Source organism: Nonomuraea sp. NPDC050478 (assembly GCF_044458265.1).
Classification (GTDB): Bacteria; Actinomycetota; Actinomycetes; order Streptosporangiales; family Streptosporangiaceae; genus Nonomuraea; species Nonomuraea ferruginea.
On sequence record NZ_JBITHT010000006.1, the window covers coordinates 94,556 to 544,249 of the forward strand.

Genomic DNA, 449,694 nt, shown 5'->3' on the forward strand with positions numbered 1-449,694 from the left:
CGTTCCGGCACGGGCCCTCCTGGCGGGACGCCGGAGGCAGCGCGCCACTTCCAGCGCCAGACCACCCGACCGGACACCAGGATCGGCGCGCCACCACCAACACCGGACCACCTGACCGGGCACCAGGATCGACGCGCCGTTCCGGCACGGGCCCTCCTGGCGGGACGCCGGAGGCAGCGCGCCACTTCCAGCGCCAGACCACCCGACCGGACACCAGGATCGGCGCGCCACCGCCGGCACCGGACCACCTGGCCGGACGCCGGGGTCGGCGCCCCGCCATGGACGGGGCATCAGGCCGCGGCTCGCTCCTCCTGTGGCCACTCGGCGTCTTCGGACTCCTTCTCGTTGTCGTCGGCGCCGATGATGCGCACCGCGGCCTCGTCCGCCGGGATCTCCCTGACCACCATGCCCGGCCCCTTGCGGGCGGCGCCCATCGCCCAGTCCTGGGTCTCCTCGTCGAGGCGGTCGCGCATCTCCCTGCTCACCGGGCCGCCGCCCGCCCGCTCGGGCTTGACGAAGGTGCCGGTGCCCCAGCGCAGGTCGTGGCCCACGGCCGAGGCCTCGACCTCGGGCATGAAACGCCGGTCACCCTCCGGGCCGAACTCGCGGATGCGGAGCTTGCCCGACACCACCACCGGCTGCCCGACCCGTACGGACTGGGCGACGTTGTCGCCCAGCGCGCGCCAGCAGCGCACCGCGAAGCAGACCTTCTCGCCGTCGGCCCACTGGCCCGACTTCCTGTCGAAGTAGCGATGGGCGGTGAGCACCCGGAGCGAGGTGACCTTGGACCCGTCGTCGAAGGTGTATTGACGCGGCTCCGCCGCGACGTTGCCGGTGAGCGTGACGTAGATGTCGTTCATCCGTTGCCTCCCCTGTGGCGGGCCGGACGCCCGCGACCTGGGACCACGGTGCCGACCACGGCCCGCCCGCGAAGCCGCCGAGCGGTGTTCTGGGGATGACCGCCCGGCGGGCGCGGAGGCTGTGGAAGGTCAGCTCGACAGGCCGCGCATCGCGGTGTAGAAGGCGTGGTGGCGGGCGAGTTCGCGCTCCACCGGCTCCACCACCATCTTCTCCGCGATCGCCGCCACCCGCCGCCGCATCTCCCGCTCCAGCCGCTCCCGCTCGCGCGAGGCGCCCAGCTCGACGAAGTTGCGTGAGGCGATGCCCGACAGGGCGCCCAGCCCGAGCACCGACACCGTCATCAGCGCCGCCCACGGCAGCGCCGCGGTGTCGCCCATCAGCTCCAGCGCCGGCGGCAGCGCGCCCGGTATGAGCAGCCCCAGCAGGAGCCAGAGCACGCCGCACCCGAACGCCGCCACCAGGGCGTACTGCCACGCCTTGAGCAGCCGCCACCAGGCGGGCACCCGGTCGAGCTGGGGCGCGACCTCGGTGAGGTCCTCGGTGAGCGCCGACGGCACCTTGCCCAGCCGGGAGCGGGCCGCGTGGTGGAGCGACGACCGCCACACCGGGTGCATGGTGCCCGACAGCCCTTCGGCCAGCGCCTGGACGGCGTTGGTGACCTCGGCCGCCTGCGCGGTCACGGTGCCGGCCGCGATGCCCTTGATCTCGTCGCTGACGTCCTCCAGGCGGAGGCTCTTGATCGGGTCGGGGCGGAACCGGTCGGCCCAGCGCGGGAACGGCCAGCCCACCCACTGGTTGGAGCGCTCGACGTAGATGTTCTCCATGGCCTCGCCCACGGCCGGCACGCCGACGGCGTCGCAGAGCGCGTCCACCAGGCCCATCTTGCGGGCCTCGTCCACCGCGGCGGGGATGGCCAGCGCCTCCCCGACCGGCATGGCGGCCGTCATCCGCTGCTCCAGCTTGCGGAGGTCGGCCTCCAGCCTCTGGATCGCGGCCCGGCGGCGGAAGACGGCCGCCGCGACGACGCTCTTGAGGCTCTCGACGCCGCGGCCGGTGACGGCCGAGGTCGGCACGACCGTCGGGTGCTCGACGCCTTCGCGGCGGAGCAGGTCGTTGAGGTCGATGACCAGCTCGGCCAGTTCCTCGGTGGAGAGCCGGTCGGCCTGGTTGAGCGCGAACACGGTCACCGCCTCGTGGCCCGCCAGCTCGGTGACGTAGCGGCGGTGGGTGGAGGCGTCGGCGTACTTCTGCGGGTCGAGCACCCACACCACCAGGTCGGCCAGCCCGATGAGCCGGTCGGCCTCGTTGTCGTTGAGCGCCCTGATCGAGTCGTGGTCGGGCAGGTCGAGCAGGATGAGCCCGTGCAGCTGGCTCTCGCCCTTGTCCAGCGCGCTGGCCCGGGCGAACCGGTGGCGCCACTGGATCTGCAGCCAGTCGAGCAGCGGCGCCGCGCCTTCGAGCCCCCACACGCAGGCGTGGGTGCGGGCGGTGGTGGGCCGCCGCACGCCGGTCGGCGACAGCTCCAGCCCCGAGACGGCGTTGAACAGCGACGACTTGCCGCTGCCCGTGCCGCCCGCGAGGGCGACCACGGTGTGCTCCGACGACAGCTTGAGCCGGTCACCGGCGCGCAGCAGCAGCGACTCGGCCTCCGACATCAGCTTGGGGTCGAGCCGTCCGGGGCCGAGCTCCACGACCTTGGACAGCGCGGACAGCCGGGACGAGAGCCCCGGCCTGGGCGTGGTGACGGTGGTCATCGTGCGACCTCAAGGTTGTACGTGGCCTGGTAGAGCCGCGTCGCGGCGGACTCGTCGGGGATGCCGGCCGAGTCGAGCGCTTGCACGTATCGCATGGACTCCTCGTCGAACAGCATGCTGATCCTGGCCCGCAGGTCGCTCAGCGCCTTGGCGCCGATGCCGCGCAGCGACTCGGCGCCCAGCAGCGCCTTGACCAGCCGGTGCGGCACCCCCTCGACATGGCCGCCGCTGAACATGGCGACCATGAAGATCAGCGACAGCGAGTCGGCGTCGAACGACACCAGCTTCGACACCGTCCGCTTGGCCACGCCCTCGGTGCGGACCAGCTCGGTGACGTGTTCCTGCCAGGCCGCGACAGCCCGGCCGGCGTGCCGTACGAGGTCGTCGGAAGGTCGCTCCAGGCCGTCGGCGAGCGCCGCCCCGACCTCGGCGCGGTGCCGCCAGCGAGCGGTCACCTCCTCAGCCGCGCGGGTGGCGGCGGCCACGATCACGGACTCCAGGCCGGCCCGCAGCGCCGCCCTGAACGCGATGATCCGCTCGGGCGTCTGCCTGCCGCTCCTGGCGCGCTTGCGCAGCTGGAGCGAGCGCATCAGGTCGCCGGAGCCGGCGAAGTCCTGCCAGCGGGCGAGCACCTCGCCGTGGATCAGCGCACCGCTCCTGAACGCCTTGTCGAGGTCCGTGAGGGCGCCGAGGTAGGCGGCCTCCACGTCGCCGCGCAGCTCACCGCGGAAGGCGACCTGCGCCTCCAGGTGCTTGGCCAGCGCCGGCACGCGGGTGCGGAAGCTGTCGAGCACGCCGTTGAGCGTCTCCTTGACCGCCTGGGCGCGGCGGGCCCCGTCGACGGACAGCTCGGCGAGCCACAGCCGCACCTCGGTCACCTCGCTGTCGGGCAGCCGACCGTCGGCGACCTTCGACTCGCTGATGACGAACCGGTCGATCTCGCCCAGGCCGTACTCGGTGAGCATCCGGACGAAGTGCTTGAGCACCACCTCGCGGGCCCTGTCCTGGACGCGGGAGAGCACGATGGCCAGCCTGGCGCCGCGCTCCTTGGCCAGGCGGAGCAGGTTCCAGGCGGGGGCGTCGGCGTAGCGGGCGGCGGTGGTGACGAAGATCCACAGGTCGGCGGCGTCGAGCATGCGGTGGGCGATCTCGTGGTGCTCCTCGACGACCGAGTCGATGTCGGGGGTGTCGAGCAGCGCCACGCCCTGGGGCAGCTTCTCCGTGGCGCTGATCACGATGCCGCGCTGGCCCGCCTCGGGCCTGGCCTGGTCGAACCGTCGCAGGCCGCCCAGCAGCTCGCCCTCGGCGAACCACTGGCGGTCGTCGGGATGGCAGACCAGGACGGGCACGCCGGTGGTCGGCCGCCGCACGCCGGTGCGCGACACGTTCTTCTCGGCGAGGGAGTTGACCAGCGTGGACTTGCCCGCGCCGGTCGAGCCCGCGACCACGATCAGGGCGGGCGCGGTGTTCATCCGCACCCTCGGCAGCACGTAGTCCTCAAGCTGGGCGAGCAGCTCGCCGCTCGCCTTGCGCGCCTCGCCGGCGCCCGGCAGGTCGAGCCCGAACCGCAGCGACGCCACGCTCTCGCGCAGCGCCCCGAGCGCCGCCGCCATCGCCTTCACGGTCTCAGGCGGCAACTCCTCCTCACGTACGCCCTCCGCCTCGGGCCCCACAGGTACGGAGTCCGCCTCGGCCCCGGGCTTGTCATCGGGCCCCTCAGATACGGAGTCCGCCTCGTCCTCAGCCTCCTCCGCTACGGATTCCGCCCCGGCCCCGGGCTCCTCCGGCACGGATTCCGCCCCGGCCCCGGGCTCCTCCGGCACGGATTCCGCCCCGGCCCCGGGCTCCTCCGGCACGGATTCCGCCTCGGTCTCGGGACTCTCCCGTACGGAGTCCGGCTCGTCGCCGAAGTCCTCCGGTACGGACTTCGCCTCGGGCTCCTCCGGTACGGAGTCCGCCTCGTCTTCGTCGGCGACGGCCTTCTCGTCAGCGCCGTCCCCGGGTGCTTCGGCCGGAAGGCCGGGCTCGGCGGCCTCGGACTCGGCGGGTGCCTCCGGCTCGGAGTCCTCGACGGCGACCGGTTCGCGCTTGGCCGCAGGAGTTTCCTCCGGAGCCTGGTCCGTCTCCTCCCCGGTCGCGGGCTCCGGCTCGGCAGCCGCGGCCCCTGATCCCCTGACGACCGGGCCGAAGGCGTCGAACTGCGGCTCAGCGGGCGCCTCGGGACCCGGCTTCGAGTCCCCGGAGACGAACGGCGCGAAGGCATCGAACTCGGGCTCGGAGCGCTCGCCGGCCCGCCTCCCGGCGGGAGACTCCCTCTCGGGTCGGGCGGCGGAGCCCTCCGGAGGGCGCGAGGCCTCGCGTTCCGGCTTCACGCCTGACGGGCGGTGGCCATCCGGCTGTCCCGCAGCCGTCCCCGAGGCCTCGCGTTCCGGCTTCGCGCCTGGCGGGCGGCCCGCAGCCCGCTTTTGCTCGGCGGGTAGGTCCGCCGGGGGGCCCGGGGGCGCGTCGGTAATGGCGGGGAGGCTCAGGGTCTGCTCCCCTGGCCGCTCTCCGCGCCCGTCATCCATGGCGGTGTTCAAGGCAGGCGCTCCGCTCGAACCATCTCGACCTCCTGGCCGACCTCGACGACATCGCCGACGACGATGATCGCCGGTGGCCGTATCCCAGCCGCGGACACGCGTTCGGCCACGGTGGAAAGCGAAGCGGTGACCGCCCGCTGGGTCGGAAGGGTACCGTCCTGCACCACCATTACGGGAGTCTCCGGTGGACGTCCGTCTCGGATGAGGGCCTCGGCGACCGCGGGCAGCCGCTCGACGGCCATCATGAGCACCAGGGTGCCACGGGAACGCGCCAGGCCGGGCCAGTCGACGGTGGACCGGGGGTCGTCCGGCGCGACATGCACCGAAATGACGTGGAACTCCTGGCTCACCCCGCGGTGCGTGACGGGGACACCGGCCGCGGCGGGCACCGCGACGGCGCTGCTGATGCCGGGCACGACCAGCACGGGGATGCCGGCCCGGGCGCAGGCGATCATCTCCTCGCCGCCGCGCCCGAACACGAACGGGTCGCCGCCCTTGAGCCGGACCACGAACTTGCCCTCTCTGGCGCGCTCCACCAGCAGCTCGTTGATCTTCTCCTGGGAGAGGGACCGGCCGTAGGGCACCTTGGCGGCGTCGACCAGCTCGACATCGGGGGCCAGCTCGTCGAGCAGGGCGCGGGGCGCCAGCCGGTCGGCGACGACCACGTCGGCCTGCGCGAGGAGCTGGCGCCCGCGTACGGTGATCAGCCCGGGGTCGCCGGGCCCGCCGCCGACGAGCGCCACGCCCACCGGCTTGGTGCGGTTGCGCCGGGCGTCGACGGTGCCGTCGCGCAGCGCGCCCACCACGGCGTCACGGATGCCGGCCGCCCTGCGCGGGTCGCCGCCCGCGGTGACGGCCACGCTGATCTCGTCGACCCGGCCGGAGGCCGGGGTCCAGGCGGCGGAGGCGTCCTTGTCGTCGGCGCGCACGCACCAGATGCGCTTGGCCTCGGCCTCGGCGGCCACCGCGGTGTTGACCGGCCGGTCGTCGGTGCACGCCTGGACGAGCCAGGCGCCGTCGCAGTCGCCCACCTGGTAGGGCCGGGCGTGCCAGGTGACCCGGCCCGCGGCGATGAGGTCGTCCAGAGCGGGGGTGACGGACGGCGAGACCACGGTCACTTCCGCGCCGGCGTCGAGCAGCGCGGGCACCCGCCGCTGGGCGACTCTCCCGCCACCCACGACGAGGACCCGGCGACCGGAAAGCCGCAGGCCGAGGAGGTAGGGGCCCATGGTGGGTGAATCTCCCGTTCGCGAACGTTGTGTGCTAGGTGGATAAACCTACCGGCTCTCAACGCGTCATTTGTTGCGCAGGGGTCAACGGCCGTCAAGCAGAGGCCGGCGGGGGTCCCAGCGCTCTCCGCCCGCTTCGTCGGCGCGCCGTCTGGCCATCGCCGAGAGCGCCTCCAGGACGACCCTGTTGCCGAGGAGCGCCGTGATGTCGGCGTGGTCGTACGGGGGCGCGACCTCGACGATCTCCATGCCCGCGACGGGCAGCTCGTAGCAGATGCGCCGCACCGCGTCGAGCAGTTGCCGGGCCGTGAGCCCGCCCGGCTCGGGGGTGCCGGTGCCGGGCGCGTGGCCGGGGTCGCACACGTCGATGTCGATGGACAGGAAGATCTGGTCGCACTCGTCCAGGGCGATGCGGAACGCCTCCGTGAGGCACTCCTCCAGGCCGCGGGCGACGATCTCGGTCATCTCGTAGGAGCGCATGTCCTGCCGGGCCATCCACTCCAGCGTCTCCGGCTCCGGCCAGTAGCCGCGCAGCCCGATCTGCAGGAACCGGTCACCGCGGATCGCGCCGGACTCGATCAGCCGGCGCATCGGCTGACCGTGCCCGTACAGGTGGCCGAAGGAGATGTTCCCGGTGTCGGCGTGCGCGTCGAAGTGGATCATCGAGGTGCGGCCGGGGGCGTGCGCGCGGGCGGTGCCGCGGGCGTCCGGCAGCGCCACCGTGTGGTCGCCGCCGAGCACCACCGGGACGGCGCCGGAGGCGGCGATCCGGTGCACCGCCGACTCGATGGCCTCCAGTGAGCCCTCCACGTCGCCCGAGTAGCACTCGACGTCGCCGGCGTCGAGCACCCGCAGGTCGCGCAGGGCGTCCACGCGCAGCGCGAGGCTGGGCCTGGAGCCGTCCTGCGGCAGGTAGCAGGCCTGGCGCAGGGCCATCGGGCCGAATCTGGCGCCGGGGCGGTGGGAGGTCCCGCCGTCGAAGGGGGCGCCGAGGATGACGACGTCCGCGTCCGCGTAGCTCGCGGGGTCGTCGACGTCGCAGCGTTCGACGCCGAGGAAGGTGAGGTCCGGGCCGTACATCGGTCCGTATCTGGGCACTGGTCACCTCATCGGGTGGTTCCTGTCCCTTTCATCATCACATGTGCTTCTCGGTGACTCCGGCCGAGTCGAACGTGGCGACCTCGTGCATGACGCGGACGGCGGCGCAGACGAGCGGGTGGGCCAGCAGCCCGCCGGTGCCCTCGCCGAGCCGCAGCTCCAGGTCCACCAGAGGGCGCAGGCCGAGGTGCTCCAGCGCGGCGGAATGACCGGGCTCGGCGGAGCGGTGGCCCGCGACGCAGTGGTCGACGGCGGCGGGTGAGAGCGCGGCGGCGGCCAGCGCGGCGGCCCCGGCGATCACGCCGTCGAGGATCACCGGCACCCGCGCCGCCGCCCCGCCCAGGATGAAGCCGGCGATGGCGGCGTGCTCGAACCCGCCGACGGCGGCCAGCACCCGCGACGCCTCCTGCAGCTTGAGCCCGTGCGGATCCGGCCGGCCCTCCATGAGGATGCCGTTGACCTGGAGCGCCTCGCGGACGACGGCGATCTTGCGGGCGTGGGTCTCCTCCGTGACGCCGGTGCCGAGGCCGGTCACCGCGGCGGGGTCGCGGCCGGTGAAGGCCGCGATCAGCGCCGCCGAGGCCGTCGTGTTGGCGATGCCCATGTCTCCCGTGATCAGGCACCGGGCGCCGGACGCCACCAGGTCGCGGGCCACGCCGATGCCCGCCTCCAGCGCGCGTACGGCCTCCTCGCCGGTCATCGCGGGGCCCCGCGACAGATCGGCGGTGCCGTACGCGATCTTCCGCTTGACCAGGCGGGCGTCGTCGGGCAGGTCGGCGGCGACGCCGACGTCCACCACGGTGACCGACGCCCCGATCTGGGCGGCGAAGGCGTTGGCCACCGCCCCTTCCGCCAGGAAGTTGTGCACCATCTGCACCGTGACCTCCTGCGGCCACGGGGTGACGCCGCGGGCGTGCACGCCGTGGTCGGCGGCGAAGATGGCCAGCGCGGCCGGCTCCGGCATGGGCGGCGGGCTGACCCCGGCCGCCCCGGCGAGCCGCACGGCGACCTCCTCCAGCGCGCCGAGGGACCCGCGCGGCTTGGTGAGCCGGTCCTGGTGGGCACGCGCGTCGGCGATCGCGCGGGGGTCGGCGGGGCGGAGCGCGGCGAGTGTCTCGGCGAGCACGGAACCTCCGGGGGTTCAGGGGACCAGCTGCTGGAGGGCTTCCTCGTAGCGGTCGATGACCACGTCGGCCAGCGTCTCACAGTCGCCGATCACCTCGGCGCAGCGGATGTCGAGCTCGGGGTGGCCGGCGCCGTACGCGAGCGCCTGCGCCCACACGCGCTCCAGCGTGCCGCCCGCGAACAGCAGGTAGGGCACGACGATGACGCGCTTGGCGCCGAGGCGGCGGCAGCGCTCCAGCCCGCCGGGCACACCGGGCGGGGTGAGGGAGACGAACGCGGTCTCCACGGTCATGAAGTCGTACGCGTGAGTCTCCCAGAACAGCCGGGACACGCGGTGCACGTCGGCGTTGGCGGCCGGGTCGGTGGAGCCGTCACCGACCAGCACGACGGCGGTCTCACCCGGCTCGACGTGCGGCGGGACGCCGTCGGACGCGACGCCGTCGACGGCGCGCAGCCGAGGGCGGGCGCCGACCAGCTCCAGCGGGCGCGGCCTGGGCATCTCGGTGGCGGCGTCGTTGAGCCGCTCGGCGAGCAGCGCGAGCACGCGCGGGTCGGGGCCGACCGGCCGGCCGTGGTCGTACACGAGGGTGGGGTGCCGCTGCTGCTCCAGGGCCAGGGCGGCGGGGAGTTCGCCGTTGGTCCGGCTCAGGGTCAGCGGCAGCGCCACCAGGCGGTGGTGACCGCGGGCGACCAGAGAGGCGACGGACTCGCTCAGCAGGGGCGTGGCCCGCTCGAGGTAGCCGCCCGACACGTCGGCGGCGGTCTGGTCGAGCCGGCAGCGGAGCCGGTGCACGAACCTGCCGAACTCGGCGGAATCGGCGTCGTCGTTGGAGCCCTGCCCGACAAGCAGGAGCGGCGGCTTCATGGGGAAGGTTCTCCGGTGCGTAGAAGAGGACACGCGAGGATAACCGATGTGCGGCGCTGAGCGACAGGTCAGGAAGTGCCCGCGGGTGTCGCGTGCACGACGAAGACCGGGTCGGCGGAGCTCAGGCTGTGCGCGCCGTCGGGGCCGATGACGAGCCCGGAGGCCAGGATCTGGGTGCCTTCGGCGCGGTAGCCGTGCTCGCGCAGCAGGTCGAGCACGGCGGACACGCGTTCGACGGTCTTCAGCGCGCACACCAGCGAGCGGGGCCGGCGGGCGGCGCAGGCGACGATCACGTCGGGGCCGCCGCCGCCGACGAAGACGGCGTCGGGGTCGGGCAGCGGTTCGAGCGCGGGCGGCGCCTGCCCCCGGGTGAGCGCCACCTTGACGCCGTGGCTCAGGACGTTCTCGCGCAGCCGGGCGCAGGCGTCGGCGTCGCGCTCGACGGCCATCACCGCGGCGCCGAACCTGGCGCACTCCACCGCGATCTCGCCGTTGCCCGCGCCCACGTCCCAGACCAGGTCGCCGAGCCGGGGCCCGAGCTTGGCGAGCACGTACGCGCGCACCTCGGCGGGCAGCCTGGACTCCAGCGGCAGCGCCCATCCGGCCGGTCCCGGCTGGGCGCCCGCCACCCAGCCGGGCTCCTTCCGGCGGTGCAGCGGGTCGATCACGAGCACCACGTCCGGGTCCTTCCACGGCCGGGTGGTGGCCTCGCCCATGCGGCTGTGGGTGACGCGCTCGTCGGGCCCGCCGAGGTCCTCGCAGACGACGAGCGCGCGCGGGGTGGTGGGGGCGAGCTCCCTGGCGATCTCGCCGGGGCCGACGCCGGGGGTGACGAGCAGCGCGACCTTGGGGTGCGCCCGGCAGGCGTTGACCACGCGGGCGAGCTGGTGGGGGCCGGCCGGGGCGACCACGAGGGCGTCGTCCCAGTCGAGCCCGGCGCAGGCGAAGGCACGGGTGACGATCGAGGTGGCGGGCAGCACGTCGGGCTCCAGCCCGTGGCCGCGCAGCGTGCGCACCACGCCGAAGAAGCCGGGGTCGCCCTCGGCGATCACGACGGCCGGGCCCTCGCCCCGCTCCATGTGGGCGTCGAGGGCGTCGAGCAGGCCGCCGGGATGGGCCGTGGCGGCGGACGGGGCCAGCCGCCGGGTCAGGTGGTCGGGGCCGATGACCAGCCTGGCGGCCTTCAGCCGGTCGGCCGCCTTGGCCGACAGCCCGGAACCGTCCCACCCGACAACCGTGATCATGGGCCTCACCGTCCTCACCCACCAGATTGACGGTTGCACCACCGTTTCACCAAGAGGTCCCGCTCAGGAAAGGTCGGACGGGATCAGGCTGAAGACGACGAGGTCCTCGCCGCGCAGCGCGTTGCGTTCGACGCCCTCGCGGACGAAGCCCGCCTTCTCCGCGACCCGCTGGGAGGCGGGGTTGGACACCGCGGCCCGCAGCTTGAGCCGCTGGAAGCGCTGCTCGCGCAGCAGCCAGCGGGCGATGGCGGCGACGGCCTCGGTGGTGTAGCCCCGGCCGCGCGCCCACGGCGCGGCCATGTAGCCGATCTCGCACGACCGGTTGGCCCAGTCCACGTCCCTGAGGTCGACGTTGGCCGCGAACCGGCCGCCGGCCAGCTCTTCCACGGCCCAGGCGATGCCGTCGCCGCGCAGCCGCATCCGCTCGGAGGTCGCGACGAAGGCGCGGGCGTGGGCCTGTCCGTAGCGGCGCGGCACGCCGGTCATGGCCTGGGTGAGCGGGTCGGCGCCGGTGGCGGCCAGGTCCGGCACGTCCTTCTCGGCGGGCGGGCGGATGAGCAGCCGTTCGGTGCGCAGCTCGGCCCTGGGCAGGGTCTCGCCAGGGGTCCGGCCGTCGTCGCGGAGCATCCCGAAGATCACCAGATCGTGCGGCCCGTCGTCTTCGAGCACCGCGGCGCGCAGCACGCCTTCCCAGGTGAAGCCAGCTTTCCTGGCCACATGCAGGGACGGCAGGTTGTCCAGGTTGGCCGTCAGGTCGACGCGGCGCAGCGTGGTCTCGGCGAAGACGTACGCGACCAGCCCGCGCAGCGCCTCGGTGGCGAACCCGCGTCCCCGGTGGAGCGGGTGCACACCGTAGCCGACCTCGGTGGTGCCGGCGCCCCACGCGGTCTTGAACAGGCTGATGGCGCCGACGATGAGCCCGTTCCCGTCCGTCATCGCCAGGTGGATGCCCTGGCCTGAGCGCTGGAGCTCGTGCACGCCGTTGGCGAGCCACTGGGAGACGGACGCCAGGTGACCCGGGGCGCCGGGAGGCAGGAACCGGACGCCCGACTCGACGACGGATCTGATCCGCTCCACGTCCGAGAGGCCGAACGGGCGCAGAACGAGCCGCTCGGTGGTGATGGTCAGCCGGGGATCGAACACGTCGGCAGCGTACACAATCAGCCATGTTTGCCCACGAAAGCGGGGGTAGGGGGGCGCAACGGGAGGAGCGATGATGAAAGAGCACAGCCCTCGCATGGACGAGCAGCGAAGGCACGAGCCGGACGGGTTCGACGGTCCCGACGGCAACCCACGCGGCGTCGGGACGGTGCCCGCCGAGGAGTGGCGGGAGCCCGAGCCGGGCCAGCTGGAGCGCGTGCACCGCTACACGCCCGGGCAGGGAGGCCCCGCAGGCGTCCGCGGCGACCTGGCCGCGTGGCTGAGCGACGCCGACTTCCCCGCCACCCCTTACGACCTGATGCGGCACGCCGAGCGGATGGGCGCCCCCGACGAGGTGGTCACGTTGCTGCGCGCGCTGCCGGCCCGCCGCTACATGACCGTGCCCGAGGTGTGCCGGGCCGTGGGACCCGGCGCGGCAAGGCGGAGGTGATGACACGTGCGACTCGACTTCATCCGGCCGCTCTACGAGCGCCCGGGGCCGTACGCGTCGGTGTACGTGGGCGGGCTCACCGCGCGGGACCGGTCCGCCCTGTGGACGAGCCTGTGTGACGAGCTGGAGCGGGCCGGCGGCACCGAGTCCGAGGCGCTGCGTGAGGAGGTGCTGAGCCCGGGACCGGGACGGGCGGTGTTCGCCGTGCACGGCGACGTGGTGCTGTCGGAGCCGCTGCCGGAGGCGCCCCGCCCGCTGGCGGCGTTCTCGCCGCTGCCGCTCGTCACCCCGATGCTGATGCAGCGGGGCGAGCGCGTGCCGCACCTGCGGGTGATCATCGACCACGCCGGCGCGGACGTCTCGGTGCACGGGAACGGCTCGCCGCGCAAGACGACCGTCGAGGCCGAGGAGTGGCCGCTGCAGAAGACCGCGCAGGGCGGCTTCTCCCAGCGGCACTACGAGAAGGCGGTGGAGGAGACCTGGGAGAAGAACGCCGTGGCCGTCGCCCAGGAGGTCGACGAGCAGGTGCGGCGCACCGACGCCCAGCTCGTGCTGGTGGCGGGCGAGCCGCATTCGCGCTCGCTGCTCTGCGACCATCTCGGCCCCCGGTCCACCGGCCGCATCCAGATGCTGGAGCGCGGCCACCGCAACGCGACCGGCGGGTTCGAGCAGGACGTGGAGACCGCGCTCGGCGGCTGGCTGGACGACCGCAGGGCCGAGCTGCTGAACCGCCACGGCGAGCAGGACGGCCCGACCGGGGTGGCCCGGGTGGCGCAGGCGCTGCGCGAGGGCCGGGTGCACGCGCTGCTGATGCCCGGCGAGCTGCCGCGCACCGTCTGGATCGGCGAGGGGGCGACGCAGGTGTCGCGCGACGCCGGGGAGCTCCGCACGTGGGGGGTGGAGCACCCGGTGCAGGAGCGCGCCGACTCGGCCCTCGTCAGGGCGGCGGCGATGACCGACGCCGAGATCTGGTTCACCGACCAGGTGGAGGACGTCGCGGCGGTGCTCAGGTACTGACGATCACTTCCAGGGTCCTGGGGCCGTGCACGCCTTCGACCCGGTTCAGCTCGATGTCGCTGGTGGCGGACGGGCCGCTGATCCAGGTGAGCGGGCGTGACGGGTCGAGACGGGCCACCGCCTCGGGGACGCCCGCCACGATCTGGCCGGCCAGCACCACGCACAGGTGGTAGTCGGGCACCAGCGTCTGCGCGCGGGTGCCCTGGCCGGGGCCGGTGTCGAGGACGATGGTGCCGGTCTCGGCGATGGCGACCGCGCAGCCGGTCACCACGCCGTCGGCGGCGTCCAGTTCGGCCAGCGACCCGCCGGCGGGCTCGGCGCCTTCCGACCACTCGGGCGGGAGTCCGTCGGGGATCACCATGCGGCGCCCCCGTACCAGCTCGGTGATCGCGGCGGGCACCTCGGCGGCGGGCAGCACGTGCACGATGGCGCGGTAGTCGCGCACCCGCTCGGCGAACAGGCCGGCCAGGTCGTCCACCGGCGGCGCGGTGCGGTAGCCGCGCGGGATCTCCACCTCGGGCGCGCCGCGCACGGCCTGCCGGATCCGGCCGAGTATCTCCTCACGGGCGCCCATGCCGCTCCTCTCTTTCCCACCAGTCCCTGAACGGTTCTTCCGGGATGTCCGGCAGGTCGCGGGTGTCGGTCCAGGCCGACAGCGGGCCGGGCAGCCTCTTCGGCACCAGCTTGCGCAGCCGCGAGGCCAGGCGCTGGACCCCGGCCAGGCGGGCCCGGTCGCCGAACACCCAGCCGGCCAGCCGCATGCCCGCGCGCTCCGCGGCCCCGTGCGGGGCCTCGGCACGCAGGTGGACGAGCACCTCGGGGATGTCGATCGCCACCGGGCAGGCCTCGAAGCAGGCGCCGCACAGGCTGGACGCGTACGGGAGCGAGGCGTCCAGGTCGGAGCCCATGCCGCGCAGCTGCGGGGTGAGGATGGCGCCGATCGGGCCCGGGTAGACCGAGCCGTAGGCGTGGCCGCCCGCCCGCTCGTACACGGGACACACGTTCAGGCAGGCCGAGCAGCGGATGCAGCGCAGCGCCTGGCGGCCCACCTCGTCGGCGAGCACGCCGGTGCGGCCGTTGTCGAGCAGCACCAGGTGGAACTCCTGGCCCTCGGCCGAGCCCGTCCAGGTGCTGGTGTAGGGGTTCATCCGCTCGCCGGTGGAGCTGCGCGGCAGCAGTTGCAGGAACACCTCGAGGTCGCGCCAGGACGGCACCAGCTTCTCGATGCCGACCACACTGATGAGCGTCTCGGGCAGGCTCAGGCACATGCGGCCGTTGCCCTCGGACTCCAGCACCACGAGCGTGCCGGTCTCGGCGACCATGAAGTTGGCGCCGGAGACGGCGACCTTGCTCCTGAGGAACCGTTCGCGCAGGTGGAGGCGGGCGGCCTCGGTCAGCGCGGCGGGCTCGTCGGTGAGCCCTTCGGGGGCGTCGCCCATCCGGTCCAGGAAGATCTCGCGGATCTCGGCCCGGTTGCGGTGGATCGCCGGCACCAGGATGTGGCTGGGGAAGTCGTCGCCGAGCTGGACGATCAGCTCGGCCAGGTCGGTCTCGTAGGCGGCGATGCCGTGCTCGGCCAGCGCCTCGTTCAGGCCGATCTCCTGGGTGGCCATCGACTTGACCTTGACGACCTCGGTCTCGCCGGTGGCCTTGACCAGATCGGTGACGATGCGGTTGGCCTCGGCGGCGTCGCGCGCCCAGTGCACGTGGCCGCCCGCCTCCGTGACGGCCTCCTCCAGCTGGAGGAGGTAGCGGTCGAGGTGGCGCAGCGTCTCGTCCTTGATGGCCTTGCCTGCCGCGCGCAGCTCCTGCCAGTCGGGCAGCTCGCCGACGACGCTCGCGCGCCTGCCTCGGATCGTGTGGGTGGCTTTGCGCAGGTTGTAGCGAAGCTGCGAGTTCTGTACGGCCTTTTCGGCGTTTTTCGGGAAACTCCCGGGCATGCCGAGGAACGTGGCGCTCATCCGCCCGCCTCCGTGGCGGCCAGGATCTCCGCGATGTGCATCACCCGTACCCCCGTCTTCTGGCGGGCCAGCGTGCCGCCGATGTGCATCAGGCAGGAGTTGTCGGCCGCGCACAGCACCTCGGCGCCGGTGCCCAGCACGTTGCGCGCCTTGTCGGCGCCCATGGCTGCGGAGACGGCCGCGTTCTTCATCGCGAACGTGCCGCCGAAGCCGCAGCACTCCTCGGCGCCCGGAAGCTGGACCAGCTCCAGCCCGCGCACCCGGCCCAGCAGCCGCACGGGGCGGTCGCCGAGGTGGAGCCCGCGCAGCGAGTGGCAGGTCGGGTGGTAGGTCACCCGGTGCGGGAAGTAGGCCCCCACGTCCTCGACCTTCAGCACGTCCAGCAGGAACTCGGTCAGCTCGTGCACCCGCGGCACCACCCGCCCGACGGCCGCTGCTCCCTTGCTGCCGGGCTTGACCAGCTTGGGGTACTGCTCCCGGATCATCGCGGCGCAGGACCCGGAGGGGACGACCACCGCCTCGTAGCCGGCGAAGACCTCGGTGAAGTGGCGCGCCAGCCGCACGCCCTCCTGCGGATAGCCGGTGTTGAGGTGCATCTGCCCGCAGCAGGTCTGCGCGGCCGGGAAGTCGACCTCGCAGCCCAGCCGGCGCAGCAGCGACACGACGGCCTTGCCGGTGCCGGGGAAGAGCGTGTCGTTCACGCACGTGAGAAACAGGGCGACTCGCACGCTTCTCCTTCCGGGTATGGTCTGACCACAGTATGGTCGGACCATAGAGGAACGCAATCCTCGAAGGAGGTCCCGTTGCCTGATACCCGCCCGAAACGGACCCGCACGTTCGAGGACGTGCTCGCCCAGCTGGAGCGCCGGATCGCGGACGACGGGCTGACCGCGGGCGACCGGCTGCCCGCGGAGCGGCAGCTCGCCGAGGAGCTCGGCGTGAGCCGCTCGTCGGTGCGCGAGGCGATGCGCGTGCTGGAGACGCTCGGCGTGGTGACGTCCCAGGTCGGGCGGGGGCCGGACGCGGGCGCGGTGCTGATCTCCCGGCCCGACCACACGCTGACCGACCTGCTGAGGCTGCACCTCGGGCTGGCCAGCCTGGAGCCGCGCGAGGTGATCGACACCCGGCTGATGATCGAGCGCTGGGCGGCCGCCCGCGCCGCCTCGGCCGCCGCGGACACCTCCGCGCTCGCCGTCGCGCTGGCGGGGATGGACGCGGCGCGGTCGGCGGAGGAGTTCGTCGAGCACGACACCGCCTTCCACTGCGCGATCGCGGACGCGTCCGGCAACCGGCTGATCGCCGCGTTCATGCGCTCGCTGCGCGACTCCATGCGGCGGCACGCGGTGGAAGCCGTCGAACAGCTGGGCGACACGACGGTGCTGCGCGCCGGGCACGTGCGCATCCTCGCCGCGATCCGCGCGGCCGACCCGGAGGAAGCGGCCCGCGCGGTCGCCGACCACCTGGCGGACGCCTACCCGTCGCTGTTCTGACAGTCAGCCGGGGGTCAGGGTGTCGGCGACCCGGCAGGCCGCGCCCGAGCAGGAACGCATCGCGTCCAGCCGGGCCCGCAGGTCCTTCAGCAGCCCGGGGTTCGCGCAGGCGGCGAGGTTGTGCAGCTGGTAGGGGTCCTTGCGCAGGTCGTAGAGCTGTTCCTCCCCCGTCTCGTACGCGACGTAGAGGTGGCGGCGGGTCCGCACGGCACGGTAGCCGGGCACCGGCGTCTGCGCGGCCGACCGGCGGTTGGCCGGTCTGGCGAACTCGACGAGCACGTTCTCCCGCCACCCGGCCGGCCGCCCGCCGCGCAGCAGCGGCGTCATCGACCGGCCTTCGGCGAACGACGGCACCCGCGCCCCGCCCAGCTCCGCGATGGTGGGGGCCAGGTCGACGGTGGCGCTGAGCTCCCCGGCCGACGCCCCGGCCGGCACGCCGGGCCCGCGCACCACCAGCGGCACCCGGATCGCCTCCTCGAACGGCGTGGTCTTGCCCTGGGCCAACCGGTGCGTGCCCAGGTGGAACCCGTTGTCGGAGGTGAAGAACACGTACGTGTCACGCAGCCGGCCCGTCTTCGCCAGCGCGTCCATCACCGAGCCCACGAGGTCGTCCACCCCCAGCATGGCCCGCAGCCTGGTGCGGTACAGCTGGTCGGCCCTGTCCATCTCGCTCTGGCTCAGCGGGGGCCGGTCGCGCAGCCAGGCGGGCTCCTTGCTCACGTCCTCCTGGTTGAACGACGGCGGCCTGGGCGCCGTGGCCTCGGTGAACGCCTCCGCGTGCCGTACCGGAGGGTTGGCCGGCAGGTGGGGCGCGACCGGCGCCAGGAAGAGGAAGAACGGCCGCCCGTCCGCGGCGATGAAGTCGCTCGCCTTGCCGGCCAGCACGTCGGCGAGGTGGTCATGCTCGCCCCAGCCGTACTCGACCGGCCGGCCGTCGCTGTTGAGCCGGTAGCCGTACTCGTTGTAGAGGCCGCGCACGGGCACGTGCCAGGTGTCCCAGCCGGGCGGCACGTACGTCTCGGGCATCGGGCCTGGGTAGTGGTTGAGGTACTTGCCCATATACGCGGTGCGATACCCGGCATCCTGCATCCAAGTCCCGATAGTGGAACGTTCCAGACCCAAGCCGTTGAAGCGCTCAAATCCCCCTTCCGGGGCGGTGTTCGTCCATACGCCATGACTGTGGACGTACTGGGAGCGCAGGATGGACGAGCGCGACGGGCAGCACCAGGAGTCGGCCGTGAAGAACCGGTCGAACGACATGCCCTGCCGCACCAGATGGCGGGTGATCTGGGGAAAGTGCGCGAGGGTCCCGGCCTCCAGGTCGTCGGCCATGATGACCACGATGTTCGGCGACCTCCGGGAGGCGCCCGTGGGCTCGGCCGTGAGCGACAGCAGGAGCAGGACGCAGGCCAGACAGCGCAGGAGCACAGGGTCAGGCTTCCCCTGCCGACGACGCATTGACACCCCCGCCGCGGCCGGGGGTAATAGAACTAGATTCCGGAGGTGTCGATGAAGCTCGGCCTGAACGTCGGTTACTGGCAGCGCCACGCCGACGACGCGACCGAGTCGGTGCTGGCCGCCGAACGGCTCGGCTACGACTCGGTGTGGACCGCGGAGGCGTACGGCACCGACGTGTTCACGCCGCTGGCCTGGTACGGGGCGCGCACGTCGCGGATCAAGCTGGGCACCTCCGTCGCCCAGCTCTCCGCCCGCCCGCCGGTCACCACGGCCATGACCGCCATGACCCTCGACCACCTGACGGGCGGCCGGCTGCTGCTCGGCGTGGGCGCGTCCGGGCCGCAGGTGGTCGAGGGCTGGTACGGCCAGCCGTTCGCCAAACCGCTGGCCCGTACGCGCGAGTACGTCGAGATCATGCGGAAGGTGTGGCGCCGCGAGGAGCCCGTGACCAGCGACGGCCCGCACTACCCGCTCCCCCTGCCCGGCGGCCTGGGCAAGCCGCTCAAGCTCATCACCCACCCGCTGCGCGAGGACATCCCCGTCTACCTGGGCGCCGAGGGCCCGAAGAACGTCGCACTCGCCGCCGAGGTCGCCCAGGGCTGGCTGCCGCTGTTCGCGTTCCCTTCCAAGATCGAGGAGATGTACGGCGACGCGCTCGCCTCGCGCGACCCCGACTTCGACATCGCGGCCATGGTCATGGTGATCATCTCCGACGACGTGCGGGCGGCGCTCGACGGGGTCAAGATGATGCTGACCCTGTACATCGGCGGCATGGGGGCCAGGCACCGCAACTTCCACGCCGACATCATCGGCCGGATGGGCTACGCCGAGGCCGCCGAGCACATCCAGGCCCTCTACCTGGCGGGCCGCAAGGACGAGGCGTTCCGCGCCATCCCGGACGAGCTGGCCGACGGCATCTCCCTGGTCGGCCCGCCGGGGCGGATCAAGGAACGCCTGGAGCCGTGGCACAAGTCGCCGGTCACGTCGCTGCTCGTCATGGGCCCGCGCGACGAGCCGTCCCTACGGACCATCCGCGACCTGGTGCTCGGCTGAGCGGAGGACCCCACCGCAGCGGGCTGAATCGTCATCGCTCAACATAGGAGTGATGACAGTATGTGATTATGCGCGCACCCCGAGCGAAATCTTTCAATACCGCGGGCCCGTGTGACCCCCGGCTCCACTACATGATCCCGCCCACGCCCCGGCTTCCCGAGGCTCGGACGCTGATCGACATGGATCGCTACTTCGTGGTCCACGCGCCCCGGCAGACCGGCAAGACGACGGGTCTGCGCACCCTGGCGTCGGAGTTGACGGCCGAAGGCGACATCGCGGCCCTGGCGTTCTCCTGCGAGCGCGCCAAGGTGGCCGGTGACGACGTCGGCTGGGGAGAGTCGATCCTGCTGAAATCCATCCGCGAGGCCGCCGAGCGATCGGGCTGGCCGAAGAAACTGCTCCCGCCGGACCCCTGGCCGGAGGCCACGCCGGGCACCCTATTCGGTACGGGCCTGAGCGAGTGGTGCCGCCGCAGTCCGCGCCGGGTGGTGCTGTTCTTCGACGAGATCGACGCCCTGCAGGGCAACAGCCTGGTCAGCTTCCTCTGCCAGCTCAGGGACGGTCACAACGCCCGCCCGGACGGGCACCCGTTCCCCGCGTCCGTGATCCTGTGCGGGCTGCGCGACGTCCGCGACTACAAGACCGCCGTGGGCGCAGACCCGGGCCGGTGCAACCCCACCAGCCCGTTCAACATCGTCACCAAGTCGCTGCGCCTGGGCGACTTCACCGCCGGCCAGATCGGCGAGCTGTACGGCCAGCACACCGAGGCGACCGGACAGGAGTTCACCAAGGACGCGGTGGAGCGGGTGTTCGAGCTGACGCAGGGTCAGCCGTGGCTGGTGAATGCCGTGGCCCACGAGATCATCTTCGAGATGGGGGTGACCGGCGCCGTCACCGCCGGGCAGGTGGACGAGGCCAAGGAGCGGTTGATCAGGGCGCGCGCCGTCCACCTGGACTCCCTGGCCGCGCGGTTGCACGAGCCCCGGGTCAAGCGGGTGATGGAACCGATCGTGGCCGGCGACCTCTACACCGACTCCGCCCTGTCCGACGATCTGTCCTACGTCCGTGACCTGGGGCTGATCAAGCAGAAACCCCCGCTGGAGGTGGCCAACCCAATCTACCGGGAGGTCATCCTGCGCGTGCTGGGCGATTCATCGCAACAGAACGTGCGCGCGGACCCGCGGAGTTTCGTGCTGCCGGACGGCCGGTTCGACCTGCCCCGGCTGCTGGAGGAGTTCGTGGTCTTCTGGCGCGAGCACGGGGAGGTGCTCATCCGTCAGGAGAACTACCACGAGGCCGCCTGCCAGATCATCCTCATGGCCTTCCTGCACCGCCTGGTCAACGGCGGCGGCTATCTCGATCGCGAGTACGCCGCCGGCACCAAACGCCTCGACGTGCTCGTCCGCTGGCCCTACACCGGCCCCGGCGGCGAGCGGCTGATGCAGCGCGAGGCGATGGAGCTCAAGGTCTGGCGAGCAGGCAAGGACGACCCGCTGACCGAAGGGCTGGCCCAGCTCGACGGCTACCTGGACCGCCTCAGCCTCACCACCGGCGTCCTGGTGATCTTCGACCGGCGCCCCGAGGCCCCGCCGTGGAACCAACGAGGCGCCTTCGAGGAGGCGACCACCCCGTCCGGCCGCCAGGTCACCGTGCTGCGGGCCTAGCGACGTGCTCCGCGATCACATCGCCGAGCCGGAGCGGCGCGTCGCCCGCGCACAGGCGGCCGAGGACCTGATCGAGCAGGCGCTCGACTGCCCGCTCCCGATCGACGAGTGCCCGCGAGCGCATCGAGGCCTGGGTCCCTCCTGCCCGGTCAGTCGGGGCGAGGTGACGGGTCGGTGGTGACCGCCACCAGCAGTGGCCTGCTCAGCGCCCCGGCCCCGAGCACGCCCGCGAAGCCCAGCGCCACGCAGATCCCCAGCATGACCGCCCCGCTCAGGTTCGGGGCGCCCAGCATGAACGGCGTCGCGCAGAACACCCCGGCCGCGATCGTGCCGCCGCCCATCACGGTGAGCGGGATCAGCGTCTCGGCCCGCCGTGCCCGGTCCAGCACGGTCAGCGGGGTGCCGGCCAGCCGCAGCAGTCCGTACGTCTGACGCCGGTCGAGGACCGACGAGGCCGCGGTGATCCCCGCGCTGGCGATGGCCACCAGGAACGACACCGACAGCACCACCACCGTGCCCACCCGGACGTCGTCCAGCAGCTGAAAGCCGAACCGCTGGTCGTCGGCCTCACTGGTCGGCGTCCGCCCGGGAACGAGCCCCGCCAGAGCGGTCCGCGCCCGATCGACGGCCACCACCCCGACACCGCCCCCGTCACCGGCGACCGCGTCGCCCTTGCCCGCGTCACCGGCAGCCCCGTCACCTGCGGCCGGGGCGGCGTCGCCGGTCACCGTCACCGTGACGAGCTTCTCCGAGTGCTCGACCCGGGCGGCGAGCCCGGCGTCCCGCATCCGCTCGCGCGCCTGCTCGGCGACCACCGCCGGCCGCCCCTCCACCACGGCGAGCCGGAACTCCGCGTGGGACGCCCCGCTGGAGAACGCCCCCGGGCTGAGCATCCCGAGGAACCCGGCGACGAACCCGGTGAGCGCGACCCCGCTGACCGTCCGCCAGGCCGAGCGCGGATCGTCCACGAGCCTGCGCCCCGCCAGCAGCAGAGCGGGCGTCCGGGCGAAGGCGGCGGCGACGCGGCCGATGAGGCCGACCACCCACGGCCCGGCCAGGTTGAGCGAGAGCAGGGCCAGCGCGATCGCGACCGCGATGACCGTCACACTGGCCTCCAGGCCCAGCAGGGGGAAGGCGGCCAGCACCACCAGCAGCGCGAGCACCCGCAGCGCCCGCATGCCGGGCGGCGTCTGGCGCCTGGCCACGCCCAGCGGGCTGACCACCACCCGCCGCAGCCCGGCCACCGCCGACAGCCCGACCAGCAGCGGCACCGCGACGAGCGCGCCGGCCAGCACCAGCGGGTGCGGCCACAGGTCGGCGGCGAACCACGGCCCGCCGCCGATCTCGATCCGCGTCAGCAGCGGCACGGCCGCCGCGTACGCCGCGGTCCCGGCGACCGCGCCGGCGAACGCCACGATGACCGCCTCGGCCACCGTCATCCCGACGACCTGCCCGGGCGTCGCGCCGACCAGCCGCAGCGCGGCCAGCCGCTGGTCGCGCCTGGCGACCGTGAGCCGGGCCGCGGCCCCGCCGAACACCAGCAGCGGCACCACCATGAGCACGCTCGCGATCAGCGCCAGCACCTGGTACGCCTCCGCGTCCTCCGACACCCTGCCGGTGAAGTCCGCGACGGGGGTGGGCGGCCGGCCGGCGATCCAGTCGTCGCTGCGCTCGGCGGTCATGACGGGCGCGTCCGGCCGGTGCCCGACGACGGCCACCAGCTCACCGGGGTAGGCCAGCGCCTCCTCGCCGAGCACGCCGGTCACGGCGGGAAAACGGGCCGCCAACTGGTCTGCGGGCAGCTCCTCCGCCAGCTCGGCCAGCGCGGGCGACAGCCACGCCTCGCCCGGCGCGGGGAAGCGGTCCAGCCCCGGCGGCGGCGCGGGGGCCTTCCCGGGCAGCGCCGCCACGTCCACGACCGTCATCCGCTCGTCCCGTACGTAGTCGAACCGGGCGGCCTCCACGGCCGTCGCGCCGCTCCCCGCCGCCACCGGGTTGCGCCACGCGTCCCGGTCGCCCCTGGCCTGGAAGGCGAAGTTGGCCGTCACCGCGAACAGCAGCAGCGCCGTGGCCACCGCGACCGCCCCCAGCGTCAGCCAGGTGCCGAGCAGGCCGCGGCGGCCGCCGCCCTTGAGCAGCCGCCACGTCAGATCGAGGTTCACGCCGGCACCCCGCCCGCCAGCAGCCTGCCGTCGCGGACCTCGACCGTGCGGTCGCACCAGCCCGCCACGTTCGGGTCGTGGGTGACCACGATCAGGGAGGCGTCGTTGTGCTTGGTGGCCTCCACCAGCAGCCGCATCGTCTCGTGGCCCGTGGCCTGGTCGAGCGCCCCGGTGGGCTCGTCCGCGAACACCACGGCCGGCCTGGTCACCAGCGCCCTGGCGATGGCCACCCGCTGCGCCTGACCGCCGGACAGCTCGCCCGGCCGCCTGCCCTCCATGCCGCCCAGCCCGAGCGGGCCGAACCACTGCCGCGCGGTCCGCACCGCGTCCTGGCGGGCGACGCCGCCGAGCATGAGCGGGAGCGCCACGTTCTCTTCGGCGGGCAGCTCGGGCAGGAGCTGGCCGAACTGGAACACGAACCCGAACCGGGTGCGGCGCAGCGCGCTGCGCTTCCGTTCGCCCAGGTCGTCGATGCGCTGACCGAGCAGGTGGACCTCGCCCGCGTCCGGTTTCATGATCCCGGCCAGGCAGTGCAGCAGCGTCGACTTGCCGGAGCCGCTCGGCCCCATGATCGCCACCGCCTCCGCGGCGCGCACCGCGATGTCCACCCCGCCCAGCGCCACCGTCTGCCCGAACCGTTTGGCGAGAGCCCGCCCCACAAGCACGTCGTTCATGGCTCCGAGCCTGCCGGGACGGACGGGGGCGGCGGATCGGCCATGCGTACGGTCCGCATCGGCCGTTCGGTTGACTCTAGAGTTTGGGCGTGACTATTCGGGTTCTCATCGCCGATGATCAGGAATTGGTACGCACCGGATTTCAGATGATTCTGGATGCGCAACCGGACATGGAGGTGGTGGCGGCCGTCGCCGACGGCGCCGACGCGGTTTCCGAGGCCAGGCGGCTGCGCCCGGACGTGTGCCTGCTCGACATCCGGATGCCCAGGCTCGACGGCCTGGAGGCGACCCGGGCGCTGGCCGGGCCCGGCGTCGAGAACCCGATGCGGGTGGTCATCGTCACCACCTTCGACCTGGACGAGTACGTGTACGGGGCGCTGCGGGCGGGCGCCACCGGGTTCCTGCTCAAGGACAGCGGGCCGACGCTGCTGGTGGAGGCGGTCAAGGCGGCGGCCGGCGGCGAGTCGCTGGTGTCGCCGTCGGTGACGGTGCGGCTGCTGCGGCACCTGTCCGGGCCCCGCCGCTCCCCCGCGCCCCTGCCGGAACCCCTGACGGACCGCGAGCTGGACGTGGTGCGGCTGGTCGCCAGGGGACGCACCAACCAGGAGGTGGCGGCCGAGCTGTTCGTGTCGCTGTCGACGGTGAAGACGCACCTCGGGAGCATCTTCACCAAGCTGGGCACCAGGAACCGGGTGGAGATCGCCGCGTGGGCCTGGGAATCGGGTGTCGTGAGCTGATTAGCGGGTCAGCCTCCGGGATACAAGTGAATCAGAACCCACCGTATGGCCCGGGGGAGAACATCGTGCGCTTTGCCCAGGCACCGCCCACCAAAGCCGCTACCACGTCCGCGAGCAAGGTCGTCAGCAAGGCCGCCACCACCGTCTACGTGACACTCGCCGCGCAGGTACTCTCCCTGGGCGCTCTGGTGGTCTTCGAGCAGGTGCGCGGCAGACAGCTGGCCGCCGAGCTGGCCGAGTTCGGCGGGCGGCCGTCGGGCCCCGACGCCGACGCGCTGGCCGGCGCGGCGACGGTGTTCGCGGTGCTGCTGCTGATCGCCCTGGCCACCACGATCGCCGCCGCGGCCGCCCACACCACGTGGCTGGTGCGCGTCCGCCAGGCCGGCGCCCTGCCCGCGGCCCGGAGCACGGTGGCCGCCGCCTGGCTCATCCCTGGCGTCAACCTGGTGGCGCCGGCGGTGCTGGTGTACGAGACGTGGCGGGCGACCGGCCCGGCGGAGGAGAGCCGGCGCGGCCGGGTGGCCCTGGTGACGGGCTGGTGGCTGAGCTGGCTGGCGACGCTGGCGGTGTTCACCATCGTCCTCCCGCTCGACGCGCTCGACAGCCTCACCGGGCTGGGCTTCCTGGAGCTGGCGTGCCTGGCCCTGTCGGCCGCCCTCTGCGCCGCCACGGTCCGCCGCGTCACCCCGCAGCGCTCCCCCGCCGTCCGCCCCAGCGCCGGGTCCTCCGGCCGACCGGCCCCCGTCACCGCGATCACCCGCCTGGGCCGGGCCTCCTGACGAGGATCAGGCCGCGGTGGGGCCGGAGCTGCCCGGGCTGGCGTGCCAGAGGCGGCGGGGCGGGTCGGTGACGGCCGGGCCCAGGTCGGCGTAGGGCGACAGGCGGAAGCCGTTGCCGTACTCGATGGCGCGGCCACCCACCGGGCCCTGGTCGGCCGGGGGCCGGGCGAGCTCGGCGCGGACGGCGTCGAGGCCGCGGGCCCGCCACAGCGCGTCCAGGTCGGCCAGGTTCCAGCAGTCGAGGGCCCGGATCGAGACCGCGCGGGCGCCGGTGCGGCGGACCGCGCCGCGCACCAGCAGCAGCCACGACCCGAACACGGTGGCCGCGCACCGCCCCTGCACCGACTCGAAGAAAGTCAGGTCGACCGGCCCCGTCGAGTCGTCCAGGGTGGCGAAGATGATGCGCTGGCCGGAGCGGATCGCGGGCGTCTGGGTGGCCACCTTGACGCCGGCCACCAGCACCTCGGCCCCGTTGCGCGGCCCGAGCAGGTCCTTGGCGCGGGTCACGCCGAGCGCGTCCAGCAGCTCGTCGTGGAAGCTGACGACGTGCCGGCTGATGTCCATGCCGAGGATCTCCAGCTCGGCCTCGACCATCTCCGCGTCGGTCATCTCCGGCAGCTCGCCGGGGGTGACGTGCTCGGTGAAGCCGAGGGGCAACTGCACGGCCGCCAGGTGGCGGCTCTCGGCGGGCGGCGCGGGCGCGTACCGCCTGCCGCGGCGCGGCCCGGCTCGCACGCCGATCGACGAGGCCCGCTCCAGCGCGCCGACCTGGGCGATCAGGTCGCGCCTGGTCAGCTCGCCGGGCCGCCACCGCTCGCCGTCGCCGGGCCGCAGCCCGTGCACCGCGTCCAGCCCGCCGACCTGCACGATCCGCTCCATCGTCGGCCGGGACGGGCGGGCCCGGTCCCAGAAGTCGGCGAGCGAGGTGTACGGCCGGCCCGCCACCATGCGCTCCACCTCGGCCTCGCTGACCCCCTTGACGGCCGAGAACGGCACCCGCAGCGCGTACCCCTCGCCGATCTCCCCCGCCTCGAACGCGCGCCGGGGCCGGCCGGAGCCCTCCAGCCGGGCCGGGTCGACGCGGACCCGCACCCGCGGCCCGAGCCGTTCCACCCGCCAGTCCTTGGCCGACTTGTTGATGTCGAGCGGCAGGATCCGCACCCCGCACTGCCGCGCCTCGTCGATGATCACCCGTGCCGGGTACATGCCGGGGTCGTGGGTGAGCACCCCGGCGAAGAACGCGGCCGCGTGGTGCCGCTTGAGCCACGCCGACTGGTAGGTGGGCAGCGCGAACGCCGCCGCGTGCGCCTTGCAGAACCCGAACCCGCCGAACGCGTCCAGCACCTTCCAGGCCCGCTCCACCTCCTCGTCGCCGAACCCGTTGGCCCTGGCCAGCGGCACGAAGTGGTTGCGCACCCGGTCACGGCCCTCGGGCGTGCCGAGGGTGCGGCGGAGCATCTCGGCGAACGACAGGTCGCGGCCGGTCATCACCTGGATGATCTTCAGCACCTGCTCGTGGAAGACGACCACGCCGTGCGTCTCCTTCAGCGCCTCGCGCAGCCGCTCGTGCGGGTAGTACGGCTGCCGCCAGCCGTGCCTGGCCTCCAGGTACGGGGTCACCATGTCGGAGTTGACCGGCCCCGGCCTGAACAGGGAGATGTCGACGATCAGGTCGTGCATGGTGCGCGGCTCCAGCTTGGAGACCAGCTCGCGCTGGCCGGGCGACTCGATCTGGAAGCAGCCGAGTGTCCGGCCGGCCCGGATCATGTCGTACGTCTCCTGGTCGTCGTGCGGGACGTACCGTACGTCCGGATCGTCGCCGCTCTGGGCGTCGAGCTCGACCGTGACGCCGTCGACCCGCTTGATCTCGCCGAGCGCGTACGCGAGCGCGGACTGCATCCGCACCCCGAGCACGTCCAGCTTGAGCAGCCCGGCCTCCTCCACGTCGTCCTTGTCGAACTGCGACATGGGGAACTCCAGCAGGCTGCGCTCGACCGGGGTGAGGTCGCGCATCCCGGAGTTGCCGACCAGCACCCCGCACGGGTGCAGCGCGATGTGCCTGGGCAGCCCGTCGAGCTTCTCCGCCAGCCGGAACACCCGCTCCAGACCGGCGTCGCCGAGCCGGCTCTCGCGCAGCTCGGGCAGGTCGCGCAGGGACGCGGTGATCTGCATGGCCCGGATGTGCGGGAACGCCTTGGCGATGGCGTCGATCTCGTGCGGCGGCAGCCCCATCGCGCCCGCCACGTCGCGGATGGCGCTGCGCGCCCGATAGGTCTCCATCATGGACACGCACGCCACCCGCGACTCCCCGTACCGGTCGAAGATCGCCCTGTAGCAGTCGAGGCGGCGCGCGGACTCCACGTCCACGTCGATGTCGGGCAGCCCGATCCGGCCCTCCGACAGGAACCGCTCCATGAGCAGGCCGTGGTCGATCGGGTTCACCTCGCCGATGCCGATGAGGTAGTTGACCAGGCTGCCCGCGCCGGACCCGCGGATGGCGCAGCGCACCCCCATCCCGCGGATCATGTCGGTGATGCCGGACACCGCGACGAAGTAGCCCGACAGCCGCTTGCGCTCGATGACGTCGAGCTCGGCGGCCGCCCGTTCCCTGGCCTCGCGGGAACGGCGCAGGCCGCGCTCCGCCAGGCCGTCGGCGACGCGGTGGCGCAGCAGCGGCACCGGGTCGCCGCCGATCTCCGGCAGGTGGAGGCGGGGCGGGCTCTGGCGGAGCGCGAGCAGCTCCACCGGGTCGGCGGCGCACGCCTCGGCGATCTGCCGGGTGGTGCGCAGCAGCCTGCCGATCCGGTCCCCGTCGTGGCCGCAGATCTTGGCGGCGACCTGGGCCATCTCCTTGCCGCTCTTGAGGTAGGCGTGGGAAGTGGTGCGTTCCAGGTGGCGCGGGTGCAGCGGGACGAGCTGGCGGGCCGCGTCGAGCACGTCGCCGACCTGGTGGTCGGCCGGGTCGAGGTAGCGGACGGCGTTGGTGAGCACGGCGGGCACGTCCATGGACTCGGCCAGGGCGAGCATCCGCAGCGCCGTGGCGGCGTCGTGGAACGCGTACTGGTCGACCAGCTCGATCACCACGCCCGGCAGCGCCTCGCGCCACCGGCCGAGCAGTGTCCGGGCGTGGTCGTCGCGCCGCTCGGCCACCGCGCGGCCGACGTCGGAACGCGGGCCGAGCAGCACCGCCAGCCCGCCGTCGCCGGCGGCGTCCCACTCGGCCGCCAGCCCGCGGGTGATGCGGGGGTCTCCGCGCTCGCCCGCGTAGTGCGCGGCCGTGACCAGCCGCGCCAGCCGCGACCAGCCGCGCGAGCGCGCCAGCACGGTCACCCGGTCCTGCGCCCCCGGCCCGGTCCGCGGCCGGGCGTCACGCCCGCTCGTCCGGCTCGGCGGGGCGATCGGCCACATGTCCGGTTCCGGATCGCCGAGGGCCAGGTTGACGCCGAACACCGGCGCGATCCCGGCGGCCGCGCACGCCTGCGCGTGCTTGACCGCGCCGTACAGCCCGTCGCGGTCGGTCAGCGCCAGGATGTCCATCCCGTGTTCGAAGGCCCGCTCCGCCAGCGCCTTCGGGAACGCGGTGCCGTAGCGCATCGAGTAGGCGGAGCTCACGTTGAGGTGCGGGAACGGCCCCGCCGCCCGGCCGCCCATCAGTCCCACGCCCGCAGGAGCAGCCAGCCGCCGCTGGCGGTGTCGAACCTCAGCTCGTACGTGCCGGCCTCGCGCCCGGGGCTGGCCTCGACCCGCCAGAACCGGCGCTCACCGGGGTCGCTCTCGCTGATCTTCCACCATTCGCGGGCCACCACCCAGTGATCGAGCACCTGGCGGACGAGATAGAGCCGGTCACGCCAGACGAACTGGGTCGGCTCCCCGTCTCTGGTCCACACCTCTATCGGATCGCCATAGAGTCTGCTCAAGTCGCTTCTCCCCGCGGCTCTGGTGCCTATGCTGAGCCACCCGGGGGAAGGCGGGCGCTATGACTCGAACATATGTTCTTACGCGCCGAAACGCAAGTCGCCCGCGTGCCGCACGAGCGGGTTCGCCCCGATCGAGTTGCGGATGCTGAAGGCCACGCTCCCCGCCCGGTAGCGGTCGTCCGAGCACTCCACCGCCCTGCCCTCGTGCGTGGTCGTCACCCGGCGCTGGCGCAGCAGCGGGCTGCCCCGTCTGACCCCGAGCAGGCGCGCGTCCCGCGTGCTCGCGGGCACCGCGTCGATGAGGTGCTCGCCGTAGGCGAACACCAGCCCCGCCGACTCGTACAGCGCCTCGGTCACGGACCCGCAGCCGGGCGGCAGCCTCTCGACGGCGCCGGCGATCCACTCCGCGTACGCGGTCCGCTCCAGCAGCACCGGCTCGTCCTCCAGGGTGCGCAGCCGCAGCACGTCGAGCACCTCGCCGGAGCCGAGCCTGGCCGCCTCGGCCGGGGTGGGCGGGCGGCGGCGCTGGGCGATCACCTGGCCGCCGTACCGGTAGCCGTTGGCCCGCGCCCACTCGGCGAAGCTGTGCAGCTCGGCGAAGCTCTGGCTGCGCGCGGTGCCGAGCACGATGCGCCTGGCCCCCTGCCGCGACCCGACCAGGCCCTCGGCGGCCAGCACGGCGACCGCCTGCCGGACCGTCCCCCTGGCGGCGCCGTGGCGGGCGGCCAGCTCCGACTCGGACGGGAGCTGCGAGCCCACCGGGTGCACGCCCGAGAGGATCTCGCCCCGCAGCTCATCGGCGATCAGTTCATAGCGCGCAACCATTACCGACCACCCCAGTTCACGAAAGAGCAACGTATATGCGACTTACTGGTGCTCGCTTGTTTGTACAAGTTCCCCTACATTCCTCCCACACCCCCGGAGTGGAGGCCACGTGTTCACACCTCGCGCTCGTGCGGCAGGCGTCATCGCCGCCCTTACGGTAGTCACCGCGGCGTGCGGCGCCGCGCCAGGAACCCAGACGTCGACGGCCGCCGAAGGCGGGGTGGACGCGCGCACCGCAACCTCGGCGGCCGACTTCGGCGGCTTCGACAAGCTCGTCGAGGCCGCCAAGAAGGAAGGCGACCTGCACGTCATCGCCCTGCCGCCGGACTGGGCCAACTACGGCGAGATCATCAAGACCTTCGAGGCCAAGTACGGCATCAAGATCGAGAGCGAGGACCCGGACGCCGCCAGCGCGGACGAGATCAACGCGGTCAAGACCCGCAAGGGCCAGGACCGCGCCCCCGACGTGCTCGACCTGGGCCAGTCCTTCGCGATCAGCGGCGCCGCCGAGGGACTGTTCGCCCCGTACAAGGTGCAGACCTTCGACAAGATCCCCGAGGGCCAGAAGGAGCCCACCGGCCTCTGGGTGAACGACTACGGCGGCTACATCTCCATCGGCTGCGACGCCAAGAAGATCACCACCTGCCCGAAGAGCTTCGCCGACCTGCTCAAGCCCGAGTACAAGGGCAAGGTGGCGCTCAACGGCAACCCCACCAAGTCCGGCTCGGCCTTCGCCGGCGTGTACGCCGCCTCGATCGCCAACGGCGGCTCGTTCGACGACATCCAGCCCGGCATCGACTTCTTCAAGAAGCTGAAGGACGCGGGCAACTTCAACCCGGTCGAGACCACCCCCGCCACGATCGAGAAGGGCGAGACCCAGATCAGCATCGACTGGGACTACAACAACGCCGCCTACGCCCCGCAGATGGCGGCCAAGGGCCTCGACTGGCAGGTCAACGTGCCCTCCGACGGCCAGTACTTCCAGATGTACGCCCAGGCGATCAACAAGGACGCCCCGCACCCGGCGGCGGCCCGCCTGTGGCAGGAGTTCCTCTACAGCCCCGAGGGCCAGAACCTCTACCTGAAGGGCTTCGCCCGCCCGGTCCTCATGCCCGCCATGCAGGCCGACGGCAGCATCGACAAGGCGGCGGCCGAGGCGCTGCCGGCCGTCGAGGGCGAGCCGGCGTTCCCGACCACGGAGCAGGTCGACGCGGCCAAGAACAAGCTGGCGAGCGGCTGGGACGCCGCGATCTCCGGATGAGACGGTCCCCGGGGTGGCTCGGCACGCTGCCCCTGCTCGCCTTCTACGCGTTCGTGTTCGGCATCCCGCTGGCCGCGTTGCTGGCGGGGGCCTTCACCTCGCGCGGCGAACCGACGCTGGCCAACGTGCGGCAGAGCCTGGAAGGCGGCAACCTGACCGCCATGGCCGGGAGCGTGCAGGTCTCGGCCGTGGTGGCGCTGTCGGGGGCCGTGCTCGGCACGTTCCTCGCCTACGCGGTGGTCACCTCCCGGTCCACCGCGCTGCGCAACGCGGTGCTGACCGCCTCCGGCGTGCTGGCCAACTTCGGCGGCGTCCCGCTGGCCTTCTTCTGGGTGGCCACGCTGGGCAACTCCGGCGTGGTGAGCGGGCTGCTGGGGCTGCCGTCGGGGTCGCTGTACTCGTTCTGGGGCCTGGTGATCGTCTACCTGTACTTCAGCGTGCCGCTGATGGTGCTGGTGATGGCGCCGGCCCTGGACGGGCTGCGGCCGCAGTGGCGGGAGGCGGCGGCCAACAACGGCGCCACCGCCTGGCACTACTGGCGCTACGTCGGCCTGCCCGTGCTGACGCCCGCCCTGCTCGGCGGGGTGGTGCTGCTGTTCGGCTCGGCCTTCGCCGCCTACGCCACGGCGGCGGCCATGGGCGCGGGCACGGTCGTGCCGCTGGTCACCCTCAAGATCGCCAACGCGCTCACCAGCGACGTGCTGATCGGCCAGGAGAACGTGGCGCTCGCCCTGAGCCTGGACATGATCGTGATCGCGGGCCTGGTCATGCTGATCTACCTGCCGCTGCAGAGGAGGACCACCCGATGGCTGCAGTGACGGGCCTGGAGCAGCCCCTCGTCACCGCCCCCGCCCGGCCGGCCCGCCCGCGCGCCTGGCGGGCCGCCGTGTTCGTGATCGCCGGGCTGTACTTCCTGGTGCCGCTCGGGGCGTCGCTCTGGTACACGATCTACACGCCCACCACCGGACTGTCCTTCGAGCCCTACGCCGAGTTGCTGACGGCGGAGGGCTTCGCGTCCAGCCTGTCGCTGTCGCTGGCGCTCGCCCTGGCCACGATCGCGCTGGTGCTGCTGCTGACGCTGCCCGCGATGCTGGCCGTCCGGCTGTTCGCGCCGGGGCTGCGGCCCCTGATGGAGGTGCTCTGCACGCTCCCGCTCGTGGTGCCGCCGATCACGTACGTGGCCGGGCTGAGCACCTCGCTGCGGGTCGGCGCCGACGTGCTCGCGCCCACCCCGTTCTGGGCCACGCTCATCGCCGTCCAGGACCCGGGCTTCCCCGTCGTGCTCGTGCTCGCGTACGTGGTCCTCGTCCTGCCGTTCGTCTACCGCTCGCTGGACGCGGGGCTGCGCACCATGGACGTGCGGACGCTGGTGGAGGCCGCGCGCAGCCTCGGCGCGTCGTGGCCGCACGTGATGTTCCGCGTGATCATCCCCAACCTGCGCTCGGCCCTGGCCAGCGCCTCGTTCCTCACGCTCGCCCTGGTGTTCGGCGAGTTCACCGTGTCCAGGCTGCTCGGCTACCAGCCGTTCGCGGTGTGGATCGTGACGATCTCCGGCTCGCGCGGTCAGGTGTCGGTCGCGGTCTCGATCCTCAGCCTGCTGCTCATCTGGCTGCTGCTGCTGGCGGTCTCCACCGCTTTCGGGAGGGAGAAGAAGTGACGTCCAAGGTGGAGTTCCGCGGCCTGCGCCGGGTCTTCGGCAAGACGGTGGCGCTGGACGGCCTCGACCTGACCATCGAGCCCGGCCAGTTCGTCGCCCTGCTCGGCCCGTCGGGCTGCGGCAAGACGACGGCGCTGCGCTGCGTGGCCGGGTTCGAGCGTCCCGACTCCGGTGCCGTGCTGGTCGACGGCAAGGACATCACCGACGTGCCCGCCAACAAGCGCGACGCCGGCATGGTGTTCCAGTCGTACTCGCTGTTCCCCAACCTGAACGCGCGCGACAACGTCGCCTTCGGCCTGCGCGTGCGCGGGGTGCCGACCGCGACCCGGCGGGCCAAGGCGGACGAGTTGCTGGAGCTGGTCGGCCTGCCCGGGCACGCCGACCGCTACCCGCACCAGCTTTCCGGCGGCCAGCAGCAGCGCGTCGCGCTGGCCCGCGCGCTCGCCCTGGAGCCGCGCGTGCTGCTGCTCGACGAGCCGCTGTCCGCGCTCGACGCCAAGGTACGGGTCGCGCTGCGCGAGGAGATCCGCCGGCTCCAGCTCGGCCTGGGCATCACCACGATCTTCGTCACGCACGACCAGGAGGAGGCGCTGTCGATCGCGGACCGGGTCGCGGTGCTCCGCGACGGCCGCCTGGAGCAGGCCGGCCCGCCCGCCGAGGTCTACGACCGGCCCGCCACCCCGTTCGTCGCCGAGTTCGTCGGCACCATGAACCACCTGCCCGGCCGGCTCGCCGGCGACGGCAAGGTGACGGTCCTCGGCCAGACGCTGCCCGTCGACGGCACCGCCCCCGCCGGCCCCGACGTCACCGTCCTCATCCGCCCGGAAGCCATCCAGGTGACCCTCGCCGCCCCCGACCCCGACCCGGACTCCGCCCGCAGCCCCGGCCCCGGCCCCGGCCCCGGCTCCGGCTCCGGTGCCGGGTCCGGGTCCGGGTCCGGGTCCGGGTCCGGTGCCGGGTCCGGTCTGGGCGAGGTGGTGACGGCGTCGTTCCGCGGCGCGTCCGTCCGTCTCCGCCTGTTGCTGGACGGTCACGAGGTGCTCGCCGACGTGCCCGGCCACGAGGCGGCGCGGCTCGCCCCCGGCACCCGCGTCGCGATCCGCCTCGTGGAGCGTCCCGTCCTGGTGGCCGCGCGCGCCGCCCCCGTGCCCGATGCCGTCTGAGGTGCCCGCGGCCGTCCTGTTCGACCTGGACGGCACCCTCGTGGACACCGAGCCCCACTGGTGGCGGGCCACCGCGACGGTGGCCCGCGGCCTGGGCGTCGACCTGGGCCCGGACGACGAGCCGGACGTGCTCGGCCGCACGGTCGAGCACACGGCCGCCCACCTGCTCTCCCGCGCCCCCCGCTACCACGACGCCGGGGACGCCGGGGACACCGGCGACGCCCTCACCCGCGCGTTCGCCGGCGAGCTGGCCCACAGCTTCGACGTCATGCCCGGCGCCACTCCCCTGCTGCGGGAGCTGACCGCCGCCCGCATCCCCACCGCCCTGGTGACCGCCTCGCCCCGCAGCATCGCCGCCCTGGTGCTCCCCCGCCTCGGTCACCGCTTCGACGAGGTGGTGGCCGCGGAGGACACCCGCCGCGGCAAGCCCCACCCGGACCCGTACCTCGAAGCCGCCCGCCGCCTCGGCGCCCATCCCTCCCGCTGCGTCGCCCTGGAAGACAGCCCGGCCGGCGTCACGGCCGCCAGCACCGCCGGCTGCCACGTCATGGTCGTCACCCGTACAGGTCTCCCGACGCTCCGCGAGATCCGGTCGATCGCGTGAAGATCAGTCGACCGCCAGCCGTACCCCGAAGCCGACGATCACCACGCCCGTGACCCGGTCGAGCAGGCGGCGCACGGACGGCGAGCGCAGCACGCCGCTCATCACCCCGGCGAAGACGATCAGGCCCGCGCTCCACACCAGCCCCTCGGCCACGTGTACGCCCGCCAGCAGCAGCCCCACCGCCGCGTGCGGCGCGTCCGGCGGGATGAACTGCGGCAGCATCGCCACGTAGAAGGCGCCGACCTTCGGGTTGAGCAGGTTCGTCACCAGCCCGCGCCGGAAGCCGGTGCGGAAGCGGACCTCTCGCGCGTCCGGCTCGTCCACGTGCGCGTCCTTCTTGACCAGCAGCATGCGCAGCCCCAGCCACACCAGGTAGGCGGCCCCGGCGTAGCGGAGGACGTCGTAGGCGAGCTGCGAGGCGGCCAGCAGCGTGGCCAGGCCGGCCGCCGTCAGCAGGCCCCAGACGAGCGTGCCGAGCTGGATGCCCAGCGTCACCCCCCACGCGGGGCGCTTCCCGGACAACAGGGACGTACGGAGGATGAGCGCGGTGTCCAGTCCCGGCGTGATCGTCAATAACGCGACGACGGCGGCGAACGAGACGACCGAAGTGGTCAGGTCCATGCCGTCGAGCGTAGCCGTCACGGGATCAGCAGCAGCTTGCCCGTCGTCCGCCGCGAGGCCAGGTCCTCCTGCGCCTTGGCCACGTCAGCCAGCGGGTAGCGGTGCGACACGTTGACGCGCACCCGGCCCGAGCCGATCCACTCGAACAGGTCGGCCGCCCGCCACAGCAGCTCGTCACGCTCGGCCGTGTAGTCGGCCAGCGTCGGCCTGGTGAGGAAGAGCGACCCGGCCCGGTTGAGCCGCTGCGGGTCCACCGGCGGCACCGGACCGCTCGCGGCCCCGTACAGGACCATGAGCCCGCGCCGGCGCAGCGCCTCCAGCCCGCCGTCGAACGTGGTCGCGCCCACGCCGTCGTAGACCACGTCCACCTTGCCGCGCAGCCTCTCGGCGAAGTCCTGGTAGGTCAGCACGTCGTCGGCGCCCGCCTCCCTGGCCAGCTTCTCCTTCGCCGGGGTGGAGGCGGTCCCGTAGACGGTCGCCCCGAGCATCTTGCACACCTGGACGAGCAGTTGCCCCATGCCGCCCGCGGCGGCGTGCACGAGCACCGTGTCGCCTTCCTGCACCCGGTAGGTGGAGTGGGTGAGGTAGTGGGCGGTCATGCCCTGCAGCATCACGGCGGCGGCCACGTCCGGCGCGACGCTCTCGGGCACCGGCACCACCAGGCGGGCGGGCACCACGGCCTTCTCGGCGTAGCTGCCGAGCGCCATCGCCCACGCGACCGTCTCGCCGACGACCACGCCCTCGACGCCTGGCCCGACCGCGGACACCACGCCCGCGCCCTCGGACCCGATCGTGCAGGGCAGTTGCAGCGGGTAGGCGCCGGAACGATGGTAGATGTCGATGAAGTTGACGCCGCTCGCGGCGACGTCGACCACCACCTCGCCGTCACCCGGCTCCGGGTCGGGCCGCTCGACGTACTCCAGGACTTCGGGGCCGCCCTGGGCGGCCAGCACGATTGCACGCATGCCCCTAGTCAACTACGAACCGTCCGGCGAGCCGGTCCGGCATGACCCTGGCGAGTCCGCCGGACTCCATCGCCACCCAGATCGCGCCGTCGGGTCCGGTGGCCAGGCCGTGCGGCTCCGACCCGGGCAGCTCGAACTCACTGATCGCGCCGTCGACCGTGATGCGGCCGAGCCGGTTCGCCGCCCACTCGGTGAACCAGAGCGCGCCGTCCGGCCCGGTGACGATCGCGTGCGGCCGGCAGGCGCGGTCGGGCAGCGGGTGCTCGGTGACCTTCCCGGCCGGATCGACGCGGCCGACCTGGCCCGCGCCGATCTCCGCGAACCAGAGCGCGCCGTCGGGCCCCGCCGTGATGTGCACCGGCGCCGCGCCCTCGGTGGGCAGCGGGTGGACGGTCACCTCACCGCCCGGCGTGATCCGGCCGACGGCCCCGGCCTGGTTGAGCGTGAACCAGAGCGCCCCGTCGGCCCCGGCCGCGATGCCTGACGGCATCCCGCCCTCGACCGGCACCGCGAACTCGTCCCGCTCCCCGCCGGCGCCGATGCGGCCGATCTTGTCGGAGCGCATGCACGTGTACCACATCGCGCCGTCGGGACCGGCCGCCATTCCGTACGGAGCCTCGGCCTCGTACGAGGTCACCTCGAACTCCGGGGTGATGCGGCCGACCCGGTCGCCCTGGTACTCGGTGAACCACATCGCCCCGTCGGCCCCCGGCGCGATCACCGTCGGCCCGCCGTCGGCCGGGTCGAGCCGGTGGAAGCTCGGCTCCTCGCCGGGGACCAGCCGCCCGACCATCCCCTGGTGCACCAGCGTGAACCAGACCGCCCCGTCGGCGCCGGTCGCGACCCCGTACGGGGCTCCTTCGGAAATTTTGATCAACATGAGGGTCCCCCGTGAGTTCCGAGCCGCGACGCTCCAATCGCAACCTGTGTTGCTTTAGTGTGGCATGGGTTCTAAAGTAAACGCAACGCCAGTTGCCTTAGGAGTGGCCGTGGAGCCCAGTAAGCGACCCGGCGGGCGCAGCGCCCGCGTCCGCGACGCCGTACGGCAGGCGACCCTCGCCGAGCTGGCCGGGAAGGGGTTCCGGGGGCTCACCGTGGACAACGTCGCCGAACGGTCGGGCGTCCACAAGACCACCGTCTACCGGCGGTGGGGCAGCGTCGAAGGGCTGATCTCCGACGCGCTGGAGCTGGCCCGCGACGAGCCCTGGCCCGTCCCCGACACCGGCGCCGTCGAGAGCGACCTGCGCGGGGTGGCCAGGCTCGTGCAGAGCGGGTTCGCCGATCCGGAGCTGGGTCCGGTGTCGTCGGCGTTCGTGGCGGCGGCCATGCAGAGCCCCGAGGCGGCCCTGGCGCTGCACGACTTCTTCCAGGCCCGCCACGAGCAGTCGGCCCAGGTGGTGCGCCGCGCCGTCGACCGCGGCGAGCTGCCCGCAGCGGTCGACGCCCACGAGGTGATCAGGGCCGCGGTGGCCCCGATCTACTACCGTCTCTTCGTCACCCACGAGCCGGCCACGGCGGCGGACGCGGACCGGGCGGCCGACGCCGCCCTGGCCGCCGCCCGGGCCGGCATCCTCTGACCCGTCGCCCGCTACCGGAAGGCGGCGGCGTTGCGCCGGGCCCACTCGGCGAACGTGCGCGGCGTCCGGCCGAGGAGCCGCTCGACGTCGGGGCTGACGCGCCGCTCGGCCGGGGTGGGCTCGCCGATGATGGACAGGGTGGTCTCGACCACGGGCTCGGGCATGAACCGCAGCATCTGCGCGCGAGCCTCCTCGCGGGTCTGCTCGGTGAACCGGATCGGCTCGCCGAGCGCCTCCCCGATCGCCTCGGCCCGTTGCCGCGGCGTGGTGAGGGCGGGTCCGGTCAGCTCGTAGACCTGGCCCGCGTGACCGTCCTCGCGCAGGGCCACGGCCGCGACCTCGGCGATGTCGTCCGGGTCGATGAACGGCAGGCCGACGTCCCCGAACGGCGCGGCGACGGCGCGCCGGGCGCGGACCGACTCGGCCCAGGCGTAGGCGTTGGAGTCGAAGCCGCCGGGCCGCAGGATCGTCCAGTCCATGCCCGACCGCCGGACGGCGTCCTCGATGGACCGCGCCGTGCTCCCGAGGGAGGACGAGCCGGGGCGGGTGGCGACTCCCTGGGAGGACAGCAGCACGACCCGCCCGGCTCCAGCGGATCTGGCGTCGTCGAGGACGCGGCCGATGACGCCGCCCGGGCTGTCGGCGGCCGCCACGAAGTCGCCGGAGATCAGCAGGAACAACGCGCCGGCGCCGACCACCTCGCCCGGCTCACCGGTGAGCTCGACCGGCCGCCCGACCCCCTCGAACGTCTCAAGGCCATGGTCGCCGGGTGGATCAGCCAGCGCGGTATCGCGGCCCGGTACGGCTGCCCCACCCGGACGACCTCGCGCTCACGTTCGTCGGCGCCTACCAGGGCATGTCCCTGCTGGCCAACGCCCTGCGCGACCCGGAGATCATGACCAGGGAGGGAAACCGCCTCATCCGCTGGCTCGATGCCCTGCCCGAGCGCGGACAGCGTGGCGGCTCGGACCCATGTTGCAGATGAGTATCTGTTCTCTTCCTTCCGGGCCGATTCCTGATCCGGTTGCCGAAAATGACGGCAAAGGTCATGGGGAGGGGCGGTGGCGGACCGCGAGGATGCTCGACGCTCGACAGCCACGAGACTGGCGGTGTGGGCACGGCGACACCTGACGATCTGGATCACCGTCGCGACCACCACCCAGGCCGCGCTTCTCGCCATCACCACCATGCTGATGCAGCTGCCCGGTCAGTCCGACTCGGTGATCACCGCTTGCATCGGGATCGTGCTCCTCCTCGCCGCCCTTTCCGTCGTTCTCCCCCTGATCGGGGCGCGCGCCGAGCGGAAGGCCCGGACGGCGGAGGAACTCGACGACAAGCGGCGGTACGTCACCACCCGGGTCCTGCGAGGAAGCGCCGGCGAGCTTCCCCGGCTCGGTCAGCTCTCGGCCACCGATTTCGGAGTCACTCCCACCCAGTACACCACCAGCGGGCGCGACCCCTATGTCCCCCGCGAGCCTGACGACACGCAGATCCGTGACGCCCTCAGCGCGCCCGGCCCGCCCTATCCGTTCGTGCTGGTGTGGGGGAACACCAAGGCGGGCAAGTCCCGTATAACCACCGAAGCCATCCGGGCGGTGTTCCCCGAAGACACCGTCGTCTTGCTGCCTGCCAGCGGAGCCGCTCTCGCGGAACTCGCTCTCTCCGATAACGCTCTCCCCTCCGGCGAGGGACCGGCCGTGGTCCACCTCGACGACATCACCGTCGCCGACCTCGAAGTCCTGACGCCTGCCGTGCTGGACGCGGTCGCCCGCCAGGCCGTACTGGTCGCGACCATGACCGCCGGAAGGCGCGGTCAGATCCTCAAGTCCGGTACCGACAGCACGCGCGTCGCCCGAACGGCGTTGAGCCGCGCGCACCGCGACGGCCAAGGCCACGAACTGGTCTTCCGCCCGCCCACCGACGCCGAGCGTGAGCAAGCCGAAGCCCTCTACCCTGGGGAGACCTTCCGAGGCAGCATCGCCGAGACCCTCGTCGGCGCGATCGAGCTCTTCGCCAAGTACAAGGCCGGGCCCGATGACGATCCGGCCGGCTGCGCCATCGTCCAAGCAGCGGTCGACTGCCGCCGTGCGGGACTCACCCGTTCTGTCACCGACGCTGAGCTCTCGCGGCTGTTCGCTCTCTATCTACCAGCGATACGGGCAGGCGTGCCCGCCACTCCGGACACCTTCCAGCAGGGCCTCCGCACCTGGGCGGCCGTCCCCGTCTCCTCCCAGGTCGCTCTGCTCACCGCGGACACCGGCGACGGTGAGGCAGGGTGGAAGGCTCTTGACCACATCGTGTCCGCCGACGAAGGAGCCCGGCCCATCCACCCGGGCCTCTGGCCCGAGCTCATCTCGATCGTCAACCCGTCCGATGCGCGCGCGATCATGTACGGAGCCGAGAACCGCGGGGAGCGAGAGCACGCCATCGCGGCAGGGCGCAAGGCGGCTACCTCACCTCACCGTGAAGAGGCGGCCGTCTCCGCGGGCTATCTGGGCATTCTGCTCGCTGAGCAGGGAGAGGTGGAAGCCTCCGCGGACGCCTTCCGGCAAGCGGCCCGCTCGCAGAACGCCGATCGTTCGTCCATGGCCACCCTTCAGCTGGAATAGCGCTTTCCAAGCAGGGGAAGATCGAAGCCGCCACAGACGCCTTCCGCCAAGTGATCCGTTCGCGTAATCCCCACACCGCACCGCTCGCCGCACTCGTCTGCGGGAAAATGCTCGAAGAGCATGGAGATCTGGACGCCGCGCAAGACGCCTACTGGCAGGCGATCCGCTCCTACCACCCCGACCATGCGCCCAGGGCCGAACTGAACCTGGGGGCCCTGCTCGCCCATGCGGGGGAGCTGAGCGCCGCCGGCGAAGCCTTCCGGCGGGTGATCGCTTCGAACCATCCAGAAAGCGCGCCTCATGCCGCCCTGAATCTGGGGATAGTGCTCGCCAGCCGAGGGGAGCTGGAAGCGGCCGAGCAAGCCTTCCGGCAGGCCATCGCCTCCGGCCACCCGCGGCACGCGCCGCCCGCGGCGCTCGGTCTGGACCAGGTTCTCGCCTTGCGGAGGGGAGAAGCCCCCTTCGAGGCCACCCCTGATGGAGGTTCAGAGGGCGACGAGGTTCCCCCGCCAGAGGGCGGGGTCCCCTCGACTTCAGGGTGAGGGATCAGGACCGGGAAACCGCGTCGGCCGTCCGGCGGGGGACTCTGCCCGCCGCCACCACACCGACCACGGCGATCGCCGCGGCGACGAAGAGCGCGGAACGCAGCCCGTCCACTGTGGCGGCACGCAGCGCCTCGCCGGTCAGGCCGGTGGTGTCACGCCAGGCCACGGCCACCAGCACGGCCAGGCCCGTGCTGCCGCCCGTCTGAAGGAAGGTGGAGGACAGCCCCGAGACCGCTCCCTGGTCATGCGGGGCCACGCCGGTCGTGGCGAGGATGAACATGGTGGTGAACGACAGCCCCGAGCCCAGCCCGAAGACGACGAGCCCGGCCAGCAGGCCGAGATAGGAGCCGTCGGCGGACAGGCTCCAGGCCAGCAGCGCCGTGCCGGCGGCGCCCACGAGCAGGCTGAGGGTCAGCGTGCCGCGCAGCCCGAGCCGGGGGATCAGGCGCTCGCCGATGATGTTGCCCGCCGTGATGCTCAGCGTCGGCCCGAGGAACGCCAGGCCCGACCGCATCGCGTCGTACCCGAGCACGTCCTGGAAGTGCAGGGTGAGGAAGTACGGGACGCACTGCAGGGCCATGCCGTAGACCAGGATGACCCCGGTGGCGGTGCGCGTGTGCGGGTTCGCCAGCAGGCGCGGCGGCAGCAGCGGGTTACGGCTGCGCGCCTCGATCGCGACGAACCCGGCGAGCAGCACGACGGCGGCGGCCAGGGACGCCATCACGCCGGGCGAGGTCCAGCCCCACTGGGCGCCGTGCGCGATGGCGAACACCAGCCCCGTGACACCGGCGGTGCCGGTGACCGCTCCGGGCAGGTCGAAGCCGCCCGGCCGTCGCGTACCGTCCGGGGTCAGCACGGCGAAGGCGGCCACGATCCCGGCGGCGGCCATCGGCACGTTCACGAAGAAGACCGCCTGCCAGCCGAACGTCGCCGTGAGCACGCCGCCGAGCAGCGCGCCGAGGCTCAGCCCGCTCGCGCCGCACACCGCCCACACCGTCATCGCCCGGTTGCGGGCCGGGCCCTCGTCGAACATGGTGACGACCAGCGAGAGCGTGGCCGGCAGCAGCACCGCCCCGCCCAGCCCCTGGAGCGCACGGGCGGCGATCAGCGGGCCGGGCCCCGTGGCCAGCCCGCCGAGCATGGACGCGACCCCGTACAGGAGCATGCCGAGCACGAACATCCGCCGTCTGCCCAGCAGGTCGGACAGCCGGCCGCCGAGCAACAGGAAGCCGCCGAACGGCACCGCGTACGCGCTCACCACCCATTGCAGTGCGTACGGGGAGAAACCGACATCCCGCGCGATGTGCGGGAGCGCGACGTAGACGACGGTGAAGTCCAGGGCGGTGATCATGCTGCCCAGGCCGAGGAGGACGAGGGGGAACGCGAATCTCATGCCGGTCAGCCTCGCCGCGGCCCCGGACGTCAGCCAGCCCCGTGTTCTGCGTACGCAAACTTTGCTTAGGCTGGCGACCTATGGAGCGTGATGTCGAGCTGAGCGAGTTCCTCAAGTCGCGGCGGGCGCGGCTGCGGCCGGACGAGGCGGGGCTGCCCTTCAAGACCAACGGCACCAGGCGGGTGACGGGGCTGCGCCGCGAGGAGCTGGCCCTGCTCGCCGGGGTGAGCGTCGCCCACTACACCCGGCTGGAGCAGGGCCGCAGCCAGAACGTCTCGGCCGAGGTCCTCGACTCGATCGCCGACGTGCTCCGGCTCAGCGATGACGAGCGGTCCTACCTGCACGCGCTCGCCCACCCGGCGCACCGGTGCCGCGACTTCCCGCAGCACCCGATCAGGCCGGGGCTGCAGCGGCTGCTCGACTCCCTGGTCCTCACCCCGGCCCTCGTCCTCGGCCGGCACGCCGACGTGATCGCCTGGAACACCCTCGCCGCCGCGGTCTTCGCCGACCTCGCCGCGATCCCCGAGGAGCGGCGGACGCTCGGGCACCTGATCTTCCTGGACGACGACGTCAGGCGCATGCACGGCGACGGCTGGCACCGGCTCGCCCGGGAGCATGTGGCCCGGCTCCGCGTCCTGGCCGCCCGCTACCCCGAGAACCCGCGGGTCATGGCGCACGTGGACGCGGTCTGCAAGCGGAGCCCCGAGTTCCGCGCCCTGTGGACCGAGCACCACGTCGCCGCCGCCACCCACCGCGACTACGTCCTCGACCACCCCGTGGTGGGCGAACTCCGCCTGTCGGCCGAGCTGGTGTCCCTGCCGGGCGACCCCGAGCTCCAGGGCCTTGACCTGTTCGCCGCCGAACCCGGCTCCGCGTCGGAAGCCGGACTCCGCCACCTCGCCGCCACCACCACCCGCCTCCCCTCCTCCGGCCGTTGACGGGGTGACGGTCGCCTACGACTGGGCGGGGGTGCCGCGGAGTTCGAAGTCGTCGTAGGCCATCTTCAGCACCGACTTCTCGTCCTTCGGCGTGCGGGCGAACATGCCGACCGAGCCGTTGCCGATGCCGTTCGGGTCGTCGACCGACACGACCTTCTTGCCGTTGACCCACAGGGTGAGCCGCACCGCCTTGCCGGTCTGCTCGCAGGCGGCCTCGATGCGGACCTTGCCCTTCAGCTCGCCGACCTGCGCCGGCTCCGCCATGGTGCCGCCGGAGCCGTTGTAGATGCGGCGGACGCGGGCGTTGCCTGCCGTGTCGAGGCCGAACTCGTAGTAGGTGTCGTCGTCCGCCGCGTGGCAGTAGACGCCGTACTCGCCCGAGCCGGTCACCTGCTTGACCTCGGCGGTCACCGCGACCAGGACGGTCTCGGGGAGCATCGGCGTGGGGGTCGCCGACGGGTCGGGGGTGGCGGTCGGCGTCTTGGTCAGGAACGGGATGGCCGCCTCCGCCCAGCGCTCCTCGTAGTTCGGCTCCACGTCCAGCCCGTACGTGCCGTCGGTGCGGTAGCCGTAGCTGGAGCCCGAGGAGGGGTCGTACCTGCCGTTCCAGCCGCCGGACGTCTGGGTGAAATCCTCCCGGTAGAGCACCGACATCTCGGGCGGCCCGCCCGGCATCAGCGCCCACGCGACGACGCCTGCCGTCACCAGCAGCGCCGCCGCCGCGCTGACGCCCGCGATGAGCTTGGCCCTGCCGGGGCCGCGTGGCGCGTACGAGGTCGCGGCGGTGACCGGCGTGGTCGCCTGCTGCCAGGCCACCTGGACGGTGTGCGCCACCTGTTCCGGCCCGGCGGCCCGGCCCACCAGGTGGTCGAGGAGCTGCTGCGCGGTCGGGCGCATGGCGGGGTTCTTGTGCAGCGCGGCCCGGACCAGCTCGCGCAGGCCCGGCTCGACCTCGTCCAGGCTCGGCTCGGTGTTGAGCACCTGGTAGACGATCGCGGGCAGGGTGTCGCCGGGGAACGGCGACCGCCCGCTCGCGGCGTACGCCACCAGGCAGCCCCACGAGAACACGTCGCAGGCCGGCGAAACCGGCTCGCCGCGCAGCACCTCGGGCGCCATGTATCGGGGCGTGCCGATCAGCTCCCCGGTGCCGGTGACGCCGCCCAGGGTGTCGAGCGCCCGCGCGATGCCGAAGTCGATCACCCGCGGCCCGACGGGCGACAGCAGCACGTTGGACGGTTTCAGGTCGCGGTGCACGACCCCGGCCCCGTGGATGGCGGTCAGCGCGGTCGCCACGCTCACGGCCAGCGCGTCGAGACTGGACCCGCGGAGCGGCCCGGACTGCCGCACCGCCTCCTCCAGGTTCGGCCCCGGAACGTACTCGGTGACCACGTAGAGCTGGTCGCCGTCGAGCGCGGCCTCCAGCACGGCCGCCGTGCAGAACCGCCGCACCCGCCGCGCGGCGTCCGCCTCCCTGCGGAAGCGCATGCGGAACTGCTCATGCTGGCTCAGCTCGGGGTTGATCACCTTGATGGCGACCTGCTGCCCGGAAGGGTCCTCGGCGAGATGGACCGTGCCCATCCCACCCCGGCCCAGCACACGCACCAGCCTGTAGCGCCCGATGTGGGAGGTTTCACCGCTCACGGCGCGTAAGCTTACCGACTTCGGCCCCGCCGTCGAATGTCACTCGCCGCCCGGCTGTTCCCAGGGCCAGTCGAGCAGGCGCGCGCCGAGCACGGCCGTCTCCAGCGTGAACCGCTGGGTGGGATCGTCAGGGGAGAAGCCGGTCAGGCGGTTGACGCGCTGCAGCCGGTACGTGACCGCGCGGGCGCTGACGCCCAGCCGGCGCGCGGCGGCGGTCTGGTTGCCGTGCGCGGCGAAGATCGCCTCCAGCGTCTCCAGCAGCGGCTCGTGCCCGCCGCGCGCATGCAGCAGCGGGCTGAGGACGCTCGTCACCAGGTCCTCCATCGCGCTCCTGTCACGCAGCAGTACGGGGAAGACGAGCAGGTCGGCGGCCTTGACCACGTCGTGCTTCAGGCCGAGCCGGTCGGCCAGGTCGAGGGCGCCGGCCGCCTCCCGGTAGGAGGCGACGATGCCGCCGGGCCCGCGCTGCGGCCTGCCGACGCCGACCCGCCAGCCGGCGGGGAAGCGGGAGCGTACATGGTGGGTGAACTCGCCGACCGCCGCCGGGAGCGTGGCCGGGACCACGCACACCAGCAGCCCGTCCCGTACCGCGACCAGGATGTTGTGCGAGCCGAACCGTTCGGTCAGGTCGCGTTCGATGCCGTCGGCGCCGGTGCCGGCCAGCCCGCGGGCGACGGTCACCACGTACGACTCGGCCAGGCGCAGCCCGAAGTGCTCGGCCCGTTCCGCCAGCCGCTCGGCCCTGCCGTGGAGCAGGTCGTCGACGAACGCGCGGCGTTCCCGTTCGGCTTCGCGCAGCGCGGCGAGCTGTGCCTTCTCGTACCCCTCCATGAGGGCGGCGACGGCCTTGCGCAGCGCGGGCAGCACCGACGGCGCGGCCAGCCCGTCGGCGGCGGCCAGCGCGGCGTCGACCAGGTGCCGTAACGGCACGCCCAGCTCGGCGGCGCGGCGGCCGCCGGCGCGGTAGGCGTCCAGTTCGTCCCTGCCGGGCAGCCGGCCGGTGCCGGCGGCCTCCCGCAGCGTGCGGAGGTGCCCGCCGAGCAGCTCGGCGGGCACCCGCGGCGACATCACACCCCCACGTCGCGCCGGTCGAAGGCCAGCACCGCGGTGAGCGCCAGCACCGCGGCGGCCCCGGTCAGCACCAGGTACTCCCCCACCGGCAGCCCTTGCTGCAGCGGCTGGCCGGAGGCGTAGTAGTGGAACGGCGACAGCCACTTCAGCCAGGCGATGGCGTCCACGCTCCGCCCGACGGTGACGACGACGTAACCGAGCACCGCCCACACCCCGGTGACCGCCATGGCGGGGCCCTTGCGGCCGGTGGCGGCGCCCACGGCCAGGGTGACGGCCCCGAAGAACAGCCCGACCAGCAGGACCCCGGTGTGCGCGGCGAGTATCCGGTCGAACGGCACCCCCATCTCCATCGTCTCCGCCATCACCCAGGTGACCAGCAGCGTCATGGCCGCCACCGCCCCCAGCCCGATCACCAGGGCCGCGAACCGCTCCAGGACGAGCCGCTTGCGGTCGATCGGCAGCGTGACGACGAGCTCCAGCGTGCCGTCCTCCTCGGGCTGGGCGAGCGCCCGGTTGGCGATGAGCATGGCGCAGGCCAGGAAGAGGAACGGCACGAAGAGCTGGTAGACGACCGACTGCAGGTAGCCGGCGCCGCTGGTGAAGTCCTCCATGCCGCCCATGAGGTCCTTCAGCGCGCCGGGGAACTTCGCCATCGCCTGCGGGCCGTACACCTCGGGATTTTCCTTCACGCTTCCGTACACGGCCAGGTAGAGGCCCATGAAGGCGCTGATCCCGATCGTCCAGCCGATGAGGGCCCGCCGGTAGTCACGCAACGTCTTGGCGATCATCGTGTCTCCCCTCGTCGCTGTAGTAGGTGAGGAAGATCTCCTCCAGGTCCGGCTCCTCGCTGACCAGGTGCACCACGGTGAACCTGGCCGCGGTCTTGATCAGCGCGTCCGGCCGGCCGTCGATCGTGCAGCGCACGCTCGCGCCCGCCACCCGCAGGTCCCGCACCCCCGGCAGCCCGTCGAACGCCTCCGCCGGCACGGGCGCGTCGAAGTGCAGCTCCACCCGCCGCACCGCCTTCTCCCGCAGCGCGGACACGTTCTCCACCGCGACCAGGCGCCCGGCCCGTACGATGCCGACCCGGTCGGAGACGTGCTCCACCTCGGCCAGCACGTGCGAGGACATGAGCACGGTCCGCCCGGAGGCGCGCACCTCCCGCAGCATGGTGAGGAACTCCTGCTGCACCAGCGGGTCGAGGCCGCTGGTCGGCTCGTCGAGGATGAGGAACTCGGGCTCGTGCATGAACGCCTGGATGAGCCCGACCTTCTGCTTGTTGCCCTTGGAGAGCTTCCCCATGGGCACGCCCAGGTCGGCGTCGAGCCGCTCGGCCAGCGCGCCGATCCGGCCGGCGGGCACCCCGCCGCGCACCTTCCCGAGGAAGTCCAGGTAGTCGCGGGCCTTCTCCCTGCCCTCCAGGGCGAGCTCGCCCGGCAGGTAGCCGATCCTGGCCCGTACGGCGGCCTCCCGCGAGCCGGTGCCGAGGACGCTCACCGTGCCGCGGGTGGGCCGGATGACGTCGAGCATGAGCCGGATCGTGGTGGTCTTGCCGGAACCGTTCGGCCCGAGGTAGCCGAAGATCTCGCCCGGCTGGATCTCCAGGTCGAGGTCCTCCAGCCCCCGGCGCTTACCGTAGTACTTGGTCAGCCCTTCGGCCCGCACCACTGCTGTCATGCCCGCCATGGTGCCTGTCAGGGGCCGCCGCCGTCACCGGCGGGCTCCGGAAGGTTCGGCGCCGGTTCGCTTCCGGCACCCGGCAACCGCTGACTCCGGAATTCCGGTTTTCCGGGGTATCTTTCGCTTGTGACGACGATCGAGGAGCGCGTGGCCGCGCTGGAGGCCCGGGTCGCCGCCCTGGAGGGCCGGGCGCCCGAGCCCGGCGGCGAGGTCGAGGAGTCCGGCAAGCTGGTGTACGGCGGGCATGCCAGGTTCGGCGGCTACCGGTGGAGCTGGGAGATGGCCCGGCCGCCAGGCTGGCTGGTCGAGCAGCCGGCCGGTCCGATGGCGGCCGTGCTGGCCGCGGCGGGCCACCCCGCCCGGCTGCGCATCCTGCAACTGCTCGTGCGGGGCCCGCGGCCCGCGGCCGAGCTGCAGACCGAGCTGTCACCGGCCTCGCAAGGCCAGCTCTACCACCATCTCAAGACGCTCAGCTCGGCCGGGCTGGTCGAGCAGCCGGAGCGCGGCGTCTACCGGGTGCCGCCCTCGGCGATCTTCCCGGTGCTTGCCATGATCGCCGCGGCGACGGACGTGGTCCACCCCCGCTGACGGTCACCGGGCCCCGGGCGGCAGGCCGGGCACCTGCGGCGGGCCGTTCCCGATCAGGTCGAGCAGCGCCCCGGTGTCCAGGTTCCGCTCCACCAGGTCCCCGAGCGCGTCCAGGCGCCGCTCGCGCAACCGGCCGAAGTCGGTGGCCGGGTCGGGCTCGAACGCGCGCCCCGCCCTCCCGGCCACGTCCGCAAGGAAGGCCCGACGGAACGCGTCGTTCTCCAGCGCGCCGTGCCAGGTCGTGCCCCACACGTTCGCGGCCCGGCAGCCGTCCAGGAACGGCTCGCCGCCCTCCACCGTGACCCGTCCGTGGTGGATCTCGTACGCGTCCACCGGATGCCCGTACGCCTGACCGGACGGCCTGCCGAGCACCTTGTCCGGCCCGAACGTCACCCGCGCGGGCAGCAGCCCGAGCCCGTCCACCCGGCCGGCGCCCGACTCGACCTCGTCCACGATCTCCCTGGCCAGCATCTGGAAACCGCCGCAGATGCCGAGCACCGGCCCGGCGCGGGCGGCGAGCGCGTCGGCCAGCCCGCGCTCACGCAGCCAGGCCAGGTCGGCGACGGTGGCGCGGGAGCCGGGCAGCACCACCAGGTCGGCGTCGTCCAGCTCGGCCGGGCCGGTCACGAACCGCACCACCACGCCCGGCTCGGCGGCCAGCGCGTCCACGTCGGTGAAGTTGGAGACGCGCGGCAGCCGCACCACCGCCACCCGCAGCGTCTGCCTGCCGTGCGGCTTCCCGGTCACCACCCGGCGGCCGTCGAGGGCGAGCGAGTCCTCGACGTCCATCCAGAGCCCGTCCAGCCAGGGCAGCACCCCGTACACGCGCCGCCCGGTCAGCTCCTCGATCATGTCCAGGCCCGGCCTGAGCAGCTCCCGCGCGCCCCTGAACTTGTTGACCACGAACCCGGAGACCAGCGCCTGGTCCGCGGCGTCCAGCAGCGCGACCGTGCCGTAGAAGGCGGCGAACACTCCGCCCCTGTCGATGTCGCCGACCACGATCACCGGCAGGTTCGCGGCCCTGGCCAGGCCCATGTTGGCGAGGTCGCCGGCCCGCAGGTTGATCTCGGCGGGGCTGCCCGCGCCCTCGCACACCACCACGTCGTAGGCGTTCCTGAGCCGGTCCAGCGACTCCAGCGCCGCCGTCCGCAGGCGGTCCTTGAGCGCGCCGTACTCCGTCGCGTCCACGTCGGTCAGCGGGCGGCCCATGAGCACGACCTGGCTGCGGCGGTCGCTGCCCGGTTTGAGCAGGATCGGGTTCATGTCGGCCACCGGCTCCAGCCCGGCGGCCCGCGCCTGGACCTCCTGGGCCCGGCCGATCTCGGCGCCGTCCGCGGTCACGTACGAGTTGAGCGACATGTTCTGGGCCTTGAACGGGGCGACGCGCACGCCCCGCCGGGCCAGCCAGCGGCAGATCCCGGCGGTGACGACGCTTTTGCCGGCGTCTGATGTGGTGCCCGCGACGAGCAGCGCCCCTCTCACGCGCACCACCGTAACGGTGACTCGCCTGAAATCGCCCATTTACGAATCCTGTGACTTCTGCCACTCTAACTAGAACGCGATTCTAGAGTTATCTACTGGAAGGTGGGGCATGGTCGGAACGCTGGGCTCGCCTCGTACCGGCAGGATCGACGCCACGTCACAGGCACCGTTCGGCTGGACGCCGCTCGTCGTGCTCTTCATCGTCGGCCTGGTCGACCGCATCGAGGCCAACCTCCTGTCAGGGGTCCTCCCGCACATCATCAAGGAGTGGGGAATCAGCGACGTCGCGGCGGGCGCGATCCCGACCGCCGCCGCGATCGCCGGGGCCATCGTCGCCATCCCCGCCGGATACCTGGCCGACCGCCGCAGCCGCACCCGCATCATCGCCATCGTCGTCTTCATCTGGGCGATCGCCACGGCGGGCTCCGGCCTGGCGACCGGCTTCGCGATGTTCTTCGGCATGCGGGTGCTGCTCGCCGCCGCCGAGAACATCGACAACCCGGCCTCGGGCAGCCTGCTCGCCGACTGGTACCCGCCCTCCAGCCGGGCCAAGGCGTACGGGCTGGTCCGCGTCACCACCTACCTGGGCGGCGTCGGCACCCTGATCGGCGGCGTGCTCGCGGCGCAGCTGGGCTGGCGGCAGGCGTTCCTCATCATGGTCATCCCCGGCGTGCTCACCGCCCTGCTGGTGTGGTTCCTGCGCGAGCCGCGCCGGGGCGAGCTGGACCGGCTCGTCGCCACCGGCTCCGCCCCCGAGGCCCGGGCCACCGTGCACGCCGAGCCCGTGCCCGAGCCGACGCCCGACAAGGTGCCCGTGCACGACCAGGTGCCGTTCGGCACCCAGCTCCGCCAGGTGATCCGCATCCCCACGCTGATCTTCGTGTGCGTCGGGCTCGGCCTGCTCACCCTGGGCCTGGCCGGCGTCTTCTACTGGATGACCACGCTCATGGTGCGCTCGTTCGGTGTGGACACCGCCGTCGCCGGATCGCTGAGCGGCCTCATCACGGTGGCCGGCACGCTGAGCGGCACCCTCATCGGCTCCTGGCTGGGCCGCAGGTGGCACGGCACCCGCAAGGGCGGCCGCCTGCTCGCGGGCGGCGGCGGCATCACGATCGGCGCGCTCATCCTGGCGCTCGCCCTGTCGATGGACTCGCTGGCCTGGCTGACCGTGCTGACCGTGCTCGCCAGCACCTCGATGTCGATCGCCATCCCCAACATGACCGCCTGCCTGGCGGACGTGGTGCCGGCGAGCGCCCGGGGGCTCGGCTTCGCCGTGCTGCAACTGCTGATGGCCGGCTTCGGCGCGTTCGGCTCGCTGATCGTCGGCATCGTCTCCGAGCGGACCGGCTCGCTGCTGACCGGCATGTACGCGCTGGTCCCCGTGATGGTGATCGGCGGCCTGCTCACGCTCGGCGCCCGCGCCTCCTTCGAGCGGGACGCGCGGAAGGTGCTGGACGCGGCCCGCGCCTCCTGACCGGTCAAGGGCGGGAGGGGTCCCCACCCTCCCGCCCTGTTCTTCCCCTAGATAGGAAAGAAAAGTTGCGCAATTAATCCTTCCCATTTAGGCTGACGCCATGGAGAGCAGGCGCATCACCGACCTGGACACGCTGAAGGCCATGGCCCACCCCCTGCGCCTCAAGCTCTACCGGGCCCTCTTCCAGGCCCGCGTCGCCACCGCGTCCCAGCTCGCCGACCAGGTCGACGAGGCGGTCTCCCTGGTCAGCTACCACCTGCGCAAGCTCGCCGCCCACGGCGTGATCGAGGAGGCCGAGCCGCAGAGCAGCGACGGCCGCGAGCGCTGGTGGCAGCTCGTCATGCGCCACTACAGCGTCCAGGACAAGGACTTCCGCGACGCCCCCGAGCGGGCCGCCGCCTACACCGCGTTCACCCGCACCGCCTTCCACGACCACGTCGAGCTGTACGAGCGCTACCTCGACGAGCAGTCGGCCTGGTCCCCCGAGTGGCGCGCGGCCGCCTTCAGCTCGCAGTCGCTGCCCCGCCTGACCGCCGCCGAGCTGAACGGGCTCAACCAGGAGCTCCTGGAAGTGGTCAGGAGGTGGCAGCGCCACAGCGAGGCCGCCATCGAGGCCGGCGACACCGAAGGCCGCGAGAACGTCAACCTCCACCTGTACGGATTCCCCGCCCGCCGCCCCTGACCGAGGAGGTCACGGCCATGCACCCCGACATCCACCTGCGGCTCATGGAGATCCGCGACGCCGAGTTACGGGAGCGCGCCGACCACTGGCGCGCCACCCGCGACAGCCGCCCCACGATGAGCTGGCGCGTCGGCTGGACCCTCGTCGAGCTGGGCCTGCGTCTCGTCCACCGCGCCCCCGCGAACATCCAGCGGATCTGATCGCCTCGCGGGTGTATCAAGCTGCGGAGCCCTCACTCCATGTGGATGTCGAAGGAGGCTCTCGTGGAAGCCGCAGACGGCCGCGTCATCTTGTTCCTCGTCATCGCGATCGCGCTGTTCATCGCCGGGCGCCGCTACCAGACGCTGGTCGCCACCCGCCAGGCGTGGCGTGACGCGATGAGACTGGTCATCGCACGCAGACAGGTGGCCGCCAACGCCACCAGGTCCATGCTGTGGATGGCCGTCGTCACCGGGTTCGTCCTCTGGCTGGTGGCCAACCTCAACCGGCTGATGTGACCCGCCGCCGCGCCATCCCCCACGCGGCGAGCACCGCCGCGCCGGCCGCCACCAGGCTCACCGCCCGGGTCAGCCGCACCGCCCGCCGGATGTCGCCCACGCCCGGCGGCGGCCCGTCACCCATGGCCGGCCGGTGCTCCACCCTGCCGCCGTACACGTTGGCGCCGCCGAGCGTGACGCCGAGCGCGCCCGCGAAGGCGGCCTCGCACCGCCCGGCGTTCGGGCTCGGATGACGGTGCCCGTCGCGCGCCAGCACGGCCAGCGCCCGCCGCCGGTCCGGCGCGGCCAGCACGGTGATCAGCCCCGTGAGCCGGGCCGGCACGTAGTTGGCCACGTCGTCCAGCCGCGCCGCCGCCCACCCGAACCGCTCGTACCGCGGCGACCGGTGACCCACCATGGCGTCCAGCGTGTTGATCACCCGGTAGGCCAGCAGCCCCGGCACCCCCGCCACCACCCCCCAGAACAGCGGCGCCACCACCGCGTCGGAGGTGTTCTCGGCCAGCGACTCGACCGTCGCCCTCGCCAGCTCCGGCGCCTTCAGCCCCGACGGGTCGCGCCCGCACAGATGCGGCAGCCGCTCCCTCGCCGCCCCCAGATCACCGGCCTCCAGAGCGGACGCCATGCAGGCCCCCTCCCGCGCCAGCGTCGTCGCGCCCAGCACCGCCCAGGTGGCCGCCGCGGTCGACACCGTGCGCGCCAGCGGACTCCGGGCCCGCTCCGCCAGCAACCCGGCCCCGGCCGCCACCCCCACGCAGACCGCCACGTACCCCACGCCGTTCACCCGCGCGTCCCCGTACACCCTGCCCTCGAACCAGGACGCGGCCCGCCCGAACAACGCGACCGGATGCCCCCTCCTGGGATCGGCGAATACGGCGTCGAGCATCACCCCTAGCGCCAGCCCGGCGGCACGACCAGATCTCATGGAGGACATCCTGGCGGACAGCCTTGGCGGAGGGTTCCGGGGGGTTCTGGCGGAGCTTCCTTGGCGGGGTCAGACCAGGTGCGCCCGCAGCCTGTCCTCGTGCGCGTCCAGCCAGGCCGACGCCCGCCGGATCCGCTCACCCGCGCCACCGTCCCACAGCGTCGCCCAGCTCCCGCCGCCCGCCGCCCGCGCCTTCATCACCTCGTACGAGCGATGGAACCGCAACCGCGCCACCTCCAGCAGCCGCCGCCGCTCCCTCGGCCGCAACCCGTACGCGTCACAGAACAGCCGCAGCCGCTCCCCCACGTCCACCCCGCGCAGCAACGGATGCCGATCGACCGGATCCGCGATCGGCGCCCAGTGACGCAACGTCGTCACCACGTCGAACACCCGCGTCGTCGGCCGCGCCTGATCAAAATCGATCATGGCGTACGGAGCCCCGTCCGCGAACACCACGTTGGCCGGCGTCAGATCGCAGTGACCGATCACCTCCGGCGGCGCGTCGTCGTTCGACCCGCCGTCCCACCCGCCAGGCGCGAGCGGAAACCCCTCGGCCGCGTCGTGGAACCCGCGTAACAACCGCGCCAGATCAGCCAGCGCGCCGTCGGAGACCGACACCGGACTCACCCCCGTCGCACCCGGCAGGTAGGTGAGCACCTCGCGTCCCAGCGCGTCGAACCCGAGTACGCGCGGCGCTCCCCGGAAACCTGCGGCTTCCAGATGGCGGAGCAGGGCATGCACGGCAGGCGTCGACGACCTCGCCGGCCTGCGCACCGTGTCACCGACGCGCACCACGCCATCGGTCACATCCCCGCCCTGCAAGGGGATCTCATGCAGGAGCGTCGCGAACATGCCACGACAGCTTAGACCCTCTCCCACCCCCTCGCGTGGGGTTTTTCATGCAGTTCAGGGTGATGGGAGAGGGGATCTGGGGATGAGGAGGTGACGGACAGGAGCGCACGAGGGCGGTGAGGGCGGGCTGACACGGTGGAAAACGTGTGCATGACACGTCGCCGGATCATGCACAATAAGGCGAGAGCGCCCTTAGCTCAGCTGGACAGAGCATCGGACTTCTAATCCGACGGTCGCAGGTTCGAATCCTGCAGGGCGCGCTTATCGCGAGGCTATGACCTGCGAGTATTCGGCGCCTCTGGATCTGGCAGTCCAGCGGAGCCGCTCGGGGGGACCGAAGGGGGACCGCCAGTTTCGGACGCCTCCCCCACGCGAACGCTCCGGGGGGACCAGAGCCGCGCTCGCCTCCGCCGCCGCCCGAGCCATCTCCGGCAACACACTGGTGTAGGTATCCGACGTGATCGCTTGACTGGGGTGCCGCGTCATCGCGCTCGTGGTCTTCATGTCATTGCCCGCCGCCAGAGCCCAGCGTTGCCGTGCCATGCCGAAGATCATGCCGAATCGGAGGCAGTCCGGCGGCGGAGGTCAGCCGCTCGAAATGCTCCGACACCCAGTCCGGCTCCAGCTCGCTGCCGTCCTCCCGGGTGAAGATCCGTCCCGACTCACGCCATGCTCCCGCCGACGCCGGCCGTTCTTCATGCCAGCGCCGGTGGTGCGCCCGCAGGACGGCCAGGGTCCCCGGGTCGAGAGCCACCGGCGCGTGACTGCCCTCGGTTTGGCCCGCCCTTCCTGTCCACGCACGTACGCATTCGCGGCGCGACGGGCCGTTTGCATGCGACCTCGACGCCTCAAGATCGCCAAGTGTCAGCTGGAGTACTCGGCGGGGAAGGTGACGCCGAGGTGCATGGATCGCATCCATTCTTCATCGACAGAAGCTTCCACCAATGCTTCAGCCGTGACGAGTACGGCGCGGCCCCAGCGGTCGTCCCATGATTCCTTGCCGCCAGGTGTGGTGGCGATCCACCGTTCGACACTGGCGAGATCGGGGTTCGGGTACCAGTCGCGACTTGCCGCGTCGAACTCGATCATGCGGCCGTCTTGATGGTGATAGGACACGATCGCCGGGACTTCGTCGCACCACGCAGCCCTCAGGCAAGGCCCTTGCCGCGCCAGGGCGGGAAGAGCACCGGGCGTAGGGCAATCGACGCTGTAGTCCAGGATGACAGTCCCTGTGCCGAGACGCCCGATGAGCATGTCGACATCGCCACCCAGGAATTTCATCGGCTCCGTGATCTCGGGCGGGATATGGCAGGCCGCCAGGACGTCATCGGTCGTCGCGGCGGAGCACCATGTGAGCGCGAGGACGTTATTGGTGTACCCATTGAACCAGCGATAGTAGCTCTTATCGATCAAGGGGTTCCTTTTGGACTATTGGCGGACCGCCCGCCGCCGAGATGATGAAGCCGGCGGCGAAACCTGTGGATCTGACGGGAAGGGGTGTACCTTCCCGAATCATCTGATCAGAGTTTCGGGATAAGGCCGACGCGCCAACGTCGGTCGGGAAGCGCACCCGTGCCGCTTACCGTAGTGCCCGAGTTGCCCGCTGACCACCACGGCGGCTCGGCCGCTCCTGCCTCGCCCTCGTTGATCGAGCAGATCGTTCGTGAGGGCGCCCGCAAGATGCTCGCCGGCGCATTGCAGGCCGAGGTCGATGGCTACATCGCCGCCTTCGCCGGCGAGCGTGACGAGAAGGGCCTCCGGCTGGTCGTGCGCAACGGCCACCAACCGCAAAAGATTCTCACCACGGCCGGCGCGATCGAGGTCATGGCCCTACGCCTCAACGACAAGCGCATCGACAAGGCCAGCGGCGGCGGTTCTTCTCGGCGATTCTGCCCGCTTGGATCCGCAAGTCCTCCCCCATCGGCGAAGTGCTGCCGCTGCTGTACCGGCACGGCCTGTTGCGGCTCACTACTATTCCGCCATGCTTTTCGATCTTGCAGGGTACGCCTTCCTGACCGCGTTCTTCGTCCTGTTCGCGGGCCTTCCCGCAGCCGGGGCCATCCCTGCCGCGATGCTCACCGCCCCGCCTGACCGCCACAAGGTCATGCGCTTGCGCTTCGTCGTCGTGGGACTGTTGGTGTCGATCGCCGGCGTCTTGTTGATGGGGCTCGGCGCCTGGCTGGGGAGGGAGGATTCGCGCTACGGCGCCATCGAATTCCTCGGGATGCTGCTGATCTCCCTCATAGGCGCGGGTCTGCTCGTCGCCGGTCTCGGCCCGCTGCCTTCGTGGCTGCTGCAGCTCTCAGGCCCGTACATGGAACGGCTGCCGCTGCCCCTCCGCCTGGCGGCCCGCGACCTGGCCCACCGTCGTGGCCGCGCGGTGCTCGCTATCACGCTGACGATGATGGCGACGGCCTTCGGCATCGCGCTGACGGTCATCGCGGTCGGCGTAACAACGCAGAGCAGGGCCGAATACTCTCCCCAGGCCCGGCCGGGCACCTTGTTGATCCGGTCAACCGCCTTGTACGAGCAGCAACCTTTCTCGGCGGCCGATGCGAACACCGTACGAGCGGCGATCGAGCAGGAATTACCCGGGGTGCCGATCGCCCAGAGCGAGCGCCCCTCGGGCGAATCCTGGTACTTCGACGCGAGGGCGGAAAACGTCGAAATACCAGAGGAGGCCGTCTACTGGGACTATGCCATCGGCAACGAGAAGCTGCTGCGGTACCTCACGGGCGATCAGTCGACACCGTACGACGAGAGCATGGCCGTGGTGATCACGTCAGCCGAGGTGAAAGTCGACTCGGTCGAACTCTTCTACGAGATCAACGAGAACGATGAGACAGCGACGACCAGGACCGTCCCGGCGGTCATCACCAGGACCGCCGGGACGCACATGGAGACGATCTTCATCCCCTCGAAGATCGTCCAGGATCTCGGCTACCAGCTCCAACCAAACGAACTGATCGTCGACCCCACCCTCCGCCGGGTCACCGTGCAGGAGCAGGAGCGCCTCGACGACCGACTGGACGACGCGGTCGCGGAAACTTACGTCGAGCGGGGCTTCGAAGCTTCGACCTGGTGGATGCCCGTCGTCGCGGTGGCGCTCCTCATCGCCCTCGCGTGCACGCTGGCCACCGGATTCGGAAAGGCCGCCAACGCGCGCCAGGCCCGGGTCCTGAGGCGGGCCGGCAACGGATCAGCCACGGCCTTCCGGTGGTTCTGCGCTTTCCGCGCGGGTCTGAGCACCCTGTACGGCACGGTGCTTGGCGCGGTCGCCGGATGTCCCGCCGGGATGTTGCTGCTGTGGCCCCTGACGGTGCGTATCACGTGGGAAGAACCGGTACGGGTGCCGTTCGAGACTCCCTGGCCGGCGATCGTGGCCGTCGTCGTCGGCCTTCCTCTACTCGCCGCCACCCTCGGTGCGATTCTCGCCCGCGAGCAGTCGTCGCGCTAGCGCCCTTCCCGCTCAATATGGTGGCCGCGCTTGCCCTACTGGCCGGCTGTCGGTCTGGTGGCGCCCTTCGCCATGCTGGCAGTCTTCTTCGTCCAGCCGACGTATGGCTCTTGGGTGTCCCGGCCGCAGGTTCGAGTCCTGCAGGGCGCGCCGTCCAGACCAGTTCAAACACCGTCTGAGCTGGTCTTTTGTCCTGGTACGACTCGCGGTCCGCAGGATGGGCCCGGCGGCGAACGGGGACCCTGGGCAGATTGCGATCGAGGGCGTTGACGCGCATAGGTGGAAATGCCGCAGTTCCTCGCGCTCTCCCGGCCGACCCCCCTCCGACATCAGCAAGGCGTTCAGCGGCCTGGTCGCGTCAATCCGAGCCGAGCGACGGCGGGAAGCGCAGCACCCAGCGGCGCTGCCAAGGGGTCTCGATGGCCCGACGGTGGTGGTGCTCGCGTGTCCAGGCGACGGCGTCGGCCGGGGCGAGGCCGGCCAGGATGGCCAGGCAGGCGACGACCGTGCCGGTGCGGCCGATGCCGCCTCCGCAGGCGACCTCCACCGCGGCGCCCGTCCGCGCTCGCTCGTACAGGGCACGGATCTGCTGGACGGCCACGTCGCGGTCGCGGGGCAGCAGGAAGTCGGGCCACTGGATCCACGCGCGCGGCCACGGCAGCTCGCTCTCGTGGTGGCGGCGGAGCTTGTCGGAGCCCAGGTAGAGGCCGAAGTCGGGTCTGGGTCCCGACGGCAGCGGATGGCGGAGGCCGCGGCCGCGGATCCAGGTGCCGTCGGGGAGCTGGAAGGCGCCTGCGAGGGGCGGTCCGCCCACCGCAGGGGTGTCCATGGGGTCGCTCATGGGGTTCTCCTTGTGTTCTTCAGTGGGCGGCGCTGTCGGAGCGCCGCCGTTCGCGGTGTTTCGCGACATTGATCCGGTTACCGCACACGTCGGGCCTGCAGTAGATGCGACGCCCTCCGCGGCTGATGTCGACGAACACCCCGCGGCAGCCGGGGGCGGCGCAGGCGCGGAACCGGTCGTGCCCGAGCGCCCGGACCGCGCCGAGCAGCCCGATGCCGATGAGCGCGGCCAGTTCCTCGGCCAGCGGCGCGCCCGGCCTGGTGGGGACGTACCACTGCCACCGCCCGCCGGGATCGCGCTCCAGCACCGGCCGGAGTCCTGCCCGCCCGGCCAGCACGGCGCCGCCCGCGACGGCCTGGTCCTCCGTCTCGGTCTCCACGACGCCGCGGGCCTCCCGGCGCAGCAGGTGGACCTCGCGGAGGTCGTCGTCGGTCGGCGGCCGGCCGCCCGCCACGGCGTCGAGCCGCAGCCCGTGCCCCGCGAGCAGTTCCATCAACGCGCCGGGGGTGGGCAGGGCGTCGCCCGCCGGGGCCTGCACGGTGGGCGAGGTGTTGGCCAGATCGCCGGCGAGAGTCGCCCCGACCGCGTAGTCGGTGATGGAGATCCGCATGTCGCACCTCGTTTCAGTAACCGAATAAACGGAACTATACCCCTTACATCGATCACGCGGGGTGCGGAAAACCGCAGGTTCAGACGGGCGGGTGCCTCATTCCGCCAGGTGAGCGGCTCGGCCTACCGTTCTTGGCCATGATCGGAAAGTTGTTCGACGTGCCACGCCGGCTGCTGGCCGGGCTGGCGGCCCTGCTCACCCTGGCCGCGGTGGTCACGTTCACGGCCATGGCGGACAGCACCATGCAGCCGCTGCCGGCCACCGCCCCTGGCGACCAGTTCAGCGCCGGACGCGCACTGGTTCACCTGAAGAAGTTCGCCGCCGGACCACGGCCCGTCGGCAGCCCGGCCGGCGACCGGGCCCGGGACTACCTGGCCGGTCAGCTGCGCGCGGCAGGGCTCGAGGTGGAGATCCAACGCTCGGTGGGTGCCCGTTCGGCGGCGGGGCTGGCGACGTTCGGCCAGGTCGACAACATCGTGGGCCGGCTGCGCGGAACGGACTCGACCGGCACCGTGCTCATCGCCGCGCACTACGACTCCGCGGCCATGGGACCGGGCGCCTCCGACGACGGCGCCGCGGTGGCCGCGATGCTGGAGACCGTCCGGGCGCTGCGCGGCGGCCCCGGCCCGCGCAACGACATCGTGCTGCTCATGTCGGACGGTGAGGAGGACGGCGTGCTCGGCGCCGAGGCCTTCGTCCGCGAGCACCCCCTGGGCAAGGCCGGCGGCGTGCTGCTGAACTGGGAGGCTCGCGGGGTCAGCGGCCCCTCGCTGATGTTCGAGACCTCCGCGGGCAACGCCCGCCTGGTCGAGACCTTCGCGGGAGCCGTCCCCGCGCCGCGCGGCCACTCCGCCATGGTGGAGGTGTATCGGCTGCTGCCCAACAACACGGACTTCACCCCGCTGACCAAGGCGGGCTTCACCGGCATGAACTTCGCCTACATCCAGCGTTCCTCGCTGTATCACACGGCGGGCGACACCATCGCCAACCTCAACCCGGGCAGCCTGCAACACCACGGCAGCAACATGCTGGCGCTGGCGCGCGCCCTCGGCGGCGCGGACCTGCGGACGCTGGACTCCGATCACGACGCCACCTACTTCCGCGCGCTCGGCACCATGATCACGTATCCCGGTCAGTTCGTCTGGCCGCTGGCGGTGCTGGCCGTCGTCGCGGTGGCGGGCCTGGCGCTGCTGGCCCGCGTCAGGCGGCTGCTGAGCCTGCCACGGCTGATCATGGCGACGGCCTCGGCCGTGGTGCCGTTGGCGGCGTCGGCCGTCTTGGCGCAAGGGCTGTGGGAACTGCTGGTGTCCTGGCGGCCGGCCTACGACCTGATGGGCGGGCTGCTGCACCGCCCGCAGCCGTACCGGGCGGCGATCGCGGTCCTGTGCGCGCTGACGGTCCTCGGCTGGTACCTGGTGCTGCGCCGCAGGCTCGGCCCGGCGGCGCTGGCGGTCGGGGCGCTGACCTGGTTCGCCGGGCTGGGCGTGCTGTGCGCCCAGGTCGCTCCCGGGGCGTCTTTCCTGTTCGCCCTGCCGGCGCTGACGGGCGCGCTCGGCTGGCTGGCCGCGGTCCTGCTCCGCACGCCTGCCTGGGCGCGGACGGTCGTGGCGATGCTGGGCCCGGTCACGGCCGCCATGCTGCTGCCGTCCCTGGCCGGGAACGTCTTCGACGGGATGGGGCTGGCGCTCGGCGGGGCGAGCGCGCTGGTGCTGGCCCTGTCCGGGCTGATCGTCGTGCCGATCGCGGAGCTGTTCCTGCCCGATCCCGCCATCCGGCCGAAGCGGGCCGCCGTCCTCGCGGCGCCCCTGACGGCTCTTCTCCTCGCGGCGGGGCTGGTCGTGGCCGGGTTCGTGGTGGACGACTTCGACGCCGACCGGCCGCGGCGCACGCATCTGGCGTACGTCATGGACGCCGAAACTCGTCGTGCCCACTGGGTCAGCGCCGACGTGGACCCGGCGCCGTGGACCAAGCGGTACGTGTCCGGCCATGACGCCTCCGCGCTGCCCCCGGGGTACGCACGCGGCACGCTGCGGACCGGACCGGCACCGGCGATCGCCGCCGAGGGCCCGCGAGCCGACGTCCTGGCGCACAGCGGGGACACGCTGAAACTGCGGGTGACCGCCGGGGAGGGCACGCGCTCGGTGATGCTACGGCTCGACCAGCCGATCAGCCACGCCACCGCGTCGGCCGGCCGGTTCGGGTCGGTGAGCGTGCCCGTCACCGGCACCCGAATCGGCACCTGGCCCTCGGAGATCCGCTTCCGCGGCCTCCCCGCCCGGGGAGTCCAGATCACCCTGCGCGTACCGGAGAAGGACCGGATCCGCCTCACGGTGATCGCCGAGACCGACGGGCTGACCGCGGTGCCGGGCTTCGTCCCCCGGCCTCCTGACCTGGTCGCCGCCACCAGGGAGGACGGTGACCTCACCGCGGTCACGCGTGGTTACACCCTGACCAGGGGCTCCTAGGTCCCACACCGCGGAGGCGGGGCGCCTGAGGCTGGTCTTGATGTCGACCAGCCTCGAACCCGTACAGGGCGGGCAGCGGAGCGTCCGGGACCGCGCGGCCGATAGCGGGACGTCAGCAGTTCTCGGCCGACGGTGCGCAGAATCGGACCTCGGGGTAGCGCGGGGAGGGCTTGTCCAGCAAGGGCTGCGCCTTGCCGCGCAGGTGCAGGTCGAAGAAGGCGGCGACATACTTGCGGGTGATGTCCATCGAGCGGGTTTCCTTCAGGCCGCCGCCGAGGTCCACGCCGAGCTGCTGGAGCAGCATGTCGTAGTCGGTGAAGGACGGATGCAGCGCGCCTTTCACCACCAGCCAGCGTTTCCATCCGGTCAGGTGCTCCCAGTCACGCTTCCAGGTGCTGTCGTCCGAGGGGGCACCCATCAACATGAACGGTCGCGCCAGTCCACTCTCGGGGATCGGGAGAAACATGCTGCCGTCCATGTTGATCCCGGCGCGCACCCGGGAGTCCTTCAGCATCGTCTCCGGGGCGGCGGCCCCGCCGATCGACTGGCCCGCCATCGCGATCCGGGCCGGATTGATCAGGGCGCTGCCTTTCCACGTGGGCCGCGGACCGGTCAACTGGTCGAGCACGAAGGGGATGTCGATCGCCCGGCTCCGGATCACCTTCTCGCCGAAGTCGTCGTCGTTGACGTTCTCGCAGGCGGCGCAGGTGGCGACCCTCCCGTCGGGGAAGGTGGTGGCGAAGTTCTCGTAGGTGTGGTCAATACTGGCCACCACGTACCCTCTGCTCGCCAGGTCCTCGGCCAGACCCGTGAGCGAGCTGCGAGGCCAGGTGAAGCCGGGCGACAGCACCACGAGCGGCAGACTGCGCCGGCGCCCCGACGGCTCGGCGCCGGCGAGGGCGTTCGTCCGCGTCCGGCTCAGCGCTTCTGGCGGTACGTTATCCAGTTCCTTGATCCCCGAGCCCTTCAGGAGCAGCTCCGACTCCTTGGGCGTGACGTACGGTGCGCGCCGCCCGGCACGCGCCACCGTCGGATACCAGAGGGAGACCATGAGCTCCCTCGCCTTGGCCGCGGGGACCCACGGGTCAGGGCGGGTGGTGTCGGTCAGGTGCAGGGAGGTCGTGCCGACGCCGTGAGGGCCGGTCGGCTTCGGGAGATACGGCGTGCCGGGCGCCGCAGCGGCGGGGGCCGGCGCCGAGACGATGGAGGCCGTGAGAGCGAGTAGTCCGGCGACCGCGGCCACGAGTGCGGGCCTTCTTCGCGCTTGATGGGTACTGTCGTGTGCCATGGAGTCGATCTTGCGGTTCCGGATCGGCGCCGGCATCGGCCGCGAGTCCATCGTCCTCGGCCGAAAGGTCGATCTCCCGAGCTCATCGCCCCCGGGTGAAGGCGAGCGGCACTCCATGGGCGTCGTCAGCGGTGACGTAGAAGCCGCCGGGGGTGGTGTGGGTGGTGATCAGGTTGCCTTCGATGAGCGTTCGGGCGGCGGTCAGGTCGCGGACCGCGACGGTATGGGCGGCCAGCAGAGGCAGGGCGGGCACGGTGTGTCCGGGAAGGAAGTCGTCGAGCGAGGACTGCGGGATGATCTCCACTCGTCCGTGCCGCATGGGGAGCACCCGCTTGGGGCCGTCGATCCACACGTCGGCGTCCAGCATGCGGGCGTAGCGCTCTTCGTGGCCGTCCATCTCGTCGTCGGGCACGACGAGCAGCACGCTGTGCAGTCCGATCGCGCCGTTGGGGTGATCGAGGTAGCGCGGCTGGTGGACGTACTGCGGGGTGAGATGCTGGGTAGCCTGAAGCGCCCCCTCGGGGGTGTGGGCGGCATCGATGCGGACGCTGTCGGCGCGGACGGTCCGCGGGCCGTCGGGGGTGGAGACCTCTCGTTCCAGCGCGCGGATTCCGGTGGAGGCCAGGCCCGCGGCGCGCAGCCGTTCTTCGGTGGCGGCCACGTCCCGCGAGCCGAGGGTCATCAGCAGACCGCGGTACGTCCGGCGTAGCTGATGGACGCCCCAGGGGTCGGGAGCGGCGGGATCGACGATGCCGAGCAGTTCGATGAACGACTGCCCGAAGTAGGCGCACCGGTTGGCTGTACAGGTGGGCAGGAGCGGACCCCCGGGCCGTTCGGCGAGTCGGTGGGGCGAGACGGGGCTGAGGGTGAAGCCGAGGGCTTCGTACCGGGCGCAGGTCGCGGCGAGGTCGGTGGTGATGAGCACCGTGTGGTCGATGTAGTCGATGTCGGCGGTGTGTTCGGTCGTCATGCGTTGTCCTTGCTCGGTTCCTGATGATGTCGCGAGAGGTGTCACGCGGCCGCTGCGACGGCGGCGGCGATGAAGAGCACTTGAAGGGCTGTGCGGGCCGGCAGCGGGGTCACGGGTTTCCCGGCCAGGGTGAGGCCGCGGCGGGCCGCCGAGACGTTGGCGGGAAACATGGCGATCATCAGCAGCGCCAGCCCGATCGCCGCGTACGGCGCGACCGGCGCGAACAGCAACCCCACGGCGCCGGCCAGCTCCAGCACGCCGGTGAGAGTGACCAGCAGGGCCGGGCGCGGGAACGACGGCGGGATCATCGCGACGAAGCCGCCGGTGAGGGCGATGAACGGAACCATCCCGTCCTCCAATCTTGTCACCGGATAGATTGGAGGAGGTTCGCCATCTTGTCAATGTCAAGCTAGGGTGTGGTCGTCACGTCGATCACCGGAACGCGGAGGTGGGGAACATCAGCCAGCCGTCCTACCACCACGGCAACCTGCGGCGCGTCATCATCGACGCCGCGCTTCAGGCCATCGGCGAATCCGGCCCGGCCGGATGGAGTCTGCGCGAGCTGGCCCGCCGCGCCGGCGTCTCTCACGCCGCTCCCGCCTACCACTTCGGTGACAAGCAAGGCCTGCTGACGGCCGTGGCCGCCGAGGGCTTCGCCATGTTCGCCGACGCTCTCGAGAGCGCGGCCGCCGACGTGTGGGAGGTCGGCGTCGCCTACCTCCGCTTCGCCCTCGACCACCGGCCCTACTTCGAGGTGATGTTCCGGCCCGAGCTCTACCGCGTCGACGATCCCAGCGTCCAGTCCGCGCACCAGCGCGCCGCGGACGTGCTCATCACCAGCGCCCACTCACTGTCGCCGGGCCCGGAACACGACCGGACCACCACAGTCGCCGCCTGGTCGCTGGCCCACGGCTTCACCACCCTGTGGCTGAGCGGCGCCTTGCCGGAAAGCACGGACGGAGACCCGGAAGCCCTGGCCCGCTCGATGATCCGCCTCGTCTTCGGCGCCCTGGCGGGAGGATCGGCGCCCGGAGAGGACCGGACCGGATCGCGGCGCTAGGACCTGTGCCCGGCGGGCCGTCCGGATCGGCGTGAAGCCGGGGCAGGTTCGAATCCCGCAGCGCGCGGGTGTGGGGCCCCAGTACATCGGAACCCCTGAACCCGCGGGTTCGGGGGTTCCGTCTTGGTGGGGTCCTCTTCAGCAGGACGACCTACGGTGATCACTCCCCGTGCTCGGCGTCGAACGCCTCGCGGGCGCGCTCGACCTCCGGCATGGTGACCGTCGCCCAGCCCAGCAGCGCGTCGACGAGGTCCTGGAGGGTCTTTCCCAACGCGGAGATGCGATATTCGACGGCGACCGGGCGGGTGGCGATCACCACGCGGTCCACCATGCCGTTGCGCTCCAGCCTGCGCAGCGCGGCTGTCAGGGACTTCTGCGAGACCGTGGGGATCACCCGCCGCAGCTCGTTGAAGCGCCGGGGACTTTCACAGAGCCTGTCGAGCACCAGCAGCGACCATTTGTCGAGCACCTGATCCAGCAGCTCCCGATGTTCGCGGGCGATCGGTGGGTGTCCGGCCTGGGCCGCGGTGGTTTCGTTCATGACACCTGGTCTCGTTGAGGTGGCCTTTCTGTACTAGGTATACATGAGATACCTGATTTCGCACAGAGAAGGACATCTCATGACCGTTGAGCTTTTCACCCCAGAAGGCATGTTCCAGCCGGTTCCCTACCACCATGTCTCCGTCTCCACAGGCACGCGACACGTCCACGTCGCCGGCCAGGTCGCGCGAGACGAGCAGGGGAACAAGGTCGCCACGGGCGACTTGGCGGGGCAGATCGCTCACGCTCTGCGCAGCACGGCCCGTGGCCTGGCGGGCGCGGGAGCGAGCTTCTCCGACGTCGTACGCCTCCGGTTCTTCGTCACCGGCTGGCAGCCGGAGAAGTACACCGAGTTCATGGCGGGCATCGAGAGCGTGGTGGACGAACTGGGGATCCCCCAGCCGTTGCCGCCGCTCTCGGCGATCGGCGTGGACTACCTCTTCGAGCCCGACGTGCTGGTGGAGGTGGAGGCGGAAGCAGTCCTCGACTGAAGGGGCCCCTGAGGAAGCCGCGGGGGCGGAGTCTTCGGTCCGCGCAGGGCGATGTAGACGAACAGCGCGCCCATGACGGCGACGCCCGCCCACATGGCCTGCTGCCAGCCGTCGACGAAGGACTGCCGGGCGGCGTGGACCAGGTCCTGCGCGTGCGGGCCCGCGCTGCCGGCCGCCTCGACGGCGTTGGCGACACCTGCGCGCGCGGTGTCCGCGAGACCCTGGGGAATGCCCCGCAGGCGGTCGTCCACGGCGCCGCGGTAGCCGGCGGACAGCAGCGCTCCCAGCAGGGCGACGCCGAGGGCGGTGCCGAACTCGCGGGTGACGTCGTTGAGCGCGGACGCGACACCCTGCTTCTCGCGCGGCAGGGAACTGGTGATGGCCTGGGTGGAGGGGGCCATCGACAGGCCCATGCCGATGCCCATGGCGAACATGCCGGGCAGGATGGTCAGGTAACCGCCGTCGGCGGAGACGAACAGGGCCATGAGGGCCAGGCCGACGGCGGCCGGCGCGATGCCCGCAGCCATGGTCGAGCGGGGGCCGATGCGCGCGGCCAGCTTGGGGGCGAGGCCGGAGGTCGTCATCATCATGACGGCCATGGGCATCAGGGCCAGCGTGGACAGCAGCCCCGACCAGCCGAGCACGGCCTGGAAGAACGGGAAGAGCACCACGGCGATGCCCGCCTGGACGCCGAAGACCACCAGCAGCGTGATCGAGCCGCCGGCCAGTCCACGTTCCCGGAACAGGCGCACGTCCAGCAGCGCGGCGTCCCGGCGGTGCGACTCCCAGGCCACGAAGCCGATCGCGGCGACGAGACCGGCAGCGAGACTGATCAGGGTCGCGGGCGCGGTCCAGCCGCGCTCGGGGCCCTCCTGCAGGACGAATATGAGGCCGGCCACCGCGACCGCGGACACCAGCGCGCCGACGGTGTCGAAACGGTGGGCGGACCTCTCGCGGGAGTCGGGGACCGACTTCAGCGTCATGGCCAGGGCCACGACCGTCAGGACCACGGGCAGGACGAACAGCCACCGCCAGTCGGCGACGTCGACGAGGAGGGCGGAGAGGAACATGCCCAGGATGCCGCCGCCTCCGGCGACGCCAGTCCACACACCGATCGCCGTGCCGCGTTCCTCCTCGGGGAAGGTGGAGGTGATGACGGCGAGAGTGATGGGCATGATCATCGCGGCGCCGATACCACCGGCCACGCGCGCGGCCAGCATCACCTCGGCCGTCGGAGCCAGGCCCGCCGCGACACCGGCGACGCCGAAGACGCCCAGCCCGGCGATCAGCATGGGCTTGCGTCCCAAGCGGTCGCCGATCGCGCCGAGCGGCAGCAGCAGCGCCGCCAGGGCCAGGGTGTAGATGTTGATGATCCACAAAATGGTGTTCTGCGAGGCGCCGAACTCGACGGCCATGTGCGTCTGGGCGACGTTCAGCCCGGACACCGACGCGATGACGGCCATCAGCGCGATGGAGACGGCGATCAGAATGCCGCGCAGCTGACGCGCGTCCGGTGCGCCTCCGCCGCTTCTGTCAGCGGCCTGCGGAGGCTGGTTCGTAGTCATGGATTCCTCTCATCTGGGCATGCGATCTTCCGCACACGACGGTAAGCGTGGCTTGCGGTTGAGGCATACGATGTTGCGTATGACGCAAGAAGGTGGAGAGCTGGACGGCCTCGTACGCAAACGCATCCGCGCTCTGCGGGTCGCTCAGGGCTGGTCCCTGGAAGAGCTGGCCACCCGCGCCAACCTCAGCCAGTCGTCACTGAGCCGCATCGAGAACGGTCAGCGCCGCCTCGCCCTGGACCAGCTCGTCACCCTCGCCCGCGCCCTGGACACCACCCTGGACCAGCTCGTCGAGACCGCCACCGACGACGTCGTCATCAGCCCGATGATCGACGACACTCACAGCCTCATGCGCTGGCCCGTGAAGGGCGACCCGGGCGTGAGCGTCGTACGCCAGCGCATGACCGCGCCACCCGACAGCCCCTCCCGCATGCGTGCCCACCCCGGCCGGGAATGGCTGGTCGTCCTCTCCGGCACCGCGATCCTCATGCTGGGTCACCGGCGCTTCCGTCTTGAGACCAACCAGGCCGCCGAGTTCCCCACCATGCTGCCGCACGCCATCGGCGCCGAAGGCGGACCGTGTGAGATTCTGGGCATCTTCGACCGCGACGCCCGCCGCGGACACCAGCGCGACAACGGCGGCGCCTGCGACACGCCCGGCACCCGCGCATGACGTCGACGACATGCCCGCCTCGTACGGCCGGCCGCGCCGGCGCTTCTCATCCGTCGGCGCGGACCTCGGCGATCACGTCCCGCAGCACGTCGTCCAGAGAGTGCGTCGACCGCCATCCCGTCAGGGACCGCAGGCGCCCGGTGTCCGGCACCCGTTGCAGCGGCTCCTCCGAGTGCGGTCCGTACACCTCCTCGTGCGGGACGAAGACGATTTCCGAGTCCGAGCCCGCGAGCTCGATGACGCGTCTGCCGAGATCCAGGATGCTCGTCTCCTCCGACGACCCGAGGTTGAACGTGCCGCCGATCGACCGCTCGTTCTCCAGCAGCAGGAGCATCGCGGTCACCGCGTCGTTGACATGCAGGAAGCACCGGGTCTGGCTGCCGTCGCCGTAGATGGTGACCGGCTCGTTCGCCACCGCCTGGCGGACCAGCCGGGGCACCACCATGCCGTAGGCCGGGCTCTGCCGGGGGCCCACGGTGTTGAAGAAGCGCACGATGATCGTGTCCAGCCCGCGCTCCCGGTGATAGGCGTTGACCAGGCACTCGTCCACGGCCTTCGCCAGGCTGTAGGACCAGCGGGCGATCTCGGGCCGGCCCAGCACGTGGTTCGCGTCCTCCCGCAACGGCATCTCCCGGCTCTGGCCGTAGACCTCGCTCGTGCTGGCCAGCAGGACCTTCTTGCGAAAGGCGTCGGCCGCCTGCATGACCACCTGCGTGCCGCGCACGTTGGTGATCAGCGAACCGAGCGTCCGGCTCACGATCAGCCGGACGCCGACCGCCGCCGCCAGGTGCACGACCACGTCGCAGCCCTCGACCAGCTCCGCCACCAGCCCTTCGTCCAGCACCGAGCCCTTGACGAAGGTGAAGCACCCGCCGGCCGTGTGCGCGGCGAGGTTGTGGCCGGTGGACAGGTCGTCCAGGACGACCACGGAATGGCCTCGCGCGAGGACCGCTTCGCCGAGATGGGATCCGATGAAGCCGGCCCCTCCAGTGATCAGGTATCTCACGGTTGTTCCTGGCAGAAATGGATGGGCAGCCGTGACGCATACGATTCATAGAGCATAATCGAAATGCTCTGCCGTGGCCTGTGCGCGCCGACCGGAAACTCCCCGGACATTCGGCGGATTACTCAGCGGCCGAAAAGCAGGAGGCGGATTGAGGAGACTGCTGGTGGTCGTCGCGCACGGCGATGACGAGACCCTGGGCGCCGGTGCCACACTCGCGCGGCTGAGCGAAGCGGGCGTGCGCATCCGGCTGTGCGTCCTGACCCGCGACGACAGCTCCCGCGACCCCACCGGGGGCGGCGCCACCGACCGCGCCGGGGCGATCGAGAAGGCCGCAGGCATCCTCGGCATCGAGGAGGTCAGCGTCCACGGCTATGGCGACAACCGGCTCGACCAGGTAGGTCAGCTCGAACTCAACCGTACGATCGAGGCGGAGATCCGGCTCTTCGGCCCGGACACCGTGTTCACCACCAGCCTCAGCGATCTCAACCAGGACCACCGCCTGGTGAGCTCCGCGGTGCGGGTGGCGGCCCGTCCGGGGCGCACCGGCGTCACCGAGATCCGGTGCGCCGAGGTGCGGTCGGCGACCGACTGGGGCGAGGCGTCCGGCCTGCGGCCGGCGTTCTCCCCCAACTGCTGGCAGGTCGTCTCCGAGAAGCATCTCGAACGCAAACTGGCGGCGCTGCGCGCGTACGGCGGGGAGGTGGAGGAATGGCCGCTCCCGCGAAGTGAGAATGGCGTGCGGGTATTGGCCGCATATCGCGGCAGTCAGGTGGCCGCCCCCTTGGCCGAGGCCTTCGAGATAGCGCGCGTCATCCACGATTAGCCGGACCTCTTGATCGGTTCCGTCGGCGGGGTAATCTTCTGTCGTGAGCTCCATGCCTTCGGAAGCGATGGCAGCGATTCGTGCTCGACAGCAGGAGCAGTTCCGGCATCTCGCCAAGAGTGGCTGCGAGAAATCCGTCCTGGACGATTTCGAAGCGTTCCTGGCCGCACCGGGGACGCTGTCCCGCCCGTCATTGATCGTGCGCTGCCGGATCAGCGCTGAAGATCTCGATGTGCGTGTGGTCGTGGACAAACCCATATCGCGGCACAGGCTGACGGATTCCCTCCTGCCCGCCCTGCGGCGCCTGCTCCCCCGGATACGTCACCCCGCGGACTTCTTCGTGCTGCTGAGCGACAGCGTGTACGTCTCCCCTGCCGGCCGGGCCGAGTTCGTCGAGTTCCTCATGAGGGCGCCGCTGCTGAGATGCGACCGGCGTGACGGCGACGACATCAGCTCGCACTCCATCCTCATCCCCGACTTCGCCATTCTCGGGCCCCGGTACGCCGGCGAGCTCGCCGCCATCGCGAAGGCGTCCGCGGCGATCCCGTTCGAGCGGCGCCTCGGCCTGATCAAATGGCGGGGCACGCTGTCGGGTCCCGGATACCCGAACTTCGGCAACCGGCGCGACTTCGCCCGCTACGCGCTGCTGATGGCCTCGCGCAAGCACCCCGAGGTGCTGGACGCGCGCCTCGTCACGTACGACAACCTGACCGACAGCGAGTCCGCGCTCGCGCTGCGACGCCACCTGCGGGAGATGTTCGGCGACCCCGCGGAAGAAGTGCCCGCCGAGGGCTTCGTACGCTACAAGTACCTGATCTCGCTGGACGGCGCGGTGGCGGCGTGGAAACGCGTGCCCACGATCCTGGCTTCGAGATCTGTCCTGCTGCTGCAAGCTCAGTGGAGCCAGTTTTTCTACGCGGGGCTGAAACCGTGGGTCCACTACGCACCCGTCCGGCATGACCTGTCGGATCTGCTGAAAGTCCATGAACGGCTGGCCGAGCATCCGGAGGAGGCGGAGGCGATCGCCGACAACGGGCAGCGCTTCGCTGGGGAGATACTGCACCCGGCCGCGCTGGACACCTTCTTCGTCCACGTCGTCAACAGGTGCGGCGAGCTGTGCGGCTGACACGCCTCACACGCGGACGACGGCCGACCCGTTCGCCCTGATCTCGCCGATGCTGCGGCAGCCGGCGATCCGCATCGCGATGCGCAGCTCCTCGACCAGGAGGCCGACCGCGTCGACGACCCCTCGCTCCCCGCCGGCCGCCAGCGCCCACATCACCGGCCTGCCGAGCAGGACGCCGTCGGCTCCCAGGGCGATCGCCTTGAGGACGTCGGTGCCCCGCCGGAATCCGCTGTCGATCAGCAGGCCGGTGCGCTTCCCGACGGCCGCGGCGATCTCGGGAAGCATCCTGATGGTCGACTCCGTCGTGTCCAGTTGCCTGCCCCCGTGGTTGGACAGGATGAGCGCGGCCACCTCCAGGTCCAGGGCCGGCGGGACGTCGAGCGGGTTCATGATGCCCTTGAGCACGACGGGCAGCGCGGTCTGTCCGCGCAACCACTCGACGTCGCTCCACGTCAGCGCGGGATCGAGGTCCGCGCCGACCGAGTGGATGGGGTTGTCGTGCACGACCACGTTCCGCCGCGCGAAATTGGCGGCGACCACGTCCGCCGGGAGGGCGAACCGGTTGCGGACGTTCCTGTAGCGCCTTCCGGTGACCGGACATCCCACGGTCAGGACGATCGCCTTGTATCCCGAGCCTTCGGCCCGCTGAATCAGCTCCTTCGTGAGCGCCCTGTCCTTGAAGATGTACGTCTGGAACCAGAGGTGCTCGTTGCCGGAATCCCTGGCGACGTCCTCCATCGCGACACTGGACATCGAGCTCACGATCATCGGGATGTCCAGGGCCTTCGCGGCTCTCGCGGCCGAGACCTCCCCGCTCTCGTGGACGAGCCGGTGAAAGGCCGTCGGGCTGAACCCGACGGGAAAGCCGAACGAATGCCCCAGCAGGCCGGTCCGCAGGTCGAGGTCGGCGACGTCACGCAGGCACAGGGGCAGCAGCCGGATCCCGTCCAGGTCGCGGCGGTTGGCCCGGCTGGTGATCTCGTCGCAGGCGCCGCCGTCGATGTAGTCGAAGACGCCGGCCGGCAACCGCTCCCTTGCCAAGGTCCGGAAATCGTCGAGGCTGGGCGGTGTCATGGCGGGGGCGGGCCCTCGTCGACGGGGGCCCAGTCGCCGTGCCGGTGCACGATCTTCCACGTGCCGTCCTCACGCCGGTAGACGTGGGTGACCCGGATCGTCATCGGCTCGGCGGGCCGCCCGTCCACGGACGCGGTGAAGCGTTCGCACCCCACGGTGTAGGCGAGGTCGCCGACGATGTCGACGACCTCCACGTCGAAGCTGAGGTCACCGCACCGGGAGAACCTCGACCCCACCCAGTGGTAGACCCGGTTGAGCTCGGCGGATCCCGTGGTGCACGACCCCCAGGCGCCGAAGAGGCTCAGCGGGTCCCGCGTCGACCACATGCTCATGAACGGCGCCTGGTCTCCCGAGAACAGCGCTCTCATCGCCTCGGTCTGGCGGGCGAGGGTGTCCGCGCGAAAGTCGTCGAGCTCACCCATGGGGCCTCCCGAGGCGGGACTTTCCTACAGCCGGGAAGTTATACCGGCGGGTGACCCGTGTAAACGGGTCACCCGCCGGGGAAGTCCCGACGCTTATCATGTCCTCGGTATAACCGAGCTTCCGCAACAGCCTGTCCCTTACTCCGGGCCATTCACACCGGATAATGCTGTAGAGGACGGAATCCCTGACCCGGCCGTCGTCGTAGATCATGTGCTGACGGATCACGCCTTCCTGCACGGCTCCCAGAATCTTCATGGCGGCCCTCGAACTCAGGTTGTACGGGTCGGTGATCAGCTCCACCCGGTTGACCGACAACCTTTCGAAGGCGTACGTCAACGTCAGCAGCCTGACCTCCGAATTGATGAGCGTTCCCCGGGCGCTGCCCGTGTACCACGTCGAGCCGAGGGCGAGGCGGCGGTGCTCGGGAGCCATGTCGTAGTACCGCGTCGATCCGACGATCCTGTCGTCCGCCCGGCGCCGGACCGCGAACGGGTAGAGCTCCCCCTTCGCGTTCCGTTCGACGGAGTAGTCGAACCAGTCGTCGAAGTCGGACCCTCGTACGGTGGTGAAGTACGTCCAGATGCTCTGGTCGTCGCCGGCGGCGGCCCGCAACGGCTCCCGATGCCGCATCGCCAACGGCTCCAGCACGACGCGGGGCCCGGAGAACGTGCCGGGCCGGGCGAATCTCATCCGCCTCCCCTCCCTCGCTGACTGGTCCTGACCTCGACGTAGTGCGGGAACGGACGGACGACGCCCGGGTCGTGGTCCAGCAGCACCACGTCGCCCGACGCGGCCACTTCCCGGAATCCGTGGAACCTGTAGGTCAGGTACATCATGCGATTGCGTTCGTTGGCCACGAAGTCCGCCCGCAGCCGGACGCCCTGGCGCCGGGCCGACCGCACGATGTGGCTCAGCATGATCCCGCCCACTCCGCGGGTGATGACGCGGCAGGACATGACGAGCAACTTCACCAGCCAGGCGTCCGGACCCCGCTCGACCAGCGCCAGGCCGACGGTCCCGCTGGACCCGTACCGATCTTCCAGCTCGGCGACCAGCAGGAGGTGATCGGGCGAGTCCTTGAGATCGTTCAGCTCCTCGTACGCGTAGTGGCGGCCGGTCGTGTTGAGCTGGCTGGTCCTCAGCGTGAGTTCCTCCGCCCGGCGCAGGTCGAGCTCCCCGGCCGGGCGGATCGTCATGCGCATGCCGAGCGTCTCCAGGAACTTCTCGCGGCTGCCCGGGGACTCGTTCTCGGCCCGGTTGCGCTGGATGTCGGCCTGGCACATCTGCCGCCGCCTCCTCGACTCGTCGGTGACGAACCGGGGTCGCATCCGGGGCATGTCCAGCAACCCGCCGAGGTCGGCGGCGTCGATCACGCTCACCTGAGGCAGGGCGTACCGCACCTCGTCCCGTTCGAACGCCTGATCGTCGACGAGGGCGAGGGTGTCCAGGCCGATGCCGAGCTCGCGGGCGATGATCCTGATCGACGCCGACTTGTCGGCCCAGCCGATCTGCGGATGCAGGAAGAACTCGGCGAGACCGAACTCGGTGACCTTCGCCCACGCCAGGTCGTGGTCGTTCTTGCTGGCGACGGACTGCAGGATGCCTCGGTCGTCGAGCTCGCCGACGACGGATCTGACGCCGGGCGCGAGGACCAGGTCGTCGCCTTCGAGCAGGGTGCCCTGCCACAACGTGTCGTCGAGGTCCCAGACGACGCACTTGATGCCCGGCCCCTGCCGCTCAGCCCGCATGCTCACACTCCGTCGCCGTCATCGCAGGTACGGCCGCTGGAAGGCGTAGTCCGCGAGGGTCACCTGGTGGATCTCGTGGGTCCCCTCGACGATCCCCATGACGGTGGCGTCACGCAGATACCGGGCGACCGGGTAGTCCGTGGTGCAGCCGTTCGCCCCGTGGAGGTGGACCGCGTCGTTGGCGACCCGGATCGCCGCCTCGGCCGCGTGGTACTTCGCCAGCGCGGTCTCCATGACGGCGCGCGGGTCGCCCGTCTCCCGCAGGCATGCGCTCCGGTAGCAGACCGCCTGGGCGGCGGTGTGCGCGACCAGCATGTCGGTGAGGTGCCGGCGGACGAGCTGGTGGTCTTTCAGCGTGCGGTCCCCCTGGGTGCGCTGCCCGGTGTACGAGACGCAGGCGTCCAGGCATCCCTGGATGATTCCGGTGCTCCCCCAGGCGACCGAGAACCGCCCGTGGTCGAGCGCCAGGTTGGCGACGAAGCCGAGTCCCGCGCCCGTGGGCCCCACCTGGTGCGATCTCGGGACCCGGACGTCGTCCAGCCGGACCTCGGCCGGCATCGACCCCCGGGTGCCGAAGATGTCCGTGACCGGTGTCACGGTGAGGCCGTCACTGTGCCGGTCCACCACGAGCGCGACCGGCTCGCGTTCGCAGTGCGCGAAGACCAGGAACAGGTCGGCGATCTGCCCGAAAGTGATCCACTTCTTCGTGCCGGTGACCAGGTAGCCGTCGCCCACCTCCACCGCCCGCGTCCCGATCGCCCGGGTCGCGCTGCCGGCGCCGGGCTCGCTCAGCGCGAAGGCGATGATCTTGCGGCCGGTGCAGAGCTCCGGCAGCCATCGCTGCCGCTGATGCCGGTCGCCCAGCGCGGTGAGCGCCTGCGCCGCCATGTTGTGCACCGTCATCAGGCTGCGCACGGACGAGCACGCTTTGCCGATCTCCTCGGTGACCAGGCCGTAGCTGACCGGATCGAGCTCACCGCCGCCCCACCGCGCGGGCAGGGCGGCCCCCAGGTAGCCCTCCTCGCGCATCGCGGCCAGGACGGAAGCGGGAGTGGCCTGCTGCCGGTCGATCTGGTCCGCCAGCGGGGCGATCCGCTCGGCGGCGAACCGCCGCGCCCTGTCGCGCCACCCGGCCTGGACGTCAGTCAGCCGCATGGCCGGGCCCGGGTGGCGGCTGCGTCTTCCTCAGGACGAACGCCGTCAGAGCATCGATCGAGGAGAAGTTGACGATGTCCAGATCTTCCCGCTCCGCCTTGATCGAGAACTCGTTCTCGACGAACTGGACGAGCTGCAGGGCGAACAGGGAGTTGACGAGCCCCAGCTCGAACAGGTCGTCCCCGTCTCCGACCTCCTCCATGATCGCCTGTCTGAGGTAGCTTCTGACCCTGGCTTTCACGTCCATCGGAGCCCCTGCTGTCCGGAGTAGTCGAAGAAGCCCTTGCCTGACTTCCGTCCGCGCAGGCCCGCGTCGACCATCTGCCTCAGCAGCGGGCACGCGCGGAACCTGCCGTCCCCGTAGCTCTCGTTCAGTACGTCGAGCGTACGGAGGACCGTGTCCAGGCCGATCAGGTCGGCGGTCGCCAGCGGTCCCATCTCGTGGGCCAGGCACTTGACGAAGATCTCGTCGACGTCGGCCGGGGTGGCGACCCTGTCGTGCACGACGCTGATCGCTTCGTTGATGGCCAGCATGAGAACGCGGTTGGACACGAAGCCTGGCATGTCGTTGGTGACGACCCCCCGCTTGCCCAGCCCGCCGAGGAAGCCCTGGACCGCCTCCACGGTCGCGTCGCTGGTGTGCCAGCCCTTGACGACCTCCACGACGGGCTTCCGGAAGACGGGGTTCATGAAGTGCACCCCGATGACGCGGTCGGGCCGCCGCGTCGCGCCGGCCAGGCGGGTGATCGAGATCGCGGAGGTGTTGGCCGCCAGGATGCGGTCCGGCGGGCAGATCCGGTCGAGCCGGGTGAAGACCTCCTCCTTGATCGGCCGGCTCTCCGTGCTGTTGTCCACGACGAGGTCGATGTCGGCCAGGAGGCCGTAGTCGGTCGTGCAGTCGATCCGCGACAGGATGCCGGCATGGCTGGCCTCGCGCACCCCGGCATCGAACAGGGACGCGTACCTCAGGTTCTCGCCGATGGCCGACCGCGCCCGGTCCAGGATCCCGGTCTCGACGTCCACCAGGACCACCCGGTGCCCGGCCTGGGCGAGGCACTGCGCGACCTCGGTCCCGATGGTCCCCGCACCGATGACGCCGACGTTCGGAAACTCCATGGCGACTCCCCTGCCTGTACGTCGAGCCCGCTCAGGCGGTCAGCCCGAGGTCCCGGTGGACGATGCGCTCGATGGCGCCGGCGCCGTCGAAGTCCAGCTCCGCACGCCGATCGGGTACGCCACGGCCGATCGAGCCGATGGCCCGGGCGAACATCCCCGGCAGTTCGGAGAGGTCGAGCGACACCTCGAGGTCCACGAACTGCCGCAACCGGGCCGCATGACGGTATTGCTCATCGCGCCGATCCCTCCAGAACGGGAAGCAGAGAATGCGGGCGTTCCCCTGCAGCGCCTCCAGGAGCGAGTTGTAGCCGCCCGAGGAGATCACCAGGTCCGCGCCGGCGTGGAGAAAGGGCATCTCGTGGGTCTCCTTGTGGAGGCGCAGGTTGCCTGTTTCGACGAGGTCGCGGTGCCGCCGCGGCCAGGCGATGTTCGACCGGGGCCCCCGGACGATGTCGAAGGTGACGTCCGGGTACGCGCGGACGAGCTCCAGACAGCTCTCGATCAGCGGCTCGCCGAGCTGGCCGCCGCCGGCCGAGGCGACCACCCAGAGGTCGCCGTCCTTCAGGCCGCGGTCCTCGCGGACTGTCTTGACCGTGTCGTGCGGCACGCCGTCCGCGACATAACCGGTGTGGACCGTCTTCCCGCGGATCGCGGGCCCGAGGTTGTACTGCGCCGCGAAGTCGAAGACCTTGCGATCGGTGGCGACCAGGATCCGGTGATAGTACGCGTCCAGATACCGGCCGGCCTTCCCGCCGAAGACCAGCCGGCGCAGGTTCGCGGTCTCGTTCAGCACGCCTCTCGTCACCAGGTACTTGAGGCATCGCGTGTCCTCGATGACCTCCGCGAGCTCCTCCCCCGCGCCCAGCGGAAGATGGTCGACGAAGATGACGTCGGGCTCGAACGCCTCCACGACCGCCGTCAGGATCGCCTTCCGCAGCCGGACGGCGCCGGCTTCGTCCAGGACGACGAACGGCCGCCGGTCCCAGTAACGCGCCTTGTCCTCCAGGAGGCTGTCCCAGCTCGGCAGGTGGACGTACTCGCACTCCTCCGGCACGAACCAGTGCGCCGCTGACCGGTGACCGGTGACGATGAGGCACGAAAGACGCCCTTGGAGCCTTCTGGCCAGGCAACCGAGTCTTCTCAGATGCCCGATGCCGGTGCCCCTGTCGTAGACGAAGAAGATCGCCCTCTTGCCCGGGCGGTTCGACACGCTAGTTCGTCCTCCTGCGTACGAGTGACCTCCGGACGACGGCGAGGAAGTCGTCCATGTCGGCGAACGTGACGTCCGGGTAGATGTAGAAGAGAGGCTGACCGGCCAGGGCCAGCGCGTCGTCCACGCCGCGCACGCGCACCGGGATGGCGCCGGCTCCCTCCAGGGCGAGGACCGGAAGGGTGCAGAGCTTGACGTCCTTCCTCCTGGTGAGCTTGAACACCGCTGCCCCCGCCCACGCCTGGACCCTGATCCCGGCGGCGATCGGCGTCGACAACGCCAGCTGGCCCGCCTTCGCGTGGATGGTCCAGCGAAGATGGCCTGGCAGACAGGTCAAGATGGGATCTTCCGCGAGCTCCCGGTCGCTCTTGATCTCGGCCATGTAGTCGATCGCACAGCCCCAGGACTCCCTCAGCATCATCTGCCTCAGGCACTCCTTCACCCGATCCGTCGGCGCGAGCCCCGCGCGGGCGTCGATGCGGACGCCGGCGAGTTCGTCGGGCGGGATCGCCACATACGGTTCGAAGATGTGCGCTGTCAGGTCGCGGTAGAGAGCGTGGCGGGCATCGGCCGGCAGGGGGTCGAACATGGTGAGCGAGTCGTATTTGATCGTGTAGATCAGGGATTTCAGCAGGGAGACGAACCGGCCCTCGGCATTGGCGTATTCCGGATCGGGCTCGACCCGGGCGGCCATGGTCATGGCGGACACCATGTCGTTCGGATCGAATACCGACCACAGCACCCGGCCGTACTCCGTGCGCGCTCCGGCGGCGATCGCGCTTTTCCGCCGCCGGTCACCGGCCGGCATCGAGTCCCGGAGCAGCGACCGGTAGTCGAGGATGGTGATGTGCTCGTCGAGCCGTAACCGTTCGACCCAGACGCCCAGACGATTCCAGTAGCGCTCGACGACGCTGTCCGGCTCGTTCACGAGCTTGTTGTAGCGGCTCCCGTCGGAAACGACCGTGAATCGCGCCAGAGGCCCTTGGAGATCAGGTCTCGCCGCCCGATAGATCTGCTCGACCGTCGACACGATCTCGTTGAGACCGAGGAGGAAATTGAGCTCGGCCAGGTCGGGCAGCCGGCCGCGGGTCTTGAGTGGTGAGGAGAATTTGAACGGCAGCGCCGGAATGACCATCTCGATGGGAGAACCGGCCTCGACCCGCTCCGCCACAGTGCCACACAGCAGCTCTCTGGAGCAGCTCCGCAACGGCTCGGCGCGATACTGCCGGTCGAACATGACTTCCGTGATGACCTGAGCTGTTCCGACCTGGCGTGGATCGGCCAGCCCGTAATCCTGGTAATTATCGCGCGCCCTCGACCGTGCGGCGGCGGCCCGATGCCCGGAGAAGACGTCGCAGGCTTCACGCAGGGCGGGAATCAGCCGGTCGTGGACGGCCTCGGCGTCGATATGCAGCGTCTTCGCGACGAACCGGTCCTCGTCGTAGAGTTCGAGCCGCGGATCGCCGGCGAGTTCGTGCATGAAATGCGAACTGATCACGGCCTCTTGGATCTTGTCGAGGCCGACCTGGTAGGACACCTGTTCCGGATAAGGAGCCCGGGGAAACTTCATGGCGCCAGATCGCCGCATATCCGGTCCATGTGCCGACGCCCCCTCAGCTAATACCGGCCACCTCGACGGGGCCTCGGTGCTGAAATGTCTTTCGGGACCATCCGCCGCGGGCGGAACATGGCTGAACCACTACTATCACAGCCCTATCCGGCCAACAAGCAGTCATTTCCGTGGCCGCGCCGCTCCGAGATCATCCGAACGGCCCGGCCATTGACGACGGCCCCGCCAGATCGGTTCATGTCGCTTGACGTGCGCGAAGACGTGTGTCGATACTGCGATATGCGGAGCTTCGACCAGGTGACCGTCTACGAACACAGGGCCTGGAAGGGGTTCCTGCTTCCGGCCGTTCTTCCGGGCGCGCGCCGCATCACCGCCGGCCTCGGAGAGGGATTCCAGGATGTGCTTTCACGAATACCGGCCGGCTGCCGGTTATTCGTGTTCCATATCAACCTGACGCTTTCCGCCCGGGTGCCGTTCGACCGGGAAAAACTCGTCGGAGAACTGCGGGCCCGCGGCGTCACGGTTCGAAACGCCGGGATCACCGACATCTCGAAGCGCGCCGTCCAACGAGCCTGCGCCCGGGCCGGGGTCGCCACGGCCACGGCACCCCGCCAGGGCGATCCCGGCGAACCGCTGCTGGTCAAAACGAACTGCAACTACCACGGCGTTCGAGAATGCGAACTGACGCTTCCGCAGCGGCGAATGCTCGGATACGAGGCACCGCACGACATGCCGTCCTCCAGAGCGGAGGGCGAATATCGGGTGATGAGGCGCGACGAAGTTCCCCCAGCCATCTGGGCCTCGCCGCACTGGGTCGTCGAGCGGTACATCACCAATGCGGCCCATCGTTTCCATCGTGTCTATCTCGCGGGTGAGGCCATGGTCGTGTCGCGGGTGCACGACTCGGCGGTCTTCAAGAAGATGCCGGTGGGCATCACGCGCGAGAGCTACTACCTGAAGACGTCCGACGCCGGCCGCCCGGCGGCGCTCCCGGCGGACGTCGCCGGCGCCGCGGCGATCTCCGCCCGCGTCTCGGACACCGCGCGGGTGGAGTACGGAGCTTTCGACCTGGTCAGCGACGATAACGGCGATCTCTACCTGATCGACGTCAACACGACGCCGTCCTGGGGTGACGGAGGACATCCCGACCTGCTCGCCTATCTCGGGGCGGGTCTCGTACGGAATCCCGATGGAGGATAGGCGGGAGACGGCGCTGATCCGGCTGCCCTGCCTGGAGGAGCGGCTGCGCCTGCCCCACGTCTATGCCAAGTGCGAGATGGGGAACCCGACGGGGACGCACAAGGACAGGATCGCGGGCGGGCTGGTGCTCGCCGCGATCCGCGACGGAGCGGCCGGCGTCACGGCCGGCAGCTGCGGCAACCTCGGGGTGGCCCTGAGCCGGGCGAGCCGCGCGCGCGGACTGCCGTGCACGGTTTTCGTGCCGATCCGGTACCACCACACCCGCTCAGAAGAGATGACCGGCCTCGGAGCCGTGGTGATCGCCCAGGGGGACAACTACGAGGCGGCGGTCAGGGCCAGCCGGAGCTTCGCCAGGAAGCGCCGGCTGTTCGACGCCAACCCCGTCGGCCGTGGGGGGAGGATCGCGATCCTGGCGTACGGGGCGATCGTCGACGAGCTGATGGCGCAGTGCCCGGTGCCGCTGGGGTCGATCTGGCTGCCCGTCGGCAACGGCACGTGCGCGGCCGGGCTGCACGCCCGGCTCCGGCACCACGGCGTCGAGGTGCGCATCGGCGTGGTGGGAAGCGCCGGGAACACCGCCCTGACGGCGAGCCTCGCCAGCGGCCGCCTGGTCGAGCTCGACGCAGCGCGGCTGCTGGAGACGGAGGTGAACGAGCCGCTCGTCAACTGGTCCTCGTTCCACGCCCGCGAGGCGATGGACGCGGTCCTGGGCACGGGGGGCCACTTCTGCGACGCGACGGACGAACAACTGGTCCTGGCCAGTGACGGCATGTTCAGGCACGCCGGTCTCCGCGTGTCCCCGGCGGGCGCGGCCGGTCTGGTGGGCCTGCGGGCCTTCGCCTCACAGCTCGACCGGGCGTCGGCGCACGTGGTGGTTCTCACCGGTTGAGCTCACAGGAACCGCCGGAGCTTGCCGCCCGGCAGGTTGATGGCCGGGACGTTGACGAGCTCGAACCTGGCGCCGGGGAAGCGCCCGCGCAAGACCGCGGCCAGGGCGGTGTCACCGCCGGGCCGGCCCACCCAGGAGATCACGATCCGATGGTCCTCGCCCGGCGCGACCTGGAACTGCTTCACCGGAGGATCGGCCGCCGCGACCGCCGCGCCGATCTCCTCGGCGGTGATCGAGCCGGTGCCGTCCCCGTAGGCGGCCCGCTCGCGTCCGGGCATGGCGACGATGGTCTGGCCGTCGTGGCCGCAGCCGCACTCGCCCGAGGTCACCGTCGCCCTGTCGCCGATGCGGTAGCGGATGAAGGCGTGGCGCCAGTTGAGCGCGTTGGTGATCAGCAACTGCCCCGTCCCCGTCGGGCCGAGGCTTCCGTCGCCCGCCTCCACCTCGACCGTCAGATGATCCGTCACCACGTGCATGCCGGTGCGATGCCGGCACTCGTACGCGATCAGGCCCGCCTCGCTGGCGGCGTACGCGTCGAGCACAGAGCATCCGAGCCCGGCCTCGATGCGCGCGCGGTCGTCGGGGTAGAGGTTCTCGCCGCTGCACACCACGTAGGCCGGGGCGATGCGCCCGCCTCCGTCGTGCGCGCCGTCCAGCTCGATGAGATCCAGCAGCACCGAGGGCTTGGCGTGCAGCAGGGCGATCCGTGCGCGGCGGAGGTGCTCGACGAGCGCGACGTCGGTCATCTCGTCGCGGCCCAGGATCAGCCTCCGCAGGATCGCGCCGTCCAGGGCGGGCATCACGACCGAGGTACGGAGATCGCGCGGTGAGTCGGAGATCACGAAGACCGAGGGTTCGCCCGGGACCAGGGACGAGAAGAAGGCGGGCAGCACCGTCGAGAAGCGCAGGTAGCTCGCGTGGTTGAGATCGAAGAAGCTCGGCAGGTCCCAGGCGACGCGAAGGGTCCGGCCGAAGGTGCCGTTCGTGGAGATCCGGAGGAACTCGCCGCGAGGATCCTCGAAGTCGGTGCTGATGAAGTCGAGGCGCCTGTCGTCGTGGTCGGCCCGATCGATGACCGGGAACCGGTCCAGATCCCGCACCGCGCCCTGGAAGAGGTTCCGATAATGGGGGACCGCGGCCGAGCACTCCGCCAGGAACGCCCGCTTCAGGTCTCGGCAGGTCAGCCGTTCCACCCACAAGGGGTACGCCTCGAGTGCCAGTCCGAGATTGACGCGGGCGTTCTCGCGCGAAGTCTCGTCCGCGGTGAGATCGTCTCGCTGGATCGCCGGCATGTGGCTCAGCACATGAGCAGGATCTGGATCCCCCGTGCGCATGCGAGCCGCTCGTCGGCGATGTCGTCGATGTGCCGGCGCAGTGCGGCGCGGACGTCGTCGACCGTGCCGAGGTGCTCCTCGGCGACCTCGATCACGACCCTCTGCTTCGCGCCCGCTGTCGCGTAACTGTCGTTCATGTCCCCTCCCCCATCATGGAAGTGACGCTGGCCGCGCCCCTCTATGGCTTTCTGTGCGGCGAGCGTAACACGGGGTGACATGGCCGATCCGCCAACCTTTCGTGTGGCGCCACGCGGGGGTGCGGCACGTAGGGTGAGCGCGTGTGGTACTTAGTGATCTTGTCGGCGGTGATCGCCGGCGGTCTCGCCGTCGCCCGGCGCCGGTTGGTGATCGTCCAGGTGACGGGGCCGAGCATGCTCCCGGTGTACCGCTCCGGAGATCGTGTGCTCATCCGCCGCGTGGCCGGTTCGAGACTCAGGCGGGGTCAGGTTGTGGTCTTCGAATCGGCGCTGGAAGGCCGGTGGCGCACCGGCCCGCTGTCCGCCCCGAAGGACTCGAAGTGGCTCATCAAGCGGGTGGCCGCGCTGCCCGGCGATCCGGTGCCGCCGAAGGTCACGCACGCGGTGAACGCCCCCGAGGGAGCGCTGGTCCCCGAGGGGCGGCTGGTCGTCATCGGCGACGGCCTGGCGAGCGCGGACTCGCGGAACTGGGGCTATCTCCCGGCCGACCGGGTGCTGGGCGTGGTCGTGCGCAGGCTCTCCCCCGCTGAGGGGTCCGGCGTGGGCTCGTAGCCGCTGGCCTGCAGGCCGAACAGCCGCGCGTACGTCCCTTCCATCTCCATGAGCTCGCCGTGGGAACCGCGTTCGGCGATCCTCCCGTCGCTCAGCACGACGATGAGGTCCGCGTCCCGCAGGGCTCCCAGCCGGTGTGAGATCAGGACGCTGGTCCGGCCCGCCCGATGCCGGCGCAGTCCCAGGTGGACGGCGTGCTCGGCCTCCGCGTCCAGGCCGGAGCTCGGCTCGTCGAGGATGAGCAGATCCCGCCGGTGGCGCATCAGGGCGCGGGCCAGCGCCAGCCGCTGCCACTGCCCGCCCGACAGGGTCACCCCCGCCTGGCGCTCGTCGTCGCCGAAGAAGATCCGGCTGAGCAGCGTGTCGTAGCCCCTGGGCAGCGTGTCGAGCGTGTCGTGGATCCCGGCGCGCCGGGCGGCGGCCCGGACGGGCTCCGGATCGGCGCCCGCGGCCAGGTCGCCCAGCATGATGTTCTCGCCGGCGGTGAGGTCGTACGCCATGTAGTCCTGGAACACCGCGCCGACCCGGGCGCGCAGGTCGTCCGGGTGCACCTCACGCAGGTCCACGCCGTCCCAGTGGATGGAGCCGCGGACCGGGTCGTACAGCCGGCACAGCAGTTTGACCAGGGTGCTCTTGCCCGCCCCGTTCAGGCCGACGAGGGCGACGGCCTGGCCGTGCGGGATGAAGAGGTCCACGCCGCGCAGCACCCAGGGGTGCTCGTCGTCGTAGCGGAACCACACGTCACGCAGTTCGATGCCCGTTCGCAGCGGGGGCAGCGCGGCGGGCTCCGGGGCCACCGGGAGACCGGGCCCGGCCCGGACGACGCCGATGTAGTGCCCGAACATCAGCAGGGCGTTGTGCGCGCCCGCCCACTGGCTGACGATCGCGGTCAGGGCCGTCTGCACCCCGGCGACGGCGGCGACGAACACCGAGACGTCCCCGACGCTCAGACCTCCCGCGGCGGCGGCGAGCACGGCCCAGATCAGGCCGCCGGCCGCGACGGCGGCGCCCAGCAGGGACAGCAGCCCCTGGCTGTGCAGCGTCCGACGGTCCAGATCCCGCTCGGCCTCGTTGACCGTCCCGAGCTCCGTGAGCATCCGGCCGCGCAGGAAGTCGCCCAGCCCGAACAGCCGCACCTCCTTGGCCGCGTCGGGGCTGGTGAGAAGGGAGCCGTAGAAGAGCTGGCGGCGCGTGTTGGAGCTGATGCCCCACATCATGCGGGCCCTGCGGCGGCTCAGCGCGAGCTGGACCCGGGCCGACGGCAGGGCGGCGGCGATGACGACGACGACCATGACCGGGCTGAGCACGGTCAGCGTGACGACGAACCCGAACAGCGTCAGGATGCCCTGGCAGATCGCCAGGGACGAGCCGACGATCTGCTGCGGAGCGTTCTGGCCGGCCTCATGGGCCAGCCGCAGCTCGTCGTGGAAGGCGGGGTTCTCGAAGCGGCTGAGCCCGGGGTCGGCGTTGACGGCCTGGAACAGCCGGTCGTAGATCAGCGTCTGCAGCCCCCGGTGCAGCTGTCCCTTGAGGTAGTCGGAGACGTGCGGCAGGACGACCAGGGCCAGGCCCGCCACTCCGAGTGCGGCCGCGAGCGGGAGGAGGACGCCCTGGCCCCCGCCGTCCGCCAGCCTGTCGAGAACCAGCTTGGTCAGCCACGCGGTCACCACCGGTGCCGCCCCCATGAGCAGCACCGTCGCCAGCGAGCCCGTCAAGGCGGCCGGCTGCGCCCGCCACGCCAGCTCGACCGCCACCCATCCGCGGCGGAACAGGGAGACCCCGGCGGGACCTTCGGGGTCCCTCACGTGATCACCGCTCGGCCGGCGACTGCGAGGCGGGTGACGACCATCGGCGCCGGCCGGCGCGAAGCCGACCGGCGCACGTACCGCATGACGATCACTCGGCGAGGACCTCGATCAGCGCCAGGGGGTGCAGGCCGTGTAACCAGCGGCGATGCAGCACGTCCTGCGGATGGTGTAGCCGACGAACTTCGTCTCGTCCCAGCAGGTGTCCGCGGCCGCGGAGGTCTTGGGCAGCAGCTTGTCGAGCAGCCGGTCACCCAGCTTGCCCAGGGAACGGATCATGAAATCTCCTGTGTCGAGCCCCGTAAGAGGTCATGCCGGAGCGGTGATCATTACTTGCCGGCGCCTGCAACCTATGCGGACCAAGATCAGAAAATAATGATCAAGATCGTCATATCAGACGATTCCGCTTTGATGACTTTTGCTGTTGACAGATTTTTCCGGGTCCGTCAGCATCGCTGACCTGCTCGATCCGCCGGCTCTGGACGCGGGTGCCCGGCCCGCGACGCATTCCGTGAGCGTACGAGAAGGTTTGTGACAGCATGGGTGGCGCACCTCGATCTTCCCGCCCTCGCCTGCCACATGGCACGGTGCGGACCTCTGAACGGCTGCGGTCAGTCACGAAGCTGGGAGAGCTCGATGGAATTTCGGCTGCTCGGGCCCGTTGAAGTCTGGAACGACAGGCGCCAGGTGTCTCTCGGGGGGACCAAGCCCCGGACGCTGCTCGTGGCGCTCCTCCTCGAACCGGGCAGGGTGGTCACCAGCGAGCGGCTGGTCGAGGCGATCTGGGCGGAGGACCCGCCGGCCACCGCGAAGGGGATCCTGCACACCTATGTGGCCTCGCTGCGCCGGGCGTTCGCGGCCGCGGGGCTGCCGCCCGTCATCATGTCCCACCGCGTCGGCTACCTCGCCCAGATCCCCCCGCGCACTCTGGACAAGGACGTGTTCGAGCAGCATCTCGCCGAGGGGCGCAGCGCCGCGCGTAAGGGCCACCACCGGGAGGCGTCGGCCTCCTTCCGGGCCGCGCTGTCACTCTGGCGCGGGACGGCGCTCGGCGGCATCGGCGACTCCTTCCTCCGCGCCGAGGCGGACCGGCTGGAGGAGCTCAGGCTGGCGGTCATCGAGGAACGGGTCGCCGCCGATCTCGGAGCGGGCCAGGACCAGCAGCTCATCGAGGAGCTGACAGAGCTGGTCGCCCTGTATCCGGGACGCGAGCGCCTGCGCCGCGACCTCATGGTGGCGCTCTATCGCTCGGGCAGGCAGGCCGACGCCCTGGCGATGTACCAGCACGGCAGGCAGGTCCTGATCGAGGAGCTGGGCATCGAGCCGGGACCCGAGTTACGCGAGACCCAGGCGGCCATCCTGCGATCCGACACCACGCTGCTGCACAGGGCGAAGGCCGCCGCCCAGCCCCGCCAGCTGCCCTCGCCCGTGCCCGACTTCACCGGCCGCGCCGAGGAGATGGCCCGGCTGAGCGGATATCTGACCGGCCCGGACGCCGTGCCGCTCTGCGTCATCTCCGGGCAGGGCGGCGTCGGGAAGTCGGCTCTTGCGCTGCAGACGGCGTACGAGGTCGCCCCCCACTATCCCGACGGGCAGCTCTACGTCGAGCTGCGCGGCACGACGGAGGCGCCCGTCACCCCGGAGGAGGCGCTGGGGCGGCTCCTGCGCGAGCTCGATCAGCCCGGCACGCCGATACCCGCCGCTCTGGAGGAGCGCGCCGCCCGCTACCGCACGCTGCTGGCCAGCCGGCAGAAGCTGATCGTGCTGGACGACGCGGTGTCCGAGAGCCAGGTGAGACCGCTCCTGCCGGGCGGCAGGGGATGCGCGGTGATCATCACCTCGCGCAACCGGCTCGCCGGGCTGGCCGGCGCGGCGTTCGTCGATCTGGGCCTGCTGCCGCGGGAGTCCGCGTTCGAACTGCTGTCACGGATCAACGGTCCCGAACGGATCGCCAGCGAGTCGGACGCGGCCTGGCGCCTGGTGAACCAGTGCGGTGGCCTGCCTCTCGCCCTGCGCGTCGCCGGGGCGCGACTCGCGTCGCGCCGCCAGTGGTCGGTGGCCCGGCTGGCCGACCGGCTGGACGACGAGCACCGCAGGCTGGACGAGCTCGCCGTCGGGGACCAGGCGGTACGCGCCAGCATCGGCCTGAGTTACCAGCTGCTGCCGCCGCTGGCCAAGACCGCGCTGCGCCGGCTCGGCCTGCTCGGGATGCCGCACTTCACCGTCTGGGTGGCCGCCTCCGCCATGGAGGCGAGCCTCGACGTCGCCGAACAGGCGCTGGAGCAGCTGGTCGACGCCTCCCTCGTCGACCTCGTGGACGCGGATCCGACGGGCCAGGTCCGCTACCGGCTGCATGACCTCACCCGGCTGTTCGCCAAGGAGCGCGCGGCGGCCGAGGAGACGGAGGAGGCGTGCGCGGCCGTGGTCACCCGGGTGCTGGGCGGGTGGCTGTGGCTGGTCGAGCAGCTGAGCGAGGCCCTGCCCACGGGCATGATCCCGATGCGGGCCACGACCGGGCTGACCCACCCGGTCGACGCCGAGGTGGTGCGCGCGGTGCTCGCCGACCCGCACGCCTGGTTCCGCAGAGAGGAGGAGTCGCTGATCGTCGCCGTCGAGCTCGCGGCGGCGATGGACCTCGACGAGATCGCCGTCGAACTGGCCTCCGCGTTGTCCGCCGTGGCCTTCGAGGGCAGCCAGTATCTCTTCGACAACCCGTTCGCGGCCTGGCACCGGACGCACCAGGCCGCCCTCGCCGTGGCGCGGCGGATGGACAACACGCTCGGCGAGGCGAAGCTGCTCGCCGGGCTCGGCCAGCTCTCCTACGAACGCGACTCCTTCGCCGAGTCGCGCGAGTATCTCAGCCAGGCCCTGCCGTTGTTCCGCGCCGCCAAGGACACCAGGGGCGAGGGCACCACCCTCGCGGCACTCGGCGCCGCCTGCCGCGAGCAGGGATATCTTCCTGAGGCCCTGCACTTCCTCGGCAAGGCGGAGGAGCTGTGGGACGACCTCGCCGACTCGGCGGCCGTCGCGCACATCAAGCGGCTGATGGGCACGGTCCACCTCGAACGGGGAGACTACGCCGCGTCGTGGGCCTGTCTCACCGCCGCGCTAACGCTCTACCAGCAAGGCGAGAACCGCCGCGGTGAGGGGCTGACGCTGCGCAGCATGTCGCTGTACCACCGCGCGCGAGGCGAGCTCGACAGCTCGGAGGCTCTGTGCGAACGGGCGCTGGCGATCTTCGAGGACCTCGGGGACCGTCTCATGGTGGCCTACTGCCATCGTTCCCTGGCCAAGACCCGCGTGCGGCTGGAGAGATACGACGAGGCCCGCGAACCGCTGGAGGAGGCGCTGGTCACCACCCGCACTCTCAGCGACCGCTGGGGCGAGGCCTGCACCCTGCGCACCCTGGGCGAGCTCTATCTGGCCGAAGGGCGGCTCTACCAGGCCAAGAGCCACCTGGAGGAGTCGCTGCGGCTGTGGGAAACGCTGAACATCGCCCTGTTCCGCGCCCGTACCCTGCGTGACCTCGCCCTGGTCCACCAGGCCCTCGGCGACGACGCGACCGCCGAGACCATCCGGTCGGAGGCCGTGGAGGTCTTCCAGCTGTACGGCGCCCGCGAGTACGGCGAATCCCGCTCGCTGTAATGATCTGTAACGCCGCTACAGCGCTTTTGGAGCACCTGGCCGCACCATGGTGACCTGGCGTCTCACGCGGAGCGCCGACGGTCCATCACGAAGGCTTGCATGACTGAGATAGTGCTTCTATCGGACAAGCGAATCGCCGAGACATCGGTGAGGGAGTGCGGAGAACCCCTGCTGGATCTCCGCACCGTGGAGGCGCTCCAGCTTGACCTGAGGCTGGCCGACCCGGCCGGCGCCTTCGCACACGTACGGGTGAGCGTGGCCGACCGGCTGGTCGCGGCGCAGACCCGGCTGCCCCGCGGGCTACGCCTGCTGATCGTCGAGGGCTACCGCCCGCCCGCCCTGCAGAGGCGGTATTTCGCCGACGCCCTCGCCCGCCACCGGGCCGCGCACCCCGAATGGGACGAAGGCCGCGCCCGGATCGAGACCAGCCGGTACGTCGCACCACCCGAAGTGGCCCCGCACACCACGGGCGGCGCCGTCGATTTGACCCTGTGCACCGCCGACGGCGTCGAGCTCCCGATGGGCACATCGGTCAACGCCACTCCGCCGGAGAGCGACGAGGCCTGTTACACCGCCTCGGCGGACATCTCCCCGGAGGCGAGAGAGAACCGCCGGCTCCTGTCCGCGGCCATGACCTCCGCCGGGTTCGTCAACTACCCGACCGAGTGGTGGCACTGGTCCTACGGCGACCGCTACTGGGCCTTCAGCGCCGGGGCACACCACGCCACGTACGCCACGACCGACGCGCTGTGAGTTCGCGGCCTCTCGATCGGCACGGTCGTACCGCCTCACGGTAGGCGCCGTTCCTCGTTCACGGGGCTGTGGCGTCGTCTGGAGGGAAGTTACAGCGGATTTGCAGGGCCCGCCGGGAGTCTGTCGACATCCGATCGATGCTTCCCCGGAGGATCTCGTGTCCCAGTCCGCTGTCTTACGCGTCGCCATCACCGGCACGCTCATCGCCTTAGGCATGGTCACCACGGCGAGCCCCGCCCTGGCGGCCCCCAACCTGCACCTGCCCTTCCCGTGCGGCCAGCAGTGGCGGCTGGACACGTGGGCGCACGCCCCCGCGCTCGACATGGTCAAGGAACCCGACCAGCACGGCACCGACGGCGCCACGTTGGTCGCCCCCGCCGCCGGGACGGTGAACCAGTCCTTCTACCACAGCAACGCCGGCAACGTCATCCAGATCAACCACGGCGGCGGCTACTTCACCACCTACCTCCACCTGGAGTCCCGCGCCGTCTCCGTCGGCGCCAGGGTGAGCATGGGCACGACGATCGGCCGGGTCGGCAAGACCGGCCCCACCTCCAACGGGCATCCGCACCTGCACTTCGAGCTCGGCTACGACGCCGACGGAAGCGGTTCGGCCAGCTGGGGAACCGCGGGCTCCGAACGGGTCAGGCCCACCTTCAACGGTGTGACCTACGGCGGGTCGAACGGCCAGACCTGGCGCAACGTCACCAGCCGCAACTGTTCGTCCCCCGGACTCGACGCTCCGGCGATGATGCGTGACGACGGCGACGGGTCCATGACGATCTACCGGTGGACCTCCAGCGGATCGGCTTTCGGCCGCGCCTCCGACTACACCTCCGGCGGTTGGACGATGTCCAACACCGGGGATCGGGTGGCTTCCGGGGATGTCGACGGTGACGGCAAGGACGACGTGGTCGCCGCGTACCAGAACTCCGACGGGACCTTCAGCTACCACGTGTGGAAGAACGGGGTGTCCTACGCCGGTAAGTGGTACACCTCCGGGCCTTACGCCCTGGGTCCGGTCGGTGGACGCCTGGTCGTCGCCGACTTCAACGGTGACGGCAAGGCAGAACCGGCGATGATGCGCGACGACGGCGACGGATCGATGACGATCTACCGGTGGACCTCCAGCGGATCGGCTTTCGGCCGCGCCTCCGACTACACCTCCGGCGGCTGGACCATGTCCAACGTCGGGGACCGGGTGGCCTCCGGTGACGTGGACGGTGACGGCAAGGACGACATCGTCGCCACGTACCAGAACTCGGACGGGACCTTCAGCTACCACGTCTGGAAGAACGGCGTCTCCTACGCCGGCAAGTGGTACACCTCCGGCCCTTACGCACTCGGCCCTGTCGACGGACGCCTGGTCGTCGCCGATCTCACGGGTGACGGCAAGGCAGAGCCCGCCATGATGCGCGACGACGGCGACGGATCGATGACCATCTACCGGTGGACCTCCAGCGGATCAGCCTTCGGCCGCGCCTCCGACTACACCTCCGGCGGCTGGACCATGTCCAACGTCGGCAACCGCGTCGCCTCCGGCGACGTCGACGGGGACGGCAAGGACGACGTCGTCGCCACGTACCAGAACTCGGACGGCACCTTCAGCTACCACGTCTGGAAGAACGGCGTCTCTTACGCCGGCAAGTGGTACACCTCCGGCCCTTACTCCCTCGGCCCCGTGGACGGACGCCTCGTCCTCGGCAACTGGTAGCCCCAGAACCAACCGCATCTGCACTCATTCCAGGAGGAATCGACAATGCGACGCTTAACCAGACTGGCCGCCATGGCCATGCTCTTACCTTTGGGCATCGTCGGCCCGTTCGCGGCGACGCCGGCATCGGCCGTCTCGCCGGTCCAGCAGGAGCCCCCGCCCGGCGACCCGCCGCTGCCCGAGTACCCGGGTCTGCCGTCGGACGGCGCGATACGGTCGTACGCGGTGTCGACCACCCCGGTCCCCTGCGACAACAACGGCGCCGACAAAGCCCTGACCCGCAACCAGGTGATCACTCGGGCGCGCAGCTGGCTGGCCGTGGGCGGCGTCCCCTACAGCCAGGTGAGGTGCTATCGCAACTCGTACGGCGACTACCGCACCGACTGCTCCGGATTCGTCTCGATGGCGTGGGGGCTCGGCGGCTCCGGGAGCGCCTTCTGGACCGGCAACCTGATGGACCGGGCGTTCCAGATCTCCCGCAGCTCCCTGCAGCCGGGCGACGCGCTCCTGCGGCACACCGGCAACACTTCCGAGAATCATGTGGCGTTGTTCGTCCGATGGGCGGACGGCGCCCACACGCAGCCGGTCGTCATCGAGCAGACCGGCAGCTCGGGCACCATCGAGCGCACCTGGTCCGCCAGCTACGCCGGCCTCTACACGCCCATCCGCTACGACAACATCGGCGGAGGAGGCGGGACCGAGGAACCGGCGATGATGCGCGACGACGGCGACGGGTCCATGACCATCTACCGGTGGACCTCCAGCGGATCAGCCTTCGGCCGCGCCTCCGACTACACCTCCGGCGGCTGGACCATGTCCAATGTCGGCGACCGGGTGGCCTCCGGTGATGTCGACGGGGACGGCAAGGACGATGTCGTCGCCGCGTATCAGAACTCCGACGGGACCTTCAGCTACCACGTGTGGAAGAACGGGGTGTCCTACGCCGGCAAGTGGTACACCTCCGGGCCTTACGCGCTGGGTCCGGTCGATGGACGCCTGGTCGTCGCCGACTTCAACGGTGACGGCAAGGCAGAACCGGCGATGATGCGTGACGACGGCGACGGATCGATGACGATCTACCGGTGGACCTCCAGCGGATCGGCTTTCGGCCGCGCCTCTGACTACACCTCCGGCGGTTGGACGATGTCCAATGTCGGGGACCGGGTAGCCTCCGGTGACGTCGATGGAGATGGCAAGGACGACATCGTCGCCACGTACCAGAACTCCGACGGGACCTTCAGCTACCACGTGTGGAAGAACGGCGTCTCCTACGCCGGTAAGTGGTACACCTCCGGCCCTTACGCCCTCGGCCCCGTCGATGGACGCCTGGTCGTCGCCGATCTCACGGGTGACGGCAGGGCAGAGCCCGCCATGATGCGTGACGACGGCGACGGGTCGATGACCATCTATCGGTGGTCTTCTACGGGATCGGCTTTCGGCCGCGCCTCTGACTACACCTCCGGCGGTTGGACGATGGCCAACGTCGGCAACCGCGTCGCCTCCGGAGACGTGGACGGCGATGGCAAGGACGACATCGTCGCCACCTACCAGAACTCCGACGGCACCTTCAGCTACCACGTCTGGAAGAACGGCGTCTCCTACGCCGGCAAGTGGTACACCTCCGGCCCCTACGCCCTCGGCCCCGTCGACGGACGCCTCGTCCTCGGCAACTGGAACTGACACCACGTCTGGATAGCAGGTCCGGGCCGGAGATGCCCGGACCTGCCCCATGCGGATGACGTCCGCCCCCGGTGCCTCCACCGACGGCACCGGCGGCCTCCCCCCTGCGAAGGACCCCCCATGTTCAGATCTCTCATGTTCCGTGCCGGCATCACGGGCACGGCAGTCATCACCGGTTTAGCCATCTCGACGAATCCCGCTCTGGCCGATCCGACGCCCCCCATCACGGCGGCCGCGTACCAGCTCGCCCCTTGCGACCCCCGCGGCACCACCGCGCGCGACGCCAGCTTGGCCACCCAGCTCAACAGCACCCTCAACGCCAAGATGCGCGGCTACATGTCCGCCTACCGCGTCTCCTGCGCGCGAATGATCATCAAAGCCGTCCGCGACCGCGGGCTCGACCTCCGAGCCGCGGCGATCGCGATGACCACCGTCATCGTCGAGAGCAGCATCCAGAACATCAGCGAGAAGGTCGACCACACCAGCCTGGGACTGTTCCAGCAGCTGGACAGCTGGGGAAGCGCCGAACAGCGTCTCGACCCCACGTGGGCCACCAACGCGTTCCTGAACAAGATGCTCCGGCTCTACCCCAACAACAGCTGGAGAACAGCACCGATCGGCGAAGTGTGCCAAGCCGTCCAGGTGTCGGCATATCCCGAAAGGTATCCGCAGCAGGCCGGCGACGGCCAGATCATCGCCAACACGATCTGGCCCTACGCCGGCGGAGGTGGGACCGAGGGGCCGGCGATGATGCGCGACGACGGTGACGGGTCGATGACCATCTACCGGTGGACCTCCAGCGGATCGGCCTTCGGCCGCGCCTCCGACTACACCTCCGGCGGCTGGACGATGGCCAACACCGGGGATCGGGTGGCCTCCGGGGATGTCGACGGGGACGGCAAGGACGATGTCGTCGCCGCGTACCAGAACTCGGACGGGACCTTCAGCTTCCACGTCTGGAAGAACGGGGTGTCCTACGCCGGCAAGTGGTACACCTCCGGCCCTTACGCCCTGGGTCCGGTCGGTGGACGCCTCGTCGTCGCCGATCTCACGGGTGATGGCAGGGCAGAACCGGCCATGATGCGCGACGACGGCGACGGCTCCATGACCATCTACCGGTGGACCTCCACCGGATCCGCCTTCAGCCGCGCGACCGACTACACCTCCGGCGGCTGGACGATGGCCAATGTCGGCGACCGGGTGGCCTCCGGGGATGTCGACGGGGACGGCAAGGACGATGTCGTCGCCGCGTACCAGAACTCCGATGGCACCTTCAGCTACCACGTCTGGAAGAACGGCCTGTCCTACGCCGGCAAGTGGTACACCTCCGGCCCTTACGCACTCGGCCCTGTCGACGGACGCCTCGTCGTCGCTGACCTCACGGGTGACGGCAAGGCAGAGCCCGCCATGATGCGCGACGACGGCGACGGATCGATGACCATCTACCGGTGGACCTCCAGCGGATCCGCCTTCAGCCGCGCCTCCGACTACACCTCCGGCGGCTGGACCATGTCCAACGTCGGCAACCGCGTCGCCTCCGGCGACGTGGACGGAGACGGCAAGGACGACATCGTCGCCACCTACCAGAACTCCGACGGCACCTTCAGCTACCACGTCTGGAAGAACGGCGTCTCCTACGCCGGCAAGTGGTACACCTCCGGCCCCTACGCCCTCGGCCCCGTCGACGGACGCCTCGTCCTCGGCAACTGGTAGCGGCTTCGCCGAGTCACCGGGCGGCGAAGTTCTGTGTCCAGTAGATCTGCCCCTGCGCGTTCTTGGCCGCACCCACCCCGATGAGGGTGTACGAGCAGTTCATGATGTTCTGCCGGTGGCCCTCGCTGTTCATCCAGCCCCGGACCGCCTCGGCCGCCGACCGTTGTCCCATGGCGATGTTCTCGGCCAAGGCGGAGCCGGTGAAGCCGGTCGCACGGATGCGGTCGGCCATGTCGCGGCCGTCCAGGGAGTCGTGGTCGAAGTAGTCGTTCTCCGCCATGTCGGCCGAGTGCCCGGACGCGGCCTTACGCAGCCGCGCGTCGTGCTTGAGCGGGTCGCAGCCGCCCTTGGCCCGCTCGGCGTTGGTCAGCCGGACGACCTCGTTCTCCAGCACCGTGCCGACGGACTGGACGGCCTCCTTCTTCTCGGGAGCCGGCGTCTCCCTGGTGGAAGTGGGAGTGGGCGTAGGGGTCGGGGTGGGGGTGGGCGTGGGGGTGGGCGTGGGGGTGGCGCAGGTCACCCGGGTGGCCTTGGACTTCGCGGTGCCGCCCCGGTAGTCGGTGGCGACCGTGTAGTACGTGCCCGGCTCGCAGGGCAGCTTCAGGGTGATGCGGCCCTTCCTGGTGGCGCCGCTCTTGATGACCGGATCGTCGCCGGGGACGGCGCGCATGACCCGGACGCGCAGCAGCGCCGGGTGCTCACATCCACGGCGCACGGCCGAGGCCCGGATACCGAGCGCGGAGACGCCCGGCTTGACCACGCTCACGCGGCACTCGTCCGATTCGGGGGCCGGCTCGGGAGTCGCCTCCTCGGTCTTCGCCGGCGCGGCGCCGCCCGCCGGCTCGGCCGCCTCGGGCGCCGCTCCGCTGGTGGACGGGGCGCAGGCGGTGAGGCCGGCGACCACGGCGAGTGCCCCTAGGGTTCGGCGCATGAGGGTTCCTCCAGGGGAGGGGAGACGCTGGTGGTCCCGCATTCTGCCGGTTCCGATACTGACTTGTCACGACAATACGGACATTTCACCCCGTAAGCGGTGTCCACCAAAGGTCGGGCGGTCTGTGTGACCCATGCCATACGCGGTTCCTGTCAGCAATCGGAGTGCCGCACCGCTCAAGTCACCGGAAGCAAGCGCACCGACAGGAGCACCACATGAAGCACCGCATCGTCGTCCTCGGCGCCGGCTATGCCGGGGCCTACGCGGCCGGGATCCTGGCCCGGCGGCTGTCCCCGGCGGACACCGAGATCACCGTGGTCAACGCCGAGCCGCACTTCGTCGAGCGGATGCGGCTGCACCAGCTCGCGGCCGGGCACGAGCTGGAGACCCGGAGACTCGAAGATGTCTTCGCGGGCACGGGGATACGGCTGCGCCTGGCCCGTGTCACCGCCGTCGACCCCGAGCGCCGGGTCGTCACCGTGGCCGACGCCGGCGGCGAGCTCGGCTACGACACGCTGCTCTACGCGCTCGGCAGCCACGTCGCCGGCGGCGTCCCCGGCGTGGCCGAGCACGCCTTCGACGTCACCGGCCGGGCCTCGGCGCTGCGCCTGCGCGAACGCCTGGACGGCCTGGAAAGACGGGGCGAGGGCGGGAACGTGCTGGTCGTCGGCGACGGGCTGACCGGCATCGAGACCGCCACCGAGCTCGCCGAATCCCGGCCCGGCCTGTCGGTCACGCTGGTCGCCCGCGAACAGCTGGGCGCCCGGCTCTCCGACGGAGCCCGCGGCCACCTGCGCCAGGCCTGCGACCGGCTGGGCATCACCGTCCTGGAGCACACCGGCGTCGAAGCCGTCGAAGCGGCGCGGGTGCTGTGCGCCGGCGGCACCGCCCTGACCTCCGACGCGACCGTGTGGACGGCCGGGTTCGCGGTCGGCCCCATCGCCGCCGCCGCCGGGCTGGAGGTCACCGAGGCCGGTCGGATCGTCGTCGACCGCACCATGCGGTCGGTCTCGCACCCCGACGTCTACGCCGCCGGCGACAGCGTCCACGCCGTCGGCGAGAACGGCCTGCCGCTGCCGATGTCGTGCGCCTCGGCCGGTTTCACGGGCATCCAGGCGGTCGAGGCGATCGTCGGGCGGCTGACCGGCCGCGAGGTCCCGTCGACCACGCTGAAGTACTACGGCAACCACATCAGCCTCGGGCGGCGCGACGCGATCTTCCAGCTGGTCGACGGTGACGCCCGGCCCAAGGCCTGGTCCCTGCGGGGCCGCACGGCCGCGCTGCTGAAGAAGGGCATCATCAGGAGCTCCGCCTGGAGCATGAGCCACCCGACCTTCGGCATGCCGGCCAGGAAGCGCCGCCTGGCCGCCCGGCCCGATCGCTCGGCCGAGGCCGCCGTTGCCTAGAGTCGGCCGCGTGGACGCCTTCGCCACCGAGCAGTTCGAGGCCAGCCGGTCCCGGCTGGCCTCGCTCGCGTACCGTCTGCTCGGCTCCGCCGCCGACGCCGAGGACGCCGCGCAGGACGCGTTCCTGCGCTGGCAGGCAGCCGACCGCGACCGGATCGAGGTGCCGGAGGCGTGGCTGACCAAGATCGTCACCAATCTGTGCCTCGACCGGCTCCGCTCCGCGCGGGCCAGGCGCGAGCGCGCGGTCGGCGTGTGGCTGCCCGAACCGCTGCTCAAGGGCGACCCGATGCTCGGCCCGGCCGACACCTACGAACAGCGCGAGTCGGTGTCCCTGGCCGTGCTGACCCTCATGGAGCGCCTGTCCCCCGTCCAGCGGGCCGTCTACGTGCTGCGCGAGGCGTTCTCGTACAGCCATGCCGAGATCGCCGAGATCCTCGACATCACCGAGTCCGCGAGCCAGCAGCACCTCCATCGGGCCCGGCAGCGCATCGCCGCCGCGCGCCGCGGCGGCGGCGAGATCGACCCCGAGTCCGCCCGCGGGATCGTCGAGGAGTTCCTCGCCGCCGCCGCCTCGGGCCGCACCGAGCGGCTGGTCGCGCTGCTCACCGACGACGCGACCGCGGTCTCCGACAGCGCCGGCCTGACCGAGACGCTGCTGCGGGTCGACACTGCGCGGCGCGTCGCCGCCGTCGTACGGGCCGGTCTCAGATCCACTCCCGCGAAACGGCGGCTCGCCGGCGGCACGTCCGCCATCCACTACGCGGTGGTCAACGGCGCCCCCGCGGCCCTCTTCGTGGTCGGCGACCGGGTCGTGGGCACCATGTCGTTCGACATCGCCGACGGCAAGATCGCGACCGTGCGCGGCATCGCCGCCCCCGCCCGCCTCGCCCGCCTCGCCGCGGCCTGGCGGCAGCACGACCGGGACACGCCGCTCGTCACCGAGTGGTGACCCGGCCTGAACTCCCAGGACCCGTAGGGATGATTCCGTACGGGCCCAGGTCCCGAGTCAGGGCTCTCCCTGATGGCAGGCGCCGCGCCGCGTGCCACCATGATCCGGATGCACGCACCACCGTTCCTCTTCTCAGCACTCGTACCAGCGGCCCCGGAAGCGCATGGGAGGGCGCCGGGTGGACTGGATCGCTGAGGGCGTTCAGGCGGTGAGCGATCTCCCCTTCCCTCTGCTCGGGCTGGTGGCCGGAGCCATGGCGTTCGCCGAGTCGGGGCTGGGGGTCGGTTCGGTCCTGCCCGGCGAGACGGGCGTGCTGCTGCTGGGGGTCGCCGCCACCACCCCCGGGCGGTTCGCCGCCCTGCTGCTGATCGTCGCGCTGGGGGTCACGGCCGGCGACCACGTCGGCTACTGGCTCGGACAGCGGTACGCCGGTCGCATGCGGGATACGCGGGCGGTGCGACGGCTCGGGGTGCGGCACTGGGATCGCGCGACCGACGCGCTGCACCGTCACGGCGCGGCGGCGGTGTTCCTCACCCGGCTGGTCCCGGTCGTCCGCACACTCACGCCGGCGGCGGCGGGGGCGGCGCATCTGCCCTACAACCGGTTCCTCCCGGCGTCACTGGCAGGGTCGTTGCTGTGGTCGGCGGTGTACGTCGGCCTGGGCGCGTTCGCCGGGGCGTCGGCCGCTCACCTGGAAGGGCTCCTGGGGCGCTTCTCGTGGCTGCTTCTCGCGGCCGTGGCGCTGGTGGCGGCGGCGGTGGCGGTGCTGCGGCGCCGGGCGGCGACGGATCACGGGGACGACGAGCGCGCGTGAGCCGTCGGTGATACGCGTCGGCCCCGGCCGGGTGGTCCGGCCGGGGCCGACGGCGCGCGGGTCAGTCGGCGCAGATGGCGAAGACGCTGATGCCTACGTCGTTGTAGCCGTCCTGGCGGCCGATGCCGATCCAGCCGCGTCCGTCATCGGTGGGGAACGAGCCGACCAGGATCGCCCTGTTGCCGCGGGCCTCGGCGCCGCCGCCGAGGACCTTCTTGCCGCCGGGGCAGTAGAGCGTGCGGCGCTGGAAGTTGGGGACGTTGGCGTTGGGCAGCGTCACGAGCTGGTAGCCGGAGGGCAGCGCCGCCTGGCGGGCCGCCGCGGCGGGGACGTTCGTCGTGCTGGCCGCGGCGGCGGTGGTCACGCACGCGCCCGCCGCGAGCAGGGCGAGCGGAAGGGTCAGGAGCTTCTTGAACTGCATAACTCTCCTTCTTGCGTGCCCCTGGTGACGCACTCCGGGCAGCACGAAACACGCCGGCGAATGCGGTGCTGGAGAGCGGTGACGGGGGCGAAAGGGCCTGACACGAAGAGTATCCATGCAATTACCCTCCGCGTCCAGAGCCCGATCACGTCAAGAAGTGAACGGGGCGCCCCTCGCGGGAGCGGGCGCGCCTCGCGTCGGCACCCGGGTCAGCGGCCCGGGGAAAGGGCGGACAGCGACATCTCGATGAAGTCCTCGCCGATGTCCACCAGGCTGCGCGGGCCCTGCGGGTCGTACCACCGGTAGGTCCAGTTGAACATGCCCACGATGCCCATCACGGCCACGGTCGGGTCGATGTCGTCGCGGAACTCCCCGGCCTTCGCCCCTTCCGTGATCACCTGGGCGAGCAAGCGGCCCCACCGGTCGGCGTTCTCCTTGATGTCGGTCGCCTCGCCCCCGTTCACCACCTGGTCGAGGTTCTCCCGCATGAAGATGAACAGCTCCGGGCGGCGTGACATGGCCAGCACGTACGCGCGCAGCCCGCTGACCAGCTTCTCCGGCGCGGTCGCCTCCTCGGCGACGATCCGCTCCAGTTCGGCGCGCATCTGCTCGATGGGCTGGTGCAGCAGCGCGACGAGCAGCTCTTCCTTCGTGCCGACGTAGTAGTAGAGAGTCGCCCGGTTGATGCCGACCTCGGCCGCCACGTTCTCCAGGGTGGCCTGGGCGTAGCCCAACTGCTCGAAGACGCGTCCCGCGCCCTCCAGGACCTCCTTCCACCGCGCGTCGGACTTGCGGCCGCTGGCCAGGCGTCGCTCCATCCGGCGGCGGGCGATGTCGCTCGGCGGCGGTGGGCGCCGTTCTCGAGGAGCCATCGGTGTCCCCCTCCCTCAGCTCGACTCGCATAAACAGCAACGTTGATGATAGCGCAGGCGGCGGGGGCCGGCGCCCCCGCCGCGGTGGCCGTCACCGTTCCCGCAGGACTCGCTTCAGCACCTTGCCGCTGGCGTTGCGCGGGAGGTCCGGCTCTATCTGGAAGGTCTCCGGCACCTTGTAGCCGGCGAGCCGGGCGCGGCAGAAGTCCCTGGCCTGGTCCTCTTCGAAGGAGGCTCCGGGGGCGACCACCACGTGCGCCCGGACGATCTCGCCCCAGCGCTCGTCCGGGACGCCGACCACCGAGACCTCCAGCACCGCCGGATGCTCGCTCAGCACCTGCTCGATCTCGACGGGGTAGACGTTCTCCCCGCCGCGGATGATCATATCCTTCTTGCGCCCGGAGAGGTACAGGTATCCCTCCTCGTCCCGCCGGGCCAGGTCGCCGCCCCGGAACCAGCCGTCGACCAGCACCTCGTTCGTCGCCTCCGGCATGTTGAGATAGCCGGCCATCACCGCGTCGGACCTGGTGACGATCTCGCCGACCTCGCCGTCCGGGACGTCGTTCAGCTCCTCGTCGCACAGCCGCAGGTCCACGCCCATGCCGGGCTTGCCGATCGAGCCGAGCAGGTGCTCGTGGCCTTTCAGCGCCCGGTGGTGGTCCTCGGGAGTGAGCACGGTCTGGAGGCCCGCCTCCGTCCCGGCGCCGAACAGGTTCATGAAGTCGCATCGGAAGGTCTTCATGGCCCTGCGGAGCAGGCTCGGCGACATCGGGGCCGCGCCGTAGGCGATCGACAGCAGGTTGTGGTAGCCGCCCTTCTCGACGCCGGGCTCCTGCAGGAGCATCTCGATCATGGTCGGGACCAGGAAGACGCCGTGGAGCACGTCACGGCGCAGCCACTTGAGCACCGTGGCGGGGTCGAATCCGTCCAGGATCAGCGACGGGTTGCCGCGGGCCACGCCCGACAGCACGTAACACATGCCGGCGGCGTGGAACAGCGGTGCCGGGGAGTAGTGGAACGCCTCCGCCGGCAGCCGCCGCTCCAGGATGCACTGGAACGTCATGTGCTTGACCATGCGCTGGTGGTGCATGACGCCCTTGGGCAGCGCGGTGGTGCCGCTGGTGAAGGCGAGGCACATCAGCTCGTCGTCGTTGATCACCGTGTCGATCTCGTGATCCTCGCCGGTGGCGAGCAGTTGTCCGTAGTCGCGGTCGGCGACGGGGGACTTCTCGAAGCAGATCGCGGCGGTCAGCGTCGGCACGTCGACGGACTCCACCATCGAGGCGTACCGCTCGCTGAAGAACAGCACCTTGGCCTCGGCGGTGCGCAGCAAGGTCTGCAGTTCGGGCCGGGCGAGGCGGTAGTTCAGCGGGACGTACACCGCGCCCAGCTTCATGCAGGCGAGCAGCACCTCCATGTAGCTCGTGGAGTCGGTGGCGAACAGCGCCACGCGGTCGCCCTTCACCACGCCCATGCGGCGCAACTCGTGGGCCACCCGGTTGACGCGGCTGTTGACCTCCGCGAAGGAGTACGAATCGGTATCGGTCACAAAGCATGGCTTGTTCGGCGTGTTCCGGGCGTGGATCCGGATCCAGTCACCGGTGCGGCTCGTGCGCTGCATGGACATCGGCACCCCATCTGGAGTCAAAGGTCAGGAGAACTCCGGCAGCACGTGCGTACCGAGAAGCTCGATCGACTTCATGACCTTTTCATGCGGAATGTCATAGGGCTGCACGAGGCAGAGCAGCAGGTCGGTGCCCACCGCCTCGTACCGCTTGGCCATCTCGACGCACTGGTCGGGGTTGCCGACGATCACCGCGTCGTTCTTGAGCAGGTAGTCGAAGTCCAGCGTGTTCAGGTCGACACCGCCGAGGAGCCGCTTGGCGTACTCGTAGCTGCCGAGCTGGGTGCCGTCCTTCCAGTCGCCGAGTTCGGCGATCTTCTTCAACGACTCCTGGACGTACCACCCGAAGCGGGGACCGGCTTCGGCGTAGGCGTCCTCGGTGGTCTCCGCGCAGTGCACCTGGGTGAAGGTGGCGATCTGCTCGTTGACGTACTTGCCGACCGGCTTGGCGCGGCGGATGCCGTCGCGGTACCGGCCGAACCGCTTGACCAGGGTCTCCGGCCCCGACGCGACGGAGAACGACAGCAGGCCGATGCCCTTCTCGCCCATCAGCTCATGGCTGTCGGAGCTGGAGGACGCGCCCCACAGCGGCGGGTGCGGCGCCTGCAGCGGCTTGGGAACCACGCCCCGCGGCGGGATCTTGAAGTACTCCCCCTCCCAGGAGAAGGTCTCCTCGGTCCAGCACCCCATGATCACGTCAAGGGCCTCCTCCCACATCGGGCGGGTGTCGGAGGGGTTGATGCCGAAGCCCTCCAGCTCGATGCGGGTGCCTGACCGGCCGGTGCCGAACTCCAGGCGGCCGTTGGAGATGATGTCGATGGTGGCCGCGGCCTCGGCGGCGCGCACCGGATGGTTGTACGGGAAGGGCAGCAGCCGGACCCCGTGGCCGATGCGGATGTTCCTGGTCCGCGCCGCGATGGCCCCGTACAACGCCTCGGGCGCGGAGGAATGGGAGTAGTCGCCGAGGAAGTGGTGCTCCACCGTCCAGACGCTGTGGAACCCCAGCCGGTCGGCGAGCTCGATCTGGCGCAGCGTGTTCTCGAAGGCGTCGTACGCGCTGCGGTCGTTCCACGGGCGGGGCACGGGGATCTCGTACATCAGGCCGAACTTCATGTGATAACTCCCTCGTGCAGTGGCAGCGCGGTCACCTGCAGGTCGTAGGCGACCAGCTCGCCGGTCATGGAGAAGGTGACATAGAGCTGACCGTCACCGATGCAGCAGTTGGTCGGCTGTGCTCCCGTGGGGACCTCGATGGTCCGCTTGAGAGCGCCTACGGCGTCATAGACGAAGATGACGTGCCCGACGCTGCCGCAGACGTAGAGGTCGCCGTCGGCGTCGAAGCACATGCCGTCGGGCGAGCCGGCCGGAAGCTTGGCGAAGACCCGCGGGTCGCCGAGGCCCGTCCCGGCCGACCAGTCGAAGACCAGGATCTTGCGGGTCATCGACTGGGCCACGTAGAGCCGGCCGTCCGGCCCGAAGGCGATGCCGTTGGGCATCGCCGGGACCTCGGCGACCTGCGTGATCGTACGGTCCGGGGAGATCGCGCAGATCCGGCCGGGCTTCAGGCCGCGCAGGTCCTCCCAATTGTGCGAGTCGGTGACGTAGAGCCGGCCGTCGGGGCCGAAGCACAGGTCGTTGGGACGGTGCGGCGGCGGCCCCGGCAGGCCGGTGGCGACCACCGTGACCTGCCCGTCGAGCACCTTCTGCACACGGCCGTCGACCGGCTCGGGCGCGTGCCAGTAACCGCCGGACCGGGTCGCCGACAGGCCCCCGTTGTCGGCGACGTAGATCGCGCCGTCGGCGCCGAGGGCGCTGCCGTTGGGCCCGCCGCCGAGCCGGGCGAGCACCGTCTTGCCGCCGTCGGCCGCGACCCGGGTGACCACCTGACCCTGCATCTCGACCACGGCCACGGCCCCGTCGCCCAGATGGCTCGGCCCCTCGGGGAAGCCGAGGCCGCCGGTGACGACCCGGAACCCCGGGCTGGTCATGGCCGGACCGGTCCGAGGGCCTTGACCCGCGGCATGACCTCGGCGGCGAACAGGCGCAGGTTCTTCTCGGCGGTCTCCGGGGTCATGCCGGCGAAGTTGAACACGCCGTTGAACCCGTCGTTGCCGACCTTCTCCTGGATGGCGACGATGCGCTCCAGGCACTGGTCGGGGGTGCCCCAGATCTGCAGCTCGATGAAGTTGTCCACGACGCGGTCGGAGCCGTGCTTCTGGATCGAGCGGGCGAGTCGCTGGTAGTACTCGTAGCCGAGCGTGGTGTCGAAGTGCCGCCCGCCCAGCTCGTAGTGGTTCAGGACGTACTCGTAATAGCCGCCGATGTACTCCTGGGCCATGTCCCTGGCCTTGATCGGGTCCTCGTCGCAGCAGACCCAGCCGGTGACCAGCGGGGCCGGCGCGTCGACCCCCTTGATCTCCTTGAAGGTGGCCCGGTAGCCCGCGAGGTCCTCGGCGACCTCCATCCAGTCCTTCTGCGGGTTGATCAGGATGCCCGCGCCGATGTCGGCCATGATCCGCACCGACTCGGGCGACACGGCGGCGGCGTAGAGGCGGTCGTCGAACCTGCGCGCCGGCTTGGGGCGCAGCTCGCGGCGCGGGATCTGGTAGTACTTGCCGTCGTACTCCAGGATGCCGGTGTCCAGGGCCGACATGATGATGTCGGCGGCCTCCACGAAGCGCTCACGGGACTCGCCCATCGGGATGCCGAAGCCCTCGAACTCGATGCGGCCGAGGCCCCGGCCGAGACCGAAGACGAACCGGCCGTTGGACACGATGTCCAGGACGGCGACCTGCTCGGCGACCCGGATCGGGTCGTGCCAGGGCAGGATGACCGCGCCGGAGCCGAGCTGGATGCGCTCGGTGCGTCCTGCCATGTAGGTCAGGAACTGCAGGACGTCCGGGATCATGGTGTACGACGTGAAGTGGTGCTCCACGCCCCACAGGGCGTCGAAGCCCAGCGGTTCCGCGAGGTCGGCCAGGCGGAGCTCCGTCTGGTAGATCTCGTCGTCGGTCGCGTTCTCGTGACCTTCGAAGATGCAGGTCATACCTACACGCATGGGGATTTATCCTCCAAAGGATACGGCGCTGCCGGCCGTGGAGCCCGTGGCCAGTTGCTGATAGCGGCCATGACAGAAGATCAGGGGTCGGCCCTGCGCGCGGACGCCGAGGTCGAGCACGCGGCCCAGGACGAACAGGTGGTCACCGGCCGGGTAGCTGTGCTCGAAGGCGCAGTCGAACCAGGCCAGCGCCCCGGAGATGACGGGCGAGCCGGTGGCCTCGGACAAGGTCCAGTCGACCCCGTCGAACTTGCGGCCACCCGACCGCGCGAAGCCGCGGCACAGGCTCTCGTCGTCCTCGCCGAGGACGTTCACGCAGAAGGTGCCGAGCGGCACGATCAGCGGCCAGGTCGTGGACGTCCGGGCCGGCAGGAAGCCGACCAGCGGCGGGTCCAATGACGCCGAGACGAAGGACCCGACGGTGAGGCCGACCGGGCCCTGTCGCGTCATCGCCGTCACCACGGCCACCCCCGTCGGGACGTGGCCCATCACTTGCCGGAACCGATCGGAGTCGAACATGTCGACCGCTGGCCGACGGGTCGGGGTTCGGACCACCATCTGCCTCGTCTCCCAGGTCGTTGGATCGAGTCTGCTGGTACGCGCCGGGTTTCCGCGTGCACGTCACCATTGATGTTGACGTCACGCTAGCATCGCGCCTAGTTTGCGTCAACGTGGATGCTGACAGAATTCCCCCGACGGGTCCGGCCTTCGGCGTCATGCTCATTCCGAAGGTGTCCTGGCAGACGCTGCGAGACCACTGCCTGCTGGCCGAACGGCTCGGGTTCGACCACGCGTGGGTCGACGACCACCTGACCAGCCCGGCGGATCCCGCGCAGGACTGGCTGGAGGCCTGGAGCACACTGGCGGCCCTCGCGACCGCGACCACGACGATCCGCCTGGGCAGCCTGGTGTCCAGCCCGGTGGTGCGTCATCCGGCGCTGCTGGCCCGCCAGGCCCTGACCGTGGAGCGGATCAGCCAGGGGCGGCTGGAGGTAGGCCTCGGCTCCGGGTACGCCGACTCCGACCACGCGCTGGCCGGTTCGCGACCGTGGCCCGGGCGGGAGCGCGCGGAGCGGTTCCGGGAGGCCGTCGCGCTCGTCGACCGGGTCCTGCGCGGTGAGCCTGTCGAGCCCGGGCGGTACTACCGTTCCCGCATCCCGCCGCTCGGCCCCCGGCCGGTGCGATCCCCGCGTCCGCCGCTCACGGTCGCCGCCCACGGACCGCACGCCATGGCCACCGCCGCGCGGTACGGGGACGCCTGGAGCACCTTCGGCGGCTTCGGCCTGTCCGCGGCCGAGCACCTCGACCGCACCGCCCGCCAGGTGCGCCGGATGGAACGCGCGTGTGAGGAGGCCGGCCGGGACCCGGCCACGCTGGGCCGCACGCTGCTGACCGGCCGCCCGCTGGTCAGCTCGGAGAACATGTGGGCCGGCCCGGACGCTTTCGCGAGCTTCGTCTCCCGCTACCGTGCGGCCGGCATCGACCGGTTCGTCTTCTACTGGCCACCGCAGGACTACTGGCCGCACGGCCAGACCGACGAGGACACCGTCCACCGCATCGTCACGGAAGTCATCCCGGCACTGCGGACCGGCTGAGCGCCGTCAGCTCGCAGCGGCCCGCCGCGAAGGACGTCCGGCGCTGCGGGGCGGCTGAGCGCCGTCACGGAGGTCGTCCGGCGCTGCGGGCGTCAGCCCGTGGCGGCTCGCCGTGTCTCGTGCGCTGCGGCGAGTCGCCGGCGGAAGTCGGGGGCGGCCATCGCCTGCTCCTCCAGGGCCAGCGACAGCGGCAGGACCTGGGCGACCGCCGCGCGTACGGCAGCGTTGATCGTGGCCTTGGTGCCGCGTACGGCCGCGCGGGGCAGCTCGGCCCAGCGTCCGGCCAGCGCCAGGGCGGCGTCCAGGGCGGAACCCTCGGTGACCAGCTCGTGCAGCAGCCCCCAGGCGACGGCCTGGTCGGCGCTGATCATCTCGCCGCCGAGCAGCAGCCGCTTGGCCCGCTGCGGCCCGGCCAGCAGCGGCCACAGCGCGGCGGGGCCGTTGCCGGCGGGCAGCCCCACCTGCACGTGCGCGTCACCGAAGCGGGCCGAAGGCACGGCGAAGGACACGTCGGCGGCGGAGGCCAGCATCGCCCCCAGCCCCGTGGCGTCGCCGTTGACCGCGGCGATCAGCGGCTGGTCCAGCTCCAGGATGCCGTAGACGATCTCGGCGGCCTCCTGGATCGGCGTCAGGCCGCTGAGCGAGGCATAGGGACGGCCGGGGTCGGTGTCCCCGCCGGCGCAGAAGGCCTCCCCCGCGCCGGTGAGCACGTAGACCTCGGCGTCGGTGCTCCGCCGCGCCTCGCGGAACAGCGTCGACAGCTCCGAGTGCATGACGTCGTCGACGGCGTTGCGCCGCTCGGGGCGGTTCAGCGTGAGCACGGTGACGGCCCCACGCCGCTCGATGGCGATCCTGCGATAGTTCTCCTGGCGCAGCACGTACGGCCTCCTCGATCATGTCGGGACGGGTTCCCCGGGCGGTGTGCCGAGCCCGGCCCAGAGCGTGTCCAACTCGGCCCAGAGCGCCTCGGGCAGATCGGTGGTGAACCGCGCGGCGTTGGCGACGACCTCGCCGGCGTCGCGCATGCCGACGACCACCTGGGTCACGGCCGGATGCCGGAGCGGGAACTGGATCGCCGCCTGGGGCAGCTCGGCGCCGTGGCGCCGGCAGCGGTCGGCCATCCGGCCGGCGGCCTCCAGCAGCCACGGCGACGGCGCGCGGTAGAGGTAGGGCAGGCCGGGCCCGGGCCGGGCGACGGCGAGCAGCCCGGAGGCGTACGGTGCGGCGGCCAGCACGGGAACCCCGGCCTCCTGGCAGCGCGCCAGCAGCGTGGCGGCCGAGCGCCGCATGAGGTTCCACTCCCCCGCGATCATCACGGTGTCGACGGCCCCGGCGGCGACCAGCGCCTGGGCGGCCCGCGGCCGGGTCGTGCCCACCCCGATCGCGCCGACGGCGCCCGCCCGGCGCAGCTCGTGCAGGGCGGGAACGGCCTCGTCGAGCGCGGGACCGAGCAGGTCGTCGGGGTCGTGCAGGAAGACCGTGTCGAGCCGGTCGAGTCCGAGCCGCTCCAGCGAGGTCTCCACGGTGCGCCGGACCCCGGCGGCGGTGAAGTCGAAGCGGGGTTCCCGCCGGGCGGCGGCTCCGTCCAGCCGGTACGGGTCGGCGATCGCCATCGTCCGGCGCCCGACCTTGCCGCTGACCGTGAACCGGTCACGCGGCAGGCCGCGCAGCGCGGTGCCGAGCAGGCGTTCGGCGGCGCCGTCCCCGTAGCTGGGAGCGGTGTCGAAACTGCGCAGGCCGCACTCCCAGGCGGCCTCGACGGCCGCGACGGCGATCTCCTCGGCGTGCTCCGGCCCGGTCTCGCCGCTCGCCGCGGCGAGGCCGCCGATCGGGCCGCAGCCGAAGCAGAGCCGGTCCAGCCTGGTGTCCTGCATTCTTGACCGCCTTTCGGGTGCGACCCTAAGCTTCGTCAGCGTCTACGTCAATGCTGACAGAAGGAGTTCGACATGCTCGTCGGACGTGCCGTGCTGGTGACCGGGGCAGGCCGGGGGCTGGGCCGTGCCTACGCCGTGGACGCCGCGCGGCACGGCGCCGCCGTCGTGGTCAACGACGTCGACGCCGGGGCCGCCGGCGAGACCGCCGCCGAGATCGAAAGGGCGGGCGGGCGCGCCGTGGCCGTCCCGAGCGACATAGCCGACCCCGGCCAGGCGGCGGCCCTGGTCGGGGAGTGCGTCGCCGCGTTCGGCCGCCTGGACGGCCTGGTCAACAACGCCGGGCTCTACCACGAGGCGCTGCCGTGGAACGAGGACCCGCGCCGGCTGCGGGAAGCCGTCGACGTGAACGTGCTCGGCACCGCGTACTGCCTCGACGCGGCGGCACGGGCGATGCGGGGCGCGGGCGGCGGGTCCATCGTCAACGCCTCGTCCCTGGCCATGTTCGGCTACCCGAACATGGCGGCCTACGCCATGACCAAGGGCGCCGTCACGGCGCTGACCTGGGCTGCCGCCCTCGACCTCGAAGCCGACGGAATCCGGGTCAACGCCCTGTCGCCCAAGGCCCTGACCCGGATGACCCGTGACGCGATCAGCCGCGCCCCCACACCGGACGGCGCGGGCGCCCCTCTCGACGGCATCGACGAGATGTCGCCCGCCGCCGTGGCGCCCTTGGTGACCTACCTGCTCAGCGACGCATCGGAGGGCGTCACCGGGCAGTTCTTCAGCTTCGACGGCCGGCGTCTCGGCATCGTGCCGCACGTGGAGCTCGCCGGCGCTCCGCACGCCGTACGGGAGCGGTGGAGCGCGGCGGACGTCGCCGCGGCGTTCGACGGCGATCTCGGCGCCGGGCTCCAGCCCTACGGCGGGCAGGGACGGCTCCCGCCGCGGCGGCGCGGCTGACGTGGCGGGCGCCGTCAGCGCAGCGGCATCGGGAAGCCGTCGAGATCCGGGAAGCACTGCCGGATCAGGTCGATCTCGTCCATGGCGCAGGTCGGCACCCGCACCGCCGTCTCCCCGGCCACCACCGAGGGCAGTGCAGCGGCGGCCTCCTCCACCGTCAGGTCCGGGGAGAAGTAGCCGTCTGTCGTCGCGATCAGGATGCGCGCGAGCCGGCCGCCACCGGCGGAGACGACCTCGCCGGTGACCGGGCAGTCGCGGTGCGCCAGGGCGAGCACCACCGCCGCGACGCGCGCCGGGTCCAGCTTGGGATCGAGCTTGCCGTACACGTCGGCGGCCATCCGCGAGCTCGCCACCGGGGCGATCGCGTTGACCCGGATGCCGAGCGGGGCGCCCTCCGCGGCCAGCACCCGGGTCAGGCCGACGACGCCCATCTTCGCCGAGGCGTAGACGGCCGAGCGCTTCTGGCCGAACAGGCCGACCGACGAGGAGGTGTTCACGATCGAGCCGCCGCCCTGGGCGGTCATGTGCCGCCAGGCGGGGACGATCAGGTGGTAGGCGCCGAGCAGGTGCACGGACAGCGACAGGTGCACGTCGTCCATGCCCACGTCGCCGAAGTCCTTGGGCCGTCCGACGCCCGCGTTGTTGATCAGGACGTCCACCCGGCCGAAGGCGTCCACGGCCGCCGCGATGATCGCCTCACCGCCGGCCGGGTCGGCGACGCTGCTCGTCTCGGCGACCGCCACGCCGCCGGCGTCCGCGATGTCCCGCGCGGCCGATCGGGCGGCCTCGGCGTCGAGGTCGTTGACCAGCACCCGCGCGCCGCGCCGGCCCAGCTCGCCCGCGTACGCCCGGCCCAGGCCGTGCCCGCCGCCGGTCACCACCGCCACCGCGCCGTCGAAGTCGAGTTCGGGCATGTGTCACTCCTTCGTCGATGGCCGGGGTGCGCGCCGTCGCGCACCCCGGCCGCCGGTCACTGCAGGTTGAGCTTGGTGAAGTTGCCCGTGCTGCCCTCACGGTTGATCAGCTCGCCGATCGGCTTCCACTCGCCGATCTTGCTGGTGGTGGCTCCCTCGTAGCGGAACATCTGGCCGCCCTCGAACAGGTAGGCGTCCTCCACGCCGTTCATCTTCGAGGTCAGCCCCTCGACCAGCAGCGGGTACGGCTGGCTGATGGTGCGCGCGGCCACGGCGATGTTGGCGCGGTTCAGCCCGCCCTGCATCGCGTCGGCGTTGCGCAGCACCGCCACGAGGTACCAGCCCCAGAACCAGCCGTTGGTGTACTGCGCGACCTCCGGGTCCAGCCCGTCCTTCTTCATCTGCTCGGCGTAGAGCTCGGCGTACTCCGGCGCCTTGTTCGCCGGGTCGCTCGGGTTGTAGTAGTACTGGATGACCATGGTGCCGTCGCCGGTCAGGCCCTCCTTCTGCAGCGGCGCCAGCGACGTCTCGATCTGCGCGCACGAGTTGCCCGTGATCACGTCCGGGTCCCACGAGCTGCGCTCGACGCCGCCGATGGCCTGCACGCAGAACGTGCCGGCGACGGCGAAGATGGCGACCTGGGCCTTGCTGGCCGCCGCCGAGGTCAGCTGGTCGGTCATGTTCGGCGCCGACGGGTCGATCAGCTCCTTGGCGACGATCTTGATGTTGCTGCCTTCGGCGGCGTCGGTGAAGGCGGCCTCGTACGCCTTGCCGAAGTCGTTGTTCATGGCGACCACGGCGACGGTCGCGCCGTCGGGATACTTGTCGGAGATCCAGCGCTTCCAGAGCCCGGCCTCGTTGCCGTAGTTCAGGCCCATGCCCGTGGTCCACGGGTAGTTCTCGACGTCTCCCCAGCGGTCCTCGGAGGAGGCCACCAGCAGGTGCGGCATGCACTCGTCGTTCATGACGTCGCGGATGGCGCCGTTGTTGGACGAGCCGAGGATCGCCACGCTGGCCGCGTACTTGTTCTCCTGGATCGCCTTGTCGACGTTCTTGCGGGTCAGGTCCGGCTGGTAGTGGTCGTCCAGGATGTCGAGCTGGATGGTGCGCCCGCCGACGCCGCCGTTGGCGTTGACGTACGAGAGGTAGTTCTTCAGTCCGTCGCCGATGTAGCCGTACGCGGCGAGCGGGCCGCTGTGCGGCATGCTGGTGAACAGCCGGATCTCCTTGTCGGTGATGCCGGTGTTGATGTCGTAGTCGGTGGGACACTTCGACACGTCCAGCTGGAAGCCGCCGGAGCCGCGGAAGACGCACCCGTCGCCGACCTGGCCGAGCGAGGCGTCGACCTCGGCCTTGGGGATGTGCGGGTTGTCTGCGGCGGCGGTCACGTTCTGCTCGGCCTCGGAGACGCACATCTCCGCGGTGGCCGCCTGCTTGTCATGGGAGCACGCGGTCAGGCTCACCGCGGCCAGGAGGACCACGGCCACAGCCGCGGGTCGTACCGTTGAGAACACGAGCTCAGCCTTTCGTCGGTGCACCGGAGTTCTCCGGTTGCGGGGACGACGCTGTCTGGGATCCCCCTGCGTCCGCAGACGGCGTCGGTTGGGAGGATGCGGAAAGCTGGAACCTGCGCCAGCCCGCGGGGACGGGGTCGGTGAACTGGACGAGCCGCCGGCCGGCCTTCTTCAGGCCGCCGGCCACTCCTGTCGGCATCAGGAAGACGATCGCCAGCAGCAGCAGGCAGGAGATGATGCCGACGATCTGGCCGCCGTCGCTGCCCTGGAACGCCGGCAGCGCGGCGGCCCAGTCGGAGACGAACGTGCGGAGGGTGACGAAGATGATCGCGCCGGGGATCGCGCCCAGCATGGTGCCGCTGCCCCCGGCGACCAGCGCCACCAGGAGGAAGATCGACAGGTCGAGTGTGTAGCGGGTGTCGGACGCCTGTGGCAGCTGGATCGCCAGCAGCGATCCGGCCACTCCTCCGAAGGCCCCGCTGATCGCGAAGGCGAAGATCTTGACCCGGGCGACCTGGACGCCGCTGGCCGCCGCGCTCAGCGGGGCCTCGCGCAGCGCCACCATCGACCGGCCGATCCGGCTGCGCAGGATGCTGCGCGCCACCAGGAAGACCAGCACGGCCACGGCGGCGATGACGTAGAAGCGCACGATCGAGGGGCCGACGCGGGTGTAGGGGTTGACGAAGAACCACTCCGGCGCCTGCATGGCCTCGCGGGCGAATTTGCCGCTGGTGCCGCCGGTGAGCTCCTCGAACCGGATGACCAGCGCCGGGAACAGCGCCGCCACCGCCAGCGTCACCGCGGCCAGGTACAGGCCGCGGATGCGCAGTGCCGGGATGCCGATCAGCGCGCCGACGGCCAGGCAGATCACGATGGAGACCGGGATGGTCGCCAGGTAGGGCCAGTCGTGGTCGGCGACCAGGATCACCGTGGTGTAGCCGCCCAGCCCGATGAACGCGCTGTGCGCCAGCGAGATCTGCCCGCAGTAGCCCATCAGGATGATCAGTCCGAGGATGGCCACCGAGTAGGCGGCTATCTGCGAGAGCGTGTCCACCTGGGACACGGTGCCGAGCAGGTGCGGCAGGCCGAGCAGCAGCACCGCCGCTCCGCCGGCCAGGGCCAGTCGCAGCAGCCGGTGCCGGCGGCTGCCCCGTTCGATCCGCAGCGGCATCACACACGCTCCATCGCTCGGTTGCCGAAGAGTCCGGCCGGCTTGAACTGCAGCACCGCGATGATCATCGCGAAGCCCACCACCAGGCCGAGTTCGCTGCCCACGCCGGGCAGGTATCCGGTCACCAACGAGACGCTCAGACCGGTCAGCAGGCCGCCGGCCAGGGCTCCCCGGATGCTGTCGAGGCCGCCCAGGGTGGCCGCCGCGAAGGCGTACACCAGGATCTTGTTCATGAACCCGGGGTCGACGTACGTCGACGGGGCGATCAGGCAGGCGCCCAGCGTGCCGACGGCGGCGGCCAGCGCCCAGCTGAACTGCACGGTGCGGCCGATGTCGATGCCGAGCAACCGGGAGTTCGCCACGTCGTTGGCCACGCAGCGGAAGGAGAGGCCGAGACGGGTGCGGTTCAGCACCAGTTCCAGCACCACGACCGCGCCCACCACCAGCAGCGCCGTACCGATCGCCTGGTAGGACAGGCGGGCCCCGGCGATCTCGATCGCGTCCGCGGTGCCCTGCGGGAACGGGCTGGGGAAGCTCAGCGGCCGGAAGCCCCAGACCAGCGCGGCCAGCGCGTTGAAGCCGAGGAACAGCGCCAGGGTGACGATGATGATCGCCATGTGGTTGTCCGGGTCGAACGGGCGGATCAGCACGCGTTCGAGCACGGCTCCGCCGAGGCCGGAGACGACCATCGCGATGACGATCGCCGGCAGCACCGGCATCGGCCACATCTCCAGCACGGTCAGCGCCAGATAGCAGCCCAGCATGGCCATCGGCCCCTGGGCGAAGTTGATGATTCCGGTGGCCTTGAAGACGATCACCAGGGACAGCGCGGCCAGGCCGTAGAGCAGTCCGTTGGTGATGCCGTCGAAGAACCGTTGCAGGTACAGCTGCGCGCCGCCGTCGATGACGGCCCAGACGGAGAAGGCGGCGAGCAGCACGATGACGACGAGGACGGCACGCAGCCGCGCCCGCCGGCGGCGGGCGGCGACGACGTCGAGGTCGGCTTGACCGCCGGATACCGCCTGGGACAACACGGTGCCCATGCAAGCTCCTGGTTCAGTTTCCGAGGTAGGCGAGCCGGACGGCGTCGTCCTGCCGCAGTTGGTCAGCGGACGCTGACAGGACGAGGTTCCCGGCCTCCAGTACGTAGCCGCGCTGGGCGATGTCCAGCGCGAGCACGGCGTTCTGCTCGACGAGGACGATCGCCACACCGCGCTCGCGGTTGATGCGGGCGAGCACGTCGAACAGGTCACGCACGATCACCGGGGCCAGGCCCAGCGACGGTTCGTCCATCAGCAGCAGCCGGGGACGGAGCATCAGCGCCCGCGCGATGGCCAGCATCTGCTGCTCGCCGCCGCTGAGGCTGCCCGCGGTCTGATGGCGCCGCTGCGCCAGCCGGGGGAAGGTCTCGTACCAGGACGCGATGTCGTCGGCCACGCCCTTGTCACGCCGGGTTACGGCGCCGGCGAGCAGGTTGTCCTCGACGCTGAGGTCACCCAGCGTGCCGCGGCCCTGCGGCACCATGGCGATGCCCCGGCGGACGATCGAGCTGGTGGAGGCCCCGGAGATGAGGTCGCCGTCGAAGCGGATCTCACCTGTGGTGGTGGTGAGCTGGCAGATCGAGCGCAACGTGGTGGTCTTGCCCGCGCCGTTCGCGCCGAGGATGACGACGACCTCCCCCGTGTCGACGGTGATGTCGATGCCGTGCAGGGCCTCGACGCCGTCGTAATAGGCGCGCACGCCGCTCATGCGGAGCAGGGGTTCGGTCATCGCGGGCTCCCCAGGTACGCCTCGACGAGGCGGGGGTCGTCGCGGATCTCGTCGGGACGTCCCGAGAGCAGGTTGCGCCCGGAGTCCAGGACCACGACGTAGTCGGCGATGTCCATCACGAGCTGCATGTGGTGCTCGACCAGCAGCAGGCTGAGCCCGAGCTCGTCGCGCAGGGCGCGCAGCAACGTGCCGAGGTCTCGCACGTCGCCCTGGGTCAGGCCGGCGGCGGGTTCGTCGAGCATCAGCAGCCGGGGCCGGGTGACCAGCGCGCGGGCCAGCTCCACCCTCCGCAGGGTGCCGAAGGGCAGTCCCTGGCAGGGTTGGAACGCGACATCCTCGATGGCGAGCACGGCCAGCGCGGCGTACGCCCGCTCGGTCAGCTCGCGGTGCTCCGAGCGCACCCCCCAGCCGAAGGGCGCGCCGAGGAATCCGGTCCGCCCGAGGCTGTGCGCGCCCACCATGACGTTCTCGATCACGGTGAGCCCCGGCCACAGGGCGAGGTTCTGGAAGGTACGGGCGATGCCCAGGGCGGCGAGGTCGCCGGCCCGGGCGCGCAGCAGGTCGGCGCCGTCGAACGCGATGGCGCCGGCCACGGGCTGGACGAGGCGGCTGACGCTGTTGAACGCTGTGGTCTTGCCGGCGCCGTTGGGGCCGATCAGCGCGCAGATCTCGCCGCTTCGCACCTGTAGAGAGACGTCCTCCAGAGCGGTGACCCCACCGAACCGCACGGTCAGACCGCGGACGGTCAGCAGCGTCTCGCCCGACGGGCTGCCGGCGGTGCCGGGGGCGGGGTCGGTGTCTGGCGGACGAGTCTTGAGGGTGAAAGAACGTTTGATGCCGCTCATCCCCGTTCCTCCTTGTGATGTTCCAGGGGCGGGATCGCACGCGGGCCGCTAGGACGTGACTGCGTCTACGTCGTCGTTGGTGTTGACGCAGCTTTGCATTCGGGTTCGGGTTAGCACAAGAGGTCACGGCCGTTTATCTGTCGAGCCCGCGAGCAACGTCACCACTGACGTTGACGGAAACCCGGGGGATGGGATTCACTACGTCAACACAGACGCTGACGGCCTGAAGCTGCGCCGCCAGGCTGTCCCTCCTAGATCACCCATTGTGATACACCCGCTGATTCAGCTGGTGGGCGGGGGGCGCCGAGGCACGAACAGCGGAAGGGGACTGTATGAACCTGGAGCGCGATCTCGCGCTGGAGATGTTGCGACGGATGCTGCGTATCCGTCTGTTCGAAGAGGCCACGATCGAGCTCTTCCACGCCGGCGAGCTGCCGGCGATGGTGCACCTGAGCATCGGTCAGGAGGCCGCCATCGCGGGCGCCTGTCTGGCGACGACCGCGGACGACTACATGACCGGCAACCACCGCTCGCACGGCCACCCCATCGCGAAGGGTGCCCGCCTCGACCGGCTCATGGCGGAACTGCTCGGCAAGGCCGGCGGCGTCTGCAAGGGCAAGGGGGGCAGCATGCACCTGGCCGACTTCTCCGTCGGCAGCCTCGGCGAGTCCGGCATCGTCGGGTCCGCCATACCCGTCGCCGTCGGCGCCGGTCTCGCCGCCGACGTGCTGGGCAACGGCCTCGTCGCGCTGTGCTTCTTCGGCGACGGGGCCGCCAACGAGGGCGTCCTGCACGAGTCGATGAACCTCGCGGCCGTGTGGAAGCTGCCGGTCGTCTTCTTCTGCGAGAACAACGGATGGGCCGTCAGCGTGCGCGCCGGGGAGCTCACCTCCGTCGAGGACATCTCGGTGCGCGCCACCGGCTACGGCATGCCCGGCGTCACCGTCGACGGGCAGGACCCGGTCGCGACCTACGAGGCGGTCTCCGCGGCCGTCGCCCGCGCCCGGCGCGGCGAGGGCCCCAGCCTGGTCGAGGCCAAGACCTACCGCTTCCATGAACACGCCTACGGCCTGCGGGTCAAGAACAGCTACCGGGACCAGTCCGAGGTGGACGTGTGGCGGCAGGAGCGCGACCCGATCGACCTGTTCCGCCGGCGTCTCCTCGACGAAGGGCTGGCCGACGAGGCCGCCGTCGAGGCGCTCGACTCCGAGGTGCGGGCCGAGGTCGCCGCGGCCGTCGAGTTCGCGCGTGACAGCCCGTATCCCGAGCCCGAGGAGGCGTACCGGGATCTCTACTACGTCGAAGGGGCGTCCACATGAGCACCGCGCCCGCGGCCGCCAGGCGTGCCGCGCAACTGGGCTTCCTCCAGGCCATCCAGCAGGCGCAGCACGAGGAGATGACCCGCGACGAGCGCGTCATCCTGATGGGGCAGGACCTGCGCGCCAACGTCTTCGGCGCCGCGCAGGGCTTCCTGGAGGACTTCGGCCCCAGCCGCATCCGCGACCTGCCGCTGTCGGAGGCCGCCAGCGTCGGCATGGCCGCCGGCGCCGCCATGGCCGGGCTGCGCCCCATCGTCGACCTGACGGTGGCCAGCTTCATGTTCTGCGCCATGGACCAGTTCGTGAGCCAGGTCGCCAAGAACCGGTACATGTTCGGCGGCCAGGCGAGGATGCCCGTGGTGTTCCGCCAGGCGCTGTACTACCACGGCGGCACCGCCGCGCACCACGCCGACCGCCCGTACCCGATGTTCATGAACGTCCCCGGGCTGAAGATCATGGTGCCGAGCAACGGCCCCGACCTCAAGGGCCTGCTCAAGACGGCGATCCGCGACGACAACCCGGTGCTCTGCTTCGAGGACGCCACCCTGTGGGGCCGCCGCGGCCGTGGCGCGGCACCGGAGGACGACGACCACCTGATCCCGTTCGGCGTGGCGTCGGTGCCGCGCGAAGGCACCGACGTCACCGTCATCGGCATCGGCGGGGGCGTCAGGCACGCCCTGGACGCGGCCGAGGACCTGGCCGGCGAGGGCGTCTCCGTCGAGGTGGTCGATCCGCGCACGCTGGTGCCGATGGACTGGCCCGCCATCCTCGCCTCGGTCGCCAAGACCGGCCGCTGCGTGATCGTCGACCCCGCCAACCGCACCTGCAGCGCCGCCAGCGAGATCGCCGCGCACCTCGTCGAGGAGGGCTTCGGCAGCCTGCGCGCACCCGTGCTGCGGGTCACCAGCGACGACATGCACGTGCCGTTCAGCCCGGTGCTGGAGAAGCAGATCTACCCGTCCAAGGAGAAGGTCGTCGCGGCCGTGCGCCGCGTGCTCGGAGTGGAGAAGTGAGCGTGGAAACCGAGGTACGCCTCCCGCAGTTGAGCATGGGCATGTCCGAAGCGGAGATCCTGGAGTGGTACTTCGAGGACGGCGCGCGGGTCGAAGAGGGCCAGGACCTGGTCGAGATCGAGGCCGAGAAGGCACGCGAGGTCCTGCCCGCCCCGACCGGCGGCACCCTGCGGATCAAGGTCGAGCCGGGGGACGTCGTCGACGTGCGCAGCGTCCTGGCCGTCATCGTCGGCGACGCGCCGTGAGCGCTGTGACGACCGACCCGCGCGGCCCCAGCACGGTACGGCGCGCCAGCGGCATCCGCCGCCGCACCGCCGAGCACATGGTGCGCTCGCTGGCCACCAGCCCGCACGCGGCGATGGCCGTCGAGGTCCGCTTCGACGCGGTGGAGGCCGCGCGGCGGGCGTCGGCGGCCCGGCCCGCCGTGCCCGCCTACACGGCCTGGGCCGTCACCCGCGCCCTGGCCGACTTCCCCCTGGTCAACTCCAGCTGGGAAGACGGCTCGATCCGGGTCTTCGAGCACGTCAACCTCGGCGTCGCCGTCGACATGAGCCACGAGGGCCTGGTCGTGCCGGTGATCCGCGGAGCCCACGAGCTCGACGTCGAGGGGCTGCACGAGCGCATCACCGAAGTCACCGGCAGGGCTCGCTCGCGCGCGCTCGGCGTCGCCGACATGGCGGGCGGCACGTTCACCCTGTCGAGCCTCGGCCGCTCCGGCACGCTGTTCACCATCCCGGTGATCAATCAGCCGCAGGCGGCGATCCTGTCCATGGACACCATCGCGCGACGGCCGGTCGTGGCCGACGGCTCTCGGGTCGAGGCGGGCCTGGTCGCCGTGCTGACGATGTCGTTCGACCACCGGGTCTTCGACGGGGCGTACGCCGCCGCCTTCCTGGCCCGGGTGCGCGAACGCCTGGAGAACGCCGACGGGAAGGTGGCCGGTGGTGGCTGACGAGCGGCGCGGCGGACCGTTGGCAGGGCTGCGGGTCGTCGAGACCGGTTCACTCATCGCCGGTCCCTTCTGCGGGCAGCTGCTCGGCGACTTCGGCGCGGAAGTGATCAAGGTCGAGGATCCGCGCGGCGGCGACCCGATGCGGCAGTGGGGCAGTCATCGGCCGCAGGGGCTCTCCCTGACCTGGCCGATCATCGCCCGCAACAAGAAGTCGATCACCTGCGACCTCCGGCAGGCCGAGGGCCAGGAGCTCCTGCGTCAGTTGCTGGCCGGCGCGGACGTGCTCATCGAGAACTTCCGGCCCGGCACACTCGAACGGTGGGGACTCGGGCCGGCCGCCCTGGCCGAGCTGAGCCCCGGCCTGGTGGTGACGAGGGTGACCGGCTACGGCCAGGACGGCCCCTACGCCGGGCGGGCGGGCTTCGGGTCGATCGGTGAGGCGATGGGCGGCCTCCGGTACCTCACCGGAGAGCCGGACCGGCAGCCGAGCCGCGCCGGCATCTCGATCGGCGACTCGCTGGCCGGCACCTTCGCCGCGCTCGGCACGGTCATGGCGCTGCTGGCCAGGGAGCGCACCGGGCGGGGCCAGGTGGTCGACTCCGCCATCTACGAGGCCGTGCTGGCGCTCATGGAGTCGATCCTGCCCGAATGGGAGCTGGCCGGGGCGCGGCGCGAGCGGACGGGATCGATCCTCCCCGGCGTCGCGCCCAGCAACGTCTACCCCACGCGGGACGGCTCGGCCGTGTTGATCGCCGCCAACCGCGACACGGTCTTCAACCGGCTGGCCGAGGTGATGGGCTGCCCGGAGTGGCAGGGCGACGAACGGTTCGGCACCCACACCGCGCGCGGGAAGAACCAGGCGGAGCTGGACGAACTGGTGTCCGCCTGGACGCGGGAACAGGATCGCGACGCGTTGCTGGAACGCCTCCACGAAGCGGGGGTGCCGGCCGGTCTGATCTACACCGCACCGGACATGCTGGCCGACCCGCACTTCGAGGCCAGGAACGCCGTCGTCCGGCTCATCCACGACCGGCTCGGATCCTTCCCGATGCAGAACGTCGCCCCCCGGCTGTCGGAGACGCCGGGCCGCGTCCACACCCTGGGCCCGGAGCTGGGACAGCACAACGACGAGGTCTACGGCGGGATCCTCGGCCTGGACGCCGGCACGATGACACGGCTGCGCGCGGACCAGGTCATCTGACGAGGACGGCGCGGCGCCTGCCGGGCAGGCGCCGCGCCGTCCGGGCTCACTTGCGGAAGCGGGCCAGGAACTCCTGGATGCCGGGCTGCGTCGCCGAGTAGGCCTGCGCCCACGACTCGAACTCCAGCGTGGCCTCGAATCCCTCCGTCGCCGCGATCCGCACCGCGCTCTTGATGTGCCGCGCCAGCCGTGGATCCATCCGCGCGTACGTACGGCCCAGCGCGGTCGCGGCGGCCACCGGATCGTCCTCCAGGGACAGGGCCAGACCCGCCTCCACCGCCTCGGCGCCCGTGAGCGTGCCGCCGTCGAGGAGGAGCTTCAGCGCGCGCTGCGAGCCGAGCGCCTGGACCAGGAACCAGGTGCAGCCGCCGCCCGGGTGCAGCCCGATCTGGGAGAAGGTCGCGCCGAACTTGGCGCCGGGGCCGGCGATGCGCAGGTCGCAGGCCATGGCGAGATTCAGCCCGGCCCCGATCGCGGGCCCCTGGACGGCGGCGATGGTGGGGATGGACAGCGAGCGGAGGACCAGGAAGCTCTCGTACACCTTCTGCAGGTCCTCGCGCAGGGTGCCGAGGTCGCGGGTGGTGTCGCCGAAGAGTGCGGGCAGGTCGGCGCCGCCGCAGAACGCCGAGCCCGCCCCGGTGACCACCAGAGCGGTGGCGTCCGGGTCGGAGCGGATCGCGGTCACGGCCCGTACCAGCTCGGCACGCATCGTGTCGTCAATGATGTTCCGTTTGTCCGGGTGGTTGAGCGTCAGGACGCGCAGCCCGCCGTCCGGCTCCACGATGACCTTGTCCATCAGGTGCTCCTTACTCGGTGATCCATTGCCACAGCCGGTCCGGTCCGCGTTCGGCGAACGTCCGGCCGAGTCGCCCGGCCCACCAGCGGGCGGTGCCGAACTCGTCGCGCCACGACCAGAGCCGCCGGGTGGCGAGGTGCAGGGGGTGCTCGCGGGTGATGCCCATGGCCGCGTGCAGCTGGTGGGCGATGCGCGCGCCTTCGGTCGCCGCGCGTCCGGTGATGACGCGTGCGGCGGCGACCCTGGTCCAGGCGTCGGGGTGGCCCTCGGCCAGCGCCTGGGTGGCGCGGCGCACGGCGACGCGGGCGGATTCGAGCTCCGAGGCCATGCGAGCGACGAGCTGCGCCACGGCCTGGAACTTGACGAGCGGCCTGCCGAACTGTTCGCGGACCGTCACGTGCGTGACCGTCTGGTCGAGGGCGGCGGCCAGGGCTCCGGTCAGGGCGGCGGCTCTGAGCAGCGCGGCCTCGGCGAGGACGTCCCCCGGCCCGTCGAGCGGGGTGGCCGATGTCCCGTCCAGGCGCAGGGTGTCGCGGGGCTCGCCCGCGAGATTGGCGCCCGGGGTCCAGTGAAGCCCCGCCGCGCCGGTGCGCACCTCGGCGAGCGCCTCCTGGCCGGAGTCGAGGGTGGCGAGCACCACCACGTGTCCGGCGTGCCTGCCCCAGGGCACCTTCGAGACCGTCCCGTGCAACCGGCCGTCGGCGGTGAGCCGGACGTTCTCCCCGCGCTGGGGCACGGCCACGGTGGCGACCTCGCCGGCGACGTCCCGGCCAGCCTCGGCCAGCGCGCGCCGCGCCAGGATGGTCTCGGCGACCGGGACGGACACCTGGTGGCGGCCGAGACCTTCGACGATCGTCACCACGTCGTGCGGGTCGCCGCCCTCGCCGCCGCGCGTCTCCGCGACGCCGACGCCCGTCCAGCCGAGGTCCCGCACCGTGTGCCAGATCTCGGGCAGGTCGTCGCCGGGCTCGCCGCCGTGGCCGGCGAGGACCTGGTCGGCCACCTCGCCGAGCCCGGCGTCGTCCGCGGGCCGGCTCCCCCGGGCGCTGACGGCGCCGCGGGAGATGACCGTACGCAGGACCTCGGTCGTGCCGCCGCGGATGGTGAATCCCGGCGCGGCCAGGATGCCCTGGGCCAGCAGGCCTTCGGCGCCCGGGGCGCCCGGATCCACCGGGGTGTCCAGCAGGGTCCGGGCCAGCTCGTTGACCTCCCGCTCCAGCGTGGTGCCGAGGTCCTTCAGCATGGCCGCCTCGTGGACCGGCGCCCGGCCCGCGTCCATCTCGGCGGCCACGTCGAACGCCATCGCGCGCAGCGTCGCCAGCCTGGCCAGCACCTCGCCGGTCCGTTCCGCCTCGCCGTCGCCGAGCTCGCCGGCGGCCCCGAGCGCCGCGGCCAGCAGCGGATAGGTGCTCAGCACCCGCTCGACGCCGCCGCGTTCCAGCGCGAGCTGCTCGGTGACCTGCGTCCATCCGCCGCCTACCGCGCCGAGCACGTGGTCGTCGGGGACGAGGACGGAGTCGAAGGTGACCTCGTTGAAGTGGTGCTCGCCGGCCAGGTCGTGGATCGGCCGCACGTCGACGCCGGGGGCGGCCATGTCCACGATGAACTCGGTGAGCCCTTCGTGCTTCTTCTCCCCCTTGCCGGTACGGGCGAGCACGTAGGCGTGTGTCGACCGGTGCGCGTGGCTGGTCCAGATCTTCCTGCCGGTGACGAGCCAGCCGCCCTCCGCCCGGGTGGCCGTGGTGCGCACCGAGGCCAGGTCCGAGCCCGAGTCCGGTTCGCTCATGCCGAGACAGAAGGTGACCTCGCCGGAGGCGATCGCGGGCAGGAACTCCGCCTTGGCCGCGTCGCTGCCGTGCCGCACGATGGACGGCCCGATCTGGCGGTCCGCGATCCAGTGGGCGGCGACCGGCGCGCCGGCCCTCAGGAGTTCCTCGGTCACGACGAGCCGGGTGAGCGCCGATCCGCCACCGCCGCCGTACTCGACCGGCCAGGAGATCCCGATCAGGCCGCGTTCGGCCATGGCCTTGGTGAAGTCCAGGTCGTAGCTGCGCAGCCAGGCGTCGCAGACCGGCGAGAACTTGCCGGCCCGGAGCCATTCGCCGACGAGCTCCCTGGTGATGTGCCGTACTTCGTCGAGTTTTGTGGTGTCCATACTGATTCCTCTACGTTTCTGCGAGCGCTCGTCTGGCCACCTGGTAGCCGCGTTCCGCCGCCGCGCGCAGCACCAGCCGCGCGGCGGCGTTCTCGGCCGCCGAGGCTGCCGGCCTGGGCATGACGGGCGCGTCGGTCCGTACGCCCAGCGCCGCGAGATGGCGGACGAAGGCGTCGGCTCCCGGGACCTCGGCCAGTTCCTCCAGGACGGGTGTGTCACCGAGTCGCGCCACGCCCCACCGGGTGTGCAGCCGGACGAGCGCGCCGGGCCCCGGCGCGGCGGTCACGTGCTCCACCTGCCGCTGGACGCGCCGCAGGTCGTCGCCGCCGGACAGCCAGACGAGCTCGCGGGCCCGTGCCGCGATGTCGGGCGCCCCGCCCCCGCCGGGCAGGCGGACCCGCGGGGTGTCACCCGGCCCGATCAGGGAGGAGTTCACCCGGCCGCGCACGTCGACGTTGCCCGCGTCGAGGACGACCCGGTCGAAGCGCCGGGCCATCGCCAGCAGGACGTCGGCCGTGGTGCCGGTGAAGCCGAGCGCGTCCGCGTACGCCGGGTAGTCCGTGGTGCTCGTGGGCACCGACGCGGCGGCGCCGTGCACGCCGGCGCCCGCCTCGAAGACCTGGGTGAACGGTTCACCCTCCAGCTCGTACGCGAGCTGACCGGCGAGCACCGGCCAGTGGAAGCCGGTGAACACCCACCCGCCGCGCCGGAACTCGCGGGCGGCGCGGATCAGGAAACCGATCACGCCGGGGTCGTCAGGCATCGCGTCCTCCTGTCACATGCTCCGCCAACCACGCCGCGAACCCCTCCGGAGTCGAGGTGCCGGCGACGTAGCGCTCGTAGGCGGCGACGTCGCGCTCATAACGGCCGATCGTGCCGTCGGGGGCGACCGCGCCGGGGTGGTGCACGACGGCGGTGGTCAGCACCCCGGGGATGACGATGCCCGCCCGGCGGGCCGCCCCCGTGCCGACGACCTCCTCGGCGACCAGGACGAGGGCGCGGGCCGCCTGCGCGGCGACCAGCGCCTCTCCGAGCGGGCCGCGGATGACGCCGTTGCCGTCGGCGTCGGCCTGGTCGACGTGGACGAACGCGACGTCCGGAGTGATCGCCGCGACGATGTCGGCGGCGCCGAAGGCGGTGTCCACCCGGGACATCCGGCCGTTGGGCCAGTCCTCGTCCGTGTAGCCGGTGCCGGGGAGACCGGGCACCGGCATGAACGGCACGCCCCAGGCGCCCGCCGTCAGCGCCGCGGTCATCAGCCCGAGGCTCAGCTCGTACAGCGTCACCGCCCTGTCGCCGCTCTCGGCGGCGCGCCGGAAGTTCCACGTGGGGCCGGGACCGACAGGACTCCAGCAGTGACCGAAGGTGGCCGAGGCCAGCGCGCCCGCCCCCAGCAACTGGTCCAGCAGGATCCCGCCGGAGCCGATGACCACGTGCAGGCCGGTGCGGCCCTGCCGGATGATCTCGTGGCCGACGGCGAAGAGCTGGGCGCCGAAATTGCCCAGGTACACGGTGCGGCCCGGCTGAACGTGGGCGGTCACGGCCTCGGGCAGCCCGATCAGCTTGTCACCGGTCATGCGTACGCCTCCGGAAGCATGTGCAGCCCTGGGCCGAGGTGCGCGCCGCCGTCGATCTGGATCAGCTGGCCCGTCATCATCGCACCCGCCGGTCCCGCCAGGAAGGCGACGAGCTCCGCCACCTCCTCGGGGGCGGTGGCGCGCCGCATCGGCGTGCCCCTGGCGACCAGGTTGTCGTGCACGTGACGGCCGGCCTCGTCGCTCAGCGCGCTGGTCAGCACGGTGCCGGGACCGACGCAGTTGAGCCGGACGCCGTCCTTGGCCCATTCCAGCGCGAGTGTCCTGGTCAGCCCGAGGATGCCGGAGCGCGCGGCCACGGAGTGCGCCATGCCCATGCCGCCCCGCTCCACGCCGGACAGGGAGATGTTGACGACGCTGCCGCCCGCCTCGGCCAGGAAGGGGTACGCGGCCATGGTCACGGTGAAGGCGGCCGTGAGATTGAGGTCGATCACCGCCCGCCAGCCGCCTGCGGAGATGCCGGTGGCCGGGGCGAAGAACTGGCCGCCGGCGTTGTTCACCAGCAGGCCGAGGCCGTGGCGGGCGCCGGTCCTGCCGACGGCGGCGACCACCGCCTCGGTGTCGCGGACGTCGCACACCTCGTAGTCGTAGCGTTCCCGGTCGGCGGCGAGCGACCCGGTCTCGGCCAGCGTCTCCGCGCGCCGGCCGAGACCCGTGACCCGGGCGCCGAGCTCGACGAGGCGCAGCGTGATCGCCCGCCCGATGCCGCTGCCGGCCCCGGTGACCAGTGCGGACAGGCCGGCGCACGCCGTGTCGGCGAGCACGGAGGTCCGGGCCGTCATGCCCGCCTCGTCTCCGCGCTGACCTGGCGGCGCATGAGCTGGGTGGGCCGGTAACGGGAGTCGCCGATCTCGGCGAGCAGCGAGCGCAGCCTGGACGCCACGGTGACCGGCCCGGCCCGGCGGACGTACGCGAACGGGCCCTCGGGGTGGTTCATCGCCAGGCGCAGCGCGAGATCGACGTCCTCGGGCCGGGCGGTGCCCTCCTCCACGACGGCGTACGCCTCGTTGGCCAGGCAGTCGGCCAGCCTGTCGGCGACCAGGCCGGGCAGCGCGAGCACCCGGACACCGGCCGCTCCCAGCAGGTCCAGCAGCGCGTACGTGTCGTCCGGGACCGCGACGCCGGCCTCCGGGTCCTCCACCACCTCGGCGAAGACCTCCTCCCGCCACGCGTGCAGCCGCACCCAGCCCGTGTCCGCGGGCAGCAGGTCGCGCCAGGCCGCGTCGGAGCCGTCCACCACCACCCGCGCGCGGCGGCCGAGCTCGCGGACCTGTTCCACGTCCTCGGGCGTGGGGGCGCGGTGGCAGCTGAAGACCACGAGCGGGGCGTCGCCTGCGAGATGCCGGGCGACGGCGGGATGCCCGCGCAGCGCGGCGGCGTGCGGGCCGGTCACGTTCAGGCTGACGCCCTCCGGCGCGGGCCCGGCCGCCCTGGTGACCCGGCCGCGCCCGTCGCGTGGCGGCTCCACCGCGTAGTCGTAGAAGCCCCGGCCGGCGGCCCGGCCTGTCATCCCGTTGCGCACCAGCCCGCGGACCAGGGGGATGGGGCGGTATCGGGGGTCGCCGAACTCCCGATGCGCCGTCTCCGATGACGCCAGGTGGGTGTGCAGCCCGGTGAAGTCGAGCAGTTCCAGCGGGCCCATGCGGTGGCCGAGCGCGCCGCGCGCCACGGCGTCGACCACGGCCGGTTCCAGCCCCTGCATGACCAGGAGCTGCGCTTCGTAGTACAGCGGCCGGCATACCCGGTTGACCACGAAGTTCGGCGAGTCCGCGCAGGTGACGGGCGTCTTGCCGAGCTCACGGACGATGCCGAGGGCGTTCTCGTGGACCTCGTCGGCGGTGGCCGCCGCCTTGATCACCTCGACCAGCCGCATCTTCGTCGGCGGGTTGAAGAAGTGCAGCCCGATGACCCTCGACGGGTCGCCGAAGGCCTTGCCCATCTCGCCGACGCTCAGCGAGGAGGTGTTGGAGGCGACGACGAGGTCGTCCCGTCCGTGTGCGCGCACCTCGGCCAGCAGCGCGGCCTTGGCCTCCATGTTCTCGACGACGGCCTCGACGAACAGGGTCGCCTCGCGCAGGGCGGATCGCAGGGTGCCCGCTTCGACGGTGGCCTTCTCGCCGTCGGCCTCGGCCTCCCGCCGGATCAGCGCCAGCCCCGCCTCGGTCGCCTCCGGCGACACGTCGCAGACGACGACCCGGGCTCCGGCCCGGTCGAACACCCGGGCGATGCCGCGCCCCATCGGCCCGAGTCCCGCGACGGCGACGGTCATGCCCGCCACCCGGGTCATGCCGCCACCCGCTCGATGACGGCGGCGATGCCCTGCCCGCCGCCGACGCACAGACTCGCGACGCCGAAGCGGGCGTCGCGCCGCTCCAGCTCGTGCAGGAGGCTGACCACGACGCGCAGGCCGCTCTGGCCCGTCGGGTGTCCCAGCGCGATGCCGCCGCCGTTCACGTTGACCCGGTCCTCGTCGAGGTCCAGGGCGCGCACGTTCTGCACGATCTGCGCGGCGAACGCCTCGTTGATCTCGAACAGGTCGATGTCGCCCACGGACAGGCCGGCCTTCTTCAGGGCCGCGGGGATCGCCGCGGTGGGGCCGATGCCCATCATGGTGGGATCGACGCCGACGGCGGCCACGGACACCAGCCGGGCACGCGGGGTGAGACCTCGCTCGGCGGCGGCCCGGCCACCGGCCAGCACGACCGCGGCGGCGCCGTCGGCCATCTGGCTGGCGTTGCCCGCCGTGACCGTGCCGCCGTCCTCGAAGGCGGGGCGCAGTGTCGAGAGCTTCTCCGCGGTCGATCCCTGGCGGAACGTCTCGTCCCTGGAGAGCGCCCCGTCCTCGTGCGCCACCTCGACGATCTGGCCGTCCAGGATGCCCTCCTCCCAGGCGGCGGCCAGGCGCTGGTGGCTGCGGGCCGACCAGGCGTCCTGGTCGGCCCGGCTGACGCCGTACTCGCGCGCCACCTTCTCGGCCGTCTGTCCCATGTTCATGCCGCAGATCGGGTCGGTGCCGCCGTCCCGCCAGCCGTCCGCCAGCAGGATGTCCCCGCGCCGCATCCCGCCCCAGCGCAGGGTGTACGGAGCGATGTACGGCATGGTCGACATGCTTTCCGCCGCCACGGCCAGGGTGAGCTCGCTCTCCCCCAGGAGGATGGGGTGCGCCGCGAGCTGGAGCGCCTTGAGGCCGGAGGCGCACGCCATGTTGACGGTCTGCGCGGGAACGGGCTCCGGCAGGCCCGCCTTGAAGGCGACCTGGCGTCCCGGGTTGGGGCCGTTGCCGGCCTGCCGGCAGTTGGACAGCACCATCTCGCCGATGTCGGCGGGCGACACCCCGGCGCGGTCGAGCGCCGCCCGCCCGGCCAGTCCGCCGAGCTCGACGAGCCGGACGTCCTTGAGGGATCCCCCGTACCTCCCGTGCGGTGTCCGTACGGCGCTCACGATGTAGACGTCGTCAGCCACGTTCACTCCTCGCTGTTCAGATCTCGCGGACCAGGCGCTTGGCCTTGTGGGTGCTGCGGGCGAGCGAGCCGGACGGGACCGGCTCGACCACCGCGCGGACGGTGAGTTCGGCGCGGATGGCGTGGGCGAGCCGGTCCACGGCGGACTCGGCGGCGCCGTCCTCGGTCTCCAGCCGCACCTTGACGCCGGTCAGGTAGCCGGTGGCCCGGTCGACGACGTCCTCGTCGATCACGATGAGGTACTCGCCGGTGGCGCCCGGGGTGCTGCGCACCAGGCTCTCCACCGAGCTCGGGAAGAAGTTGACGCCCCGTACCACCAGCATGTCGTCGGCGCGGCCCAGCACTCCCCCGCGCAGGCGGCCGTGGGTGCGGCCGCACGCGCACGGGTCCGGGTCGCGCACCACCACGTCGCCCGTCCACCAGCGCACGAACGGAGACGCCTGCTTGTCGAGGTGGGTGAGGACGAGCACGCCCGGGCTGCCGTCCGGGACCGGGGCGCCGGTCCCGGCGTCCACGACCTCGGCGTACACGAAGTCCTCGGCGAAGTGGCCGCCCGCCTGCCGCTCGCACTCCCAGGCGATGGGCTGGAACTCGAGTGAGCCGTAGCCGTCGAACACCTTGGCGTCCCAGCGTTCCTCGATGAGGGCGCGGGTCTCGGGGATGCCGCCGCCCGGCTCGCCGCCGACCTGGATCCGGCGTACCCGGTTGCCCGTCACGGGGCGGCCGAGCCGTTCGGCGGTCTCGGCCAGGTGCAGCATGAACGACGGCGTGCCGCTGACGGCGGTGGTGCCGTATCTGGCCATGACGTCGATCTGGCGCTCGGTGTCGCCCGACCCGCCTGGGATTACCGTACAGCCGATCTTGGTGTAGGCGGCGGTGACGCCGAGCCCGCCGACGAACCAGGCGAAACCGAACAGCGCCTGGTACACGTCGGTGCGGCGCACGCCCTGGCTGTACGCGAACCTGGCGTACAGGTCGGCCCAGCGGTCGAGGTCCTGCCGGGTCCAGCAGACCGGCGCCGGAGAGGAGGTGGTGCCCGAGGAGAAGTGCACCCGGGCCACGTCCTCCGGGTGCACGGCCAGCATCGAGCCCCACGGCCCCCGCTCGGCCAGGTCCGCCACGTAGTCCGCCTTGCGCACGACGGGCAGGGAGCGCAGGTCGTCGAGCGAGCGCAGGTCACCCGGCTCGAAGCCGATCCCGGCCCAGGCCGCCTTGTAGTAGGCGCTGTTCGCCCCGACGTAGGCGAGTTGCCGCCGCAGTGCGGCGAGCTGGAACTCCGCGATGCGGTCCCTGGGCCAGGTCTCCACCTCGCTCCAGTATTCGGCCGAGCTCGGGCTGTCCATCTTCAGCTTCCTTTCAAACCGTTCACGATGAATCGGGCGAAGGTGTCGGCGACTTTCTCCACGTCGAGCGGCGTGCGGTCGGGGGCGTACCAGATGGGGATCCAGTTCAGGGCGCCGAGCGCCGACTTGACGACCAGGCCGCTGTCGGTGGCGGCGAAGTCGCCCAGCCGGACGCCCTCCTCGACCACGTCGATGAAGATCTGCTCGTACCGGCGGCGCAGCGCGAACACGTCGGCGAGCACGTCCTGGTGGATCGCGATCTCGGCGACCGAGCGCATCTCGATCGCCTGTACGGAGACGCGCTGCGCGTGGTTGCGCAGCATCATCATGGACGCGTGCAGGTGCGCCATCTGATACATGCGCTCGCCGGGTCCGGCGTCCTGGCGGGCGCTGATCGGTTCCACCGCGGCGATGAGATCGCGCATCCCGGTGACCACCACGTCGAGGAAGATCTCCGCCTTGCCCCGGTAGTAGTGGTACACGCGGCCCTTGGTGGCGCCGAGCTCGTCGGCGATCGCGTCGATGCTGGTCGCGAAGTAGCCCTTGCGGGCGAAGGCCCGCGCCGCCGCGTCCAGGATCGCCTTGCGGCCGTCCTCGCCGGGGCCCGGCCGGCCCAGTGCGGGCCGGCCGATCTCACTGCTGCTCAACGGGTGTACCGCCCTTACGTCCGAGGTACCAGGGCCAGTGGACGTATCGGTGAGCCGGTGCCGCCGAGGATGGGAAGCGGCGCGGCGATGAAGAAGAACTCCCAGGCCTCGCGCTCGCTGAGAGGTGCGAGGTTCATCGCCTCCATGATCGGCACACCGTGGTCCACCAGCAGATGACAGTGGACCGGCAACGTCGCCGCCGGCATCTTCTCGTAGGCGACGGTGTCGGTTCCGGAGGCGATGATCCCATGGCTGGTCAGCCATTCCGCCCCGGTGAGCGTGACCCCTGGGGCTCCGGTCGACGTGCCGAGGAAGGTGGCGTTGTCGTCCCAGTGCCGGTCCCAGCCCGTCCTGATCAGGACGACCGAGCCGGGCGCCGGCAGCGGGCGGGTCCTGAACCAGGCGTCGAGCAGGTCGGCGTCCACCCCGTCATCGGGGGTGAGGTCCCGCCCCAGCGCGACGGTGGCGTCCACGAGGTGGCCCGGCGCCAGGACCGGGGGCATCTCGTGGACGGAGTGCACGGCGACGCCCTCGGCGTACGACTGGTTCTCGGTCACGTCGAGGCCGCCGTAGATCCTGCCGAACCTGGAGACGTGCGCGAAGCCGTCCATGTGCGTGCCCACGTGACCGCCCGTGGTGATCATCTCGGCGGCGGCGGAGACGCCGTCGGGATACATCACCTCTCCATGCCGCTTGGTGAGGGTGAAGGAGTAGGGCGGATGGTTGGGGTGGTGCGGGATGCCGGTGTGGAGCCGATGGGCCAGGTCGTACACGATCGACGGGCCCGGTTCCGGCCATGGGACGTCGAGCGTCCAGTGGTCGGTGAATGTCACCGGCTCGCCTCCTCGGCCTCGGCCTTGATGAACCGCCCGAGCACGAGCCGCTGGATCTCCGAGGTGCCTTCGTAGATCTCCAGGATGCGCTGGTCCCGGTACAGCCGCTCGGCGGGGCACGGCCTGCAGTAGCCGGCGCCGCCGTAGATCTGCACCGCCAGGTCGACGCTGCGGTGCGCCGCCTCGCTCGCGTAGAGCTTGGCCATCGCGCCGAGCACGCTGACGTTCTCTCCTCTGTCGTACGCGCGCGCGGCCTCGACGGTGATCATGCGTGCCGCGGTGAGCTCGGTGGCGACGTCGGCGAGCGGGAAGGAGATGCCCTGGTTGTCGATGATGGGCTTGCCGAAGGTCTGCCTGCGGCAGGCCTCCCTGCTGCCGGCGTCGTATCCGGCCAGGCCGACGCCGACCGACTGGGCGGCCACGGAGATCCGTCCCGCGTCCAGCGTCCGCATGGCGAGACGCATCCCGCGGTTCGGCTCGCCGAGGACGGCGTCGTCGCCGACGACCGTGTCCAGCTTGAGGTTGCTGGTCAGGGTGCCGCGGATGCCCATCTTGTCCTCGTAGCGGTCGATCACCACGCCGTCGGCGTCCTTGTCGACCAGGAAGGCGGTGATCCCGCGCGTGCCCGCTTCCGGGTCCGTCAGCGCGAACACGATGTAGGACTGGGAGGCCCCGCCGTTCCCGATGAAGATCTTCTCTCCGCGCAGGCGCCAGTGGTCGCCCTCGCGGACCGCGGTCGTCCTGATGCCCGCGGCGTCGCTCCCCGCGCCCTCCTCACTGAGCGCGAAACTGACCGCCTTGCCCGCCGCCAGGCCGCCGAGGTGTTCGGCCTTCTGCCGGTCGGTGCCGGCGAGCAGGAGCGGCGTGCCTCCCAGGGCGTATGCCGCCAGGATCGACCCGGTGGAGGTGCAACCACGCGAGACCGTCTCGATGACGGCACAGGTGGTCTCCAGGTCGGCGCCCTGCCCGCCGTACTCCCGGGGCACGAACAGGCCCGCGAGACCGGACTCGACCAGTCTCTCCACGCTCTCCCACGGATAGCGCTGGTCGCGGTCGAGCTCTTCGGCCAGGGGGGCGAAGTGGTCCTCGGTGAGCCGGGCGGCGAGATCGACCCATCTCCGCCGTTCCCCGTCGAGCTCCGGTTGCCAGATGACCGCCACGGACACTCCTAACATACTACTGAGTAGGTTGGTTCGAGGATAGACCTGTGCCCGCCGGGCGGGAGGTTCCGTCCGGCGGGCAGGGGGGCTAGGCCAGCGCGTCGAGCCCGGCCTGGGCGACCGTCATGTCCTGGCTGTAGTGGCCGCCGCTGACGCCGATGGCGCCGATGACCTGGCCGTCGGCCGTGATCGGGAAGCCGCCGCCGAAGACGACGAGACGGTCGATGCCGGCGGGGGCGCCGATCGCCAGCGGACCGTCGTCCTTGATGAAGTCGTACCAGCCGTCCGTCGGCATCCCGAAGCCCGCGGCCGTGTACGCCTTGTCCTTCGCCACCTGGACGGAGAGCAGGGCGGCGCCGTCCATGCGGGCGAAGGCCTTGAGCACGCCGCTCTCGTCCACCACCGCCACCACCATGGCGAGACCCTGCTCACGGGCCTTCTCCACGGCGGCCGCGACTGCTCGCTGCGCGTCCTCGTAACTGATCGACGGCTTGTTGATGGGCTGCATTGTCGGTCTCCCTTTATCGTTGGTCGTCAGATGACGCCGTCTGCGCGCAGGCCGGCCAGCTCTTCTGGGTCAATTCCGGCGAACCGGGACAGCACCGCCTCATTGTGCTCGCCCATTTCGGGGCCGAGCGAGCGGATCCCGCCGGGGGTGGCGGAAAGCCGGGGGAAGACGTTCTGCATGGGGAACTCGCCGAATTCCGGGTGCGGGAGGCGGACGATGGCCTCGCGCGCGGCGAAGTGCTCGTCGGCGAACATGTCGCGGGCCGTGTAGATGCGGCCCGCCGGCACCCCGTGCTCGTGCAGGTGGTCGAGCAGCGCGTCGGCCGGCATGGTCGAGCACCAGTCCGCGATGATCTCGTCGAGCCGCTCCTGGTTCAGGCCCCGGCCGCCGTGCGTGGCGAAGTCCGGATCGACGGCGAGCTCGGGACGGCCCATGGCCTGGGCGAGCCTGCCGAAGACGGTGTCCTGGTTGGCGGCGATCAGGACCATGTCGTCGTCCTTGGTGCGGTACGCGTTGCTCGGCGCGACGTTGGGCAGGATCGACCCGGTCCGCTCGCGGGTGTAGCCGCCGATCGCGTACTCGGGCACGGTCGACTCCATCAGGGCCAGGACCGCCTCGTAGATGGCGCTGTCGACGATCTGTCCCCGCCCGGTCGTCTCGGCCACGCGCAGCGCTCCCATGCACCCGAGCGCCGCGAAGGTGCCGGCCAGCGCGTCGCCGAGGCTGATCCCGACCCGGCTGGGCAGGGCCTTCGGATCACCGGTGATGTGGCGGATGCCGCCCATGGCCTCACCGATGGAGCCGTATCCGGCCCGGCCGGCATAGGGACCGTCCTGGCCGTACGCCGACACCCTGACGATCACCAGGCGGGGGTTGATCTCCCAGAGCGTCTCAGGGCTGAGCCCCCACTTCTCCAGGGTTCCCGGGCGGAAGTTCTCGATCAGGACGTCCGCGTCGGCGATCAGCTTACGGAAGACCGCCTGGCCCTTCTCCACCCGCAGGTTGCAGGTCACGGACTGCTTGTTCCTGCCCAGGATGGGAAACCAGAGCGACTTGCCGTGCGGACGCTCGCGCCCCCACTGCCGCATCGGGTCGCCTTTGGCGGGGTCCTCCACCTTGATGACCTCCGCTCCGAGATCACCGAGGAGCTGACCGCAGTACGGACCGGCGACCAGGACACCCGTCTCGATGACGCGTACCCCGGTCAACGGCCCCTGCGAGAACGCTTCCATGTGATTCATGCACCTTTCTCCATGCGGTCCGGCCCTCATCCGGTCGCGGGCTGGGCGATCAGCGGCCGTCGCACGCGTCCGCGGACCAGGTCGAGAGAGACCGCTCCGATGAGGGTGAGCCCGAGCAGCACGTCGGTCAGCGGCAGGGGCAGCCCGCGCAGCCGGAAGATGTTCCTGATCAGCTCCAGCGCGAACAGGCACACCAGGCCGGACAGGGCGCTGCCCCGCCCTCCTCCGGCGAGCCGGTAACCCGAAATGAGCAGGGCGCCGTACACGAGCAGCTCGACGCCCTCCCCGAGGTTGACCGCGGACGCGCCGGTCCGCATGACCTGGAGCGAGCCGGCCAGCGCGGCCACCAGGGCGACGACCACGAACAGCCACATCCGCACGCGGTCGGCCGGGATCCCGGCACGCCGGGCCGCGACGTCGTCGCCGCCGACCGCCCGCAGGTGGTTGCCCCAGCGGGTGTACCTGATGATCCAGCCGACGAGCACGGCCAGGACGACCACGCCGACCAGAACGACGGGGACGGGGCCGATGGCGGTCTTCAGCGCCGCGCTCAGCTCCGGCGTGTAGGCGGCCACCGAGCTGCCGCCGCTGATCACGCTGACCAGGCCGCGGGCCGCCACCAGCATGCCGAGGGTCGCGATCAGGGGCCAGATGTGGAACCGCACCGAGAGCACGCTGTTGAAGAGGCCGACGGCGACCCCCGCCGCCGCGGCGGCGGCGACCCCGGCGAGCGGTGACTCCGAGAGCTGGAGCACCGTGGCGTACACGACGCCCCCCAGCCCGAGCACGGACCCGAGACTCAGGTCCGCGACCCCTCCCGTCATGGCCAGGCAGGCCGCGAGAAGGATGATGGCCGGAGCCATGATCCCGCTCGACACGCTGGCCAGGTTGGCGACCGACAGGAAGCTGGGGGCGAACACGATCCCGCACACGATCACGATCGCGAGGAAGGCGAGACTCGTGGCCATGGGGCTCAGCAACGCGGTCGCCGAAGGTTTCGGGCGGCTGGTCAAGGTTCTCACCTCTTCTTCTCGCGCAATGAGTTGACGGCCAGGGCGACGGCCAGGACGAGGCCTTCGATGACGGGCTGCCAGCTCGACGACACGCCCCAGGTGACGATGGCCGTCGGCAGCGTGCTCAGCAGGAGCAGCGACGCGAACACGCCGCTGAACCGCCCGCGCCCGCCGGTCAGGGCCATGCCGCCGAGCAGCAGGATCGAGATGACCCTGAACTCGGTGCCAGCGGTGAGGCTGGACTGCACGATGTCGCCCTGGGAGGCGAGCACCAGCCCGGCGATGCCCGCGCAGAGCCCGCACAGGACGAACGCGACGCCCTGGACGCGCCGCGGGCTGATGCCACGGGCCCGCGCGGCCTGGGCGTTGCCGCCCACCGCGACGAGATGCCGGCCGGGACGCGTGCTCCTGATCACCAGGCCGACGATCGTGAAGACCACCAGCATCACCCAGAAGACCCTGGGGACGCCGAGCCACGCTCCGGCGGCCTGCTGGCGCAGGAAGGAGTCGCGCGGGATGGCGACGAAGTCCACGAAGATCCGGGTGACCCCGCTGACCAGGAACATCATGCCCAGGGTCGCCACGATCGGATGGATGCCCAGCCACAGCACGAGCCAGGCGTTGGCGGCTCCGATCAGCACCCCGAACAGCACCGCGACCAGCATCGCGGGCGGGAACGACCAGCCCTCGACGAGAAGCTGCGCCACGATCAGCGCGGAGGTGACGGCGGTGACCCCGACGGAGAGGTCGAACTCGGCACCGGACATCATGACGATGCCGACGCCGGTCACCATGATCCCGACAAAGGCCATGTTGAACGCCACGGCCACGACCGTCTGGCCGGACAGGAAGCCGGGGGCCCGCAGGCCGGTCGCCACGACGAGCGCCAGCCAGGTGAGCAGCAGCACCAGCGTGGTGGCGCCACGCCCCCGGGGGGCGAGGGCCGAGACCCTCGCCCCCCGGTTCGTCAGTGCGATGCCTGAAGTCGACATTGGTCCGGCTAACCCTTGAGCCCGTACGTCTCCACGCCCTCGGGGCAGTACTTCTCGGCGGCCGAGGCCGAGCCGGCGTCGCCCGCGTACAGCTCCTCGATCCTCTGGTCCAGGCTGGGAATGCTCTTCACCTGGTCGTTGGGGAACTGGCACGCCGGGTTGAAGTGCGCCTTCGGGTCGGTCGGGGAGTCGACGACCGCGGGAGCCTCACCTGCGACGATCTTGTCGAGGAGCTTGAAGATCTCCTTCGCGTATCCCTCGTACCAGAAGGCGGTCGAACCACCCAGGCCGGGAGTGTCCACCCCGAACAGCATGAGGTCGGCGCCCAGCCCGTAGCCGAACACGTTGCCGGCCCGGCCCAGCTGCTCGGCGGCGTTGATGGTGCCGATCACCATGTTGTCGTTGCCGCCCAGGGCGAGGATGTTCTTGGCGTCCGGCTTGGAGACCAGGATGTCGCGGGCGACGCCCTGGGCGCCGTCCGGCGTGGTCGGTGAGTTGCGCCGCTGGATCACGTCGTCGGGAAGGTCGGGGCACGCCTCCTTGAGGCCCTTGAGAATGCCCTCGGTGCGCAGCAGCGCCACGTCACCGGAGGCTTCGTTCTCCAGCAGGGTCACCAGGTCGGGCTTGCAGTCCCAGTTCTCCTTGGCGTGGTTGCCGCCCGCGAGCCCGCTGAGCCGCCCGGCCTCGACGTTGTTGATGCCGAAGAAGTGCGCGCCGGGGTGGGCGATGTCGATCGCGATGACCGGGATGTTCGCGGCGTTGAACGTGTCCATGAGCTGGGGGGCGACCTTGCCGTCACCCTGGAACTCCACCGCGTGCGTCACGCCCTGGGCGACCATCGTCTCCGCGTTGGAGACGGCGGTGGGCCCGTCCCGGTCGTTGTTGAGGACCACCAGGTCCCAGCTCCGCTTCTCGGCTTCCTTGCGCATGCCGGTGTCGAGCGCCTTCAGCACCGGGCTCTCCGGCTCGGCGAAGTTGGCGAAGCCGATGAACACCTTCTTGTCCGCGGCGGACTCCCCCGCGGCCGGCTCGGCGGTGTCCGTGGAGCCGCCACAGGCCGCGACCGCGGCGGTGAGCGACATGATGGCCACGGCCTTCAGCGGCCAGCGTCGTAGTCTGGACGTTGACATTTCGTACTCCGATCTCGCCCACACCAGGTGGGATTCGACGAGGTTTCCCCGATCTCGGTGCCGCTCAGGACACCTCTGATCCCCCGGTGATGAGTCCGACGATGTCGTTGGCCACGACATCGCGGATGTGCCGTTCGCCCACCGTCCGGCCCTGGCGCATCACGGTCACCCGATCCGCCACCTTGAACACGTGCTCCAGATTGTGGGAGATCATGAGCACGGACACGTCCTGTGTCTTCAGGGCCGTGATGATCTCCAGGACACCCTCCGACTCCTGCACCCCCAGGGCCGCGGTGGGCTCGTCGAGCATGACGATGTTCTTGCCCCAGAGCATCGCGCGCGCCACGGCGAGCGCCTGGCGCTGACCTCCCGACATCGCGGACACGGAGTCCGCGAGCGACGGGATCTTCGCGCCGATCCCGGCCAGCGCCTGACCGGCGTCGTCCGCCATGCGGCGGCGGTCCACGAGCTTGAAGAGCCGGCCGAGCGGCCCGGCCTTGACGGGCTCCCGTCCCAGGAAGACGTTCTCGCTGGCCGACATGGAGTCGACGAGGGCGAGATCCTGGTAGACGGTCTCGATGCCGGCCCTCAGCGCGTCGCCGGGGCCGGCGAAGCGCCTGGGCTCGCCGTTGATCAGGATTTCCCCGGAGTCGGGGACGACCACGCCGGCGATGGACTTCACCAGGGTCGACTTGCCGGCCCCGTTGTCGCCCATCAGGGCCATCACCTCACCACGACGCAGGTGCAGGGACGCTCCCGCCAGCGCCGCCACGGCCCCGAAGTTCTTCCTGAGATCCGTCGCGACGAGCACGGACGTGCTGTCGGGCCTGCCGCCGGACCGGGCATCGTCCTGCAGCGTTGCGGGGGATGCTGCTGTGTCGCCGTTCATAGGGCCTGAGTATCGGCCGAATCGTATGCAATCTGTCAAGGGGCAACCGGAACATTACTCCCTGGAGCAAGATGCTGAAAGGTCTAGTCCACGGCTTCGGACGTCAATCTCTGATCATTGATCCGAGACATCATTCCAGGTCACAGGCGTTGGCCGCCCTTGATGACGGCAACAAGAAGGGTTGTCAGAGTCGGACCCGGCTGTCGGGACGTCTTGACGCCTCCGGAGGGTCGAGCCTAGATTGCACACACTTCACGAGGTGGACCGTTACAGGCGCCACACCCGTAGCCAACGCTGGAGGTTCCATGATCGGCGACATGCTCGTCATCGATGCCGTTGTCCACGGATACGACTTCCGGCCGGAGAACCGGAACCCGAACTGCCCGCAGGCTTCGTACGACGGCATGGTCGACTTCCTCTACCGCGTCGGGCACACGTCCGTGGAGTCGGGCAAGCCCGGCTACCTGATGTCCCGGGACGAGTTCACCGCCGGATGGACGGCCGAGGAGCTCGCCGAGATCGTCTTCGTGGAGAGCGACGTGGACGTCCTGTACTACCACGGCGTCGAGATCGACGGATTCTTCTCCGGCGGCGCCTCGCCCTACGAGCTGGGCAAGGCGCTCAAGCGCGCCTACCCCGGCCGGGTCCAGCTCTACGCCCCCGTGGACCCGCTGCGCGGGCCGGCGGAGCTGGAGCTGATGGAGCAGCGCATCCGCGAGGACGACATCGACGGACTGAAGTTCTATCCGACGAACGGCGTCATCGATCCGGAGATCAGCTCCTCGAAGCTCACCCTGCTCAACGACCGCGAGCTGGTGTTCCCGTACCTGGAGAAGGCGCGCGAACTCGGCATGCGGCGCATCGCGATCCACAAGGCCGTGCCGGCCGGGGCGGGTCCGCGGGTGCTCAACCACGTGGACGACGTGACCACGGCGGCCATCGCGTTCCCCGACATGACCTTCGAGGTCGTGCACAGCGGCTGGGCCTTCCTGGAGGACTGCGCCCTGCAACTGCGCTCGCACGGCAACATCTACGCGACCATCGAGTCGGTCTCCAACATGATCGTGCGCAAGCCCCGGAAGTTCGCCGAGATCATCGGCACCCTCATGGCGCACGGCGGAACCGACCGGATCCTGTTCGCCACCGGGGTCCCGTCGGCGCACCCGCAGCCCATCGTCGAGGCGCTGCGCGACTTCACCATGCCGGAGGACCTGGTCGAGGGCTGGGGCTTCCCCGAACTCACCGACGAGATCAAGGCCAAGCTCCTCGGCGGCAACGCCGCCCGCCTGCACGGCCTGGACCCGGCGGAGGTCAAGCGGAGGATCAGCACGGACGGGATCGCCGAGCGGCGCGCCGCCTACCTCGCCGAAGGCGAGCGCCCGTGGAAGCTGCACCGGGAACGGCTGGCCGCCTGACGCCCGGTTCTCTCAAGGAGGTGGAGATGGAAGCCGAACAGCAGGATCTGGTGGCCCGGGTCCTCGACGCGTGCAACGCGGTCCAGGACCCGTGCAGCCTCGGGGTCGGGCAGCCGATGGGGATCGTCGACATGGGCCTGGTCGAGTCCGTGGAGGTGCGGAACGCGGCCGACGGCCGTGCCGTGGGGGTCGCCCTGAAGCTCATCACGACCGCTCCGATGTGCATGTACAGTCCTTATTTCGAACAGAGTGTCCGCCGCGAGCTGGCCAGCGAGCTGCCCCAGCTGGAGGATGTCGCCATCACCTGGGGCGACAGCACGGAGTGGGACGAGAGCCGTATGACACCGGCCGGCAGAGAAAGGCTGGTGGCCAACCGGAAATCCGTCCTGTTGCCGGTCGAAGTCGTACGGACACGGCACGCCGCCGTCCGATGAGCCGTCCGGTCTTGGCCCCCGTGGCGGTCACCTGTCCCCCGCTTCCACTGTCCGAACGTGAAGGTTGAGGTGCCGGCGTGGCCAAGGCTGAACGTACCTACGAACTCATCCGCGATCTCCTGCTGGGCTCCGCCTACAAGCCCGGGGACAAGCTCACGGAGGCGAGCCTCGCCAGAGCGGTGGGGGCGAGCCGGACCCCGGTCCGCGAAGCGCTGCGCCGGCTGCACACCGAGGGCTTCATCGAGTGGGAGCACAACATAGGAGCCCGGATCCCCGAGTGGAGCCCGGAGGATCTGTGGGACCTGTTCACGGTGCGGGCCCAGCTGGAAGGAGCCGTCGCCCAGCGGGCCGCGCACCGCATCACCGCCGAGGAGCTCGAACAGCTCCGGGAGCTCAGCCGGCGCATGGAGGCGATGGCGGAGCAGGCCGAGCCCGGACACCTCGACCAGATCGCCGAGCTGAACGGCCGGTTCCATCAGATCGTCATGAACGCCAGCCGCAACCAGCGGTTGAGCAGCCTGCTCTCGGCCCTGGTGCAGGTCCCCCTCGTCTATCGGACCTTCCGGCAGTACGACAGGGACGCGCTGTCGCGCAGCATGGCCCACCATCGGGAAGTCCTGGTGGCCTTCGCCAACCGCGACGGGGAATGGGCCCAATCCATTATGCAGTCGCATATCTACAGCGCCCGTTCGACATTGACGAACATGGGCCGCGCGAAGAATCCCGACACGGAAAGCGATTGAACTCTTGGGGAATACCCATTCTGTCGACATCGTCGAGGTCGGCCCGAGGGACGGCCTGCAGAACGAGCCGGAATTGCTCGACACGAGCACGAAGGTCGAATACATCGACCGCCTGATCCGCGCCGGCGCGCGCCGGATCGAGGCGGTGAGTTTCGTCCATCCGAAGCGCGTGCCCCAGATGGCCGACGCCGAGGCGGTGATGGCCGCCGTGCCCAGGCCGGCCGGCGTCTCCTACATCGGCCTGGTGCTCAACCGGCGTGGCCTGGACAGGGCCTTCGCCGCCGGGGTCGACGAGGTCAACTACGTCGTCATCGCCACCGAGACGTTCAGCCTGCGCAACCAGGGCATGGGCGTCGAGGCGTCGCTCGACGCCTGGCACGACATCGCCGCGGCCGCCAGGGCCGCCGGGATCCGGGTCAGCCTCACGGTGTCGGCCGCCTTCGGCTGCCCCTTCGAGGGCGAGGTCCCCGCCGACCGGGTCCTGGAGATCGTCCGGTCGGCGCTCGCCACGCCCGCCGACGAGATCGCGGTCGCGGACACGATCGGCGTCGGGGTGCCGCACCAGGTCCGGGACCTGGCGGCCCGGGTCGCGGAGGCCGCTCCCGGCGTGCCGCTGCGCATGCATTTCCACAACACCCGCAACACCGGGTACGCCAACGCCCTGGCGGCGGTGGAGAGCGGGGTGCACACCCTCGACGCGAGTGCGGGCGGGATCGGCGGCTGCCCCTTCGCCCCCGCCGCCACCGGCAACATCGCCACCGAGGACCTGCTGTACACGCTGCACCGCAGCGGCATGCGGACCGGCCTCGACCTCGAAGCGACCGCCGCGACGGGCACCTGGATCTGCGAGCGGCTGGGGAAGACGCAGCCGCCCGCGATGCTGGGGCGAGCCGGCGACTTCCCGGCCGGGGCGCGTTAGCACCGCGCCGGCCCGCTCTCCTCGCGGAGAACGAGCCGGCGCCCCGGATCAGCGTCCCTGGAACTGCGGGGGCCGCTTCTCCAGGAACGCGTCGATGCCCTCCGTCCGGTCGGCCGACGACAGGGCCACCATGAGCTGGGACCGCTCGAGCTCCAGCCCGGCGGAGACGCCGATCTCCTCGGAGGCGCGCAGCGCCGACTTGGCGAGCAGACCGGCCACGGGGCTGTGCCGGGCGGCCTCCTCCGCCATCGCCACACCGGCCTCCACCACGCACTCCGCCGGCACGACCCTGTTGACCAGGCCCATCCGCTTGGCGGTCCACGCGTCGACGGTCTTACCGAGAAGCACGAGCTCGGCGGCCTCGAACCGGCCGGCCACCCGGGCCCACCGCTGCGTCCCCCCGGCGCCCGGGATGAGCCCCAGGCGGATCTCGGGCTGGCCGAACACGGCCGAGTCGGCGGCCACGACGAAGTCGCAGCTCAAGGCCACCTCACAGCCGCCGCCGAGGACGTATCCGGCGACGGCGGCGACCAGCGGCTTCTTGAAGGCGGCGATCCTGGGCCAGGCCTTCTGCCGCTCCGCACGCAGGTAGTCGGCGGGGGTGGTGTCCCGGAGCTCACGCAGGTCCGCCCCGGAGGCGAACAGCTTGGTGCCGCCGGTCAGCACGACGGCGCGGACCGAGGACTCGCCCTCCGCCCAGTCGAGCGCCTCCACCACGCCTTTCAGCATTTCCGAACTCAGCGCGTTGCGTTGCCGTGGGCGGTTCAGCGTGACAATCGCCACGTGTTTCCGCTGTTCGATCAGAATGGGCTCGTCCGCCATGAATTCCTCCAGGGCTAGGCTTTCTGAATAGACATACTACCCAGTAGGTTGCCCATTGTCCGAGCGGCTTCGCGGCATTTCACGCCGATTTCCCGGGAGGCGCGTGCCGTCGCTGCCGGTCGGGTCGTACCGCGCGAGGCGCGCCCCTCCGCCAGGCGGTCACGGGCGCCGCCGGCGCGGCCCGGTTTCGCCGGAGCTCTTGATCACGGGTTCATGATCGCGATACTTTTCCGCCGAACATGACAGATCGTCATCTTCACGTACCGCAGGAAAAGAGACATCGGCTGATGCGCGACCACCCACCTCGATCGGCCTTCGTGACCCGCCGGACCGTGCTGCGCGTGTCCGGCGTGGCAGGATCCACCCTGCTCGTCGGCGCCGCCGCGGCCACCCCCGCCTCGGCCACCGCCGAGGCGTTGTCGCCCGAGCAGCGCACGATGGCGCTGCGGGTGGCCAAGGCCGGAGCGATCTACCCCATCGAGGTCCCCGGCTTCGGCGAAGGGGGCACGGCGAGCAGCCGGGCCACCGCCTCCCGGCTGCGTGCCACCGAAGCCAGGCTGCGGCCGGCTCGGCTGGCGGCGGTCCGTACCGGGGCCGACCTCCTGATCTCCCAAGGCCTGCTGGCCGCGCCACGGCCGGCGCTGCTCGCGGGCATCGGCCGGGCCGCCGCCACCGCGGCGCCCGCCGAGCGGCAGGGCCTGATCGCGCTCGCCGCGCTCGGCGCGGCCACCGTCTCCCGCCACTTCGACCCCGCCTCCGACAGCCTCGCGACCGTGTGGATCGGCGGCCTGGCTCACCTGCACGAGCAGGGCATGCGGCCCGACGCCCTGCGACACCTGGAGACGCGATGAAGCTCAGCCGGGAGACAGAGGACCGGCTGCACCGGGGCAAGCGGAAGATTCTGGACTACTTCGGCGCCGACCCCAACGTCACCGGCGCCGGCATCGGGTTCCGCCGCCGCGGCGGGCAGTGGACCGAGGAGCCCGCCGTCGTCGTCCTGGTCGCCAAGAAGCGCCCCGCGGCGCTCGTGTCCAACCGCCGGCTGCTGCCCGCGACCGTCGAGGTGGACGGGGTCACCTGCGAAGTGGACGTGATCCAGGCCGGACCGTTCACCATGGGCACGGTGACGGTGACGGTGACGGCGACCGCGGCCGCCGGCAAGGTCACCGGGCGCATGCGCCCGCCGCGGCCGGGCTGCAGCATCTCCAACACCATGGACGGCAACACCGCGGGCACGCTCGGGCTGTTCGTGCTGGACAACAAGGACGGCAAGGTGTGCCTGCTCTCCAACAACCACGTGATCGCCCGCATGGGACGGGCCACCCCGGCGGAGGACATCATCCAGCCGGGCGCCCACGACGGCGGCACGCGGCCGGACGACATCATCGCCTACGTGAAACGCTGGGCGCCCATCGACGACGGCACCAGCGTCGACGCCGCCATCGCCGAGCTGACCGACCAGAAGGGCTTCGTCCTGGAGCCCGCGCTCGACCGCATGCCCGGCCCGTCGGCCGATCACCCCGTCGTCGGCATCCACACCGCGGGCGACGGGTACGGCACCAACGCGCTCGTCAGGATGGACAAGGCCCTCGCCGCCCTCGACGTGTCGGTGGCCGTCAGGGACGCGAGCGGCAAGGTGGTGGCCGCCCCCGACGCGGTGGTGGCCCCCGAGCCGTACATGAAGATCGAGAAGGTCGGCAGAACCTCGGGCTACAGCTCCAGCACCATCACCGCCATCGGCGTCGAGTCGTACCTGGACTCGATCCGGTTCACCGATCTCATCCTCACCGAGAGCTTCGGCTCACCCGGGGACTCCGGCTCGGCGGTGTTCGCGGGAGGCGACGGCTCCACGTTCGTCGAGCCCGAGAACCAGCGTCCGTGCCCGCTCCTGTCGACCGTCGGCGACTACTACCGCCTGCCGCTGACCCAGGACAACGACCTCGCCGACGACCTGCGGGACGACTTCCTGGCCCAGAGCCTGGTCGGCAGGCTCCTTACCCGCCTCGCCTACCTCAACCAGCAGGCGGTGGTCGACCGGCTGGCGGGCAAGCAGGCCACCGGGTCGGAGCTCTCCTACGCCTCGCAGTACTACACGAAATATCACGACTTCATGGCCACGGTGCTGGCCGACCCCGGCTCGACCGCCGTCGTCACGGAAGAGCATCTCGAAGACGTCGCCCTGGTCATCTACGGCCTGAACCAGACGGTGCTGACCGCGGAGGAGGGCCGACTCGCCTTCAAGCTCTTCCAGGAGGCGCTGACGCCCACCCTCGGCATGAACCGGCGGCAGGTGCTCGCCTACATGAACCAGCCGGACCTGTACAAACTCGTCTACGACGCCATCGCCGCGGTGCCGACCATCGAGACGAACGGGCCCATGGAAATGCCGCGATGACGACCACCGCACCGCCTGGATCCTTCGTCGCCGGGGTGCACGACCGGCTCTCGCGCCTGGCCGATGACCTGCCGGACCCGGTCCGGGGCCCGGTGCGGACGCTGATCGCCGGGCCGGGCAAGTTCGCCCGGCCGCGGCTGCTGGCCGCCAGCGCGGCTTTCGGCACGCCCGACCCCGGCCGGCTGGTACGCCTCGGCGCCGTCGTGGAGCTGGCCCACCTGGCCTCGCTCCTGCACGACGACGTCATCGACGAGGCCCGGACCCGCCGGGGAGCGCCGGCCGCGCACACGGCGGTCGGCACCGAACAGGCCATGCTCGCCGGGCTGGCCTGCTTCGCGCTGGTGGGCACGGAGGCCGCCGACCTCGGGGAAGGCGTCGCCGGGGCGGTCAGCACGGCCGTCGCCACGCTCGCCTACGGCGAGCTGCTCGACGTCGAGCGCGCCTTCGACACCGCCTTCCCCCTGCCCGCCTACCTGGAGGTCGTGCGGTGCAAGACCGCCGAGCTGTTCCGGCTGTGCTGCCTGCTCGGCGCCGCGGAGGGCCGGTGCGGGCCGGGTGAGACGGACGCGCTGGTACGGTTCGGCGCGGCGCTCGGCGTCACCTTCCAGATCCTCGACGACTGCCTGGACCTGAGCCCGTCCGGCTCGGGCAAGCCGATCGGCACCGACCACGCGCTGGGCCTGTTCGGCGCCCCGACCCTGTACGCGCTACGCCCCGACCGGGGCGGGGAGCTCGCCAGGCTGCTGCTGTCGCCGTCGTTCGGCGTCCGGGACCTGCCCGAGGCGCACGCTCTCATCAAGGACCGCGGCGGGCTGGAGGCCGCGGCCCGGCTGGCCGCCGACTGGCATGGTCAGGCGCTCGACGCCCTGCGCGAGCTGCCCGCGGGCGACCCCCGCGACCGCCTGGCCGCGCTCACCACCTCCCTCCTGGACGTCCCTTCATGACCGTTCATCTCGCGGCCGACGTGCTCGTCGTCGGCGCCGGGCCGGCCGGGGCGATCACCGCCGCCGAGCTGGCCCGGCACGGCCTGCGTGCCGTGCTGGCCGGTCAGGACGACGGGCGGGCGGACCACGACCTCGTGCTGAGCGGGGCGGCCCTGCGCGGCCTGGCGTCGGTCGGCGCGCTGGAGGAGGTCGGCGCCCGCGTCGTCGACGCCGTCGAACTGCGGCTGGGCCCCGGCGACGGCCATGTGCTGCCCGAGGCCGTGAGCGCCATGTGCGGCCGGCGCCGCCTCCTCGACGGGCTGCGCCGGACAGCCGTCACCGCGGGCGCCACCTGGCTCCCCGGTACGGTCTCCGACCCCGTACGGGAGGAAGGCGTCTGGCACGCCTCCACCGGCGGCACCACCGTGTCGGCACGCCATCTCGTGCTCGCGACCGGGGCTCCCCCCACCGGCACGTCGCACGCCACAGGTCTGCTGTGCGCGCGCCCGTACAGCGGAGTGGACCTGACCACGTCGATCGTGCTGGCCCTGCCCGCGCCGCGGACCATCGACCCGGCCGAACGGCCCACCTGCGTGTGGGCGGTGCCGGGCGGGACGGCCGGCACCTGCACGATCGGCGCCTCCAGGCTCGGCCCCGCCGACCCGGACGAACTCCTTCAGACCGCCCTGACCGTCCTGGCCGGCGGGGACCCGCGCTTCGCCGCGGCCGTCCCCACGGGCCCGGCGGTCACCGGGGCGCTCAACAGCGGCTTCTCCCCCGAGCGCAGCGTCCAGGACGGGCGGCTCCTGGTCGGCGACGCGGCCGGGCTGGTCAACCCGTTCACCGGCGAAGGGCTGAGCTACGCCGTGCAGAGCGCCGTTCTGGCGGCCCGTGCCATCACCGGCCATCCCGGCGACCCGGCCGCGGCCGGGCGGGCCTACACGCGGCGGCTGTCGGCGACGTTCGTCGGCTACTTCGAGACGGCGACACACGCCGCCCGGCGTTACCACCTCGCCTGGCGGGTCCTGGTGGCCACGGCCGGCGACGAGCGGCCCGTCTCGGCCAAGGTCCGGCGGGCCGTGCTGACCCCGGAAGGGTTCTCCGGGCTGACGGCCGCCGACCTCATGCCGCTGCCCGCCGCCGACGTGGCGCTTCTCGGGCCGTTCCTGCTCGCCTGCGACGAGGTCGCGGTGCGTGCCGTCCGTGCGGAATGGCCGTTCATCGCCCGCCTGCTGATCGCCGGGGAACAGGCTCCCCACCAGCGTCTGCGCCCCGCCGTGCCGTTCTTCGCCGCGTTGCTGGCCGGCGGGAACCCGCCCGACGCGACGATGGCCACCCTCGCCGCCGCGATCGAGCTCGCGACCCTCGGGGCGCTGGCCTTCCTCGGCCCGATGCCCCCGCGTGCGGCCCCGGGCAGGAGGGTGGACTGGGCCGTCGCCAGCACCGTGCTCGCGGGCGACTTCCTGCTGGCCCAGGCGTCACGGCTGGTGGCGGCCTCGGCGCCGGAGGTGTCGTGGTCGTTCGCGGACTGGCTGGGCGAGCTCGCCGCTCTGCGCGCCGCCAGGATCGACCCGGCGGGCCGGTCGCGGGCGGGAGAGGTGTTCGCCGCGCTGCTGGAGTTCCCCTCCCGCATCGGGGCGCAGCTCGGCGGGGCGTCCCCCGAGACCGTCGGCGCGCTGCGGAGCTTCGGCGGCCACAGCGGGCACGCCTTCCTGCACGCCGAGGAGGTCCTCGCGCTCCGCGGCGAGCGCACCCGGCTCGACGTCACCCTGCCCGCCATGCTCGCGGGACGGCTCTCCGCCATCCCCGACGACCTGCCGGGGATCACCGGCGGCCTGCTCGCGGGCGTCCCTGGCGCCCGGTCCGAGGCCATGGACCTGGCCGCGACCGGCTGCGAGGACGCCCACCGCGCGGCCCTGGCCGCGCTGCGGAACGTCACCCATCCGGTGTCCGCGCGCATCCTGCGGAGCTTCGTCGCGACCTTGTGCGCCCCCTGCGCACCACTATCAGCCGCCGGCCCAGCAGGAACGGCTCCGGCGGACCGGCACGACCCGTCCGCGCCGGTGAGCTGACGGGTCGTGTGGAGCCCGCCGGCCGGCTGCCGGCGGGCTCACCGTCGGTCAGCCGAGCGGGATGACCGGTTCGGTCGAACGGGTGGCGTAGAAGCAGCCCGTGGTGGGCAGGCTGCTCGCCGCCGGCGGCGTGGCGCCGTCGTAGACGGCCAGCAGGAAGTTCTGCGGGCACCGTCTGGTGCTGCCGGTACGGATGCCGAAGTGCAGGTGCGGACCGGTCGAGTTGCCGGTGTTGCCGGTCAGCCCGATCTGCTGCCCGGGGGCGACGGCCGCGCCGTTGGAGACCGACCACGACGAGAAGTGGCAGTACGTGTAGACGGCCCCGTCGGTTCCGGTCAGGTTGATGCCGCGCCCGCACGAGCTGTCGTCGATGACCGTCACCGTGCCGGCGCGCACCGCGTACGCCGGGGTGCCGGTCCAGACCGGGAGGTCGATCGCGGGGTAGTCGTGGTGCGGGTCGTCGTACTCGCCGCGGGGCAGCGCGCTCCGGGGGACGGGCAGCGAGAACGCGACCGCTCCGGTCGAGGAGGTGATCCGGACGGCGTCGGCGACGACGTAGCCGGGCTGGCTGGTCCAGCGGCTGACGCCGACCACGTTGTAGTCGCCGGCGGCCAGGGTGAAGGTGCCGAGGCTGACCCAGCGGCCGCCGTTGGCGCGCTGGTCGACGACCACGCTGCGGGTGCCGCCTGTGGTCGCCACCATGAACGGGGTCGCGCTGTTGTAGCCGGCGTCCGCCGGATACCAGACCTCGACCAGGTGGGCCCCGGCCTCGGCGATCGACGCCTTGAACCAGGCGGCGTCGCTCGTGACGGTGTTCGGTGCCGCGAACCGGTAGTCCGCGCCGTGCCGCTGGGCGGACCATGCCGACGTGCCCCAGTCGGGGCCTGCGGTGAACCGTCCGGCGGTGGCGTTGTCGACCGTGGTGGTCGCGGCCGCCGCGGGGTCCGCCGGGCCGAGCAGGACCAGAGAGGCCGCCACGACGGTGGATAACCAGCGGGTGATGATTCTCATGGGCTGTTCCCTTGGGGGGTAGAGGGAATGACAGGTGAAAGTATTCAACCAACATGGAATCGTCAATGAAAGATATCTCCATCAACCGGTTGCTCAGCCCGAGGTCAGCGGCCTGAGTTACGGGAGGTTCGGGCGCGGCTCACCGTGGCAGAGTCGAGATAGCCACTCGCCCGTCAACCTATGATCTTTTCATGTGATATCCGCCAGATTGTCGGAAAGGCCTTCATGATTCACCCCCTCAGCCGGCGGTCCGCCCTGCTGGGCGCCGCGGCCGTGACCGGTCTCGCCCTCGGGGACAGACCGGCCGAGGCGGTCGGGAGGGCCGCGTTCGACGCCGCGCGTGAGCGCTGGGTGGACCTGCTGGCCGGCGGGACGTACCACGCCGCCCACGCCGACAAGACGCGGGCGGTCGAGGGCTCGGCCCACGCGGTGCTGCGCAAGCTGAGGCCCGACCACGATCGGCCGAGCCTGTGGCCGGACCTGCCGCTGGACGACCCCCGGACGGGCGACTTCAACCGCGCCTACAACCGGATGCGCACCCTGGCGCTGGGCTGGGCCACGCCGGGCACCGCCATGCACCGGGACGAGCAGGTCGCCGAGACGGCGGCCAGGGCGCTGGACTTCCTGTACGAGCACGCCTACCACGAGAAGCTCGACCCGAGGGGCAGCAACTGGTACTGGTGGGAGATCGGCGTGCCCCGCTCGCTGACCGACACCTGCGCGCTGATGTACGACGGCCTGCCCCAGGATCGCCTCAGACGCTGGCTGCGCCCGTTACGCCGCTGGTGCCCCGACCCTGAGCGGCGCGTCAGTCACCCCGGGGTGGTCGAGACCGGCGCCAACCGGGCGAGCAAGGCCATGGCCGTGGCGATGCGGGGACTGCTGACCCACGACGCCCGCCTCGTCAAGCGGGCCAAGGACGCGGTCTCCGACCTGCTGCGGACGACCAGGGGCCCGGGCGACGGCTTCCACCGCGACGGCTCGTTCATCCAGCACGACGTGTACCCCTACACCGGCAGCTACGGCGTCGACTACCTGGAGAGCGTGGCCAAACTGATCGCCATGCTCGCCGGCTCGCCCTGGGCGATCCCCGACAGCGGGAAGGTCCACGACATCGTGGACCGCTCCTTCGTGCCGTTCGTCTTCGACGGGCTGATGATGGACTGCGTACGCGGCCGGGCCATCTCACGCCAGGGCCACCGCGACTACCACGCGGGGCAGAGGACGGTCGAGGCCATCCTCACCCTGCTGGAGGCGGCGCCCGAGCGCCATGCCAGGCGCTGGCGGCCGATGGTGAAGGGCTGGCTCACCCGCAACCAGGCCGTCCCGTACGAGACGCTCGCGCCGCCGGCGAGCATCGCGAAGGCCAGGGCCCTGCTGGAGGACCCGTCCGTGCCGGTCGGACCGCGCACGACGGGCACGTACGTCTTCCCCGACATGGACCGGGTCGTGCACCGCCGCCCCACCTGGGCCTTCGCGATCGCGATGAGCTCGGAGCGGATCGGCGCGGCCGAGGCCATGAACCGGGAGAACCTGCGCGGCTGGTACACCGGCGACGGCATGACGTACCTCTACACCGACGACCTCACCCACTGGAACGACGACCTGTGGCCCACGATCGACCCGTACCGGCTGCCGGGCACCACGGTCGACCGCCGCAGGCGCGCCGACCTCCGGCACGGCGAGCGCCGCCTGCCGCCCACCCCGTGGGCCGGTGGCGTGGCGCTCGACGGCGGGTACGGCGTGGCGGCCATGAGGCTGGTCGCCGGCGGCTCGTCGCTGCGGGCCAAGAAGGCGTGGTTCCTGCTCGACGACGCGGTGATCGCGCTCGGCGCCGGCATCACGGCCTCCGACGGCCGCCGCGTCGAGACCGTGGTGGAGAACCGCAACACCCACGACTGCCACCCCGCGCTGACCCGGGGCGACGACTGGATCCACCTGTCCGGCGTGGGCGGCTACGCGCTGCTCGACCGCACCGCCCCGAAGCTGGTCCGCGAGAAGCGCACCGGCCGCTGGCGCGACATCGACAAGGGCGCCACCACCGGAGGCGACACCACCCGCGTCACCAGGCACTACACGACGATCCTCGTCGACCACGGCATCGACCCGCGCAAGGCGCGCTACGCCTACGCCGTGCTGCCCGGCGCTTCCTTCGCCCGGACCTCGACCTACCGCGAGGAGGTCGAGATCCTCGCCAACAACGGAACGGCGCAGGCGATCTCCCGCGACGGCCTGCTCGCCGCCGTCTTCTGGCGCGCGGGGACCGTGAAGACGCCGGACGGGCCACTCGCCGCCGACGGCCCGTGCGCGCTGCTGGTCCACCGCGACGGCGGGCGGGCCAGGCTCGCGGTCTCCGACCCGTCCAGGACCGCCGGCGAGGTGAGGATCACGCTGCCCTGGGCGGTGAAGTCGCTCGGGGAACACGACCGCGGCGTCCGCAGAGCCAAACGGGCGGTCAAGATCGAGCTGGACGGCACCCGCGGGCGCACCCGCACCGCGGTGCTGCGGGTCTGATCCCTCGCCTGGACTGTTCGACTGATCGACGTCGTCGGATGGCGACGCGTAGTCGATCTTGACCCGGCATCACTTTTCTGGCTTGATCGTTTTCGTTCGCGTCCTTGCCAGGAACGGAGTACCCACGTGCGCTTCTCCCCATCGGAACGGTCAGGCATCGCCCGGACCGTACGTCGGCTGGTCGCTTTCCTGTGTGCCATGACCATGACGACCGGCCTCGTCACCGCCGTGGCACCCGTGGCCTCGGCCGCCGACTCGATGACAGAGCTCGGCTTCATCAACAACCGGCGGGGCAACAGCGACGTGGCCGCTGGAGGAGGCAAGGTCTTCGTTTCCGGAAATGACCGGATCGTGGTCGCGGACACCAGTGGGGAACTGGTCGGCGCGATCACCGATCTGGCAGGGCCGGCAGGACTCGCGGCGGCACCTGACGGCACCCGCGTGTATGCGGCGCTGTATGAGTCGCACGAGGTCATCGAGATCGACACCGCGACCCTCGCAGTCACGCGGCGGATCGACTTCGCGGCGCACCCGTGCCCGGTCAGTCTGTCGCTGTCCGGCGATGTGCTGTGGACCGCGTACGGGTGCGACCGTGGCGTCGGTGGTGTCGCCGGTCTCGATGTGTCGGCCCCGGCGCCGCAACCTGTCGCGGTCGTGACGGGGAGGTACACGCCACCTTTGATCGCCGCCGCGGGGAACACGCTGGTGCTCGGTGACTCCCGCGTCGAACCAGTCGATCTCCAGGTGTACGACGTGAGCGCAGGTTCCGTCGAGTTGCGCGGCGAGATCGACGAGGGCGCCCATGCCATGACCAACCTGAGAGATCTCGCCGTCACACCGGATGGCTCGAAGGCCGTGCTGACCTTCTCGGACCGGTACGAGACCTGGGACACCACGAGTCTGACCAGGGTCCGGGTCTACGGCGAGGACATGTCGGCCCAGGGCTATGCGGCAGCCGTGGCGGTCAGCCCGGATGGCAGTCATATCGTGGGCGGGTGGACCACTCGAGGCGTCGAACTGTACGACGTGGCGACGGGGGCCACGACCTACTCGCAGAAGAGTCCTACCGGGTGGCCCAACCCCGTGATCATCAGCGGAGGGGTGACCGTCGCCGGTGATGACGTCTTCGCCGTGCTGTGGGTCCCCGGCTCCGAAAGGCTCCGCCTGTGGCGGCTGGAAGACGCCACTCTGGTGCAGACGACCATGACCTTGACGGCTCCGGAAGAGGCCACGGCACTGGAGCCGCTCACCCTGACCGGCCGTGTCACCCGGGCTGACGGCGCGGCTCCGGGAAGGCAACGGCTGGAGGTGTCCCACCGGCTGCCCGACGGGACCAGCACGGCCCTCCGCCGTGCACGGACAGCGGCAGACGGTACGTTCACCATCACCGTCACCCCGCCGGTCGCCGGGACGGTCGGCTATGACGTGAACTGGCCCGGTGCCGCCGGCGTCCGAGGGAGCACGGCATCGGTGGCGGTGATGGTGTCCCTGCAGTCGGCGTTCGTGACGTTGACCGGGCCCGTGGACGGAGTCGTCGGAAAGCGGCTCCGCTTCAAAGGCGAGTTGAAGTTCGGCGACCAGGCGCCCACCACACGCCCGTCGTTGACGGTGATGCGTGAAAGCGCCGATGGCGTCGTCGAGGACCTCGGCACGGTGCGGGTCGCCAGGAACGGGTCGTTCCGCTTCGACGACCGACCCGATCAGGAGGGCAGGTACATCTACGGGGTCTGGTGGGATGGTGACGATGCCACCGAACACGCGGGTGCCGCCCGGCACGTCACGGTGAGGCCCGGAAACGGCTGAAGCCGGTCTCGAAGGCGGGTGAGCCGGTCGTCGGCGACGGCGATCGGCTACCGCCCGTGGCCCGCGGCGGTGAGGCCGGCGACCGCCGCGACGACCTCGTCCACCTCCTGTTCGGTGTTGTAGTAGTGCGGCGACAGGCGCAGGCACCAGTCGACGTCCTTGTCGCCGAAGTCGAACTGCGCGAAGTGGCGGAAGCTGAGCGCCGAGTTGATCCGGCGGGCGTCCATGGCCGCCTTGAACGGCTCCGGCTCCCAGCCGTCCACGGCGAAGGTGACCAGGGCGCCCAGGCGCCGGCCGTGGTCGAGGACGCGGATCCCGGGCAGGCCGGCGAGCGCGTCGCGCAGGCGGGCGGCCAGGGCGGGGGTGCGGCGGCCGATGGCGTCCATGCCGACCTCGCGGGCGTAGCGCGCGGCGGCCGCGCAGCCGAGGACGAGGGCGTACGGGAACTCCCAGTCCTCGAACCTGGCCGCCGTCTCGACCGGCTCGTAGCGGCCCGGCTCGACCCAGCGCGCACCGTACATGTCGATGAACAGCGGTTCGTAGCCCGCGCGCAGCACCCGGTCGGACACGTACAGGAAGCCGGAGCCGCGGGGGCCGCGCAGGAACTTGCGGCAGGTGGCGGTGAGCAGGTCGCAGCCGATCTCCTCGACGTCGATCGGGTACTGGCCGACGGACTGGCAGGCGTCGACCAGGTAGAGCAGGTCCAGTTCGCGGCAGAGCCGGCCGATCTCGGCGACCGGCTGGACCAGGCCGGAGTTGGTGGGGATGTGGGTGACGGTAACCAGGCGCGGGCGGTGCAGGCGCATCAGCGCGGCCATCGCCGCCACGTCCACCCCGCCCTCGGGCACGTCGGGCGCGTGCACGATCCGTACGCCGAACCTCTTGCGCAGCGACAGGAAGGCGATCTGGTTGGAGATGAAGTCGTTGCGGGTGGTGAGGATGACGTCGCCGGCCTCGAACGGGATCGCCGACAGGGCGGTGGAGAACGCGTGGGTGGCGCTACCGGCGAAGGCGATGTTCTCGGGAGCGCAGTTGATCAGCGCGGCGGTCTCGGCGTAGAAGCCGCGGACCTGCTCGGCGCGGGCGGCCGCGGCCTCGTACCCGCCGAGGTCGGCCTCCAGCCGCAGGTGGTCGACCATCGCGGCCAGCACGGGCGCGGCCATGAGGCCGCAACCGGCGTTGTTGAAGTGCACGACGCCCGCGGCCCCGGGAGTGTCGGCGCGCAGGGCGGCGACGTCCAGAAGCGGTTCTGGGGAGATGCTGGAAGCGCTATTATCGATCCTCATGTCCGACGGTAGCAGTTCGGTCGAGCTGGCGGCCAGGCTTCGCGCGGAGATCGAGCGGCTGGCGCCGGGTGACCGGCTGCCGAGCAGCCGGGAGCTGATCCGGCGCCACCGGGTGGGCCCGGCCACCGTGTCGCAGGCGATCGCCACGCTGGCCGCCGAGGGCGTGGTGGTCACCCGTCCGGGCAGCGGCACCTACGTCGCCGCCCGCGCCCGGCGGCGCGCCGAGGTGGCCGACACCTCCTGGCAGACCGTCACCCTCGCCGACCGGAGCGTGGACACCCGCCTCCTCACCGACGCCGGCGGCCCGCCGCCCGCGGGGACGATCATGCTGGACGGCGGCTACCTGCATCGGTCGCTCCAGCCCGGCAAGATCCTGACCGCGGCGCTGGCCCGCGCGGCGCGCCGCCCCGACGCCTGGGACCGCGCCCCCGCCGGCGGCCTGGCGGCCCTGCGCAGCGTGTTCGCCACCATGGCCGGCGACGGCGTGCACGCGGACGACATCCTGGTCACCGCCGGCGGGCAGAGCGCCCTGTCCATGGCGTTCCGCGCCATCGCCGGGCCCGGCGACCCCGTCCTGGTGGAGTCGCCCACCTACCCGGGGGCGATCGCGGCGGCCAGAGCGGCCGGCCTGCGCCCGGTCCCGGTGCCCATGGACGCCGACGGCCTGCGGCCCGGCCTCCTGGCCGACGCCTTCGGCATGACCCGCGCCCGCCTGCTCTACTGCCAGCCGACCCATCACAACCCCACCGGCGCCGTGCTGGCGCCGCCACGCCGCAGGGAGATCATCGACGCGGCCAGGGCGGCGGGCGCGTTCGTGATCGAGGACGACTTCGCGCGGCACCTCGGCCACGGCACGCCGGTGCCGCCGCCCCTGCTGGCCGACGACCGCGACGGCACCGTGATCTACCTGACCTCGCTCACCAAGCCGGCGGCGCCGAGCCTGCGCATCGGCGCCCTGGTGGCCCGGGGCCCCGTGATGGCACGCCTGCGCGCCGTCCGGCTGGTCGACGACTTCTTCATCAGCCGCCCGCTCCAGGAGACCGCGCTCGAACTCCTCAGCTCTCCGGCCTGGGAACGGCATGTCCGCGCCCTGGCGGTGGCGCTGCGGGAGCGGTGCGGGACGCTGGCGGCCGCCGTCACGCGCGAGCTCCCCGGCTGGACACTCGACCGCGTCCCCGCGGGCGGGCTCCACCTCTGGGTCCGCCTGCCGCACGGCGCCGACGAGACCGCGGTCGCCGGCACGGCCCGTCAGCACGGCGTCGCCGTCAGCGCCGGCGACCGCTTCTTCGCCACCGAGCTCCCCGCCGCCTACCTGCGCCTCAGTTTCGCCGGCGCCGCCGACCGGGCCGAGCTGATCGAAGCCGTACGCCGGCTCGCGTCCTCCGGTCCCTGACGCGCGATCCCACATCTCAGGGCGCCCCCCGGTCAGAGCACTCCGGGAAGCCCGACCCGTACTGGCAAATCGGGGGCTTTCGACTCAACTGCCTCATGGCTACGATCGGGCATCGGTCGCCGATGTGGCGATCTTCTCCAAGAACGCACCGATCGCCGAGGAGAGTGTCCCGCACGTGGCTGAGTCAGGCAGGACCGGGCGACAACGGACGGGGACGATGGACGACGGGAACGGGTTAGCGGGGCCGTCCGGCGACGGCCCGCGGCGACGGGGCGGTGTCCGGCGGCTGCCGTTGCGCACCGTGCTGCTCATCGTCGTGTTCGTGCCGAGCCTGACCTTCGCCCCGCTGCTCGCTTCGGGCATGAACCAGTTGTTCACGCAGTGGCAGGCGGAGAAGGCCCAGATGGACCTGGCCACCACCACGGTGGGCGTACCCGCGTCCGCCCTGTTCTTCGGCCTCGACCGGGAGCGGCGGCTCACCGCGGAGGTGCTGGCCGGCTCGGCGAGCGCCCGCGCCGAGCTCACCGAGCAGCGCCGGGTGACCGACCAGGCCGTGGCGGCGTTCCGTCCGCTGACCGCCCTGGACGTCCCCGACGCGCAGGAAGGGCTCGCCGACGCCATCGCCAGGACCGATCGCGGTCTCGGCCTCCTCGCCGAGCAGCGCCGGGCGGTGGACGCCGGCCGGTCCGGCGCGCAGCGCGCGTTCGACTACTACAGCGGCGTCCTGGAGTCGGGCCTCGGCGTCCTGACCACGCTCGGCAGGACCGACGAGGGCCAGGTCAACAGGGAGGCGCAGGCGCTGAGCGACCTTTACTGGGTCGTCAACCTGCTCGGCCGCGAAGACGCCGTGCTGGCCCGCGGCTGGGGGACGGGGCGCCTGACGAGGGACGAGTACGTCCTCGTCTCCGACGCCATCGGCGCCAGGAACCACCTCATGCGCTCCCGGGTGATCCCCGCTCTCAAGGGCGACGAGACCCCGTACGCGAAGCTGACGGACGGCAAGGCGTGGGCGACCATGACCGCCATGGAGGAGCGGCTGATCACCAGCGCCCCCGAGGGCGACCAGGTGACGCTCCGCGGCGACAGCGTCGCCTGGCGCTCCTCGGTGGAGGCGGTCACCGGGCAGCTGCGGCAACTGCTCGACCTCCGGTTCGAGAACGTCAGCAAGATCGGTTACGACCACGCCCGCATGGTCTTCACCGTCTTCGTCAGCATCTCCAGCGTCGGCCTGCTCGCCCTGGCTCTGGTGATCTTCACCAGCTGGCGGCTCACCGCCATTCTCCGCCGCCGCATCCTGCACCTGCGCCACGAGGCCCACGAGCTCCAGGAGCGGCTGCCCGACGTGGTCGCCCGGCTCGAACGCGGCGAGGACGTCGACGTGGACGCGGAGGTGCGCACGCTCCAGCCCACGCCCGACGAGCTCGGCGAGCTCGGGCAGGCGCTCAACCTGGCCAGCCGCAGCGCCGTGCTCACCGCCGTGCGGCAGGCCGAGCAGCACCGCGGCTTCCAGCGCATGCTCCAGCGCATCGCCCGCCGCACCCAGATCCTCATCGGCCTGCAGCTGAAGAAGCTGGACGAGCTGGAGCGCAGGCACGAGGACCCCGAGGTGCTGGAGGGCCTGTTCGACCTGGACCACCTCACCGCCCGGCTGCGCCGCTACGAGGAGAACCTGGTGATCCTCGGCGGCGGGCAGCCGCAGCGCCGCTGGCGCAAGCCCGTCCACCTGCTCGACGTCCTGCGCGCCGCGCAGGGCGAGGTCCAGGACTACCGCCGGATCGCGATCGACGTCGAGGGCGAGTCCTGGATCGCGGAGCGCGCGGTCGGACCGCTGGTCCACGTCCTGGCCGAGCTCATGGAGAACGCCACCGCCTTCTCCAGGCCGCTGACCCCCGTGGAGGTGCGCGCCGCGCCGGTCAGCCGGGGCGTCGCCGTGGAGATCGAGGACCGGGGCCTGGGCATGGAGCCCGAGCAGTACGACGCCGCCAACGACCTGCTGCGGTCGCCGCCGCGGCTCGACGTGATGACCCACGCCGACGACGTGCGTCTCGGCCTGTACGTGGTCGCCCGGCTCTCCGCGGGCCTGGGACTCAAGGTGGAGCTGCGGTCGTCGGCCTTCGGCGGCACCCGGGTCATCGTGCTGATCCCCGAGTCGCTGGTGGTGGACCGGCCCCGCGCGGTGCCGGTTCCCGAGGAGGTCTCCAGTCCCCGGGAAGACGCCCGCCCGGCTCACGAGGACGGCGATCTGCCGGCCCGTTCCAGAGGACGCGCGATGGCGCACGTGACCGCCTCGGCGTCACCGGAACGGGACGACGCCCCGGCGTCGTCCGGCCTCCGGCCGCTCCCCCAGCGGGTGCGCCAGGCCAGCCTCGCCGCGGAGCTCAAGGTCCCGGCGGCCAGAGACGAACGGACCGGCCAGGAGTTCGCCGTGCGCGACCAGCCCGGCCGGTCCAGCGCCGCGATCGGCGCCTTCCAGAGGCAGTCCCGCAAGCGCCGGACCGGTGACGACGCCTCCCGGCCCGGGCAGGGCGGATCCGCCGAGTCCAGTTCCCCTACGACGGAAGATCGATGATGACGCAGCGCACCACCGCCACGAACATAGACGTGGACTGGCTCCTGGACGGCCTGGTCGACCGGGTCGCGGGCACCCGGCACGCCATCGTGCTGTCCGACGACGGCCTGGTGATCAGCCGGTCCAGGACCATCGAACGCGCGGACGCCGAACGCCTGGCGGCGATCGCCACCGGCCAGCAGAGCCTGGCCCGCGGCGTGGGGCAGCTGTTCAGCGGCGGCCCGGTCCACCAGGTGATCATCGAGATGGCCGACCTGTGGCTGTTCGTCACGGCCGCGGGCCGGGGGACCCATCTGGCCGTGGTCGCGTCCCAGGAGGTCGACGCCGAGCTGATGAGCGTCGCGATGCACACCCTGATCCAGCAGGTGGGCCAGGCGCTGGGCACCGAGGCGCGCCCCCCGCATGACGGGGGGAGACACGGATGAGGCACTGGACGGAGGGCTTCGAGGACGAAGACGCCGACGAGTCCCTCGTCCGTCCCTACACGATCACCGGCGGACGGACCGCGCCCGAGCGGGACGACCTGGCACTGATCACCCTGGTGACGACGGTCTCCGAGGCCTTTCCGGAAGCCGCGCGCGGCCGGAGAAGGATGCAGCCGGAGCACCGCACCATCTTCACGCTCTGCAAGCGGCCGCTGGCGGTGGCCGAGGTCGCCGCCGCGCTGAACCTGCCGGTGTCGGTGACCAAGATCCTCATCGGCGACCTGATCGAGTCGGGTCAGGTGCTGGCCCGGCCGCCGCTCTCCTTCGCACAGGCAGGCGGTTTCCCCGACATGGCAATCCTTGAGGCGGTGAGGGATGGGCTACGCGAACTCTGACCATGCGGACGCCGCTCCCCTGGCAGTGAAGATCCTGGTCGCCGGCGGTTTCGGCGTCGGGAAGACGACCCTGGTCGGCGCGGTGAGCGAGGTCGCCCCCCTGCGCACGGAGGAGTACCTGACCCACGCCAGTGTCGGCGTCGACGACCTGGAGGGCGTGGGCGGCAAGTCCACCACCACCGTCGCGCTGGACTTCGGCCGCATCACCATCAACAGGCAGCTCGTGCTCTACCTGTTCGGCACGCCCGGCCAGGAGCGCTTCTGGTTCATGTGGAACGACCTCGTCAACGGGGCGATGGGCGCGGTCGTCCTGGTGGACACCCGCCGGCTGGAGGTGAGCTTCGCGTCGATCGACTTCTTCGAGAGCCGCGGCATCCCCTTCGTCGTCGGCGTCAACTGCTTCCACGGTGTCCGTGACCGGACGCGGGAGGAGATCCGCAAGGCGCTCGACCTCGACCCGCAGGTGCCGCTGGTGCTCGGTGACGCCCGCGACCGGGCGGCGGGGCGCGACGTGCTGCTGGCGCTCATCGACCACCTGATGGCCACCCGGTCCCGCACCGCGCCGCATCCCGTGGCCTGACGCGTCCTACCAGGCGGAGCCGTCGTGGCTCCGCCTCGGCGGGCGGTTCAGGCGCGGCCGTTGGCGGCGCACCAGCTCGCCCAGGTGGTGGCGCCCTTGCCGAGCTGCTTGTTGTAGAAGGACGTCCACGAGTTCTCGCTCGGCCCAGGCGCGCCGGGGGCGGCCTTGTACAGCGGATGGCTCTTCTCGACCTCGGCCCGCAGCCACGGCTCGATGTCGGCGTACGAGCTCAGCGACCAACTGCGGGCGTGGTAGGTGAGCTGGCCGCGCACGTCGGTCTCCGCCAGGCACATGAACGGCGCCCACGGGCTGGTCCGCGACCAGCTGATCTTCGTCTTCATCGCGCCGGACGGGACGCCGGGCTTGGTGCGGGCCGCCGCCTCGCGGTCGTCCACGGAGAAGTCGAACATCTCCTGCGCCGCGTACACGCCGCCGACCAGGCCGAACCGCTCGCCGAGGGTGGCGCCGAAGTCCGTCCGCACGGGGATGTCGCTGGTCCACACGGTCTCGTCGTGCAGGCGCTGCAGCGGCGGGCCGACGTAGGAGGAAGTGATCGGGAACGGGCCGAAGTTGACCGTGTCGTTGTTGATGGGGACGACGGGATACGACTTGCCGTCGACCGGGTTCTTCCACGTGCGCACGACGTGCTTCGGGTCGGCCGGGTCGGTGTAGAAGACGATCTCGCGGGAGAGCTGGTAGAGCTGGGTCGTCCCGGGGACCCGGTACAGCCGCCGGATGTTGTAGCCCTCGATGTTGAAGAGCTTCTGGCCGTGGCGCAGCTCCGGGTCCAGGCTGTTGCCCTCGATGTTCGCGTACACCGAGCCGGAGATCCGGAAGACCATGTCCTTCCCGTCCGGGCGTCCGAACGTCTGGAGGGAGAGCTTCGCGCTCTTGTCGGTGACCGTCTTGTAGACGGGCCCGGGGTCTGTGGGGGCGCCGCCGTCCGCCGCCGCGCCCGGCATGCCGGTACCGAGGACCAGGACGACAAGGGCTAAGAGCCCCGTAACGCTTCGTTTTAACACGTGAACGCCTTTCACTTGGAGACGCAAGCGAACAGCGCCATATGTGATCATGCCGAGCGAAGGGTTGTCCAGGCGGCGTCAGCGCCGGGGGTCGATGTGGATCTTCGGGCCGGCGCCTCCGGGACGGCGGCCGGCGAGGACGCCGGCCGTCTCGGCGAGGCCGACCGTGGCCGCGACCAGCGGGCGGGCGTCCACCGAGCCGTCGGCGTAGGCGGCGATCGCGCCGGCCAGACCGGCCGAGCCGCCCAGGATGCCGACGGCGGTGACGTCCTTGAGTACGAGGTCGCGGGTGTCGAGGGTGGACGGGGTCCGGGCCAGGCCGATGTAGACGAGGCGACCGGCGGGTTCGACGAGGTCGAGCGCGAGTGCGGGCAGCCCGGGCGCGTTGGAGGCGTCGATGACGGCGTGCCAGGGCAGCGCGGGCAGCGACTCCCTGGTCCAGGCGCCGGTGAAGCCGAGGTCCGCGGCCAGGCGCAGGCCCCCGTCGTCGCGGCCCATCAGGTGGACCTCGATGCCTTGGGCGCGGGCGAACAGCGCCGCGAGCAGGCCGATCGTGCCAGTCCCCAGGACCAGCAGCCGATCGCCCGGATCCAGGGCGGCGCCGCGGACGGCCCGCAGCGCGTTGCCGCCGGGCTCGACGAGGGCGCCGAGCGCGGGGTCCACGGTGTCCGGCAGCCGGTGCAGGGCGGTGACGGGCACGGCGACTTGTTCGGCCAGCGCGCCGGGGCGGCCCCGGCTGATGCCGATCTCGGCCAGTTCGGCGCACACGTGGTGGCGGCCGGCGCGGCAGCGGGCGCAGTGGCCGCAGCCGAGCATGGTGTCGCCGGTGACGCGGCGGCCGAGCCAGGCGGGGTCCACGCCCCCGCCGGCGGCGGTGACGCGCCCGCACCACTCGTGGCCAGGCCGTAACGGGTAACGGGACCGGCCGGTGCTCAGGTAGCTCATGTGGCCGGTGAACAGCTCGACGTCCGTGCCGCACACGCCGGCCCGTTCGACGTCCACCACCACCTCCCCGGGCGCGGCGACCGGCGGCTCGACCTCCTGGACCTCCGCCTCCCCCGGACCGGTCAGCACCAGCGCCCGCGTCACCGGGGGCCGATCACCTTCTGGCGCTGGCTGCCCAGGCCGTCGATGCCGAGCTCCATCACGTCGCCGGGCCGGAGCCAGACGGGCGGGTTCTGGCCCATGCCGACGCCGGGCGGGGTGCCGGTGTTGATCAGGTCCCCCGGCTCCAGCACCATGAACTGGCTCAGGTGGTGCACGATGACGTACGGGTCGAAGATCATCGTCTTGGTGGTGCCGGTCTGGCGGCGCACGCCGTTGACCGTCAGCCACATGCCGAGGTTCGTGACGTCGGCGATCTCGTCAGGGGTGACGAGCCAGGGACCGGCCGGGTTGAAGGTCTCGGCGGACTTGCCCTTGCTCCACTGGCCGCCGCGCTCCATCTGGAAGGCGCGCTCGCTGACGTCGTTGACCACGCAGTAGCCGGCGATGGCGTCGCGGGCCTCCTCCACCGAGTCGAGGTAGGAGGTGCGCCTGCCGATGACGATGCCGAGCTCGACCTCCCAGTCGGTCTTGGTGGAGCCGCGCGGGATGCGCACGTCGTCGTACGGCCCGACGAGGGTGTTGGGTGACTTGGTGAACAGGATCGGCTCGTCGGGGACGGCCTGGCCGGTCTCGGCGGCGTGGTCGCTGTAGTTGAGGCCGATGCAGAGGATCTGGTGCGGCCTGGCGATCGGGGCGCCGACGCGCTCGCCGGCGAACGCGCGGGGCCGGCCCGCGGCGACCCGGTCGGCGAGCAGGGCGGCGCCGCCCCGGGCGAAGAACCGCTCGTCGAAGTCGGGGGTGACGTCGGAGACGTCGATGTAGTGGGTCTCGTCCACGCGGACGACGGGCTTCTCGGCGCCTGGCGCGCCGATGCGCATGAGCTGCACGTGTCTTCTCCGTTAGCTGGAAGGGGGCCGATCGCCGGAGACGATGGCGAGGATGGCGGGCAGGTCGTCCACGAGCGCCCGCACGGGGGTGCGGTAGGCGAGGCCGCTGATGCTGATCGCGCCGCTGGGCACGGTGGGCGAGGTCAGGTAGGCCGGGACCGCCAGGCAGTTGACGCCCGGCTCGTTCTCCTGGTCGTCGACGGCATAGCCCTGCCTGCGGACCCGTACCAGCTCGGCGTGCAACTCCCCGGCCGTGCCGATGGAGCGGCCGGTGGGCCGCTCCAGCGTCCGGTCGCCCACCCAGGCGCGCACCGCGTCCTCGTCGGGCAGGGCGGCGGCCAGCAGCATCTTGCCCACGCCCGTGCAGTGGGCCGGGTTGCGGCCGCCCACGACGGAGCTCAGCCGCACCGCCCCGGACGGCGGGTCGAGCTTGGAGCGGTAGACGACCCAGGGGCCGTCGAGCACCGCGTAGTGCACCGTCTCGCCGTACCGGTCGCACAGCGCCTCAAGGATCGGGGTCACCCGGACGTGGTCGGGGCGGGCCTCATGGTGGGCGAAGGCCATGCGCAGGAACTCGTCGCCGAGCACGTAGCGGCCGTGTCCGTGCCGGCTGGCGAACCCGGCCCGGCGCAGCGAGGCCAGCGCCCGATGCACCGTCGGCTTCGAGCTGTCCACCGCCCGCGCCATCTCCTCCAGCCCCACCCCGTCGGGGTGACGGGCCAGCTCCGCGAGCACCGCCAGCACGCGATCGGAGCCTACGAGCCGCTGCTCCTCCGTCCATTCGGGCATATTCCGTACGTTAGACCGTCGTTCCAGGAAACGGAAGTTGCTCCCGGCGAAGCCTTCCCCCGGACGGCGGGAGCCGGTTAGCCTCGCAGACAGTTCCACCCATGTGTTATCGATTCCGACTATTGGAAAGAGACATGCGCACCGCTCTCATCACCGGCGGGGTCAGCGGCCTGGGCAGAGCCGCCGCCGTCCGCCTGGAAGCCGACGGCGTCCGGGTCGTCACCCTCGACGTCGCCGACGGCGCGGACCTGGTCGTGGACGTCACCGACGCCGCCGCCGTCCAGGCCGCCGCCGACGAGATCGGCCCGGTCGACATCCTGGTCAACTCCGCCGGGATCGTCGGCCCCAACGCCCCGCTCTGGCAGCTCCCGCTCGACGGCTGGCGGCGCACCTTCGAGGTCAACGTCGACGGCACCTTCCACACCTGCCGCGCCTTCGTGCCCGGCATGCGCGAGCGCGGGTGGGGCCGCGTCGTCAACATCGCCAGCATGGCCGGCAAGGACGGCAACCCCGACATGGCGCCGTACTCCGCCTCGAAGGCCGCCGTCATCGCGCTGACCAAGTCGCTCGGCAAGGAACTCGCCACCAGCGGCGTGCTGGCCAACGTGATCGCCCCGGCCGTCATCGAGACCCCGATGAACGCCGACACCGGCCCGGAGGCGCTGGCGCACATCACCGGGCTCATCCCGATGCGCCGCGTCGGCCGACCCGAGGAGGTCGCCGAACTGATCGCCTGGCTGGCCTCCGACAAGGTCAGCTTCTCCACCGGCGCCGTGTACGACATCAGCGGGGGACGCGCCACGTACTGAGCTTCATAGGCGAACATTTGACCGTTTTGTGCCTTTTTGCTACGTTTGAGGCTTGCAGCAGCGGGGTCCGCCATGCGACCGCTGTGTTCTGCCCGGACCGCGCCTTCGCGCGGCCGCCTAATCCGCCATCCGGCGGAGCCGGGGACCCACTCTCGTTCCGGGGTGAATCGGCGCCCGATCTCGCGCCGTAGGGCACTTCCACGCCCGAACCCGTCAGCTAACCCGGTAGGCGGCATGGAAGCTAGGAGCAATCCCTTCATGCGTCTCACCCATCGGATCAGCAGTGCCCTGCTCGGCCTCGCCGTAGCCACGGGCGCCATGACCACCGCCGCCGGCGCCGCCCAGGCCGCCACTCCGGCCGCGGCCGTCGAGCGGCCCCTCGCCAACGCCCCCTCCGTGGCCGGCAGCGCCGCGTACCTGATGGACGCGAGGAGCGGCGAGGTGCACTTCAGCAAGGAGGCCGACCTGCGCAGGCCGGTCGCCAGCCTCACCAAGGCGATGACCGCCTACACCGTGCTCGAGCAGGCCAAGCCGACGGACAAGGTCACGATCACCGCCGAGGACGTCGAGTACGGCAGCCAGGGCGGCGCTTCGGTGGCCCACCTGCGCGCCGGCGACACCCTCACCGTCGAGAACCTGCTGTACGGGCTGATGCTCCCGTCCGGCGCCGACGCCGCGCACGCGCTCGCCCGCGCCTACGGCCCCGGCGTGCCCGGGTTCGTCGCCGAGATGAACGACACCGCCCGCAAGCTCGGCATGACCGACACCGTGTACGTGAACGCCGACGGCATGCCCTATCAGGGCGGCGGCCACTCCACCGCCCGCGACCAGGCGACGCTCGCCAAGGCGACGCTGGACGACCCGACCCTCAAGAAGATCACCTCGACCCGGTACCACGCCGTGGAGTCGACGTCCGAGCACGGCTCGTACGCGTGGAAGAACACCAACCGCCTCCTCGCCGCGCCGGGCGCCCTCGGCGTGAAGACCGGCTACACCAGGGACGCGGGCTACACGCTCGCCTTCGCCGGCGAGCGCGACGGCAACCGCCTGGTCGGCGTGATCCTCGGCGAGACCGACTCCGGCCGCCGCTTCCAGACCGCGCAGGCTCTGCTGGACTGGGGGCACGCGGGCAACCGATAGGTCCCTTTCCTGCTTGTTGCCTGGGAAGATGTGGCCTGGTGACAGCCGGGGCCGCACGATCGGCTAGCGTCGAAAACGGCGCGTGCGGACGGTTTGTCCGGCACGCGCCCACTCGCCGGTCGCAGGTCCAGGCCCCGGCTTCGAAAGGAAAGAGATGGTGGAGCCGGTGCCGGCTGACCTGAACACGATTGAGCGCCGAGGCGCGATGCCGGGACGGGGGTGCGCGCGATGAGCGTCGCGCTGGGCCTGGTGGCCATCTTCGTCCTCACCCTGGCCACCGGCTACTTCGTCGCCCAGGAGTTCGCCTACGTCACCGCCGACCGGCTCGCGCTGACGCAGCAGGCGGCCGCGGGCGACAAGAAGGCGGCCAAGGCCGTCAAGGTGCTGGAGCGGCTGTCGTTCATGCTGTCCGGCGCGCAGCTCGGCATCACCGTCACCGCGCTCGTGGTCGGCTTCATCGCCCGCCCGGCGCTGGCCGAGCTGATCTCACCCGCGCTGACCGCGCTCGGCATGCCCGCGGGGCTGGTGGACGCGGTGGCGCTGGCGATCGGGTTCGCGCTCGCCACGATCATCCAGATGGTGATCGGCGAGCTCGCCCCGAAGAACCTGGCGCTGGCCAGGCCGGAGCCGCTGGCCCGCGCGCTGGCCTCGTCGACCCTGATCTACCTGGCCGTCGCCGGGCCGATCATCAAGCTGTTCGACGCCACTGCCAACAGGCTGCTGCGCGCGGTCGGGATCGAGCCGGTCGAGGAGCTGCACCACGGCGCCACCCTGGAGGAGCTCGGCCACATCATCGGCGAGTCCGAGGCGCACGGCCACCTGCCCGGCAGCCAGGCCGACGTGCTGGAGCGGGCGCTCGCCTTCTCCGACCACACCGCCGAAGAGGTCATGGTGCCCCGGGCCGACGTGGTGGCCGTCGCCGCGTCGGCGACCGTCGCCGAGCTGGACGAGCTCATCGCCGCCCACGGCCACACGCACTATCCGGTGCTCGGCGCCACGCTGGACGACGTCGCCGGGCTGGTCAGCCTGCGTGACGTCGCCGCCGTGCCGACCGGCGCGGCCGCCACCACCCGGGTCGGCGACCTGGCCCGCGAGGTGCTCGTCGTGCCGTTCTCGCAGCCGCTGCCCGACCTGGCCGGCCAGCTCCACGCGCGCGGCGAGGAGGTCGCCTGCGTGGTCGACGAGCACGGCGGCCTGGCCGGCCTGGTCACCTGGGAGGACGTCGCCGAAGAGCTGGTCGGGGAGATCGCCGACGAGAACGACGCCGACACGCCCGCCGCGGTGCGCCGCGGCGACGGCTGGGAGCTGGACGCGGGCCTGCGGATAGACGAGATCGCCCTGGCCACGGACCTGAGCCTGCCGGACGAGGACGACTACGACACCCTGGCCGGGCTCATCCTGCACCGGCTGGGCCGCTTCGCCGTGCCCGGCGACGTGATCATCGCCGACCTGCCCGCCACCCTCGACCCCGGCGCGCCCACCCACGCCCGCATCGAGGTGCTGACCCTGAACCGCCACGTCCCCGAGCGCGTCCGCCTCACCCCGTACCGGCACGAAGGCGAGCAGCAGCCGTGAACCTGACCCTGGGCCTGGCCCTCACCCTGTTCCTGCTCGTCGGCAACGGCTTCTTCGTCGCCGCCGAGTTCGCCCTGGTCGCCGCCAAGCGCCACCGCCTGGAGAAGGCCGCCGCGCGGGGCAGCCGGGCCGCCGCGGCGGCGCTGGCGGGGATCAAGGAGCTGTCGCTCATGCTGGCCGGCGCCCAGCTCGGCATCACGCTCTGCTCGCTCGGCCTCGGCGTGGTCTCCGAACCGCTCATCGCCGGCACGCTCACCCCGCTGTTCCACGCCGCCGGGCTGCCCGAGGCCGCCGCGCACGCGGTCGCCTTCGTCATCGCGCTGGCCATCGTGACCTTCCTGCACATGGTCCTCGGCGAGATGGCGCCCAAGTCCTGGGCGATCGCCCATCCGGAGCGCTCGGCCACCGTCCTGGCGCTGCCGTTCCGCGGCTTCACGCTGGTCGTCCGTCCCCTGATCAGCGTGCTGAACGCCGTCAGCGACGCCCTGCTCCGCCTGTTCAAGGTCAGGCCCCGGGAGGGCGACGCCAACCCGCGCACCCCCGAGCAGCTCCAGCACCTGGTGGAGGAGTCTCGCAGGCTCGGGCTCATCGAGGCCGACGACCACGCCGTGCTCACCCAGGCCCTGCACGCCCCGAACACCGGCATCGCCGAGCTGATCACCCCGATCGACCGGATCGTCGGCGTGCCCGCCGCCGCCTCGGCCCAGGACGTGGTCGACGCCTGCCTGAACGCCGGGCGCTCACGCCTGATCGTCGGCCCCGCCGCGGCGCCGCTGGGCGTCGTCCACATCCGCGACGCCTACCTGGCGCGCCGCCGCTCCCGCGACGTCACCGCCGAGCAGCTCGCCTACCGCGTCCCGGCCCTGCACGCGGGCGCCTCGGTGTCGGACGCGGTGTCGGCGCTCCGGGCCGGCCACAGCCAGCTCGCGCTCGTCCGCGACGACGACGCCACGATCGGCATCGTCAGCCTCGACGACCTGCTGACCACCCTGCTGGTGCCAGGGAACGGGGAGCCGACGGCGCGCTGACGAGTCACGTGGCGATCCGGCCATTCCGAGGCCATGGCGGGAGGAATGGCGCTCTGGCTCACGGTGATGCGCCCGGGCACCGAGCGCGCCGACGTACGGGCACGTCAGACGGCGTGGCTGCTGACCACGGCGCCCGTCGCGCTCACCCTGACCTGTGCGGGCCTGGCAGTCGGCGGCTCACCGGCCCTGCTCCCGTGGGCGATCATCGCTATGGCGGTCGTGCTCGGCGACGCCGTGGACGTTCCCTGCACGCCTGGGCGCACCCTGGCCGGTGCTCGTCAGCGGCGCGCTGATCGCCCTGGGAACCCTGATCTACCTGCTGATCCTCGTACGTCTGACGGCGAGACTCCGCTCGCCGGGCGTGAGCATCGGCGGCGGCGGGCTCATCGGCCTCCGGGCCGTCCGTCCACGCCGTTCCCGGAATCCCGCAGGTGGGTGGCGAGCTGTTTGCGCACAGGGCCGTAGTGGGCCTCGATCGCAGCCTGGAAGGCGGCCACGTCGCGCCGCCGGGCGGCCGCCACGATCTCCGCGTGCGCGTCGGCCGTCTCCCGTCCGTCGGCGGTGGACGGGGCCAGCAACGGGGCGACCATGCTGTGGACGTCCCAGAACGCCCCGGTGAGCTGCTGGACGAGGTCGATCCTCAGCGGCTCCATGAGCAGCAGGTGGAAGGCGCGGTCCTGCTCGACGAACGTCTCCCCCTTGTCCGCCAGCTCCCGCATCTCGGACACCAGCGCGGTCAGGGCGTCGAAGTGGGGCTCCTCCAGAGCCGCCACGAGGGAGGCCGCCAGGCCCTGTTCGAGCAGCTGACGGACGCCGATCACCTCGCCGAGCACGGTGAAGTCGTCGCGGCTGCTGAGCTGGACGCGGAAGGCGAGGCTCTCCACCAGGGCCACCAGGGACAGGCGGCCGACGTACATGCCGTGGCCGTGCCGCACCTCCACGATGTCGAGGGCGCTCAGCGTCTTGATCGCCTCACGCACGCTGGAGCGGCTCGCCCCCAAGCTCTCGCAGAGCACGGACTCGGTGGGCAGCGGATCGCCGGGCTTCAGATGGTTCCGCAGGATGAACGCCTTGATCTGCTCCGTCACCTCCTGCCGCCGCAACGGATGCCGCCCCGTGGCGGGTCCAGGGAAGTCCAGCGCCATCTTCTGCCTTTCCCGCGATGCCGGTCTCTGGCGTGCACCCTAAGCATAGGACGTCAGACGTCGTACGCCTCCCGGCTTCACCGGGTGCCCGGGGACGATTCTGCCGGAACCATGGCCGTCACGCCCTCGTCATCCTTTCGGCGAACCAGCGGGTGATGGTCGTCGGGTGGGTGATGGCGGTGCCGACGACCACGGCGTACGCGCCCGCCTCGACGGCCGCGGCGGCCTGCTCCGCCGTGTGGACGCGCCCCTCGGCGATCACCGGGACGGGCAGGTCGCGGGCGAGCCCGGCGACCAGTTCGAGGTCAGGGCCGGGTCCGGGGCGGGAGTACGCCGTGTACCCGGACAGGGTCGTCCCGACCACGTCCGCGCCTGCCTCGGCGGCGGCGATCCCTTCCTCGTACGTGGAGACGTCCGCCATCACCAGCCGGCCGGTACGGTCGTGCACGGCCTTGACGGTTTCGGCGAGCGTGCGGCCGTCGGGACGTGGTCTGCGGGTGCCGTCCACGGCCACGATGTCCGCGCCGGTCGCGGCGACAGCGAGGGCGTGGTCGAGGGTCGGCGTGATGAAGACGTCTCCGTCGCCGTCCTTCCACAGGCCGATGAGCGGCAGGTCCAGCGCCGCGCGGATCCGCCGCAGGTCCTCCAGCCCCTGCGCCCGGATCCCCGCCGCCCCGCCGGCGGCCACCGCCCGCGCCACCCGGCACATCGTGTCCGGGTCACGCATCGGCTCGCCGGGGTACGCCTGACACGACACCACCAGACGGCCCCGAATAGCGGCCAGCGCAGGGTGCTCAGCGGCCGACGTCATGATCCTCCTCGATGGTGCTCGCGCGAATCCTCGATGGTGATCGCGCGAAGGGGGCCGATCACTCGCGCGTCCAGTACGGTTCCAACCGCCCAGCGGGCCAGCGCGAGGCGGGCCCACGCGAAACGGGCCCGCGCGAAACGGGCCCGCGCGAAACGGGCCACGCGAGGCGGGGCGGAAAGTGGTGTCGGTCATGGGGACGCTTCCAGGGCCATGCGGGCGGCGCCGAGCAGGGCGGCGGCGCCGGCGAGGGCGGCGGGTTCGACCGGGACGTCTCGCAGTGCGGGCAGTACCTCGGCGGCGATGGCGGCGCGTAGCGGTCGCCACCACGGTTCGCCGCATCCGGCGACGCCTCCCCCGATGACCACGATCTCGGGGTCGATGACGTTCATCAGCCCGCCGATGAGCGAGCCGAGCGCGGCCCCGCCCTCGGCCAGGACGTCCGCGGCGAGCGGATCTCCGGCCGCAGCCAACCGAGCCACCCCGGCGAGATCCGCGGCGTCCGTACCGCCCCGGCGACGGTACTCACCAAACAGGGCGGGGCCGGACGCGACCGCCTCCACATGCCCCTGCCCGCCGCACGGGCACGGCCTCCCGGCCGCCGCCGCCACCGGCACATGGCCCGCGTGCCCGGCCACCGCATGCGCCCCGTGCCGGACCCGCCCACCGAGCATGACCGAGGCGCCGACGCCGGTACCGACCGCGACCAGCAGGACGTCCTCCCGGCCGGCGGCGGCACCGCGCCACTGCTCGCCGAGCGCGTGCGCGTGCACGTCGTTGCCGACCACCACCGGCACCCCGAGCCTGCGCGACAGCTCGCCACGCAGATCGGTCCCCGCCCACCCAGCCAGCGCCCCGGTCGCCGAGACCACCACACCCCGCCCCGGATCGACCACCCCAGCACTACCGACACCGACCGCGCTCACAACCCCCCGGCCACCGAGACCCCCGACACCAGCCGACTCCCCGGTCCCATCGCGGAGGTCACGCCCGACCTCCGCACTACCACCCGCCCCCACGGACCCCCGCCCGTCACGGACGCCGCGACCGAACTCCGCACCACCGGCGGCTTCCACGGCCCCCCGCCCCTCACGGAGGTCACGACCGGCCTCCGCAGGCGGCCCCACCGATCTCCGCCCATCGCGAAGGTCACGACCGAACTCCGCACTACCAGCCGCCCTCACGGACCCCCGCCCATCACGGAGATTCCGACCGAATTCCGGACCACCGTCCGAGCCCACAGCCCCCCGCCCATCACGGAGATCCCGACCGAACTCCGCACCACCGGCCGCGATCACAACCCCACGGCTCTCGGTGAGGGTGTGGATGAGGGCGGTGGCGGTGGTGAGGATGGCGTCGGGGCCTTCGGTGGCGGGGGTGGGGCGGGTGGCCGTGGCCAGGAGGGTGCCGGAGTGGTCGACCAGGCCGGCGGCGATCTTCGTGCCGCCGATGTCCACGCCGACGACGAGGCTCACAGCAGCCCGGCCTCCTCCAGATGGGCGGCGACGGCGCGGCCCTCGCCGGCGGTCAGCTCGCGCATCGGCGCGGCGACGGCCGCGTGGCCGATGACCCCGCGCAGGGCCAGCGCGGTCTTGAACGCCCCGACGCCCCGCGTGCTGCCACCGGCGGTGGCAGCGGAGGCCGCCTCGACGATGCGGAACAGCCGGGTCAGACGGTCCTGCTCGGCCTTGGCGTCGGCCCAGCGCCCGTCGGCGCAGGCCCGCAGCAGCCGTACGTAACCGTGCGGGTCGACGTTGGCCAGGCCGGGCACGGCGCCGTCGGCCCCGGCGAGCATCATCGCGTCGACCACGACCTCGTGCCCGGTCAGCGCCGAGAACCCGGCGAGCCCGGCGGCCCGCAGGACCACCTGGCGGAACCCCACGTCGTCGCCGCTGGAGTCCTTGAGCCCGTCGACGACCCCGTCCGCGGCCAGGGAGAGCACCAGGTCGGCGGTGAGCTTGGTGTGCACCGACACCGGCACGTCGTAGGCCAGGAGCGGCAGGTCCACGGCGGCCCTGACGGCGCGGAAGTGCCGGTCGACCTCCACGGGATGGATGCGGGCGTAGAACGGCGCGGTCACCACGACGGCGTCCGCGCCGAGCTTCCTGGCGATCTCCGCCCGCTCGATCACGCGGCCGGTCGTCGTCTCGATGCAGCCGGCGAGCACGGGCACCCGGCCGGCGGCCGCCCGCACCACGACCTCCAGCGCCTTGTCCCGGCGGGCGTCGGTGAGGAAGACCGCCTCACCGGAGCTGCCGAGGGCGAACAGGCCGCTGACGCCCGCCTCGATCAGGAACTCGACCAGCCGCTCCAGTGACGCGGCGTCGATCTCGCCGTCCGGCGTCAGAGGGGTGACGACCGGCGGGATGACGCCGCTGAAGCGGGGCTTGCGGGGGCTCAAAGAAGGCTCCTTACGGGCGATTCGGGGTGGACGCAGTGCCAGAAGTGCGCCTCCGCCTGAGTGGCGGGCGGGAACTCCTGCGCGCACGCCTCGGTGGCCTTCCAGCAGCGGGTGCGGAACGGGCAACCGGACGGCGGGTGGGTGGCGGACGGGACCGGGCCGGTGAGCACGATCCGTTCGGTGTCGTCGAGCAGGCTGGGCGTGGCCGAGAACAGGGCCCGCGTGTACGGGTGGCGCGCCCGGCCGGCCACGTCGGCGACCGGCCCCTCCTCGACCACGCGGCCGAGGTACATGACCGCGATCCGGTCGGCGAGGTAGCGGACCGTCTGGATGTCGTGGGAGATGAACACCAGGCCGAGCCCCAGGCTCGTGCGCAGGTCGAGCAGGAGGTTGAGCACCTGGGCGCGGACGGAGACGTCCAGCGCGCTGGTGGGCTCGTCGGCGACGATCACGTCGGGTTCGAGTGTCAGGGCGCGCGCCACGGCGACCCGCTGGCGCTGGCCGCCGGAGAGCTGGCCGGGCAGCGCCTCGGCGACGTGGCCGGGCAGCCCGACGAGGTCGAGCAGGTCGCGCACGCGTTCCTCGCGCTGCTTCGGCGTGCCGCGCCGGTGCACGTCGAGGGGGTCGCGCAGGATGCGGCGCACGGACAGGCGGGGGTTCAGCGCGGTGGAGGCGTCCTGGAACACCATGGCCACGGCGGCCCCGAAGTCCCGCCAGCGGCGCCGTACCGGCAGCGTCCACAGGTCCTCGCCGCGGAAGCGCACCGTGCCCGAGGTGGGCGCCTGGAGGCCGACCACCACCTTGGCGAGGGTGGACTTGCCGCATCCCGACTCGCCGACCACGCCGAGGATCTCGCCCCGGCCGACGGAGACGGTGGCGTCGGTGAGTGCGTGCACCTTGTCGCGGCGCACCAGGCCGCCGCTGCGCGCGGTGTGCACCACGTGCACGTGTTCCAGGCTGACGACTGGTTCGTTCACCGTTGTCCCCCTCCGGGGTGGAAGCAGGCCCGCGCGTGGTCGTGCGGTTCGCCGGCCAGCGGCGGCGGAGCGGTGCGGCAGGTCGCGTCCGCGGCCGCGCACCGGCCCGCGAAGCGGCAGCCGGGCCCGAAGTCGCGGGGCGCGGGCACCACGCCGGGCACCTGGTGCAGCCGCTTGGCCCCGCTCTCCAGGGAGAGCACCGAGCCCAGCAGGCCCCGGGCGTAGCGGTGCTCGGCGCCGGACAGGAGCGAGCCGGTCGTGCCGATCTCGGCGAGCTGGCCGGCGTACATCACGGCGATCCGGTGCACGAGCTGACCGACCAGGCCGAGGTCGTGCGAGACGAGCAGCATCGCGAAGCCGAGCTCGTCCCGCAGCTCGACCAGCAGCTCCACCACCTGCGCCTGCACGGTCACGTCGAGCGCCGTGGTGGGCTCGTCGGCGACCAGCAGCCGCGGGCCGCGGGACAGGGCCATCGCGATCAGCACGCGCTGGCGCTGGCCGCCGGACAGCTCGTGCGGGTAGCTGCGCCGGGTGCGCGCCGGGTCAAGGCCCACGAGTTCGAGGAGCTGCTCCGGCGTACGGGTGCCGCCCCGCTTGGTGAGCTGGCGCAGCTGAGTGCCCACGAGGACCGACGGGTTCAGCGACGACATGGCGTCCTGGTAGACCATGGCGATCTCCGGGCCGGAGATCGCCCGCCGTTCGCCTGGCGGCAGGTGCAGGATGTCGCGGCCGTCGTAGACGATCCGGCCGCTCACCTGCGCGGCGCGGGGCAGCAGACCCATGATCGCCAGGCTGGTCAGGCTCTTGCCGCAGCCGGACTCGCCCACCAGCCCGAGCGTCTCGCCCACCCGTACGTCGAAGGAGAGCGACTGGACGACCGGGACGTCCCCGTATCGCTGCGGGAAGCGGATGGTCAGGTCCTCGACCGACAGCAGCGGCGCGGCCCCGGGCGGCAGCGGCGGGACGCGCGGCGGGCGCTCGCCCGCCACGACGGCGAGCCTGGCGAGCGCGTCCCCGGTCTCGGTGCTCTCCTCGGCGGGTACGGCCGCCGAGGAGACGTCGTCGGCCGGTGCGGCGGCGCGCCGGGCGGAGCGGGGCGCGGCCCACGCGTCGGTGAGCCCTTCGGCGAGCAGGTTGAGCGCGAGCACCGTGACCAGGATCGCCAGGCCGGGGAAGAAGGTGGCCCACCAGCCGCCGGCCAGGACGAGCTGCCTGCCGTAGGCCAGCACGTTGCCCCAGCTCGGCGCCGGGTCCTGGATGCCCGCGCCGATGAACGACAGGCTGGCCTCGAAGATGATCGCGTCGGCCACCAGCACGGTGGCGAACACCATGATGGGCGCGGCGCAGTTGACGGCGACGTGCCTGACCAGGATGTGCGGCCTGGTGGCGCCGATGACCTTCTCGGCGGCGACGTAGTCCTCGCCGTACTGCGCCAGGACGTTGGCCCGCACCACCCGCGTCAGCTGCGGCACGTACAGGAAGGCGATCGTGCCGATCAGGACCGGGAGGTGGCGGCCGAAGACCGCCACCAGCACCGCGGCGAGCGCGATGCCGGGGAAGGCCATGACCACGTCGAGGACGCGCATGATGCCCTCGCTGACGGCCTTGCGCGAGGTGGCCGCGAGGCTGCCCAGCACCGCGCCGGCGGCGACGGCGAGCGCGGTGGCGCCCAGGCCGATGAGAAGGGAGGACTGCGCGCCGTGCGCGATCCTGGCGAAGACGTCACGCCCGGCCCTGTCGGTGCCGAGCCAGTGGTCGGCGCCGGGCGGGACGGCGGGCGTGCCGGTCGCGAGCGGATCTCCGGCGAAGAGCGGCGCCAGCACGGCGAAGAGCGCGATCGCCACGAGCACGGCGAGGGAGACGACGGCGACCGGGGAGAGGCGCGCGAAGCGGATGCCGGGGTCGGAGAGCCGGGCGGTCAGGCCTGATCTGAGCATCTCACACCGCCCTGATCCGCGGGTTGACGAGCAGGTAGAGCAGATCGACGACGAGGTTCACGAGGAGGAACGCCACCGCGATCGTCAGCACCGCGCCCTGCACCAGGGCCACGTCGCCGTTCGTGACGCCTTCGAGTATGAGCTTGCCCATGCCGGGCAGGTCGAAGATCGTCTCGATGACCACGGCGCCGCTCAGCAGGTAGCCGACCCGCAGGCCGAGCACGGTGAGCGGGGTGATGAGCGCGTTGCGCAGCGCGCCGCGTACGACGATCGCGCGGGGCAGGCCGTTGCCGGTGGCGGTGCGGACGTAGTCCTTGTCCAGTTCCTCCACCATCGAGGTGCGCACCAGGCGCGACAGCGAGGCCGCCGCCGGGACGGCGATCGCGATCGAGGGCAGGGCCAGCGACAGGAGCCAGCCGGTGACGGAGTCGGCCGGGTTGACGTAACCGCCGGTCGGGAAGATCGGAACGCCGAGCGCGAACTCCTGGATGAGCAGGATGCCCAGCCAGAAGGAGGGCATCGCCACCCCCGCGATGGACAGCACGCGGGTCACCTGGTCGGGCCACCGGTCGCGGTGGAGCGCGCCGGTGACCCCGAAGGCCAGGGCGCCGGCCACGGCGAGCACCAGGCCCAGCACGGTGAGCTGGATCGTGAGCGGGAAGGCCGTGACGACCCGGTCGATCACCGGGGTCGCCGGCGGGGCGGTGTAGCCCAGGTCGCCCTGCGCCAGCTGCCCCAGGAACCGGACGTAACGCAGCGGGAGGGGGTCGTCCAGCCCGTGCTCCGCCCTGTAGGCGGCGCGCGCCTCCGGGCTCGCGCCGTCGCCGAGTGCGTTGTACGCGGGATCGTTGGGCGAGAACTGGAGGACCACGAAGACCAGCAGCGTGACGCCCAGCAGCATGGGCGGCAGGATCACCAGCCGTCTCACGGTCAGCCGTAGGAGTGCGAACATGGCGCTTTCTCGTCGGGGCGGTCAGACGCGGGCGACGTCGAGGAAGGACAGGCCCGTGGTCGGGATGGGCTGGAAGCCGGTGAGCGCCTTCTCGTCCCAGGCGGTGGGCAGCTTGCGGTGCAGGATCGGGTAGAGCGGCACCTCCTCGGCGACGAGGTCGACGGCCTGGCCCCACAGCTTCTTCTGCTCGGCGGCGTCGTCGGTCCGCACCGCGGCGTCGAGCAGCTCCAGCATCTTCTTCGCCTCGGCGGTCTGGCTCCAGCGGTAGCGGTTCTCCGGCCAGATGCCGTCGTAGAACCAGCGCAGCAGCAGGTCCATGTCGTTGCCGAAGACCGAGGGGTCGCCCGGCGCCACCAGGACCTGGAACGCGCCGGGGTCGATCTTGTTGGTGTACTGCCCGCCCGACTGGCCGATGTCGAGCGTGGTGGTCACGCCGACGGCGTCCCAGGACTCCTTGATGATCGGGACGACGTCCTTCACCCAGCCGGTGTCGGTGGTGACCATGGTGACCTGGAGGTTCTCGACCCCGGCCGCCTTGAGCAGTTCCTTGGCCTTGTCCGGGTCGTAGCCGTAGACGGTGGCCGCCTCGGCGTACGCGGGATGCGACTCCTGGACGTAACCGGTCGCCGCGGCGGCGTTGCCCAGCATGCCCGTCCGGATGACCTTGTCCTTGTCGATCGCCCAGTGCAGCGCCTGGCGCACCCGCTTGTCGTCGAAGGGCTTCTCGGCGCAGTTGAACATGAGGAAGAGCAGGCCGAAGGACTGCACCGCCTCCAGCTTGTGCTTCTGGCCGACCTTCTCGGCGTCGAGGTACGGCACGTCCTCGATCGCCGCGACCCGGCCGGACTCCAGCGCGGTCACGCGGGCGGACGGGTCGGACAGCAGCCGCCAGGTCATGTTCTTGACCTTCGCGGGGCGCGGCCCGTTGTACTCGTCCCACCGCTCGAAGACGATCTTGTCTTCCTTGGTCGCCTCGATCAGGCGGTACGGGCCCGAGCCCACGGGCTTGGCGTCGAAGGCGGCCTTGTCCTTCCCCACGATCGCCCTCGGCACGATCTTGACGACCGCGAGCCGCTCCTTGAGCAGGGGGAAGGCGTGCTTGAGCTTGATCTCCGCCGCCGTGTCGCCGACCGCGGTGACGCTCTCCACGAACGGGATGAACTGCACCATGAGCGAGGCGTTGGCGGGGTCCATGACGCGCTCGAAGCTGAAGGCGACATCCCCAGCCGTCACCGGGGAGCCGTCGTGGAAGGTGGCGCCCTGGCGCAGGGCGACCTTGTACGTGGTGTCGTCGACCTTCTCCAGCTCTCCGGCGGCGAGCGCGGCGTACGGCTCGCGGGTCACCGGGTCGAGGTCGAACAGCGCCTCCAGGGTGTGCATGTTGGCCGCGACGGGCGTGGCGCCGGACGAGGTCATCGGGTCGAAGCCGGTCGACAGGGCGTACGAGATGCCGGCCTCGATGCTGTCGGCGGCGGGCGCCGCGCTGCCGGTGGAGGCGGGGCCCGAGCACGCGGCGAGCGAGCCGGTGAACGCGGTGGCGGCGCTCATGGCCCCTACGAGCCGCAGGAAGCCGCGGCGGTTGACGGACGGGGCGGGATCGGGCATGGCTACCCCTCTCCTTTGATGGTGACCGTTTTGGGGGGTATCGTCACGGGTGGGCACAGGACACATGACGTCTGATGTCTGATGCCGATGCGGGGAATGTAGACGACCTTTGGACGAAAGGGCAAGATGTTGGCCGTGATCGAGCCCATCTCGCGACCGTCCCGCGGTACGCAACTGCGACAGCGAGAGGTGGCCGAGCGCATCAAGCAGTACATCCTGCACCACCGCCTGCGGCCCGGCGACGCGCTCCCCACCGAGGCGGAGCTGTGCGCGGCCATCGGCGCGAGCCGCTCCAGCGTGCGCGAGGCGATCAAGGCCCTCACCGCCCTCGACATCGTCGAGGTGCGCCACGGATACGGCACCTACGTCGGCACGCTGTCACTCGCCGCCCTGGTCGAGAGCCTGAGCTTCCGGGGGCTGCTCAGCCGGTCCGACGACTACCAGGTGCTCTCCGAGCTGGTCCAGGTCCGCCAGACCCTGGAGCAGGGGCTCGCCTCCGCGATCATCCCCGCCCTGGGCGAGGATCTGCGCGGCGAGCTGGAGAGACTCACCGACGAGATGGACGAGCGGGCGCGGGCGGGCGAGACGTTCATCGAGCAGGACCGCGAGTTCCACCTGCTCCTCATGAAACCTCTGGGCAACGAGCTGGTCACCCAGCTCACCGCCGCCTTCTGGGACGTGCACGCAATCGTCGCGCCCACGATGCCCACCACCCCCGAGTCGGTGCGCGAGACCGTCGCGGCGCACCGCGCGATCGTGCGGGCGGCCTCCGCCGAGGACCTCCAGGGGTTCGCGGAGGCGATCGCCGCCCACTACGCCCCGGTGCGGCGGCACCTGAGGGAAAATCGCGGGCATTGACGGCTCTCCACCCCGCGCTTACAGTACGGGACGTCTGATGTCTGATGCTCCTCGGCTCCAACCCCCCGAACCGAAGGAGCGATCGATCCGTGACGTCCCTGCCCTTAAGGCTCCTGCGCGGAGTCTTGACCCTCGTCCTGTCCGTCGCCGCCGCGGCGGTCTCCGTCCCCGCCCCCGCCTTCGCGGCCGTCCCCGGCGTGTCGGCGACCGTCGGAGCGGACTGCCCGCTCAGCCGGCTCCAGCTCACCCTGGACAACAAGTCGGCCCAGACCCAGACGTACACCGTGACCTGGCCCGGCCGCTCCGGATCGCCGTGGACCCGCACGGTGCCCGCCGGAGGCAGCGCGCTGCTCCACTGGACGCTCGACCCCGGCACCCCGTACACCCTGCGCACCACCACCCCGACCGGCCACGACACCACGCAGAGCGGCAGGTTCCACTGCGGCGGCGGGATGTCCGCGCTCGTCGGCTTCGACTGCACGGAGAGCCGCCTCCAGCTCATCCTGGAGAACCGGACCACTGCGTCGAAGACGTTCACGGTCACCTGGCCGGGCCGGACCGGCTCGCCCTGGACGCGCACCGTCGCCGCGGGCGGTAACTACCTGCACTACTGGACGGTCCCGGCCGGCACGCCGTACACCCTGCGGACCACGGCGGAAGGCTTCGACGACACGCGTTCCGGCGTCGCGCGCTGCGGTATGGCCGCCGACGCGCCCCAGCTGAACTCGACCGCCGTGCTCCGCACCAGCACCACCATCAGAGGGCTCAACGGCCCCGATGGCCGCTACGACGGCACCGTCCGATCGGTGCGGATCCCCGGCATGGCCGTCACCGGGAACGGCACCGTCATCGCCGTGGCCGACGCGCGCGTCGACGGCTCCTACGACCTGGGCGGCGGCACCAACAACATCCAGATCGTGCTGATGCGCAGCACCGACCACGGCCTCACCTGGGAGCAGCCGCGCGTCATCCACCACGCCGCCACGACGGCCCAGGGCGTCGGGGACCCGAGCGTGCTCGTCGACCGCTCGACCGGAGAGGTCTTCGTCTTCTACACCTACTCGCCGCGGCCGGGGATCAGCTTCTGGTCGGGCGGGTCCGGCTCCAACGCCGCGAACGACCCCGACAGCCTGCACATCCAGTACGTCAAGAGCACCGACCACGGCCTCACCTGGAGCGCCCCGGTCGAGCTCAACCCGTCGGTGAAGGACCCGGGCTGGCGGCAGCTCTTCGCGTCGTCCGGGCACGGCATCCAGACCAGCTCCGGCCGGCTGATCCAGCCGATCGTCTACCGCGACGCCGCCGGGACCAGCCACGCCGCCAACATCTACAGCGACGACCACGGCCGGACCTGGCAGCGCGGCTCGTCGGCGAGCGGCAACGTCAACGAGAGCAAGGCCGTGGAGCGCAGCGGCGGCGCCGTGGCGCAGAACATGCGGCACAACGGCGTCCGCTCCCGCTTCCTGGCCACCTCGGCCGACGGCGGCCGGACCTTCGGCGCCGCCGCCGCCAGCCCGGTGCTGACCGATCCGCTGTGCAACGCCGACGAGCTGTCCTACCTCACCCCCGGGCAGCGCGGCTCGAACGGCGCGCCGATCCGCACCGCCACGGTCCTGTACAGCGGCAACGCCCACCCGACCGCCCGCAACGACCTGACCGTCCGGCTCTCCACCGACGACGGGACCACCTGGCCCGCCAGGGCGCTGGTCAAACCCGGCGCGGCGGGCTACTCGACCATGGCCGTGCTCGCCGACGGCCAGGTCGGCGTCCTCTACGAGATCGGCGACACCGGCGGCATCGTCTTCGCCCGGTTCACCCCCGCCTGGCTGAGGGCCGCCTGACCTGCCGAACACGGACCCGCCGGCCTGCGAACGGCCGGCGGGCCCCGGGGCCACCGGCGGTGGTAGCCGACCAGGGCGACCGCGGCCCGGGAGCGCCGGGCTCGTACAGGACCATGGCCGACCGGGACCGTGTCATGGGGGGTCGGGCCAGAGGTAGCGGACGGCCGCCAGTGCGGCCAGGCCGCCCGCGAGGTTCATGGCCAGCCGGGCGACGGACGCGGTCCACGGCTCCGGGTAGCTGAAGTCGGCCAGCAGCAGCACCGTGACCGGCATCCAGAACGACCAGTAGACGTAGTTGGCCGCCCGGTAGGCGTGCGCCAGCGTGCCGGCCGCGCCCACGCACAGGGCGGTGACCAGGGTGGACGGACGGCAGAGCAGGATCAGCGCCGCCAGCGCGCTGCCGGCCAGGCCGCCCAGCATCCGCTTGACGTAGCGGGAGCCGGTGGCTTCCGGTGTGGGCCGCAGGGTGACGAGGATCGCGGTGACCAGCCAGTGGCCCTCGGCGACGCGCAGCCCGAGCAGAACCGTGATCGACATGGAGGCGGCGACCAGCACGCCGAGCCGGGCGGCGTGCCGGGCGCGGCGGGCGAGGCTCAGCTCGGACGGCGGGACCGTGGCCGACAGCCGGCCCAGGGGCAGGACGACGAGGGCCGCCCAGGCAGCCCCGGCGAGCTGGGCCAGGCCGGGCACGCCGATGCCGGGGTCGTCCATGATGGCCATGAGCAGGGCTCCGAGCGCGGCCGTGGTGCCCAGGAGCGGCCAGAAGCTCCCGGCGACGGCCGCCGCCGTCACGCCGGCCGCCAGCAGCCAGGGCTGCCCGGCGACGAGCCAGACGAACACGCCCGCCGCGGTGACCGCCGCCCCGCGCACGAGCATGACCAGGGACAGCGGCTGGGGCGCCGGGTACAGCATGAGCGTGGCCGCCAGCGTCACCGCCGCGCCCAGCGAGGTCCGGTGCAGCGCGGCCCCGGCGAGCAGCGGCACCACGATCAGCACGCCCGCCGCCAGCCCGGCCGGGAAGTCCGGCTTGCCTTGCGGCCGCAGCAGGTCCCACACCTGCTCGGCCCAGCGGCCGGCCGTGCTCAGGGTTTGCGCCTGTCGGGCGCCGGGGTTCCGGTGATCATCCGCCTGGCGACGTCCCACAGGCGTTCCAGCGCCGCGATGACCGGCGGGGACTCCGGCCCGAGCAGCCTCGCCCAGGCGCCGGCGCGGTTCGGCAGCGTGCTGGCCCCGCCCGTGAGCCCGCTGCCCGCCACCGCCCCGTGCAGCGCGTCGGCCAGCTCGGCGGCGTCCACCGCGGACGTGATCACGTACAGGGTGGACAGCACGCCGTGGCCGCCGAACATGGCCGGGCCGGTGACCGGCGCCCGTCCGGGGACGAGCCTGATCGGGTCGGCGAACAGCAGCTCGCCGTCCGGGCCGCACACCTCCAGGTCGCTGCAGCAGGCGTCGTAGGCGTGCCGTTCGCCCCTGGCCAGCCGCCCGGCCAGCATCGTCTCGCCGAGGATCACGGTGGCGGTGGGGTCGGCCGTCACCCTGATCCGCTGGTAGAAGCGCGAGCCGGTGAACGGGATGACCGGGTCCGGCAGGTACTCGACGTAGCCGCCCGGCCCCGCCGTGATGGTGACGAGCTGGCTGGCGTAGTCCTGCTCCATCCGGTAGATCTTCGTGGCGGCCTGCGTCGTCACGTGCGTCGACGCCCCGGCGCCGCAGGCGAGGTCGATCCGGTAGCGGTCGCCCTGCAGCACTCCCCCGCCCGTGGACATGACGATCACGTACGGCAGGTCAGGCCGGTCGGGGTCGTAGTAGAGCGGCCGCATGATCTGCAGCGGCGCCTTCTGGTAGTGGCCGGTCAGCTCCGACCGGCCGCCCCGCCGCTCGAAGGCCAGGTCGAGCACGCCGACCTTGCCCGGACTGCCGACCGGCAGCGTGTGCGGCACCTCGGCGTGCCGCGCCACGTCCTCCGGGATCGAGGTGATCGTGTAATGCGAGGCCGCCAGCCGGTCTACGCGCTCGGCGACCATACCGGCCTGCGGCTGGCGATGAAGTCCGCGACCTCCGCCACGCCCGTGCCCTCCAGCGAGTCGGTGAGGATCACCGGGCGCCCGTCACGGACCCGGCGGGCGTCGCGGGTCATCACCTCCAGGTCGGCGCGCACGTACGGAGCGATGTCGATCTTGTTGATGACGAGCAGGTCGGAGTCGGTGATGCCCGGCCCGCGCTTGCGCGGCATCTTGTCGCCCTCGCCGGTGTCCAGGACGAACACGTACACGTCGGCCAGGACCGGGCTGAAGGTGAGCGTGAGGTTGTCGCCGCCACTCTCGTACAGCAGCGTGTCGATGTCGCCGAAGCGGCGCAGCATCTCGGTCCCGGCGGCCAGGTTCATCGTGGGGTCGTCGCGGACGGCTGTGTGCGGGCAGGAGCCGGTCTCCACGCCCACGATGCGCGCCGGGTCGAGCACGCCGTCGAGGGTGCGCTTGACGTGGTCGGCGTCCTCCATGGTGTAGATGTCGTTGGTGATGACGCCGACGCTGTGTCCCCGCCCGATCAGGATGGGGACCAGCGCCTCGATCAGGGCCGTCTTGCCGGAGCCGACGGGCCCGCCGATGCCGACCTTGAGAACGCCTTCCAGCTCGCGGGGCGTGTCGTGGTCCAGGTGATGGTGGTGGTGGGTGTGCATGGCGTACCCCCTTTCAGGTGGTGAAGAGCCGGGCTTCCGCCCGCTCGTGGACGGCGCTCATGGCGTCCGCGACCGGGGTGGCGGCGTGCAGGTCGAGGGGGCCGCGGGCGGCCAGCGCGTGCGCGGCGGCCAGCCCGATCGCGCCCCCCGCGCCGTACAGCGTGGCCTGCGCCCGCCGGAAGTCGAGCCTGCCGAGCCGGACGGCGGCGCTGACCCAGCTCGCGGCGAACGCGTACAGGTCGCCGATCACCGCGTCGTCCACCGGGACGCCGAGCCCGGCGTAGGCGGCGCCCAGGACGACGGCGTGGTTGCCCGGCGTGGTCCCGGCCTCGACCAGCTCGGTGAGCCGGGCGAGCTCCGGGGTGGCGAAGACCAGGGTCGCGGTGCGGAGCACCTGGTTGCCGGTTCTGGTGGCGGCGGCGCGGATCTCCCGGTTGAGCTTGATCGCGTGCAGCCGCCGGTCCGTCTCCACGACCGCGTCCCAGTCGCCCGCCGTCACCGCCCGGTGGATGAGCACCAGGGCGGTGGCGTCGCCCGGCCCCGCCGCGTGCAGCAGCACGTCCTCCAGCAGCACGCCGACGTCGACCGGCCCGGCCTGCGTGTACGCCTCCAGCCCGTGGGAGAGCGTGTAGAGGCCGCCGGGAAAGGCCGAGTCGGTCAGCTGAAGCTGGGCGAGCAGGGTCATGCCAGGAAGAACAGGTGGTTGAGCGGCAGTTCCTGGGCCGGCGCGATGGTGGCGTGCTCGCCGTCGACGGTGACCTTGTACGTCTCCGGGTCCACGGTGATCGTGGGCAGCGCCGAGTTGCGCACCATGTGCCGCTTGTCGACGGTACGGGTGTGGCGGACCTTGGCGATCAGCCGTTGCAGGCCGAGGCGTTCCGCCACCCCGGCGGCGATGGCGGCGTCGGGCAGGAAGGTCACGTTGCTCTTGCGCTGCGCCATGCCCATCGCACCGAACATCGGCCGGAAGTAGACGGGCTGCGGCGTGGGCAGTGAGGCGTTCGGGTCCCCCATCCGCGACCAGTTGATCATCCCGCCCTTGACCACCATCGCGGGTTTGGCGCCGAAGGAGTGGAACGGCCAGAGCACGATGTCGGCCAGCTTGCCGTCCTCCAGCGAGCCGACCGTCTCGGCGATGCCGGTGGTCCTGGCCGGGTTGATGGTCAGCTTGGCCAGGTAGCGCAGCACCCGGAAGTTGTCGTTGCGCTCGGAGTCCTCCGGCAGCTTGCCGCGCTGGTCCTTGTTGTGGTGCGCGGTCTGGAAGGCCCGGGTGAAGGTCTCCCCGATCCGGCCCATCGCCTGGGAGTCGGAGGAGAACATGCTGATCACGCCCATGTCCTGGAGGACCGTCTCGGCGGCGATGGTCTCGGCCCGCACCCGGCTGTCGGCGAACGACACGTCCTCGGGGATGTCGTGGCTGAGGTGGTGGCAGACCATCACCATGTCGAGCAGCTCGTCCACCGAGTTGATCGTGTACGGCAGCGTCGGGTTCGTCGAGGACGGCAGCGCGTTGGCCTCGCCGGCGATGCGGATCAGGTCCGGCGCGTGTCCGCCGCCCGCGCCCTCGGTGTGGAAGGTGTGGATGGCGCGGCCGTTGATGGCGCTGATCGTGTCTTCCAGGTAGCCGGCCTCGTTGAGGCTGTCGGAGTGCAGCGCCACCTGGACGTCGTACTGGTCGGCCACCCGCAGCGCGCAGTCCACGACGGCCGGGGTGGAACCCCAGTCCTCGTGCACCTTGAGCACGCACGCCCCGGCCTCGATCTGCTCGACCAGCGAGGCGGGCAGGCTGGAGTTGCCCTTGGCCATGATGCCGATGTTCACCGGCAACGCCTCGACGGCCTGGAGCATCCGGCCGATGTTCCACGGGCCCGGCGTGCAGGTCGTGCCCCGGGTGCCGTCCGTGGGGCCGGTGCCGCCGCCGATCAGCGTGGTGATGCCGTTGGTGAGCGCGGCCTCGGCCTGCTGCGGCGAGATCAGGTGGACGTGCGGGTCGATGGCGCCCGGCGTGGCGATCATGTGCTCACCGGCCAGCACCTCCGTGCCCGCGCCGATGACCAGCCTGCGGTCCACGCCGTTCTGGGTGTGCGGGTTGCCGGCCTTGCCGATGCCGACGATCCTGCCGTCCTTGATGCCGATGTCGCCCTTGACGACGCCGAGGATCGGGTCGAGCACGACCGCGTTGGTGATCACCAGGTCGAGCGCGATGGTGGCGTTCTGGGAGAGCGGGTCCGCCGCCATGCCGTCGCGGGCGGTCTTGCCGCCGCCGTAGACGGCCTCGTCGCCGTAGTAGCCGGCCGTGTGGTCCTTCTCGATCTCGATCACCAGGTTGGTGTCGGCCAGCCGGACCCTGTCGCCCACCGTCGGGCCGAACATGGATCCGTACTGCTTGCGGCTCATCGTGGCCATGTGTCAGCCCTTCTTCCCGGCTTGCGGCTTCTTCCCTGCGGACGGCTTCTTGCCGGAGGGAGGCTTCTTCGCCGCCTTGCCGGCCCCGACCGGCTTGGCGGCGCCCTTCGGGCGGATCTCGGCCGACGGCTCCGGCTCGTCGGTGTAGCCGAGCTCGGCCAGCCGCCGCAGCGCGTGGGTCCGGGCGTCCCTGGCCTTGATGCCGCCGTTGAGCAGGCCGGCGAAGCCGACGATGCGCATCCCGCCGCCGTACTGGACCAGGTTGACCTGATGGGTGTCGCCCGGCTCGATGCGGACCGCGGTGCCCGCCGGGATGTCGAGGTGCATGCCGTACGCCTTCTCGCGGTCGAAGCTGAGCGCCCGGTTGGCCTCGAAGAAGTGGAAGTGCGACCCGACCTGGACGGCCCGGTCCCCGGTGTTGCGCACGGTGAGCGTGACCGTGGCCCGGCCGGTGTTGATCTCGATGGGGTCGTCGGCGTAGACGACCCTGTCCGTGTCCGTCATGACGAACCGGTCCCTTCTGGTCGGGCGGCGGTCAGCCGCCGATCGGGTCGTGGCAGGAAACGAGCTTGGAGCCGTCCTTGAACGACGCCTCGACCTGCATCAGCTTGAGCATTTCGCGCACTCCCGGCATGACGTCGCCGGCGCCGAGCACGTTCTTGCCGAGCTCCATGCACTCGGCGACGGTCTTGCCCTCGCGGGCCGCTTCCAGGACGGCGGCGCTGATCAGGGCCACCGCCTCGCTGTAGTTCAGCTTGAGACCGCGATCCCGCCGTTTGGCCGCCAGATCGGCGACCACGTAGATCAACAGTTTGTCCATCTCGCGAGGGGCGAGGTTCATCAGCTCTCCTTAGGTAGGACTGCGCCGCAGGCCGGAGAACGCCGGCACTGCCGCCAGGAAGATCCAGGTGACGATGACGAAAGGCCAGGTCAGGGTGTGTCCGCCGACGGGCTTGAAGAAGTCGGTGACGAACGCCGTGAGCACGGTCGCCGCTACCGCCCCGGCCACCGCGTACAGCACGCCGAGCCGGGACAGGACGACGAACGTGCCGGTCAGGGCGATACCGGTGAGCACCGCGTTGTAGCCGTACAGTCCGGCGCCGATGTCGGCGGCGGGCGCGCCGAGCACGATCGCCACCACGATGCCGACGGCGCTGGCGAGGAGCGCGGACAGGGCCACGAGCCGGCCGGCGAACGCCAGGCCGATCAGGAAGATGAGCCCGACGTACCACTTGCTCTGGAAGAACACCTGGCCGACCCCGTTGAACAGGCCCTGCCACAGGTCGGTGAACGTCAGCTCGCGCCCGGGATAGGCGGCCGACGGCGGCGGCGCCATGCTGCGCCCCCTCCAGATCCGCTCGAAGGCCGGGGCGCCGATCACCATGATCGTGGTGACCGCGCAGAACGGCGCGGTGAAGGTCGGCAGGTTGTACGGGCCGAGCAGCGCGACGAGCGCCGAGGTCAGCACGCTTCCCATGATCGCGCCGATGATCACCAGCAGCACGGTCACCCAGCGGACGTCGAAGTACAGCACCAGCGCGACGCCGATCAGCGTCCCGTTGAAGCCCTCCAGCCCGCCGGTCACCCGATCGGACGAAACGCCGAGCACCACGGCGGTGAGCGTGGCGACGGCGGCGCCGAGCAGGCCGAAGACCCCGAACTGCCAGCCGCCGACGAACAGCGCGACGATGAAGCACAGAGCCGTCCGGTAATCGACCTGGAAATCGACCTGGCTGACACCGCGGACTATCGCGGGCGGCAGCTCGGAAGCCTTGACGTTCAATGCCCGCCCCTGTTCTCCGGTTCCAAAGATTCAACGAGCCGCAGCATTCCCTGGCGCGTACCCGCTAAAGCGCAAATGCCATTAGCTGGACAATCATCAGAAAATGCCACCTAACTCTTTAACCGCGATCAACCCGCGACGGCTCTGCCGAGCAGATAGCAGAGGCTCACCGCGACGAGACCCGCCACGACGTTCATGCCGATGTTGATCAGCCCCTTGCCGGTCGAGCCGGACGAGAGCAGCTTGTACGTGTCGGTGCTGAACGTGCTGAACGTGGTGAGCGCACCGCAGAAGCCGGTGCCGATCAGCGACAGCACGGCGTGAGGCAGCGCGTCGACCGAGGAGAGCCCCATCAGGAAGCCGAGGATGGCCGAGCCGATGACGTTGACGGTCAGCGTCCCCCACGGCAGGGCCGACCCGAACCTCCTCTTGACGGAGGAGTCGACCAGGTAGCGGGTCGGCGCGCCGACCAGGCCGCCGATGAAGACGGCGAGGACCGTGATCATTTCCGGCTCCCTCCCAGCGTGATGCCGGCCCAGACGGCCAGGAGTCCCAGCCCGACGCTGAGCACGAGGTAGACGGCGGCCCAGCCGGGCGAGCCGCCCACCGTCAGCTCCCTGACCCCGTCGACGAAGTGCGAGAACGTGGTGAAGCCGCCCAGGAAGCCGGTGCCGAGCAGCATCTTCACCGGCTGGCGGTGCAGCGGGTGGCGGGTCAGCTCGCCGGTGAGCAGGCCCATCAGCAGGCAGCCCACGGTGTTGACGATCAGCGTCGGCCAGGGCAGCGGGTGGGAGGCGCCCAGCAGCGCCTCGGTGAGCAGGTACCGGGCGACCGCGCCGAAGCCGCCGCCGACCGCGACGAACACCAGGGCGCGCCCCACGCGCGGGGCGTCGGCCATCATTCCTCCTTGCCGAGTTGCATGTCGGAGCCGGCGAGCTGCTCGGCCTCGGTTTCCCGCATGCGCAGGAACCGGTCCACGACCTTGCCGATCACCCAGGTGACGACGAAGGAGTAGATGGCCACCGCGATGACCGCGACGATCTGCTTGAGCAGCAGCGTGATCGATCCCCCGTACAGCAGGCCCTTGGTGGTGCTGGCGGTGGCACCGGTGGCGAACAGGCCGATGAGAACGGTGCCGACGACGCCGCCCGCGCCGTGCACGCCCACCACGTCGAGGGTGTCGTCGTAGCCGAGGACGAGCTTCCAGGTCACGGCGAACGACACCACGACGGCGGCGACGATGCCGATGACCAGCGCGCCCTCGACGTTGACGAAGGCGCAGGACGGGGTGATGGCGACGAGCCCCGCGAGCGCGCCGGTGGCGGAGCCGAGCCGGGTGAAGTGCCGGTACTGGAACCACTCGATGACCAGCCAGGTGAGCATGCCGGCGGCTCCGGCGATCATGGTGCTCAGGAACGCGGTGACCGCGGTCCTGCCGTCGGCCATGGCCGAGCCGGCGTTGAAGCCGAACCAGCCGAACCAGAGCAGGGCGAGACCCAGCATGACCAGGGGGATGTTGCTCGGCTGGGGCGGCTCCTTCCTGCGGAACCTGACGCCTGGGCCGAGCGCGATGGCGAGGGCCAGCCCCGCCATGCCGGAGTTCAGCTCGACGACCAGTCCGCCGGCGAAGTCGAGCACCCCCCACTTGTTGATCCACCCGGCCGGGTCGAACACCCAGTGCGCGATCGGGAAGTACACCAGCGTCACCCAGACGACGGAGAACACCACCCACGGCCCGAGCCGCGTCCGGCCGGCGACGGACCCGCTGATCAGCGCGACGGTGATGATCGCGAAGGTGAGCTGGAAGAGCGCGAAGGCGTACGTGGGCACCCGGCCGTGCAGCATGCCGGGCGCGATGTCGGAGAACCGCAGGTCGCCGAAGCCGATCAGCCCCACGCCGCCCACGTCAGGGCCGAACACCAGCCCGTAGCCGTAGGCGAACCACACGATCGTCACCAGTGAGATCGAGACGAAGCTCATGAAGATGATGCTCAGGACGTTCTGCGCGCGGACCATGCCCCCGTAGAAGAAGGCCAGTCCGGGGGTCATGAGCAGCACCATGGCGGTGCTGACGAGTACCCACGCGGAGTCTCCGGTGTTCAGACCTGGCGGCATCGCTCGACCTCGTTTCTTTTCCTGCTTCTCCAGGAGTGATCAGAGAAGTGCGGATCAAAACCGAGGATGGGGGCGCTTTTGCCATTTCCTTTCGAAATTAGACTCGCTATCAGGAACCCGAAAAATCGGGATAAATACGGGAATTTGACGCTCCGGATGATCTACGGCGGCGGCGAGTGCGTACTTTTCCACACTCCTGCCGTTGAACTCGGCGGCGCGGCCGGCCGTACCAAGCCACAGAGAACAGCGAAAGGGTCAAGATGCACAAGCGCACCCTCGTGGCTCCCGGCCTGGCCGCCGCCACTGCTCTGATCGCCACCTCGCTCAGCCCGGTCTCGGCGCAGGCCACCACCCCCGTCTACCTGGCGGCGGCGCTCAAAGGCGCCAACGAGGTGCCCGCCAAGGGAGGGAAGGCCGGCGACCCCGACGGCGACGCCCTCGCCGTGTTCAGGATCCACGGTCAGCGCGTCGACTACGCCATCAGATGGCACGGCGTGGCCGCGCCCAGCGGGTTCCACATCCACCGGGGCCAGAAGGGACAGAACGGCCCCGTCACCGTGCCGTTCTTCGGTCAGGCCCTGCCCGCCACGCTGCACGCCGTCAAGGGCACCGTCCGGGTGAAGGATCTCGGGCTGCTGCGCCGTATCATCACCAACCCCGGCAACTGGTACGCCAACCTGCACAACGCCCAGTTCGCCGCCGGAGCCGTACGGGCGCAGCTCTACCGGATCCATCCGGTGGAGCTGGAGTCGGTGCTCTCGCACGGGTTCGGCAAGACGCTCACCACCCAGGCGAACGGCCGCCAGGAGGTGCCGGCGCCCGGCACGAAGGCCGGCGACCGCGACGGGCGCGCCGGATGGCTGGTGCAGCCGGAGGGCAGGCGCGTCTGGTTCGCCACCGCGTGGAAGCGGATCGGCGCACCGGTCGCCGCGCACATCCACCGCGCCCCGAAGGGCAGGAACGGACCCGTGGTGGTGCCCTTCTTCGCCGCGGAGAAGGGCCTGCCGGCGGGGGTCAACGGCGTCGCGGGCAGCGTGCCCACTCCCGCGGCGACGGGCCGCCGCATCTGGAACAACCCGAAGAACTGGTACGTCAACCTGCACAACAAGCAGTTCCCCGGCGGCGCCGTCCGCGGCCAGCTCTACCGCGGCGACTGGTGACCCGTCAGGGTCTCAGCCGGACGCGGCGGTCGAGGACTGCGTCATCCGGTAGTGCGACGGCGGGACGCCGTAGCGGTCGACGAACGCCTGGCGCAGGGTCTCGGCGGTGCCGAACCCGCATCTCGCCGCCACCACGGCCACCGGCAGGGACGTGGCCGCCAGCAGGTGGGCGGCCGCTTCGGTGCGGGCCTGCCTGATGAACCTGCCGGGCGTCAGGCCCGCGTGCTTGAGGAACAGCCGGGTCAGGTGACGCTCGCTCACGCCCGCGCCGGCGGCCAGCGTGGTCGTGGTCAGATCGCCGTCCAGGTTGGCGACGATGTGGCTCATGACGCGCTCGACCAGGCCGTTGCCGGGCGGGGGCGCGGCGGTGAACATGCTCATCTGGGCCTGGTTGCCGGGCCGCTGCATGTAGGTGACGAGGTTGCGGGCGACCCGCCGGGCCACCTCCGGGCCGTGGTCCTCCTCGACGAAGGCGAGGGTGAGGTCGAGGGCGCTGGTGACCCCGGCCGAGGTGGCGATCTCGCCGTCGCGGACGAAGATCGGATCGGGATCGACCGAGACCTTCGGGTACTTCGTGGCCAGATGCCGCGCCCACTCCCAGTGGGTGGTGACGCGCCGCCCGTCGAGCAGCCCCGCCGCCGCCAGGATCTCCGCCCCCGTGCAGACCGACGCGACCCGCCGGCTCTCCCTGGCCAGGCGGCGTACGTGGGCGAGGATCCGCGGGTTGTCCGCCGCCGCCATGCAGCCGATGCCGCCGGTGACGACCAGCGTGTCGAGCGGGCCCTTGACCTGTTCGAGCGCCTCGTGGGCCTGCAGGGTCAGGCCGCTGGCGCAGGTGACGGGATGGCCGCCGGGACTGGCCATGACCATCCGGTAGGCGGGCGCGGCTCCGTACCAGTTCGCGCTCTGCAGCGTCGAGGTCACGCAGGCGATGTCGAGCAGCTGCGCGTCGGGATAGCCGACGACGACGACACGACGCTCGTGCATGAGAAGACTGTACGGCGTGCGGGCCGTGAGCGGAGGACCCCGGCGGCGGTCAGATCATCCGGGGCCGGGGCGGTGGTCGGTGGGCAGGGGCGCGGGAAGCAGCTTGCCGAACGGGACGGCGCGCATGGCGCGCAGCCGTTCGGCGGCGCGAAGGTGGCCGTGTCCGGCGGCGAGCCTGTAGTAGGCCCTGGCGATGTCGAGCTTCGACGGGCCCTCCTGCTCGTAGGCCCGGCCGTAGGCGAAGGCCAGATCCGCCGCCAGGTCGATCGGCGGCCGGTGACGGTCGAAGGCCTCGGCGCCGGGATGCCGCCGCTGCACCGCGACGTAGGCCCAGTGCCGGGACTCCGCGACCTCGCCCAGCAGCGCCTTGATGATCGCCAGGCGGTAGGCGGGCTCGGAGTCGCCCTCGGCCGCCCGGCGGACCAGGTACGCGACCATCCTGGAGGTGCGCCGGTCGGCCTCCTCGGCGGGCGTCCGGTAGAGGTCGTACGTGCCGGTCGTGTGCGTGCGGGGCTCGTACGCGCCGGTGGCCTGCGCGCGGGGTTCCTTCCTGGCGGCGAGCCAGCGGGCCTGCCACTGCGGCACGGTGCCGAGGGGGGCCACCGGCAGGCCGGTCTGCTCGGCGTGGCGATGACAGACCGTGACGAAGGAGGAGACCAGCTCCCAGTCAGGGAGGCGTTCCCGCTTGCCGTTGAGTATGTCGCTGAGCGTGCTCGTGGGCAGTTCCTTGGGGATGCCCGGCGCGCGCGACAGCCGGTTCATCCGGCCATAGCTCGGCTGCCCGGCCGCTTCCCGCAGCTCTATGAGCTGGGCTATGAAGGCGTGGTGCTCGCCCTTATGCGTTTCAGTCATCGTCCTTGAAAGTGTCGAACGGATCAGGTTGTCGCCATATTTGCAGAAAAAATCTCGCAGTTTGGACGGTTTTCCGATATCCATCTATTTCGACATCAACGGCCACTTTTATTGATCTCCGGCGCAGCCGTACCAGGTGTGGTACCGGTGGTCAGACGGCCGATGGGATCGTCTTAGGTGGCTGATTTCCGGATAAGTCAGGAACAAGCCGGACGACCTCGTACGATCGCGGAAGTTTGCCCCCGGGGACGCTTCGTTGTCGATCTCGTCCGGCTCTGTCCGGGCATGTTTGCACCACTGGCCGGCGCCTTTCCCGGAGCCGCACCATGGGTCGCGTCCACCGCCGCCCTCCGGGAGGCCAGCGCCCCCATGCCGCTTCTCACGGCTCGCCCCTCAAGCATCACGTACCGCGCCGACGCTCCCTGCCCGGCGGACGAGCACCTGCTGGTCACCCTCCTGACGACCTGGGTGCTCGCGACCGGGCGCACACCTCCTGACGTGCGCCCGGAAGAGATGACCCCCGAAGAGCTCATCGACTTCTGGGCCGACGACCGCGCCTGAAGAAAGAGGACCGATGTTCACCACCTGCCAGCTGCTCACGCTCACCGTGACGATCATGATCGCCGCGATCACCTGCGCGCTCTTCCTGGCCACCGGCGCGCCCTGGCCGGCCGCCCTGCTCGGCGGCGGCGGGGCGGGCGGGGCGACGCTGGTGGCCCTGCCCAAACTGCTGAACAGGCTCGACCCGTGACGCGTGAGAGATCCGCCTTTCCCGGGAGCTGTCCTGCTACGGTTTAGCCGCTCATTGGACACATAAGGGGATATATGTTCGGCATTGTCCGCCCATGCCGGCACGTCATGTGCGAGGGACTCTTCGCGGACTGGATGGGCCATCTGTGCGGGCTCTGCCTGGCGCTCCGTGACGAGCACGGGCACCTGTCCCGCCTGGTGACCAACTACGACGGCCTGCTCGTGTCCGTCCTCACCGAGGCCCAGTCCCCCGCGTCCGCGCCGCGCCGGCGGGCGGGCGCGTGCGCGCTGCGCGGCTTCAAGGGCGCCGACGTGGTGGAGGCCGAAGGGGTGCGGCTGGCGGCCTCGGTGTCGCTGCTGCTGGCGGCGGGCAAGGTACGCGACCACGTGGCGGACGGGGACGGCGTGTACGCCCGCCGTCCGGTGGCCGCCGGAGCCACCCGGCTGGCGCGCCGCTGGTCCTCGGCGGGCACGGCCATGGCGGGCACGCTCGGGTTCGACCCCGCCCCGCTGACGGCGGCGGCCGGCCGCCAGGCCCTCCTGGAACGCGCGCCCGCCCGCGCCCTGCGTGAGCTGACCGGGCCCACCGAGGACGCCGTGGCCGCCGCCTTCGGACACACGGCGGTGCTCACGGGGAAGCCGCACAACCGGGCGGCCCTGGAGGCGGCCGGGCGCGGGTTCGGCAGGCTGGCCCACCTGATCGACGCGGTGGAGGACCTGGCCGACGACAAAGCGTCCGGCGCGTACAACCCGCTCGCCGCCACCGGCACCGGCCTGCGCGAGGCCCGCCGCCACTGCGACGCCGCCCGCGCCGACCTCCGCGCGGCGGTCACCGAGCTGGACCTGCCGCACCCCTCCCTGGCACGCGCCCTCCTGGTACGGGAGACCGGCCGAGCCGTCTCCCGGGCCTTCGCCATCGCGGAGGGCAGTGAAGCACAGCCCCACCACGCCGCAGACGACCGTGCGGGAAGCCATCACGCGGGGAACCACCTCGCGGGAGACCACCGCGCCGGGCGCTTGTCCGGGCGGGCGCCTGAGACGCCGCCCGGTGATCCCGGGGCGCCGCCGGGCAAGCGTCCGCCGAAGCGGGATCCCGGAGGGTTGCTGTCCTCGTTGTGCGCCGCGCTGACGTGCTGCACGTGCGGGTTGTACCGGCCCGCGTGGGACGAGGACCATGAGAGTTCCTGCTGCCAGCGCTTCGACTGCTCGGGCTGGGACGCCTGCGGCAACTGCGGCGAATGTTGCAATTGCTGCAACTGCTGCGGCGGAGACGGGTGCTCCTGCGACTGCTGATCCCTCGTAGGGAACTTGACACTGCATGCTGCTCTATTGCATCTTGCAATATAGAAGGAGGCAGTATGAGACTGTTAGTGATCGGGGCGACGGGCCGTACCGGTGCGCACGTCCTGGAGCAGGGTGTCGCGCGCGGCCACGAGGTGACGGCGTTCACCCGGAAACCGGAGCTCCTGAAGGGGCGCGAGGGCCTGCGCGCCGTCGTGACCGGGGACGCGACCGACCTGCCCGCCGTGCGCGAGGCCGTGGCGGGCCAGGACGCCGTCATCTCGGCGGTGGGCACGAGCGGCATCGCGAGGACGCTGATCGCCGCGATGCGCGAGACCGGCGTGCGCAGGGTGGTGATGACCAGCAGCCGCTCCATCCCCGCCACCCGCCCCCGCCTCGCCGTCGGCCTGGCCTGGCTGTTCTTCCGATCGGCCTACGTGGACCTGGCGCGGGCCGAGGGCATGCTGGAGGTCTCCGGCCTCGACTGGACGATCGTCCGCGCCACCATGCTGACCGGCAAACCCGCCAACGGCCGGCTGCACGTCGACTTCGAGGCCAACGCCACCGGCGGCGAGGCCACGCTGCCCCGCGCCGACTACGCGACGGCGCTCCTGGACGCGGCCGAGGACGACGCCATGATCGGCAGGACGCCGGGCGTGTGCGGCGCCCGGGCCTGAACCGGACCCACCATCGGCAGCTTGCCGGTCGGCTCGACGTCGCCGAACAGCACGTCGGCGACCCCCTGCCCCTCGGTGCCCGGCAGCCAGGCGGCGACCAGCGCGTCCCAGCCGGACAGGTGCTCGGCGACGTCCAGCGGGCGGCCGGACACCAGCACCACCACGAGGGGGATGCCGGCCGTGCCGCCGTCGCCGATGTAGTGCTTGGCGGTGGCCAGCACGGACGGGGTCCCGTCCTGCAGGCCGGTGACCAGTGTGGCCATCGAGGCGGCCAGTTCCGGCGTCTCGCCGAAGGACTCGTACGTCCTGCCCCACCGGTCGTCGCGGGCCACGCACAGGCACGGGGCGAAGTTCCAGCCGGTGCCGGTCCCGGCCATCTCCTCGGCCACGGCCCGGCCGATCCGCTGGACCAGGGCGGGGTCGCGGGTGGCGTCGAGCCCGATGTTGTGCGGGAAGATCGTGGCCCCGTGGACGTTGTTGTGCCCGTGCACGGCGTCGACCCCGGACAGGATGGGATGCCGAGCGGGGTGGCCAGCGCCGCGTTCTGGAACCTGTCGTACATGTCCGCCCAGGGAGCCGGGGCGTTGGGCGACGGCGCGGACCCGCCGCCCGACAGCACGGACCCGAGGCGGTAGGCGGTGACGTCGGCGGGCGCGGGAGCGGTCAGCCAGGGCGCACCACCAGGCCCGATGGAGTGAAACTTTCACCCTTCCCTAACAAGATCGCGCCATGTATGGTCAAGCCGTTGCCGAAAGAAAGTTTCACCCACGGAGGATCGATGGGCAAGAAGCTTCACCTGCTGGCCGTTCCGATCGCGGCCGTCGCCATGGCCGCACTCACCAGCCTTCCCGCACAGGCCGCCGACGGCTACGACCGGTGCCAGCCGGGGAACTACTGCATGTTCTCCGGCCTCGACGGCACCGGTGACATCATCCAGATCACCGCCGACACCCCCGACCTCGCGGCGCTGGGCATGGCCAACCGCGCCAACTCCGACTGGAACCGTACGAGCTCCCTCGTCCACCTCTACTCCGGGGCGAACTACACCGGCTGCACGGCCGTGACCCGCGCCGGCTCCAAGGGCAACTTCTTCGCCACCTACCGCGAGTTCTTCGAGTCCGTCCGCATCGGCGGCCCCAACGGCCCGTCGTGCGGCACGCCGCCCGGCGAGGACTCCCCCACCGTCTCTACGAGATGACCGTCTCTTCGGGATGACGGCCGCGCCCCCGGCCGCCGAACGGCCGGGGGCGTCGCTCAGCGGATGAAGCGGTCGACGTAGTCGGCGCCCAGCCCCACCTCGGCGTAGTGACGGCGGGCGTTCTCGATCTTGGAGAAGACGTCCTCCACGCCGGTGGGGTTGCCGTCCGGGTCGACGTAGATGTACGCGCCCGTGACGTGGAACAGGGTCCGCATCTCCTCGACGCCCTCGGGGACTTCGAGGGTGTGGATGTCGCCCGGCGGCTCGAAGGCGTAGCTGCCCTCCTCGGCCCACCAGTCGTGCTCCAGGTAGTGCCAGCGGCCCCGGAGCGTCGTCGCGTGGACGGGGCCGGCGTGGCGGTGGCGCGACAGGATGCCGGACCTCCTGACCCGCAGGATGTTGACGAAGTAGCCCTGGGTCGCGCTGAGCAGGAGCGGCCTGAAGGTCACGTCGGGCGCCTGCGGCACCCAGAGGCGCTCGTCGCACTCGACGTCCAGCGCGCCGAGCTCGACGAGGTCGTCCACGGTGTTCGGCAGGAGGGGGCCGCGGTAGGGGATCGCGGCTTCGTCGCGGATCCTGCCGGCGTCCGGAGTGTCCGTCATGATGGTCGGTCCTTTCTCGATCGGCGCAGGCGGGAACGCCGCCGGTGCTCCCGTACGGGAGCCGGCGCCGGAAGGGTCGTGCTATCGGTGGTTGTCGGACGGCAGGGGCTTGCCCCACCAGGCGGCGGGCCGGGCCCAGCCCAGGTCTCGCGACGCCCGCTCGGCGGCCTCGACGGTGAGCTCGGCCAGCCGGTTGGCGGGGTCGAGTATGACGTCGCGCAGGCCGCTCACGGACAGGGCGCCCTCGAGCTCGTTGCGGAAGTTGAACACCGGGGCGCCGACGGCGGCGATGCCCGGGGTGACGTTCTGGTCGGAGACGGCGTAGCCGCGCTGGCGCGTGACCTTGACCTCTTCGTTGATCTCGGCCGCGGTGGGCCCGTCCTTCGAGCCGTTCTCCGCGAAGTCGAGCAGCCACTCCCGATAGACGTCCTCGGGAGAGAACGCCAGGATCGCCATCGGCCCGGCGCCCAGGTGGAGCGGCATGGAGCCGCCCAGCTGCAGGGCCAGGCTCTGCACCCGGCGGCCGTCGAGGCGCTCCACGCAGACGGCGTCGAGACCGCGCCGGATGCACAGGAAGACCGTCTCGCCGCTCTCGTCGTGGAGGTGCTGCATGTGCGGCAGGGCCGCACGGCGCACGTCCATCCGGCGGACCGCGCCGGAGCCGAGACGGAACAGATGCAGGCCGATCCCCCACTGACCGCGGGTGCCTGACTCGACCCAGCCGAGGGAGGCGAGGTTGCGCAGCAGCCGGTGGATGGTGCTGCGCGGCTCCCCCAGGGTCTCGGCGAGCTCCGCCGCGCTGACCCACTCGCGCTGGGCGAGGATCTCCAGGATGGCGGACGCCTTGTCGAGCAGGCCGACCGGCTCCCCGTCACTGGTGGAGGGGGTGCCTGGCGAAGCCTGTCCTCTCATGGAACAACCCTATCTTGGTGGTCGCGTGACAATAGTCGGATCAACGATCGGGAAAGTCGTCCTCCCGGTGGAAGGTCCCGTCGACCGTGATGCCTCCGTCGACGGGCAGCACCACCCCGGTGACGAACGCCGCCTGAGGGGAGACCAGGAAGGCCACGGCGTCCGCGACCTCCTCCGGCCTGCCGAACCTGCCCAGCGGGGTGCGCCGCAGCAGGGTCTCCTCGTCGAGGACGCCCATGACCAGCCCGGAGCGGAACATGTCCGTGTCCATGTAGCCCGGCGCCACCGCGTTCACCCGGATGCCGCGCCGGCCCCACTCGACCGCCAGCACCCGGGTGAGCCCCGAGACGCCGGTCTTGGCCGTGGTGTAAGCGAGCCGCAGCGGCAGGCCGAAGGTCGACCCCACCGACGCCAGGTTGACGATCGCGGCCCGGGGACTGCGTTCCAGCAGCGGGAAGGCCGCGCGGGAACAGCGCATGGCGCCGCCGAGGTGGACGTCGAGCTCCTTCATGAAGCCCTCGGTCGGGAAGCTCTCGGCCGCCGCCCGCGCGATCACGCCGGCGTTGTTGACCAGCGCGTCCAGCCGCCCGAAGCGGGAGCGCACCTCCTCCAGCAGCCGCCCGACGCTGTCGTCGTCGGTGACGTCGGCGTGCACCCCGACGGCCGTGCCGCCTTCCTTCGCCACCACGTCGGCCGCCGCGGCGGCGCCTTCGCCGTTCAGGTCGGCGATCACGAGGTCGAAGCCGTCCGCGGCCAGCTTGACCGCGATGGCGGCGCCCAGCCCGCGGGCGGCGCCGGTGACGAGGGCGACGGGCCGAGCCGTCTCAGCGGACATCGGAGGTCATCCTCCCCGACTTCAGGAACGCGCGGGCCTCTTCGGCGATGCCCGGCCCGTCGAGACGGTAGTGGCGGTAGAGATGGGTCGGCGGGCCGATGGGAGCGTACTCGTCGCGGATGCCGTGCCGCAGCAGGGGCACGCCGATCCCGTGGTCGGTGAGCGTCTCGGCGACCGCGCCGCCGAGCCCTCCGTAGACGTTGTGCTCCTCGACCGTCATCAGCCCGCGTGACCCCTCGGCGGCGGCCACGACCGCGGCCTCGTCCAGCGGCTTGATCGTGTGCAGGTCGATCACGCCGACGCTGTGGCCCTCGGCGCGCAGCTCCTCCGCCGCCAGCAGCGACGGATGCACCGTCGTGCCGGTGGCGATGATGGTGAGGTCGTCGCCCGTGGCGTGCACGATCGCCTGACCCGGCCGGATCCGCTCGTCGTCCGGCTCGTACACCAGCGGCTCGCGGCCGCGGCCCATCCGGAAGTAGACCGGCAGCGGGTGGTCGGCGTACGCCTTCAGGAGCACGCCCATCGCCACGTGGTCGGCGGGCGCGACGACCGTCATGTTCGCGATCGTACGCATGATCGCGATGTCTTCCGTCGCGTGGTGCGAGGTGCCGTAGAAGCCGAAGGTGATGCCGGAGTGGTGGCCGATGAGCCGGACCGGCTGCCGGGTGTAGGCGATGTCGGTGCGGATCTGCTCGCAGCACAGCAGGGCCAGGAACGAGGCGAAGCCGGTGACGTACGGCCGCAGCCCGGTGGTGGCCAGACCGGCGGCGACGGACACCGAGTTCTGCTCGCTCACCCCGAGCTGCAGGAACCGGTCGGGATGGCGCTCGTGGAACGCCCACAGGCCGTTGGAGAACGACAGGTCCGGCGTGAGCACGACGACCGGCTCGCCGTCGTCGACCAGGGCGCCCAGCTGCTCTCCGAGCGCGAGCAGGCCCGGCGACTTGAGCAGCATGCTGGGGATGTGCCAGGAGCCCTCCGCGAGCGGCTGCCCATCGGCTCCGCGCGGGACGAGGCTGTCGGTGTTCAGGTTCACTTCTCGCCCTTCAGTTCCCGGATGACCGCGGCCTCGTCCTGCTCGGCGAGCCAGCCGAGATGCCAGCCGAAGTCGCGCTCCATGAAGCCGACGCCCTTGCCCTTGACGGTGTGCGCGATGACGGCCGTCGGCTTGGCCGGCGCGCCGTCGCGGAGCCGCAGCAGCGTGTCGAGCAGCGCCGGCACGTCGTGGCCGTCGACCTCCACGACGTCCCAGCCGAAGGCCCGCCAGCGGTCGGCGAGCGGCTCGATCGTGATGATGTCGTCGACCTTGCCGTCGAGGCAGTAGCCGTTGCGGTCGACGATCGCGACCAGGTTGCCCAGGCCGTAGTGACCGGCCGCCGCGGCGGCCTCCCAGATCTGGCCCTCGTGCAGCTCGCCGTCGCCGAGCAGGGCGTAGACGTTGAAGTCACGCCCGGTCATGCGGGCGCCCAGCGCCATGCCGAGCCCGACGGAGAGGTTGTGGCCGAGCGAGCCCGAGCTGAAGTCGCAGCCCGGGACCTTGGTCATGTCCGGGTGGTCGCCGAGCGGGTTGCCGAGGCGCGTGTAGCCGTCGAGCAGCTCGGGATCGAAGAACCCGTGGTCGGCCAGGATCGGGTAGAGCCCGACGGCGGCATGGCCCTTGCCCATGACGAAACGGTCGCGATCCGGCCACTGAGGGTCTCCGTGGCGCAGGCGCAGCACCCCGTAGTACAAGGTCGCGAGGATCTCCGCGCACGAGAACGTCGACGAGTAGTGACCCGTCTTCGCGATCGAGATCAGGCGGACGGTCTCGAGGCGGACGAACTGGGCGCGCTCGCGGATCCGCTCGACCACCTCCGATGAGGTCGTGAGGGACGCGCCTTCACTTGCGGGCATGCAGTCGATTCCTTTTCATGAGGTCAGACCATCGGCGGCCTAGCCATCCAGAGCTGCCTGGTCCCACTATGAACGATGTCCAAAGCTCAGTCAATGACACATACTCTCAGGACATGAGAGCAGACAACAACTCTGTCTCATTCAACGAATGTGTGTCCTACTCATTGACATCGCCCGTTCTGGTTGCCACGCTGCTCGTCATCGCCCCGACCCAACGGAAGGAACGCCATGGAGGCGCTGGTCTACGCCGGTCCCGGCGCGGTCGAGATCCGCGACGTGCCCGAGCCCGAGCCGGGTCCGGGCGAGGTCCTCGTGGAAGTCGGTCACGTCGGCGTCTGCGGGACCGATCACCTCCTGGTCCGCGGCGGCCTGGCACGGGTCCGGCCGGGGGTGGTGATCGGTCACGAGATGGCCGGGCGCGCCGTCGGCGGCGACCTCGGCCGGGCGGGGCTACGGCCCGGCGACCCGGTCGCCGTCGAGCCGCTCATCAGCTGCGGGACCTGCCGCACCTGCCGCCGCGGGCACCGGCACATCTGCGAGGCGCTCGGGCTCTACGGCATCGACCGCGACGGCGGCGCGGCGAGCCACGTGGTGGTCGCGGCCGACCGCCTGCACCGGCTGCCTGACGGCGTCCCGCCGCGGGTCGCGGCGCTCGCCGAGCCGCTCTCGGTGGCGGTCCACATGGTCTCCCGCGCCGGCGTGGCGGTCGGCGACGTCGTCATGATCTTCGGCGGCGGGCCCATCGGCGCGCTGCTGGGCCTCGTGGCCCGGCTGTCCGGCGCCTCCGCCGTGCTGGTCGCCGAGCCGCGCGCGGACCGGCGGGAGCTGCTGGCGGAGCTCGGCATGACCGTCACCGACCCGCTCGGCGCCGACGTGGCCTCCTGGTGCGAGAGCCGCGCGCCCGGCGGGGTGGACGTGAGCTTCGAGGTGTCGGGGGCCGACTCCTCCTACGCGGCCGCGGCCGAGGTCACCAGGCCCCGCGGCACCGTCCTGGTGGGCGCGCTCACCGACCGGCCGGCCCGGGTGCCCATGTCCCAGGTGATGCTCAAGGAGCAGACGCTGGTGGGCTCCCGCGTCTACACCGGCGACCACATGGCCCGCGCCGTCAACCTCATGGGGACGGCGGGGCTGCCCCTCGAAGCACTGGTCAGCGACGTGGTGCCGGTGCGCGAGGCGCCCGGCCGCGTCTTCGGCGACGGGCCCGCGGGGCTGATGAAGACCCTGATCGCGGCGGGGGACGCGCCATGACCGTCCTGGTGGCGGGCGCCTCGGGCGTCATCGGCCAGGCCGCGGTCGAACGCTTCCTGGCCGACGGGACCGACGTCGTCGCCCTGTCGCGGCGGCCTCCCGACGTGGCTCCCCACCCCCGGCTCCGGCACGTCGCCGTGGACCTGACGGACGCCGCCGCGTGCCGGGACGTCCTGGGGCGGCTGGCCGGCGTGACGCACGTCGTCTACGCGGCGCTGTTCGAGAAGCCGGGGCTCGTGGCCGGGTGGCTGCAGGAAGACCAGATGCGCACCAACCTGGCCATGCTCACGAACCTCGTCGAAGCGCTCGTCGGCGCGCCCCGGCCGGTCCTGCGCCACGTCAGCCTCATGCAGGGCGCCAAGGCGTACGGCGGGCACGTCCATCCGCCCCGCCGGATCCCGTCACGCGAGCGGGAGCCGCGCGACCCCCATCCGAACTTCTACTGGCTGCAGGAGGACTACCTCAGGCAGGCGGCCGACCGGCACGGCTTCGACCTCACGATCTTCCGCCCCCAGATGCTGGTCGGCGGAGCCACCGGCTCGGCGATGAACGTGGTCCCCGTCATCGGCGTCTACGCGGCGCTCTGCGCGAGACTCGGCCTCCCGTTCGGCTTCCCCGGCGGGCGGTCCTACGTCTGGGAGGCGGTCGACGCGCGGATCGTGGCCTCGGCGCTGTCGTGGGCCCGCTCGTCGCCCGCCGCCCGGGGAGAGACCTTCAACATCACGAACGGCGACGTCTTCGAGTGGCGGGACCTGTGGCCCGCCATCGCGGCGGAGCTCGGCATGGAGCCGGCGGCCGACACACCCCGGGCGCTCGCGGACTTCCTGCCCCGGCACGAGCACGTGTGGAAGGAGATCGTGCGGGAGCACGGGCTGCGCCCGACGCCCCTGCCGGCCTTACTCGGCGAGTCCCACCACTACGCGGACAAGTGCTTCGCGTACGGGTCGGAGAAGCCGATGCCGCCGAAGTTCCTGAGCACCGTCAAGCTGCGCCGGGCGGGCTTCCACGACTGCCTCGACACCGAGGAGTCGTTCCGGTACTGGCTCGCTCACCTGCGCAAACGCCATATCTTGCCCTATATACACCCTTGAAATCTCATTCCCACTCTGATGTCATATGTCCACTGAGTTGGACAAACGGCTCCAGCAAACGGTCCACGTCCCGCTTAGCGCTACGTCGGGATCGAATGCGACGGCATCTCTTCGTACGACGCCATAAGACAGGAGAAGACGTGATCGCACAGTCGGCCCGTCGGTTCAGCAGGATCCGCGCGCTCGCCGCCATGGGCGCCCTGGCGGCCGTGGTCGCCGCATGCGGGTCCAGCCCTTCCACCGACCAGGCGGGCACGCCCGCGGAGGGCGACCCGTTCAAGGTGGGCATCGTCGCCCTCGACGCGACGCAGATCACCGCGCTCAACGAGCGCACCGCCGCCCAGAAGAAGATGAAGAGCATCGGCTGGGAGACCACGGAGATCAACTCCGACGGCGACCCCGCCAAGGCCATCTCCGCGATGCAGAACCTCGTGCAGAGCGGCGTGAACGCCATCATCGTGCAGACCTACACCCCCGACCAGCTGTCCGCCGGCCTCGCGGCCGCGAAGGCGGCCGACATCCCGGTCTTCTCGACCGCGGGCGGGCTGGCCGGCGGCGGGGAGGCCGGCGCGGTCGAGCTCGTCGCGGCGGCCAACGTCAACGACGAGGTGATCGCGGCGATCAAGGACAAGCCGAAGGTCGAGCTGCTCCAGCTGCGCTACACCCCCGGCGCCCCGTGCCGGTCCAGGGCCGAGGACCTCGACGCCAAGCTCGAAGGGCTGTCCAACGTCAACGTCACCCGCCAGGAAGTGAAGATCCCCGGCGGCGAGCAGTCGGCCCAGGAGGCCACCTCCGCCTGGCTGCAGGCGCACCCCGACGACGGGCAGACGACCTTCATGATCTGGCCGTGCTTCTCCGAGGCCGCCATCGGCGCGGTGTCCGCCGAGAAGCAGGCCGGCCGCGGCCCCTACCCGCTCTACACCTGGGACATCTCGAAGCCCGCGATCCAGGCCATCCAGGACGGCTACGCGACCGGCGTGCTGTGGATCCAGGTCGACAAGGCCGGCGAGCAGATCGTGGAAATGATCAAGGAGTGGCGTGACGCGGGCGGCTCGTGGCAGCCCAAGGACGTCACCGCGCCCAGCGTCCTGCTGACCAAGGACAACATCGAGCAGACGCTCCAGGAGAACCCGGATCTCCTCAGCTAGCGGTACCGGGACCCACCACCAAGGCCTGACGAGGGAGGCGAGTCATACGTGATGGCGACAGGGCATCCGGCCGCGCGGGCGGCCGGAGACGATCCGGCGCCCCTGCTGTCGGTGCGGGGCGCGGTGAAGAACTACGGCCTCGTCCAGGCCTTGCGCGGTGCCGACCTCACCGTCGGGCGCGGGGAGGTGCACGGGCTGCTCGGCGCCAACGGCGCCGGGAAGTCCACCCTGGTGAAGATCCTCGCCGGCCTCGCCAAGCCGGACGAGGGAGACTTCGCCATCGACGGCGCCCCGTTCCGCCCCGGCAGCATCCGCGAGGCGGCGGCGGCCGGCGTGCGCCTGGCCCACCAGGAGCTCGCCATCGTCCCGGCGCTCAGCGTGCGCCAGAACCTCCACCTCGGCCGCTACCTCCATCCCGAACTGGCCGGCGCCAAGGAACGCGAGCGCGCGTACACGGAGCTGTTCGAGGAATGGGGGCTGGACATCTCGCTGGACGCCGTCATGCGCGAGCTGTCCCCCGCCCACCAGGCGACCGTGGCGCTGGCCAAGACGCTGGTCGGCAGCGGACGCCTGCTCATCCTCGACGAGCCGACCGCCTCGCTCGGCCCGAAGGAGGTGAGCGGGCTGTTCTCCATCATCCGCCGCCGCGTCGAGGCCGGCGCGGGCGTCATCTTCGTGAGTCACCGGCTGGGCGAGGTCAGCCGGCTGTGCGACGCCATCACCGTGCTGCGCAACGGCCAGCGGGTGCACGACGGCCCGATGGAGGGCGTCGACGAGCACGCGCTCGCCGATCTCATCGCCCACGACGCGGGCGGTGACCGGCGCCGCGCCGAACGCACCACGACGGCCCCGGCCGCCTCGGTCAAGAAGAGCGCGAGCCCTGACGGGCCGCTGCTCTCGGTCAGCGGTCTCCGGCTGCAGAACCGCGTGGACGACGTCTCGTTCGAGGTGAACCCCGGCGAGATCGTCGGCATCGCGGGCCTCGTCGGCGCCGGCCGGACCGAGGTGCTGGAGGCGCTGGTCGGGCTCCGCCGGGTCGTGTCCGGCGAGATCAGCCTCGGCGGCCGGGCCTACCAGCCCCGCGACCCGGCCAGGGCGCTGAAGCAGGGCGTCGTCCTGGTGCCGGAGGAACGCCTGGCCCAGGCGATCTTCACCCAGCGGGACATCGTGTTCAACTTCTCCAGCTCCCGTTTCCGCACGCTGGGCGGCGGGCCGGGAGGCGTCCTGAGCAGGCGGTCCCGCTACCGGGAGTCGGCCCAGCGGCTCGCCGAGTCGCTGCGGCTCAAGGCGCGGTCGCTGAACGACTCGATCATGTCGCTCAGCGGCGGCAACCAGCAGAAGGTGGTGCTCGGCCGGGCGACCGTCGACGGGCTGCGCCTGCTCCTGCTGGACGAGCCCACCCGGGGCGTGGACGTCGGCGCCCGTTACGACTTCCAGCAGATGGTGCGCGGCCTCGCCGACCAGGGCGTCGGCGTCGTCTACGTCTCCTCCGAGCTGGCCGAGCTGGAGTACTGCGATCGCATCGTGGTCATGGTCGAGGGCCGCGCCACGGTGCAGTTCGACAACGACGACGGTTTCGACGAGGACGAGCTGACCCGCCTCTGCTTCCTGCGCGCCGGCGCGGCCGCCGTCGAGCAGGCATAGAAAGACGATCCAGGAGAGTTCCATGAACACCGTCCGTCACACCGCGGCTGGCCAGCAGCCCGCCGCGCCGCCACCTGGCTCGCATCGGGCCGAGCAGGCGGGCGCGAGCTCGATGACGCTGAAGGCCGTCAAGTTCCTCGGCCGCTACGGCACGCTGCTCGTCCTCATCCTGCTCGTCCTCGTCTTCTCCTTCCTGGACGGCAGCCGCTTCCTGTCGTTCACCAACTTCCAGAACATCCTCCTGCAGTCGACGATCTCGGTCGTGATCGCGCTCGGCCTCACGGTGGTCCTGGTGGTGGGCGAGTTCGACCTGAGCATCGGCTACACGGCCAGCCTGGCCGGCGTGCTCACGGCGGGCCTGTACGCGGGCTCCGCCGGGGGCAAACTCGGCGCCATCGGGCTGGTCATCGCCGTGGGGGCGCTGGTCGGCCTGGTGAACGGCCTCATCGTGACCAAACTGGGCGTCAACGCGCTGGTCGGCACCTTGGGCATAGGCAGCGTCGTCATGGGCGCCACCTACATCGTCACCGCCGGCGTGCCGCAGAGCCTGGACGCCTCCGGGATGGACCTGATCCAGGTCTACCTGGGCAAGCTGGGCCCGATCCCGTGGCCGATCGTCATCCTCTTCGCGGTCGCCGGGGTGCTCTGGCTGCTGCTCAACCGCACCTCGCTCGGCCTGGAGTGGCAGGCCGTCGGCGGCAACAGGACCGCCGCCGAGCTGAGCGGCATCCGCGTGCACCGGGTGGTCATCTTCGCGTTCGTCGTGTGCGGCGTCCTCGCCGCCGCCGGCGGCGTGCTGATCACCGCGAACGTCGGCAGCGGGCAGATCGCGGGCGGCCAGGGCTACCTGCTGTCCTCGTTCGCGGCGGCCTTCCTCGGCTCCGCGTGCCTGCGCGACGGCGAGTTCCACGTCGTCGGCACCGTGATCGGCGTGGTCACCGTGGCCGTCGGCTTCAACGGCATGGCGATCCACGGCGTGTCCACGTCCGCGCAGTTCATCTTCCAGGGCCTGCTGCTCATCGCGGCCGTCGGCATGAGCACCAGCGCCCGGCGCATGGTGTCCGGAAGGAGAGCAGGCCACTGATGAGCGTTCCCGAAGGCCGCAGGCTGATCGTCGGCATCGACAAGGGGACCACCGTCACCAAGGCGGCGGTCTTCGACGAGACCGGCAACGAGCTGGCCCGCGCGGCCCGCTTCATCGAGGTGCTCAGCCCTCGGCGGGGCTGGCACGAGGAAGATCCCGCGGTGAGCCTGCGCAGCACGATGGACGCGGTGGCCGAGGCGGTCGCCGCGCTGCCCGGCCGCGCCTCCGACATCGCCGCGGTGAGCGTGTCCGGCCACATGACCGGCGCCTGGCTGCTCGACGAGACCGGCCGGCCGGTGCGCAACGCGATCGCCTGGCCGGACGCGCGCACGCTGGACACGCTGACGGCTTTCGAGGCGAGCCCGCCGTACGAGGAGTACCTCGACATCTCGGCCACCAGCGCGCTGCCCGGCATGACGATGCTCCTGCTCGGGCATCTGGCCAGGCACGAGCCGGACGTGATCGCCAGGACCCGCTACTTCGCCTGCGCCAAGGACTACGTCCAGTCGTTCCTGACCGGGCGTGTCGTCACCGACCCGACCGACGTGTCCCTGATGCCCGGCGACATCGCCACGGGCCGGATCTCGCCGCGGCTCATGGAGCTGGTCGGGGCGGAGGCGTTCCTCTCCCGGGCGCCGGAGGTGCGCCCGTCCGGGGAGATCATCGGTACGGTCACCCGCGAGGCGTCGCTGGCCACCGGCATCCCCGAGGGCACGCCGGTCGCCAACGGACTCGGCGACGCCATCTCCGCCATGCTCGGCACCGGGGTCGTCATGCCCGGCCAGGCCGTCTCCGTCCTGGGCACGAGCTGGCTGAACCAGATGGTCAACCGCTACCTGGACGACGACCTGCGCGGGGTCGGCTGGGTGTACCCGTCGCCCGACGGCGAGCACTGGATCAGGTGCCTGGCCCACACCGCGGGCGCGGGCACGTTCGACTGGGCCGTGCGCACGTTCTGCCGCGACCTCGCCGGCGGCGCCGCGTCCGACTTCGCCGCCGTCGAGGCCGAGGCGCTGGCGTCGGAGGAGGCCGGCCACGGCCTCACGTTCCTGCCGTACCTCTCTCCCGCCGGCGTCCAGGCGCCCTTCAAGGACGGGAACGTGCGCGGGGTGATGCTCGGCCTGGAGCACGGGACGACCCGCGGCGACATACTCCGCGCCGTCTACGAGGGCCAGGTGTACGCCGCCATGGACTGCTACCGGCGGCAGGGCGACGACCTGAGCCTGCTCAGGCTGACCGGCGGCGGCGCGCGCAGCCGGGTCTGGCGGCAGACCTTCAGCAACGCGCTCCAGGTGCCGGTCGAGCTGGTGACCACCAGCGAGTCGGCCGCGCTCGGCGTCGCCATCCTCGCGTCCGTGAACGTCGGCATCTGGAAGGACCTGGAGACCGCGGTGTCGGAGATGGTCCGCACCGTCGGCCGGGTCGAGCCCGACCCCCGCCTGGCCGAGCCCCACCGGGAGGCGTTCGACCGCTTCCTCCGCGCGCAGGCGGCGGCGCGCGAGCTGTTCGCCGGCTTCGGCCGCGCAGGCGACCAAGGAAAGGACTGATCGTGTACACCGCAGAACCGGCAGGGCTGGTCCGCACGGTGCTCGGTGACGTGTCACCCGAGTCCCTGGGAGCGATGCTCGTCCACGAGCACCTGCTGACGGCGCCGCCGGCCTACGCCGTTCACCGGGATCCCGACCTGGAGTTCGGCACCGCGGAGGGCGCCGCCGCCGAGGTCTCCGACTTCGTCGAGGCCGGCGGCGGCGGGCTGGTCGAGCTCACCACGGTCGACTACGGCCGCGACGTCACGGCCGCGCTGTCCGCCGCCAGGGCCACCGGCGCCCACATCGTCCAGGGCACCGGCCTGCAGAAGGGCATCTACTACCCGGCCGGCACGTCCAGGCGGACCAGCGAGGAGCTGGCCGCCGGCTTCGTCGCCGACATCCTGACGGGGTTCGGCCCGGAGAACACCCGGGCCGGCGCCATCAAGGCCGGGACCTGCTCCACCGAGGAGATGTGGGACGTCGAGCGCAAGGTCCTCACGGCGGCGGCCATCGCCGCCAAGGAGACCGGGGCACCGATCCTGACCCACACCCAGGCGGGCCGCCTGGGCCACGAGCAGCTCGACGTCTTCGAGGCCGCCGGGCTCGACCTGGGCCAGGTGTGCGTCGGCCACCTCGACCGCAACCTCGAAGCCGACTACCTCCTCTCGCTGGCCCGCCGCGGCGCCTGGCTCGGGCTCGACCAGTGGACCAAGGACAAGTACGGCCACGACACCGACCGGGCCGCGATGGTCCGGCGCCTCGTGGACGCCGGCCACACCCGGGTGATGGTATCCGGCGACCTCGGCCGCGGCTCCTACCAGCGCGCCTACGGCGGCTCGCCGGGGCTCGGCCCCTGCCTCGACGCCATCAGGAAGGCCCTGGGCGACGAGCTGGCCGAGCTGACCCTGGTCGCCAACCCGGCCGGGTTCCTCGCCTTCAGGGAGGTCACGCGATGACGCGGGCAGTGCTCTTCGACCTCGACGGGACGCTCGTCGACTCCCGTCCCGCGATCCTGGACTGCTACCGGGCGGCGCTCGCGCCCGTCCCCCAGGGCTGGGAGTCCCTGCTGGAGCTCGGTCTCGGCCGGGTGATGCGCTGGCGGATGCGCGAGGTGATGGCCGAGGTCGCGGGCGAGCTCGCCCCCGAGTGCGTGTCCCGGTACGAGCGCCACTACCTGGAGGACGGTCACCGGAAGGTCGTCCTCTACCAGGGGGCGGCCGACATGCTCGACGCGCTGCGCGGGCAGGGGCTGCGGCTCGGCATCGTGACGAACAAGGGCCGGGAGCGGACCGAGCACGACCTGCGCCACGTGCACGGCGCGCGTGACCTGCTGCCGCTGTTCGACGTGGTGGTCACCACCGAGGACACCGTCGAGCGCAAGCCGTCGCCCGAGCCGATCCTGCACGGGCTGCGCCGCGCCGGGTGGACGGCCGGCGACTGCGCCTACGTGGGCGACGGCCCGCACGACGCCGAGGCGGCCATCGCCGCCGGGACCGCGTTCGTCGGCGCCGGCTGGGGCTACTACCCGGATGAGCTCGCGTCGGCCCGGCCCGCGCTGGCCGTCGCCGCCGCCCCGGGTGATCTCGCCGGACTCCTGCCCGGCGGCCGGTGAGCGCCGCCATGGCGTCCTTCACGTTCACCCCGCTCACGCCGTCCGCCTTCCTGGAGCGGTCCGGGGCCGTCTTCCGCGACCGGATCGCGGTGATCGACGGCGCCAGGCGGCTCACGTACGGTGAGTTCCTCGATCGGGCGCGGCGGCTCACCGGGGCGCTGGCGGATCTCGGCGTCGAGCCCGGCGACCGGGTGGCGGCGCTCTGCGTCAACAGCCACGTGATGCTGGAGCTGCACAACGGGGCGCCGATGCGCGGCGCGGTGCTGGTGCCGCTCAACATCCGGCTGTCGGCCGGGGAGCTGGCGCACATCGTCGAACACTCCGGCGCGCGCGTCCTGGTCGCCACGGACGAGCTGGCCGGGCGTGCCCGCGAGGTCGCCGCCGCGACCGGGGTCAGGCTCGTCCTGGCGGGCGGCCCCGGTGACGAGTACGAAGAGCTGCTCGCCGCCGCCGAGCCCCGCCTCGCGGCCTGCGAGGACGAGCGCGGGCTGCTGGCGATCAACTACACGAGCGGCACCACGGGGCGCCCGAAGGGGGTCATGTACCACCACCGGGGCGCCTACCTGCAGACGCTGGCCATGGCGTTCCACGCCGGGCTCGGCCCCGCCAGCGCCTATCTGTGGACGCTGCCCATGTTCCACTGCGACGGCTGGTGCTTCACCTGGGCCGTCACCGCGGCCGGCGGCACCCACGTCTGCCTGCGGGCCGTGGACCCGGCCGAGATCTGGCGGCTGCTGCGCGAGGAGGACGTCTCCCATTTCAGCGCCGCGCCGACCGTACTCACCATGATCGCGAACGCGCCCGAGGCGCGGGCGGGCGCCCCGCTCGGCCGGACCGTGCGCGTGCAGACGGGCGGCGCGCCGCCGACCCCGGCCCTGCTCGCCCGCATGGCCGGGCTGCGCATGGAGGTCACCCATCTGTACGGGCTCACCGAGACGTTCGGACCGGTGGCCGTCAACCAGTGGCAGCCGCAATGGGACGCCCTCCCCGCCGGCGGGCAGGCCGAGCTCAAGGCCCGCCAGGGCGTGGGCAACGTGATCGCGGAACAGGTGCGCGTCGTCGACGGGTCCGGCGCGGACGTGCCGGCCGACGGCGAGACGGTGGGCGAGATCGTGGTCCGCGGCAACGACGTGATGCTCGGCTACTACCGCGACGAGCGGGCCACCTCCGAGGTGGACGCCGGCGGCTGGCTGCGCACCGGGGACCTGGCCGTGCGGCACCCCGACGGCTATCTGGAGATCCGCGACCGGTCCAAGGACATCATCATCTCCGGCGGCGAGAACATCGCCTCCGTCGAGGTGGAGCGGGTCCTCGACGGTCACCCGTCCGTGCTGGAGTCGGCCGTGGTCGGCGTGCCCGACGAGAAGTGGGGCCAGGTGCCCGTGGCCTTCGTCGCGCTCCGGCCGGAGGCGCCCCCGGTGACCGAGGACGACGTCATCGCGTACGTCCGCGAGCGGATCGCCCGCTTCAAGGCGCCCAGGAAGGTGGTCTTCGGGGAGCTGCCCAAGACCTCGACGGGGAAGATCCAGAAGAACGTGCTCCGCGCGGGCGGGGAGCATCCATGAGTTCCTGCACGCCACTCCTCGTCGCGGCGGGGCCGCGCGCGCTCAAGGAGGGCATCCGCACATGACCACGACCAGGCCCGCGGCGCTGGTGACCGGCGCCTCCCGGGGCATCGGCCTCGCCATCGCCGAGCGCCTCGCCGCCGCCGGGCATGACCTGACCATCTGCGCTCGCGGCGGCGACGCGCTCTCCGCCGCGGGCGCCAGGCTCGCCGCGCTCGGGGCGGCCGTCCGCGCCGAGCCCGCCGACATGGCGGCCGAGGACGACGTGCGGCGGCTCGCCAGGGCGCACGAGGACGCGTACGGGCGGCTCGACGTGCTGGTGGTGGCGGCGGGGGTCGGCACGGCGGGGCCGGTGGACACCGCGCCCCTGCACCGGTTCGACAAGCAGTTCGCCGTCAACGTCCGGGCCCCGTACACGCTGGTGCAGGCGCTGCTGCCGACGCTCAGGGCGACCGCGGCGGCACGGCCGGACCACGGCGTGAAGATCATCATGCTGTCGTCGCTCACCGGGGCCTTCCCCGAGCCGGGCCTGGCCGCGTACGGGGCTTCGAAGGCGGCGCTCATCTCGCTGTGCCGGTCGCTGAACGCGGAGCTCTCCGCCGACGGCGTCACGGCCACCGCCATCTGCCCCGGTTACGTCGACACCGACATGTCCGCGTGGGTGCACGACCGGATCGACCCCGCCGACATGATCCGCACGGCGGACGTGGCCGAGCTGGCGATGAGCCTGACGCGGCTCTCCTCCAGGGCCGTCGTGTCGGAGCTGGTGGTCACCAGGCCCGGAGGGCAGCTCCACCGGGCCTGAAAGGATCACGCCCATGAGAGGATTTCTCCGGTTATATGGGCATGGAGGGCGAAATGTTCGCAGTTTCCTTGGGTGACGGCGCGGAACTGCGGCCGCTGGAGCCCTGGCACGCCGGGGAGTTCCTGAGCCACATCGACCGGGGCCGGGAGTTCATCGGGCGGTACGTCGGGCTCCCCGACTCCGTCACGGACCTGGATTCCAGCCTGGCGTTCCTGCGGGCGTACGCGGAGAAGGCCGCCTCCGACACCGGGCGGGTCTACGGCATCTGGGTGGACGGCCAACTGGCCGGCGGCGTCCTGTTCAGGACGATGGACGTCCCGAAGGGCACCGCCGAGGCGGGCTGCTGGCTGGAGCCGTCGGCGGCCGGCCGGGGGCTGGTGACCAAGGCGGTGCGGGCGATCATCGACTGGGCCGTCGAGGAGCGCGGCATCCACCGCGTGGAGTGGGTGGTCTCGTCGGAGAACGCGGCCAGCATCGCCGTCGCCCGGCGGCTCGGCATGACCAAGGACGGCGTGCTGCGCGAGAGCTACCCCTACCGCGGCCGGCGGCACGACATGGAGGTCTGGTCGGTGCTGGCGCCGGAGTGGCGGGCCGGCCGGAGCGACTGATCGGCCCTGGTGGCGACGCCCTGTCCGGGATCGGCGCGGAAGTGGATCGATTCCGTTCGAGTCCGTCCGCGCCCCTGTTGGACACCTCGGCCGGGCGGCTTCTCTGGTTCCCGTCCGGCGGAACGGCCGCCGGCCACCGAGGGAGGAATCCAGAGATGAACACCCGTACCCGCACCGCGCCCTCCGCCGCCAAGGGACTCCTCGCGGGAGCGATGCTCCTGACGGGGCTGCTCGCCGGGACCCCCGCCGCGCACGCCGACCACCAGTCGTGCAGCAACCGGACCGACGTCCCCGGGGTCTGCCTGAAAGTGGTGAACGAAGGGCTGCGCGTCACCTACGCCGAGGCCTACCACGACGGCCGCACCGGCGCCTGGACCGGGCACATCGACCTGCATCGCGAAGGCCGGCACACGATCCAGCGGGGCGACCACACCCCGCCCCAGGCGGCGATCTGGAGCGGGGTGGACGACTACACCGCCGGGTCGAGGATCTGCGCTCAGGGCTGGGAGAAGGTCGGATCCGGCTGGCGTCCCAAGGGCCGCACCTGCTTCGAAGTGCGCTGATCACCGCACCTGCTTCCAAGTGCGCTGATCACCGCACACCGCCCTGAGCCCGCCCGGGTCCGGCCACGCCGGACCCGGGCCGGGCAGGCGAAAACCCCACGAAAGTGGATCAGTTCGCCGATAAAGTGCAGCGGTGAGCGACTTGGAGGCCCTCGTCATCGCCCGGCGCCTGCGCGTCCCCGTCGACGCCCCCGCAGGCGCCGCCCCGGGCTGGGGAGAGGCCGCCGCCCGGCAGCTCGACGCCGCGCTGCTGACCGTCGGCTTCACCTGCTCGCCCGCCCTGCTCGGACGACTGTCGCAACTGCCCGGCGAGGCCGTACTGGATCTGGGCGTACGGGTCCTCGCCGCGGTCAGGACCCTGGCCGGCGACCACGTCCTCCACAACGCCTACTTCGTCGACTTCCCCGGGAACGTGCCCGACACCCTGGAGTTCTGGGCCGGCCTGCTCCGCCAGGCGCTGCTCGACCCGGTGACCGCCGAGCGCGCGCGGCCGGAGATCGTCGACCTGCTGGACTTCCCCGCGTACGGCCGCTACCAGCACACCTACGCCGACCTGCTGGCCGCGCACGCCGAGCTGGTCCCGCTGGCCTCCGACCGGGTGACGGTGCTGGAGCTGGGCGGGAGCCTGGAGGAGGAGACCCGCGCGCTGTTCCTCTCGATGGCCGGCTCCGAGGCCCCGCTCGCCGAGGAGGACCTGGCGGCGCTGCGCCTGCTGGCCGCGAGCTGCGCCGACGAGCCGGAGCGCATCCCGGTGCGCGAGAACCGCGCCGTGCTCAACGAGGCGCGGCTGGCCGCCGGGCGTCCGCCGCTGGTGGACACGGTGACCGACGTGCTCCGCCTGGCCTGCGCCCTTTCCGGCGGGGACGTCACCCTGGCCACCCCCACGAGGTTCCGGTCCTTCCGCCGCGCCGAGCGCCGCGCGCTGCTGCGGGCCCTGGACGCGGTGGCCACCCCCGCCAAGCTCGGCGACGTGCCACGCCACCGGGAGCGGTGGAAGCGGCTCGGCGAGCGGCTGCACCCGCACGAGTACCCGCTGCTGCCGCGCGCCGCCCAGGTCTTCGAGGTCGCCAGGGGTACGCGCGAGGCCGCGAGCCTCGACAGCCGGGTCGAGGCCGCCCTGGCGGATGGCCGCCCGGCCGAGGCCGTCACGCTGCTCGCCAACGCGCCCGGCGCGCTGCTGCGCCGTCTGGACCACCTGCTGCGCCTCAGCCCGTCCGCGCGGGACGTGCTGGACGCGGCGGCGCGGGCCGCGGCGCACGCGTCCGGCCGCGTGCTGCTGTCGCTGCGCGAGCACGTGCAGAACCGCCTGTCCCCCGCCCCCGGCCGCGTCTTCACCAACCGGCACGGCCGGGCCTTCACCACGCCCGACTCCCGCCCGCCGCTGGACCGGGAGGTGCTGGCCCACGCGCTGGCCCTCCTGGACGAGGAGATCACCCGCCGCCTCCCGGACCCCGGCGAGCTGATCGTCGACCCCGACATGCTCGGCGTGGCCCTGCCCCTGTCGGGCAAGGCCGTCGCGCCCGGTCTCGGCATGCTGCCCCGCGGCTCGATCTCACCGGTGGACGGCGAGCTGCTCCGGTTCTTCGTGCACTGGCGCCAGGCCGCGCGCCGCACCGACTACGACCTGTCCGCGCTCATGCTGGACGACTCGTACGGCGACGAGATCCACGTGTCGTGGACCAACTACAGCAGCGGCTTCGCGCGGTATTCCGGCGACCTCACGGAGGCGCCGGAAGGCGCGTCGGAGTTCGTCGACATCCGGCTCGCCGCCGCCACCCGGTCGATCATCATCCCCCAGGTCCACGTCTACGCGGGGGAACCGTTCGACGAGGCCGCCGAGGCGTTCTTCGGCTACATGACGAGGAACGACGAGCAGCGGGGCCTCCCTTTCGAGCCGCGCACCGTACGGATGAAGTCCGATCTGCGCGGCTCCGGCCGGGTCGCGCTGCCCCTGGCCTTCCTGCGCGACGGCGACGGCGCCTGGCGGGTGAAGTGGCTGCACCTCTACCTGAAGGGATATCCGGACTTCAACCAGGTGGAGGGCAACCGGGTCACCGCCTCGCTGCTGGTGCGCTCGATCGTGGAGCGCGAGTATCTGACGGTCCGCTACCTGGCCGACCGGCTGCGCGCCAAGGGCTCTTCGGCGACGCACACCACCTATCTCGGGCCGGCGGCGCCGGCGGAGCTGCCGGAGGGGACGCGCGTGGTCACGCCCGCGACCCTGCACGAGCTGATCCCCGCCTGATCCCCGCCTGGTACTGTGAAGATCGCGAGGCCATGGGAGGGCTTCCTTCTCAAAACTCTTTTGGATCCAGCCTTCCCGCTCTCCTCGCCCGTACGTCGTCAGCGCGCGATGTCCCGCCGCAGCGGCGCCGCCACGGCGACGGCGGCCGCGACCAGGGCGTAGGCGACCAGCACGGCGCCGCCCGCCGCGGCCGGAAGCAGGGCCGTGGCGGAGGTGCCGGTCTGGGTGGCGACGGCCTCCGACAGATAGGTGAATCCGGTCAGCGCCGCCGTGGCGCCGCCCGGCAGGAAGGGGTAGAGCTCCTTGACGCCCGGGACGAGCATCAGCGCGGTCTCGACCATGTAGAAGTACGCCCCGACGGCGAGGAGCGCGAGCACCTGGTTGCGCAGGAGGGCGCCCACCGCCACCCCCAGCAGGGTGTAGACCGCCATGGTGAGGGCGATGCGGCCGAGCAGGACCGCGACGGTGCCGGCGGGCAGGCCGAGGGTGACTCCCTTGAGCGCCGCCGCCCCGAGGAGTGCGCCGCCCGCCACGGCCGTGGCCAGCAAGCCGTAGGCGAGCCCCGCGACGGTGTAGGCCGCCAGCTTGGCGGCGAGCCACGTCCAGCGCCTGGGCGCGAACAGCGCCGTGGCGGTGATGGTCCCGTGACGGTACTCGGCGGCCACGGCGTTGGTGCCGAGCAGAGCGGGGGCGAACACGGTGAAGCCCAGCAGGCCGAGCAGGACGCGGGTGCCCTCCTCGGTTTCGAGGCCGGGCAGCGGCGGGGTGAAGTTCTCCGGGCCGACGAGCGCGGCCAGGCCGATGAGCGCCCCGCTGCCCAGCGCCGCCATCAGGCCCCACAGCCAGAGCCTGGTGCTCGTCAGGCGCGTCCACTCCGCCGCGATCAGCGTCATCATGGGGAACCTCCGGTGAGATGCAGGAACGTCTGTTCGAGGGTGGGGCGCTCGGGGGTGATCTCGTGCAGGACCACCCCGTACGAGGCCGCCAAGGTGGCGATCTCGGCGGTCGTCAGGCCGTGGACGCGCAGGACACCGGGGCGCGGCTGCCCCACCTGGGTCCCGCGCTCCGCCAGCCGGGCCGCGAACGCCTCCGCCTGCGGGGAGTGGATCACCACCGCCGCGCTCCCGTACAGCTCGGCCATGGGCCGGTCGAGGACCAGCCGGCCGTCGCGGATCACCACGACGTGGTCGGCCAGATGCTCGACCTCGCCGAGCACGTGGCTGGAGACCAGGATGGTGCGGCCCTCGGCGGCCATGGCGCGCAGGAACCCGCGCAGCCAGGCGATGCCCTCGGGGTCGAGACCGTTGCCCGGCTCGTCGAGCAGGAGCACCCCGGGGTCGCCGAGCAGCGCGGTGGCGAGGTTGAGCCGCTGCCGCATGCCGGTGGACAGGGTGCGCGTGGCGCGGTCGCCGAACGCCGACACCCCGGTCAGGTCGGCGACCTCCGCGACCCGGGCCGCGCCGTGGCGGCCCATGCGGGCGTAGATCCGCAGGTGGTCGCGGGCGGTGCAGGCCGGGTGGAAGCCCGCGCCGTCCAGCACGGCGCCGACGGCCGCCGACGGCCTGGCCAGGTCGGAGTAGCGCCTGCCGGCGTAGGTGACGGTGCCGGAGCCGGGCGCGACCAGGTCGAGCATCATCCGCATGGTGGTGGTCTTGCCGGCGCCGTTGGGCCCGAGGAAGCCCGTCACGGCGCCGGGCGCGACGTCGAAGCTGAGGCCGGTGACGGCGGCGACCGGCCCGAACGTCTTCGTCAGGCCGCGCACCTCGACCTTCATGCCCGCGCCGCCGTCAGGTCGTGGTGGAGCCGCCGGGCGTCGGGGACGCCGAGGATCAGCTCGTCATAGCCGGCCACCCGGTCCTTGAGCACGACGCGCACGCCGGGGACCTCGCGCCGGGCGGCGGCCAGGCGCCGGACGCCGCCGGGGGACGTCCACGTGCCGAGCTTGACGACGCCGGAGACGAGCAGGCCCGAGTGGAAGCCGGTGAGGGCGGCGAGCGGCCGGTCGAGGTGGTGCACCTCGGCGATGGCCGCCAGCGGCACGCTCACGACGCCGGTCCTGGTGAACAGCCGCGCCCACGGGGCGAAACGCAGGGTCAGCGTGCCCTGGCCGATTTCTACGTGCATCATCTTTGTGCCTCCTCAACTATCTGTTCTATAAGTTGTATATCAGATAGACTGCGGATGTGCACCTGACCCTCGACCTCGACAGCGAGGTCCCGATCTACCAGCAGATCCGCGACCGGATCGTGGAGGCCATCGCCCGCAGGCAGGCCGGGGAAGGCGACCCGCTGCCCTCCACCCGCCAGCTCGCCGCCGACTTCGGCGTCAACTTCCATACGGTGAACAAGGCGTACGACCTGCTGCGACAGCAGGGCGTCATCCGGATCAACCGCAAGAGCGGCGCGGTCGTACGGCGGGACGCCGGCAGCGGCCCGCCCGAGGCCCCCTTCACCGAAGACTGGGAGGAACGCATGCGTGTGCTACTGGCCGAGGCCACCGTCCACGGCATGGACCGTCAGGACGTGCTGCGCCGGTGCGCGGCCATGCTGGACGGCTTCGGAGAGCCGGCATGACCCCGTTCATCGTCACCGCGCTCGTCTCCGTGCTCGTCTCCGTCGCCCTGATCACCTGCCTCATGCTGGCGCTGCCCGCGCTGGCCAGGCCGGCCCTGCCCTTCGGCGTGCGGGTGCCCGCCGACCGCGCGGGCGATCCGGCCGTGGTCCGCCAGCGGCGCCGCTTCGCCCGCCTGGTGATCGTGATGGGCGTGGTCGCCGCCGTGATGGCCGTCCCCGTGCTGCTCGTCACGGGCTACGCGGCCGGGGTCACCGTCACGGTGTCGGCGGTGATCGTCGCGGACCTGCTGCTCTACTACCTCGCCCACCGCCGGATCAGCGCCGCCAAGCGGGCCGGCGCGTGGTCGGCCGGGCGCCGCCAGGGCGTCACCGTCGACACCACCTTCCGCACCGATCCCGTCCGGGTGCCGTGGAAGCACGGGCTGCCCGCGCTGGCCGTCCTGCTGATCACCGGAGGCATCGGCTGGTCACGCCTGGGCGGGCTGCCCGCCACGCTGCCGCTCTACCTCGGGTTCGCCATCGACCCCGGGGAGCGCGTGGCCACGACCCCGCTGCGCGTCTTCGAGCCGCTGCTCTACCAGGTCGCGGTCCTCGTGGTCGTCGTCGCGCTGGTCGTGGTCGTGCTGCGCGCCCGTCCCGACCTCGACGCCGCCCGCCCTCGGGGGTCGGCCCGCCGCTACCGCCTCTACCTGCGCGGCGTCGCGTCGATGTCGCTGCTGGCCGCCGCCTGCCTCAACCTGAGCCTGCTCGTCGGGGCGCTCCAGCTGTGGGACGTGGTCACGCCGGGCATCGGCTGGCAGGTGGCCGCGTACGTGCCGCTCGTCGCGCTCCTGGCCGGCTGGGTCGGCTGGGAGATCAAGGCCGGGCAGGCCGGGCACCGCCTGCCCGCCCTGCCCGGCGAGGAGGACGAGGATTCCGGGATCGAGCAGCGCGACGACGACCGCCACTGGTTCCTGGCCGGCGCGGTCTACGCCAACCGCCGCGACCCCGCCCTGCTGGTGCACGCCCGCCTGGGGACCGGCTCGTGGACGCTCAACCTCGGGCACCCGATCGCCTGGCTCCTGCTGGGCGTCCTCACGGTCGCTCTCCTCGTGCTCGGCGCGCTCTCGCTGTCCGGCGTCGTCGACCTGCCCCGGCGGCACAGCCTGTGGTGACGGTTTCCCCTGGGCCGGGCTGGGCAGGCGGCCAGAAAGGACCACCTGCCCAGAGAACGAACGGCACGGACACGCCCGGTCCCGACGAGCGCGTCCTGTCCCAACAGGATCTGGCCGAGGCCGCCGAGGACGGCGAGCGCAAGGGCTGGGCGCCGGCCCGTGGATGGGGGGCCGCGCTTCCTGCTCGCCGGGAGCACGTTGCATACTGCAAGGAGACGCGAGGGCGGGGGTGACCGCCATGGGCCTTTCACACGAGGAACGCCAGACGCTTCAGGAGATCGAGGAGCGGCTGGCCTTCGACGATCCGGACCTCGACGCCCTCCTGTCCGGGTCCCAGCAGGGGCACGCGAAGGAGGTGCCGGTGGCCTTCTGGTGGGTGCTCGCCATCGTGGCCTACGTCGTGTTCCTGATCGGCGTGGTCATGACCGTGGCCGCCCCGCAGAACGCCTGCCAGGGCGGCGGGAGCGGCTGCGATCATCCGGCGGTCCGCACGTCCCAGACCGGCCCGTAGCCGCCGCGCCGAGAGCCGTCCGGTCTCGGGCCACGAGGAGGCAGTCATGAGGGTGAGGACGGCGGCCTGGCTCGCGGCGCTGGCCTTGGGCCTCGCGGGCTGCGGGGCCTCGACCGCCGGTGGGCCGACCACGGCCGCCACGCCACCGCCGCCGACGGCCGAACCGTCTCCCGCGCCGTGCCGCACCGCCGAGCCCGTGGTCGCCCTCGGCGACGCCGTCGATCCCCTGCCGGTCGCCTGGACGTCGGCCGAGCCGGTGAGCGACGGCCACGGCCTGCTGGTCACGTGGACGTCCGGCGTGGCGCCGTGCCGGGTGCTCGACCGGGTGGACGTCTCGTACGGGACGGACACGGTCGAGGTGACGCTGTACGAGGGCTCGGACCCGGACGTGCGCGACCCGGTGTGCGTGGAGATCGCGATCGAGAAGCAGACGCTGGTCAAGCTGCGTGAGCCCGTCGCGGGGCGCGAGATCGTCGACGGGGCGGGCCCGAGCCCCTCGTAGCGGTGAACCGCCGCTCCGGGGGCAGGGGGCGGGGATGAACAGGAAGGACGACGATCCTGACGACGAGTTCTTCGCGCCCGTGCTCCGCGAGCCGCCGCCTCCCGAGGAGGTCAGCCGCTCCGGCGTGGTGAGCGACACCGGCGTGCCCGAGGTCCCCGGCGGCGGCCGGGGGGACCGGGACGAGAGCCCGCCGCCCTCGAACGCGTCGAGCTACCGCCTGCTCGGCGCGGCGCTCGTGCTGCTCGCCGGGGTCGTGCTGGCCGTGCTGGCCCTGCTGGCCGGGATGCCGTGGCCGGCGCTCGTCCCGGCCGCCGTGGCGCTGGTAGCGGCGGGCTACCTGATCCGGGTGAGCGTACGCCGCTCCCGCTCGGGAGGCGGCCCGCCCGCCTTCGGGTAGTCAGCGGGGTTCGTCGCCGGGGTTCCCGCGCACCGGCTGGTACGTGGCCGCGCGGAACAGGAACGAGGCCCACGAGCGGTAGGGCCGCCAGTGGTCGGCCAGCTTCCGGTAGGCCGCGGCGGGCGCGTCCTCGGGCAGGCCGTACACCTCGCGGAGGATCGCGAACAGGCGGGGCTCGTCGCCGGGGAAGGCGTCGGGGGCGCCGGCGCCGCGGATCAGGATCAGCCCGGCGGAGAACGGGCCCACGCCGGGCAGGGCGCGCAGCTCGGCCAGGGCCTGCTCCGGGACGAGGGAGCGCAGGTGCTCGGCGGTGAGGACGCCGTCGAGCGCGGCGCGGGCCAGGCCGCGGATCCACTCCTCCTTCTGCGCGGGCAGGCCGAGGCCGCCGGCCTCCAGGAGCGTCACGGGCGGCGGGAAGACCGTGTGCTCGCGGCCGTCCACGGCGACCGTCGCCCCGTACCGCTCGGCGATGCGCTGCTTGATGCGGGCGGCGATGAGCATCGACGAGCGCTGCACGAACACCGCCCAGCACGCCGCCTCCCACGGACTCCAGAAGCACACCGGCCGCAGGCCGGGGCTGCGGCGCTGCAGGTCGCCCAGCACCGGGTCGGCCTCGCCGAGCGCGGCGAACCCCGAGCCGTCCACGTCGAGGGAGAGGATGCGCGCGACCTCGCCCCGGATCCCCACGCCGACCGGCCGCGTCGTGGCCACGGCGACCCCGCCCGGCGCGGCGGTCACGGACACGCCGATCGGCAGCCAGTCGGTCTCCGGGCAGAACCCGAACCGCAGCGCCCGCCCGTCGGAGGGCAGGGCGCTGGTCGCCGGCCAGTCCTCGACGAAGCGCAGCGAGGCGCCGAAGTCGAACGGTCCGCCGGCGGTGATCGTGAATCCGAACGAGGTCATGCGCCGTATCGTAGGAGCTCGCCCGGACAGCGCCGTTAATCCGCCCTCCGAGCGTAGGTCCACCCAACAGATTTTCACCGCGCCCGGGTTTGCCCGCTCCGGTCCACGGAAGGGGCTACACGTGGCACGCATAGCGATCGTGGGCACCGGCTTCGGCGGGTACACCTGCGCGAAACTTCTGGAGCGCTGGCTCAGGCCTGGCGAGGCGGAGATCGTACTGATCACGCCGAAGGACTACACGCTGTACCTCCCGCTGCTGCCGCAGGTGGCCGGCGGGGTGCTGCAGCCCCGCTCGATCGTGACGCCGCTGCACACGCGGCTGCGGCGCAGCAAGCTGCTGCCGGGTGTGGCGCACCAGGTGGACCTGGACGCCCGCGCCGTGGACGTCCTCAGGATCGACGGCGAGCCGGTGCGGGTGCCGTACGACGTGCTCGTGCTGGCCCCCGGCAGCATGACGCGGACGTTCGACATCCCGGGCCTGCAGGAGTACGCGCGCGGCATGAAGACGCTGGCCGAGGCGGTCTACCTGCGCGACCACTCGATCGCCCAGCTCGAACTGGCCGCCTCCTCCAATGACCCGGAGGAGCGGGCCGCGCGGTGCGGGTTCGTGGTGGTGGGCGCCGGCTACTCGGGCGTCGAGACGGCGGCCACGCTCCAGCTCGTCACCCGCCGGGCGATGGCCCGCTTCCCGCGGCTCGACCCCGGGCTGCTGCGCTGGACGCTGATCGACATCGCGCCCAAGGTGATGCCCGAGCTGGGCCCCGAGCTGGGCGCGGCGGCGACGCGGCTGCTGGAGGAGCGCGGGGTCGAGGTGCGGCTCGGCGTCACGCTCGACCGGATCACCGTGGACACCGCGAAGCTGACCGACGGCACCACGCTGCCCTCCCGCACGGTCATCTGGACGGCGGGGGTGACGCCCAGGCCGGTGGTGTCCAGCCTCGGCACCGAGACGGTCAAGGGCCGCCTGGTCGTGGGCGCCGATCTGCGGGTGCCCGGCTGCGACGGCGTGTTCGGGCTGGGCGACGCCGCGGCGGTGCCCGACCTGACGGCCGAGCCGGGGACGCCCTGCGCGCCGACCGCGCAGCACGCCCACCGGCAGGCGAGGACCGCGGCGCGGAACGTGCTGGCGGCCCTGCGCGGCGGCAAGCTGCGTGAGTATCGTCACCGCGACCTCGGCCTGGTGGTCGACCTCGGCGGCTCGGACGCGGTGGCCAGGCCGTTCGGGATCGACCTCAAGGGGCCGCTGGCGCAGCTGGTCACCCGCGGCTACCACCTGCTGACGACGCCGTCGGGCCGCTCGCGGCTGCGCGTGAGCGGCGACTGGCTGCTCAACATGATGGCCCCCGACGACCTGATCAGGCTCGACTTCCTCAAGGACACCCCCGGCACGCTGGAGGACCTGGAGCACATGCCGATCACGCCGCGCGCGCGCCGGATCAGCGTGACCGAGGAGCCAGCGGGATCCCGACCGTGATCTCCTTGCCGAGCTTGTGGTCGCCGAGCAGGTCGAGGTCGTCGCCGCTCCAGAACCGGCCCGGGTCGTACCAGTTGGGCCTGCGACCCGGGGGCAGCAGCCCCATCTCCTGGTAGGTCACGGCCACCACCTCGGCGCAGTAGGCGTTCTCCAGCGCCCGCTCCCCCGCGACCCGGCGCGGGCGCGGCAGCCGGCCGCCCACCCAGCGGGCCGCCAGCCTGGCGGTCGACGGGAACGGGGTGCCGTCGAGCCGGGCCACCGCGCGCAGCGCGGCGTCCTCCATCTCGCGGGTCGCCTGCGGCTCCAGCTGGCGCAGCCACGCGCGCTGGCCGTAGCGGTCGGCCCAGACCGTCACCGCGTCGCGCAGGTCGTGCAGCTGCACGCCGCGGTGGTGGGTGCCCGACCACAGGTCGAGCAGCGACTTGCCCAGCTCGGCGTGGAACATCATGGGCGGCAGGTCCTCGATGACGATCGCCATGCCCACGTGGTTGACCGGGCTGTTGGTCATGGTCTGGATGGCCCGGTCGGGGACGGTCCGGCCGCGGAAGATCCACAGGTCGCCCGTCCGGGTGAGCTCAACCGCCTCGTCGAGAGTCAGCATGGGGCTAGCCTAGGCACATGCGCTGGTGGAAGATACTCGGCCTGGCGGGGGTCGCGGGCGTCGCGGCCACGGGAGTGGCGATCGCGCGCGCCGAGCGCCGCCGCCGCGCCTACACGCCGGAGGAGATCAGGATACGGCTGCGCGAGCGGGTCGAGGGTCAGCCCGAGGGCCGCAGGTCGTAGACGAAGACCACGTCCGGATAGGCCGGGTTGTCCACATACCCCTGCACGCTGCCCAGGTAGGCCCGCCGGTAGTTGACCACCCACGGCATGGCCGCCGCGGCCTGCTGGTCCAGCACCCTCCTGGTGGCCCTGGCGAACGCCTGCTGCGCCGTCCGCTGGTCCGTCACGGTCAGCTCGGGCAGCGAGTCCAGCAGTTTGTCGGTGGTCGGGTCGTTCAGGTAGGAGAGGTTGAACACGGGCGGCTCGGCGCTGTGGAAGACGTTGCCGAACCACGAGTAGCCGTCGGCGTAGTCCGGCCACCAGTACATCGCGAAGATGTCCTGGCCGCCCTTCTTGCCCAGCTCCCACTGGTCGACCCAGGGCATCGCCCGGACCCTGAGCGTGACGTTCAGGGTCTTGAGGTCGCGGCGCAGCCGTTTGACCAGGACCTGCTGGTCGCTGTCACCCTCGGTGTAGGTGAGGGTCAGCCGCAGCGGCCTGCCCTGCGGCCCGTACCCCGCCTGCCGGAGCAGCTCGCCCGCGCCCGCGAGGTCCTGCCGGGGCACCCGGCCCGGCACGTGGCCGAGCAGCCCTTCCGGCACCACGCCGCTGTGCGGGCTGACGCCGCCGCGCAGCGCCCGGACCGCGCCCCGGTAGTCGACGGCCTTCTGCACCGCGCGCCGCACCCGCTGGTCGGACATGGGCCCCTCGGCGGTGTTGAACAGCAGCATCGCCGTCTGGAACGAGGGCCGCTCGGAGGTGCGCAGCCCCGGCGCGGCCTCCGCCCGGGCGAACAGCCTCGGCTCCAACCGGCGCAGGAAGCTGACCTCGCCCTGGAGCAGGAGCTGCCAGGCGCGCCGCTGGTCGGGTATCACGCGGAACTTGACCGTGCGGTAGTGCGGCTGGTCCCAGCCTCCCCAGTAGTCGTCGTACGCCTTGAGCGTCAGCTCGGTCTCGGCCCCGTCCTTCCAGGTGTCCACCTTGTACGGCCCGGTCCCGGCGTCCCGGCCGGCCTGGAACCACTTCCCCAGGTCGGGGGCCGCCTCGGTGTCGTAGATGTAGGCCGCGTAGGCGGAGGAGGCCGCCAGGTCGAGCGGCACCGGGTAGCGCAGCGCGAACGTGAGCGTATGAGGGTCCTCGACCCTGATGGAGGAGACCGCGTCCCAGATGTAGTAGGCGCCGGCCTTGGTGGACATGGTCCGCTCGATGGACTGCTTGACGGCGGTGGCGTCCATGGGCCGCCCGGTGTGGAAGGTGACGTCCTGGCGCAGGGTGAACGTCCAGGAGCGGCCGTCGGCGGTGGTCCGCCACGAGGTGGCCAGGCGGGGTGAGCTCTTCTTGGTGACCGGGTTCCAGAGGGTGAGCGTCTCGTAGACGTTCTGCAGGGCGACGACCTCGTTGGAGTAGGACGTGCCGGGATCCAGATCCGTGACCACGTCGCCGTGCTGGACGTAGACGAACGCCGATTCCCCCAGCCGCGGCTGCCGCACCACTGCCGGTGCCGAGCACGCCGTGAGGAGCAGCACCAGCGTGGCGACCGCTGCGAGACGACGGCGCAACGCATCTCCCTCTATGACCGATCTCCTGGGAGAACCTACTAGACGATCATGGCCCGATGGCCGAAACCACCGAAAAATTGGGCAATCCGGAGATCGAATTGCTATTCTCGTGCCTTGTCCCGTCCGGGGTTGCCAGCAGGGGACCGACCGGAGTGAGGTGCCATGGGTCGTAGCCGAACGATCCGCCTGAAGATCATCGGCCTACTGCTGGTTCCGCTGGCCTCGATGGTGGTGTTGTGGGGGGTTATCACCGCCGTCACGGCGGGCGAGAGTCTGGAGCTGAGGCAGTATCAGACGCTCTGGACGAACCTGCGACACCCGGCGTACAAGCTCGGCAACGAGCTGCAGCGCGAGCGCCTCGCCTCCGTTCAGCTCCTGGGCGCCGGCGTGTCGGCCGACAGGTCGGCGCTCATCGAGCAGCGCTCACGCAGCGACAGGGCGAAGGAGGAGTTCAAGAAGTCCTCGGGCAAGTCCCGGGATACCTCGGAGGCGATCCGCAAGCAGGTGGACGCGGTGTACACGCAGCTCGACAGGCTCGACGCGGTCAGGGGAGAGATCGACACGGGCCTGTCCGACCGTCTGCGCACGGTGGAGGGGTACAACACGATCCTCGACGCCCTCTTCGACCTGCACCGGCGGGTCGGCTACATCGACGACCTGCCGATCTACGAGCAGTCCAGGATCGTCATCGACCTCGGCTACGCCAAGGAGCTGCTCACCCGCGAGCAGGCACTGGGGCTGGGCACCACCACGGTGGCCGAGCGCAGGCTGTTCACCCGGCTGGTGGGCAACCGGCGCTTCCTCATCGACCACTCGCTCGGCCAGCTGGACCCCACCCTGCGCGAGACCCAGGTGTCGATCATCACCTCGCCCGTCTACCAGCGGATGCGGCTGATGGAGGACCAGATCGTCGCGGGCGGCTCGCCGCGCGGATGGCTGGACACCACCGAGTCTCTGGCGAAGTCTTTCCAAGAGGCCCAGATGCGCGCGAGCATGATCCTGCAGGAGCGCTCAGAGCCGGTGGCCGACGCCGGGCTCACCCGGGCGCTGCTGCTGGCCGGGACATGCTTCGCGCTGATCCTGGTCTCGATCGCGTTCTCGCTGCGAATGGGCAACCGCCTGTCCAAGGAGCTGGCCAATCTCCGCGGGGCGGCGCTGGAGGTGGCCCAGGAGCGGCTGCCCGAGGTCGTCGCCAAGCTGCGGAAGGGGGAGACGGTTGACGTGCCCGAGCTCTCCGTCGCCAGCACGACCGTCGAGATCGACGACGTCGGCCAGGCCTTCTCCACGGTCCAGCAGACCGCGGTCGAGGCGGCCGTCGGCCAGGCGCAGCTGCGTGACGGCGTCGGCCACGTGTTCCGCAACCTCGCCAGGCGCAGCCAGGCGCTGCTGCACCGCCAGCGCATCCAGCTGGAGGGCATGCAGCACCGCGCCACCGACCCCGACGACCTCGACGACCTGTTCCGGCTCGACCACCTGGCCACCCGGATGCGCCGGCACGCCGAGGGCCTGATCATCCTGTCGGGCGCCACCCCCGGCCGCGGCTGGAGCAAGCCCGTGCCGATGCTGGACGTGGCCCGCGGCGCCGCCGCCGAGGTGGAGGACTACCAGCGGGTGATCGTCGACCCGATGCCGGCCCAGCGTCTGGCCGGGCCCGTGGTCGGCGACGTGATCCACCTGGTGGCCGAGCTCATCGAGAACGCCACCGTCTACTCTCCCCCGCACACCTCGGTGATCGTGCGAGGCGAGGTGGCGGCCCGCGGCTTCGCCTTCCACGTGGAGGACCGGGGGCTCGGGATGAGTGACGAGCAGCTGGCCGAGTACAACGAGCGGCTGGCCAGCCCGCCCGAGTTCGACCTGGCCGACAGCGAGCGGCTCGGTCTCTTCGTCGTTTCCCGCCTGGCCGCCAGGCATGACATTCGCGTGATGTTGCGCGATTCACCATATGGAGGGACCACCGCCATCGTGCTGATCCCGGCAGAACACGTAACAGATCCTCCGGACGAGCCGGAGGAGCCCACCGCGGCCCCGGCCCGCCCGATCCGGGTGGTGCAAGGTGAGTAGAGACGAGCGCTGGCTGGACGAGGACGCCGGTCCGATCGTCCCCGCCTACTTACTCACCCGGGGCCGGACGGTGCCCGCGAGCGAGGCCATCGACCTCATCGCCGTCATCATCACCTCCGGCGGCCTGACGCCGCCGGTCGGGCTCGGTCCCGAGCATCTGATCATCCTGCAGAAGTGCACCAAGCCGACGCGGCTGGTGGACGTCGCGGCGGAGCTGAACCTGCCCATCGGCGTGGTCCGGGTCCTCGTCGGCGACCTGCACCAGCAGAAGCTCGTCCAGGTGGAGTCGCCGCCTCCGGCGCCCGACGCCACGGTGCTCCTGGAGGTCATCGACGGGCTGAAGGCTCTCTGAGCACGTCCTCGGCCCGGTGGCAGGCGACCCGGCGCCCCTCCTGTCCCTCCTGATGCCCTCCTAGGTCCCGCAGCGCGGGCGCGCGATCGCACTCCGTCACCGCCATCGGGCAGCGCGGCCGGAACGGGCAGCCCGTCTCCGCCGGCCTCACCTCCGCGCGCCCCCGCGCCACGGGCGGCTCTCCCCCCAGCTTCGGGACGGCGTCGCGCAGCGCCAGCGTGTACGGGTGAGCGGGCCTGGTTAGCAGGTCGGCCGTGGGGCCCGACTCGACCACGCGGCCCGCGAAGAGCACGTGCGAGGTGCGGCACAACTGCCCCACCACGGCCAGGTTGTGCGTGATGAGCAGGCGTTCCGCCGCCAGCCCCGCGATCAGGTCGAGGATCCTGGCCTGGACCGTCACGTCCAGGGCGCTGGTGGGCTCGTCGAGGATGAGCAGTTTCGGGTTCACGGCGAGGGCGCGGGCGATGACCACCCGCTGGCGCTGGCCGCCGGAGAGCTGGTGCGGCCTGCGGCTCGCCAGCGCGGGGTCGAGGCCGACCTGTTCGAGCAGCTCGGGGACGCGGTGGCGGGCGTCCCGGGGCAGCGCCTCGGCTACGGAGCGGCCGACGCGCATCCGGGGGTCCAGGGCCTCGGCCTGGAAGACGGGCTGGACGTCGCCACGGAAGCGCCTCATGTCCACTTTTTTCAGGTTCTGGTCCCCGTACAGGATATTTCCGGACATGGGGGTGAGGAGGCCGAGGAAGGCGCGCGCCAGCGTGGTCTTGCCCGACCCGCTCTCCCCGATCAGGCCGACCCCGCCCCCGGTGATGTCCAGGGTGACGTCGTGGACCACGGGGGTGCGGCCGTACCCGAGCGTCACCCGCTCCGCCCTCAGCAGGCTCCCCGACGATGTCACGGCAGCGCCTCCAGCAGTTCGCGGGTGTAGGGGTGGGACGGCTCGGACAGCACGCGGGCGGCGGGGCCGCTCTCCACGACCTCGCCGGCGCGCATGACCAGCACCCGGTGGGCGATGGTGGAGACCAGGGCCAGGTCGTGCGAGACGAGCAGCAGCGCCAGCCCGCGCTCGGCGCAGAGCGTGCGCAGCACGGCCACCACCTCGGCCTGCACGGTCACGTCCAGCGCGCTGGTCGGCTCGTCGGCCAGGATCGCCTCCGCGCCCAGCGCGATGGCCAACGCGATCGCGAACCGCTGCGCCTGCCCGCCGGAGACCTCGTGCGGGTAGCGGCGCAGGATGGCCGGGTCGAGCAGGACGGCCTCGACCGCCTCGGCCATGACCCGCTCCGCGTCGCCGACGCCGTGCAGCCTGAGCGCCCGGCGCATCAGCGTGCCGAGCCGGAGGGTGGGGCTGAGCGCGGCCTGCGGCGACTGCATGACGAGCGCCACCCTGGCTCCCCTGATCGCGCGCAGCTCGGCCGGCGAGGCGCTCGTCACGTCCACCCCGGCCACCCGGATCCGCCCGCCGACCTCGGCGCCCTCGGTGAGCCCGAGCAGCGCCAGCAGCGTGGTCGACTTGCCCGAGCCGCTCTCCCCCACGATCGCCACGCACTCGCCGGGGGCCACGTCCAGCTCCGGCACCTTCGCCACGACCCGCCCGCCGTAGCTCACCCGGAGGTCGCGTACCTCGATCACTTCACGATCCTCCGCGGGTCCAGCGCGTTGCGCAGCCCTTCGCCCAGCACGTTGAACGCGAACGCGGTCAGCAGGATCGCCAGCCCGGGGAAGGTGACGACCCACCAGTTCGTGGTGAACAGCGACTGCCCCTGCTCCACCATCAGCCCCCACTCCGCCGTCGGCTCCTGGGCGCCCAGCCCCAGGTACGACAGCGCCGCGGCGGTGAGGATGACCCCGCCGCCGTCGAGCGAGACCTGGACCAGGACGGGCGTCAGCGAGTTCGGCAGCACGTGCCGCAGGATGATCATGGGCGCGGGCACGCCCAGGCAGCGCGCGGCGTCCACGTACGGGCGGGTGGCGATGGAGGCGGCCATCGACGCCGACAGCCGCGCGTACCACGGCCACCAGGTGACCGCGATGGCCACGATCACCGTGGTGACGCTCGGCTGCAGCACGACCGCCAGGGCCACCGACAGCAGCAGCGCGGGGAAGGCCAGGAACACGTCCGTGATCCGCATGATCACGTCTCTGACCCAGCCGCCCGCGTACCCGGCCACGACGCCCAGCAGGACGCCCGTGGTGGCCGAGACCGCCAGCACGGTGACGGCGATGAACAGCGACGTCCGCCCGCCGTACAGCACCCGGGTGAGCACGTCGCGGCCGGCCGCGTCGGTGCCGAACCAGTGCGTGCCGTCCGGCGGCCGCAGTGCGGCGAACGGGTCCACCTCGTCCGGCGGGTAGGGGGCGAGCCAGGGCGCGAGCAGGGCGGCCAGCGCGATGAGCGCGATCAACACCGCCCCGGCGAGGGCGAACCGGTCGGTGACCCTCGGCAGGGTGCGGCGCAGCGGCGCCGCCTCGGGCAGCGCGCTCACCGGGCCCTCGCCCTCGGGTCGACGACGCCCTGCAGCAGGTCCACCACGAGGTTGGCGAGCACGTACATCAGCGCGACCAGCAGGGTGACGCCCGCGACCGCCGGGGTGTCGGAGCTGGAGATGGCGTTGACCGCGTAGCGGCCCAGGCCGGGCCAGTTGAAGACGGCCTCGACCAGGAACCCGTTCACGATCGCGTACGCGAACACCAGCGCGATCAGCGACAGCACCGGGTTGAGCGCGGGCCGCAGCGCGAACCGGGTCAGGATGGTCGTCTCGCGGAAGCCGAGCGCCCGCTCCAGCCGGGCGTGGTCCTGCGACGCCTCCTCGATGAGCGTGGCGCGCACCATCTGCGCGATCACGCCCGCCGGGTACGCGGCCACGACCAGGGCCGGAAGCACCAGGTGCGCCAGCGTGCTGGTGAGGATCGGCCAGTTGCCGGTGATGAGCGCGTCCACGACGGTGATGTTCGTCCAGAGCGTCAGCGGGCTGGTGGTGTCGAGCGCGCTGTCGTACTCCCCGGCGACCGGGAACCAGCCCAGGTTGCTGGCGAAGACCGTCTGCAGGGCCAGGGCCAGCCAGAACACCGGCAGCGACACCGCGAGCATGCTGGTCAGCCGGACCGAGAAGTCAGGGAAGCGGCCCCTGAACCGGGCGGCCAGCACGCCGACCGGGATGCCTGCCACGACGGCGATCACCAGGCCGGCCCCGACCAGCTCCAGGCTGGCCGGGAAGGCGTGGTACAGATCCTCCAGCACCGGCCGCCGGGTGTGCAGGCTGGTCTGCCAGTCGCCCGTCACCAGGTCCCTGACGTAGTTGCCGAGCTGCACCCAGAGCGGGTCGTCCAGCCCGAAGCGGGCGCGCACCTCGGCGAGCTGCTCGGGCGTGGCCTTGGGCCCGGCGTAGGCGACCGCCGGATCGCCGGGCACCATCCTCGTGATCACGAAGGTGAGGGCGACCACGCCGGCCATGACCAGGAGTGCCTGGCCCAGCCGGCGGATCAGGTAGCGCGGCATCGGTCAGCTGGCGGGCTTGAGGTCGTAGAAGGAGACCACGTTCGGGTAGGCCGGGTTGTCGACGTACCCGAGCACGTCCGCGGTGAGCGCGCGCTGGTAGGTCTGCACGTACGGCACCGCGACCGCCGCCTCGTCCTGGATGATCTTCTTCTGCAGGTCGGCGTAGGCCTGGTCGGCCGCCAGCTGGTCGGTGGCGGTGAGCTGCGGCAGGCCGTCGATCGCCTTGTCGATCGCCTCGTCCTTCAGGTACGACAGGTTGAACGAGACCTCGTCCGCGCTGCGGAAGACGTTGAGGAACCACGAGTACGGGTCGGCGTAGTCGGGGAACCAGTACATGACGAAGATGTCCTGGTCGCCCTTCTTGCCCCGGTCCCACTGCGCGTTCCAGGCCATCGCCCGCGCTTCGACGGTGACGTTGACCTTCTTCAGCGCCGCGGTGAGCAGGGTGACCAGCAGCTTCTGGTCCTCGTCGCCCTGGGCGTAGGTGAGCGTGAGCTTCAGCTCGGCGTTGTCCGGGCCGTACCCGGCGTCCTGCAGCAGCTCCTGCGCCTTGGCCAGGTCCTGCTTGGGCTCCATACCCGTGGTGTGGCCGAGCAGCCCGGGCGGCACCAGACCGCCGGCCTTCTGCGCGGAGCCCTTGAGCGCCGCCACCAGGCCGTCGTAGTCGATGGCGTGCTGCAGAGCCTGCCGGACGCGCACGTCCTTCGTCGGCCCCTCCGCCGTGTTGAACAGCACCAGCAGGTTCTGGAACGACGGCGTCTGCTTGGCCTGCACGCCCTCGGTCATGCCCGCCTGCTCGAACAGCTGCGGGTTGAGCCGCTGCACGAAGTTGACCTCGCCGCGCTGGAGGAGCTGCCACGCCGTGGTGATCTCCGGCGTGACGCGGAAGGCGACCTTCTTGTACTGCTCGGGCCGCCAGCCGCCCCAGTAGTCGTCGAACGCCTTCAGCGTCAGCTCGGTCTCCTGGCCCTTCTGCCACGAGTCGATCGTGTACGGGCCGGTGCCGGCGTCCAGCTTGCCGTTCTTGACGTCGTCCTCGTTCTTCTCCAGAGCCTCGGCGTCGTAGATGTGGGCGGCGTACCCGGAGGAGGTGATGAGGTCCATCGGGGCCGCGTACTTGAGCGTGAACTTCAGCGTCGAGGCGTCCGGCGTCTCGATCTTGTCGACCGCGCTCCAGATGTAGGCGGCGCCGCCGCCGGACTTCATCGTGCGCTCGATGGCCTTCTTGGCCGCCTCGGCGTCGAGCGTGGCGCCGGTGTGGAACTTCACGCCCTGGCGCAGCTTGAACGTCCACTCCTTGCCCTCGTCCGCCGAGGACCACTCGGTGGCCAGGCGCGGCCGGACCTCCTTGGCCTCGGCGTCGTAGCGGGTGAGGCCTTCGTAGATGCTGGTCATGGCGATGATCTCGTTGGAGTACGAGGTCGCCGGGTCCCAGTCGGTCACCACGTCCAGGTTGGGGGCGTAGACGAAGGTGGCGTCGTTCTCGGTGGACTGGGTGGCCTGCGTTCCGCCGGTGCTCGGCTGGGGGGTGCCGCCGGCGCCGCGTACCTGGCCGCCCGCGCACGCGGATGCGGCCAGGGCGACGACACCGGCGATCCCGGCTACGAGCAGACGCTTGTGCCAGCGCATGGGGGGATCCTTTCGAATTGTCACCGGGTGAGGGGTCCGGCGGCTTTGGCGTGTATCCGCACGGCGGGCTCCGCGAGGTAGCTGAGCGGCACCTCCAGGAGGTCGACGATCTGGACCAGGTCAGGGTCCGCGCCCGCCGCCACGGCACGTGCCGCGGCCTCCCGCCTCACCCTTTCGATCGCCTTTGTCCGGCTTTCACCCGCAGGCATGATCGTATCGACTCTGCCGCTCGCCAGGGCGATCGCGGCGCCGACGGCGTTGGCCACCTCGGCGTGCTCCGGACGGATGACGCGGCTCACGCCGGGGATCCGCTCGGGCAGCAGGAAAGCGCCGCCACCCACCGCCACCAGGGGCCGGCCGGCGCGGCCGAGCGTCATGCGGTCCACGGCGTCGGCGGCCAGCGCGTCGGTGGCGGCGATCGCCCTTTGCAGAGTGTCGCGGAAATCTTCCGATATGTCGCCCAGGTCCCAGGTGACGCCCGGCGGCCGCCGCCCCGCCGCGACCGCCGCGTCCGTGAGCGTCGCCGTGCCGCCGCCGAACACCAGCGCCTCCTCCGCGATCCGGTAGCCCACCGAGTCGGGACCGGCCTTCGCGCCGCGCACGACGGTGCCGCCGCCCAGCGCGATGGCCAGGATGTCCGGCATGCGGAAGTTGGTGAGCACGCCGCCGATCTCCACGGCCGCCGCCGACTCGCGCGGGAACCCTCCGGTCAGCACCCCGAGGTCGGTGGAGGTGCCGCCGACGTCCGCGACGACCGCGTCCGGCACGCCCGACAGGAACGCGGCGCCGCGCAGCGAGTTCGCCGGGCCGGAGCCGATGGTCGACACCGGCAGCCGCGCCGCGTGCTCCAGGGTCATGAGCGTGCCGTCGTTCTGCGCCAGGTAGGGGGTGGCCGCCAGCCCGCGTTCGGCCAGCGCGGCCGTCAGCGCACTCGTGACGTGCCCGGCGACCTCGTACAGGGCGGCGTTGAGCACGGTCGCGTTCTCGCGCTCCAGCAGCCCGAGCGAGCCGATCTCGTGGCTGACCGAGACCGGCAGCCCGTACTCGCTCCTGATCAGCTCCTCGGCGGCCCGCTCGTGGTCGGCCGTGGCCGGGCTGAACACGGCGGTGACCGCCACCGCGTCGGCCTCCACCCCGTCCAGGAAGCGGCGGATCGAGCCGGGGTCGAGCCTGCCGATCTCGCGCCCGTCCACGTAGTGACCGCCGGGCACCACGGCCTCGCCGGCCGAGACGACCTCGCGCAGGCCGTCGGGCCAGTCGGAGAGCGGCGGCACGGCCGTGGTGGCGGGGGCGCCCAGCCGCAGCACGGCCACCCGGCCCAGGTTCCTGCGCTCCAGGATCGCGTTGGTGGCGTGGGTGGTGCCGAGCATCACCCGGCCGATCCGGCCGTGGGCGTGCGGGCCCAGCTCGTCCAGCACCGCGTCCAGCGCGGCGCGCAGTCCCTCGGTGACGTCCCGGCTGGTCGGCCGCTTGGCCTTGGCGATCACCCGGTCGCCGGAGTCGAGCACCACCGCGTCGGTGTTGGTGCCGCCGACGTCGATGCCGATCCGCAGGTCCGGCTCAGCCATGCGCCAGCTCCTCCACGGGAACGTAGTCCAGGTCGTAGCCGAACGCCCGCGGCCCGGCCGTGTCCAGCCCCTTCCGGGTGCGCCAGAGCGGGTCGCACGGCCAGGCGAGCACGGTGACACGCTGGCCGTAACGCAGGCCCTCGGTCTGGATCGCGGCCGCGGTCTCGGTGTCGACCACCGTGATCAGATCCGGCACCATCGCCCTGACCTGGTTGTCCTCGACGGCGACCAGGTTCTCGTTCTGCAACTCCAGGACGAGCGTGCGGCCTCGGTCGTCGCCGGTGCCCTCGATCGTGGCGGTGCCCCTGACGAACCCGCCGGTGGTGCGCCGCTCCACGTCGGTCAGCTTGCCGGTGATCAGCCTGACCGCGCCCAGCTCGGCGGCCAGCGCGGCCAGCGGGTCCGCCGCGTCCTCGGTGGCCCGGCCGATCTCCAGCGCGCGTGTGACCGTGCCCTCGATGACCGCGCCCCGCGCCCGCTCGGCGGTGAGTACGTAGTCGGCCATCAGCGCCGAGGAGCCCGCGGCCACGCAGACCGCCCGCGCCAGCCGCTCCGACCACAGGCCGTCCACCGGCCGGATCGTCACCACGTTGCCCGCCACGTCCGACATGATCACCAGGTCGGCGGGCAGCCCCGCGACGTACATGGAGATCATCTGGACCTCGGGGAACGCCCGGCCCATGCCGTCGGCGTCGAGCAGCGGCAGCCCGAGCTGGGCGGCCCAGGCCACCGGCGCGACCCCGTTGGAGCCGCCGATCTCCGACGACATCACGGCCGCGGGCGGCCTGCCGAAGAGCCGTTCGACCTCCTCGGCGATGCGCTTCGGCTCGTCCTCGCCGTGGATCATCTCGTGGCTCACGGTCGGCGCCCCGATCCCGGACAGCGGCACCACCAGCGCGTCGGGGGGTAACTCGGCCAGCCGCACGAGGGGCACCGGCCCGTACGCCCTGATGGCCCGTACGGCGGCCAGCGAGCCGGCGCGCACGTCACCGCCGCCGCCGGTGCCGAGCACGGCGCATCCCCGCGCCAGGGCCGGAATGTCAGTTTCGCGGATGCTCATATGGGGCCCCAACCAAGCACATACACCGGCATTGCGCCAGTCACGCTCTCGCATCGGGCCCTTCACTGGTAGACCTGAGAACAGGTTCCCGGCCGGAGGAGGGCAGGATGCGGATCTCGGTGGCGGCCGACAGCCTGGACGGGGTCGCGGAGCGGCTGGTGGCCGTTCTGCGGCGGCGCGGCCACGAGGTGGTCACGCACGGCGCGCTCAACGGCGACGAGCGCGACGACTGGGCCTGGGCGTCCGAGGCGGCGGCCCGCGACGTCGCCGAGGGCCGCGCCGACCAGGCGGTGGTGTGCTGCTGGACCGGCACCGGCGCGTCCATCGCGGCCAACAAGGTGCCCGGCGTCAGGGCCGCGCTCTGCGTCGACTCCTACACGGCCGACGGCGCCCGCAAGTGGAACGACGCCAACGTGCTCGCCCTCAGCCTCCGCCTCACCTCGGACGTCCTGCTCGACGAGATCCTCGACGCCTGGCTGCGCGGCACCCCGAGCACCGACGAAACCGACCAGGCCAACGTCGCCCACCTCGACCACATCTGACCCCTCACCCCCGGACGGCGGAGGCCCGCAAAACGTCAATGCCGCGCGAACCACCCCAAAATCACCCCACCGAACCCGGACGGTGAGGGCCGCAAAACGTCGGTGTCGCGCTTTAGGGTGCAGGGCATGACAGACGTCCTGCTGCGCGGCGGCCGGCCCTGGGGGGTCAACGGCCCCGCCGACGTCCTCGTCCGCGACGGCGTGATCGAGGTCGTCGCGCCGTCCGTCGAGGCCCCCGGCGCGCGGGTCGTCGACGTCGCGGGGCAGCTCGTGCTGCCCGGCCTGGTCGACGCCCACTGCCACCTCGACAAGACCCTCTACGGCGGCCCCTGGGTGCCCCACTCGGCCGACGACACCCTCGCCGGCCGCATCGGCAACGACCTGGCCCGCCGCGGCGAGCTGGGCGTCCCGAGCGTGCCGCGCATGGTGTCCCTGCTGCGGGCGATGAGCTCGTACGGCACCACCAGCGTGCGCAGCCACACCGACATCGACCCGCAGACCGGGTTGCGCGGCGTGGAGGCGGTCAGGGAGGCGGCCGCGCAGGTGCCGGTCGACGTGACCCAGGTGGCGTTCCCGCAACACGGCCTGCTCACCAACCCCGGCACCGCCGAGCTGCTGGAGGAGGCGCTCAAGAGCGGCGTGGAGGCGGTCGGCGGCCTCGACCCGGCGGGCATCGACCGCGACCCCGTGCGCCACCTCGACCTGATCTTCGGCCTGGCCGACCGCTACGGCGCCCACGTCGACATCCACCTGCACGACGGCGGCTCGCTGGGCGCGTGGGAGGTGGAGCTGATCACCGAACGCACCCGCGTGCTCGGCCTGGCGGGCCGGGTCACGATCAGCCACGCGTACGCGCTCGGCCAGGTCGACGCCGCCCAGGCGGGCAAGCTGGCGGAGGGACTCGCCGGAGCGGGCGTGGCGGTCTGCACCGCCGCCGTCTACAGCTTCCCGGTGCCGCCGGTCAAGACGCTGCGGGCGGCCGGCGTCACGGTGGCGTGCGGCCACGACGGCATCCGCGACCTGTGGGGCCCGTTCGGCAGCGGCGACATGCTGGAGCGGGCCATGCATCTGGCCTACCGCAGCACGTTCCGCCGCGACGACGACATCGAGCTGGCCCTGGAGGCCGCCACCTACGGCGGCGCCCGCGCGCTCGGCCTGCGCGGCTACGGGCTCGCGCCGGGCGATCGGGCCGACCTCGTGGTGGTCGGGGCGAGCACCCCGGCCGAGGCCGTGGTCGTTCGCCCCGGGCGCACTCTTGTCATGAAAGACGGCATCGTCCTGCACAATTGACCGGCGGGACCATCGAAAGGCAGGGCAAGTGCTCTCTATTCACCAGCGGATCGCCGAAGAGCTCGGGGTGCGCGAGGGGCAGGTGCGGTCCGCGGTAGAGCTGCTCGACGGCGGCTCCACCGTGCCGTTCATCGCGCGCTACCGCAAGGAGGTCACCGGCGCGCTCGACGACGCCCAGCTGCGCACGCTCGAAGAGCGGCTGCGCTACCTCCGTGAGCTCGACGAGCGGCGGGCCGCGATCCTGGAGTCGATCGAGTCTCAGGGCAAGCTCGACGACGAGCTGCGCGCCCAGATCATGGCGGCCGAGACCAAGGCCCGCCTCGAAGACATCTACCTGCCCTACAAGCCGAAGCGGCGCACCAAAGCGCAGATCGCCCGTGAGCTGGGGCTGGAGCCGCTGGCCGACCAGCTGCTCGGCGACCCGTCGCTCGACCCCGCCGCGACGGCCGCGGGCTTCGTCACCGAGGGCGTGGCCGACGCCGGGGCGGCGCTGGAGGGCGCCAGGGCGATCCTCATCGAGCGGTTCGCCGAGGACGCCGACCTGATCGGCGCGCTGCGCGAGCAGCTGTGGGAGCGGGGCAGGCTGACCTCCAAGGTGCGCGACGGCAAGGAGGAGGCGGGCGCCAAGTTCTCCGACTACTTCGACTTCGCCGAGCCGTTCACCAAGCTTCCCTCCCACCGCGTCCTCGCCATCTTCCGCGGCGAGAAGGAGGAGGTCCTCACCGTCGCGCTGGAGCCCGAGGAGACCGCCGCCTACGAGCTGCGGGTCGCCGCCCGCTACGGGATCTCCGACCGGGGCAGGCCCGCCGACGGGTGGCTGTGGGAGACGGTCCGCTGGGCGTGGCGCACCCGCATCCTCGTCCACCTGGGCATCGACCTGCGGATGCGGCTGTGGCAGGCGGCGGAGGACGAAGCGGTGCGGGTGTTCGCGACCAACCTGCGCGACCTGCTGCTCGCCGCGCCCGCCGGCAGCCGCCCCACCATGGGCCTCGACCCCGGCCTGCGCACCGGCGTCAAGGTGGCCGTGGTCGACGCCACCGGCAAGGTCGTCGAGACCGCGACCGTCTACCCCCACGAGCCCAAGCGGCAGTGGGACCAGTCGCTGGCCGTGCTGGGCGCGCTGGCGCAGCGCCACGGCGTCGAGCTGATCGCCATCGGCAACGGCACCGCCTCCCGCGAGACCGACAAGCTGGCCGGCGAGCTGGTCAAGCTCATGCCGTCGATGACCAAGGTGGTGGTGTCGGAGGCGGGCGCGTCCGTCTACTCCGCGTCCGCCTACGCCTCGCAGGAGCTGCCCGAGCTCGACGTGTCGCTGCGCGGCGCGGTGTCGATCGCCCGCCGCCTGCAGGACCCGCTGGCCGAGCTGGTCAAGATCGACCCGAAGTCCATCGGCGTCGGCCAGTATCAGCACGACCTCGCCGAGTCCAAGCTGTCCCGGTCGCTCGACGCGGTGGTCGAAGACTGCGTCAACGGCGTGGGCGTCGACGTCAACACCGCCTCCGCGCCGCTGCTGACCCGCGTGTCGGGCATCGGCGCCACGCTCGCCGAGAGCATCGTCCGCCACCGCGACGCCAACGGCCCGTTCCGCGGCCGCACGGCGCTGAAGGACGTGCCTCGGCTGGGGCCGAAGGCGTTCGAGCAGTGCGCGGGCTTCCTGCGCATCCAGGACGGCGACGACCCGCTCGACGCCTCCAGCGTGCACCCCGAGTCCTATCCCGTGGTCCGCCGCATCCTCGACGCGGTCGGCACCGACCTCAAGTCGCTGATCGGCAACACGGCCACGCTGCGGTCCCTCGACCCGCCGAAGTTCACCGACGACACGTTCGGCCTGCCGACGGTCACCGACATCCTGCGCGAGCTGGAGAAGCCCGGCCGCGACCCTCGGCCCGCCTTCCGCACGGCGGCCTTCAAGGAGGGCGTGGAGAAGCTGTCCGACCTGGAGCCGGGGATGATCCTGGAGGGCGTGGTCACCAACGTGGCCGCGTTCGGCGCCTTCGTCGACGTCGGCGTCCACCAGGACGGCCTGGTCCACGTGTCGGCCATGTCGCGCACCTTCGTCAAGGACCCGCGCGACGTCGCCAAGCCGGGCGACATCGTGCGCGTCAAGGTGCTGGACGTCGACATCCCGCGCAAGCGCATCTCCCTCACGCTCCGCCTCGACGACGACGCCGCCCCGCCCGCGGCCTCCGGCGGCCGGGGCGAAGGCCGAGGCGGCGGCCCCCGCCGCGACGGCGCTCGCGGCGACGGAGCCCGAGGCGACGGTGCTCGCGGTAACGCCGCCCGGGGAGACGGCTCTCGCGGCAACACCGGAGACGGCTCTCGTGGCAACGGCACCCGGGGAGACGGAGCCCGCGGCGGGGCCGCCCGAGGAGACGGGTCTCGCGGTAACGGCACCCGGGGCGACGGTGCTCGCGGAGACGCCCGCCGCGACGCCAAGGGCGACCGGCGCGGCGGAGGCGAGGGCAACCAGCGCGGCAACGCCCAGCGTGACCGCCGCGGCCAGTCCCAGCGCCGCGCCGAGCCCACGGGCGCCATGGCCGAGGCCCTCCGCAAGGCCGGCCTCACCGGCAACGACAAGTAACCACCCGGCCTCCCGGACACCCGGTCCGGGAGGCCGGAGCTGTGGTCAATCCCGCCTACGTCGGACGCCGTGACCATCGTCGCCAAGTGCACGCGCGCGTCATGGCAGTCCACAACCCCAAGCCCGGTCAGTACGGCGTGCCCGTCCCCCAGTACCTGATCGGCACCACTCGGCCTAGTCCTGTCGCACATCCTCAAGATCGCCCATGGGCGCAGGTCCGCTGACCGTCTTTCCAGACGCCGCGCTCCGCCCGGATGAGGAGACGTTCTCCGTCTCCACGTACCGCTTGTGAGGATCCGGCGGCTAAGAGAGAGGACGTTCTCGGTTCCCGCGTACCCGCGCCGAAGGATTCGGCGGCTCAGGGATGGGACGTTGTGCCGCCCGTGAGGACCGGGCGACTCCAGAAGAGGACGTTCTCCGTTCCCCCGCCGCACGGGAGGATCAGCCAGCCTGGGAAGAGGACGTTCTCGCTTTCCACGTACCGCCCGTGAGGATCCGGCGGCTCAGGAAGAGGACGTTCTCCGTTCCCGCGCCGCGCGGGAGGATCAGCCAGCCTGGGAAGGGGACGTTCTCGCTTTCCATGTACCGTCCGTGAGGATCCAGCGGCTCAGGAAGACGACGTTCTAGATTCCCCGTGCCCGCGTACAGGGATTCGGCGGCTCAGGGAGGGGACGTTGTACCGCGCGTGAGGATCCTGCGACTCCAGAAAGAGGACGTTCTCCGTTCTCCTGCCGCGCGGGAGGATCACGCAGCCCGACGTCTCGATTTCCGCGTGACGCGCGGTGGGACTGTGGATGGACATCGCCAGGGACGAGCGGCGACCCGGACCGGCGGTGACGGCTGTCATGACCGGTGGGACGATACGGTCGGAAGGTGACCACGTACGACCGCGCGATCGAACAGGCCCGTGACCTCCTCCGGTGGCGTTCGCCGCTGCGCACCGAGCTCTGGGCGGCCCGCCTGGTGTCCGAGGGCGACCCTGACCTGCTGGGCGAACTGGCCGGTTCCGAGCGTCCCGAGGCGAGACTCGCGACAGCGGCCCTGGCCACGCTCGAACTCCCGGACGACCTCACCACGACAGCCAGCGCGACGCCGTACGACGCCGAGGCCGTCCAGGAGATACCCACCTCGGACGAAGAACGCGACGATCTCACCGCCGCCGCCCGGGAGGACGAAGAACCCGACGATCTCACGGCGACCGTCCCACGGACACCTCCCCCGTACGGTGTCGATCTCGCCATGGCAGGGCGGGAGGCGTTGGAGTGGTTGCCCAGGTGGGCGGCCCGGATGGGGGAGGTGGTGTGCGAGGGGGCGTGGTACGGCAGGGGCGATCGGCACGGCGAGCAGGTGCTGGCCGCGCTCGCGTTCCGTTACGCCGACGGCCGGGAGCCGCATCTGCTGGTGGTGGGCATCGACCAGGCGCACGGCGGGCTGGCGGTGGACGCGGTGGTGGAGGAGCCGAAGTTCCTCGACGACCTCGACCTGGCGCGGGCGCCGGCGGACGTCGTGGCGGGGCGGGTGCTGGACGCGTTCGAGGTGACCGACCTGCTCATGGGCGCGGAGGTGGCCGACACCCTGCCCGCCGTCCGCCCGCTCGCGCTGGCACGCGCCCGGTCCGTCCCCGATCCGGTACGTCACGCGCCGGATGAGACGTTCACCGCTTTCGACGCCCTGCCCGACACGCCCGGGGCGGACGAGGCGTTCGGCGCGCTGGCCGAGTTCCTGGGCGCGCGGCCGCTGTGGTGGAGCCCGGCCAGGGTGTCGGCGTTCCTCACCTCGTGGCTGCCCCGCGAGGCGATCCTGAGCGACGCGGCGATCGCCGCGATGCCGGAGGTCCTGCGGGCCTGGACCCGCCACCTGGGCGACCACGAGGAGATCCACGACCGGATCGCCGCGGAGGCCCCCAGGTTGCCCGCGCTGATGGCCGACGAGTCGCTCGCCGGCCTCGCCAAGCGCATCGCCGCGAGCCGGACGGAGGAGCCGGGGGCCGATCCACCGGCGGGGGGCGGCTATGGTGTGCAGTGACGTTCACGCTGCCCCCGCCCGGGCGTTGAGAGGGAGATCTACACGATGTACAAGGAGTTCGCTGCCGAGGCGGTCGTCTGGCTCGTGCCGGTCGTGGTTCTCATCGGCCTGGCCCTGCTGGTCACCTCCTGACAGCCAGGGGCGTTTCGCCCCTGGCCCTCACCCTCAACGCGCGCAGGTCGAAGCGGATCTCTCCGTCGAGCCAGCGTCTCCAGAGCCTCGACAGCGTCGTGGCGCGATTTCCGGCATGGCGTCTGCGCACTGGTGCCCCCATGACTGACCGGCCGCCGCCTCCCCCTGTTGAAAGCGGCATCCTGATTAACCACCAGATCGGGAGCAAGGTCAACGTCCACATTTGCCGATATTTCGGCTCATGATGCCCAGGCGAGCAGCGGTCCGCCTTCCCGCAGGCGTTTGAACGCCTGCTTCTCCAGCTGCCGGATGCGCTCCCTGGTCAGCCCCATCTGCGCGGCGATCTCCGTATAAGTCATGATCTCGCGCCCGGCCAGCCCGAACCGCAGCCTGATGATGTACGCCTCGCGCGGCGGCAGCGACGTGACGAGCCGGTTCAGCTCGGCGCCGAGCGCGCGGCGTTCGGTGAGTTCCTGCACCTCCAGGCCGTCCTCGTCGGCGATCAGGTCGCCGATCCTGCCCTCGCCCCGGTCGCCGACGGGCATGTCCAGGCTGACCGTCTCCTGGGCCAGCATCCGTAACCTGGCCACCTGCCGGACCGAGCGCCCGGCGGCCTCGGCCAGCTCGTCGAGGCCCGGGTCGCGGCCGAGCTCGACGGCGAGCCGCCGCTCCACCGTGAGCAGCCGCGCGAGCTCCTCGGCCACGTGGATCGGCAGCCGGACCGTACGGCTCTTGTCGTGGATGCCGCGCTCGATGGCCTGCCGGATCCACCACATGCCGTAGGTGGAGAACTTGTATCCGCGCCGGTAGTCGAACTTCTCCACGGCCCTCATGAGCCCGAGGTTGCCCTCCTGGACGACGTCCGTCATGGGCAGCCCGCGGTGGGCGAACTTGCGCGCCGCGGCCACGACGAGCCGCAGGTTGGACCTGATGAGCAGCTCCTTGGCACGCTCGCCGTCGCGGCGGACGTCTTCGAGCTCCGGGGAGCCCGCGCCCCGGCCGATCAGGTGACCCGCGTACAGGCCCGCCTCGATCCGTTTGGCCAGGTCGACCTCGTCCGCGGCGGAGAGCAGGGGGATCACGCCGATCTGCTGCAGGTAGAGGCCGAGCAGATCGGGCTCTTCAGCCGACATGCGAGGCGACTACCCGGTAAAGGGCGGCGAATTCCCCTCTTCGCTCAGCTCGGCGATGGCCAGCTCGGCGGTCGTCCTGATGTCGAAGAACTTGTCGAGCGCGGTGATCGCGAACAGGTGCTTGCACCGGCCGTTGAGCCCGGACAGCAGCAGCTTGCCGCCGGAGGCGGTGACGGCCTTGTGCAGGTAGACCAGCACGGACAGACCCGAGGAGTCGCAGACGCTGACCGCCTGCATGTCGATCACGAGCATCGGCGGTTGGGTGAGGTCGAGAGCCTTGGTGACTCGGTCGCGTACTTCAGCGGCGGAGCCGAAGTCGAAGTCGCCCGTCAGCCTCGCGATGACGCACGGCCCCTGGAGACCGAGACTGATCGACAAGGCTTGGTCCGAAGTCACCCAGCTCCACCTACCTGCGTTGCGTCTGACTTCCCCTTACTTTACGAGAAGTATCGACGGGGGTTGAACACCAGGATCTGCTCGATCTGCCCATCCGTCACGCCCGCCTCACGCAGAGCGGGCAGCACATCATCGTGAATGTGGTCATAGCGCCAGTTGGGAGCGATGACGCCGACCATGTCCCACTCGTTGGGGAAGTAGTCCATGAAGCAGGACGCGTCGTGGCTGAGCACCATCCGGTCGGTGTAGCCGCGCTCGCACAGCGCCGCGATCGTGGCCACGCGCTGCGGCGTCGGGTTGTAGAGGTCGAGCCCGAACCGGTCCATGCCGAGCGTCGCCCCGGTGTCGGCGAGCCGCCGCAAGTAGTCCAGATCGTTACTGTCGCCGGCGTGGCCGACCACCACCTTGGTCAGGTCCACCCCCTCCTTGGCGAACAGGTCGAGCGCGACGATCCCGCTCTGCGCGGGCGAGTTGGTGTGCACGGTGATCGGCGCCCCGGTGCGCACGTGGGCCTGGGCGACGGCGCGGCAGATGCGCTCCACGCCGGGGGTGAGCCCCTTCTCGTCGACCACGCACTTGAGGAAGGCCGCCTTGACCCCGGTGTCGGCGATCCCGTCGGTGAGGTCGCGGACGAAGTCGTCGATCATCGGGTCGGGCATGTCGAGGAGGAGCCCCGGGCCGCGGTGCTCGTACTGGTGAGGCAGCTCCTCGAAGCTGTAGATGCCGGTGGCGACGACGATGTTGAGGTCCGGAACCCCGGCGGCGACCCGCTGGATGCGGGGGATGTACCGGCCGAGCCCCCACACGGTCGGGTCGACGATCGTCCGCACCCCCTTGGCCGCCACCGCGTTCAGCTTGGTGATCGCGTCGGCGACCCGGACCTCCTCGTCCCACCAGGCGCCCCTGCCGTAGTTCTCCAGGTGCTCGGCGGCGGCCACGAAGATGTGTTCGTGCATGAGGGTCTGGCCGAGTTCGGCGACGTCGACCGGGCCTCGGACGGTGCTGACGACGGGCATGGCCACCTCCGTGCCGGCGGATCTTCCCGCGCCACCGTAAGCGGCCCCTGACTCCCCGTCAACCGCCGCCCAGCCGGGGGAAGAGCGGCGCCGGCCGCGGCAGCCGCCCGTCCTCCTCGCGCAGCGCCGCGGCCACCCGGCGCGCCGCCGTGGGCAGGAAGGGCTCCAGTTGTACGGCGAGCTCCCGGCAGGCGTGCACCAGCGTCGCCAGGGAGGTGTCGCGCCCGCCGGGATCCTGCTTCCACGGCCGCGTCCGCTCCACGTACTGGTTGGCCTCCTCGACGATCGCCTGCACGGCGGCCGCCGCCCGCCGGAAGTCGAACGCCTCCAGCGCCTCGTGCACCCGCTCCCCCGCGCGGCCGGCCGCCTCCAGCGGCTCCGGCCGGGCGTCGGGCACCCGCCCGTCGCGGAACCTGTACACCATCGTGACGACCCGGTTGACCAGGTTGCCGGCGCCGTTGGCGAGGTCCTCGTCGGCGCGGGCGATCAGCCGCTCCTCGGTGAAGTCGGCGTCGCCGACGCGCGGCACCTCGCGCAGCAGCCACCACCGCACCGCGTCCACCCCGTACGCGGCCGACAGCGCCACCGGATCGGCCGTCGCGCCCCCGGACTTGCTGATCTTGCGCCCGCCCGCGGTGACGTAGTCGTGCACGAAGATCCGCGTGGGCAGCGGCAGCCCGGCCGAGAGCAGCATGGCCGGCCAGTACACGGCGTGGAAGCGGATCACGCCCTTGCCCATGAGGTGGAGCCTGCGGGGCTCGCGCTCCCACCAGCGTCCGTAGTCGTCGCCGTCCAGCGCGGTGATGTAGTTGGCCAGCGCGTCCCACCACACGTACACCACCTGGCCGGGGTCGCCGGGCACCGGGATGCCCCAGCCGCGCGAGCGCTCCGCCGACCGCGAGACGCTGATGTCCTCCAGGCCGGACTCCAGGAACGCCAGCACCTCGTTCCTGCGGCTGACCGGCTCGATCGCCGGGGTGCCGCTCCTGATCAGGTCCAGCAGCGGTTCGCGGTAGCGGGACAGCCGGAAGAACCAGTTCTCCTCCGACACCCGCCGCAGCGGTTCCGGGTGCCCCTCAGGGCAGGGTTCCTCCTGGTAGAACGCCTCACAGCCGACGCAGTAGAGCCCTTCGTAGTGCCTGCGGAAGAGGTCGTGCGCGGTCGCCCGCCACAGGCGCTCCACCCCGGCCCGGTGTCCCGGGTGGGAGCTGGTCCGGACGAACGCGTCGAACGACAGGTCCAGCGGCCCGCGCAGGCCCTCGAACGCGGCGGCGTTGCGGTCGACCAGCTCGCGGACCGGCACGCCCGCCGCCTCCGCCGCCAGCACGTTCTTCAGCGAGTTGTCGTCGGTGCCGGTCTGGAACCGCACCGGCTCGCCGCGCCGCCGATGGTGGCGGGCCAGCACGTCGGCCTGCACGATCTCCAGCGCGAACCCGAGATGCGGGCGGGCGTTCACATAGGGAATGGTCGTCGTGATGTACATCGGGTGCCTCCCGGGGACCCCTGACACGACGAGAGGCCCCGCTCGCAGGGCCTCATGAAGGACGTCGTCCGGTGAACCCCGCTAGGGGGCCGTCATCACCGCGAACGCCGTCATGCCGCCCATCGTACCGATCGGCCTCACGCGTCTCCCGCCATTTTCCGCGTACGAGGAAGCAGGCGTACGAGGAAGCGGGCGGCTCAGGCCCGGCGGCGGCGCAGGGCCCACAGCGCCGTGCCGACGGCGAACATGACCAGCCCGGCCACCACCGACGCCACCGGCAGGGTGGCGGCGAGCAGGAGGCAGAGCGCCAGCCCGAGCACCGGCACCGCCTTCGGCGGCGCGCCCTCGTCGGGGCGCAGGGTCAGGGCGGCGGCGTTCGCGATCGCGTAGTAGACGAGCACCCCGAAGGACGAGAACCCGATCGCCTCCCGCAGGTCGGCGACGAGCACGAGCACCACCACGGCCGCACCCACCGCCAGTTCGGCCCGGCGCGGCGCCTGGTGGACGGGGTCGACGGCGGCGAGCGCGCCGGGCAGGTCGCGCTCGCGGGCCATGGCGAGCACCGTGCGCGAGACGCCGAGCAGCAGCGCGAGCAGCGCGCCGAGCGCCGCCACCGCCGCGCCGGCCCGCACCACCGGCTCCAGCCACAGCGCACCGGCCATCTTCACCACGTCCACCAGCGGCTCGGCGGACTGGGCGAGCATCCCCGGCCCGAGCGTGTCCAGCGCGGCCACGGCGACCAGCGCGTACACCACCAGCGTGAGGCCGAGCGCGACGCCGATGGCGCGCGGGATCGTCCGGCCGGGGTCGCGGACCTCCTCCCCCAGCGTGGCGATGCGGGCGTATCCGGCGAACGCGAAGAACAGCAGACCGGCCCCCTGGAGCACGCCCCACCCGGTCACCTCGGGATCGAGGAACATGCGGAGGCCCGGCGGCTGGTCGTACGCGGGACCGGCGAGCAGGTCCGGCAGGAACGCCGCCGCCACGACGGCGGCCAGCACCAGCAGCACGAACCCGACCATGATCCGCGCCGCCCCCGCCGACCGCCGCACCCCGAACAGGTTGAGTGCCGTCAGCACGACGACCGCGCCGACGGCCAGCGGCCTGGCCAGGCCGGGCGCGGCGTACGCGCCGAAGGTCAGCGCCATGGCCGCGCAGGAGGCCGTCTTGCCGACGGTGAACCCCCACCCCGCGAGGTAGCCCCAGAAGGTTCCCAGCCTGCGCCGCCCGTACACGTAGGTCCCGCCCGACTCCGGGTGGCGGGCCGCCAGGCGGGCGGAGGAGGTGGCGTTGCAGTAGGCCACGACGGCGGCCAGCCCGAGCGCGGCGAGCAGCCACGACCCGGCGGCCCCGGCCGCAGGCGCGAACACGGCGAACACCCCGGCCCCTACCATCGCGCTCAATCCCACGACGACCGCGTCACCGGTGCCCAGTCGCCTGGCCAGCCCTTCGCCCACGCACCCCTCCCTCACCGTCCGGCGCACTCTGCCGCATCGGACCGGCGCGATCAACCCACGGCGGGAGAACAGCGGCTGAACAGCGTGCTATTCGGCGGGTCTCGGGCCCGGCACGACCAGCACCGGCCGGCCCGCGTGGTGCAGCACCCGGTCCGAGGTGCTGCCGAGCAGCAGCGACCGCACCCCGCCGAGCCCGCGGGTGCCGGTCACGATCAGCTCGGCGTCGAGCTCGTCGGCCACGTCCACGATGGTCGCCCACACGGCCGGCGCGTCCGGCTCACAGCGCGGACGTGCCTCCAGCCCCGCCGCGCGCGCCCGCTCGGTCCCCTGTCCGGCCAGCTCGGTCATGGCCCGCTGGATCGCCTCCTCCTCGGCGGGCGAGGTGTCCACGACCATCACCAGGCCGGCGGAGGCCCGCGCGGTGGTCATCGCCAGCCGCTCCCACACGGTCAGCACCACGGCGTCCCGGCCGGGGAACATCTTCCCGCAGCACTCGATGGCCGCCTTGGCGTCGTCGGATCCGTCGTACGCGATCAGAATCGTCATGCCCGTCCTCTACCGAAAGGCGGGGCGATTACGCCAGGGCCGGGGCCGTCGAGCGGCGGGCGGGCCGCCCCGGCGTCGACAGGCCGGCCAGCGCCAGCACGCCCAGCTCGGTGATCACCACGGTGCGCTGGATCAGCCCGGCCGGGAAGTCCTCGTTCTCCAGCGGGATGCCGAACATCCGCACCGCGTACGGGATCACGACCATCACCAGCGCGCCCAGGGCCACCATGCTGAGCACCCGCACCCATCCGGCGTACCGGATCCGCGCCCTGGCCAGCAGCAGTCCGGCCAGCGGCATCACCAGGAACGCGACGAAGGCGGCATAGCGGTGGACAGCACCCGAGAAGGACAGCGGCAGCCCGGGCGCGTCGGTCGGGAAGGCGCCGACCAGGAACATGCTCGCTCCCCACACGGCCAGCAGCGCCACCACCCACCGGTCCGCGCCGGACCGGCGCAGCGCCTCGGCGATCAGGGCCGCGCCCGCCGCGAAGAGAGTCAGCGACAGCGGCAGCAGCCAGCCGGCCGCCTGGAAGGCGTACTCGCTGATGACGGTGTGCATCGGGTCGAGCCCCGCCTCGGCGTGCAGGGCGACCATGGTGCCGGTGCCGGTGCCGATGGCCGTGAATCCGCTGGCAAGCAATCCCTTCATGCTTCCAACGTCGTGGCACGCGGCCTCGCGGAGTATCGGAGAAGAGCCCCAGCGCTCCCTGGTCGATCCCTTAGTACTTAGGTCGGATCACCCCCTAAGACCCTGCCCTGACCTGCGAGGACCCGACCCTGGGTAGGGCGGGCCCGATCAGGGAGGGTGGGGCGGACGTCAGCGCGGCGCGTCGAAGTAGACGCGGACGACGGTCGCTCCCGCGCGGGTGTGGACCCGGACCAGATCGCTGAGCAGGTTGACGATGAGCAGCCCGCGCGAGCCCGCCACCTGCGGGTCGACCGGCCTGCGCCCGGCCAGCGGGTCGGCGATGTGGCCGGCGTCGCTGACCTCGCAGACCAGGCGGCCGCCCTCGCGCCACACCCGGATGAGACCGGCGCCGCCGCCGTGGTCGAGGCTGTTGGCGCCAAGCTCGGCGACCACCAGGCGGACGTCGTCGAGCCGGTGGCCGCCGAACCCCATCTCGGCCGCCGCGGTGGCGGCGAGGCCGCGGGCGGCGGCCAGGTTGTCGTGGTCGAAGCGGAGTGAGACGAAGTCGTCGGGGTCGGCGAGCGGCCGGTTGTGGCCGTCGACGACGAGCCGCGGGGCGTAGCTGCCGCTCGGCCGCTCGCCGGCGGCGTCGAGCAGCACCGGGTGGGTGAGCTCCGCCTCGCGGAGCACCTCGGCGGTGAGCCCCTCGGCGTCGTACGGGCACAGGATCGTGACGTCGCGGCCCTCGAACGCGAAGTTGATCAGCGCCTCGTGCTGGGCGCACGCGGGGTATTCGGTGTCGGTCCGGTCAGGCCAGATCGGCTCGCCGACGATGCGGACGTGGGCGTCGCGGTGGCGGTCGGCGAAGTCGAGCAGCACGCCGGGGATGATGCGGCCGGGGTTGCGGCCCTCCCGGTTCATGTCGAGCATGAGGACACGGGCGGCGTCGGCGCCCAGCTCCCGCTCCAGCAGCTTCAGCTTGGGACCGGGCACCGCGACGGCGACGGGCTCACCGGCCGCCAGGCCCTCGCGCACGAAGGCCGTGACGGCAGCCGTGTATTCCCGGTCGCCTCTGTAGAAGAGGGCCGGGTGAGAGAAGGATTCGGCCAGCATCGTGATTCAAGCTACCCGGAATTGACGACTTCAAGGCACCTCGTTGGGGGTACCCCCTCAGTGTGAAGAGATACCGGGTCGTCCGGCGACCCCGCCAGCCGCGTCCAGCGTTCTCCCTGGATCTGCGCACCCCATCCGGCCGCCAACTCCCGTTCTAGGTTTCCGATCCCTATGCTCGGAGTATGTCGGAATTGCGGATGCGCGCCTCGGACGCGGACCGGGAGCGCATCACCCAGCAGCTGCAGCAGGCGTTCACCGAGGGTCGGCTCGACCAGTTCGAGCTGGAGGAGCGCCTGGAGAGGGCGTTGAGCGCCAAGGTCTACGGAGATCTGGTCGCCCTGGTCGACGACCTGCCCGCGGCGGCGGCCGGGCCGGCGCGCGACGAGGTGACCCTGGAGAGCACGCACGACAGCATCCGGCGCACCGGCGACTGGGCGGTCCCGCGACGGCTGCGGATCGCCTCCAAGCACGGCGCCGTCCACCTCGACTTCACCGAGGCCGTGGTTCCGCACCGGGTGGTCGAGGTCGCGTTCGACCTGAAGTACGGAGCGGCCAAGATCGTGCTGCCACCGGGCGCGTCGGCGGACATCGACGGGTTCCGCAGCGACTGGGGCAGCACGAGCGTCGCGGACGTGCCGGGCCGCCAGCAGCCCGGCGCCCTTCACCTGGTGATCGTCGGGCAGAGCAAGTACGGCGGCCTGACCGTGCGCTATCCGCGCAAGCGCTGGTTCACCCAGTCGTGAAAGGCGGAGATGTGGTGCTCGCTCGGCACCAGCACGCCTCCTGACCGGTAGGCCCGCGAGTACATCCCGGGCTGGGTCCGCTCGCAGGCGTCGAAGTCCTGCTCGTTGACCCGGTGGAACAGCTCGACCGACAGCGACAGGTCGGCTCCCGAGGCCACCACGTCGGGGTGGTAGAGCCAGTCGCACTCCACGACCGTGCGGTCCACGGCCATCGGGAACATCCGGTGCACGATGACGTGGTCGGGCACCAGGTTGACGAACACCTGCGGCTTGACGGTGATCGCGTAGTAGCGCCGGTCCTGCTCGGCGGAGACGTCGGGCAGCTTGCCGAAGCCGGGGCTGCCGTCGACGGTGAAGCCCTGCACGCGCTCGGCGAACTCGGCGCCGTGGCCCACGTAGTACTGGGCGGCGTATCCGCCGGCGAACTCGGGCAGCACGGCCGTGAGCTCGGGGTGGATGGTCGCGCAGTGGTAGCACTCCATGAAGTTCTCGACGATCAGCTTCCAGTTGGCCCGCACGTCGTAGCGGATGCGGCGGCCGAGGGCGAGCTTGTCGGTCTGGTAGTGCTCGATGGCGGCCGGGTCGCCGAGCCGTTCCGTGGCCGCGTGCATCACCGTGTCCTCGAACGAGGGCGGCTGGTCGGCGAGGCAGACCCAGGCGTAGCCGAGCCACTCGCGCAGGGCCACCGGGACCAGGCCGTACTCGACGCGGTCCACGTCGGGCATCTTGACCAGGTTGGGCGCTGCGGCCAGGCGGCCGTCGAGGTCGTAGGCCCAGGCGTGGTACGGGCACTTGAGCGTGCGCTTGACCTCGCCCGTCTCCTCCACGCAGAGCCGGGCGCCGCGGTGCCTGCAGACGTTCAGGAACGCGCGCAGCTCCCCGTCCCGGCCCCGGACCACGATCACGCTCTCCCTGCCGACCTGGACGGTCCTGAACGCCCCGGGTCTGGCGAGTTCGTCCGAACGGAGCGCGCAGAACCACAGGACCTCGAAGATCCTGGCCTGTTCCGCCACGAACAGCGCCGGGTCGGTGTAGGAGCGTCCGGGCAGCGTGGAGATCAGACTCGATGTGCTGGTCAAGGGACACTCCTTGTTGCGTAATACGCACCGAGTTGCTCTATATGCGACATATTCGGGTCGGCCTCGGGGCGTGTCAAGAGGCATCCGGGGCGGCGCGCGCCGGGGCTGGTCACGGCGTTCCACACTGGCTGTCACCATGGTCGTTAGCGCGGTGCAAGCGACCGTCAAGAACGCGCTTCTACTGTCCGTTCGTCCCTGAACCTACGAAAGGCACAACCATGACACCCCCTCGCCGTCGCCTGGCCCTCGCGGTCGCGACGTTCGCGTTCGCAGGTATGACGATCACCGGCTGCGGCGCCCTGAGCCAGGCGGTCGACTGCAACACCGCCGCCGCGGAAGTCACCACGATCATGAACGAGTTCAACACCACGGCCGCGTCGGCCGCGACGGACCCGAAGGCGCTGGAGACCGCGGGCAAGGAGGCCGGCGCCAAGGTGAAGACGCTGGCCGGCAACTACGACGGCGAGGTCGGCGCCGCGCTCAACGACCTCGCCACCGGCCTGGAAGGCATCAAGATCGACGGCTCCGACCCGGCGGGCTCGATGGAGTCGGTCAGCAAGCTGCAGGGCTTCATCACCAAGATCCAGCAGGCCTGCAGCTGATCAGAGAACGGTCCCGGGGGCAGTCGCCGACCGCCCCCGGTCGCGTCACGTAGGGGTGGCCGCGTTGGGAGAGGCGAGCCGGGCGGCTATCGCCCGCTCCCAGGACCCGAGGAAGTCCGCGTAGCCGTCGGCGAACCCGCGCAGCTCGCGGGCCCCCTGCGGGGACAGCGCCGTCAGCTCGTACGTGACCTCGACCGTCGTGCCGCCGTGACCGTCGTCGACGGCGGTGACCGTCACCGTGCCGGCCCGCGAGCCGGGGGTCACCCTCGCGTAGCTGATGCGGTGGCCCTCCTGCCGGTCGGCCACCACCCAGATCGTGCGCTCGCCGTGGGAGTCGGTCTCGAAGACGGTGCCGGGCCGCGAGTCGTCGGGGGCGGGGACGGGGAAGCGGGGCCGCCAGCCCTTGATCCACTCCTCCTCGCCCCGCGGGGTGAACAGGCGCAGCGCCTCCGGCGGCGGCAGCGGGACCGGCACGTGCCCGGTCAGCGTGCAGTGCCCGTCGCTCACCGGTCGACCAGCTTGTGGGCGTCGTCGGCGGTGAGCGTCAGACCGTAGACGGACTTGAGCTGGGCGATCTTGCCGAGGGTCTCGTCGGAGAACGGCGCGCGGCCTTCGAAGGCGTGCAGCGTGATGCCCTCGACCAGGTCGCCGAGTGACATGTCGAGATATTCGGCCAGCCCCTTGAGGACCTTCAACAGGTTCTTCTCCACTCTCAGGCCGGTCTGCGTCCGCTCGGTTGGTACCACGGTACCAAGATAACACCGTCAGGCGCGGCCGGCCGCCTCCGCGTACGCCCGGTCGAAGCCGGCGAGCACCGTGGGCCAGGAGCCCGCCGCGGGCGGGTTGGCCCGGTTGTGGCGGGTGATCCGCTCCCGCAGCCCACGGTCCTCGCAGAGCCGCGCCACGGCCTCGGCCACCGCGCCGGGATCGCGGCCGAGCAGGCCCTCCGTGCCGTGCTCGACGAAGTCGGCCACCCCGCTCTGCGTCCGCGCGACCACCGGCAGCCCGGCGGTCCTGGCCTCCAGCGCGGCGATGCCGAACGACTCGCGCGGCGCCGGCGCCACGAACACGTCGGCCGACTCCAGCACCTTCGCGATGCGCTCCCTGCTGTAGCGGCCGGGCAGCGACACCCATCCGCTCATGCCGCGCCTGGCCAGATAGCGCTCCATGGCCGGCCTGGCCGGGCCGTCGCCGACCACCGTGGCGCGCAGCGGGATCGCCGCGGGCACCCGCGCCCTCGCCTTCTCCAGGATCCGCAGCAGGCCCACCGGCTGCTTGCGCGGGGCCAGCCGGCCGACCGCCACCACGTGAACCTCGTCACGCGGCTCGGGCCCGCCGCCTCCGGGAAAAAGCCGCCAGCCGGACAGGTCGAGGCCGTTGGACACCACCCGCACCGGCACCCCCGGCCCGGCCACCCGCCGGATGGGCACCGCCGCCGCGTTGCTGACCGTGGTGGCCACCAGGCCCCACCGCTGCCACCCGTACACGAGCCCCAGGAGGCGGTAGAGCGCCCGCGTGACGGGGTCCCACATGCTGTGGACGGTCACCACGCACGGCAGCCCGCGGCGCACCGCGGCGCGCACCCCCATCCACGCGAACGGCGAGACCGCCCCCATGTGCACGTGCACCACGTCGGGCCTGGACAGCGCCAGCCGTCTGGTGAGATGGCTCACCCCGCGCGGGTGGACCGGCAGGTCGAACGGCATCCTGGCGGCGACGCGGTGCACCCCGTCGAGCGGCTCCCCCCGGGTGGCGGTGGCCACCTCGACGGCGTGGCCGGACTCGCGCTGCATCCGCACGAGATCGGCGACCTGCACCTCGATGCCCCCGAGCCGCGGGAGGTAACAGTCGCTCACGTGAAAGATCCGCACCTCTCCCAGACTAATCTGGGGCCTGTGCCTCCACGTACCGCAGTCTTCTTCCACGCCCACCCCGACGACGAGGCCCTGCTGACGGCGGGCACGATGGCGATGCTGGCGGCCGAGGGGCACCGCGTGGTGCTCGTGGTGGCCACCGCCGGCGAGCGCGGCCTGGCCGACATGGATCCCGGCGAGGCGCTCGGCGAGACCCGGATGAAAGAGCTCTACCAGTCGGCCGCGGTGCTCGGCTGCGCCCGCGTGGAGTGCCTGGGCTACGGCGACTCGGGGCTGAGCCCGCAGGGCGGCGTCGCCGACGAGCGCCCCGACAACGCGTTCATCGACGCCGACACCGAGAAGGCCGCCGGCGCGCTCGCCGCGATCCTCCGCGAGGAGGAGGCCGACCTGCTCACCATCTACGACCCGGCCGGCGGCTACGGCCACCCCGACCACGTGCAGGTCCACCGGGTGGGCAGGCGGGCGGCGGAGATCGCCGGCACGCCGATCGTCCTGGAGGCCACGGTCAACCGCGACCCGCTGCTGCGGCTGCTGCGGATGGCGGGCAAGGTCTACCGGTTCCCGCCGGAGTTCGACGTGCGCACCTTCGAAAGCGCCTACTCGGCCGGCGAGACCATCACCCACCGGGTCAACGTGCGCCGCTACGCGCGGCAGAAGCGGGCCGCGATGGCCGCGCACGTGTCCCAGGCCTCCGGCGGCGACAGCGACCGCACGCTCGCCGTGATGCTCAAGGTGCCGGGCCCGCTCTACCGCCTGGTCTTCGGCACCGAGTGGTACGTCCGGCGCGACCTGCCGCCGGGCACCCGGGTGCGTCATCCCTTCGACCCGGGGCCGAAATAGTCCCCCAGATGGACCCGGCCACGCCGCGCAGCCGCCAGACTGGGAGCCGATGAAGAACAAGTGGCTGCAGATCACGCTGTCCGCCCTCTCGCTGGGCCTGGCAGTGGTGCTCGTGGTCTACCTGCCGCAGATCGTGCACACCCTGACCGGCAAGCACGTCTCGTGGCGGGAGATCTGGGCCGTCTTCGGCTCGCTCGGCGCCGGCACCATCGCGCTGATGACCGGGCTGTGGCTGCTCAGCCTGCTGGCGTACACGTTCGTGCTGACGGGATCCCTGCCGGGGCTGGGGCGCCTGCAGGCGCTCACGCTCAACGCGGCGGGCAGCGCGGTGAGCAACCTGCTGCCGTTCGGCGGCGCCGCCGGGGTCGCGCTGACATTCGCGATGGCCAGGGGGTGGGGCTTCCACAGCCGCTCGATCGTGGTCATGACGCTGGTCAGCGGCGTGTGGAACACCCTGTTCAGGTTCGTCCTGCCGGCCGTCGGCATCATCGCCCTGCTGATCGCGGGCCGGGTGCCCAACCCGACGGTGGCCAACGCGGGCTGGGCGGGCGCGGTGTCGATCCTGGTCCTCGTCACGGTGGTGGCCGTGGCGCTCTACTGGGACCGCGCCGCGGCCGTGCTGGGCCGGGGCCTCGACTCCCTCGTACGGCTGATCCGGCTGCGGGTGCGGCCGTCGGAGGCGTTCCACCGGCTGCGGGCCGACACCGCAGACGTCATCAGGACCCGGTGGCCGCCGTTGACCGCCGGCATGGTCGCGTTCCTGGTCCTGCAGGGGGCGATCATGGTGGCCTGCCTCGTCGCCACCGGCGCCTACCCGGGCCCGGCCGAGTCGATCGCGGTCTTCGCGCTGTCGCGGGTGCTGACGACCGCGCTGATCACGCCCAGCGGGGCGGGCATCATGGAGGCGGGCGTGGTGGTGCTGCTCACCAGCGCGTTCGGCGTGCCGCTCGCTCCCGCGACGGCCGCCGCACTGCTTTTCGGCTTCTGGACTTACACTATCGAGATCCCGTTCGGTGGCCTCGCGCTCGGGGCGTGGGCGCTTCTGCGTAGGCGCGACAGGCGTGGCGCCGCCGCGGAGCCCCCGTCCACGATCTCGAAGGCCCCCAGGTGACGATCAGAAACATAACGCTCGATTATCAACCCCGGGCCTTGTGCGTGATTCGGAAGCCCGCATAGCGTGGCGGCTGAAATGGTGGCGTTCCGAGTTCTGGGGCCAGTCGAGGCGTACGCACACGACGACGAACTCGACCTCGGCGGGTTGCGGCAGCGGGCCGTCCTCGCCCGGCTCCTCGTGGCCAGGGGTCAGGTCGTGCCCGTTGACACCCTGCTCTACGACCTGTGGGACGACGACACGGCCAAGGGCGCCCAGTCCGGCCTGCAGGTCTACATCTCGCGGCTGCGCCGCGTGCTGGAGCCCGGCCGCCCGCGCGGCGGGCCCAACCGGCTGCTGGTGACGGTGGCCTCCGGCTACGCGCTGCGGGTGGCGCCCGACCAGGTCGACGCGCTGCGGTTCGAGCAGCTCGTGCGCGCGGCGGGCGAGCACCTGGAGGAGGGCGACCCCCAGTCGGCGCGCGGCCGTCTGGAGAAGTCGCTCGGCCTGTGGCGCGGCACCCCCTACTCCGACTTCGCCGACCAGACGTGGGCCGAGGCCGAGGTCAACCGGCTCGCCGAGCTGCGGCTGGTGGCCCGCGAGCGGCACGCCGACACCGGCCTGCGCCTGGGCCTGCCCTCCGAGACCGTGCCCGACCTGGAGGCGCTGACCACCGAACACCCGCTGCGCGAGGAGGGCTGGCGGCTGCTGGCGCTCGGCCTCTACCGCTGCGGCAGGCAGGGCGACGCGCTGGCCGCGCTGCGTAGGGCGCGCGGCATCCTCGCCGACGAGCTGGGCATCGACCCCGGCCCGGCGCTGCGCAAGCTGGAGTCCGACATCCTGGCCCAGTCGCCCGAGCTCGACCTGACCCCGCCGCCGCGCCCGTCCAGGCCGGTCCCGGCGGCCGACACCTGGCCGCCCCGCCCGGCCACGCCCGTCGAGCCGCCGCCGCTGGAGCCTGAGCCGTTCGTCGGCCGCGACGCCGAGCTGTCCAGGCTGACCACGGCCGCCGCCCGTACCGGCCGCTTCCAGGTGGCGATCGTCACCGGCGTCGCCGGCGCCGGCAAGACCACGCTGCTCCGCCAGCTCCAGGGCAGGCTCACCGCCGACGGCTGGATGACCTCGTCGGGCGCCTGCCCCGACTCCAGCGCCACCCCGCCCGGCTGGGCCTGGGTGGAGATCCTGCGCACGCTGGTCCGCGTGACCGGCGCGGGCGAGTACGCCCAGTTACTCGCGCCGCTGCTCGACGACGCCGCCCCCGACCCCGACGACGACGAGGTGTCGGGCGGCTTCCGGCTGCACCGCGCCGTCGGCGGCTACCTGGCGGGCGTGGCGAGCCGCTCGCCCGTCCTGCTCACGCTGGAGGACCTCCACTGGGCCGACGACCAGACGCTCGCATTGCTGCGCGCGCTGCCCAGCCTGCTGGCCACCAGCCGGGTGCTGCTCGTGGTCACCTGCCGCGAGAGCGAGCTCGACGACAACCAGGCCGACGTGCTCGCCGCCCTGGCCCGGCTCGGGCCGCTGCGGGTGAGCCTGTCCGGGCTCGACCCGAAGGCCGTGGCCCAGCTCGTGCGCGCCACCTGCGTGCGCGAGATCGAGGACGACGCGGTCGAGTCGATCGTGGAGCGCACCGCGGGCAACCCGTTCTTCGTGCGCGAGACCGTACGCCTGCTCGACGCCGAGGGCGCGGCCGACCGGGCCAGCGCGGCGGAGGTGCTGTCGCAGGTGCCGTCCGGGGTGCGCGACGTGCTGCGGCGGCGCATCTCCCGGCTGCCCGCCGGGGCGCAGCAGATCCTGCTGCAGGCCGCGGTGATCGGCCGCGACGTGGACGTGGACGTGCTGGTCGACGTGGCCGGCGACGAGGACGCGGTGGTCGAGGCGGTCGAGGCCGCGCTGCTGGCGGGGCTGGTGACCGAGCCGGGTCCCGGCATGCTCCGGTTCGACCACGACCTGGTGCGCGACACGATCTACTCCGACGCCTCGCGGCTGCGCCGCACCCGGCTGCACGCCGCCGTGGCGGCGGTGATCGAGCGGCGCGCCCCGTCCGACGTGGCGGCGCTGGCCCATCACTACTACCTGGCCGACGCCGCCGACAAGGCGGTCCACTACGCCGGGCTGGCGGCCGAGCAGGCCGAGCGGCGCTTCGCCCACCGCGAGGCGGCCACGCTGTGGGAGCAGGCCACCGCCGCGTTCGACCGCACCGGCGGCGACACCAAGCAGCGCCTGCAGCTCATGCTCCGCCGCATCAAGGCGCTGGCGCTGTGCGGCGACATGACGGCGGCCCGGGTGCTGCGGCGCGAGGCGATGGACGCCGCGCTGCCGCTCGGCGACCTGGAGCTGACGGCCCGGGTGGCCGCGTCGCTGGCGGTGCCGCACAAGGGCATGGCCCGCGACTTCACCCGCACCGCCTGGGAGATCGTCGACATCACCGAGCGGGCGCTGTCGGAGCTGCCGGAGGGCGAGCAGTCGCTGCGCGCCAGCCTGCTCACCACGCTGGCGCTGGAGCTGGAGGGCTCCTCCTCGCCCGAGCGGGGCCGCCAGGCGTCGCTGGAGGCGCTGGAGGTGGCCCGGCAGAGCGGCGACCCGGCGCTGATCGCGGTCGCGCTGAGCGCGCGGCTGCGGCAGTCCTACGACATCCCCGCGGTCGACACCCGCGAGAGCATCGGCCGTGAGCTGCTGCAGGTCGCCCAGCGTTCGGGGCAGATCGCCACCCAGGCGCTGGCCCACCTGGTGCTGCTGGAGTGCGCGGCCGCGCGCGGCGAGTTCGCGGCGGCCGACGAGCACGCCGCCGCCGCCGACCAGCTCGCCCGCCAGTACGACCTGCCGGCCCCCGCCGCGGTGCACGCGTGGTACGTCGGGCTGCGGCGCATGATCGCCGGCGACTACCCGGCGGCCGAGCACGCCTACCGCGACGCGGCCCGGCTGACCGCCAGGGCGGGCATGCTGGAGGGCCGCCAGGACCTGCCGCTGATCACCGCGTTCTGCCTCCACCTGGTCGACGGGCGGGCCGCCGAGATGGTCGACCTGCTGGCCGAGGCCCACCAGCGCGGCGCCAAGTGGACCCTCGACGCCTACGCGCTGGCGCTGGCCTCGGCGGGTCACCTGGCCGACGCCAAGGCCGTCGCCGCGGTGCGCCCGCCGGTGCGGCCCGACTTCCTGTACGAGCTCGCCATGACGTGGCGGGCGCTGGCCGGGATGCTCCTCGACGACCGGGAGCGGATGGTCGACTGCTACGACAAGCTCAAGCCGTTCGCCGACCGGGTCGCGGGCGCCGGCACCGGCGTGGTGGCGCTGTGGCCGGTGGCGCTGACGCTCGGCGACCTGGCGATCCGGGTGGGCCAGCCCGAGGCCGCCCGCGACCACTACCTCAAGGCGCTGGAGGTGGCCAGGCGGGTGGGCGTGCCGCGATGGGTGGAGGCGGCGCAGCGCTCGGTCAGCAACTCACCTGGAAACGGTCGCTCTTGACGGTCTTGGCGCCCTCGACGGCCAGCTCGACGCGATACCAGCCGGGGTTGCCGGAGACCGTGGCCTCCCACTCGGCCGTCCCGCGCGCCCCGGCGAAGCCGGAGTAGTCGACGAAGTAGGTCCGCCAGGTCTTGGCCGACGGGCTCCAGCGGGCCAGCTTCCAGCTGTAGGAGACGGTCCGGCCCGGGTCCGGGTTGACCAGGAGGGTGCGGGCCACGTACGGCTTCAGGCAGCCGGGCCCGGCGGGCAGCGCGCTGACGGTGACGGTGCCGGCGGCGAGCGCCCGCGCGGTCAGGGCTGTGGTGACCGGCGTCTCCTCGGCCGACAGGCTCACGGCGGTCGGCGCGGGGGCCTCGGCGGAGCTCGCGATACCGTAGGCCGACAGGCCCGCGTACGCGGCGGTGAAGGCCAGGGCCGCCACCACGAACTTGGCCGCGTTCGCCGTACCACTGGCCAGCACCGCTCCGCTTCTCGTCGCCATGGTCACCACCTCTTTCGCTCACCCTCAGGTCTACTGGGAGGTGGTTGACCACGACTTGCAGCCCGATATGGCAGTCGTTTGCAAGGTGAAATAAGGTAAGCCTGACCTAACGATTGGGGGTGTGGAGTTCGCCATGAGGCACCTCCCGCTCGCGATGCCGGCGCCGACGGACCCGTTCTGGCTGGGCCTGCCCTATTGGCTGGTGGGCGTCATCCTGATGATCGCCCTTTTCGTGGTGTTCCAGGTCTACTACTGGGCCGGCCGCCGGCTGGGCGAGAAGCTGTACGAGTCCCGCGTCGGCGAGCGGATGGGCCGGGAGCGGATCGCCAGGATCGAGCGGACGGTCGAGAAGTGGGGGGCGCTCGCCGTCTACGGCTGTTTCTGGGTGCCCATGCTGCGTCACACGCTGCCGTGGGTGGCGGGGGCACTGCGGGTTTCGTATCCCTGGTACGTGGTGGCCAGCGCGCTCGGGTGCATGACCTGGGCGCCGCTGTGGTGGTTCGGCGGCATGGTCGCGCTGTGGGCGTGGCTGCGGCTCGCCTACCAGTCGCCGATCACGGCCGCGCTGGTGGCGGTGGCCGTCGTGGCGGCGGTGGCGGTCTATGTCGCCCGGCGGCGCAAGAAAAGGGCGCAGCGGGAGGAAACACTCCCGGCCTGACCGTCCCGGCATGTTTCACCGAATCCGCGCCCTCTTGATGTCAACATGGTGCGCATGCGCTTCGCTGCTCTCGCCTGTTCCACCATGCTCGCCTTCACCGTGGGGGTCTCCGCCGCGCCGCCGGCCGTCGCGGCCCCCGCCGTGGCCGCCAGGCACGCTTACGTGGTCGACTCCCACGGAACGGTCCACTTCGGCAAGCGCGAGACCGCCCGGGTGCCGGTGGCCAGCCTGGTCAAGGTGATGACCGCGTACGTGGTGCTGCGCGAGGCGAAGCTGACCGACGTCGTCACCGTCACCGCCGCCGACGTCCGCTACGCCGCCAAGGGCGGCGCGGCGACGGCGGGCCTGCGCGCGGGCGAGCGGCTCACGGTCCGGGACCTGCTGTACGCGCTCATGCTGCCGTCCGGCGCCGACGCGGCCAACGCGCTGGCCCGCACCTACGGGCCGGGCAAGCCCGCCTTCGTCGCCAAGATGAACTCCGCCGCCCGCAGGATGGGGCTCGGCGACACCCGCTACACCAACGCCGACGGCATGCCCACCCCGCGCGACGGCGGCTACTCCACCGCCGTCGACCAGGCGAGGCTGGCGCAGTACGCGCTCGACATCCCGGTCTTCAAGACGGTCGTGAGCCGCCCGACGCACAAGGTGACCAAGACGGCCCTGCACCAGGCGCACACCTGGACCAACACGAACAAGCTGCTCGGCCGGGCCGACGGCGCGATCGGGGTCAAGACGGGCTATACCCGCAAGGCCGGGTTCTGCCTGCTGTTCGCGGCGGAGCAACGCGGCACGCGGGTGGTCGGCGTGCTGCTCGGCGACAGCGACGAGCGCCGGTTCAAGACCGCCGAGCGGCTGCTGGAGCACGCCGCCGGGGAGATCGTCATCGGCTGAGGCTCAGCACTGCACGACCGGGTCGAGGCGGTCGGCGGTCCGGCGCAGGCTGTGCGCCAGACGGACCCTGACCCGGGCCCGGTCGCGATGCGGCAGCACCGGCGCGTCCGGCAGCGCCGCATGCGCCGACTCCCGGTGTCCCATCGCGGTCCGGTACGCGAGGACCTGCATGGCATCCATGGAACCCTCCTTCTTAATCCATTAAGACCTTAATCGATTAAGAGGTGGTCGGCAAGAGATCCGCTACGGTGGGAAGATGGCCAGGGTCACGCTGCAGACGATCGCCGATCGGCTGGGCGTGTCCAGGGCGACCGTGTCCTACGCCTTCTCCCGGCCCGACCAGCTCAGCGACGACCTGCGGCGGCGCATCCTCCAGGTCGCCGACGAGCTGGGCTACGCCGGCCCCAACGCGGCCGCGCGCTCGCTGCGCCTGGGCCGGGCCGGCGCGGTGGGCCTGCTGTTCAGCGAGACCCTCGCCTACGCCTTCGCCGACCCGTACGCGCTCGGGTTCTTCCAGGGGCTGGCCACCGCCGCCGAGGAGGCCGGGGTCGGACTGCTCATCCTGCCGCTCCCGCGCGGCGAGAAACGCCCGCCGCCGGTGCGGGACGCGGTGGTCGACGCGTTCTGCGTGGTGTCACTGCCCGACGGCCACCCGGCGCTGGCGGAGGTGCTGGCCCGCAGGCTGCCCACGGTGGTGGTCGACGAGCCGTACGTGCCCGGTCACCCGTTCCTGGGCATCGACGAGCCGGCCGCCGGGGCGCAGGCCGCGCGTCACCTCGTCGAGCTGGGCCACCGGCGCGTCGGCGTGGCCATGGTCGGCCTGCACGACGACGGGCGGACGGGCTGGGCCGACCCCGGCCGCCAGCGCGGCGCCGTGTTCGAGGCGATGCGAGGGCGGCGCTCCGGCTACGAGGCGGCCTGCGTGTCAGCCGGCGTCGACTGGGCGTCCGTGCCGTTCTACGAGCTGAGCAGGAACTCGCGGGCGGCCGGCAGGGAGGCCGGCCACGCGCTGCTCGGGCGCACGCCGCGGCCGACGGCCATCCTGACCAACACCGACGTGCTGGCGCTCGGCATCCTCGACGCCGCCGCCGACCTGGGGCTCGACGTCCCCCGCGACCTGTCGGTGGTGGGGTTCTCCGACAGCGCCGCCGAGGAGGCCGGGCTGACCACGATCCGGCAGGCGAAGCAGGAGATCGGGGCAGCGGCCGGGCGGCTGCTGCTGGAGCCGCCTGACGAGCCCGAGCGGCTGCTGTTCCCGCACGAGCTGATCGTCCGCGCCTCGACAGCGCCGCCGCGTCCGTAGTCCTTCGGACGAGACGCTCCCCTCCCTAGTCAAGTGGCGTAAACGGCAGGTTTTCAGCTCATTACACATGATTGACCTTTGTTGTGCGGTACGCGTAGTTTCGGTGATCGAAGTGCCAGATCCGCGAGCCTGCGAGGGAGACGTGTGATGGGGACCACGGGCGTGGCGATCGTCGGATGCGGCAACATCGCCCAGAGATACGCCGCCGACCTGGCCTCCTACCCCGAGATCGAGCTCCGCGGCGTGCAGGACGTCGACCCCGCGCGGGCCGGGACCCTCGCCGCCGCGCACGGCGTCCGCGCGTACGCGACGATGGACGAGCTGCTGGCCGACCCCGGCGTCGACATCGTGGTCAACCTGACCGCGCACAAGGCCCACTACGAGGTCATCCGCCGCGCCCTGGAGGCGGGCCGGCACGTGCACAGCGAGAAGCCGCTCGCGCTGCGCTACGAGGAGGCGGCCGAGCTGGTGACGCTGGCCGGCGAGCGCGGGCTGCGGCTCGGCGGCGCGCCCGCCACGTTCCTCGGCGAGTCCCAGCAGACGGCGCTCAAGCTGCTGCGCGAGGAGGCGATCGGCCGCGTCCGGCTGGTCTACGCGGAGGTGAACTGGGGCCGGATCGAGGTGTGGCACCCGGAGCCGGTCGGCTTCTACGAGGTGGGGGCGCTGTTCGACGTGGGCGTCTACCCGCTCACGATCGCCACGGCCGCGCTCGGCCCGGCCCGCCGGGTGACCGCGTTCGCCTCCACCCTGCACCCCCAGCGGACCCGCCTCGACGGCCTCCCCTTCACCCTCACCACTCCCGATTACGTGGTGGCCAACATCGAGTTCGAGGGCGGCGTGCTGCTCCGGCTGACCTGCGACTTCTACGTCGACCAGCGCAACACCCACCAGAAGGGCATGGAGTTCCACGGCGACGGCGGATCGCTGCTGCTGCGCGGCTGGCACGACTTCGACGCGCCGCTGGAGATCGCCGCCTTCCGCGAGGAGCCCCGGCCGGTGAAGCCGCTGCGGGAGCCGTACGCGGGCGTCGAATGGGGCCGGGCCGTGCGCGACCTCGCCGCCGCGATCCGCGAGCGGCGGCCGCACCGCGCCACCGGTCAGCAGGCCGCGCACGTGGTGGAGATCCTCTGCGCCGCGCGCGCCTCGTACGAGAAGGGCGGGACTGTCGAGCTGGTCAGCTCGTTCGAACCGCCCGCGCCGATGAGCTGGGCCGAATGACGGGTAGGCCCTCCCCGTAGGCGGCGCACGAGGGGGACACGATGCCGATCAAGGGGCCGATCAAGGTCACGGTGTGGGGCGAGAACCGTCACGAGCAGCGCGAGGAGGAGGTGCGGCGGCGCTACCCCGACGGGATGCACGGGGCGATCGCGGCGGGGCTGACCGAGCACCTGGGCTCCCGGGTCCGCGTCCGCACCGCCGTCCTGGACGACCCCGAGCACGGGCTGTCGGACAAGGAGCTCGCCGAGACCGACGTGCTGACCTGGTGGGGGCACATGGCCCACGAGGACGTGGCCGACGAGGTGGTCGAGCGGGTGCGGTCGCGGGTGCTCGGCGGCATGGGGCTGCTGGTGCTCCACTCCGGCCACTACTCGAAGCTCTTCCGCTCCCTGATGGGCACCACGTGCAGCCTCAACTGGCGCGACGCCGGAGAGCGCGAGCTGGTGTGGACCGTGGCCCCGGGCCATCCGATCGCCGAGGGGGTGCCGCGGCCGATCGTCATCGGCGAGCACGAGACGTACGGCGAGCCGTTCGGTGTGCCCGAGCCTGACGAGCTGGTGTTCATCAGCTCGTTCGGCGGCGGCGAGGCGTTCCGCAGCGGCTGCTGCTACCGGCGAGGGCTGGGCCGGATCTTCTACTTCAGCCCCGGCGACCAGAACTACCCCGTCTACCACCATCCCGACGTGCGCCGCGTGCTGGCCAACGCCGTGCTGTGGGCGGCCCCGCCGGCGGGAGTCGGCGAGCCGCTGGACAACGCGCACACGCCGGTCCGGTGGTAGGCGTGCTTACCGGACTTTCCACCGCCGGTCAGGAAAGAGAAAAACGCCGCTAGACCGTTCCAGTAAAAAGCGGTAAAGCCCATGATCAGCGACTTTACCGGTGAGTTGATCAGCCTCTTGACGGGCTGAATCCGATCATGAAAAGCTCTGGTCGCGCGCAGCATCGGCACTCGTCAAGGGGTCGGCATGACTTATTTATCCCGCGTCCGCGCCATCGACAATTCCATTATTCAACTAGAAGTCGAGGACAACGACAAAGAACTGCTGCACGTCTGGTGCGGCCATGTGCGTTACAACCCGAAATACGGGAGCCGCGACACGACGGCCGATGTCTGGGCCCTCGAACTCGCGCCCCTCACCTCCCTCGGCTCGGCCGTGCAGGCGGTCGGCGGCAGGGAGCGTGAGCGCCTGTCCGTGGCGGGCGGCGAGCTCGTCATCCACGACTGCAAGGACCCCCAGGGCGCCCGCTGGGCCGCCTGGCTCGGCCCCTGGCACATGGTGCACGGCATGTTCTACGCCCCGGAATGGGAGACGAAGGACATCATCGACACCTTCGCCCGGGTCGCGTGGACCGACACCCCCGAAGGCATGACCGCCGACGCCGGGCAGCGCTTCCAGCTGTCCATGGCCATGTACACGCAGACCATCGCCGGGGTCGGGTCGCTGCTCGTCGAGCCCAAGCAGACCAGCTCCAAGCGGATCCCCGCCTGGCGCGGCTACGAGACGAGCGCGGGCGAGATCTGGCGGGACGACGACGAGTCCAACACCCACGCGCAGCCTCTGATCATGGTCACCGACACCGCCGTGGTCACCCTGTCCCCGTGGGACGCCCCGCGGCAGGACCGGCCCGGCGTCTCCGTGCGTTCCCTGGGCGTGGCGGCCGAGGACGCCGCCGCCACCTTCCTCACGAAGATCAAGCGCCTCGAGTGGACCGCGTAGGTGGAGCCCACCACCGCCGCGATCATCGTCCTCGCCGTCCTGGTCGGGCTGCTCTTCGCGGCCGGGGCGGGTCTCTACCGCCGGGTCCGCGAGCTGGAGCTGGCCACCTACGAGGGCGTCGGCGTCCGCTTCACCTCCGGGCAGCACGAGCAGGCACGCTCGGCCATCACCAGGCCCGACGGCACGACGCTGGTCGTGAAGATCAACAGACAGTGCTCCATCTGCGACGACGTCCTCGTCGCCGTGGCCAAACTGGCTCCCGAACTCCCTGAGGACCACTCCTTCGCGGTGGTGTCCGACGACCCGGGCTTCGGCAAGAGCCTCCCCGAGACGGTACGGGTGATCAAGGACCCCGAGATGTGGCGGTCGATCACCGTCCCGTACGCACCCGCCCTCCTCGTCGTCGGCCCTGACGGGCTGGTCGTGTTCTCGACCCCGGTCGGGTCCGGCGAGGCGCTGGTGGACGTCGTGGAACGAGCGTTGGAGAAACGAAGGGAAGCACAGCCGTGACCATCTCGGACGAGAAGAGTTCGATCCTCGACCAGATACCGAGCGCGAACCGGGAGCCCGTGGACGCGGTCCCGTCCCGGGTCGCCGCGACCAAGCCGCGTCCGAGCCGCCGGGGCGTGTTCGGCCTCGCCCTCGGCGTGGCGACGGCGGCCGGGCTCGGCGCCCTCGACCTGCTGCCCGGCTCCCGCCCGCGCAGCGCCGCCGCCGCCGTCTACAAGACCGTCTGGGACACCTGCAAGGGATTCATCAACGCGTCGTCGGTGTGCGTGCCGTCCTCGGCCTACTACGGCTCCGACAACTGCACGGGCTCCTGGCACCGCGACGACGGCTACTCGGGCACCTGCGTCAGCATCAACTACACCTCGTACGCCGACTCGTGCGCCGGCCGCAACGCCTGGCGCTGGACCGGCGGCAGCACGACCAGCAAGCGGCGCAAGTGCTCCGACGGCTACCGCTACGTGGTGGCCTGCGGCGCCAGCGGCTCCGGCCAGTTCTCGATCTGCAGGACCACGATCTGAGTGAGTGACAACACGTCGGCCTCCCTCCGCCTGCTCTGGCCCGGCTTCGGGCTCATCGCGGCGGGGGAGGCGGCCGTGCTCGCGGCCCTGACCTCGGCAGGGGCGCTCGGCGCGGGCACGACCGGCTTCGTCTGGCTGGTCGCCGCCCTGGTCGCCGGGTTCTCGCTGTCGGGCTCCGTTTGAAGCCTCAACAGCGCCTGGGTGCTGTCCTCGTCGGTCCGGCGGGGCTCTGACGTCTCGGGGTTCGTCCTCGGTCTTTTCTTGGGTGCGATGGGCACCGCGTTCGCCTTCGTGGTGGTCGGCTCGCTCCTGCGCGTGCCGTTCCCGCCCGCCGTGGCGCGGGTGGTGGTCGTCGTCGCGGCGATCGTCCTGCTGCTGCAGGAGATCGGCGTGCTCCGGTTCCCGATCCTGCAGAACGCGCGGCTCGTCCCGCAGTTCGTCACCAGGATCCCGTTCTGGGGCTCGGTGCAGTTCGGCATGGAGATGGGCACGGGCATGCGCACGTACTCGCCGACGGCGCTGCCGCACATCATGGCGATCTCCATCGTGTTCCTCGCCTCCTGGCAGCAGGCGCTCCTGGCCGGCGCCGGGTTCGCGCTCGGCAGGGCCGTGATGCTGCTGACGTTCGTGGCCGCGCGCAGCAAGAACAGCGCGGACAAGGCCTTCTCCTTCGAGCTGCCGAGGCTCCGGCCGCTGTTCGTGGTCCTGGTGATCCCGATGCTGGCCCTGATGGTGATCGCGTGATCGTCGTCCGGTACGCGCTGGGGCTGGTGCTCGTCCTGGCCGTCGCGGGCAAGCTGCGGGATCCGCGCGGCTTCCGCGACAGCCTCGGCGCGTTCGGGCTGCGGGGCGCGGTGGGCACGGCCGCCGCGGGCGCGGTCGTGGCCGTGGAGGTGGGCACGGCCGCGTTGCTGTTCTCCCCCGCCCCTGGCCTGGTGGCGGGGGTGGCGGCGACGGTGCTGGGGGCCGGCTTCACCGCGGCGCAGACGTACCTGGTCGCCGCGGGCGGGCCGGCGGCCTGCCAGTGCTTCGGCGTCCGCGAGCCGGTGTCCTGGCGCACCTGGGCCAGGGCCGCGGCGGTGCTGGCCCTGGGCCTGCTGCTGCTCGCCGTCCCGGCCTGACTGGCACGATCTCGCGAACGGCCTCAACCTCCGGCGGGGTGCGGAGAGTCCTCTCCTATGACGCCGCAGGACTGAAGGGCTGGGCCGATTGATCGACACCGAGGGTTTCCGCGACTTCGTGGCCGCGCGCGGCCACGCCCTGTCCAGGACGGCGTTCCTGCTCACCGGCGACCACGGCCAGGCGGAGGACCTGCTGCAGGAGACGCTGGTCAAGGCCGCCACCCGGTGGCGCAGGGTCTCCGCCGCGGCCGATCCCGAGGCGTACGTGCGCACGATGATGCTCAACCAGCTGCGCACCTGGCGCCGCCCTCGGCGGCTCACCATCGTCCCGACCGCCGACCTGCCGGACTCCGGGCCGCACCACGACCAGTCCACGCAGACCGACCTGAAGATCATGTTAGGGCGCGCGCTCGGCGTGCTCACGGCCAAGCAGCGGATCGTGCTCTACCTGCGCTTCTACGAGGACCTCCCGGAGTCGGCGGTCGCCGCGCAGCTGGGCTGCTCGGTCGGGACGGTCAAGCGGCACGCGCACGACGCGCTCAACCGCCTGCGCCGGGTGGCGCCGCGACTGCTGGAGAGGGTGTGCCCATGAACCTCCGCGACACGTACCACCTGCTAGGAGCCGACGCGCGCGACTACGCGGACGCGGACCTCGCCCTGCGAGTCCTGCGCCGCCGCAGGACCGTACGGGCCGTGACCGGCGCGGCGGCGACGGCCCTGCTCGTGGCCGGGGGGTTCGGGCTGCACCAGAACCTCACCCGCTCCGCCGAGACCATCACGGCGGTGCCGGCGGTCTCCACGAGCGCGGGGTACCCGGTCCTGCCTTCGAGCGGTCCGGTGGGCCGCGGCGCGGTCGTGTACGCGCCGTGCCGGAGCTCCTGCCCCACGCTGCTCACCCTGGAGGACGGCCGGACCTACGGGCTCGGCGCGCGGACCGTGCACCCGCAGGGCAACATCACGCTGTCCCCCGACGGCCGCTGGCTGGGGCTGCCCACGCCGGACGGCTACGAGCTCAGGGACCTGCTGGGCGGCACCGCGCATCGGGTCCCCCCGCCCGGTGACGGCCTGGCCGACAGCGCCTACAGCCCGTGGGCGTGGTCGGCCGACTCCCGCAGGCTGATCCTCGGCTACCACGCGAGCGGGGACGTGCACGCGTACACCGACGTGCGTCTCGATGACGGGCGGACGGAGCCGCTGACCCCGCCGGAGGGGTACGAGCCGGTCGGCGTGCTCCCGTCGGGCGAGCTCGTCCTCCTGGCGCTCGGGCAGGACGGCGACGGCGCGCGCGAGCGGGTGCGGCTGCGGGTGGGCGGGACGGCCCGCACGCTCTCGGCGACCGGGTCCGGGGTGCTGTCCGACGCCGACCACGGGCTGTCCGTCCAGGTCAGCGGAGAGCGGATCTTCGTGCTGGAGTACACCGGCGACAGCGTCGCCGTGCTGCGGTTCGATCCGCGCGGCACGCTCGTCGAGCGCACGCCGCTGCCGGACGGGCAGTACGCCCTCGGGCCCACGAGGGACGGGTACGCGGTCGTCCAGCCACCGGCCGACCAGCGGGGACGCCTGCGGCTGCTGACCACCGGCGGTGATGTCCTGCGCGACCTGCCGGGCGAGGCGGAACCGGCGATCCCGGGCCTGGCCCGGCACTGAACTGTTCAGCGGAGGCGGACGGGAATCGAACCCGCCGCGCCGAGATGCTCGGCGCCACCGGTTTTGAAGACCGGGAGGGCCACCAGGCACCTGGACGCCTCCGCTCGCGATCTTAGCGCTCCGGGCGGCCCGTTCCGGCGATCCGGCGCGAGCCGTCCTCGGCCCTGCGGGTCGCGCCGGTCCTGTCCAGGTGTTCGAGCAGCGGGATGACCACCCGGCGGGACGTGCCCAGCGCCTTGCGCGCGTCGGCGGCGGTGAACGGCTGGGCCAGGCCGGACAGCACGGTGAGCGCCCGTTCGGGTGCGCCCGGGGGCAGGACGACGCCGGGCACGAGCCGTACCAGGTGTCCGGCGGCCTCCGCCGCGGCCAGGTCGCGGCCGTCGAGACCGAGCTCGGCCAGCCTGGCGGCGTCGGGGGCGGCGAACGGCGCGGCGGCCCAGTCGCGGCGCAACCGCTCGACGCCGGGCGCGAGCTCCGGCGGCGCGGCGGTCAGCCGTCCCCGGGAGCGGCCGAGCGGCGTCCGCTCGGCGAGCGCGTCCACGAGCGACCGGTCGGGCAGGCCCAGCGCCTGCCTGACCTCCTCGGCCGACATCCCGGGATCGTGCGGGCTGGCCTCGGCGTGCGCGGTCACGACCTCGACCAGCCGGGCCCTGAGCGACTCCCAGTGCTCGGGATCGGCGACCCACGCGCCGGCGACGGGCTCGGCGGTCGCCGGCGCGCCCATGGCGGCCAGCTCGTCCAGCCTGGCGATCCCCCGCCGCCGCAGCTCCGCCTCTCCGTCGGGAACGCCGTCCAGGGCGGCCAGCTCCTCCGCCCGCCGCCTCGCCGCACCCCTGCGACGCAGCGCGGGCGGCCGGACGTCGAGTACGGTCACCCCCCAGACCCTGCGGCTGCCGGGATCGCGCAGCAACGCCCGATCACCGATACGCAGCGGAAGCGGCCTTTCCAACGTGACCCGCACAGTGTCCCCGCCGTACGCACGATCGAGCACCGATTCCCCGCCGTACGCACGATCCAGCGTGACATGCACCGGGTCCTCCCCGAACGAACGGCCCCCCGCGCCGTCGGCGGCCAGCCGATCCCCCGGCCCGAGCCCGAGGTCTCCAGGCGAGCGGTCCCGGACGTCGCGAGCGGCCACTCCCGGCGAGTCCTGAAGGTCGCGGGCGGACGTTCCAGGCGGATGGTCCCGGAGGTCGCCAGCAGACACTCCCCGCGAATGATCCCGGAGGTCGCGAGCGACCAATCCCGGCGGATGACCCTGAAGGTCGCGGGCGACTCCCCCAGACGGGCGATCCCGGAGGTCGTGGGCGGCTCCTCCATACGGGTGATCCTGAACGTCGCCGACGGACGCTCCCGGCGAGTCCTGAAGGTCGTGGGCGGACGCTCCGGGTGGGTGGTTACGGACGGTGCGGGGGGAGGGGGCTGTCAGGGGGCGGATGCGGGCGGGGGTGGCCGTTGTGCCGATGTGCCAGATGGCGTGGTGGGGGACGTCGGTCGCCGGTGAGAGCCGGACGTCGGCCTGAGTGACCTCCAGCCAACGGTCCGGGGTGAGGAGGGCGTCGCCGCGGCGGGGGGTGGCCGCGCCGCGGAGGTTGACCGCGACCCGGGCCGGGCCGCGGACCTCGTCGCGGGCCGTGCCGAGGCTGTGCAGGCCGCGGACGCGGACGGGCTCGCGGCCGGCCATCAGCCGGTCGCCGGTGCGGATCGTGCCCGCGCCGAGCGTCCCGGTCACGACGGTGCCGCGGCCCTCGACGGTGAACACCCGGTCGATCCAGAGGCGGACGTCGGCGTCCGGGGACGGCTCGGGCTCGGGAAGGGCGGACAGCGCCGCTCTGAGCTCGGCCAGCCCGTCGCCGCGGACGGCGCTCACGGCGACCGCCGGGATCCCGTCGAGGCCGGTGCCGCGCAGCCGTTCCCGGCAGGCGGCCAGGACAGGACCCGGGTCCGCGAGGTCGGCGCGGGTGACCGCGAGAACCCCGGTGGTGATGCCGAGCGCGTCAACGATCCGCAGGTGCTCCTCCGACTGCACGGCCCAGCCGTCGTCGGCGGCGACCACGAACAGCACGGCCGGCGCGGGGCCGACGCCGGACAGCATGTTGCCGATGAACCGTTCGTGGCCGGGCACGTCGACAAAGGCCAGCCCGTCGGTCCAGACGAAGCCGAGGTCCAGGGTGAGGCCGCGGCGGCGTTCCTCCTCCCACCGGTCGGGCTCCATCCCGGTCAGCGCCCGGAGCAGGGTCGACTTGCCGTGGTCGACGTGCCCGGCGGTGGCGATCACGCGCATGCCGCCGCCTCCCAGGCGGCCGCCACCGCCGCCGCGAGGTCCCCGTCGTCGTCCGGAGCGACGGCGCGCAGGTCCAGCAGGTAGCGGTCCGCGGCCGCCCGGCCGACCACGGCGGGGGTCCCGGTCCGCAGCGGGCCGGCGAGCGCGATCGGCACGGTGACGGCCACGCTGGGCAGCTCCACCCCCGGCGCGCCCCCTCCGCCGACCGCCGCCACGGTGTCCACGGCGTCGGCCTTGACCCCGTCCGCGTGCAGCAGGAGCAGGAGCTCGTCCGCGCGGCGGCGCAGCGTGGGCAGGTCCGCGAGGAGCGCGGCGCGGGTCGGGTTGGCGGCGTGCGTGAGCGTGGCCTCCAGGGCGGCGAGGGTGAGCTTGTCGACGCGCAGCGCGCGGGCCAGGGGGTGGGTGCGGAGCCGTTCGACCAGGCCGGTCCGGCCGAGCAGGAGCCCGCACTGAGGGCCGCCGAGCAGCTTGTCGCCGCTGGCCGTCACCAGGTCGGCGCCCTGCTCCAGCCAGGTGGCCGCGTCCGGCTCGGCCGGCAGCGCGGGCTCCGGGCGCAGCAGCCCCGAGCCGATGTCGCCGACGACCGGGACGCCCAGCCCCGCGAGGTCGCCCACGCCGGGCGTCCCCCCGAAGCCTTCGACGCGGTAGTTGGACGGGTGGACCTTCAGCACGAACCCGGTCACGGGGCCGATCGCCGCCCGGTAGTCGGCGACGGTGGTGCGGTTCGTGGTGCCGACCTCCCGCAGCCGGGCGCCGGTGGACTCCAGCAGCTCGGGCAGCCGGAACCCGGCGCCGATCTCGACCAGCTCGCCCCGGCTGATGACGATCTCCTTCCCGTACGCGAGCGCGGTCGCCGCGAGGACGAGGGCGGCCGCGTTGTTGTTGACGACGTGCACCGCCTCCGCCGCCGGGACGGCCTGGGCCAGGGCCGCCAGGGCGCCGCGCCCGCGCCGTCCCCTGCGTCCGGTGACCAGGTCGAGCTCCACGTCGGTGGATCCGGCCGCCACCCGCACGGCCTCCAGCGCCGGCCCGGACAGCGGCGCCCGGCCCAGGTTGGTGTGCACGACCACCCCCGTGGCGTTGATCACGCGGCGCGGCCCGGCGTCCGACAGCGACGCCAGCGCGGTCTCGGCCACCAGTTCGGGGTCGATCTCGCCGTCACGCGCCCGGCGCTGCGCCGCGGTGACCGCGGCCTTCACCCGGCTCCTGCCGAAGACGGGGGTGAGCTCGGCCAGGCGGGGATCCGCCAGGACCGCGTCCGTTCGGGGAATCCGGCGCCGTTGATCGGTCATGGTCATCTGCCATACCGGAAACCCGCGATCCGCGCAATGATGTGATCATGATGAGGCTCACCCAATACGCCCAGGGCGGCGGCTGCGCGTGCAAGATCCCTCCCGGAGAGCTGGAGGACGTGCTGGCCGGCCTGGCCCGGCCGCAGGGCGGTGATCTCGTGGTCGGCCTCGACAGCGGTGACGACGCGGCCGTCGTCAGGATCGAGGGCGGGACGGCGATCGTGAGCACCGCCGACTTCTTCACACCGGTGGTGGACGACCCGTTCGACTGGGGGCGGATCGCGGCGGCCAACGCGCTCTCGGACGTCTACGCCATGGGCGGGCGCCCGTTGATGGCGATCAACCTGCTGTGCTGGCCCCGCGAGACTCTCCCGTACGAGCTCGCCCGCGAGGTGCTGCGCGGGGCCGCGGAGGTCGCGGCGGACGCCGGCTGCCACGTCGCCGGAGGTCACAGCGTGGTCGACGTCGAGCCCAAGTACGGCATGGCGGTGACGGGGCTGGCTGACCCGGACCGGCTGATGCGCAACGACGCCGGGGTCGCGGGCGTGCCGCTGTCGCTCACCAAGCCGCTCGGCCTGGGCGTGCTCAACAACCGGCACAAGGCGACGGGCGAGGTGTTCCCGCACGCCGTCGCCACCATGACCGCGCTCAACGCGGCGGCGAGCCGGGCGGCGCTGGAGGCCGGGGTGCGCTGCGCCACCGACGTGACCGGGTTCGGGCTCCTGGGTCACCTGTTCAAGCTCGCCCGCGCCTCGGGGGTGACGGCGGTGGTGGACGCGGCCGCGGTGCCGATCCTGGACGACGCCCGCCGGAGCCTGCGCGAGGGGTACGTGCCGGGCGGTTCCCGCCGCAACCTGGACTGGGTCGCCGGCCACGTCGACCCGGGCGGCGCGGACGAGGAGACGATGCTCCTGCTCGCGGACGCCCAGACCTCGGGCGGCCTGCTGATCGCCGGCGAGATCCCGGGCGCCCCGGTCATCGGCGAACTGGTGCCGCGCGGCGACCACGCCATCGTCATCCGCTAGGCAGGCAGGCGCCTTTGGCAGCGTTATACGCCGAAAATTCCGGAAATATCGCTTTTCATCTATTGCGGTTGCCCGAAGTCACCTTCCCCCCTATGGTCCCGCCTTGTGAAAACCCTCATGATCGCCGCGCTGGCGACCATCACCCTTCCGCTGTCCGGCACCGCGGCCAACGCCGCCATGGACCCGATCAACAGCCCCGAGCTCACCAAGAACGACCTCTACGCCACCGGGCCTCTCCCCCGTACGAAGTGCGCGGAGAAGCGCATCAGGACGGGCGACAAGAAGCAGGCCCGGGCCTATATCGACGCCGTCGTCGCCTGCCTCAACAAGACCTGGGGCGCGCACCTGACGAAGGCCGGGGTGGACTTCGGCAAGATGCGCGTCAAGCACTTCAACCGGATCCCGAAGAAGTACTGCGGCCTGGACGTGGACAAGGACGACTCGCAGGCCTGGTACTGCGAGAAGACCGAGACGCTCGCCGTCCAGATGGGCAAGACCTGGGTCGAGGATCCGGACGACCTGTGGCTCTTCAACTACACGGCCGGCATGTACGGCTACCACGTCCAGAAGCTCACCGGCATCACCGACGCCTACAACGACGAGCCCTACGACAACAAGACGGAGCTGCGGGAGCAGTCGCGCCGCGCCAGTCTGCAGACCGACTGCCTCGGCGGGGCTTTCCTGAAGAGCGTGTGGCCGCTCAAGGGCAGGACGTCGCGTGACTATCGCGAACTGCTGAGCCTGGTCCAGGGCGACACCGGCTCGGAGCGCTGGGTCGGGAAGACGGCCAACGTGCGTGCCTGGATCAAGCAGGGCTTCGCCACCGGTGACCCCAAGTCCTGCAACACCTGGGCGGCGTCGTCCTCCAAGGTCTCCTGACCGGCGTCACCGTCGGCCGCGCATGAGGCCGTGACAGGCGATGGCGGCGGCGGCGACCACGTTCAGCGAGTCCACGCCCGCGTCCATGGCCGCCGGGCTCATCGGGATGCAGACCGGTTCGTCCGCCTCGTGCAGCCACCGCGACGACAGGCCGTCGCCCTCGGCGCCGAGCAGCAACGCCACCCGGTCACCCAGCTTGACCTCGTCGAGCGGGGTGGCCGACTGGTCGGGGGTCAGCGCCAGGGTCTGGAAGCCGGCCGCGCGCAGCTCGTCCAGGCCGGTGTACCAGTTGTCCATCCGGGCGTACGGGATCGAGAACACCGCCCCCATCGAGACCTTCACCGCGCGCCGGTAGAGCGGATCCGCGCAGCGGGGAGACAGGATGACGCCGCCGACGCCGAGGGCGGCGGCGCAGCGGAAGACGGCGCCGACGTTGGCGTGGTCGACGATGTCCTCCAGGACGACGAGGCGGTCGGCCGACTCCATGACCGAGGCGGTGGGCGGCAGCGGGAGGCGGGCCATCGAGGCGAGGGCGCCCCGGTGGACCTGGAAGCCGGCGGTGGCGGTCATGATCTCGTCGCTGACCACGTACACGGTGGCGTCGCCGAGGACGTCGGCGAGCGGCTGGAGCCAGCGGCGGGTGGTGAGGACGGAGCGGATCGGGTAGCCCGCGCCGACGGCGCGCCTGATCACCTTCTCGCCCTCGGCCATGAACAGGCCGCGCTCGGCCTCCAGGCTCTTGCGCAGCTCGACGTCGCGCAGTCTGGTGAAGTCGGTCAGGCGGGGATCGGCGGCGTCCGTGACGTACTCAAGCACGTTCCGATACTGCCATGAGCCGTCTGACCTGCCAGACGGCCGCGTAGCAGAGAAGCACGAGGCAGAACCCCACGACGGTGCCGGCGCCGACCTTGGTGATGACCCCGGGCAGGCCGAAGACCGGGTTGGGTTCGTCCAGCCGGGGCCAGGCGAACGCGCCGGCGACGACGCCCGCCGCGCTCCAGGCCAGGACCGTCCAGCGCGTCCGCGCGGGGGTGCGCAGGTCGGCGGGAACCGGCACGGGCGCCATCCTGGACAGGCCGCGCCAGGCCCACCACACGACGATCACCAGCCCCACCGCCGACGAGGTGTACTGCAGGACCCTGAACAGCGGCAGCACGCCGAGCACCGGGGTCGCCAGCCACGCGCCCCACTCCCCCGGCCCGGTGGAGTGGGTGAAGGAGTCCCAGGCGACGTGGCTGGCCGAACCGATCAGGCCGCCGGCCACGACGGCCGGAAAGCCACGGGCGAGCTGCGGCCAGGCGGGGCGGAGCGTGGCGGCGCGGCCCGCCAGCGCGGGCGGGAGCAGGGCCAGGAGCGGGTCGCGGAGCAGGCCGTGGAAGAGGACCAGCAGGACGAGCATCGCCGCCAGGTCCACCGTCACCACGCCCTGCCAGGAGTGCCAGTCGCTGTAGTCGGGCAGGAACGGCAGGAAGATCGGCAGGTCGGGCACCATCGCGCCGAGCGCCAGCGCCCACGGGTCGGCGAGGCGGCGCAGGCGGGCCGACGAGATGAGGGGCAGCACGAGCGCCATGTGGCTGGGTGTGAACGGCACCGGCCCCCCTGTACGAGTCGCTCCTTGATCACGACACTACCCGCGAAGTTCGGCCGTCCCTCGCCTCCACCCTCTAGGGTCACGAGCAGTGATGAGGTCGCCACGGAACGCTGTCGGCGGCGAAAGCGGGGGTTCAAGGTGTCTGACCAGCGAGTTCATGCACATCCCATGGCGTCGCCCGAATGGCTGCGCGCGGCGCGGAACGCGCGGTCCCTTTCCCTGGTCACGCTCGTCTGGCTCGGCGTGGAGAGCACGCTGGGGCTGGCGGCCGGGTTCGGCGCGCACTCGGTCGCGCTGATCGGGTGGGGGCTGTCGGCCCTGGTGGAGGCGCTGGCCAGCCTGATCGTGGTGTGGCGGTTCACCGGCGAGCGCACGCTGTCGGAGACGGCCGAGCTCCGGGCGCGGCGGGCCGTGGCGGTGAGCTTCTGGCTGCTCGCCCCGTACCTGATCGTGCACGTGGGCCATGACCTGGACGCCGGCCACCGCGCGGAGGTGAGCCTGCTCGGCATCGTGGTGACGTCGGTGAGCCTGGTCAGCATGCCGGTGCTGGGCGTGCTGAAGCGGCGGCTGGGGGTGCGGCTGGCGTCCGGGGCGACCGCGGGCGAGGGCACCCAGAACATCATCTGCGGTCTGACGGCCGCGGGCGTGCTCGCCGGGCTCTGGTTCAACACCCTCGGCCTGTGGTGGGTCGATCCGATCGTGGCGCTGGTCCTCGCCGTGGTCGCGGTACGCGAAGGGATACGGGCCTGGCGTGGTCACACGTGCTGCCACTGAACACGACCCTGAGTAATTACTGCACCAAAAGAGGTGTTTTGCCCCGGCAAGCCTACCGAGTATCGTTCCCCGGGTATCGAGGAGTACCACCCGCCAGGGTCTCCGGAAGGTCAGGCTCAGCCAGGCGATCAAGAACACCAAGAGGGACACCGTGGGGCGACACCGCACAGACGACATCGACGGCGGCTACCGAGCCCAGGACCCATCTTCCCGCTCCGCGCGCAGACGGGCGCGTGGACGCGGACGGGTCCTGGTGCCGCTCGCGGGAGCCGTGGCGCTGGCGGTGCTGCTCGGCGTAGCGGCGTTCGTCATCTTCACCCGCGAACACGACTGCTCCGCCGGAAGGCTGCCGCTGCGGGTGGTGGCGAGCCCGGACATCCAGCCCGCGCTGAACAAGATCGCGGGCACGTACACCAAGGCCCTGCACTCGATCGACAGCAAGTGCGTCGAGGTCACGGTGGCCAAGGAGACCTCCGCGAAGGCCGCGAGCGCGGTCGCGGCGGGCAAGTTCGCCGGTGACATCTGGGTGCCCGACTCCAGCCTGATCCTGAGCCAGCTGAGCAGCCGCGTGTCGGACCAGGTCGAGGTGCCCCAGCCCGCCGGTTCGATCGCCTCCTCGCCCGTCGTGCTGGCGACGGCCGCGTCCGCTGCGGCCAAGCTGGAGGGCACGCTGAAGCCGAGCTGGTCCGCCCTGGTGGCGGCGGCGAACGTGGCCGACCCCGACGGCCCCGGCAAGAAGGTGCGCGTGGTCGCCCTCGACCCGCAGAAGAGCTCGGCCGGGATGGCGGCCCTGATGGCCGCGTCCGGCGTGGCCAGGGAGGCGGGCCAGAGCAAGGCGCTGGTGGGCGCGCTCAAGGAGCTGTCGGGCCAGGTGGCGGCCGACTCGACCGCGCTGCTCGCCAGCCTCACGGTCAAGTCCGGCGGGAAGGTGCCCATCGGCGTCAGCTCCGAGCAGGCCATCCACGTGCACAACACGAAGAAGCCGGACACTCCGGCGGTCGCGCTCTACCCTGCCGAGGGCACGCTGAGCCTCGACTATCCGCTCACCGTCCTCACCAAGGACCTGGCGACGCAGAAGGCCGCGGCCGACTTCCGCCAGGAGCTGGCCAAGGAGTCCGCGCTCAAGGTGCTGCGCGCGCAGGGCTTCCGCGGCCCCGACGGCACGGCGGGCGAGGCGCTGTCGGAGGCCAAGGGCTTCGTCCCCGCCGCCCCCAAGGCGCTGCCGGAGCCCGACGTCAAGACCGTCGCCACCGTCAGCCAGACCTGGACCAGGCTGAACCTCGGCACCCGCCTGCTCACGCTGCTCGACGTCTCCGGCACGATGGCGCTGCCGGTCCCCGGCACGAACCTGACCCGCATGCAGGCCATCAGCAAGATCGCCACCGAGGGCCTGACGCTGTTCCCGGCGAACTCCGAGATGGGCGTGTGGATGTTCTCCACCCACCTCGACGGCCAGGGCAAGGACTGGAAGGAAGTCGTCTCCGTCGGCCCGCTCACCCAGAGCGTCGACGGCGTCCTGCGCAAGGACGCGCTGGCCAGGGAGCTCGCCTCGGTCCAGGCCAAGGCCACCGGCGACACCGGCCTGAACGACACGATCAAGGCCGCCTACACCGAGATGACCAAGACGTACGCCCGGGACAGGATCAACACGCTGCTGATCCTGACCGACGGCGCGGGGAACGACGACCCCGACGGCGGCGTCAGCGACGCGGAGATCCTGCGGTTCCTGAAGGAGACCTACAACCCGGAGCGGCCGGTCAGCATCCTGCTGATCGCGTTCGGCCCCGAGGCGCAGGCGGGCAAGCGGCAGATGGACGCGGTGGCGCGGGCCACCGGCGGCGAGGCCTACATCGCCAAGGACCCGCTCCAGGTGCGCGACTTCTTCCTCCAGGGCATGGAACGCCGCCTCTGCTCCCCCAACTGCGACGGCTGACACAACCGTCACATCTACCCCTGTTTTACCTGGTTAAGCCACTTGGGCACGACCTGGCAACCCGCCGGGCGCCAGGGACGTCCTCTACGCCGGGGATTCCTTGTCACCCGCGGGGAGGTACTGGTGCCTGGATGGCCGGCGGTCGACCGCGCCCACGATCTGGAACTGGTGGCGGCGTTGCGGCGCGCCGATCCGGGCGCGCCTGAGCGCCTGTACGACGCGTACGGCGACCGGCTGCACGACTACGCCGCCTCGCTCCTGGGCGACCGGCGCGCGGCCGACGCGGTGCACGACGCGGTGGTGACCGCGCAGGGGTGCGCCGACCGGCTGCGCGAGCCGGCCAGGTTACGCGCGTGGCTGTACGCGCTGGTCAGGTTCCAGGCGATGGCCAGGCTCGGCCACCATCGCGGGGCCGCGGCGCCGCTGGACGACCCCGACGACCACGAGCTGGCCGAGCTCGTCGGGGCGGCGCTGGGCGAGATGCGCAGGAGCGAGCGGGAGATCCTGGAGCTGTCGACGCGGCACGGGCTCACGCCCGCCGAGGTCGGCTCGGTGCTGGGGCTGACCTCGCGGCAGGCGGCGAGCAGGCTGCGCCGGTCGCGCGACCTGCTGGAGAACGCGGCCGCGGCGGTGGTGCTGGCCAGGACCGGCCGGGCGCACTGCCCCGAGCTCTCGGCGCTGGTGGACTCGTGGGAGGGGCCGCTGACGCCGCCGCTGCGCCGGCGGCTGGCCGCGCACATCGGCGGCTGCGAGGTCTGCACCGAGCGGCGGCGCGCGCAGGTGTCCGCGGCGCGGCTGCTGGAGATGCTCCCGGTGGCGTACGCGCCGTTCTCCCTGCGCGAGCGGGTGCTCGGCACGTGCGCGGACCCGGCGCTGGGCGACACCCGCACGATGATCCTGGACCGGGGCGACGGCTTCGACCGCGGCGGCTTCCCCGTGCCGCCCGGCCGGTCGCGGCGGCGCGGGCGGCGCGGGCTCGCGCCGGCGCTGCTGGCGGCCGCGGCGCTGCTGGCCGGCACGGCCGTGCTGGTCGCCATGACCGGCCACGAGGGCGCCAAGACCGCGCTGGACCTGCGGCCCGAGGGCTCGCCCACCGCACACGTGCTGCCGGAGAGCCCGCCGGTCGAGACCGAGGAGGAGTCCGGCCCCACCCCGAGCCCGAGCGAGAGCGGGCGCGAGCGTATGCCGTCGCCGAAGCCGACGCGGCGGCCCGCCGCCGACCTGGCGACCACCAGGCCCCCGGCCGTCAGCACCCCCACCCGGCGGCGGGCCGCCCGTCCCGCCAGGCTCACCACGACCTGCCCGGAAGAGGTGGCCGGCGCCGCCACGATCGGGTTGCGCGCCCGCAACAGGACTGTCTCCTGGAAGGCCGCGGCGTCGGAAGGACTGGGCGTGGTCCCGGCCGCGGGCTCGATCAAGCCCGGCGGCACGGCGGTCGTCTGGGTCACGGTGGAGGATCCCGGCACAGGGGGCAGCGGAACGGTGACGATCACCTCGAACGGCGGCGGCTCGGCCTGCGCGCTGAGCTGGGACGACCCGGCCGTGCCAGGCCCCACCAGGCTGCCCGACGACGACGTCACCGCGAGCGCCGGACCGACCGGCACACCGGTGCCCGAAGCCGCCAGTTCGTCATCGCGTTAAAAAATGCGATAAGTCGGACGCGAAGTCGGTACGTGTGTGGCAGATAGGGCATCCTGGTGTAGCTGGGGAACGTGTCAGGCCGAGGTGGTTCCTACCCATGTGGTCAATCCCACATGGGTAAGTGGCGACCTGCGGTAAACCTGACGTGGTCCTCACGCGTCGGCGTTGACGCGCGCGCGCATGGATTGATGCCATGGAGCGATCAACCGCGCACCTCGAAGCGAAGAACCGGGAGAGAGACGGCATGCTCAAGCAGCACCGCAGAGCGGTCACGTGGCTGCTCTCGCTGGCCTGCATAGCGGGGGCGGTCATCGCTCTGCTCGACATCGACACGCCTCTGCGGCCGTTCCTGATCTCCCTCTTCCTTCTGGTCGTGCCGGGCACCGCGGTCGTCGGCCTGTTGCGCGATCGTGATCCGCTTGCCGCACTATCGGTAGGAGCCGCCGCGAGCCTCGTGATCAACGTGCTGCTGGCCCAGGCCATGCTGCTGTTCGACGCGTGGTCACCCCGGGCGGGCGTGGCGACGGTCGCCGTGCTCGGCGGGTTCATGTACGTGCTTCGCGTGTTGTACCGGGGGAAGAACATGCAGACCGAACAGGGGGCCAGGGCAAGGTGAAGATCAGCGTCGTGCGCCCGCGCGAGCTTGGCGGGCCCGAGCGGGCACGATGGCGGGAGCTCCAGAAGGCCGACCCGAGTCTGGACAATCCGTTCCTGTCGGTGGAGTTCGCGCTCGCCATGGATCAATTGCGGGATTATGTACGGGTTGCGGTTATTGAGAACGAAGACCGTATTGTCGGATTTTTTCCTTATGAGCGACACAATTTCGGTATTGGTAAGCCTCTCGGCGGATTCCTGACTACTTGTCATGGTTTGATCGCTGCTCCCGATCTGCAGCTCGACGCCCGCGCGCTCCTGCGCGCGTGCAGGCTCACCGTGTACGACTTCGACCACCTGGTCGCCGGCCAGCCGACGTTCGCCCCGTACGAGAGCGACGTCCGCCCGGCGCCGGTCATGGACTTCACCACCGGCTTCGACAACTGGCTCGACCAGGTCAAGGCCAACTCCCCGAAGAATCTCAAGACTGTCCGCTACAAGGAGCGCAAGCTCGGCAGGGAACACGGCGGGCTCCGGCTCGCCTGGGCCTCCGATGACGAGTCCGAGCTTCGCACGCTCCTGTCCTGGAAGTCCGATCAGTACCGGCGCACCGGCAGGGTCGACAGGTTCGCCCAGCCGTGGATCGTCGAACTGACCGGTCTGATGCACGCCTCGAGGTCGCCCGACTTCTCCGGCGTGCTCACCATGTTGTACGCGGGAGACGTGCCTGTGGCCGGCCATTTCGGGCTGATGACGGCCACCACGCTCGTCGGCTGGTTCCCCGCGTACGACACCGAATACGCCCGATACTCCCCCGGCATCGTCCACCACATGCAGATGGCGGAGGCCGCGGCCAAGAGCGGCCTGCACATCATCGACATGGGCAAGGGCGGCAAGGAGTACAAGGACTGGCTCAAGAGCGGCACTCTCTACGTCGCCGAGGGGCGCGTGTCCAGGCCGACGCCGGCGGCGGCCGTCCACTGGATCGGCCGAACTCCTTTCAACAAGGCCCGAACTATCGTGCTGGATCGGCCGTCTCTCTATAAGGCAGCCGATCGAGTCCTCAAAGGATTCGGGCGGGTCCGCAGTACCGTCCAGCACGATCCGAACGCAGTACCGAAGGAAGTGCCGGGAGCGCCCTAGTGGCGGTCCGTCAGCACTTCAGCAGCACAACCCGAGCACCACCCGCACCTCACTGGACCGGCCGATGCACCACCTGTCTCGTCAGGCGTTCCCTCAGCACCGGGGAAACACTGGCGCCGGCACGCCGCGGCCGGTCCCGGAAGGATCAACTTCGCCATGAGTTCCGACACCGTCCAGCACAACGGCAAGAGCCACGTCATGCCCTTGCGTTCGATGCCGCCTATTGAGCGATTCACGCCGATCACGCCCCACTTGGCCATTTCACCCACAGTGAGTGTGGTAGTTCCGGCGATGAACGAGGCGGAGAACCTGCCCCATGTGTTCGCCACGCTGCCGCAGTGGATCGACGAGATCGTGCTCGTCGACGGCAACTCCGTCGACGACACGGTGGCCGTGGCGCGGCGCCTGCGGCCCAATGTCAAGATCGTCACGCAGACCGGGAAGGGCAAGGGCAACGCCCTCGCGGAGGGCTTCGCCGCCTGCACGGGCGACATCATCGTGATGATCGACGCCGACGGCTCGACGGACGGCCACGAGATCATCTCGTTCGTGGGCGCCCTCATGACCGGGGCCGACTTCGTGAAGGGCTCGCGCTACGCCTCCGGAGGCGGCAGCGACGACCTGACCTTCAGCCGCCGCTTCGGCAACAGGGTCCTCACCGGCATCGTCAACAAGATGTACGGCACCCAGTACACCGACCTCTGCTACGGCTACAACGCCTTCTGGTCGCGTCACCTCGACGTGCTCGACCTCGACTGCGACGGCTTCGAGGTCGAGACGCTGATGAACATCCGCGCCGCCAAGGGCGGGCTCAAGGTGCACGAGGTGCCCAGCCACGAGCGCGACCGCATCCACGGCGAGAGCAACCTGCACGTGGTACGCGACGGCCTGCGCGTGCTCAGGACGATCATGCGTGAGTGGCGTCGCCAGCCCGCGCCGCCCAGGCCCGAGCCGGCCGCCGCCCCAGCCGCGGACCGGGGTGTGGCGTAAGCGCTCGAACGCCTGAAGGAATCGTCGTGAACACGTCTGTCGTCATCTGCGTCTACACCGAGGACCGGTGGGAGGACATCAGGGAGGCCGTGGAGTCGGTGGAGCGCCAGACGCGCCCGCCCCGCGAGCTGATCCTGGTCGTCGACCACAACCCCGACCTGCACCTGAGACTCAAGCGCGCCTATCCACACGCGATCGTCGTGGAGAACTCGCACGAGCAGGGCCTGTCGGGCGGCAAGAACACCGGCGTGGCCATCGCCAACGGTGAGATCGTCGCGTTCCTCGACGACGACGCGGTCGCCGATCCCGGCTGGCTGGAGGCTTTGGAGGAGGGCTTCCAGGATCCGGGTGTCGTCGGCGTGGGCGGTCGCACCGAACCCATCTGGGCTTCAGGCCGGAGGCCGCGCTGGTTCCCGCACGAGTTCGACTGGACGGTCGGCTGCAGCTACCGGGGCATGCCCCAGGTGAAGGCGCCGATCCGCAACGTGATGGGAGGCAACGCGGCCTTCCTGCGCGAGGCGGTGTCCGAGGTGGGCGGCTTCCACAGCGGCATCGGCCGGAGCGTGCAGGGCCGCAAGAGCCGGCCGCTGGGCTGCGAGGAGACCGAGTTCTGCATCCGCCTGAGTCAGCGGAAGCCGGGCTCGGTCATGCTCTTCCAGCCCACGGCGGCGATCGGGCACAAGGTGTCAAGGCAGCGGGAGACGTTCGGCTACTTCCGCTCCCGCTGCTACGCGGAGGGCCTGTCGAAGGCCCTGGTGACCCAGGAGGTGGGCACCCAGGACGGGCTGTCCAGCGAGCGGGCGCACGCGATGAAGACGCTGCCGCTGGGCGCGCTGCGCGGTCTCGGCGAGGCGCTCAGAGGCGACCTCGGCGGCCTGGGCCGGGCCGGCGCGATCGTGGTCGGGCTGGCCTGGACCGCCTGGGGCTACCTGGTGGGCTCGATCCGGCTGAAGGGGGTGCGCTCGTGATCCGGGTGCCGATCCTGATGTACCACTCCGTCACCGACTCGCCCAACGAGGAGACCAAACCGCACTCGGTGCGCCCCTCCGACCTGGACGAGCAGCTCGCCTACCTGGCGGAGAGCGGCTTCACCCCGTTGACGCTGGGCGACCTGGTCGCCCGGCTCAACAAGATCAACGGCGTCGAGCTGCCCGGCAAGCCGATCGTGCTCACGTTCGACGACGGCTACGCCGACTTCCACACGAAGGCGCTGCCCCTGCTGGAGCGCCACGCGTTCCCCGCCACGGTCTTCCTGACCAGCGGGTGGGTGGCCGACGCGGGCAAGGACGCCGCTGGCAGGCCGCTGGACGACATGCTGAGCTGGACCCAGGCCCGCGAGGCCGCCCAGACCGGCATCGAGATCGGCGGTCACAGCCACAGCCACCCGCAGCTCGACCAGCTCCCGGGCGAGGAGCTGCGCCAGGAGCTGCGCCGCAACAAGGGCCTGCTCGAAGACAAGCTCGGCACTCCTGTGGCGACCATGGCCTACCCCTACGGCTACTCCAGCGCGCGGGTCCGCCGCGAGGTGCGCAAGGCCGGCTACTTCGCCGCCTGCGCGGTGAACAACACGATCGCGGCCGACGGCCACGACGTGCTCGCCATCCCGCGCCTGACCGTCGCCCGCCACACCACGATCAGCATGTTCAAGAAGGCCGTCGAGGGCACCGCCGTGCCCCTGATCTACCTGCGCGAACGCATCCTGACCAAGGGCTACGCCGTCGTCAGAAGGACGCGATACGGGCTGCAACGGGTTCGCGGCAATGTCTAGCCTCTGGCGGAAGGTGCTGAGCGACCTCCGCAACCCGCTCTTCCGCAACGGCTACGCGCTGATGGCCAACACCGGCATCACCGCGGTGCTCGGCATGGGCTACTGGCTGCTGGCGGCCCACTACTTCTCCGAGGAGGAGTTCGGCCGGGGCCAGGCGGTCATCACGCTGATGCGGCTGTTCGCGTCGCTGACCGCGCTCGGGCTGGTCGGGGCGCTGGCACGTTACCTGCCGATCGGCGGCCGGAGCACGCCGGGGCTCATCCTGCGCGGCTACGGGATCGCCGCCGCCACGGGCGTGACCGCCGCGATCGGCTTCCTGCTGACGCTGCCCCTGTGGGGCGACACCTACGCCGTGCTCGGCGGGTTCGGCCCCGGGCTGTTCTTCCTCGGCGCGGTCGCGGTCTGGGCCGTCTTCACGCTCCAGGACGTGGTGCTGACCGGGCTGCGCAACGCCGTCTGGGTCCCGGTCAACAGCATCGTGTTCGGCCTGATGAAGATGGGGCTGCTGGTCGCGCTCGCCGGGGCGCTGCCCGACGGCGGGATCTTCGTCTCCTGGATGGTGCCGACGGCGATCGCGCTGATCCCGATCAACTGGCTGATCTTCGGGGTGGTGGTGCCGCGGCACATGCGGCAGACCGCCGAGCGGCACCCGCACCCTCCAGGGCTGCGCGAGATCGGCAGGTTCCTGTCCGGCGACTTCCCCGGCACGCTCTCCGTCCTGGCGATCGTCTACCTGGTGCCGGTGGCCGTGGCCACCCAGGTGAGCGAGGCGACGTTCGGCCGCTTCTCGATGGCCCACACGCTGGGCTGCATGATCGAGCTGCTGGCCATGAACATGGCCGTGTCGCTGACCGTGGAGGGGTCCTTCGACCGGTCCCAGCTGGCGGTCAACTGCCGCAACGCGCTGCGCAGGGCCTTAATGATCATCGTGCCCATCATCGTGGTAGCCGTCGCCGCCGCCCCGCTCATCCTGCAGATCTTCGGTGACTCCTTCGCCGCCGAGGGGACGCTGCTGTTGCGGCTCATGGCGCTGGCCGTGCTGCCGCGCGTGCTGATCGAGATCTACCTGAGCGCGCTGCGCGCACAGGGCGAGGTACGGAAGCTGGCGTTCCTGCAGATCGGGCTCGCGGCGCTGGTGCTGACCTCGATCGCGGTGCTGTTCCCGTTCGCGAGCGTCGAAGCGGTGGGGTACGGCATGCTGATCAGCCAGAGTCTCATCGCATTGGTGATCTTCGGAAAACTACGTAAAATTCTCAGACCTGCCGACACTAGGCTGCTCAGCGTCGCTCAGGGGTCGCCCGGGGCCCCATGATGGTCACGTGAGGCAACGGGACGGCGATCGTATGACAGCGCGTTTCACCGGCTCTTCCGGCGTACGGGGGGACACGGGAGAGGAGTCAGAGGTGCCCTTCGATCCGGAGGCTACGGGGATCATCCCGCGGCTGGACCTCGATGCCGCCAAGGACCGAGCCGACACGCCCAAGCCCGCCGACGCGGACCAGCCCACCGACGGCTCGGCCGACGACCGCCCGTCCGACGAAGAGGCGGCCGAAGAGCCCCCCGCCGACGCCGAGCGGCCTGCCCGAGAGCGTCCCGCCGACGCCAAGGCGAGCGCTGAGCGGCGCACCGGAGCGCGTCCCGCCGACCTCAAGGCGGACGCCGAGCGGCCTGCCGGAGAGCGTGCCGCGGCTTCCTCCGGAGGCGACTCCGACGAGGACGAGCGCGGAGCGGAGCGGGACTCCGAGGACGTCAGCCAGACTCTGACCTTCCGCATCCCCGGCCCGCCGTCGGTCCACATCGGCCGCCCGCCGACCGCCGAAGAGGCCGCTGCCGCGGCCGCCCCACCACCCGCGTCCAAGGGCACCACCGCCTCCAAGGCGCAATCCGTACCCGAGAAGACCCGGTCCGCCCAGAAGGCCGTGCCCGAGACGGAGAAGACCCGTTCGGGCGAGAAGTCCGTACCCGAGGCAGAGAAGACCCGCTCGGGTGAAAAGGCAGTCCCCGAGGCGGAGACCCCCTCGGGTCAGAAGGCCGCACCCGAGACGGAGGCCCGCTCGGGCACGAAGGCCGTAGCCGAGGCAGAGGGGGCCCGCTCGGGCCAGAAGCCGGTGGGCGATGCGGCCAAGCCGAAGGCTGAGGGGGCGGCCCCCGCTGCCGCACCTGGGCAAGGGGACGCCGAGCCGGAGACGGCCACGCTGCCCAAGCTCAAGTTCGGCCCTTCGGCCAAGCCCACGGAGGACGTCTCCGGCACGACTCCGTTCCCCGCGCAGCAGGCCCGTAAGGACTCCGGCGCATCCACGGCCCCGCCGACCACGGACTTCACCTCCCCTTCGACCGGCGGAGTCTCACGACCGGCCGCCAAGGGCTCGCCGGCACCCACCGCTCGCGGGGGCAAGGCCACGGGAGGGGCGGGTGCCTCGGCGGCGTCCGCGCCCGCCAAGGGCAAGCCCGGGCAGCCGGGCGCGAAGGCGGAAGACGGCGGACAGGAGACCACGTCCCCACAGGACGCGGCGGCCACCCAAGCCCCGACCGGTCTCCAGAAAGACCCGGCGGCACCCCGGACTTCGACGGCTCTCCAGAAAGACCCGGCGACCGCCCAAACCCCGGCAGCTCTCCAAAAGGACCCCGCGGCACCCCAAACTCCGGCGGGTCTCCAGAAGGACCCGGCGGCACCCCAAACTCCGGCGGGTCCCCGGAAGGACCCCGCGGCGCCCCAAGCTCCGAAGGCTCTCCAGAAAGATCCAGCGGCACCTCAGGGTCCGGCGGGTCTCCATAAAGACCCGGCCGAAGCTCCGGCGGCCTCCAAGCAGGGCGCGGCGGCCGCGCAAACCGGGACCGCGGTGCGGCAGAAGCCGGTCGCGACGCCAGGCATCGCGGGCGAGCAGGGAGGGCGCTGGGCGAGGTTGCTGGCCAGCGCGCCCAGGTGGCTGCCTGTGCTGCTGGTGCTCGAAGGTCTGGTCATGTACGTGCTGGCGGTCAAGGCGCCGCCCGGCCCGTACTGGGGTGTCGACCCCGAGGAGATCAACGGCCTCGGCCTGATCTCGGCGCTGCCCGTCACCGCGTTCGCGGCCATCCTCATCATGGTCGTGTCGTTCTTCGTCACGGTCGCCCAGAGCACCGACCGCAAGTTCCTGCTGTTGTTCCAGATCGCGGCCATCACGTTCGCCCTGCACGGCGTGGGCGCGCTGGTGGCCGAGGAACCCAGGTTCCCGACCGCGTACATCCATGCCGGTTTCGTGGAGTTCATCGGCAGGACCGGCGAGACGGCCATCAACATCGACGCCCGCATGGGCTGGCCGGGCTTCTTCGCGCTGTTCGCGTTCGTCACGAAGGCGGCCGGGATCGAGGACCTGACGCCGATACTCAACTGGTCGCCGCTGCTGTCCAACCTGCTCTACCTGCTGCCGTTCGTGCTCATCCTGCGCCAGGTGGTGGCGACCACGCGGGCGCGCTGGTTCGCGGCGCTGCTGTTCATCCTGGTCCAGTGGATCGGGCAGGACTACTTCTCGCCGCAGGGCTTCACGTTCGCCCTCTATCTGGTGTTCGTGGCGATCCTGCTGCGCTGGTTCGGGCGGGTGGAGCCGCGCACCAAGCCGATCCCGCCGAAGGGGCTGCGCAGGCTGCTGGCCCGCCTGGACGCGATGACGCCGGGCGAGCTGGCCAACACCGGCATGTTCCGGGCCGACAAGCTGCTCATGCTCATGCTGCTGCTGGCCCTGTTCGTGGCCGCGACGGCGTCCCACCAGATCACGCCGTTCATGATGCTCGGCGTGCTGACGGCGTTCCTGCTGTTCAAGCGGACCTCGCTGACGTGGGGGCTGCCGTTCTTCCTCGGCCTGGTGGTGCTGACCTGGATCAGCTACATGGCCGTCGGCTTCTGGGTCGGCCAGATCGACACGATCTTCGGCGGGCTCGGCCGAGTGCTCGACAACCTGCAGACCAACACGGGCGACCGGATCGAGGGCACCGACGCGCTGCACGCCCTGGTGCTGCAGGCGCGGCTGGGCATCCTGGTGGTGATCCTGGCGCTGGCGGCGGTGGGCCTGTTCAGGCGGCTGCACCGGGGCGTGTTCGACCGGGCGGCGCTCATCCTGCTCTGCGTGCCGGCGCTGGCGCTGGCGATGCAGAGCTACGGCGGCGAGATGGGGCTGCGCATCTACATGTTCGCGCTGCCCGGCGCGTGCCTGCTGGCCGCGTACGCGTTCTTCCCCAACATGCCGGCCGACAGCGCCGACGTGCGCGAGGAGACCGTCCCGCTGCGCAAGCGGAACGTGCGCTTCAACCCCGACCTGACGAGGAAGATCTCGCTGGTGCTGGCCGCGTGCATGGCGGTGGCGTTCGCGGGCGCCTTCCTGGTCGCCCGCTACGGCAACGAGAAGTTCGAGCGGGTGACCTCGGGCGAGGTCGCGGCCATGCACCACGTGTACGAGCACGACAAGCCGAGCGCCCGGGTGGTCTACCTGGTGCCGAAGCTGGGCCCGGAGGTCACGCCCACGCTGCCGTGGGGCGAGCGCGACATCGAGCTGGTCAACTTCGCCGGCCAGGCGCAGGTGTTCAAGGACCCGACGAACATCACCGGGGTGATCGACTCGCTGAAGCCCGGCCCCGAGAGCCCGCGCAACACCTACGTGGTGGTCAGCCGCGGCCAGGTCAGCTACCTGCAGCTCAACGAGGGCTTCCCGGAGGGCTGGGGCGAGAAGTTCCGGGCCGCGCTGGACGCCGCGCCGGAGCTGAAGAGGGTCTTCTCCAACGACGACGCCGCTCTCTACACGTGGGGCAAGTTCGTGCGCGGCACGGAGATCCCCGATCCTCGCCCGTACAAGGTGCAGGGGGAGCCCACCTCGCCGTGGACGCCGGTCGGCATCGGGGCGCTGGCCGTGACCTGGATCGCGCTGTTCGGCTACGAGGTGATCAGGCTCAACGGCCCCCGCCGGGCGCCACGCGCCCGCCGCTGGATGCTGGCGGTGGCCATCCCGGCCTTCGCGGTGGCGCTCGGGGTGATCGTGGAGCGGTTCGTCTACATCGCGGGCCTCAACTGACGTCAGGCGGGGCCGCGGCCGCTCCACTGGATCTCGTACGGCTGGAGCGTGACCTGCTTGCCGTCGACGGTGGCGGTCACGGCGGTGTCGGCGGTGTTGACCATGACGACCTGGCGTTCCTGGGCCAGGACGCGAATCCGCTTGTCGGAGGACTGGACCTGCACCAGCTGCGCGTGGGCGGGGAACCACTTGGTGAAGCCGCTGAGCAGGCCGGCCATGGGCATCTCCTCGCCGGTGCCGGACCGCCACAGGCAGCCGGCGCACTCGCCGCGGCCCCTGGTCTGCGGGTTCCAGTAGAGAGCCGTGGAGACGCCGCTCTTGGCGAACTCCATGAGGGCCGTGGCCTGGACGGCGGTCCGCTTGTCCTCGGTCCAGCCGGAGTCGTCGGGCTCGACGTACCACTCGGCCCACCAGACCGGCAGGTCGCCGCTCTTCTGCCTGAGCCAGGTGCTGATCGCGCTGAACTTCTCGGTGGCCGCGAAGTCGTCGGGGACGTTGCCGCCGTCGGTGGTCATGGTGGCGCCGTCGACGACGATGAAGTCGGCGCCCTTCTTGTGCTCGATCCAGTACTCGATCGCGTCCAGCGCCCGCTGGTCGACGCTGCCGTACGTGCCCTTCAGCTCGGACGGCCTGTCGGCCTTGGAGCTCTCGATCGGCACGTAGGGGCCGCCGACCTTGATCTTCGGGTTGACCTTCTTGAGCGCGTCGTAGACCTTGTTGTAGAGCTCGGTGTAGCCCTCGGCGTCCCACCGGTTGGTGCTGGCGTTCCAGAAGCCCTTGAACTCGTTCCACACCATGTAGTACTCGACCGTCGGATACTGCTTGGCGACCCGGGCGGCGAGCTTGGCGTAGTCGTCGAAGTGTTCGGGCTTGACCGCGACCGTGTGGTTCTTCGACCAGTCGGTGCGGCCCGCCTGGCCGCCCTTCATCCAGTCGGGCGCGCAGCACAGCGTGATCACGGGGATGGACCGCGAGGACGCCATGAACTTCAGCCGCCTGTTGAGGTCGACGAAGTTGTACTGGCCGGGGCTCGGCTCGGGGTTGCCGGCGCCCCAGCCCATGATGTGCTGGTTCTGCAGCATCGGGACCCGGCCGAGGATCCCCCTGGCCGCCTCCCGGGCCACGCGGTCCTCGTTGTCGGCGCTGTATTGGGTGTGGGTGATGCCCCAGCGCGGCCAGTCGTCCACCGCCGGGGGCGGGTCGAGCTCGGGCGCGGGCTCGGCGGGCGCGGATGAGGCGATCTCGCCGCCGACGTAACTCGTGGGCCCGTCGTCCGGCTCCGAGCGCAGGCCGGCGTAGGTCAGGATGCCCGCGACCAGCAGGACCGCGACGACCCCCGCCCCGACGGCCAGCGGCCATGGCGACCGTTTGCGGGCATGCCTGCCGTCCGTCGGAATCACCCTGAACCCACCCCTTCACGAACGTTCCAAACAAGGCCGAGCGCCAGGACCTCGACCTTGTTCACCGTAACCGTCCGGGTTGCGAGTGGCTTGCGAACGGTCAGGACGATGGTGGCCGCTGGCCGCTCGCGGGTCCAGGAACCCCTGCATAACGGTACGGCACCGGTTGCCTACCCGGCTGCACCACGAGCAAGCTGCCGGTGTCGTCGGCGTAAAAAGCCGATTCCACGGCGGCCGCCACCTCGTCGGCCTCCAGCAAGGGGAATCCGGCGCTGATGAACAGCTCGCGCGCCTGGGCCACCAGCGGGGTGTCGGTGAAGCCGGGGCAGACGGCGGAGATGCGGATGTGCTCCTTGGCCAGCGGCGGGGCGAGGGCGCGGACGAGGCCGACGACGGCGTGCTTGGTCATCGTGTAGATCGGGTCGCCGTCGTAGCCGACCAGCCCGGCCAGCGACGCGGTGACCACGATGGCGCCGCCGCCGGAGCGCCGCAGCAGCGGCAGGGCGGCGGTCACGCCGAAGACCACGCCGTCCACGTTCACCCCGACGGTCCTGCGGTACTGGGCCAGGTCGAAGGCGTTCAGGTCGACGCCGCTGGAGATGCCGGCGTTGAGGTGGACCAGGTCGAGCCGGCCGTAGGCGCTCTCGGCCAGTTCGACGGCCTGCCTGGACGCCTCCTCGGTGCGCACGTCGGCGGCCAGGGCGACGCCGCCGACCTCCTTGGCGAGCCGCTCGGCGCCGTCGCCGTCGAGGTCGACCAGGACGCACCTGGCGCCTCCCGTCGACAGGCGGCGGGCCACCGCGGCGCCGATGCCGCTCGCCGCTCCGGTGATCAGTGCAGCAGTGCTCATGACGCTCCTCAGGGCGGTGGGTGTGACTGGCGTCGGGTCAGGCGTGGCCGGCGGTCAGGACGGGCCGAGCATGCGGTGCGCGCGGGCGATCAGGGTGGGCACGGCGCCGCCGATGCGCTCGAACCCCTCCCCCACGGTCTTACCCTGGCGGAAGCGGGCGTGGATACCCTCCACGATGACCGCGAGCTTGAAGTTGCCGAGCGCGACGTAGAAGCCCAGTTCGGCGGTGTCGCGGCCGGAGACCTTCGCGTAGTGGGCGGCGAACTCGGCGGCGTTCAGGAAGCCGGGCGCGGCCGTCACGTCCCCGGCGACCGGGATCCCGGCCCGTTCCTCGTCCCCGGCGTCCTGCCAGTACGTGAGCGTGAGCCCGAGGTCGGCGAGGGGGTCGCCGAGGGTCGACATCTCCCAGTCGACGACCGCGCGGATCTCCGGCTCCGGGCCGAGCCGCACCAGCGTGTTGTCGAGCCGGTAGTCGCCGTGCACGAGCGTGCCGTCCGAGTGTGCGGGCAGCCTCCGGCGCAGCCGCTCCGCCAGGCGGTCGAAGTCGGGCCGTTCCTCCGTCTTCGACCGCTCCCACTGCTTGCACCAGCGCTCGACCTGCCGGGCCAGGTAGCCGTCGGGACGGCCGAAGCCGTCCAGCCCCGCCTCCCGGTAGTCGACGGCGTGGATGGCGGCCAGCACCTCGGCCAGCCGCTCGCTCAGCCTCCTGGTCCCCTCCGGCGGCAGGTCGCCGAGTTCCTCCCGGCCGCGCACGGCGGCGCCTTCCACGTACTCCATGAGGTAGAACGGCGCGCCGATGACGTCCTCGTCCGCGCAGAACGCGACCGGGCCGGGCACGGGCACCGGGGTCGGCGCCAGCGCGGAGATGACGCGCCACTCGCGTGCCATGTCGTGCGCGGTGGGCAGCACGTGGCCGAGCGGGGGCCGGCGCAGCACCACGCGGCGTTCGCCGGTCTCGATGAGGTAGGTCAGGTTGGACCTGCCCCCGGAGATGAGCGAGACGGACAGCGGCTCACCGGCGTCGGGCGCGTGGCGGCCCATCCAGGCGAACAGCCGGGGCCGGTCGATCCCAGGTACGGTCATGGTCTGATATTAGAACGTTATTCGGTTCTGAAAACCACCTGGGAGTTGCGTAACGTTCCGCACCTGCGAGAACAGGCGACACACCGATCCTTTAAGCTGAGTTTCCACATGTCTGCCGCCCCGAGGCATGTCGACAGTAGGAGCCCAGTGCAGGTCACCCTCGCTCATCCCAGAGAGCTGGGAGACGCCGAAATCAGCCGCTGGCGTGCTTTGCAGGAAAGCGACACGGCGTTCGACAACCCCTTCCTGTCTCCGGAGTTCACGCTCACCGTCGGTGAGCTGCGCGACGCCGTGCGGGTCGCGGTGATCCACGACGGGCCGGAGATCGTCGGATTCTTCCCGTTCGAGCGACACCCGCTGGGCATCGGCAAACCTGTGGCCGCGGGTCTGACCGACGCCCAGGGCATGATCTACGCCAAGGACCTCGAGATCGACCCGTTCAAGCTGCTGCGCAAGTGCGGGCTCAGCGTCTACGAGTTCGACCACCTGGTGATCGGGCAGCCCCTGCTGGGCGCCACCTACGAGACCTATCCGTCGCCGGTCATCGACCTGAGCGACGGCTACGGCCCCTACACCGAGTTCCTGCGGGCCAACTCCGGCAAGACCTACAAGACGACGCTGGCCAAGGAGCGCAAGCTCGGGCGCGAGGCCGGTGAGGTGCGCCACGAGTTCGCGATCACCGACCCGGGACCGCTCCACACGCTGCTCAACTGGAAGACCGACCAGTACCGCCGCACCGGCCGCACCGACCGGTTCTCCCACCGGTGGATCGTCGAGCTGGTGGAGCGGCTGCAGGCGACCCGCGGCGAGAGCTTCGCCGGCGTGCTCGACATGGTCTACGTCGGCGACCGGCCGGTGGCCGGCCACTTCGGCGTCCGCACCCGCACCACCCTGGCCGGCTGGTTCCCCGCCTACGACACCGCCTTCGCCAAGTACTCCCCCGGCCTCATCCAGCACCTGGCGATGGCCGAGAAGGCCGCCGCCGCCGGCATCGAGCTGATCGACATGGGCCGGGGCGCCAAGGAGTACAAGGAGAAGCTCAAGACCGGCGAGCTCTCCGTCGCGGAGGGCCGGCTCGCCAGGCCCGGCCTCCCGGCCGGCGTCCACTGGATGATGCGGGTGCCCGCGCGCAGGGCCAGGGCCACCGTGCTGGCCCATCCGGTGCTCCACAGGACCGCGGACAAGGCGCTGAAGACCTACGGCCGGTTGCGGGCCAGGATGGCCGGATGAGGTTCCTGGAGGAGCGCACCGGCCGCCACTGCCTGCTCCTCCCCTCCAACCGGCTCGGTCTCTACCTGGCGCTGCGCCACTGGTGCTCGCCCGGCCAGCGGTTGCTCATGTCGCCGGTCTCCGCCGACGAGATCCTCTTCCTGGTGCTCGCCGCCGGCCTGTGCCCGGTGATCGCGCCGCTGTCGCCGCGCGACGGCAACATCGACGTCGCCCGCGCCGACCTCTCCTCCGTGGACGCGGTCCTGACGACCAATCTGTACGGGCTGCCCGACCAGGTGACGGCGTTCACCGGGAAGGTGCTCGTCGAGGACGTGGCCCACGCGATGGAGACCTCGGTCGGCGGCCGGCCGCTCGGCACGTTCGGCCTGGCCGGGGTGTTCAGCCTGGGCAAGCACGCCGCCGCCGGCTCGGGCGGGGTGCTGGCCGTGGCGGAACGCGCCGACCTGAAGTCGCTGGAGCAGGCCCGCGACGCCCTGCTGCGGCCGGGGTCGCTGCGCGCGGAGCTGTTCGCCGTGGCCACCTCGATGGCCCGCCAGGCGGCGCTCCGGCTCGACCTGGTGCGCCCGGCGCTGTGGCTGATGCGGGCGCTGGGCCTGCAGGAGGAGCGCGAGGGCTACCGCATCGCGCTGATGGCCCGCGAGCTGGCCGAGGCGCTGCCGCGGGCGCCCTCGCTGCCGTCGTTCGACCCGTGGGTCCGGGCCGACCTGCACGACTACCGCGCCGCCAGGGGCCGGGTGTCCCGGTGGTACCAGATCAGGCGGGTGGCCAAGGTGCCGCGCGAACGCGAGCGCAGGCTGGCCGGGGTCGCCCTGCTCGCGTCGTTGCCGATCGCCGCCCCCGCCGTGCGCGACCACCTCGACCAGCCGTTGTTCAGGGTGCCGCTGCTGGTGCGCGACCGCGACGCCGCCATCGCCGAGCTGGAGCGGCGCGGGGTGGCGACCGGCTATCTCTACGACCCGCCGTACGACGACTACGCGCCGGGTCTCACCAAGCCCTCGCCCGACCCGACGCCGGCCCGCTGGTGGGCCCGGCACGTGCTGCCGGTCGACCCGCTGTACGCGCGCCGGGCGCTGCCGCTGCTGCGCGAGCTGGAGGCCGCCCCGGCGTTCAGCCTTCCCTGATCAGCTCGGCCAGGATCTGGCAGCCCCGCCGCACCTGCGCGAGCGAGGCGGAACCGTACCCGATGACCAGGCCGTGCACCCGCTCGACCCCGTGATGATGGCGTTCGGCCGTGTCGAGCAGCACCCCTCGCTCCGCGGCACGTTCCATGACGCGGGGGGCCAGCCCCGGCGGCAGCTCGGCCAGCACGTGCAGCCCGGCCGTGTCGCCGCGCAGGCGGCAGACCGGGCCCAGCGACTCCACCACCACGGCGCGCCTGCGCGCGTACTCCAGGCGCATCCTGCGCAGGTGGCGGTCGAGGTCGCCGCGCTCCAGCAGGGTCGCCACCGCCTGCTGCACCGGCCCGCTGGTGCGGTCGGAGACGGCGCGGCGGATGGCGGCGATCCTGTCGAGCAGTTCGGGCGTGCCGACCAGCCAGCCGACCCCGACGTCCGGCGCCAGCGACTTCGAGAGCGTGCCGAGCAGCACCACCCGCGACGGGTCGAGGCCGTAGAGGGCGGGCAGCGGGGCGACGTCGTAGCGGAACTCGGCGTCGTAGTCGTCCTCCACCACCGTGGCACCGGTGCGCCTGGCCCACGCCAGCAGCCGCTCGCGGCGCGGGATCGGCAGGCGCCCGCCCAGCGGGTACTGGTGGGCGGGAGTGGTGTAGAGCACGCGCAGCCCGGCGGGCAGGTCGTCGACGATCACGCCGTCCTCGTCCACGGGGCAGGCCACCACCTCCGCTCCCCTGGCGGCGAACACCGTGCGGGCCACGTGGTAGCCCGGGTCCTCGACGCCCGCGCGGGTGCCCGCGCCGAGCAGCGCCTGCGCGCACAGGTCGAGGCCGTTGCCGGTGCCGCGGGTGACCAGGATGTTCTCCGGCCCGACGGCCACCGCCCTGGCCCTGCGCAGGTGATCGGCGAGGAGCTCCCTGAGCCTGGGCAGGCCGTAGGGGTCGGGATAGTCGCCCGGCGGCAGGTCGGCGGCCTTGCGCCAGGCCCGCTTCCAGGCGGCCACGTCGTAGTCGCGCACCCAGGGGCGGCCGGGCGACAGGTTGATCACGTGGTCGCCCGGCACCGCCCGCCGCGCCATCTTCGGGGCGGGCGCCTGCGCGGCGGCGGCCCCGTTGGCGCCGGGTGGTGTCTCCATCGAGGCCACGAACGTGCCGGAGCCGTGTCGCCCCTCCAGCCAGCCCTCGGCGTAGAGCTGCTGGTAGGCCTCGGTCACCACGGTGCGGCTGACCCCGAGCTGGGCGGCCAGCCCGCGCGAGGACGGCAGCCGCTCGCCGGTCGCGAGCGCGCCCGAGAGCATGGCGTCGCGCAGCCGGCCCGTGAGCTGGACGGTCAGCGGCACGTCGGACTCCCTGGACAGGGAGATCGGGAGGTCGACGAGGGCGCGCAAGTGGTCTCCGGGAAGGCGTTGATAGTGGCTCTCCAGGATAGGTCCACTTCGCGGCTACGGTCGACGCATGCTCTCCTCCACCGCTCGCACCCGGCTGGGCCGCTCGAAGGAGCGTGGCAGCACCGACAGGAACGATCTGTACGAGATCCTCGACGCGGGTCTGATCTGCCACCTGGGCGTGGTGGCCGACGGTTACCCGATGGTGGTGCCCACCGGCTACGGGCGCGTCGGCGACACCCTCTACCTGCACGGGTCGACGGGGGCCAGGTCGCTCCGCGCGGCGGCCGGCGGCGAGGTGTGCGTGACGGTGACCCACCTCGACGGCATCGTGCTGGCCAGGTCGGTCTTCCACCACTCCGTCAACTACCGCTCCGCGATCGTCTACGGCCAGGCCAGGCTGGTGACGGACGAGGAGGAGCGGATGGCCGGCCTGCGCGCGCTGACCGAGCAGCTCGCGCCGGGCCAGTGGGACTACGCCCGGCCGCCGGACCGCAAGGAGCTGGCCGCCACCGCCGTGCTCGCCCTGCCGCTGGACGAGGCGTCGGTCAAGATCCGCCGTGGGGCGCCGAGCGACGAGGACGCCGACTACGCGCTGCCCATGTGGGCGGGGGTGCTCCCGCTCGTCACCGCCTGGGGCGAGCCGCTGCCCGACCCGGCGCTCGCAGACGGGATCGGCATACCGGTTCACATCAGTGACAGAAAGTAGTTCCATGAACAGGGGCGCACCTGGCAAACTCCTTCCCTAGATCACGCGTCTCAACTGGTGGGCCGACCCTGGTTAAAGAGGCGGACAAATGGAGTGGAGCGCACCCGGCTACACGGAGATCACGCAGCTCGGCGCGGGCGCCAGCGGCCGTGTCGTGCTGGCCGCGCACGAGGAGACCGGCGTCAAGGTCGCGATCAAGTACCTCTCCGAGAGGTTGCGACATGATCCGGCCGCGCTGGGCAGGTTCCGCTCCGAGGCGCGGCTGCTGACCACGCTGCGCGACCCGAACGTCGCCACGCTGTGGGAGTACATCCAGGATCCGCAGGGCGCCGCGATCGTCATGGAGCTGGTCAACGGCGTCCCGCTGCGCGCGCTGCTGCGCGAGAGCGGCCCGACCGGCGCGGAGGCGGCGCTGGTCGTCCTCAAGGGCTCGCTGCTCGGCCTGGCCGGGGCGCACGCGCTCGGCCTGGTCCACCGCGACTACAAGCCGGAGAACGTGATCGTCCGCGACGACGGCCACAGCAAGCTCGTCGACTTCGGCATCGCCGTCAAGCAGGGTCAGGCCACCCGGGCCGAGGGCACCCCGCCTTACATGGCGCCGGAGCTGTGGTCGGGCGAGCCCGCCACCCCGGCGACCGACGTGTACGCGGCCACGGCCGTGTTCTTCGAGTGCCTGACGGGCCACCGGCCCTACCGCTCGCCGGAGCCGAGCGTGCTGGGCTACCAGCACCTGCACGCCCCGGTTCCGGTGGACGACGCGCCCGAGCCGGTGCGTGAGCTGATCCGGCGCGGGCTGGCCAAGAGCCCCGCCGACCGGCCCGCCGGCGCCGAGGCGTTCGTCGCCGAGGTGGAGGAGGTCGCCAGGGCCGCCTACGGCGACGACTGGGAGGAGCGCGGCCGCCGGCGGCTGGCCGGGCTGGTGTTCCTGCTCGCGCTGCTGCTGCCCGAGCCCGCCGAGCCCGCCCCGCAGGTGACCACCACCCTGGCCCGCACGGTGTTCAGGGCAGCGCCGCGCAAGGCGGTGCGCGTAGCCATGGCGGGCGGGCTGGCCGCCGTGGTGGCCGCCGCCGTGGTGGTCGTGGCCGTCAACAGGGAGACGCCGACGCGGCTCGAACCCGTGGCCGCCGCGCCCTCCGAAGCGCCGTCGCCCACCCCGTCCCTGCCGCCGGCGGTGACTCCGCGGCCCTCCGGGGATCCCACCGCGGGCCCCTCCCCGGAGGACACGGCGCTCGGCCGCCTGCCGGTCATCGGCGACCCGGGATCCCCGGCCACCGCCACGGGCGGGTCGCCGGACCCCGCCGTCACCGGGGGCCCCGACCCGGTCGCGACCTCCACGGACGACCCCGGCGCCCCGCCGGCCAGCACCCCGCCTTCCTCCGAGCCTCCGACCAGCGCCCCGCCCTCCTCGGACCCGCCCACCAGCGCCCCGCCCTCCTCCGCCCCGCCCTCTTCCGACCCGCCGACGACGACCACGCCGACGGTGACTCCGACGGTGACTCCGACGGCGAGCACCCCGACGCCGAGCGACCCGGTCACGAGCGCGCCGCCCCTGACCGCGGTGTCCTCGCTCACCGTGCACCGGTTGGCCGTCAGGGGCGCCGTCGCGGCGGGAGCGCTCACCGTCGACGCCACCGGCACCGGTCCCATCACCGCCCGCGCCACCTGGCGCGTCGCCGGTGAGGAGGTGCGCACCGAGCGGATCGGGCTCGGCGACGCCCGCACCTACACCCGCACCGTCTCGCACGACCTGGGCGAGCGCCCCTGCGGCAAGGACGTCACGCTCACCGTCGTCTCCGACCCGCCCGCACGGGGCGGGAACGGTTCGTCGACCGTGAGCGTGCCGCCCTGCCCGACCGAGGTGACCGGCCTGCGGGTGAGGCTGGCCATGGCGGGGGCGACCGCCAGAGCCACCGTGTCCATGCGCACCAGCGGCACCGGCGAGGTGCCGGTGGCGGCGGCCTTCGCGGTCAACGGCGACCAGGTCGCCACCCGGTCGGCCGAGGCGTCCGGGCGCACCTCGTACACCACGACGTTCCGCCACGCCTTCCGCAGCCGCCCGTGCGGCGCCACCGTCACGGTGCGGGTGACCGCCAAGGGCCGGACGGCCACCGGCAGCGCCGACGTCGTCTGCCCGATCGAGGTCAGGAGCGTCTCCGTCGTGCGCGCCGTGACCGACGCCGGCGGGCTGACCGCCACGGTCGCCGTGAGAACCGGTGACACGCGGCCGGTCCGCCTCGTCGTGGGGTTCCAGGCCGGGAAGATCGCCGGTACGAGGCAGCTCACGCTGTCCGGCGCGACTTCGTACTCCAGGACGATCCGATACGCGGTCAAGACACCCTGTGGGGCTTCCTGGCGGGTACGGGCGAGCACCCGGCCGGGAGCGGGCAACGGCGGCTCCCAGCGGGGCGGCACGCTGCCGGACTGTGAACCCGAGGTGACGGAGACTCCACAGCCGGAGATCGACTGAACCTCACCCTTTCGAATTCGGGATATCTGATGCCGGTAGGTGTGAAACGCCGGTTAAGCTACGCTCCGTCTGTTGAGGGTGGGGGCCCGGACGACCGTAGAGGAGACCGCTATGAACGGCGATGAGCGGTGGGGGGTCCCCGGTTACACCGAGGTCCGCGAGCTGGGCACCGGCGCCGCCGGCCGGGTGGTCCTGGCCACGCGCGACCACGACGGGGCCGAAGTCGCCATCAAGTACCTGTCCGACCGGCTGAGGGACGACGTCGGCTTCGTCGCCCGGTTCCGGCAGGAGGCCAGGCTGCTGGGCGCGATGCGCAGCCCGCACAACGCCAGGCTGATCGACTACGTCGAGACCGGGCACGGCGCGGCCATCGTCATGGAGCTGGTCAACGGCGTGTCGCTGCGCGAGCTGCTCCGCTCGGAGGGCCCGACGGGGCCCGAGGCCGCGCTGACCGTGCTGAAGGGCTCCTTACAGGGGCTCGCCGCGGCGCACGCGATGGGGATCGTGCACCGCGACTACAAGCCTGAGAACGTGATCGTCCAGGGCGACGGCGCCAGCAAGCTGGTCGACTTCGGCATCGCCGTGGCGGCCGGCATCGGCGCCAGCGCGGCCGGCACGCCGCCGTACATGGCGCCGGAGCAGTGGTCGGGCGCGCCGGCCTCCCCCGCGACCGACGTGTACGCGGCCACGGTGGTCTTCTTCGAGTGCCTGACCGGCGCCCGCCCCTACCGGGCGACCAACCTGGCCGCGCTGGCCCGCCAGCACCAGGCCACGCCGCCGCCCGTCGAGGAGGTGCCGCCGGCCCTGCAGGGCCTGGTCGAGCAGGGCCTGGCCAAGCGCACGGAAGAACGGCCGGCGTCCGCCGAGGCGTTCCTGGTGGAGCTGGAGACCGTCGCCCGCGAGGCGTACGGGACCGACTGGGAGGAGCGCGGCAGGCGGAGGCTGACGTCTCTGGCGGGCCTGCTCCTGCTGCTCTGGCCGGTGCCGCCCGAGGCTCCGGCGGAGGCGGTCACCACGCTGGCCGAGACCCGCTTCGAAGGCCCGGCCAAGCTGCTGAGCAAGGTGTCCGCCAAGGCCGCGATCACCACGGCCTGCGTCGGGGTGGCGATCGCGGTGGCGGTGGTGCTGGTGAACCCGTGGAAGGGCGACACCGCCCTGCGCGCGCAGACCACCACGGCCACGCCCACCCCGTCGGCCTCCAGCGCCGAGCCGGTGGAGACCGACACCTTGGAGCCGGTCGAGACGGAGACGCCCGAGGAGCCGACGCCGGAGGCGACGACGCCGCAGCCGACCACGTCCGTCGCGCCCGTCGCCCAGCCCACGGCCACCCGTCCCACGACCCGCCCCACGGTGCGGCCGACTGTGCGGCCGACCAGGACCAGGAAGCCCACGGCCCGGCCGACCCGGACCCCGGTGAAGACCCCGGTGTCCACCCCGGCCGAGACGCCGGAGACCAGGCTGTCCGGCAAGGCCGACACCGGCAACCGGGGCACCGCCGCGCCCACGCAGCCCTCCGCCACGCCCACGCGGCAGACGCCGACGCGGCAACCCACGCGGACGCCGTCCACACCGCCGACCACGCCCAGCCCGTCCGAGAGCCCGACCGGCGGCGAGCCGCCCAGGAGCACGCCCACGGTGATCATCGACTAGGGAGCGGCACCGACCGGAACGGGTGACGTCCGGTGCGGTTCCCGTCAAACTGGCGGTAAGGCGACGCAAGTCGGGGCGTCACCACAGGAAGATCTGACGCTCCGGGGGGGCAGACGGCGATGAGCAATCCGAGACAGGGGATCGCCGGGTTCCGGCTGACCGAGCACACCTGGATCACCGAGCTGGGCAACTGGATCGACGCGATCTCGCCCGACGGCCGCAGGGCCGGGGCGCTGCTGTTCGACTCCAGGATCATCGAGCTGCCCGGGGTGCGCGACCGGGTGGTGTCGGCGGTGCTGACCGACCGCCGGCTCGTCATGGGCGGGCTCGGCGGGCTGATCCCGGTCGCCGACGTGGTGGCGGCCGGCGAGCAGGTGTGGCTGCTCACCGCGCAGGCGGTCACGCCCACCCTGGCGAGCCTGCTGGCGGCCGGCACCGTGGAGGCGGGCGGCGCGGCGGCGGTGCTGGCCGACACCTCTCAGACCCTGCTCGCGCTGCACGCGTCGGGGGTGACGCACGGCTCGGTGCACCCGGGCACCGTCGTGGTCACGGCCGACGGCGCCGCGCTGCTGTCGGAGCGCGGGCTGGCCGACGCCATCCGGGGCGAGATCTCGCCGCCGGATCGCGACGTCTCCGGCTGGGCGGCGCTGGCACGCGGGCTCGCCGGCGCCTGCCAGCGCGGGGCGCCGCAGGCCGCGGCGGCGTTCGAGCGGGCCGCGGCCGCGGCCACCACCCACGGGCTGGCGGCGGCCAGGAGCGGTCTGCTCGCCGAGTCGCACGTGCTGCCCGGCGGCATGATCACCCGTGACCGGCTGGCGCAGGCGGCACGCGGCCAGTCGATGTTCGCGCAGCCCGCCGCGTACGGCATGCCGGCCCCGGCCGGGCAGGAGCGCGACGAGGGCGACATCGTCACCCTGCTGCACGTCCCGCAGGGGCGCGAGAGCGCGGGCTGCACCACGCACGCCGGTCAGGCGACCACCAGTCCCAGCCCCGGCGGCGGGGAGGCGATGCGGTTCGGGCCGGGCGTCGGCGCGGCGGGGCAGGAGTCCACGGCCCAGCGGATCTGGCGCGAGGGCGCCTCCCCCGCGCGGAACGGCAGGGCCAGGGCGGTGCGCGCGCGACGCCGCCGGACGATCGTATCGGCGCTCGTGTTCGCGGCCGTGATGGCCGGGGCGGTCCTGGCCTGGCTGCGGCTCAGCGGTGGCGACGACACACCCGTGGCGGTGGAGAAGGTGACCGTCACCACGTCGGAGAAGACGCTGGGCTGCGACAGCGACGCGTTCGTCTCGGGCCGGATCGACACCAACGGCGGGGCCGGCGAGATCCGCTACGAGTGGCGGATGAACCTGGACAAGGACGTCGAGGAGGGCACCCTGCGCGCCACGGCCGGCACCACCTCCTACGACGTCGACCTGACGTGGCGGCTCCAGGGCGAGCGCACCGCCAAGGCCACGGCCACGTTACGGGTGCTCTCTCCCGGTCCGGCCCGCACCGCGAAGACGACCTTCACCTACAAGTGCTGAATGCACACCAAAGCGGTTGTTTACTACGCTGACGTGCATGACCTCGCAGACCCCCGCGGGCTGGTACCCCGACCCGTACGGCTCTCCGCAACTGCGGTGGTGGGACGGCAGCCAGTGGACCGACGCCACCCATCCGATGGAGCAGGGCCCGATGGATCGAGGCCCGACGCAGCAGGGCCAGACGGATCAGGGGCCGGCGCACCAGCAGCCCTCAGGACCCCAGCCGGCCTCCGGCCCGCAGCAGCAGCACGGCAGCCGTCCGCCTGACTGGCCGCCGGCGGGGGCCAACCCCACGCTCGCCTACGGCCAGCCTCCGCCCCAGGGCCAGCCCCCTTCCGGCCAGTCAGGTCCGTACGGGCAGTCCGGGTCGTACGGGCAGTCCGGGTCGTACGGGCAGTCCGAACCTTCCGGCCAGTCCGGGCCGTACGGACAGTCGGGGTCGTACGGGCAGTCCGGTCCTTATGGGCAGTCGGGTCCGCAGGAGGGCGCGTTCAGGCATCCCGGCGGCCAGCAGGCCCCGTACGGGCAGCCGGGAGGGCAGCAGTACGGCCAGCAGGCCCCGTACGGACAGCAGGGCTCCTACGGGCAGCAGTCGTGGGACGCTCCCGGCTACGGCCCGCCGCCCAAGCAGAGCAACCCGATGCCGTGGATCATCGGCGGGGCGGCGGCACTGCTCGTGGTGGCCCTCCTCGTGGTGGCCGCCGTCGTCTTCGTCAACAGCACCGGTGACCCGGCGGCCGCGCCGACGACGTCCCAGAGCCAGACCGAGGAGCCGGCGGAGACCGAGGACCCGGACCCGGCGCCCTCGACCGATCCCCCGCCCTCGACCGACCCGCCGCAGAGCTCCGCCGAGCTCCCGCAGCCGGTGGACGGCCGCATCACCGACGCCAAGCTGGGGGTCTCGTACGAGGTGCCGGACGCCTGGGACGTGCCGCGCGCGTCCGCGATCAACAGCACCCAGCCGGGGGCCCAGCTGTGGAGCAGCGGCGTGCAGAAGATCTCGCAGGAGAAGTTCGACGGCCGGTCCGACTGGATCGGCAACGTCTTCACCGGGGCGCTCAGCGACCGCTACCCCTACCCCGGCGCCGCCGGGATCGGGCTGACGGCCAAGGCGGTGTACGCCGACTTCAACAACAGGTACTACTCGCTCCAGCACACCAGCAAGATCGTCAAGGACCAGGCGATCAAGATCGGTGACCGGGACGCCTGGCTGGTGCAGTTCGAGATGGACTTCACCCAGATCTCCGAGGAGAAGGGCTACCAGTGGAAGAAGGAGAACGGCGCGGTCGTGCTCATGGACCGCGGTGAGGGCGAGCGGCCGGGACTCATCTACGTCTCGGTGCCCGACAACCTCGGCACCGACGTGGTCGACAAGGTGGTGAGCTCGCTCAAGCCCGCGTGACGAGTGGCACTAGGCTGGTGGCATGAGCAGGCGGACGGGTCGCTCCGGGCCGCTGCGGCGAGGAGTACGCATGAGTGATTCCCTGGTCTGGATCGACTGCGAGATGACGGGTCTCGACCTCGGGCGCGACGCGCTCGTCGAGGTGGCGTGCATCGTCACCGACAGCGAGCTCAACCAGCTCGACAGCGGCGTGGATGTGATCATCAAGCCGCCGCCGGAGTCACTGGAGCAGATGTCGGGGGTCGTCCGCGAGATGCACACCGCGTCGGGGCTGCTGCCGGAGCTGGCGACCGGGGTCACGCTGGCCGAGGCCGAGTCGCTGGTGCTCGACTACATCCGGCGCCACGTCCCCGAGCCGAAGAAGGCTCCGCTGTGCGGCAACTCGATCGGCACCGACCGCACGTTCCTGGCCAGGGACATGCCGGCGGTCGACGCCTACCTCCACTACCGCATGGTCGACGTGTCGTCGATCAAGGAGCTGTCGCGGCGGTGGTACCCCCGCGTCTACTTCGCCGCGCCCGAGAAGCAGGGCGGCCACCGGGCTCTGGCCGACATCCTGGAGAGCATCCGGGAGCTGCGTTACTATCGGGCTGCCGTGTTCGTCGGCCAGCCCGGGCCTGACTCGGCAACGGCCCGGACACTCGCGGAGCGTGTCAGCGGTTAACGGGTGGCGTGAAGACTCCCGAACACCGCTACACTCTTCCTGTGCCGTTCTTGCGGACGGCGCGATGGTGGGTGTAGCTCAGTTGGCAGAGCGCCAGGTTGTGGTCCTGGATGTCGAGGGTTCAAGTCCCTTCACTCACCCCAGAGGGCAACGGCCGGTTCTTCGGGACCGGCCGTTGCCGTTTTCTTCCGACAACTCCCCAAAAACATGTCAATGCGAGTTATGCTCGCTGTCTACCGCTAACGCCGGTTGGTTGGGGGGACTCGGCGATCTGACCGTCTGCGCGCCCCGGAGGCCGGATGAGAGTCGACGACGCAGCGTTCGACAGCGCGTTCACGTCCTTGAGCAAGCGTGAGGCCGAGGTCATGGACCTGATCGCGACAGGACAGTCCAACAGCCAGATCGCACAGCAACTGTTTCTCAGCGAGAAAACGGTCAAGAACCACGTCAACCGCATCTATGCCAAGCTCGGCGTGGACTCCCGCGTCCGTGCCATCGGCCTCTGGCGGTCCCGTACCACGGAGTGATCCCGTTTCGGAGCGTGCGCGCCCTCCCCTGAGGCGCGCGCGCTCGGACAGAGGTGGCTACGGAGCCGTCTCCAGGAGGGCGGACAGGGCCGTGAGGCCGTGGTCCACGTCCTGCTCCGGGATGTTGAGCGCCGGGCGCAGGCGGACCGACCTGGGCCCGCACGGCAGGACCAGGACTCCCGCCTCCTCGCGCAGCCGGGTGACCAGGGCGTCCCTGTCGGACGGCGCCGGCAGGTCGAAGGCACACATGAGCCCGCGCCCCCGGACGCCGGACACGGTCTCCGGGTGCTCGGCCTCCAGCTTGGTCAGCCGCTCCAGGATGGTGGCGCCGAGGGCGGCCGCCCGCGGGATGAGCCCGTCGCGTTCGACGATCTCCAGGATGCCGCGGCTGCGCACCATGTCGACCAGCCCGCCGCCCCAGGTGGAGTTGATCCGCCCGCTGCGTTCGAAGACGTTGCCGGGCACCTCGTCCACGCGCCGCCCCGCCATGATGCCGCCGACCTGGACCTTCTTGGCGAAGGCCACGATGTCCGGCTGCAGCCCGAGCTGCTGGTAGGCCCAGGGGGTGCCGGTGGTGCCGCCGCCCGTCTGCACCTCGTCCAGGACGAACAGGGCGTCGTGCGCGTGGCACAGGTCCTGCATGGCCCGCAGGAACTCCGGCCGCATGTGGTTGTCGCCGCCCTCGCCCTGGATGGGCTCGGCGATGAAGCAGGCGATGTCGTGCGGATGCCGCTCGAAGGCGGCGCGGGCCTGGGCCAGCGCGCGCTCCTCGGCCGCCTCGACGTCGCCGGCGTGGATGGCGGGCACCTCGACGCGCGGCCAGTCGAAGGTGGGGAACCGGTCGGTCTTGACCGGATCGGTGTTGGTCAGGCTCAGCGTGTAGCCGCTGCGGCCGTGGAAGGCCTGGGTGAGGTGGAGGACCCGGGTGCCGAGCTCGCGCGGGCGACCGGCGGCCTCGTTGCGGCGGCTCTTCCAGTCGAAGGCGACCTTGAGCGCGTTCTCCACGGCCAGCGCGCCGCCCTCGACGAAGAACAGGTGGGGCAGGGCGGGGTCGCCGAGCACCCGGGTGAAGGTGTCGACGAAGTCGGCGAGGTGCTCGGTGTACATGTCGGGGTTGGCCGGCTTGTTGCGGGCGACCTGGCCGAGCAGGCGGGCGAAGTCGGGGTCGAAGGGCGGGTTCACGCCGAGCGGCGCGGAGGCGAAGAACGTGTAGAAGTCGAGGTAGCGGCGGCCGTCGCGGGCGTCGACGAGCCACGAGCCCTGGCTGAGTTCGAGGTCGAGTACGAGCCTGTATCCGTCGACGAGCAGGTGGCGGGCAAGGCGGGCGTGAACGTCCATGTCTCCTCCGCATTCGGCCGGACATGCCATATATTCCCCACCGTAACCCGGATTCATCCATAAAATTTACGGATCACCGCCCCATCAGGCTATCTTTTTCAACCGGAAAGACAGCGCGATCAGCGTGATCCCGTACAGCAGCGCGAAGATCCCGACCAGCCAGACGAGGCTGAGCAGCCCGGCGGCCGGCCAGAGCAGGAGCAGCACGCCGAAGATGACCGACAGCACGCCGCCCAGGATGAGCATCCACTCGTTGGAGATGACCTTGCGCAGCTGGATCCCGTCCGCGATCTCCGCGATGCCGGTGAAGATCGCCCAGAGGGCGATGAGGTACAGCAGCACGAGCGAGGTGATGCCCGGCCAGATGAAGGCGGCGAGGCCGGCCAGGATGCCGATGACGCCGAGGGCCACGGCCCAGGCCCGCGACCGCACCTCGTGGCGGTACGCGGAGTAGATCGCGACGATGCCGTCGACGATCGCGTAGGCGCCGAAGAAGATCACCAGCACCAGCAGGGTGATGCCCGGCCAGATCAGTGCCAGGATGCCGAAGATCACGGCCGCGATGCCCCGGACGAGCGGCATCCACCAGGTACGCGCGAGTTGCTGCTCCATTCTTCCCTGATGTCCGCGCGAGCCGTCGGGGCACCCCTTGGCATGGTCAAGAATGGGCGATCATTGGGAGTAGACCACGATCGACACCGCGACGTACTGCACCAGGTAGGCGGCCAGGGTGAAGGCGTGGAACACCTCGTGGTAGCCGAACCAGCGGGGCGAGGGATCCGGCCGGCGCAGCCCGTACACGACGGCGCCGGCGCTGTAGAAGACGCCTCCGACGGCGACCAGCACCACGGCGGCCACCCCGGCGCCCCGCAGGAGCTGCGGCATCACGAAGATCGCGGTCCAGCCGAGCGCGAGATACAGGACGGTGTAGAGCCAGCGCGGCGCGCCCATCCACAGCACCCTGAACAGCACGCCCGCGAGCGCCCCGCCCCAGGTGACGGCGAGCACGGCGATGCGCGCGGCGCCGTCGAGGGCGAGCAGCGCGAACGGCGTGTACGTGCCCGCGATGATCAGGTAGATGTTGGCGTGGTCGAACCGGCGCAGCCACTCGGCGAGCCGGGGGCCGAGCGTGCCGCGGTGATAGGTGGCCGAGATGCCGAAGAGCAGCCCTGAAGTGATCGCGTAGACGGCCGAGGCGAGGCGGGCCTGGAGGGTCGGGCCGAGCGCCACGAGCACGATGCCCGCGATCATGGTCACGGGCAACGCTCCCGCGTGCAACCACCCCCGCAGAATGGGCTTAACGGAGATCGTCGTCATATAACCTACGGTACCGTAGGTTAGAGTCCGTTCAAGAAGCGGGCGGCGATCGGCACCGCCGCCGACCGGCCCGAGCCGCCGTGCCTGACGAAGACGGAGAAGGCCAGGTCGCCGCGGTAACCGATGAACCACGCGTGCGGGGCGCCGTCCACGACCTCGGCGGTGCCGGTCTTGCCCGACAGGTCACCGGGCAGCCCCGCGCCGCCGGCCGTGCCGTGGTCCACGACCGCGCGCATCATCGCGCGCAGCCCGGCCACCACCCCCTGGTCCAGCTCCACGGGGTCGGGTGCGGGGCCGTCGATGCGGGTGGCCTCCTTCTCCGGCACCAGCCTGGGCGCCCGCCAGGTGCCGCTCTGCACCGCGGCGGCGACCGTCGCCATGCAGAGCGGGCTGGCCGTGACCGAGCCCTGCCCGATGGCGTCGGCGGCGCGCTGGTCGGGTCCGTCCGCCTCCTGGATCGAGCCGCAGAAGCCGCCCGCGCCGGTCGGCAGCGCCCGCCCGAAGCCCCACCGGGAGGCCGTCTCCGGCAGGTCGGCCACGTCCAGCCGGGCGAGCGACTGCTCGACGAACGTGGTGTTGCAGGAGTACGCGAACGCGTCGGTGAAGGAGACGGCGCCGCGCGCCACCTCGCCGTCGTTGCGGAGGGTGCGATGGCCGGGGATCGTGTACGTGCCGGGACACGCCACCTGGTCACCCGGGCCGAGCCCCGACTCCAGCAGCGCCGCGGCCGTGATGACCTTGAAGGTGGAGCCGGGCGGGAACACGTCCTTCAACGCGCTGAAGCCGCTCTTCAGCCGGTCGGCCACCGCGAGGATGTCGCCGCTGCTGGGCTGGATCGCCACGATGGCCGCGTCGGAGCTCGCGTCGAGCGCCCGCGCGGCCGCCGCCTGCACCGAGCGCGACAGCGTGGTCCGCTGGCGGCGGGTCTCCGGCCGCGCGCTCAGCAGCTCCCGGTCCGGCTTCCCCGGCGCCTTGGCCACCAGCACCCAGCCCACCGGCTCGCCCTCCTCCCGGTCGTCGCGCAGCGGCCGCAGGTGGGCGTCGGCGTAGCTGTTGTGCGGGATCTTGTCGCCCTCCCTGGTGACCTGCTCGGCCGGGGAGCCGAACAGCTCGACGAGCTCGATCGTGCCGCCGTCCTTGAGCAGCGGGTGCAGGGTCTCGGGCTGCCAGAGGACCTTCCACTGCCGGTCGCGCACCGCCAGCCTGAGCGTGCCGTCGAACGGCCACTCGCCAAGCTCCTCCAGCTCCCTGACCCCGGTGAACGTCACCTCGGCCGTCTCCTCGCCGGTGCGCTCGACGTCCCCGGGCTCCAGCCGCAGCCGCTCGACGCCGAGGGCGCCGCCCATCGCCTCGTGCCACTGCCTGAAGTCGCCGGGAGGCCGGTCCACCAGCCGCGACATGGCGACCACGTCGCCGTCCCGCCATGCCTGGAAGTACGCGGCCGAGGTGTCGGCGGGGCTGCCCTCGACGCCGCCGGCGGCCGAGACCGCGAAAGCCACCGCGGCGATAACGGCCACAACTGCGCCTACGACCACAATCAGCCTGCGCTGTCGCATACGGTTCTCCCAGGAGGAGATGAACGTGGCACGTGGACAGAGGGAACCGATGCCCGGCCAGTACCCGGTGACCTTCGGCGAGGTGGAGCTGCTCCGGGACCTGGACAGGCAGGACGGCTGGGTGCTGTCCAAGGATGGCGTACCTCAGTCTTATGTGGACCTACAAGACCCGACATTTCTGGAATTCGAATACGTCCGCCTCATGGCCGACGTCATCGACCTGCTCGACGAGGGCCCGCTGAGCTGCGTGCACGTGGGCGGCGGCGCCTGCACGATCCCCCGCTACGTCGCCGCCACCCGGCCGGGCTCCCGGCACATCGTGATCGAGCCCGACGGCCTCCTGGTCAACCTGGTACGCGAGCAGCTCGACCTGCGCTCGGTGCCCAAGCTCAAAATGATCATCGCGGGCGGCCGGGAGGGCACCGCCAAGGTCTGGGACTCCTCGGCCGACCTCGTGGTGCTGGACGCGTTCACCGGCGCCACCATGCCGGTGGAGCTGGCCACGGTGGAGTATCTCGGCGACGTCGCCCGCGTCCTGCGCCCCTCCGGCACGCTGCTGATCAACCTGGCCGACGGCAAGGGCCTGGCCTTCGCCAGGCGCCTGCTCGCCACCGTCACCGGCGCCTTCCGCCACGTCGCCCTGCTGGCCGAGCCCGGGGTGATGCGCGGGCGCCGGTTCGGCAACCTGATCGTCGCCGCCTCGCGCGCCGAGCTGCCGCTCGACCCGCTCACCCGCCGCGCCGCCGGCGGCCTCACCCAGGCCAGATGCGTGTACGGGGAAGCGCTGGAGAAATTCGTCGCCGGAGCCGCCCCGATCAAGGACGGCGACGCGGTGCTCGCTCCGGTGCCGCCGCCGGCGGTGTTCGGCTAGGGCCTCAGGTAGGCGAGCACGGCCGCCACCCTGCGGTGCACGTCGGCGCTGACCTCCAGGCCGAGCTTGGTGAAGATGGAGTTGACGTTCTTCTCCACCGACGACACCGACAGGTGCAGGGCCCTGGCGATGGCGCCGTTGGAGCGGCCGTGGGCCATCTCGCGGAGCACGTCGCGCTCGCGCGGGGTGAGCGACTCCGGCTCGCCGCGCAGGTCGTGTCTCGCCATCAGGCCTTCGACGACTTTCGGGTCGATGACCGAGCCGCCGGAGGCCACCGCCCTGATCGCGCCGAGCAGCTCGTCCAGGTCGCCGACCCGGTCCTTCAGCAGGTAGGCGAAGCCCTCGGTGCCGTGCTTGAACAGCTCCAGCGCGGACAGCGCGTCGGAGTACTGCGACAGCACCACGATGCCGACCCCCGGGTGCGCCGCCCGCACCGCGTGCGCGGCGTCGATGCCCTCGAAGCCCTGCCGCCAGTCGCCGCCGGGCATCCTGATGTCGGTGACCACCACGTCGGGCCGCAGCCTGCGCACCGCGTCGAGCAGCTCGTCGGCGTCGCCGACCGCGCTGACGACGGTGACCCCGCCGGACGTCTCCAGCAGCTGCCGGGTGCCCTCGCGCACCAGGTAGTGGTCGTCGGCCAGGACCGTCCTGATCGCGTCACCCATCGACCGGCACCCACGCGTCCACCCGTGTCCCCTTTCCGCGCCCGCTCTCGACCCGCAGCCCGCCGCCCAGCGCGTCGAGCCGGTCGGCCAGCGTGGCGAGCACGCCGGGCCGCGCCTCGAACCCCGTGCCGTCGTCTGTCACCGTGGCGCCGAGCCGCCCCTCCTCCCGGGACAGCCGCACCTCTATCCTGGCCGCCCCCGCGTGCTTGAGCGCGTTGGCGACGGCCTCGCTCACCGTGAAGTACATCGCGCCCTCGACCTCGTCGGGGAACCGCTCGGCCCGCAGCTCCCGGCCGGCGAGCACCTGGACGGGCACCGGCAGCCGGGCGCAGCGCTCCTCGACGGCCTCCACCAGGCCGCCCTGGCTGAGCGCCGACGGGTGGATGCCCGCCGCGAGCTCGCGCAGGTCGGCGAGGGTCTGGCGGGCCTGCTCGCGGAGGTTCCCGAGCGTCCCGGTGCCGCCGCCGGTGGCGCGGGCCAGCTCGATGCCGGCGATGAGGGCGACGAGCTGTTGCTGCACGCCGTCGTGGATGTTGCGCTCGATGCGCCGCCGCTCGGCCTCCTGCGCGTTGACCAGGCGGGTGGCCAGCCCGGCGCTCTGGATCGCCAGCCCGGCGGGTACGGCCAGCGCCTCCAGGAAACGCCGGTCCTCGCCGGACAGGCGGCCGTGGGCACGCGGGCCGCACTCGATCCGCCCCTGCCCGCCGAGCACGGGCAGGGTGATCGCCGCGGGACCGTCCTCCGGCCCGGAGACCACCCTGCGGCCGTCGGCGAGCGTGACGGCGGCCCAGCGGGTCTCCAGGCCGGTGCGCACGGCCATGGCCAGTCTGCCGAGCTGCTCGACGGGCTCCCGGCTGTCCTCCAGCTCCGGGCCGAGGCTGGACAGCACCTCCTGCACGGTCGGCCGCACGTCGAACACCAGCAGCAGCCGCGAGCCGCGCAGGCCGACGCGGAGGTCGAGCAGGCGGTGGCGGACGACCGCGACCACGATCGCGCCGGGCAGCGCCCCCAGCATGGCCAGCGCCCCGGCCACGCCGACGACCGGCAGGGCGATCCCTCCGAAGAGGAAGAAGTACGCCAGCAGCACTCCCACCTGGGTGGCCGTGGTCCCGGCGACCATCCAGCCGTACTGCGAGCGTTCCGGCGGACGGCTGCGGCGCCAGCGCAGCACGAGCCCTCCGAGGACCACCCAGCCGGCGACCCAGACGGTGAGCTGGCCGACGGTGGCGGCGAGAACGCCGGTCAGTTGCACGGGATCGGTCACGTCCGGAGACCCGCCGAGGAAGAGGGGCGCCATCAGCACCCCCGCGGCGTGCACGGCGGCGGCGACGCCCGCGCCCCAGGCGACGGGACGCCACCGGCGCGAGGGCAGCCGGCCCTCCGGGAACAGCAGCGGGACGTACACCCAGGTCAGCGCGTAGAAGACGACCATCGCGACCATCGAAGGGGCCGCGAGCCCGGGCACGCGGCCGACCAGGCCGACGCCGAAGATGCCGGCGCCGAAGCACACCGCGGCGGCCAGCAGCAGCCGGCCGTACGGCACGTCCGGCCGGCGGGCGGCCAGCAGCCAGCCCAGCACCGGCAGGACCAGCCCGACGGCGACGAACGCCACGTGCCAGACCGTGAAGCCCTCCAGGAGCGACCCGCCCACCAGCCCCGCGGCCGCGATCAGGGCCATCAGCCCGGCCGCCAGATTCGTACGCATCGCCCCTCATCGTCACAAAGGCAGCTGACCTGCGTCCATGAGGTTGACCGCACAGTCGGTGCGGCCATCCCCACCCCGCGGGACGGTGGCCTGCCCGGTGGGCGCGGCGGCGGCGCCCGGCTTGGCTGGGGGCACGTCCACGCGAGGAGGATCTTTCATGAGAAGGCGCGTATCACTCCTGGCGGCCGCCTGCGCCGTCAGCCTGACGGCGTGCGCCGCACCGGTCGCCACCGCCGCGGCGGTCACTACCGCGCCGGGGACCGCCGCGACGGCGACCGCGACGCCTGCGGCCACGTCTACGGCGCCGCCCGTCGAGATCCCGGACACGCCTCTGGGGGACGCGCTGCGCTGGGTGCTGGACGCCTCCACCAGGGCGCCGGTCGGGGAGAGCGAGCTGAGGACGCGCATCGCCCCCGAGTTCCTCGCGGCGGTCCCGGCCGAGCAGTTCGACGCGGTGCTGACCGCGTACCCGGACCTGAGCCTGCGGGCGGTGAGCGTGGCGCACGCCGCCGCGCTCGTGGCGGGCGTGGAGTCGGGCGGCAAGCGGTTCCTGCTGGAGTTGTCGGTCGACGGCGCGGGGTTGATCAACGGGATGCGGCTCACCGAGGCGCCCGCCCCGCAGCCCGCGCCGAAGAGCTGGAAGGAGCTGGAGCGGCGGCTGCGCGCCGTCGCGCCGCGGGCCGGGTTCGTCGCGGCGCGGGTCGACGGCCGCGCCTGCCGCACCGTGCGCGGCGTCGCGGCGGACGTGCGCCGCCCGCTCGGCTCGATGTTCAAGCTGTACGTGCTCGGCACGGTCGCCGGGCAGATCAAGAAGGGCGCCTACGGCTGGGACACCGAGCTGACGATCACGGCGGACGTGAAGAGCCTGCCGACCGGGCAGCTCCAGGACCGCCCCGACGGGAGCCGGGTGACCGTGCTGGAGGCCGCCAGGCTGATGATCTCCATCAGCGACAACACCGCCACCGACCTGCTCATCCGCAAGGCGGGACGCGAGGCCGTGGAGCGCACCATGCGTTCCTGGACGAAGGGCCACGACCGGCGCAACACGCCGCTGCTGACCACGAGGGAGCTGTTCGTGCTCAAGGGCGCCCGCTACCCGGAGCTGGCCGAGCGCTACCTGTCGATGAACACCCGGGACAGGCGCGACTATCTGGCGAAGGTCGTGGCGAAGGTGCCGCTCTCGGACATCCGTCCGTGGACCCACCCGCGCGAGCTCGACACGATCGAGTGGTTCGTGTCACCGGAGGACGTCTGCCGCGCCCACGCCGCGCTCTCCGGGCTGGGCGACAAGCGGGTGGACGAGATCATGTCGGCGAACGACGCGGGGCTCGGGCTGCCGCCGGACCGGTGGCGGTCGGTGTGGTTCAAGGGCGGCTCCGAGCCCGGGGTGTATGACATGGGCTTCCGCGCCCGTACCACCGACGGCAGGACGTACGCCGTGACCCTGATGGGCGTCAATCCGGACGCGCCGTTCGACGACGGGAAGACCGGCCAGGAGTTCCTGGCGCTGGCGCGGGGCGCCTTCGCGCTGGCGGCGCGGGGCTAGCTGATCGTCAGGCAGGCGATCCGGTCACCGGCGTTGCCCGCGTCGGGGCCGGTCGCCGTGGTCTCCTTGGAGTGCAGCACCAGGGAGCGGGGCGGCGTGGCCGGGTCGAAGCCCCACGGGTGGCGGGCGGTGGCCCGGCCGGCGCCGGTGGCGTCGGTCTTGAGGTCGAGCCAGATCTCGTTGTCGGCGCTGGCCGGGCCGGGCCGGTGCTGGTAGTGCGGGCCCGCGTCGGCGCCGGTCTTCCCGCACGGCTTCGTGTGCAGGTGGGCGCCGTAGCCACGACTCGGCCGGAAGCCCTCGACCACCAGAGAGGTGATCGTCTGGCCGCCGGACGACTCGGCGGTGACGCTGGCCTGGGCGCCTTCGGGCGCCAGCTTCCGGTCATAGGCGATCGCGGAGGCGCCGGCGACGGTGAACTCGCCGCTGCCGTTGAGCGTGGTGGCCGGCTGGCCTTCCGTGTGGGCAAGCTGCGGCGGGCTGGCGCCGCAACCGGCCACGAGCAGGGCGAGCAGGATGACGGGCAGGCGTGTGGGCATGCCCCACTCATATCAGTAACCGAGCGACTACGCATCGTGTTTGAAGATTCGTGTCCCACTTCAGCGACCCCGGCGCTCAGCCCCGCCCCGCCAAGAGGTCGCGATCGAATCGAGACGTGACCTTGCCGTGCCCCTCTTGCCTAGAACCGAATTCTAGAAGCAGAGTGGGACCATGATGGAGGAGTACGCGGACCGCGTGTGGCGTGGGGAGACCGGCGACAGCATCGCGGATCCCGGGTTGTCCGGCAGGGGTGTGATGACCGTCGCCGACGGCCTGGGGTGGTGGCCCGGATTCGGCAACGTGATCGCGTTCGAGACGGAGGGCCACCTGGCGCTCTGGGACACCAGCAGCCCGTTCTCGGCGGGCAAGCTGTACGAGGACGTGCGGGGATGGACCCGGGCGCCGCTGACGGCCGCGTTCTACTCGCACGGCCACATCGACCACGTCTTCGGCACCGGCCCGTTCGAGGAGTCCGGGCCCCGGGCGACGGTGTACGCGCACGAGGCCGTCGTGCCGAGGTTCCAGCGCTACCTGCTGACCAGCGGCTACAACGCGGTGATCAACCAGCGGCAGTTCCAGCTCCCCAGCCTCCAGTGGCCTTCGGAGTACCGCCACCCCGACGTCACCTACCGGGACGCGCTCACCGTCAGGCTCGGCGGGCTGACCTTCGACCTGTTCCACGCCAAGGGTGAGACCGACGACGCCACGGTCGCGTACGTGCCCGAGCACCGGCTGCTGCTCCCCGGCGACCTGTTCATCTGGGTCACCCCCAACTGCGGCAACCCGCAGAAGGCGCAGCGCTACCCGCGCGAGTGGGTGCACGCCCTGCGCCGGATGGCCGCGCTCGACGCCGAGATCATGCTGCCCAGCCACGGCGCCCCGATCTTCGGCCGCGACCGCATCCGGCAGGCGCTGCTGGAGACGGCCGAGTGGCTGGAGTCGCTGGTCACCCAGACGCTCGGCCTGCTCAACGCGGGCGCCCGGCTGGACGAGATCGTGCACGCCGTCCAGCCGCCCGGCCACCTGGCCGACCGGCCCTACCTGCGGGCCCGTTACGACGAGCCGGAGTTCGTGGTGCGCAACCTCTGGCGGCTCTACGGCGGCTGGTACGACGGCAACCCGGCCAACCTCAAGCCCGCTCCCGACGCGGTGCTCGCCCGGGCGGTGGCGGACCTGGCGGGCGGCGCCGGGAAGCTCGCGGACGCCGCCGTGAAGGCGCTCGCGGACGGCGACGAGCGGCTCGCCGGCCACTTCGCCGAGATGGCCGCGCTCGCCGCTCCCGACGACCCGGGCGTCCACCGGGTCCGCGCCGACGTCTTCGCCGCCCGCGCCGCCCGCGAGGCGTCCCTCATGGCCAAGGGCGTCTTCACCTGGGCCGCCTCCGAGTCGGCGGAGCGGGCCGGCTCCTGACCGGTCAGCCGAAGTGCGACCGGGTCTCGGCGAAGGCCCGGTCGGTGCCCTCCAGCGCGAGGGCCACGTCCTGCTCCGTGTGGGCCGCCGACATGAACCAGTTGTGCCAGGGGTGCAGGTAGACGCCGTGCCGCAGGCAGGCGTCGCTCCAGTGCAGGGCGACCGACAGGTCCGCGTCGCCGTCGAAGCTGAGCCACGGGATCGTCACCGGGCCGGTCTGGTTCACCACGAAGCCGTGCGCCTTGGCCTGCGCGTACAGGCCCTCCCTGAGCTGGGTGCCGGCGCGCTCCATCGCCGCGATGCCGTCGGTGTCGCGCAGGGTCTCGATGGTCGCCTTGGCCGCCGCCATGGCGACCGCGGAGAACCAGAACGACCCGGTCGTGTAGAGCGTCTGGGCCGCGCCCCGCAGCGCGTCGACGCCGGTGAGGGCGGCGATCGGGTAGCCGTTGGCCATGGCCTTGGACCAGGCCGTCAGATCCGGCCGCACCCCGTACCGCTCCCACGACCCGCGCAGGTCGATCCGGAACCCGGCGCGCACGTCGTCGATCACCAGCGCCGCGCCGAGCCGGTCGGCCAGCGCCCGCGCGCCCCGCGCGAAGGCGGGCTCGACCAGGGCCTGGTCCTCGAATGAGTCGTGCTTGAACGGCGTCACGATGATCGCCGCCACGTCGTCGCCCGCGCTCGCGGCGGCGGCCTCCAGCGACTCCAGGGAGTTGTAGTCGAACTCGACCAGGTCGGCCCGCTCGTTCGGGGTGGTGCCGGCGGTGGAGGGCGTGCACCACGGGTCGGCCCCGTGGTAGGCGCCGTGCGCGCGGAGCACCTTGGTGCGGCCGGTGGCGGCGCGGGCGACCATGAGCGCCTGGGTGGTGGCGTCGGTGCCGTTCTTGGAGAACATCGCCCAGTCGGCGCTCGGGATCGTGTCGACCAGCAGCTCGGCCAGCTCCACCATGATCGGGCCGGGGCCGTTGAGACAGTCGCCGAGAGCGGCCTGCCGGGCGGCGGCCTCCTCCACCCGGGGGTGGCGGTGGCCCAGCACGACCGGCCCCCAGCTGCACATGAAGTCGATGTACGCGCGCCCGTCCGCGTCCCACTGCCGGCAGCCTTCGGCCCGCTCGAAGAACTGCGGGTAGCCGGGGGCGAAGATGGCCGCGTTGAGGTGCCCGTACATGCCGCCGGGGACGACCTTGGCGGCCCGCGCGCGGAGTTCGGCGTCTGTCATCGGAGACTCCTAAGGGGTGGTCAGTCGAGGAGGGCCAGCACGGCGTCGAGGTCCGTGAGCCCGGCGTCGGAGCCGAGCCCGGTGGCCACCAGGGAGGCGGCGGCGGTGCCCCAGCGGGCGGCGGTGGGCACGTCCTCGCCGTGCAGCAGGCCGGTGACGAACCCGGCGCAGTACGCGTCGCCGCAGCCGGTGGTGTCGGCCACCTCCGTCTTGACGGCCGGGACCCGTTCGGCGCCCGCGCCGGTCACCACGAGGCTGCCCGCCTCGCCCAGCGTGACGAGCACGCCGCGCGGCCCCTCGGCCAGCAGCGCCCCGGCGGCCTCCCGCACGTCGTCGGCGCCCGCCATCAGCCGGGCCTGGCTCTCGTTCGGCAGCACGTAGTCGACGTGCGGCAGGAACGCCCGCGCCAGGCCGAGCAGGTCCGGCATCTCCGACAGCAGGTCCATGGTGACCACCGTGCCGGCGGCCCTGACCTCGTCGAGCAGCGCGAAGAAGGCGGGGTCGGCGAGTGCGAAGGTGACGTCCACACCGCCCAGGTGGATCGCCCGCGCCCGGCGCAGCAGATCGGTGTCGAGGTCGGCGGGCGTGACGCCGAGGTTCGCGCCGGGGACGTGGAAGCTGGGGCGCCCGCCGTCCGGCCGGATCGGCAGGATCGAGGCGGCGGTGCGCTCCCCCGCCCGGCGGACCAGCCGGGAGACGTCCACGCCGTGCTTGGCCAGCACCGCGACGAGGAAGTCGCCGAGCTCGTCGTCGCCGGCGGCGCCCATGGTGACGACCTCGTTGCCCAGCTTGACCAGGTCGACGGCGGTGCCGGCGGCGGAGCCCGCGGCGGTGAGCCGGATCTCGTCGACGAGCACGGTGTCCTGCCCGTCGGGGATGTGCGAGACGGGCCTGGCGAGGATGTCGACGATGTGCACGCCGACGGTGACGACGGTCATGGTTTAAATAGACAGACGTCCGACTAAAAAGTCAATATGCTGGAGCGAACACGGAAGGGGGCATGCCGATGCCGAAGATCGTGGACCACGACGAGCGCAGGCGCGAGGTGCTGTCAGCCGCCCGCCGGGTGATCGTCAGAGACGGCATCGACGCCGCCACCACCCGCGCCATCGCCAAGGAGGCCGGCTACTCCAACGGTGTCCTGGCCCACTACTTCACCGACAAGGACGAGATCCTGCTGTCGGCGCTGAGCCAGTCCCATGAGCGCATCCGCGACCGGCTGGCCCGCAAGGTCGAGGGCGTCTCGGGGCTGGCCGCGCTGCGCGAGCTGCTCCTGGACAACCTGCCGCTCGACGCCGAGCGCACCCAGGAGACCCGCCTGGAGGTGAGCTTCTGGAGCCGCAGCCTGGCCTCCGAGCGGCTGGCCGAGGTGCAGCGGTCGGAGGCGGCCGAGCTGCGCGCCGCCGTGCGCGACCTGCTCGGCCAGGCGAGCGCGGCGGGCGAGCTGACCACCGGGCAGAACCTCGACGACGTTGCGGAGCACCTGCTCGCCCTGGTCGACGGCCTGAGCCTGCACCTGCTGCTCTATCCGGACCGGCTGCGCCGGGTCGACCTGGAACGACTCCTGCTCCAGCACCTCGACGGGCTCTGATTCGTTGCCGCATTTCGGACGACCGACTACATTGCCGCCATGAGCCTCCGCGAGCAGTTGTGCGCGTACGGCAGGCGCGCCGTCGAGCTGGGCCTGGTCATCGGGACGTCGGGCAACCTGAGCGTGCGCGAGGGCGACCGGGTGTCGGTGACCCCCTCCGGGGTGGCGCTCGACCGGCTGACCCCGGAGTCGTGCCCGGTCGTGGACCTCGACGGCCACCTCCTGGAAGGTGACGCGCAGCCGTCCTCGGAGACGCCGATGCACCTGGCGATCTACCGCACCACCGACGCGCGCGCGGTGGTCCACACCCACTCGGTGTTCGGCGCGGTCGTGGCCACCACGAAGACCGAGCTGCCGCCGATCCACTACAACGCGCTGATGCTGGGCGGGGTGGTCAAGGTCGCCGAGTACGCCACGTACGGCACCGACGAGCTGGCCGCGAGCGTGCGGGCGGCGCTGGAGGGCAAGCGGGCGGCGCTGATGGCCAACCACGGCGGGGTGACCATCGGCGCCACGCTGGAGGAGGCGTTCGAGGCCACCCGGCTGCTGGAGTGGCTGTGCGAGGTGTACGTGCGCGCGCTGGGCGTGGGCGAGCCGGCCGTGCTCACCGACGCGCAGCTCGCCGCCGTGGTCGAGCGCGCGCTCAACCCTCCGGAGTTCCCCCGCCGTTGAGCGCCCGCTCGGCGAGCCCGGTCGGCAGCCCGCCGGAGCCGGCGATCCGGTCGTGGAAGGACTTCAGCGAGCCGGTGTACGACGCGCGGATCCGCTCGATCTCGATGGCGCCGGTGAGGTACGAGGGCGCCTGGGTGGGCCAGGCGCAGTAGCGGCTGACCTCGCCCTGCGCGGTGCCGGGCGACAGCGACGCCTTGGTCGCCATGAACGTCTCGGCCTCCTCGGTCGTCATGTCCCCGCAGTGCAGCGCGGTGTCCACGACGATGCGGGCCGCCCGGAAGATCCGGAAGTCCAGGTGGGCCAGCTCGGTGGCGGGCGTGCCGAAGTAGCCCTGCTCGTGCAGGAGCTTCTCCACGTACAGACCCCAGCCCTCGGTGAAGTACGGGGTGCGGAACACCTTGCGCGCCGGGTGCGGGTTGGCGGCCAGGGTCGCCAGGTGCCAGTGGTGGCCGGGGTAGGCCTCGTGGACCGCGATCGACGGCATCTGCGCCCGGCTGTTGGTGCGCAGCCGCTGCCGCACCTGCTCGGGCGTGAAGTGGTCGGGGGTGTACGGCACGAAGAACACGCCGGTGCGCGAGCTGCTGAGCGGCGGCGGCGCCAGGTAGTGGGCCACCGCCACGACGGGCCGGCTGTAGACCGCCGACGGCAGCACCAGGCACTCCTCGCTCTCGGGGAACGTCACCAGGTCCCGCTCGCGGACGAACTCCCTGGCCCGCAGGGTCTCGGCCTCGTACTCGGCCCGCATCCCCTCCAGTGTGCCGGGGTGGTCGTCCATGAGCGTCTCCATGGCGGCCCGCCAGTCGGGCGAGCCGCTCACCCGTACCGTGACCTCGCGCATCCGCCCGTCGAGCTCGTCCCAGGCGGCCCGGCCCTTCTCGTGCAGCTCGGCGGCGCCGTACCCGAGCAGTTCCCGCTCGCGCAGCAGGCGCGAGTAGAGCCGCTCGCCCATCCGCCAGGTGCCGCCGCACCGGAAGCCGTCCAGGAACGCGACCAGTTCGTCGAACGCGGCGGCGGCCGGCTCGGCGGCCTCGGCGAGCCGGGCCCGCAGGTCCGGGTCGCCGACCATGCCGGGGACGGTCTCGGTGAGGAAGGCGCGCCCGGTGCGCGCCTGGCCGAGCCCGCGCCGCACGATCAGCGGCGCGGCCAGCTCGGGGTCGAGGTTGGCCCGGCAGGCGGCCAGCACGCCGGGCACCTCGGCCAGCCGGGAGATCGCGGCGGCCACCAGCTCGGGCTCCGGCCTGAGCCGGTGCTGGAACGGCGTGAACAGGGCCGTGAAGACGGCCGACAGGTAGACGGCCGGGTCGCGCCGCCAGTCGGGCCACTCCGCCAGCGCGACCGCGCCGCGGAGCTGGGAGATCACGAGGTCGCGGTCGATCGGGTCGCCCGTGTCGCCGGCCTCCAGCCGCGCCAGCCACCAGGCCTCCTCGCGCTCGCGCTCGGCGAACGCGGCGGCGGAGAAGTCGCCGAGCGTGTGGTCGTAGCCCTCGGCGCCCAAGGTGCTCGCCAGGACCGGACGCCGGGAAAAGTACCACCTGAGAAACTCGTCCACCGATGCACCATATCCTTGGCGGATGCCCCTTCAGATCACCGGCGCGTTAGGCGATCCCGACCTGATCCGGCTCCCCTGGGAGCTGCCGCTCGCGGAGTGGCCCCAGCACCACCTCGTCGACCTGCCGCGCGGCATCTCGCGGCACGTCGTGCGGTTCGCCCGGCTGGGCGGCAAGGTCTACGCGATCAAGGAAATCAGCGAGCGATACGCCAGGCGCGAATACCAGCTCCTGTGGGACCTGGCCAGGCTGGACGCGCCCGCCGTGGAGCCGGTCGCCTACGTCACCGGCCGCGAGGAGGGGCTGGACGCGGCACTGATCACCCGGCACCTGCAGTTCTCGCTCCCGTACCGGGCCGTGATGTCCGGGACGCTGCGTCCCGACACGCTGACCCGGCTGATGGACGCGCTGGTCGTGCTGCTGGTGCGGCTGCATCTCACCGGGTTCTACTGGGGCGACTGCTCGCTGTCGAACACGCTGTTCAGGCGCGACGCGGGGGCGTTCGCCGCCTACCTGGTCGACGCCGAGACCGGCGAGATGCACCCGATGCTCAGCGACGGGCAGCGGCTCGGCGACATCGACGCCGCGCACCTGAACATCTTCGGGGAGATGCTCGACCTGGAGGCCGGCGGCCTGCTCCATCCGTCGATCGACCCCATGGACACCGCCGAGGACATCGTCAGCCGCTACCACCGGCTGTGGGCCGAGCTGACCCAGGACGAGATCATCGAGGAGGTCGACTGGCACCGGGTGGAGCAGCGGATCCGGCGGCTGAACCTGCTCGGGTTCGACGTGGCCGAGATGATGGTGCGGCGCAAGGTCGGCACCGGCCGGCTGATCGTCCGGCCCAAGGTGGTCGACTCCGGGCACCACCAGCGCCGCCTGCTGCGGCTGACCGGCCTGGACGCGGAGGAGAACCAGGCCAGGCGGCTGCTCAACGACCTCGACGGGTTCCGGGTCGCCGTGGGGCTGCGGCACGAGGACGAGGCGATCGTGGCGCACCGCTGGCTGGCCGAGGTGTTCCAGCCGACGATCGCGGCCATCCCGGCCGGGCTGCGCGGCAAGCTGGAGGCGCCGCAACTGTTCCACGAGATCCTCGACCACCGGTGGTACCTGTCGGAGGCGGCCGGGAGCGATGTGGGACTGGCCGCGGCGGTCAGGTCGTACGTGGCCAACGTGCTGGTCTTCAAGCCCGACGAGAAGGCGCTCCTTCCGGACGAGGCGACGGAACCGAATGCGAATAACCTTCCCTGAGGCCTTTGTCATTTCCTCATAAATCGCGGGATTATCCCTCTCAGTAGGGTTTTTCTTCGCCTCAGCCGTAGACAACTTCATCTCGGTACGGCTCACGTTATCGCCGTTCATTTCCGTCTCTTCTGGCATCCCTAAGCTGTCCGCGTCCGCATGACGGCGAGGGAGGCCACCGTGCTCGCACTCGACAGCTGCCTGACCGAAGTCATGGCCATACCGGGAGCGCTCGACGCGATGCTCGTGGATCACACGAGCGGCATGGCCGTGTCCTTCAGCGGGCAACCCCGCGGCGTGGACGCCGACAAGGCGGCCGCGGCCCTGACCGAGATGCTGCGGGCCAGCATGGACGGGCTCTCGCGGGCCTGTCCCGGCGACACCGTGCGCATCGGCGACCTGCTGATCAGCACCGACCAGGGACACCACCTGATCAGGCTGATGGACACCCTGTTCGAGGGGCCGCTGGTGATCTACGTGCGCCTCGACATGGAGCGGTCGAACATCGCGCTGGCCCGCCACCGGCTGCGCGCCATCTCCGAGCAGCTGCTGGCGTGACCGATGCCGTCGCTGGACACGCTCCTGGCCGGCCTCGCCAAGGAACGGGCCACCGGTGCGCTGCGGGTGGGCCGCGCCGGCACCGTCTACCTCGACGACGGGCGCATCACGTACATGACCTGCGCGCAGGTGCCCGGCGCGGAGCGGCTGCTCGCGGCCGGTGGCCGCGTGCCGGAGTCGGCGCTGCGCAGGCTGCAGGCCGACGGCGGCACCGAGCGCCTGCTGGAGGAAGGCCGGGTCACGCTCGGCGAGCTGCAGTACTGCGTGCTCGGCGCGGTGCTGGACGCGGCGTTCTTCCTGCTGCCGGTGACCGGCGCGCGGCCGAAGTTCCGGCCCGGCGAGGGGCACTGGCTCGGTGGGCGCTGGTACTTCGACGTGCCCGGCCTGGTGCGCGAGTGCGCGCGCCGCCGGGCGCGGCTCGCCGAGACGTGGCCGCGGGCCGACCTGGACACCTCCCCCGTACGCGCCGCGCCGCGGATGCCCGGGCAGAGCGTGACGCTCAGCGACGTGCAGTGGGAGGTGGCGATCGGGGCCGACGGCGAGGCCACTCCCCTGGAGCTGGCCAAGCGGCTGGGCCGGTCCGGTTACGCGGTCCTGCTGGCGGTGCGCAGGCTGGCGGCGGCGGGCCTGATCGTCGCGGCCGAGGAGACGGAGCCGCTGCCCAGGCGGGTCAAGCGGCTCGACGTCGCCCGGCACAGGGCGGACGCCACCGCCGGCGGCCCGCTCGGCCCGGTCGTCACCGGGGATCCCACGGACATCGAGCTGCTGCTGCGGCTCAGGAAGGCGTTGGAGGAGCTGTCGTGAGGTTCCCCTCACGCAGGAGGAGGCCATCTGTGGAACTGCGTCAAGAGGTGCTCAAGGAGATGGTTCTCCTGCGCGAACGGACGGCCGACGTCAAAGGGAGCGTGGCCTCCACCATCGACGGGCTGACGATCGCCTGCGACCTGGCGGAGGACAGCAGCGAGCACGTGTCCGCGCTGGCCGCGGCGCTGCTCGCGATGAGCCGGCGCATGATGATCCTGGCCGGGCGGGGCGACCTGGAGGAGACGCTCGTCTCCGGCAGCGCGGGCCACGCCGCGTTCTACGCCGCCGGCCCCACTGTCGTCCTCACAGTCCTGGCTGAGCCCGGCGCCAACCTCGGGCTGCTCCGGCTGGAGGGGCGCAAGACCGCCGCCGCGGTGGCGGCGGTGGCAGCAGGCAAGAAGTGACCATTCCTGATCGGAGGAAAGCATGGCCAGCATGGACATCTCTCTCAAGGAGATGATGGCGATCGACGGCTCGATCGGCGCCGCCATCGTGGACCACGGCAGCGGCATGGCGCTCGGCGCCCTGGGCGGGTCCAAGGACCTGGACCTCCAGGTCGCCGCGGCCGGCAACACCGAGGTCGTCAAGGCGAAGCTCCGGACGATGGACTCGCTCGGGCTCAACGACGCCATCGAGGACATCCTCATCACGCTCGGCGGCCAGTACCACATCATCCGGCCGATCTCCGGGCGCGGCGGCAAGGGCCTGTTCCTCTATCTGGCCCTGGACCGCGGCCGGGCCAACCTGGCCCTGGCCAGGCACCATCTCAAGGGCATCGAGGAGAAGCTGGAGGTCTGACCCCTCCCCCGGGAACCCGGCGGCACGCGTCCGGGCGCGGCGAGCGCGTGCCGCCGCCGGGGCGCATCTCGCGAGCGGCAGCCTCCCGGCGCCTCGCGAGGTGCGCCCCTTCCAACGGTCCCGGGATCAGCGGGCCGGGCCCGCGTGACCGGCGGTGAGCTTGGTGACGGCCTCGACGAGTTCCGGCCAGAGTGCCCGCGGGAGGTCGTGCCCCATGCCGGGGAAGACCTTGAGCTCGGCGCCCGGGATGGCCGCCGCCGTGGCCTGCCCGCCGGAGAGCGGGATGAGCTGGTCGTCGGCCCCGTGGACGACCAGTGCCGGGACGTTGAGCCGGGTGAGGGCCTCGGTCCGGTCGGGCGACGCCATGATGGCGGCGAGCTGCCGGGCGAACCCCGCCGGGTCGTGGCCACGGTCGAACGCCTGCCCGGCCAGCCGCTGGACACGCTCGCGGTCGAGCTCGTACCCCGGGGAGCCGATGACCGACCAGGTCGCCAGCGCCTGGGTCATGGCCTCCTCCCGGGTGGTCACCGGCTTGGCGAACAGGACCGATCGGGCGGTCTCGCTCGGCGGGGCGACCGCGCCACCGGGGGTCGACATGATCGAGATGAGGGTGAGCACCCGCTCGGGGTGCCGGATGGCGAGCGACTGGGCGATCATGCCGCCCATCGAGGCGCCCATCACGTGCGCGGCCGGCCAGCCGAGGGCGTCCATCAGCCCGGCGGTGTCCGCGGCCATGTCGTCCAGCAGGTAGGGCGCCGGCTTGCCCGGTGCGGGCGCGCCCGCCTCGTGGAGGTGGGTGGACAGCCCGGCGTCGCGGTTGTCGAACCTGACGACATGGTGCCCCTGCTCGGCGAGCTGCTCGCACAGCTCGTCGTCCCAGTGAATGAGCTGGGCGCCCAGCCCCATGATCAGGAGGAGCGGGCGCCCGTCGGGAGAGCCGAAGCTCTCGTACGCGATGTCGATTCCATGAGCCGATGCGGTCGAGGTCACGGCCCTAGAATGACATTCTAATCGTGGTGACGCAAAGGTCAGCGGCGCACGAGCTTGCGGATGCGCTCGCGGCCCAGCACCAGGCCGCCGCCGACGAGGATCACGCCGCCGGCCACGGCGGCTCCCGCCACGTTGCTCCGCTCGGTGGCCGCGGCCGCCTCGGCGCCGCCGGCGGCGGGCTGCGGCTCGGCCGGGGCCTTCACGAGGTTCACCGGGTCGGCCTTCACGGGGCTGGTCTTCACGGGCTCGGCCTTGTTGCTGCCGGACTGGCCGGCGACGGCCTTCTTCTCGTCCTTGTCGTCCGCCTTGTCGTCCGCCTTGTCCCCGGCCAGGACCGGCGGGGCGGCCGGGTTGCGGTCCATGCGCTTGTAGGCGCCCTCGGAGAAGGCGACCGGGTGGTTCTTCAGGCCCAGGCCGTCACCCCACTTGGTGATGACGTACTCGACCTCGATGTGGCCCTTGCCGCCGTTGCCGTCCACCATGAGCGTGCGCGGGTTGAACGTCCCGCCGGTCAGGTCGGCGAAGGTCTTGCCGTCCAGGTCGAGCATGATGCCCTTGCTGGACGGGACGCCCGGGCCGCGGTCGCCGACGAAGAACGGCGCCTTCTTGCCCTTGTAGACGACGTAGCCCTCGGTCAGCAGCGGCCAGCTGGGGCTGGCGGCCATGCCTTTCTGCATGGGCTTGCCGCTGGCCGGCAGACCGGTGTCACCCGCGCGGCCGGAGCCGTCGTCCCAGAAGTAGGAGGCCGTGGTCTCGCCCTTGAGCAGGATCTTCTCCGTGCCCTTGTCGGTGTCGGCGTGAGCGGCGGCGCCGGAGCCGAGCGCCAGCGTGCCGGCGGCGGCGACGATCGCGGCGATGGAACGCATGCTGAAACGAACAGACATGAAAAACAGAAGTCCTTTGTGAGGCAACAGCAAAGATGCGCTCGCGGAACGACGTAGCCGGGCATCAAGCCGTACGGACGCTACGGTGGGAGCGCGAAAGGAAGATCAGGAAATGGTGCCGCTCAATCGGCGGCCGATGACATCCCGCGGTAGGGGGGACGGGCGCGGTGATTCATCACAGGAAAACGTCCTCTCCATCTCGCCTACCGGGTTAGCTGACGGGTTCGGACGTGGAGATGCCCTACCGGCCGCATGGGCCGGATTCACCCCAGAAGGTGGGTCCCCGGTTCCCGCGGGGGAGCGGGATTCGGCGCCAGGCAGCCGCCTCTTCCTGGTGAAGAGCCAAGGTCACTGCCTGGTAACGCCGACCAATCTAGCGAGCAAATCGGACAAACGCAAAGGTAAGCCCATGATTCGGGCGAAGATCTACCTAGAAAAAGGGGGTACGGCATGCCGTACCCCCTTGAACACCCAGATTCAGCCGCCGCTCTTGCGCCTGAAGGACCGCTTGCCGGCAGCCGGGCCGTGAGTTCCGTGGATCTTGGAGTGGTCGGCTCCCCTACCACCGCCGCCAGATCCCGCCTGCTGGCCGCGCTTGCGCTCCAGTGCCTCACGGAACTTGCGCTTCATCTCGTCCTCGGGAGTCTCGTCGACTTCCGGCTCCGGGGTTTCCGCCATGAGGGCCTCCTGATGTGCGTACAGCCTCCAGCTTCGCACGCAGGCCTTGACAGCGCATAACCGGGATCATCGGCGGGACGCGCGCCGGCGACTTGGTGTTGCCTTGACCCGATCCAGGAAACACCACGGACATGCAGCTCTACCCCCCGGAGCCGCGGCGGTGAGCCCGCTCGCGTTCCTCGGCCGGGATCTCGCGATCGATCTCGGCACGGCCACCACCCAGATCTACGCCCCCGGCCTGGGCGTCGTGCTCAACGAGCCGTCGATGGCGGCGGCCTGCGCGGCCACGGGCCGCACGCTCTTCGGCGCGGACGCGTACGCGGCGTGCTCGGCCGCCGGCGGGGCGGGCACGCGAGCGGTACGGCACGACGACGGGATCGCCCGCTGGCCGGTGCGCGAAGGCGGCGAGCTCGCCGGGCGGCTGGTCAAGCACTTCCTGAGCAAGGTGCACGGACACCCGTACGCCCGGCCGCGGCTGGTGATGGCGCTGCCCGACGGCGCCCCGCCCATCCTGAGCTCGGCCGTGCGCGACCTGGCCTACGAGGCGGACGCCAGGCGGGTGTACCTCGTCGAGCACGCCGTCGCGGTGGCGCTCGGCGCCGGGCTGCCGGTGACGGAGCCGGCCGGGCGCATGATCGTCGACATCGGCCCTCACCTGACCAGGATCGCGATCCTCGCCTGCGGCGCCGTCGTCGCCGCCGGGACCGTCCACGCCGGCGGCGACGCCGTGAACGCGGCGATCGCCGCCCTGGTCGCCCGTGAGCACGGGCTGCTGGTCGGCGAGGCGGAGGCGGAGGCGGCCAAGCTCCGCGCGGGCCCGTCCTGGAAACCGCTGGACCGGCACGTGCTCGTCCGCGGCCTCGACCCGGAGTCGCGGCGCGAGCGGGTCGCGTGGCTGCCCGTCCAGCAGTTGTACGAGGTCACCCGGGCGCCGGCCGACGCCATCGCCCGCGCGGCGGCGACGGCCCTGGAGCGCTGCCCCGCCGAGCTCGCCGCCGACGTCGCCGCGCACGGGGCGGTGCTGACCGGCGGCGGCGCGCTGCTGCGCGGCCTGGCCAGACGCCTGCGCGCCGCCATGGGCGTGCCGGTGCGGCGCGCGGACCGGCCCGTCGAGTCGATGGCACTCGGCCTCGGCCGCTACGCCGACCGCCTGGGCGCCATCGGCCCCCGGCCCCCGCTGTGACAACCCTTACAGCGGGGTCGAACAGGTGCCGTGCGCGATGTAGGCGAGCCCGTCGAAGGCGGCGCCGAGCACGGCCGGGGTGAAGGTCAGCTTGTACGAGAAGCGCCCGGCCGTGGCGCCGTAACCGCGCACGTACTGCTGCTCGCCCAGCCACCGGGTCACCGCCTCGGGCCTGGGCCCGAGGCGCAGGTCGACGACGTGATCGCGGGGGCAGGCGGCGGCCAGCAGGGATTCGGCCACGTCGGGCCTGCCGGCGGCGGGCACCCGGTGGCGCACCGGCGGCCGCCGCACGTCGGGCCTGCCGAACCGGAGCCGCCTGGCCCGGAACTCACCCTGTCCGAACAGCAGGCCGAGCGCGTAGTAACCGGCGCCGTGACGCTGACGCAGATGATCTCCCATGACCGGAGCACCGAGGCGCGCGTAGTGGCCGGCGGCCACGTGACCGTTGTGCGCCCAGACGGCGACCTTCGCGGCCGGGTCCTCCAGCAGCCGGTCGACGTTGTCGGCCATGAACTGGTCGCGGGCCGCCCCGGCGGTGCGCGCCCCGTCGGCGTCGCGCATCGGCCGCGTGACCAGTGTCGCGAACTGCCGCACGGTCCTGGCGTGCGCCTCCTCCGGCCCGCCGGCGCCCACCTCGTCGGCCAGCCTGCGGGCGGCCGCCTCGATCGCCGGGTCGAGCGGCTCCCCCACTCCCAGGCGCGTCTCCCCCAGCACCGCCAGCGGCCCGAGCAGCTCGCCGGCCCGCTCACCCAGGTGAGCGCGGAGCCACCGCAGCGACGCTGCGGGGAACTGCGGGTCGATCCCGGCGAAGCGCACCTTCGGCTCGGCGGTGCGGTTGTGCTCGCGCATCCACTCCACCACGGCCAGCATCTCCCGCGTCCGCCACGTCCAGAACCCGAGGTCGGCCAGCAGCCGCTCCGGCTCCCCCGCCCCGCCCAGGACGTAGGCGTCCAGGGCCTCGGACGCCGACACGCTGGCCTCCATCGCCAGCACGGTGAACCCCAGCTCCTCCACGAGGAACCGCAGCAGCCGGTGCTTGAGCAGGAAGAACTCCCGCGTGCCGTGGGTCGCCTCCCCCAGCCCCACCACCCTGACACCGTCGAGGACCTGTCGCAGCGGCTCCAGGCCGGCGACCGGCCCGCGCGGGTCGAGCCCGTCGAGCGGGACGGCCCTGGACGCGAGCCAGCCGGTCACCTCGGCCGCTCCCGTCACGACCTGTCTCGGAGACTGGCCAGGGCGAGCACCAGGCCGAGCACGCCCAGCGCGACGCTCACCACCGTCAGCGTCGCGCCGTCGAGCCAGAGATGCAGCAGCCCGAAGTCGCGGTCGAAGAACTGGCGGGCCACGAACCCGCCGAACCCCTGGATCATGAGAATGACTCCGATGAACCCCATGCGGGCAACGCTGGCACCCCCGGCGGGCCCGCCGCATCGGACCAAAGTATCGCCCGCATCAGCCCTTGGCCCATACCGCCCAGCCGGATCACCTCTTTCTAGAGGATAAAGATCCGTTCGTCACGAAAAAGCACTACATTTGCGGCAGAGGCTACGTGGAAGGCGAGGACATGGCGCAGCTTCCGGGGCAGATTGACCCCAACGTGCCCAGTGTGGCCCGCATGTACGACTACTACCTGGGCGGCAAGGACAACTTCCCCGCCGACCGGGAGGCCGCGGAGCAAGTCATCGAGCTCGCCCGCCAGACCGGTTCCGACATCCGCGAGGTGGCCCTGGCCAACAGGGGATTCCTCATCCGGAGCGTGCGGCACCTGGCCCAGTCCGGCATCCGGCAGTTCCTGGACATCGGGACGGGCCTGCCGACGCAGGACAACGTCCACCAGGTCGCGCAGCGGGTCGCCGCGGACTCGAAGATCGTGTACGTGGACAACGACCCGATCGTGCTCGCCCACGCCCGCGCCCTGCTGGCCGACAACGCCGAGACGATCATCGTCCAGGGCGACCTGGCCGAGCCCGACGCCATCCTGGCCGCCGCCGAAGAGCATCTGGACTTCTCCCGGCCCGTGGCCGTGGTCGTGGCGGCCGTCTTCCACTTCTTCCACGACGACGACCAGGTGGCCAAGATCGTGGCGGCCCTCAGGCAGCCTCTGGTGTCCGGCAGCTATCTGGTGGTCTCGCACGGCTACATCGAGCCCGGAGAGAGCGAGGCCTCGAAGGTCGACGGGGTCCGCGGCGTCTACCAGCGCAGCACCTCGGGCGGCCTCGCCTGGCGCGGCAGGGAGGACCTGCTCGCCCTCTTCGAGGGTCTGGAGATCCTCCCTCCGGGTGTGGTGCCGGCCCAGAAGTGGCGCAACAACGACGACCCGTACCCGTGGCCTGGCCTGGTCAAGGGCGGCGTGCTCGGCGTCGTCGGCCGCGTCCCCTAGACCGGCGGGGCCGGGTCGTACTGGATGTAGTGGCGGGTCTCCTTGGCGCGCTCGGTGCCGGCCAGCCGGGCCACCAGGTGCAGCGCCATGTCGATGCCCGCCGACACTCCAGCGGCGGTGATGGTGTCGCCGTCGTCCACGAACCGGTAGCCGGGCCGTACCTCGATCGTCGGGTCCAGCTCGGTGAGGGTGCCGATGGCCGACCAGTGGGTGGTGGCGGGGCGGCCGGCGAGCAGGCCCGCGGCCGCGTACGCCAGCGACCCCGTGCACACGCTCGTCAGCAGCGGCACGGTGGCGCGCCGGTCGCGGAGCCAGGCCAGGTGCTCCTCGTCCTTGAGCAGCGGCCGGGTGCCGCGCCCGCCCGGGTGCAGCAGCACGTCCAGCGGCCCGACGTCGGCCATGCCGTGCTCGGCGACCAGCCCCAGACCCTTGGCGGCGCGGACCGGACCGGCCTCGCGGGCGAAGGCGACCACCTCGGCCTCGTCCGGGTGGGCGGCGGCCCAGGAGGCCAGCACCTCCCACGGGCCGACGGCGTCCAGCTCCTCGACGCCCTCGAACAGCAAGATCCCGATGCGCATCAGTGGCTCCTCGTCATGCGGAAGTGGCGGCGGTACTGCCCCGGGGTGACCCGCAGGCTCCGCCGGAAACAACGGTGCAGGGTCTCGACCGTGCCGAACCCGCAGGCCCTGGCGACGGCGTCGAGCGTGTCGTCGGTGGTCTCCAGCAGGCGGCGGGCCGCCTCCAGCCGCACGGACTCGACGAAGGCGGCGGGCGTGCGGCCGGTCTCGGCGGTGAAGACGCGGGTGAAGTTGCGCTCGCTCATGTCCGCCCGGCGGGCCAGCGCGGGCACGGTGAGGTCCTGGTCGGGGGAGGCGGTGATCCAGGCCAGCAGATCACGCAGCGGCTCGCGGGCCGGCCGCCGCGCTTCGAGCTGGGCGGAGAACTGGGCCTGCCCGCCGGGCCGCTGGACGAACATCACCAGGTGGCGGGCGATCCGCCGCGTCTCGTCCGCCCCGAGGTCGTCCTCGACGAGTGCCAGCGCCAGGTCGATCCCGGCGGTCACGCCCGCCGAGGTCCACACGTTGCCGTCCTGGACGAACAGCGCGTCCGGATCGACGACGACGGACGGGTGCCGCGCGGCCAGCCGGTCGCACGACGACCAGTGGGTGACGGCCCGCCGCCCGTCCAGCAGCCCGGCCTCGGCCAGCAGGAACGCCCCGGTGCACACCGACGCCACCCGCCTGGACCGCCCGGCCGCCTCCCGCAGCCAGCCGATCAGCCGCGCGTCGGCGCACGCCTCGGGCGTGCCGCGCCCGCCCACGACGACGAGCGTGTCGATGGCGCCGTCGCAACCGGCGACGGTCGCGGTGGGCACCACGGCCAGCCCGCCCGACGCGGGGACCGGCCCCTCCGCCACCGCGACGGTCTCGATCGCGTACGGTCCGGCCTGGTGGAACACCTCGTGCGGCCCGGTCAGATCCAGGATCTGGAACCCGGGAAAGATGACGAAGACGACGCGCACGTCTTTTATGCTCCAGGGCCGCCCGTCATGGCGGCAAGGACAGGAAAGTGACGATTTCCGCCAAGATCAACTACGTGCGGCCGTGCGCAGCGCCCGGTAGAGCAGCCGGGAGTCGCCCAGGTGGTGGCGCAGGAGCTTCTCCAGGCCGCCGATCGGCACCAGGTTCTGCGGGGCGCGCGGATCCTTGTAGTCGACGCCGGCCAGCGGCGGCAGGGCCAGCGTCACCGCGTCGGCCAGCGCCGCCGCCTCCGCGGGGTCCAGCTCGGCGCTCGCCTCGCAGCGCACGATGCCCGCCCACGGGGTGACCGCGTGCACGGGCAGCCGCACGTACCAGGCGTGCCGCCGCCAGCTCGTGCCCATGAGGAACACCGGCGTGCGCTGGCCCGGCGCCAGCGAGGCCACCACCGCCGACTGGGCGGGCGGCAGATAGGCGATGTGGTGGGTCTTGATGTAACCGATCGTGCGCGGCAGATGCCCGCGCCCGCGCAGCGGCCCGTCGACCAGCAGCAGGTCGTCGGCCATCCCGCGGTGACGGACCGACAGCTCCACCTCCAGCTGGGTGACCTGCCGCTGCAGCGCCAGCGACAGCTCCTCCGCCGTCGAGTCGGCCGCCCTGCCGGGGCGGTAGGTGGCGTGCGCGGTCTTCACCTCGGGCGTGTACGGGGAGGCGCTGATGAGCGCGCGGTGCACCTCGATGTCCGCCAGGTCGGCGCCGTCGGGACCGCACCGGACGATCCCGGCGGCGTACGAGGCCGCGATCCCCGGCACCGGCATGGCCGTGTCGGGGTCGTCCACCCACACCCGGGCGTCGATCCGGCGCACCCCGTCGGCGACCAGCAGCGTCTCGGGGGCTCGGGCGTCGGGGCCGGGGGTGACGGGCTTCCAGTCGCCGGACGGCCGCTCGATGTCGAGCACCAGCTCGGCGCTCGTGGCGCCCAGCTCGGAGAACGCCTCGGCGGCCAGCGCCGCCGCGTAACCGGGGTCCCAGGGATCGACGGAGAACGCCGTCACGGCCCCACCTTCCGCACGTGCGAGCCCTTGGTGTCGCGGCGGACCTCGAACCGCACCGGCACCCGTTCGGCCAGCGCGGGGACGTGGGTGACGACGCCGACCATGCGCTCCTGCCCGGCGGCGAGCCGTTCGAGGGTGGTGGCGACCGTGTCGAGGGTGGCCGGGTCGAGCGTGCCGAACCCCTCGTCGAGGAAGATCGAGTCGAGGCCGCGCGCGACCGCGTCGGACAGCGCCAGCGCCAGCGCGAGGGCCGCCTGGAAGGTCTCGCCGCCGGACAGCGTGCGGGCGCTGCGCCGCATCCCGGCCTCGGCGTGGTCGATGACCTCGATCTCGGTACGGTCGCTCAGCGCGAGCTCGTACTGGCCGTCGGACAGCTCACGCAGCAGGCCGGAGGCGGTGGTGACGAGCACGGCGAGGGCCTCGGCGCACAGCCAGCGCTCGAAGGCGTTCGCGCGCAGCCGCAGCGCCAGCTCGTGCGCGACCTTGGCGGCGTGCTCCTTCGCGGCGAGCTCCTCGGCCAGTTCGGCGGCGCGTTCGCGGGCCTCCCTGACCCGCTCCAGCCGGGACTCGACGCGGGCCACCTCGCCGGCGACGGCCGCGCCGAGCTGCTCGGGGGTGCCTTCGCCGGGCAGCGGGACCTCGTGCTCCCGGAGGCGCTCGGCGAGCCTGGCGCGTTCGCGGGAGAGGCCGGCGGTGGCGGCGGCGAGCTCCTCGTCGCGCTCGGCCAGCGCGGCGGTGGCGGCGCGGGCGGCTTCGTCGCGCCAGGCCAGCAGGTCGGTCCAGGCGCGGTGCAGGTCGTCGCGGGCCAGCGGGGGCGGCGGGTCGTCGTGCGAGCCGAGCGCGAGCAGCCGGTCGCGGGCCGTCTCCAGCGTCCGCCACGCGTCGGCGGCCCGCCGGTCGGCCCGCTCCGCCTCCGTCTGCGCCTGCCGCAGCCGGGAGCGGGCGGCCCTGACGGCGGTGCGGGCCTCGGCGGCCACCGCCTCCGCCTTGCCGATCGCGGCCAGCCTGCCCTCGACCGCCGCCCGGTCCACGGCCGGTGGCAGCGCGGCCAGCTCCGCCTCCAGCCTGGTCACCTGGGTGGCGTACATCCCCGCCGACGTCTCACCCTTCGCGTACGCGGTTCGCGCCCGCTCGGCCTCCTTCCGCGCGGCGGCCAGCGCCCCCTCCGCCGCCCTGATCTCCGCGGCCCCAGGCGCCCGCACCACCACCCGGGACGCCCCGGCGCCCGCGTGGGCATGCACAGCCGCACCCGCGCGGCTCCCCGCACCCGCGTGGCTCCCCGCACCGGCGTGGCCCCCGGCACCGGCGCGGCTCCCCGCACCGGTGTGGCTCCCCGCACCGGCGTGGCCCCCCGCACCGGCGTGGCCCCCCGCATCGGCGTGGCCCCCCGCATCGGCGTGGCCCCCCGCATCGGCGTGGCCCCCGGCACCGGCGTGGCCCCCGGCACCGGCGCGGCTCTCCGCACCCGCGCGGCTCTCCGCATCGGCGTGGCCCCCTGTACGGGGATCTTCCGCGCCGGCGGTGGTCGCGGCGGGGGTTCCCGAGGCGGCGGAGCCCGTCGGGGCGGTCGGCCGCGGGGGTGTGTTCTCTCCAGGGGTGGGGCGGAGGCAGACGGGGCAGGGGTCGCCGGGGGTGAGGCGGGAGGCCAGGTCGGCGGCGGCGTGGGCGTCGCGCAGCCGGTCGCGGCGCCGATCGGCCTCGGCCATGGCGCTTTCGGCTTCCTGGAGCGCGGACCTCAGCGACTCCAGGGACTCCGCCGCGGAACGGGCCTGGGCACGGGCAGACTCCATCTGGGCGGTGAGCCGGTCGCGGGAGTCGAGCGCGGTCAGCGCGGCCTGGGGACGCTCCCGGCCGCCCAGCGCGGCCAGCGCCTCGTCCGCCTCGTGCTCGTCTGCCTCCAGCGTGGCGACCTCGTCGAGGAGGGACGTCACCGCCTCCGCGGCGGCCCGCCGGGCCGACGAGAGCGTCGCCACCCCGTCGGGCATGCGCGGCGCGGCCAGGGCCGCCTGCCGCTCGGCCACGGCGGCGCGCTCGCGGGTGGCGCGGCGGATCTCGGACTCGCGGGCACGCAACAGGTCGAGGTCGGCGTCGAGGGTCGCGGCCAGCCGCCGCAGCGCGGAGAGCCGCCCGTCCAGCTGCTCCTCCAGCTCGGCCGTCGCCCCCGACAGCTTGCCCAGCTCGTCGCGGGCCAGGGAGGCGGAGGTCCTGGCCGTCTCCTCCTCGCGCACCGCCCGCTGCCTGATCGCCTCGTACACGTCGGCGTCGAGCAGCTGCACCAGCAGGTCCTGCCGCTCGCGCGGCGCGGCGTGCAGGAACTCGGCGAAGCGCCCCTGCGGCAGCACGACGCACTGGGTGAAGAAGCGGTATTCGAGCCCGGTCACCCGCTGCACCTCGGCCGTGACGTGCTCGCCCTCGGCGAGCGGCCTGACCACGGCCTCCCACGCCTCGCCCAGCGGCACCCCGCCGGCCAACTCGTCGATGCGCGCCTCTTTGGTGCGGACCGTGCCCTTGCCGTCGCGGACGAGCGCGCGGACCACCCCGTAGCGGCGGCCGTCGCTCTCGAACAGCAGCGCCACCTTCCCCGCCGCGACGGACGGGGCCAGCGCGTGGGCGATGACGTTCTCCCTGCCCCAGCGCGGGACGGTGCCGTAGAGCGCGAAGCAGAGCGCGTCGATGATCGTGCTCTTGCCGGCCCCGGTCGGCCCGGTCAGCGCGAAGTAGTCGACGTCGGAGAAGTCGACGTCCACCGGGTCGCGGAAGCTGCCGAAGTGGTCGAGTCGCAGCAGCAGCGGGCGCATCAGCCGGTCACCTCGTCGTACAGCCGGTCGAAGAGCGTGGCCACCTGTTCGTCGGCGCGGCCGGTCGCGGTCAGGTATTCGCGGAACAGCTCGCGCGGGCTGCGGGCGGGCGAGCGCGACTCCCGCACGGCGGCGACGGGGCGGAAGCGCTCGTCCAGCGTCACGTCGATCGCGCCAGGCAGCAGTTCGCGCACCTGGTCGGCGAGGCCGACGCGGGGTTTCTCCTCGACGACCACCCGGAGCCAGTCGTCGCCCTGTTCCAGGGACTCCAGCCGGTCGAGCGTGCCGCGCACCGTGCGCAGCCTGCGCGGCGAGCGGAACACGACCTCCTCCACGACGGCGGGCCGGCCGGGCGCGACGTCCACCAGCAGGGCGCCGGGCAGGTTGCCCTCCTCGCCGAAGTCGACGGCGATGGGCGAGCCGCTGTACCAGATGGGACACGGGCCGGGCAGCTGCTGGCGGCGGTGCAGGTGGCCGAGCGCGGCGTACTGGGTGGACGGCGGGAAGGCGGTGGGCTCGAAGTAGTACGAGAAGATCGACTGGGCCTCCCGTTCGCCACCGCCGAACCGGCCGCCGGGGAGCGTGCCGTGGGTGGTGATCAGGTTGACCGTGTCGTTCTCGAAACCCGCGGTGAGCGCGGCGATCAGCTCGGCGATGCGGGCGGCGTAGTCGCGGTTGTGCTCGGCGGCGGTGCCGGCCAGCACCTCAGCGGCACGCACCACGTAGCGGTGTGACAGGAAGGGCAGCACGGCGAGCCGGACCGGCTCGCCGGTGCGGGCGGTGAAGGAGAGCGTGCCGCCCTGGTCGGGGCGGCGGAACGCGCCCACCACGTGCAGGCCCAACTTGCCGAGCAGCGGCCGGTAGACCTCGAACAGCTGCGGGTTGTCGTGGTTGCCCGCCAGCACCACGACGTCGCGGCCGCCCTCGCGCAGCGCCATCAGCGCCGGCAGCACGAGCTGCTGGGCCTCGGTGGTGGGCGCGGAGGTGTCGAACAGGTCGCCGGCCACGATCACCAGGTCGACGTCCCGCTCGCGGGCGGTGGCGACCAGCTCGCGCAGCACCTCGCGGTGCTCGTCGAGGCGGGAGCGCCCCTTGAGCACCTTGCCCACGTGCCAGTCGGCGGTGTGCAGGATCTTCACGAGTCGACCTCTCAGAAGGGCGGGATGTCGTCTTCGACGCCGGGCAGCCCCTGGAACGGATCGGCCGACGCCTCGGCGGGGGCGAGCGCCTCGGACGGGCGGGTGGCCCAGGCGGGGAACGGGAAGGCGACGACCAGCGGCACCGGGATCTCGGGCTGGGCCACGAACATGGTGCCGGGCCTGGCGATGGTGGCCCGGTCGCGGACGGCCGGGGGCAGCCAGCCGTACTCGGATCTGGCGGCCTCGGCGGTGTCGAGCCGGCCCGCGACGCGCACGGCGCTGTTGGCGACGATGCGGCGCTCCACCTCGGAGGCGGTCTGCTGGGCGCCGATGAGGATCACGCCGAGGCTGCGCCCGCGCTCGGCCACGTCGAGCAGGATCTCCTTGATCGGCGAGTCGCCTTCGCGCGGCGCGTACTTGTTGAGCTCGTCGAGCACCACGAACAGCAGCGGCTTGGCGGTGCCCGAGGACTCCTTGCGGTGGAACTCGCCGCGCAGCACCACGCCGACCACGAACCGCTGCGCCCGCTCGGGCAGGTTGTGCAGGTCGACGATCGTCACCTGGGCGCTGGAGGTGCTGACCGAGTGGTTGCGGTAGAACGGCAGGTCGCCGCGGATGATCGGCGACAGCGCGCGGACGGCGCTCCTGAGCCGGCGCAGGAAGGCGTTGACGGTGCCGAGCGGGGTCTGCGCGCCGGTCCACTGAGGGCGGCTGCCCTCGTCCTGGAGCTGGTCGGACAGCAGCTCGACCAGGTCGGAGAAGGTGCGGCAGGAGGTGCCCTGGATCATCACGGCGCCGCCGTCGCCGACCGGCTCCGCCCACGCCTTGAGCCGGGCCGCCACCTGACCGACCAGCAGCGAGTAGCCGGCCCGCTCGTCGTCGGCGTCGGCGAACGCGAAGCGCAGCAGCTCGTCCTGGCAGAACTCGACGAGCGTCCAGTAGAAGGAGCTGACGCCGTGGGTGCGGGCGGAGACGTGGGGGACGCCGTTGGGGTCGCCGGGCCGGGGCGGCGCGAACACGTGGACGCTGCCGAACGGCTTGGCCGGCAGCCCGAGCCGGCCGTAGACGGCCTTGGCCGGCTCGTCGAGGCGGACGTTGTCCTGGTCGAGGAAGAGCAGGTCCTCGCCCTTGACCGAGAAGATCAGCGCCTTGGTGTTGGCCGCCTCGCCGCCCAGCACCCCCGAGTTGAAGATCGAGTAGAGCAGGAAGGTGGCGAACGAGGTCTTGGTGGCGACGCCGGAGACGCCGGAGATCGACACGTGGGCGCCGCGGGTGCCGTCGAGGAAGTCGAAGTTGACGTAGAGCGGCTGCCCGTCGCGGCCCACGCCGAGCGGCACCCGGCGCTCCATCACGTCGAAGTAGAGCGCCTGGTCGCGGTCGCCCGCCCCGGCGAGATAGACCGTGGCCCCGGGCAGCGGCGGCACGAACACCTCGGGCTCGACCCGGGTGACCCGCACCTCGGCCACCTCGACCACCGCCGCGGGCAGCGCCCCTTCGGCGATCAGGAACACGTCGGAGTCGTACGCCGCGCCTTCGTGACGCGCCTCCACGGCCGTCACCACGCCGGCCATCACCAGCGGCCCGTGGCCGGGCACCTCGCGTTTGGTCACCACCACGTCGTCGAGCTGCACCACCTTGCCCGGCTCCAGCCCGATCCAGAACGACAGCGGCGAGGCGGCCTGTGTGCCCAGCACCCGGCCGACCGCCCCCGCGGCCACGGAGGCCACATCGACGCTCGTCATCCCGTTGACCGTCACGAAGCCCTCCACCCCCATCAACGCCTCCATGCAGGGTAATGGGCCAGGGTGACAGAAGTCCCCCGTCAAGGAGCACGCGACCGATGACTTCGCCGCCTCTCGTGGGTCTACATTCCAGGATGACTGGGAAGGAAGCGACGACATGACCCACACCCTTGAGGTGCCCGGCGCGACTCTCGCCTACGACGTGCACCAGGCCGAGGCGGACGACGCGCCGATCCTGCTGATGATCGGATGCCCGATGGACGCCACCGGGTTCACCGCCCTGGCCGGGCGGTTCCGGGACCGTACGGTGGTGACCTACGACCCGCGCGGGATCGGGCGCAGCGAGCGCGACGGCGGCGGCGAGTCGACGCCCGAGCAGCACGCCGACGACGTGCACCGGCTGATCGGCGCGCTCGGCGGCGGGCCCGTGGACGTCTTCGCCAGCAGCGGGGGCGCCGTGAACGCGCTGGCGCTGGTGGCCCGGCACCCCGAGCGGGTGCGCACGCTCGTGGCGCACGAGCCGCCGGCCGCGCAGGCCCTGCCGGACCGGGAGCGGGCGCTGGCCTCGGTGGTGGACATCTGCCGGACGTACGATCGCGACGGTTTCGGCGCGGCGATGGCGAAGTTCATCGCGGTCTCCAGCCTGCGGGGCGAGGTTCCCGCCGGCTTCGCCGACCTGCCCGTGCAGAAGCCGGAGGAGCTCGGGTTCCCGGCGGAGGACGACGGCTCCCGCGACGACCCGATGTTCGCCCAGAACCTCATGACCTGCACGCATTACGAGCACGACTTCGAGGCGCTGCGCGCGGCGCCGACCCGGATCGTCATCGGCGTCGGCGCCGAGTCGGAAGGGGAGCTGGCGCACCGCGCGGGCGTGGCGGTCGCCGCGCGGCTCGGCACGGAGCCCGTCGTCTTCCCCAGCCACCACGGCGGATTCCTGGACGGCCAGTTCGGCATGGCGGGCGACCCCGACGGTTTCGCCGCCACGCTCCGCCGGGTCCTGTCCGCATAGGGGGGCCGACGAACCGGGCAGACTGGGCAGAGTGACGTCGATCGATCATCAACCGGCCACGCCGTTCGAGGAGCGGCTGTGGGCCGCTCATCAGGACGGGCAGACGGCCCTGTGCCTGAGCCTGCTCCGCGACGCCGACCTGGCGCTGCCGATCACCGCCGGCGCGGCGGCCGGGACCGAGGCTCCGGCCTGGGCGACGGCCGCCGACGCCGAACGGACGTGGGTGCTGGCGTTCACCTCGGTGGCGGCGATGCGGCTGGCCACCGGCGGCGTGGCCGCGCACTGCCGGATCGCGTCGCCGGTCGAGCTGGCGGCCGGCTGGCCCGACCCGCGGTGGGGCCTGGCGGTCAATCCGGGGCTGCCCGCCTCCTTCCTGCTGGAGTCGGGCACGCTGGCCAGGCTGGCGGTGCCCACGCTGGCCCAGGACCTGCTGATCGCCCCCGGTTCCGGGGTCCCGGCGGTGCAGAAGCTGCTCTCCCCTGGCGGCGTGCACGACCTGCTCACCGGAGGCGAGCCGAGGATCTCCGGATACTGCCACCACGCGCTGGACGTCTCGCACATCGCGACGCCCGCGGTGCTCGCCGAGGCCCTGGGGCAGCCCGACATGCTGACCTCCGACGGCTCGCTCAACATCCTGCGCTGGCGCCCCGCCGGCCTCGGCCTCTACCGCACCCCGTACGGCGGGACCGACGAGGAGCGCAGGGCCGCGGTGGCCGGATGGGTGGTCGAGGAGCCGCCGTTCACCGGGCTGGGCCTGGCGCCGAACGTGGACCAGGTCATCCGCGAGTACAAGGTGTACGGGGTGATCCTGCCGCACGGCGCGGAGATCTGGGAGCTCACCGAGGCCGGGACCGAGCACCGGCGCGCGCTTTACCACGGCGACCTGCGGCGATGGCTGCTGATCGGGGCGCGGACGTGACGGGCCCTGCTCATTACGGTGCTTATTACCGTGCCCGCTGGCGGGGCGCCGACTATGTGGCCAGCCCCGAGCCGCACCCCCTGGAACTGTGGGTGCGGCTGCGCAGCCCCGATCCGGCGGACGGCTTCGAGGAGGTCGAGCCCGGCTGTCACGTGCGCACGGTGCCCGTGGCGGAGTGCGAGGCCCTGGACTTCGTGACGACGGTGTGCCACTGGCGGGGCGAGCGGTTCGACGTGCGCGACGAGCGTGACGGGCTGCTGCTGCTCGAGTATCTGGGCGGCTCCGCGCTCACCGCACGGGAGCTGGGGCTGGAACGGATCGAGCGCGGCGTGTACCGCCTCTGGGTGCCCCGTGAAGAGGTGAACGATCCGCAGGAGCACGCCGTACCACTCAATGGGGAAGATTCACCACTTTGATGCACCTCTTGCCTTCTGATGTTCATGTGACGGAAACTGATCAGTAATACGGGTGTGTGATCAGATTCGCCGGGGATGGGGGAGGTGTCCGTGGAGTCCCTCCCTGACGTGGCGGCGATGCGCGCGTACGCCGACGAACTGCGCGACATGTTCCGCCAGATCCAGGACGCGAGCCTGGAGTTGCACGCGAAGGCGCGAGAGGTCCAGGTCACCGAGAAGTCGCGCGACGGCCTGGTGTCGGTGACGGTCGGGGCGCGCGGGGAGCTGGTCAGGCTCGATCTCGACCCGCGCATCTACCGGCGTCCCGACGCGCGGCACCTGGCCGACACGATCACCGAGACGACGCATCGGGCGGTGGCCAGGGCCAGGGAACGCGTCACCGAGATCTTCGAGCCGGTGATCCCCCGCGCGGAGTTCGAGGCGCACCTCGACGGTGACCTCGAAGCCGCCATGAACCGGCTCGCCGACCGGATGGAGGGCCGGACGTGAGACTCTGGGACGGTACGGAGATCATCAAACCGACCGTGGACCGCGGGCTGACCCAGTGGGACACGATGGCCGGTGACCTCGACGAGAAACTGTCGGACCGGGTCGCCAAGGTCAAGGCGGCCCTCGCCGCCGCGCCGTGGGGCACCGGCGCCGAGGGCGTGGCGTTCTGGAACGCCCACTTCCAGGGCAACGGCCCGAACCTCCTGCTCGACCAGTGCGCGCAGCTGTGCCAGGAGATCTCCGGCGAGCCGGGCAGGGTGCGCGCCGCCGTCGGCAACACCCTGCAGGTGAGCACCGCCATGGAAGAGGATCTCTCCGCGATGATGCGGCAGGTCTGAGAGCACCGGCGTGGCGGTCAACGGCGGCCCGACCAATCCCACCGCACCGGGCGGCGGTGGGCAGCCGAGCGTGTCGGCCCTGGTCACCATCAACAGCGACGTCCAGCCCGTGTGGGAGACCGAGGCGCTGCCCGACTGGGTGGTCAACTGGCTGATCCCCATGCTGTCGGCCGGGCAGAAGTGGCCGGAGGCCAGCGAGAGCGGCCTGTCGAAGCTGGCTCACGCGTACGGGGACCTGGGCGCGGCCGCCGTCGGCAGCACGCAGGACGCGGGCGCGGCCGCCCGCACGGTCGTCACCGGCTGGAACTCGCCCCCCACCGCGGAGTTCGTCTCCAGGGCCCAGGTCCTGTACGGCAACGAGGGCGGGCTCGCCGGGGTGTCGTCGAACGCGCACGCGTACGGGCAGCAGGCCAACAACTTCGCCGTCGAGACCCAGTACTCGAAGCTCTCCATCAACGTCGCCTTCTGGGTGACGGTCGTGGCCATCGCCATCGCCCTCATCGCCGCGTTCTTCAGCGCCGGGTCCACCACCGCCATCATCGGGCCGTACGCGGCGGCGGCCCGCGCGGCCATCAGCCGCATCCTCGTCAGGCTGGCCACCGTGGGCGGCAGGTCGCTGACCGCGTCCCGGCTGGCCAGGGTGACCACGCTCAGCGGCGCCACCGGCCGGGGCGTCATCGCCAGGCTGCTGGCCACCTCCCTCGGCCGGGAACTCGTCGAGGAGATCGGCGAGGAGTTCTTCATCGACGCCGTCGCCCAGTACCAGCAGATCCGGATGGGCACCCGGCAGGAGTGGGACTGGAAGAAGTCCCAGGCCGCGGTCATCGGCGCGGGTGCGGGCGCGGTCATCGGCACCCGGCTGTCCGGGCCGGTGTCCCGGGTGACCGGCTCGGTGCCGGGCTTCGCGGGGCGCGCGCTGACCACCGGCGCGACGAACATGATCGCCTCCCCGGTCGGCAGTTTCTTCGCCAACGGCGCCGTCTACGGGCAGTGGCAGAACCCGTTCACGGCCGAGTCCATGATGGGCGGGTTCCTCGGCGGCGCCGGTCGTGCGGGGTCGATCAGCCCGTTCAATCCCGACGTCTACTCCGCGCTGGCCAACCCGGTGTCCACGCTCGCCTCCGCGTACGACTCCGCCGCGCGCACCGACGCCGCCCGCATGGGCGGCGACCCGCCCGCCGGGCCCACGACCGGTGGCAATCCGTCGAACAACGGGCCCTCCTCCGACAACCACCCCGCCGGGCAGGCGCCCGTGCGCGGGGGCGACCCCGGGTCCGCGCGGACGAGCACCGCGCCGGGCCAGGGCGGGACGACCCGGTCCACCACGTCCACGGCCACCCTGCCGGACACCGACACGACCACGAACCGGCGCGCCTCCGCCCCCTCGAACCCCGACGACCGGCCCGAGCAGCCCGACCGTCCCGCGCGCCCCGACCAGGACACCGACCAGCCGTCCCCGGACACGTCCGAACCTTCCGCGCGCACCACCCGCACGACGGACCAGCCGTCCCAAGACACCGACACCGCCCAGTCGTCCCCCGACACCCGCACGACGGGCCAGCCGTCCCAGGACACCGACACGCCGTCCCCGACCGATTCGACCGGGCAACCGTCCCAGGACACGAGTACGGCGGAGCAGCCGTCCCAGAACGCCCGCACGACCGACCAGCCGTCCCAAGACACCGGCACGCCCTCCCCGACGACCGATTCGGACGGGCAACCGTCCCAGGACACCGGCACGGACGGGCGGACCGTTCAGGATCCTTCGGACGGCGCCACGACGACGGCTCAGGCGCCGGACGGCGGCACCACGCAGACCGGCGCCGCCGCCGCCCCGACGTCCCCGGCCACCGGGACCGCTCCCGCCACCGGCCCCGAGCAGGGCACTACCTCCAACGGCGCGGGCGTGTACCAGAGCAAGCCGGGCACGGTCACGTCGCGGCCGGTCAAGGACACCCGGTACGTGCCCAGCGGCCGACAGGGCCCCGACATGACGCTCGACGACGTGCGGGCGGCGACCCAGGAGCTGGCCACCCAGTACTTCCGCGACGGCACCGTGACGGGCTTCACCTGGTCGCAGGACGGCAGCACACTGGCGGTGCACACCACCACGGACGGCACCCAGTACTTCCGCCCGGTCATCGGCCGCCTGTCGAGCGACGGCCTGATGGCCGAGACCGTGGTCAGGAAGCAGTCGAGCAAGAGCAACCCGCACGAGGTCCGCTTCAACCCGAACGTCACGAACGACCAGCTCTCCAGGGTCTGGCTGCACGAGATCACCGACACCCTGCAGAAGCTGCGGTCAGACGGCCGCAAGGGCTTCCTGCGGCGCCGCAAGGCCGAGGCCCGCCGCGACCACTGCGTGACCGCCCGCCTCAACGAGATGGCGCTGCTGTCCGACAAGTGGCACAACGCCCCGACGGCGCAGGAGCAGCGACTGCTCGCCATCGACATCGAGGGCGTGGCCCAGGAGCTGCGGAAACACGGCCAGACCCCGCCCGCCCGGCCGTGGGCGCCCACGCAGGCCACCCGGAAGCGGCACGCGCCGCCGTTACCGCAGGGACGCCTTTCCGACGACGACGTCCGAGAGCTCATCACCACGCTGGCCAAGGCCAAGCAGGAGCTCCAGCTCCAGATCACGGCGAAGGAGACCAGCGCCGCCGAGGCACGCGAGGCGGCGCTCAAGGCCACCGCGGACGCCCGGAAGGCGCTGCGGCAGCACGATTCGGGCCGGTTCGAGCGCGCCCGGCAGGCACGCAAGGAGAGCAGGAACCACCGGGCCACGCAGCGCCGGCACCTCCGGGTCGCCAAAGCGTACGAGCGGGCGCTGAGCCGGGCCGAGCAGGCCGAGCAGACGTACGCGCGGCTCCTGGCGGCGCGGCAGCAGCCGCTCCGGCCCAACCAGCACGGGGTGCCGAGCGTGTCCAGGCGCACCAGGCGGCTCGAGGGCGCGGTGCTGACACGGCACCAGCGCTACCTCGACGCCCTGGCCAGGGCGCTGCCGCAGCCGGCCTCCCTGTCCACCGCGATGCCGGCGGGCACCCTCGCCCACCTGAACGCCCTGACCGACACGGTCAACGACATGCTGGCCCGCAACGGGGCGCGGCACCGGTTCACCCCCGACGAGCTGGAACGCGCCGTACGGGCGGACTTCCACCGGATAGTCTCCCCCGACGGCCTGGTGCTGCGCGTGGGCCGGGGCGGCACGGCGGCGGAGCTCAGGATCAAGCTCACCCTCGCCGACCTGGTCGAGGTGCTCGACCCCGGCGTCAAGGCGTCGGAGATGATGGTGGGCCTGTTCTTCCAGGCTGCCCGGACGGTCTCCGCAACGCAGACGGCCAGCGTCGGCGGCTCCGCCGGGTTCAACACCAAGAGCCTGGCGAAGGCCCTGCCGGAAGGCGATCTGGCGTCGGCGCTCCAGCTGCTGGGCATCGCCCTCGGCAGCTCCGGCGGGCACAGCCAGTCCTCGACCGGCGGCGCCGGCATGTACGCGCAGTGGGGTTCCGTCGCGGACAACCGGAGCGAGTCCCTGCTCTTCGACGCCGAGGCCAAGTGGACCGTCGAGATCCGCACGGCGCGGGAGCGCGGCTGGCGGGAAGCCACCGAGGTGACGTCCGGCGCCCCCGGGGACCCCGCCGCCCAGCGCCTGTGGGTCTCGCACTCCTACACCGACCAGCCGCCGAGAAGGCTGACCCGGATCGACGAGAGCCTGCGCGACCCGAAGGCCCCCAACCTCGTGGTCAGCGACATGCCCGGCCTAGAGGACATGTTCGACAAGATCGCGGAGGAACTCGGCGGCGACTACGCCAAGATCGGTGAGGACACCCGCGCGAGCCTGCACGGCTTCGTCACCGCCGAGCTGCCCCACCGGTTGCGGGACGCGGTCAACGGGGGGATCGAGCGCGTCTTCACCGTCGACGGGCGGCCGCACGCGCGGGTGCGCGCGGAGAGCAAGATCATCCTGGTGGAGAGCGAGGTGCTCGGCGGCTCCACGGCCGAGGAGTGGGAGGAAGAGGTCCTCGTCGACTTCGTCGCCACGTCCGGCGGCGCGACCGCCGGCAGGTCGATCGGCGGAGAGGTCTCGGCCTCGATCGGCCACGAAGGGCTGGAGGACCTCGACGGGCCCGGTGACTACAGCCCGAACCTCGGCCCGAAGGCCAAGGGCTCCGTGGGCGGGTCGCGGTCGTCCTCGTCGACGGCCAACAGGCAGGCGATCCATCCGAGCGTGCACAGGAAGATCAGCCCGAAGCAGGGCTACCGGCTCATGGTGGAGACCACGTTCACCGTGGAGAAGTACGGTGAGGACCCGGTCACGCTGGACCCGATGCGCGGCAAGGTGACCGCGAGCATGCGGGAGTCGGCCGCCTACCGGTACGGCCTGCCGGTCGACCAGGCGGCGCTGGTGCTCCGGAACGGCCGGCCGGTCACCGACGCGAACGGGAACCCGGTGCTGCGGGGTGACCCCAACCAGGACCCGCCTCCCGGCCGGAAGCCCGAGCTGCCCCGCTTCATCGGCCACGGCCCCGGGAAGATGCGCGGCGCGGGGCCCGCCCTCGTCCAGGAGATCGACGGGCTGGACCGGTTCCGGCAGAAGGTCATGGACCAGCTCGCGGAGGAAGGACTCATCCCGAAGATCGTCGACGGCAAGCCGAAGTACGCCTCCGGCAAGCTCGCGCGCGACGCCCAGATCCTCAACCTGCAGGAGGTCACCAAGCAGCTGTCCGACAGCCGGATCAGGGGCGCGTACGACTCGCTCGCGCAGGACGGCATCGTCTTCGACCTGGTGAAGCAGGGCGTCAACAAAGCGCCCGAGCATTTCTCGCTGAAGATCTCCCTGGAGCAGGACTTCGACCGGGGAACCACGTACATCGGGCACACGGAGTCCGAGACGGTGGTCAATCTCGAGATCAGCTCCGACACCGTGGCCCGGGCCCTCTCCCTGGTGAGGAACTGGGGCGTCGGCGCCTCCTTCGGCCTGAGCGACGGCCCCCCGGAGGGGCAGAACGGCATGTTGAACGAGTTCGGCGCCGGATACGACTTCGCGAGGACGCTCGCGCACGGGCTCAGCGTCGGCGGCACGAACAACGAGGTGCTTCTCTACGAGAGCAAGGGCCCTCTCGGGATCTTCCAGCAGGCGGGCGACCTGAAGGCCGAGCTCCTGCACGGCGGCGAGACGACCACGCTGACGTCCGACCGCACCTCGGCCAAGCTGCTGTTCTCGGCCGATCTCATGCCGCCGGACACCGAGACGCCGCCCGCGACGCTCGGCAACGTGTCCCCGGAGGCGCGGGCCAAGATGAGGCTGCTCCACCTGGACGTGCCCGATGTGTGGCGCGCGGCGCGCGAGGTGCTTCCCCGGGGGACGCGCGAGGACTCCCCGGCGTTCCACAAGATCTTCTCGCTGCTGAACGTGCGCCATCTCGTCTCGCACGCCAAGTTCCTGAACGGGCCGATCGTCTCCGACCTCATCGTCCGCGGCCAGGGCATGCCGTCGCGGTCGTCGCTGTCGGTCTCGGGCGAAATGGGCCAGGCCACGGTCGTGGGCATGGTCGACCAGGTGTACGGCGACATCCTCTTCGGGCTCGGCAGCGCCGGCGTGTCCTGGGGCGGGACGTCCGGCCACACCACCGGCAGCTCGTCGAAGGTCGGCGACGTCGACGACGGCGGGAAGAGCAGCGACAGCGGGTCGACCGCGCCCGGCCGCTCCAGCGGCACCTCCGAGTCGACCGCATTCACCAACATCTGGGGCACGGAGGAACTCCTCATCGAGTTCGGCCGCCAGTACGTCATCCAGGCGCCGGTGGATCTCACGCTCACCGGTTCGGAGACCGCGGCGCCCGGGCTGCCGGGCGCCGACGTCACGCTGCGCACGAACGCCGCCCCGGCCCAGGGCACCGGGCTGTTCACGATCTCCGAGTACGACGCGCTGGTCCTCTACATGGAAGGCAAGCTCGACCTGCCGCCCCGGCTGGTGAGCGACGCCATCGAGCGCCTGCGCAACGGCAGCCTGCCGCTGGACGCCGACGTGGCCGTGCCTCTGGTGCAGAAGTATCTGCTGGACGTCGCCCGCGCGCGGAGCGCCGGGGAGGACGTCGGCTACGCCGACCGGCACACGCCGACGGCGCTGCTCGACACGATCAACGAGCTGACCGGGCTCGGGGAGAACCCGAACTCCCCGAACGCCGACAAGGAGCAGCAGCTCCAGAATGTGCTGAGCGAGGCGATCGACCTCATCGAACGCTCCCGCGACGTCGTGCTGGCGCCGTCGTTCGACATGGCGACGGGCACGTCACTGGTGGAGTCGATCACTCTGACCGACGAGCAGGGCACGGTGATCTCGTCTCGCGAAGCGGTGGAGGCCGCCATCCTGGCTCAGGAGCCCGAGGCGGGGGACCGTATCCAGAACGAGCAGGATCTGGACACCGACTTCTCCGAGAACTCCATCAGAATCCACCTCGACGACGCGTGGTCCCGCCGCGGCTTCGAGCGGAGTTACGCCCTGCGGGCCGACGATCCGTCGAAGCCACCGGAGGAGCTGACGGTCAAGTACCGGCTGATCCCCATGGATCCCGCGGATTCGCGGAGGGCCAAAGCTCTCACGCACTCGAAACTCTCGGGGATCATCAAGCAGCTCTACGCCTACATCGACCGCACCTTCTCGCGGTCCCGGACGGTCTCCTACGCCGCGGGCCTGAATTACAACGGCAGCGACGACGGCCAGGGCGACGGCGCCGGCCTCGCGACGGACCGGGGCCATACTTACACGCACTCCGTCAACACGCAGAACACCCGCCTGAACCGGATCGGCCTGTTCTTCGGGAACAACCGGGTCCGCCAGGACGGCATGATCGCCGTCGTCCAGGTCTCCCGGCACCGGGTGGGTGACGAGCCGGACTTCGGCCCTGCGGTCGTGCTCGACGCGTCGCTGGTGCGGCGGGTCCCGACCGGCATGATCATGTCCGCTGACCGGGACCCGGGGCCGATCTCCACCGCGCCCGACCCCCGGCAGGCGGAGCTGCGGGCCGGGATGGTCCCGGCGGCGATCTGGGAGGATCCGGCCAAGCCCGACCTGTTCGAAGTGATCACCAAGCAGCTGTCGAAGATGGTGGGCGCCAAGACCGTCCGGGCACAACGGTCGTATCTGGTCAACCGCCTGGCGCGATCGGCCCTGCTGCCCGCCTTCGAGCGGATGTCCGGGCAGGTCGGTGACGTGATAGAGATTCCCGGCAGCCACGCCCGGAACAAGGCCGCACAGGTCACCGTCCACGCCCGCACCTCGGACCTCACCATCGTCGCCGGACCGTTCGACGGGGAGAAGGGCCAGGTCAACAGGCAGGCCGAGTCCCACAACGTCTCCATGTCCCGCAGCCGGGTCATGCCCGTCGGCGCCAACGTCAACGGGAGCAACGAGGATTCCGGCCTGAACGGCGGCATGCGCGGCGGCGAGCAGGTGTCCGAGACCGTGAGCGACCATCACGGCGCCCGGCGCGAGCGCAGCAGCTTCGAGAAGGGCGCCCTGTACATCGTCCGGTTCAGGGTGGACTTCGACCTCACGTTCGAACGGGCCAAGCGGGCTCCGGGCCAGGAGCAGGACACCACCGGCAAGCCCGTCCACATGCCGAGCGCCGCGAACGGCCTGGTGGACGTGGTCCTCACCGGGGAGGAACTGGAGGAGCTCATCCACCGGATGGAGTCGAACGTACGGCTCGCTCCCGCATTCGATCCGGACACCAAGCCGCAGCGATTCGTTCCGGATGACTCCCGCCGTGGGCTGATCCAGGTGCTGCAGGACGCGCGTCTCGCCGCCCGCGACCGGGGCGTTCCGGTTCGCGTGAGGATCCGCGAGCAGGGCACCATGCACGATCACGTGGCCGCCCCCGACGGTTCGGTGCACAGCATGACCCCGGACAAGGCCGAGTTCGCCGCCGCGTTCGCCACCCTGCCTCCCGCCCTGCTGGACGCCGCCGACCAGGCCGGCCTCCACCTGCACCAGGTGTTCCTGACCTCGCGGCTGCGCGCCCCGTTCGTCCAGCAGGTCAGGGCCGCGTTGAACGAGCGGGGCTTCTTCATGGCGGAGGCCTCGAAGCCGATCTGGCCCGCCGACGTCCGCAAGCCGCAGTCCCCCGTGGGCGGCAGCGTCGCCCAGGGCTGGGCCGGCGGCGCCTCGCCCTCCCCCGCGATCGAGGGCACGGTCTTCGACCGGGCGGCCCGGCCCGACGGGACGCCCGACCTCACCCTGGAGGAGGCGCGCGGGCAGGACCTCACCGTGCACGACCTGGGCGGCGCCGCCGCGTACCTGTCCTGGACGGCCGGCGACCGGCTGACCGTCCAGTTCCCCGCCGCGCCCGACCAGCACGTCCGGGTGGTGATCGAGGACCCGGGCGCGGGGCTCAACGGCTCCACCGAGGTACGCGCGGGCACGCCGGAGGACCCGCACGTGATGCGCCTATGGCAGCGGACGCACCCGGACGTGGTGTCGTCGATCATGGTGCACGAGCTCTCACACGTCGCGCAGGCCGTCACCGCGGCCGCGGCCGGCACGCCGCAGGGCGTGGTCAGGCCGTCGTCGCCGGACCGCGAGGGCGACGACCTGTGCCTGCTCCCCCGCCTGGACGAGCACGCCCACCTGGCGCGCCGGTGGCACGCGGCCACCGACCCGGCCGTCCGCGGGCGGCTGGCCGACGCGATCGACGCCATCGCGGACGACCTCGAACGCCGGGGCCACACGCCGCCCCCGCCGCCCTGGGGCACGGGCCCGCGCGACGCCGCGCCCGAGCAGAACCGGATCGCCAGGCTGCTCAGCGGCGGCCCGGCGGCGGACCCCGCCCTCGCGGCGGCGCACCGGCTGTCGCTCCCGGAGACGGCCGCGGTCGCCGCCGTCCAGCGCGCCGCGGCCGCCATGGACGCCCGGGTCCACGTCCGCGCGCCCGGCCGCCTGGACATCGTCCTCCCCGGCCGCCCGCCCATCCCCGTCGAGATCCATCCTCCGGGGTCCGCCGTGCCCGAGCAGCGCCGCGCGCCCGAGCAGGGGGCGCTCACGTTCCAGGTGGACGCGCGGCTCACGATCGGGGCGAACGAGCGCGCCGCCGCCGCGGCGACCGCGCAGGCGATCGCGCGGGCCAGAGGGCAGGCGGCAGCGGACCAGGCGGCCCTGGCGGAGCTTTACGAGGCCGTACGGCAGGTGCGGGCGGCCACCACGGCGCAGCGGCCCGGCCGGTTGGGCGTGCTGTTCGACCTGGTCAACGCCCACCCGGACGTGCTGCGGCTGGTACCGGAACCGGTGGCGGCCGAGCTGGCGACGCTCGCGGCGGGCGACCGGCCCCGCGACTGGCCCGCCCACCTGCAGCGCTTGCGCACGCTCGCCAACGCCACCGGCTGGCTCCCGCCGGACCAGGCGTGCCAGTGCCCGGACGGCGAGCCGTGCACGTGCGGCCGCGGCGGAGGAACCCGACCGGACGCGCCCGGCGATACCGTCATCGCTCCGGAGCAGGTGACGGCCGGCACGGTCCGGGCATGAGCCGGACGCCGGAGTTCCGGCATCATGGGGAATCCCGAGCGAGAGGACTGTCATGACGTTCGCGGTGGCGAGGACGAGGGACGAGGCCCACCTCTATCTCGATCTGCACCCGTGCGCCTGCGGGTCGGTGGAAACCTCCTGGCAGAGCGGGCTGGTCAGCGTGGACGGCGAGCTGGTCAACCGCTACCACGGCACGTGCGAGGCGTGCGGGACACCCCGGGAGTACGTGTTCGGCCTGCCGGAGCGGCCCCTGATGCCCGCCGGTTATCCGACGTTCGGCGGGGAGGAGCCGTCGGAGCTGCTCGACGCGGGCGAGTGGATGTGGGTGGCCGACCTGTCGGCGGGCAACGTGCCGACGGACGACCCGGCCGAGGCGGAGCGCACGCTGCGGGTCGCGGCGGCGGCCGTGGCGGAGGTGGTCAAGTTCGTGCCGCCGGGCGCGGACGAGGTGCCCGACGACGGGTTCTGGTCGGAGCGGGGGCAGCGGATGCGGGCGCAGGAGCCGGGCCGGTTCCAGCTCGACCGGCTGCTGGTCGTGCGGGACACCTACCAGGGGCTGGTGGAGCGGTATGCCTGAGCGGAAGCGCGCCCGCACGCTCGTGGAGGCGTACGTATACCTCGACCTGGCCGGCGGCTCGCGCGACGCGACCACCCAGGAGACGGCGGACGGCTGGGTGGTGCGCCTCGGCGGGGCGGAGGTGCTCGTGCCCCGCGAGTCCGAGGCGCGGGCGAGGGAGCGGGACCTGGTGTTCGGCGCCGGGGTGTCGGAGCTGATCGACCCCGGCCAGTGGGTGCTCATCGCGACCACGTACGCGCGCCGGGCGATGGAGGGCGCGCTGTACTCCGCCGCCGACCCCTCGGACGCCCGCAAGCACGACGAGGTGGCGTCGGGCTGGCGGTTCGCCGCCGAGGCCCTGGAGGAGGCACTGAAGTTCTTCCCCGACGGCGCCGCCGAGCTCGAATCGGAGGAGTTCTGGACGGAGACGGGCAGGTCGCTGCGCGCGTCGGAGCCCGACCGGGTCACCAGGGCCAAGCTGGAGAAGGACCTCGCCTTCTACCACCGGAGCCTGGACGACTTCCTCCGCCTGCACGGCCGCTGAGACGACGACAAGCGGAAGGCCCCGGCCCACCATGGTGAGCCGGGGCTTTCCCGTCGAGTACGCCGCCAGGGACTCGAACCCCGGACCCGCTGATTAAGAGTCAGCTGCTCTGACCAACTGAGCTAGCGGCGCTTGCGGGCATGAATATACCGGCGATTCGCATGCTGGTCGAATCGGTTGGACGCGGACATCTCCGGCTAGAATAAAGTTCGGCCACCAGACAGGAGCATCGATGTTCGCATCCCCCGCCGACGTGACCGAGCGGCTCACCGCCGTCGACTATCTCTCCGACGACGCCATCTCCACCTCGGTGTTCCTGGCCGCCGCACTCGGCAAGCCGCTGCTCGTGGAGGGCCCCGCGGGCGTCGGCAAGACCCAGCTGGCCAAGGCCGTCGCCCAGGCCACCGGGTCAGCCCTGGTCAGGCTCCAGTGCTACGAGGGCCTGGACGAGGCGCGGGCGCTGTACGAGTGGAACTACAAGAAGCAACTGCTGCGCATCCAGGCCACCAGCGCCGACGACGACATCTTCACCGAGGAGTTCCTGCTGGAGCGGCCGCTGCTCAAGGCCATCAGGGCCGAGGAGCCGACCGTGCTGCTCATCGACGAGATGGACAAGGCCGACGTCGAGGTCGAGGGCCTGCTGCTGGAGCTGCTGTCCGACTTCCAGGTGACGATCCCGGAGCTGGGCACGATCGTCGCCAGGCGCAGGCCGTACGTGGTGCTGACCTCGAACGCCACCCGCGAGCTGTCGGAGGCGCTCAAGCGGCGCTGCCTCTACCTGCACATCGAGTACCCGACACCCGAACGCGAGCGCGACATCGTGCTCGCGCAGGTGCCGTCGCTGCCCGCCGGCGTGGCCGAGCAGCTCGCCCGCACGGTGGCGACGCTGCGCGCGCTGGAGTTGAAGAAGGCGCCGTCGGTGGCCGAGACCGTCGACTGGGCCCACACGCTGCTGGCGCTCGGGCGGGGCGACCTGGACGAGGAGACCGTGGCGGAGACCTTGGGCGTGGTGCTCAAGCACAACTCCGACCACGAGCGCGCCGTCAAGGAACTCGGGCTGGCCTGATGTCGCTCGTCGACAGGCACATCGGATTCGTGCATGCGCTGCGGGACGCCGGGCTGCCCGTGTCGCTGGCCGAAGGGCTGGACGCGGCGCGGGCGCTGCAGGTGATCGACCTGGTCGAGAGGGAGTCGCTGCGCGAGGCGTACGCGGCCACGCTGGTGAAGAAGCCGGCCAACCGGCCCGGCTTCGACGTGCTGTTCGACCTGTGGTTCCCGCCGGCGACGAGCGGCCTGCGACAGCGCGAGGACGTCGACCTGGACCAGGCCCCGGTCCCCGAGCTGCGCGAGCACCTGGCCGGGCTGCTGATGGACGGCACGGAGAGCGAGCTGCGCGCGTTCGCGCGGGCCATGGTGGGCCGTTTCGGCAGGCAGGAGGCGCGGCCGGGGCGGCAGAACTGGTTCTCCTACAGCGTGCTGCGCGCCCTGTCGCCCGAGACGCTCATGGCCGGCATCCTGCGCGAGGTGCTGGCCGGGCAGGAGCGCGGCGGGCTGGCCGAGAAGACCGCCCGGCAGCGGGTGAACTCGGGCATCAGGCGGTTCGAGGAGGCGGTCTCCGCCGACGTGCGCCGCCGCATCGCCGAGGACTCCGGGATCGAGAAGATCGCCCGCTCGGCCGTGCGGCCGCCGCTCGACCAGCTCGACTTCCTCCGCGTCACCAAGGCCGACCTGGCCCGGCTGCGCCGCGAGGTCCATCCGCTGGCCCGCAGGCTGGCCGCGCGGCTGACGATCAAGCACAGGAAGGGCAGGCGCGGGCGGCTGGACTTCCGCCGCACCGTGCGGGCCTCGCTGCAGAGCGGCGGCGTGCCGATGGACACCCACTTCAAGCCGCCCCGGCCGCACAAGCCCGAGCTGGTCATCCTCTGCGACACCAGCGACTCGGTGTCGTCGTTCGCGCACTTCACGCTGCTGCTCACGTACGCGCTGCGGGAGCAGTTCACGAAGGTGCGGGCGTTCGGGTTCGTGGACACCGTGGACGAGATCACCCGGTTCTTCCAGCCCGGCGCCGACGTGCTGGACGCGATGAGCCGGCTGGCGACCGAGGCCGACATGGTGCGCTTCGGCCGCACCAACTACGGGCACGCGCTGGAGACGTTCGCCGAGCGTTACGGCGACGCGATCGGCCCGAAGAGCTCCCTGCTCATCCTGGGCGACGCCCGCTCCAACTACCAGCCGCCCGCCCTGGAGGTGCTGAAGTCGCTGGCCGGCAAGGCCCGCCACGCGTACTGGCTGAACCCGGAGCCGCGCCGCCAGTGGGACACCGGCGACTCGATCGCCACCGACTACGGCACGGTGGTGCCGATGCACGAGTGCAGGAACGTGGCCCAGCTGACCGCGTTCATCGAGGACATCGCCTGACCCGTCGCCGGGCGGCGGGTCAGACGCGCTGCAGCTCGCGGGCGGCGGTGCGGGCCAGCAGCTCGATCTGCGCGGCGTCCAGCAGGGCCTTCTGGTTGGCCTTGATGTGCCTGGCCACCAGGCGCGGCTTGAGGAAGGTGACGCCCTCGGCCGTGAGCGAGCCGCCGCGCGGCAGCATGCCGCAGTGGACGGCCATCAGCGGGCTGATGGAGATCTGGATGCCGGTCTCGCGGCCGAGCAGCTCGGCGAACGCCTGCGCGGCGTCGCACAGCGGCTTGGCCGTTTTCGTGCCGTACTTCTCGCCGAAGAACAGCCGCCCGTTGTAGGAGGCGATCTCGGTGTCCGGGCTCCACGACTCGTTGTCGACGATCCACACCCCGCCCGGCCCGATCACCAGGTGGTCGATGGACGCCTGGTCCCTGATGGCGCGGCCGTCGAGCACGCGATAGCCCTGCCTGCCGAGGGAGCGCCGCAGCAGCCGGCCCGTGATGGCCTCGCCGCGCCGCCTGCCCCGCCAGACCGCGGTGGCCCGGAACGCGCGCCAGTCGAGCCACCAGTCGATGCCCGCGACGACGCCGCCGAGCGCGACGGCGTAGAGGACGGGCGCCGGAAGGGTGAACCGGAGCGCGATCGCGAACCCGGCGACGGCTCCCACCGCCGCCTTGACCATGCGGGAGCGGCGCCTGCTCTGGGCTCCCTCCCGCCAGAACTTCTCGTACCACCACTGCGGAGACGATCCTGTGAATTTCTCGTCCTGCTGCACGTAGATAGAGCCACCGGGCACGGCAAACTCCCCGAATGAAGATGTCGTGAAACCACAGGATCTGCTACGCCGAAGATCCCTCGCCGAACTAAGAGATACCCCATGCCGAAGCAAGGCGAGCCTAAGGTGACGTAATTGGTACCTCCAGGGCCACAATCAAGACGCTCAACCGACCAGTCGGTATGCTTGCCCCGTGAAAGATGAACCGGTACGCCAGCGGCTCCTCGGCGAGGCCACCAGGCTCTTCGCCGAGCAGGGCTTCGAGAGCACCTCGGTGCAGGAGATCGTCGTCGCGGCGGGCGTCACCAAGGGCGCCATGTACCACTACTTCGACTCCAAGGACGACCTGCTGCACGAGATCTACGCCAGGGTCCTGCGCATGCAGATGCAGCGCCTGACGCAGATCGCCGACAGCGGCGGCACGGTCGTGGAGCGGCTGCACCGGGCGGCCGCCGACGTGGTGGAGACCACGACGGACAACCTCGACGACTCCAAGATCTTCTTCCGCTCGATGCACCTGCTCGCCCCCGAGACCCGCAAGACCGTGCGGGCCGAGCGCCGCCGCTACCACGAGCGCTTCCGCGACCTGGTGCTGGAGGGCCAGCGCGAGGGCGTGTTCAGCGACCGGGTGCCGGCCGAGCTGGTCGTCGACTACTTCTTCGGCTCGGTGCACCACCTGGGCACCTGGTTCCACGCGGACGGGCCGCTGACCGGTGCCCAGGTGGGCGAGCACTTCGCCGACCTGCTGCTCACCTCACTCGGGGGCGGGCACCCCGGCGAGTGAGGCCAGCGCCTCCCGGTGGTCGCCCGGCGTGCCGAGCGCGACCTCCGCGGACTTGGCGCGCTTGAGATACAGGTGCAGCGGGTGCTCCCAGGTCATGCCGATCCCGCCGTGCAACTGCAGCGCCTCCTCCGCGGCGCGTACGGCCACGCCCGCGTTCCACGCCTGGGCCACGGCGGCCGCGACCGGCGTGTCCTCGGTGACGGCGTTGCGGGCGGCGGCGCGGGCGCGCACCACGTCCAACCACAGGTCGGCCAGCCGGTGCTTGATCGACTGGAAGGAGCCGACCGGCCGGGCGAACTGGTGACGCTCCTTGACGTAGGCCAGCGTGGTGTCCAGGCACCACTGCGCGACCCCGTACTGCTCGGAGGCCAGCAGCCCGGCGCCGAACCGCAGGACGGCCACCAGGTCCACGTCGCCCACGCGGGTGGCGCCCGCGCCGTCGAACGTGACGGTGGAGACCGGCCGGGTGAGGTCGAACGAGGTCTCCGCCCGCACCTCGGCGCCCTCCACGTGATACAGGTCGCCCTCGACCGGGACGAGCAGCACGTCGGCCACGTCGGCCCCGGCGACGCCGGTGACCGTGCCGGACAGCGTCCCGCCCGAGTGCCTCACCGACGCGCCGCGGTCGGGCCGGTACGGGGACGCGGCGAACGACACCGCCAGCGCGGCCGTCGAGCGCCCGTCGGCCAGCCGTTCGAGCAGCTCGCCCGCCCCCGCCTGGACGAGCGCGCGGGTGGCCAGCACCGAGCTGGTGAAGAACGGCACCGGCGCGATGCCGCGGCCCAGCTCCTCCAGCACGACGGCGGCCTCGCTGGCGGACGCGCCCGCGCCGCCGTACTCCTCGGGGACGATCAGCCCGGCCACGCCGATCTCCCCGGCCAGCGTCTTCCACAGGTCCGGGTCGTACGGCCGCGACTCGGCGCGCTTGAGCACCGCCGACGGCGGGCAGCGGTCGGCGAGCAGGTCGCGCACGGCGGCGCGGAGCTCCTCCTCGACCTCGGAATACAGCAGGCTCATCGCGGCAGGTCCTTCCAGGGCACGTCCTTGTCGATGCGGGGTTCCGAGGGCAGGCCGAGCACCCGTTCGGAGATGATGTTGCGCAGGATCTCCGAGGTGCCGCCCTCGATCGAGTTGCCCTTGGCGCGCAGGTAGCGGTAGCCGGGGCCGCGGCCGTAGAAGTCGACGGTCTCGGAGCGGCGGAAGGCGTAGTCGTCGTAGCCGAGGTCGCGCAGGAACTCCATCTCCAGGCCGGTCAGCGCCTGGTTGAGCTTGGCGAACGACAGCTTCATGCCGGACCCCTCGGGCCCCGGCTGGCCGGCGGCGAGCTGCTCGCGCAGCCTGGCGCCCGACAGGCGGGTCACCTCGGCCTCCACCCAGAGCGACAGCAGCCGCTGGTGCAGGTCGTGGGTGCGCAGCTCGGGGTGCTCCCGCCAGGAGCGCAGCACGCCGCCCACCATGCCGCCGCCGCGGGCGCCACCGCCGCCGCCGATGGCCACCCGCTCGTTCATCAGCGTCGTCTGCGCGACCCTCCAGCCGTCGCCGACCGCGCCCAGCCGCAGGTCGTCGGCGAGCCGGACGCCGGTCAGGAAGACCTCGTTGAACTCGGCCTCGCCGGTGATCTGCCGCAGCGGCCGGACGTCGACGCCGGGCGCCTGCATGTCGCAGACGAAGTACGTCAGGCCGCGGTGCTTGGGCACGCCGGGGTCGGTGCGGGTGACCAGGATGGCCCAGCGGGCGTGGTGGGCGCCCGACGTCCACACCTTCTGCCCGTCGACCACCCACTCGTCGCCGTCCCGGACCGCCCGGGTGGCGAGCGTGGCCAGGTCGGAGCCGGCGCCGGGCTCGCTGAAGAGCTGGCACCAGATCTCCTCGCCGGTCCACAGCGGCCGCAGGAAGCGCCGCTGCTGCTCCTCGGTGCCGAAGGCGAGGATGGTGGGCGCGGCCATGCCCAGGCCGATGCCCTGCACGCCGCCGTCGATCTGCGGGGTGCCGGCCAGCTCCCGCTCCACGACCGCCTGCATGTCACGGGAGAGCCCGAGACCGCCGAGCCCTTCGGGGAACCAGACCCAGGCCAGGCCGGCGTCGAACCTGGCGCGCAGGAACTCCAGCCGGTCGCCTGCCGGGTCGTTCTCACTCAGGAACGCGGCGACGCGTTCCTTGAGCCGTGCTTCGTCCACTCCAGCTCCTGTCGTCGGGGGATCACATGTGCTTCTTGAGCTCGCGGTAGGCCAGCGACCGCTTGTGCACCTCGTCCGGCCCGTCGGCCAGGCGCAGCGACCGGGCCCCGGCCCAGAGCCCGGCCAGCGGGAAGTCCTGGGAGACGCCGCCCGCGCCGTGCACCTGGATGGCCTTGTCGAGGATCCACTCCACGGTGATCGGGGTGGAGATCTTGATGGCCTGGATCTCGGTGTGGGCGCCCTGGTTGCCGACGGTGTCCATGAGCCAGGCGGTCTTCAGCACGAGCAGGCGCAGTTGCTCGATCTTGATGCGGGACTCGGCGATCCAGTCCTGCACCACGCCCTGCCGGGCGATCGGCTTGCCGAACGCGGTCCTGGCCAGCGCCCTGCCGCACATCAGCTCGACGGCCCGCTCGGCCATGCCGATCAGGCGCATGCAGTGGTGGATCCGGCCGGGGCCGAGCCTGGCCTGGGCGATGGCGAAGCCGCCGCCCTCCTCCCCGACGAGGTTCTCCGCCGGGACGCGGACGTCCTCGAAGAGGATCTCGGCGTGCCCGCCGTGGTCGGCGTCGTCGTAGCCGAAGACGCTCATGCCGCGCCGGATGTCCATGCCGGGGGTGTCGCGGGGCACCAGGATCATGCTCTGCTGGCGGTGCTTGGGCGCCTCTGGGTCGGTCTTGCCCATCACGATGAAGATCTTGCAGTTCGGGTTCATCGCGCCGGAGGTGAACCACTTGCGGCCGTTGATGACGTACTCGCCGCCGTCACGGACGATCGAGGTGGCGATGTTGGTGGCGTCGGAGGAGGCCACGTCGGGCTCGGTCATCGCGAACGCCGAGCGGATCTCGCCGTCGAGCAGCGGGCGCAGCCACTCCTTGCGCTGCCACTCGCTGCCGAACATGGAGAGCACCTCCATGTTGCCGGTGTCGGGCGCGGCGCAGTTGGTCGCCACGGGCGCCAGCCGCGGGCTGCGGCCCATGATCTCCGCGAGCGGCGCGTACTGGAGGTTGGTCAGCCCGGCGCCGTGGTCACCGGGCAGGAACAGGTTCCACAGGCCACGCTTCCTCGCCTCGTCCTTCAGGTCCTCGACGAGCGGCGGGACGCCCCAGCCGCTGGCCTTGGCCTGCTCCTCGAAGGCGGGCTCGGCCGGGTAGACGCACTCGTCCATGAACTGCAGCAGGCGCCGGCGAAGGTCTTCGGTGACGCTGTCGAAAGCGAAGTCCATGCCGCGAGCCTACCGACCGGCCGGTATGGCTGTCGACAGTGGTCTCCGCCAAAACCCGCCAGGTGGCTCTCTCCCGTACGGACCGGTCCCCCGTAAGGTCACCGCCATGACCGCACACCTTCCCGCACCCGTGACGCTGGAGAACGACGTCGTCCGGCTGGAACCCCTCTCCCCCGGCCACGTGCCGGACCTGTTCGCCGCGGGCGGCGGTGACGACGAGGTGTGGCGGTGGATGCCGATCGCCACGCCGCGCGCCGAGGAGGAGCTGGCGGCGGCCGCCCGGTCGCTGATCGAGGACGACAGGCACGTGCCGCTGGCCGTGCTGCTCAAGGAGACCGGGCGGGCGGTCGGCTGGACCGCCTACTGCGACGTGCCGGGGTTCGACGAGAGCGTCGAGATCGGCTGGACCTGGTACGGCCGCGCCCACTGGCGCTCGGCCGTGAACACCTCCTGCAAGCTCCTGCTCCTCGACCACGCCTTCGACAAGCTCGGCCACAACCGGGTGCTGCTCAAGACCGACGCGCTCAACCTGCGCTCCCAGGCCGCCATCAAGCGGATCGGCGGGCTGCACGAGGGCACGCTCCGCCGCCACCGCCGCAGGCCGGACGGCACCTGGCGCGACACGGCCTGCTTCGGCATCCTCGACGACGAATGGCCGTCCCACCGCGCCCGCCTCACCGGCTGACACCCGCCCCGCCGCCGTCCCGGTGTCAGCCCCGCCGCCGGCTCCGGCCGGCGTCGCTCCGGCCGTCGCCCTCGTCGGCGAGCATGCCTCTCAGCAGATCCCGCACGCCGGCCCGCAGGTCGTCCGGCGACGGCTCGGCGCCCGCGCCGGCGATGACGTCGAACATGACGCCCTCGGCGAACGCCACGAGCTGGCGGCCGTGCCGTACCGGATCACGCGAGCCCGCGGCGGCGAGCAGGGCGACGGCGGGATCGCGGAACCGGCGGCCCGCCCGGTCGTAGATCTCCCGCAGCTCCGGCCGCCTGGTCGCCTCCAGCGCCAGCTCGTAGCGGGCCAGCGTGCGCCGCCGGTCGCGCAGCTGGGCCGTCAGCACTCCGGCGAGCAGCTCGGTCAGGTCGGCGCCCGGCGGCGGCCCGTCGCCCATCGCCCCCGAGAACAGCCGCTCCTCCAGGTCGGTGAGCCGCGACAGGGTGAGCTCCAGGAGCGCGGCGCGGGTGCGGGCCACGTTGGACGTGGACCCGGGCGGCAGCCCGGCGGCCTCGTCGACCGCCCGATGGGTCAGCCCGCGCATGCCCCGCTCGGCCAGCAGGGTGATCGCCGCCTCCGCCACGGCCTCGGATCGCTTCACGGACCCCGATACTACGCTTGTAGTCCAAACTACGGGCGTAGTATGTTGCCACTACAGAAGTAGTGAGGGGATGGACATGAAAGCGATCGTCATCGGCGGCGGCATCGGAGGGCTGACCGCGGGTGTCGCCCTGGACCGCAAGGGATGGGACGTCACCGTCCTGGAGCGGACGCCGAAGCTCGAACCGGTCGGCTCCGGGCTGGCCATAGCGGTCAACGCGCTGCGCGCCCTCGACACCGTAGGACTCGGCGACCCGGTGCGGGCGCGCGCCAGGATGCAGGGGCAGATCGGGATCCGCAGGCCCGACGGCCGCTGGCTCACCCACACCAGCGGCAGCGCGGCCGAGGAGCGCTACGGCGACCGGACGGCCGTGGTGCTGCTCCGTGCCCAGCTGGTGGACCTGCTGGCCGAGGCGCTCGGGCCCGACCGGCTACGCCTCGGCACCACGGTCACCGGCGTGGACGCCGCCACGGGCACCGTGCGGACGGACGCCGGCGAGTTCACCGGCGACCTGGTCGTGGCGGCCGACGGCATCCACTCCCCGACCCGCCGGGCGCTCTTCCCCGGCCATCCCGGGCCGGTCTACTCGGGGGTGACGGCCTGGCGCGGCCTGGCGCCCATGCCGGCCGCGACGCCGCGCAACAGCGAGACCTGGGGCCGGGGGCTGGTGTTCGGCGCGCACCCGCTGGACGAGAAGACGGTGTACTTCTACGCCACCGACGTCGCGCCCGCAGGCGGCGCCGCCGGTGACGAGAGGGCGGAGCTGGTGCGCAGGTTCGGCGGCTGGCACGAGCCGATCCCCGAGCTGCTGCGCACCGCCGACCCGGCCCACGTCCTGCGCAACGACCTCTACTACCTGCGCGAGCCGCTGCCCGCGATGCACGCGGGGCGGGTGGCGCTGCTGGGCGACGCGGCCCACGCGATGACGCCCCACCTGGGCCAGGGCGCCTGCCAGTCGATCGAGGACGCGGTCGTGCTCGCCCACCTCGCCGGGGGCGACCTGGCCGCCTACACCGAGGCCAGGCTGAGCCGCACCGCCGGGATCGTGCGCAAGGCCATGAGCATCTGCCGGACGACCAAGCTGCGCAACCCGCTCGCCGTGGCCCTGCGCGACCTGGGCATGTCGCTGGCCACGCGGGTCACGCCAGATCTGATGCTGCGGCAAATGGACGGGGTTCTGCGGTGGCGGCCACCGGCGCGGGCCGGGAGTGATCGGGTGCGAGACGGCCGAGCGTGATCGTGCCGGCGATGGTCAGCGCCGCCGCGCACACGGCGGGGATCGCGGTGGACGGGCTGGTCGGCAACGACTCGCCGAGCAGCAGCGCGCCGGCCATCACCGACGTGATCGGGTCGACCACCTGCACGCCCGCGTAGGCGATGCCGAAGTAGCCGACCGCGTAGGAGCGCTGCAGCAGCACCACCGCGAAGATCAGCAGCACCGGGATGGCCAGCGTGAACCAGTGGACCAGCCGCCCGAGGTCGCCCTCCAGGCCGCCCCCCACCACCCGGACGAACGTCGAGACGCTGGCCGTGACCGCGCCCGCGCCGATCGCCAGCAGCATCGCCCTGACCGGCCCGCGCACCCGGGCGGCGGCGACCTGCGTGGCCAGCGCGATCAGCGTGATCACGCCGATGAACCCGAGCGCGGCCCCGTCGCTCAGCCGGGGCGTGACGTCCTGGTGGGGCACCAGCATCATCAGCCAGAGCAGGCCCACCGCCACCGCGATAGAGCCGAAGATCTCCGCCTTGTACGGTTTGCGACCGTACATGAAGGCGGCCAGCGGCACCGCGAACACCAGCGTCGCCACGCTGATCGGCTGGACCGCCACCAGCGGCGCGAAGCTCAGCGCGACCGCGTGGAGGCACGCGCCGGTGAACCCGATGACGCCGCCGATCCACCATCGGGGGCGCCGCATCAGCCTGAGCGACGCGCCCTCGGCCACGGCTTCGTACTGCTGCAGCGCCGCCCCCAGCGCGTATCCGAGAGCGCCCGCCAGCGCGATGAGCACGCCGATCCAGGTCATGGGCGTGCTCGGTGGGGAGGAGATCCTTGGAGCATTGCCCCAGCTTAGAGGGTGCGCGCCAGCCCCGAATCATCCTTTAGGCCATTCTTCCCCTTAAGGGGGCCGTGATCTGGCCCTCCGGGTTCAGGACTTCTCTGGGCAGACGCAGAACGCGTGGCCCTCCGGGTCCTGCATCACGATCCAGCCCACGCCCTCGTCGGTGACGCCCGGCTGGAACTCCGGCCTGGTGGCGCCCAGCGCGACGTACTCCTCGACGGCCTTCTCCACGTCGGGCACCCGGAAGTCGAAGTGGAACTGCTTGGCGGGGCTGGGCCACGGGACCGGCTCGCGGTCGGGCACCCTGCCGAAGTAGATGTTGGTCGTGCCGTCGCCCACGGCGGCGTACTCGTCCTCCGAGTACTGGATGGGCAGGCCGGTCAGCTGGTGGTAGAACTCCGCCAGCTTCTTCGGCTCCGCGCAGTCGATGGTCGTGGCGAGGAGCTTCGCTTTCGTCGTCATGCTCCGCAGCCTTCCAGGCATACCTGCCATCTGCTGTCAGGTACGGGCGGGGCCGCCCTTGATCCGCTTGAGGATGCGGTCCCACTCGGTGCCGAACGGGTTGTCCTGCACCAGGTAGGTCCAGGTGGCCTCGGGTCGCTTCAGGTCGGGCTCGGGGGCCTGGAACGCCTCCAGCGAGCGCCGCTCGATCTCCGCCTGCAGCGTCTTGTATTCGGCCACCGCCTCCCTCTGGAACTCGTCGATCGGGCTCATCCGGCCCAGCGCCCGCAGGTGGATGCCCTCGCGCAGGTCGTGCAGGAACGCGAGGTGCTCGGTCCAGCAGGTGTCGATGGCGTGCAGCACGATCTGACGGGCCGTCTCCTCGCGGGTGTCCTCCGGCGCCGCCGCCCACTCCTCGGGGTGGGCCGCGGCCAGCGCGCGGGCCGCCGAGTCGGTGTGGAGCACCTTGTCGCGCCACTCCAGGATGAGCTCGCGCTGCTGTTCGAGCAGCCGGGTGTAACGCCAGGTGTTGCGGTGGATCTGCAGGTTGACGCCCTCGGCGATGCGCTGGGCGTGACCGACGATGTAGGCGGCGCGGCGGTGGCGCACCAGGCCGTCGGGGTCGGCGGCGGGCGGCCGCTCGTCGGGCGCGAACTGGGTGACCAGCTCGTCCTCCAGGCCGACGAAGAACACGGAGCCGCCCGGGTCGCCCTGCCGGCCCGCCCGGCCGCGGAGCTGGTCGTCCAGGCGGCTGCTGGCGTGGCGGCCGGAGCCGATCACGTACAGGCCGCCCAGCTCCGCGACGCCCTCGCCGAGACGGATGTCGGTGCCGCGGCCGGCCATCTGGGTGGACACGGTGATCGCGTCGCGCTCGCCCGCCCTGGCGATGATGGCGGCCTCTTCCGCGTCGTTCTTGGCGTTGAGCACCACCGGTTCGAGGCCGCGGCGGCGCAGCAGGTCGGCGAGGTTCTCCGACTCGGCCACGTCGAGCGTGCCGATGAGGATGGGCCTGCCGGTTTCGTGCACCCGCTGGATCTCCTCGACCAGCGCCGACTCCTTCTCCGGCACCGTCGGGTAGATCCGGTCGGGCTCGTCCTCCCTGACGCACGGCCGGTTCGGCGGGATCACCGCGACCTTCAGCCCGTAGAACTCGCCGAGCTGCTCGTGCACCGCGACGGCGGTGCCGGTCATGCCGCACACCCTCGGGTAGCGCCTGATCAGGCCCTGGATGGTGATCGAGTCGAGGATCTCGCCCTTGTCGCTGGCGGGCAGCGCCTCCTTGGCCTCGACCGCCGCCTGCAGACCGTTCGGCCAGCGCTGCAGCACCGCCACCCGGCCGCGCGACGGGTTGATGAGCTGCACCTTGCCGTCGCGCACGATGTAGTCGACGTCGCGGGTGAGCAGGGCGTGGGCGTGCAGGGCGAGGTTGAGCTCGATCAGCGTGCCGGGCTCGTCCTGGTCGTAGAGCTCGACGTCCAGCCGCTTCTCGACGGTCTCGGCGCCTTTGGGCGTCAGGTAGACGTTGCGGGCCTGCTCGTCGATCTCGTAGTGGTAGCCGCGGACGAGTGTGCGGACCAGCACCGCCATCTCGGGCACGGTGTTGCCGGCGTCGGACGAGCCGGCCATCACCAGCGGCACCCTGGCCTCGTCGACCAGGACCGAGTCGGCCTCGTCGACCAGCGCCACCTCCGGCTCCGGCACGATCAGCTCGCTCGCGTCGGTGCGCAGCCGGTCGCGCAGCACGTCGAAGCCGATCTCGCTGACCGGCCCGTAGGTGATGTCCTTCGCGTACGCCTCGCGCCGCTCGGCGGGCGTGGAGTTCTGGTCGAGCCAGCCGACGGTGACCCCCATGGCCTCGTAGAAGGGGGCCATCCACTCGGCGTCGCGCCTGGCGAGGTAGTCGTTGACGGACATGACGTGCACCCGCCTGCCCTTCAGGGCGTAGCCCGCGGCCGCCATGGCGCCTGAGAGCGTCTTGCCCTCGCCGGTGGCCATCTCCGCGACCTTGCCGTCGAGCAGCGCGAGCGTGCCGAGCAACTGCACGTCGTACGGACGGAGCCCGAGGGTGCGGTCGGCCGCCTCCCTGGCGACGGCGCAGAACGCGGCCAGGTCGCTCATGTCGGGCCGGGGCAGCTCGTCGAGCGTCTTGAGGCGGTCGGCGTGCCCGGCGGCGGCCTTGACGACCTTCCGGTAGGGGCTCAGGTTCGCCCCTCCGGGGCGGTCCAGAAGGTTCCTGACGATTCCTGTTATCGAGGCCACAGTTCCTCCAACGCGCGCTTCGCCGGCGCCGTTCCCTCGCGCCGGGGCGCAGCGGTCCGCCGTACGGACCTTAACCCATACGACGGACCGCACTCGCCCGTCCGCTAGCCCCGCGCCCGCCGGGCCGGGAACACCCCGGCCAGCAGCAGCAACGCGCATCCGGCCCAGCCCGCGGGGCCGGGCCGCTCACCGAGCAACGCCACCCCGATCAGGGCCGCGAAGGCGGCCTCGCCCAGGGAGACGATGGCGACGGTGGTGGCGCTCAGCGCGGTGAGCGCGCGGAAGAACAGCCCGTAGGCCAGCGCGGTGGGCACCGCGCCGAGGAACGCGAGCAGCGCCGCGCTCTCCCAGCTCAACCGGGGCAGCACCCCGCCGGCCAGCGCGAACGGCAGCACGCACGCGGCCCCCACGAGGAACCCGGCCGCGGCGGTGGCCAGCGGGTCCCCCGGCTCCTCCGCCGTGCCGAGCCGCCGTGACAACAACGTCACCCCGGCGTAACCGAACGCCGACAGCAGCGCGAACCCGGCCCCGCCGAGCGCGCCCCCCGCCCCGGAGCCGCCAGGCGCCTCCGGGGAGCCCGCCATCAGGAGGGCGAGTCCCGTCAGGGCGGCCAGGAGTGCGGCGAGGCCGGACCGGCCGAGCCGCTCGCCGAGGAGAAGACGCCCGCCGAGGGCGGTGAACACGGGCGTCGCGCCCATGGTGATCACGGTGGCCACCGCGACCCCCGAGCGCGCGATGGCCGCGAAGTAGGCGGCCTGGTAGACGGCCATGCCCGCGCCGACGACCAGCACGTGGCGGTCCAGCCGCCAGGACGCCCCGCCGAGCAGGGGCAGGAGGAACGCGGCGCCGAGGAGGAAGCGCCAGAAGGTGACGTCGAGGGCGTCGAAGCCGCCCGCGGCGAACAGCAGGGATCCCGCCGCGCCGCCGGTGCCCCACGCAGCCGCGGCCGTGACGACGTACCCGGTGGCACGCCGGATGGACAGTTGGGTCATGACAGATCGCTCCGGATGGGAGTGGTGGAGAAGGGCCCGGATGCGGGCAGCAGCCACCCCCGGATCGGTCAGACCCGGAAAATCAGGAAATGCCGCCCGCTAGCGGGCGGGAGGAGGGGAGCAGATCAATCGCGGCACGGGCTCACCTTAGCCGGGACGGAAAGCAGCGTTCATCCCGAAATCGGCGAGCCCGCCCGGGGACATCGAAAAGGCCACGCCCGGCGACGCGGCCCACGGCGGTCCCCCGTGGCTCACGGCCAGGAGGTGTCACCCGCGGGCTCGACCGGCTTCTCCAGCACGGCCAGCCGTTCGAGCAGGGTCAGGAACGTGGCCGCGTACGGGGAGGACCCGGTCACCGCCGCGACCCTGGACCAGTCCACCTGCTCCCGCAGCGCCCTGACCTGGGGCAGCAGCGCGCCGTAGTCGCAGGCGTGCTCCGACAGCGGCATCAGCCAGGAGATCACCAGGTCCGTGGCCTCCAGGACGGGCACGATCACCGCCGACGCCTTCATCGGCTCGGCCCGGTTCAGCAACTCGTCAGTGACCGGGCGGTCGGACACCTTGAAGATCAGATCCACCAGCTTGCCGTCGTCGTACGCCTTGACCAGCCAGTCCTCGGGCGGCTTGGCCGTCCGGAAACCGATGCCCCGCAGCGCTTCCAGAGCCGCGGGCACGTCGTGCTCGGTGACCACGAAGTCCACGTCGTGCAGGGACGGCGCCGCGCCGCGCGCGTACGCAGCGCACCCTCCCGCCAAGGCGAATTTCACGCCCGCGTCCTTCAAACCGGAGCTCGCCCGTTTGAGCGTGTCAAGGATGGCGTCAGTGACCTCATGACTATGACTGCTCATGAGAGCGGGCTACCCTCAGGCCCTTCGAATAGGCCTGTCCCGGCGCGTGAACCGACGGCCGAAGGGTAGCCGCGACCCCATGACGGAGTACCTGGAAAAGACCGGGCAGGAGTACGAAGGCGAGCACGATCGTCCCCTGGGCACCTACGCCCGCATCATCGGCGTGTACGGGACGGTCGTGGCGGCGGCGGCCGTCGCGGCGAAGCTCACCGGCAGGCGGCCGCCGGAGCGGATCGGGCCGATGGACGTGGCCCTGATGGCGGCCTGCACTCACAAGCTCGCCCGCCTCCTGGCCAAGGATCCGGTCACCAGCCCGATCAGGGCGCCGTTCACCCGGTTCGAGGGCGTGAGCGGGCCGTCGGAGCTGAAGGAGGAGCCGCGCAACACGGTCGGCGAGCTGGTGAGCTGCCCGTTCTGCATCGCCCAGTGGGCGGCCACGGGTTACGCCATCGGCCTGGTGTTCGCGCCGCGCGCGACCAGATTGGTGGGAGCGGCGATGACGGCGGTGGCCGCCTCCGACTGGCTGCAGTTCGCGTACGCCAAGCTCGCCAGGTCCGCCTCATGAAAGAGGAAAATATCGGCGGCACATCGAATGTTAAAGGTCCCGCCACGAGGGCAGTGGCTGTGTCATGGCTACTTTGCTCTGGATCATCGCGGTAATTCTCGTCATCGCCGGCATCTATGTGATTCTGGCCCGTCGCGATCTCCTCTGGGGGATCGTCCTGATCGTTCTCGGGTTCCTGGTCGGCCCCGGTGGGGTCAGCATCTTCAATGTGTAGGGCGTGTTCTGACGCCCCACACGCTCGTTCGTCGGGCCGGTGTTTATCACCGGCCCGATGAATTGCCATAAATGAAGAAGGAGTTGTACGCCGAAGAAGCCCTTCCCGGATGACCGGGAAGGGCTTCACCATGAACGGCTACTCGTCGGCCAGGCAGTAGACCGCGTAAGCGGCGCCGAGCACCGGCAGGGCGACGTTGCGCACGCGGATGCCGCCGGAGGTCATGCCCTTCTCGGTGCCCCTGTGCGCGTGGCCGTGCAGGATCAGGTCGGCACCCGCCGTGTCGACCGCCTCGGCGAGCAGGTAACTGCCCAGGAACGGGTAGATCTCCAGCGGCTCGCCCTCAAGCGTCTCCTTGATCGGAGAGTAGTGCGACAGCACCACCCGGCGGTCGGCGTCGATCTCCTTCAGCGCGTGCTGCCAGGACTCCGCGATCAGCCGGGTGTGGCGGACGAAGTTCTTGGTCTCGCGCTCGCCGAACTCGCTCGCGCACTTGCCCGCGAACCCGCCGCCGAAGCCCTTGCCGCCGACCACGCCGAGCCGCGTGCCGTCGCACTCGATGACCGCGCTGTCGTCGTTCAGCACGATGACGCCGGCGTCGCGCAGCTCACTGGCGATCTCGTGCTGCATGTCGGAGTGGTAGTCGTGGTTGCCGAGCACGGCCACGACCGGGATCGGCAGGTCGCGCAGCTCGTCGGCCACCACCCTGCCCTCCTCCAGCGTGCCGTGCCGGGTCAGGTCGCCGGCCACCATGAGGATGTCGGCGCGGTCCCCGATGCCGTCCAGGCTCTTGCGGTACTGGCCGCGCACGTCCTCACCCAGGTGGATGTCTCCCACGGCCGCGATGCGCAGTTCAGTCAAGATGCTCTACCTCCCCTGGCCTGCCGACCTCGACGACGTTGATCTCGTTGTGCACGTGAAGGTCGGGAGCGGCCTCCCTGGCCACCTCGCCGAGCCGTTCACGTTGCTCGGCCCCGCTCACCTGGCCGCGCAGGAAAAGCTGATCGCCTCTCACGTCGACACGGATGCCGAGCTCATGCGTGCGGCGGTCCTCAGCCAGCGCCGCCTGGACGCGGGCCGCGACGTACTGCGGAGCTTCCATCGCTTCCCTCCCTATACTCCCTGCCGCGCATGCCCGGCAAAGAACCGCTCAAACGGTGCGAAGGAGGTTGATGACGGCTCGTTCCACCTTGCCGTGCGTGGCCAGCTTCCCCGGGTCCACGCCGGCTCCCAGCTCGGTCAGCGCGTGACCGATCGTCTTGTCCTCCTCGTACGCGCTGATCACCCGCGGATCCACGTACGAGGCCCGCGCCACGGCGGGGGTGTTGCCGAGATACTCGGCGACCTCCCGCATGACCCGGGTGACGGCCCGCTTCCTGGCCGTGTCGCTCTCGGCCATGCGGGAGACGGCCAGCCCGACGGCGGCCAGCACCGTGGCGTGCCAGGTGCGGAAGTCCTTGGCGGTGAACTCGCCGATGGTCTCGCGCAGGTAGTCGTTGATGTCCTCGCTGCGCACGTCCACCCAGCCGTTCTCGCCCCGGTAGCGGAGCAGCTCCCCCTCGGCGCTCAGGGACTTCAGCGACCGGACCACCCGGCAGGCGCCGGGGTCGGCCACCCGGATCTCACGCGGCACGTCGCCCTTGGCCGGGTACGAGCAGGTGATCGTGTTGCGCGAGCAGACGACGTGCTCCATCCGGAGCGTGGCCAGGCCGTAGGAGTCGTAGCTCTCGCCGCCGACGCGGAAGAAGCCGATGTCGAGCAGCCGCGCGGCGGCGGCCAGCACCCGTTCCTTGGTCAGCCCGCGGCCCCTGAGCTGCTCGTCGACGCTCTTCCTGAACGCGGGCAGCCGGTCGGCCAGCTCCAGCACCCGGTCGAACTTGGCCTCGTCCTGCTGCTGCCGCCACAGGTCGTGGTAGCGGTACTGGCGGCGCCCGGCCGCGTCGGTGCCGACCGCCTGCAGGTGCCCGTGGGGCGAGGCGCAGATCCACACGTCGGTCCAGGCCGGCGGGATCGTCAGCGCCCTGATCCTGGCCAGCGTCGCATGGTCGCGGACGGTCTCTCCGCCGGGTCCGTGATAGCTGAACCCGCGGCCTCGACGGCGCCGGGTGATCCCGGGTTCGTTCTGGTCGCTGGGATGCAGCTCGGGCACGTCTGCCGCGCTACCCGGCGTGTTAGGCGGCAAACGGCTCGGGCAGGTGCAGCTACATGAGCGACAACAAGGATTGGGTCGAGACAAGGGACAAGAAGGGCCATGCGATGGTCCCCGCCACGCCGCGGGACGTGGTCCACATCAGGGTGGGCTCGTTCATCCTGGTGTTCCTGTTCGCGATGTGCGTGCTCAGCCTCATCGCGAAGGCCTGGGTCATGACCGGGATCACCATCGTCCTGGCGATTCTCACGGTGATCAACATCTGGCGGGCCGTACGCAAGCAGAAGGACAGTGACGTCGGAGAGATCGGCTGACTCGCCCATGGCTCCCCACATCCTCCAGGACAGGGTGGTCGTCGTCACGGGCGCGAGCGGCGGGGTAGGCAGGGCGGTGGTGCGCGAGCTCGGCGCGAAGGGCGCCAAGGTGGCGCTCATCGCCCGGGGCACCACGGGCCTCGGCGCGGCGGCGGTCGACGTCGGCGCGGCCGGCGGCGTCGGCCAGGTCTACGAGGCGGACGTCGCCGACTACGAGCAGGTCAGGAAGGCCGCCGAGCGGATCGAGGCCGAGCTGGGCCCCATCGACGTATGGATCAACTCGGCGTTCTCCTCGGTGTTCGCCCGGTTCGCCGACATCTCCCCCGAGGAGTACGAGCGCGCGACCGCGGTCACCTACCTGGGCTACGTCTGGGGCACCAAGGTCGCCCTGGACCTGATGCGCCCCCGGAACCGGGGCACGATCGTGCAGACGGGTTCGGCCCTGGCGCACCGGGCCGTCCCCCTGCAGTCGGCGTACTGCGGCGCCAAGCACGCCATCAGGGGCTTCACCGAGTCCCTGCGCACCGAGCTGCTCGCGGAAGGGAGCGATGTCCGGGTCACGATGGTCCAGCTCCCGGCGGTGAACACGCCGCAGTTCGACTGGGTGCTGTCCAAGCTGCGCCGCCATCCCCAGCCGGTGCCCCCGATCTACCAGCCCGAGGTGGCCGCCCGGGGCGTCGTGTACGCGGCCGCGCACCCGGAACGCAAGGAGTACTGGGTCGGCGGCACCACCGCGGCCGCCCTCCTGGCCCAGCGCGCCGCCCCCGCGCTGGTGGACCGCTACCTGGCCAGGACCGGCGTCCAGGCGCAGCAGACCGACGGGCAGCCCACGAGCGGCGCCGCGAACCTGTGGGAGCCGGCCGACGAGCATCAGGACCACGGCGCGCACGGCGGCTTCGACGACCGCGGCCACCACCGCAGCCCGCAGCTCTGGCTCTCCCAGCACCGCCGGTCGGTCATGCTCACCCTGGCGGCCGCGGCGGCGGCGGGCGCGGCGGCCCTGATGCGGAAATCCCGCTGAGCGGTCCCTTCTCGGCCGTTCCGGATGGGCCGGAACAAGCGGCCCGGCCGGGAATCGCAGCACGATTCGCCCGATCCCCCACGGGTAGGCGCCCGGAAACGATCGGAGGGAATCATGGCTGAACGAGATCTGCGGTTTCTCGGCGAGCTGGCCGCGCAGCTCCGCGTCGACTCGGTGAGAGCCTCCGCCGAGGCGGGGTCCGGCCACCCCACGTCGTCGATGTCCGCCGCCGATCTGATGGCGGTGCTCTTCGCCCACCATCTGCGTTACGACTTCGAGGACCCGGGCAACCCGGCGAACGACCACCTCATCTTCTCCAAGGGCCACGCGTCGCCCCTGCTGTACTCACTGTTCAAGGCGGCCGGCGCGGTCACCGACAGGGAACTGCTCAGGTTCAGGAAGCGCGGCAGCCGGATGGAGGGCCATCCGACGCCCAGGCTGCCCTGGGTCGACGTCGCCACCGGCTCGCTCGGTCAGGGGCTGCCTGTCGGGGTCGGCGTGGCGATGGCCGGCCGGCTGGAGCGCATGCCGTACCGCGTGTGGGTGTTGTGCGGCGACAGCGAGCTGGCCGAAGGCTCCATCTGGGAGGCGGCCGAGCAGGCCGGCGACACGGGACTGGACAACCTGACCCTGGTCGTGGACGTCAACCGCCTGGGCCAGCGCGGCCCCACCCGCCACGGCTGGGACACCGGGGCGTACGCGCGCAGGTTCGGCGCCTTCGGCTGGCACACGATCGAGGTCGACGGGCACGACCCCGGCGCGATCGACGACGCGTTCCAGGAGGCGCACGGCGTCCGCGGGCGGCCCACCGCCATCCTGGCCAGGACCCGCAAGGGCGAGGGCGTGCGGGCGGTGGCCGACCGCGAGGGCGCGCACGGCAAGCCGCTGAAGGAGCCGGAGCCCGCCGTCGCGGAGCTCGGCGGCGAACGCGACCTGCGGGTGGAGGTCCGGTCTCCGGACCGCGCGGGCGAGCCGTACCGGTTCGAGGGCGGCGAGCTGGTGCTGCCCGAGTACAAGGTCGGCGACCAGGTGGCGACCAGGAGCGCGTTCGGGGAGGCCCTGGCCGCGCTGGGCGCCGCCCGCGGCGACGTGGTGGCGCTCGACGGCGAGGTGGCCGACTCGACCAAGACCGAGGAGTTCGGCCGGGCGTTCCCCGAGCGGTTCTTCGAGATGTACATCGCCGAGCAGCAGCTCGTCGCCGCCGCCATGGGCCTGGCGGTGCGCGGCTGGGTCCCGTACGCGGCCACCTTCGCCGCCTTCCTCACCAGGGCGTACGACTTCATCCGGATGGCGGGCGTGAGCCGGTCGCCGATCCGGCTGGTCGGCTCGCACGCCGGGGTGTCGATCGGCGAGGACGGCCCGTCGCAGATGGGGCTGGAGGACCTGGCCATGATGCGGGCCGTGTACGACAGCACCGTGCTCTACCCGTGCGACGCCAACCAGGCCGCGGCCCTGACCGTGGAGATGGCGGACCTGACCGGGGTGTCCTACCTGCGCACCACGCGCGGCGCGACGCCGGTCATCCACCAGCAGGGCGAGCGTTTCCCCATCGGCGGCTCGTGCGTGCTGCGCCGTTCGCCGTCGGACCGGGCCACGATCGTGGCCGCAGGGATCACCGTGCACGAGGCGCTGGCCGCCGCCGAGACGCTGGCCGCCGAGGGCGTCCAGGTCGGCGTGGTGGACATGTACTCGATCAAGCCGATCGACACGGCGGTGCTGGTCGAGGCGGCGACCACGACCGGCAACCTCATCACGGTGGAGGACCACCGGCCGGAGGGCGGCCTGGGCGACGCCGTGCTGGACGCGGTGTCCGAGCTGGGGCCGCGGGTGGTGAAGCTGGCCGTGCACGGCATGCCCGGCTCGGCCACGCCCGGGGAGCAGCTCGCCGACGCGCGCATCGACCGCCACGCCATCGTCGCGGCGGTCAACAGACTGGTGTGAGCACCGGCCGGCCGCCGTCTCCCGGTGACCGGCATCACGACACGTACGGGCCGGCCGCCTTCTCCGGCGGCCGGCCCGTACCGCCGCGGCGAGCGCGGATCAGCCGCGGGCCTTCGCGGTCGCTTTCCTGTTCGCCTTCTTGATGGCGTCCACGAGCTCCTGCTTGCTCATCTTCGAACGGCCGCTGATGTCCAGGTCGGCGGCCACGCCGCGCAGGTGCTCCTTGCTGGCGTTGGCGTCGACGCCCTCGGCCGTGCGTCCAGAACGGTCCGTCGCGCCCTTGTCCGACGGCCCCTTCTTCGACTTGGGCTCCCAGTGGTCTCCCACCTTCTCGAAGGAGTGCTTCAGCGCGGCGAAGGCCGTCATGTGGGCGCGCCTGCCCTCGCCGTACGTCTCGACGGCCGAGTCGTGCGCCTTCATCCACGTGTCCTGCGCCTTCTTCGGGGAGCGGCGGATGGTGGACGGGAGTTCCTCTCTGGCCGGCATGTCCGGCTCACCTCCTAGAGCGGCGGCTCGTCGTAGTGTCGACGCTCCTCGTACACGGTCGTCCTGCGCGCCTCGGGCTCCTCGTAGATCTCGTGCCGGTGGACCGGCTCCTCGATCGGGCCGACCGCCCTGCGCGTGACGTTGATCCGGTAGAGGGCGAACAGCAATCCGACCAGTCCGCCGAGCATGATGATCACGCCGACGACGTTGATGTCCACACCGGCGAGATCGAATTCGACGGCCCACGTGAGGATCGCACCGAGCATGATGAGGATGATGCTTCCGGCGATGGTCATTTGATTTACCTCCTTGACACGAGGAACCTCTATCCACATGAAGAAAAACAAACCAATCGTGTTAATCGGGCTGATGGGCAGCGGTAAGAGCACGACAGGTCGCCTCGTCGCCGAGGCTCTCGGCCTTCCGTTCAGCGACAGCGACTCCTTTCTGCGGTCGAGATACGGAGGCCCGTCCGCGGAGATCGCCGCCCGCGAGGGAGCCGACGTGCTGCACGAGCGGGAGGCCGAGCACCTGATCGAGGAGCTCGCCGGCGAGCCCAAGGTGATCGCCGCGGCGGCCAGCACGCTCGACGACGAGCGGGCCCGCGAGGCGATGCGCGCCGCCACGGTGATCTGGCTGGACGCCGACGACGAGGTGCTCACCCAGCGGATGCGCACCAGCGACCACCGGCCCGAATTCGCCCCGGCCGCCCTGCGCGCCCGGCGCGAGCCGTACTTCCGTGAAGTTGCGGACCTGAAGTACGACGTGGGCGTGCTCAAACCGGAGGAGGTGCTGGCGGCCGTGCTGCGCGATTCGGGTTTGCCCGCGCCCGGCCGGGACTGATAACCAGGGGCGATGTTCTCCGACAAACCCGTGCTGACCGGCGAGCGGGTGACGCTGCGGCCGGTGGGGGCCGAGCACGCCGACGGCCTGTTCGCGCTGGTCTCCGATCCCGAGGTGCGGCGGCTGACCGGCTCCCACGCCGCCTTCGAGCTGGAGGCGTGCCGGCGCTGGTGCGCCACGCGGGCCGGCCAGGCGGATCGCCTCGACCTGGCCATCGAGGCCGGCGGCGACTACGTGGGCGAGGTCGTGCTCAACGAACTCGACGAGCCCAACCTGTCGTGCAACCTGCGCATCGCGCTCATCGGCGACCGGGCCTTCGGCAGGGGCTACGGCACCGAGGCCATCACGCTCGCCCTCGGCCACGCCTTCCGCACCACGCCGCTGCACCGGGTGGGCCTGGAGGTGTTCGCGTTCAACGACCGGGCCCGCCACGTCTACGAGAAGCTCGGCTTCGTGGAGGAGGGCCGGCTCCGCGACGCGCTGCGCTGGGACGGCGAGTGGTACGACTCCCTCGTCATGTCCGTGCTGCGGCCCGATTGGCAAGCAAGATCCGGATTGCTGTAATAATGATCTTTACCCACGGGCTCCCCGAGGCGCGCGGGGGGCCTGTGGCGTTCTGGGAGCCCTGCGCAACAAATTCTCGTCGTGGTGCGTCTAAGCCTTTCGATGATGCGCTCGGTGCCTGGTGATCCCGAGAGGCTCGGCGGCTACTGGCTGGCGGGGCGGCTCGGCGCGGGCCGCCACGGCGTGGTCTACGACGCCTACGACGACGAGGGGCGCAGGTTCGCGGTCAGGGTGCCGCGCGGTCCCCTCCCCCGCGTCCGGCCGGTGACCCACCCGCATCTCGCGAGCGTCCTCGAAGTCCGGTCCGGCGGCACGCCCGCCTACGTGGTGAGCGAGTTCGCGAGCGGGCCGTCCCTGCGGGAGGCGATCTCCCTGCACGGCCCGTACGCGGGTGAGGAGCTGGTCGCGCTGGCCACGGCGGTGGCGTCCGCGCTCGCCTGTCTCCACGGCGCCGGGCTCGCCCACGGCGACCTGCGGCCGGGCAAGGTGCTGCTCACCGGCGACGGCCCGAAGGTGATCTGCCCCGGCGTGCCCGGCTCGATCGGCGGCACCCGCACCTACCTCGCCCCCGAGGTCGTCACGGGGCAGCCGGGCGGCGCGGCGGGCGACGTGTTCGCCTGGGGCGCGCTGGTGCTGTTCGCGGCCACGGGCGACGACCCGTTCCGCGGCGGCTCCATGGGCGAGGTCATGCACCGGCTGCTGTCCTGCGACCCCGACCTGACGGCGCTCCCGCCGCGGCTGCGCGACCGGGTGGCGCGCGCCCTGTCCAAGGACCCGTCGTCCCGGCCCTCAGCCGACGCCCTGCCGCTCCCGACGTCGGCCCGGGTGCCGTCCCTGCCGGGGCCGCCCGCGCTGGGCGAGGTGGCCGAGGAGCTGTACGCGTCCTTGACCGCCGTCGAGCGGGACCGGCTGAGGGACCTCCTGGTCGAGCTGGCCCCCGGCACGCCACCGGCCGCCGCTCCCGCGCTCGACGAGCCCGTCCTGTCCCGGCTGCTGGAGTCGGGGCTGCTGGTCCGGCCCAGCGTCGCCGTCCCGCCCGCCCGCACCGACGCCGGCACCCTGGTGGCCGTCACCGGCGACCGCCTCGTGCCCGCCACCGCCGCGCTCTTCCACGCCTGGCCGCGCCTGCGCGGCTGGCTCGACCGGCCGCGCGAGGAGACCCGCTCGTGGGCGCTGGCCTGCCTGCCGTCGTCCCGGCCCAGACGGCTCGGGCTCCTGTCGCCCGCGCTGGCGCTGGTCGCCGCCGTCGCCCTGGCCGTCAGCGTGGCCACCGTCGTCAAGGACGCCCGCCGCACGCTCGAATGGCTCGGCGACGCCACCTCCGGAGTCGCCCCTCTTCTCCCCGTCCCCGCACCGGAACCACCACCGAGCCGCCGCTGACGGGTCGCCCCCTCAGATCCCGACGATTGGCATACGGGCGCGCGCCGAAATAGGTTTTCATGCGTGCCCGAACTCAATCCGATGACAGACCTGGTGACCTTCGGCGAGACGATGGCCCTGTTCGCGGCCCGCCGCACCGGCCCGCTGCGCTTCGCCCGCGACTTCGACCTGGGGCTCGGCGGCGCCGAGTCCAACGTGGCGATCGGCGTCGCCCGGCTGGGCCGCACGGCCTGCTGGGCGGGCCGGGTGGGCGCCGACGACTTCGGCGACCTGATCCGCTCGGCCCTCGCGGGCGAGGGCGTGGACGTGCGTGCCGTCCCCGACCTGGAGGCGCCGACGGGCCTGATGATCAAGGGCCGCCGCACGGCCGACCACATCGACGTCCGCTACTACCGCGCGGGCAGCGCCGGCTCGCGCATCCGTCCGGAGGACCTGGACCCGGACCTGATCAGGGGCGCGCGCGTGCTGCACGTCACCGCGATCACCCCGGCCCTGTCGGAGTCCGCCCGCGCGACCGTACGGCACGCCGTCGAGGTGGCGCGGAGCGCGGGAGTCCCGGTGTCCCTGGACGTCAACTACCGCAAGGCCCTGTGGTCCCCGGCGGAGGCGGGCGCCTGGCTGCGCGAGGTGATCGGCCAGGTGGACATGCTGTTCGCCACGGAGGAAGAGGCCCGACTGCTCCTCCCGGACACCTTCGCGACCCCGCCGCACGAGGACGCGGAAGGAGCCGTCCCGGAGGGGCCGGTCGCGGTGGCGGAGGCGCTGGCCGCGCTGGGCCCGCGCCACGTGCTGGTCAAGCTGGGCTCGCGGGGGGCTGTCGAACTGTCCGACGGCGTCGCGTACCGGGCGCCCGCCTACCAGGTCACCGAGGTGGACCCGGTGGGCGCGGGCGACGCGTTCGCCGCCGGATGGCTGGCCGACTGGCTGGAGGGCGCCGAGCCCGAGCACCGGCTGCGCACCGCCTGCGCCGCGGGGGCGTTCGCGGTCACCTCCCAGGGCGACTGGGAGAGCCTCCCCCGCCGCGCCGACCTGGCGCTCCTCGACCGCACCACCGACGGAGTCAGCCGCTAGGCGAGCGCGGGCGCCCGCACCGCGTCAGGCGGCTGAGCCGAAGTCGCGTACGAGGGCGACCGCCCTGCGCCAGCGCCGGAGCTCGGACTCCGGCGACGGCCGGGGGGTGAACTCGCGGGCCACCCGCCAGGCCCGGGCGAGCTCGTCCGGGCCGGCCCACACCCCGGTGGCCAGACCGGCGAGGAAGGCGGCACCGAGCCCGGTCGTCTCGGTCCCGGCCGGCCGGACGACGGGCCGGCCGAGCCGGTCGGCCTGGATCTGGCAGAGCAGGTCGTTGGCCGCGGCGCCGCCGTCGACGGCCAGCCGGGTGATGTCCACCCCGGAGGCGTCCACCACGTCGCGGATCTGGAACGCGATCCCGTCCAGCACCGCGCGGGCGACGTGCGCGGCGGTGGTGCCGCGGCTGACACCGAGGAGCGCTCCCCTGGCGTACGGGTCCCAGTGCGGGGTGCCGAGGCCGGTGAGCGCCGGTACGAAGACGGCGCCGCCGGAGTCGGGCACCGAGGCGGCCAGCCGTTCGCTGTCGGCCGTGGCGCCGAGCAGCCCCAGCCCGTCGCGCAGCCACTGCACGGCGGCCCCGGTGACGAACACCGACCCTTCCAACGCGTACTGGACGGGCCCGTCGCCGAGCCGCCAGGCGACGGTGGAGAGCAGCCCGGAGTCCGGGGACGCGGGCTGGTCGCCGGTGTTGACCAGGAGGAAGCTGCCCGTCCCGTACGTGCATTTGGAGGCGCCCGCGGTGAAGCCGGCCTGCCCGAAGAGCGCGGCCTGCTGGTCGCCCGCGACGCCCGCGATGGGCAGGCGTAGCCCGAGGAAGGCCTCCGGCGACGTCTCGCCGAGCACCGCGCTGGAGGGCACCAGCTCGGGCAGCGCGGCGGCCGGAACCCCGAACAGGTCGGCCATCTCCGCGGACCAGGTGGCGGCGGCCAGGTCGAGCAGCAGCGTGCGGGAGGCGTTGGACACGTCGGTGACGTGCAGCCGTCCGCCGGTGAGCCGGGCCAGCAGGTACGAGTCGACGGTGCCGATCGCCAGCCTGCCGGACCGGACGCCCTCCCAGGTGGCGGGGTCGTGGCGGCGCAGCCAGGTGAGCTTCGTGGCGGAGAAGTACGGGTCCAGGCGGAGCCCGGTGACCTTCCGGACCCGGTCCTCGGCGCCGGACTCGCGCAGTTCCTCGCAGACGGCGGCGGAGCGGCGGTCCTGCCAGACGATCGCGCGCCGGGCCGGGCGGAGCGTGTCGCGGTCCCAGATGACGACGGTCTCCCGCTGATTGGTCAGCCCCAGGCACGACACCGGGACCGCCGCCGCGTCCACCGCCTGGCGGCAGGCGTCCAGCACGGCGGCCCAGATGTCGTCCGGATCGTGCTCCACCTCCCCCGGCCTGGGAAAGTGCTGCGGGAACTCGCGGCTCCCCCTGGCCAGCACCCGCCCCTCGTCGTCGACGACGAGCGCGGTGACGCCGGTGGTCCCGGCGTCCACGGCGAGGACGGTCATGAGGCCTCCAGGGACAGGTCGAGGACGAGAAGGCCGGCGCGGCCACGCGAGGTCACGCGGCCTCCCGCAGGCGGGCCAGCAGGGGGACGAGGTCGGCGTCGTGGTCGACGGCGAGGGCCTCCTCGGTCATGCGCGCGGCGGCGACGTACCGTCCGACCTGGTCGGCTTCCCAGGCGGCGTCGCGGCCGAGCGCGGTGGCGAGCAGCGCGGCGACGTGCGGGGCCGCGGCGGCGCCGCCGTCGCGCGCCTCCAGCCCGGCCCGGCTGCGCCGGCGCAGCACGTCGTCCACGCCGAGCGCGCCCTCGTGCGCCGCCATGAACAGCACCTCGGCGCCCAGCAGCGACGGCGCCCCGGGGAGCGGCTCCAGCGGTCCACCCGGGAGGGAGCCCGGCGTCCCGCCGCCGAGCGGGCCGGAGCCCAGGGTGAGCACCTCGCGGTAGTCGGATCCGTACCGCAGAGCCAGCCGCTCCACCACCGAGACGGGCACCCCGGCGGCGACGGCGGCGGCGTCGCGGCGGGCCCAGGCCTGGGCGAAGCCGCTGGCGCCGGCCAGCGGGAGGGTGGCCGTCGAGGAGCGGCGCGCGCCGAGCCCGCGGACGGCGGCCGAGACCGCGTCGCGCGCCATCACCCGGTACGTGGTCAGCTTCCCGCCCGCCACGACGAAGCAGCCGGGCGCCACCTCCCGCACCACGTGCTCGCGGGACACCGCCTGGGTGTCGCCGGAGCCGGCGTCGACCAGCGGCCGCAGCCCGGCGTACACGCCGACCACGTCGTCACCGGTGAGCGGCTCGCGCAGCCACCGGTTGGCCTGGTCGAGCAGGTAGCGCACGTCGGAGCCGGTCGGCAGCACCGGCCCAGGCCCGATCTCCCACGGCGTGTCCGTGGTCCCGACGAGCACCACGTCCCCCGCGGGGATCACGAACAGCACCGAACTCGCCGTCCGCGCGATGAGCGCCGACGACATGGGCAGCCGCGACTTGGGCACCACCAGGTGCACCCCCTTGGAGGCCCGCGTCCGTACGGGGGAGACGCCCAGCATCCGCTGGGTGAGCTCCGACCACGGCCCGGTGGCGAGCACCACGCGCCGCGCCCGGATCGCGAACCGCTCGCCGCTGAGCACGTCCTCACAGGTGGCGACCGTGTGGCCGGGCCGGGTGGCGAGGCCGGTGACCCGCACGCGGGTGAGCACGGTGGCGCCCTCGCGCACGGCGGTGCGGGCCAGCGTGACCACCAGCCGGGCGTCGTCCACCTGACCGTCGTCGTAGGCGAGGGCGCCGACCGCGGCGTCGGGCCGCAGCGACGGCGCGGCGCGCAGGAGCGCCCGCCGGCTGAGGTGGCGGTGCCGCCGGAAGCCGTGCCGGTCGCCGATCCCGGCGAGCCCGTCGTAGAGGGCGAGCCCGGCGCCCACGTAGCCGCGCTCCCACATCCGGTGGGTGAGCGGATACAGGAAGGACAGCCGCCGCACGAGGTGCGGGGCCAGGTCGTGCAGGAGGCCGCGCTCGTGCAGCGCCTCGCGCACCAGCCCGAACCTGAGCTGCTCCAGATAGCGCACGCCGCCGTGCAGCAGCCTGCTGGACTTGCCCGACGTGCCCGACGCCAGGTCGCCGGCCTCGACGAGGGCCACGGTGAGCCCTCGGGAGGCCGCGTCCAGCGCGGCTCCGGCGCCGGTCGCGCCACCGCCGACGACCAGCACGTCGAGCAGGTTCTCCGACACCTCGTGCAGCAGGGCGTCGCGCTGTCCCATGACCGTTGCCATCCTCATCCTCACCAGCGCCTGTAGACCTCTTCGGCCCAGCCGTACAGATCGGAGATCTCCACGATCTCCCCGTCGTCCGCGACGACCGTGCCCCGGTAGTGACCGAACGCCTGGGCCTCGCGGGTGCGCATGTAGAGCGCCCGCCGCACGTCGGCCTCGCGTACGTGCTCGGGGACGAACTCCAGGTCCACCCGGTCGCCGGTGATCCGCCAGGGCGCGTTCCAGTCGCTCGTGTCGTAGTACCAGACCAGCTCCTCGCTGATCTTGTGGACGCGGCCGTCGAGGATCAGCGCGTTCTCCACGCTGCCGGTGCCGTCGGTCCACTTGCCGCCGATCTGGATAGCCACGTCGCGGCCGCCGGGGCGGCCCGCGGCCGCGCCCCAGTTCCACAGGACCTCCCCCGGCCAGCGGCCGCGGCCGAGGTCGAGCGTGGCCAGCGCGTCCTCGGTGGCGAACTCGTACGTCCTGCCGTTGACGCGGACGGTGCCCTCGGCGGGCCGGCCGACGTCCTTGACCGTGTACTGGAAGCGGCGGGCGCTCCACGGCACCACAAGCGACAGGCTCTCCCTGCCCGGAACCCGGTGCACCAGGATCTCCGCGTCCAGCTCGGCCGACCTCAGCCGGAGCCGGGTGCCGGCCGCGGTCTCGTCGACGCTGATCCGGACGGGACCGGCGCCGATGCGCACGCTGCCCTCGCCGCTGCGCGCGGAGAACGAGACGCCTCTGGCGGGCACGAGCAGGCCCCTGCTCGTCACCTGCTCGCCGGTGCGCCGGTCCAGGAAGAACGCCGCCTCGCCGGCCAGGTAGTCGAGGCTGCTCGCGCTGAAGGCGAACACCTGCTCCGGGCTGGTCACGCACCAGTAGTCCCAGCGCATGGTGCGGCCCCAGCCGCGGATGTTGGCGCGGTGCAGCGGGGTGCGGCTCCACCCGACGGCGGCCGGGTTGAGCCGTCCGCTCGGCAGGCACAGGTCGACCCTGCTGGTGATCTCGCGCTCGGCGACCGCGCGCGGGCTCGTCTTCATCGTGCTCTCCGTCATCGCCCCAGCCCCACGCTGAGGTACTTGTACTCCAGGTAGTCGGCCACCCCGTGGTGGCCGCCCTCGCGGCCGTAGCCGCTGCTCTTCACCCCGCCGAACGGCGCCTGTGGCGGCGCCAGCGGGCCGCCGTTCACGGTGACCATCCCGAACTGGAGCTCCTCCGCGATCCGGATGGTCCTGTTCAGGTCGTTCGTCCACACATAAGCGGTCAGTCCGTACGGGGTCGCGTTCGCGCGGGCGACGACCGTGTCGCAGTCGTCGAACTCCAGCACCGGGGCGACCGGCCCGAAGGTCTCCTCGCGGCAGATCAGCATGTCGTCGGTGACCCCGGACAGCACCGTGGCCGGGTAGGACGTGCCCGGCCCGCCGGAGGCCCGGCCGCCGGTCAGCGCCGTGGCGCCGCGGGCCAGCGCGTCCTCGACGTGCCTGGTCACCTTGGCCACGGCCCGCTCGTCGATGAGCGGCCCCAGCTCGGCCGCCTCGGCCCGGCGGACCAGCTCGGCGGTGAAGGCGGCGGCCAGCGAGGAGTGCACGTAGATCCGGTTGGGCGCGGTGCAGGCCTGGCCGGCGTTGAGGAACTTGCTGCGGGCCACGGCCCGGGCGGCGGCGACCGGGTCGGCGTCGGGGAAGACCAGCACCGGCGCGTGCCCGCCCAGCTCGACGCTGAGCCGCTTCACGTCCTGGGCGCTCTGCCTGATCAGCTCCCTGCCGACCTCCGTGGAGCCGGTGAACGACACCTTGCGCACCCGCGGGTCGGCCATGACGACCGCGCCGAACTCCGCCGGGCGGGACGTGGTGACCAGGTTGAACACGCCGGCCGGCAGCCCGGCGGCGACGAACGCCTCGGCGACCGCGATGGCCGACAGCGGGGTCAGCTCGGCCGGCTTGAGCACCACCGTGCAGCCGGCGGCCAGCGCCGGGCCCAGTTTGCGGGTGATCATGGAGACCGGGAAGTTCCACGGCGTGATGCCCGCCACCACGCCCACCGGTTCGGGCAGCAGCCAGATGCGGTTGTCGGCGTGCGCGCCCGGCACGGTCTCACCGTAGAGGCGGCGGGTCTCCTCTGCCGCCCACAGCAGGTGGTCGGCCCCCGACAGCACCTCGCCGGTCGCCTCGGCGAGCGGCTTGCCCTGCTCGGCCGTCATGATCGCGCCGATCGTCTCCGCTCTGGCCGCCAGCTCCCGTGCGGCGGCCCGCATGAGGTCGGCCCGCTCGTGCGCGGGCATGGCACGCCAGGCCGGGAACGCCTCGGCGGCGGCGTCGACCGCCCGCGCCGTCAGCTCGGGGCCGCAGTCGGCGACCTCGCCCAGCGGCTGCCCGGTGGCGGGCGCGTAGACGGTGAACGTGCCGTCCGCCTCCCGCCACTCGGCCCCGATGAGTGCCCTTCCCGTGTCAGCCATCTGTCTCCCGCAATCCGTCGATCAGCGCTTTCATGGCGGCCATCTCGTGCGCGTGCTGCAACTCGCTGGCCAGGGTGATGTCGCCGGCCACCAGGGCGTTCCTGATGGCGACGTGTTCGGTGTGCGATTCGGGCAGCCGCCAGGGCACCAGGCGGAAGCCGCGCTGGGCGGTCTCCGTCCGGGCCCACAGGCTCTGCAGCATGCGGTGGGTGAGCCTGCTGCTCTCGGTGTCGCACAGCAGGGAGTGGAAGCGCCGGTTGAGCCGGGCGAACGCGGCCACGTCCAGCTTCGCGACGGCGACCTCGCACTCGGCGAGGACCGCGTCCACCTCGGCCAGCCGGTCGCCGGCCAGCGGCCGGCCGTCCAGCTTCAGGGCCAGCGAGGTCAGCGCGGCCCGCACGCTGTAGAGCTCGCGGACGTTCTCGACGGTGTACGCGGCCACCACGGCCCCGACGTGCGGGCGCTCGACCAGCCACTCCTCCGAGCAGAGCTGCTTGATGGCCTCGCGCACCGGCGTCTCGCTGATGCCCACGGCCTCGGCGACCATCCGGGTGGTGATCTTCATCCCGGGTGGCGCCTCTCCTGACATGATCAGATTCTTGATGTGGTCCGCTGCCAGATCCGCCTTGGTGCGGAAGGGGGAACGCGATTCGGCCATGGTTGGGGGAGCCCTTCAGACCCGCTGGACAGTGAGCGGCTCGATCGCCGCGTGGTCCAGCTCTACACCGAGTCCCGGTCCTTCCGGAACGCCTACGAGCCCGGAGGAGTCCGGCAGCAGCGGTTTCGTCAGCATCGCGTGGAACACCTCCGGGACGATCACCGGCGGGTCGTACGGGTACTCCAGCCAGTCGCAGTTCGGCAGCGACGCGCAGAGCTGCAAGTTTCCCGCGACGCCGAGGCCGGTGGCCCAGGCGTGCGGGATCACCTTGCGCTGCCGGGCCGCGGCCATGGCGCCGAAGTCGCGCAGCGCGCCGATCTCCTCGCTCTCGTTGGCGTCCGGCTGGAAGATGTCGAAGCACCCGTCCTCCAGCATCCGCACGAGCTGGCCGATGCCGCGGTTGTGCTCGCAGCCGGCGATCGGGATCGGCGCGGCCGCGGTCAGCTCGCACAGCGCGCGGTAGTCGTGCCGGGGCATCGGCTCCTCCAGCCAGGCCACGCCGAGATCGGCCAGCTCCCTGGCGGTGGTCAGGGCGCGGTCGTAGTCCCAGATCAACCGGCTGCCGTCGGGCGCGTACCGCCAGCGGGCGGCGGCCTGGTTGGCGTCCACCATGATCGCGACGTCCGGTCCGACGGCCTCGCGCACGGCGGCCACCTGGGCGACGTCCTCGGCGATCGTCGCGGCGTGGACCCGCAGCTTGATGCCCCGGAACCCCTCCTCGACGACCTTCAGACTGTCCTCCACCCGCTGCTCCGGGCTGCGGACCTCGCCAAAGCTCGCATAGGCGCGAACCGCTCCCGAGTGCCCGCCCCACAGCTTGTACAGCGGCTGACCGCAGGCCTTGCCCACCGCGTCCCACACCGCGACGCCGACGACCCAGGGCCGGGGGAAGACGTACTCGGCCACGTACCGCAGCCGGTTGGCGACGTGCGTGGTGTCGAACACGTCCAGGCCCACGAGCTGCGGGCGGATCCAGCCGCGGATCGCCTCCAGCAGCATCGGACCGGTGCCGTGCCCCATGTCGCCGCCCGACACGCCGACGATGCCCTCGTCGGTCTCGACCTCGACGATGACCGCCGACATCGCCCGGTGGGCGCCCTCCGGAGCCCACGACGGCACGAAAGGCCGCGGATAGGGCAGCTCGATGACCCTGGCCCGCACGTCTGTGATCTTCATCGGCCCATCACCCCTTGGTCGCGCCGTCCGCGAGGCCCTTGATCAGGTACTTCTGCACGAGCAGCGCGAAGACCACCACGGGCAGCACCGTCAGCACCCCGACCGCGGCCAGCGGCCCCCACATGCCGCCCTTCTCGGTGTCGGCCGCCATGCCGGCGATCGCCACCGGGATGGTGACCGCCTTGTCGTTGGTGAGGATGAGCGCGAACAGCAGCTCCTCCCAGGCCAGGATGATGCAGAAGATCAACGTCGAGACCAGCCCGGTCAGGCTCGTCGGCACGATGATCCGGAAGAACGCGCCGAAGCGGGTGCACCCGTCGATCATCGCGGCCTCCTCCAGTTCCTTCGGCAGGCCGCGGAAGAACGCCCGCATCAGCCAGACCACGTACGGCACGAGGAAGGTCACGTACGCGAGGATCACCGTGATGTACTGGTCGGTCAGCCCGAGCTTCCTGGCCACCAGGAACAGCGGCACGACCAGCGCGATCGGTGGCACCGCGCGGGAGGCCAGGATGAGCCCGCCCACGACGCCCGCACCGCGCATGCGCATCCGCGACAGCGCGTAGCCCGCCATGGATCCGGCGATCATGGAGATGACCGACGCGCCCACCGCCACGATGACCGTGTTGACCATCCGGGGCATGATGCGCGCCTGGTGGAAGTAGCTGACGTAGTTGTCGAGCGTGAACTCGCTCAGCCACCTCGGCGGCACCGTGAAGATGTCCTTGGGCAGCTTGAAGGAGATGCTGACCATGTAGAGGACGGGAAACAGGAAGAGCAGCGTGACCAGGATCGCCCCGGTGATGGCCGCGTACCTCCTCACCATCGGTTCTCCAGACGCCGGGTCACGCTGAACAGGACATAGGTGATGATCATCGTCAGGACCAGCACGATCGTGGCCATCGAGGAGGCCGTGCCGAACTCCAGGCTCCGGAACCCCTTCTCGTAGATGTAGAGGTTGACCACGTTGGTCGCGTTGCCGGGCCCGCCCTTGGTGGCGGCCAGCGCGATGTCGAACATCTTGACCGCGCCCAGCCAGCGCACCACGAACGCGGCGGCCATCACCGGCACCAGCAGCGGCAGCGTGATGTGCCGCAGCGTGGCCCACCGGCCCGCGCCGTCGGACTTGGCCGCCTCGTACACGTCACCCGGCAGCGCCATGATCCCGGCCGCGGCGATGAGCACCACGAACGGCGTCCAGCGCCACGTGTCGATGATGATCAGGCTCGCCATGGCCAGCGTCGGGTCGCCGATCCACTCGACCGGGCCGATCCCGACCAGGCCGAGCGCGTAGTTGACGACGCCCCAGAGAGGGTCGAGCAGCATCCGCCAGACGCCGCCCGCGACCACCGGCGCCACCACCATCGGGATGAGGAACAGCGCGCGCAGCACGCCCCGCCCCCGCCAGGCGACGTTGAGCAGGAACGCGATGGCGAACCCGAGCACCATCTGCAGCGGCAGCGCGATCACCAGGTAGACCGCGGTGACCCGGAGCGACTCCAGGAAACCGGGGTCGTTCAGCACGGCCTCGTAGTTGCGCCAGCCGACCCACCCGGCGGGCTGGAAGGTGGCGAGGTCGAAGTCGGACACGCTCACCCAGAGGGTGTAGAAGATCGGGTAGAGCAGCATGCCCGCGAGCAGGATCAGAGCGGGTGCCAGGAAGAGCCAGGCGGTGCCCGGCTCTCCCAGGCGAACGCGTCTCACTGTCCGTAGCCCTTGGACTTCAGCAGTGCCGTGATCTCACTGGCGGCCGCCTCGATCGCCTGCTGTGCGGTCGACTGGCCGGACACGGCCTGGCTGGTGTGCAGTGCCAGGATCTGCTGGACGGCGTCGGACTCGGGCAGCCTCGGACGCCACATCTCGCCCTTGGTGACGACCTCGTAGCCCTCCTTGAGCGCCTTGTAGACCGGCTCGGCCCAGTCGGCCGGCGGCTCTCCGTCGAGCGTGGAGACCCGCGCGGGGAACGTGCCGAACTCCTTGGCGGTGAACTGCTCGCCCTGCTTGGAGGTGACCCACTGCAGCCACGTCCAGGCGGCGGCCGGGTGCTGGGACTTCTTGGAGATGCCCGCCGTCCAGATGCCGCGGTGCGCGCCCGGCGCGGCGGTCCCGGCGGGCAGCGTGGTGATGCCGACCTCCTCGGGGGTCAGGGTGGTGGTCTCCTTGTCCACGGCCGTGCCCTTGAAGACGCTGCCCCACATGAACATGGTGGCCGCCTTGCCCTGGCGGAACGCCTCCAGCGGCTCGTTGAACTGGTAGGTGCTCGCCCCGGGAGGCGCGTACTTGAGCAGGTCCACCTGCGTCTGCAGGGCCTTGACCCCCGCCTCGTTGTCGAACGCGACCCGCATGTTCTCGTCGAGCAGCTGACCGCCGTCGGAGTCGAGCACGGTCTGCCACACCGTGGGGGTCAGCGGGTCCTTGGTGAAGTACGTGGCCGCCGCCCACGAGTCGGTCTCGCCGTCGCCGTCGGTGTCCTGGACGAGCTTCTCGGCGTCCTTGAAGTACTGCTCCCAGGTGGTCTCGGCGGTCGGCTCGGCGACCCCGGCCTTCTTGTAGAGCGTCTTGTTGTAGAACATCAGCAGCAGGTTGGAGCGGACCGGCACCGCGTACTGCTTGCCCTCCCACTCCCCCGCCGCCAGCGGCGCCGGGTGGATGTCGTCCCAGTCGTACTCGGGATCGTTCCACTGCGCCAGCTCGGTGCCCTTGAGGTCGTGCAGGGCGCCGGTCTTGGCGAGCTGCGGCAGCCAGTTGTCATCGGCGAGCACCGCGTCGTAGGTGGCGTTCGCGCCGGTCAGCTCCAGCATCGTCTTGGCGAGCTGGTCGTTGTACGGGACGCCGTCGATCGTGACCTTGATGTTCGGGTACTTCTTGTTGAACTCGGGCACGAGGCCGTCCTGCCACTGCTTGGCGAACGCGTCGTTGGCGATGACGCGGATCGACACCGGGTTCTCCGCGGTGCCGAGACCGCCGCCGTCGGCCGGGACTTCCTCCGCCGACGAACCGCAGGCCGCGACGGCCAGACCGAGCACGGCCGTGGCCGCGACGAGCCGAATGCTTCTCAACACTTCTCCTTGGGGGAAAGGGGGTTCAGGCGACCGGATCGATCGCGAGCTTCACGACGTCCCTGCCGTCGAGGGCGTAGCCGCCGCCGAGTGCTTCCAGTGCCTCGCGGACTCTGGCCAGCGGCACGCGGTGGCTCACCACGCGCTCGTACGGCCTGCCGCCGCGCTCCAGGAGCGTCAGCGCCTGGTGGTAGCGGCGCTGCATGTCGGGACCGGCGCCGTACACGCCGGCGATCGTGATGTCCCGCCTCAGCAGGTCGCTGTAGGGGTTGAAGGGGATGGCGCCGCGGTCGGTGAAGTTGCCGAGCTCGGCCAGCACACCGCCGTCGGCGACGAGGCCGAGCGCCTCGGCGAACGACTCGGGCGAGCCGGCCGTGCCGATGACGGCGTCGGCTCCCTGGCGTCCGAGCGCGTCGAAGACCGCCCGCCTGCGCTCCTCCGGGCTCTGGCCGAGGCCGACCACCGCGTCGGCGCCCAGTCCGGCGGCCAGGTCCAGCCGGGCGCGGGGCCCGCCGACGGCGACCACGCGGGCGGCGCCGGCGGCGCGGGCGGCGGCCACGGCCATCAGACCGATCGCGCCGACGCCCTGGACCACGACGGTGGAGCCGATCCGGATCGCGGAGCGCTCCACGCCGTGCAGGGCCACGGACATGGGCTCCTGCAGCACGGCGACCTCGGCGGGCAGGTCGGTCCGGTAGAACACCGTGCCCGCGTTCGAGGCGTACAGATGGGTGGCGAAGCCGCCGGTCAGGTGCGGGGGACGGTCGGCGGGCGAGGCGAACCCGTACGAGGGACGGCGGTCCGGGCAGTTGGCCGGCCTGTGCCGCACCTGGCATTCGAAGCACCGGCCGCAGCTCAGCGACGGGAAGACGCCGACCTGGTCGCCGACGGCCACCGGCCTGCCCGCGTGGTCCGCCTCGACGCCTTCGCCGAGGGCGGCCAGCCGGCCGACGATCTCGTGCCCGAGCAGCGCGGGGAAGCGCACGCTGGCCAGCCTGCCGCGGTAGATGTGCGCGTCGGTGCCGCACATCCCGCAGAGCTCGACCTGGAGCACGAACTCTCCCGGGCCGGGCCGCGGCAGGGCGTACTCGCGCACCTCCACTGGTCCAGTGACGTCGGTGACGATCGCCGCACGTGCCAGCCCGTCCATCCACGTCCTCCACATTCTACTTTCTATAGAATATGGAGGAGGTTAGTTTGTCCGGTTTTGGCAGGTCAAATGCCGTTACCGGATTGTTTCCTGGCCACTAGGCTGGAACGCATGGCTGAGATCGCGCTTGCCGACGGCGTGTGGACCTTCGACGGCGAGACGCTGCGGATCGTGCCGGGCAGCGGGCGCGACGTGCACGAGATCCGCAAGGCGCTCGGAGAGCTGGTCATCCCGCTGGAGGCGATCGCGAGCGCCACGTTCGAGCCCGCGCGCAAGGGCGGCCATCTCAGGCTGCGGCTGCGCAAGGGGGCCGACCCGCTGACCGACGCGGTGGCGGGCTCGCTCACCGCGCCCGCCGACCCTTACCGGTTGCAGATCCCGAAGGACCGCACCGGCGCGGCCGAGTACTTCGCCGACGAGATCCGCGACAGCCTCGCGGTGTGGCAGACGGCTGCGGGGCCGTGCGAGGACTTCGTGCTGCCCGGCCCGGAGGTGCCGATCACGGCGACCGCGGGCGACGGCACGGTGAGCTTCGACGGCGAGCGCGTGCGCGTCGAGTGGACCGGTTTCGCCTCGACGGCCAAGGACGAGGCGGGCCCGCAGGAGTTCGCGGTGGCCGACCTGACCGGCGTGGAGTGGAAGCCGCAGAGCGGCATGGGCTACGGCGTCCTGCGTTTCCATCCCAAGGACGAGGGCCCGCTCAGGCCGCCGCAGAAGGACCCGCGCTGCCTGTCGTGGGGGGTGCAGCGGTTCGGCGGGACGACCTGCCTGGTCGCGGCGGCCGTCCTGGCCCGCATCCCGCGCGGGCCCGCCGAGCTGCCCCCGCCGCCGAGCACGACGGCGGAGACGCAGACGATCCTGGGCCAGTTGTCCGAGCTCGGCGAGCTGCACCGCCAGGGCGTGCTGACGGACGAGGAGTTCAGTGCGGCGAAGCAGGCCCTGCTCCGCCGCCTGGGGTGACTTCCGGGACTGTCCGGGACTACTGCTCGGCGCGCGCGGCGCGCTCGTTCGGCACGCAGTGCGTCATCTTCAGGCCCTGCACGTCGCGCGGCCCGTTCCTGCCGAGGTTCGCCAGGCGCTCCCGCTCCTCCTTGGTGAGGTCCTGGGTCGCGAGCGGCTCCAGGTGCGCCACGTCGTCGGGCGTGATGCCGAGCCCCTCGCCGACGCGCAGGCCCAGCTCGTCCTCGGCCATGAGGAAGTGCCAGACCATGCGCTCGGCGATGCGCCGGTCGCACTGCCTGAGGTTCGCCGTGAAGTTGGCCACCAGGTCGTCGCGTTCCCATTCCTCCATGAGCAGGTAACGCTGCCCTGCCTGGGCGTAGTCGTTGGTCCTCGGGATGCGCTTGCGGGTCAGCCGCCCGGAGATGACCGGCCCCTCCTCGTCGACGGTCGGGTACTCGGCCTCGCGCAGCCCGTCGATCAGCGACGGCTCGTAGTTGATGTGCGGCGACTCGCCGGCGGTGTCGACGAAGTACGTCATCTGACCGTCGCGCTGGTTCGTCCGGATCTCCGCGTTCTTCGCCTGGTTGACCGGGAGCTGCAGGTAGTTGGGGCCGACCCGGTAACGCTGGGTGTCGCTGTACGAGAACGTCCGGCCGACGAGCATCTTGTCGTCGGAGAAGTCCAGGCCGTCGACCAGCACGCCGGTGCCGAAGGAGATCTGCTCGTTCTCGGCGAAGTTGTTCGACACGTTGCGGTTGAGCACCAGCCGCCCGACCGGCCTGGCCGGGAACTCGTTCTCCGGCCACACCTTGGTGTCGTCGAGCGGATCGAAGTCGAGCTCGGGGTGCTCGTCGTCGCTCATCATCTGCACGAGCAGCTCCCACTCGGGGTAGTCGCCCCGGTCGATCGCCTCGTGCAGGTCACGGGTGGCGTGCCCCAGGTCCTGGGCCTGGACGACGGCGGCGTCCAGCTCGGTCATGCTGCGCACGCCCTGCTTGGGCATCCAGTGGTACTTGACCAGCACGGTCTCGCCCTGCTGGTTGACCCACTTGTACGTGTTGACGCCGAACCCCTGCATGTGGCGGTAGTCGGACGGGATGCCGCGCGGGCTGAACAGGTTGACCAGCATGTGCAGGCACTCGGGCGTCTGCGACATGAAGTCGAAGATCCGGTTGGGCTCCTGCCGGAACGTCACCGGGTCGGGCTTGAGCGAGTGGATCACGTCGGGGAACTTGATCGCGTCCCGGATGAAGAACACGGCCAGGTTGTTGCCGACCAGGTCCCAGTTGCCGTCCTCGGTGTAGAACTTGACCGCGAACCCCCGAGGGTCGCGGGCCGTCTCCGCCGAGTCCCGGCCGCCGATGACCGTGGAGAACCGCAGCGCCACGTCGGTCCGCTTGCCCGCCTCCTGGAACAGCTTCGCGCGGGTGTAGCGGCTGATCGGCTCGTCGCCGATCTTCCCGTACGCTTCGAAGAAGCCGAACGCGGTCGCGCCGCGGGCGTGCACCACCCGCTCCGGGATGCGCTCCCGGTCGAAGTGGCTGATCTTCTCCAGGAACTGGTAGTTCTCCAGCGTCGCGGGGCCTCTGGCGCCGACCGTGCGCTGGTTCTGGTTGTCGTATACGGGGTGGCCTTGCCGGTTCGTCAGAATCTGCCGCTGGTCACCGGTGCCGGACCCCTGTCCGGAAACATCTGTCATGTCACCGTTCCTCTCCTCCGTTGGCCTCTTCCCCCATGCCCTCAACCCTCGACAGCTCACAGGCAAAGACTCACTCCTGCCCTGTCGCGGGCTCAGGTGGCGGAGGAGGACTCGTCGCGGAAACCGGTCCGGACATGAAACAACCCCGATCCGGCTGAACCGAATCGGGGTTTCTTGATGGTGCGCCGCCAGGGACTCGAACCCCGGACCCGCTGATTAAGAGTCAGCTGCTCTGACCAACTGAGCTAGCGGCGCCCGCAACACGTGTAACTGTATCAGCCGCCGAACACTCCCCGCACCACGCACGCGTCAGCCCAGACGCTCCGCCAGCCTGCCGTACGCGTCCAGCATCGTGTCCCAGAAGCGGTCCACGTCCAGGTGGGTGCCGACGAGCGCGTTGGGGACACGGTCCATCGGCCGGAAGTCCACGACGGTCATGCCCCGGGTGTGCTCGCCCCTGGTCTCCACGTCGACCACGGCCGGCGTCATCGTGACCAGGGCCGGGTCCAGCACGTACGCCACCGCGCACGCGTCGTGGATGGTGGGGCCGCCGTCGGCGGTGATCACGCCGTAGGAGGTGGCGGCGGGGATCAGGAACTCGGCCAGACGGCCGAGCGGCCGCATGCGGTCGAGCACCGTGGAGGTGACGACGGCGGTGAGCGTCACGTCCAGGCCCAGCATCTTCACCGTCCAGCCGGACCTGAAGACGATGGCGGCGGCCTCCGGGTCGGCGAGCATGTTGAACTCGGCGGCCGGGTTGTGGTTGCCGCGCGTGTAGGAGCCGCCCATGATGACCAGGTCGCGGGCCCACTCCACGACGCGCGGCTCCCTGCGGACGGCGAGCGCGATGTTGGTGAGCGGGCCGATCGCGACGAGGGTGACCTCGCCGGGGGCTGCGCGCAGGGTGTCGATGATGACGTCGACCGCGTGCCCGTCCGCCGCGGCGCGCACCGGTTCGGGGAGCACGGCGGCGCCGAGGCCGGTGGGTCCGTGCACGTGATCGGCGCGGACGACGGGGTGCAGGAGGGCGCCGGGGCTTCCCGGGGCGACCGGGATGTCGCCCAGGTCCAGGAACTCCCGCAGCGCCAGCGCGTTCCTGGTGGTCACGGCCAGGTCGGCGTTGCCGCCCACGGTGGTGACGGCGACGACCTCCAGACCGGGCGCGCCGGCCGCGAGGGCCAGGGCCATGGCGTCGTCGATGCCGGGATCGCAGTCAATGAGGATCTTCGTCACGGAACCGTACGATACGCAAAGATCAAAAAGTCGGAGCCGGGCGGTCTGCCGCCCGGCTCCGGTGGGTATGAGACCGGGGCCGGGCAGTTCCCCCAAATCTGCCCGACCCCGGTCCGGTGGCGGTCCAGGCCGGTCGGCTTTCCCCCAAAAGCCCCGGCGGTCCCGCGCTGCAGACGAGCGGTCCCCCTCCGCTGCCTGCTTTTCGGTGTAGGTCTCTCGGCCGGTCACCATGCTTCCGACCTGTCTACGACGCTACCGGGGCCTATGCAACGACCGCGTCATAACGCAGTCGAATATCCGTTTAATCAGGGCTACGGGATCTCCAAACGGACCTCGGTGCCCTCTTCGAGCGAGCGGCCGACGGTGCAGTACTTCTCGTGCACCCGGTGCGCCACCGCCCTGAACACCTCGTCGGCCTCCTCCGAGGGCAGCTCGACGTCGTAGCGGACGGTGACGGGACCCAGGCGGTTCGGCTCGACCTTGTCGGCCGAGACCTCCATGGCCAGGCGCACCAGCCGCTGGCCGCGCTTGGCGGTCAGCGGCTCGACGGTGACGATGTGACATCCGCCCAGCGCCGCGAGCAACAACTCGACAGGCGTGAACACGCCGTCCTCCGCACCACCCATCCGCACCTGGGCGCCTCTGGCATTGGTCGCCAGGAATCCGCCGTCCTCGGTCCGCTCTACCCGCACGTTAGCCATGTTTTAGACCTTACTCAGACGCTTCTCATCTTCGAGACGCATCGTTCAATCATGGCTAGTGAGCGGAAATTCCTCGGTTCCCTCCTCTTCTGTCTGGGAGCGGGTGCGGCGCCGGCCGCGTACCTGCTCGGTCACGCGTCCCCGGTCACGGGCGCGGCTCTGGCCGTGTACGCGGTGGCGGCCGTCATGGCGGTACGCGTCCACGGCCGGCACACGAAGGGCACCGTGCTCATCGCCACCGGGCTGGAGCCCGGCGCGCTGCGGGGGCTGCTGGCCGGCAAGGGCGCGGACACCGTCGCCGTCTACCGCACCGAGCGGGTCGACGCCGAACTGCTCGACCTTCACCAGCGGTACGGCCTGGTGCTGGTGGTCGGCGCGGAGCACGACCCGCGGACGAAGGAGCGGCTGAGCGCCTCCGGCCTGAGCAGGCAGGTTCCGGACATCGTCGAGCGCGAGGTGATCCTCGCCGGCCCCCGGCACTTCCAGCGGTACGTGCGCGGCGCGCTCTCCCGGCTGGCCGTTCCCGGCGCCCAGGTGCGGACGGCCAGGACACGGTAAAAGGCCGGTAAAGCTGCGGCATACCCTTAACCCGACATTACGGACGTTATGAGAGTGTTACTGGGGACAAGGAGGCGAAGGTGACGACTTTCCCCGGAACGGCCCGTGTCGGGAACTTCATGGGCACCCACGTCAGTGTCGACATCCGTACCGCCCTGCCGACGCGGGAGCTCACTCCCGTGCTCGACCACGCGTTCAGGTGGCTGCGGTGGGTGGAAGAGACGTTCGACCCGGACGACGAGGACAGCCAGATCTTCCGCCTCAACCGCGGGCAGACCCTGCGTCAGGTGCCGGAGCTCGTCGAGGTGCTCCACCGGTGCGACGAACTGAGCAAAGCGACCGACGGCTGGTTCGAGGCCCGGATCAACGGCAGGGTCGACCCGTCCGGCTACATCAAAGGCTGGGCGCTGGAGCGGCTGTCACGGGCGCTGACGCAGTCGGGAGCGGTCGACCACCTCATCGACGCCGGCGGCGACATCCGGGTGCGCGGCTCGGCCTCGCCGGGCAAGCGCTGGCGGATCGGCGTCCGCGACCCGAAGACCGGGGTGGTGCGCAGGGTCCTGTTCGCCCACGACCTGGCCGTCGCGACCTCCGGCCGCGCCAAGATCGTGAACCCCCGTACGGGCGAGCCGCAGGACGCCCTGTCGTCCGTCACCGTGCTCGGCCCCGACCTGGGAGTGGCGGACGCCTACGCCACCGCCATGTACGCGATGGGACCGGTGCTCGCCAGGCGCTTCGGGATCGAGCTGGGCGAGGGCCCGTACCAGAGCCTGATCGTGACCCGTGACGGCCAGGAGTTCGGCACCCCCGGCCTGGCCGCCTACAGCGGGGCGGGCACCCTGCTGGCCGGCTAGCTGGCCGGCTAGCTGGCCGGCTAGGCGTCGGGATGCTCGCGTAGATACTCAAGGTAGACGGGGCGCAGCGCCGCCCCCAGGTTGCCCTCGCCCGCGGTCATCGCGTCGCTCAGCAGCGCCGAGACGCGGGTGAGGTCGGCCGTCGTCTCGCTCGCGTGGCCGGTGGCCGCCTCGGCCGCGGGGATCACCTTGAGCAGGTTCCACAGGAACCCGAGGTCCCCATGGCGGACGGCGTAGCGCACGGCGCGTTCGTGCAGCTCGCTGTCCGACAGCGTTTCGAGTCCGGTGGCGTCCATCTCGCTCCTCCCTGGTAACCTCCCCCTTTCCCGGGCGAGCGGGGCGGTAACGCATCGGGATCCGCTCCGGCCTATCCGTATGGCGACGGCAGTGGGAGGATCAAGCAGCGTGAGATTCATCATCAGAACCCTCGCGGCCGCGGTCGCGCTCTGGGTGGCGGTCCAGTTCCTCGACGGCATCGACGTGACGGCGCCGGAGTATTCGGCGAGCTACTGGGGCACGCTCCTCGTCGTCGCGCTGATCTTCGGCCTCATCAACGCCATCGTCAAACCCATCGTGAAAGGCCTCGGGTGCGCGCTGATCGTGCTCACCCTCGGGTTGTTCCTGCTGGTCATCAACGCCGCCATGCTGCTGCTGACCAGCTGGGTGGCCGGCCAGCTGAGCATCCCCTTCCATGTCGACTCCTTCTGGCCCGACGCGTTCTTCGGCGCGATCATCATCAGCGTGGTGACCTGGCTGCTCAGCTGGCTCATCCCCGACGACTGAGGTCGGCCACCGACTCGCGCTCGCGCAGGGTGGGCAGCTGGACGACGCGCCGGCGCTCGCCCTGGCCGTCGGCCGCGTCGGTCATGAGGCGGACGGCCGCGCCGACGATGCCGTCGATGTTCCAGTCGACGGTGGACAGCTCGGGAGTGAGCAGGCCGGACATCGGGTGGTCGTCGTAGCCCATCACCGAGACGTCGCCGGGGATCGACAGCCCCAGCTCGCGGGCGGCGGCGTAGACGCCGTAGGCGATGGAGTCGGCGAAGCAGAAGACGGCGCTCGGCCGGGCGCCGCCGAGCAGGTCGCGGGCGGCCCGCGTGGCGGCGATCGGGCCGTGCGCGGCGCTCGCCACCTCGATGTCGAGGCCCAGCCGCTCGGCCTCGGCCAGGACGTGCACGTCGGCGGGGCGGTCGGGGGTGCTGGGCCGGGTGGGGGTGAGCACGCCGACGCGGCGGTGGCCGAGCGCCCGCAGGTGCTCCAGCGCGAGCGTGACGCCGCGCCGGTTGTCGAAGACGACCTCGGCGGCGGTGCCGCGCAGCGAGTCGCCGACCGCGACCACCGGCAGCGACGCGCACAGCTCGGGCCAGAACGGCGCGGCGGGGTCGAGCGGCTGCACGATGAGGCCGTCGACGCGCTGGTCACGCAGCTGGCCGGCGAGCGCCCGCTCGCGCGCCGGGTCGCCGGCGGCGTCGAGGATGAGCGCGTAGCGGTCGCGTTCGCGCAGGCCCCTGCTGATGCCCACGGCCAGCGACTGCTGCCAGAGGTCCTCCAGCGAGGCGCAGAGCACCCCGATCATGCCGGTGCGGCCGCTGGCCAGGGCGCGGGCGATCGGGTCGGCCTCGTAGCCGAGCTCGGCCGCGGCGGCGCGGACCCGCTCGACGGTCTCGGGCGCGACCTGCACGCCGCGCAGCGCGTAGGAGACGGCGGCCTGGGACAGGCCCGTGGCGCGCGCCACCTCCCGGATCGTCGCTCGCTTGCGGGGCATCCCGCCACGATAAACGCCGCCACCGACATTCCGGTGACCGCGTGGTAACGCCCCGGTCACGCCGCGCGTTCAAGGCACTTCACGTCCCCGCGATCAGACGCCGTCCAAGCCGCCGTCCCCAGGTCCGTGGTCAGGCGGCGGGCTTCCTCAGCACGCAGCAGCTCCCGCACGGCTCGGCGTCCGGCAGCGTCACCCACAGGCAGCACGTACGGCGGAAGTATCCGTCGCCGGACGGCTCGATCAGGCCGTCGACCGGCTCGCCGACGCGCCTGAGCAGGTCCATGTAGTCGCCGGGCACCATCGAGATCAGAGGGTGCGCGAACGCCTCGGCCGTCGAGCCCCACAAGGTCCGCTCGCCCACCCTGGCCATCGAGCCGATCGCCTTGACCAGGGGCCGCTGCGACTCCGCCAGCGCCTCCCGGATCGCGCCGGCGCCTTCCGTCCAGCTCACCCGGCTCGCCGCGATCGTCACCCCGGCGTCGGAGCGCCTGACATACGTGTCGGCCAGCTTCATGATCGGCACGCGCCCGTCCAGCGCCCAGCCGAGCGCCATCGGCAGCGTGTGCCAGTAGCCGTAGGTCTTCCAGAACAGCGCCGCGCCGACGTGGCGTGGCGCGTTCCAGCGCGCCGCCGTCTCGTCGACCAGCTCGCCCAGCACCGTGTACGGCTCCCGCACCAGACCGGCGACGGCCGTCCAGCTCTCGTCGGGCTCGATGACCAGGCCCGGCTCCACGCCCAGCACGCCACCGCGCTCGGCGGCGACGCGTTCCAGCACCTCGGTCAGCACCCCGAACCCCTTCGCTAAAGGTTAGCCTTGCCTAAGGTAGCAGGGCGTCCCGCGAACCATCCGGTGACCAGCTGCGCGCCCACCACGCCCAGCCCGGCCGCCAGCGGCACGGACCAGCCACCGGACACCTGCCCCAGATACCCGAACAGCAGCGGGCCGAGCGCCGCGATCACGTACCCGAGCGACTGCGCCACCGCGGACAGCGCCGTCACCGCCGCCGGGTCGGCCGGGCGCAGCGCGATGATCAGCAGTGCCAGCGCGAACGACGCGCCCTGCCCGATGCCCAGCACGATCATCCACAGCCACGGCACCGTCGTCGGCGCCACCAGCACCCCCAGGTAGCCGAGGCCGGTCAGCACACCCGCCGCCATCACGTACGGCACCTGCGACGCCCGCCGCCCGGCCACGACCGGCACCCCCAACGTGGCGGCCACCTGGACCAAAGTCGTCAGCCCGAGCAGGTAACCGGCCTGGTCGGCGGGCAGCCCGGCGTCCAGGAAGATCTTCGGCAGCCACGTCAGCATGATGTAGAACGTCGCCGACTGCAGCCCCATCCAGGCCGTCACCTGCCAGGTCACCCGGCTGCGCAGGACCGCCCGGATGGGCCGCGGCCCCTGCCGCGGGAGCACCTGCCTGCCGAACACCTGCGGCAGCCAGAGCAGGGCGGCGGCCAGGGCCGGCACGGCCATCAGCGCCGACACGCCGCGCCAGTCGTGACCGGTGGCGTTCTCCAGCGGGATGACCAGGGCCGAGGCGCCCGCCGCGCCGCCCACGATGGCCGAGGAGTAGACGCCGGTCAGCAGGTTCAGCCGGTGGGGGAAGTGCTGCTTGACGATGGCGGGCATGATCACGTTCATCACGGCGATGGCCGTCGCCGCGACGGCCGAGCCCACGTACAGAACCGGGGCGCCGTCGAGGACCCGCAGCACCACCCCGAGCGCGAGCAGCAGCAGGCCGGCCAGGAGCGTGCGGTCCAGCCCGATGCGGCGGGCGAGCAGCGGCGCCAACGGCCCGAACACGCCCAGGCAGATCACCATGACCGTGGAGATGCCGCCGGCTCCTGCGGGGCTGAGCCCGACGTCGGTCATGATCTCGTCGAGGAGCGGCGAGACCCCGGCGATGGCGGGCCGGAGGTTCAGCCCGGCCAGCACGATGCCGGCGACGAGCAGTGCGGATCTGAACGACATCGGGTTCCTCCTGTCGCACAGTGCTTTGACAACGTTGTCCGGCACTGCGAGGTGAGAAAGGATCCTAGACGTGAGACCGACGATGAAGGACGTCGCCTCGGCCGCGGGCGTCGCGCTCAAGACCGTGTCCCGCGTGGTCAACGGCGAGCCCGGCGTGCATCCGGCGACCGCCGACCGGGTGCGCGCCGCCATCGACCGGCTCGGCTACAGCCGCAACGAGAGCGCCCGCGTGCTGCGCCGGGGCCGCACCGCCACCATCGGCCTGGTCATCGAGGACGTCGCCGACCCCTTCTACGCCGGGCTGAGCCGGGCCGTGGAGTCCGTGGCCGCCGCCCACGGATGCCTGCTGCTCAGCGGGTCGTCCAGCGAGGACCCGGAGCGCGAGCGGGAGCTGGTGCTCACGTTCTGCGCGCGGCGGGTCGACGGGCTGATCGTGGTGCCCGCCGGCGAGGACCACTCCTACCTGCGGCCCGAGCTCGACGCGGGCACCCCGGCCGTGTTCGTGGACCGGCCGCCGGGGCCGGGGATCGACGTCGACACGGTGCTCGCCGACAACGCGGGCGGCGCGGCGCTGGCCACCCGGCACCTCGTCGCGCACGGGCACAGCAGGATCGCGTTCCTCGGCGACGAGCCGTCGATCTTCACGGCCGCGCGGCGGCTGCACGGCTTCCGGACCGCGCTCGGTCACCTCTACGACGAGCGGCTGGTGTGCATGCGGTCCCCCGCGCTCGACACCGTACGGGCGGCGCTCGACCGGATGCTGGCCCTGGACCGGCCGCCGACGGCGGTGTTCACCGGCAACGGACGGCTCACCGTGACCGCCCTGCGCGCGCTGGCGGGGCGGCGGGGGCCGGCGGTGGTCGGGTTCGACGACTTCGAGCTGTCGGACCTGCTCGGCGTGACGGTAGTGGCGCAGGATCCGGCGCGCATGGGGCGGGTGGCGGCCGAGCTGCTGTTCCGCAGGCTCTCGGGCGACACCGGACCCGCCGAGCACCCGGTGCTGCCGGTCGGCCTCGTCCCCCGCGGCTCCGGCGAGCTGCCCCCGTGAGACCCGCTGAGATCGACGCGCCGCAGCCGAGAGCTTCGGCCGACCGATTCCCCTCCCTGACGCGGGCGGCCCCGTCAGCGGACGCGGTCCCGAACCCGGACCTACGGCGGGCTGAGCGGGCCGTCAGGCACGCATGACGGCGCCGAGCCCGAGGGGTTTCCCAAAAGGTCGTGATTTTTCTGAACTTACGGCAGGGCCGACGGGCCTCAGGCACCCGTTGCGGCGCCCTGCCCGAGAGGGGATCTACGGATCAAGGGGTTCGGGTGGGGGTCTGGTCGGCGGTGATTCTCTCCAGGGCAGGCTCCGGGCGGAGGGGCCGCCACAGGGCCAGGGCGGCGAGGACGCCGGCGGCGCCCGCGACCACGATCCCGAGCCGGGGCGAGAACACCTCGCCCACGACGCCGATGAGCGCCGCGCCCACCGCCTGCCCGGTCATCAGCCCCGTCGACAGCAGCCCGAACGCCTGCCCGCGCACGTCCTCGGGCACCGCGTCGACGAACCGGCGCTGCAGCCCGAGCTGGTAGGCGAGGCCCGCGGCCGCGACGGCGGCGAGGGCTGCGGCCCACCCGACGCCGGGCGCGGCCAGGAACCCCAGCCACGGCACCCCGAGCAGCACCGCCAGCGGCAGCGAGAGCCGCTCCCGCAGCGCCGGCGCGGCGAACCGGCCGACGGCGAACTCCCCCACCGCCATCCCGGCGGCGGCCGCGGCCAGCACCACGCCGGCCTTGCCCTGCCCGCCCAGGTACGGCACGATCATCGCCTCGCCCCCGGCCAGGAACAGCGGCGGCACCCACGACGCCAGCAGCAGCCCGCGCACCCGCCGGTCGGCGAGCAGCACTTTGTTGACCCTCAGCGTGGTCCGCACCGCTCCGGAAGCGGAGCCCTTCCGGTCAGTCTGGCGGGGCGGACTGGGCGGAAGGCCGAAGCGGAGGATCAGGGCGCCGAAGGCGGAGAGCGCGGCGGTGGCCGCGAGGGCGCCCTGGGGGCCGGTGGCGGCCAGGAAGGCGCCGCCCACGGCCAGGCCGCCGATCTGGGCTCCGGCCGAGGTGACGCCCAGGAGCGACCGTCCCAGGACGAACGCGTCACCGGGCAGCACGTCCGGCAGCATGGCGCTGCGCGCGGCGCCGAAGACGGGCGAGAACAGCCCCGTGACCAGCACCAGCGCCAGCATCGCCCAGACCGGCAGCCCGGCGTACGCCAGCAGCAGGCACACCACCACCCTGACCAGCTCGCCCACCACCATGAGCCCCCGCGCGGGCAGCCGGTCGGCCAGCGACAGCAGGAACATGCCACCGACGATGTACGGCAGCCAGCCCACCATGTAGGCGGCCGCGGCCAGTCCGGGCGAGCCGCTCTCCGCGTACACCAGCACCGACAGCGCCAGCATCTTGATCGAGTCGCCGGACACCAGCAGCGCGAAGCTGCCGAACAGCACCCGGAACTCGCGGACGGCGAACACCTCGCCGTAGGTCGCCGCGCGTTCGGTGGACAAGGCGGATCTCCTCAGGAGGGATGGGAGGGGCGGCCCCGGAGGGAGGGCCGGGGCCGCCTCGTCTGTTCATCCGATGGTGGCCGGGGTCCAAGCTCGCGGCGAAGCTTTCGGATATAACCGAAAGATGGTGTACAGGATCGAGGTCACCCCACAGGACGTGGCCGCCAGCCGGTTCGCCATCTCGCCGCTGATCGAGACCATGCACGCGCAGTGGCTGCTCGACGGCCGCGGACCGGCGGGCGTGCACCGGCAGTGGGTGGACCGGTGGCGGCCGGCGTACCGGGAGCTGACGCGCCGCCACCCGGCGCTGCGCGCCACGGCCGTGATCTCCGGCAACCGGGGCGACGCGAACGTGGACTTCATCGCGCCCCCGCCCACCGGTGTGGGCGTGCCGTTCGAGGCGGAGCTGTCCGCCGTCAGGGAGACCCCCATCGAGCAGGCGCACGCCGAGATCGCCGCGGTGCTGGCCCGCCGCCCGCCGGCCGCCGAGGAGGCCAGGGCCCTGCTGCTCGGCGCCGACGTGGTGCGGCTCATCGCCGACGCGTACGAGGCGCTCTGGACGGAGATCGTGTCCAGGGAGTGGCCGCACTTCCAGGCGATCCTGGAGCGGGACGTGGTGCACCGGGCAGGGCGGCTGGCGGCCTACGGGTGGGCGGCGGCGCTCGACGGCCTGAGCGAGCAGGTGCGCTGGAACGGCGCCGGCCACATCGAGATCGCGATGGGCACGCAGGACGAGTGGTACCGGCTGGGCGGCAAGGGGCTGCTGTTCCTGCCGTCGGCGTTCATCGGCAACCTGGGCGCGTACCTGGAGGAGGCGTGGCCGTCCGCGCTGGTCTACCCCGCCCGCGGGATCGCGGCCGGGCGGCGCCGGGCGGGGGCCGGTCTGGCGCGGCTGATCGGGCGCACCCGCGCCCGCGTCCTGGAGGAGCTGGCCGCGCCGGCCACGACCACCCACCTGGCCGCGCTGCTCGGGCAGAGCCTCGGCACCACGGGCGGCCACCTGGCTGCGCTGCGCGAGGCGGGGCTGATCAGCGGCACCCGGACCGGCCGCAGCGTCCTGTACGCGCGCACCCCGCTGGGCGACGCCCTCGTCGCGGGCGCGATCCGGTCAGGCATCCCGGATTCACGCCAGGGTCGCTAGCCTTTCTTCCGGGCGGCGCGAAGGTATAGTCGAGCGCATACGTTCAGCACAATTGTTCAGAGAATCCCCAGGGAGCGCGCGCATGAATGTCGACGCCGCACAGGAAGCCCGCTTCCCCCAGGAGCTGATGTACGCCGCGGCGTCGCAGTACTACCTCCACGACGCCACCCAGGCCGACATCGCCAAGCGGCTGGGCGTCAGCAGGGCGACCGTGAGCCGGCTGCTGACCGAGGCGCGCAGGCAGGGCATCGTCGAGATCAAGGTGCACCGCCCCGAACGGCTGGCCGGAGGCCACCTGGCGAGCGAGGTCGCCGCCGCGCTGAACCTCCACGACGTCCACCTCGTCCCCAAGGTCAGCGGCCCCGCGCTGGGCCCGTGGCTGGCCCCCGGCCTGGCCAAGGCGCTGGCGGCGGTGGGGCTGGAGTCGGGCGACGTGGTGCTGGTGTCGTCGGGCAGCACCGTGTACGAGTGCGCGCGCGAAGGGCTCGGCCGCTTCCCCGGCGTGCGGATCGCCCCGGCGGTCGGCGGGCAGCAGGACCCGCAGCCCTGGTTCCAGACCAACGAGACCACCCGCCTGCTGGCCGACCAGGTCGGCGGCGTGCCCCACTACCTGTACGCGCCCGCGCTGCCTGGCCCCGAGCTGTTCTACTCGCTGCAGCACGAGCCGTCGGTGCGCCGGGTGATGGACCTGTGGGCGCAGGCCAGGTGCGCGGTCGTGGGCGTCGGCTCGCCGCCGCTGACGCGCCAGGTCGTGCCCGCGTTCGTGCCGCGCGACGAGCCCAGCCTGCGCAGGGCCGTGGGCGACGTCTGCTCGCGCTTCTACGACCGCGACGGCGAGCCGGTCGGCTATCCGGGCAGCGAACGCCTGGTCGCGGCCGGCCTGGAGGAGCTGCGGCGCATCCCGCACTCGATCGCCGTCGCCGTGGGCGGGGAGAAGGTGGCCTCGATCATCGCGGGTGCCAGGGGCGGCTACTTCAACCGGCTCGTGACCGACGCGCTGACCGCCGAGAGCATCCTCGCCGCCACGCGTTGAGCACCACGCCGGGGTGAACCCGGCGTCGTCCGCATGCCTAGAGTGTGAACACTCGTGCTGGACAAATGTTCTGACCCCGGCTAGCGTGATGCCCACCACAGGACGTGGCCCGACAGGCGCGTCATTGGTCGCATTCGGGGGACGCGACGCATACGAGATCGTCCGCTGGACGTAGCGAGTGAGGAAAGAACCCGTGAAGAGAATCAAGATGCGGACGTCCGCCTTCGCCGCCGTGGCGGTCCTCGCGACTTCGGCGCTGGCCGCGTGCGGCTCGACCGGCGGCGACGGTGCGGCGACCAGCGGCGCCGAGGGCGGCGCGGAGAACGCCAAGGTGGCGTTCCTCATGCCCGACCTCGCCTCCACCCGGTACGAGCAGCAGGACAAGCCGCTGTTCGAGGCCAAGATGAAGGAGCTCTGCCCCAGCTGCTCCGTCATCTACCAGAACGCCGACTCCGACGCCGCCAAGCAGCAGCAGCAGGCGAACTCCGCGCTGGCCCAGGGCGTCAAGGCGATCGTGATCGACCCCGTCGACTCCACCGCGGCGGCCACCATCGTGCGCGCCGCGCAGGCGCAGCAGGTGCCGATCATCGCCTACGACCGGCCGATCCCGTCCACTCCGGCCGACTACTACATCTCGTTCGACAACGAGAAGATCGGCTCGCTGATCGCCCAGTCGCTGGTCGACCACCTCAAGGCGGAGAACGCCGAGGGCGGCATCCTCCAGGTGAACGGCTCCCCGACGGACGCCGCGGCCGGCCTGATCAAGAAGGGCATCCACAGCGCCGTCGACCCCAGCGGCTTCAAGCTGCTGGCCGAGTACGACACGCCCGAGTGGAGCCCGGAGAAGGCGCAGACCTGGGTCAGCGGCCAGATCACCCAGTTCGGCGACGACATCGTCGGCGTGGTCGCGGCCAACGACGGCACCGCCAGCGGCACCATCGCCGCCTTCAAGGCTGCGGGCAAGGACGTGCCGCCGGTCACCGGCAACGACGCGGAGATCGCCGCCGCCCAGCGCATCATCAAGGGCGACCAGTACAACACGATCTCCAAGCCGATCAAGATCGTCGCCGAGGCCGCCGCCGACGTCGCCTACCAGTTCATGCAGGGCCAGAAGCCCGAGGGCAAGGACTCCCTGTACGACACGCCCTCCGAGCTCTTCGTCCCGACGGTCGTGACGAAGGAGAACGTCAAGGAGGTGCTGTTCGACAGCGGCATCATGAAGGCCTCCGAGGTGTGCACCGGCGAGTACGCCGAGGGCTGCGCCGCGCTCGACATCAAGTAAGGGGTCCCCGTGTCGCCCACACAGAAGCCGGACGCAGTCCTGTCCCTGCGCGGCATCAGCAAGACCTTCGGGGCCGTCGCCGCGCTCACCGACATCGAGCTCGACGTGGCCCCGCACCAGGTCGTCGCGGTGGTCGGCGACAACGGCGCCGGCAAGTCCACGCTGGTCAAGATCCTCTCAGGGGTGCATCCGCCGGACTCGGGGACGATCACGTTCGCCGGCCGTGAGGTCGACATCCCCAACCCGGCGGCCGCGCACAAGCTCGGCATCGCCACCGTCTTCCAGGACCTGGCGCTCTGCGAGAACCTCAACGTGATCCAGAACCTGTTCCTGGGCCAGGAGATCCGCCCGCTGCGCCTGAACGACGTGGCGATGGAGACGCGTTCGTGGGAGCTGCTCCGGCAGCTCTCCGCGAAGATCCCGAGCGTGCGGGTCCCGGTGGCGGCGCTGTCCGGGGGCCAGCGCCAGACGGTGGCGATCGCCAGGTCGCTGCTCGGCGACCCGAAGATCATCATCCTGGACGAGCCGACGGCCGCGCTGGGCGTCGCCCAGACGGCCGAGGTGCTCAACCTGGTCGAGCGGCTGCGCGAGAACGGCCTGGGGGTGATCATGATCAGCCACAACATGGCCGACGTGAAGGCCGTGGCCGACAAGGTCGCGGTGCTCAGGCTCGGCCGCAACAACGGCGTCTTCGACGTCGGCGACGTCTCCGCCGAAGACATCATCGCCGCGATCACCGGGGCCACCGACAACGCGGTGGCCCGGCGGGCGTCCCGGCGTCAGGAAGGGCTCCCGTCATGAAGGACACGGTGAACAGCACGACGGGCGGCACGGTCGACCACCAGGACGAGCGGCTGCAGCGGCGCGAGGGCCTGCGCGGCGCGTTCACCGACGTGGTCGAGCGGGCGCGCGGCGGCGACCTCGGCGTGATCCCGGTCGTGGTCGGGCTGATCGTCATCTGGAGCGTGCTGCAGATCCTCAACCCGATCTTCCTGTCCAGCCAGAACCTGGTGAACCTGACGATGGAGTCGGCCGCGGTCGGCGTCATCGCGCTGGGCATCGTCTGCGTCCTGCTGGTCGGCCAGATCGACCTGTCCGTCGGCTCGGTCAGCGGCCTGTCGGGCGCGGTGCTGGCGGTGCTCTTCGTGGACCAGGGGCTGCCGGCCTGGGTGGCGATCTCGGCCGCGGTCATCATCGGCGCCGCCGTCGGCTGGGTGTACGCGCAGCTGTTCAACAGGTTCGGCGTGCCCAGCTTCGTCATCACGCTCGCGGGCCTGCTCGGCTTCCTCGGCCTGCAGCTGTACGTGCTCGGCACCAAGGGCGCGATCAACCTGCCGTTCGACTCGGGGCTGGTGAACTTCGCCCAGCTCGCCTTCGTGCCCGCCTGGCTGTCGTACACGCTGGCGGTGGTCGCGGCCGGGTGGCTGTTCGCGAGCGGCTACCTGCACGCCAGGGAGCGGCGCAAGGCCGGGCTGTCGTCGAAGAGCACCTCGGCGCTGGTGGTGCGGAGCGCCGCGCTGCTGGTGGCGCTGCTGTTCATGGTCTGGTACCTGGGACAGACGCGCGGCGTCGGCTGGATGTTCGTGTTCTTCGTCGCGCTGGTGCTGGTCATGCACTACCTGCTCTCGCGGACGCGGTGGGGCAGATCCGTGTACGCGGTCGGCGGCAACGTCGAGGCCGCCAGGCGCGCCGGCATCAACGTCAGGACCATCTACACCTCGGTGTTCGTGCTCTGCTCCTCCTTCGCGGCGGTCGGCGGCATCCTCGCCGCGGCCCGGCTCGCGGCGGCCAACCAGAGCAGCGGCGGCGGCGACGTCAACCTCAACGCCATCGCCGCGGCGGTCATCGGCGGCACGAGCCTGTTCGGCGGGCGCGGCACCGCGTTCGGCGCGCTGCTCGGCATCATCGTCATCCAGTCGATCTCCAGCGGCCTGACGCTGCTGAACCTCGACTCCTCCATCCGCTTCATGGTCACCGGGGCCGTCCTGCTCCTGGCGGTGGTCGTCGACTCCGTCTCGCGCCGGTCGAGGACCTCGCACGGCAGGGCATGATGGCGGCCATCTGCGTCGACGCGGGCACCACGGTGATCAAAGCCGTCGGCTACGACGCCCGGGGCGCCGAGTCCGCGGTGTCCAGGCGGCCCACGGCCGTCTCCAGGCCCGTCCCCGGCCACGCCGAGCAGGACATGGCCGCGGTCTGGGACGCCGTCGAGGCGACCGTGCGCGAGGTGGCCGCCGCGCTCGGCGAGCCGGTGGACTTCGTGGCCTTGACCGCGCAGGGCGACGGCTGCTGGCTGGTCGACTCCGCCGGCGAGCCCACCGGCCCGGCCATCCTGTGGAACGACGGCCGCGCGGCCGGGATCGTCGACGGCTGGACCCGGTCCGGGCTGGCCGCGCGGGCCTTCCGGGTCAACGGCTCGTCGGCGGCCTCCGGGCTGCCGCACGCGATCCTCGCCTGGCTGAAGGAGCACGACCCCGGACGACTGACCCGCTCCGCCGCCGCACTCACCTGCGGCGGCTGGATCTTCGCGCGGCTGACCGGCGAGCTCGCCGCCGACGAGTCCGACGCCTCCGCCCCGTTCATGGACCTGCGCGCCCGCCGCTACGCGCCCGAGCTGCTTGAGCTGTTCGGGCTGGAATGGGCGGAGCGGCTGCTGCCCGGCATCCGCGACGACGACCGGCGCACGGCCGGGCTGTCGAAGCGGGCGGCGGAGCGGCTCGGGCTGGCCGAGGGCACGCCCGTGGTGCTGGCCCCGTACGACATCGTCACGACCGCGCTCGGCGCGGGCGCGGTCAGCCCGGGGCAGGCGTGCGGCATCCTCGGCACCACGCTCTGCGTGGAGACCCTGGTCGAACGGCCGGACCTGGACGGCGACCCGGTCGGCATCACGATCGCGGCGCCGGGCGGCTACCTGCGCGCCTTCCCCACGTTCGCCGGCACCGAGGTGATCCAGTGGGCCTGCCGGATGCTCGGCCTGGACCGGCCCGCCGAGCTGAGCGAGCTGGCCGAGCGGAGCGAACCGGGGGCGCGCGGGCTGGCGTTCCTGCCCTACTTCTCCCCCGCCGGTGAGCGGGCGCCGTTCTCCGACCCGTACGCCAGGGGCGCGTTCCTCGGCATGTCCGTCGAGCACGGCCGCGAGCACCTCGCCCGCGCCGTGCTGGAAGGGCTCACGCTCGTCGTCCAGGACTGCCTGGCCGCCACCGGCGCCGCCCCGCGCGAGCTGCGGGTCTGCGGCGGCGGCTCGGCGAGCGGGCTGTGGCTGCGGCTCATCGCCGCCGTCACCGGGCTGCCTGTGCTGCGCCCGGCCGACGCCGAAGTCGGCGCGAGGGGCGCCTTCCTCGTCGGGCTCGCCGCCACCGGCGCCGCGACGATCCAGGACGCCGCCGCCCGTCACGTGCGGCTCGGTGACGTCGTGGAGCCCGAGCCCGGCCCGTACGCGAGCGCGTACCGGGACTTCCTGACCCTGCGCGAGCACGCGGCCCGATCCTGGCCGCTGCTCGCCGAGATGCGGAGCAGGTCATGAGCGCGTGGATCGGGATCGACCTCGGCACCCAGAGCGTGCGCGCGATGGTCGTGGACGCCGGCGGGCGGGTGCTCGGCGCGGCCGTCCGCCCGCTGACCAGCCGCCGCGACGGCGTCCGGCACGAGCAGGACCCCGAGGAGTGGTGGCAGGCGCTGGCCGCGGCCACCCGCGAGGCGCTGCGCGACGTGCCCGCCGGGCGGATCGAGGGGGTCGCGGTCGACGCCACGTCCGGGACGATCCTGCTCACCGCGCCGGACGGGACGCCGCTGACGCCCGCGCTCATGTACGACGACAGGCGCGCCGCCGGGTTCGTGGACCGGGTGAACGAGGTGGGCGCGCCGGTCTGGGAGCGGCTGGGTTACCGGCGCATGCAGGCCAACTGGGCGCTGCCCAAGCTGCTGTGGCTGCTCGGCGACGCCCCGGCGGGGGCCCGCCTGGCCCACCAGAGCGACTTCGTCAACCGCCGGCTGGCCGGGCGCGAGGTGGCGACCGATCTGGGCAACGCGCTCAAGACCGGGGTGGACCTGATCGACGAACGCTGGCCGTCCGACGTCCTGTCCGCGCTCGGGGTGCCCGCCGGCGTGCTGCCCGCCGTGGTACGTCCCGGCACCCGCGTCGGCGAGGTCTGCGCGGAGGCGGCCAGGGCCACCGGCATCCCGCGGGGCACCCCGGTGATCGCGGGGACCACCGACGGGTGCGCCGCCCAGCTCGGCGCGGGCGCGCTGACCCCCGGGAGCTGGAACTCCGTCCTGGGCACCACCCTCGTGCTCAAGGGCGTCACCCGTGAGCCGGTGCGCGACCCGCTCGGCGTCGTCTACTCACACCGCGCCCCGGACGGGTCCTGGCTCCCGGGCGGCGCGTCGAGCACCGGCGCCGGCGTCCTCTCCCGCGACCTCCCTGGCCGCGACCTCGACGCCCTGTCCCTGGAAGCCGCCACCCGCTACGCCCCCGCAACCTCCACAGGTCTCACGCACGGCCGCTCGGGCTCCTCAGGTGCCACGTACGGTCGCGTGGACTCCCCGGGTGGCACGTACGGTCGCCGGGACTCCGCAGCCGTGGACGGCGCGTACGGCCGCAGGGGCTCCTCGGACGTGGACAGTCCGTACGGTCGCGGGACCACCGTGGGCGCGTACCCTGCCGGCCGGGGCGGAGGCGGCGGCCCGCTGGATCCGGCAGGGCTGCCGATCACGTATCCGCTGGTCTCGCGGGGTGAGCGGTTCCCGTTCGCGGCGCCGGACGCCGAGGGTTTCACGCTCGGAGATCCCGCCGACGACGTGGAGCGGTATGTCGCGATCCTGCTCGGCGCGGCGTTCGTCGAGCGGCTCTGCTTCGACTACCTCGACCTGCTCGGCGCCCCCGTGGACGGCGAGATCATCCTCACCGGCGGCGCCACCCGCAGCGCGTACTGGACCCAGCTCCGCGCCGACGTCCTCGGCCGTCCGGTGACCCTCCGGGAGAACGCCGAACCGGCACTCGGCATGGCCGTCCTGGCAGCCGGAGCCACCGACACGGCCGGAACCGCCGGCGCCGCAGACGCCGCCGCCCGCATGATCCGCACCCGCGAGGTCGTCGAACCCTCCGGCGCCGACCTGCGCGACCCGTACCTGCGCTTCGTCACCGCCCTGGAAGAGCGCGGCTGGCTCCCCACCCCCGCCGCCGCCCACGCCCGCCAAAGGAGCGAGCGATGACCCCGCCCGCACACACAACGCGGCCCACCCAGGGCGCGCGGCCAACGCATGCGGCGCAGCCCGCAAGGGTGCGGCCCGCGGCCGAGCCTCAGCCCTCACAGGCGGCACAACCCCCGCGAGCGGCGCGCCCCGTGGACAAGCCGCAGCCCACACATGGCGCGCGGCCAACCGCAGGGGCGCAGCCCGCAGGGGTGCAGCCCGCAAGGGTGCAGCCCGCAAGGGTGCGGCCCGCGACTGAGCCTCAGCCCTCACAGGCGGCACAACCCCCGCGAGCGGAACCGCCGCGAGTGGCGCCGGACGAGGGCGGGGCGCGGTTTGCGGGGCTGGTGGGGATCGTTGAGAACGGGATGAGGGGGACGTGGTGACCGACGCAAGGGCCGCGACGCTGGTGCTGGTGCGGCATGGTGAGACCGTCTGGCACGCCGAGAACCGCTACGCGGGGATCAGCGACGTGGAGCTGACCCCGCGCGGTCACGAGCAGGCGCGGCAGCTAGCCGGATGGGCCGCCGGGGCGGGATTGAGCGCGGTGTGGGCGTCCACGCTGAGCCGGGCCCAGATCACCGCCGGTGCCAGCGCCGAGGCGGCCGGGGTGCGGCTGCGGGTGGACGAGCGGCTGCGGGAGCTGGACTTCGGCCAGGCCGAGGGCCTGACCGCGCGCGAGATGCGCGCGCGCTTCCCCGAGGCCCGCGCCGCCTTCGAGGCCGACCCCGGCGCGAACCCGCTGCCCGGCGGCGAGGACCCGGCCGCCGCCGCGGACCGGTTCACGGCCGCGCTGCGCGACATCGCCGCCGCCGACCCGGACGGGCGGGTGCTCGTGGTCGCGCACACCACCGCCATCAGGATCGCCCTGTGCCGCCTCGTCGGCGTGCCGCTCGGCGAGTACCGGCGGCTGTTCCCGCGCCTGGACAACTGCGCCCTCACCGAGCTGCGCCTGCGCGACGACGCGCCCCGGGCCGCGATCCTGCAGTACAACACCCCGATTGGAGCCGTTCGTTGACCATCCGAGTGCTTGCCGCCGGCGACCACTTCGTCCGGAACGACCTGCTGGCCGGCGCGCTGCGCCGCGAGGTCGCCGGTGGCCTGGCGATCAGCGAGCTCACCCTGCCGTGGCCGGTCGTCCCGTTCGGCCCCGTGGGCGAGGTCGACGAGGCGTCGGACGTGGAGGACGAGCTGATCGCCGCGCTGCGGGGCGTGGAGGTGTGCGTGACCCAGATGGCCCCGCTCACCAGGCGCGTCCTCGACGCCTGCCCCGACCTGCGGCTGTTCTGCGTCAGCCGGGGCGGCCCGGTGAACGCCAACCTGGAGGCCGCCACCGAGGCCGGCGTGGCGGTCACCTTCGCCCCCGGGCGCAACGCGGTGGCCACCGCGGAGCACACGATGGCGCTGCTGCTCGCCGCCACCCGCCGGATCCCGCAGACGCACGGCGACCTGGCCGGGGGCGTCTGGCGCGGCGACTACTACACCTACGACAGGGTCGGCCCGGAGCTGGAGGGCAGCACGGTCGGCCTGGTCGGCTACGGCGCGATCGGCCGCCGGGTGGCCCGCATGGTGGAGGGCTTCGGGGCCGAGGTGCTCGTGTACGACCCGTACGTGGACGTGCCCGGACAGGTGGAGCTGGACGAGCTGCTGCGCCGCTCCCGGTTCGTGTCGCTGCACGCGCGGGCCACGCCCGAGACCACCGGCATGATCGGCGCCGAGCAGCTCGCGCTGATGCCGCGCGGCTCGGTGCTGGTCAACTGCGCGCGCGGCGCGCTGCTCGACTACGACGCGCTCTGCGACGCGCTGGAGTCGGGCCACCTGTTCGGCGCCGGCGTGGACGTCTTCCCCGAGGAGCCGATCCCGCCCGGCTCCCGGCTGCTCGCCGCGCCGAACCTGGTGATGACCCCGCACCTGGCCGGCGCCAGCAAGGAGACGGCCATGAAGGCCGCCTCCATCGTGGCCGCCGACGTGGCCAGGTACGTCCGCGGTGAGCCGCCGGCGCACTGCGCCAACCCCGCTGTCACCCTTTCAGCGCGCCGGCCATCAGGCCGCGCATGAAGAACCGGCCGAGCAGCACGTAGATGAGCATGGTCGGGATCGACGCCAGGATGGCCGCGGCCATCTGCTGGCTGTAGGGGGTGGCCTGGGCTCCGGCGATGTTGTTCAGCATCACCGTGGCCGGCCAGCTCTGCGGGCCGGTGAGGAAGACGGCGAACAGGAAGTCGTTCCACAGCGAGGTGAACTGCCAGATGATCACCACCGCGATGGCCGGCCCCGACACCGGCAGGACGACCGACCAGTACGTGCGCAGCATCCCCGCCCCGTCCACCCGCGACGCCTCGATCAGCTCGTCCGGGATCGTCACGTAGTAGTTGCGGAAGATCAGCGTGGAGATCGGGATCCCGTACACCACGTGGGCCAGCACCAGCCCGGGGATGCCGCCGTACCAGACGCCCTGCATCCCGGTCAGCTCGTTCAGCCCGACGAGCAGCTGCACCAGCGGGATCATCACACCCTGGTACGGGATGAACATGCCGAACAGGAACAGCGTGAACAGCACGTCCGCGCCGGGGAAGCGCCACTTGGAGAGCACGTACCCGTTCATCGAGCCGAGCGCGCACGACAGGATCGAGCCGGGCACGGCGAGCAGCACGCTGTTCCACAGGCCGGGCGCGAGCTTCTCCCACGCCACCCGCCACGCCTCGAACGTCCACGTCTGCGGCAGGTTCCACGCCTGGCCGGGGTCCGCTTCGGTGAGCGGCTTGAAGCTGGTGACCAGCAGCACGTAGATGGGGATCAGGAAGATCACCACGAACGCGATCAGGACCGCCAGCTTCGCGAGCGAGAAGGCCCGGCGCCTGCGTCCCGCCACCGCGACCGCCGTCATGGCCGCCTCTCCTTACGTACGGACCAGATCAGGTACGGGATCACGAAGACGGCCACGCTGAGCACGATGTAGGAGGCGATGGTCGCCCCCTTGGCCGGATCGTGGGAGTCGAAGACCGCCACCCACATGAACACCGCCGGTACATCGGTGATGACCTGCTTGCCGGAGACCGCCACGATCAGGTCGAACACCTTGAGCGAGATGTGCCCGAGGATGATCAGCGCCGACAGGGTGACCGGGCGCAGCAGGGGCAGCACCACGTGCCGGTAGACGCCCCACTCGGTGCAGCCGTCCACCCGCGCCGCCTCCCGCAGCTCCTCGGGGACGCCGCGGAACCCCGCCAGAAATAACGCCATGACATATCCGGACATCTGCCAGATCGCAGGGATGGCCATGGCCGCCATCCCCCAGTCCGGGTCCCGGAACCACTGCCACTGCGGCAGCCCGAGCCAGTCGAACATCCGGTTCAGCCCGACCGCCCGCTCGTCCTGGCCCGAGTTCATCAGCCACCGCCACACGATGCCGGTGGCGACGAACGACACGGCCATCGGGAACAGGTAGATCGCCCGGAACGTGCCCTCGCCGCGGACGCCCTTCTCCATCAGGAACGCCAGGAACCACCCGAGCACCAGCGCCCCGGCCACGAACACGACCGTGAACATGATCGCGTGGTTGACCGACAGATGCCATCGGGCCTCGTCCCAGATGCCGATGAAGTTCGTCAGCCCGACGAACTCCCCCTCGGACACCTCGTCGTGCTTGTCCGTCATGGCCAGCTGGAAGTTCCACCCCAGCATGCCGTACACGAACACGCCGATCGCCACGATCGACGGCGCGACGAGGAGCAGCCCCGGGAGCCAGGCGCGCACTCGTCTCACCGACCACTCCCTCCGTGAAAAGGCACGGCAGGCGCGTGCCGCGCCTGCCGTGCCGTCGTCCTACTGGGCGTTCGCCGCCGCGGCGTCCGCCAGGCCCTTCTGCAGCGCGGCCACGTCCTGCGTGCCGAGGAACAGGCCGACCTGCGTGTTGATCTCGGCCAGCCACGGCTGGTTGACCGCGACGCCGTGCTGGATGGAGCCGGCGAGCTTGTCGGCCGACCAGTCCTTCAGCGCGTCCGCCAGATAGTCGGTGTAGAGCGCCTGGTCGGCGTCCTTGCGGGCGGGGATGGAGCCCTTCTTCGGGTTGAACGCGTCCTGGCCCTCCTTGCTGGCGGCGACCTTCAGCCACGCGACGGCGCCGTCACGGTTCTTGGCGCCCTTGGGGAGCGTGAAGCTGTCCGACAGCCACAGGTACGTGCCCTCGGTGCCGGGAGAGGGCGCCCAGTCGAAGTCGGTCTTCGACGTCTTGCCGAGGCCGCCCTCCGGCGGGTTGTGGAAGTAGCCGTACGCCCAGTCGCCCATGACGTTGAACGCGGCCTCGCCGTCGGCCACCTGCTTGGCGGCGGGCTGCCAGTCGTCCTGCGGGTCTCCCGCGTACGACATGATCTTCTTGAAGTCCTCCAGCGCCTTGGTCACCCCGGCGCTGTTCCAGTCGGCGCCCGGCAGGAACAGGGCGTTGTAGGCGTCGGTGCCGAGCGAGCCGAGCAGCACGCTCTCCAGCAGGTGGACCGCGGTCCACTCGGAGCCGATCGACAGCGGGATCTTGCCAGTGGCCTTGACCTTCTCCAGGGCCGTGAGGAACTCCTCGATGCTCTTCGGCGCGCCGGCCACGCCGGCCTCCTTGAGGACGGCCGGGTTGAACCACAGGACGTTCGACCTGTGGATGTTGACCGGCACCGAGTAGATCTTGCCGTCCACGCTGATCTGCTCGATGAGCTGGGAGGGGAAGACGTCCTGCAGCTTCAGCTCGTCGTAGAGGAAGTTCAGCTCCTCCAGGTCGCCCGCCTTGATGTAGCCCTGCAGCTCGGCGCCCGCGTGTCCCTGGAACGTGTCCGGCGGGGTGTCGGCCTGCAGCTTGGAGGCGAGCAGCGCCTTGGCCTTGTCGCCCGAGCCGCCCGCCACGGCGGCGTCGAAGAACGTCTGGCCGGGATTCTGCTGCTCGAAGATCTGCCGCATGGCCTGCAGGCCGTCGGCCTCGCCGGGGCCGGTCCACCACGAGAAGACCTCGACCTGCTGCTTCCCGCCGCTCGGCTGGCCGCCGGCCGTGTCACCACCGCCGCCGCCGCAGGCGGAAAGGCCCAGCACGCTCGCAAAAGTGATCGCGGCGGCTGCCATCCACCGTCGTCTCATCGCACACCATCCCTTCGAGAAGCCCCCGAACTTCGGTGAGTTGACAACGTTGTCAGTAGGGCCATCAACCCATCTCGCCCGCTGATGCGTCAAGGACGTGCGGATAACAGGTCGGCATACTCCCCCGGCAACGCGAAGGAACATCGCATGCGGATTCGCCGGTGCGGGCGGGAACAACACCAGGTATGGCCGACGAGCCCCTCGAACTGGGCGAGATATCCCTCTCCGACTGGCACGCGCACACCGACAAGATGGCCGAGGTGGGGTTCCTGACCATCGCCCGGCGCCTCCCCTCCCTCATCCGCCAGGCGATGGGCATGGCCTGGCGGGCCAGCCCCCGCGACACCCTGGCCACCGTCTCGCTCAACCTGCTGGGCGGCGTCTTCACCGCGTTCGGGCTGCTGGCGACCACGGGCGTGCTCAACGCCCTGTTCAGCGAGGGGCCCACGCCCGAGCGGGTGCGGGCGGCGCTGCCCAGCCTGATCCTGGTCGCCACCGCCGCCGCGCTGCGCACCGCCGTCACGGCGGGCGCCGGCTGGGCGCAGGCCCGGCTCACCCCCCAGGTCGCCCGGCTGACGGAGGAGCGCCTCTACGGCCTGACCAGCCGCGTGGAGCTGGTCTCCTACGACGACCCGGCGTTCCACGACTCGCTCCAGCGGGCCAGGCTGCGCGGCGTGTCGGTGGCCGACACGGTGGTGACCTCGGCCATCGACGTGGTGACCGCCGCCGTGGGCATCGCCGCCGTGGCCGGCGTGCTCGGCGTCCTCCATCCGGTGCTGCTGCCGCTGCTGCTGCTCGCGGTGCTGCCCGACGCGTGGGCCGCGGTGCGCAGCGCCAGGATGCGCTACACGACCATGTTCGCGCTGATCCCGGTCATCCGCCGCAAGTGGATCACCGCCGACCTGCTGGCCGAGCGCGACCCTGCCGCCGAGGTCCGCTCGTTCACCATGCGCGGTTTCCTGCTGCGCATGTACGACGCGGTCGCCAGGGCGGAGCAGGAGGTGATGCTCCGGCTGGCCAGGCGGCAGACCGTCGCCAAGCTGGTCGGCGAGGCGCTCGGCGGGCTCGGCAGCGGCCTGGTCTACGTCGCGCTCGGCATCCTGCTGGCCCTCGGCGCCATCCCGCTCGCCGTCGCCGGCACCGCCGTGCTCGCCATCCGCTCCGGCTCCCAGTCGCTGGCCAACCTCATGTACGCCACCAACCGGCTCTACGAGGAGGGCCTCTACTTCACCGACTTCGTGGAGTTCTGCGCCGACGCCGAGCGGCGCCAGCCCGACCCGAGCCGCTCCCCCGCCCCCGAGCGCTTCGAACGGATCAGCGCCCGCGACCTGACCTTCACCTACCCCGGCTCCGACGAGCCCGCGCTGCGCGGCGTCAGCGTGGAGATCAAGCGGGGCGAGGTCATCGCCTTCGTCGGCGAGAACGGCTCCGGCAAGACCACCCTCGCCAAGATCCTCTCAGGGCTGTACGAGCCCGACACGGGCAGCGTCCTGTGGGACGACGTCGACCTGCGCCTCGTCAGCCCGGAGGACCTGCGCCTGCGCACCGCCGTCATCGCCCAGGACCACACCCGCTGGCCCCTCAACGCCCGCTACAACATCACCATGGGCACCGGCAAGGGCGAGCCGGCCCTGCACGCGGCGGCCGCGGTGGCCGGGGCCGACGAGGTGATCGCCGAGCTGCCCCACGGCTACCGCACCCTCCTCGACCGCCGCTTCAAGGACGGCCACGAGCTGTCGGGCGGCCAGTGGCAGCGCATCGCGGTCGCCCGCGGCTTCCACCGCGACGCCCAGCTGCTCATCTGCGACGAGCCGACCGCCGCCCTGGACGCCCGCGCCGAACACGCGCTCTTCGAGCGCATCCGCCACCACTCCGACGGCCGCACGGTCCTGCTCATCACCCACCGCCTGGCCAGCGTCCGCTACGCCGACCGCATCTACGTCCTCCGCCACGGCCAGGTCACCGAACAGGGCGACCACGAGACCCTCATGACTCTCGACGGCCTCTACGCCGAGCTCTACACCCTCCAGGCCTCGGCCTACCGCTGACCCGCCGGTTCAGTCGCCGAACATGCCCTGGAGGGTCTGGGCGGTGGCCGCGAGGACGAGCCAGGAATGAAGCTGAGCCAGGTCCGTACAGGAGGTGATCCGCGCACGAGTGTCGTCGGGAACCTCGAAGCCCCGCGCGTCCAGCACGAGCAGCACCGACTTGGCAGCCTCTTCGGCCTTCCCTTCGGCTTTCCCTTCGGCCACACCCTCCTGGAGGCCGCGGCCGTAGTGTTCGCGGGCCCACGGCGTGTAGACCGGCCAGTCGGTGGACGTCATGATCTCCTCCATGAGGCGGCGAATCGCGGGGGCGGCCATGAACTTACCGTTACATCAGGAGAACGGAAAGTGATGGCAGTTCGTGTGCGCTACCTCGACGACTGGAGCCGCTCGGTCAGAGGACGCTGCGGTAGTAGGAGATCTTGTTTCTGATGTAGCGCTTGCGTTCCTGGAGGTTGTCGATCTGGCCCTCGACGCGGCGGTCGTGCTCTTCGAGGAGTTTGATGCGGTCCGGGATGGTGTGGTCGCCGGCGCGGGTCAGCTCGGCGAAGCGGAGCATCTGGGCGATCGGCATGCCGGTGTCGCGCAGGCAGCGGAGCATGCCCAGCCAGCCGATGTCCTGTTCGGTGAAGCGGCGCTGGCCGGCGGCGTTGCGTTCGACGCGTTCGAGCAGGCCGATCTTCTCGTAGTAGCGCAGCGTGTCGAGGGTGAAGCCGGTCTCCTCGACGACCTCGGCGGGGGTGTAGACGCTCACGCGAAAGAGCATGCCACCTGGAGCGGACTCCAGGTCAAGCTCCAGGTCGAAATGCCCGAAATAGCCCGATAAATCCGATAAAAGTGGGCGGTTGACATGGAGTGCGCTCCAGCTTCCATCGTCATAGCCATGAGAATCGCACTCGGCACCATCCCCTTCGGCACGACCGTCAGCGAGAAGGACACCTTCGCCATCCTCGACCGCTTCGTCGAAGCCGGCGGCCGGATGCTCGACACGGCCGACAACTATCCGTTCTGGGTGCCCGGCCGCACCGGCGACGAGAGCGAGCTGGCCATCGGCGCCTGGCTCGCCGCCCGGGGCAACCGGGACCAGGTGTACCTGAGCACCAAGGTGGGCGCGCGCCCCACGGTGCCCGGCGACGTCACCCTCGACTCCGCCGAGGGCCTGTCCGCCGCGGCGATCCGTACCGCGATGGAGGGCAGCCTGCGCAGGCTGGGCACCGACCGCGTGGACCTGTACTGGGCGCACATCGAGGACAGGTCGGTGCCGCTGGAGGAGACGCTGGGCACGTTCGAGGAACTGGTCCAGGCGGGGCGGGCGCTGGCCATCGGGGCCAGCAACCTGCCGGCCTGGCGGCTGGAGCGGGCCAGGAACGTCTCGGCGGCCCACGGCTGGACCCCGTACACGCACCTGCAGCTCCGGCACACCTACCTGCGCCCGCGCCCGTACACGAAGCTCGTCGAGAGCGGTCACACGCTCACCACGGACGAGCACCTGGGCTACCTGGAGGACACCGGGGTGACGCTGTGGGCGTACAACACGCTGATGTTCGGCGCCTACACCCGCGAGGACCGGCCGATCCCCGACATCTACCACCACCCAGGTACGACCCGCCGCCTGGAGGTCCTGCACCAGGTGGCGCGGGAGCTCGGCGCGACCCCCAACCAGGTGGTGCTGGCCTGGCTCCTGGCGGACGGCCACGTGCCCATCGTCGGCGTCAGCTCGATGGCCCAGCTGGAGGAGGCCATCGCCGCGACGGAGCTCAAGCTGGACGACGACCTGAAGTCCCGCCTCGACACCCCCAGCTGAACGCGGGCGGCCCGGGGAGGGAAATTAAGCTCGGAGGATGCAGTTCGCGCCCAGCTTCCCCGTCATGCTCAGGACCGACGACGGCGTGCGCATCGACGCCGCGCACACCCCTCCCGCCGGGAGCGCGGCGCGGGACGTCGGCATCGTGGTGGCGCACGGGTTCACGGGCTCGTGGCGGGAGCGGCCCGCCCGGCGGATCGTGCACGTGCTCAGCGCGTACGGCGGGGTGATCGCCTTCGACTTCCGCGGCCACGGCAGGTCCGGCGGCGAGAGCACGGTGGGCGACAAGGAGATCCTCGACGTGGCCGCGGCCGTCCGCCACGCGCGGGCGACCGGCTACCGCAGGATCGCCGTGGTCGGCTTCTCCATGGGGGCCGCCGTGGCGGTGCGGCATGCAGGGCTGTGCGAGGGCGGGGACGCGGTGGTCGCGGTCAGCGGCCCGGCCCGGTGGTACTACCGCGGCACCAAGCCGATGCGCCAGGTCCACTGGATCATCGAGCAGCCGCTGGGCCGCTGGGCGGCCAGGGTGGCGAAGCGGACCAGGATCGCCGTCGGCCGCTGGGACCCGATCCCGATGCCGCCGCACGAGGCCGCCGCGCTGATCTCGCCGACGCCGCTGCTGATCGTGCACGGTGACGCGGACGCGTTCTTCCCGCTCGATCATGCCCGGCAGCTGTACGAGGGCGCGCGGGAGCCGAAGGAGCTGTGGATCGAGCCCGGCTACGGCCACGCGGAGTCCGCGGCGACCCCCGAACTGGTCCGCAGGATCGGAAAGTGGATCTCCTCGAACTTTTCCTGAATAAAACACGTCTACCTAGGGCGGACAGCAGCAAACCGCCGGGAGAAGTCTCAGGGGTAAGCGATCCGCCCAGGCGATGGGCGTGGTGCATACTTCTCGTAGTCGGCTGATTGCCCAAAGTGGTCCACCGCAGGGTGGGCACCTAGCGTCGCGGGGGCGCGCTGGGTGCCATCCGCGGCACGACGAGGGCCCCGGCGCGTCGCCGGGGCCCTCGTCGTGACGTCAGCCCAGCCGGGCGATCGTCTTGTACTCCAGGTAGCCGGCCAGCCCTTCGGGGCCCAGCTCGCGGCCGAGCCCGCTGGCCTTGTAGCCGCCGAACGGCGCGCCCGTCTCGATCATGTAGCAGTTGACGCCGTACGTGCCGGCGCGCACCTGGCGGGCCACGTCCATGCCGTGCTCGGTGTCGGCCGTCCAGACGGTGCCGGCCAGGCCGTAGTCGCTGTCGTTGGCGATCCGCACCGCGTCCGCCTCGTCCTCGTACGGGATCACCGCGAGGACCGGGCCGAAGATCTCCTCGCGGGCGATGCGCATGTCGTTGGTCACGTTCGCGAACACCGTCGGGGCGACGTACCAGCCGCGGTCGTGCGGGCGCTCCAGCCCGCCGACGACGACCTTGGCGCCCTCGTCCATGCCGATCTTGATGTAGCCCTCGACCCGCTCCTGCTGCCGCCGGGCCACCAGGGGCCCGATGCCGGTGGCCGGGTCGGCGGGGTCGCCGACGGGCTGGGAGTTGACCATGTTCACGACCGCCTCGACGACCTCGTCGTAGCGGTTGCGCGAGGCGAGGATGCGGGTCTGCGCCACGCACGCCTGGCCGTTGTTCATCAGCGAGGCGATGGCCAGCATGCCCATCGAGGAGGCCAGGTCGGCGTCGTCGAGCACGATCGCGGCCGACTTGCCGCCCAGCTCCAGGCTGACCCGCTTGAGCTGCTCGCCGCAGATGGAGGCGATGCGCCGGCCGGCCGCGGTCGAGCCGGTGAACGCCACCTTGTCGACGCCCGGGTGCGACACCAGGTGCTCGCTCACCTCGCGGCCCGCGGGCACGATGTTGAGCACGCCCGCCGGCACCCCGGCCTCGCGCGCCATATCGGCCAGCACGTACGCGTCGAGCGGCGTCTCGGGGGCCGGCTTGAGCACGATCGCGCAGCCGGCCAGCAGCGCGGGCGCGACCTTGGTCATCGTGACGAACTGCGGGACGTTCCACGGCACCACGGCCGCCACCACGCCCACCGGCTCGCGCCGGACGGTCACCGGGCCGAACACGCCGGGCCGCTGCTCCTCCTGCTCGAAGGTGGCGCCGTACTGGGCGTAGTACTGCAGCATGCCCAGCGGCTGCGGCGCCTGGGCGAGGTTGGAGAAGGTGATCGGCGAGCCCATCTCCTCGGTGATGAGCGCGGCCATCTCGCCCTGCCGCTCGGCGTAGATCTCGGCCAGCCTGCCGATGACGGCCGCCCGCTCGGCGAACGTCATGCGCGGCCACGGCCCGTGGTCGAACGCCTCGCGGGCGGCGGCCACCGCCCGGTCCACGTCCTCGGCGGTGCCGTCGGGGACCCGGCCGACGACCTCCTCGGTGTGCGGGCTGATCACGTCGATCGTGCCGGTGCCCGCCGGGGTCACCCACTCGCCCCCGATGAACAGCTTGTCGTGCTGGCGCATGTCGTGAGCCTCCTGCCGGAACCGAATGCTTTCTTCGCAAGAGGACCGAATCATGTTCTGTCCGGGCACGCAAGAGGGGCACGGCACCCGGTGCCGTGCCCCTCTTCAGACCGTCAGCGCCGGCCGTTGAGCAGGTGCGCCATCGACCGCTTCACCAGGTCGGTCCTGGTGGCCTGGTCGAGCAGGCTCTCCGCGCCGAAGCCCAGGTAGACGGTGTCGCGGGTGGTGATGCCCGCGCCCTCCTCGAACACCTGGTCCGTGCGGGTCCAGTTGTTCACCGAGGCGGACGTGCCCTCGGGCGGGTCCGCCACCGTCCAGCCGCCCAGGTCGGACTCGAACGAGGTCTCCTCCGCCGTCGCGCCGTCCAGCGTGACGACCGCGTCGTCGACGAAGATCCCGGCGCCCTGGGTGGCCCAGTCGCTGACGTACGAGATCGAGACCTCGACCTGCTTGCCCGCGTACGGGGTCAGGTCGATCCGCCACTGCTGCCAGCCGCCGGAGTTGCCCGAGGCCGCGTTCCAGGAGCCGGAGGTGCCGGTCGGCTCGCAGTTCGGGCCCTGGTACCGCTGGGTGAACGGGTGGATGCTGCTCCACCCGGACTGGCAGCTGCTGCCGGTCGCCTGGGAGGTGTGGCCGTTGGCGTCGGGCAGCGTCGTCCAGTCGTCGCCGCCCGCCGTGCGCGCCTCCACCATGAAGAAGTCCCAGTCGGCCTCGGTGTCGAGCGACGCCCAGAACGTCAGCTCGCCGCTCGACCGGCCGGTCAGGTCGATCGTCTTGCTCAGCCGCTTCCATGAGACGTCGGCGATGCCGCTGTAGACGTCCCAGGACCCGGTGTGCGGGTCGAACGGGGCGCCCGGCCGCTCCCACTTGATCGGCGCCGAGCTGGCGAACAGCGGGAACTTGTCCGCGGGCAGGATCGCCGAGGTGGCCACGAAGGCGTTGGTGTGCACGTCCGGCTCCAGCGTGCCCGCGAAGCCGTCGAACCCGCCGTTCACGCCCTTCACCGGGTACGGCTGGCCGGTGGCCGGGTCGCTGCCCGAGTTGTCGAAGTAGACGTACGCCCCCAGCCAGTACTGCTGGAAGTCGTTGAACACCGGGATGCAGGGCGGGTCGCTCGGCGCCGAGCACTCCGGCTGACCCGGCTGGTCGGGCTCGTAGTAGTAGGCGCCGTTGGCGTTGGCCGCGTACGACGGGTACTTGCCCGCGTGCATGACCTTGCCGCCCTCGTTCAGGTAGTCGCGGACGGCCAGCTCGGTGTCCACGCCCGCCAGGGAGGTGGTGCCGGGCACCTGGCCCGCGCTGCGCGGGATGATGTCGTCCCCGGTCTCCCAGATGACGGCCTTGTAGTGGCTGAGCACGCCCAGCGGGTGCGGCGCCTTGCGCCCCATCTTGTCCATGTCGTACACGTCGGAGCTGTAACCGGCCGCCTGGAGCGCCTGGACGTAGGCGCCGGCGTACTTCGCCTCGGTGACGCCCTGCGCCGGGCTCAGGCCGGTGACGTCCTCGGCGGCCAGCACGAGCACCTTGCCGCCGATGTCGTCGTGCACCTTGTACGTGAACGACTGGCTCTTCTTGCCCAGGGAGCTGAACCACACCTTGACCGTGTCGCCCGGCTTGGTGCCGGTGACCCCGCCGCGCATCCAGTGGTAGTAGCGGTCGTAGCCCTTGCCGTACCGCTCGCCGCCCTTCCACTCCTTGGTCGGCTTCACCTGCGTGCGGCCGTTGTTGACCTGGTAGTTCAGGAACACCGGGCCGAGCTTGCGCTTGGCGTTGACCTGGACCGTCTGGTTCTTGCCGTAGCTGACGTCGAACGGGTCCAGGACGAAGTCCGGCGTGGTGTTGCCCAGGTGGCTCACCGGCTCGACCGGGTTGACCGCCGACTTGGCCACGTCGAGCGCGAACGGCAGGTTCCTCTCGAACTCGGCCTGCACCAGCGCCTCGTCGTCGGGGAAGACGAAGCCGCAGCCGTCGCAGCCCTCGTTCAGCTCGGGCGTCCACGCCAGCGTGCCGTAGGTGGAGTGGGCGTGGTCGGTGGTCTCGCCGTTCGTGGTGTAGAGCTCGGCGCCCAGGTCCGGGTCGAAGCCGGGCACCGCCGGGTTCTCGTCGTCACCGGTCAGCGCCTGGTAGATCGGGTGGTCGGCGGTCTCCGTGGCGATCTGGAAACCCGACGGGTAGAGCAGCAGCGGGCCGTACGAGTGGTAGTTGAGCTGCATCTCGAACTTCACCCGCTTGAGCAGGCCGTCCATGGCCTTCGTCTCCGGCTCGCTGGCCGGGCCGGCGCCGCGGTAGGTCTCGCTGCTCGGGATCGAGGAGGAGCCTTCCTCGTCGTAGTGGAAGTTCGTGGGGAAGTTCCGGTTCAGGTCGACGCCGTCGCCGGTGGTGATCTGGCCGTCCCCGTTCACGTCACGCAGGTTCTTGCGCCACAGGCGGTTGCCCTCGGTGAAGGTGAAGTCGTAGCCGTCGGGGTTGGCGACCGGCACGAACCACAGCTCGGTCCGGTCCAGCAGGCTCCTGAGCTGCCTCTTGTTGGCCACCACGTGCTTGAGCAGCCGCATGTCCACCTCGGTGGCGATCCACTCGCGGGCGTGCTGGGTGGCGGAGTACAGGGTGGCGGGCTTGATGCCGTCGGGCAGCACCCTGGCCAGCGAGGTCACCTTGGCGGCGAGGATGTCCTGGCCGCGGAGCGTCTTGCCGATGGACTGGAGCTTGACGACGTCCTTGTTCTCGTCGGCGATCTTCCTGAGCTGGTCGGCGATGCCGCCGCTCTCGGAGTAGGACTTGTAGACGGTGTATCCGCTCGCCGCCTGGGCCTTGGCCGCCTGGAGCTGGGTCTGGCCCTGCGGGTTGCGTACGGGCGCGGGTTCGTGGCCGAGCTTCTCCAGCCCTTCGAGATCCTTCTGGGCGGCGGTGAGCTCGATGTGCTCCTTGCCGTTCCGGATCTCCTGCTGGACGACGTCGAAGCCCTTCTCCCTGAGGGCCTGGGCGGTGCCGAGCGGGCTGTCGAGCTGGTAGAGCTCGATCCGGTCGCCGGGTGGTAGCGGGTCCACGGACGCCTGGGCTTGCAGCGCGACCATGGACGTGCCTAAGCCGAGGATCACGGCCGTGACAAGGGTGAGTGAACGAGACACAGGTTCCTGCCCCTTCGCAGAGACGCGTACGATCGCCATCTCAATGGGACTTGACGATCCCGGCAAGACCCAATCTTTATTCCTGTCTTATTCCGGACAGCCAGGACAATCCTCACTAAACGGTCGCGAGTTGAGCCGTTAAGATGACAGCTTTCAAGATCATCTTCTATAGTTTCGGTCGTCTACGAGGGGAGGACGGGCGTGAAAGCCGGGCGCGTGGCCGTGTTCGCCATCGTCCTCGCCGGGCTGCTCGCGCTCCCCTCCGAGCGGCCGGCCGCCGCCGACCCCAGCCCGGCGGAGCTGCGCAAGCTCACCAAGCAGGCCTCCCAGCTCAACGAGCGCTACCGCGGCTCGATCCAGAGCCTGGAGGAGATCCGCATCCAGGCCAAGAAGGCCGTCGACACCTCCGGCTCACTGCAGAGGCGCCTGGCGGAGGCCCAGTCCGACCTGGCCGCGCTGGCCGAGACCTCCTACATCCTCGGCCCACTCGACACCACCCGCCTCTTCGGCACGGAGATCGACCCCTACAAGGCGCTCGGCCAGGCGGCCAACATGACTCACATGATCGAGGAGCGGGCCAACCGGGTCGCGGGCGTCGAAAGGCTCATCAAGGACGCCCAGAAGGCCAAGCTGCGGGCCAACACCACGATCAAGAAGCTCCAGAAGGAGATCAAGACCCTCCAGAGCAAGCGCCGCGACCTCGACAAACTGCTCGCCAAGTACGGTTTCCAGCAGCCCGGCAGCGCCGGCGGCCTGACCCAGCGCATGGTCAACGTGCGCGCCGAGGTCATGCAGAACTTCCCGATGCCGTACGGGGTCGGCTGCCTGCGCCCCGGTGACCCCGGCGAACACGGCAAGGGCCGGGCCTGCGACTTCATGATCTCCCGCGGCATGGCCAGCGGCGGCGAGGCCGACCGCGGCGACGCCCTGGCGGAGTGGCTCATCCGCAACGGCGACCGGCTGGGCGTGATGTACATCATCTGGAAGCAGCGCTACTACGACATCAGGTCGGGCGGCGGCTGGGATCCCATGTCCGACCGCGGCGGGGCCACCGCCAACCACTACGACCACGTGCACGTCTCAGTGTTCTGACGACAGGAAGTCCCTCAGCCAGGCGTAGGACGCCTTCGGGGTGCGCCTCTGGGTGGGGAAGTCGACGTGCACCAGGCCGAACCGCTGGTGGTAGCCCTCCGCCCACTCGAAGTTGTCCAGCAGCGACCAGACGAAGTATCCCCGCACGTCCACCCCCTCCCGTCCGGCCCGGCGCATCGCCTCGATGTGCTGCTCCAGGAACGCGATCCGGCCCCGGTCGTCGACCACGCCGTCCGGCCCCGGCACGTCCTCCTGGGAGCAGCCGTTCTCGGTGACGTACACAGGCGGCAACCGCTCGCCGTATCGGTCCTTCAGCCGTACCAGCAGCTCCCGCAGCCCGTCCGGCACCACCGGCCAGCCGAACGCGGTGGTCGGGTAGCCGGAGATCCCGGCGTCCTCCCACGGCAGCCCTTCGGAGGAGGGTGCGGCGATCCGGGTGGGGTTGTAGTAGTTGATCCCGATGCCGTCCAGCGGGGTCGCGATGACGTCGAGGTCCCCGTCGTGCACGAAGTCCAGGTCTGTCATCCCGTACGCCGACAAATCTGGGTATTTGCCGAGAAGCACCGGGTCGTTGAAGAGGCGGTTGTGCAGGACGTCGTACGCCTCCGCCGCCGCCAGGTCCGCCTCCGAGTCCGACGCGGGCCAGACCGGCGTGCAGTTGTTGGTGATCAGCACCTGCTCGGCCCCCGCCGCCCGCAGCGCGCCCGCCGCCAGCCCGTGGCCCAGCAGCTGGTGGTGCGCGACGGGCAGCGCGTCCAGCATCAGGGCGCGGCCAGGGGCGTGGATCCCCATCGCGTACCCGTACGCCATGTGCACGAACGGCTCGTTGAGCGTGATCCACATCCGCACCCGGTCGGCCAGCCGCCCGGCGGCCAGCGCGGCGTACTCGGCGAAGCGGTGCGCCGTGTCGCGGGCGAGCCAGCCGCCGCCGTCCTCCAGCGCCTGCGGCAGGTCCCAGTGGAACAGCGTCGGCACCGGCGTGATGCCCTCTGCCAGCAGCGCGTCCACCAGCCGGTCGTAGAAGTCCAGGCCCTCGGCGTTGACCGGCCCGCTCCCGGACGGCTGGATCCGGGACCAGGAGAGCGAGAAGCGGTAGGCGTTCACCCCGAGCCCCGCCATCAGCGCGACGTCCTCACGCCAGCGGTGGTAGTGGTCGCAGGCGACGTCGCCGGTGTGGCCGGTCCTGGTGCGGCCGGGCTCGCGGGAGAACGTGTCCCAGACGGACGGCCCCCGGCCGCCCTCGTCCGCGGCGCCTTCGATCTGGTAAGCGGCCGTCGCCGTACCCCACAGGAACATGCCCGGCTCCCTCTGCTTGAGTCCGGCTCATGTTAACCGAGACGCCCGCTACCTGCGGGTAATGCGCCAGGATGGGGACATGACGAGTACCTTGCGTCGCAGGCCGGCCCAGCGCCGCAGCCTGGAACGGGTGGAGCGGATGCTCGACGAGTGCGCGTTCCTGCTCGACGAGATCGGCTACGAGTCGCTGACCACCAAGGAGGTCGCCCGCCGCGCCGAGGTGCCGATCGGCACCTTCTACCAGTTCTTCCCCGACAAGCAGGGGCTGGTGCGGGCGCTGGCCCTGCGCAACCTCGAAGCGTTCCTCGGCCGCGTCACCGAGCGCATCAAGGAGCGCATCACCGCCGCCGACCTCGGCCACTGGACCGACCTGGTCGACCTGGCGATCGACGAGTTCGTGGCCATGAAGCGGACCACCCCGGGGTTCGCGGTGGTCGACTTCGGCGAGATCCTGCGCGCCCCCGGCGGCCCCGCCATCGAGGGCACCAACCGGATGCTCGACACCGCCCTGGAGAACAACGCGATCGTGGCCGACCGCCTGCGCGCCATCACCGTCGACCTGCTCGACGCCCCGGCCGGGCCGGCGTTCGACCGCGCGGTCCTGGTCACGGTCGAGGCCGCCGACGCCGTACTCAAGCTGGCCTTCCGGGTCGACCCCGACGGCGACCCCGACCTGATCGCCGAGTGCAAGCGACTGGCCCACGGATATCTCGCCGCCCACCTCCCCTGAGGCGTTTCTCCTGTATCTGACGGATCTTCCCGTCAAAGACAAGATCAAAGGCTTTTCGGGAAACCCCTCGGGCCGGCCGCCGTCATGCGTGCCTCCGGCCCGCTGCGCTCGCCGACCAGGGCGAGAACCGGACCGTCGGCACCGGCGCGTGCCAACGCGCGACTTCCCGATCAGGCCCACGTGAGGCTGTCGCCGCGGCCCTTCAGGCCGCGCGAGAAGCTGTCGCGCCCGCTCAAGCCTGGGACAGGATGTTGTGCGGCGGTTCCTCCCCTATGGCGTGCAGGATCGGCAGGGTGCACGCGCGGTGGCGGGCCGCCTCGTCGTGGTCGCCCACCGTGTCGGCGACGGCCGCGAGGCGGCGGAGCGCGGCGACGATCGCGCGCGGGTCACCGGCCTCCCGCGCCAGCGTCAGCGCGGCACCCGCGTGGCGGCGCGCCTCGTGCACCTCACCGGCCAGCAGCGCCAGGTCGCCCCGCGCCATCCGCGCTCCCGCCAGCGCCACCAGGTCGTCGTCGGCCGCCGCCGCGGCCTCCAGCTCGCCCAGGTAACGCCAGCCGAGCCCGCACCGCCCGTTCGCGAAGCAGACCCGCACCGCCGCGTTGTAACCCACCCCGAGCCAGTACGAGTAGCCCCGCGCCCGCAGCCCGTCCACCCCCGCCACGACAGGCTCCACCGCGCCGCGCGCGCACCCCAGCAGCACCTTCGCGCAGTCGGCCAGCTCCCCCGGCGCCCCGAGCGCCGGCAGCCGCTCCAGCGCGTCGTCCGGGCAGGACACCCCCATCGCCATCGCGGCCCTGGCCAGCCGCAGCCCGGACGCCGCCTCCCCGCGCTCCACCGCCCGCCCCAGGGCGGCACGGCACTCCGCCCCGAGTGCCCGCGCCCTGCGCAGGTGGCGCACCCGTTCCGGCCACGGCTGCCGCCGCGCCAGTGACGCCCCTTCATGACACTCCTCGTACGCCTCGCGGACCGCCCTCAGGTGCCGGTCGCGCAGCAGGTCGTGCTCGCCCGCCTCCCGCAGGCGCTCGGCCGCGTACTCCTTGACCACCCCGCGCAGCGCGTACGACCCCGTCACCAATCGGGCGGCCACCAGCCGGTCGAGCAGCCGGGGCACCTCGGCCCGCCGCAGGATCCCGCCGTCGCCGCACACGGCCCCGGCCAGCGGCGCGTCGAACGCCCCGGCGAACACCGCCAGCCTGCGCAGCAGAACCCGCTCACGGGGCGCCAGCAGCTCGTGCCCGAGCCGCACCACGGCCAGCACCTTGCCGGCCCCGTCGGCGGAGGCGGGCAGGAGACCGTGGCGCCCGCCGAGCCGGTCGGCGATCCGCCCGGGGCTCAGCGCGCACCCGGCGGCCAGCTCCAGCGCGAGCGGGATCCCGTCGAGCAGCCGGCACAGCCGCTCGACGTCGTCCATCGGCGCGCCGGCGAAGAACTGCGGCATGTGGTCACCATCTGTGGCGGGAGGATCACTCTGTCGTCACAGTGTGGCACTTTCCTTAGGTCAGCACCTCAGGGAAGCGGCCTCTCCAGTCCGCGCGTGTCACCAGAGGGGATCAACTAGACTTATAAGGTCGCGAGATCGCGCGGCCGGCCCCATCAATACAGAGCGAGAACTCATCATGCCTTTGAACAGCCGCGACGACCTGAGGAACATCGCGATCATCGCGCACGTCGACCATGGCAAGACCACGCTCGTCGACGCCATGCTCTGGCAGTCCGGGGCGTTCCGCGCCAACCAGGACGTCGATGACCGGGTCATGGACTCCAACGACCTCGAGCGCGAGAAGGGCATCACCATTCTCGCCAAGAACACCGCGGTGCGCCACGGCGGCATGACCATCAACATCATCGACACCCCCGGCCACGCCGACTTCGGCGGCGAGGTCGAGCGCGGCCTGTCCATGGTCGACGGCGTGGTGCTGCTGGTCGACGCCTCCGAAGGCCCGCTGCCGCAGACCCGTTTCGTGCTGCGCAAGGCGCTGTCGGCCAAGATGCCCGTCATCCTGTGCATCAACAAGGTCGACCGGCCCGACTCGCGCATCGCCGAGGTGGTCGACGAGGTCTACGAGCTGTTCATGGACCTCGACGCGACCGACGACCAGATCGACTTCCCGATCGTCTACGCCTCGGCGAAGGCGGGCCGCGCCTCGCTGGAGCGTCCCGGCGACGGCACCATGCCCGCGTCGGCCGATCTGGAGCCGCTGTTCGACATCATCAAGTCGACGATCCCGGCCCCGACCTACGACCCCAGCGCGCCGCTGCAGGCGCACGTCACCAACCTCGACGCCTCCTCCTACCTCGGCCGCATCGCGCTGTGCCGGATCCACCAGGGCCGGCTGACCAAAGGCCAGCAGGTCGCCTGGTGCCGCACCGACGGCAGCATCCAGCGGGTGAAGATCACCGAGCTGCTGATGACCGACGCGCTGGAGCGCAAGCCCGCCGAGGAGGCCGGCCCCGGCGACATCATCGCCATCTCCGGCATCCCCGACATCATGATCGGCGAGACGCTGGCCGACCCCGACGACCCGCGCCCGCTGCCGCTCATCACCGTCGACGAGCCCGCCATCTCGATGACCATCGGCACCAACACCTCGCCGCTGGTCGGCAAGGTCAAGGGCGCCAAGGTCACCGCCCGCATGGTGAAGGACCGCCTCGACAGGGAGCTGGTCGGCAACGTGTCGCTGCGCGTGCTGCCCACCGAGCGGCCCGACTCGTGGGAGGTGCAGGGCCGCGGCGAGCTGGCGCTGGCCATCCTGGTGGAGCAGATGCGCCGCGAGGGCTACGAGTTGACGGTCGGCAAGCCCCAGGTGGTCACCAAGGAGATCGACGGCAAGGTGCACGAGCCGGTGGAGCGGCTCACGGTCGACTGCCCTGAGGACTACCTCGGCGCCGTCACCCAGCTCCTGGCCGTGCGCAAGGGCCGCATGGAACACATGACCAACCACGGCACCGGCTGGATCCGGATGGAGTTCGTGGTGCCGGCCCGCGGGCTGATCGGCTTCCGCACCGAGTTCCTGACCGAGACGCGCGGCACCGGCCTGGTGCACCACGTGTTCGAGGCGTACGAGCCCTGGTTCGGGGAGCTGCGCACGCGCGGCAGCGGATCGCTGGTGGCCGACCGCTCCGGGCCCGTCACCGCGTTCGCGATGCTCAACCTCCAGGAGCGCGGCGCCCTGTTCGTCTCGCCCGGCACCGAGGTCTACGAGGGCATGGTCGTCGGCGAGAACTCCCGTTCCGACGACATGGACGTCAACATCACCAAGGAGAAGAAGCTCACCAACATGCGCTCCTCCACCGCGGAGGAGACGGAGAAGGTGATCCCGCCGCGCGCGCTCTCGCTGGAGCAGGCGCTGGAATTCATCCGCGAGGACGAGTGCGTGGAGATCACTCCCGACGCGGTGCGCATCCGCAAGGTGATTCTCGACGCCGCCACGCGGGGCCGCGCCGCGGCCCGCGCCAAGCGCGCCTGACCGTCCTTACTCCGGGTCACCCCGCCGTGTGGAGATTGTTTCTCCGGTACGGCGGAGTGGCCCGTAGTCATTTCTCCGGGCGGCGATTCGGGAATCCGGGAGCGGAGCACAGGTTCCCTGGTCGGAGGCTACGATGCGGAATCACGCATTTCCGCTTACCTCTCTAGTGAGGTGTGCCGTACCTGGAGAAGGGGAATTCAAGGGATTGGCGGGCTTTTACGCTCCGGAAATAGACAGAAGATGTCAAGACCGGAGCAATGTAATCACACCGTTACCCCATCGGAGAGAACAATCGGCCGGGCGAGTGAATCATCCAGACTGTGGAGAGGCTCCGAGCTGTTGCCGGGTTCGGGCTGGCCGTCATATCGATGGGCGCCATCATCTGGTGCACCATGGCGGCGGAGCCCGTGCCTCCGGCTGCGGTCCCGCCCTCGATGCTGGAGGCCGACTCGTGGAACCTCCCCGCCACCCGCGCCGAGCCCGGCGTCGAGCGTGACCGCGAGGCGTTCACCGAGGTGACCATCGCCCCGGCGAGCGCCGCCGACCTGGCCGGCGTGCCCGAGGGGCGGCTGGACGAGCGCCGGCGTCAGGTGAAGGTGACGATCGTGCACCGGATGCTGATGGACTCCACCGACAGCCTGGCCGGCACGCTCCGGCAGGGGGCCGAGTTCCCGCGCGGCATGCGGCGCTTCACCGACGACGGGTTCGGCGCCGTCAAGGTGAACGGCACCGTGCTGGCTCCGGCCTCCCGGCTGCCGCCCCTGCTCACCACCGAGGACGGCCGCACCACCGTGCGCTTCACCGTGACGCTGCTGCGGCAGGTGCGTCCTGAAGAGCTCATGCGCGTCGACTTCAACGCCCCCACCGCCCGGCCGCTGCTGGTCGTCCACCGCAAGGTGACCCTGCTGCCCGGCGAGTGGACCGTGCTGCGGGCGGCCTCGATCGAGCCCGACCGGGAGGAGCGGCAGCGGCTGGAGTTCACCGTCGGCGTCTACCCCGTGAGCGTCACGCTCGCGCAGGGCTCCTACGGCTTCCCCGACGTGCGGGAGGAGGACGACTTCTCCTGGGCGACCGCGCTCGGCGCGCTCACCGCGGTCGTGCTGGCGGCGCTGCTGCTGCGCGCGCTCGGCGGCGAGTGGTGGCAGCGGACGGCCAACCGGGAGCTGGCCGCCGGGCTGGCCCTGGCCGTGCCGGTGGTGCTGCTGCCGGCCGTGGCGGAGGAGTTCACGCTGCCCGCGTACGTGATGCTGTTCGGCGGGCTGCCGCTGCTCGCGCTGCGCCACGCGGTCCAGGTGCTGCCGACCGGGCCGCAGTGGACGCCCCGTGACGCGCTCGGCGCGACCGGGGTGGGCGTCCTGCTGGCGGTCGGCATGCTGTCGTGGTCCTACCGCTACGGGCAGCTCCCCGGCGACACGCTGCTCACCGGGTCGGGTGTCGCCGCGGTCGCGGCCGCCGGGTCCGCGGTGGTGCTCAGCGCCGACCTCGGGGTGCGGATCGTGGTCGTGCGGCTGGCCGCCTTCGCGGCCGGCTCCGCGGTCGCGCTGCTGGCCCTGGCCCTGTGGGGCAAGGCGCTGGCCACCCAGGTCTACCCGCCCGACAGCGTCCGGCTGCTGCTGGCGTTCTGCTGGGCGCTGATCCCGGTGGCCGCCGTCGCCGTGGCCATCAAGCAGTGGACGCGCGGCGCGGCCGTGGTCGCCGTCGTGGTGAGCCTGATGGTGCAGGGCTGGCCGAGCGAGTGGCTCGACGCGGGCTCGTGGAGCCGCGAGGTGCCTGGCCGGGTCGTGCCCCACATCGGCGAGCTGGAGCTGACCCCGGCGGTGCGCGGGGTGATGGGACTGCTGCTGCTCGGGTTCCTGCTGCTGGTGCTCCGGCTCAGGCGGCTCGGCTCGGCCCTGGACGCGACGCGGAGCTCCGCCGCCGAGGCCACGATGATCATCTGCCTGATGGTCGCCTACCTGGCCCCGCAGGGCAGCGCCACGCTGGGCGACATCAACGTGCCGCTGCCGATGCTCTCGATCACCGCGCTCATCGCCTGGGTGACGGCGCGCTGGCTGCTGACCCATCCGCACCCGTCGGTCGTCGAGCCGGGCGACCAGGAGGAGCACCGCGAGCTGATCAGGTCCGCGCTGCACCGGCGGCTGCTGCTGGCCTCCGAGCAGGAGCTCTACCGCGCCGGCCGGGGCCGCATCGGCACCGGCGAGCTGTCCATGGAGGAGTTCGGCAGGCAGCGCGACGGACTCGACGCGGCGCTGCGCCGGCACGGCGGCCACCCCGAGACCGCCTTCGCCACCGCCGCGGGCTGCTCCCCCTGGCACAACGGCGTCTGCGGGTTCGTCGTCAGCCTGTTGCTGAGCCTGCCGTTCCTCATCGTGTTCGGGGTGCCCGCCGGGGCCGACCTGAGCAGCTTCGTGTTCGAGGCCCGCTCGGTGATCGCGCTGCCCGCGTTCGGCTTCCTGTTCGGCTACTTCTACCCGCGCGTCCGCGGCACCCAGCCGATGACGAAGGCGCTCCACCTGATGGCCGCCGCGCTGGCCACCGAGCTGTCCGGCTACCTGTCGGCCCTCGCGGAGCCCGACCTGGGCGCGATGGACAAGGTGCAGGTGGTGGCCATCATCGTGGGCAAGGTGGCGCTGGTCTCGATCGGGCTCGGCCTCTACTGGGAGTGGCGGATCATGCACCTGGCCGGCGAGCCGTGGGCCAGGGTGCGCAACGTCCGCAGCCTGCGCAGCCTCGCGACGCCGCTGCTGGCCATCGTGATCGCGGCGGTCACCACCGCCGCCACCTCGGCCGCGGGCCAGACCGTCGACCGCATCCTCAGGGGAGACGAGACCTCCCAGCAGCCCTGATCAGGGCCTGCGCGGCAGCTCGCTCCCCCGTACGTGCGCGCAGAGCCACTCGATCAGCGGCCGGAAGTCGCGCCAGCAGGCGCGCACCCGGTCGGCGGCCCGCGCGGTGTGCACCCACGGCTCCGGCTCGAACCGGCGGCTCGCGTAGAGCGACCTGTGGCGCAGCAGGTCGAGACGCGGATGGTCCTCCGGCACGCCGCGCGGCCGGGTCTTGAGCCGCTCGCCGCCGCGCTCGTAGCCGGCGGCGTCGAGCGCGGCCACCACGGTCTCCAGCGGCTTGCCGGTCTCGTCGTGGTCGACGGCCGCGCGGAAGCGGGCCACCTGGTCGGGCGCCTGCGAGAAGAGGCCGCCCGCGGCCTGGACGCCGGCCGCGCTGACCTCGGCGTAGAATCCGATGCCGGGCATCAGGTCGATGAAGACGCCCTGATGGGTCTTGTACGGCGACTTGTCCTTGGCGTAGCGGACGTCACGGTACGGGCGGAACAGCTTGGCGTCGCCGAACTCCTCGGCCAGCTCGTCGGCCAGGGCCAGCATCGGAGCCCGCACCGCTTCCTCGTACAGGTGCTTGTGGCGGGAGAAATAGGTCTTGGAGTTGTCCGCCTCAAGCCCTTCGTAGAACAGGAACGCCTCGTCCGGGATGCCGGTGAAACCCATGGCGCCCAGCCTGCCATGCCGGGCCCGCGGTCACGGCTTCGGCTCCGCCGCCAGGTAGCGCCGGCCCGGCTCCGGCGGCGTCTCGTACAGCTCGCTCACCGTCACCAGCCGGTAGCCCTTGCGGGTGAGCGTCTCGATGATCCGCGGGACCGCGTCGACGGTGGTGCGGTGGATGTCGTGCAGCAGCACCACCGAGCCGGGCCCGGCCCGGACCGCGCGCTTGGCCACGACGGCGGGCACCCGGTCGCGCCAGTCGTGGGTGTCGACGTTCCACAGGATCTGCGCCAGCCCGCGCCGCCGGGACTCCTCGGCGACCGTGCGGTCGGTGGACCCGTACGGCGGCCGCATCAGGTGCATGCGCACCCCGGTCACCGAGCGCACCAGGTCGCCGGTGCGCTGGAGCTCCTGGGCGATCAGCCGGCGCGGCAGGGTGGTGAGCTCGGTGTGGGTCCAGGAGTGGTTGCCGAGCTCGTGCCCCTCGCCGGTGATGCGACGCAGGAGGGCGGCCCCGCCGGGAGCGGCCACCATCTGGCCGACCACGAAGAACGTGGCCCGCGCGTCGTGCTCGCGCAGCACCCGGAGCAGCCTGCCGGTGTCGGCGCCCGGCCCGTCGTCGAAGGTGAGTGCCACGCACCGGCCGCACTCCGTGGGGCGGGCGGGCCAGTCGCGCTGCATCGAGGTCAGCCGCCTGGCCAGCGCCTCCGGGTCGGCGGAGGCAGCGGGGCGCTCCGGCGCGGCGAGGGGCACCCGTGCGGGCGGCTGGGCCGCGCATCCCGTCACCGCCGCCAGCACAAAGACCGGCGCCACCCCCCACGCGCGCATGTTCCCCCCGGTGGCACGCCAACGGGGGCATCACGGATAGTCGCCGGCAGGCCGCCCCCGCGAGTCCCTGACCAGCTCTTCCCACCATGATGGGATATCAGCCTGCAACTCCTTGTAGCGACGCGCCACTCTTAGGGCACATCCGGCCGGATCGGTACCGAGATGGCGGCGTTTCACCGGGCCTTCCCGCCAACGGTAGAACCCGTCCCGGTAGCGCACGACGAGCCCGATCCAGACGGAGAGGGTCACACCGTCGCCGATCTCGTACGAGGTGGTCACGCCCAGGCCGTGCAGCTCCGCTCGGAGCTTCTCCGTCACCGCGCGGGACTCACTCACCCATTACCCCCTGCCGACGGTCCGTCGCACACGAAGAGGTGTACCCACCCACAGCTCACAGTCGTCAAGAAGTTTCACAGCCGGGAGTCGGCGTCAGTGGTCCGCCACCTCGCGCGGCTCCGCCACGACCATGATGAACCGCAGCTCGCCGTCGCCTTCGTTGGCGTAGCGATGCGCCCTGTCGGCGGTGAAGAGCACCGCGTCGTCGGTGCCGATCACGTGGCTCTTGCCGTAGACCGTCAGGGTCAGCTCGCCCCGCAGCACGGTCAGCATCTCCCTGGTGCCCGCCGGGTGCGGGTCGCCGTCGTGGTGTTCGCCGGGCGCCAGCCGCCAGTCCCACAGCTCCAGGATCATCGGCGAGTCGGCGCCGACCAGCAGCCTGGCCCGCACGTCGCCCTGGTCGAAGGTGACCGCGTCGGCCTTGCCGACGATGCGGACCACCGGGACGTCGCCGACCTCGACCAGCCGGGCGACGGTCACGCCCAGGGCGGAGGCGATCCGGGTGAGGGTCGACACGCTCGGGTTGGTCCTCCCCTGCTCGACCTGGACGAGCATGCCCCGGCTGACGCCTGACCGGGCGGCCAGCGCGTCCAGGGTGAGCCCGCGATGGGCCCGCTGGGCGCGCACGTTGCTGGCGATGGCCTGGGTGATCAGCTCGGTGTTCTCCACCCTTGTGCAGTGTAGTGGAAAGAGTTTGCACCACAGTGCACTCTGTGTGGTGTACTAGGAGTGCAATATATTGAACCAAGGGATGGTGAAACGTGATCGCGGTGATCCTCGCGACCGCCAGCGCGGTGGTCTACGGCACGGCCGACTTCTTCGGCGGCCTGGCCACCCGACGATCGCGGGTGCTCGCCGTGGTCGCGCTCTCCCAGCTGGCCGGGCTCGCGCTGATCCTGGCCCTGCTGCCCGCGCTGCCCGGTGCCTTCGACGGCCGGGCCGTGCTCTGGGGGCTCGGCGCCGGGCTGTCGGGCGCCGCCGGCCTGGTGCTGTTCTACCGGTCGCTGGCCACCGGCGTGATGTCCGTGGTGGCGCCGACCACCGCCGTGACCTCCGCGGCGCTGCCCGTCGGGTTCGGGCTCCTCCAGGGTGAGCGTCCCGAGGCCACGGCGCTGCTCGGGGTGGCGCTCGGGCTGGGCGCGGTGCTCCTCATCAGCCAGGACCGGTCCGGGAGCGCGAGCGGGTCGGCGAGTTCGGTGCTCACGGCGCTGGCCGCCGGCGCGGGGTTCGGCGGCTTCTTCATCCTGCTCGCCATGGCCTCGGCGGAGTCCGGGCTCTGGCCGCTGGCCGGCGCCCGGGTCTCGTCCATCAGTCTGGTGCTCCTGCTCGCGCTGGCCACCCGGCGGGCGCTGAAGCCGGCGTCCGGCTCGCTGGGCGTCATCGTCGCCGCGGGGGTCCTCGACATGGCCGCCAACGTGCTCTACCTGCTGGCCCAGCGGCAGGGCATGCTGAGCCTCGTGGCGGTGCTGGTCTCTCTCTACCCGGCCAGCACGCTGCTGCTGGCCAGGCGGGTGCTCGGCGAGCGGCTGCACGCGATCCAGCTCGCCGGCGTGGCATGCGCGCTGGGCGCGGTGGCGCTCATAGCCGTCGCGTAACACGCGGGCGGCTCCGCGACCTCAGGCCGCGCTCGGCGCGGCCTCGCGGACCGCGCCCTCCTCCCGGGCGTACTCCTCCAGCATGCCGCGCAGCTGCCTGCGCCCCCGGTGCAGGCGGGACATCACGGTGCCGATGGGCGTGCCCATCCGCTCGGCGATCTCCTTGTAGGCGAACCCCTCGACGTCGGCGAGGTAGACCGCCACCCGGAAGTCCTCGGGCAGCGAGCGCAGCGCGTTCATCACCACGCTGTCGGGCAGCCGGTCGAGCGCCTCGGTCTCGGCCGAGCGCAGACCGGTCGAGGTGTGGGACTCGGCGGCGTGCAGCTGCCAGTCCTCGATGTCCTCGGCGGCCGACAGCTTGGGCGAACGCTGCTTCTTGCGGTAGTCGTTGATGAAGTTGTTGGTGAGGATCCGGTGCAGCCAGGCCTTGAGGTTGGTGCCCTCGCGGAACTGGTGGTAGGACGTGAAGGCCTTGGCCACGGTCTCCTGCACCAGGTCCTCGGCATCGGCGGTGTTACGGGTCAGACGCATGGCGGACGCGAACAGCTGCGACGTCACGGGCACGACATCGCGCTCGAACCAGTCTTGACGCTGCTCTTCGGTCATCGTGATCAAATCATTCCCCCTTGCGCTATCCCCCGTTCGGCACCAGCCGACTGACAGCGGTTCCATCGTCGCAGGCCCCGCGTAAGGGCCGCGTTAGGGGTTCCGCGCTGGTCAGAGAGGTGAACAGTCCCTGTGCTCGCGGCGTGCGACATCACGTCCACGGCTGGACAAGTTTCATAATCATAACATCATCCGCTCAATTTCGTGGAAAATGTGGCGGGAATCACATGGGATAGCGTATGGGCATGGATTTCGTGGACCGCCACGCTCCGGCGACACGCCAATGGGTGGCCGAGGCCGTCCGCAAGGTGGAGGCCGACGCCAACCGGAGTTGTGATACGCACCTGCACGTGTTCCCGCTTCCCTCGGAGTGGGAGGTAAACCTCTACCTGAAAGACGAGTCGGTGCACCCCACCGGTTCACTCAAACACCGGCTCGCCCGGTCTCTTTTCCTGTACGGCCTGGCCAACGGGTGGATCGGCCCCACGACCACGATCGTGGAGGCGTCCAGCGGTTCGACCGCGGTCAGCGAGGCCTACTTCGCCCGGTTGCTCGGGCTGCCGTTCATCGCGGTCATGCCGGCCGCCACCTCGCCCGAGAAGATCCACCTGATCGAGTTCTACGGCGGCAAGTGCCACCTGGTCGGCGATCCGGGCGCGATCTACGAGGAGTCCCGCCGGCTCGCGGCCGAGACCGGCGGCCACTTCATGGACCAGTTCACCTACGCCGAACGGGCGACCGACTGGCGGGGCAACAACAACATCGCCGAGTCGATCTTCGACCAGATGCTCATGGAGCCGCACCCCGAACCCACCTGGATCGTGGTCGGCGCCGGCACCGGCGGCACCAGCGCGACGATCGGCCGCTTCATCCGCTACCGCCGCTACCCGACACGCCTGGCCGTCGCCGACGTGGAGGGCTCGGCCTTCTACCCCGGCTGGGTCTCCGGCGACCCCGAGGTCACCGCCCCGGGTTCACGGATCGAGGGCATCGGCCGGCCGCGCGTCGAGCCGTCGTTCCTGCCGACGGTGATCGACCGTATGATCGCGGTGCCCGACGCCCGCTCGATCGCCGCCATGCACTGGGTGCGTGAGGTCACCGGCCGCGACGTGGGCGGCTCGACCGGCACCAACGTCGCCGCCTGCGTGGAGCTGATCAAGGAGATGCGCGGCGCCGGGGAGCGCGGCAGCATCGTCACGCTGATCTGCGACAGCGGCGACCGCTACCGCGGCACCTACGGCAACCCCGCCTGGCTGGCCGGCCAGGGCCTCGACATCGAGCCCCATCTCGCCGACCTGCGCGCCTTCCTGCCGTCCTAGGCGAGCTCGGCCAGGGCCTCGCCGATCTGGTCGTCCTCGGGAGCGAGGGCGGCGGCGTGCCGGAGGTCGGCGCGCGCCGCCTCCAGGTCGCCGAGCGAGCGCAGCGCGTAGGCCCGGTTGAACCGCACCTCGGCCCCGTCCTCCAGCTCGACCGCCCTGGTCAGGTCGGCCACCGCCGCGTGCGCGTCGCCCTCCTCGAACGCCAGCGCCCCGCGCCCGGCCCAGGCCGCGGCCAGCTCCGGCGCCCGTTCCAGCGCCGAGTCGAACGCCTTGCGCGCGCCCACCAGGTTGCCCTGCGCCGTCTCGATCTGCCCCAGCACGCTGAGCAGGAACGGGTTGCCCGGATCCCGCTCGACGTCCGCCTTGGCCCGGTCGAACTCGTCCATGGCCACCAGCAGCCCGGCCCGGTTGACGTACGCGTCGGTGAAGCCGGGATCCAGCTCGACCGCGTGGTCCAGGTCGGCCAGCGCGCCCGCCAGGTCGCCGCGCGCGTACCGCACCTCCGAGCGGTTGTAGTACGGCTCGGGGAAGGGCGGCCCGGCCCGCATGGCGCTCTCGTAGTCGGCCTCCGCCTCGTCCAGCCGCCCCAGCCTGTATCGCAGGTTGCCCCGGTCCACGTAGTAGTCGGGATAGCCGGGATCGGCCGCGACGGCGGCGTCCAGGTCGGCCAGCGCCGCCTCCGGGTCGCCGAGCACGGCCAGCAGCTGCGCCCGGTTGGCCCGCAGCACCAGCCGGTGGATCGGATGGCCCGGCGCCAGGTCGCGCTCGCCCAGGTCGATGGCCTCCTGGACGAGCCGCATCGCCTCGCCGGCGCGGCCCAGGCGGACCTGCACGAGCGCCTTGCCGTTCAGGTCGAAGCCCAGGTGGAACGCCCGCTCGCGCCGGTCGGGCAGCAGCGAGGTGAGCGCGACCGCCTGGTTGATCCAGGCCAGCGCCTCCTCAGGGTCCCGCCTGCCGGGGTCGTGGTGCCTGACCAGCAGCATCGCGGTCGCGTACGCGGCGGTCGCGAGGTTCTTGGGGTCGGTGCTCGCCCGCCGGCCGCGGTCGAGCAGCTCGCGCGCCTCGTCCTCGCGGTCGAGCGCGGCCAGCGCGGTGGCGGCCCGGTGCGCGAGCGTCCACCACTGCGCGCCGCCTTCCGGCAGCGTGGGCAGCAGCGCCGCCCCGGCCTCGGCCATCGCGTGGTGGAAGCCCTCGTTGCGGTATCGGTCCAGCTCGGGCCCGAGCGCGTACGAGGGAGCCGGGTGCGAAGGCCCGGACGGCTCGCGGACGATCGCCAGGCCGGGCACCCGCCGTTCGAGCACGTCCAGCAGCTGGAGGTCGGTGGGGTCGGCGTGCGCGGTGTTGGCGACCCGCAGCTCCATCGGCCCCGCGGCCGTCAGATGACCGCGGACGAACTCCGCCAGCCCGTTCGCCAGCCGCAGCGTGCGCAGCGGCGCGGGCACCAGGATGCGCTCACCCTGGGGCAGCCGGTCGGCCAGCGTCACCCGCCGGGCGGGCACCCGGTCGCGCAGCGCGGGCGCCACCGTCCTGATCTCGATGTCGTAGGCGGCGATCAGCTCGTCCCCCGCCTCGGGGACGAGCGCGTGCATGAGCGCGGCTCCGAAGGTGTAAGGGCCCCGGAGACCACGATGGGCGTCGAAAATGATCCTTTTCAGAATCGTCGCTCCCCTGGCGAGCAGAAAACACCGCAATCACGGTCCGAAAAACCGGATCGCGAGAAAAAGCGGGAGCGGCGCCCCCGTCCGCTGGCGCCGCGCCCTCTGCCATGGAGGAGGTCAGGCGGCGTGCTTCGGCGTCGCCGCCCCGGCCAATTTGACGGTCCCCGGCTTATGGACCACGACCTTCTTCATGTTCGGCCTTTCCCGATCAATGACAGACAGATCGTCCAATATCAACACGGCTTCCGTCGGACGACAAGAGCTAACGTGAAAAGGATTATTTCCTAATCAGTGACCTTTTAGTCGCCAAGGATGGCCTCCACGAACACCTCGGGGTCGAACGGCGCCAGATCGTCCGGCCCCTCGCCCAGACCCACCAGCTTGACCGGGACGCCCAGCTCCCGCTGGACGGAGATCACGATGCCGCCCTTGGCCGTGCCGTCGAGCTTGGTCAGCGCGATGCCGGTGATGTTGACCACCTCGGCGAACACCTGGGCCTGGCGCATGCCGTTCTGGCCCGTGGTCGCGTCGAGGACGAGCAGCACCTCGTCGACGGTCGCCTTCTTCTCGATGACCCGCTTGACCTTGCCCAGCTCGTCCATCAGGCCGGTCTTGGTGTGGAGGCGGCCGGCCGTGTCGACGATCACCACGTCGGCCTTCTCCTCCATGCCCCTGGCGGTCGCGTCGAACGCCACCGAGGCCGGGTCGCCGCCCTCGGGGCCGCGCACCACGTCGGCCCCCACCCGGTCGCCCCAGGTCTGCAGCTGGTCGGCGGCCGCGGCGCGGAAGGTGTCGGCCGCGCCGAGCACGACCTTCTTGCCGTCGCCGACCAGCGAGCGGGCCAGCTTGCCGGTGGTGGTCGTCTTGCCGGTGCCGTTGACGCCCACGACCAGCACCACCGCCGGCCGCTCGCCGTGCTTGGCGATGTGGAGGCCGCGGTCGAGGTCGGGGTTGATCTGGATGAGCAGCTGCTCGCGCAGCAGCTCGCGGACCTCCTGAGGGCTGCGGCTCCCGAGCACCTTGACCTTGGTGCGCAGCTCCTCGACCATGGCCTGGGTCGGCGCGACGCCGACGTCGGCCGTGATCAGCCGCTCCTCGATCTCGTCCCACACCTCGTCGTCGAGGCGGTCGCGGGACAGCAGCTCCAGCAGGCCGCGGCCGAGCGCGCTCTGCGACTTGGCCAGCCGGGAGCGCAGCCGCACCATCCGGCCGGCCGACGGCGGCGGCACCTCCAGCTCGGGCGCCTTGACCATCGGCTCGGCGGGCTTGGCCGGCGGCGGAATGGTCGTGGTCGCGCCTTCGGCCTCCTCCGCCGGGGGCCGCTTCTCCTCCTCCTCGGGAAGAGGCGGTGCCTCCGGAGGCGGCGGCGGGGCCGCCTTGCCTCCCGGCCGGAAGAGCAGGAACAGGCCACCTGCCGCGATGAGGGCGACAAGGACCACGATCACGATCACGCCGAGGTAACCATCCACAAGATGTCAGTTTTCCAGATGGACCGGCATGGTCAGGACCAAGGGCGCGCCGATCAGGCGGGCTCTCGCTCCCGCAGGCGCTGGCTGACCACCTGCGTCACACCGTCACCGCGCATCGACACGCCGTAGAGCGCGTCGGCTATCTCCATCGTGCGCTTGTTGTGGGTGATGACGATCAGCTGCGAGCTCTGCCGCAGCTCCTCGAAGAGCTTCAGCAGCCGCTGGGTGTTGGTGTCGTCGAGCGCGGCCTCGACCTCGTCCATCACGTAGAACGGCGACGGCCGCGCCTTGAAGATCGAGATCAGGAACGCCACCGCCGTCAGCGACCGCTCGCCGCCCGACAGCAGCGACAGCCGCTTGACCTTCTTGCCCGGCGGCCTCGCCTCGACCTCGATGCCGGTGGTGAGCATGTCGCCGGGCTCGGTGAGCACCAGCCGGCCCTCGCCGCCGGGGAAGACCCGGGTGAAGATCTGCTCGAACTCGCGCGCCACGTCCTCGTAGGCGGAGGCGAACATCAGCTCCACCCGCTCGTCGACCTCCTTGACCACGGTCAGCAGGTCGCGCCGGGTCTTCTTCAGGTCCTCCAGCTGGGAGTTGAGGAAGGCGTGGCGCTCCTCCAGCGCCGCGAACTCCTCCAGGGCCAGCGGGTTGACCTTGCCGAGCTGGTTCATCTGCCGCTCGGCGGTGCGGGCCCGCTTCTCCTGCTCCTCGCGCACGTACGGGACGGGCGGGTCCCCCGGCACCTGAGCGGCGGGGCCGTACTCGGCGACCAGGGCCTCCGACTCCACTCCGAACTCGTCCATCGCCCGCCGCTCCAGCTGCTCCAGGCGCATGCGCTGCTCGGTGCGGGCCACCTCGTTGCCGTGGACGCGGTTGACCAGCTTGTCGAGCTCCTGGCCCAGCTCGCGGACGCGCAGGCGGACCTGCTTCAGCTCGGCGTCGACGGCCACCCTGGCCAGCTCGGCCTCGTCGCGCTCGCGGGCGGCCAGCCCGACGGAGCCGGCCAGGGCTGTCAGGACCCTCTTGGCTCCCGCGCTGACGGCCTGGGCGACCGCCGCCTGCTCACGCCTCCTGGCGCGCTGAGCGGCCGCCTGGGCGCGTTCCTGGCGTTCGCGCTGCGCCGCCCGCAGCAGGCCGTCGGCGCGGCCCTCCATGCCCTTGACGCGTTCCTCGGCGGTGCGGACCTGCAGGCGGCTCTCCATCTCGCGCCGGCGGGCGGTCTCGGACACCGTGGCGAGCTCGTCGCGCCGGTCGGTGGTCGGCTCGCTCTCCAGCTCCTGCGCGTATTCGGCCTCCGCGAGCCGGATCTCCAGCTCGGACAGCTCCTCCAGGCCCTCGGCGCGGGCCTCCTGCGCGGCGGCGACGCTCCGGCCGAGGCGCTCGGCCTCGTCGCGGGCGGCCTGGGCGGCGGCCTCCAGCTGGGCCAGCCGCCTGGCGACCGCCGCGGTGGCCTGGTCGGCCTCCCGCTGACGGGCCCTGACCTGGTCGAGCATGCCCTGGGCCGCGTTCGCCTGCCCCTGGGCGGCGCCGGCGGCGGACTGCGCCTCGCTCACCGCGGCCTGCGCGGCCTCCAGAGCCGCCTGGGCGGCGTGCTCGGCCGCGACCGCCTCCTCCAGCCCCGCGGCCGTCTCGCCCGCGCGTGTCCCGGCGTCCTCCAGATCGGCGACGGCGTCGTCGAGCGCCGCCCTGACCTGCAGCACGGACGTGCCGCCCTCGGACCCGCCGGCGGCGACGTGCGCCCCCACCAGGTCGCCGCCCGTCGTGACGGCCCGCAGCCCCGGATGCTCCTCGGCCACCCGGCGCGCGGTCTCGAGGTCGGCCACCACCACGACCCCCGCCAGCACCCGGTCCAGCGCCGCCCGCAGATGCGCGGGCACGGTGACGAGCTGAGCCGCCCACCGCCCCCCACCCGGCGCCTCCCCCGCTCCACCGTCACTCACGCCTTCGCCGCTCTCCGGATACGCGGAAAGCACCTCGGAACCGCCTGGCCCGGCACCGCCGTTCTCCCCGGTCGCGGAGAGCGCCACGGCGCTCCCGCGGACGGAGGGCGTGTCGTCGGGGGCCGCCACCAGGAGGGTGGCCTGGCCGGCGTCCTTGACGCGCAGCAGCTCCAGGGCGTTCACCGCGGTGGCGACCGACTTGACGGCGATGGACTCGGCGACCGGCCCGAGCGCCGCCGCGACGGCCGGCTCCGCACCGGGGGTGACCTGCATGACCGCCGCCAGCGGGCCGAGCACGCCCGCCAGGTCGGTCTCCAGCAGGGCCGCGCCCCCGTCGCCCTTGGCCAGGCCCAGCTCCAGGGCGTCGCGCCGGGCGCGCAGCGCCGCCACGGCCTGCTGGGCCTCCTGGTCGGCGGACCTCGCCGTGCCGACGGCCGCTCGCGCGGCCCTGAGCGCCGCTCGCGGGCCCTCCAGCGCGGCCTCGGCGCTCATGACGGCGGCCCGCGCTTCTTCTGCGGCCGCCCTGGCCTGCTCGACCCGCTCCTGGGCGGTGGCGAGCTCCTCGGCCAGCGCCGGATCGATCTCGGGCTGCTCCAGCCGCTGCGCCTCCAGCTCCTCGCGGGCCAGCCGCTCGCGCTCGACGGCCCCGGCCACCGACCGCTCCAGCCGCCCGATCTCCTCCTCGGCGGCCCGTGTCCGGCTCCGTACGGAGTCGACCTGGCCGCGCAGCTTGGCCAGGCCCTCGCGGCGGTCGGCGGCGGCCCTGGCGGCCATCGCCAGCCGGCGCTCCTCGGCGGCCAGCTCCGCCTCGGCGTCGGACCGCTGCTGCACCGCCTCCTCCAGCAGCTCCTGGGCCTGCTCCAGCTCGGCGCGCAGGATCAGCTCGCGCTCGCGGACCTCGGCCGCCTCGCGTTCGAGGTCTTCGGGGTCGCGGCCGCGGCGCTCGATGGCGGCGGCGTCGAGCGCGTGGCGGTGGCGTTCGGCGGCGAGCTGTTCCAGTCCGGAGATGCGCTCGCGCAGGGAGGACAGCCGGAAAAAGGTCTCCTGGGCGGCGGCCAGGCGCGGCTGGGTCTCGGCCTCGGCCGCGTCGAGCGCGGTCTCGCGCTCCTGGGCCTCGGCCAGCGCGGTCTCCACCTGGGAGCGCCTGGTCAGCACCGCGGCCTCGTCGGCGGCCTCGCGCTCCAGCCTGGCCCGCAGCGTGCAGACGTCGTCGGCGAGCAGCCGCAGCCGGGCGTCGCGCAGGTCGGCCTGGATGACGGCGGCCTTGCGGGCGATCTCGGCCTGGCGGCCCAGGGGCTTGAGCTGGCGGCGCAGCTCGGTGGCGAGGTCCTGGACGCGGGTCAGGTTGGCCTGCATCGCGTCGAGCTTGCGCAGCGCCTTCTCCTTGCGCTTGCGGTGCTTCAGCACGCCCGCGGCCTCTTCGATGAACGCCCGCCGGTCTTCGGGCCCGGCGTGCAGCACGGCGTCGAGCTGGCCCTGGCCGACGATGACGTGCATCTCGCGGCCGATGCCGGAGTCGGACAGCAACTCCTGGATGTCGAGCAGCCGGCAGGTGTCGCCGTTGATCGCGTACTCGCTCTGCCCGGACCGGAACATCAGCCGGCTGATCGTCACCTCGGTGTAGTCGATGGGCAGCGCGCCGTCGGTGTTGTCGATGGTGAGCGTGACCTCGGCGCGGCCGAGCGGCGGCCTGGACGAGGTGCCGGCGAAGATGACGTCCTCCATCTTGCCGCCGCGCAGCGACTTGGCGCTGTGCTCGCCCATCACCCAGGCGAGGGCGTCGACGACGTTGGACTTGCCGGAGCCGTTGGGACCGACCACACAGGTGATGCCGGGCTCGAAACGCAGGGCGGTCGCGGAGGCGAAGGACTTGAATCCGCGCAGCGTGAGGGTCTTCAAATACAAGCGCGGACCCCCTTCTCCCTGGACGGACTCCGGGAAAGACTACTGGTCCCGACTGCCCGTCGCTCGCGGGTGCAGTCGAGACCAGCCGGATCCCTGTCGAGAAGGTACGAAACTGTCTCGAATCAGAACATTATGTCGAATTGAACCAAATAACGAGGGACGCCTCTCCGAGACGTCCCTGGATCTTGCGCTCCGATCACTCTCAGGTGAGTGCCGGCTCGCGCTCCTGCATGCGACTGAGCGCCTCATCGCGGGTTTGCGCCGCAAGAGCGTCATTCTGGGCCTGGAGTCGGATGAGTTCTGCCTCCAGGTCACGGATGCGCTGCTGCAGGCGACGCATCTCCGAGACCATACGAGGGTCAGGACCGCCGACGTGGCCGAGTAGAGCCTTCGCCATGGTAAAGGGTCCTCCACGCTGAGTGACCAGACTGGTTCGCGCACTTCTTTATTCCGCGGGAGGGGTGCGCGTGGTACCTAACAAGAGTCGCACCGGCAGTGTGGGCGGTCAAGTCGAAGCGACTGTTGGAACCCACCCGCAGGCACTCCCGACATATAACTATACCCTATTTGCGCGGTTTAACGAAACCGCCTACCTCTCCACAAAACCGCCCAAACTACCTCGGGGTTCGCTCCAACGTT

General features: G+C 71.9%; 424 protein-coding genes, 6 tRNA genes, 3 pseudogenes and 2 riboswitches (1 of these 435 running past the window's edge). Of the genes and pseudogenes, 201 read left to right on the forward strand and 232 right to left on the reverse strand.

Annotated features, from left to right (window positions below):
- Positions 1-290: 290 nt before the first annotated feature.
- From ACIBF7_RS29480 to ACIBF7_RS29520, 9 genes are all read right to left on the reverse strand, one after another.
- Entirely contained in the window at positions 291-860 is a 570-nt protein-coding gene (locus ACIBF7_RS29480; RefSeq protein ID WP_148029883.1) for a single-stranded DNA-binding protein, read from the reverse strand.
- Between the two features lie 129 nt (positions 861-989).
- Positions 990-2,615: an ABC transporter gene (locus ACIBF7_RS29485; RefSeq protein ID WP_271278048.1), complete on the reverse strand. Its 1,626-nt coding sequence runs from the start codon at positions 2,613-2,615 to the stop codon at positions 990-992.
- A complete protein-coding gene (locus ACIBF7_RS29490; RefSeq protein ID WP_397198629.1) occupies positions 2,612-4,987 on the reverse strand; it encodes a dynamin family protein in 2,376 nt (791 codons plus the stop codon). Before ACIBF7_RS29490 ends, ACIBF7_RS29485 begins: the two co-directional genes overlap by 4 nt.
- Positions 4,988-5,190: 203 nt before the next feature.
- Positions 5,191-6,423: a uroporphyrinogen-III C-methyltransferase gene (gene cobA / locus ACIBF7_RS29495; RefSeq protein WP_148029881.1), complete on the reverse strand. Its 1,233-nt coding sequence runs from the start codon at positions 6,421-6,423 to the stop codon at positions 5,191-5,193.
- Between the two features lie 84 nt (positions 6,424-6,507).
- Positions 6,508-7,521: an agmatinase gene (gene speB / locus ACIBF7_RS29500; protein ID WP_148029880.1), complete on the reverse strand. Its 1,014-nt coding sequence runs from the start codon at positions 7,519-7,521 to the stop codon at positions 6,508-6,510.
- Between the two features lie 37 nt (positions 7,522-7,558).
- Positions 7,559-8,647: a nicotinate-nucleotide--dimethylbenzimidazole phosphoribosyltransferase gene (gene cobT / locus ACIBF7_RS29505; RefSeq protein WP_148029879.1), complete on the reverse strand. Its 1,089-nt coding sequence runs from the start codon at positions 8,645-8,647 to the stop codon at positions 7,559-7,561.
- Positions 8,648-8,662: 15 nt separating this feature from the next.
- On the reverse strand, positions 8,663-9,511 hold the full coding sequence (locus tag ACIBF7_RS29510; protein WP_148029878.1) for a sirohydrochlorin chelatase: 849 nt from the start codon (positions 9,509-9,511) through the stop codon (positions 8,663-8,665).
- 68 nt (positions 9,512-9,579) lie between these two features.
- Positions 9,580-10,755 carry a bifunctional cobalt-precorrin-7 (C(5))-methyltransferase CbiE/decarboxylating cobalt-precorrin-6B (C(15))-methyltransferase CbiT gene (locus ACIBF7_RS29515; protein WP_271278045.1) on the reverse strand — a complete coding sequence of 392 codons (1,176 nt, stop codon included), beginning with the start codon at positions 10,753-10,755 and terminating at the stop codon, positions 9,580-9,582.
- A gap of 63 nt (positions 10,756-10,818) precedes the next feature.
- On the reverse strand, positions 10,819-11,898 hold the full coding sequence (locus tag ACIBF7_RS29520) for a GNAT family N-acetyltransferase (RefSeq protein WP_397198630.1): 1,080 nt from the start codon (positions 11,896-11,898) through the stop codon (positions 10,819-10,821).
- Positions 11,899-11,992: 94 nt separating this feature from the next.
- On the opposite strand from ACIBF7_RS29520, the gene ACIBF7_RS29525 reads away from it, so the two are divergent.
- Together ACIBF7_RS29525 and ACIBF7_RS29530 are read left to right on the forward strand one after the other, a co-directional pair.
- Complete coding sequence (locus ACIBF7_RS29525; protein ID WP_187281006.1) at positions 11,993-12,346, forward strand: DUF2795 domain-containing protein; 354 nt, start codon at positions 11,993-11,995, stop codon at positions 12,344-12,346.
- A 6-nt stretch (positions 12,347-12,352) separates the two neighbouring features.
- Positions 12,353-13,363: a Vms1/Ankzf1 family peptidyl-tRNA hydrolase gene (locus tag ACIBF7_RS29530; RefSeq protein WP_219552503.1), complete on the forward strand. Its 1,011-nt coding sequence runs from the start codon at positions 12,353-12,355 to the stop codon at positions 13,361-13,363.
- Here the strand turns inward: ACIBF7_RS29530 and ACIBF7_RS29535 are convergent.
- From ACIBF7_RS29535 to ACIBF7_RS29545, 3 genes are read right to left on the reverse strand one after another with little or no spacing between them, the layout of a single operon-like run.
- Positions 13,353-13,937, reverse strand: a complete 585-nt coding sequence (locus ACIBF7_RS29535) for an LUD domain-containing protein (protein WP_219552501.1) — start codon at positions 13,935-13,937, stop codon at positions 13,353-13,355. The genes ACIBF7_RS29530 and ACIBF7_RS29535 overlap by 11 nt on opposite strands.
- The gene (locus ACIBF7_RS29540; protein WP_397198631.1) at positions 13,924-15,324 is read right to left on the reverse strand and encodes a lactate utilization protein B; all 1,401 of its coding nucleotides are present in this window, start codon (positions 15,322-15,324) and stop codon (positions 13,924-13,926) included. The genes ACIBF7_RS29535 and ACIBF7_RS29540 overlap by 14 nt, the downstream gene beginning before the upstream one ends.
- Positions 15,321-16,052, reverse strand: coding sequence for a (Fe-S)-binding protein (locus ACIBF7_RS29545; RefSeq protein ID WP_219552497.1), 732 nt, complete (start codon positions 16,050-16,052; stop codon positions 15,321-15,323). The genes ACIBF7_RS29540 and ACIBF7_RS29545 overlap by 4 nt, the downstream gene beginning before the upstream one ends.
- A 75-nt stretch (positions 16,053-16,127) precedes the next feature.
- Between ACIBF7_RS29545 and ACIBF7_RS29550 the strand changes: the two genes are divergently transcribed.
- On the forward strand, positions 16,128-16,814 hold the full coding sequence (locus ACIBF7_RS29550; RefSeq protein ID WP_219552495.1) for a FadR/GntR family transcriptional regulator: 687 nt from the start codon (positions 16,128-16,130) through the stop codon (positions 16,812-16,814).
- Between the two features lie 3 nt (positions 16,815-16,817).
- Here the strand turns inward: ACIBF7_RS29550 and ACIBF7_RS29555 are convergent, their stop codons facing one another.
- A complete protein-coding gene (locus ACIBF7_RS29555) occupies positions 16,818-18,242 on the reverse strand; it encodes a sulfatase (protein WP_397198632.1) in 1,425 nt (474 codons plus the stop codon).
- An 81-nt stretch (positions 18,243-18,323) separates the two neighbouring features.
- Here ACIBF7_RS29555 and ACIBF7_RS29560 point away from each other — a divergent pair, with 81 nt between their 5' ends.
- Positions 18,324-19,325 (forward strand): LLM class F420-dependent oxidoreductase, encoded by a 1,002-nt coding sequence (locus ACIBF7_RS29560; protein WP_148034354.1) that lies wholly within the window; start codon positions 18,324-18,326, stop codon positions 19,323-19,325.
- A 179-nt stretch (positions 19,326-19,504) separates the two neighbouring features.
- Entirely contained in the window at positions 19,505-20,989 is a 1,485-nt protein-coding gene (locus tag ACIBF7_RS29565; protein WP_397198633.1) for an AAA family ATPase, read from the forward strand.
- A 149-nt stretch (positions 20,990-21,138) separates the two neighbouring features.
- Here ACIBF7_RS29565 and ACIBF7_RS29570 read toward each other — a convergent pair whose 3' ends face one another.
- Together ACIBF7_RS29570 and ACIBF7_RS29575 are read right to left on the reverse strand one after the other, a co-directional pair.
- Positions 21,139-23,151: an FtsX-like permease family protein gene (locus ACIBF7_RS29570; protein ID WP_397198635.1), complete on the reverse strand. Its 2,013-nt coding sequence runs from the start codon at positions 23,149-23,151 to the stop codon at positions 21,139-21,141.
- Positions 23,148-23,825 carry an ABC transporter ATP-binding protein gene (locus ACIBF7_RS29575; protein WP_148029866.1) on the reverse strand — a complete coding sequence of 226 codons (678 nt, stop codon included), beginning with the start codon at positions 23,823-23,825 and terminating at the stop codon, positions 23,148-23,150. Before ACIBF7_RS29575 ends, ACIBF7_RS29570 begins: the two co-directional genes overlap by 4 nt.
- Positions 23,826-23,914: 89 nt before the next feature.
- Between ACIBF7_RS29575 and ACIBF7_RS29580 the strand changes: the two genes are divergently transcribed.
- Both ACIBF7_RS29580 and ACIBF7_RS29585 read left to right on the forward strand, forming a co-directional pair.
- Positions 23,915-24,562 (forward strand): response regulator transcription factor, encoded by a 648-nt coding sequence (locus tag ACIBF7_RS29580; protein WP_148029865.1) that lies wholly within the window; start codon positions 23,915-23,917, stop codon positions 24,560-24,562.
- Positions 24,563-24,627: 65 nt separating this feature from the next.
- Positions 24,628-25,341: a DUF4328 domain-containing protein gene (locus ACIBF7_RS29585; RefSeq protein ID WP_397198636.1), complete on the forward strand. Its 714-nt coding sequence runs from the start codon at positions 24,628-24,630 to the stop codon at positions 25,339-25,341.
- A 6-nt stretch (positions 25,342-25,347) separates the two neighbouring features.
- Here ACIBF7_RS29585 and ACIBF7_RS29590 read toward each other — a convergent pair whose 3' ends face one another.
- The 3 genes from ACIBF7_RS29590 to ACIBF7_RS29600 form a co-directional block, all read right to left on the reverse strand.
- Entirely contained in the window at positions 25,348-28,992 is a 3,645-nt protein-coding gene (locus ACIBF7_RS29590; protein WP_219548047.1) for a DNA polymerase III subunit alpha, read from the reverse strand.
- On the reverse strand, positions 28,992-29,258 hold the full coding sequence (locus ACIBF7_RS29595; RefSeq protein WP_148029863.1) for a DUF6504 family protein: 267 nt from the start codon (positions 29,256-29,258) through the stop codon (positions 28,992-28,994). Before ACIBF7_RS29595 ends, ACIBF7_RS29590 begins: the two co-directional genes overlap by 1 nt.
- Positions 29,259-29,336: 78 nt before the next feature.
- Positions 29,337-30,083, reverse strand: coding sequence for a GntR family transcriptional regulator (locus ACIBF7_RS29600; protein WP_148029862.1), 747 nt, complete (start codon positions 30,081-30,083; stop codon positions 29,337-29,339).
- 109 nt (positions 30,084-30,192) lie between these two features.
- Here ACIBF7_RS29600 and ACIBF7_RS29605 point away from each other — a divergent pair, with 109 nt between their 5' ends.
- Genes ACIBF7_RS29605 through ACIBF7_RS29625 form a run of 5 tightly spaced genes read left to right on the forward strand, consistent with a single transcriptional unit; the run spans position 30,193 to position 34,768 of the window.
- A complete protein-coding gene (locus tag ACIBF7_RS29605; RefSeq protein WP_148029861.1) occupies positions 30,193-31,344 on the forward strand; it encodes an ABC transporter substrate-binding protein in 1,152 nt (383 codons plus the stop codon).
- On the forward strand, positions 31,341-32,162 hold the full coding sequence (locus tag ACIBF7_RS29610) for an ABC transporter permease subunit (protein WP_148029860.1): 822 nt from the start codon (positions 31,341-31,343) through the stop codon (positions 32,160-32,162). The genes ACIBF7_RS29605 and ACIBF7_RS29610 overlap by 4 nt, the downstream gene beginning before the upstream one ends.
- A complete protein-coding gene (locus ACIBF7_RS29615; protein WP_148029859.1) occupies positions 32,150-33,001 on the forward strand; it encodes an ABC transporter permease in 852 nt (283 codons plus the stop codon). The genes ACIBF7_RS29610 and ACIBF7_RS29615 overlap by 13 nt, the downstream gene beginning before the upstream one ends.
- Entirely contained in the window at positions 32,998-34,164 is a 1,167-nt protein-coding gene (locus tag ACIBF7_RS29620) for an ABC transporter ATP-binding protein (protein ID WP_397198637.1), read from the forward strand. The genes ACIBF7_RS29615 and ACIBF7_RS29620 overlap by 4 nt, the downstream gene beginning before the upstream one ends.
- A 1-nt stretch (position 34,165) precedes the next feature.
- Positions 34,166-34,768: an HAD family hydrolase gene (locus ACIBF7_RS29625; RefSeq protein ID WP_397198638.1), complete on the forward strand. Its 603-nt coding sequence runs from the start codon at positions 34,166-34,168 to the stop codon at positions 34,766-34,768.
- A 3-nt stretch (positions 34,769-34,771) separates the two neighbouring features.
- Here the strand turns inward: ACIBF7_RS29625 and ACIBF7_RS29630 are convergent, their stop codons facing one another.
- From ACIBF7_RS29630 to ACIBF7_RS29640, 3 genes are read right to left on the reverse strand one after another with little or no spacing between them, the layout of a single operon-like run.
- Complete coding sequence (locus tag ACIBF7_RS29630; protein WP_271280511.1) at positions 34,772-35,389, reverse strand: LysE family translocator; 618 nt, start codon at positions 35,387-35,389, stop codon at positions 34,772-34,774.
- Positions 35,390-35,406: 17 nt separating this feature from the next.
- Positions 35,407-36,354 (reverse strand): quinone oxidoreductase, encoded by a 948-nt coding sequence (locus tag ACIBF7_RS29635; RefSeq protein WP_148029856.1) that lies wholly within the window; start codon positions 36,352-36,354, stop codon positions 35,407-35,409.
- A gap of 4 nt (positions 36,355-36,358) precedes the next feature.
- Positions 36,359-37,234 carry a virginiamycin B lyase gene (locus ACIBF7_RS29640; RefSeq protein ID WP_397198639.1) on the reverse strand — a complete coding sequence of 292 codons (876 nt, stop codon included), beginning with the start codon at positions 37,232-37,234 and terminating at the stop codon, positions 36,359-36,361.
- A gap of 109 nt (positions 37,235-37,343) precedes the next feature.
- On the opposite strand from ACIBF7_RS29640, the gene ACIBF7_RS29645 reads away from it, so the two are divergent.
- Positions 37,344-37,931: a TetR/AcrR family transcriptional regulator gene (locus ACIBF7_RS29645; RefSeq protein ID WP_148029854.1), complete on the forward strand. Its 588-nt coding sequence runs from the start codon at positions 37,344-37,346 to the stop codon at positions 37,929-37,931.
- An 11-nt stretch (positions 37,932-37,942) separates the two neighbouring features.
- Here ACIBF7_RS29645 and ACIBF7_RS29650 read toward each other — a convergent pair whose 3' ends face one another.
- Entirely contained in the window at positions 37,943-38,629 is a 687-nt protein-coding gene (locus tag ACIBF7_RS29650; protein WP_397198640.1) for an NAD(P)H-binding protein, read from the reverse strand.
- Positions 38,630-38,700: 71 nt separating this feature from the next.
- Between ACIBF7_RS29650 and ACIBF7_RS29655 the strand changes: the two genes are divergently transcribed.
- The 3 genes from ACIBF7_RS29655 to ACIBF7_RS29665 all read left to right on the forward strand — a co-directional run bounded on the left by ACIBF7_RS29655 (position 38,701) and on the right by ACIBF7_RS29665 (position 41,082).
- Positions 38,701-38,916, forward strand: a complete 216-nt coding sequence (locus tag ACIBF7_RS29655) for a hypothetical protein (RefSeq protein ID WP_397198641.1) — start codon at positions 38,701-38,703, stop codon at positions 38,914-38,916.
- A gap of 76 nt (positions 38,917-38,992) precedes the next feature.
- Complete coding sequence (locus tag ACIBF7_RS29660) at positions 38,993-40,540, forward strand: hypothetical protein (protein ID WP_397198642.1); 1,548 nt, start codon at positions 38,993-38,995, stop codon at positions 40,538-40,540.
- A gap of 20 nt (positions 40,541-40,560) precedes the next feature.
- A complete protein-coding gene (locus ACIBF7_RS29665) occupies positions 40,561-41,082 on the forward strand; it encodes a tetratricopeptide repeat protein (RefSeq protein ID WP_397198848.1) in 522 nt (173 codons plus the stop codon).
- 4 nt (positions 41,083-41,086) lie between these two features.
- Here ACIBF7_RS29665 and ACIBF7_RS29670 read toward each other — a convergent pair whose 3' ends face one another.
- Positions 41,087-42,478 carry an MFS transporter gene (locus ACIBF7_RS29670; RefSeq protein ID WP_397198643.1) on the reverse strand — a complete coding sequence of 464 codons (1,392 nt, stop codon included), beginning with the start codon at positions 42,476-42,478 and terminating at the stop codon, positions 41,087-41,089.
- A gap of 80 nt (positions 42,479-42,558) precedes the next feature.
- Here ACIBF7_RS29670 and ACIBF7_RS29675 point away from each other — a divergent pair, with 80 nt between their 5' ends.
- Complete coding sequence (locus ACIBF7_RS29675; RefSeq protein WP_397198644.1) at positions 42,559-43,416, forward strand: helix-turn-helix domain-containing protein; 858 nt, start codon at positions 42,559-42,561, stop codon at positions 43,414-43,416.
- A 15-nt stretch (positions 43,417-43,431) separates the two neighbouring features.
- On the opposite strand, the gene ACIBF7_RS29680 is transcribed toward ACIBF7_RS29675, so the two are convergent.
- From ACIBF7_RS29680 to ACIBF7_RS29695, 4 genes are read right to left on the reverse strand one after another with little or no spacing between them, the layout of a single operon-like run.
- Positions 43,432-45,057: a serine/threonine-protein kinase gene (locus ACIBF7_RS29680; RefSeq protein ID WP_308249109.1), complete on the reverse strand. Its 1,626-nt coding sequence runs from the start codon at positions 45,055-45,057 to the stop codon at positions 43,432-43,434.
- A gap of 39 nt (positions 45,058-45,096) precedes the next feature.
- Positions 45,097-46,125, reverse strand: coding sequence for a PucR family transcriptional regulator (locus ACIBF7_RS29685; protein ID WP_397198645.1), 1,029 nt, complete (start codon positions 46,123-46,125; stop codon positions 45,097-45,099).
- Positions 46,125-46,916: an ABC transporter permease subunit gene (locus tag ACIBF7_RS29690; RefSeq protein WP_148029848.1), complete on the reverse strand. Its 792-nt coding sequence runs from the start codon at positions 46,914-46,916 to the stop codon at positions 46,125-46,127. Before ACIBF7_RS29690 ends, ACIBF7_RS29685 begins: the two co-directional genes overlap by 1 nt.
- The gene (locus ACIBF7_RS29695; RefSeq protein ID WP_364237665.1) at positions 46,894-47,805 is read right to left on the reverse strand and encodes an ABC transporter ATP-binding protein; all 912 of its coding nucleotides are present in this window, start codon (positions 47,803-47,805) and stop codon (positions 46,894-46,896) included. Before ACIBF7_RS29695 ends, ACIBF7_RS29690 begins: the two co-directional genes overlap by 23 nt.
- 129 nt (positions 47,806-47,934) lie before the next feature.
- Here ACIBF7_RS29695 and ACIBF7_RS29700 point away from each other — a divergent pair, with 129 nt between their 5' ends.
- Positions 47,935-48,396 carry a helix-turn-helix transcriptional regulator gene (locus ACIBF7_RS29700; protein WP_219548003.1) on the forward strand — a complete coding sequence of 154 codons (462 nt, stop codon included), beginning with the start codon at positions 47,935-47,937 and terminating at the stop codon, positions 48,394-48,396.
- 3 nt (positions 48,397-48,399) lie between these two features.
- Here the strand turns inward: ACIBF7_RS29700 and ACIBF7_RS29705 are convergent, their stop codons facing one another.
- Positions 48,400-49,917 carry a cobyric acid synthase gene (locus ACIBF7_RS29705; protein WP_397198646.1) on the reverse strand — a complete coding sequence of 506 codons (1,518 nt, stop codon included), beginning with the start codon at positions 49,915-49,917 and terminating at the stop codon, positions 48,400-48,402.
- Between the two features lie 70 nt (positions 49,918-49,987).
- On the opposite strand from ACIBF7_RS29705, the gene ACIBF7_RS29710 reads away from it, so the two are divergent.
- The 4 genes from ACIBF7_RS29710 to ACIBF7_RS29725 all read left to right on the forward strand — a co-directional run bounded on the left by ACIBF7_RS29710 (position 49,988) and on the right by ACIBF7_RS29725 (position 52,531).
- Complete coding sequence (locus tag ACIBF7_RS29710; protein ID WP_397198647.1) at positions 49,988-51,352, forward strand: MFS transporter; 1,365 nt, start codon at positions 49,988-49,990, stop codon at positions 51,350-51,352.
- Positions 51,353-51,452: 100 nt separating this feature from the next.
- On the forward strand, positions 51,453-52,034 hold the full coding sequence (locus ACIBF7_RS29715) for a helix-turn-helix domain-containing protein (protein ID WP_148029843.1): 582 nt from the start codon (positions 51,453-51,455) through the stop codon (positions 52,032-52,034).
- A gap of 17 nt (positions 52,035-52,051) precedes the next feature.
- The gene (locus ACIBF7_RS29720; RefSeq protein WP_148029842.1) at positions 52,052-52,234 is read left to right on the forward strand and encodes a hypothetical protein; all 183 of its coding nucleotides are present in this window, start codon (positions 52,052-52,054) and stop codon (positions 52,232-52,234) included.
- A 63-nt stretch (positions 52,235-52,297) separates the two neighbouring features.
- Positions 52,298-52,531, forward strand: a complete 234-nt coding sequence (locus ACIBF7_RS29725; RefSeq protein ID WP_148029841.1) for a hypothetical protein — start codon at positions 52,298-52,300, stop codon at positions 52,529-52,531.
- On the opposite strand, the gene ACIBF7_RS29730 is transcribed toward ACIBF7_RS29725, so the two are convergent.
- Positions 52,515-53,453, reverse strand: a complete 939-nt coding sequence (locus ACIBF7_RS29730) for a cobalamin biosynthesis protein (protein ID WP_397198648.1) — start codon at positions 53,451-53,453, stop codon at positions 52,515-52,517. The genes ACIBF7_RS29725 and ACIBF7_RS29730 overlap by 17 nt on opposite strands.
- A 69-nt stretch (positions 53,454-53,522) precedes the next feature.
- Positions 53,523-54,305 (reverse strand): phosphotransferase, encoded by a 783-nt coding sequence (locus ACIBF7_RS29735; protein WP_397198649.1) that lies wholly within the window; start codon positions 54,303-54,305, stop codon positions 53,523-53,525.
- A 186-nt stretch (positions 54,306-54,491) separates the two neighbouring features.
- Here ACIBF7_RS29735 and ACIBF7_RS29740 point away from each other — a divergent pair.
- Positions 54,492-54,565: transfer RNA gene (locus ACIBF7_RS29740), tRNA-Arg, on the forward strand.
- 604 nt (positions 54,566-55,169) lie between these two features.
- On the opposite strand, the gene ACIBF7_RS29745 is transcribed toward ACIBF7_RS29740, so the two are convergent.
- On the reverse strand, positions 55,170-55,718 hold the full coding sequence (locus tag ACIBF7_RS29745) for a hypothetical protein (RefSeq protein WP_397198650.1): 549 nt from the start codon (positions 55,716-55,718) through the stop codon (positions 55,170-55,172).
- A gap of 183 nt (positions 55,719-55,901) precedes the next feature.
- On the opposite strand from ACIBF7_RS29745, the pseudogene ACIBF7_RS29750 reads away from it, so the two are divergent.
- The 3 genes and pseudogenes from ACIBF7_RS29750 to ACIBF7_RS29760 form a co-directional block, all read left to right on the forward strand.
- Positions 55,902-56,263, forward strand: a pseudogene (locus ACIBF7_RS29750) (IS256 family transposase); the annotation flags it as partial.
- A gap of 23 nt (positions 56,264-56,286) precedes the next feature.
- Positions 56,287-57,762, forward strand: coding sequence for a hypothetical protein (locus tag ACIBF7_RS29755; RefSeq protein WP_397198651.1), 1,476 nt, complete (start codon positions 56,287-56,289; stop codon positions 57,760-57,762).
- Between the two features lie 60 nt (positions 57,763-57,822).
- Positions 57,823-57,912 (forward strand) — tRNA-OTHER (locus ACIBF7_RS29760).
- A gap of 208 nt (positions 57,913-58,120) precedes the next feature.
- Here ACIBF7_RS29760 and ACIBF7_RS29765 read toward each other — a convergent pair.
- Entirely contained in the window at positions 58,121-58,603 is a 483-nt protein-coding gene (locus tag ACIBF7_RS29765) for a protein-tyrosine phosphatase family protein (protein ID WP_261808358.1), read from the reverse strand.
- 19 nt (positions 58,604-58,622) lie between these two features.
- Positions 58,623-59,213, reverse strand: coding sequence for a CGNR zinc finger domain-containing protein (locus ACIBF7_RS29770; protein ID WP_148029835.1), 591 nt, complete (start codon positions 59,211-59,213; stop codon positions 58,623-58,625).
- A gap of 137 nt (positions 59,214-59,350) precedes the next feature.
- On the opposite strand from ACIBF7_RS29770, the gene ACIBF7_RS29775 reads away from it, so the two are divergent.
- Positions 59,351-61,678 (forward strand): M28 family peptidase, encoded by a 2,328-nt coding sequence (locus ACIBF7_RS29775; RefSeq protein ID WP_397198652.1) that lies wholly within the window; start codon positions 59,351-59,353, stop codon positions 61,676-61,678.
- Between the two features lie 112 nt (positions 61,679-61,790).
- Here the strand turns inward: ACIBF7_RS29775 and ACIBF7_RS29780 are convergent, their stop codons facing one another.
- The 3 genes from ACIBF7_RS29780 to ACIBF7_RS29790 all read right to left on the reverse strand — a co-directional run bounded on the left by ACIBF7_RS29780 (position 61,791) and on the right by ACIBF7_RS29790 (position 64,304).
- Positions 61,791-62,966: an alpha/beta hydrolase family protein gene (locus ACIBF7_RS29780; RefSeq protein WP_397198653.1), complete on the reverse strand. Its 1,176-nt coding sequence runs from the start codon at positions 62,964-62,966 to the stop codon at positions 61,791-61,793.
- A gap of 82 nt (positions 62,967-63,048) precedes the next feature.
- A complete protein-coding gene (locus ACIBF7_RS29785) occupies positions 63,049-63,936 on the reverse strand; it encodes a VOC family protein (RefSeq protein ID WP_397198654.1) in 888 nt (295 codons plus the stop codon).
- Positions 63,937-63,977: 41 nt separating this feature from the next.
- Entirely contained in the window at positions 63,978-64,304 is a 327-nt protein-coding gene (locus ACIBF7_RS29790; RefSeq protein ID WP_397198655.1) for a hypothetical protein, read from the reverse strand.
- An 80-nt stretch (positions 64,305-64,384) separates the two neighbouring features.
- On the opposite strand from ACIBF7_RS29790, the gene ACIBF7_RS29795 reads away from it, so the two are divergent.
- A complete protein-coding gene (locus ACIBF7_RS29795) occupies positions 64,385-64,996 on the forward strand; it encodes a TetR/AcrR family transcriptional regulator (protein WP_271279896.1) in 612 nt (203 codons plus the stop codon).
- A gap of 160 nt (positions 64,997-65,156) precedes the next feature.
- On the opposite strand, the gene ACIBF7_RS29800 is transcribed toward ACIBF7_RS29795, so the two are convergent.
- The gene (locus ACIBF7_RS29800; RefSeq protein WP_219547975.1) at positions 65,157-65,537 is read right to left on the reverse strand and encodes a helix-turn-helix domain-containing protein; all 381 of its coding nucleotides are present in this window, start codon (positions 65,535-65,537) and stop codon (positions 65,157-65,159) included.
- A 79-nt stretch (positions 65,538-65,616) separates the two neighbouring features.
- Here ACIBF7_RS29800 and ACIBF7_RS29805 point away from each other — a divergent pair, with 79 nt between their 5' ends.
- Positions 65,617-66,027, forward strand: a complete 411-nt coding sequence (locus ACIBF7_RS29805) for a RidA family protein (protein WP_148029823.1) — start codon at positions 65,617-65,619, stop codon at positions 66,025-66,027.
- Here the strand turns inward: ACIBF7_RS29805 and ACIBF7_RS29810 are convergent.
- Complete coding sequence (locus ACIBF7_RS29810) at positions 65,970-67,592, reverse strand: MFS transporter (RefSeq protein WP_364237614.1); 1,623 nt, start codon at positions 67,590-67,592, stop codon at positions 65,970-65,972. The two genes, ACIBF7_RS29805 and ACIBF7_RS29810, sit on opposite strands and share 58 nt — an antisense overlap.
- 79 nt (positions 67,593-67,671) lie before the next feature.
- Here ACIBF7_RS29810 and ACIBF7_RS29815 point away from each other — a divergent pair, with 79 nt between their 5' ends.
- On the forward strand, positions 67,672-68,265 hold the full coding sequence (locus ACIBF7_RS29815) for an XRE family transcriptional regulator (protein ID WP_364237611.1): 594 nt from the start codon (positions 67,672-67,674) through the stop codon (positions 68,263-68,265).
- A gap of 46 nt (positions 68,266-68,311) precedes the next feature.
- Here the strand turns inward: ACIBF7_RS29815 and ACIBF7_RS29820 are convergent, their stop codons facing one another.
- The gene (locus tag ACIBF7_RS29820) at positions 68,312-69,271 is read right to left on the reverse strand and encodes an NAD-dependent epimerase/dehydratase family protein (RefSeq protein WP_364237608.1); all 960 of its coding nucleotides are present in this window, start codon (positions 69,269-69,271) and stop codon (positions 68,312-68,314) included.
- A gap of 148 nt (positions 69,272-69,419) precedes the next feature.
- Between ACIBF7_RS29820 and ACIBF7_RS29825 the strand changes: the two genes are divergently transcribed.
- Together ACIBF7_RS29825 and ACIBF7_RS29830 are read left to right on the forward strand one after the other, a co-directional pair.
- Positions 69,420-70,094, forward strand: a complete 675-nt coding sequence (locus ACIBF7_RS29825; protein ID WP_364237605.1) for a PIG-L deacetylase family protein — start codon at positions 69,420-69,422, stop codon at positions 70,092-70,094.
- Positions 70,095-70,338: 244 nt separating this feature from the next.
- Entirely contained in the window at positions 70,339-71,220 is an 882-nt protein-coding gene (locus tag ACIBF7_RS29830) for a glycosyl transferase family 90 (protein ID WP_397198656.1), read from the forward strand.
- A gap of 6 nt (positions 71,221-71,226) precedes the next feature.
- Here the strand turns inward: ACIBF7_RS29830 and ACIBF7_RS29835 are convergent, their stop codons facing one another.
- From ACIBF7_RS29835 to ACIBF7_RS29875, 9 genes are read right to left on the reverse strand one after another with little or no spacing between them, the layout of a single operon-like run.
- The gene (locus tag ACIBF7_RS29835; protein ID WP_397198657.1) at positions 71,227-72,294 is read right to left on the reverse strand and encodes an alpha-hydroxy acid oxidase; all 1,068 of its coding nucleotides are present in this window, start codon (positions 72,292-72,294) and stop codon (positions 71,227-71,229) included.
- Positions 72,291-72,716, reverse strand: coding sequence for a nuclear transport factor 2 family protein (locus tag ACIBF7_RS29840; RefSeq protein ID WP_219547965.1), 426 nt, complete (start codon positions 72,714-72,716; stop codon positions 72,291-72,293). Before ACIBF7_RS29840 ends, ACIBF7_RS29835 begins: the two co-directional genes overlap by 4 nt.
- On the reverse strand, positions 72,709-73,407 hold the full coding sequence (locus tag ACIBF7_RS29845; RefSeq protein WP_397198658.1) for a GNAT family N-acetyltransferase: 699 nt from the start codon (positions 73,405-73,407) through the stop codon (positions 72,709-72,711). Before ACIBF7_RS29845 ends, ACIBF7_RS29840 begins: the two co-directional genes overlap by 8 nt.
- Positions 73,404-74,465: an HAD-IIIC family phosphatase gene (locus ACIBF7_RS29850; RefSeq protein ID WP_397198659.1), complete on the reverse strand. Its 1,062-nt coding sequence runs from the start codon at positions 74,463-74,465 to the stop codon at positions 73,404-73,406. Before ACIBF7_RS29850 ends, ACIBF7_RS29845 begins: the two co-directional genes overlap by 4 nt.
- Before the next feature lie 18 nt (positions 74,466-74,483).
- A complete protein-coding gene (locus ACIBF7_RS29855; RefSeq protein WP_397198660.1) occupies positions 74,484-75,620 on the reverse strand; it encodes an acyl-CoA dehydrogenase family protein in 1,137 nt (378 codons plus the stop codon).
- A complete protein-coding gene (locus ACIBF7_RS29860) occupies positions 75,607-75,822 on the reverse strand; it encodes a phosphopantetheine-binding protein (protein WP_219547957.1) in 216 nt (71 codons plus the stop codon). The genes ACIBF7_RS29855 and ACIBF7_RS29860 overlap by 14 nt, the downstream gene beginning before the upstream one ends.
- 35 nt (positions 75,823-75,857) lie before the next feature.
- The gene (locus tag ACIBF7_RS29865) at positions 75,858-76,736 is read right to left on the reverse strand and encodes a 3-hydroxyacyl-CoA dehydrogenase family protein (protein ID WP_219547955.1); all 879 of its coding nucleotides are present in this window, start codon (positions 76,734-76,736) and stop codon (positions 75,858-75,860) included.
- Positions 76,737-76,767: 31 nt separating this feature from the next.
- Positions 76,768-77,946, reverse strand: a complete 1,179-nt coding sequence (locus ACIBF7_RS29870) for a hypothetical protein (RefSeq protein WP_397198661.1) — start codon at positions 77,944-77,946, stop codon at positions 76,768-76,770.
- 1 nt (position 77,947) lies between these two features.
- Positions 77,948-79,483, reverse strand: coding sequence for an L-tyrosine/L-tryptophan isonitrile synthase family protein (locus ACIBF7_RS29875; RefSeq protein ID WP_397198662.1), 1,536 nt, complete (start codon positions 79,481-79,483; stop codon positions 77,948-77,950).
- A 270-nt stretch (positions 79,484-79,753) separates the two neighbouring features.
- On the opposite strand from ACIBF7_RS29875, the gene ACIBF7_RS29880 reads away from it, so the two are divergent.
- Together ACIBF7_RS29880 and ACIBF7_RS29885 are read left to right on the forward strand one after the other, a co-directional pair.
- Positions 79,754-80,716: a hypothetical protein gene (locus tag ACIBF7_RS29880; RefSeq protein ID WP_397198663.1), complete on the forward strand. Its 963-nt coding sequence runs from the start codon at positions 79,754-79,756 to the stop codon at positions 80,714-80,716.
- On the forward strand, positions 80,706-81,605 hold the full coding sequence (locus tag ACIBF7_RS29885) for a pyridoxal-phosphate dependent enzyme (protein ID WP_397198664.1): 900 nt from the start codon (positions 80,706-80,708) through the stop codon (positions 81,603-81,605). Before ACIBF7_RS29880 ends, ACIBF7_RS29885 begins: the two co-directional genes overlap by 11 nt.
- A gap of 2 nt (positions 81,606-81,607) precedes the next feature.
- Here the strand turns inward: ACIBF7_RS29885 and ACIBF7_RS29890 are convergent, their stop codons facing one another.
- Positions 81,608-82,897: a hypothetical protein gene (locus ACIBF7_RS29890; protein ID WP_271278781.1), complete on the reverse strand. Its 1,290-nt coding sequence runs from the start codon at positions 82,895-82,897 to the stop codon at positions 81,608-81,610.
- 5 nt (positions 82,898-82,902) lie between these two features.
- Positions 82,903-83,076 (reverse strand): hypothetical protein, encoded by a 174-nt coding sequence (locus ACIBF7_RS29895; protein ID WP_187280999.1) that lies wholly within the window; start codon positions 83,074-83,076, stop codon positions 82,903-82,905.
- A 141-nt stretch (positions 83,077-83,217) separates the two neighbouring features.
- Between ACIBF7_RS29895 and ACIBF7_RS29900 the strand changes: the two genes are divergently transcribed.
- A complete protein-coding gene (locus tag ACIBF7_RS29900) occupies positions 83,218-83,688 on the forward strand; it encodes a S26 family signal peptidase (RefSeq protein ID WP_397198665.1) in 471 nt (156 codons plus the stop codon).
- Here ACIBF7_RS29900 and ACIBF7_RS29905 read toward each other — a convergent pair.
- Both ACIBF7_RS29905 and ACIBF7_RS29910 read right to left on the reverse strand, forming a co-directional pair.
- Positions 83,610-85,493 (reverse strand): ABC transporter ATP-binding protein, encoded by a 1,884-nt coding sequence (locus ACIBF7_RS29905; protein WP_397198666.1) that lies wholly within the window; start codon positions 85,491-85,493, stop codon positions 83,610-83,612. The genes ACIBF7_RS29900 and ACIBF7_RS29905 overlap by 79 nt on opposite strands.
- A gap of 111 nt (positions 85,494-85,604) precedes the next feature.
- On the reverse strand, positions 85,605-85,772 hold the full coding sequence (locus ACIBF7_RS29910) for a hypothetical protein (protein ID WP_187280998.1): 168 nt from the start codon (positions 85,770-85,772) through the stop codon (positions 85,605-85,607).
- A 357-nt stretch (positions 85,773-86,129) separates the two neighbouring features.
- On the opposite strand from ACIBF7_RS29910, the gene ACIBF7_RS29915 reads away from it, so the two are divergent.
- The 5 genes from ACIBF7_RS29915 (at position 86,130) to ACIBF7_RS29935 (ending at position 94,998) form a co-directional block, all read left to right on the forward strand.
- The gene (locus tag ACIBF7_RS29915; RefSeq protein WP_397198667.1) at positions 86,130-89,138 is read left to right on the forward strand and encodes a BTAD domain-containing putative transcriptional regulator; all 3,009 of its coding nucleotides are present in this window, start codon (positions 86,130-86,132) and stop codon (positions 89,136-89,138) included.
- Positions 89,139-89,237: 99 nt separating this feature from the next.
- On the forward strand, positions 89,238-89,891 hold the full coding sequence (locus ACIBF7_RS29920) for a M15 family metallopeptidase (RefSeq protein ID WP_148029802.1): 654 nt from the start codon (positions 89,238-89,240) through the stop codon (positions 89,889-89,891).
- Positions 89,892-90,048: 157 nt separating this feature from the next.
- Positions 90,049-91,605 carry a M23 family metallopeptidase gene (locus tag ACIBF7_RS29925; RefSeq protein WP_271278776.1) on the forward strand — a complete coding sequence of 519 codons (1,557 nt, stop codon included), beginning with the start codon at positions 90,049-90,051 and terminating at the stop codon, positions 91,603-91,605.
- 45 nt (positions 91,606-91,650) lie between these two features.
- Positions 91,651-93,285: an FG-GAP-like repeat-containing protein gene (locus ACIBF7_RS29930; protein ID WP_397198668.1), complete on the forward strand. Its 1,635-nt coding sequence runs from the start codon at positions 91,651-91,653 to the stop codon at positions 93,283-93,285.
- Positions 93,286-93,405: 120 nt separating this feature from the next.
- Positions 93,406-94,998, forward strand: coding sequence for an FG-GAP-like repeat-containing protein (locus ACIBF7_RS29935; protein WP_397198669.1), 1,593 nt, complete (start codon positions 93,406-93,408; stop codon positions 94,996-94,998).
- 13 nt (positions 94,999-95,011) lie between these two features.
- Here the strand turns inward: ACIBF7_RS29935 and ACIBF7_RS29940 are convergent, their stop codons facing one another.
- Positions 95,012-95,929, reverse strand: a complete 918-nt coding sequence (locus tag ACIBF7_RS29940; RefSeq protein ID WP_271278773.1) for a CAP domain-containing protein — start codon at positions 95,927-95,929, stop codon at positions 95,012-95,014.
- Positions 95,930-96,144: 215 nt separating this feature from the next.
- Between ACIBF7_RS29940 and ACIBF7_RS29945 the strand changes: the two genes are divergently transcribed.
- From ACIBF7_RS29945 to ACIBF7_RS29955, 3 genes are all read left to right on the forward strand, one after another.
- Positions 96,145-97,335 carry an NAD(P)/FAD-dependent oxidoreductase gene (locus ACIBF7_RS29945; RefSeq protein ID WP_271278772.1) on the forward strand — a complete coding sequence of 397 codons (1,191 nt, stop codon included), beginning with the start codon at positions 96,145-96,147 and terminating at the stop codon, positions 97,333-97,335.
- A 10-nt stretch (positions 97,336-97,345) separates the two neighbouring features.
- Complete coding sequence (locus tag ACIBF7_RS29950) at positions 97,346-98,284, forward strand: sigma-70 family RNA polymerase sigma factor (RefSeq protein ID WP_219547926.1); 939 nt, start codon at positions 97,346-97,348, stop codon at positions 98,282-98,284.
- A gap of 178 nt (positions 98,285-98,462) precedes the next feature.
- Positions 98,463-99,098, forward strand: a complete 636-nt coding sequence (locus ACIBF7_RS29955; protein ID WP_345483025.1) for a DedA family protein — start codon at positions 98,463-98,465, stop codon at positions 99,096-99,098.
- Between the two features lie 61 nt (positions 99,099-99,159).
- Here ACIBF7_RS29955 and ACIBF7_RS29960 read toward each other — a convergent pair whose 3' ends face one another.
- The 7 genes from ACIBF7_RS29960 to ACIBF7_RS29990 all read right to left on the reverse strand — a co-directional run bounded on the left by ACIBF7_RS29960 (position 99,160) and on the right by ACIBF7_RS29990 (position 105,592).
- Positions 99,160-99,519, reverse strand: a complete 360-nt coding sequence (locus ACIBF7_RS29960; protein ID WP_148029795.1) for a hypothetical protein — start codon at positions 99,517-99,519, stop codon at positions 99,160-99,162.
- A 209-nt stretch (positions 99,520-99,728) separates the two neighbouring features.
- Positions 99,729-100,391, reverse strand: coding sequence for a TetR/AcrR family transcriptional regulator (locus tag ACIBF7_RS29965; protein WP_148029794.1), 663 nt, complete (start codon positions 100,389-100,391; stop codon positions 99,729-99,731).
- A 91-nt stretch (positions 100,392-100,482) separates the two neighbouring features.
- Complete coding sequence (locus tag ACIBF7_RS29970; RefSeq protein WP_148029793.1) at positions 100,483-102,018, reverse strand: class I adenylate-forming enzyme family protein; 1,536 nt, start codon at positions 102,016-102,018, stop codon at positions 100,483-100,485.
- A gap of 24 nt (positions 102,019-102,042) precedes the next feature.
- The gene (locus tag ACIBF7_RS29975; RefSeq protein WP_219547919.1) at positions 102,043-103,128 is read right to left on the reverse strand and encodes an LLM class flavin-dependent oxidoreductase; all 1,086 of its coding nucleotides are present in this window, start codon (positions 103,126-103,128) and stop codon (positions 102,043-102,045) included.
- Positions 103,125-104,003, reverse strand: coding sequence for an SMP-30/gluconolactonase/LRE family protein (locus tag ACIBF7_RS29980; RefSeq protein WP_219547917.1), 879 nt, complete (start codon positions 104,001-104,003; stop codon positions 103,125-103,127). Before ACIBF7_RS29980 ends, ACIBF7_RS29975 begins: the two co-directional genes overlap by 4 nt.
- Entirely contained in the window at positions 104,000-105,073 is a 1,074-nt protein-coding gene (locus ACIBF7_RS29985) for an LLM class flavin-dependent oxidoreductase (protein ID WP_148029790.1), read from the reverse strand. The genes ACIBF7_RS29980 and ACIBF7_RS29985 overlap by 4 nt, the downstream gene beginning before the upstream one ends.
- A 6-nt stretch (positions 105,074-105,079) precedes the next feature.
- Positions 105,080-105,592, reverse strand: coding sequence for a flavin reductase family protein (locus ACIBF7_RS29990; protein WP_187280996.1), 513 nt, complete (start codon positions 105,590-105,592; stop codon positions 105,080-105,082).
- 197 nt (positions 105,593-105,789) lie between these two features.
- Here ACIBF7_RS29990 and ACIBF7_RS29995 point away from each other — a divergent pair, with 197 nt between their 5' ends.
- On the forward strand, positions 105,790-106,668 hold the full coding sequence (locus tag ACIBF7_RS29995; RefSeq protein ID WP_397198670.1) for an LLM class flavin-dependent oxidoreductase: 879 nt from the start codon (positions 105,790-105,792) through the stop codon (positions 106,666-106,668).
- A 92-nt stretch (positions 106,669-106,760) separates the two neighbouring features.
- Here the strand turns inward: ACIBF7_RS29995 and ACIBF7_RS30000 are convergent, their stop codons facing one another.
- A complete protein-coding gene (locus tag ACIBF7_RS30000; protein WP_397198671.1) occupies positions 106,761-107,546 on the reverse strand; it encodes an enoyl-CoA hydratase/isomerase family protein in 786 nt (261 codons plus the stop codon).
- 15 nt (positions 107,547-107,561) lie between these two features.
- A complete protein-coding gene (locus tag ACIBF7_RS30005) occupies positions 107,562-108,542 on the reverse strand; it encodes an aldo/keto reductase (protein WP_271279702.1) in 981 nt (326 codons plus the stop codon).
- A 72-nt stretch (positions 108,543-108,614) separates the two neighbouring features.
- On the opposite strand from ACIBF7_RS30005, the gene ACIBF7_RS30010 reads away from it, so the two are divergent.
- Entirely contained in the window at positions 108,615-109,502 is an 888-nt protein-coding gene (locus ACIBF7_RS30010) for an SDR family NAD(P)-dependent oxidoreductase (RefSeq protein ID WP_397198672.1), read from the forward strand.
- A 14-nt stretch (positions 109,503-109,516) separates the two neighbouring features.
- Here the strand turns inward: ACIBF7_RS30010 and ACIBF7_RS30015 are convergent, their stop codons facing one another.
- Genes ACIBF7_RS30015 through ACIBF7_RS30040 form a run of 6 tightly spaced genes read right to left on the reverse strand, consistent with a single transcriptional unit; the run spans position 109,517 to position 115,716 of the window.
- Positions 109,517-110,416 carry an SDR family NAD(P)-dependent oxidoreductase gene (locus ACIBF7_RS30015; RefSeq protein ID WP_271279700.1) on the reverse strand — a complete coding sequence of 300 codons (900 nt, stop codon included), beginning with the start codon at positions 110,414-110,416 and terminating at the stop codon, positions 109,517-109,519.
- A 56-nt stretch (positions 110,417-110,472) separates the two neighbouring features.
- Positions 110,473-111,903, reverse strand: coding sequence for an ABC transporter substrate-binding protein (locus ACIBF7_RS30020; RefSeq protein WP_271279699.1), 1,431 nt, complete (start codon positions 111,901-111,903; stop codon positions 110,473-110,475).
- 31 nt (positions 111,904-111,934) lie between these two features.
- The gene (locus ACIBF7_RS30025) at positions 111,935-113,101 is read right to left on the reverse strand and encodes a branched-chain amino acid ABC transporter permease (RefSeq protein WP_271279698.1); all 1,167 of its coding nucleotides are present in this window, start codon (positions 113,099-113,101) and stop codon (positions 111,935-111,937) included.
- On the reverse strand, positions 113,101-114,144 hold the full coding sequence (locus ACIBF7_RS30030) for a branched-chain amino acid ABC transporter permease (RefSeq protein WP_345483029.1): 1,044 nt from the start codon (positions 114,142-114,144) through the stop codon (positions 113,101-113,103). Before ACIBF7_RS30030 ends, ACIBF7_RS30025 begins: the two co-directional genes overlap by 1 nt.
- A 13-nt stretch (positions 114,145-114,157) precedes the next feature.
- On the reverse strand, positions 114,158-114,871 hold the full coding sequence (locus tag ACIBF7_RS30035; protein ID WP_397198674.1) for an ABC transporter ATP-binding protein: 714 nt from the start codon (positions 114,869-114,871) through the stop codon (positions 114,158-114,160).
- Positions 114,868-115,716, reverse strand: coding sequence for an ABC transporter ATP-binding protein (locus tag ACIBF7_RS30040; protein WP_271280439.1), 849 nt, complete (start codon positions 115,714-115,716; stop codon positions 114,868-114,870). The genes ACIBF7_RS30035 and ACIBF7_RS30040 overlap by 4 nt, the downstream gene beginning before the upstream one ends.
- Before the next feature lie 332 nt (positions 115,717-116,048).
- On the opposite strand from ACIBF7_RS30040, the gene ACIBF7_RS30045 reads away from it, so the two are divergent.
- Genes ACIBF7_RS30045 through ACIBF7_RS30065 form a run of 5 tightly spaced genes read left to right on the forward strand, consistent with a single transcriptional unit; the run spans position 116,049 to position 120,201 of the window.
- A complete protein-coding gene (locus ACIBF7_RS30045) occupies positions 116,049-117,035 on the forward strand; it encodes a thiamine pyrophosphate-dependent dehydrogenase E1 component subunit alpha (RefSeq protein WP_271280440.1) in 987 nt (328 codons plus the stop codon).
- Positions 117,032-118,048 carry an alpha-ketoacid dehydrogenase subunit beta gene (locus ACIBF7_RS30050; RefSeq protein WP_271280441.1) on the forward strand — a complete coding sequence of 339 codons (1,017 nt, stop codon included), beginning with the start codon at positions 117,032-117,034 and terminating at the stop codon, positions 118,046-118,048. Before ACIBF7_RS30045 ends, ACIBF7_RS30050 begins: the two co-directional genes overlap by 4 nt.
- Before the next feature lie 2 nt (positions 118,049-118,050).
- Positions 118,051-118,293, forward strand: coding sequence for a biotin/lipoyl-containing protein (locus ACIBF7_RS30055; RefSeq protein WP_148029776.1), 243 nt, complete (start codon positions 118,051-118,053; stop codon positions 118,291-118,293).
- Positions 118,290-119,000: a 2-oxo acid dehydrogenase subunit E2 gene (locus ACIBF7_RS30060; protein ID WP_397198675.1), complete on the forward strand. Its 711-nt coding sequence runs from the start codon at positions 118,290-118,292 to the stop codon at positions 118,998-119,000. The genes ACIBF7_RS30055 and ACIBF7_RS30060 overlap by 4 nt, the downstream gene beginning before the upstream one ends.
- Positions 118,993-120,201, forward strand: coding sequence for a CaiB/BaiF CoA transferase family protein (locus ACIBF7_RS30065; protein WP_397198676.1), 1,209 nt, complete (start codon positions 118,993-118,995; stop codon positions 120,199-120,201). The genes ACIBF7_RS30060 and ACIBF7_RS30065 overlap by 8 nt, the downstream gene beginning before the upstream one ends.
- 46 nt (positions 120,202-120,247) lie before the next feature.
- Here the strand turns inward: ACIBF7_RS30065 and ACIBF7_RS30070 are convergent, their stop codons facing one another.
- From ACIBF7_RS30070 to ACIBF7_RS30150, 17 genes are all read right to left on the reverse strand, one after another.
- Positions 120,248-120,997, reverse strand: coding sequence for an enoyl-CoA hydratase (locus ACIBF7_RS30070; protein ID WP_271279623.1), 750 nt, complete (start codon positions 120,995-120,997; stop codon positions 120,248-120,250).
- A gap of 10 nt (positions 120,998-121,007) precedes the next feature.
- Positions 121,008-123,152 carry an acyl-CoA dehydrogenase family protein gene (locus tag ACIBF7_RS30075; protein WP_397198677.1) on the reverse strand — a complete coding sequence of 715 codons (2,145 nt, stop codon included), beginning with the start codon at positions 123,150-123,152 and terminating at the stop codon, positions 121,008-121,010.
- Positions 123,153-123,162: 10 nt separating this feature from the next.
- On the reverse strand, positions 123,163-123,915 hold the full coding sequence (locus tag ACIBF7_RS30080) for a hypothetical protein (protein WP_397198678.1): 753 nt from the start codon (positions 123,913-123,915) through the stop codon (positions 123,163-123,165).
- On the reverse strand, positions 123,908-124,729 hold the full coding sequence (locus ACIBF7_RS30085; RefSeq protein ID WP_271279620.1) for a CoA-transferase: 822 nt from the start codon (positions 124,727-124,729) through the stop codon (positions 123,908-123,910). Before ACIBF7_RS30085 ends, ACIBF7_RS30080 begins: the two co-directional genes overlap by 8 nt.
- Positions 124,726-125,529, reverse strand: a complete 804-nt coding sequence (locus tag ACIBF7_RS30090; RefSeq protein WP_271279619.1) for an SDR family oxidoreductase — start codon at positions 125,527-125,529, stop codon at positions 124,726-124,728. Before ACIBF7_RS30090 ends, ACIBF7_RS30085 begins: the two co-directional genes overlap by 4 nt.
- Complete coding sequence (locus ACIBF7_RS30095; RefSeq protein ID WP_271279618.1) at positions 125,526-127,034, reverse strand: 3-hydroxyacyl-CoA dehydrogenase; 1,509 nt, start codon at positions 127,032-127,034, stop codon at positions 125,526-125,528. The genes ACIBF7_RS30090 and ACIBF7_RS30095 overlap by 4 nt, the downstream gene beginning before the upstream one ends.
- Complete coding sequence (locus tag ACIBF7_RS30100) at positions 127,031-128,209, reverse strand: thiolase family protein (RefSeq protein WP_271279617.1); 1,179 nt, start codon at positions 128,207-128,209, stop codon at positions 127,031-127,033. Before ACIBF7_RS30100 ends, ACIBF7_RS30095 begins: the two co-directional genes overlap by 4 nt.
- A gap of 16 nt (positions 128,210-128,225) precedes the next feature.
- Complete coding sequence (locus ACIBF7_RS30105; RefSeq protein WP_271279616.1) at positions 128,226-129,551, reverse strand: phenylacetate--CoA ligase family protein; 1,326 nt, start codon at positions 129,549-129,551, stop codon at positions 128,226-128,228.
- Between the two features lie 2 nt (positions 129,552-129,553).
- Positions 129,554-130,198: a TetR/AcrR family transcriptional regulator gene (locus ACIBF7_RS30110; RefSeq protein WP_187280994.1), complete on the reverse strand. Its 645-nt coding sequence runs from the start codon at positions 130,196-130,198 to the stop codon at positions 129,554-129,556.
- A 14-nt stretch (positions 130,199-130,212) separates the two neighbouring features.
- Positions 130,213-131,031 carry a cyclase family protein gene (locus ACIBF7_RS30115; RefSeq protein ID WP_271277250.1) on the reverse strand — a complete coding sequence of 273 codons (819 nt, stop codon included), beginning with the start codon at positions 131,029-131,031 and terminating at the stop codon, positions 130,213-130,215.
- Complete coding sequence (locus ACIBF7_RS30120; protein ID WP_397198679.1) at positions 131,028-132,191, reverse strand: acyl-CoA dehydrogenase family protein; 1,164 nt, start codon at positions 132,189-132,191, stop codon at positions 131,028-131,030. Before ACIBF7_RS30120 ends, ACIBF7_RS30115 begins: the two co-directional genes overlap by 4 nt.
- 88 nt (positions 132,192-132,279) lie before the next feature.
- Positions 132,280-132,699, reverse strand: coding sequence for a heme-binding protein (locus tag ACIBF7_RS30125; RefSeq protein WP_148029763.1), 420 nt, complete (start codon positions 132,697-132,699; stop codon positions 132,280-132,282).
- 26 nt (positions 132,700-132,725) lie between these two features.
- Entirely contained in the window at positions 132,726-133,940 is a 1,215-nt protein-coding gene (locus ACIBF7_RS30130) for a CaiB/BaiF CoA transferase family protein (protein WP_397198680.1), read from the reverse strand.
- Positions 133,941-133,966: 26 nt separating this feature from the next.
- Positions 133,967-134,953, reverse strand: coding sequence for an ABC transporter permease (locus ACIBF7_RS30135; RefSeq protein ID WP_148029762.1), 987 nt, complete (start codon positions 134,951-134,953; stop codon positions 133,967-133,969).
- A gap of 5 nt (positions 134,954-134,958) precedes the next feature.
- Complete coding sequence (locus tag ACIBF7_RS30140) at positions 134,959-135,945, reverse strand: ABC transporter permease (RefSeq protein WP_397198681.1); 987 nt, start codon at positions 135,943-135,945, stop codon at positions 134,959-134,961.
- 8 nt (positions 135,946-135,953) lie between these two features.
- The gene (locus ACIBF7_RS30145) at positions 135,954-137,075 is read right to left on the reverse strand and encodes a substrate-binding domain-containing protein (protein ID WP_148029760.1); all 1,122 of its coding nucleotides are present in this window, start codon (positions 137,073-137,075) and stop codon (positions 135,954-135,956) included.
- Positions 137,076-137,139: 64 nt separating this feature from the next.
- The gene (locus ACIBF7_RS30150; protein ID WP_397198682.1) at positions 137,140-137,964 is read right to left on the reverse strand and encodes an ATP-binding cassette domain-containing protein; all 825 of its coding nucleotides are present in this window, start codon (positions 137,962-137,964) and stop codon (positions 137,140-137,142) included.
- A 317-nt stretch (positions 137,965-138,281) separates the two neighbouring features.
- Between ACIBF7_RS30150 and ACIBF7_RS30155 the strand changes: the two genes are divergently transcribed.
- The 4 genes from ACIBF7_RS30155 to ACIBF7_RS30170 all read left to right on the forward strand — a co-directional run bounded on the left by ACIBF7_RS30155 (position 138,282) and on the right by ACIBF7_RS30170 (position 141,475).
- Positions 138,282-139,379: an amidohydrolase family protein gene (locus tag ACIBF7_RS30155; protein WP_148029758.1), complete on the forward strand. Its 1,098-nt coding sequence runs from the start codon at positions 138,282-138,284 to the stop codon at positions 139,377-139,379.
- Between the two features lie 26 nt (positions 139,380-139,405).
- Positions 139,406-139,813 (forward strand): metal-sulfur cluster assembly factor, encoded by a 408-nt coding sequence (locus ACIBF7_RS30160; protein ID WP_148029757.1) that lies wholly within the window; start codon positions 139,406-139,408, stop codon positions 139,811-139,813.
- Between the two features lie 77 nt (positions 139,814-139,890).
- Positions 139,891-140,556, forward strand: a complete 666-nt coding sequence (locus ACIBF7_RS30165; RefSeq protein WP_148029756.1) for a GntR family transcriptional regulator — start codon at positions 139,891-139,893, stop codon at positions 140,554-140,556.
- A 4-nt stretch (positions 140,557-140,560) separates the two neighbouring features.
- The gene (locus ACIBF7_RS30170; protein WP_271277758.1) at positions 140,561-141,475 is read left to right on the forward strand and encodes a hydroxymethylglutaryl-CoA lyase; all 915 of its coding nucleotides are present in this window, start codon (positions 140,561-140,563) and stop codon (positions 141,473-141,475) included.
- Between the two features lie 48 nt (positions 141,476-141,523).
- On the opposite strand, the gene ACIBF7_RS30175 is transcribed toward ACIBF7_RS30170, so the two are convergent.
- Positions 141,524-142,297, reverse strand: a complete 774-nt coding sequence (locus tag ACIBF7_RS30175; protein WP_148029754.1) for an enoyl-CoA hydratase-related protein — start codon at positions 142,295-142,297, stop codon at positions 141,524-141,526.
- Positions 142,298-142,614: 317 nt separating this feature from the next.
- Here ACIBF7_RS30175 and ACIBF7_RS30180 point away from each other — a divergent pair, with 317 nt between their 5' ends.
- Genes ACIBF7_RS30180 through ACIBF7_RS30195 form a run of 4 tightly spaced genes read left to right on the forward strand, consistent with a single transcriptional unit; the run spans position 142,615 to position 147,687 of the window.
- Positions 142,615-143,148 (forward strand): hypothetical protein, encoded by a 534-nt coding sequence (locus tag ACIBF7_RS30180; RefSeq protein WP_271277757.1) that lies wholly within the window; start codon positions 142,615-142,617, stop codon positions 143,146-143,148.
- Positions 143,145-144,692, forward strand: coding sequence for a hypothetical protein (locus ACIBF7_RS30185; RefSeq protein ID WP_271277756.1), 1,548 nt, complete (start codon positions 143,145-143,147; stop codon positions 144,690-144,692). Before ACIBF7_RS30180 ends, ACIBF7_RS30185 begins: the two co-directional genes overlap by 4 nt.
- A complete protein-coding gene (locus ACIBF7_RS30190; RefSeq protein WP_271277755.1) occupies positions 144,689-145,636 on the forward strand; it encodes a polyprenyl synthetase family protein in 948 nt (315 codons plus the stop codon). Before ACIBF7_RS30185 ends, ACIBF7_RS30190 begins: the two co-directional genes overlap by 4 nt.
- Positions 145,633-147,687 carry an FAD-dependent monooxygenase gene (locus ACIBF7_RS30195; RefSeq protein ID WP_271277754.1) on the forward strand — a complete coding sequence of 685 codons (2,055 nt, stop codon included), beginning with the start codon at positions 145,633-145,635 and terminating at the stop codon, positions 147,685-147,687. The genes ACIBF7_RS30190 and ACIBF7_RS30195 overlap by 4 nt, the downstream gene beginning before the upstream one ends.
- Before the next feature lie 48 nt (positions 147,688-147,735).
- Here ACIBF7_RS30195 and ACIBF7_RS30200 read toward each other — a convergent pair whose 3' ends face one another.
- A complete protein-coding gene (locus tag ACIBF7_RS30200; RefSeq protein ID WP_219543906.1) occupies positions 147,736-148,698 on the reverse strand; it encodes a peptidoglycan DD-metalloendopeptidase family protein in 963 nt (320 codons plus the stop codon).
- 225 nt (positions 148,699-148,923) lie between these two features.
- Between ACIBF7_RS30200 and ACIBF7_RS30205 the strand changes: the two genes are divergently transcribed.
- Both ACIBF7_RS30205 and ACIBF7_RS30210 read left to right on the forward strand, forming a co-directional pair.
- A complete protein-coding gene (locus ACIBF7_RS30205) occupies positions 148,924-151,212 on the forward strand; it encodes a polysaccharide lyase 8 family protein (RefSeq protein WP_271277753.1) in 2,289 nt (762 codons plus the stop codon).
- A gap of 198 nt (positions 151,213-151,410) precedes the next feature.
- Positions 151,411-153,015 (forward strand): hypothetical protein, encoded by a 1,605-nt coding sequence (locus ACIBF7_RS30210; protein ID WP_271277752.1) that lies wholly within the window; start codon positions 151,411-151,413, stop codon positions 153,013-153,015.
- A gap of 47 nt (positions 153,016-153,062) precedes the next feature.
- On the opposite strand, the gene ACIBF7_RS30215 is transcribed toward ACIBF7_RS30210, so the two are convergent.
- Positions 153,063-154,301, reverse strand: coding sequence for an aminotransferase class V-fold PLP-dependent enzyme (locus ACIBF7_RS30215; RefSeq protein ID WP_271277751.1), 1,239 nt, complete (start codon positions 154,299-154,301; stop codon positions 153,063-153,065).
- Between ACIBF7_RS30215 and ACIBF7_RS30220 the strand changes: the two genes are divergently transcribed.
- From ACIBF7_RS30220 to ACIBF7_RS30240, 5 genes are all read left to right on the forward strand, one after another.
- Positions 154,300-155,694 carry a PLP-dependent aminotransferase family protein gene (locus ACIBF7_RS30220; RefSeq protein ID WP_271277750.1) on the forward strand — a complete coding sequence of 465 codons (1,395 nt, stop codon included), beginning with the start codon at positions 154,300-154,302 and terminating at the stop codon, positions 155,692-155,694. The genes ACIBF7_RS30215 and ACIBF7_RS30220 overlap by 2 nt on opposite strands.
- Before the next feature lie 217 nt (positions 155,695-155,911).
- Positions 155,912-158,263, forward strand: a complete 2,352-nt coding sequence (locus ACIBF7_RS30225) for a nitrate- and nitrite sensing domain-containing protein (RefSeq protein ID WP_271277749.1) — start codon at positions 155,912-155,914, stop codon at positions 158,261-158,263.
- On the forward strand, positions 158,263-158,688 hold the full coding sequence (locus ACIBF7_RS30230) for a roadblock/LC7 domain-containing protein (RefSeq protein WP_148034344.1): 426 nt from the start codon (positions 158,263-158,265) through the stop codon (positions 158,686-158,688). Before ACIBF7_RS30225 ends, ACIBF7_RS30230 begins: the two co-directional genes overlap by 1 nt.
- The gene (locus ACIBF7_RS30235) at positions 158,685-159,083 is read left to right on the forward strand and encodes a DUF742 domain-containing protein (RefSeq protein WP_148029748.1); all 399 of its coding nucleotides are present in this window, start codon (positions 158,685-158,687) and stop codon (positions 159,081-159,083) included. The genes ACIBF7_RS30230 and ACIBF7_RS30235 overlap by 4 nt, the downstream gene beginning before the upstream one ends.
- On the forward strand, positions 159,064-159,663 hold the full coding sequence (locus tag ACIBF7_RS30240) for an ATP/GTP-binding protein (RefSeq protein ID WP_148029747.1): 600 nt from the start codon (positions 159,064-159,066) through the stop codon (positions 159,661-159,663). The genes ACIBF7_RS30235 and ACIBF7_RS30240 overlap by 20 nt, the downstream gene beginning before the upstream one ends.
- Positions 159,664-159,710: 47 nt before the next feature.
- Here ACIBF7_RS30240 and ACIBF7_RS30245 read toward each other — a convergent pair whose 3' ends face one another.
- The 4 genes from ACIBF7_RS30245 to ACIBF7_RS30260 all read right to left on the reverse strand — a co-directional run bounded on the left by ACIBF7_RS30245 (position 159,711) and on the right by ACIBF7_RS30260 (position 163,408).
- On the reverse strand, positions 159,711-160,625 hold the full coding sequence (locus ACIBF7_RS30245; protein WP_397198683.1) for a DUF1838 family protein: 915 nt from the start codon (positions 160,623-160,625) through the stop codon (positions 159,711-159,713).
- Between the two features lie 138 nt (positions 160,626-160,763).
- A complete protein-coding gene (locus ACIBF7_RS30250; protein ID WP_397198684.1) occupies positions 160,764-161,774 on the reverse strand; it encodes a zinc-binding dehydrogenase in 1,011 nt (336 codons plus the stop codon).
- Positions 161,771-162,619, reverse strand: coding sequence for a fumarylacetoacetate hydrolase family protein (locus ACIBF7_RS30255; RefSeq protein WP_364231430.1), 849 nt, complete (start codon positions 162,617-162,619; stop codon positions 161,771-161,773). Before ACIBF7_RS30255 ends, ACIBF7_RS30250 begins: the two co-directional genes overlap by 4 nt.
- A gap of 12 nt (positions 162,620-162,631) precedes the next feature.
- Entirely contained in the window at positions 162,632-163,408 is a 777-nt protein-coding gene (locus ACIBF7_RS30260; RefSeq protein WP_148029743.1) for an IclR family transcriptional regulator, read from the reverse strand.
- Positions 163,409-163,542: 134 nt separating this feature from the next.
- Here ACIBF7_RS30260 and ACIBF7_RS30265 point away from each other — a divergent pair, with 134 nt between their 5' ends.
- The 4 genes from ACIBF7_RS30265 (at position 163,543) to ACIBF7_RS30280 (ending at position 167,960) form a co-directional block, all read left to right on the forward strand.
- Positions 163,543-164,217, forward strand: coding sequence for an SDR family NAD(P)-dependent oxidoreductase (locus ACIBF7_RS30265; protein ID WP_219543899.1), 675 nt, complete (start codon positions 163,543-163,545; stop codon positions 164,215-164,217).
- A 104-nt stretch (positions 164,218-164,321) separates the two neighbouring features.
- Positions 164,322-164,464, forward strand: a riboswitch (cyclic di-AMP (ydaO/yuaA leader).
- A gap of 11 nt (positions 164,465-164,475) precedes the next feature.
- Entirely contained in the window at positions 164,476-165,357 is an 882-nt protein-coding gene (locus tag ACIBF7_RS30270) for a D-alanyl-D-alanine carboxypeptidase family protein (RefSeq protein ID WP_397198685.1), read from the forward strand.
- Positions 165,358-165,585: 228 nt separating this feature from the next.
- Positions 165,586-166,932, forward strand: coding sequence for a hemolysin family protein (locus tag ACIBF7_RS30275; protein ID WP_364231423.1), 1,347 nt, complete (start codon positions 165,586-165,588; stop codon positions 166,930-166,932).
- Positions 166,929-167,960: a hemolysin family protein gene (locus tag ACIBF7_RS30280; protein ID WP_364231420.1), complete on the forward strand. Its 1,032-nt coding sequence runs from the start codon at positions 166,929-166,931 to the stop codon at positions 167,958-167,960. Before ACIBF7_RS30275 ends, ACIBF7_RS30280 begins: the two co-directional genes overlap by 4 nt.
- Before the next feature lie 383 nt (positions 167,961-168,343).
- Here the strand turns inward: ACIBF7_RS30280 and ACIBF7_RS30285 are convergent, their stop codons facing one another.
- The 9 genes and pseudogenes from ACIBF7_RS30285 to ACIBF7_RS30325 all read right to left on the reverse strand — a co-directional run bounded on the left by ACIBF7_RS30285 (position 168,344) and on the right by ACIBF7_RS30325 (position 177,785).
- On the reverse strand, positions 168,344-169,048 hold the full coding sequence (locus ACIBF7_RS30285) for a FadR/GntR family transcriptional regulator (protein WP_397198686.1): 705 nt from the start codon (positions 169,046-169,048) through the stop codon (positions 168,344-168,346).
- A gap of 175 nt (positions 169,049-169,223) precedes the next feature.
- Positions 169,224-169,916 carry an N-acetylmannosamine-6-phosphate 2-epimerase gene (locus ACIBF7_RS30290; RefSeq protein ID WP_397198687.1) on the reverse strand — a complete coding sequence of 231 codons (693 nt, stop codon included), beginning with the start codon at positions 169,914-169,916 and terminating at the stop codon, positions 169,224-169,226.
- Between the two features lie 188 nt (positions 169,917-170,104).
- Positions 170,105-170,839 (reverse strand): ROK family protein, encoded by a 735-nt coding sequence (locus tag ACIBF7_RS30295; RefSeq protein ID WP_397198849.1) that lies wholly within the window; start codon positions 170,837-170,839, stop codon positions 170,105-170,107.
- A 375-nt stretch (positions 170,840-171,214) separates the two neighbouring features.
- Positions 171,215-171,388, reverse strand: a pseudogene (locus ACIBF7_RS30300) (ROK family protein); the annotation flags it as partial.
- Positions 171,385-172,314: a dihydrodipicolinate synthase family protein gene (locus ACIBF7_RS30305; RefSeq protein WP_397198688.1), complete on the reverse strand. Its 930-nt coding sequence runs from the start codon at positions 172,312-172,314 to the stop codon at positions 171,385-171,387. The gene ACIBF7_RS30305 and the pseudogene ACIBF7_RS30300, both read right to left, overlap by 4 nt.
- Positions 172,311-173,291: an oligopeptide/dipeptide ABC transporter ATP-binding protein gene (locus ACIBF7_RS30310; protein ID WP_397198689.1), complete on the reverse strand. Its 981-nt coding sequence runs from the start codon at positions 173,289-173,291 to the stop codon at positions 172,311-172,313. The genes ACIBF7_RS30305 and ACIBF7_RS30310 overlap by 4 nt, the downstream gene beginning before the upstream one ends.
- A complete protein-coding gene (locus ACIBF7_RS30315; RefSeq protein ID WP_397198690.1) occupies positions 173,288-175,228 on the reverse strand; it encodes a dipeptide/oligopeptide/nickel ABC transporter permease/ATP-binding protein in 1,941 nt (646 codons plus the stop codon). Before ACIBF7_RS30315 ends, ACIBF7_RS30310 begins: the two co-directional genes overlap by 4 nt.
- Position 175,229: 1 nt before the next feature.
- Complete coding sequence (locus ACIBF7_RS30320; protein ID WP_148029732.1) at positions 175,230-176,180, reverse strand: ABC transporter permease; 951 nt, start codon at positions 176,178-176,180, stop codon at positions 175,230-175,232.
- Positions 176,181-176,201: 21 nt separating this feature from the next.
- Complete coding sequence (locus tag ACIBF7_RS30325) at positions 176,202-177,785, reverse strand: ABC transporter substrate-binding protein (protein ID WP_397198691.1); 1,584 nt, start codon at positions 177,783-177,785, stop codon at positions 176,202-176,204.
- A 135-nt stretch (positions 177,786-177,920) separates the two neighbouring features.
- Between ACIBF7_RS30325 and ACIBF7_RS30330 the strand changes: the two genes are divergently transcribed.
- Together ACIBF7_RS30330 and ACIBF7_RS30335 are read left to right on the forward strand one after the other, a co-directional pair.
- Positions 177,921-178,643 carry a FadR/GntR family transcriptional regulator gene (locus ACIBF7_RS30330; RefSeq protein ID WP_271278013.1) on the forward strand — a complete coding sequence of 241 codons (723 nt, stop codon included), beginning with the start codon at positions 177,921-177,923 and terminating at the stop codon, positions 178,641-178,643.
- Between the two features lie 125 nt (positions 178,644-178,768).
- A complete protein-coding gene (locus ACIBF7_RS30335; RefSeq protein WP_397198692.1) occupies positions 178,769-180,484 on the forward strand; it encodes an exo-alpha-sialidase in 1,716 nt (571 codons plus the stop codon).
- A gap of 132 nt (positions 180,485-180,616) precedes the next feature.
- On the opposite strand, the gene ACIBF7_RS30340 is transcribed toward ACIBF7_RS30335, so the two are convergent.
- The 11 genes and pseudogenes from ACIBF7_RS30340 to ACIBF7_RS30390 form a co-directional block, all read right to left on the reverse strand.
- Positions 180,617-181,627: an FUSC family protein gene (locus ACIBF7_RS30340; RefSeq protein WP_364231403.1), complete on the reverse strand. Its 1,011-nt coding sequence runs from the start codon at positions 181,625-181,627 to the stop codon at positions 180,617-180,619.
- Complete coding sequence (locus ACIBF7_RS30345; protein ID WP_271278016.1) at positions 181,567-182,508, reverse strand: urease accessory protein UreD; 942 nt, start codon at positions 182,506-182,508, stop codon at positions 181,567-181,569. Before ACIBF7_RS30345 ends, ACIBF7_RS30340 begins: the two co-directional genes overlap by 61 nt.
- Positions 182,490-183,164 carry an urease accessory protein UreG gene (ureG, locus tag ACIBF7_RS30350; protein WP_219543884.1) on the reverse strand — a complete coding sequence of 225 codons (675 nt, stop codon included), beginning with the start codon at positions 183,162-183,164 and terminating at the stop codon, positions 182,490-182,492. The genes ACIBF7_RS30345 and ureG overlap by 19 nt, the downstream gene beginning before the upstream one ends.
- A 13-nt stretch (positions 183,165-183,177) precedes the next feature.
- The gene (locus ACIBF7_RS30355; RefSeq protein ID WP_271278017.1) at positions 183,178-183,849 is read right to left on the reverse strand and encodes an urease accessory protein UreF; all 672 of its coding nucleotides are present in this window, start codon (positions 183,847-183,849) and stop codon (positions 183,178-183,180) included.
- On the reverse strand, positions 183,846-185,570 hold the full coding sequence (ureC, locus tag ACIBF7_RS30360) for an urease subunit alpha (RefSeq protein WP_271278018.1): 1,725 nt from the start codon (positions 185,568-185,570) through the stop codon (positions 183,846-183,848). Before ureC ends, ACIBF7_RS30355 begins: the two co-directional genes overlap by 4 nt.
- A 198-nt stretch (positions 185,571-185,768) precedes the next feature.
- Positions 185,769-186,074, reverse strand: a pseudogene (locus tag ACIBF7_RS30365) (urease subunit beta); the annotation flags it as partial.
- A gap of 31 nt (positions 186,075-186,105) precedes the next feature.
- Entirely contained in the window at positions 186,106-186,411 is a 306-nt protein-coding gene (locus ACIBF7_RS30370; protein ID WP_219543880.1) for an urease subunit gamma, read from the reverse strand.
- A gap of 9 nt (positions 186,412-186,420) precedes the next feature.
- Entirely contained in the window at positions 186,421-187,353 is a 933-nt protein-coding gene (locus ACIBF7_RS30375) for an urea transporter (RefSeq protein WP_364231397.1), read from the reverse strand.
- 128 nt (positions 187,354-187,481) lie between these two features.
- Positions 187,482-187,859, reverse strand: coding sequence for a fluoride efflux transporter CrcB (gene crcB / locus ACIBF7_RS30380; RefSeq protein ID WP_271278020.1), 378 nt, complete (start codon positions 187,857-187,859; stop codon positions 187,482-187,484).
- On the reverse strand, positions 187,856-188,254 hold the full coding sequence (crcB, locus tag ACIBF7_RS30385) for a fluoride efflux transporter CrcB (RefSeq protein ID WP_219543877.1): 399 nt from the start codon (positions 188,252-188,254) through the stop codon (positions 187,856-187,858). The genes crcB (ACIBF7_RS30380) and crcB (ACIBF7_RS30385) overlap by 4 nt, the downstream gene beginning before the upstream one ends.
- Complete coding sequence (locus ACIBF7_RS30390) at positions 188,251-189,468, reverse strand: ammonium transporter (RefSeq protein ID WP_219543876.1); 1,218 nt, start codon at positions 189,466-189,468, stop codon at positions 188,251-188,253. Before ACIBF7_RS30390 ends, crcB (ACIBF7_RS30385) begins: the two co-directional genes overlap by 4 nt.
- Before the next feature lie 260 nt (positions 189,469-189,728).
- Between ACIBF7_RS30390 and ACIBF7_RS30395 the strand changes: the two genes are divergently transcribed.
- The gene (locus tag ACIBF7_RS30395) at positions 189,729-190,628 is read left to right on the forward strand and encodes a CHRD domain-containing protein (protein WP_397198693.1); all 900 of its coding nucleotides are present in this window, start codon (positions 189,729-189,731) and stop codon (positions 190,626-190,628) included.
- A gap of 12 nt (positions 190,629-190,640) precedes the next feature.
- Here the strand turns inward: ACIBF7_RS30395 and ACIBF7_RS30400 are convergent, their stop codons facing one another.
- Together ACIBF7_RS30400 and ACIBF7_RS30405 are read right to left on the reverse strand one after the other, a co-directional pair.
- On the reverse strand, positions 190,641-191,615 hold the full coding sequence (locus ACIBF7_RS30400; protein ID WP_271278022.1) for a GlxA family transcriptional regulator: 975 nt from the start codon (positions 191,613-191,615) through the stop codon (positions 190,641-190,643).
- 54 nt (positions 191,616-191,669) lie between these two features.
- Positions 191,670-192,467 carry a hypothetical protein gene (locus tag ACIBF7_RS30405; RefSeq protein WP_271278023.1) on the reverse strand — a complete coding sequence of 266 codons (798 nt, stop codon included), beginning with the start codon at positions 192,465-192,467 and terminating at the stop codon, positions 191,670-191,672.
- 369 nt (positions 192,468-192,836) lie between these two features.
- On the opposite strand from ACIBF7_RS30405, the gene ACIBF7_RS30410 reads away from it, so the two are divergent.
- The 4 genes from ACIBF7_RS30410 (at position 192,837) to ACIBF7_RS30425 (ending at position 195,175) form a co-directional block, all read left to right on the forward strand.
- Positions 192,837-193,028: a hypothetical protein gene (locus ACIBF7_RS30410; RefSeq protein WP_271278024.1), complete on the forward strand. Its 192-nt coding sequence runs from the start codon at positions 192,837-192,839 to the stop codon at positions 193,026-193,028.
- A gap of 13 nt (positions 193,029-193,041) precedes the next feature.
- The gene (locus tag ACIBF7_RS30415) at positions 193,042-193,218 is read left to right on the forward strand and encodes a hypothetical protein (protein ID WP_219543872.1); all 177 of its coding nucleotides are present in this window, start codon (positions 193,042-193,044) and stop codon (positions 193,216-193,218) included.
- 74 nt (positions 193,219-193,292) lie between these two features.
- On the forward strand, positions 193,293-194,510 hold the full coding sequence (locus ACIBF7_RS30420; protein ID WP_397198694.1) for a DUF5685 family protein: 1,218 nt from the start codon (positions 193,293-193,295) through the stop codon (positions 194,508-194,510).
- A 65-nt stretch (positions 194,511-194,575) separates the two neighbouring features.
- Positions 194,576-195,175 (forward strand): NAD(P)H-binding protein, encoded by a 600-nt coding sequence (locus ACIBF7_RS30425; protein WP_364231379.1) that lies wholly within the window; start codon positions 194,576-194,578, stop codon positions 195,173-195,175.
- On the opposite strand, the gene ACIBF7_RS30430 is transcribed toward ACIBF7_RS30425, so the two are convergent.
- Positions 195,094-195,666, reverse strand: coding sequence for a glycoside hydrolase family 3 N-terminal domain-containing protein (locus ACIBF7_RS30430; protein WP_397198695.1), 573 nt, complete (start codon positions 195,664-195,666; stop codon positions 195,094-195,096). The genes ACIBF7_RS30425 and ACIBF7_RS30430 overlap by 82 nt on opposite strands.
- Here ACIBF7_RS30430 and ACIBF7_RS30435 point away from each other — a divergent pair.
- Together ACIBF7_RS30435 and ACIBF7_RS30440 are read left to right on the forward strand one after the other, a co-directional pair.
- Positions 195,643-195,810 carry a hypothetical protein gene (locus ACIBF7_RS30435; RefSeq protein ID WP_397198696.1) on the forward strand — a complete coding sequence of 56 codons (168 nt, stop codon included), beginning with the start codon at positions 195,643-195,645 and terminating at the stop codon, positions 195,808-195,810. The genes ACIBF7_RS30430 and ACIBF7_RS30435 overlap by 24 nt on opposite strands.
- A 143-nt stretch (positions 195,811-195,953) precedes the next feature.
- Positions 195,954-196,373, forward strand: a complete 420-nt coding sequence (locus tag ACIBF7_RS30440; protein ID WP_364231373.1) for a peptidase inhibitor family I36 protein — start codon at positions 195,954-195,956, stop codon at positions 196,371-196,373.
- 56 nt (positions 196,374-196,429) lie between these two features.
- On the opposite strand, the gene ACIBF7_RS30445 is transcribed toward ACIBF7_RS30440, so the two are convergent.
- From ACIBF7_RS30445 to ACIBF7_RS30465, 5 genes are all read right to left on the reverse strand, one after another.
- Positions 196,430-196,975 carry a 2,4'-dihydroxyacetophenone dioxygenase family protein gene (locus ACIBF7_RS30445; RefSeq protein ID WP_148029722.1) on the reverse strand — a complete coding sequence of 182 codons (546 nt, stop codon included), beginning with the start codon at positions 196,973-196,975 and terminating at the stop codon, positions 196,430-196,432.
- A gap of 81 nt (positions 196,976-197,056) precedes the next feature.
- The gene (locus ACIBF7_RS30450; protein ID WP_148029721.1) at positions 197,057-197,887 is read right to left on the reverse strand and encodes an IclR family transcriptional regulator; all 831 of its coding nucleotides are present in this window, start codon (positions 197,885-197,887) and stop codon (positions 197,057-197,059) included.
- Between the two features lie 40 nt (positions 197,888-197,927).
- A complete protein-coding gene (locus tag ACIBF7_RS30455) occupies positions 197,928-198,722 on the reverse strand; it encodes an SDR family NAD(P)-dependent oxidoreductase (protein WP_148029720.1) in 795 nt (264 codons plus the stop codon).
- Entirely contained in the window at positions 198,712-199,758 is a 1,047-nt protein-coding gene (locus ACIBF7_RS30460) for a transketolase family protein (RefSeq protein ID WP_222708835.1), read from the reverse strand. Before ACIBF7_RS30460 ends, ACIBF7_RS30455 begins: the two co-directional genes overlap by 11 nt.
- Positions 199,755-200,615, reverse strand: coding sequence for a transketolase (locus ACIBF7_RS30465; protein WP_271278029.1), 861 nt, complete (start codon positions 200,613-200,615; stop codon positions 199,755-199,757). Before ACIBF7_RS30465 ends, ACIBF7_RS30460 begins: the two co-directional genes overlap by 4 nt.
- Positions 200,616-200,843: 228 nt before the next feature.
- Here ACIBF7_RS30465 and ACIBF7_RS30470 point away from each other — a divergent pair, with 228 nt between their 5' ends.
- The 13 genes from ACIBF7_RS30470 to ACIBF7_RS30530 all read left to right on the forward strand — a co-directional run bounded on the left by ACIBF7_RS30470 (position 200,844) and on the right by ACIBF7_RS30530 (position 215,757).
- Positions 200,844-201,863 carry a zinc-binding dehydrogenase gene (locus tag ACIBF7_RS30470; RefSeq protein ID WP_397198697.1) on the forward strand — a complete coding sequence of 340 codons (1,020 nt, stop codon included), beginning with the start codon at positions 200,844-200,846 and terminating at the stop codon, positions 201,861-201,863.
- Positions 201,860-202,954, forward strand: coding sequence for an SDR family oxidoreductase (locus ACIBF7_RS30475; protein WP_271278031.1), 1,095 nt, complete (start codon positions 201,860-201,862; stop codon positions 202,952-202,954). Before ACIBF7_RS30470 ends, ACIBF7_RS30475 begins: the two co-directional genes overlap by 4 nt.
- Positions 202,955-203,094: 140 nt before the next feature.
- Positions 203,095-204,102: a substrate-binding domain-containing protein gene (locus tag ACIBF7_RS30480; protein ID WP_187280984.1), complete on the forward strand. Its 1,008-nt coding sequence runs from the start codon at positions 203,095-203,097 to the stop codon at positions 204,100-204,102.
- Positions 204,103-204,153: 51 nt separating this feature from the next.
- Positions 204,154-205,746, forward strand: a complete 1,593-nt coding sequence (locus tag ACIBF7_RS30485; RefSeq protein ID WP_397198698.1) for a sugar ABC transporter ATP-binding protein — start codon at positions 204,154-204,156, stop codon at positions 205,744-205,746.
- A gap of 22 nt (positions 205,747-205,768) precedes the next feature.
- Positions 205,769-206,830: an ABC transporter permease gene (locus ACIBF7_RS30490; RefSeq protein WP_148029714.1), complete on the forward strand. Its 1,062-nt coding sequence runs from the start codon at positions 205,769-205,771 to the stop codon at positions 206,828-206,830.
- A complete protein-coding gene (locus ACIBF7_RS30495; protein ID WP_397198699.1) occupies positions 206,830-208,377 on the forward strand; it encodes an FGGY-family carbohydrate kinase in 1,548 nt (515 codons plus the stop codon). The genes ACIBF7_RS30490 and ACIBF7_RS30495 overlap by 1 nt, the downstream gene beginning before the upstream one ends.
- 2 nt (positions 208,378-208,379) lie before the next feature.
- Positions 208,380-209,315: a phosphotriesterase gene (locus tag ACIBF7_RS30500; RefSeq protein ID WP_397198700.1), complete on the forward strand. Its 936-nt coding sequence runs from the start codon at positions 208,380-208,382 to the stop codon at positions 209,313-209,315.
- Complete coding sequence (locus ACIBF7_RS30505) at positions 209,312-209,971, forward strand: HAD family hydrolase (protein ID WP_397198701.1); 660 nt, start codon at positions 209,312-209,314, stop codon at positions 209,969-209,971. Before ACIBF7_RS30500 ends, ACIBF7_RS30505 begins: the two co-directional genes overlap by 4 nt.
- 8 nt (positions 209,972-209,979) lie before the next feature.
- On the forward strand, positions 209,980-211,536 hold the full coding sequence (locus ACIBF7_RS30510; RefSeq protein WP_397198702.1) for an acyl--CoA ligase family protein: 1,557 nt from the start codon (positions 209,980-209,982) through the stop codon (positions 211,534-211,536).
- Positions 211,537-211,597: 61 nt separating this feature from the next.
- Positions 211,598-212,341 (forward strand): SDR family oxidoreductase, encoded by a 744-nt coding sequence (locus ACIBF7_RS30515; RefSeq protein WP_148029710.1) that lies wholly within the window; start codon positions 211,598-211,600, stop codon positions 212,339-212,341.
- Between the two features lie 53 nt (positions 212,342-212,394).
- Entirely contained in the window at positions 212,395-212,949 is a 555-nt protein-coding gene (locus tag ACIBF7_RS30520) for a GNAT family N-acetyltransferase (protein ID WP_397198703.1), read from the forward strand.
- Between the two features lie 155 nt (positions 212,950-213,104).
- Entirely contained in the window at positions 213,105-213,512 is a 408-nt protein-coding gene (locus ACIBF7_RS30525; protein ID WP_397198704.1) for a hypothetical protein, read from the forward strand.
- Between the two features lie 133 nt (positions 213,513-213,645).
- Complete coding sequence (locus tag ACIBF7_RS30530; RefSeq protein WP_397198705.1) at positions 213,646-215,757, forward strand: hypothetical protein; 2,112 nt, start codon at positions 213,646-213,648, stop codon at positions 215,755-215,757.
- Between the two features lie 98 nt (positions 215,758-215,855).
- Here ACIBF7_RS30530 and ACIBF7_RS30535 read toward each other — a convergent pair whose 3' ends face one another.
- From ACIBF7_RS30535 to ACIBF7_RS30545, 3 genes are read right to left on the reverse strand one after another with little or no spacing between them, the layout of a single operon-like run.
- Positions 215,856-216,653 (reverse strand): ABC transporter permease, encoded by a 798-nt coding sequence (locus ACIBF7_RS30535; RefSeq protein ID WP_397198706.1) that lies wholly within the window; start codon positions 216,651-216,653, stop codon positions 215,856-215,858.
- Positions 216,650-217,531, reverse strand: a complete 882-nt coding sequence (locus ACIBF7_RS30540; protein WP_397198707.1) for an ABC transporter ATP-binding protein — start codon at positions 217,529-217,531, stop codon at positions 216,650-216,652. The genes ACIBF7_RS30535 and ACIBF7_RS30540 overlap by 4 nt, the downstream gene beginning before the upstream one ends.
- Positions 217,528-217,884 carry a hypothetical protein gene (locus tag ACIBF7_RS30545; protein WP_271278612.1) on the reverse strand — a complete coding sequence of 119 codons (357 nt, stop codon included), beginning with the start codon at positions 217,882-217,884 and terminating at the stop codon, positions 217,528-217,530. The genes ACIBF7_RS30540 and ACIBF7_RS30545 overlap by 4 nt, the downstream gene beginning before the upstream one ends.
- A gap of 56 nt (positions 217,885-217,940) precedes the next feature.
- Between ACIBF7_RS30545 and ACIBF7_RS30550 the strand changes: the two genes are divergently transcribed.
- The 5 genes from ACIBF7_RS30550 (at position 217,941) to ACIBF7_RS30570 (ending at position 220,894) form a co-directional block, all read left to right on the forward strand.
- The gene (locus tag ACIBF7_RS30550) at positions 217,941-218,330 is read left to right on the forward strand and encodes a GntR family transcriptional regulator (RefSeq protein ID WP_148029703.1); all 390 of its coding nucleotides are present in this window, start codon (positions 217,941-217,943) and stop codon (positions 218,328-218,330) included.
- A complete protein-coding gene (locus tag ACIBF7_RS30555) occupies positions 218,327-219,484 on the forward strand; it encodes a DUF1648 domain-containing protein (RefSeq protein ID WP_397198708.1) in 1,158 nt (385 codons plus the stop codon). The genes ACIBF7_RS30550 and ACIBF7_RS30555 overlap by 4 nt, the downstream gene beginning before the upstream one ends.
- Positions 219,485-219,722: 238 nt before the next feature.
- Entirely contained in the window at positions 219,723-219,995 is a 273-nt protein-coding gene (locus tag ACIBF7_RS30560; RefSeq protein ID WP_187280983.1) for a DUF3040 domain-containing protein, read from the forward strand.
- A gap of 46 nt (positions 219,996-220,041) precedes the next feature.
- Complete coding sequence (locus ACIBF7_RS30565; protein ID WP_271278610.1) at positions 220,042-220,497, forward strand: hypothetical protein; 456 nt, start codon at positions 220,042-220,044, stop codon at positions 220,495-220,497.
- Positions 220,498-220,531: 34 nt separating this feature from the next.
- A complete protein-coding gene (locus ACIBF7_RS30570; RefSeq protein WP_271278609.1) occupies positions 220,532-220,894 on the forward strand; it encodes a hypothetical protein in 363 nt (120 codons plus the stop codon).
- Here the strand turns inward: ACIBF7_RS30570 and ACIBF7_RS30575 are convergent, their stop codons facing one another.
- Positions 220,895-221,797 carry a DNA-3-methyladenine glycosylase family protein gene (locus ACIBF7_RS30575; protein ID WP_397198709.1) on the reverse strand — a complete coding sequence of 301 codons (903 nt, stop codon included), beginning with the start codon at positions 221,795-221,797 and terminating at the stop codon, positions 220,895-220,897.
- 121 nt (positions 221,798-221,918) lie between these two features.
- On the opposite strand from ACIBF7_RS30575, the gene ACIBF7_RS30580 reads away from it, so the two are divergent.
- A complete protein-coding gene (locus ACIBF7_RS30580; protein WP_271278607.1) occupies positions 221,919-223,271 on the forward strand; it encodes an NAD(P)/FAD-dependent oxidoreductase in 1,353 nt (450 codons plus the stop codon).
- Here ACIBF7_RS30580 and ACIBF7_RS30585 read toward each other — a convergent pair.
- Positions 223,234-223,872 (reverse strand): hypothetical protein, encoded by a 639-nt coding sequence (locus ACIBF7_RS30585; protein WP_219543847.1) that lies wholly within the window; start codon positions 223,870-223,872, stop codon positions 223,234-223,236. The genes ACIBF7_RS30580 and ACIBF7_RS30585 overlap by 38 nt on opposite strands.
- 17 nt (positions 223,873-223,889) lie before the next feature.
- On the opposite strand from ACIBF7_RS30585, the gene ACIBF7_RS30590 reads away from it, so the two are divergent.
- On the forward strand, positions 223,890-224,054 hold the full coding sequence (locus ACIBF7_RS30590) for a hypothetical protein (protein WP_397198851.1): 165 nt from the start codon (positions 223,890-223,892) through the stop codon (positions 224,052-224,054).
- Here ACIBF7_RS30590 and ACIBF7_RS30595 read toward each other — a convergent pair.
- The gene (locus tag ACIBF7_RS30595) at positions 224,030-225,592 is read right to left on the reverse strand and encodes an ABC transporter substrate-binding protein (protein ID WP_397198710.1); all 1,563 of its coding nucleotides are present in this window, start codon (positions 225,590-225,592) and stop codon (positions 224,030-224,032) included. The genes ACIBF7_RS30590 and ACIBF7_RS30595 overlap by 25 nt on opposite strands.
- A gap of 162 nt (positions 225,593-225,754) precedes the next feature.
- On the opposite strand from ACIBF7_RS30595, the gene ACIBF7_RS30600 reads away from it, so the two are divergent.
- Entirely contained in the window at positions 225,755-227,653 is a 1,899-nt protein-coding gene (locus tag ACIBF7_RS30600; protein WP_397198711.1) for a nitrate- and nitrite sensing domain-containing protein, read from the forward strand.
- Positions 227,646-228,005, forward strand: a complete 360-nt coding sequence (locus ACIBF7_RS30605) for a DUF742 domain-containing protein (protein ID WP_148029695.1) — start codon at positions 227,646-227,648, stop codon at positions 228,003-228,005. The genes ACIBF7_RS30600 and ACIBF7_RS30605 overlap by 8 nt, the downstream gene beginning before the upstream one ends.
- On the opposite strand, the gene ACIBF7_RS30610 is transcribed toward ACIBF7_RS30605, so the two are convergent.
- From ACIBF7_RS30610 to ACIBF7_RS30640, 7 genes are read right to left on the reverse strand one after another with little or no spacing between them, the layout of a single operon-like run.
- Positions 227,980-228,900 carry an ABC transporter ATP-binding protein gene (locus ACIBF7_RS30610; protein WP_397198712.1) on the reverse strand — a complete coding sequence of 307 codons (921 nt, stop codon included), beginning with the start codon at positions 228,898-228,900 and terminating at the stop codon, positions 227,980-227,982. The genes ACIBF7_RS30605 and ACIBF7_RS30610 overlap by 26 nt on opposite strands.
- Positions 228,897-229,634: an ATP-binding cassette domain-containing protein gene (locus ACIBF7_RS30615; RefSeq protein WP_397198713.1), complete on the reverse strand. Its 738-nt coding sequence runs from the start codon at positions 229,632-229,634 to the stop codon at positions 228,897-228,899. Before ACIBF7_RS30615 ends, ACIBF7_RS30610 begins: the two co-directional genes overlap by 4 nt.
- Entirely contained in the window at positions 229,631-230,488 is an 858-nt protein-coding gene (locus tag ACIBF7_RS30620) for an ABC transporter permease (protein WP_397198714.1), read from the reverse strand. The genes ACIBF7_RS30615 and ACIBF7_RS30620 overlap by 4 nt, the downstream gene beginning before the upstream one ends.
- The gene (locus ACIBF7_RS30625) at positions 230,485-231,501 is read right to left on the reverse strand and encodes an ABC transporter permease (protein WP_148029692.1); all 1,017 of its coding nucleotides are present in this window, start codon (positions 231,499-231,501) and stop codon (positions 230,485-230,487) included. Before ACIBF7_RS30625 ends, ACIBF7_RS30620 begins: the two co-directional genes overlap by 4 nt.
- A 3-nt stretch (positions 231,502-231,504) precedes the next feature.
- Entirely contained in the window at positions 231,505-233,130 is a 1,626-nt protein-coding gene (locus ACIBF7_RS30630) for an ABC transporter substrate-binding protein (RefSeq protein ID WP_148029691.1), read from the reverse strand.
- Positions 233,131-233,150: 20 nt separating this feature from the next.
- On the reverse strand, positions 233,151-234,698 hold the full coding sequence (locus ACIBF7_RS30635) for a hydantoinase/oxoprolinase N-terminal domain-containing protein (protein WP_397198715.1): 1,548 nt from the start codon (positions 234,696-234,698) through the stop codon (positions 233,151-233,153).
- Positions 234,691-235,758 carry a DUF917 domain-containing protein gene (locus ACIBF7_RS30640; RefSeq protein ID WP_397198716.1) on the reverse strand — a complete coding sequence of 356 codons (1,068 nt, stop codon included), beginning with the start codon at positions 235,756-235,758 and terminating at the stop codon, positions 234,691-234,693. The genes ACIBF7_RS30635 and ACIBF7_RS30640 overlap by 8 nt, the downstream gene beginning before the upstream one ends.
- Positions 235,759-235,865: 107 nt before the next feature.
- On the opposite strand from ACIBF7_RS30640, the gene ACIBF7_RS30645 reads away from it, so the two are divergent.
- From ACIBF7_RS30645 to ACIBF7_RS30660, 4 genes are all read left to right on the forward strand, one after another.
- Positions 235,866-236,300: an RpiB/LacA/LacB family sugar-phosphate isomerase gene (locus ACIBF7_RS30645; RefSeq protein ID WP_148029688.1), complete on the forward strand. Its 435-nt coding sequence runs from the start codon at positions 235,866-235,868 to the stop codon at positions 236,298-236,300.
- Positions 236,301-236,426: 126 nt separating this feature from the next.
- On the forward strand, positions 236,427-237,590 hold the full coding sequence (locus tag ACIBF7_RS30650; protein ID WP_397198717.1) for an amidohydrolase: 1,164 nt from the start codon (positions 236,427-236,429) through the stop codon (positions 237,588-237,590).
- A gap of 28 nt (positions 237,591-237,618) precedes the next feature.
- Positions 237,619-240,171 carry a Tex-like N-terminal domain-containing protein gene (locus ACIBF7_RS30655; RefSeq protein WP_397198718.1) on the forward strand — a complete coding sequence of 851 codons (2,553 nt, stop codon included), beginning with the start codon at positions 237,619-237,621 and terminating at the stop codon, positions 240,169-240,171.
- Positions 240,172-241,044: 873 nt separating this feature from the next.
- The gene (locus ACIBF7_RS30660) at positions 241,045-242,196 is read left to right on the forward strand and encodes a hypothetical protein (protein ID WP_397198719.1); all 1,152 of its coding nucleotides are present in this window, start codon (positions 241,045-241,047) and stop codon (positions 242,194-242,196) included.
- Between the two features lie 371 nt (positions 242,197-242,567).
- Here ACIBF7_RS30660 and ACIBF7_RS30665 read toward each other — a convergent pair whose 3' ends face one another.
- The 8 genes from ACIBF7_RS30665 to ACIBF7_RS30700 all read right to left on the reverse strand — a co-directional run bounded on the left by ACIBF7_RS30665 (position 242,568) and on the right by ACIBF7_RS30700 (position 250,100).
- On the reverse strand, positions 242,568-243,461 hold the full coding sequence (locus ACIBF7_RS30665; protein ID WP_148029684.1) for an RNA polymerase sigma factor RpoD/SigA: 894 nt from the start codon (positions 243,459-243,461) through the stop codon (positions 242,568-242,570).
- 9 nt (positions 243,462-243,470) lie between these two features.
- The gene (locus ACIBF7_RS30670; protein WP_148029683.1) at positions 243,471-243,857 is read right to left on the reverse strand and encodes an STAS domain-containing protein; all 387 of its coding nucleotides are present in this window, start codon (positions 243,855-243,857) and stop codon (positions 243,471-243,473) included.
- Positions 243,858-243,898: 41 nt separating this feature from the next.
- Positions 243,899-244,873 carry a phosphotriesterase gene (locus ACIBF7_RS30675; RefSeq protein ID WP_397198720.1) on the reverse strand — a complete coding sequence of 325 codons (975 nt, stop codon included), beginning with the start codon at positions 244,871-244,873 and terminating at the stop codon, positions 243,899-243,901.
- A gap of 58 nt (positions 244,874-244,931) precedes the next feature.
- Positions 244,932-246,356: a methionine--tRNA ligase gene (gene metG, locus ACIBF7_RS30680; protein ID WP_397198721.1), complete on the reverse strand. Its 1,425-nt coding sequence runs from the start codon at positions 246,354-246,356 to the stop codon at positions 244,932-244,934.
- A gap of 197 nt (positions 246,357-246,553) precedes the next feature.
- A complete protein-coding gene (locus ACIBF7_RS30685) occupies positions 246,554-247,813 on the reverse strand; it encodes an APC family permease (RefSeq protein ID WP_397198722.1) in 1,260 nt (419 codons plus the stop codon).
- A gap of 87 nt (positions 247,814-247,900) precedes the next feature.
- Entirely contained in the window at positions 247,901-248,359 is a 459-nt protein-coding gene (locus ACIBF7_RS30690; protein ID WP_148029680.1) for a universal stress protein, read from the reverse strand.
- 28 nt (positions 248,360-248,387) lie between these two features.
- On the reverse strand, positions 248,388-249,008 hold the full coding sequence (locus ACIBF7_RS30695; protein ID WP_397198723.1) for a DUF998 domain-containing protein: 621 nt from the start codon (positions 249,006-249,008) through the stop codon (positions 248,388-248,390).
- A gap of 168 nt (positions 249,009-249,176) precedes the next feature.
- Positions 249,177-250,100, reverse strand: a complete 924-nt coding sequence (locus tag ACIBF7_RS30700; RefSeq protein ID WP_397198724.1) for an anti-sigma factor RsbA family regulatory protein — start codon at positions 250,098-250,100, stop codon at positions 249,177-249,179.
- Between the two features lie 182 nt (positions 250,101-250,282).
- Between ACIBF7_RS30700 and ACIBF7_RS30705 the strand changes: the two genes are divergently transcribed.
- The gene (locus ACIBF7_RS30705; RefSeq protein WP_246639423.1) at positions 250,283-250,843 is read left to right on the forward strand and encodes a DUF1707 domain-containing protein; all 561 of its coding nucleotides are present in this window, start codon (positions 250,283-250,285) and stop codon (positions 250,841-250,843) included.
- Here ACIBF7_RS30705 and ACIBF7_RS30710 read toward each other — a convergent pair.
- Positions 250,810-251,922, reverse strand: a complete 1,113-nt coding sequence (locus ACIBF7_RS30710) for an aromatic ring-hydroxylating dioxygenase subunit alpha (protein ID WP_261808350.1) — start codon at positions 251,920-251,922, stop codon at positions 250,810-250,812. The two genes, ACIBF7_RS30705 and ACIBF7_RS30710, sit on opposite strands and share 34 nt — an antisense overlap.
- A 218-nt stretch (positions 251,923-252,140) precedes the next feature.
- On the opposite strand from ACIBF7_RS30710, the gene ACIBF7_RS30715 reads away from it, so the two are divergent.
- Positions 252,141-252,524 carry a hypothetical protein gene (locus tag ACIBF7_RS30715; protein WP_148029677.1) on the forward strand — a complete coding sequence of 128 codons (384 nt, stop codon included), beginning with the start codon at positions 252,141-252,143 and terminating at the stop codon, positions 252,522-252,524.
- A gap of 45 nt (positions 252,525-252,569) precedes the next feature.
- On the opposite strand, the gene ACIBF7_RS30720 is transcribed toward ACIBF7_RS30715, so the two are convergent.
- Genes ACIBF7_RS30720 through ACIBF7_RS30730 form a run of 3 tightly spaced genes read right to left on the reverse strand, consistent with a single transcriptional unit; the run spans position 252,570 to position 254,395 of the window.
- On the reverse strand, positions 252,570-253,031 hold the full coding sequence (locus tag ACIBF7_RS30720) for an SRPBCC family protein (RefSeq protein ID WP_148029676.1): 462 nt from the start codon (positions 253,029-253,031) through the stop codon (positions 252,570-252,572).
- Positions 253,028-253,270 (reverse strand): hypothetical protein, encoded by a 243-nt coding sequence (locus ACIBF7_RS30725; RefSeq protein ID WP_148029675.1) that lies wholly within the window; start codon positions 253,268-253,270, stop codon positions 253,028-253,030. The genes ACIBF7_RS30720 and ACIBF7_RS30725 overlap by 4 nt, the downstream gene beginning before the upstream one ends.
- 18 nt (positions 253,271-253,288) lie before the next feature.
- The gene (locus tag ACIBF7_RS30730; protein WP_187280981.1) at positions 253,289-254,395 is read right to left on the reverse strand and encodes a glycosyltransferase family 4 protein; all 1,107 of its coding nucleotides are present in this window, start codon (positions 254,393-254,395) and stop codon (positions 253,289-253,291) included.
- A gap of 24 nt (positions 254,396-254,419) precedes the next feature.
- Between ACIBF7_RS30730 and ACIBF7_RS30735 the strand changes: the two genes are divergently transcribed.
- The 3 genes from ACIBF7_RS30735 (at position 254,420) to ACIBF7_RS30745 (ending at position 259,793) form a co-directional block, all read left to right on the forward strand.
- On the forward strand, positions 254,420-255,238 hold the full coding sequence (locus ACIBF7_RS30735) for a PIG-L deacetylase family protein (protein ID WP_148029674.1): 819 nt from the start codon (positions 254,420-254,422) through the stop codon (positions 255,236-255,238).
- 49 nt (positions 255,239-255,287) lie between these two features.
- Positions 255,288-256,349 (forward strand): lysylphosphatidylglycerol synthase domain-containing protein, encoded by a 1,062-nt coding sequence (locus ACIBF7_RS30740; protein ID WP_148029673.1) that lies wholly within the window; start codon positions 255,288-255,290, stop codon positions 256,347-256,349.
- Between the two features lie 78 nt (positions 256,350-256,427).
- Positions 256,428-259,793, forward strand: a complete 3,366-nt coding sequence (locus tag ACIBF7_RS30745; protein WP_148029672.1) for a BTAD domain-containing putative transcriptional regulator — start codon at positions 256,428-256,430, stop codon at positions 259,791-259,793.
- On the opposite strand, the gene ACIBF7_RS30750 is transcribed toward ACIBF7_RS30745, so the two are convergent.
- Positions 259,762-260,274, reverse strand: a complete 513-nt coding sequence (locus ACIBF7_RS30750; RefSeq protein WP_397198725.1) for a hypothetical protein — start codon at positions 260,272-260,274, stop codon at positions 259,762-259,764. The genes ACIBF7_RS30745 and ACIBF7_RS30750 overlap by 32 nt on opposite strands.
- A gap of 133 nt (positions 260,275-260,407) precedes the next feature.
- Here ACIBF7_RS30750 and ACIBF7_RS30755 point away from each other — a divergent pair, with 133 nt between their 5' ends.
- Entirely contained in the window at positions 260,408-260,932 is a 525-nt protein-coding gene (locus ACIBF7_RS30755) for a DedA family protein (RefSeq protein ID WP_148029670.1), read from the forward strand.
- A 54-nt stretch (positions 260,933-260,986) separates the two neighbouring features.
- Positions 260,987-261,823: a D-alanyl-D-alanine carboxypeptidase family protein gene (locus tag ACIBF7_RS30760; RefSeq protein WP_246639422.1), complete on the forward strand. Its 837-nt coding sequence runs from the start codon at positions 260,987-260,989 to the stop codon at positions 261,821-261,823.
- A 3-nt stretch (positions 261,824-261,826) separates the two neighbouring features.
- Here ACIBF7_RS30760 and ACIBF7_RS30765 read toward each other — a convergent pair whose 3' ends face one another.
- Positions 261,827-262,003 carry a hypothetical protein gene (locus ACIBF7_RS30765; RefSeq protein ID WP_187280980.1) on the reverse strand — a complete coding sequence of 59 codons (177 nt, stop codon included), beginning with the start codon at positions 262,001-262,003 and terminating at the stop codon, positions 261,827-261,829.
- A gap of 76 nt (positions 262,004-262,079) precedes the next feature.
- Here ACIBF7_RS30765 and ACIBF7_RS30770 point away from each other — a divergent pair, with 76 nt between their 5' ends.
- From ACIBF7_RS30770 to ACIBF7_RS30820, 11 genes are all read left to right on the forward strand, one after another.
- Entirely contained in the window at positions 262,080-263,126 is a 1,047-nt protein-coding gene (locus ACIBF7_RS30770; protein WP_148029669.1) for a LacI family DNA-binding transcriptional regulator, read from the forward strand.
- 147 nt (positions 263,127-263,273) lie between these two features.
- On the forward strand, positions 263,274-264,344 hold the full coding sequence (locus ACIBF7_RS30775) for a Gfo/Idh/MocA family protein (RefSeq protein ID WP_271277636.1): 1,071 nt from the start codon (positions 263,274-263,276) through the stop codon (positions 264,342-264,344).
- A 41-nt stretch (positions 264,345-264,385) separates the two neighbouring features.
- On the forward strand, positions 264,386-265,123 hold the full coding sequence (locus tag ACIBF7_RS30780) for a ThuA domain-containing protein (RefSeq protein ID WP_271277637.1): 738 nt from the start codon (positions 264,386-264,388) through the stop codon (positions 265,121-265,123).
- 186 nt (positions 265,124-265,309) lie between these two features.
- The gene (locus ACIBF7_RS30785; RefSeq protein ID WP_397198726.1) at positions 265,310-266,062 is read left to right on the forward strand and encodes a hypothetical protein; all 753 of its coding nucleotides are present in this window, start codon (positions 265,310-265,312) and stop codon (positions 266,060-266,062) included.
- Positions 266,063-266,572 carry a hypothetical protein gene (locus ACIBF7_RS30790; RefSeq protein WP_219543823.1) on the forward strand — a complete coding sequence of 170 codons (510 nt, stop codon included), beginning with the start codon at positions 266,063-266,065 and terminating at the stop codon, positions 266,570-266,572.
- The gene (locus ACIBF7_RS30795; protein ID WP_148029664.1) at positions 266,569-267,090 is read left to right on the forward strand and encodes a hypothetical protein; all 522 of its coding nucleotides are present in this window, start codon (positions 266,569-266,571) and stop codon (positions 267,088-267,090) included. The genes ACIBF7_RS30790 and ACIBF7_RS30795 overlap by 4 nt, the downstream gene beginning before the upstream one ends.
- Entirely contained in the window at positions 267,091-267,273 is a 183-nt protein-coding gene (locus ACIBF7_RS30800) for a hypothetical protein (protein ID WP_148029663.1), read from the forward strand.
- Positions 267,274-267,360: 87 nt separating this feature from the next.
- Positions 267,361-267,834: a hypothetical protein gene (locus ACIBF7_RS30805; RefSeq protein WP_271277640.1), complete on the forward strand. Its 474-nt coding sequence runs from the start codon at positions 267,361-267,363 to the stop codon at positions 267,832-267,834.
- The gene (locus tag ACIBF7_RS30810) at positions 267,831-268,211 is read left to right on the forward strand and encodes a MauE/DoxX family redox-associated membrane protein (RefSeq protein ID WP_397198727.1); all 381 of its coding nucleotides are present in this window, start codon (positions 267,831-267,833) and stop codon (positions 268,209-268,211) included. Before ACIBF7_RS30805 ends, ACIBF7_RS30810 begins: the two co-directional genes overlap by 4 nt.
- Positions 268,212-268,299: 88 nt before the next feature.
- On the forward strand, positions 268,300-268,803 hold the full coding sequence (locus ACIBF7_RS30815) for a SigE family RNA polymerase sigma factor (RefSeq protein ID WP_397198728.1): 504 nt from the start codon (positions 268,300-268,302) through the stop codon (positions 268,801-268,803).
- Positions 268,800-269,858: a hypothetical protein gene (locus tag ACIBF7_RS30820; protein ID WP_397198729.1), complete on the forward strand. Its 1,059-nt coding sequence runs from the start codon at positions 268,800-268,802 to the stop codon at positions 269,856-269,858. Before ACIBF7_RS30815 ends, ACIBF7_RS30820 begins: the two co-directional genes overlap by 4 nt.
- Before the next feature lie 8 nt (positions 269,859-269,866).
- On the opposite strand, the gene ACIBF7_RS30825 is transcribed toward ACIBF7_RS30820, so the two are convergent.
- The 3 genes from ACIBF7_RS30825 to selA all read right to left on the reverse strand — a co-directional run bounded on the left by ACIBF7_RS30825 (position 269,867) and on the right by selA (position 273,434).
- A tRNA-Sec gene (locus ACIBF7_RS30825) sits at positions 269,867-269,960 on the reverse strand.
- Between the two features lie 10 nt (positions 269,961-269,970).
- Positions 269,971-272,142, reverse strand: a complete 2,172-nt coding sequence (locus ACIBF7_RS30830) for a SelB C-terminal domain-containing protein (RefSeq protein WP_397198730.1) — start codon at positions 272,140-272,142, stop codon at positions 269,971-269,973.
- Positions 272,133-273,434, reverse strand: coding sequence for an L-seryl-tRNA(Sec) selenium transferase (gene selA / locus ACIBF7_RS30835; RefSeq protein ID WP_397198731.1), 1,302 nt, complete (start codon positions 273,432-273,434; stop codon positions 272,133-272,135). The genes ACIBF7_RS30830 and selA overlap by 10 nt, the downstream gene beginning before the upstream one ends.
- Before the next feature lie 47 nt (positions 273,435-273,481).
- On the opposite strand from selA, the gene selD reads away from it, so the two are divergent.
- Both selD and ACIBF7_RS30845 read left to right on the forward strand, forming a co-directional pair.
- Positions 273,482-274,459, forward strand: a complete 978-nt coding sequence (selD, locus tag ACIBF7_RS30840; RefSeq protein WP_148029656.1) for a selenide, water dikinase SelD — start codon at positions 273,482-273,484, stop codon at positions 274,457-274,459.
- A 105-nt stretch (positions 274,460-274,564) separates the two neighbouring features.
- A complete protein-coding gene (locus ACIBF7_RS30845) occupies positions 274,565-275,338 on the forward strand; it encodes a hypothetical protein (RefSeq protein ID WP_397198732.1) in 774 nt (257 codons plus the stop codon).
- 6 nt (positions 275,339-275,344) lie between these two features.
- Here the strand turns inward: ACIBF7_RS30845 and ACIBF7_RS30850 are convergent, their stop codons facing one another.
- Positions 275,345-276,154: an RNA methyltransferase gene (locus ACIBF7_RS30850; protein WP_219543815.1), complete on the reverse strand. Its 810-nt coding sequence runs from the start codon at positions 276,152-276,154 to the stop codon at positions 275,345-275,347.
- Entirely contained in the window at positions 276,147-276,929 is a 783-nt protein-coding gene (locus tag ACIBF7_RS30855) for a DUF4184 family protein (protein ID WP_397198733.1), read from the reverse strand. Before ACIBF7_RS30855 ends, ACIBF7_RS30850 begins: the two co-directional genes overlap by 8 nt.
- A gap of 168 nt (positions 276,930-277,097) precedes the next feature.
- Here ACIBF7_RS30855 and ACIBF7_RS30860 point away from each other — a divergent pair, with 168 nt between their 5' ends.
- From ACIBF7_RS30860 to ACIBF7_RS30905, 10 genes are all read left to right on the forward strand, one after another.
- The gene (locus ACIBF7_RS30860; RefSeq protein WP_397198734.1) at positions 277,098-277,703 is read left to right on the forward strand and encodes a hypothetical protein; all 606 of its coding nucleotides are present in this window, start codon (positions 277,098-277,100) and stop codon (positions 277,701-277,703) included.
- Between the two features lie 253 nt (positions 277,704-277,956).
- Positions 277,957-279,636, forward strand: a complete 1,680-nt coding sequence (locus tag ACIBF7_RS30865; RefSeq protein WP_271277649.1) for a substrate-binding domain-containing protein — start codon at positions 277,957-277,959, stop codon at positions 279,634-279,636.
- Between the two features lie 123 nt (positions 279,637-279,759).
- Positions 279,760-281,277: an RNA polymerase sigma factor gene (locus ACIBF7_RS30870; RefSeq protein ID WP_397198735.1), complete on the forward strand. Its 1,518-nt coding sequence runs from the start codon at positions 279,760-279,762 to the stop codon at positions 281,275-281,277.
- Between the two features lie 193 nt (positions 281,278-281,470).
- Entirely contained in the window at positions 281,471-281,893 is a 423-nt protein-coding gene (locus ACIBF7_RS30875; protein WP_246639421.1) for a hypothetical protein, read from the forward strand.
- Positions 281,890-283,014, forward strand: a complete 1,125-nt coding sequence (locus ACIBF7_RS30880; protein WP_148029650.1) for a GNAT family N-acetyltransferase — start codon at positions 281,890-281,892, stop codon at positions 283,012-283,014. The genes ACIBF7_RS30875 and ACIBF7_RS30880 overlap by 4 nt, the downstream gene beginning before the upstream one ends.
- Before the next feature lie 213 nt (positions 283,015-283,227).
- The gene (locus tag ACIBF7_RS30885) at positions 283,228-284,004 is read left to right on the forward strand and encodes a glycosyltransferase family 2 protein (protein ID WP_271277191.1); all 777 of its coding nucleotides are present in this window, start codon (positions 283,228-283,230) and stop codon (positions 284,002-284,004) included.
- A 26-nt stretch (positions 284,005-284,030) separates the two neighbouring features.
- Positions 284,031-284,972, forward strand: a complete 942-nt coding sequence (locus ACIBF7_RS30890) for a glycosyltransferase family 2 protein (protein ID WP_219543811.1) — start codon at positions 284,031-284,033, stop codon at positions 284,970-284,972.
- Positions 284,969-285,772, forward strand: a complete 804-nt coding sequence (locus ACIBF7_RS30895; RefSeq protein WP_148029647.1) for a polysaccharide deacetylase family protein — start codon at positions 284,969-284,971, stop codon at positions 285,770-285,772. Before ACIBF7_RS30890 ends, ACIBF7_RS30895 begins: the two co-directional genes overlap by 4 nt.
- A gap of 13 nt (positions 285,773-285,785) precedes the next feature.
- Positions 285,786-287,084, forward strand: a complete 1,299-nt coding sequence (locus ACIBF7_RS30900) for a lipopolysaccharide biosynthesis protein (protein WP_148029646.1) — start codon at positions 285,786-285,788, stop codon at positions 287,082-287,084.
- Between the two features lie 91 nt (positions 287,085-287,175).
- Positions 287,176-290,811: a hypothetical protein gene (locus tag ACIBF7_RS30905; RefSeq protein WP_397198736.1), complete on the forward strand. Its 3,636-nt coding sequence runs from the start codon at positions 287,176-287,178 to the stop codon at positions 290,809-290,811.
- Between the two features lie 2 nt (positions 290,812-290,813).
- Here the strand turns inward: ACIBF7_RS30905 and ACIBF7_RS30910 are convergent, their stop codons facing one another.
- The 3 genes from ACIBF7_RS30910 to ACIBF7_RS30920 all read right to left on the reverse strand — a co-directional run bounded on the left by ACIBF7_RS30910 (position 290,814) and on the right by ACIBF7_RS30920 (position 294,144).
- Complete coding sequence (locus tag ACIBF7_RS30910) at positions 290,814-292,211, reverse strand: xylan 1,4-beta-xylosidase (protein WP_148029644.1); 1,398 nt, start codon at positions 292,209-292,211, stop codon at positions 290,814-290,816.
- A gap of 100 nt (positions 292,212-292,311) precedes the next feature.
- A complete protein-coding gene (locus ACIBF7_RS30915) occupies positions 292,312-293,061 on the reverse strand; it encodes an SDR family oxidoreductase (RefSeq protein WP_397198737.1) in 750 nt (249 codons plus the stop codon).
- A gap of 54 nt (positions 293,062-293,115) precedes the next feature.
- A complete protein-coding gene (locus ACIBF7_RS30920) occupies positions 293,116-294,144 on the reverse strand; it encodes a phosphotransferase family protein (RefSeq protein ID WP_364231261.1) in 1,029 nt (342 codons plus the stop codon).
- Between the two features lie 147 nt (positions 294,145-294,291).
- Here ACIBF7_RS30920 and ACIBF7_RS30925 point away from each other — a divergent pair, with 147 nt between their 5' ends.
- Together ACIBF7_RS30925 and ACIBF7_RS30930 are read left to right on the forward strand one after the other, a co-directional pair.
- A complete protein-coding gene (locus tag ACIBF7_RS30925; RefSeq protein ID WP_261808347.1) occupies positions 294,292-295,374 on the forward strand; it encodes a GNAT family N-acetyltransferase in 1,083 nt (360 codons plus the stop codon).
- Positions 295,371-296,495: a DegT/DnrJ/EryC1/StrS family aminotransferase gene (locus ACIBF7_RS30930; protein ID WP_364231258.1), complete on the forward strand. Its 1,125-nt coding sequence runs from the start codon at positions 295,371-295,373 to the stop codon at positions 296,493-296,495. Before ACIBF7_RS30925 ends, ACIBF7_RS30930 begins: the two co-directional genes overlap by 4 nt.
- Here the strand turns inward: ACIBF7_RS30930 and ACIBF7_RS30935 are convergent.
- Positions 296,482-297,873 carry a PLP-dependent aminotransferase family protein gene (locus ACIBF7_RS30935; RefSeq protein ID WP_397198738.1) on the reverse strand — a complete coding sequence of 464 codons (1,392 nt, stop codon included), beginning with the start codon at positions 297,871-297,873 and terminating at the stop codon, positions 296,482-296,484. The two genes, ACIBF7_RS30930 and ACIBF7_RS30935, sit on opposite strands and share 14 nt — an antisense overlap.
- A gap of 67 nt (positions 297,874-297,940) precedes the next feature.
- Between ACIBF7_RS30935 and ACIBF7_RS30940 the strand changes: the two genes are divergently transcribed.
- The 8 genes from ACIBF7_RS30940 (at position 297,941) to ACIBF7_RS30975 (ending at position 306,812) form a co-directional block, all read left to right on the forward strand.
- Entirely contained in the window at positions 297,941-298,579 is a 639-nt protein-coding gene (locus ACIBF7_RS30940) for a pyridoxamine 5'-phosphate oxidase family protein (RefSeq protein WP_219543804.1), read from the forward strand.
- An 88-nt stretch (positions 298,580-298,667) separates the two neighbouring features.
- Positions 298,668-301,046 (forward strand): protein kinase, encoded by a 2,379-nt coding sequence (locus tag ACIBF7_RS30945; protein WP_397198739.1) that lies wholly within the window; start codon positions 298,668-298,670, stop codon positions 301,044-301,046.
- A gap of 111 nt (positions 301,047-301,157) precedes the next feature.
- Positions 301,158-302,696 (forward strand): serine/threonine-protein kinase, encoded by a 1,539-nt coding sequence (locus tag ACIBF7_RS30950; protein WP_148029637.1) that lies wholly within the window; start codon positions 301,158-301,160, stop codon positions 302,694-302,696.
- Between the two features lie 119 nt (positions 302,697-302,815).
- Positions 302,816-304,219, forward strand: a complete 1,404-nt coding sequence (locus ACIBF7_RS30955) for a hypothetical protein (RefSeq protein ID WP_397198740.1) — start codon at positions 302,816-302,818, stop codon at positions 304,217-304,219.
- A gap of 37 nt (positions 304,220-304,256) precedes the next feature.
- Positions 304,257-305,621 carry a DUF2510 domain-containing protein gene (locus ACIBF7_RS30960; protein ID WP_397198741.1) on the forward strand — a complete coding sequence of 455 codons (1,365 nt, stop codon included), beginning with the start codon at positions 304,257-304,259 and terminating at the stop codon, positions 305,619-305,621.
- A 70-nt stretch (positions 305,622-305,691) separates the two neighbouring features.
- A complete protein-coding gene (gene orn, locus ACIBF7_RS30965; RefSeq protein ID WP_148029634.1) occupies positions 305,692-306,285 on the forward strand; it encodes an oligoribonuclease in 594 nt (197 codons plus the stop codon).
- Between the two features lie 67 nt (positions 306,286-306,352).
- A tRNA-His gene (locus ACIBF7_RS30970) sits at positions 306,353-306,428 on the forward strand.
- 156 nt (positions 306,429-306,584) lie between these two features.
- Positions 306,585-306,812 carry a response regulator transcription factor gene (locus tag ACIBF7_RS30975; RefSeq protein ID WP_364231245.1) on the forward strand — a complete coding sequence of 76 codons (228 nt, stop codon included), beginning with the start codon at positions 306,585-306,587 and terminating at the stop codon, positions 306,810-306,812.
- Between the two features lie 57 nt (positions 306,813-306,869).
- Here ACIBF7_RS30975 and lat read toward each other — a convergent pair whose 3' ends face one another.
- From lat to ACIBF7_RS30995, 4 genes are all read right to left on the reverse strand, one after another.
- On the reverse strand, positions 306,870-308,150 hold the full coding sequence (gene lat, locus ACIBF7_RS30980; RefSeq protein WP_397198742.1) for an L-lysine 6-transaminase: 1,281 nt from the start codon (positions 308,148-308,150) through the stop codon (positions 306,870-306,872).
- An 84-nt stretch (positions 308,151-308,234) separates the two neighbouring features.
- Positions 308,235-308,762, reverse strand: coding sequence for an HdeD family acid-resistance protein (locus tag ACIBF7_RS30985; RefSeq protein ID WP_219543799.1), 528 nt, complete (start codon positions 308,760-308,762; stop codon positions 308,235-308,237).
- A 60-nt stretch (positions 308,763-308,822) separates the two neighbouring features.
- Positions 308,823-309,467 carry a hemolysin III family protein gene (locus ACIBF7_RS30990; RefSeq protein WP_219543798.1) on the reverse strand — a complete coding sequence of 215 codons (645 nt, stop codon included), beginning with the start codon at positions 309,465-309,467 and terminating at the stop codon, positions 308,823-308,825.
- A gap of 20 nt (positions 309,468-309,487) precedes the next feature.
- Positions 309,488-310,966, reverse strand: coding sequence for a penicillin-binding transpeptidase domain-containing protein (locus ACIBF7_RS30995; RefSeq protein ID WP_397198743.1), 1,479 nt, complete (start codon positions 310,964-310,966; stop codon positions 309,488-309,490).
- An 82-nt stretch (positions 310,967-311,048) separates the two neighbouring features.
- On the opposite strand from ACIBF7_RS30995, the gene ACIBF7_RS31000 reads away from it, so the two are divergent.
- On the forward strand, positions 311,049-311,894 hold the full coding sequence (locus tag ACIBF7_RS31000; protein WP_364231237.1) for a fused MFS/spermidine synthase: 846 nt from the start codon (positions 311,049-311,051) through the stop codon (positions 311,892-311,894).
- On the opposite strand, the gene ACIBF7_RS31005 is transcribed toward ACIBF7_RS31000, so the two are convergent.
- The 3 genes from ACIBF7_RS31005 to ACIBF7_RS31015 are packed head-to-tail and all read right to left on the reverse strand — an operon-like array spanning position 311,891 to position 314,405.
- Positions 311,891-312,559 (reverse strand): response regulator transcription factor, encoded by a 669-nt coding sequence (locus ACIBF7_RS31005; RefSeq protein ID WP_364231234.1) that lies wholly within the window; start codon positions 312,557-312,559, stop codon positions 311,891-311,893. The genes ACIBF7_RS31000 and ACIBF7_RS31005 overlap by 4 nt on opposite strands.
- Positions 312,552-314,264, reverse strand: coding sequence for a sensor histidine kinase (locus ACIBF7_RS31010; protein WP_397198744.1), 1,713 nt, complete (start codon positions 314,262-314,264; stop codon positions 312,552-312,554). Before ACIBF7_RS31010 ends, ACIBF7_RS31005 begins: the two co-directional genes overlap by 8 nt.
- Before the next feature lie 12 nt (positions 314,265-314,276).
- Positions 314,277-314,405 (reverse strand): hypothetical protein, encoded by a 129-nt coding sequence (locus ACIBF7_RS31015; protein ID WP_281429311.1) that lies wholly within the window; start codon positions 314,403-314,405, stop codon positions 314,277-314,279.
- 16 nt (positions 314,406-314,421) lie between these two features.
- Between ACIBF7_RS31015 and ACIBF7_RS31020 the strand changes: the two genes are divergently transcribed.
- Complete coding sequence (locus ACIBF7_RS31020) at positions 314,422-315,810, forward strand: serine hydrolase (protein ID WP_397198745.1); 1,389 nt, start codon at positions 314,422-314,424, stop codon at positions 315,808-315,810.
- On the opposite strand, the gene ACIBF7_RS31025 is transcribed toward ACIBF7_RS31020, so the two are convergent.
- Positions 315,807-316,346: a hypothetical protein gene (locus ACIBF7_RS31025; RefSeq protein ID WP_364231223.1), complete on the reverse strand. Its 540-nt coding sequence runs from the start codon at positions 316,344-316,346 to the stop codon at positions 315,807-315,809. The genes ACIBF7_RS31020 and ACIBF7_RS31025 overlap by 4 nt on opposite strands.
- 172 nt (positions 316,347-316,518) lie before the next feature.
- Here ACIBF7_RS31025 and ACIBF7_RS31030 point away from each other — a divergent pair, with 172 nt between their 5' ends.
- Entirely contained in the window at positions 316,519-317,757 is a 1,239-nt protein-coding gene (locus tag ACIBF7_RS31030; protein WP_397198746.1) for an alkyl sulfatase dimerization domain-containing protein, read from the forward strand.
- 4 nt (positions 317,758-317,761) lie between these two features.
- Here the strand turns inward: ACIBF7_RS31030 and ACIBF7_RS31035 are convergent, their stop codons facing one another.
- The gene (locus tag ACIBF7_RS31035; protein ID WP_148029623.1) at positions 317,762-318,976 is read right to left on the reverse strand and encodes an aminotransferase class III-fold pyridoxal phosphate-dependent enzyme; all 1,215 of its coding nucleotides are present in this window, start codon (positions 318,974-318,976) and stop codon (positions 317,762-317,764) included.
- Positions 318,977-318,996: 20 nt separating this feature from the next.
- A complete protein-coding gene (locus ACIBF7_RS31040) occupies positions 318,997-319,914 on the reverse strand; it encodes a carbohydrate kinase family protein (RefSeq protein WP_364231218.1) in 918 nt (305 codons plus the stop codon).
- Between the two features lie 68 nt (positions 319,915-319,982).
- Here ACIBF7_RS31040 and ACIBF7_RS31045 point away from each other — a divergent pair, with 68 nt between their 5' ends.
- Complete coding sequence (locus ACIBF7_RS31045; RefSeq protein ID WP_397198747.1) at positions 319,983-320,567, forward strand: TetR/AcrR family transcriptional regulator; 585 nt, start codon at positions 319,983-319,985, stop codon at positions 320,565-320,567.
- Positions 320,568-320,606: 39 nt separating this feature from the next.
- Positions 320,607-321,239, forward strand: coding sequence for a class II aldolase/adducin family protein (locus ACIBF7_RS31050; RefSeq protein WP_397198748.1), 633 nt, complete (start codon positions 320,607-320,609; stop codon positions 321,237-321,239).
- Here the strand turns inward: ACIBF7_RS31050 and ACIBF7_RS31055 are convergent.
- The gene (locus ACIBF7_RS31055) at positions 321,211-322,788 is read right to left on the reverse strand and encodes a DUF885 domain-containing protein (RefSeq protein ID WP_397198749.1); all 1,578 of its coding nucleotides are present in this window, start codon (positions 322,786-322,788) and stop codon (positions 321,211-321,213) included. The genes ACIBF7_RS31050 and ACIBF7_RS31055 overlap by 29 nt on opposite strands.
- A gap of 22 nt (positions 322,789-322,810) precedes the next feature.
- Here ACIBF7_RS31055 and ACIBF7_RS31060 point away from each other — a divergent pair, with 22 nt between their 5' ends.
- The 5 genes from ACIBF7_RS31060 (at position 322,811) to ACIBF7_RS31080 (ending at position 326,191) form a co-directional block, all read left to right on the forward strand.
- On the forward strand, positions 322,811-324,040 hold the full coding sequence (locus ACIBF7_RS31060) for a DUF4032 domain-containing protein (protein WP_397198750.1): 1,230 nt from the start codon (positions 322,811-322,813) through the stop codon (positions 324,038-324,040).
- Positions 324,041-324,211: 171 nt separating this feature from the next.
- Positions 324,212-324,589, forward strand: a complete 378-nt coding sequence (locus ACIBF7_RS31065) for a roadblock/LC7 domain-containing protein (protein WP_271277185.1) — start codon at positions 324,212-324,214, stop codon at positions 324,587-324,589.
- A gap of 3 nt (positions 324,590-324,592) precedes the next feature.
- A complete protein-coding gene (locus tag ACIBF7_RS31070) occupies positions 324,593-325,393 on the forward strand; it encodes a hypothetical protein (protein ID WP_397198751.1) in 801 nt (266 codons plus the stop codon).
- Between the two features lie 29 nt (positions 325,394-325,422).
- Positions 325,423-325,797, forward strand: a complete 375-nt coding sequence (locus ACIBF7_RS31075; RefSeq protein ID WP_148029615.1) for a roadblock/LC7 domain-containing protein — start codon at positions 325,423-325,425, stop codon at positions 325,795-325,797.
- Between the two features lie 22 nt (positions 325,798-325,819).
- Positions 325,820-326,191 carry a hypothetical protein gene (locus ACIBF7_RS31080; RefSeq protein ID WP_271277187.1) on the forward strand — a complete coding sequence of 124 codons (372 nt, stop codon included), beginning with the start codon at positions 325,820-325,822 and terminating at the stop codon, positions 326,189-326,191.
- Positions 326,192-326,317: 126 nt separating this feature from the next.
- Here ACIBF7_RS31080 and ACIBF7_RS31085 read toward each other — a convergent pair whose 3' ends face one another.
- The 3 genes from ACIBF7_RS31085 to ACIBF7_RS31095 form a co-directional block, all read right to left on the reverse strand.
- Positions 326,318-327,181, reverse strand: coding sequence for an alpha/beta fold hydrolase (locus tag ACIBF7_RS31085; RefSeq protein ID WP_397198752.1), 864 nt, complete (start codon positions 327,179-327,181; stop codon positions 326,318-326,320).
- Between the two features lie 38 nt (positions 327,182-327,219).
- Positions 327,220-328,065, reverse strand: a complete 846-nt coding sequence (locus ACIBF7_RS31090) for a hypothetical protein (RefSeq protein ID WP_397198753.1) — start codon at positions 328,063-328,065, stop codon at positions 327,220-327,222.
- Between the two features lie 185 nt (positions 328,066-328,250).
- Positions 328,251-328,388: riboswitch (cyclic di-AMP (ydaO/yuaA leader) on the reverse strand.
- A 154-nt stretch (positions 328,389-328,542) separates the two neighbouring features.
- Positions 328,543-328,743, reverse strand: a complete 201-nt coding sequence (locus tag ACIBF7_RS31095; protein ID WP_397198754.1) for a DUF5302 domain-containing protein — start codon at positions 328,741-328,743, stop codon at positions 328,543-328,545.
- A 160-nt stretch (positions 328,744-328,903) separates the two neighbouring features.
- On the opposite strand from ACIBF7_RS31095, the gene ACIBF7_RS31100 reads away from it, so the two are divergent.
- Entirely contained in the window at positions 328,904-329,926 is a 1,023-nt protein-coding gene (locus tag ACIBF7_RS31100; RefSeq protein WP_397198755.1) for a rod shape-determining protein, read from the forward strand.
- A 6-nt stretch (positions 329,927-329,932) separates the two neighbouring features.
- Here ACIBF7_RS31100 and ACIBF7_RS31105 read toward each other — a convergent pair whose 3' ends face one another.
- Both ACIBF7_RS31105 and ACIBF7_RS31110 read right to left on the reverse strand, forming a co-directional pair.
- Positions 329,933-331,120: an erythromycin esterase family protein gene (locus ACIBF7_RS31105; protein WP_397198756.1), complete on the reverse strand. Its 1,188-nt coding sequence runs from the start codon at positions 331,118-331,120 to the stop codon at positions 329,933-329,935.
- Positions 331,121-331,134: 14 nt separating this feature from the next.
- Positions 331,135-331,320, reverse strand: a complete 186-nt coding sequence (locus ACIBF7_RS31110) for a hypothetical protein (RefSeq protein ID WP_222708829.1) — start codon at positions 331,318-331,320, stop codon at positions 331,135-331,137.
- A 170-nt stretch (positions 331,321-331,490) separates the two neighbouring features.
- Here ACIBF7_RS31110 and ACIBF7_RS31115 point away from each other — a divergent pair, with 170 nt between their 5' ends.
- The gene (locus ACIBF7_RS31115; protein ID WP_271280427.1) at positions 331,491-332,306 is read left to right on the forward strand and encodes an SAM-dependent methyltransferase; all 816 of its coding nucleotides are present in this window, start codon (positions 331,491-331,493) and stop codon (positions 332,304-332,306) included.
- On the opposite strand, the gene ACIBF7_RS31120 is transcribed toward ACIBF7_RS31115, so the two are convergent.
- The 6 genes from ACIBF7_RS31120 to ACIBF7_RS31145 all read right to left on the reverse strand — a co-directional run bounded on the left by ACIBF7_RS31120 (position 332,303) and on the right by ACIBF7_RS31145 (position 340,563).
- Entirely contained in the window at positions 332,303-332,884 is a 582-nt protein-coding gene (locus ACIBF7_RS31120; protein ID WP_271280428.1) for a DJ-1/PfpI family protein, read from the reverse strand. The two genes, ACIBF7_RS31115 and ACIBF7_RS31120, sit on opposite strands and share 4 nt — an antisense overlap.
- Positions 332,884-333,828: a GlxA family transcriptional regulator gene (locus ACIBF7_RS31125; RefSeq protein WP_397198757.1), complete on the reverse strand. Its 945-nt coding sequence runs from the start codon at positions 333,826-333,828 to the stop codon at positions 332,884-332,886. Before ACIBF7_RS31125 ends, ACIBF7_RS31120 begins: the two co-directional genes overlap by 1 nt.
- 66 nt (positions 333,829-333,894) lie before the next feature.
- A complete protein-coding gene (locus tag ACIBF7_RS31130; protein WP_148029608.1) occupies positions 333,895-334,839 on the reverse strand; it encodes a hypothetical protein in 945 nt (314 codons plus the stop codon).
- Positions 334,836-337,637, reverse strand: coding sequence for an AAA family ATPase (locus ACIBF7_RS31135; RefSeq protein WP_397198758.1), 2,802 nt, complete (start codon positions 337,635-337,637; stop codon positions 334,836-334,838). Before ACIBF7_RS31135 ends, ACIBF7_RS31130 begins: the two co-directional genes overlap by 4 nt.
- Positions 337,637-338,776 (reverse strand): exonuclease SbcCD subunit D, encoded by a 1,140-nt coding sequence (locus tag ACIBF7_RS31140; RefSeq protein WP_397198759.1) that lies wholly within the window; start codon positions 338,774-338,776, stop codon positions 337,637-337,639. The genes ACIBF7_RS31135 and ACIBF7_RS31140 overlap by 1 nt, the downstream gene beginning before the upstream one ends.
- An 11-nt stretch (positions 338,777-338,787) precedes the next feature.
- The gene (locus ACIBF7_RS31145) at positions 338,788-340,563 is read right to left on the reverse strand and encodes an ATP-binding protein (protein WP_397198760.1); all 1,776 of its coding nucleotides are present in this window, start codon (positions 340,561-340,563) and stop codon (positions 338,788-338,790) included.
- 112 nt (positions 340,564-340,675) lie between these two features.
- Between ACIBF7_RS31145 and ACIBF7_RS31150 the strand changes: the two genes are divergently transcribed.
- The 8 genes from ACIBF7_RS31150 to ACIBF7_RS31185 all read left to right on the forward strand — a co-directional run bounded on the left by ACIBF7_RS31150 (position 340,676) and on the right by ACIBF7_RS31185 (position 354,306).
- Positions 340,676-341,527, forward strand: coding sequence for an alpha/beta fold hydrolase (locus tag ACIBF7_RS31150; RefSeq protein WP_148029605.1), 852 nt, complete (start codon positions 340,676-340,678; stop codon positions 341,525-341,527).
- 31 nt (positions 341,528-341,558) lie between these two features.
- Entirely contained in the window at positions 341,559-342,446 is an 888-nt protein-coding gene (locus ACIBF7_RS31155) for an SseB family protein (protein ID WP_148029604.1), read from the forward strand.
- A complete protein-coding gene (locus ACIBF7_RS31160) occupies positions 342,419-342,862 on the forward strand; it encodes a hypothetical protein (protein ID WP_397198761.1) in 444 nt (147 codons plus the stop codon). The genes ACIBF7_RS31155 and ACIBF7_RS31160 overlap by 28 nt, the downstream gene beginning before the upstream one ends.
- Positions 342,863-342,952: 90 nt before the next feature.
- Positions 342,953-343,351: a YbaB/EbfC family nucleoid-associated protein gene (locus ACIBF7_RS31165; protein WP_397198762.1), complete on the forward strand. Its 399-nt coding sequence runs from the start codon at positions 342,953-342,955 to the stop codon at positions 343,349-343,351.
- Positions 343,348-343,689 (forward strand): hypothetical protein, encoded by a 342-nt coding sequence (locus tag ACIBF7_RS31170; RefSeq protein WP_397198763.1) that lies wholly within the window; start codon positions 343,348-343,350, stop codon positions 343,687-343,689. The genes ACIBF7_RS31165 and ACIBF7_RS31170 overlap by 4 nt, the downstream gene beginning before the upstream one ends.
- Positions 343,690-343,699: 10 nt before the next feature.
- Positions 343,700-353,206: a hypothetical protein gene (locus tag ACIBF7_RS31175; protein WP_397198764.1), complete on the forward strand. Its 9,507-nt coding sequence runs from the start codon at positions 343,700-343,702 to the stop codon at positions 353,204-353,206.
- 52 nt (positions 353,207-353,258) lie between these two features.
- Positions 353,259-353,783, forward strand: a complete 525-nt coding sequence (locus ACIBF7_RS31180) for a hypothetical protein (RefSeq protein WP_364231169.1) — start codon at positions 353,259-353,261, stop codon at positions 353,781-353,783.
- Entirely contained in the window at positions 353,776-354,306 is a 531-nt protein-coding gene (locus tag ACIBF7_RS31185) for a hypothetical protein (RefSeq protein ID WP_148029598.1), read from the forward strand. Before ACIBF7_RS31180 ends, ACIBF7_RS31185 begins: the two co-directional genes overlap by 8 nt.
- 58 nt (positions 354,307-354,364) lie before the next feature.
- On the opposite strand, the gene ACIBF7_RS31190 is transcribed toward ACIBF7_RS31185, so the two are convergent.
- Positions 354,365-354,438 (reverse strand) — tRNA-Lys (locus ACIBF7_RS31190).
- 100 nt (positions 354,439-354,538) lie between these two features.
- Between ACIBF7_RS31190 and ACIBF7_RS31195 the strand changes: the two genes are divergently transcribed.
- Both ACIBF7_RS31195 and ACIBF7_RS31200 read left to right on the forward strand, forming a co-directional pair.
- The gene (locus ACIBF7_RS31195) at positions 354,539-355,372 is read left to right on the forward strand and encodes a MoxR family ATPase (protein ID WP_148029597.1); all 834 of its coding nucleotides are present in this window, start codon (positions 354,539-354,541) and stop codon (positions 355,370-355,372) included.
- On the forward strand, positions 355,372-356,724 hold the full coding sequence (locus ACIBF7_RS31200) for a VWA domain-containing protein (RefSeq protein WP_271275383.1): 1,353 nt from the start codon (positions 355,372-355,374) through the stop codon (positions 356,722-356,724). The genes ACIBF7_RS31195 and ACIBF7_RS31200 overlap by 1 nt, the downstream gene beginning before the upstream one ends.
- A 19-nt stretch (positions 356,725-356,743) precedes the next feature.
- On the opposite strand, the gene ACIBF7_RS31205 is transcribed toward ACIBF7_RS31200, so the two are convergent.
- A complete protein-coding gene (locus tag ACIBF7_RS31205; RefSeq protein WP_271275384.1) occupies positions 356,744-357,508 on the reverse strand; it encodes a nuclease-related domain-containing protein in 765 nt (254 codons plus the stop codon).
- A gap of 172 nt (positions 357,509-357,680) precedes the next feature.
- Between ACIBF7_RS31205 and ACIBF7_RS31210 the strand changes: the two genes are divergently transcribed.
- Complete coding sequence (locus ACIBF7_RS31210) at positions 357,681-358,271, forward strand: TetR/AcrR family transcriptional regulator (RefSeq protein WP_364231166.1); 591 nt, start codon at positions 357,681-357,683, stop codon at positions 358,269-358,271.
- On the opposite strand, the gene ACIBF7_RS31215 is transcribed toward ACIBF7_RS31210, so the two are convergent.
- The 3 genes from ACIBF7_RS31215 to ACIBF7_RS31225 are packed head-to-tail and all read right to left on the reverse strand — an operon-like array spanning position 358,242 to position 361,673.
- The gene (locus tag ACIBF7_RS31215) at positions 358,242-359,288 is read right to left on the reverse strand and encodes an acyl-CoA dehydrogenase family protein (RefSeq protein WP_364231164.1); all 1,047 of its coding nucleotides are present in this window, start codon (positions 359,286-359,288) and stop codon (positions 358,242-358,244) included. The genes ACIBF7_RS31210 and ACIBF7_RS31215 overlap by 30 nt on opposite strands.
- Positions 359,285-360,448, reverse strand: coding sequence for an acyl-CoA dehydrogenase family protein (locus ACIBF7_RS31220; RefSeq protein ID WP_219543766.1), 1,164 nt, complete (start codon positions 360,446-360,448; stop codon positions 359,285-359,287). The genes ACIBF7_RS31215 and ACIBF7_RS31220 overlap by 4 nt, the downstream gene beginning before the upstream one ends.
- 22 nt (positions 360,449-360,470) lie before the next feature.
- Positions 360,471-361,673: an acyl-CoA dehydrogenase family protein gene (locus ACIBF7_RS31225; RefSeq protein ID WP_271275385.1), complete on the reverse strand. Its 1,203-nt coding sequence runs from the start codon at positions 361,671-361,673 to the stop codon at positions 360,471-360,473.
- 106 nt (positions 361,674-361,779) lie between these two features.
- Here ACIBF7_RS31225 and ACIBF7_RS31230 point away from each other — a divergent pair, with 106 nt between their 5' ends.
- Complete coding sequence (locus tag ACIBF7_RS31230) at positions 361,780-362,358, forward strand: GNAT family N-acetyltransferase (protein WP_148029590.1); 579 nt, start codon at positions 361,780-361,782, stop codon at positions 362,356-362,358.
- A 25-nt stretch (positions 362,359-362,383) separates the two neighbouring features.
- On the opposite strand, the gene ACIBF7_RS31235 is transcribed toward ACIBF7_RS31230, so the two are convergent.
- On the reverse strand, positions 362,384-362,986 hold the full coding sequence (locus ACIBF7_RS31235; RefSeq protein WP_397198765.1) for a TetR/AcrR family transcriptional regulator: 603 nt from the start codon (positions 362,984-362,986) through the stop codon (positions 362,384-362,386).
- Positions 362,987-363,062: 76 nt separating this feature from the next.
- On the opposite strand from ACIBF7_RS31235, the gene ACIBF7_RS31240 reads away from it, so the two are divergent.
- Positions 363,063-364,223 (forward strand): FAD-dependent monooxygenase, encoded by a 1,161-nt coding sequence (locus ACIBF7_RS31240; RefSeq protein WP_397198766.1) that lies wholly within the window; start codon positions 363,063-363,065, stop codon positions 364,221-364,223.
- Here the strand turns inward: ACIBF7_RS31240 and ACIBF7_RS31245 are convergent.
- The 5 genes from ACIBF7_RS31245 to ACIBF7_RS31265 form a co-directional block, all read right to left on the reverse strand.
- Entirely contained in the window at positions 364,126-365,010 is an 885-nt protein-coding gene (locus tag ACIBF7_RS31245) for a DMT family transporter (RefSeq protein WP_148029588.1), read from the reverse strand. The genes ACIBF7_RS31240 and ACIBF7_RS31245 overlap by 98 nt on opposite strands.
- Positions 365,011-365,133: 123 nt before the next feature.
- Positions 365,134-365,508, reverse strand: coding sequence for a VOC family protein (locus ACIBF7_RS31250; RefSeq protein WP_148029587.1), 375 nt, complete (start codon positions 365,506-365,508; stop codon positions 365,134-365,136).
- Positions 365,509-365,544: 36 nt separating this feature from the next.
- Positions 365,545-367,746 (reverse strand): accessory Sec system translocase SecA2, encoded by a 2,202-nt coding sequence (gene secA2, locus ACIBF7_RS31255; protein ID WP_372452407.1) that lies wholly within the window; start codon positions 367,744-367,746, stop codon positions 365,545-365,547.
- A 104-nt stretch (positions 367,747-367,850) separates the two neighbouring features.
- The gene (locus ACIBF7_RS31260; RefSeq protein ID WP_148029586.1) at positions 367,851-368,738 is read right to left on the reverse strand and encodes a DMT family transporter; all 888 of its coding nucleotides are present in this window, start codon (positions 368,736-368,738) and stop codon (positions 367,851-367,853) included.
- Between the two features lie 251 nt (positions 368,739-368,989).
- The gene (locus ACIBF7_RS31265; RefSeq protein ID WP_148029585.1) at positions 368,990-369,586 is read right to left on the reverse strand and encodes a nucleotidyltransferase; all 597 of its coding nucleotides are present in this window, start codon (positions 369,584-369,586) and stop codon (positions 368,990-368,992) included.
- Between the two features lie 79 nt (positions 369,587-369,665).
- Between ACIBF7_RS31265 and ACIBF7_RS31270 the strand changes: the two genes are divergently transcribed.
- On the forward strand, positions 369,666-370,151 hold the full coding sequence (locus tag ACIBF7_RS31270) for a DUF1360 domain-containing protein (protein WP_148029584.1): 486 nt from the start codon (positions 369,666-369,668) through the stop codon (positions 370,149-370,151).
- Between the two features lie 64 nt (positions 370,152-370,215).
- The gene (locus ACIBF7_RS31275; RefSeq protein WP_020543887.1) at positions 370,216-370,365 is read left to right on the forward strand and encodes a GPGG-motif small membrane protein; all 150 of its coding nucleotides are present in this window, start codon (positions 370,216-370,218) and stop codon (positions 370,363-370,365) included.
- Positions 370,366-370,503: 138 nt separating this feature from the next.
- Here the strand turns inward: ACIBF7_RS31275 and ACIBF7_RS31280 are convergent, their stop codons facing one another.
- From ACIBF7_RS31280 to ACIBF7_RS31290, 3 genes are read right to left on the reverse strand one after another with little or no spacing between them, the layout of a single operon-like run.
- Positions 370,504-371,226, reverse strand: a complete 723-nt coding sequence (locus tag ACIBF7_RS31280) for a metallophosphoesterase (RefSeq protein WP_219543759.1) — start codon at positions 371,224-371,226, stop codon at positions 370,504-370,506.
- Complete coding sequence (locus ACIBF7_RS31285; RefSeq protein WP_148029583.1) at positions 371,219-371,467, reverse strand: BON domain-containing protein; 249 nt, start codon at positions 371,465-371,467, stop codon at positions 371,219-371,221. The genes ACIBF7_RS31280 and ACIBF7_RS31285 overlap by 8 nt, the downstream gene beginning before the upstream one ends.
- Positions 371,468-371,515: 48 nt before the next feature.
- Entirely contained in the window at positions 371,516-372,514 is a 999-nt protein-coding gene (locus tag ACIBF7_RS31290) for a DNA topoisomerase IB (protein ID WP_271275389.1), read from the reverse strand.
- 56 nt (positions 372,515-372,570) lie between these two features.
- Between ACIBF7_RS31290 and ACIBF7_RS31295 the strand changes: the two genes are divergently transcribed.
- The 3 genes from ACIBF7_RS31295 to ACIBF7_RS31305 all read left to right on the forward strand — a co-directional run bounded on the left by ACIBF7_RS31295 (position 372,571) and on the right by ACIBF7_RS31305 (position 375,790).
- On the forward strand, positions 372,571-372,828 hold the full coding sequence (locus tag ACIBF7_RS31295) for a hypothetical protein (protein ID WP_271275390.1): 258 nt from the start codon (positions 372,571-372,573) through the stop codon (positions 372,826-372,828).
- 7 nt (positions 372,829-372,835) lie between these two features.
- Positions 372,836-373,849: an SDR family oxidoreductase gene (locus ACIBF7_RS31300; RefSeq protein WP_397198767.1), complete on the forward strand. Its 1,014-nt coding sequence runs from the start codon at positions 372,836-372,838 to the stop codon at positions 373,847-373,849.
- 114 nt (positions 373,850-373,963) lie between these two features.
- Complete coding sequence (locus ACIBF7_RS31305) at positions 373,964-375,790, forward strand: transketolase (RefSeq protein ID WP_271275392.1); 1,827 nt, start codon at positions 373,964-373,966, stop codon at positions 375,788-375,790.
- 99 nt (positions 375,791-375,889) lie between these two features.
- On the opposite strand, the gene ACIBF7_RS31310 is transcribed toward ACIBF7_RS31305, so the two are convergent.
- Together ACIBF7_RS31310 and ACIBF7_RS31315 are read right to left on the reverse strand one after the other, a co-directional pair.
- Complete coding sequence (locus ACIBF7_RS31310; protein ID WP_148029579.1) at positions 375,890-376,276, reverse strand: ChaB family protein; 387 nt, start codon at positions 376,274-376,276, stop codon at positions 375,890-375,892.
- A 14-nt stretch (positions 376,277-376,290) separates the two neighbouring features.
- The gene (locus ACIBF7_RS31315; protein WP_148029578.1) at positions 376,291-376,572 is read right to left on the reverse strand and encodes a DUF6458 family protein; all 282 of its coding nucleotides are present in this window, start codon (positions 376,570-376,572) and stop codon (positions 376,291-376,293) included.
- 37 nt (positions 376,573-376,609) lie between these two features.
- Here ACIBF7_RS31315 and ACIBF7_RS31320 point away from each other — a divergent pair, with 37 nt between their 5' ends.
- From ACIBF7_RS31320 to ACIBF7_RS31335, 4 genes are all read left to right on the forward strand, one after another.
- Complete coding sequence (locus ACIBF7_RS31320) at positions 376,610-377,119, forward strand: shikimate kinase (RefSeq protein WP_261808340.1); 510 nt, start codon at positions 376,610-376,612, stop codon at positions 377,117-377,119.
- Between the two features lie 12 nt (positions 377,120-377,131).
- The gene (locus ACIBF7_RS31325; protein ID WP_364231146.1) at positions 377,132-377,683 is read left to right on the forward strand and encodes a GNAT family protein; all 552 of its coding nucleotides are present in this window, start codon (positions 377,132-377,134) and stop codon (positions 377,681-377,683) included.
- A gap of 114 nt (positions 377,684-377,797) precedes the next feature.
- Positions 377,798-379,063: a serine/threonine-protein kinase gene (locus tag ACIBF7_RS31330; RefSeq protein WP_364231144.1), complete on the forward strand. Its 1,266-nt coding sequence runs from the start codon at positions 377,798-377,800 to the stop codon at positions 379,061-379,063.
- A gap of 63 nt (positions 379,064-379,126) precedes the next feature.
- Complete coding sequence (locus ACIBF7_RS31335) at positions 379,127-380,134, forward strand: sugar kinase (protein WP_364231142.1); 1,008 nt, start codon at positions 379,127-379,129, stop codon at positions 380,132-380,134.
- Positions 380,135-380,158: 24 nt separating this feature from the next.
- On the opposite strand, the gene ACIBF7_RS31340 is transcribed toward ACIBF7_RS31335, so the two are convergent.
- The 10 genes from ACIBF7_RS31340 to ACIBF7_RS31385 are packed head-to-tail and all read right to left on the reverse strand — an operon-like array spanning position 380,159 to position 391,861.
- A complete protein-coding gene (locus ACIBF7_RS31340; RefSeq protein ID WP_364231140.1) occupies positions 380,159-381,625 on the reverse strand; it encodes a glycerol kinase in 1,467 nt (488 codons plus the stop codon).
- A 52-nt stretch (positions 381,626-381,677) separates the two neighbouring features.
- Positions 381,678-383,369, reverse strand: coding sequence for a glycerol-3-phosphate dehydrogenase/oxidase (locus tag ACIBF7_RS31345; RefSeq protein WP_364231138.1), 1,692 nt, complete (start codon positions 383,367-383,369; stop codon positions 381,678-381,680).
- 20 nt (positions 383,370-383,389) lie between these two features.
- A complete protein-coding gene (locus ACIBF7_RS31350) occupies positions 383,390-384,403 on the reverse strand; it encodes a DUF2804 domain-containing protein (RefSeq protein ID WP_148029572.1) in 1,014 nt (337 codons plus the stop codon).
- Between the two features lie 11 nt (positions 384,404-384,414).
- Positions 384,415-385,818: an NAD-dependent succinate-semialdehyde dehydrogenase gene (locus ACIBF7_RS31355; protein ID WP_364231134.1), complete on the reverse strand. Its 1,404-nt coding sequence runs from the start codon at positions 385,816-385,818 to the stop codon at positions 384,415-384,417.
- Complete coding sequence (locus tag ACIBF7_RS31360) at positions 385,811-386,476, reverse strand: GntR family transcriptional regulator (protein WP_148029570.1); 666 nt, start codon at positions 386,474-386,476, stop codon at positions 385,811-385,813. Before ACIBF7_RS31360 ends, ACIBF7_RS31355 begins: the two co-directional genes overlap by 8 nt.
- A 15-nt stretch (positions 386,477-386,491) precedes the next feature.
- Positions 386,492-387,652, reverse strand: coding sequence for a mandelate racemase/muconate lactonizing enzyme family protein (locus tag ACIBF7_RS31365; protein ID WP_364231130.1), 1,161 nt, complete (start codon positions 387,650-387,652; stop codon positions 386,492-386,494).
- Positions 387,653-387,659: 7 nt separating this feature from the next.
- Positions 387,660-388,478, reverse strand: coding sequence for a carbohydrate ABC transporter permease (locus tag ACIBF7_RS31370; RefSeq protein ID WP_397198768.1), 819 nt, complete (start codon positions 388,476-388,478; stop codon positions 387,660-387,662).
- Positions 388,472-389,356, reverse strand: coding sequence for a carbohydrate ABC transporter permease (locus ACIBF7_RS31375; RefSeq protein ID WP_397198769.1), 885 nt, complete (start codon positions 389,354-389,356; stop codon positions 388,472-388,474). Before ACIBF7_RS31375 ends, ACIBF7_RS31370 begins: the two co-directional genes overlap by 7 nt.
- Positions 389,353-390,714 (reverse strand): ABC transporter substrate-binding protein, encoded by a 1,362-nt coding sequence (locus ACIBF7_RS31380; RefSeq protein WP_148029567.1) that lies wholly within the window; start codon positions 390,712-390,714, stop codon positions 389,353-389,355. Before ACIBF7_RS31380 ends, ACIBF7_RS31375 begins: the two co-directional genes overlap by 4 nt.
- 22 nt (positions 390,715-390,736) lie before the next feature.
- The gene (locus ACIBF7_RS31385) at positions 390,737-391,861 is read right to left on the reverse strand and encodes a zinc-binding dehydrogenase (RefSeq protein ID WP_222708825.1); all 1,125 of its coding nucleotides are present in this window, start codon (positions 391,859-391,861) and stop codon (positions 390,737-390,739) included.
- A 111-nt stretch (positions 391,862-391,972) separates the two neighbouring features.
- Between ACIBF7_RS31385 and ACIBF7_RS31390 the strand changes: the two genes are divergently transcribed.
- Positions 391,973-392,821, forward strand: coding sequence for a DUF4429 domain-containing protein (locus ACIBF7_RS31390; protein WP_148029565.1), 849 nt, complete (start codon positions 391,973-391,975; stop codon positions 392,819-392,821).
- A 19-nt stretch (positions 392,822-392,840) separates the two neighbouring features.
- On the opposite strand, the gene ACIBF7_RS31395 is transcribed toward ACIBF7_RS31390, so the two are convergent.
- The 4 genes from ACIBF7_RS31395 to ACIBF7_RS31410 all read right to left on the reverse strand — a co-directional run bounded on the left by ACIBF7_RS31395 (position 392,841) and on the right by ACIBF7_RS31410 (position 396,436).
- Complete coding sequence (locus ACIBF7_RS31395) at positions 392,841-394,502, reverse strand: catalase (protein ID WP_148029564.1); 1,662 nt, start codon at positions 394,500-394,502, stop codon at positions 392,841-392,843.
- Between the two features lie 178 nt (positions 394,503-394,680).
- Positions 394,681-394,757 (reverse strand) — tRNA-Lys (locus tag ACIBF7_RS31400).
- Positions 394,758-394,811: 54 nt separating this feature from the next.
- Positions 394,812-395,735 carry a nucleoside hydrolase gene (locus ACIBF7_RS31405; protein ID WP_397198770.1) on the reverse strand — a complete coding sequence of 308 codons (924 nt, stop codon included), beginning with the start codon at positions 395,733-395,735 and terminating at the stop codon, positions 394,812-394,814.
- Between the two features lie 311 nt (positions 395,736-396,046).
- Positions 396,047-396,436: an OsmC family protein gene (locus tag ACIBF7_RS31410; RefSeq protein WP_148029562.1), complete on the reverse strand. Its 390-nt coding sequence runs from the start codon at positions 396,434-396,436 to the stop codon at positions 396,047-396,049.
- 51 nt (positions 396,437-396,487) lie between these two features.
- Between ACIBF7_RS31410 and ACIBF7_RS31415 the strand changes: the two genes are divergently transcribed.
- Both ACIBF7_RS31415 and ACIBF7_RS31420 read left to right on the forward strand, forming a co-directional pair.
- The gene (locus ACIBF7_RS31415) at positions 396,488-396,994 is read left to right on the forward strand and encodes a hypothetical protein (RefSeq protein WP_148029561.1); all 507 of its coding nucleotides are present in this window, start codon (positions 396,488-396,490) and stop codon (positions 396,992-396,994) included.
- Positions 396,995-397,074: 80 nt separating this feature from the next.
- Complete coding sequence (locus tag ACIBF7_RS31420; protein ID WP_148029560.1) at positions 397,075-397,848, forward strand: FAD:protein FMN transferase; 774 nt, start codon at positions 397,075-397,077, stop codon at positions 397,846-397,848.
- Positions 397,849-397,868: 20 nt separating this feature from the next.
- Here the strand turns inward: ACIBF7_RS31420 and ACIBF7_RS31425 are convergent, their stop codons facing one another.
- Positions 397,869-398,144 carry a hypothetical protein gene (locus ACIBF7_RS31425; protein ID WP_148029559.1) on the reverse strand — a complete coding sequence of 92 codons (276 nt, stop codon included), beginning with the start codon at positions 398,142-398,144 and terminating at the stop codon, positions 397,869-397,871.
- A gap of 109 nt (positions 398,145-398,253) precedes the next feature.
- On the opposite strand from ACIBF7_RS31425, the gene ACIBF7_RS31430 reads away from it, so the two are divergent.
- Complete coding sequence (locus ACIBF7_RS31430) at positions 398,254-398,631, forward strand: phage holin family protein (RefSeq protein WP_148029558.1); 378 nt, start codon at positions 398,254-398,256, stop codon at positions 398,629-398,631.
- On the opposite strand, the gene ACIBF7_RS31435 is transcribed toward ACIBF7_RS31430, so the two are convergent.
- From ACIBF7_RS31435 to ACIBF7_RS31445, 3 genes are all read right to left on the reverse strand, one after another.
- The gene (locus tag ACIBF7_RS31435) at positions 398,615-399,613 is read right to left on the reverse strand and encodes a LacI family DNA-binding transcriptional regulator (protein WP_148029557.1); all 999 of its coding nucleotides are present in this window, start codon (positions 399,611-399,613) and stop codon (positions 398,615-398,617) included. The genes ACIBF7_RS31430 and ACIBF7_RS31435 overlap by 17 nt on opposite strands.
- 130 nt (positions 399,614-399,743) lie before the next feature.
- On the reverse strand, positions 399,744-400,400 hold the full coding sequence (locus ACIBF7_RS31440) for a (2Fe-2S)-binding protein (RefSeq protein WP_219543746.1): 657 nt from the start codon (positions 400,398-400,400) through the stop codon (positions 399,744-399,746).
- A 14-nt stretch (positions 400,401-400,414) separates the two neighbouring features.
- Positions 400,415-401,587 carry a CynX/NimT family MFS transporter gene (locus ACIBF7_RS31445; protein ID WP_397198771.1) on the reverse strand — a complete coding sequence of 391 codons (1,173 nt, stop codon included), beginning with the start codon at positions 401,585-401,587 and terminating at the stop codon, positions 400,415-400,417.
- Positions 401,588-401,657: 70 nt separating this feature from the next.
- Between ACIBF7_RS31445 and ACIBF7_RS31450 the strand changes: the two genes are divergently transcribed.
- Positions 401,658-402,635, forward strand: coding sequence for a LacI family DNA-binding transcriptional regulator (locus tag ACIBF7_RS31450; protein ID WP_378525188.1), 978 nt, complete (start codon positions 401,658-401,660; stop codon positions 402,633-402,635).
- Between the two features lie 250 nt (positions 402,636-402,885).
- Here ACIBF7_RS31450 and ACIBF7_RS31455 read toward each other — a convergent pair whose 3' ends face one another.
- On the reverse strand, positions 402,886-404,127 hold the full coding sequence (locus tag ACIBF7_RS31455; RefSeq protein WP_397198772.1) for an MFS transporter: 1,242 nt from the start codon (positions 404,125-404,127) through the stop codon (positions 402,886-402,888).
- A 124-nt stretch (positions 404,128-404,251) separates the two neighbouring features.
- Between ACIBF7_RS31455 and ACIBF7_RS31460 the strand changes: the two genes are divergently transcribed.
- From ACIBF7_RS31460 to ACIBF7_RS31500, 9 genes are all read left to right on the forward strand, one after another.
- Positions 404,252-405,268: an ArsR/SmtB family transcription factor gene (locus ACIBF7_RS31460; protein ID WP_397198773.1), complete on the forward strand. Its 1,017-nt coding sequence runs from the start codon at positions 404,252-404,254 to the stop codon at positions 405,266-405,268.
- Positions 405,269-405,350: 82 nt separating this feature from the next.
- A complete protein-coding gene (locus ACIBF7_RS31465; protein ID WP_271275405.1) occupies positions 405,351-406,301 on the forward strand; it encodes a sugar-binding transcriptional regulator in 951 nt (316 codons plus the stop codon).
- 193 nt (positions 406,302-406,494) lie between these two features.
- Positions 406,495-407,583, forward strand: a complete 1,089-nt coding sequence (locus tag ACIBF7_RS31470; protein WP_364231096.1) for a sugar ABC transporter substrate-binding protein — start codon at positions 406,495-406,497, stop codon at positions 407,581-407,583.
- A gap of 9 nt (positions 407,584-407,592) precedes the next feature.
- Positions 407,593-408,384: an ATP-binding cassette domain-containing protein gene (locus ACIBF7_RS31475; RefSeq protein ID WP_148029552.1), complete on the forward strand. Its 792-nt coding sequence runs from the start codon at positions 407,593-407,595 to the stop codon at positions 408,382-408,384.
- Positions 408,381-409,634 (forward strand): sugar ABC transporter permease, encoded by a 1,254-nt coding sequence (locus ACIBF7_RS31480; RefSeq protein ID WP_364231094.1) that lies wholly within the window; start codon positions 408,381-408,383, stop codon positions 409,632-409,634. Before ACIBF7_RS31475 ends, ACIBF7_RS31480 begins: the two co-directional genes overlap by 4 nt.
- Positions 409,631-411,106 (forward strand): FGGY-family carbohydrate kinase, encoded by a 1,476-nt coding sequence (locus ACIBF7_RS31485; protein ID WP_364231091.1) that lies wholly within the window; start codon positions 409,631-409,633, stop codon positions 411,104-411,106. The genes ACIBF7_RS31480 and ACIBF7_RS31485 overlap by 4 nt, the downstream gene beginning before the upstream one ends.
- The gene (locus ACIBF7_RS31490) at positions 411,103-412,794 is read left to right on the forward strand and encodes an FGGY-family carbohydrate kinase (RefSeq protein ID WP_397198774.1); all 1,692 of its coding nucleotides are present in this window, start codon (positions 411,103-411,105) and stop codon (positions 412,792-412,794) included. The genes ACIBF7_RS31485 and ACIBF7_RS31490 overlap by 4 nt, the downstream gene beginning before the upstream one ends.
- A gap of 361 nt (positions 412,795-413,155) precedes the next feature.
- Positions 413,156-413,791, forward strand: a complete 636-nt coding sequence (locus ACIBF7_RS31495; RefSeq protein ID WP_397198775.1) for a histidine phosphatase family protein — start codon at positions 413,156-413,158, stop codon at positions 413,789-413,791.
- 2 nt (positions 413,792-413,793) lie between these two features.
- The gene (locus ACIBF7_RS31500; protein WP_397198850.1) at positions 413,794-414,831 is read left to right on the forward strand and encodes a 2-hydroxyacid dehydrogenase; all 1,038 of its coding nucleotides are present in this window, start codon (positions 413,794-413,796) and stop codon (positions 414,829-414,831) included.
- On the opposite strand, the gene ACIBF7_RS31505 is transcribed toward ACIBF7_RS31500, so the two are convergent.
- Genes ACIBF7_RS31505 through ACIBF7_RS31515 form a run of 3 tightly spaced genes read right to left on the reverse strand, consistent with a single transcriptional unit; the run spans position 414,794 to position 417,888 of the window.
- Entirely contained in the window at positions 414,794-415,660 is an 867-nt protein-coding gene (locus ACIBF7_RS31505) for a carbohydrate ABC transporter permease (RefSeq protein ID WP_219543737.1), read from the reverse strand. The two genes, ACIBF7_RS31500 and ACIBF7_RS31505, sit on opposite strands and share 38 nt — an antisense overlap.
- Entirely contained in the window at positions 415,657-416,538 is an 882-nt protein-coding gene (locus ACIBF7_RS31510; protein WP_148029547.1) for a carbohydrate ABC transporter permease, read from the reverse strand. The genes ACIBF7_RS31505 and ACIBF7_RS31510 overlap by 4 nt, the downstream gene beginning before the upstream one ends.
- A gap of 60 nt (positions 416,539-416,598) precedes the next feature.
- A complete protein-coding gene (locus ACIBF7_RS31515; RefSeq protein ID WP_148029546.1) occupies positions 416,599-417,888 on the reverse strand; it encodes an ABC transporter substrate-binding protein in 1,290 nt (429 codons plus the stop codon).
- 185 nt (positions 417,889-418,073) lie between these two features.
- Between ACIBF7_RS31515 and ACIBF7_RS31520 the strand changes: the two genes are divergently transcribed.
- Positions 418,074-419,936, forward strand: coding sequence for an ABC transporter ATP-binding protein (locus ACIBF7_RS31520; RefSeq protein WP_397198776.1), 1,863 nt, complete (start codon positions 418,074-418,076; stop codon positions 419,934-419,936).
- A 9-nt stretch (positions 419,937-419,945) separates the two neighbouring features.
- Here the strand turns inward: ACIBF7_RS31520 and ACIBF7_RS31525 are convergent, their stop codons facing one another.
- Both ACIBF7_RS31525 and ACIBF7_RS31530 read right to left on the reverse strand, forming a co-directional pair.
- Complete coding sequence (locus ACIBF7_RS31525) at positions 419,946-420,212, reverse strand: hypothetical protein (RefSeq protein ID WP_397198777.1); 267 nt, start codon at positions 420,210-420,212, stop codon at positions 419,946-419,948.
- 115 nt (positions 420,213-420,327) lie between these two features.
- Positions 420,328-420,687 carry a MerR family transcriptional regulator gene (locus ACIBF7_RS31530; protein WP_261808334.1) on the reverse strand — a complete coding sequence of 120 codons (360 nt, stop codon included), beginning with the start codon at positions 420,685-420,687 and terminating at the stop codon, positions 420,328-420,330.
- Between the two features lie 129 nt (positions 420,688-420,816).
- Between ACIBF7_RS31530 and ACIBF7_RS31535 the strand changes: the two genes are divergently transcribed.
- Positions 420,817-421,737 (forward strand): aldo/keto reductase, encoded by a 921-nt coding sequence (locus ACIBF7_RS31535; protein WP_148029543.1) that lies wholly within the window; start codon positions 420,817-420,819, stop codon positions 421,735-421,737.
- A 37-nt stretch (positions 421,738-421,774) separates the two neighbouring features.
- Complete coding sequence (locus ACIBF7_RS31540) at positions 421,775-422,536, forward strand: alpha/beta hydrolase (protein ID WP_397198778.1); 762 nt, start codon at positions 421,775-421,777, stop codon at positions 422,534-422,536.
- 222 nt (positions 422,537-422,758) lie between these two features.
- Here the strand turns inward: ACIBF7_RS31540 and ACIBF7_RS31545 are convergent, their stop codons facing one another.
- Together ACIBF7_RS31545 and ACIBF7_RS31550 are read right to left on the reverse strand one after the other, a co-directional pair.
- The gene (locus tag ACIBF7_RS31545; RefSeq protein ID WP_148029542.1) at positions 422,759-424,192 is read right to left on the reverse strand and encodes an aldehyde dehydrogenase; all 1,434 of its coding nucleotides are present in this window, start codon (positions 424,190-424,192) and stop codon (positions 422,759-422,761) included.
- A 113-nt stretch (positions 424,193-424,305) separates the two neighbouring features.
- Entirely contained in the window at positions 424,306-427,290 is a 2,985-nt protein-coding gene (locus ACIBF7_RS31550) for a M14 family zinc carboxypeptidase (RefSeq protein WP_397198779.1), read from the reverse strand.
- Positions 427,291-427,521: 231 nt separating this feature from the next.
- On the opposite strand from ACIBF7_RS31550, the gene ACIBF7_RS31555 reads away from it, so the two are divergent.
- Positions 427,522-428,412: a hypothetical protein gene (locus tag ACIBF7_RS31555; protein ID WP_148029541.1), complete on the forward strand. Its 891-nt coding sequence runs from the start codon at positions 427,522-427,524 to the stop codon at positions 428,410-428,412.
- Here the strand turns inward: ACIBF7_RS31555 and ACIBF7_RS31560 are convergent.
- Positions 428,401-429,708 (reverse strand): GH1 family beta-glucosidase, encoded by a 1,308-nt coding sequence (locus ACIBF7_RS31560; protein WP_397198780.1) that lies wholly within the window; start codon positions 429,706-429,708, stop codon positions 428,401-428,403. The two genes, ACIBF7_RS31555 and ACIBF7_RS31560, sit on opposite strands and share 12 nt — an antisense overlap.
- 79 nt (positions 429,709-429,787) lie before the next feature.
- Between ACIBF7_RS31560 and ACIBF7_RS31565 the strand changes: the two genes are divergently transcribed.
- Positions 429,788-430,438, forward strand: a complete 651-nt coding sequence (locus ACIBF7_RS31565) for a TetR/AcrR family transcriptional regulator (RefSeq protein WP_148029539.1) — start codon at positions 429,788-429,790, stop codon at positions 430,436-430,438.
- A gap of 232 nt (positions 430,439-430,670) precedes the next feature.
- On the opposite strand, the gene ACIBF7_RS31570 is transcribed toward ACIBF7_RS31565, so the two are convergent.
- Positions 430,671-431,876, reverse strand: a complete 1,206-nt coding sequence (locus ACIBF7_RS31570; protein ID WP_397198781.1) for a hypothetical protein — start codon at positions 431,874-431,876, stop codon at positions 430,671-430,673.
- 178 nt (positions 431,877-432,054) lie between these two features.
- Between ACIBF7_RS31570 and typA the strand changes: the two genes are divergently transcribed.
- On the forward strand, positions 432,055-433,905 hold the full coding sequence (gene typA / locus ACIBF7_RS31575; RefSeq protein WP_397198782.1) for a translational GTPase TypA: 1,851 nt from the start codon (positions 432,055-432,057) through the stop codon (positions 433,903-433,905).
- Between the two features lie 320 nt (positions 433,906-434,225).
- Positions 434,226-436,751 carry a hypothetical protein gene (locus ACIBF7_RS31580; RefSeq protein ID WP_397198783.1) on the forward strand — a complete coding sequence of 842 codons (2,526 nt, stop codon included), beginning with the start codon at positions 434,226-434,228 and terminating at the stop codon, positions 436,749-436,751.
- Here the strand turns inward: ACIBF7_RS31580 and ACIBF7_RS31585 are convergent, their stop codons facing one another.
- The 4 genes from ACIBF7_RS31585 to ACIBF7_RS31600 form a co-directional block, all read right to left on the reverse strand.
- Positions 436,752-437,405 (reverse strand): DUF2461 domain-containing protein, encoded by a 654-nt coding sequence (locus tag ACIBF7_RS31585; protein WP_397198784.1) that lies wholly within the window; start codon positions 437,403-437,405, stop codon positions 436,752-436,754.
- 30 nt (positions 437,406-437,435) lie between these two features.
- Positions 437,436-438,227 carry a polysaccharide deacetylase family protein gene (locus ACIBF7_RS31590; RefSeq protein WP_397198785.1) on the reverse strand — a complete coding sequence of 264 codons (792 nt, stop codon included), beginning with the start codon at positions 438,225-438,227 and terminating at the stop codon, positions 437,436-437,438.
- Positions 438,228-438,257: 30 nt separating this feature from the next.
- Positions 438,258-438,563: a hypothetical protein gene (locus ACIBF7_RS31595; protein ID WP_148029533.1), complete on the reverse strand. Its 306-nt coding sequence runs from the start codon at positions 438,561-438,563 to the stop codon at positions 438,258-438,260.
- Between the two features lie 93 nt (positions 438,564-438,656).
- Positions 438,657-439,232: a helix-turn-helix domain-containing protein gene (locus ACIBF7_RS31600; RefSeq protein ID WP_219543725.1), complete on the reverse strand. Its 576-nt coding sequence runs from the start codon at positions 439,230-439,232 to the stop codon at positions 438,657-438,659.
- A 92-nt stretch (positions 439,233-439,324) separates the two neighbouring features.
- On the opposite strand from ACIBF7_RS31600, the gene ACIBF7_RS31605 reads away from it, so the two are divergent.
- A complete protein-coding gene (locus ACIBF7_RS31605) occupies positions 439,325-440,158 on the forward strand; it encodes a DMT family transporter (RefSeq protein WP_219543724.1) in 834 nt (277 codons plus the stop codon).
- Between the two features lie 21 nt (positions 440,159-440,179).
- Here the strand turns inward: ACIBF7_RS31605 and ACIBF7_RS31610 are convergent, their stop codons facing one another.
- Positions 440,180-440,764: a sigma-70 family RNA polymerase sigma factor gene (locus ACIBF7_RS31610; RefSeq protein ID WP_187280970.1), complete on the reverse strand. Its 585-nt coding sequence runs from the start codon at positions 440,762-440,764 to the stop codon at positions 440,180-440,182.
- Positions 440,765-441,009: 245 nt separating this feature from the next.
- On the opposite strand from ACIBF7_RS31610, the gene ACIBF7_RS31615 reads away from it, so the two are divergent.
- Positions 441,010-442,083 carry a PLP-dependent cysteine synthase family protein gene (locus ACIBF7_RS31615; RefSeq protein ID WP_148029529.1) on the forward strand — a complete coding sequence of 358 codons (1,074 nt, stop codon included), beginning with the start codon at positions 441,010-441,012 and terminating at the stop codon, positions 442,081-442,083.
- Here ACIBF7_RS31615 and ACIBF7_RS31620 read toward each other — a convergent pair.
- The 5 genes from ACIBF7_RS31620 to ACIBF7_RS31640 all read right to left on the reverse strand — a co-directional run.
- Positions 442,080-443,672: a tetratricopeptide repeat protein gene (locus ACIBF7_RS31620; protein WP_397198786.1), complete on the reverse strand. Its 1,593-nt coding sequence runs from the start codon at positions 443,670-443,672 to the stop codon at positions 442,080-442,082. The two genes, ACIBF7_RS31615 and ACIBF7_RS31620, sit on opposite strands and share 4 nt — an antisense overlap.
- Before the next feature lie 368 nt (positions 443,673-444,040).
- Entirely contained in the window at positions 444,041-445,210 is a 1,170-nt protein-coding gene (ftsY, locus tag ACIBF7_RS31625; protein WP_148029527.1) for a signal recognition particle-docking protein FtsY, read from the reverse strand.
- Between the two features lie 53 nt (positions 445,211-445,263).
- Complete coding sequence (locus tag ACIBF7_RS31630) at positions 445,264-449,055, reverse strand: AAA family ATPase (protein WP_397198787.1); 3,792 nt, start codon at positions 449,053-449,055, stop codon at positions 445,264-445,266.
- Positions 449,056-449,257: 202 nt separating this feature from the next.
- Positions 449,258-449,452, reverse strand: coding sequence for a hypothetical protein (locus ACIBF7_RS31635; protein ID WP_055505123.1), 195 nt, complete (start codon positions 449,450-449,452; stop codon positions 449,258-449,260).
- Positions 449,453-449,644: 192 nt separating this feature from the next.
- Positions 449,645-449,694: the 3' end of an acylphosphatase gene (locus ACIBF7_RS31640; protein WP_148029525.1), read on the reverse strand. The gene runs 226 nt beyond the window's last position; 50 of the gene's 276 nt are visible here — the last part of the coding sequence; the start codon falls outside the window, past its right edge; its stop codon occupies positions 449,645-449,647.

Excerpts from the sequence above, each read along its gene's own strand:
- ACIBF7_RS31540 (WP_397198778.1), top strand. The coding sequence starts at position 421,775 with ATGCAGTTCGCGCCCAGCTTCCCCGTCATGCTCAGGACCGACGACGGC.
- ACIBF7_RS31585 (WP_397198784.1), bottom strand. The coding sequence starts at position 437,405 with ATGGGTTTCACCGGCATCCCGGACGAGGCGTTCCTGTTCTACGAAGGG.
- ACIBF7_RS29805 (WP_148029823.1), top strand. The coding sequence starts at position 65,617 with ATGACCGTTGAGCTTTTCACCCCAGAAGGCATGTTCCAGCCGGTTCCC.
- ACIBF7_RS31160 (WP_397198761.1), top strand. The coding sequence starts at position 342,419 with ATGGCTGCTGATCGGGGCGCGGACGTGACGGGCCCTGCTCATTACGGT.
- ACIBF7_RS31370 (WP_397198768.1), bottom strand. The coding sequence starts at position 388,478 with ATGGTGAGGAGGTACGCGGCCATCACCGGGGCGATCCTGGTCACGCTG.
- ACIBF7_RS31570 (WP_397198781.1), bottom strand. The coding sequence starts at position 431,876 with ATGCCGCAGTTCTTCGCCGGCGCGCCGATGGACGACGTCGAGCGGCTG.
- ACIBF7_RS29960 (WP_148029795.1), bottom strand. The coding sequence starts at position 99,519 with ATGCAGTTCAAGAAGCTCCTGACCCTTCCGCTCGCCCTGCTCGCGGCG.
- ACIBF7_RS31215 (WP_364231164.1), bottom strand. The coding sequence starts at position 359,288 with ATGAGCCTGCTGTATTCCGAGGTCGAGGAGGAGCTCCGCGCCGCCGTG.
- ACIBF7_RS30370 (WP_219543880.1), bottom strand. The coding sequence starts at position 186,411 with ATGAACCTCGCCCCTCGCGAGATGGACAAACTGTTGATCTACGTGGTC.
- ACIBF7_RS31325 (WP_364231146.1), top strand. The coding sequence starts at position 377,132 with ATGTTCTCCGACAAACCCGTGCTGACCGGCGAGCGGGTGACGCTGCGG.
- ACIBF7_RS30930 (WP_364231258.1), top strand. The coding sequence starts at position 295,371 with ATGAGGTTCCTGGAGGAGCGCACCGGCCGCCACTGCCTGCTCCTCCCC.
- ACIBF7_RS29540 (WP_397198631.1), bottom strand. The coding sequence starts at position 15,324 with ATGAGCGCCACGTTCCTCGGCATGCCCGGGAGTTTCCCGAAAAACGCC.
- ACIBF7_RS30770 (WP_148029669.1), top strand. The coding sequence starts at position 262,080 with ATGGCCAGGGTCACGCTGCAGACGATCGCCGATCGGCTGGGCGTGTCC.
- ACIBF7_RS29845 (WP_397198658.1), bottom strand. The coding sequence starts at position 73,407 with ATGAGATTCGCCCGGCCCGGCACGTTCTCCGGGCCCCGCGTCGTGCTG.
- ACIBF7_RS29690 (WP_148029848.1), bottom strand. The coding sequence starts at position 46,916 with ATGATCGCCAAGACGTTGCGTGACTACCGGCGGGCCCTCATCGGCTGG.
- ACIBF7_RS31060 (WP_397198750.1), top strand. The coding sequence starts at position 322,811 with ATGCCCCTTCAGATCACCGGCGCGTTAGGCGATCCCGACCTGATCCGG.
- ACIBF7_RS31110 (WP_222708829.1), bottom strand. The coding sequence starts at position 331,320 with ATGGGGTTCATCGGAGTCATTCTCATGATCCAGGGGTTCGGCGGGTTC.
- ACIBF7_RS31480 (WP_364231094.1), top strand. The coding sequence starts at position 408,381 with ATGAAGGACACGGTGAACAGCACGACGGGCGGCACGGTCGACCACCAG.
- ACIBF7_RS29975 (WP_219547919.1), bottom strand. The coding sequence starts at position 103,128 with ATGAAGTTCGGCCTGATGTACGAGATCCCCGTGCCCCGCCCGTGGAAC.
- ACIBF7_RS30185 (WP_271277756.1), top strand. The coding sequence starts at position 143,145 with ATGAAGCTCAGCCGGGAGACAGAGGACCGGCTGCACCGGGGCAAGCGG.
- ACIBF7_RS29695 (WP_364237665.1), bottom strand. The coding sequence starts at position 47,805 with ATGACAGCAGTGGTGCGGGCCGAAGGGCTGACCAAGTACTACGGTAAG.
- ACIBF7_RS30820 (WP_397198729.1), top strand. The coding sequence starts at position 268,800 with ATGAACCTCCGCGACACGTACCACCTGCTAGGAGCCGACGCGCGCGAC.
- ACIBF7_RS31635 (WP_055505123.1), bottom strand. The coding sequence starts at position 449,452 with ATGGCGAAGGCTCTACTCGGCCACGTCGGCGGTCCTGACCCTCGTATG.
- ACIBF7_RS31350 (WP_148029572.1), bottom strand. The coding sequence starts at position 384,403 with ATGAAGACGAGCCCGCGCGCGGTCGCCGAGCGCGAGATCACCAGCAGG.
- typA (WP_397198782.1), top strand. The coding sequence starts at position 432,055 with ATGCCTTTGAACAGCCGCGACGACCTGAGGAACATCGCGATCATCGCG.
- ACIBF7_RS29815 (WP_364237611.1), top strand. The coding sequence starts at position 67,672 with ATGACGCAAGAAGGTGGAGAGCTGGACGGCCTCGTACGCAAACGCATC.
- ACIBF7_RS30190 (WP_271277755.1), top strand. The coding sequence starts at position 144,689 with ATGACGACCACCGCACCGCCTGGATCCTTCGTCGCCGGGGTGCACGAC.
- ACIBF7_RS30570 (WP_271278609.1), top strand. The coding sequence starts at position 220,532 with ATGAACAGGAAGGACGACGATCCTGACGACGAGTTCTTCGCGCCCGTG.
- ACIBF7_RS29915 (WP_397198667.1), top strand. The coding sequence starts at position 86,130 with ATGGAATTTCGGCTGCTCGGGCCCGTTGAAGTCTGGAACGACAGGCGC.
- ACIBF7_RS29510 (WP_148029878.1), bottom strand. The coding sequence starts at position 9,511 with ATGAAGCCGCCGCTCCTGCTTGTCGGGCAGGGCTCCAACGACGACGCC.
- ACIBF7_RS29980 (WP_219547917.1), bottom strand. The coding sequence starts at position 104,003 with ATGACCAGCCCGGGGTTCCGGGTCGTCACCGGCGGCCTCGGCTTCCCC.
- ACIBF7_RS30200 (WP_219543906.1), bottom strand. The coding sequence starts at position 148,698 with ATGAGAATCATCACCCGCTGGTTATCCACCGTCGTGGCGGCCTCTCTG.
- ACIBF7_RS30290 (WP_397198687.1), bottom strand. The coding sequence starts at position 169,916 with ATGACGTCGGCCGCTGAGCACCCTGCGCTGGCCGCTATTCGGGGCCGT.
- ACIBF7_RS29480 (WP_148029883.1), bottom strand. The coding sequence starts at position 860 with ATGAACGACATCTACGTCACGCTCACCGGCAACGTCGCGGCGGAGCCG.
- ACIBF7_RS31260 (WP_148029586.1), bottom strand. The coding sequence starts at position 368,738 with ATGACCCAACTGTCCATCCGGCGTGCCACCGGGTACGTCGTCACGGCC.
- cobA (WP_148029881.1), bottom strand. The coding sequence starts at position 6,423 with ATGGGCCCCTACCTCCTCGGCCTGCGGCTTTCCGGTCGCCGGGTCCTC.
- ACIBF7_RS30035 (WP_397198674.1), bottom strand. The coding sequence starts at position 114,871 with ATGACCGAACCCCTGCTCCGCATGAGCGGCGTGCGCGCCTATTACGAC.
- ACIBF7_RS30540 (WP_397198707.1), bottom strand. The coding sequence starts at position 217,531 with ATGAAGGTCGAGGTGCGCGGCCTGACGAAGACGTTCGGGCCGGTCGCC.
- ACIBF7_RS30945 (WP_397198739.1), top strand. The coding sequence starts at position 298,668 with ATGGAGTGGAGCGCACCCGGCTACACGGAGATCACGCAGCTCGGCGCG.
- ACIBF7_RS30750 (WP_397198725.1), bottom strand. The coding sequence starts at position 260,274 with ATGGCGACGAGAAGCGGAGCGGTGCTGGCCAGTGGTACGGCGAACGCG.
- ACIBF7_RS30875 (WP_246639421.1), top strand. The coding sequence starts at position 281,471 with ATGGAGCGATCAACCGCGCACCTCGAAGCGAAGAACCGGGAGAGAGAC.
- ACIBF7_RS29640 (WP_397198639.1), bottom strand. The coding sequence starts at position 37,234 with ATGTTGATCAAAATTTCCGAAGGAGCCCCGTACGGGGTCGCGACCGGC.
- ACIBF7_RS29850 (WP_397198659.1), bottom strand. The coding sequence starts at position 74,465 with ATGCGGGCTGAGCGGCAGGGGCCGGGCATCAAGTGCGTCGTCTGGGAC.
- ACIBF7_RS30630 (WP_148029691.1), bottom strand. The coding sequence starts at position 233,130 with ATGCGCTGGCACAAGCGTCTGCTCGTAGCCGGGATCGCCGGTGTCGTC.
- ACIBF7_RS29985 (WP_148029790.1), bottom strand. The coding sequence starts at position 105,073 with ATGCGTGTAGGTATGACCTGCATCTTCGAAGGTCACGAGAACGCGACC.
- ACIBF7_RS30400 (WP_271278022.1), bottom strand. The coding sequence starts at position 191,615 with ATGCACGAGCGTCGTGTCGTCGTCGTCGGCTATCCCGACGCGCAGCTG.
- ACIBF7_RS31080 (WP_271277187.1), top strand. The coding sequence starts at position 325,820 with ATGGCCAGCATGGACATCTCTCTCAAGGAGATGATGGCGATCGACGGC.
- ACIBF7_RS29910 (WP_187280998.1), bottom strand. The coding sequence starts at position 85,772 with ATGATCCGTTCCCTGGGCAAGCTGGGTGACCGGCTGCTCGACAAGCTG.
- ACIBF7_RS30050 (WP_271280441.1), top strand. The coding sequence starts at position 117,032 with ATGAGCACCGCGCCCGCGGCCGCCAGGCGTGCCGCGCAACTGGGCTTC.
- ACIBF7_RS31415 (WP_148029561.1), top strand. The coding sequence starts at position 396,488 with ATGGCTAGTGAGCGGAAATTCCTCGGTTCCCTCCTCTTCTGTCTGGGA.
- ACIBF7_RS30675 (WP_397198720.1), bottom strand. The coding sequence starts at position 244,873 with ATGCCCGTCGTCAGCACCGTCCGAGGCCCGGTCGACGTCGCCGAACTC.
- ACIBF7_RS30575 (WP_397198709.1), bottom strand. The coding sequence starts at position 221,797 with ATGACCTCGTTCGGATTCACGATCACCGCCGGCGGACCGTTCGACTTC.
- ACIBF7_RS30700 (WP_397198724.1), bottom strand. The coding sequence starts at position 250,100 with ATGCTGGCCGAATCCTTCTCTCACCCGGCCCTCTTCTACAGAGGCGAC.
- ACIBF7_RS30645 (WP_148029688.1), top strand. The coding sequence starts at position 235,866 with ATGCGGATCTCGGTGGCGGCCGACAGCCTGGACGGGGTCGCGGAGCGG.
- ACIBF7_RS30355 (WP_271278017.1), bottom strand. The coding sequence starts at position 183,849 with ATGACCCTGCTCGCCCAGCTTCAGCTGACCGACTCGGCCTTTCCCGGC.
- ACIBF7_RS31305 (WP_271275392.1), top strand. The coding sequence starts at position 373,964 with ATGGCTGAACGAGATCTGCGGTTTCTCGGCGAGCTGGCCGCGCAGCTC.
- ACIBF7_RS30245 (WP_397198683.1), bottom strand. The coding sequence starts at position 160,625 with ATGCCGGGCGCGGCGGCGGACGGCGGCGCCCCCACAGACCCCGGGCCC.
- ACIBF7_RS31345 (WP_364231138.1), bottom strand. The coding sequence starts at position 383,369 with ATGGGACAGCGCGACGCCCTGCTGCACGAGGTGTCGGAGAACCTGCTC.
- ACIBF7_RS30325 (WP_397198691.1), bottom strand. The coding sequence starts at position 177,785 with ATGCCCGATCCCGCCCCGTCCGTCAACCGCCGCGGCTTCCTGCGGCTC.
- ACIBF7_RS30005 (WP_271279702.1), bottom strand. The coding sequence starts at position 108,542 with ATGCAGGACACCAGGCTGGACCGGCTCTGCTTCGGCTGCGGCCCGATC.
- ACIBF7_RS29565 (WP_397198633.1), top strand. The coding sequence starts at position 19,505 with ATGGATCGCTACTTCGTGGTCCACGCGCCCCGGCAGACCGGCAAGACG.
- ACIBF7_RS30690 (WP_148029680.1), bottom strand. The coding sequence starts at position 248,359 with ATGACGATTCTGATCGCGTACGACGGATCCGACGACGCCAAGGCGGCC.
- ACIBF7_RS30315 (WP_397198690.1), bottom strand. The coding sequence starts at position 175,228 with ATGCTCAGATCAGGCCTGACCGCCCGGCTCTCCGACCCCGGCATCCGC.
- ACIBF7_RS30220 (WP_271277750.1), top strand. The coding sequence starts at position 154,300 with ATGTCCGACGGTAGCAGTTCGGTCGAGCTGGCGGCCAGGCTTCGCGCG.
- ACIBF7_RS31410 (WP_148029562.1), bottom strand. The coding sequence starts at position 396,436 with ATGGCTAACGTGCGGGTAGAGCGGACCGAGGACGGCGGATTCCTGGCG.
- ACIBF7_RS30395 (WP_397198693.1), top strand. The coding sequence starts at position 189,729 with ATGCACAAGCGCACCCTCGTGGCTCCCGGCCTGGCCGCCGCCACTGCT.
- ACIBF7_RS31295 (WP_271275390.1), top strand. The coding sequence starts at position 372,571 with ATGAGCGACAACAAGGATTGGGTCGAGACAAGGGACAAGAAGGGCCAT.
- ACIBF7_RS31005 (WP_364231234.1), bottom strand. The coding sequence starts at position 312,559 with ATGGGTGACGCGATCAGGACGGTCCTGGCCGACGACCACTACCTGGTG.
- crcB (WP_219543877.1), bottom strand. The coding sequence starts at position 188,254 with ATGATGGCCGACGCCCCGCGCGTGGGGCGCGCCCTGGTGTTCGTCGCG.
- ACIBF7_RS31120 (WP_271280428.1), bottom strand. The coding sequence starts at position 332,884 with ATGCGCATCGGGATCTTGCTGTTCGAGGGCGTCGAGGAGCTGGACGCC.
- ACIBF7_RS30485 (WP_397198698.1), top strand. The coding sequence starts at position 204,154 with ATGGCGACAGGGCATCCGGCCGCGCGGGCGGCCGGAGACGATCCGGCG.
- ACIBF7_RS30515 (WP_148029710.1), top strand. The coding sequence starts at position 211,598 with ATGACCACGACCAGGCCCGCGGCGCTGGTGACCGGCGCCTCCCGGGGC.
- ACIBF7_RS30665 (WP_148029684.1), bottom strand. The coding sequence starts at position 243,461 with ATGTCGGCTGAAGAGCCCGATCTGCTCGGCCTCTACCTGCAGCAGATC.
- ACIBF7_RS29990 (WP_187280996.1), bottom strand. The coding sequence starts at position 105,592 with ATGTTCGACTCCGATCGGTTCCGGCAAGTGATGGGCCACGTCCCGACG.
- ACIBF7_RS30545 (WP_271278612.1), bottom strand. The coding sequence starts at position 217,884 with ATGATGCACGTAGAAATCGGCCAGGGCACGCTGACCCTGCGTTTCGCC.
- ACIBF7_RS31505 (WP_219543737.1), bottom strand. The coding sequence starts at position 415,660 with ATGACGGCGGTCGCGGTGGCGGGACGCAGGCGCCGGGCCTTCTCGCTC.
- ureC (WP_271278018.1), bottom strand. The coding sequence starts at position 185,570 with ATGGCCACGATGAGCCGCAAGCAGTACGGATCCATGTTCGGCCCGACG.
- ACIBF7_RS30465 (WP_271278029.1), bottom strand. The coding sequence starts at position 200,615 with ATGCCCGCAAGTGAAGGCGCGTCCCTCACGACCTCATCGGAGGTGGTC.
- ACIBF7_RS31115 (WP_271280427.1), top strand. The coding sequence starts at position 331,491 with ATGGCGCAGCTTCCGGGGCAGATTGACCCCAACGTGCCCAGTGTGGCC.
- ACIBF7_RS29685 (WP_397198645.1), bottom strand. The coding sequence starts at position 46,125 with ATGTCGCCGCGGGTGCCCGCCGAGCTGCTCGGCGGGCACCTCCGCACG.
- ACIBF7_RS29765 (WP_261808358.1), bottom strand. The coding sequence starts at position 58,603 with ATGAGCGACCCCATGGACACCCCTGCGGTGGGCGGACCGCCCCTCGCA.
- ACIBF7_RS29485 (WP_271278048.1), bottom strand. The coding sequence starts at position 2,615 with ATGACCACCGTCACCACGCCCAGGCCGGGGCTCTCGTCCCGGCTGTCC.
- ACIBF7_RS30555 (WP_397198708.1), top strand. The coding sequence starts at position 218,327 with ATGACCCCGTTCATCGTCACCGCGCTCGTCTCCGTGCTCGTCTCCGTC.
- ACIBF7_RS31395 (WP_148029564.1), bottom strand. The coding sequence starts at position 394,502 with ATGACAGATGTTTCCGGACAGGGGTCCGGCACCGGTGACCAGCGGCAG.
- ACIBF7_RS30785 (WP_397198726.1), top strand. The coding sequence starts at position 265,310 with ATGACTTATTTATCCCGCGTCCGCGCCATCGACAATTCCATTATTCAA.
- ACIBF7_RS30940 (WP_219543804.1), top strand. The coding sequence starts at position 297,941 with ATGCTCTCCTCCACCGCTCGCACCCGGCTGGGCCGCTCGAAGGAGCGT.
- ACIBF7_RS31435 (WP_148029557.1), bottom strand. The coding sequence starts at position 399,613 with ATGCCCCGCAAGCGAGCGACGATCCGGGAGGTGGCGCGCGCCACGGGC.
- ACIBF7_RS31315 (WP_148029578.1), bottom strand. The coding sequence starts at position 376,572 with ATGACCATCGCCGGAAGCATCATCCTCATCATGCTCGGTGCGATCCTC.
- ACIBF7_RS30320 (WP_148029732.1), bottom strand. The coding sequence starts at position 176,180 with ATGTTCGCACTCCTACGGCTGACCGTGAGACGGCTGGTGATCCTGCCG.
- ACIBF7_RS31150 (WP_148029605.1), top strand. The coding sequence starts at position 340,676 with ATGACCCACACCCTTGAGGTGCCCGGCGCGACTCTCGCCTACGACGTG.
- ACIBF7_RS31535 (WP_148029543.1), top strand. The coding sequence starts at position 420,817 with ATGAGAATCGCACTCGGCACCATCCCCTTCGGCACGACCGTCAGCGAG.
- ACIBF7_RS30045 (WP_271280440.1), top strand. The coding sequence starts at position 116,049 with ATGAACCTGGAGCGCGATCTCGCGCTGGAGATGTTGCGACGGATGCTG.
- ACIBF7_RS30195 (WP_271277754.1), top strand. The coding sequence starts at position 145,633 with ATGACCGTTCATCTCGCGGCCGACGTGCTCGTCGTCGGCGCCGGGCCG.
- ACIBF7_RS29865 (WP_219547955.1), bottom strand. The coding sequence starts at position 76,736 with ATGGAGTTTCCGAACGTCGGCGTCATCGGTGCGGGGACCATCGGGACC.
- ACIBF7_RS30010 (WP_397198672.1), top strand. The coding sequence starts at position 108,615 with ATGCTCGTCGGACGTGCCGTGCTGGTGACCGGGGCAGGCCGGGGGCTG.
- ACIBF7_RS29675 (WP_397198644.1), top strand. The coding sequence starts at position 42,559 with ATGGAGCGTGATGTCGAGCTGAGCGAGTTCCTCAAGTCGCGGCGGGCG.
- ACIBF7_RS30495 (WP_397198699.1), top strand. The coding sequence starts at position 206,830 with ATGAGCGTTCCCGAAGGCCGCAGGCTGATCGTCGGCATCGACAAGGGG.
- ACIBF7_RS30240 (WP_148029747.1), top strand. The coding sequence starts at position 159,064 with ATGGGCTACGCGAACTCTGACCATGCGGACGCCGCTCCCCTGGCAGTG.
- ACIBF7_RS30390 (WP_219543876.1), bottom strand. The coding sequence starts at position 189,468 with ATGCCGCCAGGTCTGAACACCGGAGACTCCGCGTGGGTACTCGTCAGC.
- ACIBF7_RS29940 (WP_271278773.1), bottom strand. The coding sequence starts at position 95,929 with ATGCGCCGAACCCTAGGGGCACTCGCCGTGGTCGCCGGCCTCACCGCC.
- ACIBF7_RS30215 (WP_271277751.1), bottom strand. The coding sequence starts at position 154,301 with ATGAGGATCGATAATAGCGCTTCCAGCATCTCCCCAGAACCGCTTCTG.
- ACIBF7_RS31070 (WP_397198751.1), top strand. The coding sequence starts at position 324,593 with ATGCCGTCGCTGGACACGCTCCTGGCCGGCCTCGCCAAGGAACGGGCC.
- ACIBF7_RS30235 (WP_148029748.1), top strand. The coding sequence starts at position 158,685 with ATGAGGCACTGGACGGAGGGCTTCGAGGACGAAGACGCCGACGAGTCC.
- ACIBF7_RS29710 (WP_397198647.1), top strand. The coding sequence starts at position 49,988 with ATGGTCGGAACGCTGGGCTCGCCTCGTACCGGCAGGATCGACGCCACG.
- ACIBF7_RS31185 (WP_148029598.1), top strand. The coding sequence starts at position 353,776 with ATGCCTGAGCGGAAGCGCGCCCGCACGCTCGTGGAGGCGTACGTATAC.
- ACIBF7_RS30450 (WP_148029721.1), bottom strand. The coding sequence starts at position 197,887 with ATGAGAGGACAGGCTTCGCCAGGCACCCCCTCCACCAGTGACGGGGAG.
- ACIBF7_RS31195 (WP_148029597.1), top strand. The coding sequence starts at position 354,539 with ATGTTCGCATCCCCCGCCGACGTGACCGAGCGGCTCACCGCCGTCGAC.
- ACIBF7_RS29720 (WP_148029842.1), top strand. The coding sequence starts at position 52,052 with ATGCACCCCGACATCCACCTGCGGCTCATGGAGATCCGCGACGCCGAG.
- ACIBF7_RS30760 (WP_246639422.1), top strand. The coding sequence starts at position 260,987 with ATGCGCTTCGCTGCTCTCGCCTGTTCCACCATGCTCGCCTTCACCGTG.
- ACIBF7_RS31620 (WP_397198786.1), bottom strand. The coding sequence starts at position 443,672 with ATGCACGCGCTCGTCCCCGAGGCGGGGGACGAGCTGATCGCCGCCTAC.
- ACIBF7_RS30990 (WP_219543798.1), bottom strand. The coding sequence starts at position 309,467 with ATGACGACGATCTCCGTTAAGCCCATTCTGCGGGGGTGGTTGCACGCG.
- selA (WP_397198731.1), bottom strand. The coding sequence starts at position 273,434 with ATGACCGATCAACGGCGCCGGATTCCCCGAACGGACGCGGTCCTGGCG.
- ACIBF7_RS31340 (WP_364231140.1), bottom strand. The coding sequence starts at position 381,625 with ATGACCGTCCTCGCCGTGGACGCCGGGACCACCGGCGTCACCGCGCTC.
- ACIBF7_RS31225 (WP_271275385.1), bottom strand. The coding sequence starts at position 361,673 with ATGGACTTCGCTTTCGACAGCGTCACCGAAGACCTTCGCCGGCGCCTG.
- ACIBF7_RS29895 (WP_187280999.1), bottom strand. The coding sequence starts at position 83,076 with ATGAACGACAGTTACGCGACAGCGGGCGCGAAGCAGAGGGTCGTGATC.
- ACIBF7_RS31010 (WP_397198744.1), bottom strand. The coding sequence starts at position 314,264 with ATGCGTACGAATCTGGCGGCCGGGCTGATGGCCCTGATCGCGGCCGCG.
- ACIBF7_RS30175 (WP_148029754.1), bottom strand. The coding sequence starts at position 142,297 with ATGGCGGACGAGCCCATTCTGATCGAACAGCGGAAACACGTGGCGATT.
- ACIBF7_RS29995 (WP_397198670.1), top strand. The coding sequence starts at position 105,790 with ATGCTCATTCCGAAGGTGTCCTGGCAGACGCTGCGAGACCACTGCCTG.
- ACIBF7_RS31425 (WP_148029559.1), bottom strand. The coding sequence starts at position 398,144 with ATGGACGCCACCGGACTCGAAACGCTGTCGGACAGCGAGCTGCACGAA.
- ACIBF7_RS29630 (WP_271280511.1), bottom strand. The coding sequence starts at position 35,389 with ATGGACCTGACCACTTCGGTCGTCTCGTTCGCCGCCGTCGTCGCGTTA.
- ACIBF7_RS29755 (WP_397198651.1), top strand. The coding sequence starts at position 56,287 with ATGCTTTTCGATCTTGCAGGGTACGCCTTCCTGACCGCGTTCTTCGTC.
- ACIBF7_RS29770 (WP_148029835.1), bottom strand. The coding sequence starts at position 59,213 with ATGCGGATCTCCATCACCGACTACGCGGTCGGGGCGACTCTCGCCGGC.
- ACIBF7_RS30270 (WP_397198685.1), top strand. The coding sequence starts at position 164,476 with ATGCGTCTCACCCATCGGATCAGCAGTGCCCTGCTCGGCCTCGCCGTA.
- ACIBF7_RS29860 (WP_219547957.1), bottom strand. The coding sequence starts at position 75,822 with ATGGAGGAGGTCGGAGACGGGGACGACCTGTTCGAGCTGGGGCTCGTC.
- ACIBF7_RS31230 (WP_148029590.1), top strand. The coding sequence starts at position 361,780 with ATGACCGCACACCTTCCCGCACCCGTGACGCTGGAGAACGACGTCGTC.
- ACIBF7_RS31020 (WP_397198745.1), top strand. The coding sequence starts at position 314,422 with ATGAGAAGGCGCGTATCACTCCTGGCGGCCGCCTGCGCCGTCAGCCTG.
- ACIBF7_RS30125 (WP_148029763.1), bottom strand. The coding sequence starts at position 132,699 with ATGCAGCCCATCAACAAGCCGTCGATCAGTTACGAGGACGCGCAGCGA.
- ACIBF7_RS30420 (WP_397198694.1), top strand. The coding sequence starts at position 193,293 with ATGTTCGGCATTGTCCGCCCATGCCGGCACGTCATGTGCGAGGGACTC.
- ACIBF7_RS31250 (WP_148029587.1), bottom strand. The coding sequence starts at position 365,508 with ATGACGACGAAAGCGAAGCTCCTCGCCACGACCATCGACTGCGCGGAG.
- ACIBF7_RS30075 (WP_397198677.1), bottom strand. The coding sequence starts at position 123,152 with ATGGACACCACAAAACTCGACGAAGTACGGCACATCACCAGGGAGCTC.
- ACIBF7_RS30140 (WP_397198681.1), bottom strand. The coding sequence starts at position 135,945 with ATGTCGACTTCAGGCATCGCACTGACGAACCGGGGGGCGAGGGTCTCG.
- ACIBF7_RS31275 (WP_020543887.1), top strand. The coding sequence starts at position 370,216 with ATGGCTACTTTGCTCTGGATCATCGCGGTAATTCTCGTCATCGCCGGC.
- ACIBF7_RS31095 (WP_397198754.1), bottom strand. The coding sequence starts at position 328,743 with ATGGCGGAAACCCCGGAGCCGGAAGTCGACGAGACTCCCGAGGACGAG.
- ACIBF7_RS29600 (WP_148029862.1), bottom strand. The coding sequence starts at position 30,083 with ATGGTTGCGCGCTATGAACTGATCGCCGATGAGCTGCGGGGCGAGATC.
- ACIBF7_RS30780 (WP_271277637.1), top strand. The coding sequence starts at position 264,386 with ATGCCGATCAAGGGGCCGATCAAGGTCACGGTGTGGGGCGAGAACCGT.
- ACIBF7_RS29835 (WP_397198657.1), bottom strand. The coding sequence starts at position 72,294 with ATGACACCGCCCAGCCTCGACGATTTCCGGACCTTGGCAAGGGAGCGG.
- ACIBF7_RS30775 (WP_271277636.1), top strand. The coding sequence starts at position 263,274 with ATGGGGACCACGGGCGTGGCGATCGTCGGATGCGGCAACATCGCCCAG.
- ACIBF7_RS30985 (WP_219543799.1), bottom strand. The coding sequence starts at position 308,762 with ATGGAGCAGCAACTCGCGCGTACCTGGTGGATGCCGCTCGTCCGGGGC.
- ACIBF7_RS31360 (WP_148029570.1), bottom strand. The coding sequence starts at position 386,476 with ATGGCCGAATCGCGTTCCCCCTTCCGCACCAAGGCGGATCTGGCAGCG.
- orn (WP_148029634.1), top strand. The coding sequence starts at position 305,692 with ATGAGTGATTCCCTGGTCTGGATCGACTGCGAGATGACGGGTCTCGAC.
- ACIBF7_RS29855 (WP_397198660.1), bottom strand. The coding sequence starts at position 75,620 with ATGCGGCTGACTGACGTCCAGGCCGGGTGGCGCGACAGGGCGCGGCGG.
- ACIBF7_RS30650 (WP_397198717.1), top strand. The coding sequence starts at position 236,427 with ATGACAGACGTCCTGCTGCGCGGCGGCCGGCCCTGGGGGGTCAACGGC.
- ACIBF7_RS30415 (WP_219543872.1), top strand. The coding sequence starts at position 193,042 with ATGTTCACCACCTGCCAGCTGCTCACGCTCACCGTGACGATCATGATC.
- ACIBF7_RS30025 (WP_271279698.1), bottom strand. The coding sequence starts at position 113,101 with ATGCCGCTGCGGATCGAACGGGGCAGCCGCCGGCACCGGCTGCTGCGA.
- ACIBF7_RS29930 (WP_397198668.1), top strand. The coding sequence starts at position 91,651 with ATGCGACGCTTAACCAGACTGGCCGCCATGGCCATGCTCTTACCTTTG.
- ACIBF7_RS30625 (WP_148029692.1), bottom strand. The coding sequence starts at position 231,501 with ATGCCGCGCTACCTGATCCGCCGGCTGGGCCAGGCACTCCTGGTCATG.
- ACIBF7_RS31035 (WP_148029623.1), bottom strand. The coding sequence starts at position 318,976 with ATGACAGACGCCGAACTCCGCGCGCGGGCCGCCAAGGTCGTCCCCGGC.
- ACIBF7_RS30345 (WP_271278016.1), bottom strand. The coding sequence starts at position 182,508 with ATGGTCGCCGAGCGCGTAGACCGGCTGGCGGCCTCGCATTACACGATC.
- ACIBF7_RS30225 (WP_271277749.1), top strand. The coding sequence starts at position 155,912 with ATGGACGACGGGAACGGGTTAGCGGGGCCGTCCGGCGACGGCCCGCGG.
- ACIBF7_RS29945 (WP_271278772.1), top strand. The coding sequence starts at position 96,145 with ATGAAGCACCGCATCGTCGTCCTCGGCGCCGGCTATGCCGGGGCCTAC.
- ACIBF7_RS31565 (WP_148029539.1), top strand. The coding sequence starts at position 429,788 with ATGACGAGTACCTTGCGTCGCAGGCCGGCCCAGCGCCGCAGCCTGGAA.
- metG (WP_397198721.1), bottom strand. The coding sequence starts at position 246,356 with ATGTACATCACGACGACCATTCCCTATGTGAACGCCCGCCCGCATCTC.
- ACIBF7_RS29785 (WP_397198654.1), bottom strand. The coding sequence starts at position 63,936 with ATGACGACCGAACACACCGCCGACATCGACTACATCGACCACACGGTG.
- ACIBF7_RS30830 (WP_397198730.1), bottom strand. The coding sequence starts at position 272,142 with ATGCGCGTGATCGCCACCGCCGGGCACGTCGACCACGGCAAGTCGACC.
- ACIBF7_RS31460 (WP_397198773.1), top strand. The coding sequence starts at position 404,252 with ATGGTGTACAGGATCGAGGTCACCCCACAGGACGTGGCCGCCAGCCGG.
- crcB (WP_271278020.1), bottom strand. The coding sequence starts at position 187,859 with ATGATCACGGTCCTCGCCGTCTTCATCGGCGGCCTGGTCGGCGCGCCG.
- ACIBF7_RS30510 (WP_397198702.1), top strand. The coding sequence starts at position 209,980 with ATGGCGTCCTTCACGTTCACCCCGCTCACGCCGTCCGCCTTCCTGGAG.
- ACIBF7_RS30090 (WP_271279619.1), bottom strand. The coding sequence starts at position 125,529 with ATGACGGCCCGGACCTCCGTGCTCGCCGACACGGCGTGCGCCGGCCTG.
- ACIBF7_RS30755 (WP_148029670.1), top strand. The coding sequence starts at position 260,408 with ATGAGGCACCTCCCGCTCGCGATGCCGGCGCCGACGGACCCGTTCTGG.
- ACIBF7_RS30405 (WP_271278023.1), bottom strand. The coding sequence starts at position 192,467 with ATGACTGAAACGCATAAGGGCGAGCACCACGCCTTCATAGCCCAGCTC.
- ACIBF7_RS30030 (WP_345483029.1), bottom strand. The coding sequence starts at position 114,144 with ATGGGCACCGTGTTGTCCCAGGCGGTATCCGGCGGTCAAGCCGACCTC.
- ACIBF7_RS30205 (WP_271277753.1), top strand. The coding sequence starts at position 148,924 with ATGATTCACCCCCTCAGCCGGCGGTCCGCCCTGCTGGGCGCCGCGGCC.
- ACIBF7_RS30040 (WP_271280439.1), bottom strand. The coding sequence starts at position 115,716 with ATGAGCGGCATCAAACGTTCTTTCACCCTCAAGACTCGTCCGCCAGAC.
- ACIBF7_RS30590 (WP_397198851.1), top strand. The coding sequence starts at position 223,890 with ATGCGCTGGTGGAAGATACTCGGCCTGGCGGGGGTCGCGGGCGTCGCG.
- ACIBF7_RS30275 (WP_364231423.1), top strand. The coding sequence starts at position 165,586 with ATGAGCGTCGCGCTGGGCCTGGTGGCCATCTTCGTCCTCACCCTGGCC.
- ACIBF7_RS30470 (WP_397198697.1), top strand. The coding sequence starts at position 200,844 with ATGGAGGCGCTGGTCTACGCCGGTCCCGGCGCGGTCGAGATCCGCGAC.
- ACIBF7_RS31200 (WP_271275383.1), top strand. The coding sequence starts at position 355,372 with ATGTCGCTCGTCGACAGGCACATCGGATTCGTGCATGCGCTGCGGGAC.
- ACIBF7_RS30640 (WP_397198716.1), bottom strand. The coding sequence starts at position 235,758 with ATGAGCATCCGCGAAACTGACATTCCGGCCCTGGCGCGGGGATGCGCC.
- ACIBF7_RS30765 (WP_187280980.1), bottom strand. The coding sequence starts at position 262,003 with ATGGATGCCATGCAGGTCCTCGCGTACCGGACCGCGATGGGACACCGG.
- ACIBF7_RS29610 (WP_148029860.1), top strand. The coding sequence starts at position 31,341 with ATGAGACGGTCCCCGGGGTGGCTCGGCACGCTGCCCCTGCTCGCCTTC.
- ACIBF7_RS31615 (WP_148029529.1), top strand. The coding sequence starts at position 441,010 with ATGGATTTCGTGGACCGCCACGCTCCGGCGACACGCCAATGGGTGGCC.
- ACIBF7_RS30975 (WP_364231245.1), top strand. The coding sequence starts at position 306,585 with ATGAGAGTCGACGACGCAGCGTTCGACAGCGCGTTCACGTCCTTGAGC.
- ACIBF7_RS30565 (WP_271278610.1), top strand. The coding sequence starts at position 220,042 with ATGAGGGTGAGGACGGCGGCCTGGCTCGCGGCGCTGGCCTTGGGCCTC.
- ACIBF7_RS30095 (WP_271279618.1), bottom strand. The coding sequence starts at position 127,034 with ATGACCCGGGTGGCGGGCATGACCGTCGCCGTCGCGGGACTCGGGCCG.
- ACIBF7_RS29810 (WP_364237614.1), bottom strand. The coding sequence starts at position 67,592 with ATGACTACGAACCAGCCTCCGCAGGCCGCTGACAGAAGCGGCGGAGGC.
- ACIBF7_RS31270 (WP_148029584.1), top strand. The coding sequence starts at position 369,666 with ATGACGGAGTACCTGGAAAAGACCGGGCAGGAGTACGAAGGCGAGCAC.
- ACIBF7_RS29670 (WP_397198643.1), bottom strand. The coding sequence starts at position 42,478 with ATGAGATTCGCGTTCCCCCTCGTCCTCCTCGGCCTGGGCAGCATGATC.
- ACIBF7_RS29730 (WP_397198648.1), bottom strand. The coding sequence starts at position 53,453 with ATGAGATCTGGTCGTGCCGCCGGGCTGGCGCTAGGGGTGATGCTCGAC.
- ACIBF7_RS31145 (WP_397198760.1), bottom strand. The coding sequence starts at position 340,563 with ATGGAGGCGTTGATGGGGGTGGAGGGCTTCGTGACGGTCAACGGGATG.
- ACIBF7_RS30210 (WP_271277752.1), top strand. The coding sequence starts at position 151,411 with ATGACCATGACGACCGGCCTCGTCACCGCCGTGGCACCCGTGGCCTCG.
- ACIBF7_RS30080 (WP_397198678.1), bottom strand. The coding sequence starts at position 123,915 with ATGCCTGACGACCCCGGCGTGATCGGTTTCCTGATCCGCGCCGCCCGC.
- ACIBF7_RS29525 (WP_187281006.1), top strand. The coding sequence starts at position 11,993 with ATGGACGAGCAGCGAAGGCACGAGCCGGACGGGTTCGACGGTCCCGAC.
- ACIBF7_RS30560 (WP_187280983.1), top strand. The coding sequence starts at position 219,723 with ATGGGCCTTTCACACGAGGAACGCCAGACGCTTCAGGAGATCGAGGAG.
- ACIBF7_RS30525 (WP_397198704.1), top strand. The coding sequence starts at position 213,105 with ATGAACACCCGTACCCGCACCGCGCCCTCCGCCGCCAAGGGACTCCTC.
- ACIBF7_RS29840 (WP_219547965.1), bottom strand. The coding sequence starts at position 72,716 with ATGGGTGAGCTCGACGACTTTCGCGCGGACACCCTCGCCCGCCAGACC.
- ACIBF7_RS30490 (WP_148029714.1), top strand. The coding sequence starts at position 205,769 with ATGAACACCGTCCGTCACACCGCGGCTGGCCAGCAGCCCGCCGCGCCG.
- ACIBF7_RS30520 (WP_397198703.1), top strand. The coding sequence starts at position 212,395 with ATGTTCGCAGTTTCCTTGGGTGACGGCGCGGAACTGCGGCCGCTGGAG.
- ureG (WP_219543884.1), bottom strand. The coding sequence starts at position 183,164 with ATGCACACCCACCACCACCATCACCTGGACCACGACACGCCCCGCGAG.
- ACIBF7_RS31590 (WP_397198785.1), bottom strand. The coding sequence starts at position 438,227 with ATGCGCGCGTGGGGGGTGGCGCCGGTCTTTGTGCTGGCGGCGGTGACG.
- ACIBF7_RS29515 (WP_271278045.1), bottom strand. The coding sequence starts at position 10,755 with ATGATCACGGTTGTCGGGTGGGACGGTTCCGGGCTGTCGGCCAAGGCG.
- ACIBF7_RS30130 (WP_397198680.1), bottom strand. The coding sequence starts at position 133,940 with ATGAATCACATGGAAGCGTTCTCGCAGGGGCCGTTGACCGGGGTACGC.
- ACIBF7_RS31385 (WP_222708825.1), bottom strand. The coding sequence starts at position 391,861 with ATGGACGGGCTGGCACGTGCGGCGATCGTCACCGACGTCACTGGACCA.
- ACIBF7_RS29780 (WP_397198653.1), bottom strand. The coding sequence starts at position 62,966 with ATGGCACACGACAGTACCCATCAAGCGCGAAGAAGGCCCGCACTCGTG.
- ACIBF7_RS30695 (WP_397198723.1), bottom strand. The coding sequence starts at position 249,008 with ATGAAGGGATTGCTTGCCAGCGGATTCACGGCCATCGGCACCGGCACC.
- ACIBF7_RS29880 (WP_397198663.1), top strand. The coding sequence starts at position 79,754 with ATGTCGCTTGACGTGCGCGAAGACGTGTGTCGATACTGCGATATGCGG.
- ACIBF7_RS31135 (WP_397198758.1), bottom strand. The coding sequence starts at position 337,637 with ATGCGCCCGCTGCTGCTGCGACTCGACCACTTCGGCAGCTTCCGCGAC.
- ACIBF7_RS29800 (WP_219547975.1), bottom strand. The coding sequence starts at position 65,537 with ATGAACGAAACCACCGCGGCCCAGGCCGGACACCCACCGATCGCCCGC.
- ACIBF7_RS30915 (WP_397198737.1), bottom strand. The coding sequence starts at position 293,061 with ATGAGCACTGCTGCACTGATCACCGGAGCGGCGAGCGGCATCGGCGCC.
- ACIBF7_RS29615 (WP_148029859.1), top strand. The coding sequence starts at position 32,150 with ATGGCTGCAGTGACGGGCCTGGAGCAGCCCCTCGTCACCGCCCCCGCC.
- ACIBF7_RS30015 (WP_271279700.1), bottom strand. The coding sequence starts at position 110,416 with ATGCCCGAACTCGACTTCGACGGCGCGGTGGCGGTGGTGACCGGCGGC.
- ACIBF7_RS30145 (WP_148029760.1), bottom strand. The coding sequence starts at position 137,075 with ATGTCAACGTCCAGACTACGACGCTGGCCGCTGAAGGCCGTGGCCATC.
- ACIBF7_RS30955 (WP_397198740.1), top strand. The coding sequence starts at position 302,816 with ATGAGCAATCCGAGACAGGGGATCGCCGGGTTCCGGCTGACCGAGCAC.
- ACIBF7_RS31040 (WP_364231218.1), bottom strand. The coding sequence starts at position 319,914 with ATGACCGTCGTCACCGTCGGCGTGCACATCGTCGACATCCTCGCCAGG.
- ACIBF7_RS31390 (WP_148029565.1), top strand. The coding sequence starts at position 391,973 with ATGGCTGAGATCGCGCTTGCCGACGGCGTGTGGACCTTCGACGGCGAG.
- ACIBF7_RS31030 (WP_397198746.1), top strand. The coding sequence starts at position 316,519 with ATGATGGAGGAGTACGCGGACCGCGTGTGGCGTGGGGAGACCGGCGAC.
- ACIBF7_RS30230 (WP_148034344.1), top strand. The coding sequence starts at position 158,263 with ATGACGCAGCGCACCACCGCCACGAACATAGACGTGGACTGGCTCCTG.
- ACIBF7_RS31310 (WP_148029579.1), bottom strand. The coding sequence starts at position 376,276 with ATGCCGGCCAGAGAGGAACTCCCGTCCACCATCCGCCGCTCCCCGAAG.
- ACIBF7_RS29635 (WP_148029856.1), bottom strand. The coding sequence starts at position 36,354 with ATGCGTGCAATCGTGCTGGCCGCCCAGGGCGGCCCCGAAGTCCTGGAG.
- ACIBF7_RS31515 (WP_148029546.1), bottom strand. The coding sequence starts at position 417,888 with ATGAGACGACGGTGGATGGCAGCCGCCGCGATCACTTTTGCGAGCGTG.
- ACIBF7_RS29970 (WP_148029793.1), bottom strand. The coding sequence starts at position 102,018 with ATGTCCATGCAGCGCACGAGCCGCACCGGTGACTGGATCCGGATCCAC.
- ACIBF7_RS29715 (WP_148029843.1), top strand. The coding sequence starts at position 51,453 with ATGGAGAGCAGGCGCATCACCGACCTGGACACGCTGAAGGCCATGGCC.
- ACIBF7_RS31545 (WP_148029542.1), bottom strand. The coding sequence starts at position 424,192 with ATGCGCCAGCACGACAAGCTGTTCATCGGGGGCGAGTGGGTGACCCCG.
- ACIBF7_RS29890 (WP_271278781.1), bottom strand. The coding sequence starts at position 82,897 with ATGCCGGCGATCCAGCGAGACGATCTCACCGCGGACGAGACTTCGCGC.
- ACIBF7_RS30885 (WP_271277191.1), top strand. The coding sequence starts at position 283,228 with ATGCCGCCTATTGAGCGATTCACGCCGATCACGCCCCACTTGGCCATT.
- ACIBF7_RS31050 (WP_397198748.1), top strand. The coding sequence starts at position 320,607 with ATGAGCCTCCGCGAGCAGTTGTGCGCGTACGGCAGGCGCGCCGTCGAG.
- ACIBF7_RS30920 (WP_364231261.1), bottom strand. The coding sequence starts at position 294,144 with ATGACCGTACCTGGGATCGACCGGCCCCGGCTGTTCGCCTGGATGGGC.
- ACIBF7_RS31525 (WP_397198777.1), bottom strand. The coding sequence starts at position 420,212 with ATGACGTCCACCGACTGGCCGGTCTACACGCCGTGGGCCCGCGAACAC.
- ACIBF7_RS30960 (WP_397198741.1), top strand. The coding sequence starts at position 304,257 with ATGACCTCGCAGACCCCCGCGGGCTGGTACCCCGACCCGTACGGCTCT.
- ACIBF7_RS29560 (WP_148034354.1), top strand. The coding sequence starts at position 18,324 with ATGAAGCTCGGCCTGAACGTCGGTTACTGGCAGCGCCACGCCGACGAC.
- ACIBF7_RS30155 (WP_148029758.1), top strand. The coding sequence starts at position 138,282 with ATGCTCGTCATCGATGCCGTTGTCCACGGATACGACTTCCGGCCGGAG.
- ACIBF7_RS29535 (WP_219552501.1), bottom strand. The coding sequence starts at position 13,937 with ATGGGCGCCCGTGAGGAGATACTCGGCCGGATCCGGCAGGCCGTGCGC.
- ACIBF7_RS29920 (WP_148029802.1), top strand. The coding sequence starts at position 89,238 with ATGACTGAGATAGTGCTTCTATCGGACAAGCGAATCGCCGAGACATCG.
- ACIBF7_RS30715 (WP_148029677.1), top strand. The coding sequence starts at position 252,141 with ATGACACCCCCTCGCCGTCGCCTGGCCCTCGCGGTCGCGACGTTCGCG.
- ACIBF7_RS29735 (WP_397198649.1), bottom strand. The coding sequence starts at position 54,305 with ATGTTCGCGACGCTCCTGCATGAGATCCCCTTGCAGGGCGGGGATGTG.
- ACIBF7_RS30860 (WP_397198734.1), top strand. The coding sequence starts at position 277,098 with ATGGCGTCGCCCGAATGGCTGCGCGCGGCGCGGAACGCGCGGTCCCTT.
- ACIBF7_RS30740 (WP_148029673.1), top strand. The coding sequence starts at position 255,288 with ATGAAGAACAAGTGGCTGCAGATCACGCTGTCCGCCCTCTCGCTGGGC.
- ACIBF7_RS30070 (WP_271279623.1), bottom strand. The coding sequence starts at position 120,997 with ATGGACAAGGTCATCGTGGAGCCGGACGGCGGGCTGCGCGTCCTGACG.
- ACIBF7_RS29885 (WP_397198664.1), top strand. The coding sequence starts at position 80,706 with ATGGAGGATAGGCGGGAGACGGCGCTGATCCGGCTGCCCTGCCTGGAG.
- ACIBF7_RS30535 (WP_397198706.1), bottom strand. The coding sequence starts at position 216,653 with ATGATGACGCTGATCGCGGCGGAGTGGACGCGCCTGACGAGCACCAGG.
- ACIBF7_RS31485 (WP_364231091.1), top strand. The coding sequence starts at position 409,631 with ATGATGGCGGCCATCTGCGTCGACGCGGGCACCACGGTGATCAAAGCC.
- ACIBF7_RS30265 (WP_219543899.1), top strand. The coding sequence starts at position 163,543 with ATGCGCACCGCTCTCATCACCGGCGGGGTCAGCGGCCTGGGCAGAGCC.
- ACIBF7_RS30585 (WP_219543847.1), bottom strand. The coding sequence starts at position 223,872 with ATGCTGACTCTCGACGAGGCGGTTGAGCTCACCCGGACGGGCGACCTG.
- ACIBF7_RS31320 (WP_261808340.1), top strand. The coding sequence starts at position 376,610 with ATGAAGAAAAACAAACCAATCGTGTTAATCGGGCTGATGGGCAGCGGT.
- ACIBF7_RS29775 (WP_397198652.1), top strand. The coding sequence starts at position 59,351 with ATGATCGGAAAGTTGTTCGACGTGCCACGCCGGCTGCTGGCCGGGCTG.
- ACIBF7_RS30085 (WP_271279620.1), bottom strand. The coding sequence starts at position 124,729 with ATGACCGGTGACAAGCTGATCGGGCTGCCCGAGGCCGTGACCGCCCAC.
- ACIBF7_RS29935 (WP_397198669.1), top strand. The coding sequence starts at position 93,406 with ATGTTCAGATCTCTCATGTTCCGTGCCGGCATCACGGGCACGGCAGTC.
- ACIBF7_RS30260 (WP_148029743.1), bottom strand. The coding sequence starts at position 163,408 with ATGCCCGAATGGACGGAGGAGCAGCGGCTCGTAGGCTCCGATCGCGTG.
- ACIBF7_RS31245 (WP_148029588.1), bottom strand. The coding sequence starts at position 365,010 with ATGACCTGGATCGGCGTGCTCATCGCGCTGGCGGGCGCTCTCGGATAC.
- ACIBF7_RS31285 (WP_148029583.1), bottom strand. The coding sequence starts at position 371,467 with ATGGAAGCTCCGCAGTACGTCGCGGCCCGCGTCCAGGCGGCGCTGGCT.
- ACIBF7_RS31265 (WP_148029585.1), bottom strand. The coding sequence starts at position 369,586 with ATGAGCAGTCATAGTCATGAGGTCACTGACGCCATCCTTGACACGCTC.
- ACIBF7_RS29590 (WP_219548047.1), bottom strand. The coding sequence starts at position 28,992 with ATGGGCGGCCGGGCGGCGGGGCCGTTCCCGCACCTCAACGTGAGCTCC.
- ACIBF7_RS30705 (WP_246639423.1), top strand. The coding sequence starts at position 250,283 with ATGTCGGAATTGCGGATGCGCGCCTCGGACGCGGACCGGGAGCGCATC.
- ACIBF7_RS31465 (WP_271275405.1), top strand. The coding sequence starts at position 405,351 with ATGAATGTCGACGCCGCACAGGAAGCCCGCTTCCCCCAGGAGCTGATG.
- ACIBF7_RS30600 (WP_397198711.1), top strand. The coding sequence starts at position 225,755 with ATGGGTCGTAGCCGAACGATCCGCCTGAAGATCATCGGCCTACTGCTG.
- ACIBF7_RS30440 (WP_364231373.1), top strand. The coding sequence starts at position 195,954 with ATGGGCAAGAAGCTTCACCTGCTGGCCGTTCCGATCGCGGCCGTCGCC.
- ACIBF7_RS31045 (WP_397198747.1), top strand. The coding sequence starts at position 319,983 with ATGCCGAAGATCGTGGACCACGACGAGCGCAGGCGCGAGGTGCTGTCA.
- ACIBF7_RS31365 (WP_364231130.1), bottom strand. The coding sequence starts at position 387,652 with ATGAAGATCACAGACGTGCGGGCCAGGGTCATCGAGCTGCCCTATCCG.
- ACIBF7_RS30160 (WP_148029757.1), top strand. The coding sequence starts at position 139,406 with ATGGAAGCCGAACAGCAGGATCTGGTGGCCCGGGTCCTCGACGCGTGC.
- ACIBF7_RS31025 (WP_364231223.1), bottom strand. The coding sequence starts at position 316,346 with ATGCCCACACGCCTGCCCGTCATCCTGCTCGCCCTGCTCGTGGCCGGT.
- ACIBF7_RS30445 (WP_148029722.1), bottom strand. The coding sequence starts at position 196,975 with ATGACGGACACTCCGGACGCCGGCAGGATCCGCGACGAAGCCGCGATC.
- ACIBF7_RS30150 (WP_397198682.1), bottom strand. The coding sequence starts at position 137,964 with ATGAACGGCGACACAGCAGCATCCCCCGCAACGCTGCAGGACGATGCC.
- ACIBF7_RS31520 (WP_397198776.1), top strand. The coding sequence starts at position 418,074 with ATGGCCGACGAGCCCCTCGAACTGGGCGAGATATCCCTCTCCGACTGG.
- ACIBF7_RS31490 (WP_397198774.1), top strand. The coding sequence starts at position 411,103 with ATGAGCGCGTGGATCGGGATCGACCTCGGCACCCAGAGCGTGCGCGCG.
- ACIBF7_RS30950 (WP_148029637.1), top strand. The coding sequence starts at position 301,158 with ATGAACGGCGATGAGCGGTGGGGGGTCCCCGGTTACACCGAGGTCCGC.
- ACIBF7_RS30105 (WP_271279616.1), bottom strand. The coding sequence starts at position 129,551 with ATGGACAGCCCGAGCTCGGCCGAATACTGGAGCGAGGTGGAGACCTGG.
- ACIBF7_RS30425 (WP_364231379.1), top strand. The coding sequence starts at position 194,576 with ATGAGACTGTTAGTGATCGGGGCGACGGGCCGTACCGGTGCGCACGTC.
- ACIBF7_RS31445 (WP_397198771.1), bottom strand. The coding sequence starts at position 401,587 with ATGTCGTTCAGATCCGCACTGCTCGTCGCCGGCATCGTGCTGGCCGGG.
- ACIBF7_RS30505 (WP_397198701.1), top strand. The coding sequence starts at position 209,312 with ATGACGCGGGCAGTGCTCTTCGACCTCGACGGGACGCTCGTCGACTCC.
- ACIBF7_RS30805 (WP_271277640.1), top strand. The coding sequence starts at position 267,361 with ATGGGCACCGCGTTCGCCTTCGTGGTGGTCGGCTCGCTCCTGCGCGTG.
- ACIBF7_RS31355 (WP_364231134.1), bottom strand. The coding sequence starts at position 385,818 with ATGGCTGACACGGGAAGGGCACTCATCGGGGCCGAGTGGCGGGAGGCG.
- ACIBF7_RS31560 (WP_397198780.1), bottom strand. The coding sequence starts at position 429,708 with ATGTTCCTGTGGGGTACGGCGACGGCCGCTTACCAGATCGAAGGCGCC.
- ACIBF7_RS31240 (WP_397198766.1), top strand. The coding sequence starts at position 363,063 with ATGAAAGCGATCGTCATCGGCGGCGGCATCGGAGGGCTGACCGCGGGT.
- ACIBF7_RS30455 (WP_148029720.1), bottom strand. The coding sequence starts at position 198,722 with ATGTCCGCTGAGACGGCTCGGCCCGTCGCCCTCGTCACCGGCGCCGCC.
- ACIBF7_RS30745 (WP_148029672.1), top strand. The coding sequence starts at position 256,428 with ATGGTGGCGTTCCGAGTTCTGGGGCCAGTCGAGGCGTACGCACACGAC.
- ACIBF7_RS31300 (WP_397198767.1), top strand. The coding sequence starts at position 372,836 with ATGGCTCCCCACATCCTCCAGGACAGGGTGGTCGTCGTCACGGGCGCG.
- ACIBF7_RS29965 (WP_148029794.1), bottom strand. The coding sequence starts at position 100,391 with ATGGCTCCTCGAGAACGGCGCCCACCGCCGCCGAGCGACATCGCCCGC.
- ACIBF7_RS31180 (WP_364231169.1), top strand. The coding sequence starts at position 353,259 with ATGACGTTCGCGGTGGCGAGGACGAGGGACGAGGCCCACCTCTATCTC.
- ACIBF7_RS30475 (WP_271278031.1), top strand. The coding sequence starts at position 201,860 with ATGACCGTCCTGGTGGCGGGCGCCTCGGGCGTCATCGGCCAGGCCGCG.
- ACIBF7_RS30635 (WP_397198715.1), bottom strand. The coding sequence starts at position 234,698 with ATGGCTGAGCCGGACCTGCGGATCGGCATCGACGTCGGCGGCACCAAC.
- lat (WP_397198742.1), bottom strand. The coding sequence starts at position 308,150 with ATGGACGTTCACGCCCGCCTTGCCCGCCACCTGCTCGTCGACGGATAC.
- selD (WP_148029656.1), top strand. The coding sequence starts at position 273,482 with ATGATGAGGCTCACCCAATACGCCCAGGGCGGCGGCTGCGCGTGCAAG.
- ACIBF7_RS31090 (WP_397198753.1), bottom strand. The coding sequence starts at position 328,065 with ATGTCTGTTCGTTTCAGCATGCGTTCCATCGCCGCGATCGTCGCCGCC.
- ACIBF7_RS30410 (WP_271278024.1), top strand. The coding sequence starts at position 192,837 with ATGCCGCTTCTCACGGCTCGCCCCTCAAGCATCACGTACCGCGCCGAC.
- ACIBF7_RS31610 (WP_187280970.1), bottom strand. The coding sequence starts at position 440,764 with ATGACCGAAGAGCAGCGTCAAGACTGGTTCGAGCGCGATGTCGTGCCC.
- ACIBF7_RS29575 (WP_148029866.1), bottom strand. The coding sequence starts at position 23,825 with ATGAACGACGTGCTTGTGGGGCGGGCTCTCGCCAAACGGTTCGGGCAG.
- ACIBF7_RS29705 (WP_397198646.1), bottom strand. The coding sequence starts at position 49,917 with ATGGGCGATTTCAGGCGAGTCACCGTTACGGTGGTGCGCGTGAGAGGG.